Annotated in this window: 437 protein-coding genes and 23 pseudogenes (1 of these 460 cut by a window edge); 243 read left to right on the top strand and 217 right to left on the bottom strand. The window is 58.1% G+C overall.

Features of this window, described 5'->3' with window-relative positions; translation table 11 throughout:
* The first annotated feature begins 75 nt into the window (after positions 1-75).
* The 6 genes from NXC24_RS31330 to NXC24_RS31305 all read left to right on the top strand — a co-directional run bounded on the left by NXC24_RS31330 (position 76) and on the right by NXC24_RS31305 (position 8,088).
* Positions 76-945, top strand: a complete 870-nt coding sequence (locus NXC24_RS31330; protein WP_348632765.1) for a helix-turn-helix domain-containing protein — start codon at positions 76-78, stop codon at positions 943-945.
* A 346-nt stretch (positions 946-1,291) separates the two neighbouring features.
* A complete protein-coding gene (locus NXC24_RS31325) occupies positions 1,292-2,332 on the top strand; it encodes a UDP-glucuronic acid decarboxylase family protein (protein WP_104827193.1) in 1,041 nt (346 codons plus the stop codon).
* Positions 2,332-3,318 (top strand): UDP-glucose 4-epimerase GalE, encoded by a 987-nt coding sequence (gene galE, locus NXC24_RS31320; RefSeq protein WP_104827192.1) that lies wholly within the window; start codon positions 2,332-2,334, stop codon positions 3,316-3,318. Before NXC24_RS31325 ends, galE begins: the two co-directional genes overlap by 1 nt.
* Positions 3,315-5,183, top strand: coding sequence for a glycosyltransferase family 2 protein (locus tag NXC24_RS31315; protein WP_104827191.1), 1,869 nt, complete (start codon positions 3,315-3,317; stop codon positions 5,181-5,183). Before galE ends, NXC24_RS31315 begins: the two co-directional genes overlap by 4 nt.
* 54 nt (positions 5,184-5,237) lie before the next feature.
* Positions 5,238-6,197 carry a glycosyl hydrolase gene (locus NXC24_RS31310; RefSeq protein WP_158704593.1) on the top strand — a complete coding sequence of 320 codons (960 nt, stop codon included), beginning with the start codon at positions 5,238-5,240 and terminating at the stop codon, positions 6,195-6,197.
* A 175-nt stretch (positions 6,198-6,372) separates the two neighbouring features.
* Complete coding sequence (locus tag NXC24_RS31305) at positions 6,373-8,088, top strand: GMC family oxidoreductase (protein WP_104827190.1); 1,716 nt, start codon at positions 6,373-6,375, stop codon at positions 8,086-8,088.
* Positions 8,089-8,146: 58 nt separating this feature from the next.
* Here the strand turns inward: NXC24_RS31305 and NXC24_RS31300 are convergent, their stop codons facing one another.
* The gene (locus NXC24_RS31300; protein ID WP_104827189.1) at positions 8,147-9,376 is read right to left on the bottom strand and encodes a CmpA/NrtA family ABC transporter substrate-binding protein; all 1,230 of its coding nucleotides are present in this window, start codon (positions 9,374-9,376) and stop codon (positions 8,147-8,149) included.
* Complete coding sequence (locus NXC24_RS31295; protein ID WP_104827188.1) at positions 9,373-9,975, bottom strand: ANTAR domain-containing response regulator; 603 nt, start codon at positions 9,973-9,975, stop codon at positions 9,373-9,375. Before NXC24_RS31295 ends, NXC24_RS31300 begins: the two co-directional genes overlap by 4 nt.
* A gap of 288 nt (positions 9,976-10,263) precedes the next feature.
* Between NXC24_RS31295 and NXC24_RS31290 the strand changes: the two genes are divergently transcribed.
* Positions 10,264-11,034, top strand: a complete 771-nt coding sequence (locus NXC24_RS31290) for an alpha/beta hydrolase (protein ID WP_104827187.1) — start codon at positions 10,264-10,266, stop codon at positions 11,032-11,034.
* 104 nt (positions 11,035-11,138) lie between these two features.
* Here NXC24_RS31290 and NXC24_RS31285 read toward each other — a convergent pair whose 3' ends face one another.
* Both NXC24_RS31285 and NXC24_RS31280 read right to left on the bottom strand, forming a co-directional pair.
* Complete coding sequence (locus tag NXC24_RS31285; RefSeq protein ID WP_104827928.1) at positions 11,139-13,322, bottom strand: TonB-dependent siderophore receptor; 2,184 nt, start codon at positions 13,320-13,322, stop codon at positions 11,139-11,141.
* Positions 13,323-13,495: 173 nt separating this feature from the next.
* Entirely contained in the window at positions 13,496-14,380 is an 885-nt protein-coding gene (locus NXC24_RS31280; protein ID WP_104827186.1) for an AraC family transcriptional regulator, read from the bottom strand.
* Positions 14,381-14,651: 271 nt separating this feature from the next.
* Between NXC24_RS31280 and NXC24_RS31275 the strand changes: the two genes are divergently transcribed.
* Positions 14,652-15,152, top strand: a complete 501-nt coding sequence (locus NXC24_RS31275; RefSeq protein ID WP_104827185.1) for a histidine kinase — start codon at positions 14,652-14,654, stop codon at positions 15,150-15,152.
* Between the two features lie 112 nt (positions 15,153-15,264).
* Here NXC24_RS31275 and NXC24_RS31270 read toward each other — a convergent pair whose 3' ends face one another.
* Complete coding sequence (locus NXC24_RS31270) at positions 15,265-15,744, bottom strand: NUDIX domain-containing protein (protein ID WP_104827184.1); 480 nt, start codon at positions 15,742-15,744, stop codon at positions 15,265-15,267.
* Positions 15,745-15,931: 187 nt separating this feature from the next.
* Between NXC24_RS31270 and NXC24_RS31265 the strand changes: the two genes are divergently transcribed.
* On the top strand, positions 15,932-16,408 hold the full coding sequence (locus NXC24_RS31265; RefSeq protein WP_104827183.1) for a hypothetical protein: 477 nt from the start codon (positions 15,932-15,934) through the stop codon (positions 16,406-16,408).
* A gap of 151 nt (positions 16,409-16,559) precedes the next feature.
* Complete coding sequence (htpG, locus tag NXC24_RS31260) at positions 16,560-18,449, top strand: molecular chaperone HtpG (RefSeq protein ID WP_104827182.1); 1,890 nt, start codon at positions 16,560-16,562, stop codon at positions 18,447-18,449.
* 122 nt (positions 18,450-18,571) lie between these two features.
* Here htpG and NXC24_RS31255 read toward each other — a convergent pair whose 3' ends face one another.
* Positions 18,572-19,939 carry an FAD-containing oxidoreductase gene (locus tag NXC24_RS31255; protein WP_104827181.1) on the bottom strand — a complete coding sequence of 456 codons (1,368 nt, stop codon included), beginning with the start codon at positions 19,937-19,939 and terminating at the stop codon, positions 18,572-18,574.
* Between the two features lie 553 nt (positions 19,940-20,492).
* Between NXC24_RS31255 and NXC24_RS31250 the strand changes: the two genes are divergently transcribed.
* Positions 20,493-22,238, top strand: coding sequence for a type I secretion system permease/ATPase (locus NXC24_RS31250; RefSeq protein ID WP_104827180.1), 1,746 nt, complete (start codon positions 20,493-20,495; stop codon positions 22,236-22,238).
* Positions 22,235-23,545: an HlyD family type I secretion periplasmic adaptor subunit gene (locus tag NXC24_RS31245; RefSeq protein WP_104827179.1), complete on the top strand. Its 1,311-nt coding sequence runs from the start codon at positions 22,235-22,237 to the stop codon at positions 23,543-23,545. The genes NXC24_RS31250 and NXC24_RS31245 overlap by 4 nt, the downstream gene beginning before the upstream one ends.
* A gap of 93 nt (positions 23,546-23,638) precedes the next feature.
* On the opposite strand, the gene NXC24_RS31240 is transcribed toward NXC24_RS31245, so the two are convergent.
* Positions 23,639-25,069, bottom strand: coding sequence for a family 16 glycosylhydrolase (locus NXC24_RS31240; protein ID WP_104827178.1), 1,431 nt, complete (start codon positions 25,067-25,069; stop codon positions 23,639-23,641).
* A 404-nt stretch (positions 25,070-25,473) separates the two neighbouring features.
* Between NXC24_RS31240 and NXC24_RS31235 the strand changes: the two genes are divergently transcribed.
* Positions 25,474-25,737, top strand: a complete 264-nt coding sequence (locus tag NXC24_RS31235) for a hypothetical protein (protein WP_046610246.1) — start codon at positions 25,474-25,476, stop codon at positions 25,735-25,737.
* A gap of 684 nt (positions 25,738-26,421) precedes the next feature.
* On the opposite strand, the gene NXC24_RS31230 is transcribed toward NXC24_RS31235, so the two are convergent.
* The 3 genes from NXC24_RS31230 to NXC24_RS31220 all read right to left on the bottom strand — a co-directional run bounded on the left by NXC24_RS31230 (position 26,422) and on the right by NXC24_RS31220 (position 28,807).
* A complete protein-coding gene (locus NXC24_RS31230) occupies positions 26,422-26,676 on the bottom strand; it encodes a DUF982 domain-containing protein (RefSeq protein ID WP_104827177.1) in 255 nt (84 codons plus the stop codon).
* Positions 26,677-26,953: 277 nt separating this feature from the next.
* Entirely contained in the window at positions 26,954-27,196 is a 243-nt protein-coding gene (locus NXC24_RS31225) for a DUF982 domain-containing protein (RefSeq protein ID WP_104827176.1), read from the bottom strand.
* A gap of 285 nt (positions 27,197-27,481) precedes the next feature.
* A complete protein-coding gene (locus NXC24_RS31220) occupies positions 27,482-28,807 on the bottom strand; it encodes an FAD-binding oxidoreductase (RefSeq protein ID WP_104827175.1) in 1,326 nt (441 codons plus the stop codon).
* 250 nt (positions 28,808-29,057) lie between these two features.
* On the opposite strand from NXC24_RS31220, the gene NXC24_RS31215 reads away from it, so the two are divergent.
* On the top strand, positions 29,058-29,534 hold the full coding sequence (locus NXC24_RS31215) for an Lrp/AsnC family transcriptional regulator (RefSeq protein WP_028752029.1): 477 nt from the start codon (positions 29,058-29,060) through the stop codon (positions 29,532-29,534).
* Between the two features lie 36 nt (positions 29,535-29,570).
* Here the strand turns inward: NXC24_RS31215 and NXC24_RS31210 are convergent, their stop codons facing one another.
* The 7 genes from NXC24_RS31210 to NXC24_RS31180 form a co-directional block, all read right to left on the bottom strand.
* A complete protein-coding gene (locus NXC24_RS31210; RefSeq protein ID WP_104827174.1) occupies positions 29,571-31,232 on the bottom strand; it encodes an ABC transporter ATP-binding protein in 1,662 nt (553 codons plus the stop codon).
* A complete protein-coding gene (locus NXC24_RS31205) occupies positions 31,232-32,074 on the bottom strand; it encodes an ABC transporter permease (protein ID WP_104827173.1) in 843 nt (280 codons plus the stop codon). Before NXC24_RS31205 ends, NXC24_RS31210 begins: the two co-directional genes overlap by 1 nt.
* A gap of 2 nt (positions 32,075-32,076) precedes the next feature.
* Positions 32,077-33,027 carry an ABC transporter permease gene (locus tag NXC24_RS31200; RefSeq protein ID WP_104827172.1) on the bottom strand — a complete coding sequence of 317 codons (951 nt, stop codon included), beginning with the start codon at positions 33,025-33,027 and terminating at the stop codon, positions 32,077-32,079.
* Between the two features lie 96 nt (positions 33,028-33,123).
* The gene (locus NXC24_RS31195) at positions 33,124-34,734 is read right to left on the bottom strand and encodes an ABC transporter substrate-binding protein (RefSeq protein ID WP_104827171.1); all 1,611 of its coding nucleotides are present in this window, start codon (positions 34,732-34,734) and stop codon (positions 33,124-33,126) included.
* A gap of 74 nt (positions 34,735-34,808) precedes the next feature.
* Positions 34,809-35,525 (bottom strand): HAD-IA family hydrolase, encoded by a 717-nt coding sequence (locus tag NXC24_RS31190; protein ID WP_104827927.1) that lies wholly within the window; start codon positions 35,523-35,525, stop codon positions 34,809-34,811.
* Between the two features lie 273 nt (positions 35,526-35,798).
* The gene (locus NXC24_RS31185; RefSeq protein ID WP_104827170.1) at positions 35,799-37,172 is read right to left on the bottom strand and encodes an aspartate aminotransferase family protein; all 1,374 of its coding nucleotides are present in this window, start codon (positions 37,170-37,172) and stop codon (positions 35,799-35,801) included.
* A gap of 11 nt (positions 37,173-37,183) precedes the next feature.
* Positions 37,184-38,023, bottom strand: coding sequence for a GNAT family N-acetyltransferase (locus NXC24_RS31180; protein WP_104827926.1), 840 nt, complete (start codon positions 38,021-38,023; stop codon positions 37,184-37,186).
* Between the two features lie 325 nt (positions 38,024-38,348).
* Here NXC24_RS31180 and NXC24_RS31175 point away from each other — a divergent pair, with 325 nt between their 5' ends.
* Both NXC24_RS31175 and NXC24_RS31170 read left to right on the top strand, forming a co-directional pair.
* The gene (locus NXC24_RS31175) at positions 38,349-39,017 is read left to right on the top strand and encodes a haloacid dehalogenase type II (protein ID WP_104827169.1); all 669 of its coding nucleotides are present in this window, start codon (positions 38,349-38,351) and stop codon (positions 39,015-39,017) included.
* Between the two features lie 12 nt (positions 39,018-39,029).
* Entirely contained in the window at positions 39,030-40,307 is a 1,278-nt protein-coding gene (locus NXC24_RS31170) for an FAD-binding oxidoreductase (protein WP_104827168.1), read from the top strand.
* A 12-nt stretch (positions 40,308-40,319) separates the two neighbouring features.
* Here NXC24_RS31170 and NXC24_RS31165 read toward each other — a convergent pair whose 3' ends face one another.
* Positions 40,320-40,718 (bottom strand): RidA family protein, encoded by a 399-nt coding sequence (locus NXC24_RS31165; protein WP_104827167.1) that lies wholly within the window; start codon positions 40,716-40,718, stop codon positions 40,320-40,322.
* 160 nt (positions 40,719-40,878) lie between these two features.
* Between NXC24_RS31165 and NXC24_RS31160 the strand changes: the two genes are divergently transcribed.
* Positions 40,879-41,472, top strand: coding sequence for a TetR/AcrR family transcriptional regulator (locus NXC24_RS31160; protein ID WP_199773626.1), 594 nt, complete (start codon positions 40,879-40,881; stop codon positions 41,470-41,472).
* A 93-nt stretch (positions 41,473-41,565) separates the two neighbouring features.
* Here NXC24_RS31160 and NXC24_RS31155 read toward each other — a convergent pair whose 3' ends face one another.
* From NXC24_RS31155 to NXC24_RS31105, 11 genes are all read right to left on the bottom strand, one after another.
* Positions 41,566-43,023: an NAD-dependent succinate-semialdehyde dehydrogenase gene (locus NXC24_RS31155; RefSeq protein WP_104827165.1), complete on the bottom strand. Its 1,458-nt coding sequence runs from the start codon at positions 43,021-43,023 to the stop codon at positions 41,566-41,568.
* Between the two features lie 20 nt (positions 43,024-43,043).
* On the bottom strand, positions 43,044-44,087 hold the full coding sequence (locus tag NXC24_RS31150) for a tartrate dehydrogenase (protein ID WP_104827164.1): 1,044 nt from the start codon (positions 44,085-44,087) through the stop codon (positions 43,044-43,046).
* A gap of 9 nt (positions 44,088-44,096) precedes the next feature.
* Positions 44,097-45,560, bottom strand: coding sequence for an aldehyde dehydrogenase family protein (locus tag NXC24_RS31145; protein ID WP_104827163.1), 1,464 nt, complete (start codon positions 45,558-45,560; stop codon positions 44,097-44,099).
* A gap of 125 nt (positions 45,561-45,685) precedes the next feature.
* On the bottom strand, positions 45,686-46,558 hold the full coding sequence (locus tag NXC24_RS31140) for a LysR substrate-binding domain-containing protein (protein WP_104827162.1): 873 nt from the start codon (positions 46,556-46,558) through the stop codon (positions 45,686-45,688).
* A gap of 48 nt (positions 46,559-46,606) precedes the next feature.
* Positions 46,607-48,574, bottom strand: a complete 1,968-nt coding sequence (locus NXC24_RS31135; protein WP_104827161.1) for a hydantoinase B/oxoprolinase family protein — start codon at positions 48,572-48,574, stop codon at positions 46,607-46,609.
* 1 nt (position 48,575) lies between these two features.
* Positions 48,576-50,621, bottom strand: a complete 2,046-nt coding sequence (locus tag NXC24_RS31130; protein ID WP_104827160.1) for a hydantoinase/oxoprolinase family protein — start codon at positions 50,619-50,621, stop codon at positions 48,576-48,578.
* Positions 50,622-50,708: 87 nt separating this feature from the next.
* Positions 50,709-51,173 carry a GNAT family N-acetyltransferase gene (locus NXC24_RS31125; protein WP_104827159.1) on the bottom strand — a complete coding sequence of 155 codons (465 nt, stop codon included), beginning with the start codon at positions 51,171-51,173 and terminating at the stop codon, positions 50,709-50,711.
* Positions 51,173-51,526, bottom strand: a complete 354-nt coding sequence (locus NXC24_RS31120; RefSeq protein WP_104827158.1) for a cupin domain-containing protein — start codon at positions 51,524-51,526, stop codon at positions 51,173-51,175. The genes NXC24_RS31125 and NXC24_RS31120 overlap by 1 nt, the downstream gene beginning before the upstream one ends.
* Positions 51,527-51,548: 22 nt before the next feature.
* Entirely contained in the window at positions 51,549-52,472 is a 924-nt protein-coding gene (locus NXC24_RS31115) for a glyoxylate/hydroxypyruvate reductase A (RefSeq protein ID WP_104827157.1), read from the bottom strand.
* A gap of 122 nt (positions 52,473-52,594) precedes the next feature.
* On the bottom strand, positions 52,595-53,728 hold the full coding sequence (gene argE, locus NXC24_RS31110) for an acetylornithine deacetylase (protein ID WP_104827156.1): 1,134 nt from the start codon (positions 53,726-53,728) through the stop codon (positions 52,595-52,597).
* Positions 53,728-55,056 (bottom strand): FAD-binding oxidoreductase, encoded by a 1,329-nt coding sequence (locus NXC24_RS31105; RefSeq protein ID WP_104827155.1) that lies wholly within the window; start codon positions 55,054-55,056, stop codon positions 53,728-53,730. Before NXC24_RS31105 ends, argE begins: the two co-directional genes overlap by 1 nt.
* A 270-nt stretch (positions 55,057-55,326) precedes the next feature.
* Between NXC24_RS31105 and NXC24_RS31100 the strand changes: the two genes are divergently transcribed.
* The 3 genes from NXC24_RS31100 to NXC24_RS31090 all read left to right on the top strand — a co-directional run bounded on the left by NXC24_RS31100 (position 55,327) and on the right by NXC24_RS31090 (position 57,476).
* A complete protein-coding gene (locus NXC24_RS31100; RefSeq protein WP_104827154.1) occupies positions 55,327-56,214 on the top strand; it encodes a GNAT family N-acetyltransferase in 888 nt (295 codons plus the stop codon).
* A gap of 86 nt (positions 56,215-56,300) precedes the next feature.
* On the top strand, positions 56,301-56,861 hold the full coding sequence (locus tag NXC24_RS31095) for a DUF4334 domain-containing protein (RefSeq protein ID WP_281060709.1): 561 nt from the start codon (positions 56,301-56,303) through the stop codon (positions 56,859-56,861).
* 273 nt (positions 56,862-57,134) lie between these two features.
* Positions 57,135-57,476 (top strand): hypothetical protein, encoded by a 342-nt coding sequence (locus tag NXC24_RS31090; protein WP_104827153.1) that lies wholly within the window; start codon positions 57,135-57,137, stop codon positions 57,474-57,476.
* 323 nt (positions 57,477-57,799) lie between these two features.
* Here the strand turns inward: NXC24_RS31090 and NXC24_RS31085 are convergent, their stop codons facing one another.
* Together NXC24_RS31085 and NXC24_RS31080 are read right to left on the bottom strand one after the other, a co-directional pair.
* On the bottom strand, positions 57,800-58,090 hold the full coding sequence (locus NXC24_RS31085) for a hypothetical protein (protein ID WP_104827152.1): 291 nt from the start codon (positions 58,088-58,090) through the stop codon (positions 57,800-57,802).
* Between the two features lie 136 nt (positions 58,091-58,226).
* Positions 58,227-59,249, bottom strand: a complete 1,023-nt coding sequence (locus tag NXC24_RS31080; RefSeq protein WP_104827924.1) for an LLM class flavin-dependent oxidoreductase — start codon at positions 59,247-59,249, stop codon at positions 58,227-58,229.
* Positions 59,250-59,389: 140 nt separating this feature from the next.
* On the opposite strand from NXC24_RS31080, the gene NXC24_RS31075 reads away from it, so the two are divergent.
* A complete protein-coding gene (locus NXC24_RS31075) occupies positions 59,390-59,824 on the top strand; it encodes a potassium channel family protein (RefSeq protein WP_104827151.1) in 435 nt (144 codons plus the stop codon).
* 29 nt (positions 59,825-59,853) lie between these two features.
* Here the strand turns inward: NXC24_RS31075 and cax are convergent, their stop codons facing one another.
* Positions 59,854-61,002 (bottom strand): calcium/proton exchanger, encoded by a 1,149-nt coding sequence (gene cax, locus NXC24_RS31070; RefSeq protein WP_104827150.1) that lies wholly within the window; start codon positions 61,000-61,002, stop codon positions 59,854-59,856.
* Positions 61,003-61,135: 133 nt separating this feature from the next.
* On the opposite strand from cax, the gene NXC24_RS31065 reads away from it, so the two are divergent.
* Both NXC24_RS31065 and NXC24_RS31060 read left to right on the top strand, forming a co-directional pair.
* Positions 61,136-61,318 carry a hypothetical protein gene (locus NXC24_RS31065; protein ID WP_104827149.1) on the top strand — a complete coding sequence of 61 codons (183 nt, stop codon included), beginning with the start codon at positions 61,136-61,138 and terminating at the stop codon, positions 61,316-61,318.
* A gap of 109 nt (positions 61,319-61,427) precedes the next feature.
* Positions 61,428-62,070 (top strand): annotated as a pseudogene (locus NXC24_RS31060) (IS5 family transposase); the annotation flags it as partial.
* A gap of 72 nt (positions 62,071-62,142) precedes the next feature.
* Here NXC24_RS31060 and NXC24_RS31055 read toward each other — a convergent pair.
* The 6 genes from NXC24_RS31055 to NXC24_RS31030 all read right to left on the bottom strand — a co-directional run bounded on the left by NXC24_RS31055 (position 62,143) and on the right by NXC24_RS31030 (position 70,275).
* Positions 62,143-64,092 (bottom strand): methyl-accepting chemotaxis protein, encoded by a 1,950-nt coding sequence (locus NXC24_RS31055; RefSeq protein WP_104827148.1) that lies wholly within the window; start codon positions 64,090-64,092, stop codon positions 62,143-62,145.
* Positions 64,093-64,562: 470 nt separating this feature from the next.
* On the bottom strand, positions 64,563-65,675 hold the full coding sequence (locus NXC24_RS31050) for an ABC transporter permease (RefSeq protein ID WP_104827147.1): 1,113 nt from the start codon (positions 65,673-65,675) through the stop codon (positions 64,563-64,565).
* Between the two features lies 1 nt (position 65,676).
* Positions 65,677-66,831, bottom strand: a complete 1,155-nt coding sequence (locus NXC24_RS31045; protein ID WP_104827146.1) for an ABC transporter permease — start codon at positions 66,829-66,831, stop codon at positions 65,677-65,679.
* A complete protein-coding gene (locus NXC24_RS31040) occupies positions 66,828-68,570 on the bottom strand; it encodes an ATP-binding cassette domain-containing protein (RefSeq protein WP_104827145.1) in 1,743 nt (580 codons plus the stop codon). Before NXC24_RS31040 ends, NXC24_RS31045 begins: the two co-directional genes overlap by 4 nt.
* On the bottom strand, positions 68,567-69,580 hold the full coding sequence (hlyD, locus tag NXC24_RS31035; RefSeq protein ID WP_104827144.1) for a secretion protein HlyD: 1,014 nt from the start codon (positions 69,578-69,580) through the stop codon (positions 68,567-68,569). The genes NXC24_RS31040 and hlyD overlap by 4 nt, the downstream gene beginning before the upstream one ends.
* Positions 69,577-70,275 carry a CerR family C-terminal domain-containing protein gene (locus NXC24_RS31030; protein WP_104827143.1) on the bottom strand — a complete coding sequence of 233 codons (699 nt, stop codon included), beginning with the start codon at positions 70,273-70,275 and terminating at the stop codon, positions 69,577-69,579. Before NXC24_RS31030 ends, hlyD begins: the two co-directional genes overlap by 4 nt.
* Positions 70,276-70,618: 343 nt before the next feature.
* Between NXC24_RS31030 and NXC24_RS31025 the strand changes: the two genes are divergently transcribed.
* The 3 genes from NXC24_RS31025 to NXC24_RS31015 all read left to right on the top strand — a co-directional run bounded on the left by NXC24_RS31025 (position 70,619) and on the right by NXC24_RS31015 (position 72,030).
* The gene (locus NXC24_RS31025; protein ID WP_104827142.1) at positions 70,619-70,843 is read left to right on the top strand and encodes a hypothetical protein; all 225 of its coding nucleotides are present in this window, start codon (positions 70,619-70,621) and stop codon (positions 70,841-70,843) included.
* A gap of 260 nt (positions 70,844-71,103) precedes the next feature.
* Positions 71,104-71,547 carry a hypothetical protein gene (locus tag NXC24_RS31020; protein ID WP_104827141.1) on the top strand — a complete coding sequence of 148 codons (444 nt, stop codon included), beginning with the start codon at positions 71,104-71,106 and terminating at the stop codon, positions 71,545-71,547.
* 39 nt (positions 71,548-71,586) lie between these two features.
* Positions 71,587-72,030, top strand: a complete 444-nt coding sequence (locus NXC24_RS31015; protein ID WP_158704591.1) for a GNAT family N-acetyltransferase — start codon at positions 71,587-71,589, stop codon at positions 72,028-72,030.
* 328 nt (positions 72,031-72,358) lie between these two features.
* Here NXC24_RS31015 and NXC24_RS35345 read toward each other — a convergent pair whose 3' ends face one another.
* The 4 genes from NXC24_RS35345 to katG form a co-directional block, all read right to left on the bottom strand.
* Positions 72,359-72,784 (bottom strand): hypothetical protein, encoded by a 426-nt coding sequence (locus tag NXC24_RS35345; protein ID WP_158704590.1) that lies wholly within the window; start codon positions 72,782-72,784, stop codon positions 72,359-72,361.
* Between the two features lie 295 nt (positions 72,785-73,079).
* A complete protein-coding gene (locus NXC24_RS31000) occupies positions 73,080-73,583 on the bottom strand; it encodes an RES domain-containing protein (protein ID WP_104827137.1) in 504 nt (167 codons plus the stop codon).
* Positions 73,584-73,592: 9 nt separating this feature from the next.
* Complete coding sequence (locus NXC24_RS30995) at positions 73,593-73,943, bottom strand: MbcA/ParS/Xre antitoxin family protein (RefSeq protein WP_104827136.1); 351 nt, start codon at positions 73,941-73,943, stop codon at positions 73,593-73,595.
* 169 nt (positions 73,944-74,112) lie between these two features.
* Positions 74,113-76,311 (bottom strand): catalase/peroxidase HPI, encoded by a 2,199-nt coding sequence (gene katG / locus NXC24_RS30990; RefSeq protein ID WP_104827135.1) that lies wholly within the window; start codon positions 76,309-76,311, stop codon positions 74,113-74,115.
* Between the two features lie 335 nt (positions 76,312-76,646).
* On the opposite strand from katG, the gene NXC24_RS30985 reads away from it, so the two are divergent.
* The 3 genes from NXC24_RS30985 to NXC24_RS30980 all read left to right on the top strand — a co-directional run bounded on the left by NXC24_RS30985 (position 76,647) and on the right by NXC24_RS30980 (position 80,218).
* Positions 76,647-77,651 carry a hydrogen peroxide-inducible genes activator gene (locus tag NXC24_RS30985; RefSeq protein WP_104827134.1) on the top strand — a complete coding sequence of 335 codons (1,005 nt, stop codon included), beginning with the start codon at positions 76,647-76,649 and terminating at the stop codon, positions 77,649-77,651.
* A 324-nt stretch (positions 77,652-77,975) separates the two neighbouring features.
* A complete protein-coding gene (locus tag NXC24_RS35340) occupies positions 77,976-78,455 on the top strand; it encodes a hypothetical protein (protein ID WP_158704589.1) in 480 nt (159 codons plus the stop codon).
* Between the two features lie 572 nt (positions 78,456-79,027).
* Positions 79,028-80,218: a glycosyltransferase family 4 protein gene (locus NXC24_RS30980; RefSeq protein ID WP_104827133.1), complete on the top strand. Its 1,191-nt coding sequence runs from the start codon at positions 79,028-79,030 to the stop codon at positions 80,216-80,218.
* 80 nt (positions 80,219-80,298) lie between these two features.
* Here the strand turns inward: NXC24_RS30980 and NXC24_RS30975 are convergent, their stop codons facing one another.
* A complete protein-coding gene (locus NXC24_RS30975) occupies positions 80,299-81,297 on the bottom strand; it encodes an ABC transporter permease (RefSeq protein ID WP_104827132.1) in 999 nt (332 codons plus the stop codon).
* 40 nt (positions 81,298-81,337) lie between these two features.
* Complete coding sequence (locus NXC24_RS30970) at positions 81,338-82,078, bottom strand: ATP-binding cassette domain-containing protein (RefSeq protein WP_245464091.1); 741 nt, start codon at positions 82,076-82,078, stop codon at positions 81,338-81,340.
* Positions 82,079-82,317: 239 nt separating this feature from the next.
* Here NXC24_RS30970 and NXC24_RS30965 point away from each other — a divergent pair, with 239 nt between their 5' ends.
* From NXC24_RS30965 to NXC24_RS30895, 15 genes and pseudogenes are all read left to right on the top strand, one after another.
* Positions 82,318-83,298 (top strand): NAD(P)-dependent oxidoreductase, encoded by a 981-nt coding sequence (locus NXC24_RS30965; protein ID WP_104827130.1) that lies wholly within the window; start codon positions 82,318-82,320, stop codon positions 83,296-83,298.
* Between the two features lie 46 nt (positions 83,299-83,344).
* Positions 83,345-84,334, top strand: coding sequence for a substrate-binding domain-containing protein (locus NXC24_RS30960; protein WP_104827129.1), 990 nt, complete (start codon positions 83,345-83,347; stop codon positions 84,332-84,334).
* Positions 84,335-84,760: 426 nt separating this feature from the next.
* Positions 84,761-85,507, top strand: a complete 747-nt coding sequence (locus NXC24_RS30955; protein WP_104827128.1) for a DUF3365 domain-containing protein — start codon at positions 84,761-84,763, stop codon at positions 85,505-85,507.
* 35 nt (positions 85,508-85,542) lie between these two features.
* Positions 85,543-88,218, top strand: a complete 2,676-nt coding sequence (locus NXC24_RS30950) for a response regulator (protein ID WP_158704588.1) — start codon at positions 85,543-85,545, stop codon at positions 88,216-88,218.
* A gap of 14 nt (positions 88,219-88,232) precedes the next feature.
* Complete coding sequence (locus NXC24_RS30945) at positions 88,233-88,598, top strand: response regulator (RefSeq protein WP_104827126.1); 366 nt, start codon at positions 88,233-88,235, stop codon at positions 88,596-88,598.
* Between the two features lie 5 nt (positions 88,599-88,603).
* Positions 88,604-90,157, top strand: coding sequence for an adenylate/guanylate cyclase domain-containing protein (locus NXC24_RS30940; protein ID WP_104827125.1), 1,554 nt, complete (start codon positions 88,604-88,606; stop codon positions 90,155-90,157).
* 248 nt (positions 90,158-90,405) lie between these two features.
* On the top strand, positions 90,406-90,681 hold the full coding sequence (locus tag NXC24_RS30935; protein ID WP_104827124.1) for a hypothetical protein: 276 nt from the start codon (positions 90,406-90,408) through the stop codon (positions 90,679-90,681).
* A 218-nt stretch (positions 90,682-90,899) separates the two neighbouring features.
* Positions 90,900-92,144: pseudogene (locus NXC24_RS30930) on the top strand (ParB/RepB/Spo0J family partition protein).
* Between the two features lie 282 nt (positions 92,145-92,426).
* On the top strand, positions 92,427-93,614 hold the full coding sequence (locus NXC24_RS30925) for a DUF932 domain-containing protein (RefSeq protein WP_104827123.1): 1,188 nt from the start codon (positions 92,427-92,429) through the stop codon (positions 93,612-93,614).
* A 943-nt stretch (positions 93,615-94,557) separates the two neighbouring features.
* Positions 94,558-95,592 carry a toprim domain-containing protein gene (locus NXC24_RS30920; RefSeq protein WP_104827122.1) on the top strand — a complete coding sequence of 345 codons (1,035 nt, stop codon included), beginning with the start codon at positions 94,558-94,560 and terminating at the stop codon, positions 95,590-95,592.
* 323 nt (positions 95,593-95,915) lie between these two features.
* Positions 95,916-96,851, top strand: coding sequence for a DUF2493 domain-containing protein (locus NXC24_RS30915; protein WP_104827121.1), 936 nt, complete (start codon positions 95,916-95,918; stop codon positions 96,849-96,851).
* Positions 96,852-96,873: 22 nt separating this feature from the next.
* The gene (locus tag NXC24_RS30910) at positions 96,874-97,251 is read left to right on the top strand and encodes a hypothetical protein (RefSeq protein ID WP_104827120.1); all 378 of its coding nucleotides are present in this window, start codon (positions 96,874-96,876) and stop codon (positions 97,249-97,251) included.
* A gap of 3 nt (positions 97,252-97,254) precedes the next feature.
* Positions 97,255-97,716 (top strand): hypothetical protein, encoded by a 462-nt coding sequence (locus NXC24_RS30905; protein WP_104827119.1) that lies wholly within the window; start codon positions 97,255-97,257, stop codon positions 97,714-97,716.
* Positions 97,717-98,175: 459 nt separating this feature from the next.
* The gene (locus tag NXC24_RS30900; RefSeq protein ID WP_104827118.1) at positions 98,176-98,499 is read left to right on the top strand and encodes a DUF736 family protein; all 324 of its coding nucleotides are present in this window, start codon (positions 98,176-98,178) and stop codon (positions 98,497-98,499) included.
* A gap of 62 nt (positions 98,500-98,561) precedes the next feature.
* Positions 98,562-98,888 (top strand): hypothetical protein, encoded by a 327-nt coding sequence (locus NXC24_RS30895; RefSeq protein ID WP_104827117.1) that lies wholly within the window; start codon positions 98,562-98,564, stop codon positions 98,886-98,888.
* 77 nt (positions 98,889-98,965) lie between these two features.
* Here the strand turns inward: NXC24_RS30895 and NXC24_RS30890 are convergent, their stop codons facing one another.
* Positions 98,966-99,244, bottom strand: coding sequence for an HU family DNA-binding protein (locus tag NXC24_RS30890; protein WP_104827116.1), 279 nt, complete (start codon positions 99,242-99,244; stop codon positions 98,966-98,968).
* A gap of 159 nt (positions 99,245-99,403) precedes the next feature.
* The gene (locus tag NXC24_RS36315) at positions 99,404-99,589 is read right to left on the bottom strand and encodes a WGR domain-containing protein (protein WP_348632781.1); all 186 of its coding nucleotides are present in this window, start codon (positions 99,587-99,589) and stop codon (positions 99,404-99,406) included.
* Between the two features lie 282 nt (positions 99,590-99,871).
* On the opposite strand from NXC24_RS36315, the gene NXC24_RS30880 reads away from it, so the two are divergent.
* On the top strand, positions 99,872-100,093 hold the full coding sequence (locus NXC24_RS30880; protein ID WP_104827115.1) for a hypothetical protein: 222 nt from the start codon (positions 99,872-99,874) through the stop codon (positions 100,091-100,093).
* Positions 100,094-100,099: 6 nt separating this feature from the next.
* Here NXC24_RS30880 and NXC24_RS30875 read toward each other — a convergent pair whose 3' ends face one another.
* Entirely contained in the window at positions 100,100-101,296 is a 1,197-nt protein-coding gene (locus tag NXC24_RS30875; protein WP_104827114.1) for a DUF1173 domain-containing protein, read from the bottom strand.
* A 274-nt stretch (positions 101,297-101,570) separates the two neighbouring features.
* Between NXC24_RS30875 and NXC24_RS35610 the strand changes: the two genes are divergently transcribed.
* On the top strand, positions 101,571-101,735 hold the full coding sequence (locus NXC24_RS35610) for a hypothetical protein (RefSeq protein WP_199773625.1): 165 nt from the start codon (positions 101,571-101,573) through the stop codon (positions 101,733-101,735).
* Between the two features lie 151 nt (positions 101,736-101,886).
* Here NXC24_RS35610 and NXC24_RS36035 read toward each other — a convergent pair whose 3' ends face one another.
* Together NXC24_RS36035 and NXC24_RS30865 are read right to left on the bottom strand one after the other, a co-directional pair.
* Positions 101,887-102,282, bottom strand: a complete 396-nt coding sequence (locus NXC24_RS36035; RefSeq protein WP_245464090.1) for a hypothetical protein — start codon at positions 102,280-102,282, stop codon at positions 101,887-101,889.
* A complete protein-coding gene (locus tag NXC24_RS30865; RefSeq protein ID WP_104827113.1) occupies positions 102,279-102,989 on the bottom strand; it encodes a ParA family protein in 711 nt (236 codons plus the stop codon). Before NXC24_RS30865 ends, NXC24_RS36035 begins: the two co-directional genes overlap by 4 nt.
* Before the next feature lie 425 nt (positions 102,990-103,414).
* Here NXC24_RS30865 and mobC point away from each other — a divergent pair, with 425 nt between their 5' ends.
* From mobC to NXC24_RS30850, 4 genes are all read left to right on the top strand, one after another.
* Positions 103,415-103,822 (top strand): plasmid mobilization relaxosome protein MobC, encoded by a 408-nt coding sequence (gene mobC / locus NXC24_RS30860; protein WP_104827112.1) that lies wholly within the window; start codon positions 103,415-103,417, stop codon positions 103,820-103,822.
* The gene (locus NXC24_RS30855; protein ID WP_104827111.1) at positions 103,822-106,212 is read left to right on the top strand and encodes a conjugal transfer protein TraA; all 2,391 of its coding nucleotides are present in this window, start codon (positions 103,822-103,824) and stop codon (positions 106,210-106,212) included. Before mobC ends, NXC24_RS30855 begins: the two co-directional genes overlap by 1 nt.
* Before the next feature lie 9 nt (positions 106,213-106,221).
* Complete coding sequence (locus NXC24_RS35335; protein ID WP_158704587.1) at positions 106,222-106,359, top strand: hypothetical protein; 138 nt, start codon at positions 106,222-106,224, stop codon at positions 106,357-106,359.
* A 91-nt stretch (positions 106,360-106,450) separates the two neighbouring features.
* A complete protein-coding gene (locus NXC24_RS30850) occupies positions 106,451-106,828 on the top strand; it encodes a hypothetical protein (RefSeq protein WP_104827110.1) in 378 nt (125 codons plus the stop codon).
* 44 nt (positions 106,829-106,872) lie between these two features.
* On the opposite strand, the gene NXC24_RS30845 is transcribed toward NXC24_RS30850, so the two are convergent.
* The 15 genes from NXC24_RS30845 to NXC24_RS36030 all read right to left on the bottom strand — a co-directional run bounded on the left by NXC24_RS30845 (position 106,873) and on the right by NXC24_RS36030 (position 120,470).
* Positions 106,873-107,355: a PIN domain-containing protein gene (locus tag NXC24_RS30845; RefSeq protein WP_245464204.1), complete on the bottom strand. Its 483-nt coding sequence runs from the start codon at positions 107,353-107,355 to the stop codon at positions 106,873-106,875.
* Between the two features lie 81 nt (positions 107,356-107,436).
* On the bottom strand, positions 107,437-107,883 hold the full coding sequence (locus NXC24_RS30840) for a helix-turn-helix domain-containing protein (RefSeq protein WP_104827109.1): 447 nt from the start codon (positions 107,881-107,883) through the stop codon (positions 107,437-107,439).
* A 191-nt stretch (positions 107,884-108,074) separates the two neighbouring features.
* Positions 108,075-110,093, bottom strand: coding sequence for a type IV secretory system conjugative DNA transfer family protein (locus NXC24_RS30835; RefSeq protein ID WP_104827108.1), 2,019 nt, complete (start codon positions 110,091-110,093; stop codon positions 108,075-108,077).
* Complete coding sequence (gene virB11 / locus NXC24_RS30830) at positions 110,090-111,118, bottom strand: P-type DNA transfer ATPase VirB11 (RefSeq protein WP_104827107.1); 1,029 nt, start codon at positions 111,116-111,118, stop codon at positions 110,090-110,092. Before virB11 ends, NXC24_RS30835 begins: the two co-directional genes overlap by 4 nt.
* A complete protein-coding gene (gene virB10 / locus NXC24_RS30825) occupies positions 111,078-112,325 on the bottom strand; it encodes a type IV secretion system protein VirB10 (protein ID WP_104827106.1) in 1,248 nt (415 codons plus the stop codon). The genes virB11 and virB10 overlap by 41 nt, the downstream gene beginning before the upstream one ends.
* Positions 112,322-113,137, bottom strand: a complete 816-nt coding sequence (gene virB9, locus NXC24_RS30820; RefSeq protein ID WP_104827105.1) for a P-type conjugative transfer protein VirB9 — start codon at positions 113,135-113,137, stop codon at positions 112,322-112,324. Before virB9 ends, virB10 begins: the two co-directional genes overlap by 4 nt.
* Before the next feature lie 2 nt (positions 113,138-113,139).
* Complete coding sequence (locus NXC24_RS30815) at positions 113,140-113,832, bottom strand: type IV secretion system protein (RefSeq protein ID WP_104827104.1); 693 nt, start codon at positions 113,830-113,832, stop codon at positions 113,140-113,142.
* 28 nt (positions 113,833-113,860) lie between these two features.
* A complete protein-coding gene (locus tag NXC24_RS30810; protein ID WP_104827103.1) occupies positions 113,861-114,886 on the bottom strand; it encodes a type IV secretion system protein in 1,026 nt (341 codons plus the stop codon).
* Positions 114,887-114,898: 12 nt separating this feature from the next.
* Entirely contained in the window at positions 114,899-115,105 is a 207-nt protein-coding gene (locus tag NXC24_RS30805; RefSeq protein WP_104827102.1) for a hypothetical protein, read from the bottom strand.
* Position 115,106: 1 nt separating this feature from the next.
* Entirely contained in the window at positions 115,107-115,808 is a 702-nt protein-coding gene (locus NXC24_RS30800; RefSeq protein WP_104827101.1) for a type IV secretion system protein, read from the bottom strand.
* A gap of 13 nt (positions 115,809-115,821) precedes the next feature.
* Positions 115,822-116,913 carry a lytic transglycosylase domain-containing protein gene (locus NXC24_RS30795; protein WP_245464089.1) on the bottom strand — a complete coding sequence of 364 codons (1,092 nt, stop codon included), beginning with the start codon at positions 116,911-116,913 and terminating at the stop codon, positions 115,822-115,824.
* Positions 116,910-119,321 (bottom strand): VirB4 family type IV secretion/conjugal transfer ATPase, encoded by a 2,412-nt coding sequence (locus NXC24_RS30790; RefSeq protein WP_104827099.1) that lies wholly within the window; start codon positions 119,319-119,321, stop codon positions 116,910-116,912. The genes NXC24_RS30795 and NXC24_RS30790 overlap by 4 nt, the downstream gene beginning before the upstream one ends.
* A gap of 2 nt (positions 119,322-119,323) precedes the next feature.
* Complete coding sequence (locus NXC24_RS30785) at positions 119,324-119,623, bottom strand: VirB3 family type IV secretion system protein (RefSeq protein ID WP_104827098.1); 300 nt, start codon at positions 119,621-119,623, stop codon at positions 119,324-119,326.
* Between the two features lie 2 nt (positions 119,624-119,625).
* Positions 119,626-119,964 (bottom strand): TrbC/VirB2 family protein, encoded by a 339-nt coding sequence (locus tag NXC24_RS30780; RefSeq protein WP_104827097.1) that lies wholly within the window; start codon positions 119,962-119,964, stop codon positions 119,626-119,628.
* A 17-nt stretch (positions 119,965-119,981) separates the two neighbouring features.
* A complete protein-coding gene (locus tag NXC24_RS36030) occupies positions 119,982-120,470 on the bottom strand; it encodes a lytic transglycosylase domain-containing protein (RefSeq protein WP_348632758.1) in 489 nt (162 codons plus the stop codon).
* 558 nt (positions 120,471-121,028) lie between these two features.
* Here NXC24_RS36030 and NXC24_RS30770 point away from each other — a divergent pair.
* The 4 genes from NXC24_RS30770 to NXC24_RS30755 are packed head-to-tail and all read left to right on the top strand — an operon-like array spanning position 121,029 to position 123,378.
* Positions 121,029-121,598, top strand: coding sequence for a hypothetical protein (locus tag NXC24_RS30770; protein WP_104827922.1), 570 nt, complete (start codon positions 121,029-121,031; stop codon positions 121,596-121,598).
* Positions 121,595-122,137, top strand: a complete 543-nt coding sequence (locus NXC24_RS30765; protein ID WP_104827095.1) for a thermonuclease family protein — start codon at positions 121,595-121,597, stop codon at positions 122,135-122,137. The genes NXC24_RS30770 and NXC24_RS30765 overlap by 4 nt, the downstream gene beginning before the upstream one ends.
* Positions 122,134-122,817 carry a thermonuclease family protein gene (locus NXC24_RS30760; RefSeq protein ID WP_104827094.1) on the top strand — a complete coding sequence of 228 codons (684 nt, stop codon included), beginning with the start codon at positions 122,134-122,136 and terminating at the stop codon, positions 122,815-122,817. The genes NXC24_RS30765 and NXC24_RS30760 overlap by 4 nt, the downstream gene beginning before the upstream one ends.
* 15 nt (positions 122,818-122,832) lie before the next feature.
* Complete coding sequence (locus tag NXC24_RS30755) at positions 122,833-123,378, top strand: hypothetical protein (RefSeq protein ID WP_104827093.1); 546 nt, start codon at positions 122,833-122,835, stop codon at positions 123,376-123,378.
* Between the two features lie 70 nt (positions 123,379-123,448).
* On the opposite strand, the gene NXC24_RS30750 is transcribed toward NXC24_RS30755, so the two are convergent.
* The 3 genes from NXC24_RS30750 to NXC24_RS30740 all read right to left on the bottom strand — a co-directional run bounded on the left by NXC24_RS30750 (position 123,449) and on the right by NXC24_RS30740 (position 124,463).
* Positions 123,449-123,712, bottom strand: a complete 264-nt coding sequence (locus NXC24_RS30750; RefSeq protein WP_104827092.1) for a hypothetical protein — start codon at positions 123,710-123,712, stop codon at positions 123,449-123,451.
* Positions 123,709-124,005, bottom strand: a complete 297-nt coding sequence (locus tag NXC24_RS30745) for a hypothetical protein (protein ID WP_104827091.1) — start codon at positions 124,003-124,005, stop codon at positions 123,709-123,711. The genes NXC24_RS30750 and NXC24_RS30745 overlap by 4 nt, the downstream gene beginning before the upstream one ends.
* Positions 124,006-124,163: 158 nt before the next feature.
* Positions 124,164-124,463, bottom strand: coding sequence for a hypothetical protein (locus tag NXC24_RS30740; protein WP_104827090.1), 300 nt, complete (start codon positions 124,461-124,463; stop codon positions 124,164-124,166).
* A 117-nt stretch (positions 124,464-124,580) separates the two neighbouring features.
* Between NXC24_RS30740 and NXC24_RS30735 the strand changes: the two genes are divergently transcribed.
* Positions 124,581-125,051: a helix-turn-helix transcriptional regulator gene (locus NXC24_RS30735; RefSeq protein WP_245464088.1), complete on the top strand. Its 471-nt coding sequence runs from the start codon at positions 124,581-124,583 to the stop codon at positions 125,049-125,051.
* Positions 125,052-125,104: 53 nt separating this feature from the next.
* On the opposite strand, the gene NXC24_RS30730 is transcribed toward NXC24_RS30735, so the two are convergent.
* On the bottom strand, positions 125,105-126,094 hold the full coding sequence (locus NXC24_RS30730; protein ID WP_104827089.1) for a class I SAM-dependent methyltransferase: 990 nt from the start codon (positions 126,092-126,094) through the stop codon (positions 125,105-125,107).
* Positions 126,095-126,365: 271 nt separating this feature from the next.
* Between NXC24_RS30730 and NXC24_RS30725 the strand changes: the two genes are divergently transcribed.
* From NXC24_RS30725 to NXC24_RS30710, 4 genes are all read left to right on the top strand, one after another.
* Positions 126,366-127,247 carry an AraC family transcriptional regulator gene (locus tag NXC24_RS30725; protein ID WP_104827088.1) on the top strand — a complete coding sequence of 294 codons (882 nt, stop codon included), beginning with the start codon at positions 126,366-126,368 and terminating at the stop codon, positions 127,245-127,247.
* A 110-nt stretch (positions 127,248-127,357) separates the two neighbouring features.
* The gene (locus NXC24_RS30720) at positions 127,358-128,572 is read left to right on the top strand and encodes an MFS transporter (RefSeq protein ID WP_245464087.1); all 1,215 of its coding nucleotides are present in this window, start codon (positions 127,358-127,360) and stop codon (positions 128,570-128,572) included.
* A 101-nt stretch (positions 128,573-128,673) separates the two neighbouring features.
* Positions 128,674-129,981: a hypothetical protein gene (locus NXC24_RS30715; protein WP_245464086.1), complete on the top strand. Its 1,308-nt coding sequence runs from the start codon at positions 128,674-128,676 to the stop codon at positions 129,979-129,981.
* A gap of 378 nt (positions 129,982-130,359) precedes the next feature.
* Positions 130,360-130,848: a helix-turn-helix transcriptional regulator gene (locus tag NXC24_RS30710; protein WP_104827085.1), complete on the top strand. Its 489-nt coding sequence runs from the start codon at positions 130,360-130,362 to the stop codon at positions 130,846-130,848.
* A gap of 86 nt (positions 130,849-130,934) precedes the next feature.
* Here the strand turns inward: NXC24_RS30710 and NXC24_RS30705 are convergent, their stop codons facing one another.
* The 4 genes from NXC24_RS30705 to NXC24_RS30690 form a co-directional block, all read right to left on the bottom strand.
* Complete coding sequence (locus NXC24_RS30705; protein WP_104827084.1) at positions 130,935-132,170, bottom strand: CapA family protein; 1,236 nt, start codon at positions 132,168-132,170, stop codon at positions 130,935-130,937.
* Between the two features lie 83 nt (positions 132,171-132,253).
* Positions 132,254-133,099 (bottom strand): transporter substrate-binding domain-containing protein, encoded by an 846-nt coding sequence (locus NXC24_RS30700; RefSeq protein WP_104827083.1) that lies wholly within the window; start codon positions 133,097-133,099, stop codon positions 132,254-132,256.
* Between the two features lie 65 nt (positions 133,100-133,164).
* Positions 133,165-133,917, bottom strand: a complete 753-nt coding sequence (locus NXC24_RS30695) for an ABC transporter permease (RefSeq protein ID WP_104827082.1) — start codon at positions 133,915-133,917, stop codon at positions 133,165-133,167.
* A 4-nt stretch (positions 133,918-133,921) separates the two neighbouring features.
* Positions 133,922-134,587, bottom strand: a complete 666-nt coding sequence (locus NXC24_RS30690) for an ABC transporter permease subunit (RefSeq protein ID WP_104827081.1) — start codon at positions 134,585-134,587, stop codon at positions 133,922-133,924.
* Positions 134,588-134,835: 248 nt separating this feature from the next.
* Between NXC24_RS30690 and NXC24_RS30685 the strand changes: the two genes are divergently transcribed.
* Positions 134,836-135,735 (top strand): LysR family transcriptional regulator, encoded by a 900-nt coding sequence (locus NXC24_RS30685; protein ID WP_104827920.1) that lies wholly within the window; start codon positions 134,836-134,838, stop codon positions 135,733-135,735.
* 31 nt (positions 135,736-135,766) lie between these two features.
* Positions 135,767-135,886 (top strand): annotated as a pseudogene (locus tag NXC24_RS35330) (transposase domain-containing protein); the annotation flags it as partial.
* Positions 135,887-136,339: 453 nt separating this feature from the next.
* Here NXC24_RS35330 and NXC24_RS36025 read toward each other — a convergent pair.
* From NXC24_RS36025 to NXC24_RS30670, 3 genes and pseudogenes are all read right to left on the bottom strand, one after another.
* The gene (locus NXC24_RS36025; protein ID WP_245464221.1) at positions 136,340-137,041 is read right to left on the bottom strand and encodes a hypothetical protein; all 702 of its coding nucleotides are present in this window, start codon (positions 137,039-137,041) and stop codon (positions 136,340-136,342) included.
* Between the two features lie 53 nt (positions 137,042-137,094).
* Positions 137,095-137,760, bottom strand: a pseudogene (locus NXC24_RS30675) (transposase zinc-binding domain-containing protein); the annotation flags it as partial.
* 7 nt (positions 137,761-137,767) lie between these two features.
* A pseudogene (locus NXC24_RS30670) lies at positions 137,768-138,633 on the bottom strand (tyrosine-type recombinase/integrase).
* A 285-nt stretch (positions 138,634-138,918) separates the two neighbouring features.
* Here NXC24_RS30670 and NXC24_RS35325 point away from each other — a divergent pair.
* From NXC24_RS35325 to NXC24_RS30615, 10 genes and pseudogenes are all read left to right on the top strand, one after another.
* A complete protein-coding gene (locus NXC24_RS35325; protein WP_158704586.1) occupies positions 138,919-139,161 on the top strand; it encodes a hypothetical protein in 243 nt (80 codons plus the stop codon).
* 294 nt (positions 139,162-139,455) lie between these two features.
* Positions 139,456-140,625: an acyltransferase family protein gene (locus tag NXC24_RS30665; RefSeq protein WP_348632757.1), complete on the top strand. Its 1,170-nt coding sequence runs from the start codon at positions 139,456-139,458 to the stop codon at positions 140,623-140,625.
* A gap of 143 nt (positions 140,626-140,768) precedes the next feature.
* Entirely contained in the window at positions 140,769-141,833 is a 1,065-nt protein-coding gene (locus NXC24_RS30660; RefSeq protein ID WP_104827917.1) for a glycosyltransferase family 2 protein, read from the top strand.
* Between the two features lie 59 nt (positions 141,834-141,892).
* Complete coding sequence (locus tag NXC24_RS30655; RefSeq protein ID WP_245464203.1) at positions 141,893-143,566, top strand: hypothetical protein; 1,674 nt, start codon at positions 141,893-141,895, stop codon at positions 143,564-143,566.
* A gap of 766 nt (positions 143,567-144,332) precedes the next feature.
* A pseudogene (locus NXC24_RS36020) lies at positions 144,333-145,174 on the top strand (IS630 family transposase); the annotation flags it as partial.
* Positions 145,175-145,232: 58 nt separating this feature from the next.
* Positions 145,233-146,242 (top strand): annotated as a pseudogene (locus tag NXC24_RS30635) (IS110 family transposase).
* Positions 146,243-146,462: 220 nt separating this feature from the next.
* Positions 146,463-147,565 (top strand): annotated as a pseudogene (locus NXC24_RS30630) (IS3 family transposase).
* Positions 147,566-147,747: 182 nt separating this feature from the next.
* Positions 147,748-148,668, top strand: a complete 921-nt coding sequence (locus NXC24_RS30625; protein WP_104827077.1) for a nucleotidyltransferase and HEPN domain-containing protein — start codon at positions 147,748-147,750, stop codon at positions 148,666-148,668.
* 358 nt (positions 148,669-149,026) lie between these two features.
* Positions 149,027-150,154 carry a glycosyltransferase family 1 protein gene (locus NXC24_RS30620; RefSeq protein ID WP_104827076.1) on the top strand — a complete coding sequence of 376 codons (1,128 nt, stop codon included), beginning with the start codon at positions 149,027-149,029 and terminating at the stop codon, positions 150,152-150,154.
* A 119-nt stretch (positions 150,155-150,273) separates the two neighbouring features.
* The gene (locus NXC24_RS30615; RefSeq protein WP_104827075.1) at positions 150,274-151,449 is read left to right on the top strand and encodes a hypothetical protein; all 1,176 of its coding nucleotides are present in this window, start codon (positions 150,274-150,276) and stop codon (positions 151,447-151,449) included.
* Between the two features lie 208 nt (positions 151,450-151,657).
* Here the strand turns inward: NXC24_RS30615 and NXC24_RS30605 are convergent.
* From NXC24_RS30605 to tnpB (NXC24_RS30595), 3 genes and pseudogenes are all read right to left on the bottom strand, one after another.
* Positions 151,658-151,975 (bottom strand): annotated as a pseudogene (locus NXC24_RS30605) (transposase); the annotation flags it as partial.
* 76 nt (positions 151,976-152,051) lie between these two features.
* Complete coding sequence (locus tag NXC24_RS30600; RefSeq protein WP_104827074.1) at positions 152,052-153,641, bottom strand: IS66 family transposase; 1,590 nt, start codon at positions 153,639-153,641, stop codon at positions 152,052-152,054.
* Between the two features lie 51 nt (positions 153,642-153,692).
* Positions 153,693-153,878: an IS66 family insertion sequence element accessory protein TnpB gene (gene tnpB, locus NXC24_RS30595; RefSeq protein ID WP_281060755.1), complete on the bottom strand. Its 186-nt coding sequence runs from the start codon at positions 153,876-153,878 to the stop codon at positions 153,693-153,695.
* Between the two features lie 457 nt (positions 153,879-154,335).
* On the opposite strand from tnpB (NXC24_RS30595), the gene NXC24_RS30590 reads away from it, so the two are divergent.
* From NXC24_RS30590 to NXC24_RS36015, 3 genes are all read left to right on the top strand, one after another.
* On the top strand, positions 154,336-154,797 hold the full coding sequence (locus tag NXC24_RS30590; protein WP_100674988.1) for a helix-turn-helix domain-containing protein: 462 nt from the start codon (positions 154,336-154,338) through the stop codon (positions 154,795-154,797).
* A gap of 292 nt (positions 154,798-155,089) precedes the next feature.
* Positions 155,090-157,189: a recombinase family protein gene (locus NXC24_RS30585; RefSeq protein ID WP_104827072.1), complete on the top strand. Its 2,100-nt coding sequence runs from the start codon at positions 155,090-155,092 to the stop codon at positions 157,187-157,189.
* A gap of 24 nt (positions 157,190-157,213) precedes the next feature.
* The gene (locus NXC24_RS36015) at positions 157,214-157,447 is read left to right on the top strand and encodes a hypothetical protein (protein WP_245464083.1); all 234 of its coding nucleotides are present in this window, start codon (positions 157,214-157,216) and stop codon (positions 157,445-157,447) included.
* On the opposite strand, the gene NXC24_RS30575 is transcribed toward NXC24_RS36015, so the two are convergent.
* Both NXC24_RS30575 and NXC24_RS30570 read right to left on the bottom strand, forming a co-directional pair.
* Positions 157,410-157,841, bottom strand: coding sequence for a transposase (locus NXC24_RS30575; protein ID WP_104827070.1), 432 nt, complete (start codon positions 157,839-157,841; stop codon positions 157,410-157,412). The two genes, NXC24_RS36015 and NXC24_RS30575, sit on opposite strands and share 38 nt — an antisense overlap.
* Before the next feature lie 80 nt (positions 157,842-157,921).
* Positions 157,922-158,221, bottom strand: a pseudogene (locus tag NXC24_RS30570) (DDE-type integrase/transposase/recombinase); the annotation flags it as partial.
* On the opposite strand from NXC24_RS30570, the pseudogene istB reads away from it, so the two are divergent.
* Positions 158,218-158,981 (top strand): annotated as a pseudogene (gene istB / locus NXC24_RS30565) (IS21-like element ISRel3 family helper ATPase IstB); the annotation flags it as partial. The pseudogenes NXC24_RS30570 and istB sit on opposite strands and share 4 nt — an antisense overlap.
* A 209-nt stretch (positions 158,982-159,190) precedes the next feature.
* On the opposite strand, the gene NXC24_RS30560 reads toward istB, so the two are convergent.
* Positions 159,191-160,000, bottom strand: coding sequence for a capsular biosynthesis protein (locus tag NXC24_RS30560; protein WP_245464082.1), 810 nt, complete (start codon positions 159,998-160,000; stop codon positions 159,191-159,193).
* Between the two features lie 379 nt (positions 160,001-160,379).
* Between NXC24_RS30560 and NXC24_RS30555 the strand changes: the two genes are divergently transcribed.
* The 22 genes from NXC24_RS30555 to NXC24_RS30450 all read left to right on the top strand — a co-directional run bounded on the left by NXC24_RS30555 (position 160,380) and on the right by NXC24_RS30450 (position 184,781).
* Entirely contained in the window at positions 160,380-163,535 is a 3,156-nt protein-coding gene (locus tag NXC24_RS30555; RefSeq protein WP_104827068.1) for a glycosyltransferase, read from the top strand.
* Positions 163,536-163,721: 186 nt separating this feature from the next.
* The gene (locus NXC24_RS30550) at positions 163,722-164,069 is read left to right on the top strand and encodes a hypothetical protein (RefSeq protein ID WP_158704583.1); all 348 of its coding nucleotides are present in this window, start codon (positions 163,722-163,724) and stop codon (positions 164,067-164,069) included.
* Positions 164,070-164,170: 101 nt separating this feature from the next.
* Positions 164,171-165,385 carry a sulfotransferase family 2 domain-containing protein gene (locus NXC24_RS30545; RefSeq protein ID WP_104827066.1) on the top strand — a complete coding sequence of 405 codons (1,215 nt, stop codon included), beginning with the start codon at positions 164,171-164,173 and terminating at the stop codon, positions 165,383-165,385.
* Positions 165,386-165,919: 534 nt separating this feature from the next.
* Positions 165,920-166,906, top strand: coding sequence for a glycosyltransferase family 1 protein (locus tag NXC24_RS30540; protein ID WP_158704582.1), 987 nt, complete (start codon positions 165,920-165,922; stop codon positions 166,904-166,906).
* An 18-nt stretch (positions 166,907-166,924) separates the two neighbouring features.
* Complete coding sequence (gene gmd, locus NXC24_RS30535; protein ID WP_104827064.1) at positions 166,925-167,908, top strand: GDP-mannose 4,6-dehydratase; 984 nt, start codon at positions 166,925-166,927, stop codon at positions 167,906-167,908.
* 10 nt (positions 167,909-167,918) lie between these two features.
* The gene (locus tag NXC24_RS30530) at positions 167,919-168,872 is read left to right on the top strand and encodes an NAD-dependent epimerase/dehydratase family protein (protein WP_104827063.1); all 954 of its coding nucleotides are present in this window, start codon (positions 167,919-167,921) and stop codon (positions 168,870-168,872) included.
* Positions 168,860-169,708, top strand: coding sequence for an ABC transporter permease (locus NXC24_RS30525; protein ID WP_104827062.1), 849 nt, complete (start codon positions 168,860-168,862; stop codon positions 169,706-169,708). The genes NXC24_RS30530 and NXC24_RS30525 overlap by 13 nt, the downstream gene beginning before the upstream one ends.
* On the top strand, positions 169,705-171,030 hold the full coding sequence (locus NXC24_RS30520) for an ABC transporter ATP-binding protein (protein ID WP_104827061.1): 1,326 nt from the start codon (positions 169,705-169,707) through the stop codon (positions 171,028-171,030). The genes NXC24_RS30525 and NXC24_RS30520 overlap by 4 nt, the downstream gene beginning before the upstream one ends.
* Positions 171,027-172,139: a class I SAM-dependent methyltransferase gene (locus NXC24_RS30515; protein WP_104827060.1), complete on the top strand. Its 1,113-nt coding sequence runs from the start codon at positions 171,027-171,029 to the stop codon at positions 172,137-172,139. Before NXC24_RS30520 ends, NXC24_RS30515 begins: the two co-directional genes overlap by 4 nt.
* A 10-nt stretch (positions 172,140-172,149) precedes the next feature.
* Positions 172,150-173,067: a hypothetical protein gene (locus NXC24_RS30510; RefSeq protein WP_104827059.1), complete on the top strand. Its 918-nt coding sequence runs from the start codon at positions 172,150-172,152 to the stop codon at positions 173,065-173,067.
* 9 nt (positions 173,068-173,076) lie between these two features.
* Positions 173,077-174,249 carry a glycosyltransferase family 1 protein gene (locus tag NXC24_RS30505; RefSeq protein ID WP_104827058.1) on the top strand — a complete coding sequence of 391 codons (1,173 nt, stop codon included), beginning with the start codon at positions 173,077-173,079 and terminating at the stop codon, positions 174,247-174,249.
* 24 nt (positions 174,250-174,273) lie between these two features.
* The gene (locus NXC24_RS30500) at positions 174,274-175,575 is read left to right on the top strand and encodes a glycosyltransferase family 4 protein (protein ID WP_104827057.1); all 1,302 of its coding nucleotides are present in this window, start codon (positions 174,274-174,276) and stop codon (positions 175,573-175,575) included.
* 8 nt (positions 175,576-175,583) lie between these two features.
* A complete protein-coding gene (locus tag NXC24_RS30495) occupies positions 175,584-177,254 on the top strand; it encodes a hypothetical protein (protein WP_104827056.1) in 1,671 nt (556 codons plus the stop codon).
* A gap of 51 nt (positions 177,255-177,305) precedes the next feature.
* Positions 177,306-178,073 (top strand): glucose-1-phosphate cytidylyltransferase, encoded by a 768-nt coding sequence (gene rfbF / locus NXC24_RS30490; RefSeq protein ID WP_104827055.1) that lies wholly within the window; start codon positions 177,306-177,308, stop codon positions 178,071-178,073.
* 2 nt (positions 178,074-178,075) lie between these two features.
* Positions 178,076-179,152, top strand: a complete 1,077-nt coding sequence (gene rfbG / locus NXC24_RS30485) for a CDP-glucose 4,6-dehydratase (RefSeq protein WP_199773665.1) — start codon at positions 178,076-178,078, stop codon at positions 179,150-179,152.
* The gene (gene rfbC / locus NXC24_RS30480; protein ID WP_104827053.1) at positions 179,149-179,700 is read left to right on the top strand and encodes a dTDP-4-dehydrorhamnose 3,5-epimerase; all 552 of its coding nucleotides are present in this window, start codon (positions 179,149-179,151) and stop codon (positions 179,698-179,700) included. The genes rfbG and rfbC overlap by 4 nt, the downstream gene beginning before the upstream one ends.
* Positions 179,697-180,923, top strand: coding sequence for a class I SAM-dependent methyltransferase (locus NXC24_RS30475; RefSeq protein ID WP_104827052.1), 1,227 nt, complete (start codon positions 179,697-179,699; stop codon positions 180,921-180,923). Before rfbC ends, NXC24_RS30475 begins: the two co-directional genes overlap by 4 nt.
* A complete protein-coding gene (locus tag NXC24_RS30470; RefSeq protein ID WP_104827051.1) occupies positions 180,920-181,765 on the top strand; it encodes an NAD(P)-dependent oxidoreductase in 846 nt (281 codons plus the stop codon). The genes NXC24_RS30475 and NXC24_RS30470 overlap by 4 nt, the downstream gene beginning before the upstream one ends.
* 183 nt (positions 181,766-181,948) lie before the next feature.
* Positions 181,949-182,146, top strand: coding sequence for a hypothetical protein (locus NXC24_RS30465; RefSeq protein ID WP_245464081.1), 198 nt, complete (start codon positions 181,949-181,951; stop codon positions 182,144-182,146).
* 168 nt (positions 182,147-182,314) lie between these two features.
* A complete protein-coding gene (locus NXC24_RS30460) occupies positions 182,315-182,743 on the top strand; it encodes a transposase (RefSeq protein ID WP_104822824.1) in 429 nt (142 codons plus the stop codon).
* Entirely contained in the window at positions 182,740-183,090 is a 351-nt protein-coding gene (tnpB, locus tag NXC24_RS30455) for an IS66 family insertion sequence element accessory protein TnpB (protein ID WP_104822825.1), read from the top strand. Before NXC24_RS30460 ends, tnpB (NXC24_RS30455) begins: the two co-directional genes overlap by 4 nt.
* Before the next feature lie 47 nt (positions 183,091-183,137).
* Complete coding sequence (locus NXC24_RS30450) at positions 183,138-184,781, top strand: IS66 family transposase (protein WP_104822826.1); 1,644 nt, start codon at positions 183,138-183,140, stop codon at positions 184,779-184,781.
* On the opposite strand, the gene NXC24_RS30445 is transcribed toward NXC24_RS30450, so the two are convergent.
* On the bottom strand, positions 184,750-184,995 hold the full coding sequence (locus NXC24_RS30445) for a DUF6429 family protein (RefSeq protein WP_104822827.1): 246 nt from the start codon (positions 184,993-184,995) through the stop codon (positions 184,750-184,752). The genes NXC24_RS30450 and NXC24_RS30445 overlap by 32 nt on opposite strands.
* A 181-nt stretch (positions 184,996-185,176) precedes the next feature.
* Between NXC24_RS30445 and NXC24_RS30440 the strand changes: the two genes are divergently transcribed.
* The 5 genes and pseudogenes from NXC24_RS30440 to NXC24_RS36010 form a co-directional block, all read left to right on the top strand.
* Positions 185,177-185,557: a transposase gene (locus NXC24_RS30440; protein WP_104826327.1), complete on the top strand. Its 381-nt coding sequence runs from the start codon at positions 185,177-185,179 to the stop codon at positions 185,555-185,557.
* Positions 185,554-185,901: an IS66 family insertion sequence element accessory protein TnpB gene (gene tnpB / locus NXC24_RS30435; RefSeq protein WP_104826328.1), complete on the top strand. Its 348-nt coding sequence runs from the start codon at positions 185,554-185,556 to the stop codon at positions 185,899-185,901. The genes NXC24_RS30440 and tnpB (NXC24_RS30435) overlap by 4 nt, the downstream gene beginning before the upstream one ends.
* A gap of 63 nt (positions 185,902-185,964) precedes the next feature.
* On the top strand, positions 185,965-187,590 hold the full coding sequence (locus tag NXC24_RS30430) for an IS66 family transposase (RefSeq protein WP_104826329.1): 1,626 nt from the start codon (positions 185,965-185,967) through the stop codon (positions 187,588-187,590).
* Complete coding sequence (locus NXC24_RS30425) at positions 187,590-187,886, top strand: hypothetical protein (RefSeq protein WP_104827840.1); 297 nt, start codon at positions 187,590-187,592, stop codon at positions 187,884-187,886. Before NXC24_RS30430 ends, NXC24_RS30425 begins: the two co-directional genes overlap by 1 nt.
* Positions 187,887-187,933: 47 nt before the next feature.
* Positions 187,934-188,020 (top strand): annotated as a pseudogene (locus NXC24_RS36010) (IS66 family insertion sequence element accessory protein TnpB); the annotation flags it as partial.
* Positions 188,021-188,123: 103 nt separating this feature from the next.
* On the opposite strand, the gene NXC24_RS30415 reads toward NXC24_RS36010, so the two are convergent.
* The 7 genes and pseudogenes from NXC24_RS30415 to NXC24_RS30385 all read right to left on the bottom strand — a co-directional run bounded on the left by NXC24_RS30415 (position 188,124) and on the right by NXC24_RS30385 (position 194,471).
* Positions 188,124-188,687: a UPF0149 family protein gene (locus NXC24_RS30415; RefSeq protein ID WP_104827050.1), complete on the bottom strand. Its 564-nt coding sequence runs from the start codon at positions 188,685-188,687 to the stop codon at positions 188,124-188,126.
* Positions 188,684-189,508, bottom strand: a pseudogene (locus NXC24_RS30410) (IS66 family transposase); the annotation flags it as partial. The pseudogene NXC24_RS30410 and the gene NXC24_RS30415, both read right to left, overlap by 4 nt.
* 142 nt (positions 189,509-189,650) lie before the next feature.
* Positions 189,651-189,860, bottom strand: a pseudogene (locus NXC24_RS36005) (transposase); the annotation flags it as partial.
* A gap of 591 nt (positions 189,861-190,451) precedes the next feature.
* Positions 190,452-192,359: an adenylyl-sulfate kinase gene (cysC, locus tag NXC24_RS30400; protein WP_104827049.1), complete on the bottom strand. Its 1,908-nt coding sequence runs from the start codon at positions 192,357-192,359 to the stop codon at positions 190,452-190,454.
* A complete protein-coding gene (gene cysD, locus NXC24_RS30395) occupies positions 192,359-193,249 on the bottom strand; it encodes a sulfate adenylyltransferase subunit CysD (RefSeq protein WP_104827048.1) in 891 nt (296 codons plus the stop codon). The genes cysC and cysD overlap by 1 nt, the downstream gene beginning before the upstream one ends.
* Before the next feature lie 575 nt (positions 193,250-193,824).
* A complete protein-coding gene (locus NXC24_RS30390; RefSeq protein WP_104827047.1) occupies positions 193,825-194,223 on the bottom strand; it encodes a type II toxin-antitoxin system VapC family toxin in 399 nt (132 codons plus the stop codon).
* On the bottom strand, positions 194,220-194,471 hold the full coding sequence (locus NXC24_RS30385) for an AbrB/MazE/SpoVT family DNA-binding domain-containing protein (RefSeq protein WP_104827046.1): 252 nt from the start codon (positions 194,469-194,471) through the stop codon (positions 194,220-194,222). The genes NXC24_RS30390 and NXC24_RS30385 overlap by 4 nt, the downstream gene beginning before the upstream one ends.
* Before the next feature lie 692 nt (positions 194,472-195,163).
* Between NXC24_RS30385 and NXC24_RS30380 the strand changes: the two genes are divergently transcribed.
* Positions 195,164-197,104, top strand: a complete 1,941-nt coding sequence (locus NXC24_RS30380; protein ID WP_104827045.1) for a methyl-accepting chemotaxis protein — start codon at positions 195,164-195,166, stop codon at positions 197,102-197,104.
* Between the two features lie 189 nt (positions 197,105-197,293).
* Here NXC24_RS30380 and NXC24_RS30375 read toward each other — a convergent pair whose 3' ends face one another.
* Complete coding sequence (locus NXC24_RS30375) at positions 197,294-198,628, bottom strand: aspartate aminotransferase family protein (RefSeq protein WP_104827044.1); 1,335 nt, start codon at positions 198,626-198,628, stop codon at positions 197,294-197,296.
* 147 nt (positions 198,629-198,775) lie between these two features.
* On the opposite strand from NXC24_RS30375, the gene NXC24_RS30370 reads away from it, so the two are divergent.
* Entirely contained in the window at positions 198,776-199,324 is a 549-nt protein-coding gene (locus tag NXC24_RS30370) for a cupin domain-containing protein (RefSeq protein ID WP_104827916.1), read from the top strand.
* Here NXC24_RS30370 and NXC24_RS30365 read toward each other — a convergent pair whose 3' ends face one another.
* From NXC24_RS30365 to NXC24_RS30355, 3 genes and pseudogenes are all read right to left on the bottom strand, one after another.
* The gene (locus NXC24_RS30365) at positions 199,325-200,104 is read right to left on the bottom strand and encodes a pyrroline-5-carboxylate reductase (protein ID WP_104827043.1); all 780 of its coding nucleotides are present in this window, start codon (positions 200,102-200,104) and stop codon (positions 199,325-199,327) included. It lies immediately after the preceding gene.
* Positions 200,105-200,113: 9 nt separating this feature from the next.
* The gene (locus NXC24_RS30360; RefSeq protein ID WP_104827042.1) at positions 200,114-200,833 is read right to left on the bottom strand and encodes a GntR family transcriptional regulator; all 720 of its coding nucleotides are present in this window, start codon (positions 200,831-200,833) and stop codon (positions 200,114-200,116) included.
* Positions 200,834-200,987: 154 nt separating this feature from the next.
* A pseudogene (locus NXC24_RS30355) lies at positions 200,988-201,434 on the bottom strand (helix-turn-helix domain-containing protein); the annotation flags it as partial.
* A 500-nt stretch (positions 201,435-201,934) separates the two neighbouring features.
* On the opposite strand from NXC24_RS30355, the gene NXC24_RS30350 reads away from it, so the two are divergent.
* On the top strand, positions 201,935-203,131 hold the full coding sequence (locus NXC24_RS30350; protein WP_104827041.1) for a GSU2403 family nucleotidyltransferase fold protein: 1,197 nt from the start codon (positions 201,935-201,937) through the stop codon (positions 203,129-203,131).
* 306 nt (positions 203,132-203,437) lie between these two features.
* Here the strand turns inward: NXC24_RS30350 and NXC24_RS30340 are convergent, their stop codons facing one another.
* The 3 genes from NXC24_RS30340 to NXC24_RS30330 all read right to left on the bottom strand — a co-directional run bounded on the left by NXC24_RS30340 (position 203,438) and on the right by NXC24_RS30330 (position 207,377).
* Entirely contained in the window at positions 203,438-204,343 is a 906-nt protein-coding gene (locus NXC24_RS30340; protein WP_104827039.1) for a hypothetical protein, read from the bottom strand.
* Positions 204,344-204,877: 534 nt separating this feature from the next.
* Positions 204,878-206,554 (bottom strand): FAD-dependent oxidoreductase, encoded by a 1,677-nt coding sequence (locus NXC24_RS30335; protein ID WP_104827038.1) that lies wholly within the window; start codon positions 206,552-206,554, stop codon positions 204,878-204,880.
* A gap of 505 nt (positions 206,555-207,059) precedes the next feature.
* A complete protein-coding gene (locus NXC24_RS30330) occupies positions 207,060-207,377 on the bottom strand; it encodes a MocE family 2Fe-2S type ferredoxin (protein WP_104827037.1) in 318 nt (105 codons plus the stop codon).
* A gap of 212 nt (positions 207,378-207,589) precedes the next feature.
* Between NXC24_RS30330 and NXC24_RS30325 the strand changes: the two genes are divergently transcribed.
* The 4 genes from NXC24_RS30325 to NXC24_RS35995 all read left to right on the top strand — a co-directional run bounded on the left by NXC24_RS30325 (position 207,590) and on the right by NXC24_RS35995 (position 209,775).
* A complete protein-coding gene (locus NXC24_RS30325; RefSeq protein ID WP_104827036.1) occupies positions 207,590-208,615 on the top strand; it encodes a LacI family DNA-binding transcriptional regulator in 1,026 nt (341 codons plus the stop codon).
* A 194-nt stretch (positions 208,616-208,809) separates the two neighbouring features.
* Positions 208,810-209,079 carry a hypothetical protein gene (locus tag NXC24_RS30320; RefSeq protein WP_104827035.1) on the top strand — a complete coding sequence of 90 codons (270 nt, stop codon included), beginning with the start codon at positions 208,810-208,812 and terminating at the stop codon, positions 209,077-209,079.
* The gene (locus NXC24_RS36000) at positions 209,080-209,325 is read left to right on the top strand and encodes a nucleotidyl transferase AbiEii/AbiGii toxin family protein (protein WP_245464080.1); all 246 of its coding nucleotides are present in this window, start codon (positions 209,080-209,082) and stop codon (positions 209,323-209,325) included.
* A 180-nt stretch (positions 209,326-209,505) separates the two neighbouring features.
* Entirely contained in the window at positions 209,506-209,775 is a 270-nt protein-coding gene (locus NXC24_RS35995) for a hypothetical protein (protein ID WP_245464079.1), read from the top strand.
* 315 nt (positions 209,776-210,090) lie between these two features.
* On the opposite strand, the gene NXC24_RS30310 is transcribed toward NXC24_RS35995, so the two are convergent.
* Together NXC24_RS30310 and NXC24_RS30305 are read right to left on the bottom strand one after the other, a co-directional pair.
* On the bottom strand, positions 210,091-211,125 hold the full coding sequence (locus NXC24_RS30310) for a sterol desaturase family protein (protein WP_104827034.1): 1,035 nt from the start codon (positions 211,123-211,125) through the stop codon (positions 210,091-210,093).
* Positions 211,126-211,328: 203 nt separating this feature from the next.
* A complete protein-coding gene (locus tag NXC24_RS30305; protein WP_104827033.1) occupies positions 211,329-212,258 on the bottom strand; it encodes a sugar ABC transporter substrate-binding protein in 930 nt (309 codons plus the stop codon).
* Between the two features lie 220 nt (positions 212,259-212,478).
* Here NXC24_RS30305 and NXC24_RS30300 point away from each other — a divergent pair, with 220 nt between their 5' ends.
* Positions 212,479-213,312: a TIM barrel protein gene (locus tag NXC24_RS30300; RefSeq protein ID WP_104827032.1), complete on the top strand. Its 834-nt coding sequence runs from the start codon at positions 212,479-212,481 to the stop codon at positions 213,310-213,312.
* Between the two features lie 160 nt (positions 213,313-213,472).
* On the opposite strand, the gene NXC24_RS30295 is transcribed toward NXC24_RS30300, so the two are convergent.
* Positions 213,473-214,441, bottom strand: a complete 969-nt coding sequence (locus NXC24_RS30295; RefSeq protein WP_104827031.1) for an MBL fold metallo-hydrolase — start codon at positions 214,439-214,441, stop codon at positions 213,473-213,475.
* A 138-nt stretch (positions 214,442-214,579) separates the two neighbouring features.
* On the opposite strand from NXC24_RS30295, the pseudogene NXC24_RS35990 reads away from it, so the two are divergent.
* From NXC24_RS35990 to NXC24_RS30270, 5 genes and pseudogenes are all read left to right on the top strand, one after another.
* Positions 214,580-214,729, top strand: a pseudogene (locus NXC24_RS35990) (GNAT family N-acetyltransferase); the annotation flags it as partial.
* 641 nt (positions 214,730-215,370) lie between these two features.
* Positions 215,371-216,753 (top strand): aminomethyltransferase family protein, encoded by a 1,383-nt coding sequence (locus NXC24_RS30285; RefSeq protein ID WP_104827030.1) that lies wholly within the window; start codon positions 215,371-215,373, stop codon positions 216,751-216,753.
* 172 nt (positions 216,754-216,925) lie between these two features.
* A complete protein-coding gene (locus tag NXC24_RS30280) occupies positions 216,926-217,819 on the top strand; it encodes a methylenetetrahydrofolate reductase (protein WP_245464078.1) in 894 nt (297 codons plus the stop codon).
* A gap of 16 nt (positions 217,820-217,835) precedes the next feature.
* Positions 217,836-218,702 (top strand): annotated as a pseudogene (gene purU, locus NXC24_RS30275) (formyltetrahydrofolate deformylase).
* A 193-nt stretch (positions 218,703-218,895) separates the two neighbouring features.
* Positions 218,896-219,546, top strand: a complete 651-nt coding sequence (locus NXC24_RS30270) for a TetR/AcrR family transcriptional regulator (RefSeq protein WP_104827029.1) — start codon at positions 218,896-218,898, stop codon at positions 219,544-219,546.
* A gap of 118 nt (positions 219,547-219,664) precedes the next feature.
* Here NXC24_RS30270 and NXC24_RS30265 read toward each other — a convergent pair.
* Positions 219,665-220,066: pseudogene (locus NXC24_RS30265) on the bottom strand (LysR family transcriptional regulator); the annotation flags it as partial.
* Here NXC24_RS30265 and NXC24_RS30260 point away from each other — a divergent pair.
* Together NXC24_RS30260 and NXC24_RS35985 are read left to right on the top strand one after the other, a co-directional pair.
* Positions 220,067-220,739 (top strand): annotated as a pseudogene (locus tag NXC24_RS30260) (acyl-CoA dehydrogenase family protein); the annotation flags it as partial.
* Between the two features lie 168 nt (positions 220,740-220,907).
* A pseudogene (locus NXC24_RS35985) lies at positions 220,908-221,072 on the top strand (electron transfer flavoprotein subunit alpha/FixB family protein); the annotation flags it as partial.
* Between the two features lie 45 nt (positions 221,073-221,117).
* On the opposite strand, the gene NXC24_RS30250 reads toward NXC24_RS35985, so the two are convergent.
* From NXC24_RS30250 to NXC24_RS30240, 3 genes are read right to left on the bottom strand one after another with little or no spacing between them, the layout of a single operon-like run.
* A complete protein-coding gene (locus NXC24_RS30250) occupies positions 221,118-222,266 on the bottom strand; it encodes an FAD-dependent oxidoreductase (protein WP_104827028.1) in 1,149 nt (382 codons plus the stop codon).
* A 3-nt stretch (positions 222,267-222,269) separates the two neighbouring features.
* Positions 222,270-222,590, bottom strand: a complete 321-nt coding sequence (locus tag NXC24_RS30245) for a 2Fe-2S iron-sulfur cluster-binding protein (RefSeq protein WP_104827027.1) — start codon at positions 222,588-222,590, stop codon at positions 222,270-222,272.
* A 27-nt stretch (positions 222,591-222,617) separates the two neighbouring features.
* Entirely contained in the window at positions 222,618-223,814 is a 1,197-nt protein-coding gene (locus NXC24_RS30240) for a cytochrome P450 (protein ID WP_104827026.1), read from the bottom strand.
* Positions 223,815-223,941: 127 nt separating this feature from the next.
* Here NXC24_RS30240 and NXC24_RS30235 point away from each other — a divergent pair, with 127 nt between their 5' ends.
* On the top strand, positions 223,942-224,865 hold the full coding sequence (locus NXC24_RS30235) for a LysR family transcriptional regulator (protein ID WP_199773623.1): 924 nt from the start codon (positions 223,942-223,944) through the stop codon (positions 224,863-224,865).
* A gap of 57 nt (positions 224,866-224,922) precedes the next feature.
* On the opposite strand, the gene NXC24_RS30230 is transcribed toward NXC24_RS30235, so the two are convergent.
* The 3 genes from NXC24_RS30230 to NXC24_RS30220 form a co-directional block, all read right to left on the bottom strand.
* Complete coding sequence (locus NXC24_RS30230) at positions 224,923-225,459, bottom strand: cupin domain-containing protein (protein ID WP_104827912.1); 537 nt, start codon at positions 225,457-225,459, stop codon at positions 224,923-224,925.
* Between the two features lie 73 nt (positions 225,460-225,532).
* Complete coding sequence (locus tag NXC24_RS30225; protein ID WP_104827024.1) at positions 225,533-226,648, bottom strand: alcohol dehydrogenase catalytic domain-containing protein; 1,116 nt, start codon at positions 226,646-226,648, stop codon at positions 225,533-225,535.
* 252 nt (positions 226,649-226,900) lie between these two features.
* Entirely contained in the window at positions 226,901-227,632 is a 732-nt protein-coding gene (locus NXC24_RS30220; protein WP_104827023.1) for an FCD domain-containing protein, read from the bottom strand.
* A 190-nt stretch (positions 227,633-227,822) separates the two neighbouring features.
* On the opposite strand from NXC24_RS30220, the gene NXC24_RS30215 reads away from it, so the two are divergent.
* The 8 genes and pseudogenes from NXC24_RS30215 (at position 227,823) to NXC24_RS30180 (ending at position 233,841) form a co-directional block, all read left to right on the top strand.
* Positions 227,823-228,668, top strand: a complete 846-nt coding sequence (locus NXC24_RS30215) for a fumarylacetoacetate hydrolase family protein (protein ID WP_199773622.1) — start codon at positions 227,823-227,825, stop codon at positions 228,666-228,668.
* A gap of 111 nt (positions 228,669-228,779) precedes the next feature.
* Positions 228,780-229,682, top strand: a complete 903-nt coding sequence (locus NXC24_RS30210; RefSeq protein ID WP_104827021.1) for a VOC family protein — start codon at positions 228,780-228,782, stop codon at positions 229,680-229,682.
* A 20-nt stretch (positions 229,683-229,702) separates the two neighbouring features.
* Positions 229,703-230,590, top strand: coding sequence for an alpha/beta fold hydrolase (locus NXC24_RS30205; RefSeq protein ID WP_104827020.1), 888 nt, complete (start codon positions 229,703-229,705; stop codon positions 230,588-230,590).
* Positions 230,587-231,642 (top strand): Ldh family oxidoreductase, encoded by a 1,056-nt coding sequence (locus NXC24_RS30200; protein ID WP_104827019.1) that lies wholly within the window; start codon positions 230,587-230,589, stop codon positions 231,640-231,642. Before NXC24_RS30205 ends, NXC24_RS30200 begins: the two co-directional genes overlap by 4 nt.
* 254 nt (positions 231,643-231,896) lie before the next feature.
* Positions 231,897-232,121, top strand: coding sequence for a hypothetical protein (locus NXC24_RS30195; protein WP_104827018.1), 225 nt, complete (start codon positions 231,897-231,899; stop codon positions 232,119-232,121).
* A gap of 144 nt (positions 232,122-232,265) precedes the next feature.
* Complete coding sequence (locus tag NXC24_RS30190; RefSeq protein ID WP_245464077.1) at positions 232,266-232,823, top strand: GFA family protein; 558 nt, start codon at positions 232,266-232,268, stop codon at positions 232,821-232,823.
* Positions 232,786-233,196: pseudogene (locus NXC24_RS30185) on the top strand (alcohol dehydrogenase catalytic domain-containing protein); the annotation flags it as partial. The gene NXC24_RS30190 and the pseudogene NXC24_RS30185, both read left to right, overlap by 38 nt.
* A gap of 315 nt (positions 233,197-233,511) precedes the next feature.
* Complete coding sequence (locus tag NXC24_RS30180) at positions 233,512-233,841, top strand: hypothetical protein (protein ID WP_245464076.1); 330 nt, start codon at positions 233,512-233,514, stop codon at positions 233,839-233,841.
* A gap of 443 nt (positions 233,842-234,284) precedes the next feature.
* Here the strand turns inward: NXC24_RS30180 and NXC24_RS30175 are convergent, their stop codons facing one another.
* From NXC24_RS30175 to NXC24_RS30155, 5 genes are all read right to left on the bottom strand, one after another.
* The gene (locus tag NXC24_RS30175; protein ID WP_104827016.1) at positions 234,285-234,791 is read right to left on the bottom strand and encodes an RES domain-containing protein; all 507 of its coding nucleotides are present in this window, start codon (positions 234,789-234,791) and stop codon (positions 234,285-234,287) included.
* On the bottom strand, positions 234,788-235,273 hold the full coding sequence (locus NXC24_RS30170) for a DUF2384 domain-containing protein (RefSeq protein WP_104827015.1): 486 nt from the start codon (positions 235,271-235,273) through the stop codon (positions 234,788-234,790). Before NXC24_RS30170 ends, NXC24_RS30175 begins: the two co-directional genes overlap by 4 nt.
* A 363-nt stretch (positions 235,274-235,636) precedes the next feature.
* On the bottom strand, positions 235,637-236,527 hold the full coding sequence (locus tag NXC24_RS30165) for an SMP-30/gluconolactonase/LRE family protein (RefSeq protein WP_104827014.1): 891 nt from the start codon (positions 236,525-236,527) through the stop codon (positions 235,637-235,639).
* Between the two features lie 59 nt (positions 236,528-236,586).
* Positions 236,587-237,618: an L-idonate 5-dehydrogenase gene (locus tag NXC24_RS30160; protein ID WP_104827013.1), complete on the bottom strand. Its 1,032-nt coding sequence runs from the start codon at positions 237,616-237,618 to the stop codon at positions 236,587-236,589.
* Positions 237,619-237,628: 10 nt separating this feature from the next.
* Positions 237,629-238,576: a 2-hydroxyacid dehydrogenase gene (locus NXC24_RS30155; protein ID WP_104827012.1), complete on the bottom strand. Its 948-nt coding sequence runs from the start codon at positions 238,574-238,576 to the stop codon at positions 237,629-237,631.
* Between the two features lie 99 nt (positions 238,577-238,675).
* On the opposite strand from NXC24_RS30155, the gene NXC24_RS30150 reads away from it, so the two are divergent.
* The 9 genes from NXC24_RS30150 (at position 238,676) to NXC24_RS30110 (ending at position 247,280) form a co-directional block, all read left to right on the top strand.
* Positions 238,676-239,434, top strand: coding sequence for an SDR family oxidoreductase (locus NXC24_RS30150; protein WP_104827011.1), 759 nt, complete (start codon positions 238,676-238,678; stop codon positions 239,432-239,434).
* Positions 239,403-239,945, top strand: coding sequence for a gluconokinase (locus tag NXC24_RS30145; RefSeq protein WP_104827010.1), 543 nt, complete (start codon positions 239,403-239,405; stop codon positions 239,943-239,945). The genes NXC24_RS30150 and NXC24_RS30145 overlap by 32 nt, the downstream gene beginning before the upstream one ends.
* Positions 239,942-240,829 carry an NAD(P)-dependent oxidoreductase gene (locus NXC24_RS30140; RefSeq protein WP_104827009.1) on the top strand — a complete coding sequence of 296 codons (888 nt, stop codon included), beginning with the start codon at positions 239,942-239,944 and terminating at the stop codon, positions 240,827-240,829. The genes NXC24_RS30145 and NXC24_RS30140 overlap by 4 nt, the downstream gene beginning before the upstream one ends.
* Entirely contained in the window at positions 240,826-241,158 is a 333-nt protein-coding gene (locus NXC24_RS30135) for a hypothetical protein (protein ID WP_104827008.1), read from the top strand. The genes NXC24_RS30140 and NXC24_RS30135 overlap by 4 nt, the downstream gene beginning before the upstream one ends.
* Positions 241,159-241,292: 134 nt before the next feature.
* A complete protein-coding gene (locus NXC24_RS30130) occupies positions 241,293-242,303 on the top strand; it encodes a LacI family DNA-binding transcriptional regulator (RefSeq protein WP_104827007.1) in 1,011 nt (336 codons plus the stop codon).
* Between the two features lie 305 nt (positions 242,304-242,608).
* On the top strand, positions 242,609-243,736 hold the full coding sequence (locus tag NXC24_RS30125; protein ID WP_104827006.1) for an acyl-CoA dehydrogenase family protein: 1,128 nt from the start codon (positions 242,609-242,611) through the stop codon (positions 243,734-243,736).
* A 65-nt stretch (positions 243,737-243,801) separates the two neighbouring features.
* Positions 243,802-245,034 (top strand): thiamine pyrophosphate-dependent enzyme, encoded by a 1,233-nt coding sequence (locus tag NXC24_RS30120; protein ID WP_104827005.1) that lies wholly within the window; start codon positions 243,802-243,804, stop codon positions 245,032-245,034.
* A 2-nt stretch (positions 245,035-245,036) separates the two neighbouring features.
* Complete coding sequence (locus NXC24_RS30115; RefSeq protein WP_104827004.1) at positions 245,037-246,050, top strand: alpha-ketoacid dehydrogenase subunit beta; 1,014 nt, start codon at positions 245,037-245,039, stop codon at positions 246,048-246,050.
* Between the two features lie 3 nt (positions 246,051-246,053).
* Positions 246,054-247,280: a dihydrolipoamide acetyltransferase family protein gene (locus tag NXC24_RS30110; protein ID WP_104827003.1), complete on the top strand. Its 1,227-nt coding sequence runs from the start codon at positions 246,054-246,056 to the stop codon at positions 247,278-247,280.
* 125 nt (positions 247,281-247,405) lie between these two features.
* Here NXC24_RS30110 and NXC24_RS30105 read toward each other — a convergent pair whose 3' ends face one another.
* Genes NXC24_RS30105 through NXC24_RS30095 form a run of 3 tightly spaced genes read right to left on the bottom strand, consistent with a single transcriptional unit; the run spans position 247,406 to position 251,123 of the window.
* Positions 247,406-248,500: a substrate-binding domain-containing protein gene (locus NXC24_RS30105; RefSeq protein WP_104827002.1), complete on the bottom strand. Its 1,095-nt coding sequence runs from the start codon at positions 248,498-248,500 to the stop codon at positions 247,406-247,408.
* A gap of 39 nt (positions 248,501-248,539) precedes the next feature.
* Positions 248,540-249,610, bottom strand: a complete 1,071-nt coding sequence (locus NXC24_RS30100) for an ABC transporter permease (RefSeq protein WP_104827001.1) — start codon at positions 249,608-249,610, stop codon at positions 248,540-248,542.
* 16 nt (positions 249,611-249,626) lie between these two features.
* A complete protein-coding gene (locus NXC24_RS30095) occupies positions 249,627-251,123 on the bottom strand; it encodes a sugar ABC transporter ATP-binding protein (RefSeq protein WP_104827000.1) in 1,497 nt (498 codons plus the stop codon).
* 562 nt (positions 251,124-251,685) lie between these two features.
* On the opposite strand from NXC24_RS30095, the gene NXC24_RS30090 reads away from it, so the two are divergent.
* Entirely contained in the window at positions 251,686-252,672 is a 987-nt protein-coding gene (locus tag NXC24_RS30090; protein ID WP_104826999.1) for an AraC family transcriptional regulator, read from the top strand.
* A gap of 566 nt (positions 252,673-253,238) precedes the next feature.
* Complete coding sequence (locus NXC24_RS30085; RefSeq protein WP_104826998.1) at positions 253,239-253,586, top strand: helix-turn-helix transcriptional regulator; 348 nt, start codon at positions 253,239-253,241, stop codon at positions 253,584-253,586.
* 59 nt (positions 253,587-253,645) lie between these two features.
* On the opposite strand, the gene NXC24_RS30080 is transcribed toward NXC24_RS30085, so the two are convergent.
* The 20 genes from NXC24_RS30080 to NXC24_RS29985 all read right to left on the bottom strand — a co-directional run bounded on the left by NXC24_RS30080 (position 253,646) and on the right by NXC24_RS29985 (position 272,132).
* A complete protein-coding gene (locus tag NXC24_RS30080) occupies positions 253,646-254,413 on the bottom strand; it encodes an ATP-binding cassette domain-containing protein (protein WP_104826997.1) in 768 nt (255 codons plus the stop codon).
* A gap of 3 nt (positions 254,414-254,416) precedes the next feature.
* A complete protein-coding gene (locus NXC24_RS30075) occupies positions 254,417-255,400 on the bottom strand; it encodes an ABC transporter permease (RefSeq protein WP_104826996.1) in 984 nt (327 codons plus the stop codon).
* A 70-nt stretch (positions 255,401-255,470) separates the two neighbouring features.
* Positions 255,471-256,415, bottom strand: coding sequence for a substrate-binding domain-containing protein (locus NXC24_RS30070; RefSeq protein ID WP_104826995.1), 945 nt, complete (start codon positions 256,413-256,415; stop codon positions 255,471-255,473).
* A 341-nt stretch (positions 256,416-256,756) separates the two neighbouring features.
* Positions 256,757-258,013 (bottom strand): type II toxin-antitoxin system HipA family toxin, encoded by a 1,257-nt coding sequence (locus tag NXC24_RS30065; protein WP_104826994.1) that lies wholly within the window; start codon positions 258,011-258,013, stop codon positions 256,757-256,759.
* Positions 258,010-258,294: a helix-turn-helix transcriptional regulator gene (locus NXC24_RS30060; protein WP_245464202.1), complete on the bottom strand. Its 285-nt coding sequence runs from the start codon at positions 258,292-258,294 to the stop codon at positions 258,010-258,012. The genes NXC24_RS30065 and NXC24_RS30060 overlap by 4 nt, the downstream gene beginning before the upstream one ends.
* Positions 258,295-258,488: 194 nt before the next feature.
* The gene (locus NXC24_RS30055) at positions 258,489-258,731 is read right to left on the bottom strand and encodes a hypothetical protein (protein ID WP_104826992.1); all 243 of its coding nucleotides are present in this window, start codon (positions 258,729-258,731) and stop codon (positions 258,489-258,491) included.
* 180 nt (positions 258,732-258,911) lie between these two features.
* Positions 258,912-259,733, bottom strand: a complete 822-nt coding sequence (locus tag NXC24_RS30050; RefSeq protein ID WP_104826991.1) for a carbohydrate ABC transporter permease — start codon at positions 259,731-259,733, stop codon at positions 258,912-258,914.
* 8 nt (positions 259,734-259,741) lie between these two features.
* Positions 259,742-260,671, bottom strand: coding sequence for a sugar ABC transporter permease (locus tag NXC24_RS30045; RefSeq protein ID WP_104826990.1), 930 nt, complete (start codon positions 260,669-260,671; stop codon positions 259,742-259,744).
* Positions 260,671-262,002: a sugar ABC transporter substrate-binding protein gene (locus NXC24_RS30040; RefSeq protein ID WP_104826989.1), complete on the bottom strand. Its 1,332-nt coding sequence runs from the start codon at positions 262,000-262,002 to the stop codon at positions 260,671-260,673. The genes NXC24_RS30045 and NXC24_RS30040 overlap by 1 nt, the downstream gene beginning before the upstream one ends.
* Before the next feature lie 50 nt (positions 262,003-262,052).
* Complete coding sequence (locus NXC24_RS30035; protein WP_104826988.1) at positions 262,053-262,712, bottom strand: GntR family transcriptional regulator; 660 nt, start codon at positions 262,710-262,712, stop codon at positions 262,053-262,055.
* Positions 262,713-262,739: 27 nt separating this feature from the next.
* Positions 262,740-263,624: a dihydrodipicolinate synthase family protein gene (locus NXC24_RS30030; RefSeq protein WP_104826987.1), complete on the bottom strand. Its 885-nt coding sequence runs from the start codon at positions 263,622-263,624 to the stop codon at positions 262,740-262,742.
* Positions 263,625-263,773: 149 nt separating this feature from the next.
* Positions 263,774-264,757: an ROK family protein gene (locus NXC24_RS30025; RefSeq protein WP_104826986.1), complete on the bottom strand. Its 984-nt coding sequence runs from the start codon at positions 264,755-264,757 to the stop codon at positions 263,774-263,776.
* The gene (locus tag NXC24_RS30020) at positions 264,754-265,479 is read right to left on the bottom strand and encodes a ribulose-phosphate 3-epimerase (protein ID WP_104826985.1); all 726 of its coding nucleotides are present in this window, start codon (positions 265,477-265,479) and stop codon (positions 264,754-264,756) included. The genes NXC24_RS30025 and NXC24_RS30020 overlap by 4 nt, the downstream gene beginning before the upstream one ends.
* Positions 265,476-266,303 (bottom strand): alpha/beta hydrolase, encoded by an 828-nt coding sequence (locus NXC24_RS30015; protein WP_104826984.1) that lies wholly within the window; start codon positions 266,301-266,303, stop codon positions 265,476-265,478. The genes NXC24_RS30020 and NXC24_RS30015 overlap by 4 nt, the downstream gene beginning before the upstream one ends.
* Positions 266,303-267,121, bottom strand: coding sequence for a sugar phosphate isomerase/epimerase (locus NXC24_RS30010; RefSeq protein WP_104826983.1), 819 nt, complete (start codon positions 267,119-267,121; stop codon positions 266,303-266,305). Before NXC24_RS30010 ends, NXC24_RS30015 begins: the two co-directional genes overlap by 1 nt.
* The gene (locus NXC24_RS30005; protein ID WP_104826982.1) at positions 267,121-268,197 is read right to left on the bottom strand and encodes a Gfo/Idh/MocA family oxidoreductase; all 1,077 of its coding nucleotides are present in this window, start codon (positions 268,195-268,197) and stop codon (positions 267,121-267,123) included. Before NXC24_RS30005 ends, NXC24_RS30010 begins: the two co-directional genes overlap by 1 nt.
* A 10-nt stretch (positions 268,198-268,207) precedes the next feature.
* The gene (locus NXC24_RS30000) at positions 268,208-269,026 is read right to left on the bottom strand and encodes a sugar phosphate isomerase/epimerase (protein WP_104826981.1); all 819 of its coding nucleotides are present in this window, start codon (positions 269,024-269,026) and stop codon (positions 268,208-268,210) included.
* 4 nt (positions 269,027-269,030) lie between these two features.
* Positions 269,031-269,867 carry a carbohydrate ABC transporter permease gene (locus NXC24_RS29995; protein ID WP_104826980.1) on the bottom strand — a complete coding sequence of 279 codons (837 nt, stop codon included), beginning with the start codon at positions 269,865-269,867 and terminating at the stop codon, positions 269,031-269,033.
* Complete coding sequence (locus NXC24_RS29990) at positions 269,864-270,748, bottom strand: sugar ABC transporter permease (protein ID WP_245464075.1); 885 nt, start codon at positions 270,746-270,748, stop codon at positions 269,864-269,866. Before NXC24_RS29990 ends, NXC24_RS29995 begins: the two co-directional genes overlap by 4 nt.
* A gap of 49 nt (positions 270,749-270,797) precedes the next feature.
* Positions 270,798-272,132, bottom strand: coding sequence for an ABC transporter substrate-binding protein (locus NXC24_RS29985; protein WP_104826978.1), 1,335 nt, complete (start codon positions 272,130-272,132; stop codon positions 270,798-270,800).
* 179 nt (positions 272,133-272,311) lie between these two features.
* On the opposite strand from NXC24_RS29985, the gene NXC24_RS29980 reads away from it, so the two are divergent.
* Positions 272,312-273,460, top strand: coding sequence for a Gfo/Idh/MocA family oxidoreductase (locus NXC24_RS29980; protein ID WP_104826977.1), 1,149 nt, complete (start codon positions 272,312-272,314; stop codon positions 273,458-273,460).
* Positions 273,461-273,481: 21 nt separating this feature from the next.
* Positions 273,482-274,435: an alpha/beta hydrolase gene (locus NXC24_RS29975; RefSeq protein WP_104826976.1), complete on the top strand. Its 954-nt coding sequence runs from the start codon at positions 273,482-273,484 to the stop codon at positions 274,433-274,435.
* 18 nt (positions 274,436-274,453) lie between these two features.
* Here the strand turns inward: NXC24_RS29975 and NXC24_RS29970 are convergent, their stop codons facing one another.
* Together NXC24_RS29970 and NXC24_RS29965 are read right to left on the bottom strand one after the other, a co-directional pair.
* A complete protein-coding gene (locus tag NXC24_RS29970) occupies positions 274,454-275,488 on the bottom strand; it encodes a LacI family DNA-binding transcriptional regulator (protein WP_104826975.1) in 1,035 nt (344 codons plus the stop codon).
* Between the two features lie 205 nt (positions 275,489-275,693).
* Positions 275,694-276,569 carry a sugar-binding domain-containing protein gene (locus NXC24_RS29965; RefSeq protein WP_245464201.1) on the bottom strand — a complete coding sequence of 292 codons (876 nt, stop codon included), beginning with the start codon at positions 276,567-276,569 and terminating at the stop codon, positions 275,694-275,696.
* Positions 276,570-276,836: 267 nt separating this feature from the next.
* Between NXC24_RS29965 and NXC24_RS29960 the strand changes: the two genes are divergently transcribed.
* The 6 genes and pseudogenes from NXC24_RS29960 (at position 276,837) to NXC24_RS29940 (ending at position 282,313) form a co-directional block, all read left to right on the top strand.
* Positions 276,837-277,778 carry a tagatose-bisphosphate aldolase gene (locus NXC24_RS29960; RefSeq protein WP_104826973.1) on the top strand — a complete coding sequence of 314 codons (942 nt, stop codon included), beginning with the start codon at positions 276,837-276,839 and terminating at the stop codon, positions 277,776-277,778.
* The gene (locus NXC24_RS29955; protein WP_104826972.1) at positions 277,771-279,183 is read left to right on the top strand and encodes an ROK family protein; all 1,413 of its coding nucleotides are present in this window, start codon (positions 277,771-277,773) and stop codon (positions 279,181-279,183) included. The genes NXC24_RS29960 and NXC24_RS29955 overlap by 8 nt, the downstream gene beginning before the upstream one ends.
* Positions 279,184-279,369: 186 nt before the next feature.
* Positions 279,370-279,477 (top strand): annotated as a pseudogene (locus NXC24_RS36310) (hypothetical protein); the annotation flags it as partial.
* A 37-nt stretch (positions 279,478-279,514) separates the two neighbouring features.
* Positions 279,515-280,402, top strand: coding sequence for an ABC transporter substrate-binding protein (locus tag NXC24_RS29950; RefSeq protein WP_348632780.1), 888 nt, complete (start codon positions 279,515-279,517; stop codon positions 280,400-280,402).
* Between the two features lie 107 nt (positions 280,403-280,509).
* The gene (locus NXC24_RS29945; RefSeq protein ID WP_104826970.1) at positions 280,510-281,574 is read left to right on the top strand and encodes a ribose ABC transporter; all 1,065 of its coding nucleotides are present in this window, start codon (positions 280,510-280,512) and stop codon (positions 281,572-281,574) included.
* A complete protein-coding gene (locus NXC24_RS29940) occupies positions 281,567-282,313 on the top strand; it encodes an ATP-binding cassette domain-containing protein (protein ID WP_104826969.1) in 747 nt (248 codons plus the stop codon). Before NXC24_RS29945 ends, NXC24_RS29940 begins: the two co-directional genes overlap by 8 nt.
* 18 nt (positions 282,314-282,331) lie before the next feature.
* Here NXC24_RS29940 and NXC24_RS29935 read toward each other — a convergent pair whose 3' ends face one another.
* Complete coding sequence (locus tag NXC24_RS29935) at positions 282,332-282,679, bottom strand: DUF2934 domain-containing protein (protein WP_104826968.1); 348 nt, start codon at positions 282,677-282,679, stop codon at positions 282,332-282,334.
* Between the two features lie 151 nt (positions 282,680-282,830).
* On the opposite strand from NXC24_RS29935, the gene NXC24_RS29930 reads away from it, so the two are divergent.
* Complete coding sequence (locus tag NXC24_RS29930) at positions 282,831-283,205, top strand: response regulator (protein ID WP_104826967.1); 375 nt, start codon at positions 282,831-282,833, stop codon at positions 283,203-283,205.
* A gap of 143 nt (positions 283,206-283,348) precedes the next feature.
* Here the strand turns inward: NXC24_RS29930 and NXC24_RS29925 are convergent, their stop codons facing one another.
* Positions 283,349-283,786: a PPC domain-containing DNA-binding protein gene (locus NXC24_RS29925; RefSeq protein ID WP_104827911.1), complete on the bottom strand. Its 438-nt coding sequence runs from the start codon at positions 283,784-283,786 to the stop codon at positions 283,349-283,351.
* 221 nt (positions 283,787-284,007) lie between these two features.
* Between NXC24_RS29925 and NXC24_RS29920 the strand changes: the two genes are divergently transcribed.
* From NXC24_RS29920 to NXC24_RS29910, 3 genes are all read left to right on the top strand, one after another.
* Positions 284,008-284,865, top strand: a complete 858-nt coding sequence (locus tag NXC24_RS29920; RefSeq protein WP_104826966.1) for an SDR family oxidoreductase — start codon at positions 284,008-284,010, stop codon at positions 284,863-284,865.
* Positions 284,866-284,896: 31 nt separating this feature from the next.
* On the top strand, positions 284,897-285,166 hold the full coding sequence (locus NXC24_RS29915; protein WP_104826965.1) for a hypothetical protein: 270 nt from the start codon (positions 284,897-284,899) through the stop codon (positions 285,164-285,166).
* A 125-nt stretch (positions 285,167-285,291) separates the two neighbouring features.
* Positions 285,292-285,537, top strand: coding sequence for a hypothetical protein (locus tag NXC24_RS29910; protein ID WP_104826964.1), 246 nt, complete (start codon positions 285,292-285,294; stop codon positions 285,535-285,537).
* Positions 285,538-285,660: 123 nt separating this feature from the next.
* Here the strand turns inward: NXC24_RS29910 and NXC24_RS29905 are convergent, their stop codons facing one another.
* Positions 285,661-285,945, bottom strand: coding sequence for a DUF1236 domain-containing protein (locus NXC24_RS29905; protein WP_104826963.1), 285 nt, complete (start codon positions 285,943-285,945; stop codon positions 285,661-285,663).
* A 600-nt stretch (positions 285,946-286,545) separates the two neighbouring features.
* On the opposite strand from NXC24_RS29905, the gene NXC24_RS29900 reads away from it, so the two are divergent.
* Positions 286,546-287,841, top strand: a complete 1,296-nt coding sequence (locus tag NXC24_RS29900; RefSeq protein WP_104826962.1) for a divalent metal cation transporter — start codon at positions 286,546-286,548, stop codon at positions 287,839-287,841.
* A gap of 58 nt (positions 287,842-287,899) precedes the next feature.
* Here the strand turns inward: NXC24_RS29900 and NXC24_RS29895 are convergent, their stop codons facing one another.
* Positions 287,900-288,820 carry a DUF72 domain-containing protein gene (locus NXC24_RS29895; protein WP_104826961.1) on the bottom strand — a complete coding sequence of 307 codons (921 nt, stop codon included), beginning with the start codon at positions 288,818-288,820 and terminating at the stop codon, positions 287,900-287,902.
* A gap of 181 nt (positions 288,821-289,001) precedes the next feature.
* Between NXC24_RS29895 and NXC24_RS29890 the strand changes: the two genes are divergently transcribed.
* Positions 289,002-290,423, top strand: coding sequence for a phospholipase D-like domain-containing protein (locus NXC24_RS29890; protein WP_104826960.1), 1,422 nt, complete (start codon positions 289,002-289,004; stop codon positions 290,421-290,423).
* Here the strand turns inward: NXC24_RS29890 and NXC24_RS29885 are convergent.
* On the bottom strand, positions 290,340-291,332 hold the full coding sequence (locus NXC24_RS29885; protein ID WP_104826959.1) for a lysylphosphatidylglycerol synthase domain-containing protein: 993 nt from the start codon (positions 291,330-291,332) through the stop codon (positions 290,340-290,342). The two genes, NXC24_RS29890 and NXC24_RS29885, sit on opposite strands and share 84 nt — an antisense overlap.
* Positions 291,333-291,409: 77 nt before the next feature.
* Between NXC24_RS29885 and NXC24_RS29880 the strand changes: the two genes are divergently transcribed.
* The 3 genes from NXC24_RS29880 to NXC24_RS29870 all read left to right on the top strand — a co-directional run bounded on the left by NXC24_RS29880 (position 291,410) and on the right by NXC24_RS29870 (position 294,884).
* Positions 291,410-292,144 (top strand): endonuclease/exonuclease/phosphatase family protein, encoded by a 735-nt coding sequence (locus tag NXC24_RS29880; RefSeq protein ID WP_104826958.1) that lies wholly within the window; start codon positions 291,410-291,412, stop codon positions 292,142-292,144.
* A gap of 198 nt (positions 292,145-292,342) precedes the next feature.
* Positions 292,343-293,473 carry a polysaccharide pyruvyl transferase family protein gene (locus NXC24_RS29875; protein ID WP_104826957.1) on the top strand — a complete coding sequence of 377 codons (1,131 nt, stop codon included), beginning with the start codon at positions 292,343-292,345 and terminating at the stop codon, positions 293,471-293,473.
* Between the two features lie 106 nt (positions 293,474-293,579).
* Positions 293,580-294,884: a Coenzyme F420 hydrogenase/dehydrogenase, beta subunit C-terminal domain gene (locus NXC24_RS29870; protein WP_104826956.1), complete on the top strand. Its 1,305-nt coding sequence runs from the start codon at positions 293,580-293,582 to the stop codon at positions 294,882-294,884.
* Positions 294,885-294,899: 15 nt separating this feature from the next.
* Here NXC24_RS29870 and NXC24_RS29865 read toward each other — a convergent pair whose 3' ends face one another.
* The 3 genes from NXC24_RS29865 to NXC24_RS29855 are packed head-to-tail and all read right to left on the bottom strand — an operon-like array spanning position 294,900 to position 297,506.
* Positions 294,900-295,790: a beta-xylosidase gene (locus NXC24_RS29865; protein WP_104826955.1), complete on the bottom strand. Its 891-nt coding sequence runs from the start codon at positions 295,788-295,790 to the stop codon at positions 294,900-294,902.
* Between the two features lie 22 nt (positions 295,791-295,812).
* Positions 295,813-296,406, bottom strand: a complete 594-nt coding sequence (locus NXC24_RS29860) for a histidine phosphatase family protein (RefSeq protein ID WP_104826954.1) — start codon at positions 296,404-296,406, stop codon at positions 295,813-295,815.
* The gene (locus tag NXC24_RS29855; protein WP_104826953.1) at positions 296,403-297,506 is read right to left on the bottom strand and encodes an inositol-3-phosphate synthase; all 1,104 of its coding nucleotides are present in this window, start codon (positions 297,504-297,506) and stop codon (positions 296,403-296,405) included. Before NXC24_RS29855 ends, NXC24_RS29860 begins: the two co-directional genes overlap by 4 nt.
* A 142-nt stretch (positions 297,507-297,648) precedes the next feature.
* Here NXC24_RS29855 and NXC24_RS29850 point away from each other — a divergent pair, with 142 nt between their 5' ends.
* Positions 297,649-299,400 (top strand): hypothetical protein, encoded by a 1,752-nt coding sequence (locus NXC24_RS29850; protein ID WP_245464074.1) that lies wholly within the window; start codon positions 297,649-297,651, stop codon positions 299,398-299,400.
* Between the two features lie 9 nt (positions 299,401-299,409).
* Here the strand turns inward: NXC24_RS29850 and NXC24_RS29845 are convergent, their stop codons facing one another.
* Positions 299,410-301,395, bottom strand: coding sequence for a protein-L-isoaspartate(D-aspartate) O-methyltransferase (locus NXC24_RS29845; protein WP_104827910.1), 1,986 nt, complete (start codon positions 301,393-301,395; stop codon positions 299,410-299,412).
* Positions 301,396-301,534: 139 nt separating this feature from the next.
* Positions 301,535-301,744, bottom strand: coding sequence for a hypothetical protein (locus NXC24_RS29840; protein ID WP_104826951.1), 210 nt, complete (start codon positions 301,742-301,744; stop codon positions 301,535-301,537).
* A gap of 156 nt (positions 301,745-301,900) precedes the next feature.
* Here NXC24_RS29840 and NXC24_RS35315 point away from each other — a divergent pair, with 156 nt between their 5' ends.
* Positions 301,901-302,146 (top strand): hypothetical protein, encoded by a 246-nt coding sequence (locus tag NXC24_RS35315; protein WP_158704581.1) that lies wholly within the window; start codon positions 301,901-301,903, stop codon positions 302,144-302,146.
* Between the two features lie 224 nt (positions 302,147-302,370).
* On the opposite strand, the gene NXC24_RS29835 is transcribed toward NXC24_RS35315, so the two are convergent.
* The 9 genes from NXC24_RS29835 to NXC24_RS29795 form a co-directional block, all read right to left on the bottom strand.
* A complete protein-coding gene (locus NXC24_RS29835; RefSeq protein WP_104826950.1) occupies positions 302,371-302,580 on the bottom strand; it encodes a hypothetical protein in 210 nt (69 codons plus the stop codon).
* A gap of 38 nt (positions 302,581-302,618) precedes the next feature.
* Complete coding sequence (locus NXC24_RS29830; protein WP_104826949.1) at positions 302,619-304,325, bottom strand: alpha-glucosidase; 1,707 nt, start codon at positions 304,323-304,325, stop codon at positions 302,619-302,621.
* A 144-nt stretch (positions 304,326-304,469) separates the two neighbouring features.
* Positions 304,470-306,212 carry an alpha-amylase family protein gene (locus NXC24_RS29825; RefSeq protein ID WP_348632755.1) on the bottom strand — a complete coding sequence of 581 codons (1,743 nt, stop codon included), beginning with the start codon at positions 306,210-306,212 and terminating at the stop codon, positions 304,470-304,472.
* A 132-nt stretch (positions 306,213-306,344) separates the two neighbouring features.
* A complete protein-coding gene (locus NXC24_RS29820; protein ID WP_245464073.1) occupies positions 306,345-306,857 on the bottom strand; it encodes a gamma-glutamylcyclotransferase family protein in 513 nt (170 codons plus the stop codon).
* Entirely contained in the window at positions 306,850-307,275 is a 426-nt protein-coding gene (locus tag NXC24_RS29815; RefSeq protein ID WP_104826947.1) for an HD domain-containing protein, read from the bottom strand. The genes NXC24_RS29820 and NXC24_RS29815 overlap by 8 nt, the downstream gene beginning before the upstream one ends.
* A gap of 178 nt (positions 307,276-307,453) precedes the next feature.
* On the bottom strand, positions 307,454-307,768 hold the full coding sequence (locus NXC24_RS29810) for a hypothetical protein (protein ID WP_104826946.1): 315 nt from the start codon (positions 307,766-307,768) through the stop codon (positions 307,454-307,456).
* Positions 307,765-308,115 (bottom strand): hypothetical protein, encoded by a 351-nt coding sequence (locus tag NXC24_RS29805; RefSeq protein ID WP_104826945.1) that lies wholly within the window; start codon positions 308,113-308,115, stop codon positions 307,765-307,767. Before NXC24_RS29805 ends, NXC24_RS29810 begins: the two co-directional genes overlap by 4 nt.
* Before the next feature lies 1 nt (position 308,116).
* Positions 308,117-309,334 (bottom strand): Nramp family divalent metal transporter, encoded by a 1,218-nt coding sequence (locus tag NXC24_RS29800; RefSeq protein ID WP_104826944.1) that lies wholly within the window; start codon positions 309,332-309,334, stop codon positions 308,117-308,119.
* On the bottom strand, positions 309,331-309,717 hold the full coding sequence (locus tag NXC24_RS29795; RefSeq protein WP_104826943.1) for a hypothetical protein: 387 nt from the start codon (positions 309,715-309,717) through the stop codon (positions 309,331-309,333). Before NXC24_RS29795 ends, NXC24_RS29800 begins: the two co-directional genes overlap by 4 nt.
* Positions 309,718-310,007: 290 nt before the next feature.
* On the opposite strand from NXC24_RS29795, the gene NXC24_RS29790 reads away from it, so the two are divergent.
* From NXC24_RS29790 to NXC24_RS29780, 3 genes are all read left to right on the top strand, one after another.
* Entirely contained in the window at positions 310,008-310,247 is a 240-nt protein-coding gene (locus tag NXC24_RS29790) for a sigma factor (protein WP_158704580.1), read from the top strand.
* A gap of 141 nt (positions 310,248-310,388) precedes the next feature.
* On the top strand, positions 310,389-310,655 hold the full coding sequence (locus NXC24_RS29785; protein ID WP_158704579.1) for a hypothetical protein: 267 nt from the start codon (positions 310,389-310,391) through the stop codon (positions 310,653-310,655).
* Positions 310,656-310,669: 14 nt separating this feature from the next.
* Positions 310,670-311,065, top strand: a complete 396-nt coding sequence (locus NXC24_RS29780; protein WP_104826940.1) for a response regulator — start codon at positions 310,670-310,672, stop codon at positions 311,063-311,065.
* Positions 311,066-311,137: 72 nt separating this feature from the next.
* Here the strand turns inward: NXC24_RS29780 and NXC24_RS29775 are convergent, their stop codons facing one another.
* The 3 genes from NXC24_RS29775 to NXC24_RS29765 form a co-directional block, all read right to left on the bottom strand.
* On the bottom strand, positions 311,138-311,521 hold the full coding sequence (locus tag NXC24_RS29775) for a response regulator (RefSeq protein ID WP_104826939.1): 384 nt from the start codon (positions 311,519-311,521) through the stop codon (positions 311,138-311,140).
* A gap of 66 nt (positions 311,522-311,587) precedes the next feature.
* The gene (locus NXC24_RS29770; RefSeq protein WP_158704578.1) at positions 311,588-315,178 is read right to left on the bottom strand and encodes a CheR family methyltransferase; all 3,591 of its coding nucleotides are present in this window, start codon (positions 315,176-315,178) and stop codon (positions 311,588-311,590) included.
* A gap of 39 nt (positions 315,179-315,217) precedes the next feature.
* Positions 315,218-316,273 (bottom strand): chemotaxis protein CheB, encoded by a 1,056-nt coding sequence (locus NXC24_RS29765; protein WP_104826937.1) that lies wholly within the window; start codon positions 316,271-316,273, stop codon positions 315,218-315,220.
* Positions 316,274-316,639: 366 nt separating this feature from the next.
* Here NXC24_RS29765 and NXC24_RS29760 point away from each other — a divergent pair, with 366 nt between their 5' ends.
* From NXC24_RS29760 to NXC24_RS29750, 3 genes are all read left to right on the top strand, one after another.
* Positions 316,640-316,885, top strand: a complete 246-nt coding sequence (locus NXC24_RS29760; RefSeq protein WP_245464200.1) for a hypothetical protein — start codon at positions 316,640-316,642, stop codon at positions 316,883-316,885.
* A 459-nt stretch (positions 316,886-317,344) separates the two neighbouring features.
* The gene (locus NXC24_RS29755; RefSeq protein ID WP_104826936.1) at positions 317,345-317,848 is read left to right on the top strand and encodes a sigma-70 family RNA polymerase sigma factor; all 504 of its coding nucleotides are present in this window, start codon (positions 317,345-317,347) and stop codon (positions 317,846-317,848) included.
* Positions 317,849-318,045: 197 nt separating this feature from the next.
* Positions 318,046-318,375, top strand: a complete 330-nt coding sequence (locus NXC24_RS29750; protein ID WP_245464072.1) for a DUF2934 domain-containing protein — start codon at positions 318,046-318,048, stop codon at positions 318,373-318,375.
* A gap of 167 nt (positions 318,376-318,542) precedes the next feature.
* On the opposite strand, the pseudogene NXC24_RS29745 reads toward NXC24_RS29750, so the two are convergent.
* Both NXC24_RS29745 and NXC24_RS29740 read right to left on the bottom strand, forming a co-directional pair.
* Positions 318,543-319,292 (bottom strand): annotated as a pseudogene (locus NXC24_RS29745) (IS5 family transposase).
* Between the two features lie 362 nt (positions 319,293-319,654).
* The gene (locus NXC24_RS29740; RefSeq protein ID WP_104826934.1) at positions 319,655-320,167 is read right to left on the bottom strand and encodes a ferritin-like domain-containing protein; all 513 of its coding nucleotides are present in this window, start codon (positions 320,165-320,167) and stop codon (positions 319,655-319,657) included.
* Between the two features lie 361 nt (positions 320,168-320,528).
* Here NXC24_RS29740 and NXC24_RS29735 point away from each other — a divergent pair, with 361 nt between their 5' ends.
* A complete protein-coding gene (locus NXC24_RS29735) occupies positions 320,529-321,179 on the top strand; it encodes a hypothetical protein (protein WP_245464071.1) in 651 nt (216 codons plus the stop codon).
* Positions 321,180-321,213: 34 nt separating this feature from the next.
* Here NXC24_RS29735 and NXC24_RS29730 read toward each other — a convergent pair whose 3' ends face one another.
* Both NXC24_RS29730 and NXC24_RS29725 read right to left on the bottom strand, forming a co-directional pair.
* Entirely contained in the window at positions 321,214-322,239 is a 1,026-nt protein-coding gene (locus tag NXC24_RS29730; protein WP_104826933.1) for a Gfo/Idh/MocA family oxidoreductase, read from the bottom strand.
* The gene (locus NXC24_RS29725; RefSeq protein WP_104826932.1) at positions 322,236-323,225 is read right to left on the bottom strand and encodes a zinc-binding dehydrogenase; all 990 of its coding nucleotides are present in this window, start codon (positions 323,223-323,225) and stop codon (positions 322,236-322,238) included. Before NXC24_RS29725 ends, NXC24_RS29730 begins: the two co-directional genes overlap by 4 nt.
* A gap of 249 nt (positions 323,226-323,474) precedes the next feature.
* Between NXC24_RS29725 and NXC24_RS29720 the strand changes: the two genes are divergently transcribed.
* The 8 genes from NXC24_RS29720 to NXC24_RS29685 are packed head-to-tail and all read left to right on the top strand — an operon-like array spanning position 323,475 to position 331,939.
* Positions 323,475-324,581, top strand: coding sequence for an SDR family NAD(P)-dependent oxidoreductase (locus NXC24_RS29720; RefSeq protein WP_104827907.1), 1,107 nt, complete (start codon positions 323,475-323,477; stop codon positions 324,579-324,581).
* Positions 324,578-325,648 carry an NAD-dependent epimerase/dehydratase family protein gene (locus NXC24_RS29715; RefSeq protein ID WP_245464070.1) on the top strand — a complete coding sequence of 357 codons (1,071 nt, stop codon included), beginning with the start codon at positions 324,578-324,580 and terminating at the stop codon, positions 325,646-325,648. The genes NXC24_RS29720 and NXC24_RS29715 overlap by 4 nt, the downstream gene beginning before the upstream one ends.
* A 53-nt stretch (positions 325,649-325,701) precedes the next feature.
* Positions 325,702-326,811, top strand: coding sequence for a glycosyltransferase family 4 protein (locus NXC24_RS29710; protein ID WP_245464199.1), 1,110 nt, complete (start codon positions 325,702-325,704; stop codon positions 326,809-326,811).
* The gene (locus tag NXC24_RS29705; protein ID WP_104826930.1) at positions 326,808-327,926 is read left to right on the top strand and encodes a glycosyltransferase; all 1,119 of its coding nucleotides are present in this window, start codon (positions 326,808-326,810) and stop codon (positions 327,924-327,926) included. The genes NXC24_RS29710 and NXC24_RS29705 overlap by 4 nt, the downstream gene beginning before the upstream one ends.
* A complete protein-coding gene (locus NXC24_RS29700; RefSeq protein ID WP_104826929.1) occupies positions 327,923-329,011 on the top strand; it encodes a glycosyltransferase in 1,089 nt (362 codons plus the stop codon). Before NXC24_RS29705 ends, NXC24_RS29700 begins: the two co-directional genes overlap by 4 nt.
* A complete protein-coding gene (locus NXC24_RS29695) occupies positions 329,008-330,114 on the top strand; it encodes a glycosyltransferase (RefSeq protein ID WP_104826928.1) in 1,107 nt (368 codons plus the stop codon). Before NXC24_RS29700 ends, NXC24_RS29695 begins: the two co-directional genes overlap by 4 nt.
* Positions 330,115-330,134: 20 nt before the next feature.
* Positions 330,135-331,166 (top strand): UDP-glucuronic acid decarboxylase family protein, encoded by a 1,032-nt coding sequence (locus NXC24_RS29690; RefSeq protein ID WP_104826927.1) that lies wholly within the window; start codon positions 330,135-330,137, stop codon positions 331,164-331,166.
* A complete protein-coding gene (locus NXC24_RS29685; RefSeq protein ID WP_104827905.1) occupies positions 331,166-331,939 on the top strand; it encodes a TIGR04290 family methyltransferase in 774 nt (257 codons plus the stop codon). The genes NXC24_RS29690 and NXC24_RS29685 overlap by 1 nt, the downstream gene beginning before the upstream one ends.
* A gap of 142 nt (positions 331,940-332,081) precedes the next feature.
* Here the strand turns inward: NXC24_RS29685 and NXC24_RS29680 are convergent, their stop codons facing one another.
* From NXC24_RS29680 to NXC24_RS29665, 4 genes are all read right to left on the bottom strand, one after another.
* Positions 332,082-333,386, bottom strand: a complete 1,305-nt coding sequence (locus NXC24_RS29680; protein ID WP_104827904.1) for an Nramp family divalent metal transporter — start codon at positions 333,384-333,386, stop codon at positions 332,082-332,084.
* Between the two features lie 257 nt (positions 333,387-333,643).
* Positions 333,644-334,330 carry a DUF1236 domain-containing protein gene (locus NXC24_RS29675; RefSeq protein WP_104826926.1) on the bottom strand — a complete coding sequence of 229 codons (687 nt, stop codon included), beginning with the start codon at positions 334,328-334,330 and terminating at the stop codon, positions 333,644-333,646.
* A gap of 30 nt (positions 334,331-334,360) precedes the next feature.
* Positions 334,361-334,612 (bottom strand): hypothetical protein, encoded by a 252-nt coding sequence (locus NXC24_RS29670; RefSeq protein WP_104826925.1) that lies wholly within the window; start codon positions 334,610-334,612, stop codon positions 334,361-334,363.
* Between the two features lie 107 nt (positions 334,613-334,719).
* Positions 334,720-335,121, bottom strand: coding sequence for a DUF1236 domain-containing protein (locus NXC24_RS29665; protein ID WP_104826924.1), 402 nt, complete (start codon positions 335,119-335,121; stop codon positions 334,720-334,722).
* A 682-nt stretch (positions 335,122-335,803) separates the two neighbouring features.
* Here NXC24_RS29665 and NXC24_RS29660 point away from each other — a divergent pair.
* Positions 335,804-336,385, top strand: coding sequence for an NUDIX hydrolase (locus NXC24_RS29660; protein WP_104826923.1), 582 nt, complete (start codon positions 335,804-335,806; stop codon positions 336,383-336,385).
* A 42-nt stretch (positions 336,386-336,427) separates the two neighbouring features.
* On the opposite strand, the gene NXC24_RS29655 is transcribed toward NXC24_RS29660, so the two are convergent.
* The 4 genes from NXC24_RS29655 to NXC24_RS29640 form a co-directional block, all read right to left on the bottom strand.
* Complete coding sequence (locus NXC24_RS29655; protein ID WP_104827903.1) at positions 336,428-336,622, bottom strand: hypothetical protein; 195 nt, start codon at positions 336,620-336,622, stop codon at positions 336,428-336,430.
* A gap of 70 nt (positions 336,623-336,692) precedes the next feature.
* Entirely contained in the window at positions 336,693-336,929 is a 237-nt protein-coding gene (gene rpsU / locus NXC24_RS29650; protein WP_104826922.1) for a 30S ribosomal protein S21, read from the bottom strand.
* Between the two features lie 41 nt (positions 336,930-336,970).
* A complete protein-coding gene (locus tag NXC24_RS35605) occupies positions 336,971-337,123 on the bottom strand; it encodes a hypothetical protein (protein ID WP_199773619.1) in 153 nt (50 codons plus the stop codon).
* Between the two features lie 635 nt (positions 337,124-337,758).
* Positions 337,759-337,944, bottom strand: a complete 186-nt coding sequence (locus NXC24_RS29640; RefSeq protein ID WP_104826920.1) for a hypothetical protein — start codon at positions 337,942-337,944, stop codon at positions 337,759-337,761.
* A gap of 243 nt (positions 337,945-338,187) precedes the next feature.
* Here NXC24_RS29640 and NXC24_RS29635 point away from each other — a divergent pair, with 243 nt between their 5' ends.
* From NXC24_RS29635 to ehuA, 21 genes are all read left to right on the top strand, one after another.
* Positions 338,188-338,808, top strand: coding sequence for an ABATE domain-containing protein (locus NXC24_RS29635; protein ID WP_104826919.1), 621 nt, complete (start codon positions 338,188-338,190; stop codon positions 338,806-338,808).
* A gap of 342 nt (positions 338,809-339,150) precedes the next feature.
* Complete coding sequence (locus tag NXC24_RS29630; RefSeq protein WP_104826918.1) at positions 339,151-340,011, top strand: alpha/beta hydrolase; 861 nt, start codon at positions 339,151-339,153, stop codon at positions 340,009-340,011.
* Positions 340,012-340,205: 194 nt separating this feature from the next.
* Positions 340,206-340,412: a KTSC domain-containing protein gene (locus NXC24_RS29625; RefSeq protein ID WP_104826917.1), complete on the top strand. Its 207-nt coding sequence runs from the start codon at positions 340,206-340,208 to the stop codon at positions 340,410-340,412.
* A 487-nt stretch (positions 340,413-340,899) separates the two neighbouring features.
* On the top strand, positions 340,900-342,570 hold the full coding sequence (locus tag NXC24_RS29620) for an EAL domain-containing protein (protein ID WP_104826916.1): 1,671 nt from the start codon (positions 340,900-340,902) through the stop codon (positions 342,568-342,570).
* Positions 342,571-342,844: 274 nt separating this feature from the next.
* Positions 342,845-343,288, top strand: a complete 444-nt coding sequence (locus NXC24_RS29615; RefSeq protein ID WP_245464069.1) for a ubiquinone biosynthesis methyltransferase UbiE — start codon at positions 342,845-342,847, stop codon at positions 343,286-343,288.
* Positions 343,285-344,463: a class I SAM-dependent methyltransferase gene (locus tag NXC24_RS29610; protein WP_104826914.1), complete on the top strand. Its 1,179-nt coding sequence runs from the start codon at positions 343,285-343,287 to the stop codon at positions 344,461-344,463. The genes NXC24_RS29615 and NXC24_RS29610 overlap by 4 nt, the downstream gene beginning before the upstream one ends.
* Positions 344,460-346,820 carry a SpoIIE family protein phosphatase gene (locus tag NXC24_RS29605; protein ID WP_104826913.1) on the top strand — a complete coding sequence of 787 codons (2,361 nt, stop codon included), beginning with the start codon at positions 344,460-344,462 and terminating at the stop codon, positions 346,818-346,820. The genes NXC24_RS29610 and NXC24_RS29605 overlap by 4 nt, the downstream gene beginning before the upstream one ends.
* Positions 346,821-346,824: 4 nt before the next feature.
* Entirely contained in the window at positions 346,825-347,394 is a 570-nt protein-coding gene (locus NXC24_RS29600; RefSeq protein ID WP_104826912.1) for an ATP-binding protein, read from the top strand.
* A 9-nt stretch (positions 347,395-347,403) separates the two neighbouring features.
* Positions 347,404-347,742, top strand: coding sequence for an STAS domain-containing protein (locus tag NXC24_RS29595; RefSeq protein ID WP_104826911.1), 339 nt, complete (start codon positions 347,404-347,406; stop codon positions 347,740-347,742).
* A 321-nt stretch (positions 347,743-348,063) separates the two neighbouring features.
* Complete coding sequence (locus NXC24_RS29590) at positions 348,064-348,768, top strand: EAL domain-containing protein (protein WP_104826910.1); 705 nt, start codon at positions 348,064-348,066, stop codon at positions 348,766-348,768.
* Between the two features lie 269 nt (positions 348,769-349,037).
* A complete protein-coding gene (gene minC / locus NXC24_RS29585) occupies positions 349,038-349,775 on the top strand; it encodes a septum site-determining protein MinC (RefSeq protein WP_104826909.1) in 738 nt (245 codons plus the stop codon).
* A gap of 32 nt (positions 349,776-349,807) precedes the next feature.
* Entirely contained in the window at positions 349,808-350,623 is an 816-nt protein-coding gene (minD, locus tag NXC24_RS29580; RefSeq protein WP_104826908.1) for a septum site-determining protein MinD, read from the top strand.
* Entirely contained in the window at positions 350,620-350,880 is a 261-nt protein-coding gene (minE, locus tag NXC24_RS29575; RefSeq protein WP_028750328.1) for a cell division topological specificity factor MinE, read from the top strand. Before minD ends, minE begins: the two co-directional genes overlap by 4 nt.
* A 312-nt stretch (positions 350,881-351,192) precedes the next feature.
* Positions 351,193-352,176: a hydroxyectoine utilization dehydratase EutB gene (gene eutB, locus NXC24_RS29570; protein ID WP_104826907.1), complete on the top strand. Its 984-nt coding sequence runs from the start codon at positions 351,193-351,195 to the stop codon at positions 352,174-352,176.
* Positions 352,176-353,192 carry an ectoine utilization protein EutC gene (gene eutC / locus NXC24_RS29565; protein WP_104826906.1) on the top strand — a complete coding sequence of 339 codons (1,017 nt, stop codon included), beginning with the start codon at positions 352,176-352,178 and terminating at the stop codon, positions 353,190-353,192. Before eutB ends, eutC begins: the two co-directional genes overlap by 1 nt.
* Complete coding sequence (gene doeA / locus NXC24_RS29560; protein WP_104826905.1) at positions 353,189-354,367, top strand: ectoine hydrolase DoeA; 1,179 nt, start codon at positions 353,189-353,191, stop codon at positions 354,365-354,367. The genes eutC and doeA overlap by 4 nt, the downstream gene beginning before the upstream one ends.
* A 15-nt stretch (positions 354,368-354,382) precedes the next feature.
* Positions 354,383-355,396: a N(2)-acetyl-L-2,4-diaminobutanoate deacetylase DoeB gene (doeB, locus tag NXC24_RS29555; RefSeq protein WP_104827902.1), complete on the top strand. Its 1,014-nt coding sequence runs from the start codon at positions 354,383-354,385 to the stop codon at positions 355,394-355,396.
* Between the two features lie 104 nt (positions 355,397-355,500).
* Positions 355,501-356,361, top strand: a complete 861-nt coding sequence (gene ehuB / locus NXC24_RS29550; protein WP_104826904.1) for an ectoine/hydroxyectoine ABC transporter substrate-binding protein EhuB — start codon at positions 355,501-355,503, stop codon at positions 356,359-356,361.
* 91 nt (positions 356,362-356,452) lie between these two features.
* Positions 356,453-357,118, top strand: a complete 666-nt coding sequence (ehuC, locus tag NXC24_RS29545) for an ectoine/hydroxyectoine ABC transporter permease subunit EhuC (protein ID WP_104826903.1) — start codon at positions 356,453-356,455, stop codon at positions 357,116-357,118.
* Positions 357,115-357,807: an ectoine/hydroxyectoine ABC transporter permease subunit EhuD gene (gene ehuD / locus NXC24_RS29540; protein WP_104826902.1), complete on the top strand. Its 693-nt coding sequence runs from the start codon at positions 357,115-357,117 to the stop codon at positions 357,805-357,807. The genes ehuC and ehuD overlap by 4 nt, the downstream gene beginning before the upstream one ends.
* A complete protein-coding gene (gene ehuA / locus NXC24_RS29535) occupies positions 357,804-358,568 on the top strand; it encodes an ectoine/hydroxyectoine ABC transporter ATP-binding protein EhuA (RefSeq protein ID WP_104826901.1) in 765 nt (254 codons plus the stop codon). The genes ehuD and ehuA overlap by 4 nt, the downstream gene beginning before the upstream one ends.
* Before the next feature lie 16 nt (positions 358,569-358,584).
* On the opposite strand, the gene NXC24_RS29530 is transcribed toward ehuA, so the two are convergent.
* The 4 genes from NXC24_RS29530 to NXC24_RS29515 all read right to left on the bottom strand — a co-directional run bounded on the left by NXC24_RS29530 (position 358,585) and on the right by NXC24_RS29515 (position 363,688).
* Positions 358,585-360,015, bottom strand: a complete 1,431-nt coding sequence (locus NXC24_RS29530; protein ID WP_104826900.1) for a PLP-dependent aminotransferase family protein — start codon at positions 360,013-360,015, stop codon at positions 358,585-358,587.
* Positions 360,016-360,160: 145 nt separating this feature from the next.
* Positions 360,161-361,540: an aspartate aminotransferase family protein gene (locus NXC24_RS29525; RefSeq protein ID WP_104826899.1), complete on the bottom strand. Its 1,380-nt coding sequence runs from the start codon at positions 361,538-361,540 to the stop codon at positions 360,161-360,163.
* A 38-nt stretch (positions 361,541-361,578) separates the two neighbouring features.
* A complete protein-coding gene (locus NXC24_RS29520) occupies positions 361,579-363,075 on the bottom strand; it encodes an NAD-dependent succinate-semialdehyde dehydrogenase (protein ID WP_104826898.1) in 1,497 nt (498 codons plus the stop codon).
* Positions 363,076-363,196: 121 nt separating this feature from the next.
* Positions 363,197-363,688, bottom strand: a complete 492-nt coding sequence (locus NXC24_RS29515) for an Lrp/AsnC family transcriptional regulator (RefSeq protein ID WP_104826897.1) — start codon at positions 363,686-363,688, stop codon at positions 363,197-363,199.
* A gap of 245 nt (positions 363,689-363,933) precedes the next feature.
* Here NXC24_RS29515 and NXC24_RS29510 point away from each other — a divergent pair, with 245 nt between their 5' ends.
* Complete coding sequence (locus NXC24_RS29510) at positions 363,934-364,602, top strand: isoprenylcysteine carboxylmethyltransferase family protein (protein ID WP_104826896.1); 669 nt, start codon at positions 363,934-363,936, stop codon at positions 364,600-364,602.
* A gap of 245 nt (positions 364,603-364,847) precedes the next feature.
* Positions 364,848-366,341: a hypothetical protein gene (locus tag NXC24_RS29505; RefSeq protein ID WP_158704577.1), complete on the top strand. Its 1,494-nt coding sequence runs from the start codon at positions 364,848-364,850 to the stop codon at positions 366,339-366,341.
* Positions 366,342-366,412: 71 nt separating this feature from the next.
* Here NXC24_RS29505 and copC read toward each other — a convergent pair whose 3' ends face one another.
* The 9 genes from copC to NXC24_RS29460 all read right to left on the bottom strand — a co-directional run bounded on the left by copC (position 366,413) and on the right by NXC24_RS29460 (position 376,155).
* Positions 366,413-366,781, bottom strand: a complete 369-nt coding sequence (gene copC, locus NXC24_RS29500; protein ID WP_104826894.1) for a copper homeostasis periplasmic binding protein CopC — start codon at positions 366,779-366,781, stop codon at positions 366,413-366,415.
* Positions 366,782-367,075: 294 nt separating this feature from the next.
* Positions 367,076-367,492, bottom strand: a complete 417-nt coding sequence (locus NXC24_RS29495; RefSeq protein WP_104826893.1) for a hypothetical protein — start codon at positions 367,490-367,492, stop codon at positions 367,076-367,078.
* A 65-nt stretch (positions 367,493-367,557) separates the two neighbouring features.
* Positions 367,558-368,616 carry a sn-glycerol-3-phosphate ABC transporter ATP-binding protein UgpC gene (gene ugpC, locus NXC24_RS29490; RefSeq protein WP_104826892.1) on the bottom strand — a complete coding sequence of 353 codons (1,059 nt, stop codon included), beginning with the start codon at positions 368,614-368,616 and terminating at the stop codon, positions 367,558-367,560.
* A gap of 4 nt (positions 368,617-368,620) precedes the next feature.
* Complete coding sequence (locus tag NXC24_RS29485) at positions 368,621-369,451, bottom strand: carbohydrate ABC transporter permease (RefSeq protein WP_104826891.1); 831 nt, start codon at positions 369,449-369,451, stop codon at positions 368,621-368,623.
* 3 nt (positions 369,452-369,454) lie between these two features.
* Positions 369,455-370,390 (bottom strand): sugar ABC transporter permease, encoded by a 936-nt coding sequence (locus tag NXC24_RS29480; RefSeq protein ID WP_104827901.1) that lies wholly within the window; start codon positions 370,388-370,390, stop codon positions 369,455-369,457.
* Positions 370,391-370,480: 90 nt separating this feature from the next.
* Positions 370,481-371,740 (bottom strand): sugar ABC transporter substrate-binding protein, encoded by a 1,260-nt coding sequence (locus NXC24_RS29475; RefSeq protein ID WP_104826890.1) that lies wholly within the window; start codon positions 371,738-371,740, stop codon positions 370,481-370,483.
* 42 nt (positions 371,741-371,782) lie between these two features.
* Entirely contained in the window at positions 371,783-372,949 is a 1,167-nt protein-coding gene (locus tag NXC24_RS29470; protein WP_104826889.1) for a PLP-dependent transferase, read from the bottom strand.
* On the bottom strand, positions 372,946-373,641 hold the full coding sequence (locus NXC24_RS29465; protein ID WP_104827900.1) for a FadR/GntR family transcriptional regulator: 696 nt from the start codon (positions 373,639-373,641) through the stop codon (positions 372,946-372,948). The genes NXC24_RS29470 and NXC24_RS29465 overlap by 4 nt, the downstream gene beginning before the upstream one ends.
* A gap of 225 nt (positions 373,642-373,866) precedes the next feature.
* The gene (locus tag NXC24_RS29460) at positions 373,867-376,155 is read right to left on the bottom strand and encodes a heavy metal translocating P-type ATPase (protein ID WP_104826888.1); all 2,289 of its coding nucleotides are present in this window, start codon (positions 376,153-376,155) and stop codon (positions 373,867-373,869) included.
* Positions 376,156-376,226: 71 nt separating this feature from the next.
* Here NXC24_RS29460 and NXC24_RS29455 point away from each other — a divergent pair, with 71 nt between their 5' ends.
* Complete coding sequence (locus tag NXC24_RS29455; RefSeq protein WP_028750304.1) at positions 376,227-376,649, top strand: helix-turn-helix domain-containing protein; 423 nt, start codon at positions 376,227-376,229, stop codon at positions 376,647-376,649.
* Between the two features lie 148 nt (positions 376,650-376,797).
* Entirely contained in the window at positions 376,798-377,700 is a 903-nt protein-coding gene (locus tag NXC24_RS29450) for a universal stress protein (protein ID WP_245464189.1), read from the top strand.
* Positions 377,701-377,733: 33 nt separating this feature from the next.
* Here NXC24_RS29450 and NXC24_RS29445 read toward each other — a convergent pair whose 3' ends face one another.
* From NXC24_RS29445 to NXC24_RS29405, 9 genes are all read right to left on the bottom strand, one after another.
* Positions 377,734-378,327, bottom strand: coding sequence for a class I SAM-dependent methyltransferase (locus tag NXC24_RS29445; protein WP_104826887.1), 594 nt, complete (start codon positions 378,325-378,327; stop codon positions 377,734-377,736).
* A gap of 208 nt (positions 378,328-378,535) precedes the next feature.
* Positions 378,536-380,257: an ABC transporter ATP-binding protein gene (locus NXC24_RS29440; protein WP_104826886.1), complete on the bottom strand. Its 1,722-nt coding sequence runs from the start codon at positions 380,255-380,257 to the stop codon at positions 378,536-378,538.
* A 272-nt stretch (positions 380,258-380,529) separates the two neighbouring features.
* Positions 380,530-380,985, bottom strand: a complete 456-nt coding sequence (locus NXC24_RS29435; RefSeq protein WP_104826885.1) for an RpiB/LacA/LacB family sugar-phosphate isomerase — start codon at positions 380,983-380,985, stop codon at positions 380,530-380,532.
* Complete coding sequence (locus NXC24_RS29430) at positions 380,982-381,767, bottom strand: triose-phosphate isomerase (RefSeq protein ID WP_104826884.1); 786 nt, start codon at positions 381,765-381,767, stop codon at positions 380,982-380,984. The genes NXC24_RS29435 and NXC24_RS29430 overlap by 4 nt, the downstream gene beginning before the upstream one ends.
* Entirely contained in the window at positions 381,764-382,540 is a 777-nt protein-coding gene (locus NXC24_RS29425) for a DeoR/GlpR family DNA-binding transcription regulator (protein WP_104826883.1), read from the bottom strand. The genes NXC24_RS29430 and NXC24_RS29425 overlap by 4 nt, the downstream gene beginning before the upstream one ends.
* Before the next feature lie 84 nt (positions 382,541-382,624).
* Complete coding sequence (locus tag NXC24_RS29420; RefSeq protein ID WP_104826882.1) at positions 382,625-383,581, bottom strand: sugar-binding transcriptional regulator; 957 nt, start codon at positions 383,579-383,581, stop codon at positions 382,625-382,627.
* 166 nt (positions 383,582-383,747) lie between these two features.
* Positions 383,748-384,680, bottom strand: coding sequence for a TIM barrel protein (locus NXC24_RS29415; protein ID WP_104826881.1), 933 nt, complete (start codon positions 384,678-384,680; stop codon positions 383,748-383,750).
* A 21-nt stretch (positions 384,681-384,701) separates the two neighbouring features.
* Positions 384,702-386,213: a glycerol-3-phosphate dehydrogenase gene (locus tag NXC24_RS29410; RefSeq protein ID WP_104826880.1), complete on the bottom strand. Its 1,512-nt coding sequence runs from the start codon at positions 386,211-386,213 to the stop codon at positions 384,702-384,704.
* Positions 386,214-386,282: 69 nt separating this feature from the next.
* Positions 386,283-387,836: an FGGY-family carbohydrate kinase gene (locus NXC24_RS29405; RefSeq protein ID WP_104827898.1), complete on the bottom strand. Its 1,554-nt coding sequence runs from the start codon at positions 387,834-387,836 to the stop codon at positions 386,283-386,285.
* Positions 387,837-388,157: 321 nt separating this feature from the next.
* Between NXC24_RS29405 and NXC24_RS35310 the strand changes: the two genes are divergently transcribed.
* The 8 genes from NXC24_RS35310 to NXC24_RS29370 all read left to right on the top strand — a co-directional run bounded on the left by NXC24_RS35310 (position 388,158) and on the right by NXC24_RS29370 (position 397,431).
* A complete protein-coding gene (locus tag NXC24_RS35310; RefSeq protein WP_158704576.1) occupies positions 388,158-388,340 on the top strand; it encodes a hypothetical protein in 183 nt (60 codons plus the stop codon).
* Positions 388,341-388,671: 331 nt separating this feature from the next.
* A complete protein-coding gene (locus tag NXC24_RS29400; RefSeq protein WP_104826879.1) occupies positions 388,672-389,319 on the top strand; it encodes a DUF2291 domain-containing protein in 648 nt (215 codons plus the stop codon).
* Complete coding sequence (locus tag NXC24_RS29395; protein WP_104826878.1) at positions 389,316-390,860, top strand: sugar ABC transporter ATP-binding protein; 1,545 nt, start codon at positions 389,316-389,318, stop codon at positions 390,858-390,860. Before NXC24_RS29400 ends, NXC24_RS29395 begins: the two co-directional genes overlap by 4 nt.
* A 23-nt stretch (positions 390,861-390,883) precedes the next feature.
* Entirely contained in the window at positions 390,884-391,936 is a 1,053-nt protein-coding gene (locus tag NXC24_RS29390) for an ABC transporter permease (RefSeq protein WP_104826877.1), read from the top strand.
* 115 nt (positions 391,937-392,051) lie between these two features.
* On the top strand, positions 392,052-392,999 hold the full coding sequence (locus NXC24_RS29385) for a D-ribose ABC transporter substrate-binding protein (protein ID WP_199773653.1): 948 nt from the start codon (positions 392,052-392,054) through the stop codon (positions 392,997-392,999).
* A gap of 168 nt (positions 393,000-393,167) precedes the next feature.
* On the top strand, positions 393,168-394,010 hold the full coding sequence (locus tag NXC24_RS29380; protein ID WP_104826876.1) for a DeoR/GlpR family DNA-binding transcription regulator: 843 nt from the start codon (positions 393,168-393,170) through the stop codon (positions 394,008-394,010).
* A 90-nt stretch (positions 394,011-394,100) separates the two neighbouring features.
* Positions 394,101-395,630 carry an FGGY-family carbohydrate kinase gene (locus NXC24_RS29375; protein WP_104826875.1) on the top strand — a complete coding sequence of 510 codons (1,530 nt, stop codon included), beginning with the start codon at positions 394,101-394,103 and terminating at the stop codon, positions 395,628-395,630.
* A gap of 61 nt (positions 395,631-395,691) precedes the next feature.
* On the top strand, positions 395,692-397,431 hold the full coding sequence (locus NXC24_RS29370; RefSeq protein ID WP_104826874.1) for a glycerol-3-phosphate dehydrogenase/oxidase: 1,740 nt from the start codon (positions 395,692-395,694) through the stop codon (positions 397,429-397,431).
* A 28-nt stretch (positions 397,432-397,459) separates the two neighbouring features.
* Here the strand turns inward: NXC24_RS29370 and NXC24_RS29365 are convergent, their stop codons facing one another.
* Both NXC24_RS29365 and NXC24_RS29360 read right to left on the bottom strand, forming a co-directional pair.
* The gene (locus tag NXC24_RS29365) at positions 397,460-398,221 is read right to left on the bottom strand and encodes a class II aldolase/adducin family protein (protein ID WP_104826873.1); all 762 of its coding nucleotides are present in this window, start codon (positions 398,219-398,221) and stop codon (positions 397,460-397,462) included.
* On the bottom strand, positions 398,218-399,354 hold the full coding sequence (locus tag NXC24_RS29360; protein ID WP_104826872.1) for a TauD/TfdA family dioxygenase: 1,137 nt from the start codon (positions 399,352-399,354) through the stop codon (positions 398,218-398,220). Before NXC24_RS29360 ends, NXC24_RS29365 begins: the two co-directional genes overlap by 4 nt.
* Positions 399,355-399,485: 131 nt before the next feature.
* Here NXC24_RS29360 and NXC24_RS29355 point away from each other — a divergent pair, with 131 nt between their 5' ends.
* A complete protein-coding gene (locus tag NXC24_RS29355) occupies positions 399,486-400,397 on the top strand; it encodes a LysR family transcriptional regulator (protein ID WP_104826871.1) in 912 nt (303 codons plus the stop codon).
* A 117-nt stretch (positions 400,398-400,514) separates the two neighbouring features.
* On the opposite strand, the gene fba is transcribed toward NXC24_RS29355, so the two are convergent.
* Together fba and NXC24_RS29345 are read right to left on the bottom strand one after the other, a co-directional pair.
* On the bottom strand, positions 400,515-401,579 hold the full coding sequence (gene fba, locus NXC24_RS29350) for a class II fructose-bisphosphate aldolase (RefSeq protein WP_104826870.1): 1,065 nt from the start codon (positions 401,577-401,579) through the stop codon (positions 400,515-400,517).
* Positions 401,580-402,086: 507 nt separating this feature from the next.
* Positions 402,087-402,296, bottom strand: a complete 210-nt coding sequence (locus NXC24_RS29345; protein WP_104826869.1) for a hypothetical protein — start codon at positions 402,294-402,296, stop codon at positions 402,087-402,089.
* A 124-nt stretch (positions 402,297-402,420) separates the two neighbouring features.
* On the opposite strand from NXC24_RS29345, the gene NXC24_RS29340 reads away from it, so the two are divergent.
* From NXC24_RS29340 to NXC24_RS29330, 3 genes are all read left to right on the top strand, one after another.
* The gene (locus tag NXC24_RS29340; protein ID WP_104826868.1) at positions 402,421-403,164 is read left to right on the top strand and encodes a LuxR family transcriptional regulator; all 744 of its coding nucleotides are present in this window, start codon (positions 402,421-402,423) and stop codon (positions 403,162-403,164) included.
* Positions 403,165-403,242: 78 nt separating this feature from the next.
* The gene (locus tag NXC24_RS29335; RefSeq protein ID WP_104826867.1) at positions 403,243-403,908 is read left to right on the top strand and encodes an acyl-homoserine-lactone synthase; all 666 of its coding nucleotides are present in this window, start codon (positions 403,243-403,245) and stop codon (positions 403,906-403,908) included.
* Positions 403,909-403,945: 37 nt separating this feature from the next.
* Positions 403,946-404,209 carry a hypothetical protein gene (locus NXC24_RS29330; protein ID WP_104826866.1) on the top strand — a complete coding sequence of 88 codons (264 nt, stop codon included), beginning with the start codon at positions 403,946-403,948 and terminating at the stop codon, positions 404,207-404,209.
* A gap of 173 nt (positions 404,210-404,382) precedes the next feature.
* Here NXC24_RS29330 and NXC24_RS29325 read toward each other — a convergent pair whose 3' ends face one another.
* The 3 genes from NXC24_RS29325 to NXC24_RS29315 form a co-directional block, all read right to left on the bottom strand.
* Positions 404,383-404,589, bottom strand: coding sequence for a CsbD family protein (locus NXC24_RS29325; protein WP_104826865.1), 207 nt, complete (start codon positions 404,587-404,589; stop codon positions 404,383-404,385).
* A 414-nt stretch (positions 404,590-405,003) separates the two neighbouring features.
* On the bottom strand, positions 405,004-405,168 hold the full coding sequence (locus tag NXC24_RS29320) for a DUF1328 domain-containing protein (protein ID WP_028750291.1): 165 nt from the start codon (positions 405,166-405,168) through the stop codon (positions 405,004-405,006).
* Between the two features lie 160 nt (positions 405,169-405,328).
* Positions 405,329-405,853: a hypothetical protein gene (locus NXC24_RS29315; RefSeq protein ID WP_104826864.1), complete on the bottom strand. Its 525-nt coding sequence runs from the start codon at positions 405,851-405,853 to the stop codon at positions 405,329-405,331.
* A gap of 245 nt (positions 405,854-406,098) precedes the next feature.
* On the opposite strand from NXC24_RS29315, the gene NXC24_RS29310 reads away from it, so the two are divergent.
* The gene (locus NXC24_RS29310) at positions 406,099-406,374 is read left to right on the top strand and encodes a hypothetical protein (RefSeq protein WP_104826863.1); all 276 of its coding nucleotides are present in this window, start codon (positions 406,099-406,101) and stop codon (positions 406,372-406,374) included.
* Between the two features lie 202 nt (positions 406,375-406,576).
* On the opposite strand, the gene NXC24_RS29305 is transcribed toward NXC24_RS29310, so the two are convergent.
* Together NXC24_RS29305 and NXC24_RS29300 are read right to left on the bottom strand one after the other, a co-directional pair.
* Positions 406,577-406,918, bottom strand: coding sequence for a DUF2934 domain-containing protein (locus NXC24_RS29305; protein ID WP_104826862.1), 342 nt, complete (start codon positions 406,916-406,918; stop codon positions 406,577-406,579).
* Positions 406,919-407,048: 130 nt separating this feature from the next.
* Positions 407,049-407,858 carry a mechanosensitive ion channel domain-containing protein gene (locus NXC24_RS29300; protein WP_104826861.1) on the bottom strand — a complete coding sequence of 270 codons (810 nt, stop codon included), beginning with the start codon at positions 407,856-407,858 and terminating at the stop codon, positions 407,049-407,051.
* Positions 407,859-408,466: 608 nt separating this feature from the next.
* Between NXC24_RS29300 and NXC24_RS29295 the strand changes: the two genes are divergently transcribed.
* The 3 genes from NXC24_RS29295 (at position 408,467) to NXC24_RS29285 (ending at position 410,255) form a co-directional block, all read left to right on the top strand.
* Positions 408,467-408,712 carry a hypothetical protein gene (locus NXC24_RS29295; protein ID WP_245464188.1) on the top strand — a complete coding sequence of 82 codons (246 nt, stop codon included), beginning with the start codon at positions 408,467-408,469 and terminating at the stop codon, positions 408,710-408,712.
* 185 nt (positions 408,713-408,897) lie between these two features.
* A complete protein-coding gene (locus tag NXC24_RS29290) occupies positions 408,898-409,482 on the top strand; it encodes an alpha/beta fold hydrolase (protein ID WP_104826860.1) in 585 nt (194 codons plus the stop codon).
* 113 nt (positions 409,483-409,595) lie between these two features.
* On the top strand, positions 409,596-410,255 hold the full coding sequence (locus tag NXC24_RS29285) for a peroxiredoxin (RefSeq protein WP_104826859.1): 660 nt from the start codon (positions 409,596-409,598) through the stop codon (positions 410,253-410,255).
* A gap of 191 nt (positions 410,256-410,446) precedes the next feature.
* Here the strand turns inward: NXC24_RS29285 and NXC24_RS29280 are convergent, their stop codons facing one another.
* On the bottom strand, positions 410,447-411,199 hold the full coding sequence (locus tag NXC24_RS29280; protein ID WP_104826858.1) for a YoaK family protein: 753 nt from the start codon (positions 411,197-411,199) through the stop codon (positions 410,447-410,449).
* A gap of 225 nt (positions 411,200-411,424) precedes the next feature.
* Here NXC24_RS29280 and NXC24_RS29275 point away from each other — a divergent pair, with 225 nt between their 5' ends.
* Together NXC24_RS29275 and NXC24_RS29270 are read left to right on the top strand one after the other, a co-directional pair.
* Positions 411,425-411,742, top strand: coding sequence for a DUF982 domain-containing protein (locus NXC24_RS29275; RefSeq protein ID WP_104826857.1), 318 nt, complete (start codon positions 411,425-411,427; stop codon positions 411,740-411,742).
* 134 nt (positions 411,743-411,876) lie between these two features.
* Positions 411,877-412,107, top strand: coding sequence for a hypothetical protein (locus tag NXC24_RS29270; protein WP_104826856.1), 231 nt, complete (start codon positions 411,877-411,879; stop codon positions 412,105-412,107).
* Positions 412,108-412,143: 36 nt separating this feature from the next.
* Here the strand turns inward: NXC24_RS29270 and NXC24_RS29265 are convergent, their stop codons facing one another.
* Together NXC24_RS29265 and NXC24_RS29260 are read right to left on the bottom strand one after the other, a co-directional pair.
* A complete protein-coding gene (locus NXC24_RS29265) occupies positions 412,144-412,917 on the bottom strand; it encodes a TIGR01458 family HAD-type hydrolase (protein ID WP_104826855.1) in 774 nt (257 codons plus the stop codon).
* Positions 412,918-413,059: 142 nt separating this feature from the next.
* Complete coding sequence (locus tag NXC24_RS29260) at positions 413,060-413,506, bottom strand: MarR family transcriptional regulator (protein ID WP_104826854.1); 447 nt, start codon at positions 413,504-413,506, stop codon at positions 413,060-413,062.
* Positions 413,507-413,644: 138 nt separating this feature from the next.
* Between NXC24_RS29260 and NXC24_RS29255 the strand changes: the two genes are divergently transcribed.
* Positions 413,645-414,619, top strand: coding sequence for an alpha/beta hydrolase (locus NXC24_RS29255; RefSeq protein WP_199773652.1), 975 nt, complete (start codon positions 413,645-413,647; stop codon positions 414,617-414,619).
* 120 nt (positions 414,620-414,739) lie between these two features.
* Here NXC24_RS29255 and NXC24_RS29250 read toward each other — a convergent pair whose 3' ends face one another.
* Positions 414,740-415,771 carry an aldo/keto reductase gene (locus NXC24_RS29250; protein ID WP_104826853.1) on the bottom strand — a complete coding sequence of 344 codons (1,032 nt, stop codon included), beginning with the start codon at positions 415,769-415,771 and terminating at the stop codon, positions 414,740-414,742.
* 225 nt (positions 415,772-415,996) lie between these two features.
* Positions 415,997-416,698 (bottom strand): GntR family transcriptional regulator, encoded by a 702-nt coding sequence (locus NXC24_RS29245; RefSeq protein WP_104826852.1) that lies wholly within the window; start codon positions 416,696-416,698, stop codon positions 415,997-415,999.
* Between the two features lie 153 nt (positions 416,699-416,851).
* Between NXC24_RS29245 and uxuA the strand changes: the two genes are divergently transcribed.
* The 10 genes from uxuA to NXC24_RS29195 all read left to right on the top strand — a co-directional run bounded on the left by uxuA (position 416,852) and on the right by NXC24_RS29195 (position 425,647).
* Positions 416,852-418,051 (top strand): mannonate dehydratase, encoded by a 1,200-nt coding sequence (gene uxuA / locus NXC24_RS29240; protein WP_104826851.1) that lies wholly within the window; start codon positions 416,852-416,854, stop codon positions 418,049-418,051.
* Positions 418,051-419,457 (top strand): mannitol dehydrogenase family protein, encoded by a 1,407-nt coding sequence (locus tag NXC24_RS29235; protein ID WP_104826850.1) that lies wholly within the window; start codon positions 418,051-418,053, stop codon positions 419,455-419,457. Before uxuA ends, NXC24_RS29235 begins: the two co-directional genes overlap by 1 nt.
* Before the next feature lie 132 nt (positions 419,458-419,589).
* Complete coding sequence (locus tag NXC24_RS29230; RefSeq protein WP_104826849.1) at positions 419,590-420,612, top strand: Zn-dependent oxidoreductase; 1,023 nt, start codon at positions 419,590-419,592, stop codon at positions 420,610-420,612.
* A 52-nt stretch (positions 420,613-420,664) separates the two neighbouring features.
* Positions 420,665-421,474, top strand: a complete 810-nt coding sequence (locus NXC24_RS29225; protein ID WP_104826848.1) for a transporter substrate-binding domain-containing protein — start codon at positions 420,665-420,667, stop codon at positions 421,472-421,474.
* Positions 421,475-421,536: 62 nt separating this feature from the next.
* Positions 421,537-422,211 (top strand): amino acid ABC transporter permease, encoded by a 675-nt coding sequence (locus tag NXC24_RS29220; protein ID WP_104826847.1) that lies wholly within the window; start codon positions 421,537-421,539, stop codon positions 422,209-422,211.
* The gene (locus tag NXC24_RS29215; protein ID WP_104826846.1) at positions 422,208-422,885 is read left to right on the top strand and encodes an amino acid ABC transporter permease; all 678 of its coding nucleotides are present in this window, start codon (positions 422,208-422,210) and stop codon (positions 422,883-422,885) included. Before NXC24_RS29220 ends, NXC24_RS29215 begins: the two co-directional genes overlap by 4 nt.
* A complete protein-coding gene (locus tag NXC24_RS29210) occupies positions 422,882-423,631 on the top strand; it encodes an amino acid ABC transporter ATP-binding protein (RefSeq protein WP_104826845.1) in 750 nt (249 codons plus the stop codon). The genes NXC24_RS29215 and NXC24_RS29210 overlap by 4 nt, the downstream gene beginning before the upstream one ends.
* Before the next feature lie 4 nt (positions 423,632-423,635).
* Positions 423,636-424,313, top strand: coding sequence for a GntR family transcriptional regulator (locus NXC24_RS29205; RefSeq protein ID WP_104826844.1), 678 nt, complete (start codon positions 423,636-423,638; stop codon positions 424,311-424,313).
* 101 nt (positions 424,314-424,414) lie between these two features.
* Positions 424,415-424,951 (top strand): recombination regulator RecX, encoded by a 537-nt coding sequence (gene recX, locus NXC24_RS29200; RefSeq protein ID WP_104826843.1) that lies wholly within the window; start codon positions 424,415-424,417, stop codon positions 424,949-424,951.
* Between the two features lie 96 nt (positions 424,952-425,047).
* Positions 425,048-425,647 carry a DUF922 domain-containing protein gene (locus tag NXC24_RS29195; protein WP_104826842.1) on the top strand — a complete coding sequence of 200 codons (600 nt, stop codon included), beginning with the start codon at positions 425,048-425,050 and terminating at the stop codon, positions 425,645-425,647.
* Positions 425,648-425,660: 13 nt separating this feature from the next.
* Here NXC24_RS29195 and NXC24_RS29190 read toward each other — a convergent pair whose 3' ends face one another.
* The gene (locus NXC24_RS29190) at positions 425,661-426,467 is read right to left on the bottom strand and encodes an IclR family transcriptional regulator (protein ID WP_158704575.1); all 807 of its coding nucleotides are present in this window, start codon (positions 426,465-426,467) and stop codon (positions 425,661-425,663) included.
* Between the two features lie 152 nt (positions 426,468-426,619).
* Between NXC24_RS29190 and NXC24_RS29185 the strand changes: the two genes are divergently transcribed.
* The 4 genes from NXC24_RS29185 (at position 426,620) to NXC24_RS29170 (ending at position 429,690) form a co-directional block, all read left to right on the top strand.
* Entirely contained in the window at positions 426,620-427,495 is an 876-nt protein-coding gene (locus NXC24_RS29185; RefSeq protein ID WP_104826840.1) for a transporter substrate-binding domain-containing protein, read from the top strand.
* Positions 427,496-427,575: 80 nt separating this feature from the next.
* The gene (locus NXC24_RS29180) at positions 427,576-428,241 is read left to right on the top strand and encodes an amino acid ABC transporter permease (RefSeq protein ID WP_104827894.1); all 666 of its coding nucleotides are present in this window, start codon (positions 427,576-427,578) and stop codon (positions 428,239-428,241) included.
* A 1-nt stretch (position 428,242) separates the two neighbouring features.
* A complete protein-coding gene (locus NXC24_RS29175; RefSeq protein ID WP_104826839.1) occupies positions 428,243-428,890 on the top strand; it encodes an amino acid ABC transporter permease in 648 nt (215 codons plus the stop codon).
* Positions 428,891-428,895: 5 nt separating this feature from the next.
* Entirely contained in the window at positions 428,896-429,690 is a 795-nt protein-coding gene (locus NXC24_RS29170) for an amino acid ABC transporter ATP-binding protein (RefSeq protein WP_104827893.1), read from the top strand.
* Positions 429,691-429,752: 62 nt separating this feature from the next.
* Here NXC24_RS29170 and NXC24_RS29165 read toward each other — a convergent pair whose 3' ends face one another.
* The 6 genes from NXC24_RS29165 to NXC24_RS29140 form a co-directional block, all read right to left on the bottom strand.
* Entirely contained in the window at positions 429,753-430,172 is a 420-nt protein-coding gene (locus tag NXC24_RS29165; RefSeq protein WP_104826838.1) for a heme-binding protein, read from the bottom strand.
* Positions 430,173-430,451: 279 nt separating this feature from the next.
* On the bottom strand, positions 430,452-431,177 hold the full coding sequence (locus NXC24_RS29160) for a ribonuclease activity regulator RraA (protein WP_104827892.1): 726 nt from the start codon (positions 431,175-431,177) through the stop codon (positions 430,452-430,454).
* 17 nt (positions 431,178-431,194) lie between these two features.
* Entirely contained in the window at positions 431,195-432,931 is a 1,737-nt protein-coding gene (gene araD / locus NXC24_RS29155; RefSeq protein WP_104826837.1) for an L-arabinonate dehydratase, read from the bottom strand.
* Between the two features lie 54 nt (positions 432,932-432,985).
* On the bottom strand, positions 432,986-433,849 hold the full coding sequence (locus NXC24_RS29150) for an ABC transporter permease (protein WP_104826836.1): 864 nt from the start codon (positions 433,847-433,849) through the stop codon (positions 432,986-432,988).
* 3 nt (positions 433,850-433,852) lie between these two features.
* The gene (locus NXC24_RS29145; protein WP_104826835.1) at positions 433,853-434,668 is read right to left on the bottom strand and encodes an ABC transporter ATP-binding protein; all 816 of its coding nucleotides are present in this window, start codon (positions 434,666-434,668) and stop codon (positions 433,853-433,855) included.
* 53 nt (positions 434,669-434,721) lie between these two features.
* Positions 434,722-435,726, bottom strand: a complete 1,005-nt coding sequence (locus tag NXC24_RS29140; protein ID WP_104826834.1) for an ABC transporter substrate-binding protein — start codon at positions 435,724-435,726, stop codon at positions 434,722-434,724.
* A gap of 129 nt (positions 435,727-435,855) precedes the next feature.
* Between NXC24_RS29140 and NXC24_RS29135 the strand changes: the two genes are divergently transcribed.
* The gene (locus NXC24_RS29135; RefSeq protein ID WP_104826833.1) at positions 435,856-436,548 is read left to right on the top strand and encodes a GntR family transcriptional regulator; all 693 of its coding nucleotides are present in this window, start codon (positions 435,856-435,858) and stop codon (positions 436,546-436,548) included.
* Between the two features lie 18 nt (positions 436,549-436,566).
* Here NXC24_RS29135 and NXC24_RS29130 read toward each other — a convergent pair whose 3' ends face one another.
* From NXC24_RS29130 to NXC24_RS29125, 3 genes are read right to left on the bottom strand one after another with little or no spacing between them, the layout of a single operon-like run.
* Positions 436,567-437,400: an SMP-30/gluconolactonase/LRE family protein gene (locus NXC24_RS29130; protein ID WP_104826832.1), complete on the bottom strand. Its 834-nt coding sequence runs from the start codon at positions 437,398-437,400 to the stop codon at positions 436,567-436,569.
* 12 nt (positions 437,401-437,412) lie between these two features.
* Positions 437,413-437,673 carry a hypothetical protein gene (locus NXC24_RS35980; protein ID WP_245464187.1) on the bottom strand — a complete coding sequence of 87 codons (261 nt, stop codon included), beginning with the start codon at positions 437,671-437,673 and terminating at the stop codon, positions 437,413-437,415.
* Complete coding sequence (locus tag NXC24_RS29125; protein ID WP_245464186.1) at positions 437,628-438,773, bottom strand: MFS transporter; 1,146 nt, start codon at positions 438,771-438,773, stop codon at positions 437,628-437,630. The genes NXC24_RS35980 and NXC24_RS29125 overlap by 46 nt, the downstream gene beginning before the upstream one ends.
* Before the next feature lie 231 nt (positions 438,774-439,004).
* On the opposite strand from NXC24_RS29125, the gene NXC24_RS29120 reads away from it, so the two are divergent.
* The 8 genes from NXC24_RS29120 to NXC24_RS29085 all read left to right on the top strand — a co-directional run bounded on the left by NXC24_RS29120 (position 439,005) and on the right by NXC24_RS29085 (position 446,361).
* Entirely contained in the window at positions 439,005-439,907 is a 903-nt protein-coding gene (locus NXC24_RS29120) for a hypothetical protein (RefSeq protein ID WP_104826831.1), read from the top strand.
* Positions 439,908-439,978: 71 nt separating this feature from the next.
* Positions 439,979-440,950 carry a quinolinate synthase NadA gene (gene nadA / locus NXC24_RS29115; RefSeq protein WP_104826830.1) on the top strand — a complete coding sequence of 324 codons (972 nt, stop codon included), beginning with the start codon at positions 439,979-439,981 and terminating at the stop codon, positions 440,948-440,950.
* Positions 440,947-442,488, top strand: a complete 1,542-nt coding sequence (locus tag NXC24_RS29110; RefSeq protein WP_104826829.1) for an L-aspartate oxidase — start codon at positions 440,947-440,949, stop codon at positions 442,486-442,488. The genes nadA and NXC24_RS29110 overlap by 4 nt, the downstream gene beginning before the upstream one ends.
* Before the next feature lies 1 nt (position 442,489).
* Positions 442,490-443,347, top strand: a complete 858-nt coding sequence (nadC, locus tag NXC24_RS29105; RefSeq protein WP_104826828.1) for a carboxylating nicotinate-nucleotide diphosphorylase — start codon at positions 442,490-442,492, stop codon at positions 443,345-443,347.
* A gap of 167 nt (positions 443,348-443,514) precedes the next feature.
* The gene (locus tag NXC24_RS29100) at positions 443,515-444,111 is read left to right on the top strand and encodes a DsbA family protein (RefSeq protein ID WP_104827891.1); all 597 of its coding nucleotides are present in this window, start codon (positions 443,515-443,517) and stop codon (positions 444,109-444,111) included.
* Between the two features lie 119 nt (positions 444,112-444,230).
* Positions 444,231-445,493, top strand: a complete 1,263-nt coding sequence (locus NXC24_RS29095) for an NAD(P)/FAD-dependent oxidoreductase (RefSeq protein ID WP_104826827.1) — start codon at positions 444,231-444,233, stop codon at positions 445,491-445,493.
* A gap of 69 nt (positions 445,494-445,562) precedes the next feature.
* Positions 445,563-445,850: a DUF1778 domain-containing protein gene (locus NXC24_RS29090; RefSeq protein ID WP_245464185.1), complete on the top strand. Its 288-nt coding sequence runs from the start codon at positions 445,563-445,565 to the stop codon at positions 445,848-445,850.
* Between the two features lie 4 nt (positions 445,851-445,854).
* Positions 445,855-446,361, top strand: a complete 507-nt coding sequence (locus NXC24_RS29085) for a GNAT family N-acetyltransferase (RefSeq protein ID WP_104826826.1) — start codon at positions 445,855-445,857, stop codon at positions 446,359-446,361.
* A gap of 31 nt (positions 446,362-446,392) precedes the next feature.
* Here the strand turns inward: NXC24_RS29085 and NXC24_RS29080 are convergent, their stop codons facing one another.
* Complete coding sequence (locus tag NXC24_RS29080; protein WP_028750248.1) at positions 446,393-447,253, bottom strand: MurR/RpiR family transcriptional regulator; 861 nt, start codon at positions 447,251-447,253, stop codon at positions 446,393-446,395.
* Between the two features lie 239 nt (positions 447,254-447,492).
* Between NXC24_RS29080 and murA the strand changes: the two genes are divergently transcribed.
* The 4 genes from murA to NXC24_RS29060 all read left to right on the top strand — a co-directional run.
* Positions 447,493-448,749 (top strand): UDP-N-acetylglucosamine 1-carboxyvinyltransferase, encoded by a 1,257-nt coding sequence (gene murA / locus NXC24_RS29075; RefSeq protein WP_104827889.1) that lies wholly within the window; start codon positions 447,493-447,495, stop codon positions 448,747-448,749.
* Positions 448,746-449,636: an N-acetylglucosamine kinase gene (locus tag NXC24_RS29070; RefSeq protein ID WP_104826825.1), complete on the top strand. Its 891-nt coding sequence runs from the start codon at positions 448,746-448,748 to the stop codon at positions 449,634-449,636. Before murA ends, NXC24_RS29070 begins: the two co-directional genes overlap by 4 nt.
* 275 nt (positions 449,637-449,911) lie before the next feature.
* The gene (murQ, locus tag NXC24_RS29065) at positions 449,912-450,835 is read left to right on the top strand and encodes an N-acetylmuramic acid 6-phosphate etherase (RefSeq protein WP_104826824.1); all 924 of its coding nucleotides are present in this window, start codon (positions 449,912-449,914) and stop codon (positions 450,833-450,835) included.
* Positions 450,836-450,917: 82 nt separating this feature from the next.
* Positions 450,918-451,449 carry the start of an ABC transporter substrate-binding protein gene (locus tag NXC24_RS29060; RefSeq protein ID WP_104826823.1) on the top strand. 989 nt of this gene lie beyond the right edge of the window, so the window shows 532 of its 1,521 coding nt (coding positions 1-532); its start codon is at positions 450,918-450,920; the stop codon falls past the right edge of the window.

Raw genomic sequence — 451,449 nt, 5'->3', positions numbered from 1 at the left:
GATATCAGGCTACCGGAAGGTGTGTCGGAGGAAGCTGGCTTTCCTGCCGATCACACAGCCTGGAATCTTGGCGGCATGCTGGTCGTCCAGCAATCGGTACCGGCACATTCCTATTCGCGTTCGGTGACAAAGCTGCGATCGAATTCAATCGACCATTGGCATATCGTCTTGTTGCGCGCCGGCCAAAGCTGGACAGAGGTTGATGGAAACGTGTCGAAGGGCGCGCCCGGACGAGTGGAGCTGCGATCGTTGGGCCATCCGTTCCGGGGAAGGGCTACTGACGCGCAAAGTCTCTCCGTCTACCTGCCGCGGGAATTGTTTCTGGACATGCCCGCGTTCAACGAGATCAAGAGCAATACGATATTCTCCGACACCTACGCGAAGCTGCTGATCGATTATCTCGACAGCGTCGAGGCGAAGCTATCCAGCATGACTGCGGCGGACCTGCCCCGCGTCGTCCAAACAATGCACGATATGCTGGTGACATGCATTTCGTCATCGGCGGACCATTCCGGGCCCGAGAAGCAGCAGAGTAATTTGGCTCTGATGGAGCGCGTACGCCGTTTCGTTCAGCGCAATCTGAGTTCGCAAGATCTCACGCCGGATGCGCTATGCCGGGAGCTTGGCATTTCGCGCACCCGACTCTACCAATTGTTCGAGTCGAGTGGCGGCGTGCTCCATTATATACAAAAGCGTCGCCTTTTTGCGGCGCATGTCGCGCTCAGCAACACCGTCAATCGGCAGCAGATCGTGGAGATCGCCACAGAAACCGGGTTTACCTCTGCGGCCCACTTCAGCCGGGCGTTCAGCAAGGAATTTGGTTACACGCCGCGCGAGGCCCGAAATGTCGCCGCTCCGCCCTTTCTTGCACGCGCGGTTTCACCCGCGGACACGAAGGATGGCGCAAACCCATTCGGCGACTGGCTGAATTCCCTCGGACATTAATAGAAGCGCAGTTACGGCCGGCATCTGGCTGGGGTTACGCCCCAATGCCGCGACGGCGGCTTAACCGAGCCCATCCATCTTCGATCTGACCAGACCTTCCCCCAAACAGGTCACCGCGATCCGGTGTCTGTCCCAAAAATTACGGCCGGTTGTATGAGCGTTTGTAAATATGGACGCTGCGGCAAATTTCAGGATGCGCAGCTAACGACAGTTAATGACTCCTTAAGTATAAAAACAGCAACAACAACGCCGCTGTACAACACTTTGATCTAACTTGAAAGCACATTTCCTGTGCTTTTACTTAGGCAAAGAATAGGCAAATTGTGGGGTCAGGAAGATGAAAGTAATGCGTCCAACAACTGATCGCTCCGACATTAATACCATTCTCGGTGACATACGTGTTCTCCATTCAAAACAGCAACCTCGGCACATTCTTGTAGCCGGTGGTGCGGGCTTTCTTGGGTCGCATCTTTGTGAGCGTCTCCTTAAATTGGGGCACAGCATCATTTGCGTTGATAATTTTTCAACCGGACTTGAGCGCAATATCCGCCATCTCCGCAACTTCGACCGCTTCAGCGTCATCAGGCATGACGTCATCGATCCGATCGACATCGAGGTCGATGAAATCTACAACCTTGCCTGCCCGGCATCGCCGCCTCACTACCAGGCCGATCCGATCCACACGATGAAGACGTCTGTCTTCGGTGCACTCAACTTGCTGGAATTGGCCGGACGTACCGGCGCCCGCATTTTCCAGGCATCCACCTCCGAAGTCTATGGCGACCCGCTCGTGCACCCGCAGGTCGAGAATTATTGGGGCAATGTGAACCCGTTTGGCCCTCGGTCCTGCTACGACGAGGGTAAGCGCAGCGCCGAGACGTTGTTCTTCGATTTTCATCAAAGATACGATGTGGAAATCAAGATTGCGCGGATCTTTAATACTTACGGCCCCCACATGCGCCCCGACGACGGCCGTGTCGTTTCGAACTTCATCGTGCAGGCGCTGAAGGGCCAGGACATCACCATCTATGGCGATGGCTCGCAGACGCGGTCATTTTGTTTCGTCGATGATCTCATCGAGGGCTTTCAGCAATTGATGGCGACCGACCCGTCATTCACCGGGCCTGTCAACCTCGGAAATCCGGGTGAATTCACCATTCTGGAACTCGCCGAACAGGTGATCAGGCTCACCGGCTCCCGGTCGAAGATGATTTGCAAGCCATTGCCCAAAGACGACCCGCGCCAGCGTCGTCCCGACATAAGCTTTGCCCAGCAGAAGCTGGGTTGGCAGCCGCTGGTGCCCCTATCAACCGGCTTGGAAAAGACGATCTGCTATTTCGACCGTCTCCTGACCGAAGAAGCACATGAATGGGTGGGGACTGCGTGATGGCACAGCGAAAAGTTCTGGTAGCCGGCGGCGCCGGATATATCGGCAGCCACACGGCCAAGCTGCTCCGTTCCAAAGATATCGAGCCGATCGTCTTCGACAATCTGGTTACGGGGCATCGTTCCTCCGTCCGTTGGGGACCGTTCGTGCATGGCGATATCCTTGATACCAGCAGCCTGACACGGACCCTCCTGCAATACAAACCGGATGCGGTCGTGCATTTTGCCGCATCCGCCTATGTCGGAGAGTCCGTTGAAGACCCCGCGAAATACTATCGGAACAATGTCGGCGGGTCGCTATCCCTTCTGGACGCCTGCCGTCATGCCGGAATCGACAAGGTCATTTTCTCGTCGAGCTGCGCAACCTATGGCGTTCCGGAGTCGCTCCCTATAACAGAGACGACGCCGCAACTGCCGATCAATCCATATGGCCGGACGAAACTCATTGCTGAGCAGATTCTGAGTGATTACGCGGCAGCTTATAATCTGAAATATGTCGCGCTGCGATACTTCAATGCCTGCGGCGCCGATCTGGACGGAGAACTCGGCGAATGGCATGAGCCGGAGACGCATCTCATTCCGAGAGCATTGCTCGCGGCCGGCGGAGCAATCCCGCATCTTGCCGTCTTCGGCGACGACTATGACACCGAGGATGGAACCTGCGTTCGTGACTACATTCATGTGACGGATTTGGCGCGTGCCCATGTGCTGGCACTCGAGCACCTCGTCAACGGCGGCGGCAACCTTTCGGTCAATCTCGGAACCGGCTGCGGCTCGTCCATCAACGAGATTGTGAGAGCCATCGGCCGCATCACCAAACGTGAAGTCCCGGTCGAGATGCATGCAAGACGCGCTGGCGATCCGCCGGCTCTCTATACCGACCCGACCTTCGCGCGCGAGGCGCTTGGCTTCTCGCCCGAATATTCCGACATCGACACCATCATCAAGACCGCCGCTCCCTTCTTTGGCCTGGAGTTGCGGACATGAGGAACACGACCGACACGAAGGCTAAAGAAACGGCCGAACCGCTGCAAATCCGGGTTCTTCAAGGTCGCGATCGGCTGGAATATCTGGCCGGTGCTGCAATCTGGGTAGGCTTGCTCATCTATTTCTGGGCCTGGTGGCTGAAGCCGGAGCATTATATCGGCTTTTGGCGCTTCACTATGGTGACTGCCATACTGGCCTGGGTGACCCTTCTGCCGGCCTATTTCATTGCAATATTCTATCGCGCGCAGAAACCGAACGGACCGTTGCGGCTTCCCATCGGCAGCCGCGTCGCCATGGTCGTGACCAAAGCTCCGTCCGAGCCTTTCTCTGTCGTGGCGACGACCTTGCAGGCGATGCTCGACCAATCCTTTGCGCATGATACATGGCTCGCCGACGAAGATCCGACTCCGGAGACACTGAACTGGTGCCGGCAGCATGGCGTCCTCGTTTCAACACGAAAGAACAGGCCCGACTATCACCGGACCAGTTGGCCGCGGCGCACGCGATGCAAGGAGGGCAATCTCGCCTTCTTCTATGATCACTTCGGCTACGATCGCTATGATTTCGTCGTGCAGCTCGACGCCGATCATGTTCCGGAACCTGGTTATCTCGTCGAGATGCTGCGTCCGTTTGCCAATCAGGAGGTCGGTTACGTCTCGGCGCCCAGTATTTGCGATCGCAACGCATCGGAAAGCTGGGCTGCACGCGGGCGGCTTTATGCAGAGGCGAGCATGCATGGCTCCCTCCAGGCCGGCTATAATGACGGGCTCGCTCCGCTTTGCATCGGATCGCACTATGCCGTGCGCACCGTCGCCCTCAAGGAAATTGGAGGGCTGGGGCCGGAACTTGCGGAAGATCATTCGACGACGCTGATGATGAACGCTTATGGCTGGCGTGGTGTGCATGCGCTTGATGCGATTGCGCATGGCGACGGCCCCCGCACGTTTGCCGATCTCGTCACCCAGGAATTCCAGTGGTCACGCAGCCTTGTCATGTTGTTGCTGCGGTATTCGCCGACCTATGTTGCGCGCTTGCCGCTGAGATTGAAATGCCAGTTTCTGTTTTCGCAGTTGTGGTATCCGCTCTTTGCACTGTTCATGTGCCTGATGTTCGTCATGCCAATTCTGGCGCTTGCCTTCCATCAGAACTTTGTTGCAGTCACCTATCCCGAATTTTTCGCCCACTGCGCGCCGCTCTCCATCACGTTGATGCTGCTGGCCTATCGGTGGCGAGCCAGCGGCTCATTCCGGCCGTTCGATGCCAAGATCTTGAGCTGGGAGGGGGTATTTTTCCTCTTCGCCCGTTGGCCCTGGGCGGTGGCTGGTACGATCGCTGCCGTTCGGGACTGGATGACCGACTCCTATGTCGACTTCCGTATCACGCCCAAAGGCGCATCTGAGGTGGATCCGCTGCCCTGGCGCGTTCTATTGCCCTACGCTTTTCTGTCGCTTGCTTCCGTGCTGCCGGTTCTGCTTGTCGACCGGGCTGGTGAAACGCGGGGTTTCTACATCTTCGCGATTATCAACTCCGTGCTCTACACCCTTTTGCTGCTGATCATCGTCATCCAGCACGCTCGGGAGAATGTCGTCAGAATTCGCGCAAGAACGTATCGGCCGGCAATGGCTATGAGCCTTCTTTGCCTCATCGCAGCTCCCGGATTCGCCACCATTGAGCGCGGAACGGAAGGACTGGCATCTCTGACGTGGGGTACCGGCCGCCTGAGGCTCTATGAAACGCGATATGCGGTAGCCGGCGCCGGCTTTGGAAGGCAGGACCTCCAAAAGCTGACATTCAACCCACATTGGTTAGCCGACACGTCGAATGAAGAGCTTCCGCAAGAAGAAGCATCAAATCCGAGATCTTGAAGATCACGGAAGAATAGCAGGCAGAGTTGCTGATGTTGACAGGAGGAAAACCCAATGAGCAACAGGAAAACCAAAGCAGCTATGGTCGCCTTATTTGCAACTTTGGCGACGACTGGAACAATCTTTGCGGCAAGCATTCCCCGCGGAATCCCGGCCGGCGAAGGGACCCATGCAAGACAGATTACCGATAAGCGGCCGAAGATCGGTCCGGACTCGGTGACCTTCGGTGCCTATGATCCTCACGGTGATTTCAGGGACGACCCGAACTCGAAGATCGAACATCTTTTCCTTCCTTGGGAAGATGTCGATCTGACAACGCTCTCGCTTGCCGATGACTACGCCCAGAAACGGGGGCGGAAGCTGTTGATTACCGTGGAACCGTGGTCTTGGGCAGTGGATCGGCGATCGACTTCCGAAGAGTTGCTCCAGGGCATTCTGGCCGGCAAGTATGATCGCAACATGGCCGCTGTCTGCGAGACTGCAGCTACGCTGAAAAGCGATGTGACCATTCGCTGGGCGCAGGAGATGGACGAAACCGACAACCAGTTCATCTGGTCCCATTGGCAACCCAGCAGCTACATAGCCGCCTATCGGCGAATGGTGAATGTCTGCCGCAAGCACGATAAATCGGCAAAATACATGTGGTCGCCTAAAGGCGAGCCTAGCCTCGTCAAGTTCTATCCCGGCGATGACGTTGTCGATGTCATCGGTCTTTCGGTGTTCGGCTTGCAGCAGTATGACAAGGATCATTTCGGCGCCGCCCGGACGTTTGCCCAATTGCTGACGCCCAAATACAGGCTGGTCCAGGGCTTCAAGAAGCCTGTCGCCGTCGCTGAGCTCGGTTATGAAGGTGACGCCACCTATGTCAGCAACTGGGCTGCGAACGCTGCCAAGCGATATCCGGAATTTCCGAACCTGACAGCCGTTGTCTACTTCAACGACAAGGAACTCTATCCTTGGCCAAAACCCTATGGTCTTCCTAATTGGCGGGTGGTCAAAGAGGCCAGCTTCTGATTGTGAAGTTTTTCAATCTCGGCGCGCAAGATGATCTTCCACGCGAGGCCCCGACGCATCATAATATAGGCATCGGGGCCTTCACTTTCTTGCGTATCGATCGAAATTTCGCAGAAGGCGGGTCTGATCGTTTTGATGTCGGATTACCTGTTTGCAGTAAAGAAAGCCGACCCTGATGAAAATCGAGCAACTGTCCAACCATGACGACAATTCGATTATTACAGCGGACCTCGTAATTGTAGGCGGCGGCCCCACGGGGCTTACAATCGCAGCCCAATGTGCGAAGGCGGGCAGAAAAGTACTCATCGTCGAAAGCGGGCTTGAACTCGAAAACTCGGAGCATTCCGCACTCAACGAAGTCGAGAGCGTCGGCCAGCCCCACTCGGAAGCGCAGTGCCGCAAGCGGATCGAATTTCACAGCCCGCAGGCCAGGTTCTGGTCTCAGGAGGTTCAGCCCTTTGGGGTTCGCTGCCGCGCGCTGGGTGGATCGACGCATGCCTGGGCGGGGAAATCCGCACCTTTTAGTAGCATTGACTTCAAGGCTCGCTCCTGGGTGTCCCATTCCGGCTGGCCGGTCGATCGCGAGCAAATCGATCCTTACATCCTGCGTGCAATGGAGGTGCTGAATCTCAGCCCCCAGGAACCACCGGGTCGCTTTGACCAGGAGGGACTTCATTCCTTTTATTGGCAGTTTGCCCGCTCGCGCGTAGACCGGCTCGACGTCATGCGCTTCGGCAGTGAGTTCATGGCGCAACGGTCGGATAATATCGATGTTCTTCTGGATGCGACCGTGACGCATGTCGGCCTGAGCCCGGACGGATCACGCTTTTCAGACCTCGAGGTCGCCAGCATGGACGGCAAACGCGCGCGCATCGAGGCCAGCATGTGCGTGCTGGCCGCGAGCGGGATTGAAAACGCCAGGCTGCTGCTCGTATCCAACGACGTGCATTTCAATGGAATCGGCAATCACCACGATGTCGTCGGGCGATATCTCATGGATCATCCGGGCGCTCGCATCGGTGCAATCCCGACCGATCAAATGGCCGTGCTCACCAAGCTCTTCGGCTTCTTCGGTATTCATCACCATGGCCGCGCGCACATGTTCATGCATGGCTTGGCGCTGACGCCGGAAATACAGGAGCGCGAGGAGCTGCTGAACGCCGCTGTCTATTTCGCCACCGAGCGCGCGCCCGACGACCCATGGGATGCGTTGAAGCGGCTGCTGCGCCGACACAGCCCAGATGTCGGCCGCGATCTACGTTCGGTTGCCGCAGGCTCCGGGCTTATCGTCAAGGGACTCGGAATGAGGGTCCTTTCCGACAGTCGCACGCCCAAGGCTCTCAAGGATATTGTGGTCAACAGCGCAATCAGGATGTCCCCGAATTTGGTCGCCAATGAATTCCAGAACCAGGGCGTGCCCCATAAGCTGGTCGGCCTGAGGATCGAAGCGATCTCCGAACAGATTCCGAACCCGGAGAGCAGGATCAGTCTCAGTTCGCGGAAGGACCGTTTTGGTGTGCCATTGGCCAAAGTCGCCTGGCGTATCAACGATGCCGAACGTCAAACGCTGCTCAGGATCGCCGAGCTCTCACGCAAAGCCCTGACGAGCGCCGGCCTGCCTGCCCCTGTACTGGAAGATTGGGCACGTGAGCGGCGTCCTGAAGACATCGTCATCATCGACATGGCGCATACGCTTGGCACGACGCGCATGTCGGCCGACGCGAAGACGGGCGTCGTCGACGAGAATTGCATGGTCCACGGCGTATCCAACCTTTATGTTGCCGGCGGATCGGTGTTCCCGACCAGCGGCCACGCAAACCCCACATTGATGATCCTGGCCTTTGCGATAAGGCTGGCCGATCATCTAAATTCGAACCTGGCAAAGGTTTGAGCCTCGGGCCTCCTTAGCCCGAAAGCTGCTGCTTAGCGCTCATATCGCCGGAAATGGGCTAACCAGCCGCCTTCGGCTGCCGCTGCGCATCGATATATGCATCGATCTTGTCGGGATCGAACAGGCCGCCATCGAAGAAGCCATCGGGGCCGAGCGTCAGGCTGGCGTCGGTGGAACCAACCGGCGTTTCCACGCGAAGAGCGCCTTCGACCTTGGCGCTGGCGCCGGGCAGGGGCACGCCAAGCGCCTGCAGCGCCGAGCGGTATATGTCTGGCCTGTAGGTATTCCGTGCGATGGTCTCGTTGTGTTCGTCGTGAGCCACCTGTCCCCAGCGCACCATCTGCGTATAGAACCAGAGCGCATGGCTTTTCCACGGGAAAGTGGCAGCCTTGGCACGGGGAACAAAGAAGTCCTTGATGCTCGTGATCTGTCCGCCCCCGACCTGCAGATCGCCTGAAAGGGCAGGGAGCAGCCAATCGATGGGGCGGCCGATATAGGCCGGGTTCGAAAGGACTGACGCCAGGCTTTCCCGGTTTTGCGGATCGGAGCACCAGGCAGCCGAGCGGTACAAGGCTCGCAGGAGAGCGGCCATCGCCTCTGGGTGATCGTCCGCCCAGCCGGCATTGGCGCCGAGCACCTTTTCCGGGCTGGACTTCCAGATGGCGGCTTTGACCGTTGCCATATGGCCTTTGCCGCTAAGGACACCGGCCGTATTCCACGGTTCGCCGACGCAATATCCGTCGATCTGCCCGGCGCCGAGCGCATCGGCCATCTCCGGTGGCGGCAGGATGATGATCTCGACGTCGCGATCGGGATGTATACCGCAGGCCGCGAGCCAATAGCGCAGTTCGTAATTGTGCCCGGAATGGGGATGGACGACGGCGAAACGCAACGGACGTTCGGCGCGGGCGAGGACGACCTTTTGCAGGGCCTTGCCGTTGCGGCCGGCATCGAGGTCATCTGTGGCGCCGGCGGCAGCCATTTTGTCCCAAAGCGCTGATGATACCGTCACGGCATTTCCGCCGAGACCGAGCGCCATCGGCACGATCATCCGCGGAGCCAATGGCGTCAGCCCGAGATTGCAGGCAATCGGCATCGGGGCAAGCATATGCGCCACATTGTAGCGGCTGACCGCGAGCCGATCGCGAATATTGGCCCAGGAGACTTCCCGCACGAGCTGAAGATCGATCGCCTCGGCCTCGGCGAAACCCTTTTCCTTGGCAATGACGAGCAGGGCGCTGTCGAGAAGAGGCAGGAACCCGGCGACGATCTGGTGTTTCTCCGTCATGCGTTTTCTCCTGGATCGAGCAGGCCGATCGCGGTTACCAGACTTTGCGCGATGTCGATGATCTTGCGGTTCTGGTTCATGGCCGTCTTGCGCATCAGCGCATAGGCCTCCTCTTCCGAAATGCCGCGCGACTTCATCAGCAGGCCCTTGGCGCGGTCGATCACCTTACGGTTTTCCAGCTCGCCCCGGGTCTCTTCCAGTTCGCGGTTGAGGCGCGCGAAGGCGTTGAAGCGGCTGATCGCCATCTTCAGGATCGGCCGCACGCGCTCCTGCTTCAACCCGTCGACGATATAGGCGGAAACACCGGCATCGACGGCCGCTTCGATCGAGGCTTCGTCCGATCTGTCGACGAACATCGCGATCGGCCGCTTTACGGCGCGGGAGAGCTGGAACATGTTTTCGAGCATGTCTCGATTGGGATTTTCCAGATCGATGACGATCACATCCGGATTGATCTCGCTGATCCTGCGGGCAATCCCGTTGATGTCATGGACGATCGTGACGTTCTCATACCCGGCCTCGCGCAATCCCGCTTCGATGATCGATGCGCGAATGCGGTTCTCGTCAATGACCAATACGGCAAGGGTATGGGATTTCATCGTCTCATATCGCCTCCGGCCCAAGCTCACAGATTGAAGCGCCGTTCAACGCCGGAGCTGCGCGTGCTTCCTTACGATCGGTTTGCCGCAATCGCAACGGCAAAGGGGGCCCATAAGGTCCATTGCCCGGAAATTTGTAAGTCAATGTATGAGGAAGCCCGCCGTACACATTGGCGGACAAATTGGCTGCCTGTTCCCGGCAGACGCACCTGGACATAAGGCGAGGCACGGCAGATAGATTGCGTCGTAATCAATATCGCGCAATCTATCTCACAAAGGGGTTTCCTTATGATCAAGCACATTCTGTTCCGGGCGGCTGTGGCTCTCGCGGTAACGACAACAGCGCCGTGGTCCATTGCCACCGCTGCCGAAGTGAAGAACATCGTCATCGTTCACGGAGCCTTTGCCGATGGTTCCGGCTGGCGAAGCGTGTCCAATATCCTGGCGAAGGACGGATATAAGGTCGCGATCGTGCAGGAGCCGCTCACGTCGCTTGCTGACGATGTCGCCGCGACCAAGCGTGTCCTTGACTTGCAAGATGGTCCGAGCGTCTTGGTCGGCCACAGCTATGGCGGCATGGTCATCAGCGATGCCGGAAACGCCGATAATGTCGCTTCTCTCGTCTACGTGGCGGCATTCGAGCCCGACAAGGGGGAAAGCCTGGCGACGCTCGCTCAGAGCAAGCCTGTCGAGAACATGAGGAAGGACAGCATCAGGGCAACGGCGGACGGTTTCCTCTATTTGGATCCCGCGGCGGTGCACGAGGTATTCGCCGCCGATCTGCCGCAAGCTGAAGCCGACTTCATCGCCCGCTCGCAGGTCTTTGCCTCTCAGAAGGTATTCGGTACTGAGGCGGGTGAGCCGGCTTGGAAAAAGAAGCCAAGCTTCGCGCTTGTTGCAACCGAAGACCGATCGATCAATCCGGACCTCGAACGCAGCATGGCGAAACGCGCCGGAAGCAAGACCTATGAAGTCAAGGCGAGCCACGTCGCGTTTATGTCGAAGCCGAATGAGGTTGCAAGGCTGATCGAGGAGGCCGCGAAGGCTGCCTCAAAGTGAGAGATATCGTTCGCATGTAGGCGAATGGAAAGGCACCTTGCCTTTAAAGCTAGGAAAGAGGATTGCTATTCGACAATCCTCTTTCCTCTGTCGCACATCCAACGTCACCATTTCTTGCTGAGCTTGAAAGTGATGGTCCGCGCGTCGCCATAGCCGCAGACATTCTCGCCGGCGCAACCCGAGACGTATTCCTTGTCGAAGAGGTTGGCGACGTTGAACGAGGCGCCCCAGCCCTTCTTTTCGTAGCGGATGCCTAAATCGAAAAGTGTCGCCGATGGCACACGCAGGGTGTTTGCCTCGTCCGCCCAGGACTTGCCTTGATAACGCATGCCCGCTCCGATGCTGAGGCCGTCAAGCGCATCGCTGGTGAAAGAATAATCGAGCCAAAGGGACGCCGTGGAATTCGGCACGAGATAGGGCGAATTGCCGATGACGGAGGAATCGATGTCCTTGGTGATTTCGAGGTCGGTGTAGGAATAGGAGCCGAGCAGTTTCCAATTGTCGTCGAGATTGACCTTGCCTTCGAATTCGACGCCGCGGGAGCGTACTTCGCCGATCTGCCGCTGCAGGAAAGTCACCGGATCGGTCAACGCCATATTCTTGCGGTCGATCTGGAAGATGGACGCCGTGAACAGACCGTCGATGAAATCGGGCTCGTATTTGACGCCGGCTTCATATTGCGCGCCTTCTTCGGGTACCAGGCCGCCGCCGGTGACGCTGGTGCCGACTTTCGGATTGAAGAAGGTGCCGGCGCTGACATAGGGCGTGATGCCGTTGGCAAATTCGTAGGCGAGACCCGCCCGGCCGCTCGCCGCCTTGTCGTTGGAACTATAAGTGGTGCCGACGGTGGCGTCGGAATTGGTGTCGACAAAATCATAGCGGCCGTTGAGCGTGACAAGCCAGCCGCTGCCGAAGCGCATCTGATCCTGGGTGTAGATGCCGAGCTGCTGCTGTGTCAGCACTTGATCGAGATAGACGAAATTGGCGCCCTGCGGCGTGCCGTAGACCGGGTGGGTAGCACTGATCGGATTGGAGCCGCAGCAGGCTTGGATTTGATCCAGCCGATAGATCGAGTAGTCCGAGCCGATCATGAAGTTATGGCTGACCGCGCCGGTATCGAACTCGTTCTGTGCGCGGGTATCGACCGAGAAGGTATCGACCTTCGACCGCTCGTAGAAGCCGATGCGGTCGAGCAGGAAATCCGGATCGTTATAGGACGGATCAAGCGGATTGCCGTTCTCGTAGCCGTTCAGATACGGGCCTTCCTCGCGCTTGTAGAGATGGCCATAGCGGGCGTTCTGCGACACGGTCCAACCGCCGTCGAATTCGTGCGAAACCTCGTAGCCCAGCATCTGCTGGGCATATTTCAGGTTGTCGATATCAGGCTCGCCATAAAAAGCCTTGCGGTCGATCTTGCCGAAAGGCGCATCGACCACCGTGCCGACATAGGGAAAGAAGCCGTTGCCGCTGTGAACCTCATCAAGGCCGCTGACCATGCCATAGACGGTGAGTTTGGTGGATTCGTCGGGCGAAATGGTGAGCTGCGGCATGATGAAGCCACGCTTGTCGTGGGTGTAGTCGCTATAGGTATCGCCACCCGCGATCTTGCCGGTCAGGCGGTAGCGATACACGCCATCGGCCGAGAGCTTGTCGGAAAAGTCGAAGCCCAGGAAGGCGTTGCCGATATTGTTGATGCCGATCTCGGTATAATAATAGGGATCGTCGGTCGGCTCCTTGCGCACCATGTTGACGATGCCGCCTGGGTTGGCGCCGCCATAGATCACCGAAGCAGGCCCCTTTAACACCTCGACGCGTTCAAGCATGAAGGGATCGATCTGGAAGCCGCCGAACCCATAGCTGTAGAGCGTCAGCCCGTTCAGGAAAACGCCCGTCTGAGTGGCGTCGAAGCCGCGGATATAAAACCAGTCTGTATCGCCATCATTGCCGAAGGGCTGCGTTGTCACGCCAGGCGTGTAACGCAGCGCCTCATCGACCTTGTTGGTGACGCCACGATCGTTCATTTCCTGCCGGCCGACAACGGAGACCGATTGCGGCACCTCGGTGATGGGCATATCGGTTTTCGAGCCGGTGGTCGTTTTGGTGGCGACATAGCCTTTGACAGGGGCAGTGCCGCTCGCTTCGCTGTTTTCCTGACCGGATTGGACGACCAGCGGTTTCAGCTCCGTCGGGTTTTCCTGCGCGGCGGCCTGCGTACCAAGCGCCATTGCCACGACGGACACACCGGTCGCCAAAACCCGTTTCATCGATACACCAGTCAATTCCTGCATTTCCGTCGTCAGCCCCAACTTCGCGGCACCCGGTATCCAAGCCAGGTGTCTTCCTTCACAATAAGATGAGCAATTAACTCATATTAATCGCGGCGGCTTGTCTCGAATGCGGGAAATTGAACGTTTTTGGGCAATTCTCCACAATGCCGGCAATTGCCCGCAGAGTGTGGCTTTTAGGCAATCTGGCTGCGTTTCCAGCTTGCCGGGGTCGTGCCGACATTCTTGCGGAAAACGCGGGTGAAATGCGCCTGATCGGCAAAGCCGGTTTCGACGGCGACATTGGTGAGCGGCGTATCGCCCTTCAGCAGCAATTGTTTGGCCCGTTCGAGCCGTGCCTTGGTCTGCCATTGGTGCGGCGGCAGGCCGGTCGATGCCTTGAAGGCGTGGCTGAAATGCGATTGAGACAAGCCGGTCAGCGATGCCAGCTCCTCCAGACGGATATTCCGCAGGCAATTTTCCTCAATGTAGTCGACTGCTCGGCGCAATTGCCAGGAGGCGAGTTCGCTGCGCCTGCGCGGCTGTGATCCTCGAAGCTGCAACACATTGATCAGCAGCGAAAGCGTCAGGCCATCGCCGTAAAGATCATGTAGCGGCTCCGGATTCTCGCATTCGGCGGCGATCAATTCTGCGATTGCCACTAGCTGCGGATCGGAAAAATGCAGGCGCGGACTGTCGAGACGGGCCGGGTCCAGATCCTCCATCAGCCGCTGGCCGATAACCTCGGCATCGAAATGAATATCGAGATGGCGCACGAAATCGATTCCGTCGAGATCGGCCCAGAGTTCCATCCCCGCGGGAATGTAGGAAATCCTTTCACGCTCAAACTCCTGCCGCCGGTTTTGGACGCGCGGCGAGAGCTTGACGCTGCTCGTGCCGGAGCCGCGTTGATCGAGCAGGATGAAGAGCCGTGGATCTTCGGCGATGTAGTAGCCGCCGGCGCGGGCCGCACAATTGACGTTCCAGACGTCGGCAACGATACCGTTCCACCGGCGCCGATGAACGCCGCCAATGACGGAGAAGCCGCCGATCTTGTTTTGCATCCTTGGCTGAAACGTCATCCGAGCCGCCAGCTCCACCTTGCTCTAAAATCCTTCGTTATAAACTCAGGTTATTATATCAGCGAAATTCCTATGGCAATGCGCGCTGGTTGGCGAAGGTCCGCGGGAAGGAGGACACTCGCTATCGGAAAACAACCCAATTTTGAGCCTTGCGGCGATCCAACTTTGTCTCGTGTTCGTAATGGCTCGCCGATAGTTTTGCCCTAGCAACGTGAGTCTCACGCTTGCCGCTGACAAAACAGCATACAACCGACGCTGACAGGACCTCTCCGTGAAAAAAACGCTTCTCATCGCCGCGGCATTCGCAGCAGCTTTTCCGCTTCTTGCTCACGCCGAAACCATACAGTTCCCGAGCGACGAACCGATCGCCGAGGTTTCGATTCCGCATACCTGGGGCCCTAAAGAGACGGAAACCGGCGTCGACGCAACGTCTCCGGACTCCGCGATCTATTTCTCGATCGATATCGCCAGCGACAAGACGATTGATAAGACCCTCGACGACGTCATTGATTTCCTGTCGAAAAACGGTGTCGACATCGACGCCAAGTCCAAGCATGAATTTCCGGATTCCGTGCTCAACGGCATGAAGATGGCGCATCTCGAATGGGATGGCAAAGACAAGGACGGCCCGGTCGATGTCGAACTCGGCTTGCTTCAGCCGTCTGAGCACAAGCTTCTGGTCGTCACCTACTGGGGATCGAAGGAAACTCAGGACAAGCATGACGAAGCGGTGCAGGGCATCATGAACTCGCTGAAGCCGCTCAACGACTGAGCTGTCTCAGGCAAATGACGGCAAAGGCAACCGCATATGCCGTTGCCTTTGCTTCTTCGGCTCATGTTGGTTCGGCCTCGGATGTTGCGGTTGCGATGAGGTGCTCGAACCTTCAGCCTGCGGAGTCTTGTGCCGTCGGAAGGCTGAGCGCTTCCAGGCGTTCCAGGAAGGGTAGTTGGCTGCCGAGGATCTTCCGGCGGGCATCGGAAAGAGTGAACCATTCGGCACGATCGACTTCGGGAAACGACTGAAGGCGTCCGCTGCCAGGTGGCCATTCGATTTCGAACAGATTGCTGCTCAGGGTGGCCACGTCGAATTCGCCTTCGAGGGCGAAAGCGGTCACGCGTTTTCCGCCTTTCTGACGCAGGTCTCCCAGCGGCTGCAACTTGCCTTCGGGGAGACGGCCCATTTCCTCGGCGAATTCGCGTCGGGCGGCCGTTTCGGCTGCTTCGTCCTCCGGATATTCGCCTTTTGGAATGGACCAGGCGCCTTCGTCCTTTTTGCTCCAGAAGGGACCGCCGGGGTGAACGAGCAGCACCAGCAGGTCGCTTTGCGTCCTTCTATACATCAGGATGCCGGCGCTTCTCTTCATTGACGATCGTTCCCGCAACTGGAGTCATAGCCGTCCTTTTACCGAACGCTACGACAGCTTCATCGCCATGTTGCCGAAGCAGCTTACCAGAGCTCTTGTTTGCCGGTCGGACCAGCCCGCCCGTGATTCAGGTCGCTGTCAGACGGCGGCTATAGGTTACCGCAGATAACTAGGTAGACCGATGAAAATGGCACACCAGATCGTCGACAGCTACGAGATGAAGACGATTGTCCTCGGACCGGATATGCGGACCATCTATGTCGTCAGCGGTGCCTTGCCGGAAGAAAGCGCAGTATTTCCGCACTGGGCGAATGAACGGGTCGTCATCCCGCAGGTGATGATAGCCTACATTCAAGGAGAGGCGCATCGTCTCGATATGGTCCAGGGTTATTTCGAGGATCTGGACGAGACCGGCAAGCTGAAAAACAATTCGCAACTCAACCTGTTCCACACGATCGCCAAACAATTTTTCTCTTCGATTTCGGCAAGAAGTCAGCGACCGGCAGCGATCGGCGACGTGCTGGAACAAGCGATGTGGCACTGCAATCTGCGAGAGAATGCAGAGATTTACGAGAGGCTGCTGGCCTATTTCGTTTATGGCAGAAAAGACCCCTTTATCAGGCAATTTCCTACCACAGGGTCCATCCAGCCAACATTTCACTGAGATGCAGGAAGAGAACCGCCAAGCAGGCGAATCGAGGCCGAAATCGGCGATCGGTTCGCCAGGTGGCGCGGATGACGGCTCTTGAATTTTTGCGCGTCTTCCGCCACCTCTTCGGCGCGACTTTTAACATTCTCAGGAGACCAGACGCACCATGACGACGACCACCGAAGAACATCCCGCTGAGAGCCACGTCTTTGAGGCTGACGTCGCCCGCCTTCTGCACATGATGGTTCACTCCGTCTATTCGGATAAGGATGTTTTCTTACGGGAACTGATTTCGAATGCGGCCGATGCCTGTGAAAAACTTCGATATGAGGCTATCGCCACGCCGGCACTGCTGGCCAGCGATCCCGACAGCCGCATCGTATTGACGCTCGATGAGGAGGGCGGCAGGGTGGTCGTCGAGGATAACGGCATCGGCATGAGCCGCGACGAGATGATCGAAGCGCTCGGAACGATCGCTCGCTCCGGAACGCGGGCGTTCATGGAGCGCATCGAGGCAAACAAGCAGGGCGAGGGCGCGCAACTCATCGGACAGTTCGGTGTCGGCTTCTATTCCTGCTTCATGGTCGCCGATCGCGTCGATGTCGTGTCGCGCCGTGCGGGTGCGGACCATGCCTGGCTCTGGTCTTCCGACGGCAAGGGCGGCTATAGCGTCAGCCCGATCGATGTTAGCGAGGCGCCGGCGCGCGGCACGCGCATTACCCTGCATCTGATGGACGACGCCAAGAGCTATACATCCCGCTGGACCATCGAGCGGATTGTCAAGGAGCAGTCGGGCCATGTGCCGGTTCCGATCAGGATCGCGGAGAAGCCCGGTTCTGAAGCAACGCAGCTCACCGACGGCACCGCACTCTGGACCAAATCGAAGAACGACATTACCAGCGAAGAGTACACGGACTTCTATCGCGGGATTTCCGGCCAATATGACGAACCGGCGCTCACGGTGCATTTCCGTGCCGAAGGCCGCCATGAATATTCCGCACTCGCCTTCGTGCCCAACTCGCAGCCGTTCGATCTCTTCGACCCCGATCGGAAGGGCCGCATGAAGCTTTACGTGAAGCGGGTCTTCATTACCGACGAGGCGGAATTGCTGCCCCGTTATCTCCGTTTCGTGCGCGGCCTTGTCGATACCGCCGATCTGCCGCTGAATGTGTCGCGCGAAATGATCCAGGAAAGCGCAATCCTAGCCTCGATCCGCAAGGGCGTCGCCAACAGGATCATAACGGCCATCGAAAAGCTGTCCGAAAATGACAGTGATGCGTTCCTCAAGCTGTGGGAAGCGTTCGGAAGCCTGATCAAGGAAGGCATTTATGAAGACTTCGAGCGGCGCACCCAACTGATGGCGCTGTCGCGCTTTCGCACGACCGCGTCCGGCGAGGGGTATCGCTCGCTTGCCGATTACGTCAAAGACCTGAAGGATGGCCAGCAGGCGATTTATTATCTGGTCGGCGACAGCCTGGAGCAGTTGAAGGCATCGCCGCAGCTCGAGGGTTTTCGCGCCCGCGGCATCGAGGTTCTGCTGCTGACGGATTCCGTCGACAGCTTCTGGGTCACCAATGCTCCGGAATTCGAGGGTAAGACCTTCAAGTCGATCACGCAGGGGTCCGCCGATCTGGCGCAATTCAGCAAGGTCGAGCAGGGCGCGCCGGCAAGTGAGACGGCACCGGTTGAGGTTCAGGCATTCATCGATTTTGCGAAGGAGAAGCTCGCCGACCAGGTGTCGGACGTGCGTGCGTCGGACCGCTTGATCGAAAGTGCTGTCTGCCTGGTCGCTCCCGAACAGGGCTACGATCGCCAGCTCGAAAAAATTCTGCAGGGCGCCGGCCGTCTGCAGGCGGGCGCAAAGCCGATCCTGGAGATCAATGGGGATCATCCGGTCGTCAAGGCCATCGCCGCCAGAAGCGATCAACCATCCCTGCGCGACGACGCGGCATTCCTGCTGCTCGATCAAGCACGCGTTTTGGACGGCGACAAACCGGCCGATCCCCGTGCCTTCGCCGAACGGCTGGCGCGGCTCATGGAAAAAGCGCTGCAGTAGGCGGACGTTCAGCCTCTCTGCGGTATGTTGGCTGTGGGAGGGAGAGCAAGAGCGATTTTCGCTGGCAAACGTCTCGCAGCGGATGGTTGTTTCCCATCCGCTGCGAATTGAATTCCGACCGACTAAGCCGATTTCAGCCCGCCAAGAAGCGTCGGAATAAGTTCGGACACGGTGGGATGGATCGGCACGGCCCATTTCAAAACCGGATAGGGCGTGCGCGCATGCATCGCGTCGATGAAGCCGTGGATTGCCTCGTCGCCTTCGACGCCGAGGATTGCGGCGCCCAGGATCTGTCCGGTTTCCAGGTCGGCGACGACCTTCATTAGGCCTTGTGTCTCCCCCTTTTCGATGGCGCGGCCCACTCGGCTCATCGGCATGGTCGATACCGTGATCGCCCGCCCGGTCGCTCGCGCTTCCCGCTCCGTCATGCCGACGCGTCCGAGCGGCGGATCGATATAGAGCGCATGGGCCAGGATGCGTTCACTCACCTTCCGGTCTTCACCGTCCAGGAGATTCGCCGCGACGATTTCGAAGTCATTGTACGAGGTGTGCGTGAAGGCGCCGCGGCCGTTGCAATCGCCAAGCGCCCATATGCCGTCGACATTGGTGGAGAGGTAATCGTCGACGACGATATAGCCCTTGCTGTCCAGCGCCACACCGGCCTCCGCGAGACCAAGATCGTCGGTATTCGGCTGGCGGCCCGTGGCGATGAGGAGGTGGCTTGCTTCGACATCCGGATTGCCGTTCGCCGTCGAGATGCGGATGTTCTGGCCGCTCTTCGACACCTTCATGTCCTGCGCATTCGTATGGATCGATATGCCTTCGGCGCGCAGAACGTCACCGATCGCCTGGCAGATATCGTCATCCTCCCGCGGGGCTAATCGCGGGCCGCGTTCGATGATACTGACGTCCGCGCCGAAGCGCCGGTACATCTGCGCGAATTCGAGGCCGATATAGCCGCCGCCGATGATGGCGAGATGGCGTGGCAGGGCCGTCAGATGGATGATGGAGGTACTGGTCAGGTACTCCACCTCCGAAAGCCCCGGCAGCGGAGGGATGGCCGGCCTCGCGCCGACGTTGAGAAAGATGCGCGGCGCGGTCAGCGTCTCATCCCCGACGCGGATGGTCTTGGCGCTCTCGAAGCGGGCGTGTCCCCGTATCAAGGAAATTCCGTCCGTCGACGTGAGCCAGTTCGTGAGCGAATTTCTGGCGTTGTTTGTGACAGTAGCCGCGCGCTTCTCGACGGTCGCCATATCCGTCAGTAGCCCGCCATCCGTGCGGATGCCGTAGTCCGCGCTTCGCCGTATCACTTGGGCGGTCCGGGCGCTGGCAACCAGAGTTTTGGTCGGCATGCAGCCGGCATTGACGCAGGTCCCGCCAACGAATTTGCGCTCGATCAGAGCCACCGTCATGCCGGCAGCCGCAAGACGTCCGGCCAGGGATGGCCCTGCTTGCCCGGCACCGGCGATAATCGCGTCGAAGGTCTTCATGCTTGTCCCTCCCGCAGTTGATGTCTGATTTTTATGCCCGGTCGAACTGAATGCCGACGCCCAGTCTATTCCAGTTTAACAGACTTGAGCGGACCGAGGTCGAAAACCTGCAGGAGTGACAGCAATGCATTTCGCAGAGGCTCTTGTCTGCGGCAAATCAACGCAATGTCTGCATCATGGTCTCCGCTCAAGCGCTGCGCAGCCTTGACGACGAGCGTCGCTAGGCCATGTCTGACCGCATACCTGACGCAAGGGAACCATGTGTGCCGAAAGGAGACATAGTGCGAAACGCTAGGATGGAATTTACCGAGCTTGAAAGCGAGGCAAATTTGGACTTCGTAAAATACGAAGGATGGTCGAAGCTTTGGTGTGAAGCAGTCGATTTCTAGACTGTAGGCTTAATCGCAACGGCGTAAGTGCCGTCATTCTCATCGGAATGCTGCCCGGTTCGTCGCGCGCATTCCAAGCTTCGGACACCCGGCAAGAGAACAGCGTTGAGAAGCTTCAGGGGTATCTCTGCCGCGTGCGACGATAAGTTAAGGATCTAAGCAACGTGCCTGCTGTCCCGAAAGAACCGCCACAGAAATTCATCCTGCTGATGCTGTCTTCCCTTCGAAAGGCGTTTTTCAGCATTGCCATTGCGAGCGCTGCGATCAACATGCTGGCGCTGACCGGCTCCTTTTTCATGTTGCAGGTTTACGATCGGGTCATTCCGGGCCGCAGCCTTCCAACGCTCGCCGGGCTTGCGATCATCGCCGCGACCCTCTTCATATTCCAGGGAGCCCTGGAATTGCTGCGCTCGATGCTGCTCGCGCGCGTTGGCGTCTCTCTCGACCAACGGATGAATCGGAAGGTCTTTGGCTCGCTCATTCTTCTGCCGACAAAAATGCAGGCGCCCGATGATGGGCTGCAGTCCGTCCGCGATTTGGAGCAGGTTCGATCGTTCTTGTCCGGCGGCGGTTCGACGGCGTTGTTCGATCTGCCTTGGATGCCCTTTTATCTCATCCTGTGTTTTCTGTTTCATTTCTGGATCGGCTTTACCGCCCTATGCGGCGCCACCCTGCTTATTGTCCTGACAGCGCTGGCGGAGATCCTTTCGCAAAGGCCGGCCTTGGAGGCTGCAAAGTCTTCCGCAGCTCGTCTCGGCTTTGCACAAGCGGCGCGACGAAACTGGGAGGCGGTGGTCGCAATGGGTTTCAGCGGCCGCCTGATCGAGAAATGGACGGCCATGAATGAGGATTATCTGGGAAATCAGCTCTCCGCCGGTAATATCGTCGGCACGCTGACCACGATCGCGAAGATATGGCGGATGATGCTGCAATCCGCCGTGTTGGCCGTCGGCGCGATCCTTGTCATCAAACAGGAGGCGACGGGCGGCATCATCATCGCCAGTTCGATCATGGTCACCCGCGCGCTCGCTCCGGTGGAGCTTGCAATCGGGCAATGGAAGGGTTTTGTCGCCGCGCGCCAAAGCTGGTCGCGCCTCGCCAAGCTGCTGGATCTGATCCCCAACGAGCATCGGGCCATGGCCCTGCCGGCACCGCAAAAGAACCTCAGCGTCGAAAACATAAGCCTTACCTCCCCCGGGAGCCGCGATTTCATCCTGCGCAATGTCTCATTCCAGATATCGGCGGGCACGGTGCTGGGCGTGATCGGCCCCAGTGCCTCGGGAAAATCGTCGCTCGTCAGAGCGATCACCGGATTGTGGCCGGTGATCATCGGCTCGATCAGGCTCGATCAGGCAGCCTTGTCGCAATGGGAGCAAGGCGATCTGGGACGCCATATCGGATACCTGCCCCAGGATGTCGGTCTGTTCGACGGTTCGATAGCCGAGAATATTTCCCGCTTCGCGAATGACATGCAGCCTGGACCGATTATCGCGGCGGCGAAGGCGGCGGGTGTCTACGACATGATCGTCAAGCTGCCGGATGGCTTCGACACGGTCATCGGCGAGGGCGGCTCGCGACTTTCCGCCGGTCAGAGGCAGCGCATTGCCTTGGCCCGGGCCCTTTATGACGATCCGTTCCTGGTGGTTCTTGACGAGCCGAACTCCAATCTGGATGCCGAAGGCGAGGCATCCTTGACCAAGGCCTTGCTAGGTATCCGCGCACGGGGCGGCATAGCCATCGTCGTCGCTCATAGGCCGAGCGCTCTGGCCGCCGCGGATAAGGTCGCGATCATTGCCAACGGCCAGTTACAGGCATTCGGACCCAAGGATGAGATTCTTGGCACATCCGCGAGGCATTCGGGGCCGGGACCGGTGCGTTTGATGATAGCCGGCGAGGATGTGAGCGGATGAAAAACACAGGTCTGCCTTCCACCGAGCGCGCGATCCGCCGCCTTTCCACGTTCGTGCTCGCGACAATTCTGCTCCTTTTTGGCGTTCTGGGCGGTCTTGCGGCAGCAACGAAGATTTCGGGGGCGGTCATCGCCTCCGGAACCTTGGTCGTCGACAGCTATGTAAAAAGCGTTCAGCACCTCAAGGGCGGGATCGTTGGCGAAATCCGCGTGAAGAATGGCGATCATGTCGATGCCGACCAGATATTGATCCGCCTGGACGACACGCAAACCAGAGCCAATCTCGGCATTATCAGAAAGCGTTTGAATGAGCTTTCCGCCAGAACGGCGCGTCTGGCCGCGGAGCGCGACGATAAGAGTGCGATCAGCTTTCCGGCAAATCTGCTGTCCAGCGCCGGCAACGATGGCGTGGCAAGCGTGCTTGCCGGCGAGCGGCAACTGTTCGGCGACCGGTTGGCATCGCGACAGGGCCAGAAGTCTCAGCTCCGAGAGCGAATCCAGCAGTTGAAACAGGAAGTGGATGGTCTCGTCGCGCAGGAGAAGGGAAAGCGGATCGAGATTGAGCTCGTCAACAAGGAGCTAAACAGCCTTCAGCGGCTGTTCGATCAAGGCATTGTTCCGGCGGCCAAGGTCTATTCGCTGCAAAGGGACAGCGCTCGCCTGACGGGAGAGCTTGGAAACCTTGTTTCCTCGATCGCCCAGACCAACGGCAAAATTACCGAAACCGAACTTCAGATCATTCAGATCGATGATGACCACAGCTCAGAGGTTTCCGACCAGCTACGGCAGGCCGAAAGCGATACCGGTCAGTTTTCGGAACGGCTGATCGCTGCCGAGGACGATCTCAAAAGAGTGGACATAAGGGCGCCACAGGCAGGCATTGTCGACCAGTTGAGTGTCCATACGGCCGGCGCCGTCATCGGGCCGAAGGAAACCATCATGCAGATTGTCCCCGACAAGGACGCGCTGGTTGCCGAACTTAAGCTTGCGCCGCAGGACATCGATCAGATTGCCGTCGGGCAGGTGGTCGCATTGCGATTTTCCGCCTTCAACCAGCGCATTACACCCGAACTGAATGGGCACGTCGAAACCATTTCGGCGGATCTGACGACCGACCAGCACTCGGGGCTCAGCTATTACATCGTTCGCGCCAAAGTGCCGAAGGAAGAATGGGATCGATTGGGAAAGCTGACGCCTCTTCCAGGCATGCCGGTGGAAGCATTCATGCAGACCGGCCGAAGAAGCGTTCTGGCCTATCTGACCAAGCCAATGACTGATCAGATAAAGCGCGCCTTCAGAGAGGACTAGAATGATCCTCTAAGCGCGATGTATAAGCCGACGTGCCGATTAAAGTAGAAGCGCAGCCGCTATCAACGGCTGCGCAGAGCGCTTTGCGCTTTATCAGATATGCCAGTCCGGAGTATGGGCAGCCGCGGCCGCAGCCGTCTGGCTAAGATGGTCGTTCAACTGATAGGCCTTGATGTAGTCGATTTTCATCTCAGAGTCTTTCAGGCTGTCCGTCGGAGTGCCTGCTGTACCGCCGACGGCCTGGTCCACCAGCATATACATCGGGCTGTGCATATCGGCCGGTGTTGCGGTATGCGCGATGGCCACATCGTCGAAATACCAGACGATTTGATCCTGATCCCACAGCACACCGTAATTGTGGAAACCATCGGTGCTGGGAACTTGCACCGGAATGGATTGTATCGTGTGCTGGCCCGTTGCATTCGAGTGAACCGTGGCGTTGACCGTGTTCGGGTCCTGCCCGCGCATTTCCACGACATCGAGTTCCGGCGGCCAAGAACCATCTTCCGGCAGAAGCCAGAAAGCCGGCCATGTGCCCTGATCATGCGGCATCTCTGCCCGCATCTCGAAATATCCATAGGTTTGGGCGAAGGTAGAGTGGGTGGTCAGGATGCCGGACGTATAGTTATGCCCGTCCAGAAGTGATTTCAGCGCATCAGGCGTCGGTTGGGCTGAAATCGTCAATACACCGTTGGAAACGGAAAATGGGTTGACCGATGCGGTCGGGCCATAAGACGGATTGATATACCACTGCAACTCGCCCGTCATGCTGCTGCCCTTGTCCGGCGCCCACCAGTATTTCGCATCCCAGGTGCCTTGTGTGCCCTGATGGAGAGAAAGCGTGTTGAAATCGTCCGAGAAGGTCTGTGTGAGCGCGGAGCGGTCGAGTCCGAGCTGGAACTGGTCCGCGCTCAGGTCGGCAGCAGTCTTGTTGGCAAAAACCAGGCTCTCGCCGTTGCCAAGATCGAGTTGCAGATTGGCGCCGTGCTGGCTGAGGTGACTGACGACTTGATCGAAGGACGTCAGCCCGTATTGGTTCAGGCGCACCTTGTCGTCGCTGCTGAAGTCAGTGATGAGGTCGCTGCCATTGCCCTTGGTGAGGATAAAGGTGTCGGCGCCGCCTCCGCCGGTCAGGACGTCATTGCCTGCACCGCCATCGATGGTCTGGCTGCCTGTGCCGCCGGTGATGATGTTGTCGGCGCTGTTGCCGAAGGCATGGCGGCCGTTGCCGGTCACCGTAAGGTTCTCGAAATTGTCAGGCAGAGTGTAGTCCATCCACGTATTGATGGTATCTACGCCCCCGCCGGGCGCCTCGGAGGCGTGGTTGATGCTGGAATAGAGATAATAGATATCGTCTCCAGTGCCGCCCACCATCGTGACGTTGACGGAGGCGTCGCCCCAGATCGAATCATTTCCAGCCGTGCCGTAAAGCGTCGGACCGGAGCCCGTGGCGGAAAACCAACTTGTCGAAGTTCCGCTGTAATAGAGCGGTTGACCTAGTGCATTGAGAACTGAATTGGGCATCGGAAACCTCTTCCGTTGTGCTCGGCTGTCTCCTCCAACAGAGCCAATATTCCTCCGTGCTTACGTTAGATGGATAACATTTTCCGCAGCGCAGCACAGCCCCTTATGACGTTAACTTCAGCTTTTTATAAAGTTTGTCCGGCTAATGATCGCCTTGCTCAATCACAAGCTGTTCGTTCCCCGGGGGCATCATATGAACGGAGTTCGGTAGCAAATGCGACCACGACTGCTTTTAGGCGCGAAGCCCTCCTTGGTGACTGGACTGTCTACGGCCGCTATGGCCGCAAGCAGACGAGAACATCGAAATCTTTGCCATTTGCGGACGACGATCCCCGCCCATCCGGGTAATATCAATGTGATCAATCGCGGCGTAGTGTTCTATTCGGCTTTGAGAGGAGGATGCTATGCCTACCATATTGGCCTATCACGATGTCAAAGACGTCAAACATTGGCTCACTTCACCGCGCCGCAAAGAGGTTTTCGAACCCCTCGGCTGCACAAACATTCGTACGTTTGTTGATCCACAAGCGTCCAACCGAGTTGGCCTGGTCATGGACGTTCCCGACATGGGCCGCCTGGCGGAATTTATGAAGTCCAAGCAAGCGGCGGATGCGATGGAGTATGACGGAGTATTGCCGGAGACCTTGGTGATTCTCACACAATCGTAGCGGGAAATCAGGGGGCAGTGTCGAGAAGGTCGGTTCTGGGTTTTGCGATGATGCCTCAGTATCGGTCAGATAATATTGATTGTCGGCACTGGGGCTGTGACACCACGGCTGCTGTTGAGCGGCGGCGCGATTCACGCTGACGGGTGAAACCGGAAGTCGACGCCGGTGGCGCGAAGCTGCCACGCACTCCCTTCGGCTGGTGGCATCTGCTACCGAATTCCGCATATGAAAGGGAAGCGGGAGGATCGCTATGAACGTGCCGACGAAGCAGAGTAGATGCAGCCCGCACCCGCAGGTCGCAGCGAAAATAATCAGAAGGGTATTACCGCCACCCCTTCGCGGCCCAGCAGAGATGGGGCCTAACGATACCGGTGACAGCCTTGACGCGGATAAAGGTTGGCGAATGAGGGGCCGCCCCGTGAAATCCGGCTGCGGCTTTTGTAAGAGCCGATAGCCGCGAACAAAAGCCCGCCGCAGACCGGGAGTCGGTAGTCGCGGCGGGCTCACGCTCCAGTGGCCGGCGTGGTGCACCGTGAGCTACGGGCAAGCGGCCCGCAGGCATGAAACCAATATCGAGCGCTTAGGTTCCCGCGATTTCATGTCGTGCGACAATTCGTACAGCCGGACTGATGGCTGCATGCGACAGAGCAGGCCGCCCCACAAAATGAGGAGCTGCCCCTGATCTCACTGCAATAGAGCTACTCCGGCTTCTTTCGCCGCCTTGATGAATGCTTCTCGCGCTGCTTCTACACAGACCACACCCATCATCGCATCGAGGCATATTCGTACGGCGGTCACATACTCTTCGCCATCTTCAATCGGCCAGTGTTCCAGCAACGTCTCGGTCGCATCCTGTACCGAATTGACGCGCCGATAGCCCTCCGCGCCTCCCATCACGAGCGTCACGGCGGGGAAGGGCCGCAAGGTGTTTCGTTTCAAAACGCATTACCTCCGAAACATAAAGACTTCGGTAACCTTGCAAAAAACGTTCCGCGGAAGGCGGCGCGATCTAGTCGCCTCCCGATAGTGGCCAAAATAGCCGGAGCGTGATGCCGGAGAATCGACTACGCCGACGCCCGATGACAGCGGCAGCGACATGGCGCGGCTCGGCCTAGTGCGGCCAAAGCTCACGCTATGAGGGAGAGATGTCGATGAGGCTTGAACAGGTTGCCGTGTCCCGCGTCGTTGGCGGCGCGAGAGCGATCGGCAAATAGCCTCAGCGGCGAACCAGAAGTGCCTCGATTGAGGCCATTTCAAAGGCGTCACGCGCTTCGCTCGCCGTACATTCGTGCTCGAGCGCGGCGCTGCAGACCTTTTTGGCTTCCCTTAGAAACACGCCGTCGGCTATGGGCCATTCCCTTTCCAGGCACCCCACAGCTTCGGCCGGGCCTTTGACGGCCTTTTGTTTCCCACTGCTGACAATGACGGAGACGGGTGCCTCCCATGCGAGAGCGCTCATTCTGATCCTCCTTTGTCCTTCAGGTGAAGTTAGGCAAACGATGGTCGTGCCGCTCGGTTCCAAGAGTGAGACCAAAAAATTCCATCTCCGCACGAAAAAGCTAGGCAAGTCAGCAAGGATTATAGATCGAGCTGCTTGCGACGACGCCACGTCAAAGAGCAACCATCGTCAGGCTGCGGGACTTACGGCTACTGGCGTTCACATTTTCTGCGCTGATGCTTGCGGGCACAATTCCGGTGCCGGCGGCGGGTCATATTACGCGCCGCCGGCCCATCTGTGAAGCTGTCAAAATTCCGCGACCTCGCCCCAGGACGAGCCATTCAGCCGATCCGGATGATATGGCTTTGGATCGACGATCGGTTTTGCGGCCGTGACAAGGTCCGCGACGAGATGGCCGGCGCCTGGGCCGATGCCGAAGCCGTGGCCGCTGAAGCCTGCTGCCAGGACCAGTCCGGGCAGTGCCCGGATTTCGCCGATCGCGGGAACTCCGTCGGGCGTACTGTCGATATAGCCGGCCCATGCGGCCGAGACGGGGGTGTTGGCAAGCGCTGGAAGCAACGCTCGTGCTCGCTCAAGGGTCAATTCGATCTGCTTCCGATCCGGACTAGGATCGAGAATGCGGTTCCGCTCCATCGGGGTCGGTCGATCGAGCCGCCAGCGCGACAAAGTTTCGTGCCCACCCTTTAGACCCTCAAAGCCGCCGGCAGCGAGGCTGCGCCAGCGCTTGGCGAACATCGGCACAAAATGGCGGGCGAAACGAAACTGTTGCAATGTCGGATCGACGCGGGCGCGGCCGCTGATCGCAAGCGTGTAACCGCCGTCGCCTCTGCGCGTGGCCGAAACCGCGGCCGTATGCAGCGCCGCCGGCAGACCTTGGGCGCCAGGTGCGACCGACAGGATCGAGGAACGGATCGAGGCTTGCGGAAAGCGGATGCCGAGCTGCCGGCAAAAGGACGATGCCCAGGCGCCGCCGGCCATCACCACCATCCGGGTTCGGATCGTGCCTTTCTCGGTGACGACGGCACTGACATGGCCGCTTTCGGTCTCAAGACCGCGGGCAGCGCACATCTGATGAACGCTGCTGCCGAGCGCCATGATGGCGCGGGCGACCACCGGGGCAGCGCGCGACGGATCGGCGGTGCCGTCGGTCGGGGAAAAGACGCCGCCCTTCCAGCGCCGGCCGGTCGCCGATCCGAATTCGCTTGCTTGCTTTTGATCAAGCATATGGGTGGTAACGCCGACGCCGCGGGCAAATTCACCCCAGCTCGCCCAGCCGGCAAGCTCCGTGTCGTCGTTGCTCAGATAGAGCAGGCCGCAGCGGCTGAAGCCGGTATCCTCGCCACTTTCCTTGCCGAAATCTTCCCAGAGAGCGAGGCTCTTCGTCGCCATCGGCAGTTCGCGGGCATCCCGGTTCTGCTGACGGCACCATCCCCAGTTTCGGCTGGATTGTTCGGCCCCGATCCGCCCCTTTTCGAGAAGCGCGACCTTCAAGCCCCGCCGCGCGAGATAGTAGGCGGCGAAGGTCCCGACGATTCCGCCGCCGATCACCACGACATCGGCCTTTTCGGGCAGTGCGGGGGTGGTTTCGATGTGCAGAAGCGGGGCGGGCATGGCACTCTCCAGGTTACAAGCGAGCATTCTAGTCGAGCTTTCCCCGCGCAAATGCTGCAGATTGCCAGCGGACAGCATTTCCTTCTGTCGCACGCGGTTAAGGCGAATTCTTGTGCTAAGATCCGGATTTTACGAGGTTAAATCAGCGCGGAAAGGTTCAATTCCGCTTGCTAAGTAAGGCTTTCCGCATAAGATGACAAAAGATTATTCCGCCAGGTGGTACCTGTCGCCGCGAAATTGGAGCGTGCCGATGAAACTCGACCGGATCGACATCAAGATCCTCTACGAATTGCAGAAAAACGGCCGCATCACCAATGTGGAACTTGCCGAACTCGTCAACCTCTCGCCGAGTCCCTGCCTGATGCGGGTCAAGAAACTGCAGGCGGAAGGCTACATTGTTGGCTATTCGGCGCAGATCAACATCGCCAAGCTCGGGCAGACGCTCACGGTGTTCACTGAGGTCACCCTCAAGAATCATCGCCAGATCGATTTCGCGCGCTTTCTTGCGGCGGTCGAGAAGGTCGACTCGGTGGTGGAATGCCATCTCGTTTCCGGAGGCTACGACTATCTGGTGAAGTTCGTGACCGCCGGGATTGCCGAATACCAGACGACCATGGAACGGCTGATCGACATGGAAATCGGCATCGACAAATATTTCAGCTTCGTCGTGCTGAAATCACCGATTGTCAAAGCGCATATGCCGCTCACCAGCCTGTTTCCGGTCTGAGCCTATTCGCCGCCCGTCGATTTACCGAAGCGCATCTCAGCGTTTCGCAAGGGCGCGAACCAGCTCGGGATTTTCTTCCAGGCTATCCAGCCAGCCAGTGTCAAGTTTCGGCACGGAGGAGAAGAGCAGCTTGGAATAGGGGTGCTTTGTACCGCCGGCAAGATCGGCAGATGCGAGCTGCTCGATCTTCTCGCCTGCATACATCACCGCAATCTCGTCGCAGATCGCTTGCACCGTCGACAGATCGTGACTGATGAAGATGTAGGAGAGCCCGAGTTCGCGTTGCAGTTCCTTGAGGAGGTCGAGGATTGCAGCGGCAACGACCGTGTCGAGGGCTGATGTGATCTCGTCGCATAGGATGAGCTTCGGCTCGGCTGCAAGTGCCCGCGCGAGGTTAATGCGCTGCTTTTGGCCGCCGGACAGTTCCGGCGGGCGCCGATGCTTGAGGGCTGTTGGCAGGTGGACCATGTCGAGGAGCTGGTCGATGCGGGCCTCGCGCTCGCTGCGGCCGAGATTATGATAGAAGGCAAGCGGACGCCCGAGTATTTCCCCGATCGATTTGGCAGGATTGAGCGCCGTATCGGCAAATTGAAAGACGATCTGCAGCTTTTGCAGTTCTTCCCGCTGGCGGTTCCGGGCATCGGCGGCAAGCTGTTTTCCGTTGAAGATGATGTTCCCGGAAACCGGTGGCAGGATGCCGGCTATGGTGCGGGCAAGCGTTGATTTTCCGCAGCCGGATTCGCCGATGACGCCAAGATTGCGGCCGGCTTCGAGTCTGAGGCTCACGGATTTGAGAGCCGTCGCTGCCGGCAGACCGTCCGGCTGGATGGCGCCATAGCCCGCCACCACATTCGTAACTTCCAGCAGGGCGGGTATCTTTTCGGGCTCGGCTGAAGCCGGGGAGGCGTAGAGCTTCGGTTCGAAGGCACCCAGCAACTGGCGCGTATAGGGATGAGCGGGTGCGGAGAGGATCTGTTTAGTCTCGCCGATTTCCTGGACCTCTCCACCCTTCAGAACGACGATCCGGTCGGCGACCTGCGCCACGACAGCGAGGTCGTGAGACACGTAGACTCCGGCGATGCCGCCCTTTTTCATCACCGACTTGAAAGCTCGGAGAACCTCGATCTGCGTCGTTACGTCAAGTGCCGTCGTCGGTTCGTCGAAAATCATGAGTTTCGGATTGCCGATCAGCGCCATCGCGGCTGAAAGGCGCTGCAACTGACCTCCGGAAACCTGATGCGGATAGCGAGCACCGATCGTGTCGGGGTTCGGCAGGCTCAGCGCCTTGAAGAGCTCGACGGCGCGTGTCCTTGCCTCTTCGGCCGGCATCAGGTTGTGGATACGGGTGATTTCGATCACCTGCTCCATGATCGTCTGCGCCGGATTGAAAGCTGCCGCGGCACTTTGCGGGATATAGGCGACTTCGGTTCCGCGGATGCGAGCCCTGGCTTTCTCGGGCAGGCTTGCCATGTCCTTGCCGGCGAGCAGGACCTGGCCGCCGCTGATCCGGCAGCCCTGCCGCGTGTAGCCCATCAGGGTCAGCGCGATCGTCGTCTTGCCAGAGCCGCTTTCGCCGATGAGGGCAACGATTTCCCCTTCCTGGATGTCGAAGCTGACGCCGCGGATGATATCGACCTGGCGGCCGGCATCCGTCTTGGCCTCGACCTTCAGGTCGCGAATGTCGACGAGTTTGGCCATTAATTGCTCCGGTCTCGGATCTTCTGGGGAAGGTTGTCAATCAGCAAGTTAACGCTGATGGTTAGGCTGGCAATCGCGATGCTCGGAAACATCACCGCGGGTGCGCCAAAGGGCAGGCCGCCGATGTTTTCGCGCACTAGAGCCCCCCAATCCGCATTCGGCGGCTGCACGCCGAGGCCGAGGAAGGAGAGCCCAGATAGAAGCAGCACGATGAAGACGAAGCGCAGGCCGAGATCGGCCATGACCGGCCCAAGGATATTGGGCAGGATTTCGGAGCGGATGAGATAGAGCGCCCCTTCGCCGCGGGCGCGGGCGACCGTGATGAAATCCATGGTGTTGATGTTGACCGAAAGCGCCCGCGAGAAGCGATAGGCGCCCGGTGTGTAGATGACGGCAAGCGTCATGATCAGCACCGGGATCGACGAGCCCACTCCGGCGACGACCACAAGGCCGAAGAGCTTGCTCGGGATGGAGTTCAGCGCATCGAGAAAGCGGCTGAGCACGCTGTCGAACCAGCCGCCGATCACCGCTGCGATCATGCCGAGCGCGACGCCGGCGAAGCAGGCAATGCAGACAGCGGCAAGCGAGATGCCGACAGTGTAGCGCGCACCCATGAGAATGCGGGAGAAGATGTCCCGGCCGAGATAATCGGTGCCGAGCCAGAACTTGGCAGACATCGGCCCGAAATAATCGAAATCAACGATGTCGCCGATCGGGTAGGGGATCAGCAGCGGCGCGAAGATGGCGACCAGCGCCCAGGCCAGGATGACGGCAAGGCCGAGCATGCCGACGATGTTAAATCGGAAGCCGAACCGGCGAGGGGTGAGTGCGGTAAGAGCCATGGTCAGCGCAGCCTCGGATTGGACATGATGGCGATGATGTCGGCGATGGTGATCAAAAGCAGATAGACGAGGCAGAAAATCATGGCACAGGTCTGAATGAGCGGCAGATCCCGGGTGGCGACGGCATCCACCATCAGCTTGGCTATGCCGGGATAGTTGAAGATCGTTTCGACGATGATGACGCCGCCAAGCAGGTAGGACAGCGAAAGTGCCACTGCATTGACGATCGGGCCGAGCGCGTTCGGCAATGCGTGTTTCAGGACCATGCGCGGGCGCGAGGCGCCCTTCAGGAGCGCCATTTCCACGTAGGGCGTATTCAGTGTCTCAATGACGGCTGCCCGGGTCATGCGGATCATCTGCGCCGATATCACGAAGCTCAGCGTGATGACCGGCATCGCGAAGACACGCAGCATTTGGGAAAAGGAGTGGATCTCATTGGCGAAGGCGAGCGCCGGCAGCCATTTGAGATAGACGGCAAAGATCAGCACAGCGGATGTCGCGACCATGAATTCGGGCACGGAAATCACGCCGATCGAGACCACCGTCACGATGCGGTCATAGAGGGAGCCGCGCAGCATGGCTGCGGTAATGCCAAGGGTCAGCGCGATCGGCACGGAAAACAGAGTGGTGGCTGCGGCAAGTTTCAGCGAGTTTCCGAGTCGGGCGCCGATCAGATCGGCGATCGGCATGTTGTTGGCGTAGGAAATGCCGAGATTGCCGGTGGCAAGGCCGGCAAGCCAGCGAATGAAACGCAGGATCGCCGGATCGTTGAGATGCATCGCGGCACGCAGGCCCGCGACCGCTTCCGGTGTTGCGGCTTGACCAAGGAGGATCTGCGCCACGTCGCCGGGCAGCATTTCCGTTGCCGCAAACACCGTGAACGACACGATGAGCAGTGTGATCACGGCTACGATCACACGGCCGAGCACGAGAGAAAGAACGTGGCGGTTCATGACAGATCCCCATCGCGAGAACGGATGTGCCGATTATACGGCACTGTACCCGACAAGCGGTGCCGTGGCACCACTGGTCGGGTACAAAGGCGAGGATCAGGCGTCGAGCCAGACATATTCCGCGAAGGCATAACCCATCATGCCTCCGAGCGGATTGGCCTCCAAGCCATGCAGCTTCGAGGAGATCGCGTCGACGTTGGAAATATAGGCCGGGATGGCGGTGCCGGCCTCTTCCGCGATCATTGCCTGCATGTCACCGTAGATCGCCTTGCGCTTGGCCTGATCGAGCAGGCCGCGCGCTTCCACCAGCATGCTGTCGAATTTCTCCGACTTGTACTGGCTTTCGTTCCATGGAGCCTGGGAGGAATAGAGCAGCGAAAAGAGGATGTCCGGCGTCGGACGTGGGTTGATATTGCCGAAATGCATCGGCGCCTTCAGCCAGTAGTTCGACCAGTATCCGTCAGAGGGTACGCGCTGGACGTCGAACTTCATGCCGATCTCGGCGCCGGCCTGCTGCAGCACCATCGCCATGTCGACGGAGGAGGTTGCAGCGTCGGAGGCGACGACGGGAATGGACTGGCCGAGCAGACCCGACTTCTGGAAGTGGAACTTGGCCTTCTCCGGATCGTAGGCCTTCGGCTTCAGATCGGCATTGTGGTAGATGTTGGAAGGCGGCACCGGCTGGTCGTTGCCGATCTCGGCAAGTCCGCGCAGCGCCGACTTCTGAATGACTTCCCGGTTCAGGAGATATTTGACGCCGGTCACGAAGTCCTTGCTGCTGCCTGGGTTCATATCCAGGCGCATGTTGAGGTCCGTATAGTTGCCGGATGTGGTTTTCGAGAGCGTCACGCCCTTCTGGCTGTCCAGAAGCCGCATGGAGCGCGGGTTGATGGATGCGGCGAGCTGGATATCGCCCGAAAGCAGCGCATTAACGCGCGCGGAATCGTCCTCGATGGCGAAGAACTCGAAGGAGTCGAGGTGCGCGCCACCTGACTTCCAATAGTTCTTGTTCTTGACGGCGACGGACCGTACGCCGGGTTCGAATCTTTCGCAGACGAATGCGCCGGTTCCGTTAGCTTTACTGAAATCCGTCGTGCCATCGGCAATGATCATGAAGTGATGCATGGCAAGGATGGTCGGAAGATCGGCGTTCGGATTGGCGAGGGTAATCTCAACGGTCTGCGGGTCGACAGCCTTGATGCCGGTCATCTGCTTGGCGATCGCATTGACCTTCGAGCCGACAGCCGGATCGAGATGGCGTTTCAGCGAATAGACGACGTCGGCGGACGAAAGGGTCTTGCCGTCGTGGAAGGTTACGCCCTTGCGAAGCTTGACGGTCCACACTTTGGCGTCGGAGCTTTCGATGCTTTCGGCGAGTTCCATCTGCGTGACGCCGTCCTTGTCGAGGAAGGACAGACGGTTGTAGAAGGCGCAACAGCGGACATAGTCCGTCGAGAGCGACGCCTTGGCCGGATCGAGCGTGTCGGCCGTCGATGACGACCAGCCGGCTGCCTTGAGCGAGCCGCCCGAGACGGGGGTTGCGGCGAAAGCCGCCGAGGCGCGCCCGAAGATTGCGCCGCCGGCTGCGGCAGCGATGCCGCCGGCAAGCAGCATCTGCAGGAGATCGCGGCGGGTGGCTCCGCGGCGAATGGCATTTTCGACCATGGCATCGTCTGCGCTGGTCCAATTCGTGATCTTGTCGTTCATCTGCGTTCCCCTTGTTGTTAAGGTTTGATTGGCACGCCTCGTCTTTTTCCGCGAGGTCGATACCGGATAGTCGGTCAAGCGGCCTTGATTGCCTCCACTGCGTCGGCAAGTCCTGCCATGGAGGTGAAATGGAAATCGGGCCTGGTGAATTCCTTGGGTTCGATCGTGCCGCCATAGCCTTTCTGGGCATGGCGTCGCTCGATCCAGCAATTGGTCATGCCGAGCCGCCGCGAAATGCCGATGTCATGATACTGGCTTTGCGCGACGTGCAGAATGTCGTCCTTTGAGCCGCCTTCCTTGGCGACGAAGGCGAAGACCTGCTCGAAGAAAGCCGGATCGGGCTTTTCCGTGCCCGTATCGTCGGCGGTGAATGCGGCATAAAACGGATTGCCGAGTTCCCTGGAAAAATGCTCGAACGCCCAGCGGCGGGCATTCGTCATGGCGATCAGCCGATAGCGCTGCGAAAGGCGTTGCAGAGCCTGGGCACTGTCCGGAAAGCCTTTCCAGCTCTTGGCGGAATCACGCAGGCGTTCGCCGTATCTTTGTTCGGACGGCAATCCCAATGTCGGGGCGATGACCAGATAGACGCGAACCAGATCGTCGGGAAACAGCCCGGCATCTCCGGAATAGCGCGCGGCGCGATAGAGGGCGAGCGCTTCCTCGCCATCGACGGAAACACCGGCTTCGTCCGCGATTGCCGCCAGGCAATCCTTGATACCGCCTTCGAAGTCGATCAGGGTTCCGACGACGTCAAAGGTGAGGTATTTGAAATCCGCTAGGCTCTTTGCCAAGTGTCTGCCCTCGCCAAATGTCAGTTCTTGATTGAGTGCACCCAATTCCGATCGCCGGCTGAATGCAGAAGAAAATGCTGTCCTGTTCCCACCGAAGATTTTCTCGTATCTGCCGAAAATCCCGGTTTTTCGGGCATTGAGCGCCTTTAGTCAGTTCAGTTTCGCAGTAAAGGCTCGCCGGATTCTCTGAATGGGAGAGCTGTGGCGGCACAAAATTGCGAATATGAGGGCAAAGCGGTATTTCGCCGATGCCGCCAAGGCCCCGTTTTGCGCTCAGGCAAGCACTGCCCGTACATCGGGGTCTTCAAGTGTCTGGTCCAGAGTCCTGCGCGTACGTTCGATGATCGCATCGATCTCCCCATCGGTGCAGCAGAGCGGCGGCGCATAGCCGAGAACACCGTTGCCGAAGGCGCGGATGACAAGCCCATTGTTCCAGGCGCGATCGAAGATCCGCCGCGCGGGCTCGGCAGCCGCAGGCAAGGGCGTCTTGCGCTCCTTGTCGACCACCAGTTCGACGGCAGCGAGCATGCCGCGCCCGCGCACGTCGCCGACCAGCGGATGGGAACGGAGATTGCGAAGGCCGGCCATCAGACGCGCGCCAGCCTTGACGCCATTTTCCAACAGGCCGTTTTCGTAAAGGCGCAACACTTCGAGGCCAACGGCGGCGCTGACGGGGTGCGCGGAATAGGTATAACCATGGCCAATCGCGGAGGCGCCGGCGCCGTCGGCAATCGTGCCATAGACCTTCTCCGACATGAAGACGGCCCCCATCGGCACATAGCCGGACGTCAGCCCCTTCGCGGTCGTCATCAAATCAGGGACGATGCCGTCTTCAGAACAGGCAAACAGTGGGCCGGTACGGCCAAAGCCGGTGATCACCTCGTCGGCAACGAACAGAATGTCGAGTTCGCTGCAGAGGTCGCGCATTGCCTTCATCCAGCCGGTCGGCGGAACCAGCACGCCGCCGGAACCCTGAATTGGCTCGGCGTAGAAAGCCGCCACACGCTCGGCGCCCAGCTCCTCGACCTTGGCACGCAGTGCGGCGACCGAAGCGGCGATGATCGCCTGCGGATCGGTGCCGACGGGATTGCGATAGGCATAATGGGTGGGAATCTTGTGCTGCCAGTCGAGCGGCATGCCGAAGCCGGCATGGAAGACCGGAAGCGCCGTCAGGCCGGCGCCGACGGTGGACGAGCCGTGATAACCCTGTTCGAGCGAGATGAACTGATCCTTCGTGGGCTTGCCGAGCGCGTGATAATAATAGCGGATGAAGCGGACCGTGCTGTCGACGGCGTCGGAACCGCCGAGCGTAAAGTAGACATGGTTGAGGTCGCCGGGAGCGCGGTCAGCCAATTCGGCGGCGAGCCGGATGGCCGGTTCGGAGCCGAGGCTGAAATAGCCGGTGGCATAGGGCAGCTCCCGCATCTGACGGGCGGCTGCCTCCACGATGCTGTCATGGCCATAGCCGGCATTGACGCACCAGAGACCGGCAAAGCCGTCGATCATCTGATGGCCCGATGCATCGGTGACCGTCGCGCCCTTGGCGGATTTCAACACCCGGACGCCGGCCTGTTCGTGACCGCGATAGGAGGCGACGGGGTGAACGAGGTGGGCGCGATCGAGTTCGATAAGGGAATTGCTCAGCATGATGTCTCTCTTCAGCCCAGAGCCTGGCTGGCCAGGGCAAATGTGTGAACGCTGGGAACGGATGACGGGGTAGAGGAAGGTGCATGATGCATGGTGATGCCGCCGCCGACATGGGCCAGGCCATGTTCGAGGAGGAAGGGAGCAAGGCCAGTTTCGGCCCCGGTATCGACACGCATAAATGCGCCCGACCGGGCCGCGAACAGAAAGCTCAAAAGGTCCTGGGCCTCGTCAGTGGTTTCTGCAACGACCGGGCCGCAGAGTTCGCCACGGCCAAAGGACCGCAAGGCCGCGTAACCGCGAAGCGCGTCGGCTTCGCGCAGAATCGCCAGACGGCCGGCTTGGGCCAGGGCTTGGATGAGTGGCCTGCGATCCGCTCCGAAAGCGATGCGGTCGAGGGTGACGATCTGCTCGATATCGGCGGCTGTCGCCCAATCCACCGTCGGCGGCGCAATGCATGCAAGCAGCGGGCCTTGGTGTTGAACGATCTCGCCGGTCTTCTTGAATCCGAGACTTTCATAAAGAGGCAGACCGTCGGCAGTCGCCACGAGCCGGCACTCACGATCACCAACGATATCAAGGGCCGCCTGCATGATCCGGCGGCCGATACCGCGCCCGCGCATCGATTCATCAACGATCACCATGTTGATCGTTGCGACGTCATCGCCATAGGGAGTGACGAAGATCGTGGCGACGACCTGGTCGTCCTCGATAGCCACGAGGCCGCGGCTAAGCTCCAGCAGCATCTGCCACTCTTCCAGCCGGTGCGGCCAGCCTGCCTGACGGGACAGCGCCAGGGCCGATTGAAGGTGAGAGTGGTCGAGGGGGCGAAGATCGATCCCGGTTGCCTGCACAGGCTTTTTCTCCCGTCGTTGCTTTTCTTTTTGATAGACCCGTAGCGAAAGAAGATCGTCCCGACGAAAGGGCAGCAGCGGTATCTTCCACCGTCCGCCGGCATGCGCGCCGCATCTTATGCCGGGGCGGTTGGTGTTGCGGGCTGCGATTGCGGATTTCGGTGGCAACGCGCTTGTGGCGACGCGCAACTCTCTGCCAAAGCGGAGCGGCGATACAAAACTTTCTGCTTCGCGACGGCCTAAATGCGGTGAACCGATGGAAGAAGGCTGCCTATGATGTTCTCATTCATTAGCGCCTGCGCGGCATTCTGCAAGGATCCAAGACATGACGAAGTTCCGGCCGAAATACATCACCTTCGACTGCTACGGCACTCTGACGAATTTCCAGATGGCCGAGGCTGCTCAGAAGATCTACGGCGGCGAGCTCGACCAGCCGCGCATGGCGCAGTTCATCAAGAATTTCGCAGCCTACCGGCTGGACGAGATTCTGGGAGACTGGAAACCCTATAATGAAGTGCTCCACAATGCCATCGAGCGGACCTGCCGCAGGAACGGCGTCACCTTCCGCGCCGAAGACGCCCGTTCGATCTACGAAACCGTGCCGAGCTGGGGGCCGCATCCGGATGTGCCGGCGGGGCTTGCCAAGGTCGCCAAGGAAATCCCGCTGGTCATCCTGTCGAACGCGATGAACGAGCAGATCATGTACAATGTCGAAAAGCTCGGTGCGCCGTTCCATGCGGTCTTCACGGCGCAGCAGGCCAATGCTTACAAGCCGCGCTTCAAGGCGTTCGAATATATGTTCGATATGCTCGGCTGCAATCCGGAAGACATCCTGCACTGCTCCTCATCCTTCCGCTACGATCTGATGTCGGCCTATGATCTCGGTATCAAGCACAAGGTTTGGGTTAACCGGGGTCACGAACCCGCCAATCCCTATTATGAATATACCGAGATCAAGGATATTTCCGGTCTGCCCGGCGTCGTCGGGCTCTGACGGGAGGCCGCCATGCAATTTAAGTCCTATTGGCACGACACAGCCCCGCGTTTCGCAAAGCAGAGCACGGCTCCGCTCGAAGGTCATTATGACGTCGCGGTGATCGGCGGCGGCTTTACCGGACTAGGGGCGGCGCTTCAGCTCGCCAAGGCCGGCGCCAAAGTGGTCGTGCTGGAGGCGGGCACAGTCGGCTCCGGCGCGTCCGGCCGCAATGGCGGTCATCTCAATAACGGCATCGCCCATAGTTTCATCGCGGCGAAGGAGGAACTCGGCGTCGAGCGGGCGAAGGCGCTTTATCGCGCCTTCGACGATGCCGTCGACACTGTCGAGCGGATCGTTGCCGAGGAGGGCATCGACTGCAATTTCCGTCGTGCGGGCAAGCTGAAGCTTGCCTCCAAGCCAGCGCATTTCGACAGCATCGCCAAGAATTTCGAGGCGGTTCATCGCGAGATCGATCCGGATACGGCGCTGCTGACGGCAGATGACCTCAAGGCGGAGATCGGATCGACGTCGTTCCATGGCGCCATGCTCTCCAAGAAGAGCGCGATGATGCATATGGGGCGCTATGCGGTCGGTCTTGCAGAAGCCGCAGTGCGTAGCGGCGCGGTAATCTTCGAGAATGCCGCCGTGACCGACAGGAAGGTCAACGGTAGCCGCCATGAATTGACGACCACGCGCGGCAAGCTTTCGGCTGACAATGTTTTCCTGGCAACCGGCGCTTATACGCCGGGCATCTTCAGCTATTTCCGCCGTCGCATCGTTGCTGTCGGTAGCTTCATCATCGCGACGCGTCCGCTGACCAAGGCGGAGGTCGCCGCGACCATGCCCGGCAACCGCACCTGCGTGACTTCGCTCAACATCGGCAATTATTTCCGGCTGTCGCCGGACAATCGCCTCATATTCGGTGGCCGGGCCCGGTTTTCCGCAACGTCTGATCAGCAATCCGACGCCAAGAGCGGCGAGATTCTGCGGGCCAGCCTCGCGGAAATCTTCCCGCATCTCGCAAAGATCGAGATCGATTATTGCTGGGGTGGCCTGGTCGACATGACCAAGGATCGCTTCCCGCGCGCGGGCCATGTGGACGGGCTTTGGTACGCGATGGGCTATTCCGGCCATGGCGCACAGATGGCAACGCATATGGGCATGATGATAGCCGACGCCATACTGGGAAAGGCCGATCGCAATCCGGTCAAAGGCCTCGAGTGGCCGGCGGTGCCGGGGCATTTCGGCAAGCCCTGGTTCCTGCCGCTGGTCGGCATGTATTACAAGACGCTCGATCGGTTCCAATAGTCGGATCAAGTATCACGCCTTCGAAGGGATGCGGGCAATGACCTTGATCTCGAAGTCGAAGCCGGCAAGCCAGTTCACGCCGACGGCCGTCCAGTTCGGATAGGGCGGACCGCTGAAGATCTCCTGCTTGACGGCCATGATTGTTGCGAACTGGTTTTCCGGGTCTGTGTGGAACGCTGTTATGTCCACTATATCATCGAACGTGCACCCCGCGGCGTCCAGCGTTGCCTTGAGGTTTTCGAAAGCCAAACGGACCTGATGCCCGAAATCAGGTTCCGGCGTCCCGTCGGCACGGCTGCCGACTTGCCCGGACACGAACAGAAGGTCACCGGAGCGAATGGCGGCCGAATAGCCATGTTCCTCGTAAAGGGCATGTCTGTTGGCGGGAAAAATTGCCTCACGTTTGGTCATTCTCGATCCTTTCTTCATTATCGTTGGCGACAGCGGATGAGCAGGATGCATTCTGCTTCACACGCCGCCTCATCTCATATACGATGCGTATGTGAAATAACTGGCATACGCGCCGTATGTCAAGTCCACATACGCATCGTATATGAAATTTGAGGGCAGGATGGCGAAACGACGTATCGATACGATGGAGGAGAACCGTGCCAAACTGATCGCGGCGGCGCGAAAAGCCTTTGCTGAAAAAGGGTATTCGGCTGCATCAATGGACGAGCTGACGGCCGAGGTCGGCCTGACGCGTGGGGCGCTCTATCACAATTTCGGAGACAAGCGCGGGCTTCTTGCGGCCGTTGTCGATCAGATCGACTCGGAAATGGCGTCGCAGGCCCAAGAGATCGGCGCACGGGCGGGAGACGATTGGAAAGGCCTGCTTGCCGAAGGCGCTGCCTATATCGAGATGGCACTGGTTCCGGAAGTTCAACGCATCGTTCTGCTCGACGGACCTGCCGTGTTGGGTGATCCATCAAAATGGCCCAGCCAGAGCAGTTGCTTTCAGGAAACCAAGCGGACGGTAGAGCGTCTTATCGCCAAAGAGATTTTCAAGCCGCTCGACGCCGAGGCGGCCGCTCGGCTTCTTAGCGGCGCCGCGCTCAATGCTGCTCTTTGGGTCGCAGCCAGCGACGATCCGAAGCATGTGCTACCAAAGGCTATCGAGACCTTCCGTGCTTTGGCTGCTGGCCTTCTCGTGAAGCCCGAGTGAATTCCTGCCGGGCAGGAAAGCTGTCAGAATGTCTCTGCAGCATGTCGGTAGGGCGCCCCTTTTGGCGCGCCCTTTTTGTTGTTTTTGACAGGCTCAGCCAAGCCCGCCGATGTGGAAGGTCTTCAGTTCGAGATATTCCTCGATGCCGACTTGCGAGCCCTCGCGGCCGAGGCCGGATTGCTTGACGCCGCCGAAGGGGGCGACTTCGGTTGAGATCGCGCCGGTGTTCAGCCCGACCATGCCGAATTCCAGCGCTTCGCCGACGGCCCAGGAGCGCTTGAGGCTTCCGGTATAGAAATAAGCCGCAAGCCCGAAGGGCGTGCCGTTGGCGATGGCGATCGCCTCCTCGTCGGTCTTGAAACGGAAGAGCGGGGCGACCGGTCCGAAGGTCTCCTCACTGGCAAGCAGCATGTCGGTGGTAGCACCCGACAGGACGATGGGGGCTGCATATTGCCGGCCTTCTGGCAGGTTCGAAGCCTTTGCAACGATCGTCGCGCCTTTCTCGACGGCATCGGCAACGTGGCGCTCGATCTTCTCGATGGCGGCGGAATTGATCATCGGACCGATGTCGATGCCCGCTTGCGTGCCAGGGCCGACCTTCATGGCGGAAACGCGGGCGGCCAGTTTTTCGGCAAAGGCGTCGTAGACCTTGTCCTGCACCAGAATGCGGTTGGAGCAGACGCAGGTCTGGCCGCCATTGCGGAATTTGGAGGCGATAGCGCCTTCGACGGCAAGGTCGAGGTCGGCATCGTCGAAGACAATGAAGGGCGCGTTGCCGCCGAGTTCGAGGCTGAGCCGCTTGATGCTGTCGGCGGCGCCGCGCATCAGCAGTGCGCCGACGCGGGTCGAGCCGGTGAACGAGATCTTTCGGACTGATTCATTGCGCATCAGCTCGTTGCCGATCGCGGTCGGCAGGCCGGTGACGATGTTGATGACGCCCGAAGGGATGCCGGCGCGTTCGGCCAGAACGCCGAGCGCCAACGCCGAATAGGGCGTGAGGTCGGATGGCTTGATGACGACCGTGCAGCCGGCGGCGAGCGCCGGGGCCACCTTGCGGGTGATCATTGCATTGGGGAAGTTCCAGGGCGTGATGATGCCGCAGACACCGACCGGTTCCTTGAGGACCACGATGCGTCGGTCGCGGGTCGGCGAGGGTATGGTCGTGCCACCGATCCGGCGCGCTTCCTCGGCGAACCATTTGACGAAGGAGGCGCCGTAGCGGATTTCCCCACGCGCCTCGGCCAGCGGTTTTCCTTGCTCTGTCGTCAGGATCAAGCCGAGATCGTCGCAATGTTCGATCATCAGATCATGCCAAGCTTCCAGCAGTTGTGCCCGCTCGGCATGGGTCTTCGCCCGCCAGGCCGGGAAGGCGGCGCTGGCGGCTTCGATCGCGGCGCGCGTCTCCGTCCCATCCATGTCGGGAACCGTGCCCATTACTGTCTGCGTGGCCGGATCGATGACGTCGAGGGTCTTGCCGGAGGCGGCATTGCGCCAGAGTCCATCGATCAGGCCCTGTTGGCGCAATAGGCTCCGGTCCTTGAGGTCGATCATTGTTGTTGTTTCCTTGTCGTTCAGGCGAGTGCGGTCAGCACGGCATGGGTGATGGCATCGGTCTTGTCCTTGCCGGGGAAGGTGCCGATGCCGGCTTCGGTTGTCGCGGCAATCGCGCGCATGATTTCGGCTGCGGCTGGCTTTTCGCCGAGATGATCCAGCATCATGGCGGCCGACCAGATGGCGGCAATCGGATTGGCGATGCCGAGATGGGCGATATCGGGCGCGGAGCCGTGCACCGGTTCGAACATCGACGGTGCCGTGCGGTTCGGGTTGAGATTGGCGGAGGCGGCAAAGCCAAGCCCGCCCTGGATGGCGGCGCCGAGGTCGGTCAGGATGTCGCCAAACAGATTGGAGGCGACGACGACATCGAGGCTTTCCGGCGCCATAACCATGCGTGCCGCCATGGCGTCTATGTGGTAGTTCGTTACGGTGACATCCGGATAGTCGGCGGCGAGCCGCGCCGTGACCTCATCCCAGAACACCATGGAATATTTCTGCGCATTCGATTTGGTGACGGAGGCGAGCTTTCCGCGGCGTGCGCGGGCCTGTTCGAAGCCGAAGCGCAGGATGCGCTCCACGCCGGCTCTGGTGAAAATCGAAGTCTCGACGGCGACCTCGTTTGCCGTGCCCTGGTGCACGCGTCCGCCGGCCCCGGAATATTCGCCCTCGGTGTTCTCGCGAATGCAGAGAATATCGAAGTTGCGTGTCTTCAGCGGCCCTTCGACACCCGGCAGCAGCCGATGCGGCCGGATATTGGCATATTGCTCGAAGGCCTTGCGGATCGGCAGAAGCAGGCCGTGCAGCGAAACGGAATCGGGCACCTCGGCCGGCCAGCCGACCGCGCCGAGCAGGATGGCGTCGAAACGGCGCAGGGTCGCAATGGCGTCGGCCGGCATCATCGTGCCCGTTTCCTTGTAGTAGGTGCAGGACCAGGGAAAGCTGGTCGGCTCCAGGCCGAAGCCCGTCTTCCCAGCCACTTTTTCCAATACCTGCCACGCTGCGGCGGTAACGTCCTTGCCGATGCCGTCGCCGGGGATGAGAGCGATCCTATAGGTCTTCATGTCAGCTCCTCAGATGTTGATCAGCACGGATTTGCTGCGACGATTGGCGAGATAGGCATCGCGGCCAAGGTCCTTGCCGATACCAGAGTTCTTGTATCCACCAGTCGGCAGAATATGGTCGCGGGAACGCCCGTAGCGATTGACCCAGACGGTTCCGGCCTGAAGGCGGCGCGTCACGCGGACGGCTCTGGAAAGATCGCGCGTGAATAGGCCCGCCGCAAGCCCGTAGGTCGGATGATCGGCAAGCAAGAGCGCTTCCTCCTCCGTCTCGAAGGTCTGCAGCGTCAGCACCGGCCCGAAGATTTCTTCAGTGACCGCCGGCGAGGCCTGGTCGACCCCGGCAAGCAGCGTCGGGGCATAAAAGTAGCCCGATCGCTCCAGCCGCGAACCGCCGGTCAGGCATTCCGCGCCGGCGCCGATCGCGGCCTGAACGATGCTGTCTATACGCCCGATCTGGCGCTCCGAGATAACAGGCGAATAGAGGCTTTTCTCGTCCCAGGTGGGGCCTGGTTTGATTTGATGCATGTGCCCGAGGATCGCCTCGGCGAGAGGTTCGGCAATCGAGCGCTCGGCAATCAGCCGCGAACCCGCCACGCAGGCCTGGCCGGCATTGGCGAGGACGTTGCGGGCGATCGCCTCGGCGGCCAGATCGAAATCGGCATCGGCAAAGACGAGTTGCGGGCTTTTGCCGCCGAGTTCCAGCGTCATCGGCTTGACGCCGCTGCGGGCGATATTCTCCATGATCGCCGCACCGGCTGCTGTCGAACCGGTGAAGCTGATCTTGCCGATACCGGGATGGCTGGTGATCGCCGCGCCGGTCGTCGGGCCATCGCCGAGAACGATGTTGATCAGGCCGGCGGGAATGCCGGCACGTACCGAGAGTTCCGCCATGTAGAGCGTCGAAAACGGCGTCATCTCGGAGGGCTTCAGCACCACGGCGTTGCCCGCTGCCAATGCGGGGCCGAGCTTCCAGCCGGCCATGGAAATCGGGAAGTTCCAGGGGGTGATCGCGCCGACGACCCCGTAGGGTTCGGTCATGATCATACCGAGGCTGTGGTCGTCAGTCGGGACCAGATCGCCACCTTCCTTGTCAGCGAACTCCGCGAAGAAGCGGATCTGCTCGGCAGTAATGGCTATATCGCCGGCGATGAGCTGGCCGATCGGGCGGGTCGAGGATACGGCTTCTAGACGGGCGAGCGTCACGGCCTCTTCTTCCATCAGGTCAGCCCAACGAACCAGCGCCTTGGTTCGCTCACGCGGTCGGAGGGAGGACCAGCCGCTGGTCTTCAGGGCCCGGTTCGCGGCATCGACGGCCCGATCGACCAAGTCCTTTCCGGCCACCGGACATTCCGTGAAAGCAACGCCATCCGACGGTCGGTGCATGGTCATGCCGCCGATGGCTGCGACATAGCGGCCAGCGATGAAATGTCCGCTTGGGAGATCGAGCGAATTTGGATCGAAACTAAGGGTCATGGCCGTTCCTTACCGTCGGATCGGGCAAGTCTATCGGCTGCACCCTGGCAGTTTCGATTGATGCTTCCGCCGTCGCGACGGAATATCCCGTTTGCCCTCAGCGTTTCAGCGCAAGATTCGGCGCTTTAGAGAACATCACGCAATGTGGTGAGAAAGGGCCGCACAAATCGCGAGGCGGGCCGGGCGTCATTGGTGGCGGCCACCATCCGCATGGCAATCTTCGGTTCGAAGGGGCGGGCCACCAGACCCTCGAAGCCATGCCAGGCAACGAGCCCGTCGACCAGGGCGATGCCGAGCCCCTCGCGCACCAGCGGCACCGCGCCGACCGAAGAGGCAATCTGAATGGCGACCTCGCGCTGCAGGCCGCAGCTCGAAAAAGCTTCGTCCATCGCCGCGCCGATTTCCGCATGGGCGCCGTAGGAGATCAGCGGCAAACCGTCGAGATCGGCGGGGCCGATCCTTGCCTTGGATGCCAGGGGATCATCGGCCCGCATTACCGCGACGATCGGAACATCGCTAAGGATTTCGCTGCGAACGGTCGGGGCTTCGATCACCGACAGTGTGACGGCGAGATCGATGTCGCCGAGAAGCAGCGCCTCGGCGATCTCGCGCTTCGGCAGGGCGTGGAGATGAACCTTCACTTCCGGATGCCGCGCGCGAAAGCGCAGGAGTGCCTTCGGCAGCACCGAATAGGTGACCGCCAGGCTGATCCCGAGCCTCAGCAAACCGATCTTTTGCGCACCGATATCCCGCGCCAGCGATTTCAGGGCTTCCATCTCACGAAACACCCGGTCGGCATCTGCAAACAGCAGGTTGGCCTCCATGGTCGGCACGAGCCGCCCGCCGATGCGATCGAACAGCGTGTAGCCGAGCTGGCTTTCCAGGTGATGGAGAAACTTGCTGGCGGCGGGCTGCGATATCCCAAGCGAATTCGCGGCTGCGGTCAGCGTACCGTCGCGCATGATCGCCCGGAAGATTTCTAGCTGGCGTGCGTTCATGAGATCCGCCTTCAGGTTATGGATGTCATAACCAATCGCCGCAGACTGTCAAACGCCGTAGCGTTCGCGCATCTCGGCGAAGATGGCGCGCATCTGTTCGGCCATGCCATCGTCCGACTTGTTTGAGTGGGACGCGACCGCATCGAAGATCCTGTGCTTCAAAAAGAATCGCCAGCCGACCGGCACGCCGGCGAGAAAGCCGGTCAATAGATCGTAGCGCTCCTCCGTCCATACCGATTCAAAGGCGATCCGCTCTGCTGCATAGATGATGGGAGCGGTCTTTGGCGATCGGTCGGCCCGTAGAGCTGCGGTCGCCTCGCCGTCAGCCACGCCATCCGATATCGCCACGCCGTAGTCGCGTCGCGCACTTTCGATTGAGATCGCGCCGCGGCGCACATCCTGAATGACCTTTTCGACCGGCCGCTCGAACGGATCGCCATAGCCACCGGCGCCGGGACCAATGACGCGGATCACGTCGCCGGGATTGCAGCGCACAATGTCCGTATTGCCGAGCGAAATCTCATCGTCTCCGTCGGGGTTGCGGATAAAGCGTGAGATGGTGCCGGCATGACCGCCTGCGAGACCCCAGGAGGGCATGACTGAGCGATTGCGATTGCGCGCCGTCACAACGGTTTCCGGCGCCGAGACCTGAAATTCCATCACGGCCGACAGGCCGCCGCGATAGCGACCGGGCGCGCCCGTGTCGGTCTGCAGCCCATAACGGAGAAAGCGGATCGGCACTTCCGCCTCGCTGATCTCGATCGGCGTGTTGCGCAGGAAACCTGTAGCACCGCCGGCGCCGTCGCTACCGTCGCCGATCGGTGTTCCGCCGCCACCGCCGCCGACCGGGCCGATCGAGGCCATGACCGGCCGGCCGTTTCTGGCGCTGGTCTTGATGTTCATGATGGCATTACCACCAGGGGAGGCGGCCGGCATCAACTCCGGAAGCGCCTTCGCAAAGGCACCGACCGTGACGATCTGGGTCATGGCGCAGGTCAGGGAACGCATGCCGACGGCGGCGGGACGCTGGCAATTGACGATGCTTCCTTCGGGAAGCACCGCCCGCGCCGGCCGGAGCGTTCCGGCATTAAGTAGCAGGGAGTTGTCGAGGGTGTATAAGACATAAGTCAGGCCCACCATCACCAGCGGATGGCGTTCGCGCCCGCCGGTCGGCATATTGAGCGACGACCCTAATTGTGGATCGCTGCCGGTATAGTCGAGTTCGATCTCGTCATCGCGGATACGCAGCGTCAGCGCCACACGGCAAGGCTTGCCGCCGACCGAATCCTCATCGGCATAGTCCGCGAAGAAATAGTCGCCATCCGGTATGCGCTTGAGAATGGCGTGCGTCTGTTCCTCCGCATAGTCGAGAATCTGGCCGACGCCGTCGATGAAATCGTCAAAGCCGAAGCGCGCAATAATCTCCTTCAGCTTGCGCTCGCCGATATTGACGGAGGCGATCTGGGCGTTGAGGTCGCCGATGTTCTGATCCGGCAGGCGGACATTGGCCCTGACAGTGCGCAGCACGAAATCGTTCAACACGCCGTTTTCGACGAGCTTTACCGGCGGAATGCGCAAGCCTTCCTGCTCGATTTCAGTGAGCGAGCGCGACAAAGAGGCAGGGACTGCGCCGCCGACATCGGTATTGTGAATATGGCCGACGACGAAGCAGGCGATCTCGCTGCCGTGAAACACCGGTTTCCAGATATGGATATCGGGAGAATGGGTCGCGACGAAACCGCTATAGGGATCGTTGGTGATGCAGATGTCGCCCTCGGCATAGTCATCGAACATGTCGAGGAGAGGGCGGTAGTCGATGCCGCTGTACCACGGGGCTCCGAACTGGCGTGGGCTTGCGAAGGCAAGCCCCTCGCGCGTCACCACCTGGCAGGAGAAGTCCTCCGTTTCCTTGACGAAAGCGGAATGCGCCGTGCGCATCAGGGTGAAGGCCATGGCATCGGCGGCGGCGGCACAGAAGTTGGCGAGCACCTTCAGATTTCTGCGATCGATTGCCATCTCAGGCCTCCATGCGGATGATAACAAGATTGCCGAACCGGTCGACATCGACGGCGAAATCCGGCGGCACGATCGTCGTGGTATCGTCCTGCGCGATGATTGCCGGCCCGGTCAGGCGATGTCCCGTCTTCAGATCGCTGCGGTGATAGACTGCAGTCATGGCAAGACGGCCGTCGAACCAGGCTTCGGCCGAGAAGCGGGGCTTGGCAGGCTCATATGCTGGGCCGAGTTCGGCCAAATACGGTTTCGGCGTCGCGCCCGATATGGTCAGGCGGAGATTGATCATCTGTACCGGCGAAGCCGATGCCGCATGGCCGAAAAGCCGTTCATGTTCGGCGTGGAAGGCGGCGCCAATAGCATCGGCATCGATCTCTTCGAGCCAATCGCCCTGCAGCGCGACTTCGATCTCGTAGGATTGGCCGAGATAGCGCATGTCGGCGAAGGCCTGGACGAATGCAGGCCCGGCGAAGCCCTGTTTTTGCCGCAGCCATTGTTCGGCCTCAGCTTTCAGTTCCCGGTAGGGTGCGGCTACATTGGCCATCGCCTCCTTCGTGACGTCGCAATAGACGGTACGGATGAAGTCGTTCTTCAGGTCGGCGATCAGGCCGCCGAGGGCAGAGACGATGCCGGGGGTGGGCGGAACCACAACGCCCTTCATGTCGAGCTCGCGCGCCAGGAAGCAGGCCAGCATGGCGCCGGCGCCGCCGAACGCAAAGAGATGGAACTCCCGTGGGTCGATCCCGAAGCGGGAGATCAGGCCGCTGACCTCGGCATACATGCCTGAAACCGAGATATTGAGGATGTCGCTTGCCGTCGCTTCGATCGTACCGCCGAGCGTCGTTGCAAGGGGAGCAATCGCCGCGCGGGCGGCAGCGCGGTCGACCTCAACCGCACCGTAGCCGAGCGGCATGTGGCCGATCAGATTGCAGGCCGCGACCGCATCGGTGACCGTCGGCCGAACTCCACCGCGTCCATAGCAGGCGGGACCCGGCGTCGAGCCGGCGCTGTCCGGGCCGACCTGAAGCATCCCGAAGGCATCCACCCAGGCAATGGACCCGCCACCCTGTCCGACGGAGCTGACCGATACGGAGGGGATGTGAATCTGGAAATCCCCGATCAGCTCGCCGACACCATATTGCGGCAGGCCGTCGAGGATGACAGCGACATCGGCACTGGTGCCGCCGATATCGAGGCTCAGAATGCGCTCGAAACCGCTGGCCTTGGCGAGATAACCTGCCCCGATCACCCCGGAAGCGGTGCCGGAGAGGATCATCTGCACGCAGTCGTTTCGCGCTTGGTCGATGCCCATCACGCCGCCGTTGCTCTTCGTGATCAGCAGCGGGCAAGCAAGCCCCTCCTGCCTCAGCACGCTTTCGAAACGGTCAAGGTAGCGGGAGACGCGCGGCTGCACATACCCGCTGATGACAGCCGTAATGGTGCGCTCATATTCGCGGATGATCGGCCAGGTTTGCGCGGAGGAAAAGACCGGCAGGCCCGGCGCAAACCTTTCGATCATTGCCTTGACGGCAAGTTCGTTGGCCGGATTGCGATAGGCGTTGAGGAAGGCGATGACGATACCTTTGCAGCCGGCCCGTTCGGCTGCACGCACGGCCCTCTCGACATCGGCCTCATGCGGAGCCCCAAGTATATCGCCGGTAGCGGCGGTTCGCTCGTCGATGCCGAACACGCGATCGCGTGCAATCAGCGGCTCCGGCCGCACCGAATAGAGATTGTGGATCTGCGGGATCTTCAGGCGCGCGATCTGCAGCACGTCCTCGAAATTCCGTGTGGTGAACAAAGCCAGGTCGTGGCCGTTGCGCTGAATGACTGTGTTGACGCCGACCGTCGTGCCATGGGTGAAATAATCGACCCCAGCAGGATCGAGGCCGTCGCGGGCCTTGAGCGTCGAAAGACCTGCGGTGATTTCCGCTCCCGGCTCATCCGGCCGCGAGAAGACCTTGAGGGTGGAGATGCGTCCGCTCGCCTCATCAAACACCGCAAAATCGGTGAAGGATCCCCCGACGTCGACCCCGATACGATAGCCCATGTGCGTTTCCTTGTGCTGGCCGGAGCAGAATGGCGGGTGAGCCTCATGGTCGCCAGTAACAAGAGCAGCGCAATCCATAACCCTTGGTTATGGGCTTTCAGTGGGTTTTCGGATGCTCATGTAATATTCCGGGTGCGGGACTGGCGCGAAGCCGGCCTTTGCGTAGACCGCATGCGCATCACGCGTCGCCAGCATCCAGTTGCTCACCGTTTTCAGCTCTGGATGGCTTTGGATCACCGCCGTAAGAAACGTCGCCAAGCCCCGGCCGCGATGGTCCGGCAGGGTGAAGACATCGCGCAGATAGGCAAAGATAGCGAGATCCGTGACGACGCGTGCAAAAGCAGCAAAATCGCCGTTCGGCGCATAGATAGCGACCGGCAGCGAACCGGCGAGCGCCCGTTCGAGCAGAGCGCGATCGAGGCCACGCGCCCAGTAGGATTCTTCCGAGAGATAGCGATGGATCCGATCGACATCGAGGCGAGCGCGATCCGTGCTCAGCGTATAGCCCTCATGTTCGGCCTCAAAGACCGGCAAGTCCGCAAGGCTTATCATCAGCTAACCGTCACATAGATCTTGCGGACCGTCTCCATCGTTCGCCATACGCCCTTGAATCCCGGCTTCATGACGAAGCTGTCGCCGGCGCGATAGGTCACCGATGTCCCGCCTTCATCGGTCAATTCGATGACGCCCTGAAGGATGTGGCAGAATTCGAAAGTTTCGCCCTTGATCGAACGCGTTTCGCCCGGGGTTGCCTCCCACACGCCGGTGTTGATCATGCCGTCGCGCGCACTGTCTTGAGCCCAGGTCTTGAAGGACGGATCTCCGGAAATCAGCCGGTCCGGCATGGCCTTAGAGTGTTTCGGCTCGAAGGCCGGGTTCGGGTCGATGGTTTTCAACAGAGACATGGAGTTCCTTTCCTGATGATGATCAATAGCCGCGGCTGCGGTCGACAAGACCGATCGGGTCGAGCCCAGCCTCGTGGCGGCGAATATTGGCGATGACGGTGTTTGCGGCCGTCTCCGGCTGCGTGACGCTGGCAATGTGCGGCGTCAGAACGATCCTGGGATGGCGCCAGAGCGCATGTCCGGCCGGCAGCGGCTCCGGTTCGGTGACGTCGAGGACGGCGCCGCTGATATGGCCGCCGTCGAGCGCTTCGATGAGAGCCTCCGCGTCGAGCTGCTGACCGCGGCCGGCATGCACGAGGCCGGCGCCTTCAGGCAGCGCCTTGAAGAGATCGGCATTCAGGATCCCGCGTGTCTCGGGCGTCAGCGGCAAGAGGCAGACGAGAATATCGACGCCCGCCAGAAATTCCGGCAATTGATCCGTTCCGTCATAGCAGGCGACGCCCTCAATGCTGCGCGGCGAGCGGCTCCACCCGCGAAGCGGAAAGCCGAAAGGCCGCAGCCGATCGATGACGGCAAGGCCGAGATTGCCGAGGCCGAGTATGCCGACACAGCGGTCGGCTGCCTGCCGAACCGGGCGGGAGGCCCATTTGCCCGCCCGCTGCTGCTCCATATAGCCAGGCAGATCGCGGTGCAGCGCAAGGACGCCCAGCGTCACATATTCCTGCATCATCCTGATAATGCCGTCCTCGACCATGCGGACCAGCTTGACCTTGTCGGGAAGTGCGGCCAGCGAGAACTGGTCGACGCCCGCGCCAATCGAAAACAGGATTTCGAGATTGCGATAGCGGTCGAGATCGGCGGGCGCTGTCCAGGTCAGCAGATACTTGATCGTTGCCGGATCGACGCTAGCCGAATCCGTGACGAAGGGGAGGGTCGGCAGTTCGTGCGCGAAAGCCGCGGCAAAGATCCTCGCCCGCTCTGCATCCGAGTTGAATAAAAAGGCCATGGGCTTCCTCTGGCTTGCTCCTGGTATTCTGCTGCCGGCGTCTCAACAGGATGCATCGAAGTAGGGTCAATCAACCGCATATCGATCCGTTTTTCGTGGCAACGACGTATGCCGCCAGGACATCAACGGACGAGACGATCTCCCAGCGCTTCGATCATGCGGACACAGGCAGACAATTCGCTCTCCTCAATGAATTCGTTGGCTTTGTGCGCCCAGCTGATATCGCCCGGACCGCAGATGACCGCCTCCATTCCGGCCGCCTGATAAAGGCCTGCTTCCGTGCCGTAGCTGACGGCGGCGAGCGGCGGCCGCCCTGTCAGCTCCTCCATCAGCAGGGCAAGCGGCGCGTCAACGGCAAGGGACAGGGCCGGATAGCTGCTCATGACCTCCCAGCGCGCCGTAAAGCCGCGCTGCTTCAAGGCGCCCAGGCGTCCTTCGATCCCCGCGAGCAGACTTGTTGGATCGACGCCGGCGATCGCGCGGGCTTCCAGCTCAATGGTACATTCTTCGGGAATGACGTTGACGGCCTGCCCGCCATGCAAGGTGCCAACCTGCAACGAGGAATAGGGCGGCTCGAAATTGTCGTCGAATGGCCCTTGGGTCAGACGCTCGGCGGTCGTGACTGCTTCGCCGAGAACGTCGGCCATCGCATGGATGGCATTGAGGCCGAGATCCGGCCGCGAGGAATGACCGGCGCGACCACTGATGACGACTCTTGCTGCTGCTTTTCCTTTATGGGCGCGGATGGCGCGCATGCCGCTGGGCTCGCCGATGATGCAGCCCTCCGGCTTGGCACAGAGATCGGGAAGCCGCGCGATCAGATGCGGAACGCCGCGGCAACCGGCCTCTTCGTCATAGGAGAAGGCAAGATGCAGCGGCCGGGCGAGTGAGCGTCCGGCAATGGGCGGCAGCGCAGCAAGCGCACAGGCGAGAAAGCCCTTCATGTCGCTCGTCCCGCGGCCTGCGAGCCGCGCGCCGTGACGCTGCAAGCGAAAGGGATCGCTTGTCCACCCTGGTTCTGTTGCCGCGACAACGTCCATGTGCCCGGAGAGCAGGTATCCAGGCCGGTCGGCCGGACCGACGGTCGCAAACAGGTTGAACCGGTCTCCTTCAGGCCCGGTAAGGACGACGACCTTTGCACCGGCCCGCTCCAGATAATCGGCGATCCAGCCGACGATCTCATGGTTTGGCGTACCGACCACGGAGGGGAATTCGACCAGCTTTTCGAGGATCTGTGCTGCCGTCATCGCGATCATCACAACATCCCCGGCTTTCCGAGATCGGTGCCGTCGATCATGCGCTCATACCGATAGGGCTTGGGATCAACGCAGGGCCTTTCACCGCGAATGAGATCGGCGGCCAGCATGCCGGCGGCGGGTCCGATCCCGAAACCGTGACCACTGAAGCCTGAGGAGACAAAGAGGCCAGGCCGTGAAACGATCGGCGAGATCACCGGTATGGCATCCGGCGTGGAATCCACCATGCCGCCCCAGCACTCGGCCGGACGAATGCCGGCGAGTTCGGGATAGGTCGCGACCAGTCGGGCAATGCCGCGCTCGACAAGATGGGCATCCGGCTGCGGATCGAGCGTGCGGATGCGTTCGAAAGGCGAGATCCCATCCGCCTTCCAGCGGGCGATTGCTTCCGGCCCTTCCATAAATTGACGGCCAAGCGCAAAAGTCAGACCCTTCCGGCGCGTCTGAAAGGTGCGCCAGAAATCGCGGGCTTGCAGCAGGCCGTAGGGCGTGATCTGCAACTGGCCGAGGCCGCTCAATCCCACCGTATAGCCGCCGTCCAGCCGGCGACGGATGGTCACGTCCTCCATCGCGATCCCGCCATCGGTCACGGCCGGTGCGGCGACGGTATAGAAGGATGTGGATTTGACGCATGCCTGCAGGAAGCGGATTCCATGATGTCTCAGGAACATACCGCTCCAGGCGCCGCCGGCAACCAGAACGGCCGACGCGCGGATTGCACCCTTTTCCGTGACGACGCCGCTGATCCGCCCCGCTTCCGTTTCGAGCTCGCGGGCGGCACAGTTCTGGACTATGACGGCGCCAAGCCGCTGGGCACCGCGCGCCAATGCCGGCACCGCAAGCTCAGGTTCCGCGCGTCCATCGGTCGGGGAATGGACGCCGCCGTTCCAATGACGGCTATTGCCTGGAAGCATCGTGGCACATTCGGCTCCCGTCAGCATTCGTGTATCGACGCCGAACTCCCTGCCGACGTGGCTCCAACGCTCCCAGGCGTTCAGGTCGGCCTTGCGTGTCGTGGCATAGACAAGGCCGCTGCGGCGAAAGCCGGTTTCATCGCCGAGTTCCGCATTGAGATTGTCCCATCTGCGTAGGGCAAGCCGTGCGAGCGGTAGTTCTCTCGGATCACGGTTCTGCTGGCGACACCAACCCCAGTTGCGGCTCGATTGTTCGCCAGCGATCACGCCTTTCTCGATGAGAACGACGGAGGTTCCGCGGCGGGCGAGTTCGTAAGCGGTTGCGACACCGGCCATACCGCCGCCGAGAATAACGACATCGGCGGATTTCGGGACATCCTGATTGCTGGCGATGCGACCGACGGGAGGGGACATCGATGGACCTCTGTAGTGTGTGGAAGGAGGTATCCGGAAGCGGAAGGTTTCATTCAGAATAAGCCGTGGTCTGTCGCTCGCCTGCCGAAAGCCCCGTGGCTTTGGTGGAATCTTTCGAATTCGCGGGGATCTCAAGCGTATTCTGTTGCGTGATCGCCGCTACAACCAAAGCAGGGTGGTCGACTGGTGGAAGCGTGAAAATCCATCCTGCACGATAGGCCAAGCGTTCCGGCTGGTCCGGGAACGCGCATGTTGGGAGGGGAGATAGTCATGGCAAAATCCAGTTCGATCCAACTGGATTCCTTCGAACTGACCCTCAGCGAGATGGAGAATGCCGATCTCGATGCCCTGCATGCGCTTTCGCTGTCGGTCGGCTGGCCGCATCGCGCCGAGGACTGGCAGATCGTTCGCGAGATGGGTCGCGGCGTCGTGGCACGCGACGCGATAGGCCGGGTGCTCGGCTCCGCCATGTGGTTCGATTTTGCTCCCGACTTCACGACCATCGGCATGGTTATCACCTCTCCGAGATTGCAGATGCTGGGAACCGGCCGCTGGATGATGGAGCATGTCCTTGCGCAAACCGGCTCCCGCGCGCTCGGCCTCAACGCCACCCGCGCGGCCAAGCGGCTTTATCAATCACTCGGCTTCCGTGCGGAAAAGCTCGACTATCAATGCAATGGCGAAGCAGTCTCTCCACCCGTCGTGCCGCTGCCGCCACACACCCGGCTGCGGGCGCTCGATCAGGCCGATCTTGCAGAGATCGCGGCGCTGGATCTGGCCGCTTTTGGTGCGGATCGCATGCCTGTGCTTGCGCGCCTCCTGAATGTCTCGAAGGGTCTGGCGCTTATACGAGACGGCCGCATCGCCGCCTTCTCACTTTGCCGCCGCTTCGGGCGCGGTCATGTCATCGGTCCGGTCGTCGCAGCAAGCGACGAAGAGGCAATCGCTGTTATCAGACCGCATGTCGCTGACCATGCGGGCAGTTTCCTGCGAATCGATACCCGCCAGCAGACCGGTGCCTTTCCGCAATTCCTCGCGCAATCGGGGCTGCCGGTTTACGACACGGTGACAAGCATGTCGCTGAGGCGCGCCTGGCTCCCGGAGGACGGCAGCGAAGGGCCGCGCGTTTACGGTTTGGCCAGCCAGGCCTTAGGGTAGCAGCCCTAAGACCTATGCAAGGAACAGCATTCGGCCGTCTTTGCATAGGATGATGCGGAACGTGATTCGAGCATGACGTTTCCGAGTTGAGCGACGTGGAAAACACCGCCAGGCAAATTCCAAGCAGTTTTCGATCGCAGGCCGAAGCCTTTGACTATTTCGACAGTCTCAGCGTGACGTCGGTCACCGAACTTGCCGGTCTTTGGCGAGGTCATGGCGTGGCGTGCGGCCACCCGCTGGATGGCGTCTTGGAAAATCTCGGATGGTACGGCAAGCGCTTCACCACTGATCATAGAGCCGATGCTCTGTTGTTTGCGGTGGGACCTCACCGGCTCGTGGCCATCGACCCCGAAATGATCCCTCTGAAATTGGTCCTGCGCTTTCATCGCTTCGGGCGGACCAGGATAGCCCGTAGCTGGTTCTCGTATCTGCAGAAAATGTGGCGGGCAAACGGGCCGGTCGCCTCTCTCAGGCCCATGTTCTTCAGGGGCAAGACCAGCGCGGCAATGGTGTATGACAGGCAGCCGATTACCGACCATTTCCGAAGAATTGACGATAACCGGCTCCTCGGCGCCATGGTCGTCGAAGGAGATAGCCGCCATTATTTTTTCGTTCTCACGCGTACGATCGCCGATGGCATCAGGTAGGGGTTTTACGACGCTCCTATCCGCTGGCGCGCTACCTGCCACGATGCCCGATCGCAGTGACGAGCGCCATATGACTGTTCTCCCCAAACGCCTGCGCTATTTAAGCAATAAACAGGGTATAGAACGCCGCGTCCTGCGGACCCGGCTTGGCAGCAGATAAAGGATACAAGGAGGCCCTTGATTCAAAGTAGCTATATGAATAGCTCGTTCGGGTGGCATTCAGGTTAGAGCTGTATGATCCCCCCATATCGCCGACATAGGAGGAAGCGAAAGATGTTTGGACGTTTCACAAGATTTTCTTGCATTGCGTTGGTCGGACTGGCCACGGTGCAATTGCTGCCTTCCGCAGCCATGGCGCAATATTACGACGACGATAATGGACCGCCGCCGCGCTGGGATAATCGCCAAGATCAGGACTGGGGTCGCTCGCGCGGGGATTGGGACGGCGGTGGCTGCGGCCGGCGCGAGCTCATGCGAGCCGCCCGCGAAGAGGGTTTCCGGCGCATTGATTCCATCCAGTCGAACGGTCGGCGTATCATCGTCCGTGGCTGGAATGATGGCGGTCCCGACCGCATGGCCTTCGCCAACAGACGTGGTTGCCCGGCTCTCAACTAGCAGCGATGATACTTCATCGCGAGCCGATGTAACCGGCAGGCAGAGCATGCGCAAAGCATGCTCTGCCTCGGTGGTCGAGTTCGGCGAAGAGCAGCCCCTCAGTCGATCATTTCCTGAGGCCTTGCGTTAAGGGAGATGAAAAGGGTTTGGCGGGGCCATTTCGGCAATAGCAGGCTGGAACGGTTTCCTGACAGCCAGTTCAGCGCAAGCGACGCAGTCAAACTTTGGGGAGAAAGCCCCCCGCATCGACGCGTTCATCCTGAGGCGATTTACTATGCGAAATCAATGAGGCCCGGCATGGGATGTCGGGCCTTAATTGTGGGTTAGTCGCAACGACGAATCGTCCTTGTTATCCGATCGCCATCTTCATTCACGCGGGTAACTGTCTTGGTGAAGCAGCGGTCGCGGTCGTAATAACGGTCGCGGTCCCGGACCCTGCCGATCGAAATGCCGTGATTGCTTATGATCACGCCAGCGCGATCACGATGGTGCCGCGGATAGTAGCCGTCATCATAAGAAGGACCGCCGATGATGACGTCGTCCGCAAATGCAGGGACGGCAACGAAACCCATGGCGAGAGCTGCCATTGCGCAGCCAATGATTGTATTTCGCATGTGCTTATCCTCCTTGCTTGCATGTTTAAGCAACGAATAAGGAGGGACATGGTTCCAACATTTGACTGCCGTCGAACATCGCGCCGACACGCTTGGCAAGCCGTCCAACCATCAATTGGCGCCTTTTCCGCGCGGTTCAGCGCCAGCCGAGGGCAGGGGCGACGTGAGTCAGGATGGCTTCTATGACATGCGCGTTATAGTCCACGCCGAGCTGGTTCGGAACGGTTAGAAGCAACGTGTCGGCCTCGGCAATGGCCTCATCCTCGGCCAGTTCCTTGATGAGTGCACCCGGCTCCGCGGCATAGCTGCGGCCGAAGACCGCCCGGGTTTTCTCGTCGATGAAGCCGATCTTGTCCTCATTCTGATTGCCGTATCCGAAGTAGGCGCGGTCGCGGTCGTCCACGAGTGCAAAGATGCTGCGGCTGACCGACACCCGCGGCTGGCGCTTATGGCCGGCCGCCTTCCATGCCTCGCGAAACACTCTGATCTGGTCTGCTTGCTGGATGTGGAAGGGAAGCCCGCTCTCATCATCCTTGAGCGTGGAGCTCTGTAGGTTCATCCCCAGCTTTGCCGCCCAGGCAGCAGTGGCGTTCGAACTGGCGCCCCACCAGATCCGGTCGCGCAGGCCCTCGGAGTGCGGTTCGATGCGCAGGAGGCCCGGCGGGTTTGGAAACATCGGCCGCGGGTTGGGCTGCGCGAAGCCTTCGCCGCGCAACACATCGAACAGGACCTCGGCATGGCGCCGGGCCATCTGAGACTCACTTTCGCCTTCGGCCGGCGCATAGCCGAAATGGCGCCATCCATCGATAACCTGCTCCGGGGAGCCGCGGCTGATACCGAGCTGCAGGCGCCCGCCGGCGATGATGTCGGCAGCGCCGGCATCCTCGGCCATATAAAGCGGATTCTCGTAACGCATGTCGATGACCGCCGTGCCGATCTCGATGCGGCTGGTCTTCGCGCCAACGGCCGCCAGCAGCGGGAACGGCGAGCCAAGCTGGCGGGCGAAATGGTGCACTCGAAAATACGCTCCATCTGCGCCCAGTTCCTCGGCCGCGACGGCAAGGTCTATAGACTGCAGAAGCGCATCGGACGCCGAGCGCGTCTGCGATTGGGACGAGGGCGTCCAGTGCCCGAACGATAGGAAGCCGATTTTCTTCATCGTCATGTAGCCTCAAATTGTGGCGCAGCGTACCTCTTGGCACAATTCCTGCTGGACATACAGTGTAATGACGCACCGAGCACAACTTCGCCGAACTCTGATATACTTGAGAGGCGTGTTCAGAATGTCAGGAGGCACTTATGTTGTTTCGACTTCTTCTCGCTGGCGCGCTAATTGCAGCGACAGTTGCGATTCAAGCCGTGTTTATGTCGGCCGGACTGAGCGTTTTTCGCCGGATGGAAGTAAGTCACCGGAATTTCCTGCTCCGCCAGCCTACATTCGTAACCGTGGTATGGATTGTTTACTTGATCATTCCAATTATACTCGACGTTTGTATTTGGGCGTTGTTCTATTACATGTCGTCAGCCCTTCCGAATTTTGAAGATGCCGCCTACTTCTCCACTGTTACGTTCACAACCGTGGGGTACGGCGACATAGTTCTCGGAAAGGAATGGCGGCAGATCGCCACTTTCGAGGCAATCAACGGCTGGATCATATTTGGATGGGCAACGGCTCTCATGATGGCCGTCATTCAACGGCTTTATTTTCGTCCCGATAGCCAGTCGCAGCAATGAGCCGTTTGTGCCGTACTATTTCCTTTTCCTTAAGACGGCGCGCCAGGGGGCAGAAGGAATAATGTGAGTCCGAAAATGGCATAGACGGCCAGCGCCATGACACCTGCGTACCATGCGCCGCGTCCGCCATTTGACAGTAGAGTGGCGGCGAGCGTCGCGACCAGCATCATCGTGACCGCGCCCCTCCAGAATTCAAGAGACATCGGCGCCGGGCCGAGGAAATAGCTGACGAGCACCAGGACCGGAGCGACGAAGAGAGCAATCTGGGCCGCGCTTCCTAACGCGATGCTGACGCTGAGGTCCAATCTATTTGCGCGCGCCGCGGAAAATGCGGTCGTCATTTCTGCCGCTGCCCCCACGAGGGCGACGACGATAAAGCCTACGAACGCAGGTGTCATGCCGAGATGAGTGGCGGCGATCTGGATGGAACCGACGAAGATTTCACTGATCACTGCGACGAATAGAGTAACGACAACCAGAATGATGATGCTTGCCGAAAGTGGCCACAGCTTCTCGCTTTCATGGCCCTCGCTGGCGCTCGCGAAAAGCTCGCGGTGCGTCCTCAGAGAGAAAAACATGCCTAGTGCGTAGACGGCAATGAGGAGGAGTGCCAGCCCCAGGCTTAGGTTTTGGACAGTAGAAGTGTCCGGTGCGCGATCCGCTTCACCCACCAGCGAGGGGACCAGAATGGCAATGGTAGCGAGGAAGAGAAGGCAGGCCTGAAAGCGCGCATTGACCCTGTTGAATTCCTGGACATGATGGCGGAGGCCGCCAAACAGAAAAGCGCCACCCAACATAAAGAGCGTATTGGTGACGATCGCACCGGCAAGTGAAGCTTTGACCAGCAGATATTGACCCGATTGCAACGCCGCAAGCGAGATCACGAGTTCCGTCAAATTTCCGAGAGTGGCGTTGAGCAGGCCACCAACAGCATCGCCAGTCTTGGCCGCGACAGCTTCCGTCGCCCGGCTCAACAGCGCCGCCAATGGCACGATCGCCACGATCGACATGAGAAACAGCAGCGTATGTGCTTCCGGCGTAACCTGCTCCAGAATGATGGCGACCGGCACGAAAACGACAAGTGCAAGAAGTGGCTGTTGGCTGACTTCGGTTTTAATGATTCCGCCGATAGTGAAGCCTGACGAAGCAATGGGGCTTCTTCCCTCAGAATCGCCCATGACCAACCCCCCAGGTTTTCGAAGCGCTCTGCAGCTAAATCTGCGATGGCTGATTTGATGTTTTCCATCGAGAGCGCGACTAGGTCTGCTATAACTTACCATAGGATCCCGGCTTGAGAAACAGGAGCCAGTCATGCGGCGCATCATCCTTCTTGTAGTCGTCGGCCTGGTCACCTCTTCATGCGATCAGACGGGCACCACCTCGTTGCAGCCAATACCGGGAAGCATCACCTATGGCGGCCAGCCGAGGATGAAGCTCACGAAATCTCCCATTGGAAGCCAGGTTCCGCACCTTGATGGATCGGATCGAGCCTGAATCGTTCGGGTTCTTTTGTCCGGCATTTGCATATGTATTCGTAGGGCGCTAGACCCTGGAGGGTCTTGAGACGTCGGCCGAAATTGTAGGCGGTGACGAAATCAGCTAGGTGTTGCTCGCCCGGCGGGTGCGCTGGCGTGATCTGCCGGAAGACCGCTTCGGCCCCTATCAGACGCTCAAGCGGCGCTACTATCGCTGGGTCGAACAAGGCATTTCGACAAGATTTTCGAAGCAGTCGCTGCCGATCCGGATATGGAGTGGCTGTCCATCGACGCCGCCGTGATCCGGGCACAAGCGCAAGCGGCAGGCGGGCGCGCCGCAAAAGGGGGAGTCCGCCAGCCCAGGCTCTCGGCCGTTCCCGCGGGGGATTTGGCAGCAGGATCCGTGCAGTAGTCGATGCGCTCGGTCTGCCGGTGCCCTTTCACCGGGACCCGGCCAGCGGAATGATATGGCTCCTGCCTGCGACCTTGTCAGGGGGCTGCCGGCCAAGCACGCGCTCGCCGACCGCGCCTATGGCGCCGACAGCCTGCATGGCAACATTCTCGACCAAGGTGGCCAACCGGTCATTCCATCGCGCCGTCATCGAAAATATTAGCGGGCCTACGACCGCATCGCCTACAAGGCCCGCTGGGGATTCGAGAGCTGCAAAGCTCAAGCAATGGCGGAGAATCGCAACGCGCTATGACAAAATCGCCGCCAACTTCATGGGATTCATCAAGATTGCCAGTATCATGCTCCGCTCAAATGATTAAATTGTCACAACGGCCTAGATCGTATTGTGGAAAATGGCGATGCCACCCCTTAAGAAAAAACGCCTTCGGACTTCAACCCCCATCCACCGCCGCATTTCCGCTAAACGCATTGGCCAACTTCGCCGTCAGTCGCCTCGCGGGCGACGCCGATGGTTTCGATGCTGCACTGGCAGCAGAAATGCTTCCGCCCCTGCGGGAGTCAAACATCGGCTGAGCGCTTATTCTGAACTGCGACAGCAATTGGAAAAGAGCCTCGGCTTCGGATGCCAGGCTGTGAGCGGCGGCTGTGGCCTGTTCGACCATGGCAGCGTTCTGCTGCGTGCCTTGGTCCATCGTGTTCACCGAGGTGTTGATTTCCTTGAGGCCCGTTGCCTGCTCCTTCGAGGCCTCAACGATAGCCCCCACGTTGCCGTCAACCTGTTGGACCTGAGCGACGATCTCTTCCAGTGCCTTGCCGGTTTCGCCGACCAGGGATACGCCGTTTCTGACATGGTCATTGGAGGTGTTGATCAGATCCTTGATCTCTTTTGCGGCCTTGGCGGAGCGCTGCGCTAGCTCACGCACTTCTTGGGCGACGACGGCGAAGCCTTTTCCGGCCTCGCCGGCGCGTGCGGCTTCAACCCCTGCATTCAATGCGAGGAGATTGGTCTGGAAGGCGATCTCGTCGATGACGCCGATGATATTGCCGATTTCGGTCGCAGAAGCTTCGATCTTGTCCATTGCTTCGACGGCACTGCGCACGACACGGCCTGAGTGCTCGGCACTCTCCTTTGTCTTGCGAACCAGGTGACCTGCTTCCTGCGCGCGGTTGCTGGAGCCTGACACGGTTATGGTGATCTCTTCCAGCGCTGCGGCGGTTTCTTCGACAGAGGCCGCCTGCTGTTCAGTCCTCTTGGCGAGATCGTCGGAGGCAGATCGAATTTCCTGTGCGCCCGATGCAATGGCGCTCGCATTCTCGGCGACCTTCTGCATCGCCAGTCGCAGTTTCTCCACGGCCTGATTGAAATCGACCCGCAATTGGTCGAGTGAAGGAATGAACGGGCCGGCGATCTGGCGTGTTAGGTCGCCATTCGCCAATCCCTGAAGGGCGTCCGCGAGCTGGTTCACCGCTGTATTGGTTTGTTCGGCAAGAGCTTCGCGTTCCGCCGCTTCCGTTTCCAGCCGTTTGCGCTCTTCACCAGCCCGCTTTGCATCCGCATCCGCGTCGCGTTCCGCTTTTGCCGAGATTGCGTCCCGGAGGGCCGCGACCGCGCGGGCCAGCATGCCGATCTCATCGCCGCGTTTTTCGAGCTTGCGATCGCCTTCCATATTGCCTTGTGCCATCGATACAAGCGAGGTCTGGAGCTTCGCCAGCGGTCCGACGATGGAGCGGGCGGTAAAGGCTGCCGCCACGCTTGCGAGCAAAATAGCAATCGCAAGTGCCGTGAGCGCGAGTGAGTTAAACCCTCCGGCGGCGCTTCGAACTTCGTTGCCGGTCGATTTGTTCAGGGCTTCCTGATAATCGATGAATTTGTTGATCGCCTTCAGCCAGGCGACGAATTGAGGCCTTGCCTGTTCCAGAAGGATCTTGCGGGCCGCTTCGCCATCGCCTTTTTCCTGACGGGCTATAATCTCGGCAACGAGCGGATTGGTCTTGGCCTGAACCGCCGCAATTTCATCGAGGATGGCTTTCTCCTCAGCCGTCGCACCGGCCGGTGAGGCAATCATATCCGCCATCTTCTTTTCATTGTCTGCATAGGTGGAGGCAAGTGTCTCGATAAGCTTGATCGCGACTTGCCGTTCTTCCGCAGATGTCACGAGGGTCACGTCCCTGATTGCAATTGCTCGGTCGTGAACACTGCCTCGGTAATTGATGGCAAAGCGCTGTTTCACGCTGTTGATGTCGTTGATGACGCCAAGGTTGCGGTCGATCGTTTTGACCTGTCCGATCGAGTAGAGCGTCAAACCGATCATCAGAATGAGCAGGAAGCCAAATCCCACCGCTAGACGCGCGACAATGCCGAATGTTTTCCAATTTACCATATGCAGGTCCCCACCCCAGATTTGGAATGCTGCTGCCAGCGCTAAGCATCTGCGGCCGGCAGGAGCGAGGGAAGGTTGCGTCGGTTAGGATCTGCTATCGATCCCTCATCCCGAAAGTTTTTCTGGGCGCCGGATCATTCGCCCGCACTACGATTCCCATCTAGGGTTATTTTTTATGCGGCAACATAGTTGATATTGTGTAAATCAGTTCAATAGAATTTCGCGGGGCGTGAATACAACCCCAAGCGATGAGCGTTTGACCTGAATTTTCTTGGAAATTTACTTATAGAAAGTAGAGGTATACAGCTCAATCGGCACCTTATGCCGATGTTTTAATTTCACTTATTTCGAAACGGTATGAGGTTGCTTTTTGGTGTGAATTCCGGTCCGGCAAGCAGCGACCGGATAGCTTCGTACGACCCGTCAGCGGGATTTTTACAGGAGCTGTCTCACAGCTATTGGGTCTTGGGCTACTCAAGCCTACGGCGGAACAGCCACGAGGCGGCGCTGAGGGTTACCGCTGCGATCACTAGGAGCGGCCATGTCTGATTGAGGACCTCGGTAGGCGGAATATTCTTGAGGAAGACGCCTTTGACGATGACTAGGAAATAGCGCAGCGGATTAATCACGGTCAGCGGTTGCAGCCAGTCGGGCATGTTCTCGATTGGCGTGGCGAAGCCTGAAAGCAGCATGGCCGGAACCAGAAAAAGGAAAGCGCCGAGGATTGCCTGCTGCTGAGTCGCCGAAAGCGCCGAAATCAAGAGACCGAGGCCCGCGACGGAAGCGAGATAGAAGAGGGAACTGCCGTAGAGCAGGAGAAGCGAGCCTCGCAACGGCACGCCGAAGATGAAGATCGCCGCAAGGATATAGATCGTCATGTGAAAGAGGCCGATCATCATCGGCGGGATGAACTTGCCGATCAGAATTTCATGGGTGCGCAAGGGGGACACCATGAGCTGGTCGAATGTGCCGAGTTCGCGCTCGCGTGCGATGGAAAGGGCGGTGACGATGAGGCCGATGAGCAGTGCGATGCTGGCAATCAGGTTCGGCACCATGAACCATTGAAAGATTAGGTTGGGATTGAACCAGTTGCGCGGCACGACGGCTACGGATCGCGCCGACGGGCGTGTTCCTGCCGGCGTGTCGGCCGAAAGGGTCGCCACGATCTGGTTGAGATAGCCGGCGACGATCTGCGAGGCGTTCGAACGTCGGCCGTCGAGAATGATCTGCAGGTCGGCTGGCCTGCCTGCCTCGATATTGCGCGAGAAATCCGGGCCGACGACGAGGGCGGCGGTGACGCGCTGTCGGTCGACCGCATCGCGCATTTCGGCGAGGTCTTGGACCGATGAGATGCTGCGGAAAGTCGGTGAGCCTTCGATGCGCTGGACAAGTTCCTGACCCCAGTGGCCGCTGTCGTGGTTCAGCAGCGCAATGTCGACGTTGCGTACCTCCAGGGTCGCCGCATAGGAAAAGACCAGAAGCTGTACGATCGGCGGCCCGATCAAGATCAAGCGGCTCTTTGGATCGCGCAGGACCGCCAGCAGCTCTTTTACGATGAGGGCCTCCAGCCTCGACCACCACATCTTACGCGATCCTCTTTTTTGTGCTGCGCGCAGCAAGCAGGAAGAAGACGCAGCCGATGGCAAACATGACGGCGATCGCCCGCAGGAACATCGGCCAGATGTCGCCGGCGAGAAAGACCGTCTGCAGGCTGGGAATGAGGTAACGGGCCGGCACGATGAAGGTGATCCACTGGATGACGGTCGGCATTGAATTGATCTCGAAAAGAAAACCGGAAAGTAGAAAGGCCGGCAGGAATGCGGAAATCAACGCAAGTTGCGAGGCGAGAAACTGGTTCTTGGTCGCAGCCGAGATCAACAGGCCCTGGCCCAGCGCCGGCATCAGGAAAACCGCCGACAAGGCATAGAGCGCGAGGACGGAGCCGCGGAACGGCACGCCGAAGAGGAAGACGGCGAGCAGGACACAGATCGTCATCGAGGTCAGGCCAAGCACGAAATAGGGCAGCAACTTGCCGGCGAGCAGCTCAGTAGCCGTCACCGGTGTCGCCATCATCGCTTCCATCGTGCCGCGTTCCCATTCGCGCGCGACCACCAGCGATGTCAGCAATGTCCCAACCAGCGTCATGACGATAGCAATGGAACCAGGCACGAGGAAGGAACGGCTGGTAAGCTCGGGGTTGAACCAGAAGCGTTGTTCGACGGTGATGGCTGGGCTGCCTCCCATCGTTTGCGCCTGTCGCTGTAGCTGCCAGTTGGCGACGGCGCCCTGCGCATAGTTTTGCACGAAATTGGCAGTGTTAGGATCGGAGCCGTCGACGATGACCTGAATCTGCGGGCGATTGCCCGCCATATAGGTCGCCGTGAAGTCCGCTGGTACGACGATGATGCCGCGGATGCGTGAAAGGACCAAGTCTTCCTCGAACTGTCGCCGATCATGACCGCTCACCACCGAAAAATAGCGGGATGCCCGAAAGCTTGCGGCGAGATCGCCGGTAAGCGGCGTTGTCTCCTCCATGACCACGCCGACCCGCGTCAACTTGGTGTCGAGCGAAACGCCATAGCCGAACAGGAAGAGCAGGATTATCGGAAGCACGAAAGCGATCAGGATACTGCTCGGATCGCGCATGACCTGGAAGCTCTCCTTGCGCACCAACGCAGCGAAGCGGCGGACGCGATCTCGCCGTGAGGAAGCAGTTACGGCTGGGGAATGGGACGTCATGCCGCCATCCTCTGCTCTGACGCCTGGACGAGGGCGATGAAGGCATCTTCCATGGTCGGATCGGGGTTTTCTGAATTGGCAACCCCGGCCTTCAATTCGTCAGGCGAGCCTAGCGCGATCGAGCGTCCGCGGTAGATCAGCGAAATGCGATCGCAATATTCGGCCTCGTCCATGAAGTGCGTGGTAACGAGGACTGTGACGCCTTTTTCGACGAGCGCATTGATATGGGTCCAGAATTCCCGCCGTGTGATCGGATCGACACCGGAGGTCGGCTCGTCGAGGAACAGCACCTCGGGTTCGTGCATCACCGCGCAGGCAAGGGCTAGCCTCTGCTTCAGGCCAAGCGGCAGGTCCTTGGCCGACATGGATAGCCGAGAGCGAAAATCGAAGATCGATGTCATGAGGTCGACCCGCTCGCGTTTGTGCGTGCCACGCAGCCCATAGACTCCGGCGAAGAATTGCAGGTTCTGCGAAACGCTGAGATCGCCGTAGAGCGAGAATTTCTGCGCCATGTAGCCGAGACGATTGCGTGCCTCCGCGGTGTCGCGACGCAAGTCGAAACCCGCAATCCGGCCTTCGCCGTTCGTCGGCTTCAACAGGCCACAGAGCATCTTGAACGTCGTGGATTTGCCGGCGCCGTTCGGGCCGAGCAGTCCGAAGATCTGACCGCGCGGGATGTCGAAGGTGATGTTGTCGGCCGCGGTGAAATCGCCGAAACGCTTGGTCAAGGCATGCGCCTCGATCACCGGTTTGTCGCCTTCGACGGCAAAGCTGCGCTGCGTCTCGGCCAGTTGCGAGCGTCCGCCGGGTCCGCCGCCAAGCATGTCGATGAATGCGTCCTCGAAACGCGGCTCTGCAGCCGTGACTTCGGCATCGCCGGCCGCCGAAAATCGGCTTTGTCTGTCCTTGACCGTAACAAGCCTTATTGCCTCTCCTTGAATGACGCCGTCGACCACGCCGTCTTCGTCAAGGAGTTTCGTCAGCATCTGGCGACGCCTGCCCACAATGCCGCTGATGCGAAAAACGCGGCCGGCGACCCGTGCGGTCAGTTCCTTCGGCTCGCCGGCAAAAAGCAGCTTGCCTTCGCTGAGCAGGAACACGCGATCGCAGGCCTCGGCTTCGTCGAGATAGGCGGTCGACCAGACAACGCCGACACCTTCTTCCGTCAGGTTTTCGACCATCTTCCAGAGATCGCGCCGCGAAATGGGATCGACGCCGACGCCGGGTTCGTCAAGCAGCAACAGCTTTGGTTTCTTAAGAAGCGCGCAGGCAAGGCCGAGCTTCTGCTTCATGCCGCCGGAAAGCTTGCCGGCGAGGCGCCCGGTAAAGCGCTTGAGGTCCGTAAAGGTAAGCAGCTCGTCGAAAGTTGCAGTTCTTTCCTGTCTCGGAAGCCCGCGCAGATCGGCATAGAGATCGAGATTTTCCTGAACCGACAGGTCCTCGTAGAGGCCGAAGCGCTGTGGCATATAGCCGATCCCCGCTTGGATCGCAGCGGCATCATTGCGCGTGTCGAAGCCAAGAACCTGCACCGTGCCACTTTCCGGCAGCATGAGCCCCGTCATCAGGCGGATAAGCGTCGTCTTGCCGGCGCCATCCGGGCCGACGAGGCCGGTTATCTCGCCGCCGCGGACCGCGCCGGTAATGGCATCAAGCGCCGGTTTTGCCGCGTCAAACCGTTTTGTGACCTCATCGAGCCGGACAAGGTCGCCGCTACCGCCGCTGTCGACCGCCTTGCTCATTTTTCCGCCGTTTGCAATGTCGGGAAGTGAAGGGTTACCGGCATGCCCTGGCGCAGGTCGGATCCGGGCTTGTCGATGGTGACCCGCAGCCGATAGACGAGATCCGTGCGCAATTCGGGCGTCTCTACGGATTTCGGCGTAAACTCGGCAACAGGCGAAATGAATCCGATCGTGCCATCATAAGCTTCGTCCGGCTTCGTGTCGGAGGTCACTTTGACTTTCATGCTGGGGTGAATCCGGCCGAGATCCGGCTCGGCGACATAGCCGCGGACCCAGACAGGCTCGGTCAGCGATAGCACGAAGACTGGATCGGTGGGCGCGACGATCGCCCCTGGCTCCTGCACACGCGAGAGGATCACACCGTCATTCGGTGCACGCAACTCGGTATCGCCGAGCGATGTGCGTGCCGTCGCGAGCGTAGCTTCGGCTGCTTTTAGCTGCGCATCCGCGGCGGCGATATCTTCGGCGCGGCTTCCCTCTTCCAGTAACTTCAGCGCCTGATTGGCCGAATCCACCCGTGCTGCCGCCATCGCCCGCGCTGCCGTCGCTTGATCCAGGGTGGCTTCGGATATGTTTCCGGAGGGCCGCAACTGCTTGGCGCGATCATAGGCCAGATTGGCGTTTTCCAAATCGGCAAGCTGTTCTTGATAAGAGGCGCGCGCCTGCGCGATTTCAGTCGGCCGCGCCCCGGCCTTGAGCTTGTCGAGCGTGGCGCGCAATGCTGCAGCATTGGCCTCCGTCGAGCGGACGGCATAGTCATAGGGCTCCGCGTCGAGCCGGGCGAGCACCGTGCCGCGTTTTACGACGTCGCCCTCATCGACAAGAGCCTCACTCAGCTTGCCATTGACGCGAAATGCAAGCGAAACCTGGCGAATGTCGACATTGCCGTAGAGTACGAACTCCTTTTGCTCCTGCCATTTCCAGCCGAGTTTTGCCGGCGCGTCCGACCACCACGCGGCTGCGCCCGCGGCTATGACGACTACGACGGCAATCGGAATGATCCTGTTCACGACATTTCTCCTTTCGCCGGCCCGAGGGCGGCGACAAGCCTGCGCGCATGCTGCTGCAATCTGACGATCTCCTTCTCGCCGATCGCATCCCATTCCATCTGAGCGAGCACGGCCGCATTGGCCATTCTGAAAACCATGAGACTGCCAACGAAAGACAGACAACGGAGGCGCACATTTTCCGATGCGGGATCATCGGCGATGACCGCCCCGATCAGTCGTCGCCCAAGGGCAATCATCGGTCCCATGATACCGGAATAGACCCGTTCGAATGCCGCGGTCGGTTCCATCTGCTCGCGAATGATGAAACGCGCCCACGCTTCGGATTTCTTGCTGACGAACAGGACGACCATCGTCTCGACGATCTCGTTCAGAAAGAGCCGCGCCTGGGCTTCGCCGAGCGGCATACCCGTTCTGTCGAGTGCTGCGATTTGCTCGGCAATTCGTTGCCGCATGCCGCCGACATGCTGACTGATCATGTCGGCGAGATATTCCGCAGTGGCGATATACAGCCCTTCCTTGCTCCCGAAATAATAGGGGATCGCCTGAAGGTTCACGCCAGCCGCGTTGGTGATCTTGCGCGTCGAGGCACCGTCGAAGCCGTATCGACCGAAGACATCGAGGGCATTTTCAAGCAGTTTCTCACGCGTGATGTCGCTGCGCGCAGCCTCGGATTTTGTATCTTTCCTTTGCCTCATATTCCCATAATGAACCAATTTTGAAATAAGTCAATCGATTGACTGAATTTGCCGCAAGCTTCTTGGCTCGGCTGTTTTCGGTTCGCAGCACCAGCAGTCTCCATGTTGAGTCGGATCGTTGCTACGCAGTGGGTCTGTCGGCAGACCCGTTGCGCATGCCCATGAGTCCAAAGGCAGAAATATTGGATTAGCAATTGCAGAAATGGACGCTGCGGCAAATTTCGGGATGCGTGGCTAACGACACGTCCCGGTTAATCTTTTAGAAAATAAGCATAATCGCAGTGCAGTTAAGACAGAAATGCAGGACAAATCTACAACTAGTCAACCTTCAGGGGGACGTCTCATGGAACCTAACCGACCCACAACAATACAGATCAGCGCCCCTCAACATGCCGCGAATAATCCATATCGCGTCATCGAGCGCGAAGAGGTGCTTGCCGAAGCATTCCGCGAATTCGTGCTGACGGCAGTCGCTGCAGGTTGGAAGGAATCGGAGGTCGCTTTGACCTTGGCCGATATCGCAGATGACTACGTTATGGCGCTCGCTCGAAGAGTTGCAGCAAATTAGTATTGAGTTCCATCTGCGTTCGTCTGTGGTATCCGCAAGATGGCTGCTAACAACTCTTCATCCAGCCGGCCGGCAAGTCGATTAAGATGAGATGGCTTGCCGGCCGTGCACATGGCGCAGTAAAAATCGGATTCCGTCGCGTCATCATCCATCGAGTTCGCAGGAAAAGCCCTGCGCACTTGCCGATAAGGTAAACTCCGCCGAGCGCGAAAATCGACATTTCCGTAGTGACGGTCGCCCATACCTGCTAACCTTTGCTGATGGCCACCAAAGGTGATTTATCCCGCTCTCCGATTGCGATCCCTGAGAGTTTTTGGCACGTCGCCTACAATGCCGATCACTACCCGGGCGCTCCTGGGATAATGGGTGTAGACGGTGGGGCGAACTGTCAACAATATGCCTACTCGATCCTCAGGCATCTCGGGTTCAGCATCCCAGATTTTCGATCAAGTGACCTGTGGGCCGATCAAGTATTCACACGCGTTTCGCCTGTGATGGTGCCTCTCGGGCTGATACTTGTTCACGGCAAGCCATCAAGCTTTGGAGCGCATGTCGGCCTTTGCCTCGGGGAAGGGCTGATCCTTCACCTTTCTCGCCGCATCGGTGTGCCCGCCATCGAAACACTCGAAGAGCTGCGGGATCGGGACGAATACCGCTATCTGATCGGAATCAAGGTTCCGTTTGACCGACGGCAGGGAGCCTGATTTCCTGCGCTGAAGCGAAGAACTATGCGGATGAAGCCATTGTACGACCTTCAATTTGATCAAATTGTCGAACGTCTTCCGGCTGATTTCGATGTCTTGCGCGGCGACGCCGCTTCCGAAGGCCGGCGATTTATTGAACGACTGCATGATGAATGGCAAAGCGGCGAGCAGCGCTTCAATCAGGCACACGAGGTTCTACTGGCCGTCAGGGTAGACCGCGACTTGGCGGGAGTTGGAGGCATGACGGTCGATCCTGATTTGCCATCCGCCATGCGCATGCGGCGCTTCTTCATACGTCCGGCTTATCGTCGTTGTGGCCTGGGACGCCAACTGGCAGCGGCGATCCTGAACCGGACAATCCCGAAGGGCACTATTGTTACGGTGAATGCGGACAATGCCGACGCGGTCGCGTTTTGGGAGGCTCTGGGTTTTCAAAGCGGCCCCAGGCTTGGCCACTCCCATTGGCTCGCCTGGGAGCGTTAGTCTGATGAGCTGAGCTAAGTCAGCAAGGCTTGGATTATGATCGCCACAAAGAACGCGAGGATAACGGCTGCAGCCATCACGGTGACTTGGCGATTGGCTCGTTGAAGGACGCGAGATTGTCGCCCCTGTTTCATGCGAAGGCGACGCCCTCGGACAGGGGTCGTATTCGAACGGATCTGCTCTTTTTTCCCGGACATATCTGCCTCCCTGCAGATGCGAGCTGTTTGAATATAGCAGCCGACATTGAGGGGGACAAAGTTTCGCGCCCTCAGCCGGAAGAACGGTGCCAGCTTATCGCGCCCCGGCCGAGGAGGGGGTATTTTTCCATCTACTTGTGTTTGCCGCCACCGTGTCCTTTTCCAGAGGAGGCGCTAGATCGATCGCCTGTGATGGTTGCGTCCGCCGGTGCAGAATTGTCCTCTATCAATGAGTTCGCTTGATATCCCTGCACGTTTGCTTTCTGGAGGCCAGGATTACCTTCGACGGCTGCGCAGCTATAGGAGGTGGAAACGCCGTGCCTGATGAGAGTGTCGCTGCCGGCGCCATTGTGGACGAAGACCATGTCGTGTCCGACGAGTCGCGCCGTCTTCTTGGTGAGTTTCTCCTTCTTCATTTGGAAGAAAGTGCCGTCGACTTCAATGATTTGCTTCTGCCACATCACGCGAACATGTGGGTTTCCATTGCATTCCTGAAAGGCATAGGCAGTGTCGCACGCGAAGCCAACAAGAAGAAGTAAGGTCGCTAAGAGGCGCATTTTTGATCCCTCCGTACTTTTTTACTTGCAAGGCAATATTTTATGCTTGGCATTGATTAAATTATGAAGCCAATACGCGGTAAAGTAGCCTACGGTGATTAGTCCATAGAGGCTCCATAAGGACTGCTGTACAAGGGCTAAGGCGTTGGGTTCAGACGCTTCGTTTGCGCGGAAGTTGTCGACGAATTGAAAGCGAAACTGGGCGCTATCGACCCTCCTCGCAGGATCTGTCTAATACGAAGAAATTTGGCGGGAAGGGCAGGGGATGCGCCGGCTTGCACTGGGCAGTGACCCGTTATTCGGGTTGACCCAACCGGTTCTCATCATCGATCAGGGTCAGCCGCGCCGAAGCACTCTCGCCCCAAGTCCAAAGGACGAGGTTCATATCGTCCGCCGTTGCGCCGGGGGCAAAGCTCCTGACGAGCAGACCTTGATAGCCAGCGGCGGCTAGCCGCCGGGCAAAGCGTTGGGTTCTCGCCTCGCCGGTCGCCTTCATCTGGTCGCGCCACGTTGGGTCGGCAATTGAAGCGGCATCCATCCCTTCCGCCTGCAGGGCATCTTCGTCGCGACTATTGAAGACCTTCTCTAACGCGGCGTCGTATGAGACGAGTGTCGTCGGTTGCAAATTGCCGACCTGATTGGCTTCGCGTAGCGCCGTCAGGACCGACAGGGATGTATAGAGCGCCGGCATTCCTTTCGGATTGAACCGACCGCCATAGAGTTCAGCTCCGCGGCCTGAGAGCGGTTGGCGCGCATAGATCGGGTTCAGCGCCCGGTAGAGCTTTCCTTCATAGCGCATCGAGCGGGACTATGCGTGAACGCCGGCGTCGATTGCGTCGATATAGTCGAGCACTTCATCGGCGCGTCCGTCGCGCACCAACTGCATGGCCGTCTGGCCAGAAAATCCGGGCAGTGGCTCGGAGCGATACCAGGCATAGGCCATCAGGGCCGAGCCGAAACGCGGTTCGACCTTGTTGACGACCTCGATCATTTCGCGCAAGCGCCGTTGCGTCTTATCAGAGCGGATCCGGTCCTTGCGCTGGATCGCATCCTTGCCGAGGCCGGCTGTACGAGCGATTTCCTCGCTGGTCGTGCGGAAGGCATCCGCGATCTTCCGTGGTGCGAACAACCCGTCATCCGCATATTGGGCGAGACCCATTTCTCTCACCTCCAATTCCAAATGCCAATTATTATGACGTAATATAGCGTCATAATTGCCGGCATTCAAGCTGATGGAGTGAGGCGGCGCATATTCCGGCGAGTTTTGCCTCGCATAATACTCGGGCGCGGCTGGAGTTCAGCCGCGCCCGAGTGGCCTTCTGTGCGGATCAGGCGATATCGAAACGATCCGCGTCCATCACCTTCGTCCAGGCGGCCACGAAGTCGCGCACGAACTTCTCTTGCGTGTCGCTCTGGCCATAGACTTCTGCAAGTGCCCGAAGCTGAGAGTTCGAACCGAATACGAGGTCGACGCGGGTGCCGGTCCACTTGATATCGTCCGTTCCGCGGTCGCGTCCCTCGAAGACATATTTCGAGTCCGCCGAAGCCTTCCATACCGTGCTCATGTCGAGCAGGTTGACGAAGAAATCGTTGGTGAGCGTTTCAGGACGCTTGGTGAAAACACCGTGCTGGGATTGTCCAGCATTGGCGTTCAACACGCGCAAGCCACCGACCAAGACAGTCATCTCCGGCGCGGTCAGCGTCAGAAGCTGCGCCTTGTCGATCAGCAACTCCTCGGGCGAAATGGAGTATTCGCCCTTCTGATAGTTGCGGAATCCGTCGGCGATCGGTTCCAGAACGGCAAAGGAGCTTACATCGGTCTGCTCCTGCGTCGCGTCGGTGCGGCCCGGCGTGAAGGGAACCTCGATGTCATGACCGGCGTTCTTGGCCGCCTTTTCGACGGCGGCTGCGCCACCAAGGACGATCAGGTCGGCGAGCGAGACCTTCTTGCCGCCCGACTGGCCGTCGTTAAACGCCCTCTGAATGCCTTCGAGCGTCTCGAGTACGGTCGCGAGCTGGGCCGGCTGATTGACCTCCCAATCCTTCTGCGGCGAAAGACGAATGCGCGCGCCGTTCGCTCCACCGCGCTTATCGGAACCGCGGAAGGTCGCGGCCGAAGCCCAGGCGGTCGAGACCAGTTGCGAGATGGACAGGCCCGATGCGAGGATCTTGTCTTTGAGGCCGGCGATGTCCTTCGCGTCGATCAGGGGATGATCGACGGCAGGAATGGGATCTTGCCAGATCAGCTCCTCGGCCGGAACTTCCGGACCGAGATAACGCACACGAGGGCCCATGTCACGGTGGGTCAGCTTGAACCACGCGCGGGCAAAGGCATCCGCAAACTGATCCGGATCTTCAAAGAAGCGGCGCGAGATCTTTTCGTAAGCCGGGTCGAAGCGCAAGGCAAGGTCGGTGGTCAGCATGGCGGGTGCATGACGCTTCGACTTATCGTGTGCGTCCGGGATCGTACCGGCACCAGCGCCGTGCTTCGGGGTCCACTGGTGTGCACCAGCCGGGCTCTTCGTCAGTTCCCATTCATAACCGAACAGGTTCCAGAAGAAGTTGTTGCTCCATTTCGTTGGCGTCGTGGTCCAGGTGACTTCCAGGCCGCTGCTGATCGTATGACCGCCTTTGCCCGTTTCGAAGCTGCTTTTCCAGCCGAAACCCTGTTCTTCGATGCCGGCACCTTCGGGCTCCGCACCGACATGGGCGGCGTCGCCGGCGCCGTGGGTCTTGCCGAAGGTATGTCCGCCTGCAATGAGTGCGACCGTCTCTTCGTCATTCATGGCCATGCGCGCGAAAGTCTCGCGGATGTCCTTGGCAGCGGCAAGCGGATCGGGATTGCCGTTCGGGCCTTCCGGATTGACGTAGATCAGGCCCATCTGCACCGCAGCAAGCGGGGTTTCGAGGTCCCGTTCACCAGAGTAGCGTTTATCGGCAAGCCATGTGTCTTCGGCGCCCCAGTAGACGTCTTCCTCCGGCTCCCAGACATCCGGACGGCCGCCGGCAAATCCGAAGGTTTTGAAGCCCATCGATTCCAGGGCAACGTTGCCGGTGAGGATCATCAGGTCGGCCCAGGAGATGCGGTTGCCGTATTTCTGCTTTATCGGCCAAAGCAGCCGGCGCGCCTTGTCGAGGTTGACGTTATCGGGCCAGCTGTTGAGCGGCGCAAAACGCTGCTGACCGGCTCCCGCGCCGCCGCGGCCGTCGCCGGTACGGTAGGTGCCGGCACTGTGCCAGGCCATGCGGATGAAAAGCGGACCGTAATGGCCAAAGTCGGCGGGCCACCAATCCTGCGAATCGGTCATCAGGGCATGGAGGTCCTGTTTGAGGGCGTTAAGGTCGAGCTTCTTGAACTCCTCGGCATAATTGAATGCCTGGCCAAGAGGATTCGACAGCGCGGTGTTCTGGTGGAGAATCTTCAGGTTCAACTGGTTCGGCCACCAGTCGCGGTTTGATCTGCCGCCATGGGCCGTGTGAGTGTGCACCACCGGACATTTACCGGCTGTATCGGCTTTCGTATCCATAATTATCTCCCTCGTGATTACCTGAATTGAGCCATCCAGAGAAAAGCTCAATCCTCTAAAAAGCGGTCCGGTTTCATGCCCAGCGATGATGAAGTACCAGACACGCGAAATGTCCTTGTTTCGGGCTTCCCTGCAAGCAAACCGTCCTGAAGCATAGAGCCTGGGAAGCACCGGTGTTCCGGACGGTCTGGACGTCAACGAGCTGCAGCTCTTCCGTGGCCATTTTACGGGCCAGACGTGACAATGGCTACACCTCATCGGCGCTTTGCGGACTATAGCCAAGCAGTTCCATTAATTTAAGTTGGATTTACTGATTGCGGCGATAAGGTAGAGTTATGACGAATTTGACGCTCAAGCAGCTTCGCTATTTCGAGGCATTGGCACGACAAGGTCACTTCGGGCGTGCGGCAGATGTCTGCGCGATCTCCCAGCCTGCCTTGTCGATGCAGATAAAGGAACTAGAAGAATCTCTAGGCACAGAGCTCTTCGAAAGAGGCGCTCGCCAGGTTCGGCTGACCAGTTTCGGGGAGGCGTTTGTACTGCGCGTCCGCGATATCCTTCGTTCGGTCGACGAACTTGCAGATATGGCACGTGCCTCGCAGAATCGGCTCGTGGGGCGGTTGCGCCTGGGTGTCATTCCGACGATCGCACCTTATCTGCTGCCGGCCATCATCGGCAATCTTACGCGCGTGCATGACGGGCTGGACATTCATGTCCGCGAGACACAGACCTCGAAGCTCGTACATGAGCTGGCAGAGGGCCGGCTTGATGCGGCAATCGTTGCACTACCGGTATCCGAACCCTCTTTGACCGAGGTCACGCTGTTTTCGGAAAATTTCGTGTTAGTTCGGCCGAGCGAGGATGAAGGCAAGCCGGTACCCAATCGCGAAGCGCTGCGCGAGATGAGGCTGCTTCTGCTGGAAGAGGGCCATTGTTTTCGCGATCAGGCCTTGTCGTTCTGCAATCTGTCTTCGGCAGTGCCGCGGGAGTTGATGGATGGCAGCTCTCTGTCCACGCTGGTCCAAATGGTCAGCGCCGGCATTGGTGTCACCCTGATCCCGGAAATGGCAGTAGCGGTGGAGACGCGTTCGGCGCCTGTGTCCATCGCCCATTTTCATAATGTTGAACCATCGCGAACGATCGGCATGATCTGGCGAAAGACCAGCCCCCTGACCAAACAGTTCCTCGAGATCTCCGAAGTCGTTCGCCAGTCAGCCGAGGCGATGCGCGAGCGGCACAAGTCGCTTTCGCGGCCGCACGATCCAGGATTGAGCACTCGCATGCTGCCCGTCGACAGCCGTACAGCCAATGACGCATCGCCAATCGGTTCATCCCAGTAATGACTGAGCGCATGAAGCTTTGCTTTGGCTCATATCAAACTTGAATTGTGATGTTCAGGGATCATCTACGCGTCGACATTGCGATGAAGCACGCGACGGTAATAAGCAGCGTGCCCATGAGCCGGGCTGGGTCTATGCAGTGGCCATGCCGCCAGAAAAATCGACACCGGTAAAAGCATTCAAGAACGATATTGCCGAACACTCTCGATTGTTTGCAACAAATGCGTGTGAAAATTAATGGTAGTATTTACAAAGTCTTGGCAGTTGAAGACAACTCTAAATCCATGTAGAATTTAATGTCTTAAAAATAGAGAAAGCGGTCCAATGAGCGGCCGATTTGTCAAATTCGCGGAAGTCCTCGGTATTTCTGCAGGATTATCTGTAACCTTTTCAGATCCGGCCTCGGCTGGCTGTTGGTCAGCTTTAAAAAGTCCGGAATGGCAGCAAGTCAGCTCAATAATTGCGAGTGCGAAACTGTGCGAGCAGATGCCTTCGGGGCCAAATCGCACTAGGAGGCTTGAAGTAACGGCCGTCGATTTCTGTACAGCTCCAAGTGGTGTTTCTGTCACCGCAAACGTGTCTCTCACTTGTGGATCGAGTTCGGATTCCTTCCTCCAGTTATCACCGCTGGACGGCAAGGTAGTGGCGACGGTGACACTGGATATCGGTGCATGCAAGGTAACGGATTCGGACATAAATATTAGCGGTCAGGCTGGCGAGATCTTATCCAAACTACCCCAGACACAGGAATTCCTGCGCACATGGGCACAAATTCGCCTTTCGAATTTGTGTGGAATGCAGTGATCCGCCGCTTCAAGAAGCGCAATCATCAGCGGGGCGCTATTTTTTCTTCAAAATGAGTTGCGCGATGGGTCTGCCATCGCACGCAAACGGCCGCGGCAATAGCGGGGAGGCACCTCCTCCCGAAATTGCTTGCTGGCGGTGGGTTGACGCTTAAGGTCGCACAAAACGGTATGCACCGCGGTCGCGTGCCTAGCCAGCGCTGCATCAAGCCGAGCAAATTGGAATCATCCGGCAAGGGGCGCGCGTGGCGCTTGAAAACACCGTCCATATGAATCACGACTTGATCAGCGGATCGACAATCGCCCGGCTGACCCGGATTGGACCGTAGAATGGAAGCGCGGATGTTCAGCACGTTCCCGCTCAAAAGACCTTCTCATCAGGGGAGTTTGTGCCGCCAAGCTTCGCGCCACGGTATATAACCCTTTTGAAATGCGCGGTTTTCGGGCCAACGGTCGCGCAAGTGAGTATTTCGTGATATACCGCTGACGTTACCGCCGCTGCTCGCTGCCCAAGGCGCCCGCCGAACGATTCCCCGATTCGAAGCCGCAATTGAACCTTGGAGGGACTGGAGAATGGCCAAAGGCATACGAATACTCGCTCCTGTCGGCTATCCCTGGGAATTCACTGGTCCACGGATACGAGACTACGAAACAATGCGACGGAAATTTATACCGTTCGACAGGCTTAGACGTGGGTGGGATGGCTTTACAATTTTTAATCCGATCGACGTTGTCAGATGTGATCTTATTCACGCGTTTAACAGAATCCCTCTGAATGGTCCGCCATACGTCATAGGCTTTGAATCGCACCTGCCTCGAACATTTTCCCCTGACGGAAAATACTACAAGTCCTACTTATACAAGAAACTCCTTTCCGAAAAATGCCGGCGTATCGTCGCCATCTCAAATTTTGCAAGGCAAAATTTCGTTGCGGGGTTGCATGCAGATCGATTGCCGGAACAGGAACGTGAGCTCCTCATTTCGAAGACAACAACCCGCTATCCCAACCTTCGCCTTGACACTTGGGCGCCTCCGAAGTTTCAGGGAGGTCCGGACGTATTGGAGTTGACGTTCGTCGGAAACCACTTCGGAAGGAAAGGAGGATGTGTTGCCGCGAGAATTGCGGAGCTTGCGCATGAAAACAAACTCCCTCTGCGGGTGAACATAGTATCAAAGCTTCAGATGGGGGGCGCCATATGGACCGACCCTGTCGACGGTAGAGTCCTGGAGCGCTTCGTTAAGATGCTCAAGCTGCCGAACGTCAGATACTATCCGACATTGCCAAACCGCGATGTCCTGGCGCTCTTCGACCGGAGCCACCTTTCTCTTCTAACAACCTTTTCAGACACCTTTGGCTTCAGCGTCATCGAATCCATGTCGAGAGGAACACCGGCCCTGTGTACTGCCCAAGGCGCACTACCGGAATTTGTCTCCGACAAGATCAACGGCCTCATGATCGCCCCAGCTTTAACGCCTGGACTATCGCACTGGGGTCCCGAAACCGAAGATAGAAAAACGCCAGAGTTCGAAAAATTGTATCTGGATGAAATAGAGCGGATGGCGATCGAAAGCGTTCGAAAAATTGAAGTGATCTTCAATGACTATCAAGGTTATGTGGCGATGCGCGCTGCCGCCAGGAACACGTGCAAACGATTGTTCGATGCGAGGGACGCCGCAGAATTCTGGAACGATATTTATCGAACCGCGCTGGCCTGCCCGGGGAAGTACTCAACGTTAGTCCCAGCGGGTGTTGAAAAGCGATAATAGTTGGATACACGGGACAAACATCCCTGCGATGGTTGTCCCCTTCGCCTTGCTCTCCCCGACCGAAGACCCTGCCATTCCTATTCGCTTTGGCGGAAGTTGCGGATACGGTCGAATAAGACGGCAAGCACGATCGAGCCGCCGATGAAGGTGCCCTGCCAGAAGGCATTGATGCCAAGCAGGCCGAGACTATTGCGGATCACTTCGATCAAGGCCGCACCGATCAGTGCGCCGAACGCCGTGCCGACACCTCCGGCAAGATTGGCGCCGCCGATAACAGTTGCGGCAATGACCTGCAGTTCCATCCCAGCGCCTATATTCGTGGTGACGGCACCGAGCCAGCCGGTTTGAATAATGCCAGCGACGCCGGCAGACAGAGCCGAAAGGATATAGACTGCAACCTTAATCTTTCGCACCGGAACGCCGGTCAGCGTTGCGGCATGCTCGTTGCCGCCGATGGCAAAGACGTAGCGGCCAAATCTGGTCCATCGCAGCACAAAGCCGGTCAGAAGCGCCAGCGTGACCATGTAAAGCACCGGGTTTGCAATGCCGAAGAGCCATGCGCCGCCACCAAGCGCAAGGAGCTTGTCGTGATCCGGCCCGAATTGAAAGACGACTGTGTTATTTGACGCGACCATCGCCAGGCTGCGGGCGACCGACAACATACCGAGCGTGACGACGAACGGCGGAAAGCCGAGATAGGCGATCAGCACTCCGTTGAAGGCGCCCACAATGAGAGCTGTGCCGATCGACGCCGCAATGCCCGTGCCAATCCCGTAACCGGCATGCATGACGACTGCGAGCACCATGCTGCAAAGGCAAAGCACGGAGCCGACAGACAGGTCGATACCACCGGTGATGATGACGAGCGTCATTCCAAGCGCGATGATCGCCACGAAGGTGACATTGCGGGTGATATTGTAGAGGTTGGTGCCTGTTGCGAACGAACTCGTAGCGAATGACAGGAAAATACAGGCAAGAATGACAGCAATAAGCACCCAGAATGTCTGGCTGCCGAATATTACAGCGAGCCAACTGCGCTGCTTGCGTGCGATCGTCTGATCAAGAGTAATTGCCATGGTCGACCTTCGCTTGCTTCAATATCGGTACGCGTGTTGATCATACTTGTTCGATCGCGCCGGTGATGAGCCCCGTGACTTCTTCGGGGGAACTTGCCCCGATCTGCTTGTCGGCAACTTTCCGTCCGCGCCGCATCACAATCACCCGGTCGGCCACGGAAAAGACATCCGGCATGCGATGACTGATCAAAATGACGGCGATGCCGCGATCTCGCAGTTGGCGGATCAAAGCCAGCACTTCAGCCACCTGGCGAACGGAAATCGCGGCGGTCGGTTCATCCATGAGCACGATCTTTGCTTCAGCCAGCATCGTGCGGGCGATCGCGACCGCCTGCCGCTGGCCGCCTGACATCTGCTTCACGAGGTCACGCGGACGCGTCTCAGACTTCAATTCCTTGAAGATCTCGCCGGCGCGCTTGTACATCGCTTTATAATCGAGGATCCGCAAGGGGCCGAGACCGAGCCGAAGCTCGCGCCCCAGGAAGACGTTTGCTGCAGCCGTCAGATTGTTGCAGAGAGCCAGATCCTGGTGGACGATCTCGATGCCGCGCTGGCGCGCTTCGACCGGCCTATGCAAGACGAGATCCTCCCCATCGAGGCTCATCGTGCCGTGGCTCGGCCGAAAGTTGCCGGCAATCATCTTGACCAGCGTCGATTTGCCGGCGCCGTTGTCGCCCATCAACCCGACGACCTCTCCCGCTTCCAACGAGAACGAAACGTCGTTTACCGCCTGGATGGCGCCGAAATGTTTTGAGATGTTGGCGAGCTCAAGAACTGCCACCGGCCCTCTAGCCTCCCAAAGCCGCAGGCTCGCCCTTTCCGAATATATTCGTTTCGATTTGAGCTGCGATTTTGCCCGCCGGTCTCCTCCCTGCGAGCATCAACAATATTTACTCAGAACCGCGCGAAATCGTCAATCGAATGTCACTAATTTACCGTCTTCCCTACAATTATTCGTTTGTAGTACAATTCCGTTGACGCGCGAAGGTATCCTTATATTAGCTGTTGCCGGAGGAGAGCATGTTAATCCTTGTCACCGGCGCAACGGGCAAGGTTGGGCAGCATTTTATTGCCGGAGTGCTTGGCGATCCGCGATTTTCAAAGGCGCGCATACGCGCGCTTTGCCATAATCGGTTGTGTCCTGAAACAGAGCGGGTCGAGGTCACACAAGGCTCGATTGCCGACCGGGAAACAGTCGCCAGGACGCTTACGGGTGTCACCCATGTCGTGCATCTCGCCACATGCAAGGAAAAGCCTGCCGATGTGATGGACGTGACGGTAAAGGGGCTTTTCTGGCTGCTCGAGGCTTTCCGCAACAGCCCCACGGCGCGTCAGTTCATCCTGATCGGCGGCGATGCCGGTATCGGTCATTTCTATTATCGTCACGAAGGACCCATTACCGAAGCCACACCGCATCGGGCTTATCCGGGATGCTATGCGCTTTCGAAGGTCCTGGAAGAAGTGATGCTGGAGCAATTCGGCATTCAATACGGTCTCAACGGCTGCTGCCTGCGCGCGCCTTGGATCATGGAAAAAGACGACTTCAGATTCTCGCTTTCATTCGGCGATGACGTATTCGGCGGACCCGACTGGAAGACGCTGGTCCCTCAGGCCAACGCCGAGCGCTATGCAAGGGACGGCACAGTACCGCTGCTACGCGACGCGGATGGACGCCCGCTGAAGCGCAATTTTGTCCATGTCGACGACCTTGTCTCAGCGATGCTTTCGGCCATCGACAATCCGCGCGCTAAGGGCCAGCTTTTCAATATCTGCATGGATCGCCCGGTCGACTATGGCGAAGTTGCCGCCTATCTCGCGCGTACCCGGGGTCTCGGTTCCATCGATATAGGCAGCCAGTTCCATTCGAACTGGATGGACAACAGCAAGGCTAAGTACCTGCTCAATTGGAGCCCCATCTACGATCTGGAAATGCTTATCGACTCGGCCTGGGGATACGAGCGTTCGGAAGGGGAAGCTCGCATCATCTGGTATCCGGGTTGATCACAGGGCGGGCAGTGGTGCCCGCCTTTTCAAAGGGGAGGAAGTCATGAGGAAGGCATTGTTGCTTACAGTCGCGGTATTGGCGCTAACGGCCGGGCAAGCCTTGGCGGCCAAGAAACAGCTTGTCATCGTCGTGAAGGGCTTGGACAACCCGTTCTTTGAGGCAATCAACCAGGGTTGCCAGAAGTGGAACAAGCAGAATGCGAACTCCGAATATGAGTGCTTCTACACCGGTCCGGCCTCGACATCCGATGAAGCCGGCGAAGCCCAGATCGTCCAGGACGTGCTCGGCAAGGCCGAAACTGCAGCGATCGCTATTTCGCCCTCGAACGCCAAATTGATCGCCCAGACCCTGAAAACGGCCAGCCCTAAGGTGCCGGTCATGACGCTCGATGCCGATCTTGCGGCCGAGGACGCAGCGCTGCGCAAAACCTATCTTGGGACGGACAACTATCTGATGGGTGCGCGCATTGGCGAATACATCAAGAAGGCCAAACCGAACGGTGGCAAGATTTGCACGATCGAAGGCAATCCCGGTGCCGACAACATTCTTCGTCGTGCCCAGGGGATGCGCGACACGCTAACAGGACAAAAAGGCCTTACTGCGCTGAAGGGTGAGGGCGGCTGGACGGAAGTCGCAGGTTGCCCAGTGTTCACCAATGACGACGGCGCCAAGGGCGTTCAAGCGATGACCGATATCCTGGCTGCAAATCCAAGCCTCGACGCTTTTGGCATTATGGGAGGCTGGCCGCTGTTCGGCGCTCCGCAACCGTATCGTGACCTGTTCAAGCCGATGGCGGACAAAATCGGCAAGAACGAGTTCGTGATCGGCGCTGCGGATACGATCGGCGACGAAGTGGCCATTGCAAAAGAAGGCTTGGTAACAGCCCTCGTCGGCCAACGGCCGTTTGAGATGGGCTATAAGGCGCCGTCCGTGATGATGGACCTGATCGCCGGTAAGCCGGTCCAGGATCCCGTCTTCACCGGACTTGACGAATGCACAAAGGATACCGTCGATACCTGCATTCAGAAGTAAAAAATCCAACCGAAGCATGCCGTATTCGCATGCTTCGGTTGACATCGCATGGTGTAGCGATCGTGACTGTCAGCTACGGCGAGGCTTAAACGTTTATGTGGTTTTGCCAGCTTCGGCACGCTTATGAGCATCGACCCAAGCCACGATGTCGAGTGGGATTGCCCGCATCGCATCGGTGCCGGGCAAGAAGTTTGGAGCATAGGGGCGGCTTCGAAAGGGGAGCCGCCGGATGTCAGGGGAACCACGTTAAATGCCGCTGCATGTTTGCTTTTCAGCGGAAGCGATGGCCGCCTCCTTGGCACAATATCCATCGTCGTCGCAGCGTGAAAGGGGACTGTGAGGCATCCTTGACCATTACTAATGACTTTTGAATTTTAGCACAAACTGATAGTATCGCGACCCGGGTCCTATACTACGAGGCTCAACATGCGGCGTGGCCTAATATCTGGTGTCTGTTTGGCATGCGCCGCGACCTTTCTTTTGGCGGGCTTTGTTCTTGCCGACGAAGATGACATGAGAACGGGTGAACGGCTTGCCGCGTTGTTGCGCGCCGGCCGGACTGTCATTTCGGGTTATCAAAAACTTATCAACGACGAATCCCTCGGAGAAAAGGACCTCACGGGTCAACGCGTCGTCAACGAAGCGCTACAGATCTTTGCCCAGCGCAAGGGCGATTCCATATCGGATCAAAATTACAATCCTTTCGACAAGCAATTGTTCGACGCGCAGGTCGCGGCGATAAAGGAAGTTGTCGACGAGCATCAAAGCATGATCGACATGAAGGGTGTGGGTTTCAAGGGATTCATTCCCTCGACTTTCGCTCGGTTGGTCAATGAACGTTTCGGGGAAAAGGTCGGCGACAAGGCGAAGATGAAGGTGACGGCGCCGGAGGAGTTGATCCGCAATCGCAAGGCGCGCCCGGATGAGTGGGAACAGCATGTCATAGAGAGCAATTTTCTATCTCCCGATTGGCCGAAAGGCAAACCCTTTACCGAGGAGGTTGAGGTGAACGGCCGTCAATCTTTTCGCATGCTAATCCCTGAATACTACTCGGCATCCTGCCTGACGTGTCACGGCGGACCTAAAGGCGAGGTTGATGTAACAGGTTACCCGAAGGAGGGTAAAGCTGAAGGCGAGTTAGCCGGTGCGATCAGCATTACGCTGTTTAAATGAGCGCCTTTGTCCCCATTCCAATGCGGATCGGCCGCTTGACCGATCGAAAGATTCCGCTTCGCCTTATCTGTCTTTCGGCCGCGCTTTTGGTCGCGTTGCTCCTCAGCGTCGCCTTCATGGCGCATGATCTTCGTGAAAATCAGCGGCGTGTTGAGGAGGCGAATGCACGTTTTCATATGTTCGACGATGCTGCCAAGGCGCATCGTCATTTTGGCGAGGTTCGCTATTGGTTAACGGATCTATCCGTCAGCCTTTTGACGCTTTCGGAACGGCGCGCGCAAGAAGCCCGCAAAGCGCTCGGACAAGACCTCGTTCGCATCAAGGTCTTCGCACCCGATGAAGCCAACACGATCCAAAAGGGTTCGGATGCCTATTTTGAAAAAGCAATGCAGGCCGTTGATGCCTACACAAACGACAACAGGGTCATAGGAAACACGCGACTGGCGGCTGCCAGAAACTATAGCGACCAAATCGATTCCGTGCTCATGTCGCTCGAGCAGCGTCTCGAGAACGAAGCCGATCTGGCTCGTGACGCGGCCGATGCGACGGCGCGCAACACCTATATCCGTGCGCTGATCGCAGTTGGAGTAACGACGCTCGCCTGCATTCTGATGACCTGGCTGGTGCTACGCTCCATCCTCCTGCCGCTTGGCCGGATCGACAAAGCGATGACCCAACTGACGAGAGGACAGGAGGACGTCGAACTGCCGCCAGAAGGCAGCGATGAATTCGGAAAACTTTCAAAGACGCTGCGGTTGCTGCGTGACAGTCAGGCCGAGCGTCGCGAGCTTGAAGCAGCCGCCGAGCGCCAGCGCAACACCGTGATGACGGCGATCGAAACCATCCCCGATGGCTTTGCGTTCTTTGACGCGAATGATCGGCTGGTTCTGGTCAACCAACGCTATCTTCAACTGTTTCCCGGCACGGCGGACCTCATGACGCCGGGAAGAGCCTTTGAAGAAATCGTTCGTGCGCAGGCAGAACGCGGCACGACCGACATTGGAAGCGGCGGCATTGAAAATTGGATCGCTGAAGCCATGCAGCGTCACCGCGAGCCTCGCGGCATGATCGAGCGACAATTCGCCAATGGAACATGGTTGCGCATTGCCAAGCGAAAGACGCCGGAGGGCGGCACCGTGGCGGTCTACACGGATATATCGGATCTGAAGAACCGACAGGCAGAGCTGGAAGAGGCGAAGCGTGGCGCGGAGGTCGCCAGTGAAGAGAAGAGCCGTTTCCTCGCCTCCATGAGCCACGAGCTGCGCACTCCTTTGAATGCGATCATCGGATATAGCGAAATGCTCATCGAGGATGCCAGCGATCTTGGACAAGCCGAGTTTATCGCGGATCTCAATAAAATCATGGGCTCGGGGCGCCACCTCCTCGCGCTTATCAATGACGTTCTCGATCTCTCCAAGATCGAGGCGGGCAAGATGGAGCTTTACGTTGAGCGCCTCAGTCTAAGACAGCTCCTTGCCGATGTTCAAAATACCGTCGCTCCGCTGATCGCCAAAAAGGGCAATCGCCTGCTGGTGAGCGCCTCCGTGGAGCAGGACCAGATCGAGACCGATAAGACGAAGTTGCGGCAGAACCTATTCAATCTTCTCTCGAATGCCGCCAAATTTACCGAGAACGGCGAGATCAAGCTGTCGGTGCGGCGCTATGAGGATGAGGTGGGCGAGTGGCTCGAATTTGCCGTCAGTGACAGCGGCATCGGCATGACGAAGGAGCAGCAGAAAAAGCTATTCCATGCATTCGTACAGGTGGATTCGTCGACGACGCGGAATTACGGCGGGACCGGCCTTGGTCTGACCATCACCCAGCATTTCGTCAAGATGATGGGCGGCACGATTACGGTCGATAGTGAGTTCGGAAAGGGTTCGACCTTTCGTTTCACAATCCCTGCGATCACCAGAACAGATATTGTCCGGCAAGATGCACCGCAAAGCGATGCCGTTGAAGATGCGGGCGCGCGCCCAACGGTTCTCGTGGTCGATGATGAGGCGCGGGCTCGCAAATTCGTCTCCGACGCCGTTCGCGGTGCAGGTTTTGCCGTGATCGAGGCGACGGGCGGGGAAGAAGGCTTGGCAAAAATCCGCAAATTGCATCCGGACGCCATCGTTCTTGACGTGATCATGCCTGGTCAAGACGGTTGGTCCGTCCTGCGCGAAATCAAGTCGGACGAGGCTATCTGCGATATTCCCGTCATCCTCGCGACAGTTGTGGCCGATCGCGAGATGGGCCTGGCGTTCGGTGCCGTTGACCATTTGATCAAGCCGATTAATCCCCAACAACTCATCGATACTCTGAACGCAGTTGCCGGTGAAGCACGGCATGATGTGCTTATCGTCGACGACGATCCTGCAACGCGCGATCTTTTTCGCCGGGTCCTCGTCCGCGAGGGTTGGAGGGTTCGCGAGGCGGCTGACGGTCACCATGGTCTCAAGCAACTTGAAGCCGGACGGCCGACGATTATGGTTCTCGACCTGATGATGCCGAACATGGATGGTTTCACGTTCCTTCAGGTGATCAAGGACCGGAACGACTTGGCAGATATTCCCGTCGTTATCGTCACGTCGAAAGACTTGACGCGGGAAGAGCTCGATTGGTTGGGTGTTCGGGCCAAGGAAATCGTCAGAAAGGGAACCAAAGGTCGCACCGATCTGATTGCAGCTTTAAAGCGGCATCTTCCGCAAAAGGAAGAGGCTTGAGGAGAGAGGTTGGCATGGTCAAAATTCTTCTCGTCGAGGACAATGAGATGAACCGCGATATGCTCTCCCGCCGCTTGGAGAAACGCGGTTACGAAGTTGTCAGCGCAACCGATGGGCTCGCCGGTGTCGAGGCTGCTGTGACTGCGCGACCGGACTTGGTTTTGATGGATATGAGCCTTCCTGTCATTGACGGCTGGGAAGCAACAAAGCGGATCAAAAAAAATCCCCTTACCGCTGCCATACCTGTGATCGCACTTACTGCCCATGCGATGGCCGGCGACCGGGAAAAGGCAATCGAGGCAGGTTGTGACGATTACGATACCAAACCGATCGAACTGCCGGGTCTGCTCGACAAGATCGCGCGTCTGACCGGAGGGTAGCGATCATGGCTCAAACTCGGGGCATCGGGCATCGTATGTATATCGCCAAAATTGCCCAAAACATCGTGGATCCGGCCCAGGCCATTCTGGGGTATCAGGAACTGATCACGGAGGAGGTGCGTGAAGCGGGACCCCGTGATGCTTTGCCGGACGTTGAAAGGATATTGAGCGCCGCCCGGGAGCTGAATGCATTGATCAAGCGGCTTCTCGACGTTGAAACGCCGGAGATTGGGAACGCCCCCTCGCTCGATAAACTTTTGCGACACGATCTTAGAACGCCCATGAATGCCATTCTCGGTTATTCCGAGATGTTGATCGAGGACTTCGCCGATACCTTGCCGACGCGTCTGCTGGAGGATGTGTCGAAGGTCATTCGTGAAAGCCGCAATTTGCTTGCGCAGATTGACGAAACTCTTGATGGATCGTCCCGCGATGCGGATCAGGAATTTCAGCCGACATTCGACGGAACGATTGCCGCCGATCTGGCCAAGACAATGGCGACGCATGCTTCGCCCTTAACGGAGCGCGCAGGGCGTATCCTTGTCGTCGACGACACCGCGTCAAATCGCGATCTCTTGTCCAGACGCCTCTGCCGCGATGGACACACCGTCGTTGCGGCAAGCTCCGGCGACGAGGCGCTTCGTATCTTCGGTCAGCAGGAATTCGATCTCGTGTTAGCCGATGTCCTGATGCCCGACATGAACGGCATAGAGCTTTTAGGCCAGCTTAAAGCGAACCGCCAGTTTCGCGAGATCCCGGTCGTGATGATTTCTGGCCTGAAGGATGATGACGCCGTTGCCCGGTGCATTGAAGCTGGGGCGGAGGACTATCTTCGCAAACCGATCAATTCCGTCCTGCTTAAAGCGCGCATTGCCGCCTGCCTTGAGCGTCGTCGTTGGCGAACGCGGGAGAACCAATATCTGGCGCAGATAGAATTCGAGAAGGAGCGGGCAAATGCTTTACTTCATGCAATTCTTCCCACACAGGTCGTGCAGCGGCTTGCGAACGGAGAGGAAATGATCGCCGATCGCATCGATATGGCGACTATTATCTTCGCCGACATCGTCAATTTCACGGAATTTGCAGCACGAACGCCGGCGGCAGCACTCGTCCGGAGACTAGGAGACTTGTTTAGTCGTTTCGACACGCTTGCGGATCAATATGGTATCGAAAAAATCAAGACGATCGGTGATGCTTATATGGCGGCCTCTGGATTACCGGACTCCCGCGTGGATCACGCTGAGGCGGGCGTTGCCTTCGCCCAGGCAATGCTGGCTGAAATGCCTAAAGACGCGGATGATGGATCAGCACTCACCTTGCGGATCGGCATCCATAGCGGGCCAGTCGTAGCCGGACTAATTGGACGGAAACGTTTTGTCTATGATGTTTGGGGACATACGGTCAACGTTGCCAGTCGAATGGAGTCGTGCGGCGTACCGGGTCACATTCAGATATCGCAAACGACCTACGATGCACTTGGCGAGGGACGCCCGCCCGCCCGCCGGGAAATCATGCATATTCGCGGCATCGGGAGATACACAACTTACCTCTTGGAATAACCTGCGAGGCGCGGAAGCGGACTCCGCTGCGGCTCGCATCGTATGTGGGAGATGGTCTTTCCATCGGAAGAGACCTTCCAGCCTTCCTTCATTGGCGATGAATAGAAGACTTCTCGTTTTGCCATGAAGCTCACATCCTCTTTATATTGCGCCACGCTAAAGTACTGTGTCGACTATTGTCGATCGAGGCGTGACAGAAGAGAGCGAATCTGCTCCTTCCTAATCAGAATGTTTCGGAAGGTGCTAATATGGATCGAGCAGAAAACGACCTGCGTTTGATCGCCGTAATGCGGCGCTATTTCGCTGTGAAGGATGAGCTTGCAGGTTTGAAGTCCGCGCTTGAGGACAAACGAAAAGCAGCCGGAATTGCGGTCGGCGAATTTTATCACGTCCGCGCCGAAACCGAACATGCCGACGATGTCAGTCGGACCGTCACGCTTAGACGAGAGATGGAGTTTCTGATGAGCCTCGCCGAAGGCTGGTCGAGGGGAGACATCATTCTTCTCGGCTTATCGACCGATTGATCCCGCAATCGCCAAGTACCAGAAGGCAAAACCGGTCCGGCGCCATTCAGCATTGCCCTGATGCTGGCAGTGCCAAGCGCGGATCAAAGCAAGGATGCGGTTTGCGAGACTAATGCGGTCGGCCAGGGGAGGTGTGAGAGGAAGAGGAGGGAAGGGGAGTTGTGACGGATTGAGAGGTTTGGAGAGAGTTTTCGGCCGGTCCGTTACGGAGAAACGACATGGCACAGGGCATCCAGAAACTTACCCTCAGTGCAGCCCGCGACATTCCCTTCAATAAGCTGGTGCTCAGCCAGCAGAACGTACGCAAGATCAATGCGGGCGTGTCGATCGAGGATCTTGCGGGAGATATTGCCCACCGCGGTCTGTTGACAAGCCTTAACGTCCGTCCCGAACTCGATGCCGACGGCAAGCAGACGGGCATTTACCGCATCCCTGCCGGCGGGCGCCGCTATCGTGCCCTTGAGCGGCTCGTGTCGCAGAAGCGGCTCACTAAGACCGCTAGCGTTCCGTGCATCGTCAGCCGCGGTGACACACTTGAGGTCCAGGATTCGCTTGCCGAAAACGTCCAAAGCGTCAGCCTTCATCCGCTCGACCAATTCCGCGCCTTTCAGGCGCTGCGGGCGCAGGGGCTCGGAGAGAAGAGATCGCCGCACGCTTCTTCATTTCGCTCGCCACGGTGAAACAGCGCCTACGGCTCGCGTCGGTCTCGCCGCGGCTTCTTGATTTCTATGCCGAAGACGAAATCACGCTTGAGCAGGTGATGGCGTTTTCGATCACCAACGATCATGTCCGCCAGGAGCAGGTCTGGGATACGATCTCCCGGTCCCACAGCCGCGAGCCATACTACATCCGCCGCTTGCTAACCGAAACCGCGATCCGTGCCAGCGACCGTCGTGCTGTCTATGCCGGCGTCGACATTTACAAGGCTGCCGGCGGCGTGGTGATGCGCGATCTGTTTCGCGCTCGACGAGGTTAGCCGGCAGGCGCTGTTTGCGCATTGCGCTTCGCTATCGGTCAACGCGGTGATTGAGCCCTGGAACAACCGGACCCGGGCGGTCGCACATGCCGATCAACCGGCCCGATCGATCGGTTTCGGAATGGTCCAAGCTGGCTGGACACCGACCACTGACAACTACCTTGGCCGCGTCACGAAGGTCCGCATCCTGCAAGCGGTCCGCGAGGCGAAAGGCGATCAGTCAGCGGAACTGATCGGCCATCTCAAGAAGGCCGACATGGCTCGCGAAGCCGAACGGTTGATGATCGGTACCGGCTGGCTGCCTGAGCCGCTTCGGCTCATCACGGATGGCGCCTCGACCGATGAGACGATTGTCGAAGCCGTTGAGCTTGCCGACAGCAAGACACACGAGGCAATGGCTCCCGATCTACAGGCTTTCCTGGCCGAAGATGCCGATGATGCCTCCAGGCCTGCCGATGAGAACCAGCATCTCGATGCAGCAGCATAGTTTTGTCAGTCCTGGCCGACGGCCGGCTTCGATAAAGACACCGGGCCGCATCCGTTATTAGGCGAGTGCAGTGCCCGATTTTACGATCGAAACGACCCGTCACTAACGTTTCTTGTAGCATGTACCTATTCCGCCGAGACGTTGGACGCGGCCTGCCGCACAGCTATCGACGATGAAAACTGGGAGGCCGGCGCCTCCATCGAGGGTTATCCATTCAGCCCTTGATTTCCCTCAACCAGCCCGGCCGTCGCGCCGGGCTCTTGCTTTTAAGGAGATAGTCATATGAACACCGCCACCAACACCCGGCCCATAGCTGCCGGTTTCAAAGTCGATATTTCCCGCGGCGAGCGGGTCGGCCGAGTTTCATCGGAATGGTTTTCTCGCCCGGACGACGAACGGTTCCTGTCGCTGACGGATCTCTACGATACTGTCCGCTCCCGAGCCGACCGGGCTCAGGCGCGAACAATCGAGAGTGCGGCAATCCGCGTCGAGGCCACGCGCGACAACGCTGACCGGCTCGAGCTCCTTGTTCCCGGCCAGCGCCAGGCGTTCGCGCCGACCCATTGGAGCTATGGCCAGCTCTGCAGCCTGGTCGGCGCGCCCGCTACCTATATGCGCCAGCTGCCGGCGCCACTTGCCGCCATCAACCTTCAGCACGGCCTGCTTAATCATCGTGCCGAGCTGGTGAAGACGCTCGAGATGGATGATGGACGGCTCGAACTTAGGGCCGTCACCGGACCTGAATACGGCCGCATCTGGGACCATGAACTTGTCTCGGCGGTAATGAAGATTGCCGGTAATGGCACCGGCGATACGATGTGGAAGGTGCCTGGCGTGCTCGATTGGGCGACCATGACACACAATCCCTTCGTCGACATCACCAAAGACACGACGACGCTCTATGCCTCGGATCGTGACGTTTTCCTGTTTCTGGTCGACGACACCCACCCGATCGAAGCCGGGCGGCTGCCAAACGGAGAGCCGGATCTTTATTTCCGCGGCTTTTATGCCTGGAACTCGGAAGTCGGGTCGAAAACGCTCGGCATAGCCTCCTTCTACCTGCGCGCCGTTTGCGCCAATCGCAATCTTTGGGGCGCGGAAAACTTTGAGGAGATCACCATTCGACATTCGAAGTTCGCCGCTGAGCGTTTCGCGCACGAAGCAGCGCCTGCATTGACCAGCTTTGCCAATTCCTCGCCGGCGCCGTTCGTGGCCGGCATCAAGGCGGCGCGCGAGCGGATCGTCGCCCGCAAGGACGAAGATCGCGAAACTTTCCTGCGTCGCCGCGGCTTCTCGAAAGGTGAAACCGGCAAGGTGATCGAGATGGTCTTGTCCGAAGAGGGACGACCGCCGGAATCGGTCTTCGATTTCGTCCAGGGCATCACCGCCCTGGCACGCACTAAGACCAACCAGGATACGCGCCTGGAGTTCGAAGGCAAGGCGAAGAAGCTGCTGGAAAGCGCCTCCTGACTGAATGCAGCCGTCGAATTGTGTCTCCCAACTCCCATCCCGTTATCCCACTGCGCCCAGCTGGGGCAAGGGCATTGTCAAACCGTTTGGCGATAATGGCGGCTGTTCGATCTGCGCTGGCAGCCAAATCTGAGGGTGGGTCCAGCGTGATATAGCTGTGGCCCGCCTTGTCCATCTCCGGCATCAGCGTGATCTTGTCAGCACGGCGCGGCCAACGATCGGAACCACTGGCGTATCCGAAAGGGCGTGCCCAAAGTTCCAAGAACCGCTTGTACAATGCTCGTCCGGGTTTCCCAGAAAATTGGGACCATCGATCATGACAATTGGGAGTCCAAGATTTGTTGATTGGAACTGAATGGCGTGAACTTCGAGAACCGAGAGCCGCTTCGATGTGCGCTGCCGGCTGCTGACGTGGTCGGCCCGCGCCCGGCCTCGAAGACTATCGGAGAGTAAGAGAGGGGCTGGAAAGGTTGATTTGACCGGCTGTGAGGGCGCCCGGTCAGGCCGGAGCTTTCCTCGCTCTCGAACAATGTTCTCCATGACGCGGCGACCCGCGCGATTGTTTTCACCCGGGCCAGCCGAGGGGACCGCGTCCTCGATGCCGCCAGTACGCCGCTTCCTTTTCTTGACTATCGCAGGCCCGTCCGCTCAGGCACGGGGATCGCCACCCATTCCAGAGCGCCGCACTCGCCCCTCGCGATGCTGGCGAACTGGCAAGGCTCATGCCGACCCGCAGCCGGCGGTCGGACGAGAACCAGGCGCTGCAGCACCTTTCTACCCTGCTCCGCGACTGGCTGAAAACCATCGGACTTTTCTCCGAAATCATTGCCAGGCAAAACGGCTCTTTTTGCCAATGTCGCATGAGGGGCCGGCGATATTCGAGAGGCTGACGCTGCGTCATCGTTCGCTCGAGCTTTCAAGCCCAGATTGAAGGAGGTCTAACATGTCAGCATCCGAACTGGCTGCCCGTCTCGCGCGCCATGCCGAGGCAGTGTGCCGCCACTATCTTTCGGCCGGGCGGCGATATGGCAACTACTGGATCGTCGGCGATACGGCAAACAGCAAAGGCCGTTCGCTCTATGTTCATCTAGCCGGCCCACGGGCTGGCCGCTGGACCGATGCGGCAACCGGTCAATACGGCGATCTCCTTGATCTTGTCCGTGAGAGCTGCGGCCTGATCGATTTTTGCGATGTCGCGAGCGAGGCCCGGCAGTTCCTGACCCTACCGAAAACCGGGAGCGCGTCGGAATATCGATCAATCGGAGCCCCAGGCCGCTCGAATCGCCCGGCAGCCGAACGGGCACGACGGTTGTTTGCGATGGGCCAGCCGCTGAGCGACACACTCGCTGACAAATATCTGCGACGACGCGGGATACTGCGCGGGTCGGACCACGCCGCACTCCGCTTTCACCCGTCCTGCTACTACCGCGATCTGCTGACGGGCGATACTAGACGCTATCCCGCGCTGATTGCCGCTGTCACAGATCCGAGCGGCGCGATCACCGGAGTGCATCGGACCTGGCTCGATCCGAGCGGTGACGGCAAGGCAAAGGTCGAGACTCCGAGGCGGGCATTGGGCAGCCTGCTCGGCAATGCGGTGCGCTTCAATGTGCCGGTGGATGCGCCGGTGAAGGTGATGGCAGCGGGTGAGGGGCTTGAGACCATGCTATCTCTATCGTATGTCATCCCGGGAATGCCGATTGCCGCTGCGCTCACCGCCAACCACCTTGCCGCCTTTAAAGCGCCGGTAAGCTGCTTACGCCTCTATATCGCTGCGGACGCGGATGATGCTGGCCGCCACGGAAGCGAGAGATTAAGTCAGGCTGCTCGATCACTCGGCATTCTGCCGCTTTTGCTCACCCCTGAACTGGGCGATTTCAACGACGATCTTCGCTCTCTAGAACTGGACCGAGTGACCGTAAATCTTCGTCGGCAGCTTTGTCCGGAAGACGTCGCCGCGTTCCTGCCCGCTGCGTGAAGCGGCGGGCCAGCGCTGCGAAGTGGCGCTTAGGACAGGTCTGGAGCGAACGGGCCTTCTCGATCTCCATGTTTGTCCGCGCCTGCAGGCCTGCCGAGAGGCGACCCATACCACGCGGTGCCCGACCTTCAGCGGCTCGGTTGGGTTTCTTCCCCGCAGCGGCTCTGCCGCAGCTCCTCGCGGACCAAGAAACCCGCCCTCCGCCGCCCGGCGCTTTGCTGGGCCGCGGCGCGATCCGCCGCGGTTCCGGTCCGCTCCCCGCGTGGACGGGGATCGCCGTCAGGCCGCGAAAGGCGCGGCTCACAAAACCGATGGAGATCCTAATGGACCTGTTTTCGACCCTCGACGAAAGCCCCGAGCCGCAGCACGCATCCTCACCAACCGACCGCTTCATCTACGAGATGCAGATCTACGGGCATCGTCCTTTCCAGGACGAGCCAGATCCTCGGCCGCTCCCCGAAGAGCCGGTCGTCCAGGCCTCGTTGACCGCGATCTTCGACGCCCTGTTCGAGATGCTCGGCGACACGCGACTCGAACCCGATCTCGAGGACCTCCTCTGGTCGGCTGTTAATCTCTTCCATCGTGCCGGCGAGCGCATCCAGCGCGAGCTCGACCGCAATGAGGAGGCACAGCGTACCGGCCAGCGCGAACAGGACGGCTCCGAAGTCAAAAGCGTCGAACTCGAGCGTCTGATTGCCGAAGGCATCACGATGCTGGAACGCCGCAACAGTTTCGAGTTCATGCGCGACTTCGCCGCCGATCTCTTCGAAGCGCAAACCGGTTCTACCTGGCGACCGCGTACCGGCTCAAAAGTCAGCCACGTGAATATGACCGCGGCGATAATCGATAGTCGCGACTTCCTCTCTGCTCGGCGGCGCGCCGAGACCGAAGTGCTGATCCCGGCAGGCACCAAGATCGCTTTTGCAGGTGGGATGGATTACAACGATCACGATCGTATCTGGGCGAAGCTCGATCAAGCGCATGCCAAGCATCCCGACATGGTCCTGCTTCACGGTGGCTCGCCGAAGGGCGCCGAGCGCATCGCCGCCTGCTGGGCAGATGCCCGAAAGGTGACACAGATCTCCTTCAAGCCGAATTGGACCAAACATGCCAAGGCTGCTCCGTTCCGCCGCAACGACGAGATGCTGTCTGTCGTACCGGCCGGTCTGATCGTCTTCCCGGGCAATGGCATTACCGGCAATCTCGCCGACAAGGCGCGCCGGCTCGGCATTCCGGTCTGGCAGGCAGACGGCAACTAGGCCGCCTTGTCCGAACGATCCTATGAACCGGCCGCCGCGCAGTGGGCCGGTTTTTCATTTCACCTTGAGAGTGGCACAATTCGGCGGTGTCGACTATATTGGCAGCATGGCTCAGGAACACGACATTTCGAGCAAGGTGGAACAGACGGTCGAAAGGCTTCTCCGCGACCGTCTGGAAACGAGCGGCTTTGAAGGCGCGGATATCCGATCCGACCGCGATCTCGAGGGCGATCCGATTCTGGTTGTTGACGTAAAGTACCGCTTTGTCGACCGGCCAATTAGCTCGAAAGTGACCTTCGGCTTGACGACCGAGCTCCGGAAAGCCTTGATGGCTCTCGGGGAAAGTCGATTTCCGCAGGTTCGTCATCACTTCAACGAACAACAAAAGATCGCAAGCTGATCCGTGTCGAACGATTTAATCGCCACGGCACGCCGGCTTGCGAAAGCCAGCCCCAAGCGTCCACGCCAATCCGACCTGAAGCGCGGTGTCAGCACCGCTTACTATGCGCTTTTTCACTGCCTGGCGCGTGAGTGCGCAGATCTTCTGGTTGGAGCCGGTGACAGCCGCAGTGATGCTGCCTGGGTTCAAATGTATCGCGCGCTCGAGCACGGTATCTCCAGAAATGCCTGCAAGGTTACCGCAACGAAGAGTTTCCCGAACGGCATTCTGTCCGTCGCTGACACCTTCGTTGCCATGCAGGAAGAGCGTCATCGGGCGGACTACGATCCGCTCGCCCGGTTCGCGCGGCCCGATGTCCTCGTCCTGATCGACAACTGCGAACAAGCCATCAAGGACCTGCTGGCGGCGCCCCGATCCGATCGGAAGGCCTTTGCGGTCTGGGTACTGTTTCAGAGGAAGCGGTAAGCTCCAGCCGGAACCGACGCCGGACAATCGCCTAATAGTGCTCTTTGATGCGGCTTTGTCTTCGGCTGACGTTCTGCCTTTCGCCCGTCGCCGCAGACGGGTGTTCACGGTTGACCTGCTAAAACAGTCTCAGGACGGCGAGCGCCATTGAGGCGATCGGGCTTCGGAGCAAGCCGTTTACACGAGGGGAACCGCGCAAGCCGTCGGTTGTCCGGATGCCTCAAGAGACGGTAACGGCTCCCGGTGGCTGCATCAGCGTGCGGTCAAGCCTCAAGGCCTTTCTCCGTCGGTCGCTTCAAAACCATTCCCGTTCTCTATGTCGCCTTTCTAAGGGACCGGCCGCAATCAGCGTCAACCCGCAAGGGGTTCCCCTGCGCTGACGCTCCGGTGACGCCTGCGGCTCGGCCCCTTCTTCGGGCGCCATCGGGAATGGTCCCGAGCAACCGAAGGAGAATTACCATGGCTACCACGATCGCAACCCTGACGCAGAAGACCGACGGCAGTCTCGAAGGCGTCTTCGCCACCATCCGGGTCAATGCCCCGATCGCCATCATCCCCAATGCCAACAAGGCAAGCGAAGAAGCACCGGATTACCGCATCATCCACCGCAAGACCGGCTTCGAAATCGGCGCGGCGTGGGCCCGCATCGCCCGCCAGACCGGCGAAGAATATCTCTCCGTCAAGCTCGAAGCGCCCGAGATCGGCGTCATCTTCGGCAATCTCGCACCGGCTCCCGGCGGCGAAGCCAATCGCAAGGTCATCCTGTGGAACAACCCGGCCTGAGCGAGATGGCCGGTCCCGAAAGGGATCGGCCTCTCCCATCCACATAATCCGAGGAGATGGCGATGAGCCGCTATACGATCATTGTCACCAGAACCGCATCCCGCCATGCCGATCCCGATGCTGTCATCGGATACGACCGCCCGCTGCAGAGGTTCTTTCTCCAGGCTTTCGCGGATAGCGAGGGTGAGAACCTGGCGCTCTGGCTCGGTACTGATATCCGGGCGTTCGAAACCCTGTCCGATCTCCGCGCAACCGCGATCGCTCTGGGTTATGACTTCGTTCCGATCGCATCTGGCATCCTATGCCGGCTGCTCAATGACTATGGCCGAGAGGCGATCTGCCCGGTGCCTGATAGCATTATCCAGGATTTGCAGCCTCAAACGCTGTGACCGGCGCTTGTTGAACAAAACTCGAAAACCCGACCTCTGCTGGAGGCCGGGCTTTCCTTTTGTTCGTCCCGTTGGACTTACTTGTTCAGTGCATCCTTCAGTGCCTTAGCCGACGTGAAGGCCAGCTTCTTCGCCGCGGCGACCTTGATCGTTGCGCCGGTCGCGGGATTGCGCGCTTCCCGCTCCGGCGTGTCCTTGACCTTGAACTTGCCGAAGCCGGGCAGCGAGGTTTCGTTTCCGGCGACGGCAGCCTCGGTGATCGAGGCGATCACAGCCTCGACGATTGCCTTACCTTGCGCCTTGGTCAGGCTGTGCTCAGTAGCGATCTTGTCGGCGATTTCATTTGTGGTGGTCATGTTAGTCTCCGCATTATGATGGATACGGAATCCGTGACAGGCGATTTTCGTCCTGTCATCGGTTGAAGAGCGAGTTGAGCGCCCAAAACGCTGGATTTCCACAGCTTCTCGTCGGCTAAGGCGCCCCGGTGAAACGAGGGCTGAAGACTCTCGGCGAACTCATCGTCGGCGTAGAACAGATCGGCCACTGATGTCAGCGGTTTTCTTCGACCTCGAGTTCCTTGAGCCTCTTCGACGCTTGACGCGCTCCAGCCGCCCATATGCCGCTTCCGCTGCCTGAGGCTCATCATAGGTCTCGATCTTTCCCTGCCCGTTCGTGCCGATCCGGCCCCAATGGCGTACCACCCCCGCCGAATAAGTTCGGCTGGATCGCGAGCGTGTAGAAGCGCCGCATGTTCTGAGCGGGATCGCTTCGGCAAAGGTGAAGCTCACCTATTTCTTCGTGTGACATGGAACGGATTCTCGCCTCCATGCGAGGCGCCGTCCAACGACAGTTTTGAATCAATTGGCATTTGCGGATTCATGACGGTGATGGATCATGTGCGGATTGCTGATATGGGTGCGTCGCGCTTATCACTGCGGCCAAAAGCAACTGGAACTCCGCGCTAGCAACTAGATGGAATGGCAATGCAAAAAACAATGGAAATCGATAGCCGAGGCGACTTCGGGCTCTGGGCTATCGAAGCGGCGAAGCAGATCGTCAGCGAGCAGGGCTTCGATTTGGCGAAGGCCGCCCGCGATGGTAGTGAGCAGGATCTTCGATCGGCGGGCAACGCGCTCGGACAAGCCATCACCAACGTGCTGTTGGAAGTCTATGACGGTTTGCTCGAAGGCGCCCCTGAAGCGTAGGCCGATTTAGACAGTCAACGGCGGCATCTCAGCTTCACCGGTGCGCCATATCCAGGCAGACATATCCGGCCGCGCGTCGATCATCTCCCGCAAGGCGGCCTCGAAACTCTCATCGGCGCCTTGCGGCACGATATAGAGTGCCCGGGCCAATGGACGATGTTCCGGCAGGATCACATTCGCAAGCGGCTGCGTCCGCAAAAGCTCGAAGCGCAGACCTTTCACCATTTTTTCGCGCATCCGCGTCAATCGATCCAGCAGCCGCTCCTCGTAGGCATTTTCGATCGGCAGCCATTGTTCCGTCACCGTCATCAGCGCGATCTCGTTGATGGTGACGACGCCGGAAGGGCTTCCGGCGATCGTCGCGATGGCAATGAGATGGGAGGTTTCGTTGCTTCCCCAGAGGGTCAGTTCGGTATCGAAGCGGCGCTGCAAGCGCCGCCATGCCGGTTCCTCGAGATAGAGACGAAACCCCGGCATATGTTTGATGATGACGAGTTGACCGTTTCGCGCTGACGAGAACTCCTTCACCTCTCCCACCAGAAGCATCAACGTCTTTGGACCGGTAGAGGCGTGAAACAAAGGCGATAAGGCCTGCGCCCGTCGTTGCTCGATGGCTGCCTTCTCCTCGGCCCGAAACGGCTCGGGGACAAAGAGGCGCTCCGCGAGACTTTGCTGCCGAACCGACATGGTTCGAGCCGCTTCCTGAAGATGATGATAGACCTGCCACCAATGCCGCTTGCCCGCAAAATGCGCAGTCCATTCCGTCAGGCCGCTTTCATGCCAGAGGAAATGCAGCAGGCCGCGGAGCGAGAGCTTCTTGCTGTCGTTCTTGACGCTGTCGGCCGTCTCGGAACCCACAGCACCAGCACCGGAAGAATGGCGCTTCGATAGCGAGAAGTCCAGTTTGAGCGCTGCCGTCCCCGCCGCTGGATCGAGCTTGATGGCGCCTCCCATCAGGGGGCCGAGACCCGACAGCTCATAGGGAGGCTCGTAGGACGGGCATGCGGCGTCATGGTCTGCGCCGGTGAGCGGCATCCTCTTGATCACCAGTTGGTCGCCGATCTTGGCGACGTACATCGGCACGCCTTCGTCCTTGCAGAGACAAAGCGGGCGGGCCTTATCGCGATAGGCCAGAGTCAGCAGATGCTGGAAATCATCTGCATCATCACTGCTGACTTCCCCATTGATCAGGAACCGTCTCATTGCTCTGGCCACCTTCGAGCAAGTCGCACGCTCGCAATGGAGTGCCCCAAGAGAGGAAAACCTGTCTGCTCAGACCGGCCGATTGTGCCGGGCGGGCAAAGCCAGCTCAAGGCCGCGCGGCCCCTCCAATTTTCTCGTCCCTTCGTTTCACTCCGCTCCGACAAAATCGGTTCCTCCGCGCGCCGGCTCCGCCGGTCGTGTCCCACGAGCCTTGACCTAACTTTCCCCGCCCTGCGTGCCGCCGTCATCTCTCACATCTCTCAAGGAGACGACGATGACCAACGAACAGCACATCGAAGAACTGCGCGCCGAGGCCCGGGCTGCCGCGACGCTCGAAGAACGCCGCCAGATCGAAGCCGAACTCGAGCTGGCAATCGCCGAGCGCGAGGTGATCTGGGCCGAGCAGGACGGTCGCATCAGCGCCAAGCCGCCCTTCTGAGGCGGTAGTCGCGTTGGCAGCAGTCGCACAAGCCAATCGGATAAAGTGGCTGCATGTTGCCTCCTATCTTTTTCAGCCACGATTTCTGCCTCCAGTCTGTCATTCTCCAGCCTCGATTCCGCGGTCTTTGCTTGGCTTCACCGCGTGAGCTTCAATAGCCATTGTCTTTCAGATAGGTGTCGATCGCTGTCTGCATGATGATCGTCATGTTGATATCGTTCTCATGGGCGGCCTTTTTCAGTCGCGCCTTGGTATCGTAGTCCAAGGCGACGTTCACGTAGAACTTGGCTTCGCGCTCCTTCGTGCGCTTGAGGTTCTTCAGTGCAAGGCGGGCATCTTCCCGCACGATCGCGCTTGACGTCGCCTTCTCACGGCGAGCCTGCTCTGAAAGCCCTGGCAGGATTTTTGTTTCGCCCATCTCTGCCGCAGGTATCGTCGCCGGCGAGGTCGTTGGTTTCTGCTCCATCGGCTCCTGGCGGCCACGCTCCGTTTGCTCTGTCCGCGGCGCGATGATGAAGTCGCCGAGCTCCAAGCCCACCTTGCTCATGCAGCAATCCCCCGATCATACGCGGACCGCTTTTCCTCGATCTCGGAAACGAGGGCCTGCACCTCCGAGCGCGCCTTGCGGACACTGTCGGTCAATTCCTGCATCTGCAGGGTTCCAAGACCATTCTGGATCTCGCGATAGATGTTGCGCTCGAAGAGTTCGGTTTCGAGAAGCGCGGTCCGATAGTCCGCTTCCCGCAGGCCGGCGACGAAGGGCCTGATATAGCGATACGCCTCCAGATTACGGCCGGGTATTGTCACCCGCGTGCGAACATTGAGATGCTGAATTCTCGATCCGACCTCGTCGTTGATCTGGCTGACCATTGCCACGGCCTGGCCGGCAGCTTCGATCTCCTTGATTGCAGGCTGGATCGGGGAGATGACGAGCTCGGCTGCGCGAATGATGCCGGTCTGCAACGAGCTGTCTACGCCCGGCGCATCAATGATGATGAGATCGAACGCGCTTGCAAATCGCTCCACGGCCGAGCCAAGGGTCCGTGACGCTGAGGCGGTGGTCACTACGATATTCGCGGGGATGTTCTTCTTGTTGTGGCAGAGACGCCACCATCCCGAAAGGTTCTGGCGGCTGTCGGCGTCGATCAAAAGCACGCGCTCGCCACGCAAGGCGTACTCGCCAGCCATCAAGGTTACGAGCGTCGTTTTGCCGGCGCCGCCCTTGTTGCTCACTGCCGCATAAATCCGCCCCATGCTCCAGAACCTCTCGCTGCCAAAATCGTCGGCGATGTCGGAATATAACGCAATGAGTTTAGTTTCTGTCAACCAGAAATTTGGCAATCAGAAACACTCTATGGGTGGTCGGCCGTAGAATGCAGGTCCGGTCTTTGGGTATTGCGAGGGACCCACCAGTATCGTTGCATCACGCATTTATATTGAAATATTGTGGAAATAATCAGTAGACCCGCGGTCTGCGTCTCAACGGCGATGCAACAGCTATCCCGGTTCAGTCGGCAATCTTATGAAGGTTCAGTTTCGTACCAAGTCAGCTTGAAAATATAACTTAGTTGGTATAGTTATTGTTTGGCAGGATACGCAAAATTGTGATACAAATTTGCTGACGATCGACGGACGGGCCGTCGATGGCGCCTGCGGCGGGTCTTCTGGCGGAGGGTGCAATGGCAGTGATCGGCGGCAGGTCGCAAAACTTGGTGTCGGCGAAGGCGCGTAAGGAGCGTGTCGTTCATGTCCGGTTCGCTGTCTGGGAACACGTTGCCGTCGAGCATGCGGCCGCCGCGGCTGACATGACGGTTTCTGGCTTCATGCGCTCGCTGGCGCTGGAAGGAGCGGGCATTCAGCCATTCCTGACGGAGGACGACAGGACCATTCTCGATATCCTTGCTTCAGAGATGCGTGCCATCGGCGTGAACCTCAATCAGCTTGCCCGCGCGGCCAACAGGGCAGGGCAGATCGACGCGGCTGGGGTGTCCTCCGCTTTGATCAACATCCAAAAAATCGTCGTAGCGGTCGCCATGGAGTTGCGCAGTTACGGCGTCCGTGCGGCTCGTCGACGCGGAGCGGCGTGATGGAGTTCTTTCTCGGCGCCTTTGAGAAGGAATGGGAGAGCCGACGGGCGGCGTTGTTACACGAGCGGTCGCTTGGACGCGGAAAGGCCGACGCCGAAGAAGAGCGCAGGCGCCGCCGCGGCGGTGGCGCGAGTGCACTATCGCCGGTGCGCGGCTTTCGAGGCAATTCCGATCGACGCACAGGAACGCTGGCGCGCGCAATTGAACGCGACGGCGAGCCTTCCATGCGAAGTCGCTTTGCCGCCCTCGCGTCAGGCAGCCAACCGGCAGTCGTCAAGATGGCATCGTTTGGCGGTGGCGGCCGGCTCGGCGCAATGATCACCTATGTGTCGCGCAATGGAGGAGTGGTCGTCGAAAACGAGCGCGGCGAGCAACTCAAGGGTCGCGATGAACTCTCTGCCGTCAGGGGCGAATGGCACCACCTGATGAAGAACCGGGCCGAGAGCCGCGACATCGCCACCTTCACTGTGGAGGTGAACGGGGCATTCCGCGAAGGGGGCAACGATCACGAGCATTCACTGGCGTTGTTGAAGCGCGGTCTTGGGGATCGAAGTTTTGCCTATGCAGTCAGACCGGGGCGGGAAGGGACCAGTTACACGATCGAAGGCGTCGCGGTGTTGCGGGACAGCAATGGTGAGCGGCTCACAGCGGACAAGAAGGCGTCGGAGATCGTTCAGGATCGGTTTGATGGCGGCGCCGAGCGTGGTGAGACGGCAGCGTTCCGATTTACCGGCTACGGCAATGGAGCCGACTACGGGACGAGCCGTCTGCGCGATCTCGTCGAACGGCATGGTGGCGCGGTTTACGATGAAAAGGGCAAGGCAATCTCCGACGAAAAGCAAGCTGGAGAGCTTGTACAGCAGGAGTGGCGAGACCAGTTGCATAGCCGCAAGCCGCGCGATGTCATGCATCTTGTCCTGTCTGCGCGGGCGGGCACGGATAGCGAGGCCTTCCATGCCGCCGCCCGGGATTTTCTGGCCGAGGAATTTGCCGGTTATCGCTACGTCTTTTCTCTGCATGATCCGTCCAGGGATCCAAAAGTGGAGGAGGCTGGCGGCAAGCGGCCGCATGTCCATGTGCATGCCATCATCGCGATGCGGTCAGACATGGGAGACCGGATCGAAACGACGATCCCGACATTCCGCCGTTGGCGGGCGACGATAGCCGGGAAGGCGCGCGCCCACGGTATCAATATGGAAATGACGGACCGGCGTGAACGCGCCAGCGCTGCGGCCTATGGAAGGAATCAGGTGCGTCCGACAAGCCGGCTTGGGCGCACCGAGCATGAGGGCACAAGCGAGTCAGCGCAGCGCCGGTACGACGCCAAGCGCTCGGATCACCGTAGTTTTGCGCGAACGGAGATCAGCCGGTACTATACTGATATTGCTAAGTGCGAATGGGAGGTGTTAGCCTCGCAGGATAGCGATGAGCGCTCGGCAAGCTTCGCAAAAGAGCAGGTTTCGCGGCTGGAATTGGCGCGAAGCGAGGATTCGCCAGCCGTGATTGTCGCGAGCGAAGCGGAAAAATCGCTCTCGCAATTTGAAACGTATCTGGTAACATTACAGAAGATCGTTTTTCCGGATGAGCGGATATCGCAGATGAACCGATCCGAGTTTGAAGCCTATGAAAAGCGCGTGGAAATGGCGTTGTTTCAGGCAGAACGCGTAATGCCTCCGGAGCAGAAGACGAGTTTCGAGGAAATCGCCGCAGCTGCCCGCGAGCATGTTGATGTCCGTCGCGAACTGATGGAGCAGGCCGAGCAGAGCGAAGCAAGATCCGAGCGAGTTGACGAAGATCGAGGTCCAGCGGGCGATGAAGCGAACCAAAGATGGGACGAGGCGGTAGCGCGGCACGGGCTTCGGACTGTTGAAGCCGCAAACCAGCTCATGCTCGAAGTAGAGCATTTCCGTGAAGCGATCGAACTTGCTGACGTCGGCGAAGTCAATAACGATAAGGAAACTCTGCAGGCGAGTCTCAACTTGGAGCTGGCGAGAGCCGGTGAGCTTGGCGCTGCCGGCAATCGTCTGATCCGCGAAATCGCCGAAGTCGATGAAGAGCTGCGGACCGCGATCGAAACTGCCGAGCGGGCGCGCCAGCAGCGTGGCGAAAAGGGTAAGGACCCTGAAGGCGCCGCGGCGGGAGTTCAGGTGCGCGCCGACAATGAAGATCGTTCAGGCCGCGAAGAGGCGCCGGATCGCGATGACGGCGATCCGCCTCAGGAGCCCTCTGCCAGCCCTGCTTCCCAGCGGCTGGTTGAGGGAACAGTGGACCGCAACGCGGGAGATACCAGAAGGACGGATCCCGTGCAGCAGCACGTTCGGAGACTCGAGCAGTTGCAGCGTGAGGCTGACGAAAGGCGGGAACGCGATCAGAACGACCGCGAGCGATAGGAGGCGGGTGTGCGATACGAGCGACGGATCATCGTCAATCCTGAGACCGGCCAGAAGAGTGAAGAGGGATTGGCAAAGGTGTTTGGCATTGTGTTCTGGGCTGTGATGATCATAGGCGTTATCGATCACGCTCTGACCGTCGCCTGAAAATGGGCGCTATCGCAATGGACTTGGTTCCTTGCGCAGTCACCGTTTTGATAATTTTCTACCAAATTCAGCATCAAGGATGGTCGTCGCTATGTTGAACTATATGCTCCGCTCACCGATGACAGTCTGGTCGATGGCTGCGCCGGCCGTGGTTTTTTTGGCTGGGGCGATCCTTGGTGCGTTGATGGGACCACTTCCGCCGTTCGTCATGACAGTTGAATTCGCATTGCTTGCTCTAACGATGGCGCTATCCGCGCTGGCTGCCCTGCTCAGCGTTGCTCCACCATCCATTACAAGGCGTGAGGTGAGATGGGCGAACGAAAATGCCGCCATCCTTTACACCATCCCCGTGACCTTCGAGGAAGTGGATTTTATCCCACCTCTTCTGAGCAGGGTTGCCGCTTACCGGGATGATGACGGTACGCGCCGGCGGGTACCGTCTTATGAGTTGCGGGCGTTGCGTGCTTGAGCCAGTTCCTCCAACATGGAAAAATAGTTCGGGAGTGACGCTCGTTAGTCCAACTGTGTGGCCTTCTGGCGCAGGATGGCTGAAACCTTCTTCAGCCCTTGATGATCCAGCGCGTCGATGAACTCTTCAGCCGATGGTGTCGTCTTGCGCAGATTTTGCCGAGCGCTCTTGACGCTGTCGATCAACGCGCTCGAGAAAGTGGAATAGAGACCCGCGAGGAAGTCGTCGGGTGACGTGCAGGTTCCGCCATAGGGCCGAAGGTCCGCAGCCGGAAAATCCTTAAGATTCCACGTGACGATCACGGATGCTTTTGCGGCGACGGCAGCGGCCAAGACATGCCGGTCATCGGGATCGGGTAGGGAGAGGCTGGGGACAAGAGCCCGATAGTTGGCGACATCGGCGTCGGGCAAAACGTCCTTCATCCGATCGCGGGTCGCTTCAAGACGTGAGACGGGCGTTTCGGGTGAGTTGGCGGCCAGGTTGCGTATCCATTCGCCATGAATGTCGTCTGTCCAGTGCGCTTCGATTAGGCCGTCGAAGGCACACTGGACCAGGACATTGCGCAGATGGAAGGGATAGAGGACGCAGGATAGACCGCGACGGGCGGCTTAGAGGCCATGATTGACGATCAGATCCTCTGTGTCTTCCCCCAGTGCATCGAGGGCTTGTTGGCGTGCATCGAGCCTGGCTTTGAGCGCGAGGACATCCCGCAGCTTGGCTCGGCGATGCTTGCCAACATAGCGGAACGGCAGATCGCCGCGATCCATGCGCACCACAACGAGAGGACGTGAGATGCCGAGAATCGTCGAAGCGTCGGTCGGGCTTAATTCCTGATCTTCCGTGAGCAGGGCGACGCGCTCGCCGCGCCGCAAGTGGTCGAGGAGCGCTTCGACAGGTGCGACAGCGGAGGCCGGGAGAGAAAGGGTCTGAAGCTGCCCCCCTTCGCGGTGAATCCGCAGTTCGACATGGTCGCCTTCTGCCAGCTTGGGCATAGGCGCAACGGCCCTGCGATCGCGATCCGGCAGTTCGGTAAACTGAAGAACGTGGCTGGTCATGGCGGTTACTCCTTGACCATGTATATAGGGCAAGCCGTGCCTAACTGCAGTAACTGAAATCCCAAAAACTAGGCTTCGATTTACCGCTGGCCGGCAAGACGCTCTACTCTGTCTGGTCTTTTAGGTCTAAAGCAATAAGCCAGCTTTTGCCTTCAAGATGGCGGGTGCTGTGACGTGGCCACAGAGTCCGCTCAGTCCAATCCGATTTCTTCCGGATCAGGAATAGTTTGCGCCAAAATATCTTGAATGCTTCGCCGTTGCCGCGCTGGCATGTCCGGCGATCCGGTAAGTGCCGAATTAACGGCCGACTTCAACCGTTTGGCTGAGGAAGTGAGGCGTGTTTCAGGAGCATCCTTGCTCGATGGAACTGACTTTGCTCGCTTCCGAGGCGGCTCGGCAGCGGTTTTCCGCCCAATGACTTGAGCCACCTTCTTCGGCGCTTTCGCGGCGGTCACTTGCACGTCTTCGATCTCCCTAGCATTCTCAATTCCGCCGCTCTCGCTACCAGGGGCCGGCGTTGCGCCATAGTCTTGCATGAGTGCAGGCACAGTCATGGCCTGGAGAAATTCGACATCAGGAACCTCCTCTCGGTGCGAACTGGCGATTTCGGCGGCGCTTTTGAAGGGCTCCGTTGCGAAGTATCGCAACTTGTTGCCGAAGATCGGTCGCTGTCCTTCGATCAGCAGGATCATTCTGTCTTCAGGCATTTGCCTGACCTCCTGCGGCATCATCAGGTCACGCTCGCGAATCTGCTCGACTTTGGTGCGGCGAGGGAGGCCGACCAATTCGAGCGTGCGGGATTCGGATTGATAGCGGATCGTTCTCTTGCCAAGGGCACGGGAAGCATATTCGGCGGTGGCCTGATCATTGGCGCCAAGGATGAGTTGCAGACCGCAATTTCCAAGCAGCGAGTGGCGGGCAGTCTCGCCGTAAATCTCGTCGAGATTCTTCAGGTCCTGGATGATGAAAGCCATCTTGATGTTGTAACCGGCGACATAGGGCAGCTTATTGAGGATCTCGTCCATCTTCTTCAACTGCCGGAATTCGTCGAGCAGGAAATAGACGGGCACGGCAGCCGGATTGTGCTCGCGCGTCAGGAGATCCATCACCTGCTGCACGAACAGCGTTAGCAGGGGCCGGAGAATGGTCATGTCTGTGATGTTCGGCGCAAGGTAGATCGTCACCGGCCGCCGCTGCAGCGAAGCGAGATCCATGTCGGTAATGGCCGTCGCTGCAGTCACCCGCTCATTCCGGAACGGCGCCAGTGCCTTCTGGATGTCAAGCAAGGCCGAACGGGCCGCACGTTCGTTCAGAGAGATATAGGCGTTGAAGCTATCCATCGTGAACCTCGACAGATCAGGCTCGTTCTCCTTGATCAGCTTCATGAGCACCTGCAGGTCGATGCCCGCATTGAAGACGTTGTTCACCTCGCCGAGATTGCGGCGGTTCCTGTAGTGCGGGCTTTCCAGGACATAGCTGATCACACCGGCAATGATCTGCTGCGCGGTGCCCTGCCAAACCGCGTTCTCGGAGCCAACCGTTTCCGGGATCAGGATTGCCGCGATGTTCTGAATGTCGATGGTCCGGCTGCCTCGATCGGTGCGCACGAAGTCAAGAGGGTTCCAGCGATGTGTCTTCTGGGATCCCGGCGAGAACAGGAAGACCTGGTGTCCCCTTGCTTTCCGATAACCGGCCGTCAGTTCAAAAATCTCGCCCTTGAGGTCGGTGACAATCATCGAGCCAGAAAACATCAGGGCATTCGGAATGACATAACCCACGCCCTTGCCGGATCGGGTCGGGCCGATAATCAGATGATGGCGATCGTCGTTCCGGCGGAGGATGCTGCGGCCGATCCGCCCGAAGACGAGCCCCTCCTTGCGAAACCAGCCGTGTCGACGAAGGGAGACCGCATCCTGAAACGCTGCATCGCCCAAAGGGCTCGTTGCTTGCCGCAATCCGAATGCGGCAGCTCCCGCAGCCGTGAGGAGGGCAGGGACGAGCGCTGCCAATCCCACAAGCTGCAATGGCCGGTTATGGGAATAGGCAAGGAATTGCTGGATTGGTGCAAGCGGATTACTCGTGCTCATCAGATGCAGGATGCGACCGTCTTTCCAGACGAGCAGTAGGATCAGGCTGTAGCTCAGCATCCAGACAGCGACGGCAATCAGTGCGCAAAACATGAAATAGAACGTCAGGTACGACCGGCTCATGGTGCGCGCCGGGCGTAATAAATCTCGGAGACACCGCGGCGACCACCGTCGCGGCGCAACTGGATGACGATCGGAATGACCATGCGGATGTAAGACATGAGATCCTGCTTGGAGTAGCCGGACGACATGCCGGCCTGCATCATCATCATGGCGAGTTGCTCGTAGGCTCCCATCGGCGTGTCGGCATGCACGGTCGACATGCTGCCGGGATGACCGGTGTTGATGGCGCGAAGAAAAGCGAAGGCCTCCCCGCCGCGGATCTCGCCGACGAAGAGCCGGTCCGGCCGCATGCGCAGTGACGCCTCGAGCAGCGACTGAATGGTGACATGGGCGGTGCCCTGATCGCCGCGCGAGGCCACGAGATGGACGCTGTTGCGATGTGGAGGAAAGAGTTCGCGCGTATCTTCCAATGTCAGGATGCGCTCGTGATCATCGATGCTCTTGAGACAGGCATTGAGGAAGGTTGTCTTGCCGGTCGACGTTCCGCCACTGATGAGCATCGACACCCTTTCGCGGATAGCCATCTCGATGAAGTCGTGGACGCGACCTGCTTCGAGAAGCGCAATCAGCCTCTGGTCGGTTTCGTTTAGACCGCCCAGGGTCACCGACACGTTGTCGAGGCCGCCGGTATCGCGATACTGCGCCAACGTCAAATCGCTGATGACCTGCTTTCGGATCGATATGGAGCCGCCGTCGGCTGCTGCCGGCGGAAGGATGATCTGTATGCGTTCCCCGGAGGGAAGGGCGGCACTCAGCAGCGGATTTATGCGGCTGATGAACTGATTGCTGGCGGCTGCGACACGTTCACCGATGTGCTCGATCTCGGCAGAGGTCAGCTGAGGGATTGAATGGAATTCCATATGGCCAGCACCCAGCCGCTCGACAAAGACTTCGCCCGGTCTGTTGACGGAAATCTCCACAACGCTTGGATCTGCAAGAAATTCCGCGAGCGGCGACAGCGCTCGTTTCAGAAAATAATGTGGATCATTGCCTGATGGCACGACCCGCATCGAGGCCTCGCTCATGCTTGATCTCCTTCAGTGCTTCTTCGACGGGATCCGGGTACATGGCGGAGAAATCGAGGTCCTGGCGAACATAGACGAAGATGCGTTCGCCCTGATGGACACTGATCGTCGGAGGAATGCGCAGATTTTCTCCGAGTGCCTGGTTGGCCATGTCGGAGAAGGTCTGGGCGATGGTCTCGCGCGCAAGTTCCGCCGCGCGGTCGGAATCGGATTCACCGTTGCCGCTGCTCGTGCCGTACTGATTGCTGCCATACCCGGTCAGGTAGGATGATCCGGCGCCGACGATCGACAGCAGGATCGCCGATCCGAAGCGTTCGCGCCATTTGTTGTCGACGATGCCGGTCAGACCAGATCGGCCGAGGCTGTCGGTGCCGATGCTGTTCAGTCGGACTGAAACGCCGTCGTCGCGCAGCAGCCGTGTCCAGATGACAAAAATTCTCTTCTGCCCGCGGGTGATATCAGACTGATATTCGCCGATCAGCCGTGTTCCTGTCGGGATGAGAACCCGACGACCGTCGAAGGAATAGACGTCTTGAGATGTGATGGCGCGAATCTGTCCGGACAGGTCGCTGTTGATCGCCGTCTCCAGAATTCCGGGAATAAGCGTGCCTTCCGGGATCATCGCATCGATGCGGCCGATCTGCCGCGCCTTGGCCGACCGGTCACCGATCGCGGAAGCACTCGCGAGAAATTTGCTGCTTCGATCCTCGCCGGCAACGGTTGGACCACCTTCCGAACTATTTCCTGACAGCGCCCCGCTTCCGGGATCCGCTTTGGCGGAATCGACGATAATCTGCTTCGAAAGATATCGCTTGGGAAACGCCTCGGCCGGCGGCTGTTTCTCGTCCGCCGTCTGGACCGCCACCGGGGGCGGCGGGACGTCGAACTCGGTCGTATCGGTTGGTTCTTCCTTCTTTTCCTTAGGCGGCTCGGGAAGCTGGATAATGTTGTCAGCCGGCTTCCGCTCAGGCTTTTGGTCGTCACGTAGGAAGGAGGGCGGTCGAAACGTCGTGGTCGAGAACTCCTCGTCGCCGTGCAGCGCATCCTGGTGCTGCTTCTGCGACGCGAAGACGGTGAGGTATGCGAGGAGCGCTCCGCCGAGCAACAAGGTGGCACCTCCAAGCAATTGATTGCGCTTGGCGCGCCGATCGCGCACTTCGATCTCATCACCGGCGAGCATCGCTTCGAGTTCAGGCGATCTGTTCATCCGTTGCCGCTCCTTCTGCGCATCGTTGCCTTGGTATCCGGGGCGGGACCCATGACCGCTGGATCCGGTTGGCCGAAGTCCGGCTTCCTGAGATTGAAGATGCAGGTCCACTGATTGCCGTCGCGCAGCGTGTATTGTGTCGCCGTCCCGTCGACGACGATGTAGTCGCCCTCGCGGCGGACGTTGCGCAGCGTCTCGGTGAAATCGTTATTGACCGCAAAGATTGCCGGCACCTTCGGACCGAACTTGAGATAAGTCTTTTTGCCGTCGTCGAAAACCATCAGCGGCTTCAGGCTGCCGTCTCCGGAGAACGAGTAATCGATGTTGACGTTGGCCTTGTCGATGCCGGAGATGTTCGGATATCCTGCACGCGCCTCAGCCTCCTTGCGAAGTGACGCATTCAGATCCTTGTCCGGATAGACGAAACGAATGCCGAAGATCTTTTTGTTGTCCTCCGGCGCGTAGTCGTTGAGCTCGAGATAATAGATGCGCTTCGACGTCACGACGTTCATGTTGGTCGAGACGTTCTTCGCCTTCGGTTTGACGAAGAGGATGTTGCCCTTGTCAGTCGGCACCACGTCCCAGCTTTCGCTGTCACCGACGGCGATGGTTTCGAACTTCTCGTCCTCATCGAAGATGATCATGGTCGAGATGCCGTAGGTCGCAAAGACACGCACGACATTGTTCGGTTGGAAGACGACGCTCGTCACACGCGGGTCGAGCCGCCCGGCGGACGGCGTCTCTGCGGCGAAGGCGCCGGTGGCAAGGGCGAGAGTGGCCGCCAAAATATAGCGTCTGAGGGAACGGCGCACACTCACGGGTTGCTCCCGGAGACCGTTTCCTGGTCACGACGATAGTCATAGATCTGGAAGCCCAGCGGGTTCTCGAACCGCCATTCGTTGGTCGCAGGCGTGTCGGTGTAGCGATAGCGCACCACCGCGATCCAATGGCTGGTGATCGAATCCGTGTCGGAAAGTTCCGTCGTTGAGAAGCGAACGATACCGGTCGAGCCGTTCGGGAAGGTGACCGAGGCGATCTCCGTCGTCACGCGTTTGGTTTTGCCGTAGATCTTGGCGGGATTTTTCGCATTGGCGGCGCTATAGAGATTCTGAAGCTCGCTTGCCGCATTGCCGGTCGACAGCAGGGCGGAGATCCCGAAATTCTGCTCGATCGTGTAAGGGTCATATCCTTCGCGAGCGCGGATGTAGCGGACAATATTGGCCTGGGTAATCGCCTGTTGGTCGGTGAGATTGGCCGGCCGCGTCAGGCCGGTCTTCACCTCGACATAGCCGGTGCTTTTGTCGACCTCGACGATATAGGGCTCGAAGCTCTTGAGCGGCACGAGCATGACCAGCGCAAGCAGGCTCAGCAGCGTTATGCCGCCAAAAATCGTGGTGACGAACCAGGCAATGATCCGCGACCGCCTGGCTTTTTTGACGACCTCCTGCTCCCAGATGTCGCCGGTTTGATAGTAAGTCGCCAAATTGATGTTCCTGGAATTTGCCATCGTCAATCAACCGCTCGAAGGTTTGAGGTCATGTCGGCGTGCCGTTTTTGGAGATTTTGTCCTGCATCGCCGCGCGGGCGCCCGCGGGGTCGTCACCATCATCTCGGCGGAACCGCTCGCGAAGATTGCTGCCCGCGCGCGCAGCCCCTTGGCCGGCCGAAACGCCAGCGCGCCCCACGGCGCGAGGCGTTCTGACGCCGGCAAAGTGCGTTATATGTTTTGCCGCATTGCCGACGCCGGCCGCTAGACCGCCTGCAATTCCCTGCCCAAGCGACTGGATGTGGAGCATTACGAAGCCACCCGCGATGCACAGCAACAGGAACCCGGCAATGTCGGCCAGAGTGAGAGTGCGGGACCCGCTGGCTGCGTCGATCTTCGTCAACTCCGGGTTCATCGCAGCGATCAGGAAGGCGGCAATCACGTAGATGAACAGCGGAATGAGCGCATAGGTGAGAACCTGGTTGAACCAGCCGACACCGTAGCCACGTGTCCGTTCAAACAGCATGCAGGCGATGAATAGCGGCGCGGTCCCGATCAGGACCCAGAGCATGACTTTCGCAAGGATCAGGATCGCAAGTGCGATCGCGATGAAGACGCCGGCGCCGACCATGATGACGATGCCGATCATGCTCGGCAGGATCGAGAAATAGCCGGACTGCTCGGCAAAGGCAGACGCTGCCTCACTCGCGGTTTTCCAGATCTGCGACATGCCGTTGGTCGGTTCGCTGATGCCGGTTCCTGCCGCCGCCAGAATGGCGCGGCCAACATTCTCGGGCGTATCGTTGATCCAATGATAGAACAGATTATTGAAATTGCCCCAGGAGCTGACGAGCGCAAGGACGATCATCATACGGGCGATGCGACCGATGATCTCGCCGACGCCGATGCGCGCTGTTCCCATGATCAGTTGCAGGCCGTACCAGGCGACATAGGCGACGAACATGATTTTCAGCAGCGGCGTCAGCTCGTTGCCGACGATCGTATAGGCCTGCTCCGAGAAGCTGGTTCCGGAGTTTTCGATGCGGTTGAGAAGGTCGCCGAGGAAGTCCTGCATTGCTGAGCCCTATTACTGATCGGCGACACCGAGTGCAGCGAAGGCGGCGACCGGATCGTTGACGGGACGTAAGGGACCGCAGTCTTTCTCTGCGGCCTCCGTAAATGAGGTGAGATTGGCTGGCCGTTTGCAGGGCGCCGTCTTCTCCTTGACAGTTCCACAGGCTGTCATGAGGACACCAACGATGAGCGCGGCGAAGAGACCTTGGTATTTTGCCATCTCAGTTTCCGTAGGTGAGAGCCTTCTTCGTATTGGAAATGTCGGTGAGCCGGCGCTGGTTCTCCGCCTGCAGCGAAATGACGGCACCGTTCAGGACGCCGATCATCTCGTTCAGCGTTAGTCCCGACTGCACCTGCAGCTGGGTATTCTGGTCGATCGAGCCTTTGATGTCCTGAGCGGACCCGATTTGGGCGCCGGCCTGCTGGAAGGCGCTCCGGCGTGTCTCGATCGCCTGGCGCGATCCGTTGATCAGCGCCGAGACGCCAAGCACGGTGTTGACCAGTTGCTCGTAGGACTTATCGCCGGAGAACGTGCTGTTTTCCTTGCCGGACAACGACTTCACCAACTGCAGGCCGTTGATGAACGTGGTTGCCGCCTTGGCGATATCTCCGCTCATCGACCCGAAATTCGGAACACCTTCCTTCAGGATGCTGTCGAAGGAAGGCACGGCCGAGACGCTGAAGCCATTGCCGATCGCCAGGTCCTTCAAGGGCGCGGCGGTACTGCCGCGGTCGCCGGTTACCGCTTTCAGCGTATCCTGCACGGTCGACAGGATATTCTTGTTGGTATCGAGGATATGGTCAGTGGTCTCAGCCGTCTTCTTGGCGATCTCGTAGTTCGTCTTGTCGATGACGGGCACGTCGGCGAGCGCCGCTGACGGCAACACCAGGAGCACGGAGAGTGTGAGCACTTTTAATTTCATTTCGCTTCTCCTGTTATTGCGGCTGCAGCAATAGCTGCACCTGATCTGCGGTTGGGCGCTTCTTGACGCAGGCCTTGTCTGCATCGCTCCAGACAAGGCTCTGGCGGGGATCGCAGAGACCGGTGGTCTCGCGCGGCGTCTCTCTATCGGGATCGTGATCGGTGCCGCGCGACGAGCCGGAGAGGTTAGCCGAGGTGACGGCATTGCGGGTATTCACGAGGTCGGCCATCTCGGTCCCGAGCTTGATGGCATTGTTCATCATCGCGAGATTGGCGTTGCGGACCGCCGAATTATGGTCCCAACTGTCCTGAATGGTTCCCGTCTGGACCTGCCCCAGTTGTTGATACCAGCTTGCGACGTTTCCGAGGCTATCGGAGGTGGCGGCCGACGTGCCCATGGCGTTCAAGGTCGATGACCGCATGCTGGTATAGGCGGTTCCTCCACCTCCAAAATTTAAGGCTATTCCCGTTTTGTCGGATCCTCCGAAAGCCGGCAGCCAGTCCCGGGTGATCGAGGCGACATAGGCCTGCGTCTCCTTGAAGGGCGGGATGCCGCCATATTTGCTGACATTGCCCGGTCCGGAATTATAGGCTGCGAGCGCCAGCGAAACGTCGCCGTTGAAGCGGCAGAGTTGCTGCTTGTAATAACGAGCACCGCCGCGCAAGTTCTCTTCGATATTGTTCTCGTCGACACCGAGCTCAGCCGCCGTTCCCGGCATCAGTTGTGCGAGGCCGGTGGCGCCGGCGCCCGACTTGGCGCATGGGTTGAACCGGCTTTCTTGGTAGACGAGGGCTAGAAACTGGTTCTCGTCGACACCTTCCTCGCGCGCGACCCGTCGCACCAGACCTGAAATTTCCGGATTGGCTTCGGCCGTATCGACGGCGTCGTTGCGGCGGCCTGGCCGATACATCGAGCAGGTGACAGAGGTGTGGATCGTATAGCGATCGTGATCGGTATCTTCGACGTTGCTCACCGCCTCATCGAGCTGTTTATGTTCGCCGAGATTGGTGTCGTCGAGGACTGGGACGTCGGCAAACGCAAAGCCTGCGTCGAAGGCAAGCAGCAATGCCGCGGCAAGGAGAGTGGGAAGGAAATCAGCTCTCACGGGCGCGCCCACCCGCAAAATTCTGCAAGCCAGCCGGCCGGGTCGTCGCCATGCTGATCGCGGAGCCGCGCGCATTCCTCGACCGTGTCTTTGCGGCCGGAGAGGACTTTGATCAGATCGGGCATCGAGGAAAGATCGAGCCGGGCGATCACGCTGTCATTGCCGTGCTTGATCAGAAAGGTGCGTTTCTCAGGCGCCGTGTTGCGGATGAAGTCGAACTCCTTCCTCGTCAGCCCGAAGCGCCCGATATAGCTGTCTTCGTCGGCTCGAGGATTGGGGAAATGAATATGGGTCGCGGATTGCTCGATGAGCGTATGCGATATCGGTGATTTGGCGATGTCAGCCGCTGACTGTGTGCCGAACCCGATGATGCCATTGAGCTTGCGGATGGTTCTTGTCTTATCGACGATGAAGTCGCTGGTGGTCTGATCACGCTCCAGATGCCAGCCTTCATCCATGAAGAACATCACGGGCGTGCCGTCCAGCAGCTCGTCCATGCGATGGAACAGATACATCAATGCGGGCGTGCGGACGTCCGGATTGCCGAGGATGTTGGTCATGTCGAAGCCGAACACCCGATGGCCGGAGAATGAGAGGACATCGTGCCGTGCATTGAAAAGCCACGCCTTCTCGCCTTCGATCCAGGGCCTGAGGCGAGCATGGAGATCGTTCGGATCGGCACGGGACCGGCCGGTCAGCAGGCCTGCAAGATTGGCGAGATTGCGCTCGGCGGTGGGTTCCTGCATCAGGCGCACGATGGCGCGTTCAAGCGTGTCTTCCTCCTCCTGATCGAAGGCGCCTTCCTTATCCTTGCGCAGCATCGCCTTTAGCAGCCGGAGCAGAAACTCGCGGTTCTCGCCGGTGTTTTCGAGCTGCAAGGGATTGAACCCCGTCGGCATGCCGGGAGAGAGGATCTCGTAAGCGCCGTTCATCGCACGGATGAAGATTTCTGCACCGCGGTCCTTGTCGAAGAAGACTGCCTTGGGCGTCGGCCGAACCCGAAAAGCCTGGGCAAGCAGAAAGGTGAGCGCCACCGTCTTTCCTGATCCGGTCGGACCGGTGACGAGGAAATGGCCGATATCGCGCTGGTGGAAATTGAACCAATAGGGCGTCTGGCTCGTGGTTTCGAGGATGGAGATCGGTGTTCCCCAATGCATCCCCTCCCGCTGACCGGAGGCGAAATTATGCATCGACGACAGGCCGGAGAAATTCGCGCTCGACAGCATCGCCTTGCGGGCGATGTAGGCGTGATTGCCGGGTAACTGCGCCCAGAATGAGGCCTCCATGTTGAGGTCCTCGCGCAGCCAATTGATGTTCATGTCGGTGAGGCAGGCGCCGAGATCGGAGACCGCCTTGTTGACGCCGTCGAGATCCCGCGACAGGCAGAGCAGAGACAGATGGTGGAAGCCGAAAACGGCCTCCTGGTTGAGCAAGCTGTTCAAAGCAAAATCGATGTCGCCCTCGACGTCGCTGCCGGCCTCATCGGAGGCCGCGATCTGACGCTTGAGCCGCGAAATACGCTCCTGGGCGATCGGCTTGTCGGCGATCGTATAGGACTGGGTGAGAATGAACTCGTGGTTCACCTGCAGAAGGCCATCGAGCATGCCCGGACCTGTGAATGGCGGATACTCCTTGATCGAGAGCATCGCGCCGAACCTGTCTTCGTCCCTGGTCGGTCCCTGCGCTTGCATCGTTCGCCGCGAGAAATGCAGACGGCAGGTGCCGATGTAATTGGCAAGACCCATCCGCGGCAGGCGCATGCGACGTGGAACGCCGCAGGTCAGGATGGCGTTTAGAAACTCGCAAGGCTCCGAATAAGGCTCATCCTTGCGGTAGGCGATGCCAAGTGGGCGGGCGCCATATTTGCTGAGGTCGCGGGTGATGTTGCTGACAAACTCCTCGAGCTCGCTTACGGCGTCGCGCAATTGCTCGTCATGGGCGTTGCGCCCGGCTGCCCGGTCGAGGAACCGGCGGATCCGATCGCCGGCAGCGAGCGCGCCCCGCATGCCGGACCTGAGGACAGTCAGATAGAGTTCGTTGGTGAACATGCGTTTGCCGGCGAGCGATGCAGCGTAGCGCCGGTCCAGTTCCGCACAGAATGGATCGTCGAATTCACTTGAGATCGTCGTGTCGACCTGCCGGCGAATGACCGTCGACCACAGGGAGAACCGGCTTGATCCCAAAGCTCGGATCAAGGTGTTCTGAATGAGCGAGCGCATGTTGAGTTCCGCCTGGTCCTCTGTTTGGAAGAACAGCCCGTCCAGACGGATGACGCTCATCAACGCGCCATCTTCGAGCTTGATGACCGTGTCGGCGACATGGCGGAAATAGGGGATATGTTTCGACATCGGCCGCTCGCGATGAGCGACAGCGCCAAATCCGAGTTCTTCGCGGATGACGTTCAGCATGTTCAGGGCCCGTACGAGTTGGCGCCCCAGAACGTCTTGTTTTGGGTTTTTGGCGTAAGCCGGGTTGAGACCTGCAGCACATCGAGAATGCGAGCATCGAAGGTGCTGAGCGTGAACAGCACGACATAGGCGAAGGGAGCGGTCAGCAGCGCCCATAACTCATTGGTCGCAAGCCAGGCGATGATGGTGGTGCCGATCATGATGACCACGGCCATATAGGGTACGCCCCATAGGGTGGGAGCGCGCGTCAGCCCGATCACCAGGGGAGTGAGATGGGGTTTGTCGTTGTCGGCCTGTGCCATGATCAGTTTCCGACCGTTGCGATCAGCTGATCGACGATGGCAGGTGCCCCAAAGACCAGGCCGATACCAAGCGCCACGGCGCCGGCTGTGAACCAGCTCAATCGTCCGGCGAAAGCGAGGAAGCCAAGACTGATCACGGCTATGATCGCGACCAGACGACCGAACGGGCCGGTGATGAAGTCGACGATGGCCTGCACAACAGCCTGTAGCGGCGCAAAAGCTTGGTTTGTTGCCTGGGCAAAAGCGAGATCAGCACCTGCCAATTGCGCAGCAACCACAAGCGACAAGACCAGCGTGGCACGCAGGATCGTCTTTTGACGCGAGGACAATTCCAACTTCATGTTCCGCTCCTTTCGTTTCAAAATTGCATGACGCCGCCGACGAACGGCGCGCCGCGGGCGCCGAGGACGTCGCTGCTGCCGGTCTGCCGGTCGGTGTTGTCGGGTGACTTTTGATTGCGAGGATTGGGCAAGCGCTTGTCGGGGAAGCTGACGCCGAGCTGCCGATTGATCACAGAGGCGACGTAGCGCACGGTTTCGGGATAGGCGGGGACGCCCTTGTTGTCGTAGATCGCCTGTTCGCCCGCATTATAGGCGGCCGCGGCCAGGATCGGGTTCTTGAGCCGGACGAGGAGGGTGCGCAGATAGCGTATGCCGCCATCGATGTTCGACGCCGGATCGCAGATGTCGGTAACGCCGAAACGCGCTGCCGTCGCAGGCGTCAATTGCATTGGGCCGCGCGCACCTTTTGGGCTATTGCGGACTTGATCAAAGCGGCTTTCCGTCCAGGCAATAGCGGTAGCGAAGCCCGCATCGACGCCATATTTTCCCGCGGCGTCTGTAACCATTGCTTCGATCCCTGCTGGATCGATCGGTGAAGGGCCGCATAGGGGCATGCTATCGATTTGACGAAGCGGCGTAGCGCGATGAGTTTGTGATCCGGCACCGGATTCCGTTCCTTGGGTCGATGCAGGAAATAAACCATTTGAGTTATGTGATTTGGCTACGATCTCAGGCATGACGATGCCGTCTTGCCCGATCGAAAACTCGTCCTCCGATTGTCCTGGACTGGCCCAGGACGACGCCGACGTGGGCGTTGCAAAGCGCGAAAAATCGAAAGAATTCAGCTCATCAGCAAGTGAAGTCGAAGGGATAGGACCCTGCAAAGCCATGACTGAGAGCAAAATGACGTTCGACCGCATGCGATATCCTCGCTCGGGTTGGGATTCGATATAGTCGGTTGCCGGGTAGCGGAAATGGCCGCTTGTTTTTGCGATGCAAATAACCTATGTGGTTTAGTGCTACATCGGTTTTTTCGAAAGGGAAAGCTAAAAATGAACAGCGTGCCAAAGAAAATTGTAACGCATCCAGTTAAGAAGCTCTTGGTCAGGGCGGCCTTCGTATTGATGGCGGGGCGCGTCATTGCCGCCGCGGGAGCAGTTGATGAAGCCTATGTGAAATCCTTCGCGGCGCCGGGAAAGACCGTGCTCATCGTCGAGTACTACAACGGTGATAGGAAGGTGGTCGGCCGAAGGGGCTTTGCCTCGGCAACCGGGTTCAAAGTCGCGTCGCCGACCGATATCGCCGTCGCCGACAAGGTGCGGCTCCATCTTTTCGGACTTGAGCCATGTGTCGGCGAGATGGTGAACCGAAAGGAGAATTTTGCCGGTAGATGCGAGGACTTCGCCAGAGAGCAACTGGCGATCCTCCTGAAGTCGCCGAAGGTGCTCTTTTGCCGGGCGTTCGTTTCCGAGGAGAATGCGCCGCTCCAGGACGCGACTTGCTTCGGCTACTACAATTACCCCGGCACGCTCGATACCGTCGACAATATCGAGGAGCAGTTGCTCTCATTGGGCGCCGTCAAGCTCTCGAAAAAGCCGGACGGCACGCTGATGCGTCCGGACCTTGCCGGGGCCGAGAAGATTGGCCGCAGCGGCTTTGGGATGTGGGCCGATCCCCGGGTCCAAAACCGATGAACCGAATGTCCTTGTTCATTGCCGTGGCTATTCTCGTTACAGCTCAGCCCCTCTTGGCCGCACCGATGGGGTATTTCGATTTGGATACGGGCGTGGCGCTGGAGAGTGGCGACACCTGGACGGCGAACGGCGAGCGTTATCGGCTTTACGGCGTACAGGCCTGTCTGCGTGGGACGACCTTTACCAACAATGCCGGCAAGACACAGGATTGCGGCGATGCATCGCTTTCGGTGCTCGCGGCCTTCATCAAGGACACGCATCCCTCCTGTGCGCCGATCGCACGAGCGGCAGGCGTCGTCTACGTCGTTTGTTTTGCGGCGGTTGCGGGGGAGCGCCTGGACCTTGCCACCATGCTGATCTCGGAGGGTTATGCCTTCGCAGCCCTTGATGCGAAGGGCATGCCCGTCAATCCGGCCTATGCCGTTGGCGAGCAGGAGGCGAAGGCGCGCAAGGCGGGCCTTTGGCAGTTCCCAGACGTCCGTCATCCCTCGATTTTGCTGGGACGGGCTGCAAGCTACCATCAGGAGAAAGCCAAATGAGCGCTCGCTTTGCCATCGGCGCGTTGGTCCTTCTTTGCACGGGCATCAATCCGGTTTCCGCTGCCGACTTTGTGCCGGGTTCGGCGGTCGGCCAGCGACTCGGGGCGCCTGAAACGCAATCACTATTAAGGGGCAAAGTATCGGTTATCAGCGGCGATACGCTGTGGTTTCCAACTCTCGGAAGACGCGTGCGGCTTGCCGGCATCCAAGCTTGCCCAGTCCCGGAATGGGGGTTCGATCCGAAGCCGCAAGGAACAATAGCCATTACGGCGCCGATTCCATCCGGTCCGCTGGCGAAAGCCTGGCTGAAGCGCGTCGTTGGCAATAGGCCGGTGGTCTGCAGGCTGGTTCCTCCTTATGGCTCGGAAGTGCCGGCCGCCAAATGTTCGACGCGGGGACGCGACCTCGGCCTCGAGATGCTCCGCGTCGGCTGGGCGAGGGTTGCCGCAGTCACGGAGCCGGATCCGCAATATCTCACAGCAGAAAGGTACGCCCGATCGGCACGGTACGGACTTTGGGGGACTTACGTTCTCGACATGGATGAATGGAACCGCAGGGCTGTCGACCGGACGATGGAGCGACGGCCCCTGGCGGACCGGACACTCCTTCAGGAGCGAGAGCAGGAGATCACGCCGCCGTTTGCCGACTGGCGCGACAGGCCGCGGCGCAGAGATCGTTAGGGAGGGAGTCGGACAATGAGAATGGTGTTGCCGCTTGTGTCGGTGTTGATGTTCTCCCTGCCGCTCTCACCGGCTGAAGCGAGCGAGTGGGGGTGCGAGGTGCTGCTTTGTGCGGCCTCTGACAATCCGTCGTGGCACGGCGTCGAAAGTTGCCATCCGCCGATGGAGCGGCTGATCTCGGCCATGAAACGCCCAGGGTTCTCCTGGCCGACCTGCCCGGAAGGCGGGGCTGGCAAGCCTGGTTTCGAGCGATATGCGGACTGCCCAGCTGGTTGGGTGCCGACCGAGGCAGACCAGGACTTCAATCATGGTCGTTCCGACGAACTGTCGCGCTGCATGCGGACCGTCAACGCGTGTAAGGCCAAGGCTTTCCAGCGATACCGAGATGACGGTCGGACGCAGATAACGAAGGACGGCGTCACGCGCGTCTATTCGGATTCGAGCAGTTGCGAGTATCGCGAATACACCGCGCGGCCGTTACGCGATCAGCCCTATTATTTCGATATCGAAAGTTCAGGGAAAGAGACGACCGAGCGTCACTATTTTGATCTGAGAGATTGAGATTTTGAGGCCAGGCTCTCGTCCGAGCGCAATATCACTGACCTCCATGTCGCCAAGTCGGCCGATCGTCTTACACCCCTTTGGGGTAGAGGCGCGGGAAGAGTATATCGAGCGCATGCGTGGGAAAGCGCAGCGACACCGCCCCTTTTTCGGTCGTCGATGCCGGTAGACCCTCGTCAATCAGCGCCTTGAGCAGCCGGCGTGCCGAGCGCTCAGGAAGTCCTGTAAAGCGCGGAGCCTCGCCACGCTCGAATGCCCCTCGCACCAACGCTTCCTGCAACAGCCGTGCAGCTTCCGCAGGCAAGGTCTCATGCCGATCGACATAACGCTTCAAACGTCATCCCAGCGCATCGAGATCGAAAAGACTGCCCATATAATCGAGTTGGTCGACGCAGACGCGGAGGACCATCCGGTGAACAACTCCAATCCCTTTCTCGATAGGTTGCCGCGTCCATCACGCTTCATAATGCGGACTGTCCGAGCCAATTGGGCGGCAGTTTCAGCGTGGAAGGCGCGCCCGAGCAGCTCCACCTTCGCGACGATCTCTAGCGCAAGGTCGACCAACTCGCAGCTTGGATTCTCTATGCGTGCCGTTTCAATCCGGCTAGGTGCTTCGACGGCGGTCATTTTGGCCGATGCTTTATGTCGCAATTTCCATTTATTTACAGCGCTATCCTATAGATTTCCATGGGAAATGGCCGATCTTCTGGCCGATCTTTGATGACGTGCCGATAATAACGGAACTTGCGTTTAAAGACGCTGGATTGTGGTCTATAGGATCTTCGTCATTCTTTGAAGAATGGCTGCACGGATCGCAAGACAAAAGCCACTGTTGTCCGATCTAATGCGACCCCGGTCGCCAGGACGCGGGCGACATGCTCGACCTTACTGTAGGCCTCAATGCGGTTTCCTGGCGGCCATGCGCTGATTGTCGTGTAGAGTTCCAGTTCCTTGATGCGCAATTGCGTCAACTCCGTTTTTGGTATCTTGGGCTTCGACTGGCGCACGAGTTCCAATTCGACAATCAATGCAGCATGATCATCGATTAGATCAGTAAGTCCGCGTCTCGGATCGTCGCCACTCATCTTAGTTCCTTCTCAAGCGGGAAGAATGTGATCGGCCGAACCGTCTGGGCTCGGCCGGCAGTAGCCAGGTGCAACGTCGGTAATGTATGAGGAAGGAAATCAGCATGGGTATGTTTCATGACCAGCAGACTTGAGAAATACATCGATAAGAACGATCTGATCGAAACGATCGATACCGAAGTCGAGAAGCCGATTTTTCGCCGCCCGGGTTATGACGCGGTCCCGACCTTTGCCGAACTCGATCGTCGCCTTGCCGATGGCCTGCGCGAGGCTCGCGATCGTGCCGGCTTGACCCATGCGGAGGTAGCACCGCTTCTCGGGCTTCATCCGATCGTTTATGGGCGCTATGAGCGCGCGGAAACGAAGATGCATGTCTCGCGCCTCATACATCTGAGCGAATTGCTGGATTTCTCGCCGATCGACTTGATCATGGCGGCTGCTCCCTATCGTTTTGGCAAATCTCCGGAAGCATCAGAACGCCGCCGGAAACTCATCAAGGTCGTTGAGGGCCTCCCCGACGAGGCGGTGGAATCGATGCTGTCTCTGGTGGAAGCCATGTCCAAGCTGCGTTCCGAGGAAGGCAAGTAGATGCTGGATCATGGAGGCCGCCTAACAACCTCGGGATCTCGCTGACCATCATCTCAACCGCTTTCTCCCGTCGCTTCATAAAGTCTGTAAGGAAGATCAGCGTAGGCATATTCTGCTGGTATCGCGGCTGGGCAGAGCTTCGACAGGAAGAGGTCGAGGTTTTCTGCACTGTTGCTGGAGATCAGCGTATAGAAATTCCCGCTGTTCCAGGTCACGAACGCATGCTTGAAAAAGCGCCGCATCGTGTCAATGATCTCTGCCAGCGTAACCTCGTTTCGATTCATTCGCGTTAGAACCGTCTCTTCCTTTGCGCGAATCTCGGCGGAACTGAAAAAGCGGGCTTTGAAGCCATGGTCCTTTTGCCGTTCGCGCCGACGATACTCCTCATCATCCTCGTGCTTGAATTTCTCGACGAATATAAACAGCCCCTTGCTCTTCAGGTGCTGCGAAACGAAACGAATCTGATCGAAGCGATTGGGCGAATACATTTGAAACGTCGTGTCTTCGACAATGATGTCGAAGCCGTTCGCGAACGTCTTCAGCTTTTCGTCCTGCTGAATCTTTTCGGGGGTCAGATGGTGAAACGGTCCATGGAAAAACATGGCATGCGGTGGAACGCCCCAGGCATAGAAGTTTCTGAGGTTCTCGATATTGGGACTGCAGGATAGTGTCTCGATCTTGCCATTGCCGAGCTCGGCAATGACCCGCGCCATCGTGCCCTCGGCGGTGCCCAAGGTATAGAGGTTGAGCTTCGCCTTTCTGGCGCGTGCATACTTAAGGATCGCGCAGCCCATACGGCACTCTTCCTCAAACCGATACGGAATGCTACTGAGGTAGTGCTGATCGAATGGACCTTGCCGCAACGGATGAAGGGCCGAAAAGCGCCGGAACGTCAGATCCATTGGAAAGAGACGGCGGTCGAGCTGAGGCGGGCGGATGGGCATGCCTGCCCGACCCGCTGCGGTTATCGAAAAGAACTCCGAAAGCTCGTTGAGCCGAGGGGCACGGTCGCACTCCTCCAGGAAGTCGTGAAAATCATGCATGCGAAAGACCTTTCTCTCGCATCATCGCATTCCGGTTTCTTTGATATCCTATGCGCTCGTGGCTGATCTTGGTAACCAGCGGTACGACGCCTCCTCGCGATAATGCACGAAGGCAAGATGAGCGGATTCATCAGGTTTTTGCATCCATGATTGTGATCTGCTTTCATGAAAGTGACATATAATTCGTCCTCTGGTTAAAAGAAATTTGTCGAGCAACTTTTGGTACGGTACGGTCACTGCCGCCGCTCTTGAGCAGGAGAAGCCATAAAAGGTGCCCGTTGCAGCCATTCGACCCGAAAGGATAAAGCAGTCTCAAGGACAAATAATCCTTCACAGGCAAGGTCTTTGGAACGATGCGCGCGCCGATGTTGTTCGCCGGATCGATTTAGGACGGCAGAACATCGAAGTTGCAACTGATCACCATATAATCTTCCTCAACATGCGAGGCTCTGCCAAATTCGGGGAAAACTATATTGACGGGCGCAATGTTGGCTTCACTCCGCGACCCGACGGTTCTCTTGTTTATATTCCGCCGGGTTGTCATTGGAGTGGTTGGGATGAAGGCGATGCCGACGCCGGGTATCTCATGATCACAGTTGCGAAGGCGTTCTTGACTAACTTCTCGGAGAGACTGCCAGCTGTCGGCAATTGGCGTCCCAAACTCGGATTCAGGGATCTGCCGATCCAATCCGTAGCACGGCAGATTGCCTGGGAGCTATCACACGATGATCCTGTGAGTGATCTAATCGTCGAAGGATACTTGGCGGCCATCTTCGGACTTCTGCAACGCCACTCCAGAACATCCGGCAAGGCCTTTCGAGGAGGACTGGCACCAACGCTCCTCAAGAGAGTGATCGAGCAAATCGATGCCCATATCGATCAACCGCCCAGCGTGCGCACACTCGCTGAGGAGGCGGGCATAAGCCGTGAGCACTTCAGTCGAGCCTTTAAACAATCCCAAGGTTTGACACCTTATGCGTTCTACAATCGACGGCGACTTGAACGCGCCAGCGATCTTCTGCGTTTGACGACGATGACCGTGACAGACGTTGCGATTGCCTGTGGCTATGCAAGCGGGAGCCATCTGTCGACCAGGTTTCGGCGGGAGACCGGACTTTCGCCGGCGCAGTATCGTGCACTATGGACGGGATAGACTGATCGCGAGCGAGAAAAGAAATATCACATTCGTGAAAGCCGCGCTCCATCGGCTCGAATAGGATGCCCTCACAAACTATCGTGAGGATTGCAGATGGAGTCGGGATATTGATTGGCCTGAGCGGGAGGAACACTGCTTCCGACATCTATCACTTCTGCGTTGTCACATCTTCCGCTGGGCGCAATGCCTATTTTGTGTTGGCGGCCTGGATTGCCGTCGATGTCAACCACGGCACCGGTGCTATTGCCGTTCTTCTCGCGCTCGGCAGTGCTGCCGAACTGTTGACGAGCAATATCGGCGGTGCACTGATTGATCGGTTCGATCGTCGCATGGTCTGCATGGTCTGCGATCTATTTCGGCTGGTGTTGATGCTCACGACCGGGCTCGGGTTCTTGTTCGCCGATCCGCTCATTGTTCTCTACCTATCTTGGACCATCTTTGCGATCGTCGACAGAACCTACTCGACGTCGCTGCAGGCATTAATCCCATCTATAGCGCGCGCCGAGAATCTCGGATCGTTCAATTCGAGCGCGTATATTGGAATGCAGGCTGGCAATTTGCTCGCGGCCATAATCACCGGTTTCATGCTGAGCAACGCTGGCCGGGAGTTAGCACCTCTGTTGCCAAGTGGGTTCTTTGTCCTCTCCCTCCTGGGGCTGCTATCTATGAGCAGCATACGCCAGCATTCTGCGGCTCATCATCGCGCTAAAAGTGGCGACATTCGTCGCTCGGATCTGCTGCCGACGACGTTCGCTCTTGGGTCGTTAAAGACCGGCGCAGCCATGTACGGACTGATTTATGCAATGGGCATGTTTGTGAACATGTTGGCTTCGGCTTACGTGATCCGTGAACTGGGCGGGACGTCGCTGCAATTCGGATGTCTTGAGGCGGCCTGGGCCGTTGGCTCCATTGCCGGCTGCGCAATCTTTCTCTTGGGTAGCTGGTTCTGGCGACTTCAGAACATTCTCGTCCATTTGGTACTTGCCGGCATGTTTCTTCTTGGCTTTTGGCTCTACCAAAGTTTTGTCTTCGCTCTCATTCAAATGACGATCCTGGGATTGAGCTACAACATCGCGCGGGTTCTGATTGACGTTCAGGTTCAATCGACCGTGTCGATCGATGCGCTGGGGCGTGCGCGGAGCCAGATTCATACGGTCTGCGTCGCCACAGGCTTATTGGCATGCGGCATCATCGGCGTTTTCGGAAACGCGATCCTGCCCTCGGAAATTTTCGGGCTTTTCGGCACGGTCATGATCGCCGCTGCGCTCTTCTTTTGCTTCAGAATGAATCGGGGAGGTTCGGCGGAAAGCCGGCTCATTTGAGAATGGAGACATCAAGCGGCGCAGAACTAATATCCAAGGACGAGCTTCAGGCTCTAATATTTCAGTTGTTCCCCTGGGCCCGTCGGTTTGCGGGGGTTCCGGTGGCAGACTATGCCAATGCGGTCTTTACCGTCGCCTCTTATCAATCGGATTGCACCCCCCGACACCAAGCCCTGTCGTTATTGCGCTCGCGGATCGGAAAGATCGCGCAACGCCGTGGCTTTTCGGGAGAGCAAGTATCGAGATTTGAAAGAGAGATCGAAGCTGCCCCGGTGCTGCAAACCGGTCCGCATCTACATCTGTTGATCGAGCCCGATGCATTTTATACCCATCTCTTCTCGCTGATGGCGCTCCGCGCCCATGGAAGGAGATGCTACATTTCCTATGGTTGTTCGACCGTCAAATTCGTGGAGCGCGGCCGCAAAGGTCCTGCCTGGCTGCAAATTGAAGGCCAGGCGATCAATGTGTTTGGCTTGTCACGCAGCAAGATGATCCCCTACAGCATCTTGGGCAGAAACAACGGCTATAGCTTTCAGCTCCAGAATGTCGATCGGCCCGGTGGGGAGGCGGACGCAATCTGTCGTCTTCGAGGAATCTTGCCGACCGGCGAATTCCCGTCGGCTGCCGAAGCGATCAAGGCGGCAAACCTTAGTCTGTGGAAGCGCTATTTCGACAGCCAGATCGATTTTCTGCAACTCGATGATCATGATGTCTCCGATCTGGTTAGAGATCATCTTTCCGATGAGCAATCCTGGCTGCGAGCACGGCTAATCGAGGATATCAGCTTTGCGAGACGGCTTCTCGATGGCATTGATCGACTCGCCGATACCGCCTGGCGAGGTTGGCTGAAGAATTCGACCCATTTCTTCTGGGGCTGCATCGACGGGCGGCTCTTTCCATTGTGGCTAGATGATGCGGTTCTTCGGCCGAGGGGTACGGAGGATTTCCATGTCGAATTTTCACCCGCAGCTCTTTGCGCGGCGTTGGCGAACGGACGGATCATTCCGAACCTTCTTCTGATGTTTCTCGTCACATCGATCCTGCCGCGGGTGCGTGTTCTCGGCGGAAGTCGTCATACGGTTTATTATCCGTTGATGCGCTGGGCATTCGGTGAAGCGCTAAGGAGCGACGATCGTGACGCGGAGCTTCTCGCCGCCCTGACTGAGGATGAGCGGCCGGGCGCGTGGGGCCATCGCGTCATTTCCTCGCCATGCGAGCCATTTTCTCTGCTGAACACGCCCGGCAGCAACGGGATTTCGAGCCTTCTGGAACGATTTGGCCAGATGAGCATCGAGGATGCTTCTGGACCTTTGTCAAGCTTTACGGAGGATCCGCTGTGGGCGGACCTGGCCGCGGCTTTTTCAGCAGGGGCGCTGAGCACAGATGCGCCGGAATGGGCGTTTTCCTGATCGTCCTCAAATAGCTGAGCGGGTCACGGCATCTGCAATTCGCGGATTTGTTGTTCTGGGAGCTAACGCGTGAATCCAAGACGAAGTTATTGAATCTTGTAGAGAATTCGGTTGCGAAGCAGACCGAATTCCTCTATCTTTTCTGCGAGGCAGTACGCGCTGCCTTGGGGCTGCAAACCCCTACACGCGGTTGGTGCCGGCCGTGACGGCACCACACTCCTTGACCTTTGAGGTCGGGGAGCCTGTGGCGTATGTCCAGGTTCCTCGGAGCTAAAGGCCATAGGGCCGTCGTGTACGGTTTGCACTCCCCGATCAGTGGGTTGAGCGAGTTTTCAGCGGGGGCGTACCGCATGAAACTCTCCATTCGGGGTATCGACCATGAATCGCCGTACAGCAGCCGCACAAATCCGATCGTCGAGACGTGCGCAAAGCAAGCAGCCGACCATTGAAATCCAGTCGGCGCATCCCGTCGATCTGCATGTCGGACAGCAGATCCGTATCCGCCGGATACAATCGAATGTATCGCTCGGCGATCTTGGCGCCGGCATTGGCGTCAGTTTCCAGCAGGTGCAGAAATACGAAAATGGCAGGAACCGTGTCAGCGCCTCGATGCTCTATGAGGTCGCCAAACGGCTGAGGGTGCCTGTCGCCAAATTCTTCGAGGGCCTTCCGGATCCCGAAGGCGCAGTGGATCCGCAAATCGTGACCGAGGTCGATGACCGCATCGCCTATATCTCCACCGCGGAAGGCCGTCGCCTGATCGAGGATGTTCTGCTGCTTCCGCCGCGTGTCCGCAGCCGGGTCGTGGCGCTCGTCAGCTCCATTGCCGATGAGGAGCTGGAAGAGCGGCCGGACGCTGATTTCTAGCGAAAGCATATAGAAAAATTGGCGGCCGCAAGGCCGCGATTGTCGCGACCGGATTGCGAGAGCGTCGAGAGAACGAGTTCTAAGCCTTATAGGATTATTCGACCGATCCCGTTTTCGTGAAACAAGACAGTATCAAAGCCGACGCTTCGGTCGGCGAGATCGTCGAGAATGTCTCCTGCTATCTTACCCTCGGCAAATACGGGAAAGGGTAGGCGATCAAGCTGCCGATCCGAGAGCGCTTCAGGGCCGCCGACGATGATTGGGCGCAAGCTGATCTCCCGCAAGCGTCCGCCCGTCTCGAAGTCGCAGGTCGCGACGACACTCTTCCAAACTTCGGGCGGGCTCCATTCCTGCTCATCTTTATCCGTATGGAAGATGAAGTTGCCGAGACCATAGAAAATCGGGGCGCCACGGTATATCTCGATCCCTTGCAGAACGGGCGCTCCGTGACTGACGAAAAGACCGGCGCCGGCGTCAACGCAATTATGCGCAAAATCCTGGACCCATGGCGGCACCTGTTGCCAGTTCGGCTCCCAATGATGGTGATGCAAGTAGACGATGACGAATGTGCCGCGGCCTGCTTCTTCCACGATCGCTGAAAGATGATTCCAGGCACTCTGTCTGTCGACGACAATGCGCCGGGCGTACTGGTCGGATCTCCGAAACACCGTTCCATAGAAATCGATTTCGTCCTTGGCATTTATCTGAGGCGGATCCTCCGGTTGCGCATAATTGGCCCGTTCCAGATCGGAACTTAGGAACCGCTTTTGAATGGAGCGAAGCATATTGAAGGTTTCCACTTCAAGCTCGAACACCCTGGAAACCTTGAGCCTGTTGACGCCGGGTCTTGCCATACGGTCTTCGACGGCATCTTCGGCATACATGAACGACGGACCGGGGCCAGCATCCAAGGCGATGAGTCCAACCGGCCTCGATCCGAGCATCTTCTTTTCGATCTTTGCAGCTTGATGCTGGTCGGCGCCGATACCGGCATGAAGAAAGCCTTGGGCAGTCGCTTCCTCTAGTGTCGATAGGATGCCTGGGGGGCCAAGATCAAAGGCATGGTTGTTTGCCAAAGCCACGCTATTGAAGCCAAGTTTTTTCAACGCCGCCAGAACTGAGGGTGCGGCGGCCCCGAAATAGGAGCCCTTGAGAGGCCAGCCGCCATAGCGCCCGTAGATCGTCGTCTCGAGGTTGGTGAAGACGACGTCGCTCGTCTTGAGAAGTTGGACGATTTCATCGAGGCGCGGGTCGCTGATCGTTCTTAGGTCTTGGCGAATGAGCGACTGACCGGTCAGAGCAATGGAAAAGAGGGCAGACACAGGCTCTTCCTTCAGTTTAGGATCATCGAGTGGCCCATACATCAAGCCGTTCTCGGGAAATGCACAGGGCAGGTAGCGTGCTTCTATTTCGAAGCCTGCGGTGAAACGTCGATCTTGAACCATTGTTCGCTTAACCGCTTCAGCGTCCCATCCCGCGTGACGGCCGCAATGGCACTATCGAAAGCAGCGATGAGTTCGGCGTCGTCTTTGCGAAGCCCGACACCAACGCCAGGTCCCCACAAGCCGCCGGAGAGTTGCGGGCCGTACAATGTTGCGGTCTCACCGTCCTTACTGTCGAGGAAGGTCTTCCAGGTGAAATAGTCGGCGAGCCCGCCGTCGATGCGTTCGGCTGCGAGGTCTAGATGCATGTTGTCCTGGGAATCATAGCTTCTGATCGTCGCCACCTTGCCGAACAAATCATTCAGGACCGCTTCCGAATTTGATGATCGCAGCACGCCCAAGGTTTTGCCGGCGAGTGCTGTTCGAAGCTGATCAATGACCGCCTGCTTGTCGGCGTCGATGTTGGTGAGGTTCAATTTCATCGACGTGTCAGTCGGCGGCAGATCCAACTCCTTGCGCACGACGAGCTGATTAAAACCGCCGGCGTAAGGCTGAGAAAAGGCGATCGACTTCTTCCGTTTCTCGGTTATCGCCATGCCGGACATGATGGCGTCGAATTTTCCGACGGTCAGCGCCGGTATGATCCCATCCCAATCCTGCGCCACGAAAATGCATTCGAGGTTTATGCGCCGGCAGAGTTCCTCGCCCACATCGATATCGAACCCGACAAGCTTGCCTTCGGCATTTAAGGCGTTCCAGGGAGGCGATGCGCCTTCGGATGCAATGGTGATCGTTTTCTTTTCGAAAGCGCATAAACCTGTGGCACCGACAAGCACGGAACACAAGGCAAGCGTGGCAGCTCGTTTCATGAGAGACGTCCTTCCTTCATTGAGTTTCACTGTTTCATCGCTGATAGGCCCGACCTCGGAACAGCTTAAGACGCCGCGGTGGTCAGGAATGGCTTTGGCCTGCCCCCTTTTGGACTGCTCGCGACCGCAACGCTCGGCGGTTTGTTTGGGCGCGCCCAATGCGCCTCAAGAACCCGAAAAGCTTGAGTAATCATGAGGGTGAGCAGCAGGTAGTGAGCGCCTGCGACAACGAAGACCTCGTACGGCGCGAATGTCTCAGACACCAGTTGACGTGCCAGGCCGGTTATCTCCAGCAAGGTTATTGTGCTTGCGAGCGAACTTGCCTTCAGCATTCCAATGACCTCGTTCACGTAAGCGGGAAGCGCGATACGGATGGCCAGAGGAAATGTGATCAAGTACATCGTGCGGAGGCGCGATAGACCAAGAGACTGAGCGGCTTCGATCTGCCCTTGTGGGACCGCCTGAATCCCACCGCGAAGGACCTCGGTGGTGTGAGCGGTGCTATTCAGCGTGAAGGCGATGAATGCGCACCAGAACGGTTCGCGCATCACTTCCCAGAGAAAGCTCTGGCGAACGAAAGAAAGCTGGCCGATGCCGTAGTAGATCAGGAAAAGCTGCACCAGCAGCGGTGTGCCGCGAAAGGCATAGGTATACGCTAGCACCGATGCGGACGCCCAAGGACTGGTCGATGCACGCAGGATTGCCAGAGGAATCGAGATCACAAAACCGGCCGCGAGCGATGCGAATGTCAGCGTCAAAGTCAGAACCAGGCCGCGAGGAAGGGTGAATAGTGCATCCAGCACAACAGCGGTATTCATTGGTTCAACCTTTCCCAAACGGGATTGAGTAGCGACGCTCGATGAGCTTGAACGACAGTAGGGAAAGGCTGGTGAGCATGAGATAGATCGCCGATGCGGCGAGATAGAAGGGAAGGGGCGCGCGCATGGAACCCGCGCCCACGTAGGCGACCCGCATGACGTCTGTCAGACCCACAACAGAGATCAAGGATGTATCCTTGATCAAAGAGATGCAAAGATTGCAGAAGGCGGGTAGAGCGACCGGGATCATTTGGGGAATGATGATCAGAAACCAGATCTGCCACCGCGGCAGCCCGAGCGCCAAAGCGGCTTCTCTTTGGCCTGGTGCAATTGCATTGATCGCACCGCGAAATATCTCGGCAGCATAGGCGCCGAACACGATGGTCAATGCCGTGATCCCGGCTGCGAACGCATTGATTTCGATGTAGCGGCCGACAATCATGCTCAAGAAGGCTGTTCCCCCGAAATACATTAGCAGGATGATCAGGAGTTCGGGAACGCCCCGGATGATCCCCGTATAGGTCCGCAAGCAGGCTGAGATGGCTTTTCGGCGTGAGATCCCGAAAATCGCGATAAGCAAGCCTAATGAAGTTCCCAAAGCGCACCTCAGGAAAAAGACAACAATCGTATTCGTCATCCCATAGATGAACTGATCTAAGAAAATGTACAAATCAGCACCTCCTCTACATCTGTCGGGTATGTCACTCTATAATGTCGCACTTAATTCAAATATTGTTCGAGAAAGTCGCAACACTAACCAGTTGGCGAGGTTTTATATCTAATTAACTCTTAGTTAATGTGCCATATAGTCAAAAATATACTTTGCTTTTTCGCGGTCAATTTATAAGATGAAAGAAATTTCGATAAGCGCCGCTTATGAACTGGGCTTGCGCGACATCACAGTCGAGGGACCTCATTGTGGATATCGATGGTTCAGGAGTTCGGATCCGGCAGCTGCAAATCCTGCGCGAGGTCATGCGTGCGGGCTCGGAACGGCTCGCGGCGCAGGCGTTGCGGATAACGCAGCCGGCGGTCAGTCAGAACGTCAAGCAACTGGAGGAGACGATTGGATTTGCACTCTTCCGCCGGGAAAACAACAGGTTGATCCCGACCGATAAGGCATGGGAGTTTTTGCGCACGATCGATGCCGCGTTTGCTGGTCTCGACCGAATAGGGCCAGCAATCGAGTTTCTTAAGAGCAATGATATACGGGTGATCGGGATTGCGGCTCCAAGCGCATTCTCGTTCGGAACGCTGCCGAAAGTTGTCAAAAAGATCCGCGACAAAAGCCGCTCCTATACGGTTCAGGTTAAAACGGGCACTTATCAGCAGATCGCAGACCATGTGTTAAACGGCCGCGCGGATATTGGCATTTCGCGCTTGCCTCTCGACGGACGCATCTTTGATTGGATGCCTATTGGCGCGGCCACGAATGTCTGTCTGTTTCCGGCACATCACCGATTTGCATCGCAGCAGGTTGTCACCGCCGAAGACCTTGTCGGCGAGGCCATTATCGACATCGATCCACAGTTTGCTTCACACCAAATGAGCGTCAATGCAGTTCGATATCTGGGGGCCACGCCACAAATTGTCGTCGAATATGATGCCAACGGTCATGACGCCGGCTTCGTCATGGCGGGAATCGGTGTGTCTGTCACGAACGAGATTATCGCGAAGGAATACTCTGGCCTCGGCGTAGAATTTCGGCCCTTTGAGCCAGGAGCGATCTACCACTACGTCGTTTTTTGGCAAAAGGAGCGCCAATTAAGTGACGGGCTTCGCTACGCTATTGAGCAGGTGGCTATAGCCATCTCGTAGGGGTGCCCCAGCAGAGTGCTCATAGCCGTCATCCGCCAAGATGATCGAAGTCGATCCACTGGCGCTGCTGACGCAGACGGGCGAGCGCATCGCCGCAGGTTGGCCAGCGACCGACCTCGACGCTTTGATGCCCTGGAACTTCAAGAAGTAACGTATCCATCCGAGCAGGACCGCGGATTTTGGGCGGCGCGCGTGGTAATGTCGGTTCATGGAGGTTGATGAGGACAAAATTGATGATGCCGTTTTGGCGCTGTTATGGCTGACGCTAATGCAGAGCGTTTTTAGCGTGGCGTCGCGGGTATCAACGTTGAGGAGCGCGCCGAGCCCGACAGCGACGGTGCGCTAAAAAATGTGTTGGGCTAAGCTGCGGGCGCGACCGGGATTCTATGGGGATTGAATGGCACCTTCCAAGGGAAGAGGATCGTGTGGCGGCATTAACGTGGCAGTTGCGGTCGTGCAGGGGCGCGAAAGCGGCGCGGATTCCGGATTCGATAAGGGTGACGATGACCGCTGTAGCCTACCAGGAGGGGCTGGCAGGTGCGACGGCACGCACCTTCGCGGGGACCGTGTCAAGCGAATCGAGGAATTGACCCCTCCTATTGCCTCACCCACGAATGTTACCGCAGTTTTGTGCGCTGAGATGGCCGTTATCTTCTCCTGCCGCGGCGGGAGAAGATAACGGCGCGCGCTTCATCCAGTCTCCATCGAGAATAATCTGCCCGGCTGTTTCGATACGCCAAGCCTTGACCGCCATTTGCACCGTCCGCAGGCTTTTCTTCGTGAAGCGCGACGGATCGGCGCTCATTAGACGCTCTAGGACCGAGGCTGCAGAGACCGCCGGATCCGCCTCAAGCCACGCTCGAATCTTGGGCTCGAACGGCTCCAGCATGCTCTGCCTTTTCGGGTAAGGCTTGGTCCGACGATATGGCCTCCGATGTGTCGGCCGTTTCTCCCCAACCTGCCAAGCTGTCTTCAGGCTCACGGTAAATCGATGCAGATCGACGGCGACCGGTTCTTCGGATCTGGCGTTTAGGCCTCGGCGATCGACCCGCCTTCCGAGCTCCTCCTGGGCGGCACGAATTCCGGCAAACAGCATCACCGGATCTTCCCTTTCCAACATTGCCTGCAGCCGCTCCTTGTCGGCCTCGGCCACACCGGAATGGGCCAGCACCCGCGCAACAGGCGGCATGGGCAGATGGTAGCGTTTGATGACACGAGCCCCGATCCGTCTCTTCTCCCGCAACTTGAACGAAGGTTGGAACAGGTTGCCGTAGAGACGCACCACGTCATAGAGACGCCCAAGCACAACCGTCGCCTCCGCGCCGACGAACCTCCCGTAACCGACAAGGCTTTGCACTCGTTGAGGTGCTGCAAGGCGGTGAAGAACTGCAGCTTGCCCGCGTCGAAGGCCTTCTCCAGGAGCTGCAGGAACAATCGCCGGAACAGGCGTGAGAGCACGCGGACCGGCAGGAAAAACCCAGGCTTGCAGGCAATCCATCGCGCGCCGTCCGGCGAGAACCCGCCCCCCGGCACGACACAGTGCAGGTGGGGATGGTGCAGCAGATTTTGCCCGCAGGTGTGCAGGACGGCGAAGAAGCCGATCTCGGCGCCGAGATGCTTGGGGTCGGCGGCGATGGTGCGCAGCGTCTCGGCGGTGGCGCGGAACAGCAGACCGTAGACGAGCGCCTTGTTCTAGTAGGCGATGGCAGCAATGGCCTCCGGCAACGTGAAGACGACGTGAAAGTACTGTGTGTCGATCAACTCGGCGCGACGATCCTCCAGCCATTGCGCCCGGGTTAGCGATTGGCAGCGGGGACAATGCGTGTCACGGCAGCTGTTGAAGGCGATGCGCCGGTGGCCGCGTTGATCGCACGCTTCGACGTGCCCGCCGAGGGCAGCGGTGCGGCACAACTCGATCGCCGTCATGACGCGGCGCTGCGCAGTGGACAACGATATGTGCTGGGCACGATAGGCCTCGCCGTAGCGACGGAAGATATCCGCCACTTCCGGCCCCGAACGGGCCATCGGGAGATCAGAAATACTCCGGCTTGGCGGGCGGCGGGGACGGCGCCGGACGCGGCAATAGCTCGAACGGGCTCGCCGTAGCGCAGACCTTGTTGGTGGCGATCCGTAGATAATGGGCGGTGGTCGCGAGGCTGCGGTGACCGAGCAGCAACTGAATGGTGCGCACGTCGGTGCCGGCCTCCAGGAGATGGACGGCGAAGGCGTGCCGCAAGCTGTGCGGTGTCACCGGTTTGGACAAGCCGGAAAGATCGTGCGCTTTTGCGCAGGCTTGCCCAACTGCATCCCTGCTGATCGGCTGGCCGGTGCGATCGCCAGGGAAGAGCCACGCTCTGGCCGCCGCATCCTCCAATGGTCGCGCAGGATCTCCAGGAGCTTGGGCGACAGCATCACATAGCGGTCCTTCTGGCCCTTACCCTGCTCGACACGGACGATCATTCTCTGGCTGTCGATGTCGGTGGGCTTCAGCTGCACCGCCTCCGAAATGCGCAGACCGGCGGTATAGCACGTCGTCAGGATGGCGTGGTGTTTGAGATCGGCCACGCAGCAGAGAAAGTGCCGTACTTCATTCGGACTGAGGATGACCGGCAGCTTCTGCGGCTTCTTGGGAAGCGGCAATACTTCTGCAGGCACCCAATCCCTCTCGAGCGTGACGTTGAAGAAAAAGCACAACGCCGAAACGGCGATATGGATTGAGGTCGGCGCGTTGGCCAGATAGACCTGATAGGTCCGAATATCCTCGCGGCCGAGCAAGTGCGGCGACTTGCCGAAGTATCGTGCGAACAGCGACACCTGCCGTAGATACGACAGCTGGGTATTGAGCGAAAAATTGCGCACCTGCATGTCCTCGCTCATGCGCTGGCGAAGTGGGGTCATGACGAGCTCCTCTGTCCGATGGAATGGCTACAAACAGCCGTCCCATCGTCTCGCAGTCGGGGCTCCTATTGAATACGTGACCTCCTTTGCCGTATGCCCCGTCGAAAGCCAGACCTTGACCCCTGTTCCCATCGGAAACGGATTCACCGCAAAGTGTCCAGCCCACGCATGATCCGAAGCAGCGCCTAGCACGATGGGAAGAAGATGTGGGTGGCTCAATCCAATTTCTAGCTGAAAGTGGAGATCAATACTCTCTTATACTATATGAAAGGAGAGGGTATTTCGATGCCATATCGTTACAATGCAGATGATTTCGCACGAAACTTCTCAATAACTTCCAGATCTATTGCGATGAGCGAAGAAGTGTTTGATATTTTGAATAATGGAGCTTCCGTTCTTAGAAAGAGTTATGTTCCTTGGGATATTGCGGGAGCGGTATTAGAGGATTTTCTTGGTACCCCTGAGAAGAGACCTGCTACCGCCGATTGGGTTGACGCGGAAAATTTCGATTGGCCAGAGGATAATTGACCTAACTAAATCCAGTAACGGCACATGATCGGCGCGAAAGATGAGTAAGCCCAGTCCATGTCGCAGATGCCACCAGCCGTCGGGGAAACGACATCCTACCAGACTAGGTCTATAGCTGTTTTCCGCCGAACGGCTCGGACGCAAGGGCTCTCGCAAATTGGAAATGGAACACGGTCTGGTTACCAACCGTCTTGGATAGGGCTGAACAAGCGTTGGCGATTTCTGGGGTCGGTAAAGAGGAGCACCGCATGCATCTTAAGATTTCAATTCATTTTCTGAACCATATATTAATGGATGTGCCCTACAAACGAAATCATGGATGGAATGTCACGTCGGCACGATCTGGATTTTGTCAGGGTCGCAGCGTTCATGCTGCTGATCATCTATCACGTCAGCCTGATGTATAATTCGAGAAACTTTATACTGAAGGCGCCGGACAGCTCCTCGGTCTTTGACTTAATCCATCTGTGGACGCATCCCTGGAGAATGTCCCTGCTCTTCCTGATTTCGGGAGCAGTGACCGGCATTTTGTTGACGAGGCATCCTCCTGGTGCGTTGAGGAGCGCGCGAACAAGGCAATTACTGACGCCGCTTCTTGTCGGTCTCCTGTTTCTCATACCTCCACAGATCTATGTGTGGCTAAATGCTGCCGGGGGAGTCGATATCAGCTTGCTTGACGTCTTCTGTCACTACGTGACCTTGACACCGGTTCGTCTGCCGGACGGCGAACTCACTCTCCTTCTCGGCGGAATGCAGCACCTATGGTATCTCGCCTATCTCTGGATCTATACCGCGATCCTGACATTCACCGCATCAGTGTGGCCAGAGTTGTTGCCTAGCATGAGCAGGCGGCTGGCGGCTCTTTTGCGGGGAAAATGGATACTAATCGTGCCCACAGTGTTGTTCGTGCTGATAAGGCTCGTTCTACGGCCGGCTTTTCCCCCGACGCTCAATATCTTGGATGACTGGTATAGCCATGCCGTTTACTTCGCATCGTTCCTTTTCGGTGTCGTCATGGCGACACGTGATGAATATTGGGATGCAGTGGTCAGCATGCGAAAACCGGCTCTCATTCTGGCTTTGGCGTGCGCGATGGTTTTGGCATTGCTCTTTCCTGCCTTGCCAGCCGGAGAGCCCGAGATGTGGCGCGCTCTGTCAGGACGAGCATTCGGGGGCACCTTTCAATGGTGTACTATCGTTGCCATTCTCGGGTATGCAAAAATTTGCTGGAATTCGGAAAATGCCGTCGTAAGTTATCTGAACAGGGCAGTGCTCACTTACTATGTGCTCCATCAGACGGTCATGTTGCTTCTTGCTTACGGATTGCACCAGATGGGGCTGATGTCTACCTCATCCTTTGTTCCAATCGCCGTCGCTACGCTTGCGGTCTGCGCATTGTGTTACGAACTGAAGCGACACGTCGAAGTATTCTGGCGCGCTTGGGGTGGCACCCGCTGCATCTAATCCGCACACCTTCGGCTTCTCAACACTGTCTATATTCAAGTCCGTTAAGCCGATTCTGTCCGGTCTTTCGTATCCTTAAATCTTGTTTGACTTTTTGCACTTAATGTCGCCGCTTCAATCCCGTGTTGGTGACTATGAACGATATATCGCGAGAGTTCCTTCTTTCCATCGTCGCGCCTTGCCATAATGAGGAAGAGGGGCTGCGGGAATTTTGTCGGCGAGCGGCAGCGACAGCGCGTCACATAGCCGGCGATGCCTTTGAGATAATTCTGGTGGACGACGGGTCAACGGACGGGACTTGGGACGTCATTGCCTCGCTTGCCGGGGAAGTCACACAGGTGCTCGGCGTCCGATTGATGCGCAATCATGGTCATCAGCTTGCCGCGACAGCCGGTCTTGCCGCATCGCGCGGCCAGCGTGTGCTTCTGATCGACGCCGATTTGCAGGATCCGCCGGAGCTAATGATGATGATGATGACGATCATGGATCGCGGCGCAGATGTCGTCTATGGGCAGCGCGCGCGACGAAAGGGCGAAAGCTGGTTCAAGCTCGCCTCCGCTTCGCTCTTTTACCGCCTTTTGTCGCGGCTTGCCTCTGTGGCTATCCCCCGCGACGTGGGAGATTTCCGCCTGATGCGCCGCCGGATCGTCGATATCTTGCTGTCGATGCCCGAGCGGGATCGCTTTATTCGTGGCATGGTGAGCTGGATCGGCGGGCGGCAGGTAGCGCTGCCTTATGAGCGCGACGCCAGGTTCGCTGGCGTCACAAAATACCCCCTGCGCAAGATGGTCAATTTCGCCATCGACGCCATTACCAGTTTTTCCACCGTGCCGCTGCGCATCAGTACATGGCTCGGCATGGTTACGGCGGCCACCGCTATTGCTCTGTTGATCTATACGCTGGTGCGTTGGATCGAGAGCGAGACTATCGTTGGCTGGTCAAGCATCATGGCTGCGATCGCAGCTTTTAGCGCGATCCAGCTGATTTGCATTGGCATCATCGGCGAATATATCGGCCGGCTGGTTCAGGAGAACAAAAGGCGGCCGATGTTCGTGGTTGAAAGTCTCGTTCAAAATGGACATTCCATCGACCTTGCCAGCGATTTTGCCGATATGACTGCCGCGGAAAAACGCCGAGCGCTTGAAGCTGCTCTGGCCACGCAAATCGAAACTCTGCCGGATACCGATTACTTGAAAATGCATCGATGATGTCACGCGTCGTGGAGCACACTTTGGGTATTTCTACCGCGTCGGAACCAGCGGATTCCATGGCGGGAGATGTTAGTGACGGTTGTGTGATCGTCGAGCAGCGACCGAACATCGCGATCGCGGCCTTTGTCGGCATCGTAGCCGTTCTCGTGGCTGCGTTCGAGTTTCCACCATTGTTGGATTATCCCAACCATTATGCGCGCATGTGGCTGCTCGCCGGCGGAATAACGGAGCAGCCGTTTCACCAGATCTACGCGATCGACTGGAGCAGGACTTTCACCAATGCCGGCATCGATCTCCTTGCCTACTATCTCGGGCCGCTGATCGGCGTCTCGTTTCTGGCGCGAATTCTGCTTTTTCTTGCAATCGTATCGCCTCCATTAGGGGCAATTGCGTTGCACCGGCGCCTTTTTCAAGGAGCGTTCTATTGGCAGGTTGCCATTCTCTATTTCGCGTGGTGTGCGACGCTGATCGGCGGCTTTATCAATTTTCAGATTGGTTTAGGTATGGCGTTGTTCTTTGCAACGGTCGATCATGCCTTGCAGCCAGGAAGCCAGACAGCTTTGCTGCTGTGGCGCATTGCCGCCGGCCTGCTTCTGACGATTATGCATATCTTCTCGCTCGGCTTTTATATTGCGCTTCTGTGCGGACTCGAGCTTTCGTCGACACTTGAGGCCTTGGCGCCGCGTAATATTGTGCGTCTGTGCGTAAGGCTCGCGATTGGGATTCTCGCCTGCGTGCTCCCGGCAGTATGTCTGTTCATCTACGCACCCGTGCTACCCAACAGTGGGGATGCCGACTTCGGTGCAATATGGAACAATTCGCCGACCTTAATTCTGGCAAATCTTATGTCTGCCATCTGGACTTATGCCTCGATGGTGGACGCCTTATTTCTAATTCCGTTAGTGCTAATATGTACGAACGCTCTTCGCACCAGACGCCTGCGGCTGCATTGCGGCTTAGGGGTAACAGTGGTCGGTCTTGTCATTCTCTCTTGTGTGTCGCCCCTCCATATCATGGGCACGGGTTGGATCAGCTGGCGCTTTCCGATTATGGCGGCGCTTGGGGCAATGGCGATGATCTGCCCTCTGTCGCAGTTGCCACGCCGCGAAGCCTTGTTGCTCGTTACCGTTCTAAGTTGTGTGGTCCTTGGCAGAACGGCCTGGGTTGGTTTCAACTGGTGGTGTGGGCAGGCCGATGTCGCAAATATTCGCGCGGTCCTCGCCGCCATACCGAAAGGATCGGCAATCCTGCCAGTGGCCCATGAGCCCCGAGACATTCCAATCGGAATCGAGCATCGGCATTTCGCATGGAATGAGAACACTTTCCGGCACCTGCCGACGCTCGCCGTTCCTTTTGCCCATTCTTTCGTGCCGACGCTATTTACTGCCAAAGGCAAGCAGCCACTGGCGGTATTGCCGCCATGGACCAATATCGCCGTTCCAGAGGGCAACCTGCTTTCCGTCAGTGTGCTAGATTGTCCGGACTTGGTGGAAAGCTTCAGCGCTTTTACGCCCTATTTGATAGATTGGCGGCGCCGCTTTGATTTCGTGCTTGTCGTTAACGCTGATCTGCCCGATCGATATAGCGGCGACAGAATACCCGCAGGACTGAAGATTGTCAGTGATACGCCGTTCGCCAAGCTCTACGCAATCGACAAGGGTTTCATGTCGTCGATTAGCGCGGCACCACAAAAAAAATGCTCAGATACAATGGGAGTTTCAGCATCCTGATTAAGTGAAAATTGAGCGCCATCCGTCTATTCCTGAATAGTGTAGGTGATCATGTCGGTGTGGTTTTGCCTTTTCATCGGCGATGTCGCGTCACAGTATGAAACCCCGCGACAGAAAAAGTGCGCGACAGTTTATTTTTACGTCTTTTTCGTAAACATGGTAGCCCCTAGGCTGTTATCTATCGCGATGAGGGGAATTGAAAATGGATTACTATGCAACCCTTGCTGTTTGCGTCGCCGCCGGTTCGTTCGTTTTTGCGATTGTGAATATTCGGTAGGAGCAACTTTTCATATCGGGTCTGGCCTCGTCTCCCGATATTTGAGTGGTGATCTGACGGATGCCGCTTGGATCTGCCCAAATGTGGGCTCTTCGGTAATTTCGATGCAACTCATGTTCCGAGAGTGCGTGAGCGTAGGAGGCCATCGCGACTCTTCCATACATGGATCGTTTTATGAGCTTTAGCTTGTTGATCTTGGCCGCAACCGGTCCGTTGCTCTATGGCAAGGTGAATGCAGGCTGAACCACGTTAACGTGACACGGATCCCACCCGCAATGGAAGGCATCGGCCCAGTAGTTGCGTCCCAGCCATGGCTTTTGCGCGGCGATTTCCCGATTACAGATATGGATTGGAACCGCCGTGTCAGAGTGGCAGCGGCAGCAACGTCAAGTGAGGCCGAGGAAGCGGCCGCGTTCTTGACCGGGCAGCAACGGCAGATTTTATCCCTCAATTGTAATACCAATCGGCATTGCTGCTGACTCTTGAGCGATGAATCTGAATCCATGGTGCAAACGGGAGGGTTGCCATGGGATCAGCACTTCGGCTTCGGACGGCGATGACTTGCGCAAGGCGGCGCGGCTGTCGAAAGATGCCGCTCAGACGCGGCGGCTTCTGGCTCTCGCGCAGATTTATGATGGAGCGACGCGCGGCGAGGCCGCGAGAGTTGGTGGCGTGACTGTGCAGATCGTGCGGGACTGGGTCGAGCGCTTTAACACGCAAGGCCCCTGAGGGTCTTTTAAACGTGAAGGCTCCGGGCAAGCGTCCGAAACTCAACGACGTTCAGCGCCAGGAGCTTCGTCGTCTTGTGGAGAAGGGGCCGATCCCGGCGATTCACGGCGTTGTGCGCTGGCGGTTGAAGGACCTGGCACGCTTGATATTCGAGGACTATCGGATATCGCTGGACGAAAGCACCGTGGGACGTGAGTTGAAGGCCATGGGCTCTGCCAAGCTGTCTGCCCGTCCTCGCCACTATGCCCAGAACGAATTGGCGGTGGAGGATTTTAAAAAAGTTTCCCGGAAGAGATCAGCGCGATCAGCAAGACCCTCGCTCCAGGCACAGAAATAGAGCTGTGGTGGCAAGATGAAGCCCGCGTCGGGCAAAAGAACAAGATGACGCGGCGATGGGCGCAACGGGGAACGCGTCCATCGGCCCCCACGATCAGCGAACGCTATGGACCTACATATTCGGGGCGATCTGCCCGAAGAAGGGTAAGGGTGCAGGCATTGTCATGCCCTGGTGCGACACAGAGGCAATGAACGCGCACCTTCAGGAAATCAGCAGCGAGGTCGATAACGGTGCGCACGCGGTTCTGATCCTCGATCAGGCGGGTTGCCGGTAGATGCGATTGACCCCGGACGGTTCTCCATCCCGCCGGAGCAGTCTACGGAATTGATATCGGCAAGAACATATTCCACGTCGTCGGCCTCAGAAGTGATGGCGTGCCTGTCCAGAAGGTTCGGTTCCGACGCGACACACTGCTGCAGTTCTTCGAACGAGCGGCGCCGGCGATCGTGGGGATGGAATCGTGCGCGGGATCTCAGTGGATCGCCAGGAAGATACAGGCTCTCGGGCATAGGGTACGCTTGATCCCTGCACAGTTTGTGAAGCCTTACGTCAAATCGAACAAGTCCGATATCATCGATGCGGAGGCGATCGCTGAGGCGGCGACCCGACCAACGATGCGGTTTGCAGCGCTCAAAAGCGAAGAACAAGCCGATCTTCAGGCTTTGCACCGAGTGCGAGACCAGATGATCGGAACAAGAACGCGTCTGATCAATCAGATGCGGGCTTTCTGCCTCGAATACGGGATCGCCCTCCGGCAGGGCGCGGGCCTGTTCAAGCTGGACCTGCCGCAAGTTATCGAGGACCGGTCAAACGACCTTTCGTCGGCGATGCGTAAGCTGCTTGCAGATTTGTTCACCGATCTAGGCCAGTTGGAGCGACGCATTGGCGACGTCACACGCGAGATCGAAGCTATAGCCAGTCGAGAGGATGCCGCAAGACGGCTCATGACGATCCGTGGGATCGGAGCGTTGGGGCAACTGCGCTCCTGGCTGCCATTGGAAACGGCCGACAATTCCAGAAAGCTCGCGATCTGGCAGCGTGGCTTGGCCTTGTGCCACGGGAATACTCGACCGGAGGAAAGCAGAAGCTTCTCGGCATCAGCAAGCGGGGGAACCGCTACGTGCGCAAGCTCCTCGTACATGGAGCACGATCATGCTTTCGGCACCTCGACCGAACACGAGATCGATTGGGGAACTGGCTGGATGGCCTTCAGGCTCGGATGCACCCCAATAAAGCTGTCGTTGCACTTGCCGCTAAAATGGCCCGGATCATCTGGGTCGTCCTGACCAGGCCTGGAGCACTCTACGAACGCAGAGACCCTGCCTTCACCTAAGGATCCAAGCTCGATTGCAAGGCTCGGGAATAGTGATGACGAAACAGTGGATCAACATGCCGTAAGCCCTGTGCAAAAAAGCGGGCTTCGTGCCTGGACCATTTCGTGCCTGGACCATTTATTGGGAACGGCGTGTGCGTGATCTGAACCCTTCAAACTGGACCAGTTTTGGTTAGAGTTTTCCGGTGCATTTTCCTGGCTGGGAAAGGGACGGAAGACGATGAAGGCATCGCAGTTTTCGGACGCTCAGAAAGCGTTTGTTCTGAAGCAGGGTGACGAAGGTGTGCCGGTTGCTGAGATCTGCCGGAGGGCGGGAATCAGCCAGGCGACGTACTTCAATTGGAAGAAGAAATATGCCGGCATGTTGCCCCCGGAGATGAAGAAGTTGAAGCAACTCGAGGACGAGAACGCGCGGCTGAAGAAGATCGTCGCGGACCTGACACTCGACCGCGAGATGCTGCAGGACGTTATTCGCCGAAAGCTTTAAGGCCTGCTCGCAAGCGGGAGGTGGTGAAGGGCATGTGCCGCGATTGGGCGATCTCGATCCGGCGTGCCTGTGGGGCGCTGAACTTCGATCGTTCAAGCTACCACTACACCTCTCGCCGTGCCGATCAGCCGGTCTCGAACGTCGTATTCGCGAGATCTGCGAAACCCGAGTGCGCTACGGCTATCGTCGGGTGCATGTGCTCTTAGAGCGTGAGGGTTGGGGCACCAACATCAAGCGAACCTATAAGATTTACAGGGAGTTGGGCCTTCAACTGCGAAACAAGACGCCAAAGCGCCGGGTCAAAGCCAAACTGCGGGAGGATCGGCAAATGGCGGTTGGACCGAATGATATCTGGGCCATGGACTTTGTTCACGACCAGCTGGCGACCGGAAAGAAGTTGCGGGTTCTGACGGTGACCGACACCTTCTCGCGTTATGTGCCGGTGCTTGATCCGCGTCACAGCTATCGCGGCGGGGACGTCGTGCAAACCTTGGAACGGGTATGCCGGCAGGTCGGCTATCCGAAGACGATCCGTGTCGATCAAGGTACGGAATTTGTGTCCCGCGATCTTGACCTGTGGGCCTATGCCAAGGGCGTGATCTTGGACTTCTCACGGCCGGGTAAACCCACGGACAATGCCTTTTATCGAAGCATTCAACGGCCGCTTCCGAGCGGACTGCCTGAACCAGCATTGGTTCCTGACCCTTGCGGATGCCCGCGAAAAGATGGAGGATTGGCGTAGAGACTATAATGAGGTTCGGCCACATGGTGCGATCGGCAACAAAGTCCCGATCTCACTGATGAATCCGGGAAGCGTAACCAGCCCGCTTCCCTGAATGAAGCCGGAAAACTCCAGCCTTCGCTGGTCCAGAAACCTGGGGCGGTTCATAATTGGCCGGACTCTAATCCATTCTGGAGGATATTCTCAGTGGCAGGTCAATCTTTACTGCACTCTGTGGATTTGGAGCGTAACCTCCTTTATTCATTGCTCATGCCCAGGAAAGAACCGCTTCCGCCAATGAATTCTAGTATCGAACATTTGCCGCCCGTCAAGCAGCGCGAGCTTTCCCTTGTCGTCGAAGTGCTGCCTGAGGAGTTCGAGGATATGCTGGAAGGTGGCTGGTCGGACTTCAAGAAGCGCGGGCGTATCCTGAATATTATTCTGTTTGGATCCTATGCGCGCGGCGACTGGGTCGATGAGCCGCATAAGGGCAAGGGCTATCGCTCGGATTTCGATCTTATGATCGTGGTCAACAATCGTAAGCTCACCAATTTCGCTCGCTATTGGCAGAATGCCGACGACCGGCTCATGCATCTACGCGAGGTGGAGACGCCAGTGCGCTTTATTGTTCATTCCCGTCGGGAGGTGAACACCGCGCTTAAGCGGGGCCGATATTTTTTCGAAGACATCCGCCGGGATGGTATCGTCCTCTACGAGCTCGACGACGAGCCGTTGGTGGAACCAAGGCCCCACTCGAAGGCGGAGGCACACAAGATTGCCAAAGAGCATTTTGAGAGCCGATATCAGGGCGCGTTAGAATTCGAGAACCTTTCTAAGGTTGCCTTTAGAAATGGATGGTTGAATCGTTCAGCTTTCCTTTTGCACCAGTCAATCGAACAGGCTTACGCCACGCTTCTGCTCGTGCTGACGAACTACAGCCCGGCTTCGCACAATCTGAAACATTTGCGTGGCCTTGCCAAGAGTCAAGCCCCTCAATTAGCCGAGGTCTGGCCTCGCGATCAACAGCGCTACGTCGCTTGGTTCAATATTGTCAACGAAGCCTATGTGAAGGCACGTTATTCGAAACACTATGAGATAAGCCAGGAAGCAATAGCATGGCTTTCAGCGCGCGTCGCAAGTTTGATCGCTCATGTCGAGACGATCTGCCGGGCGAAGCTCGAAGCACTGACCAACCAAGCCGATGAAGTTGCTCGCTGATTGCCGACGCGTTTGGATAGCGAGGCGAACTGGGCACGTAACATTTCCGACCGCAACGAGCGTAAATTGTGCGCAAAAAGCGGGCGCCAATTCGGATCTTACCCGATAATGGCATGTTGAGCGATTGTCCGTTCTTGGAGATCCAATTGGAGGATTTCCGCGAGCTGCAGTGAAATTTGGTACTTCCGTGAGTGTGAAACAGCAGACACCTACCGGGCCTTCGAAAATGCCCAGTGCGTTGACAGAAAAACTCTTATCTGTCACGGCCGAGCCGCATTTCGTTTAGGAAGTAAATGAACCAAGCAAACTTCGTTTCGTCGTGAAGTGGTGGGTTCGATAATGGCTGTGAAGGGGACAGATGAAAATTGGGATTGACGCTCGCAATTTGGTTACAAAGACAACCGGCATAAGCCGATATGTCCAGGAAATGACTCGTCAGCTGGCGTTAGCCGGCCATGAGATCTTTCTATATATCCCAGAAAGGCCAAACGCTGAGCCAATCAAGGCGTCTAATGTACGGGTACGAGTTTCAAATTTCGCGGGTGGCCCCCGTCGCATGATTTGGGCACAAACAGTGCTCACGCGCCAGGCTAGCCGCGACGACATTGATGTTTTCTGGGGACCCGCGCATAGACTTCCATTTTACCTCGATCGGAAGATCGCACGTGTCGTGACGATCCATGATCTCGTTTGGCGCGACCAAACATCGACAATGCGTCTGCAAACGCGGTTAGCTGACCAACTTCTTATGAAACCGGCCGCCAATTCTGCCGATCGAATCGTAGTAGATTCAATCGCTACCGGCGAGGCGCTATGCGTACTCTCAGAAAAGTATCGGAACAAACTCCGCGTCATCTATCCAGGCATTACCGAGCTTACCGGAGCTACGCAGCCTGATACGGTCCCGCTTTTCGGAATTGATCGTCCTTATATCTTGTTTGTCGGTACTCTTGAGCCCCGCAAAAACCTAAAAAAACTATTGGAGGCTTATTCTCTCTTGCCCGACGAAGTACGCCGAGACCTTTTGCTCGTGCTTGCAGGGGGGCAAGGCTGGCGGCTGCATGATCTGGAACAGCACATAGCCAACCTAAATCTTCAGGGTTCAGTACGGCTCACTGGTTATGTCTCCGATCAGCAACTCTCGAAGCTCTATCAGAATGCGGAATTTCTCGCGATGCCTTCCCTCTATGAAGGCTTCGGATTTCCTATAGTGGAAGCGAATGCAGCCGGCGTGCCGGTCCTGACGTCGAACATCTCCTCAATGCCTGAAGTCGGCGGTACCGCCGCTTTTTTTGTTGACCCGAATGATGTTCGCTCTATTGCCGCGGGGCTCAAACAAATGGCGACCGACCCTCTTCTACGCGAAAAATTAGCGCAGGCTTCGCTTTTTAACGCACGGCGGTTCGATTGGAACTTGAGTGCATCGCGTCTTCAAGAGGTGTTTAATGACGCAATCGCATTGAGAGCGCGATCAAACCGACGCTGAAATCTTCACATGGCGGACAAGGAATTGCATAGGGTATCGCATTGACCGATCGAGCGCGGGGATTGTGTAACGCCGGCTCATTCGATAAGCCTACCGCCACAACCGAACCCAGGTGCTCGATGGAAGACGCATTTTATCAAACTATTGTTCATCCAATCTCAAAGGATCTTCCAGAGTTGTCGTTTCGGAAGGTCGATGCCTCATGGAGTTCCGAACGGGTCGCGACCGCTCGGCGCTTAATCGCTGCGTACAAGGCGGCGATGAATCAGGAAAGTTCAATAAAGACAATCACTGATGAGGACCTCTGGTCCGTCCTTATAAGGGAGAATCTGGGGGATCTGCTTGATCTCATTCAACGGGATGATGCGGAGCAGTTGTCCCACTACTTGGCCAACTTTGGTAGGGAATATACATGGTTTGGTGGAATCACAACTGGCGTCGACGGATATACCCACTGGGACCGAGATGACGATACGGTAGCTTACGGATACTATGACAAACTAATTTGTCTTGCCGAAGCCTTGGCTGTGCTTCCAATCGAAAACCCCGAAGCTGGCGCACAGGGGAACTGGGGCAAGAATGCGCTTTTGGGTCCTTTTGAGATTACACGAAAAATCGAAGAAAAACTTGGTATAGTAATTGTGCCGCCCACTGGGTGTACGTTCGTTGCTGGATTGGACGTTGGAAGCGGCCCCCTGCATTATCGTCATATAAATTCGCTGTACTTGGCCAATCGCATACGGGAATTGTCATTGCCAGGTGATCGCATTTGCGAATTCGGCGGTGGTCTCGGAATAGGCGCGTACTATCTAAATCGAATGGGGTGGAAGTCCGTTACGATCTTCGACCTTCCCATCGTAAACCTGCTTGCCGGCCATTTCTTAATCAATGCGTTGGGTGATGAGGCAGTTTGCCTTGAAGGCGAAAATGAAAGGAACGACGCAATCAGGTTGAGAGCAAATTGGAACTGCGTTGGTGAAGAAGACGGTGCTTTTAGCCTGACTGCAAATCAAGATTCCTTTCCTGAAATCAATCGCCGAATGCTTGATATCTACGTGAAAGAGATCGGGCGCACCACGCAAGGATACTTCCTCAGTATCAATCATGAGACGTTCGCTCATGCAAAGGTATCAACAATCCTTAGTGACAATCCTGGCTTCCAAAGCGTTTACAGAAGTCCGTACTGGCTTCGGCGAGGATATGTGGAGGAATTGTTTCGAATTGCGCCGGTGCCCCACGTTAGGGCGAGCTTTTCATTTATGAACAAATTCCGGGGACGGCGACGGGTTCGCTAGACCTCTCTTTTACCTCAAATGCCGTCTCAATTCGTAAAGTAAGGGCGCGTTTCATTACACGTGGTAAGCGGCTTGAAGGGGCAGCTCAGGCTGGCTGGCTTTTAAAATTAAGGGGCAGCAGGTCGTCGATATCGACATCGTCGGGGCGCTGCGGCAGTTCGGTGAGGACGTGGCGTAGCCATGCGAATGGTGACCTGCCATGGAACTTTCATCCAGCGGCGACTAGAGCTCCGGCAGTTTTGAATACGCCAAGTGGCGCTGGGTGAGCAACCGGCGGAAACGCGAAGCTTTCATCTTGCGCAGCGTTGGAGCCGGTTGCGGCGATGGTTCCGGCATAGTCTGCCGGGGTCTGATATCCGAGCGATGAGTGCGGCCGGAAATGGTTATAATCGTCCGCCCATTCAGCGATAGCGCTGCGGGCATGATCGAGGCCGAAGAACAGGCTCTCGTTGAGCAGTTCATCGCGCATCCGACCGTTGAAACTCTCGACATAGCCGTTTTGCATCGGCTTTCCTGGCGCGATGTAGGTAAGCGCGATTTTCGCTGCACGTTGACGCCCACCCGTTGATTGGCATCGGATCAACGTTTGGAACCGTATAGTGTCAGGCGGCTTCGGTTCTGGCGAAGTTGAACGGCAGCAGGTCGACGATGTCGGCCCTTTCGTCCCGCTGAGGCAACTCAGTGAGCACGTAGCGCAGCCAGGCAAGCGGGTCGACGCCACAGGCGCGGCAAGTGAGCATCAGACTGTAGATCACTGCGCTGGCCTTGGCTCCGTCGGCGGTGTCGCTGAACAGCCACGATTTTCTTCCGGTGGCAAAAACTCTGATTTCGCGTTCCAGAATGTTGTTATCGATCGGCATCCTGCCGTCGCTGGCATAGCGTGTCAGGTAATCCCATTGGTTCAGGGCGTAGGAGACGGCGTCGCCGAGCTTGGTATCCGGCACGACCTTCGGCGCGATGGCGTCGAGCCACGCCTTTAGGGCGTTCAGGACAGGCAAGCTGTGCTGTTGGCGGAAACGGCGAATGCAATCAGCCGTCGTCTCACCGGCATCTAGGGTTTTGTCTCTTGCCTGCTTTTCGATCCGGTATAGCTGCTCGAAGAACCGGAGTGCCTGTTCCGGCGGGCCGCCTCCATTCTTTCTGGTCTTGAGTGCCTCAACGAAACGCCGCCGGGAATGAGCCATGCATCCGACATGGGTGGCACCATGCAATGTGCGCCAGGCTGTGTAGCCATCGCTCACCAATATGCCGCGGTAGTCACCAAGAAAGGTCTGTGGGTGTATCTGGCCACGGCCCGGCTGATAATCGAGAAGCACGATCGGCTCTTCACTGTCCTCGCCACTGCGGTATGCCCACATGTAAGATGTGCTGGTGGCTTCCTTGTTCCTTTCCTTCAAGACCTGAACCGTCGTCTCATCGCCATGTATGAGAGGCTGCGATCGCAGCCGCAGCTTCAGAGCGTCATAGATGCGATGCAGATGCTTCTCGCTCGAGCCGATTACCCAGTGAGCAAGAGCGCCACGGCTGATCGGAACGCCGGCCTGCTCGAATGTCTGAGCCACGCGGTAGAGCGGGGTGCCATCGACGTATTTGTGGACGAGCGCGAAGGCTAGCGTCGAAGCGGTAGCGATGCTGCCCGGCAGGGGCTGCGTCGGCATCGGTGCGATCACGACGGGTGTGTTGATCCCGGTGCGGTCGCAATGGCGGCAGGCATATTTGAACCGGACGTTCTGCAGGACCTTTGCCTTGACTTCGATATGAAGCTGCTCGGTAACGGCCTCGCCCATGCGATGCATTTGACTATCGCAGCACGGACAAGTTTTTTGATCGTCGGCAAGGTCGTATTCGACACGCTCGCGTGGCAGGTCTTCCGGCAGAGGTCTGCGTCCCCGCTTTTTTCCCACGGCGCTCGCGACCGCCGGCAGGCCCGTGTCCGGGAGATCGACAACGTCATCACCGTCGCCGCTGTCATCTTCGTCGGCAGCCTCTTCGGCTTCGTTGAAGAGGCGATCAACGTGCTTTTCGCTGCGGGGTGCAAAGCGATGCAGCCTTGCAAGCGCCAGCTCCTCCTCAAGCTTGACGACCCGCTGCGAGAGCGCTTCCTTCTCGGCTTTGAGCGCAGCGATTTCGGCAGCATTGGCTGCCAATTGCGCCATCAGTTCTGCAATGCTCGGTTCGCCGGTGCGAGTCATCAGATTCTTGAATCTGAACCGCCCCTGCGCGTCAATCGCTATTCGCCATCCTCAGCCGGCGACCTGATACTGCCGCACCGGATGGCGGATCATCGCATCGATATCGATGCCGTCGAGAATCCAGTGGAGCTGTTCTGTCGTCAGCACAACGACCGGCACCTCGCGGCGGGGCCATCTGAACTTGTCCTCAGTCAACCGCTTGTACCTCATCTGAGAATGCAGCCCCGACCAGCGCAGGTCAGCAGTTAGTGCGGGTCATGCACCCGTTTCATCCCCTTTTTGGACAGCAGCTTCCTTGCGTCGGCGAGCGAGCTAACTCGCAGGGCAAACGTTTGCTGTTGCAGACCGAGGATGCCACCGTTTGGCCCGTTCCCCCGCAATGGACTGAACTTGTGAGCCCAGATCCTGAAGTTGTCATGGGTAACGGACGGTCGCTCTTGCGGGTCGCCGACTTAATGGAATTGGCCGCCCTGGTGGAGCGTTTTTCCAGACCACGATGATGGGCAGATGTGTAAAGACAAATATGCCGCACATGTAAGGCTGATTATGCCGCATGAGTCTTATTTTCGTGGGAATGTCGCCCGCAAATACAAGGTTTATCTAATGCCAAACTATGAGGATTGTCTTGACGAGGCCGTAAAATGCGTCATAATTAACATTACGATTACGTCGCTTCATGTCCTCGGAGCCATCGATGTCTGCGAAGTACGACAGCAAGCGCACAAAGACGGATGCCCTCATCGAAGAGGGTACGTTCAATCCCACCTCCGAGAAGGTGCGCGATCCAAAGTTTCGGGGCAGCGAGTTCTTCGATCCGCACGACGCCGTGCAGGTCAAATACGAGATGCTGCGTCGCGTCTCCATCGACAAGGTGTCGGTGACGGAGGCCTCCGACGAGTATGGCGTTTCCAGGCCGACTTACTACCAGGCCAAGGTGAACTTCGATATGGCCGGCATTGCCGGACTGGTGCCGACAAAGCCGGGGCCCCGGGGCCCCCACAAGATCGACGACAAGGTCGTGGCATTTCTGCAGGCGCAGCTCGCTCCAGGAGAACCCGTTCGCGCCCGGGAACTTGCCAAGCTGCTCCGCCAGGAACTCGATATCGAGCTTCATCCCAGATCGATCGAGCGGGTTCTAAAAAAAAGCGGCAGGTAAACCTTGCCGCGACGGCGGCATGCCCGATCCTACCGTCGACCATCGCGTCCCAGTACGAGGTCTTGCGCAAGGCTGCTCTCGGCGCAGCGCTGCCACTTATGGCCCGTAGTGGCCTGATGCTCTTTTTGCGCCGGGGCATGTGGGGATGGGCTCAGACGCTGACCGCAACAGCAAGCACCCCGCGAGAGCAGAATTACCCATCGTCAATTGCTTGGCCGCTGCACCGCGGACACAGCGCCGTCGTTCACGTCCTTGCGACAATCGCCATGAGCATCAACGATCGGAGATCACGATGAATGTACATCTCAAAGTCCAGCCTCATCACCTCGAACGCAGCGCCTACCTCTACATCCGCCAATCTTCGATGCGGCAAGTCATCGACAATACCGAGAGCGCCATGCGGCAATATGCGCTTCGCGGGCGCGCTATCGCCCTTGGTTGGCGCGAGGAGCAGATTATCGTTATCGATAGCGATCAAGGTGAATCCGGCGCATCGGCGGTCTGGCGAGAGGGATTTCAACGGCTGGTCAGCGATGTCGGCATGGGACATGCCGGGATCGTCATGGGCCTGGAGGTCTCCCGTCTGGCGCGCAACAATGCCGACTGGCAGCGTCTACTCGAGATCTGCGCCCTTGCTGACACCCTGATCCTCGATGAGGACGGCGTCTACGATCCGGCAAGCTTCAACGACCGGCTCCTGCTCGGCCTCAAGGGAACAATGAGTGAGGCCGAACTGCATGTGATCAAGGCGCGGCTGCGCGGCGGCATCCTCAATAAGGCCCGGCGTGGCGAGTTCCGTTGCCCGCTGCCAACCGGGCTGGTCTATGACCACTCCGGCAATGTAACGCTTGATCCAGACATGCAAGTCAGAGAGACGATCGCCCATTTCTTCGAGACGTTCTCTCGCGTCGGATCCGCCTCCCAGACCGTCAAGGCCTTCCGGCAGGAAGGCATTCTCTTTCCCTCTCGCTTGCACGACAGCCAGACGGTTTTCCGGCCACTGACGCCTTCGACGGCGATGCGCGTGCTGCACAATCCACGTTACGCCGGAGCCTATGCCTATGGCCGCCGTCGCTATCGACGAACCATCGATGGCAAAAAGCTCGTGCGCAAACAAGGGAGTGACGATTGGACAGCATGCATTCCAGATGCCCATCCCGGCTACATCAGTTGGGAGCAGCATCAGGAGAACCTGAGGATTCTGAAGTCGAACATCTGCCATAAATGGAACGTGGCGGTCGCATCACCGCCGCGGGAAGGCCCGGCGCTGCTGCAGGGGCGGGCCGTGTGTGGGCAATGCGGCAGGCATTTTCGCATGCGCTACGCTGCCCGACGCGGTCGGCAGGAAGCCTGGTACGTTTGTGATCGCGCCCGTACCAATCGCGGTGAACCCCTGTGCCAGGCGATCGCTGCACCTCCTGTTGACGAAGCCATCGGCATGCTGATCGCCGAGCAGATGACGCCGGCAGCCATCGAACTGGCGATTGAAGTCCGCAAAGAGATCGAAGCGCGACATGAAGAGACGGACCGGCTGCGCTGTCGCGCAATCGAGCGCGCGCAAACGGAAGCCGATCTCGCCCAGCGCCGTTTCATGCTCGTCGATCCCAATAACCGCCTCGTCGCCGACACGCTCGAAGGCGAATGGAACGAGAAGCTCCGCATCTTGGCTAATGCCCGCGAAGAGCGCGAGCGCGCCCGGGAGCACGATCAATTCATCCTCGATAAGGCCGTCCACGAGCGGTTTGTCGCCATGACGGCGGACTTCAAAAAACTCTGGACCAACCCAGAGACCCCGAACCGCGAACGAAAGCGCTTGCTTGCTCACATCATTGAGGACGTCACCCTCCTCAAACTACCGAAGAGAGGCACAACCAAGGCTCATATTCGCTTCAAAGGCGGCAAAACCCAGACACTCGTCACCATCAGCCCAAAATCGCCCAGCCAGCAGGTCAAGACGAACCCCGACATCATCGCACTGATCGATAACCTCCTCGACAATCATATTTTTTCCGAGATCGCAGAGATTCTCAACGATCAGGGATATCGGCCGGGCTCGGTGACGCGCCGTGACCAGTGCAATGCACGCTTCACAACCAAACGCGTCACCTATCTCGTTCGCGAATACAAGCTGAGATCACGCTATGACCGGCTCCGGGATCGTGGGATGTTGACAAAAAAGGAGGCGGCTGAACACCTCAATATCCATGAACATACTCTCGCCAGATGGGCTGAACACGGCCTCGTCACCAGCCATGCCTACAACGGGCACTACTACCTGTACGAGCTTCCAAAGACGAATTTACCGCAAAAGCAATGCAGTCGATGGAACCAGCTCATCGATCGCGTCGCCGCCCGCAAGCAAAATGCCGGACACGCCAAAACCTTCAACTGAATGCGAAAGAGAGATGCAGTATGAATGCAGATCGTTCAGGATCAGCACAAAGCCGGACCGGTCGAAGAACAAAAGCTTCACCCGGTCACGACGGCGATTGCAAAAGGCAAAAACCGCAGGAGCAAAGGGATCCAGCGCCATCGTCTCCTGGACCAGGACAGCAAGGCTGTTGATGCCGGCCCGAAAGTCGATCGGCTCGCGATGCAGGTAAACCTTGAGATCAGCGCCAAGTCTGAACATGACCCAGCGCTCCGATGATTGCCGTCAATGCATCTACGTCACCGCATTCCAACGTCAGCTTCACGCCGTTCGGCAGTGACGCGCTCACCTTCGCTGGAGAGGGCAGCGGCCGGTTCCTCTCTGCTTTCCGAGGCAGCTCTTCACCAAACTCAAACTCGTCGCTGGCCGCGGTGATTTGCACCGGAATAAAAGACGATGTCGAAGACGGCGGCGACGCAAGCGGCTGGGTGTGCTTCCGTATCCATTTCCAAACGAGGTTCGCGTTGACCCCGTGTTCGCGCGCGAGTTTCGATACCGATGCGCCAGGTTCAAGGCAGGCCGCAATAAGGCGGTCTTTCGAACTTTGATCGAAACGGCGTCTCCCATTCCGACCGACCAGCCGCACGGCAAGTTTTTGACCTTCTTCCATCACTTGGTGTCCACCTATTTTGGTGGACACCTCATGCCAAAGCTCACTCAATTGCAGAAGGTGCGGGGAAAATCGCGCTTACCGATGTAGTGCCACTCCACCTTGTGATCCTTCGACCAGGCGAGGATGGCATTCGACGTTAGTTCGGTGCCGTTGTCGGAAATGATCATCGCCGGTTTGCCGCGCCGCTCGATCAGCGTTGTCAGTTCTCGCGCGACACGGCGACCGGAGATCGACGTATCAGCGATCGCTGCCAGGCATTCACGCGTCACATCGTCGACGATGTTAAGAACGCGAAAGCGTCTGCCGCAGGCGAACTGGTCGTGCACGAAATCCAGCGACCATCGGGCATTTGCCTTCGCTTCGACCAGGATCGGCGCACGGTGAACTTTCCGCGCTGGAAGCCATTGATATCCTTCTCTCTGAGGAACTCACTTTACGCGAGAACAGCCGCATCAAGACCGCACTGCGAATGGGCAGACTTGCGACGATCAAGACGCTCGCCGGCTTCGACTTCACCTTCCAACCTTCGCTCAATCGCGATCGGATTCTCACCCTGGCGCAGCTCGGCTTCGTCGATCGTCACGAGGCCGTTCACTTCCTCGGACCACCGGGAACAGGCAAAAGCCATCTCGCCACAGCGCTCGGTGTCGAAGCCGTGAAGGCCGGAAAGAGTGTGTATTTTACGACGCTCGCCGACCTCATTGGTTCGCTTGCCCGTTCTGAACGAGAAGGCAGGCTTCAGGAGCGCATTCGCTTCTCTGCAGACCAAGCTTGCTGATTGTCGACGAGATCGGCTACCTGCCGGTCGTCCAAGGCGGTGGCAATCTCTTCTTTCAGCTCGTCAATGCCCGATATGAACGTGGTGCGATGATCCTGACGTCAAACCGCGGCTTCGCAGAATGGGGCGATGTGTTCGGAGATCCCGTCGTCGCGACGGCGCTGCTCGACAGATTGCTTCACCATGCCGTCGTCGTGCAGATCGAAGGATCCAGCTATCGGCTGCGGCAGCATGCCGAGCTGATGCCGGAGCATGTCCGGTCCAAAGCCTTGATCGCACCCCCGGCGTTCGCGCCACCTCAAAAGCCACGCGGACGTCCACCGAAAAATCCCCAAATCTCCCTGGCGTCCACGTCGGCATAAGTGGGGAATTTTACTTCGGCACTTATGGGGAAGATTCAAACGGCACTATTGGGGAGTATTGCTCCGGTACTGACACCTGGCTATCTCAAACGCTCACCCGCATCGCAAATCGCTGGCCAGCCGCTGATATTGAGCTGCTCATGCCATGGAATTTTAGGGCTGCCGCTATCGGCTAACCGCTTACCCTGATACGTCTGTTCGTCTTCAGCTCAACTGTCCATTAGAATCCTTCGAGAACATCTCTCGGCAACAAGGCCTACGAAGAGCGACGCAATCCCAAAACCCAGTAAATATTCCTTATCTACAAGCCGATCGCTGTAGTTCTCAAAATATGCGGTACGCATCCATTCAACGCATTGGACGACAGGATTGTATGATAGCGGAATTGCGGCCTGATCAGGAAGGTCCACCGTAACAAAAAGGCATCCTGATGACATGTAAAAGATTATACTCATGAGGGCATATGCAGTTGCAAAAAATGGAATAAACGAGGTGATAACACCAGCGATTGTACCAATTCCGACTGCAAGAAGAATGGTAGCCAAATACGCCAGGACGGCTTGGGCCGGGTCTGCTGGATAGGGGTTCAATCCCAATGCGGTGAATACGACCCACAAAAAAACAAGAGTTATACATCCTGCCATTATTTCCAGAAGCGCTCTCCCGAATAGTATATCTACCACTCTCACGACTGGAAAACTTAGCATATTCCTATTCATAAGCACCGAAAGCGACATAAATCTTGAAATATACAGGAATGTCAAAGTGGGTATTACCCCTACCCCGAAAAAGATTAGCGGACTTTCGCCATATGGTGCTGCACGCCCAGCATATGCGTTAATGAATATAATGACGACCATATGAGCAAGCGGCCATAGAGATTGCACAATGAACCCGAGACCGTGATTGAAGAATCTGCTCCGCATATCGCGCAGGATCACGGCGCTCATTACATTTTGTCTCTGCCCCAGGAGCTCCGCAAAGGACATACACCTCCTCTTCTCACCGCGATTTTCCATTGAGGTGTCCCAAAATAGTGGCGACAAATCGTATCCAAATTTTCTCAAAGCAATTACACCCATAATTGCCAGAAAGCTGAGAAACGCAAGGTGCAAGCATTAAAAGTGGAAATGCCAATTTGCGTTCTGCCTCAACTCCGCGCTCCACCATTTTTCATTTTTCGATTGCCGTAGTCCACTCGCTATTCAAAAGGATGGTATGGAAATATCGCGCCTTCGTGGAGATTCGGATTTCGTGACAAATACGTCACTTACTACGTGTGCTGCAGGGCCAAATTTATGGACGTGAGAGTATTGCTCTCCCATTTCTCCTTGGTTAAACATTCTGCGAATCTCAATTTAAATCTTGGGTTGCGCTTGGTGAATCGGATAGCGCCGCATGGCGAGTGATGATTTATCTGTTCGTTTAAGAAATTTGGATCGGTTGCAAATGGATATCGAGAACATCATCAGATTTTCGAGCGAAAATGGTCTCGATTCGATTGCGGATGAACTTCGATCAATCAATGGATCACTTAGCGCGCTAAATTTCGATGATCAAGGCTACCTCTATGCAAATCCCGACATTGCCGAGGCGCTGGGTGGGCGAAATAGTTCAGCGGCTTACACACATTGGTTAACTCACGGAAGAGTCGAGGGGCGCATTGGATCTGGACTCTGCCCTTTCGCTAATAGACGTCCTCCGCGGCAGCATCCACACAAAGCCGACGCCCACATCGCGTTTTACGGTCCGCTGTTAGCCAAAAATGGTCTGGGAGAAGCAGCGCGAGGTTATGCTTCAGCGCTGCGATCTTTCAGCAATTCAGTGGATATTATCGATACCACGGCGGCCTTATACCCGGATAGGGAGTTTCCGCCTATCGCGAGACCGACGACAAAGGCGGACATCGTTATTATTCATCAAAATTCAGACGCCCTCCAAAATTTTTTCCGAATGGTTTCGCCTGATATTCTTGACGGCGCTTATTCCATCGGAATCTGGGTATGGGAGCTCTCGGCGTTCAATGCGGAATGGATTGCAAACTTTGCGGCCTTTGATGAAATCTGGTCGCCCAGTCAGTTTTCCGCAGATGCGATTAAGTGCCTCGCGCCCCGATCGCTTCCGGTTGTCACCGTTCCGCACGTCGTGTCCCCGCCCCAGACCAAAGCGAACCTTGGGAGAGCTCATTTTGGAATTCCCGATGATGCGTTTGCCATTCTGTATGCGTTCGACGCAAGTAGTGGAATGGATCGAAAGAATCCGGAAGCTCTCATCGAGGCGTTTTCGTCGGCGTTTGACAATGCCCCAGATGTTGTCCTAGTAATGAAATGTCATACTACCGGACATGCCACCAAGCGCTTGACTGATATCCGCAGGGCTGCGGATCGGGGCAACATTGTGCTCATCGACAGTCTTCTCGATGACGGAGAAAATCACTCACTTAAAGAGATCTGCGACGCCTTTGTTTCTCCCCATCGCGCAGAGGGGTTCGGGCTCAATATTGCCGAGATGATGGTTCGCGGCAAGCCAGTCGTGGTTACCGGATACTCAGGGAACCTGGAATTTTGCAACGAGCGCAACTCCTTCCTTGTGGATTATGAATTAGTTGAAGTTTCAGATCCAGCCGGTCCTTATCCACTCGGATATGTTTGGGCCTCTCCCAAACACGATAGTCTAGTTTCCAAGCTGAGAGAAGTTCGTTCTGAATCCGCACGGGTGATGAAGATCGCCTCAATGGGACGGAAATATATCGAGGCAAATCTCAGTGAAAAGAAGATCGCAGCGCTTATGGCAGAGCGCTTGAGCCTGCCTAAAAGTGACGAACGCTCTCCACTTACCAACCAAGAAAAGAAAGCAAAATACGTTTGGAGGCATCCCCTTTCATTGTCGCCTTGCAGAGAGCCGTCCATATCAGAGACTTCCAAATGGCCACTGATCAGCGTTATCGTCCCCGTCTATAATATCTCAAAGCAATATTTAGAAGCCTGCGTAGCCTCTGTTATGAGCCAACGTTATCCCTATTGGGAGTTGTGTCTTTGTGACGACGCATCGACGCTCCCTGAGACGATTGATACTTTGGAGCGACTTCGTGGAATTGATCACCGAATCAGGATCAAGCGCTTGCCTCAGAACGTGGGCATTTCGCGCTGCAGCAATTCGGCGGCAGAAATCGCCACAGGTTCTTACCTGGCGTTTGTCGACAATGATGACACCATTTCCCCAAATGCGCTTCTTTCTTATGCAAAGGCGATACAGGCCAACCCTGAGGCGGCTCTGTTCTATTGCGATGAAGACAAGATTTCCACAACGGGCGAGTATGTTGATCATTATATGAAACCAGATTGGTCACCAGAGCATCTGGAATCTACGATGTATGTACTTCACATGATTGTTGTAAGGAAATCTCGGTTTCTTGAACTTGGCGGCTATCGCGAAAGGTATACAGGGGCTCAGGATTATGATCTTGCGCTTAGAATCTCACTTGCGGGAGATAAGGTCGTACATGTTCCAGAAGTCCTATACCATTGGCGGATGCTCGAAGGATCTGCCGCCGCGCAGGTCGATGCCAAGCCGGCGGCACTACTTAATGCACGCGCAGCTTTGACCGAGTACGCGAAACAAAAATTCGGCCCAAGCGCGTCGGTGGAAGACGGAAAACTAACTGGCCTATTTCGAGTAACAAGAGGACGTCGGATCGCACCTCCGGTGACTTTGGTGATTACCACCAATAATGCAACAAAAGACATATTAGGACGAGGAAGGATCAACCTCGTTGGCCACTTGGTGTCCTCCATAATCGACCGCACCGATTATCCGAACTATGAAATTGTCGTGGTAAGCAACGGCCATTTGGACGGGCAGGTCCGCACGCTACTAGTGGAGCATGGCCATCGGGAAGTGCATTATCGCTATGAGGGCCAATTTAACTTTGCGAGCAAAGCCAACTTCGCCTTCGATCAGGCGAGAACCGAAATCGTTGTCCTTTTGAACGATGATATGGAGATTATTTCACGCGACTGGCTGTGGCATCTGGTCGACTACGCAGATCGTTCGGAGGTCGGTATTGTTGGCGCCAAGCTCCTATACCCAGACGGTCGCCTGCAGCATGCTGGCGTCGCGCTGGGCGTAAATGAGACAGCAGCCCACCTTTATCATGGCCACCCTGGCGATTCTATTGGTTATAACGGCTACCCCATGACGATCCGAAACTATAGCGCGGTTACGGGCGCATGCATGGCCACGAAGAAATCGGTTATTCGGGAAGTTGGCGGCTTCAATGAGGAATTCAGGATCGACTTCAATGATACGGACTTTTGTCTACGAGTACGGGAAGCCGGCTATCGGATCGTATACAACCCGTTTTGTGAACTGTATCACTTCGAAAGCCAGACGGCCGTCAGAACGTCGCAAGACCCCGCTGAAAAGGTGCAGTTTCTGAAGCGTTGGGAAGCAACCATAGCGAGAGATCCATATTACAACCCAAACCTCCGCAATGATTCCATCGCGTTCGAGGCTTGGCCTAGCGTTTGGCGCCATGGGCTACTTGAGAACTGAGAAAAAGTAATGCCGACATCGAACTTGGAACCACTGCAAAAGCGATATGACGAGGCGATCCACGAGATAGCATTGCTGAGGCGCGCACTATATTTAACTAATGCGAGTCTAAAGAGAAATGGGTCGTCGGGCGCTGTCGACGTCGGGGCTGTTGTAGATCGCTCCTATTACAGCAAGAGCGTTGACATGGATGGAGCCGAAAAGCCTTATATTCTCGAGTTAGCAAAACTTCTGTTTATGGCCGGAATCATCCCGTCCTCGACGATCTTCGACGAGCAAAGATATCTTGCCGAGAATCCAGATGTTTCAAGAGCAATTGCAACCAAACGCTTCAAAACCGGCTTCGAACACTGGTTGGTGCATGGACTATCTGAGGGGCGTGCAGCAGCCTCCAAAATCGTACCCATTGACCGCCTGGGTGAGGAGGTCCTTTCAGTCTACAGATCCAACAAGATCAAGAAGGCCAAATCTCCGGTGAATCTTCTGCTTCGTGTTTTGATGAGATCTCGCCAAAAGACGGTGGGAAGCACCTGATGGCTGATTAGAACATAACTGAGATGCTTGCGGCACAGACCGCAATCAGATTGTGCATTTGTGAGGTTCCAATCTCAAACAGGTCTTTTCGTGAGAGAACGTTGTCTCGAGTCCCCTATGAATGGCTGACCGGGCAACACTCGAAAGGAGTGCGGTGCCAGTTCTCTGAGGCATCTTTTACACCGCTGGAATGGGCGCTCATAGTCAATGCAGTTGCCTTCGTGCAAAAGCCAATTGTGCACTTGACCCCAGGCATTACAGGCTATTTCGTTCACTTTTCGAGAAGGCAAAATTTCGTGCAAACGGTTGGATATGTTGACGGCATTTCAGGAGGAGAAATCATTGGCTGGGCTCGCAAGGTCGGGGACCCGAAGGCACTTGCTGAGATCAACATCGTTGCTGAGTCAGGGCACATTATCCCGTGGAAACCAACCCACTATCGCCCAGATGTATGCAACGTCTGCGGAGAGCAGGGAATATTCGGCTTTCACGTGCCAATTTCCTTCTTGCTAAATTTCGGATCGATATTCAGCTTTTTCACCATCGATGGACAAGAACTTAACAATGGACGCGTCGAAATTCCTTCAGATGAAGGATTTGAAGTAGGCCCTGTTTCAGTCCCAGAATGCAATTTCTACTTGCACATTCAAAAAACCATGGGAACCAGCGTAGTAAACGTAATTCACAATTCCCTTGAGAAGAGCCGGTTCCTGTCCATCTACCCCCAATTTGGCCTTTCGGTACCGCAGTTTATCAAGCTTCCGCTGCATCAGCGGAGAACTCTTAAACTTGTAGTGGGGCATACGTCTTTCGGGGTTGGTCGTTATCTGGGTAACCGCGCAAACTATCTGACCGTTGTTCGCGAGCCGATGGCGCGGGTTCGCTCCCATTTAATGCATATACTTAGCGATTCCGGCCCCACCTATAATCTTTGCGGTGTCGAATACACGGTCGATGAAGTCGTTAACAATGGATTGACCGATGAATTCGACAACCTACAAGTTCGAATGATCGCGGGTTTATATGAGGGCGAAATTCCTTTGGGCGAAATCAGTCTCGACGACGCTAAGCTTGCGATTCACAACGTAGAGCAAAGTTTTAGTTATATTGGCCCACTGGAAAAATTCAGAGAGACGGCCAAAACGTTTTTGAAACGTCTTGATATCGCCGAGCAAGCGTTGCCGCATTTGAATGAAGCTAAGTCCCAACTCGTGCACAAATATCAGGATACGATAGAGCGGATTGATTGGGATCGCGTTCGGAAACGACATCTGCCTGAAATAGCCCTTTACGAATATGTTTGTCAAAAAAACTAGTGCGACGCTCGCTGAACTAAAACGTGTTGACCTTGCACGGTTCTCGCCTCTATGTCGTATCGCACTGTATCGCAGCCTAATGACTTTTGCGAATATCATTGTACCGATGCCCTCCACTGAACCCCAGCTGCGGCAGAGACGGGAGAAAGATTGAGATCCATGCTCCGGAGCTGAACGGCTCGGTTGTCAGGTAGACTCTGGAAGGATGTGCTGGAATATTATCAAGGTATTGGATTAGTGAGAAGTTCGTTGTAAAGGGGACGAATTCACTCGTCTAATCGCAGGCCGCACAGCGCGATTGGTTAAAATGCAATACACTGTGATGGCAAAATACGGATTATGCAGCCGAAACCTTCGAATATCATCAGAATTGGAGTCGATTCCTCACCTCTAGTCTCGAGGCGCACCGGCGTTGGAAACTACGAGCATGCTCTGCTGACATCGCTCAGATCCGAATTTCCATCACTTATCTTCCGCGGATACCACCGCTTCGGATGGCATGATCTGCCGATTGAGCCTCTGCGTGATTCTTCGTTGGGCGATCAAAAGAAGCCGGAGCGCCTCTCTGTTACAGACCGGCTGAAGAAAAACAAAGCGGTTCGCATGGGCTATCGGGTAGCCAATGGATGGCAATACCAGCGAACGCGCCCCACGGAGAATATTGCTTTTTTTCATGCATTTAACTTCCTGCCGCCGAGCCCGCGGGAGACATGCTTTATTCCAGTGATTTATGATTTGTCCTATAAAAGGTATCCCGAATTTCATCCGTCGGAACGGGTGCAACTGCTTAAGGCGCTTGATTCGCTGATGGCTGATGTACCCGCGGTTCATACAATCTCCGACTTCAGCGCAAATGAAATAGAATACTTTTACGGGATTCCACGTGAGAAAATTTTTGTTATTCCACCGCAGATCAAGGCGGCTCAACCACCGCATGAGGAAGAGATTGACAAGGTCTTGAAGCGATTTGAGCTTAGCCGGGGTTCTTTTCTACTTTGCGTTGGCACGCTGGAGCCGCGAAAGAATATGCGTACTTTAATCGAGGCGTTTGGTGCCCTCGACGAGGATGTGCGCTCACTTTTCCCTTTGATTGTGGTGGGGGGAACCGGTTGGGGACGGAAATTGCTGCCCAATGTTACCGCCACGTTGGTTGATGCCGGACAAATCCGATTCGTGGACTATCTGCCCGATGATGATCTCCGCGCCATGTATGCGTCATGTCGTGTCTTCGCATATCCCTCGGTATATGAGGGCTTTGGCATGCCAATCGCGGAAGCTTTGAGTCACGGTGCGAATGTCGTCGCCTCCGACATTCCGGCCCATCACGAGGCGGGACAAGGGCTAGCCGAACTCGTGCCGGCGGAAGAGTCGGCGAGTTGGTCAAGTGCGTTATATGCCGCTTTAACTCGATGGAAAGAAAGCGACCGCCTTAACATAGCCGCAGAGTTTCGAGATCCCGGCGCCACATCTGCGGCTTTGGCTATGAATATGTATCAAACGATCGCCCAGAAACTGGGCTAACGAGGAGTAAGGCAGCTCATGAAGAAATCGGCCCTCATAACAGGTATCACCGGTCAAGACGGCGCCTATTTGGCGCAGTTGCTCTTAAGCAAAGGCTACCAGGTGTTTGGTCTGGCGCGCCGATCAAGCACATCGGAATTGAACCTATCGCGCCTACAATGGCTTGGCATCGCAAACGATATAGAGATTCTCGATGGCGACCTTAGCGACCTCTCGTCGCTCATGCGCGCTTATAAGACTGCTAATCCATCCGAAATCTATAATCTCGCTGCGCAGTCCTTTGTAGCGACGTCCTGGTCGCAGCCTCTCCTAACTGCAAATGTTACCGCGGTCGGCGTCGCCAATATGCTCGAAGCTTTGCTCACATGTTGCCCCGGCGCGCGCTTTTATCAAGCTTCTTCCTCTGAAATGTATGGGCTTATCAGGGAGCCGCGTCAAACCGAACAGACGCCCTTTTATCCTCGGTCACCATATGCAGTCGCCAAACTCTACGGACATTGGATAACCGTGAATTACCGCGAGAGCCATAATCTCTTCGCTACATCGGGCATTCTATTCAACCATGAGTCTCCGCTCCGTGGCATTGAATTTGTGACGCGCAAAATCACCGATGGCGTTGCACGCATCAAACTCGGACTCCAAGACAAGTTGTCGCTCGGCAATCTTGACGCGAAGCGCGATTGGGGCCATGCTCGGGATTATACGCGAGCGATGTGGATGATGCTTCAGCAGGATGTGGCCGACGATTACGTTATCGCAACCGGTATCACCACGTCCGTTCGAGATTTTTGTCAGTCTGCATTTGCTCATGTAGGCCTGAATTACGAAAATCACGTCGTGACAGATCCTCGTTTTCTTCGCCCAGCCGAAGTGGACGTGCTTCTCGGAGATTCGACGAAAGCCCATCAAATACTCGGTTGGCACCCTGAAATCAGCCTCAATGAGATGATCTCAGAAATGGTCGAGGCTGATCTTAAACGCCTATCGAATAAAGGGGCATAGCGCGCGCGCGATGAGAATTCTTGTAACAGGAGCGGCAGGCTTCGTTGGAAGTCACGTGTGCCAAAAGCTGATAGTCGAGCAGAAGGTTTCCGATCTTGCGATCGGGGCCCTTGTGCACCAGCTGCCGACGACGCAGCTTAATGGACTGGATTATCTCGTTGCTGACGTTACCGACATTGACGCTGTTAATTCGGCCATTCGCGGTTTCCGACCTGATCGAATTCTGCATCTTGCGGCCGTGGCCTCGCCAAGGCTTGCAACCGGAATGGATGCCTGGAAAGTAAATCTCAACGGTACGCTTAACATAGCTTCCGCTGCTCTGCGGTATGCACCGTCGTCTCACCTTTACTACGTGAGCACGGGAATGGTGTACGGACGAACATTTGCCCAACGCTTCCCTGCGAGGGAAGAAGACCCGATCAACGCTGTCGATGATTATTCCGCAACAAAAGTGGCATCGGAAGTGGTGCTGCAGCATTGTCATGCGCAAGGTCTTTCACTAGCTATTCTCCGGCCATTCAACCACAGCGGACCCGGCCAGTCCTCTCTCTACGCCCTCCCGCGTTTTGCACAGTCGATCGCGAGAATTGAAGCCGGCCTCGACGAGCCTATACTTCGTGTTAGCGGCCTAGAGAGTAAAAGAGACTTTCTCCACATTTCTGACATTGTCGACGCATACTGGCGCGCATTGACAATTCCCCAGCCACCCCGTGGTCAGATATGGAATGTTTGCTCCGGAAAAGCTGTACGTATGCGCGAAATCGTCGACCTTTTCAGGTCGGAGGCGCGCGTCAGCATTGCTGTCGAAGAGAACCAGTCAATTCCCGACCAGTTTCCGTACATGGTTGGCAATTCTGGTCGGATAGAAAGTGAGTTATCTTGGCAACCTCAACTAGGTCTCGATGTGCTGGTACGCGATGTCCTTGAACATGAGCGCAGGAAATTGATTAGTTGTGGCGAATAAATGCTACCTATCTCTTCCTCAGCCGATTGGAACTGGATCTTGTGACAGCTATGATAGCATCTCTCCTTAACTACAGAAGTTTTGTTTTCGGAAGCGTCAGGCGCGAATTCGAAATCAAATACAAGCATTCCGCACTGGGGCCACTCCTATTGCTCATTCAGCCCCTGACTTCGGTTTTGATTTTTACCGTCGTTTTCTCGAGCGTTATGCGAGCGCGGCTTCCGGGCAATCCGTCCACGTTTGCCTATAGTATATATATATGTGCAGGCTTTCTGGTCTGGTCATATTTTACAGAAGTTATTACTCGCTGCTCCGGTATGTTTTTGGAAAATGCGGCGTTAATTAAGAAGATTGCGTTCCCAAAATCGGTCCTTCCCGTAATCGTGGTAATCAGCTCATTTCTTAATTTTTTCTTGATGTTTGCATTTTTTTTCGTGTTTCTGCTGATAATTGGCGAGCTGCCCGGCGTTCAGCTCCTTGCCTTAGTTCCCCTTCTTATCGCGCTATGCGCGTTTTCATTATCGACCGGTCTCATTCTCGGTACGTTAAACGTCTTTTTTCGCGATATCGGTCAAATGCTGCCGATCGTGCTGCAATTCTGGTTCTGGTTAACCCCTATTGTTTATCCGATTTCGATATTGCCAGAGAGGCTTCGCTGGGTTGTGGCATACAATCCCGTCGCCATCATCGTACAGGCATATCAGTCGCTATTTCTTGAGGGAGCTGTCGCCAACTGGTCATCCGTCTTTGCCGTTATTGCTCTTTCGGCAGCACTTTTGATAATCGCACGGCTGTTGGTGCAGCGCACAATGTCTGATCTGGTAGACGAGCTATGACCTCCACAATTTCACTGTCAGGTGTCGGTAAGTACTATAAATCCTACAAGAGTAGGACTCACCGTATTCTCCACTGGATAACGGGCAACGATCGTTATGTGCAAAAGAAGTGGATATTGTCAGATGTGTCTTTTGATGTGAAGTCAGGTGAGACGGTTGCCATCGTCGGCAAAAACGGCGCTGGCAAATCAACTCTCCTGAAGATGATTACGGGAACGCTCAGCCCATCAACGGGGGATATTCTCGTTAAAGGTAGGGTTGCGGCACTACTAGAGCTGGGAACTGGGTTTCATCCGGACTTTACTGGACGACAGAACGTCATCATGGCTGGGCAGCTTCTGGGATTGTCCGTAGCCCAGATGCTAGAGAAAATCCCCCTAATAGAAGCGTTCGCGGAAATCGGCGATTACTTTGATCAGCCCGTTCGGATTTATTCAAGTGGCATGTATGTGCGGCTGGCCTTCGCCCTGATCGCAAATGTGGATGCCGACGTCTTGATTATCGATGAAGCATTGGCGGTAGGCGACGCGATCTTTATTCAGAAGTGCATGCGGTTTATCAGACGCTTTCAGGAAACGGGCACTATCCTTTTTGTCAGCCATGATATGGGCGCGGTGCAAAATCTCTGCAGCCGCGCAGTCTGGCTTGATCAGGGAGGTATTCGCAAGCTCGACACTGCCAGGGCGGTGGCTGAGGAATATCTACGCTTTACGTTGCAGCATGTGTACGGCAGTGGCATTACGCTTGAGAACAATGCACTGCCGGAAGTGGTCGATTCCGCAGGGGAGCACGAAGAATCCACTCTATTAGAGACCAGCCTGCCGGACTATCGCGGTATCGTCCAAGTCCGAGATAATCTGCAGAAGGCGAACGGTTGGCGCACGGGCGCGGCGGAGCTTCTGAGCGTTTCCATCCGGAATAAAGCCAAACCGGAGGTGCGGCATTTCGAGGGTGGAGAACGCGTTGTCATCACCATCCGTGCAAGTGCGCAAGAGGACATCGACAACCCTATTATTGGCTTTTTGTGGCGGGACCGTTTGGGGCAAGACTTATTCGGTGAGAATACTTTGCCATTTACGGATGCCACACCAATGCGCGTGCCCGCAGGAAGTACGTTCAAGGCTGAATTCGAATTTACGCTGCCAATGCTTCCTAATGGACAATACTCGGTCGAGGCTGCCATTGCCGACGGAACGCTCCACAGTGCAATTCAACATCATTTCCTGCACGATGCCCTCATCGTCAACGTCGCGTCGACCAAAGTCCGCTGGGGGCTAATAGGAATTCCATTTAATCGCATTAATCTCGGTTTTGATCAATGAAGCATGCGTCGCTCCAGCATTTTTTCTCCAACGTTGAAAAGTCGTCAGATAAATGGGCTCTTTATCTGGAGACTTACGAAAGCTTATTCGCCTCATTTCGCGATCGACCAATTTCGATTCTCGAAATTGGCATTCAGAATGGCGGTTTCACAGAAACGCTTGCCGCCTATTTTCCAAATGCGACCCGAATTGTAGGTTGCGATATCGATGAGAAATGCGGACAGCTTGTATTCAGCGATCCTCGTATATCGGTCATCGTCGGCGACGCATCCAACTCCGAGACGGCCGCACGAATCAATGGACTTTCAGACCACTTCGACATCATCATCGACGATGGATCGCATACGTCGAAAGATATAGTCGCAGCATTCTGCCATTATTTTCCGAAACTACGCGAAGAGGGCGTATTCATCGCCGAAGACCTGCATTGTAGCTATTGGTACGAGTACGAAGGCGGCCTCGCGCATCCTTTCTCATCCATGAGCTTCTTCAAGCTTTTGACGGACGTAATCAATTTTGAACATTGGGGCGTGCCCCAGTCTAGACAGCGCCTCTTGATGGAGGTGCTGGATCATCATGGCTTTGCCGTTGACGAAGATGAGCTTGCAAAGATTTCGTCCGTCGAATTTTTCAATTCGGTGAGTATTGTGCGAAAGAGAGCGGCCGCCTCGGCAATGCTTGGAAAGCGGCTCGTTAGTGGTCGTGAGTTCAGTGTGGCCGACAATGCGCCGTATAATCTAAGCGACGCGTTTCGTAACGATCAGCGTGGTAATCCATTTTCTGATCTCGATTTGATCAGCAATAAACATGTTTTCGGCATCCTCGCCGGCTTGTTTTCGAACCAGGAAGTCAACAAAAGCGAGCAAATTGAAGTTAAACGTAAGCTCGATTCATTGAAGGAAGAGACCACTGCAACCGCCATGATGCAACGAGCTGAGATCATTGAACGCCTTGGTACTTTGGAAACCAAGATGGTTCAGGCTGCTATGGCTCACTATACCGACGTTGCAGAGAAACTAGCTACGATGGCTGCGAAAATTGAAGATAGCAGGCGCCCGCGGACATTTTTTGAATGGCTGCATCGAAAACTCCGGCCTGAACGTCGCTGAGGACTGGAGAATGATCCATATCCCGATCCAAATCTCCTCAAGCGCTGCCGAATTCCAGCGCTATATCCAAGATTGTGTTTTGGCGCTGCGCTACCAAGACGGTGTCGGCAAACGGTACAGATTGACGATAAATATTGCCGTATATGAACCAGTTGAAGAGGTTGCCATCGAGCGAATCAAAGCGCTTGCCGACGATCATCTCGCCGTGAACGTCATCAAATTAAATCGAACGTGCGGTTATGGTGAAAAGCAGAATTTGATCTGGAACGAATTCACCAAAAAGCTCTCCGATCGTTGTGATGCGTTCATAACGATGAACCCAGACATGATCCTGATGCCCGATGTTGTAGACAAGCTCTACTCGACTTTCATCGACAGTGCAGGTCGCGCCAACATCGTTGAAGCTCGGCAATTTCCGATTGAAAATCCTCCGAGGGCTTTTGACCACGAAACACTGGAGGTGAATTGGTGCAGCGGAGCTTGCATTCTGATCTCCGCCGCGTTTTTCGAACGCACAAAGGGATTTGATGAAGCAATCTACCTCTATTGTGAGGACGTCGATCTGAGCTGGCGTGCATGGCTCGACGGTGGGCAATGTCTTTACCGGCAAGATGCTGTTGTCGCGCATATGACGCACGGTCTTTTTGAGGCGCGCTACAATCCGCATTCAATCGCTGTCCATGAATTTAACATGGCCCTGAGCCATTTAATTTTGGTTTGGAAGTATTTTTCGACAAACGAGGCGCTCTTTGCATCAAAAATGAAATTATTTTGGGATAACCAATGGATTGCGCGTCACACAAAGGACGCCGCCGTCGCGAGGCTTGAAGAGATTAAGCCGAAAATTGAGCGGCAAACGAACGCGCATCACAAGATCGAGATTCTCGATATCGGTCTGTACTCTGCAATGCGACCAAATTTGATCTGAGGCTAACCATTGAAGATCGTTTTTGACGGCTACGCTCTTAGATTTCCGCGAACAGGGATAGTGAATTACGGTTATGCCGTAGCGCGCGGCTACCGGGAACGCCTTAGGCCACAGGAATTTCGAATTCTCATCGGTGACCGCAATGTCACCGACCACGAAATTGCAGCCTTTCTCCAGCATGGCGATGTAGCTGCGATTCTGGAGGGGCATAGAGAAAGTTTCATTGAAAAAATCGAGCGTAAGCTGACCGGAAACGTATTTCGTAACTATATGCCTGGTCTCGGTTCGGCAGTCTCCAAGGCTACTCGCGGCTTTGACATCTATCACTGCATCGATTGGTTCTTTGAACCTCCTCGGTCTACAAAGCTCAATGTTATCACGTGGTTTGATCTAACTACCACTTTGTTCCCCCAATTTCATGAGGAACTGAACATCACAAAAGAGCGCATGAAGATGAAGCGCCTTGCGAACTTCGACCATGTGTTTTGCATTTCGGCTGCAACGCGAAACGATCTTCTGAAACACGCTGATATCGATCCCGACAAGGTGACGGTAAACTATATCGACACTGACCCGATCTTCGATCGGTACGTCTTCTTCGAACGACAAGCTCTTCTCGCGAAATACGGAATTCCAAAAGATCATCGCTACCTTTTATCCGTTTCCACGATTGAACCGCGGAAGAATTTCCGGCAAGTATTGGATGCTTTTGGAGCTTTTGTGCGGGCCAATCCTAAGGAGCCCTACGTCCTAGTCTGCACAGGCATGTGGGGCTGGAAAAATGACGATCTTAAGAACTATCTCGCGGAATGCGGCTTTGCTGATCGAGTGATTTTCACTGGCTTCGCAGATTTAACTGATTTGCCATCGCTTTATCATCACGCGGATTGCTTTCTTTATCTCTCCCTCTATGAAGGGTTTGGCCTACCAATCCTCGAAGCAATGAAGTCAGGTTGTCCTGTGATCTGCTCTGATACCTCGTCCATGCCCGAGGTCATTGGCGACGCCGGAATCCTCGTTTCACCGTCGGATGTCGACGGCACTGGGAAGGCGATCGACACCGTCGTGCATGATGCTGCACGTGCAGAGCAAATGCGGGCGGCAGGTTTTGCTCGCAGTAGGATGTTTTCGTGGTCTCAGCATGTCGATCGTTTGATGCAAGTTTATGAGAAAGCCCGGTAGGCTTCACGAGAAAGGTATATTCTGATGGCCTTGAAGATCGGCTTTCTGACAGAACGATTGCTTTTAGGCTACGGGGTCGATCTTGTGGTACATGAGTACGCGAGCTTCCTTGTCAAAGATGGTCATTCCGTAACGGTTTTTTGCCAGAAGCTTGATAGCTCTGTTCTGCGCTCGTACAAAGTGATCGATCTTTCCCAGCAGGAAGCAGTCACAATGACTAGCTCCATGTCTCGCAACATCATCAACTTCGCAGCCTATTTTAATGATTGCGATATCGATGTTTGGATTGTAAATACGCCACCGTTTTATGATGCAATACCCCTTTTGCATTCTCCAGTTGTAGCAGTTGAATATGGCACTCCACCTGCCCATTTTTTTGCGCCGGAAATAGGTCGCAATCTAAGGGCGTCCGTTGCTTATCGCTTCAAGCACGTATTTCCGAAGCTGCGGAGCGAAGACAAAATATTATGCATCTCGCGAAGCATCCAGCGCTGGCTGCCGGACAAATCGCGCGCATTATCAGAGGTTGTATATCTAGGCTGCGATCATTATCCAAAAGCGACAACCGAAGAAGCCCGGCAGTTCAGAGAGGATCTTAAATTCGAATCCGATACTGTCGTCGTTCTATGGGTCGGCCGCGTGCAAGTTAGGACAGACGAACAACCGTATAAGAGGTTTTCTGAATTCCTCGAAATTGCCGAACGCGCTAGGTTAATGCAGCCCAAGCTGCGCTTCGTCGTTGTCGGGCGCGGCGGGGACGAGGAGGCCACCTTGTTAAGGGAACGCCACATCGAACCTTGTCTTAACCTCGCGGCTAATCGAATGGGTGCGGCGTTTGCCGGCAGCGATATTTTCGTAAGTACGTCACATTGGGAAGGTTTGAATTTGCCACTACTGGAGGCTCAGTATCAGGGTACGCCTGCAATTGCCTATCGCCATGGTCCCCACACGGAGGTTGTTCGCGACAACGAGACAGGTATTCTTGTTGACGACGCCGAAGGTTTGTTAAAGGCGATACTTTCGCTTGCGAATGATGAGAATGAGCGCCGCCGACTAGCATCGCGCGCGCATGCTTTTGCTGCGGGTTTTTCTTGGGAAAGGAGTGCAGTCGAATTGAGAGCCGCACTCATGCGTGCCCTGGATCGTGCAGAGCAGCGTGGGGCGACAAAGCGACCGGCCATTGACTTGAGCGGTTCCGGCTTGGGTGTTTTTGTGCTGCGCGATACCTATAATCGTCATGGATTTGTTTTTCTTTTGAAAAGAGCCATTCTGTCCCTGCGCTTCCGCCTTAGTCGGGTCCTTCGGCGAATGGGCGGCGGCCTATGAGCTCGACCATGTCTCTCAATGACTTCGTACTTGCCATTCTTGTCGGAGAACATCACCAGGCAACCGCTCCCACGCTGGAGTGTCTCCACGAATGGCGAACATCCGACGCGATTACCGTCGACCTCGTAGTTAACCGCAATTCCCAGCTCGACTATTTCACTTTTTTGGAGCAGGTGAGAGCACGCCATCCGAGCAAGCACCTGCTCATCATGCATGCGGACATTTATTTTGCAGAGGATTTTTTGCATCGCCTGCTGGAGCAGATCGCTCTCATCGAAGGCGCGGGCTTAGCGTGGGGGCTGCTGGGTCCGGCGGGCGTGAGCTATCCCTATTTTAAGATCGTCCGAAATATGGTCGATCACCACGGAATTCTTTATCCATTCCCGCATCCACTGCCCGCGGTGCATCTCGACGGGCATTTGCTTGTAATCCACAAAGATCTCGTTTTGGATTTTGATAAGGATTATCGAGGCTTTCACCACTACGACACATTGCTCTGCATCCGGTCCTGGGCGCAGGGTCTTCCAGTCTTCACAATCAATCTTCCGTTGCGGCATCTGGGTCAAGGTAATGTCACCGAATGGCAGGAGCGCTCGGAAGTTCTTGGACGGAATCTCGGCAAGGTTTACGGCAACAAGACGATCGTAACGTCCATGGGGCCGGTCAAACTTGACGTGCAGCCAGGCGTGACGCGTGACTTCTACAAGCATGAGGTGGAGGCAACGCTTTCCCGGCGTTTTCGGCACCGTACACTACCAGAAGTCACGCTCGTCATGCGCTGCAACGATTGTGATGAGAGTGATCTCCGGGAGGCCTTGCTTGGCATTTGCGGACAATTCGAAAAGCCATCGCGCGTGATCGTCATCTGCTCGGAACGGCTCCGCACATCCCAGCAATCGACATTCGAATACTTCGAAAATTTTGTCGATCTCCTGGCATTATCTCCAGATCCAACCATTTCTGTTGCAGCCGAAGATGTGTTGATGGGATGTAAGGAAGCGATTAGGGCGTCGTTAAAGAGCTTTGGATTGGTAGCTTTCGTTGATGCCAAAACCACGTTGTTTCCGAACTATGTTCGCGACGCTCGTCAGTTCCATGTCCTGGCAATAGGCGTCGAGGATGTCGTGGCCGCATTTGACATGAACTATGCTGTCTTCGAAACCAACAAAGACGGATGCGACCTAGACGCTCGCCTAGTTGAAGGTTGGAGGACGGAGACTATTGAGGATCTTGTTTCCGGTGCCGTCCTTCCGTTGGCCTCTTTTGTCATGCCAATAGCAATATTGCATTCCATTCTTGACAACCACATACGTGGCGCACTCTCAGAAAGAGTATTCGCATTCAAGCTAGCCGCAAGGACTCGTGTCTTTTTCCTCCGGCGACTTGGGGGCTTTTTGCGTACAAACACAGCACAGCTTTCGTCAGTGGCTGGGCCGCTGGCTGAAGTTGCGATGCATGGCGAATTTTTACGTGCTTCTTATCCGTTTACATATCTATGGATGAAGCGACATGCTAGCGCTTCGCCAGTGCCTGTGCAGGCACCATCGATCGGGTCTGCTCATATTTCTCGTGAGCAATTGTTGGTGATGAAGTTATCGCAATACCCTCGATTAGTCGGTGGTATTTTCATGCTCCATGGCTTATGGAAGCGCTTGCAAAGGCGTTCCGCTGCGCGATAAAGCCTACAATGGGACGAGACGTTACTTGTAAGGAAGATATAGAGGTATCTGATGAAAGCGGTCATTTTGGCGGGTGGATATGGGACACGGATAAGCGAGGAGTCGCATCTGCGTCCAAAGCCGATGATCGAGATCGGCGGCAAGCCAATCTTATGGCACATCATGAAGATGTACTCCCACCATGGCATCAATGATTTCATTATTTGCCTCGGTTATAAGGGATATATAATCAAGGAATATTTTTCGAATTATTTCCTCCATACGTCTGACGTCACTTTCCGCATGCAGTCGAATGACATCGAAATACATCAGCGCAATGCTGAACCCTGGAATGTAACGCTCATCGATACAGGCGAAAAGTCGATGACGGGCGGTCGCCTCAAGCGCGTGGCCCATTATCTGAACGGCGACACGTTTTGCTTTACCTATGGTGATGGCGTGTCCGACATCGATATCACGGCACTTATTGCGCACCACCGTGGTGCAGGTCGTAAGGCTACGGTTACGGCGATCCAACCGCCCGGCCGTTACGGCTCATTGTTGATCGAGAATGGTGCGGTTCAGCAATTCCAGGAAAAGCCGGCAGGTGATGGCGTGTGGATCAACGGAGGCTTCTTTGTGCTGGAACCTTCCGCTGTTAGCTATATTGAAGGCGATCTGACAATATGGGAGCAGGAGCCGCTCCAAACGCTTGCCCGAGAAAACCAGCTATCGGCCTACAAACATACCGGCTTCTGGCAAGCAATGGATACCCTGCGCGAAAAGAATCTACTTGAGGACATGTGGGCATCCGGCCATGCTCCGTGGAAGAGCTGGTAAGCATGTTCGGCAACATTTACAAAAACCGGAAGGTTTTCATCACGGGCCATACTGGTTTCAAGGGAAGCTGGCTCTGCCTTTGGCTTCGCAAGCTTGGTGCAGAACCCGTGGGGCTTGCATTGGCGCCGGAAACTGAGCCGAACCATTGGGATCTGCTTGGCTTGGATATGCCGTCTCACTTCGTCGATATTCGCGATCGGAACGCCGTTCGCGATGTTATCGCAGCCAGCCAGGCAGAAATTGTGTTCCATCTAGCTGCACAGCCGCTCGTGCGGCGTTCATATCGCGAACCAATCGAGACTTGGGATATCAATGTCACCGGAACGGTTAACGTCCTGGATGCGTGTCGCGCCAGCGAGACGGTAAAGGCTATTGTCGCTGTGACAACAGATAAGTGTTACGAAAACAATGAATGGGTCTGGGGCTACCGCGAAACCGATCGCTTAGGCGGCCATGATCCCTATAGTGCGTCCAAGGCGGCCGCGGAGATTGCAGCGGCGAGTTATCGCCGTTCGTTTTTGGAAAAGGGCGGTCAGCTTCTCGCGACTGCACGGGCGGGAAATGTCATCGGCGGCGGTGATTGGTCTGAAGACCGGTTGATCCCCGACCTTGTTCGCGCGGCGAAAGCTGGGCAGAAGCTGGAAATCCGGTCTCCCTCTGCTACACGCCCTTGGCAGCATGTACTCGAATGCCTCGCCGGCTATCTCATGTTGGGAAAAGCACTGCTCAGCGGTGACAGCACGGCTGCGGAGGCTTGGAATTTCGGCCCTGACAAAGAAGGCAATCGTCCGGTTATCCAAGTGCTTGAAGCGATGAAGGAGGAGTGGCCGGTCGTGGAATGGTTCTATCCTGCCACGCAGCAGCCACACGAAGCAAATCTTCTTTACCTCGACAGCAGCAGGGCACGGGAGCGGTTGGAGTGGCGGCCCGTGTTATCTTTTCCGGAGACCGTCGAACTGACAATCTCCTGGTATCGGGAGTTCATCGAAAACGGCAACGTGCCATCGGCCGGCCAACTGGAGCGTTATTGCACACTTGCATCGACGCGAGGCATAGCTTGGTCCGGGGATGTCGAATGAAACTGACGAAAACTAAAATTGAAGGCCTATTCGTCGCGGAAAGCACGATCATCGGCGATTCGCGTGGGACATTTTCGCGGGTCTATTGCCAAAACGAACTCGAACCTGCGATTGGCGATCGAACAATTCGTCAGGCGAACGTTTCGATGACCGCTGCCGTTGGCACCGTGCGCGGTATGCATTATCAACACGCCCCGCGGGCCGAGATGAAAATTGTTCGGTGCATTGAGGGGCGGGTTTTTGATATTGCTGTCGACCTCCGGCGCGGTTCTTCCACTTTTTTACAATGGTACGGCGTAGAACTTTCTCCTGAGAATGGCCTCGCTTTTGTGATCCCCGAGGGCTGCGCACACGGGTTTCAGGTGCTGGAAGAAAACTCGCGCCTTCTATATCTGCACACGGAATTTTATTCCCCGGAACACGAAGGCGGCGTCCGGTATAACGATCCCCGCGTGGGCATAGAATGGCCGTTGCCACCAGTTCATCTTTCATCCAGGGATGTGAGCCATCCCCTTCTTGACGAAAATTTCCATGGAGTCGACCTATGAAGTGCCGCCATTGTGCAAACGAACTGAAGTTTGTTTTCCTGGACCTCGGTCATGCTCCAGCCTCAAATGACTACTTGAACGCAGAACAGCTTACGCAATCTGAAATACACAATCCGTTGCGCCTGTTTGTTTGTGAGGAGTGCTGGCTGGTCGAAACCGACGATTACAAGAAGGCAGAAGATCTTTTCGCACGCGACTACGCATATTTCTCGTCAACATCGCAAAGCTGGCTTCGTCATGCCCAGGCTTATTGCGACATGATTGAGAATCGCCTGCAACTGTCATCGTCGAGCTTCGTGATTGAGGTCGCTTCCAATGACGGGTATCTCCTGAAGAACTTCGTTGCAAAGGGAATTCCATGCCTCGGCGTAGAGCCGACGGACAGCACGGCAGATGCAGCCGAAAAGCTTGGCGTGCCCACGCTTAGAAAGTTTTTTGGAACGGAAACCGCGCGCGCCTTGGTGAATGAGGGGCAATCGGCAGACCTCATTTGCGGCAATAATGTCTATGCGCATGTGCCCGATATCAACGACTTCACAGCCGGCCTCGAAATTGTGCTGAAACCGGGCGGAACAGTAACGCTCGAATTTCCACATTTGATGCGTCTGATAGAGAGTGTTCAGTTTGATACTGTGTATCACGAGCATTTTTCCTACCTTTCGCTTGGGACCGTAAAGCGCATCTTTGAGCGGGCTGGTCTGCGTCTTCTCGATGTGGAGGAAATTCCTACCCATGGCGGAAGTCTGCGCGTGTATGGATGCCGCACGGCGGATTCCCGTGCCACTTCACCGCGCGTGTCAGAATTGCTGGAGCGTGAAGAGAAGTTCGGCCTGAAGAAGCTCGACACCTATCTTGACTTCCAGCAAAAGGCCGACGTTATCAAGAACGACTTTCTTTCCTTCCTGCTGGAGCAGAAAAAGAACGGCAAGGTGGTGGCGGCATATGGCGCAGCTGCCAAAGGCAATACGTTGATGAACTATGCGGGGCTCAAGACGGACCTCGTGCAGTTTGTATGCGATGCCGCTCCGTCGAAGCAGGGAAAGTTTATGCCAGGGAGCCATATACCGATTCTGCATCCCGATGAATTGGCGAAGCGTAAGCCAGACTGGGTCGTGATTTTGCCCTGGAATATTGCCGCGGAGGTCGTCGAAACACAGTCTGCGGTTCGTGCCTGGGGTGGTAAGTTCGTCGTTGCCATCCCCACGCTGACTGTTCTGCCATGAAAATCGCGGTTTCAGGCGCCACGGGCTTTGTGGGCAGGCATGTTGTGGCACGCCTCCTTAATGATGGGCACGATATCGTGGCGATCGCTCGGGATGCGAGTAAAGCGACTAAAATGCCGTGGGCAGACCCGGTAACGTTTTTGGCTTTCGATTTATATCGCGAGCCAGAAGCAATGGCGTCGCGAATGGAGCGCCCTGACATATTCGTTCATCTCGCCTGGCCAGGTCTTCCCGACTATCGCGGTCTATTTAACCTGACGCACAATCTCGGCGCAGAGATAGCTTTGTTCCGCTGGCTTATTGAATGGGGCGTACCTCATTTGGTCGTCGCTGGAACCTGTCTCGAATACGGGCTGCAATTCGGCCCCTTGGCCGAATATGCAGAGACACGTCCAACTACGCCCTATGGTCTTGCTAAGGATACACTTCGCAAGACGCTTCAGCTTATGCAGAACACTCAATCGTTCACGTTGCAGTGGATGCGGCTGTTCTACATGTATGGACCTGGCCAATCAGAACGAAGCCTTCTGTCGCAGCTTGATAAGGCGCTCGCAGAGAAGCGGCCCACGTTTGATATGTCACCCGGCGATCAGCTTCGCGACTATCTTCCTATTGAGGAGGTGGCCGAGCGTTTCGCACGCGTGATCGCGCAAACGGAGATTTCGGGCATCATCAATTGCTGCAGCGGCCGCCCCATTTCTGTGCTCGATCTAGTCGAGCGGCATCTTCAGGCAAACTCAGGCTCCATTCATTTGAACCGTGGAGTTTATTCCTATCCCGACTATGAAGCGCTCGCTTTCTGGGGTGTGCCGGAAAAATTGAAGGCTCTTGGTTTTCGATAATCGGCGACCTCGCCCAGTGCAGGGCATTAATTTGATCTGGCCATACCTATCCCGAAAAAAGGACCGTAAGCGGCACCATTTGGTTCTTTACGAAGTAAGCGCGCAAATCGCTGCACCTGTTCATTGGCGGAGTGTTGAGCGAATCTGTGTCCACAACGGAGACTGTGGATACAATGACATTGGATGGCGCGGGAATTTCAGGGGGAGCTTCGGGTCGTCAAGGTTCTTCGCAATGGCAAGCGGCGGTTTGATCCGGTCGAGAAGGAACGCTTGATCGACGCGGCCCTTGAGCCGGGGGTATCGGTTGCAGGGCTTGCGCTGAAGTACGGTGAGCGCGACGAACAACCCACCTTTTCTTTTGTGAATGAGGCCGTGAGATAAGCTCCTTCATCGATAGGAGCGGAATGGAATGTAAGCGCCGTCTCCGCCCCATTGGATTGGCTGTATTTTGAGGCTTGCCGTACGCATCCGAGTTGGGCCGCATTGTGCAGTGAGTGAGAGTGTGGATGCTCTGTCTATATAGACGGCAATATAGACGGTGCTTCACACATGGACTTGAGGAATGATCTCACCGGGCATTTCAGCCGGATGGAGATTGTCGATAGCGGGCGTCGCCGGCGTTTCACGGATGAAGCGAAGCTGGCGATCGTGGCTGAGAGTTATAACGGCCCGCGACAGGTGACGGCCACGGCGCAGCGTCATGGGATCACGCGCTGGCAGTTGAATGCCTGGCGCAGGGCCGCGCGGGAAGGACGGCTTGTCCCCCGCTCGGCGAACGGATTTGTTCCAGCGATCGTTGTTACCGAGCCTAATGTTGCGAATACGCCACCTGCGGCGACTGTCGCTGTGCCGCCTTCTGTCACCGCGCCCGGTCGCATGGAGGTGGTGAGTGCGAACGGCCGGCGTGTGATCGTCGGTCGGGATGTCGACGTGGACGTCCTGCTGCGGCTCATTTGTGGTCTGGAGACGTTGCGATGAACCCGTTTCCGATGGGAACGGGGGTCAAGGTGTGGCTGGCGACGGGACATACAGACATGCGGTGCGGCTTTCCTTCGCTGGCCCTTCGGGTGCAGGAGGTGTTGAAACATGACCCTCTGGGCGGTCATCTGTTCTGCTTCAGGGGTCGACGAGGTGATCTGGTAAAATTAATTTGGCATGACGGCCAAGGCGCCTGCCTGTTCACGAAAAAATTGGAGCGCGGGCGGTTTATCTGGCCCAATGTTGAAGGCGGCGCCGTCGCGATCTCGGCCGCACAGCTTTCTTATTTGCTGTCGGGAATTGACTGGCGGGCGCCGCAGGAAACCTGGCGTCCGACACGGGTTTGAGCGCCTTCTTCATTGAATTTGTTCAGGAAATATGCTCTAAAATTTGCATGTCATTGCCACCGCTTTCCCTTCCGGACGATCTTGCCAGCGCCCACGCCGCGCTGCTGGCGGAACGCGAGGCGCGGTTGCAGGCGGAGGCCGAAGCGACCAAAGCCAAGGCAGAGCTTTCCAGCATCGAGGCGCTCAACGCCCATCTGCAATTGCTGATCGCCAAGTTGGAACGCGACAAACACGGTCCGAGCCGGGAGCGCACCCAGCGGCTGATCGACCAGATGGAATTGCAGCTCGAAGAGCTGGTCGCCGACGCGACCGAGGACGAGCTTGCGTCCGAAGCGGCCTCTGCCAAAAGCCAGACCGTTCGGGCCTTCACTCGCAAGCGGCCGGTGCGCAAACCCTGGCCGGACAATATCGAGCGGGAACGTGTCGTCATCGAAGCTCCTGGCGCCTGCATCCATTGCGGTAGCGAACGGCTGTCGAAGCTGGGCGAGGATACTACCGAGACGCTGGAGGAGATCCCACGCCGCTTCAAGGTGGTCGAGACCGTCCGGGATAAGTTTACTTGCCGGGAGTGCGGCTGCATCAGCCAGGCGCCGGCGCCGTTCCATGCCACACCGCGCGGCTTTCTCGGCCCCAACCTTCTCGCCACTATAGTCTTCGACAAATTCTCCGAGCATCAGCCGCTCAACCGCCAGAGCCGGCGTTTCCGCAGCGAGGGAATTGATCTGTCCACCCAGACGCTTGCCGACCAGGTTGGCTACGTCAGCGCCGCCGTCAAGCCGCTCTTCGATCTCATCGAGACGCACGTGTTTGCGGCCGAGCGATTGCATGGCGACGACACCACTATCCCGATTCTCGCCAAAGGGCAGTGCATCACCGGCCGGATCTGGACCTACGTTTGCGACGATAGGCCCTTTGGGGGACAGTCGCCACCGGCCGCCGTCTTCTACGCCTCCAGCGACCGGCGTGGCGAACATCCACAACGACATCTGGCCGAGTTCAAAGGCATTCTGCAAGCTGACTGCTATAATGGCTTCAATCCGCTCTTTGATCGTACGAAGAAACAAATACCGGTGACGCCGGCTTTCTGTTTTGCCCACGCGCGCCGGAAGTTCTTCGAGCTGGCCGACGTCTCTCGCAGTGCGCGCCGCGGTAAAGGCGCACGGCCTGTCTCGGCGACGGCGTTGGAAGCGGTTAAACGCATCGACGCGTTGTTTGCCATCGAGCGCGATATCAACGGCACAAGCGCCGAGGAGCGGCTTGCCGTGCGCCAGGAAAAGAGCAAGCCGCTGCTCATCGAGTTGGAGGCCTGGTTGCGCCAGGAACAGGAGGGCCTCTCACGCTCCTCACCGGTCATCGAACCGATCAACTACATGCTGTCGCGCTGGGTCGATTTTGCCAGATACGCCGATGACGGCAGGATTTGCATGACGAATAACGCGGCGGAAAGAGCCCTGCGCGGCGTGGCTTGCGGCAGAAAAAATTGGAGCTTCGCCGGTTCCGATCGCGGCGCCGACCGGGCCGCCATCATGCTGACCCTGATTACGACGGCTCGCCTCAACGACATCGATCCAAAGGTCTGGCTTGCCGACGTGCTGGCCCGCATCGCCGAGCTTCCCGTCTCCCGCCTGCATGAGCTCTTGCCTTGGGAGTGGAAGGTGATCAAGGCGATGGAAATCCCGGCTGCCGCGTAAACAGTTTCCGAAACAGCTCTTCCGACCGGCGCAGACCCTCGTCCGTCAGCACCAGTGACTTCGACTTGTTCACCGGATCGCCGATCAGGCCTTTCTGATACAAGCGATCAGTCGTCGCCCACTCAAACCCCTTCCAGGCGCAACGCTCGTTGTGAAGCGTCAGCCATAGCAACGCCAGCACCGTGTCGTCAATTTTGTCCTCGTCGATCTCCATTCCGCAAGCTTACCACGCGCGACCCCAAAGATCCCTGCGGCCTACCTCGGATGGATACGGCTTGCCGCGTGTGCGAGAAGGTGTAACCGCCCGATTGTGGCCGCCTGTCGGAGATCGGCTTACTTGTTTATGACCCGTCTATAACGACGTCGTTAGCGACGTGCTTTAGGCGAGACCTGTGATGCGCGTGGAAATTCTCGGCGATGAACGTCGCCGACGTTGGAGTGATGAGAGCAAGCTGGAGGTCGTGCTGTCGGTAGGCGTCGACGGCGCGTCGGTGACAGAGGTGGCGCGCCGGTATTCGGTCACGCGGCAGCAGGTTTACACCTGGCGGCGTGAATTGCGGAAGAAGGGCCTGCTGTCGCCGCCGTCGACGACGGTGTTTCTGCCGCTGGACATGCCGCCGGCAGGGGACAGCAAAGAGGCTCGGGCTTTTGAAGGCATGCAGGTTTTGCCTGCAATGATGGAATTGCAACTGCGCTGCGGACGAAGCCTTCGCTTCAGTGGCGATGTTGATGTGGTTGCACTGAAGCGCCTGATCCGGGCAATCGAGGCGGCATGATCGGGCCTGGGACAGGTGTTCGGGTTTATATCGCCTGCGGTGTCACGGACATGCGCAAGGGGATAGAGGGGCTGGCTGCTCTTGCCCAGGATGTGCTGCGCCAGAAGCCGACGGGAGGTGCGGTCTTCGCGTTTCGGGGCAAGCGGGGCGACCGTTTGAAGCTATTGTATTTTGACGGCCAGGGGTTCTGCCTTTATTACAAAATCTTGCAGAAAGGGCGGTTTCCATGGCCCTTGGCAGCAGATGGAGCAGCCCGGTTGACGTCTGCTCAACTGGCAATGCTGTGGGAAGGGATTGATTGGCGACGGCCCGACTGGGGCGTTCCTCCGGCCCGTGTCGGTTGACTTTATCTCCCTGAATCTGCGTGTTTTTATGGATATTGACCCTGACCTGTGGTAGTCAGGTTCATGTCAAACGCGAGCCAAAATCTTCCCGATGATCCGGCCTTCCTGAAGGCGATGATCGCCTCGCTTGAGGCGAAGAACGCGAAGATGTCTGCGACCTTGCAGGCGCATGATCAGTTGATCCAGTCCCTGCGGCTGCGCATCGCCAGGCTGAAGAAACATGGCTTCGGCAAGTCGTCGGAAAAGATCGAACGGGAAATCCAGCAGTTGGAACTGGCGCTCGAGGACCTGATGATTGCCGCTTCGGAAGGCAGCAGCGAGCCACTCGCCGAGGACGAAGAAACGGAGCCTGCCGCGCCTGAGGAAAGCATGCCTGAAAAGACCATGCGCCGCCGTCCGCGCGTGTCGGACAAGGCCGCTCGCGAGCGCAGGGAACTTGATCCCGGAACGTGCTGCCCCGCTTGTGGTGGCGAACTGCGGCTTGTCGGCGAAGACGTCAGCAAAATCCTCGACATGATCGCCGCACAGATGAAGGTCATCGAGATCGCCCGGCTGAAGAAGTCCTGCCGCTGCTGCGAGAAGATGGTGCAGTTGCCCGCGCCCAGCCGTCCGATATCGGGCAGCATGGCGGGCGCTGGTCTTCTGGCCTATATCCTGGTCTCGAAGTTCGACGACCACTTGCCGCTCTATCGCCTGAACGAAATCTTCGCCCGCATGGGCGTTGATATCCCCGACAGCACGTTGGTCGATTGGTGTGGCCGCGCCATGCAGGTGCTCCTGCCGCTGATCGAGTTGATCGAAGCCGCGATCATGAGCAGCGACCTTCTCCACGCCGACGACACGCCGATCCGGGTTCTGGATCGTTCTCTACGCGACAAGGGGCTGGGGAAAGGGGTGAAGAAGGGCAGGCTCTGGACCTATGTCCGGGACCAGCGCCCATGGGCGGGCATAGCTCCGCCCGGTGCGGTCTATTATTTTGCTCCCGACTGGAAGGAAGAGCACGTTCACCGTCACCTCAAGGAGGCGAGCGGCATCCTTCAGGCCGATGGCTACAAAGGCTATGCGAAGTTATATGAGGCCGGAACGGACGGGAAACGCCGCTTCCGGGAGGCTTCATGTTGGGCGCATTGGCGGCGCGACTTCCACGATATCTGGACCTCGAACAAATCCGAGATTGCCCGCGAGGCTCTCGACCGTATCGGCGCGCTTTACGACATCGAGCGCGGCATTGCAGGCAAGTCTGCCGATATCCGTCTTGCCGCGCGCCAGAAGCACAGCAAGGCAAAGGTCGAAGCATTCCGCGTCTGGGCCGAAGCGCAACTGACCCGTATCCCCGGCAAGAGCGATCTGGCGGGCGCTTTCCGGTACGGCTTGAGCAGGTGGTCTTCATTCTGCCTGTTCCTGGAAGATGGCCGTGTCGCAATCGATAACAACGCCGCCGAGCGGGCGTTGCGTCCTATCGGCGTTGGAAGACGAAACTGGCTCTTCGCGGGTGCCGACACTGGAGCAGAAACCCTGGCGCGGGCCATGACGATTATCGAAACCGCCAAGATGAATGGCCTTGATCCGCAGGCCTATCTGGCTGATGTGCTCGACCGCATTCAGGATCACAAGATAAATCGCCTCGCGGAGCTGCTTCCATGGAACTGGAAGCCGACAGCGGCAATCATCTGCGCCGAGGCCGCTTGATGGCAACGGTCAGCTTCGTCTTCACCATCGACTATGTCGCCGAAATCCTCGATGAGGACGTCGACCTCCTCAGGGAGATCATCAGCAATGATGACAACCTGACCTATGGGAATATCATCAGCGTCGTGACCGGAGATGACGAGAGCACACCCGCTCTGACAGACGATGGCATCGACGAACTTAGGCAGATGCTGACTGAGGCGCGTCGGTCAGCCGAAAAATGGCAGGAGTTCCTCGATTGCTTTGTCCTCGACGAAGAGATCGCCGCACGCGTCAAGCCATATTCCCCGCGGTAGCAATCGGGCCGTTACGAGAAGGTTTCCAGGACCACCTGGAGATTGGCATGGCAGATGATGGATTTGTTGGGATCTACGAAGTTATCGCGCCGCGCCGCGGAAACCGGCGTTGGCCGGATGATGTGAAGGGTAAGCGTTGTTCCGGGCACACCGCGCCTTGACCAGGACGGTTTGAAGGTGAGCGCGACGAACATCCCACGGTTTTAGGCGTTGATGGGATCGCAATAGCACTTTCTTTCAGAACTTCTGCTTTGCCCTCTTCGGCATAAAGTAGGTTCGGATATTGACGAGCGCTTCAGCGACGGCAGCAGCATCCTGGCGGGTCGCTTTCCGTTTTGTCTCGCCGAGCTTGCGGATGGGCGCGATGATATCGCCAGTGACGGCATGACCTCGAAGGACCGGCTGCCAAAGCCTCGGCGCGTATCCTGTTCCCAGCAGAAAGCAGAGATCCCAATCGAATGGATCAAAGGTCTGATCATCGATCCTGGTGAACTTGGGCCGGTGGTCTTTCGGCGTTTCGGAGAGGCTTGCCGAGATCCGGTTGTACTCTGCAACGATCGTCTGCACGGCCCGATGTTCGATTGTCTCCATCGGCAGATTCAGGGCATCCGGGCCGGTCAGTTCCGGGATCCATTGGCGTGGGTCGATGAACTTCGGGCCGATGATGAGAGCCGTAAGATAACCATCGAGGCCGCTCATTGACCAGATAGGCGATGGCGGACGACGTTTCCTGATAAAGGCTTCGAATGCGTCGTCATCGAGCTTCGGTCGCGGCGTCATCTCCTGGCTGTTCTGTATCATGCCGCTTGTCGCTCCTGCTGTGTCATCGCTTCGCGCTCAGCCTTCCAGGCCCAAGGCAAAAGGCTCTCCATCTCGTTGGCTTTCACTTTGCCGGAGATGATGCGCTCCAGCACATCGGCAAGCCAGACGTCGGGATCCACGCTGTTAAGCTTTGCCGTGTTGACGAGCGATGCCAGGATCGCGAAGGTCTTGCCACCGCGCTCGTTTCCCACGAACAAAGAATTCTTCCTCGTCAGGGCCACCGATTTCATCGAACGCTCGACCACATTGGAGTCCACTTCGACCCGGCCATCATCGAAGAAGGCTGTCAACCCGCTCCAGTGGTTGAGCGTGTAGGTGACGGCTTTGCCAAGCGCCGATTTCGCCGACACCTCTTCGCTCAGTTCGGTGAGCTGGACCTTCAGTTCTCTCATGATGGGAGCCGCCTCGCGACGCCTGCCGCTAAGCCGGGTATCTTCATCTTCCCCTCGTAGTTTTGCTTCGATGCGATAGACCTCGGCAATCCTGGCAAGGATCGACAAGGCCTCCGAAGAGCCGGTTAGCTTGACGACGTCAACGAACTTTCGCCGGGCGTGGGCCAGGCAGAAGGCCAGCCGCACGGGGGCAACGTTGCTCTTGCCCCGACGTTTGACCATGGTTTTATAGGCTTGGTATCCATCAACTTGGAGCACGCCGGCAAATGACGATAGTTGCCCCTCGATCTCGCGCGCACTGCGGCTTTCGGCAAAGATGTAGGCCACGGCCGGTGGCGCCGGACCATTCCATGGCCGATCGTCGACCGCCTGGGCCCATAACTGGCAAAGCTTGGTGCGTTTGCGCCCTGACAATGCCGCTCAGCAGCGCCGGATCGATCGAAGCGCTGACGCGAAGTGTCGTGTCGCCCACCTGGATCTCGATAGCGTCCGTCCGCACCGCCTCGAAACGAGTAAAAGCCTCATTGTTTTCGGTTGCTCTCAGGCGCTGAACCGAACCAGATGCGAGGGCTACTCGCCGCCATCCAAAGAGCTGCGACGGGTCCATTCCATGGGCACGCGCGACCGCAGAGACATTCGCGCCCGGAGCCAGCGCTTGTTCCAGGATCAGAGCTTTTGCCTCATCTGACCACGACTTCGGTTTCCGCCGCGTTCGCACCGGCTCCGCCGTCAGAATTTCGAACGTACGACCATGATTCATATCTTCACTCATAGGATCCCCAGCATGATTCATGCTGAAAATGAGTGATTTTCTATCTGGATGCTACGCGGGGTCGCCTATGCGCTTACGTATCAGGGGGGTAAAGTGCAATTGAATATGGGCCATGCCAGTTGCTAATAGACACATTGCGGGCCTATGAAAATAGGCCGCAAAAGCGGCCCTGCGTTTATTCTGACTTAAAGTGATTTCGTGGTCACGGCGTGGAAAATTCAACTTAATAGCTAGATATTTTATTTCACAAAAATCAACCTCCATGCGGATCAAACAAAAAGGCATTATTTTGGAAAATATTCCTTGATGATAAATGCCCACGTGTATTCGAAAGTTGCTTCTGTACTTCATCTCGATCAGAGAGTATTGCGCGCATTAGATAATATTGACCAAGCCGCGGTGGTTTTTCTGGTTTCTGCTGGCCCCTGAGCTGGACCGATATCGTCAACTGTGGCAAGCCGTTCGCTGCGTGCGTTGGCAATCCCATTCAACAACGCCAAGTCTTGGCGTTTTCGACAGTGCCGTGAGTGCCCGTGTCGCGCTGTGCTTGAACCAGCAGCAGCGGATTGGGCGCTTGGGCTAGACGAAAGTGATATAATCAACCAAGCGTTTGACACTTTCCACAAGTGGTGTGCTCACGCCTTGAATCACAAAGTCAGGCGACGTCGGCGCCTCATATGGACTACTAACACCCGTCATGTTCGGCAATTTCCCATCGCGCGCCTTCCGGTAAAGGCCTTTCGGGTCACGCTGTTCGCAGATATCGAGCGGCGTATCGACGAAGACTTCCAGGAAGTTCTCGAGTCCGATCAGTTCGCGCGCCATCTCTCGTTCTCGGCGGAAAGGTGAAATAAAGGCCGTGAGCACGATGAGCCCCGCGTCCATCATCAGCTTGGCCACTTCGGCAATTCGTCTGATATTCTCCACGCGATCCGCGTCGGTAAAGCCCAAGTCCTTATTGAGACCTTGCCTGATATTGTCACCATCCAGGATATATGTGCGCTTGCCTTGATTGTGCAGCTCCATCTCAAGGGCATTGGCCAATGTTGATTTCCCGGAGCCGGACAAGCCCGTAAACCAGATCACCTTGCCCTGATGCTCATTCAAACGCTCGCGATCTTGCCGGGTGATCGACAGCATTTGGTGATGCACGTTTTGGGCACGTCGAAGATTGTGGCGGATCATGCCGGCGGCGACGGTCTCGTTCGTATACCGGTCGACGAGAATGAAGGCGCCCAGTGTTTTCGATGTCGAATAGCTGTCGAAAACGAGAGGGCGGCTCAGGGATACGTTGCAGACAGCTATGTCGTTGAGCGCCAGGGTTCGCCCGGCGGTGTGTGCAAACGTATCGACATCGATGTGATATTTAATGCTGGTGATCGATGCGGACGCCCATTGGGTCGCAAGCTTGATTTCGTATTGACGGCCAATCAGACCCGCATCTGCGCTCATCCAGATCAGGGTGGCTTCAATGTGATCAGACATCTCCAAGGGCTTTTGCGCGTAAGATAGAACATCGCCGCGGCAAACGTCGATGTCTCGATCGAGTCTGAATGTGACGGCTGCCCCTTCGTCGGCCCGCCTCGTGGTTCCATCCATCGTGACGATTTCAGCTACACGCGCAACTTGACCTGAAGCTGTTACGCGTATTTCGTCCCCAACCTCCAACTTGCCCTCGACAATCGTGGCCGAGACACCTCGGAAATCCGCAGTCGGTCTATTGATCCACTGCACTGGAATAACAAGCCGGTCGGAGGGCGTGCGCGTTATCTTGACGGTCTCCAAGAGGTCCATCAGCGGCGGCCCGAGATACCATGGGGTATGTGCGGCGCGCCGGGCTATGTTGTCGCCGCAAAGAGCGCTGATCGGGATCTGGGTAATGCTCTCAAATCCCAGTGTGGCGGAGAACGTCGAGATTTCCTCGCATATCTGATCGAATATTTGCTCGTCGTATCCGACCGAATCCATCTTGTTTATCGCGGCGACCACGTGCCGAACGCCGAGCAGCGAGGCGAGATAGGCATGCCGGCGTGTCTGTGTCAGAACACCTTTGCGAGCGTCGACGAGCAGGATTGCGACATCGGCGGACGACGCTGCAGTGGCCATGTTGCGCGTATATTGCTCGTGGCCGGGGCAATCGGCGAGGATGAACTTTCGTTTTGGCGTGGAAAAATAGCGGTAGGCGACGTCTATGGTGATGCCTTGTTCGCGTTCGGCGGATAGACCATCGACCAGCAGTGCGAGGTCGATTTCATCACCCTGCGTGCCATAGCCTTTCGATTCAGCTTTCAGTGCCGCCAATTGATCGTCAAGTAACTGCTGCGATTCCCAAAGAAGGCGACCGATAAGGGTACTCTTGCCGTCGTCTACGCTGCCGCATGTAATAAGGCGCAAAATATCCCGAGACTGTTCCTGATGCTGAAAACGCGCAAATACCTCTTCGGATGATAAGAGATCTTGGTTGCTGTTCTGATCCAGGCTGAGCATCAGAAATAACCCTCTAATTTCTTTTTTTCCATGCTCGCCGACGAACCAGTGTCGATCAGCCGGCCTTGTGGCTCGGACACGGGCGCCTGGATGAGTTCAGCGATTATGCCTTCAATGGTATCGGCCTCGGATTCGATAGCACCCGTCAGTGGATAGCAACCTAGTGTTCGGAAACGAACTCTGCGACGAGTGATTTCCTCGCCGGGCAATAACCTCATGCGATCATCGTCAACGGCAAGAATCATACCGTCACGTAGAACGACCGGACGCTCCTTGGCGAAATACAACGGCACAACTGGAATGCCCTCCTGGAAGATATATTGCCACACATCCAATTCCGTCCAATTGGAGAGCGGAAAGACCCTCATGCTTTCACCGGGGGCTTTGCGGGTATTGTAGAGGCTCCAAAGTTCTGGCCGTTGATTCTTCGGGTCCCAACAATGATTGCGCGTGCGAAAGGAAAATACCCGCTCTTTAGATCGCGACTTCTCCTCATCGCGTCGGGCTCCCCCGAAAATCATATCAAAGCGATGATGATCGAGTGCCTGCTTCAACCCTTCCGTTTTGGTAATGTTGGTGTGAAGCGCCGCGCCGTGGTCAAAGGGGTTTATGTCCTTTTCGATCGCTTCAGGATTGACGTGAACCAGCAGATCCATTCCAGTTTGCTGCGGGATAAGATCGCGAAAGTGGTACATTTCCTGGAATTTCCATCTTGTATCCACATGCAATAGGGGCAATGGCGGCTTAGCTGGAAAGAATGCCTTCCTGACAAGATGAAGCAGAACTGAGCTGTCTTTGCCGATTGAATAGAAAAGGACCGGCCTGTCAGCCTCGGCAACCGCTTCGCGAATGATTGTTATGCTTTCCGCCTCAAGTCGATTTATATGCATCCTTAATATTGCCTTTAGGGAGGTGCGATTGACCGCGACCTGCGGCTATCTCCCTTTTACTTTGCCAAAGATATTGGGTGAAAACTCTTCTTGAAATGGCCGCGCCTTCCAGCCAGCATCGTCAAAGTCGTGGTGCAGAATCTTGACCAAGGACAAAGCGCACGTCCGTTACGATTTGGAAAACTGGATCTCATCGCAGGGTATGGCGCCCCATCCGTCGCATCATTGTTTTGTGCAAAAAAGCCATTCGCTGCCGATCCTCAAATCAACGGACTGTGCAGCATCATCTGACCCTGTGGCCAATTGAACAACGCCGAATCGCGAGCCGCGCAGCATTTAAAATACCTAACGCGCTCTTGAAAAAATGCTCGATATTTAGAGTTGTAAGAATGGGTAGAAAATCGGTTTTCCTGCCATATCCACTGCAAAAGATCGCTTCAGGTATTTGAATGAGATGGGGAGTTTTCAGCCTTCTTCTTCATCATCTCGACGATGCGATCTTCCTTTGTGGATTATTCCCGGATTTTTTGGAAGTTTGTTCCAGAGTTGCGAAGAACGCGCGATTTAATCCGGTGTTAAAGCAATAGCCGTGCGGTCTCTCCTTTCTGGGTCAAGAGTTCCACTGCTTGTTTGTCGAACGATACAAAGGTTTCTCCGCCCAACCAATTGCCCTCATAGGCGATGATACCATCTGCGAAATCACCTCCGGCTTCGAGGATTGTAAGCCCCGCCTCGACCGCGGGGCGGTTCATCACGACATTCCCGGCATTTAGTAGGTCACGGATCGTCATGGCGACGTCTTCTTTTGGCAGCTTGGCGCCCCTGCGCAGTATCCAGACCAGTTCACACAGGCAGGGCAAGGAAACCGCGATCAATGATGCTTCTCTTAGCAGTTTGCTAGCGGCGTTTCCTTGCCCCAGATCGTCCTGCAGAACAGCGCGAGCCAGGACATTCGTATCGACGGAAATTTTCACTCTTCACCCGCCCAACCGGAAGCGGCGATCTCGTTCATTTCTTCGATTGTCATCGGCTTTTTGACTTTCCCGGCGTGCCGGCCGATGAAATTATCAATGGTGCCTGTTGGCCGCGCGGCTCTCACTCGAAGCTCACCGCCCGGCAGCTTGTCAAAGTCAATCCGTTCGCCAGGTTTAATGCCCAAGTGCTGCAGCAAATCCCGCTTTAGTGTGACCTGACCTTTCATTGTGACCGCTAGGGACGTCATCGATGATCCTTTCTGTAATATCATCTATAAGGTAATTGAAAATATCATTACCAGCAAGATGAGATATACCCAGAGAGGTTCTACACAGACGGAGCTTGCGGAAAGCTTCATGGTCCGAGTACGGCTCGTCGTGACTCGTTGTCGCCGGCACTCAAGGCATTCGCTAACCGCCCACTCAACCTACTGTGATGACACATATCACCAGGTTTTATCCTATTCTGTTCGCTCCGGCGGTTTTGGGTTGCTGTAGTCGGCGGTAGCGGCGGGGGGAGGTCCGGAGCGATTTCGGCTGCGCAGCAGGGCATCGCGCCCGGCTGGCGTTGCTGCCCTTACGACCAGACACTGCGCCATCGCCGGTCCGAGCTTGAACTGTGCGATGAGATCGCGAAGCGTTCTGCTTACAATAGCGCCTTTCAGAAAAGTCTGGCGGATGGGTGTCCGCTGTATCGCTGCAGTCTCGGCATAAAGGAGCTGCTTCCCGCGGGGATGAGACCTATTATTCAGTTTGAAGTCGAAATTTACCCATTAACCGATTTGTCAGCATGTTTTGCTTAAATTCGAATACAGCGCATTTGCGTCGAGCATGATGCTCCTTGACTGTGATGCCCGGTCACTGATCGGCACGCGCATTTTGCGCCGATGATTTCATCTGGCGGCAGAGCGATTGCCTGACAATTGCACGATGAGCCCCCATGTCGTTTCTTCAGAACACCAAGATTCGCACGAAGATTCTTTCCGTCATCATCCCGATCTGCGTTGTTGGAATTGCCGGCATCATCGCGATGTCGCAGAGTTATAGAGCGGCAAATGATGCCTATGCCGGCCTCCTTGCAAACGACGGGACCGCCACGATCCAGATGGCACGAGCGAGCCAGCGCGTAGTCGCGCTCAGCTATAACGCCTATCAGGTCCTCGCCTACAGCGCCAAGGATCCGGAGATGCCGGGCTTTGTCAAAGACTACGGCGAAAACAAGAAAGCTTTGCTGGACTGGTTTGACTCCATAAAGCGTCTGGTCCCGGAACAGGCGGCGTCAGTTGATGTGCTCGCGGACAAAGCCAGAGCAATGACCGCCATCATGGATAAGGCCGTCGAAGCAGGGGCGAAGGATGACGAGGAGAGTGCGAAAGGATTGCTGAAACAAGCAGATCCGATGATTGAAGACGAGATCCTGAGTGTCCGGCATTGGATCGAAAATTCGACCAAGAACGTCAGCACGCAAAGCGACACTTTAACCAGCCAGACAAATGGCACGATCCTCTATACATTGACGACGCTCGGCATCGTCTTCGTCGCCGCAATCTTGGCCGGCCTGTTTGTCGCGGCCAAGGGTATTACGACGCCGATCGAGAAACTGCGGGAACGCATGGTGTCTCTTGCCGGTGGAGAAACCGAGACATCGGTCATCGGACTGGAGCGCAAGGACGAGGTAGGCCAGATGGCCGCAGCCGTTGCTGTCTTCCGCGACAATGCGATCGAGCGCATCCGGCTGGAGCGCGACGCAGATGCCAACCGCAGCCTTTCTGATCGGGAACGCATGGAGCGGGACGCACAGAAGGCGAGGGAGGCAGCCGAAACCGAATTCGCTGTCAAGGCGCTGGCTGATGGCCTCGGAGCACTGTCAAACGGCAATCTCAACTACCGCATCGACAAGCCGTTCGTCAGCCATCTCGACCAGTTGCGCAGCGATTTCAACGGCTCGATGACAAAGATGCAGCAGGCGCTACGAGCCGTTGGCGACAATGCCCGCGGCATCGATGCCGGTGCCAACGAAATCCGTTCGGCCGCGGACGATCTGTCGAAGCGCACGGAGCAGCAGGCAGCATCCGTCGAGGAAACCGCCGCTGCGCTCGAACAGATCACCACGACAGTTAAAGACTCCACGAAGCGCGCCGAGGAGGCTGGCCAGTTGGTCGCTCAAGCCCGTATCGGCGCCGAAAAGTCGGGTATCGTGATGCGCGAGGCTGTCGCCGCCATGGAGGGTATCGAAAAGTCTTCCAGCGAGATCACGAACATCATCGGCGTGATCGACGAAATCGCCTTCCAAACGAACCTGCTGGCTCTCAATGCCGGCGTCGAGGCGGCGCGCGCTGGCGAAGCGGGCAAGGGCTTTGCGGTCGTTGCCCAGGAGGTCCGTGAACTGGCGCAGCGCTCGGCACAGGCCGCCAAGGAGATCAAGGCGCTGATCTCGACTTCCAGCAATCAGGTGCGCAATGGCGTCGAACTCGTGGCGCGGACCGGCCAGTCCCTAAGCCAGATTGTCCAGGAAGTCGAAGAGATCGACGCCAATGTGAAAGCGATCGTCGAGGCGGCACGGGAACAAGCAACGGGGCTCGCCGAGATCAATACGGCCGTGAATGCAATCGACCAGGGGACGCAGCAGAATGCGGCGATGGTCGAGCAGTCGAACGCAGCAAGCCATAGCCTTGCCAAGGAAGTCGCATCACTCAACAGTCTGCTGAGCCAGTTCAGCGTCGAGGAAGGCTATAGGCAACCGCGCCTGGCCGTGGCGAGCGAGCGTCACCAGCCGGCCGCGTCACCGGCCCGCTCGCTCAGGGCCAAGATCGCCGGTGCCTTTGACGGAGGCGTCGCAACTGCGACGGCAGCGTCAAAGGACGGCTGGGAAGAGTTTTGAGGAAAGTGAAGATTGCGAAAGGGCGAGGGATACCCCGCCCTTACAGCTTCTTTCAATGAGCAGCCGGCCATCTGATGTCGGCGGTATGAGCACCCATAAATGGCGTTGTGCAGCATATAGGCATGATCATTTGCTTGGCGGCCGCGACATCGCGATGCCACTGAACCAGCCAGTGGCACCCCAAGCATCTTAGGCTGCGCGCTTCAGCGCATCAGATAACATAGAGACAAGCGTGTCGATCTCCGCCCTGCTGATAATCAGGGGTGGCGAAAGCGCTATGATGTCCCCGGTGACTCGGATCAGCAGACCCTTCTCGAAGCAGTCCACGAACACGTCGTAAGCCCGCGCGCCGGGTGCATCTTTGCGAGGCGCAAGCTCGACCGCTCCGACCAGCCCAAGGTTCCGGATGTCGACGACATGCCGAAGACCCTTGAGCGAATGGAGAGCTTCTTGCCAGTGCTCCGCTAGATCGGCTGCTCGCGTCAGCAGTCCTTCTTCCTGGTAGATCTCGAGAGTGGCGAGACCGGCGGCGCAGGCGACGGGATGGCCGGAATAGGTGTAGCCGTGGAATAGCTCGATCGCATTCTCCGGCCCGACCATAAGTCCATCATAGACCTTGCGGCTGGCAAAGACGGCGCCCATCGGGATTGTGCCGTTGGTAATGCCTTTGGCGGTGGTGACGAGATCAGGAACGACGCCAAAATAGTCGGTGGCAAAGGGTGCTCCCAGGCGTCCGAAGCCAGTGATGACCTCGTCGAAGATCAGCAGAATTCCGTACTTGTCCGCCGTGGCACGCAATTTCTCCAGATAGCCCTTGGGAGGCAGGACGACGCCTGCCGATCCGGACATCGGTTCGACGATGACGGCTGCTATGGTTTCGGCGCCATGTAGCGCGACGAGCCGTTCCAGATCGTCTGCAAGCTCAATGCCATGCTGCGGAAGCCCTTTCGAAAAGGCATTGCGCTCGATATCCAGCGTGTGGCGCATGTGATCAGCCGGAATCTGCGGGAAGACGCGGCGATTGTTGACGAGGCCGCCGACCGAGATGCCGCCGAATCCAACACCGTGGTAGCCCTTTTCGCGTCCGATGATCCGCGTGCGGGTGCCCTGACCGATGGCACGCTGGTAGGCAATAGCGATCTTGAGAGCAGTATCGACGGATTCGGAACCGGAACCGGTGAAGAACACGCGGTCGAGTTTGGCCTCGCCGCCACCAGGCGCATTCGCGGCCAGCTTCGTGGCGAAATCGAAAGCGATCGGGTGGCCCATCTGAAAGGTCGGCGCGTAGTCCAAGGTGGCGAGCTGTCGCTCGACGGCTTCTGCAATCTTCTTGCGGCCATGGCCGGCATTCACGCACCAGAGCCCGGCGGTGCCATCCAGAACCTGGTTCCCATCGACATCGGTGTAGTACATCCCGTCCGCCGCGGCCAATAGGCGTGGTGCTGCCTTGAACTGCCGGTTCGCCGTAAACGGCATCCAGAAATTGTCGAGAACGGGGGTGTTCGGCTTGCTGACCTGATCCATGATTGGCCTCCTCTTTGGAATGGCAATCAGATCGGCGATTTCCCTTCTTCAAACAAGTCCTTTTCTTTATGGCTCTAACCAATTGAAATTTATGGCAGCAGCATATAGGTGTTTACCTATTCTGAACAACAGGAACGCTACCGCATCATGACCGTCGACATCGGCAATCGTCTCCGCCATCTGCGCATTGCGCACAACCTTTCGCAGCGCGAGCTTGCCAAACGCACCGGCGTGCCGAATTCGACGATCTCTCTCATCGAGTCGAACGCCTCTAACCCGTCAGTGGGAGCCTTGAAGAGAATTCTGGATGGCATCCCGATCGGCCTGGCGGAGTTTTTCGCATTCGAGCCCGCTCGGCCAAAGAAGGCGTTTTATGCCGCGGAAGAATTGGTCGAGATCGGCAAGGGCGCCATCTCATACAGGCAGGTTGGAGAGAACCTGTTCGGGCGCAGTCTGCAGATCCTGAAGGAGCACTACCAGCCTGGCGCCGATACCGGAAAGGTACCTCTCGTCCACGATGGAGAAGAAGGCGGGATCGTTCTCTCGGGAAGGCTCGAGGTCACGGTTGACGACGAGCGACGCATCCTCGGGCCGGGCGATGCCTATTATTTCGAAAGTCGACGCCCGCATCGGTTCCGATGTGTCGGGCCGGTAGCTTGCGAGGTCATCAGCGCCTGCACGCCGCCAACCTTCTGATTAGCTGCTGCGGCCCTCAATGCGAGCAAGTACCCGGTCGAGTGCGGCCGTCAGTGCCTGTCGTCCGCCCTTCTTCTCGAAGTCCGAGAAAACCTGCTCGTTCAGGCCGCCCTTGGTGGCGAATTCAGAGCTCAGAGAATTGAATGACGTGACGCCCGGCTCGTTGGCTCTTTGCGCCAAACTCGAAAATAGCGGCGCGATATAGGCCCGGCCCTTCGATCGATCGAGCCCATTCTTTTCCAGCCAGTCGGTCGTGAACTCCATGACGCCGAAGAAGGTCGACATGATGGCGCTGGCAGCGGCAAGAAGGTCATATTCTTTTCGGGATTCGCATTGAACCGCGGTGCCAAGGGCATCGAATAGGCCAGCTATTTCTGGATCGGGAGGATAGATGGCCGTCACACCTTGGCGATCTGCGACGAATGGCAAAGGGATCGCCTGCACAAGGTCGATGTCTGCTCGGATCCAGTCGAGCAGACTTTGACGCTCCACCGTTGCGACGACGCTGACAACGCGTTGCCCATCTTTGAAACGAAGCCCACGTATAACGTCTTCGGCAATCTGCGGGCGTATGGCAAGGACGACGATGTCGCTGTGATCGACGACCGTCTGGTTATCAGCCGCCACAGTTACGGTGTCGAACTTGGCGGCAAGCTTTGCTGCGATCTCCGCATTGCGAGGCGAGACATGGATTTTGGATACATGCGCCGGCTCGGCCAACAGGCCCCGCACCATGGCCTCCGTGATAGCGCCGGTTCCGACAAAGCCGATTGCTTTCATCCTCGCCACCTATTCCGCTGCTCGTGCGGGTCCGAGCGGGACATCGGTCGTGTAGTTCTCGCGCATGAAGTTGATGAAGTTGTCCTGGAACTGCCGCGTATGAGCATGGGCGAGTTCATCCGCCAGATCGACGTTCTTGTCCCGGATCGCCTCCAGCATCAGGCTATGCTCATCGGTCAGAAGATATCCCTCATGGGTACGCTCGAGATACTCGAAATGCAGGTGCAGCATGCGCTGACCCTGAGACAGGAGCTTGTGATAGAAGGATGCCAAATACTGGTTCTTGCCGGCATAGGCGATCGCCATGTGGAACTCTTTGTTCGCCTCCGACATCGCCAGATGATTTCCGGTTTTGACGGCGGCCGAAAATGCCTTTTCCCGCTTGGCAATAAGCTTCAGGTCGGCGTCGGTTCGCAGGGCCGCCGCCAGGCGCGTGTTCATCCTCTGGGCGATGTCGAGCGCCTCCACGTATTTCGGAAAGGTCGCCACTTCGATTGGCGCAACGATCGTGCTGCGGTTGGAGAGCGTGACGACGAGCTCGTCTCCGCCCAAGCGGATCAGGGCTTCACGCACCGGCGAGCGCGACATGTCAAAACGCTCGGCCAAGGTCATTTCATCGAGAAGCTGACCCGGCGGCAAGGTGAGAGAAAGAATCTCGCTTCGCAGCGTATCGTAGACGCTCTTCCATCCGGTTCCCCGGATTCGTTTCACTTCAGCCTCGTCAGACACTTAGGTACCTTTCATTCGCAGATGCCGCATTGGGTCAAAAAAGCAGCATGTCAGCAATGTAGTTTTTTCGCTCGGTTTTGTCGACATGCTGTTGACGTGATTTGCTGGTCAACGTGCAGTCCGCCGTAGGCTGGCCGAGATATATTTTTGATCCTCAGCGCAAGTCTTCGCGAAGCTCACGCACGCCGCGTCCGAGACGTTGGCGCAAGAGCGTGCGCAAGGTCGCTCCATCGACGTATCCCACCTCGGCGGCTATGGCGTCGAGGTCGAGCCCGCTGCCATGGATCAGGTTTTGTGCTCGTTCGACCCGAAGGTCCTGAAAGTAAGATAAAGGTGATTTGCCGAGCACTTCCTGGCAACGGCGTTGCAGGGAGCGAGGGCTCGTCGCCAGCGCGGCGGCGGCTTCCCGCAAGGAGAAGCCGTCCTGCAGATGCTCCCGCGCCCATCGCTCGAAGCGCAGGATGAGGGGATCGGCCTGCGCCAAATGATTGGGAATGATGTAGGGCGCTTGCGAGGAGCGGATGTCCGCGAGCAGGTAGCGCGAGACGAGGGTGGCTAGCTCCGGACTGGTCTTGCGGATCAGCCAAAGCGCCATGTCGAGCTCGACGGCAAGATCGAGCAGTTCTGGTTCCGCCAAGACCGGCCCGGGGTGATCTTCTACATGCAGGCAGAGACGGTCGAAGCAGTTAAGGCGGAGGTAGACAAACTGCCCCTGACCGAAACCGGGCTGATGACCTTTGAGTTCATCCCCATCGGCCCGCTCGCCCCGCTGGGTCGTCTGATCCAGAGCAAATGAGCTCTGGAGGTGCCGGTTAAACAACACCGCCATTAGCTGGTAACCGCTATCATGAAGACTGACCTCGCCGTGCCGAAATTCTTCGGTCAACGCTCAATCCTTCAAGGTCAGCAAGGAACGGAAAGCCGGTAGAGGAGCGACGCTGCCGGCCATTAGAGATCCAAGATCGGCGCTGTCGGTGAGAACCCGTTCGGAAAGTGAGGCGGTTATTCCGGGCGGGTAACATGATTCAACTTGCTAAACATTTGCCAGAAGTCTAGCAATAAGCTTGCTAAACGTATGGCAAATGACTAGCAAGGAACAACATGCAACCTCTAGCTCCCTCGTTAACTATCGCGTTCGCCGATCTCGTTGAAAGGGCACATGAAGAAGCATTCAACGCCCGCTTTCCTGCGAAAGGGACCTTTCACAAGCTGAGGCGCGGAGGAAAGGAGTATTGGTATCACGTCATGCGCGACTCGACCGCGCCTAGTGGCCGACGAACGAGCTACGCCGGATTAGTCGGCGACACTGATGTAGACGCGCTAGTCGAACGCCATGGTCACGAACACGCGCGTCATAAACTTCAAAAGGAGACAGCTTCCATGCTGCGTCGGTCGGGCCTTCCGGCACCCGATCCCATGGAAGGGAAACTCACACGGGCATTCCAGAGAGCCGGCTTGTTTCAAGCCGGTGCGGTTCTCGTTGGCTCCGTGGCATACCAGGCCTACGGCGGCATCCTCGGTGTCAAGCTGAGTGGCGAGCTCCATCGCACGCAGGACATCGATCTTGCCCACGATCGCGAAATCGCGCTTCACGTGGGCCACACCGGCCAAAAGCTGGAAGACTTTCAGGATATTCTCAAATCCGTTGATGAATCGTTCACACCGAGGCTCAATCCGAGTTATCCGAACGCTGGGCCGACGCGCTATGAGAACGCCAGCAACTACAAAGTCGACCTTCTGACGGCTCACAAGAATTCAGACCGGGACCGTAGAGTGCCAGTAGCGATCCCGATCATGCCCGGCACGGCGCTTCAACCGCTCGACCTGATGGAGTTCCTCATCAGGAACCCGATCCGGTCAGCGCTCTTATACGAAGATGGTGTGGCTGTTGTGGTGCCCGATCCGGTCCGCTATGCGCTTCACAAGGTGGCCATCAGCCAGATGCAAGGCCTATCGGGTGAAGCGGGCAAAGACACCAAGGACCGCATGCAGGCTGCCGAACTGGTAAGGGCCATCGGACACGCCGGCCGCACTAGTGAACTTGCGCAGGCCTGGTCAGAATTATGGCGCCACAAGGCGAAACGACGGAACTTCGTGCTGCGCGGCATCCTAGCACTGCCTGACGATGCTATAGAAATCATCGCACGCAGTGCCATCCGATACGGAGAGGAACCGTTCCGCGACGACGAACTGCCCACAGTCACGCTTAGGAAGCTCATCCCACGGAAAGCCGGCGGGACACTTAGGACGCTACCGCGAATGCCTGGCGACAACGGAGTCGGTCTTAATCTTTCGTAAGATGGGCTCGTTCGTACTGCGTGGACTGCGGTTCTACATGACCTCGGTCCAGAGCAAGAGCATCTTACAGCTCTCCCGCCAACTCGGTGTCCAGGAGATGGCAACCGACCAAAGTCAGATGGCAGTTGCTTCCCAATTGCGTGAAACACCGGTCCTTATCAGGGGCATCATAGGCGCCACTAGCAGGCTTTTCCGAAAGCGCCTGTGTTCACAAGACCCCGTCGCGCCGAGATGACTGCCGAGATCGTCGGCAAGATCCTTGAGAGAACGATCCTAGGTCGCAGGCCTCAGACGAGCGCTTCTCGGTTAAATCTCATCGAGTGCGCCAGTTGCTTTGCGTGGACGAGCTAGTACATCCGCAACCTCACAATGTCCGTTAAGCCGCTTCGAGGAGTCTTTTGGTGCGCGCAAGACCGCGTTCGCAGGTTCCCCAAAAGCTCGCATGACTTTACGGCGGAGTGCGCGCGCCGGCGAAGCTACTGGCATTGACGAGCCGTCGCTAACAGCAATCTTTGGTAACGCAGCTCGCCGCTTGAAACGAGCAATCATCCTTGCGGCTCGGGAGGCGCTTTGCTCGAATTGCGCTGCTCCGGCGACTTTGAGTGTGGATCGGATCGTTGCCATTGCGAGATTGACGTTTCTTTGAATTTGTCCAATGGAACCTCGAAGCTGGCCGCGCATGGATGCCGATAAATCGCCATTGGCCAGCGCCTCGGTTACTCGATTGATCTCAAGCACGCCCTCTTCTATCGTCCAGACCATTCTGTTAACGGCAATTGCTATGCGGTCGAGGTTGGGATCGTCGTAACCCTCAGCCATGCGAGCGGTAAGATCACCTTCAATAACCGCCGTGGTGATCGTTTCAATGTCGACGGCAAAGGCGCTCTCTCCGTTGACGGATGAAGCGGTATCCGTTCCCTCCTTGTCGGCCCGTGGGGGCATTCCTGCTACCGTTCCCACTTCAGGCATGATCGCTGCTGTCGGTAACGCAGGATCCCCCGCATCCGCACGATGAACAGGGGTTGGGCTTTCAGATAATTGCGTGCTGTTGACGAGCGTTGCTAAGATCACTGCGATGCCCATACCCAGCGTACCGATCAGTGCGACGTCTTCGAAATTGGGGATGGGATGGTGGGCGAGAGCGACAGCCTGGGCGAAGGCGACTAGCAGCAAGACGACAGTGGCGCGAAGCTTTATTGTGAGACTTTGCATTCTGCTATCCAGTTTGCCCGCATCCGTGGTTGAGCAAGAAAGTGGGACGCCTACGGCCACCTCAAACCAGTTAGGCTGTTACCAATCCTGACTGGTTGTTGAGCGGCTTGCCGGCGCCAAACGCGATCCAGCAAGCTTCTAAAAGCTTAACGGGAGCTTGAGGAGCGTGTCTCCTGGCTGGCTCTCTTCCGGAATGCTTCCACTTTTGTGCAGATTCCGGATATTTGTGCGAAAATTGGATGAAGATCAGGGGGGTATTCGCTACGGCTAGCCGCGCGAGCCGGCTCAGCAGCCGAACAAGGAGGTGGTGATCATATCAGCCGCTTTCACCGACTTCGAGCGGGTCTGAGAGGAGAACGACCCATTCCAGGACTGGAGCGCCGTACCTGCGATTGATCACTAAGGAATAGCAGCCGTTATACGGTTCTTTGGCGCTAGAGATTTCAGGTTCGTGCGGCGGCCGGAACCCAGCTTGGCGGCGTGATCGACTTTGCGATCAGCATCTCGCTCAACTTCATGTCCTTGGCAGCCCTGTCAGCAAATGCTTCGCGGGACGCTTAGAGACGATGCCACTTTGGGCTCCAGGCGGCTGCTCATCGTCAAAGCCGCCGGCGTGCTTTGACGGCGGATCTCGGTAACGAGATGGTCAGCGAGCCTGACGGCGAAGGCGACGGCTGGAAGCGTGGGGTTAGCTTGTCCGGACGTGGGAAAAATGCAGCTTCCGGCGACATAGAGGTTGTCGATGTCGATGATGCGACAGTTGTGATTGACGACGGCGTGCTTGCGGTCGACGCCCATCTTGGTCAAGCCGATCTGATGGTAGCCGTCCTTGGCTTGGGCATCGATATGCTCTTCAAGGTGTTCGGGTGCTGTGTCGAAGATCAGCTTGCCTATTTTGCGCTCCTTGAGCCATCGATCAAGGGCAAGATGCGCGTTGAGCGTGCCGCTGATATCCTGAGGTAAATATCGGAACGAGACCTCGAGCTTGAACTGGCCATCCGCATCTTGCTCGGGCTTGAGGAAGGCGCGGTTTGAACTGCTTGGAATTTGCTCCCCGTGGTAGCGAAGCCCGTATTTGAGGTCAGGTCTGCGGAGCACAAGATATGGCTCAGCGACGCCGTATTTTTGGCGAAGCAACTCCAACGCGGAAAAGGTCGCGCCAATCGGATGGCGCAGGACATTCTGCAGCACGTTATAGTAACGGGATCGATCGGCCTCGCCCCACGTCGCTTTGTGGACGACCGCCTTCTTACTGTTCCAGAGATATAGCAGCGAGAGCGCTGCGTCGGCCTCACCGAAAGCGGCCCTCCGGTTCGTCGGCCAAAAGGCGATATTCGGCAGTTTGAGTGTCCGTTGCAATTTGGGGCCAGGTTGAAACCGGTTACACACGAAGGTTCCGGTGGATGTGCGCTTAAAAAGATACCGTTCGGCATGCTCCTTGGTGGTGAATTCGATCTGCGCGATCTGTCCGGCGAGGTGTCCCATGTAGAAGCGCCCGAGCGGCCCGTCGCTTCCGCCGAACAATTGCGGATACGCGACCTGAAGGTTCAGCAGCAGCCGGGTATTGCCCCTGCCGCCGCAGGCCAGCACATAATGCTCAGCGCATACCTTGTACGAGCCACCGCGGCAGCCAATCGATATGGAATGTAGTCGTCCTTGCACGGGGTCGAACCCCAGAGCTTTGACCCTCGCGTCCAGGATGACGAAGAGGTTCTGCGAAGAGGTGAGCTCAGCCCTGTTAGCCTTCGCTGTGTTGCGTATGCGTGTCCAGCTTTCCCGGGATGCCGGAAAATCAGTCTCCGAGTCCGGGTCCGATCGCTCGCCGGTGACGTTGCTACTCAAAAGAGACCGCGCGCGCTGATAGAACGGGGAAATCTTTTCGTGAGCAATAGGCCAGCCGGAGTGTGCGACATAATCCCTTGCTTCGAAGTCTATATCGTCCAGCTCAACGCATTGCCCACCCCATCGTTCGGACGTGCCGCCAAGTCCGGTGGCCGAGGTAACCTGGTCCGCAGCGTGATAGATGTCGTCGTCTATATCGAAACCTGTTTCGTTTCGTTCGGGCCGTTTCGATTGTTTCGGGCCGGCTTCGATAAGCAGCGTTCGCATGCCGCGTCTGCTCAATTCCAGCGCAGCGGCAATACCGACCGGACCTGCGCCCACAACGCACACGTCAAAGCCGTGCTGAAACACCTCTGGACCCGCAAACATTTTCGCCCCCAACGTTCGAGCAATGTCCTTATGGTAGTAGCCGCAATCACCTTTCCGTCCCCTGGCGGCACTGCGGATCGGCCTTGGCGCGATCGCCACCTGATTGAAGGTGGAGGCGCGGACCTAACGCCGCACGCTAATGCTTCACAATCTGCAGAACAATTTCACCTAAAGTAGAATGAATCGGCTCGTCACCTCGGGCAAAAGGATTAGTGACGGCCTTGCACGCTCCACGATGACGTTCATCGCACAGCCGAAAAGGAGATCCGCGATGGCAACCGAAGATAGCGTCGAGATGAAAGAAAACATCTAGTTCAATTTGATGTTTCCAACAGCGCAATCATATTTTGGCACTGTTTTCGCGAGAATCCATCGGGACCCGCGAGCAATACGAAAACAATACACGGCCTGACCGTGATGCGATGACGGCAGCCGTTCTCGCAAGCTTAGCGCGACGCGGGCGCCGCGTTCACCGCGCTGACGATGACGATGCCCGCATCGCCGCTCATGCGCCGATTTCGATCATGATGCGATCGCCTTCCAGCTTGACCGCATAGGTTCTCAGATTGATGCATACCGGCGCACCACGAGCCTCTCCCGTCTTGTAGCTGAAGCGTCCATTGTGTTTTGGACACTCGATAATGTCATCCATGACAAGCCCGTCGGACAGGTGAATCTTTTCATGGGTGCACAGCCCGTCGGTCGCGAAATATTCGTCATCCGGGCTTCGGTAGATCGCGAATGTTCGTCCGGCGTGATCAAACCGGAGGACGTCCTCCTGATCGATATCGTCGGGTGCACACGCGTCGATCCATGTCGTCATTTATCGTCTCCTCGCTATTGCCCGCCGGCGGCTCGCCACCAAGCGCAAAAGATGTTGTCTTGCGGGAGGAGCGTCGCGCTGGGACTCAGGGGCGCTGTCCTTGAGCCTTGATCTCGCTCAGCTTTTCCTCCCCGAGCAACATCGACCATGCGCGAAATAGCGCTTCACATTCCACGCCGATTATGATCATTTTTGATCAGGGGAGAAACAGAATGAAGAAAGCTCGCTTGGTCGATATTGCGGCCGCCGCAGGCGTCGGCATTGCAACCGTCGAGCGCGTTCTTAATGAGCGAGGAGGGGTCAAGCCCCAGACGGCAGAGAAGGTGGTGCTGGCCGCCAAGCGGCTGGGATATAAAGGGGTGATCCCGAATCTCTATCGCGGAACGATCCGCATCGAGGTCATCCTTGTGAGACCTGAGTCGCCGTTCTTCAGCAGGCTCAATCGCGCATTTGAACGGATTGCCGCCTCATTGGACAGCTCGATTGCCGTTCACAGAACCTTCGTCGAGGAGAACGATCCCGAGAAGTTTGCCGCCCATATATCCAACAGCGCTATCCGCCGCCACGCCCTGATTGTTGTCGGCCTCGACCATCCGAAAATCAGGCAGAGCCTTGATCACGCCCGTAGTGCCGGCATAGAAGTCGTCCAGATCGTTTCCTACACGTCCGGCAGGGACGATGTGTTCGTGGGCATCGATAATTACGCGGCCGGACGAACCGCGGGCTTCTATATGTCCCGAATGCTTCGACCGGCGGCGGGAAGCATCGTCGCCATCTGTCATAGCTGGGCCTATCAAATTCATAAGGAGCGCATTCGCGGTTTTTCCGATTACCTCGCCGCCCACGGCAACCCGGCGCATCAGTTTTCGGAGGTTATATTCGGCCTGGATGACGATGTGAGATCCGCCGAATTGCTGAGACAGGCGTTACGTCGCGGGACGGATATCGCCGGCATCTACAATGCCGGCGGCGCCAATCTCGGTGTTGGATCGGTTCTTCAGCGCTATCAGCAGCAGGAAAAGAGGGAGTTCATCTGGATCACACATGAACTCAACGACGAAACGCGCCGCTTCATCGTTTCAGGGCTGATGACGCTTGTTTTGGATCAAGCTCCGGAAACCCAGGCGAGACGCGCATTGGACACCGTTCTTTCGAGATTGGGTGTCATCGACGTGCCTGTTAGCCGGGATCCGGTTCCGTTCCTGACGTATACGGCGGAAAATATCGTAGTCAAATAGCGCGCACTGCCCAGGATTGAAGTCACGATCTCTGGAAGATGAACTACCGCTCTCTTTGACAAAGCCGAAAACGCTATCAACAGGGTTCGTTGAGAATGTAGTTCAATCGTTCCCCCTACGTGTCCACCAGCGATCCTTGTTTCTCAAGCACTACGACGCTACATTCGTTAGAGGGAAGTTCGGTAGTGTGGAAGATGTCGATTGTTGCAGTAAAGGTTCTATCCACTGTCAACGCCCCTTATGGGACGGCGCTTTCGGCTGAGCAGTTGGCATCAAAGATTTCAGATCCTGCCAGCGCCGACTATTTCGATCCGTCGGCCTTCTCCTTCTTTTCAGAAGTGGATGAGGGCCTGCAAAACTTGTTTCTGGACGAAATGCATATCGATCGAGTGATAGCCTCCGATCTTGCCCGGAAGTTCTCGGTACTCGCTGGTTATACGCTGCCTCTGGCGCGGGTGGCATAGTTGATTAAATACGCTGAAAGCAAATGGGCCGATCTCTTTGACCAGGCCACCAGCATCATCGACCAAGCAAACCGCGAATTCAACTTAATCGACAGTTGGACCTTTGGGGGCGGTACGGCGCTGATGCTCCAGATCGATCACCGCGAAAGCTTTGACGTCGACATCTTCGTTCAAGATCCGCAACTTTTGCCGTATCTCAATCCGCAGACACAGGGATATGAACTCGATATCAGCCCGGACGGATAGGAATCCGACGGATCGAGAGCATTAAAGATCGTCTTCGAAGGTGTCGGCGAGCTCGACTTTATCTGCGCCCCAAGTTTGACCGATAACCCAACGATAGAGGCACGGGTGCGCGGGCGAGACGTCCTGCTCGAAACTCCCGCGGAAATTATCGCAAAGAAGATATATTATCGCGGGGCGTCTATGCAGCCACGTGACATGTTCGATCTCGCCTGCGTGGTGAAGGCCCTCGGAACAGACTATGTCGTCAAGACCCTGTCACCCTTTAGAGATGGATGCGAGAAGGCTCTGAACGTCGCTCGCCAGATGAACCCGCAGTTCGCGGAGGCCATCATGAAGAAGCTACTGTACCGCGAGAGCTTCTCTGAGATTCCGGCAGAGGCGCAGGCAATGACAGTTGAGCTTCTGGAGACTGTCTGCGCCCTTCCAACAGGCGCACAGCCCAGCACATAGTATAGTAACTTAATTACTCGACAACGGGGCCGACAAAGTACCTGTTATTATCGATGGACCTTTGGGTGAACGCCCTGCCCATGGTGCGTGTGGCGACCCGAACGCGGGTGAATCTGATTGGTGGCGGTGCTATTTATGGAAAATATCGGGCATTTTTCGCCGCCAGCCTGAACGGCCAAGGCGGAGCCTGCGAAGGAGGGATCGCAGGCTCCGGCATGTCCCGCCGTCAACAGGCCGCTCGGGCGGGGGGAGAACCAAATTGCGCCTATGAAGCATGGCGCGCCAGCAAGCCCGGACGCGGGCTTGGGCCTTAAGCTAGCTCGGGGTTTCAGAGCTGCGCGCTTGCTTTTCGGCGTATTTTCGTGCCCGCTCCATAAAGCGTCTGTTCATGCGGTCTTCGGCCTCTTTCGAGCCGTCATGGAACGTGCCGAACCACTTGTCGAGCGGGATGACACCGTCGGCGTAATTGCACTCGAAGAACTTGTGATGCAGGTAGTGGTCGTAGGCGTGGGTGTCGATGGCGGCATCGTCTGCGATCACGATCTTATCGAAGCCCGCATGGCCAGGGGCTGGCGCGAGGGCTGCATGGGTCAGATGGAAGAGGGCATGGATCGGATTGGAGGGTACGATCCAATGGATGAGCGCGCCCGAGAAATACAGCAGATGCTCTACGGGGTGCATCGCAAGGCCAGACCACGGGCCGGGGTTGCCATTGTTATGATGCAGCTTGTGAACGGCATGATAGAGCGGCGGCCAGTGAATGAGGCGATGGACCAGATAGAAATGCAGGTCGCGGAATGCCGGGATCAAAAGCATGATCACAGTGCAGTAAACCGGATGTTCGGCGAAATCGACATAGGGAATGATGCCGTTCGCGAAAGCCCATAGGGTCAGGACTTCGAAGGCAGTCCAAAGCGGGACCGCGCTTGCGAATGTCCAGATCACATTGTCGATGGTCTGATTGCTGAAGAGAAATGCCGAATTGTTTTTGGACGGCCACTTGCCGTTATATTTGAAACTCGTGCCCTGCTTCTTCTGCATGTAAAGCCGCAAATGAAACGCACCGAAGAACAGGAAGACGAGGGTGGCATTGCGCGCGAGAAGATAGGCGATCCAGCCCGGCTCAAGGGTCTTCATCGTCTCCATCGAGGGTGTCGCATAGAACCACAGCAGCGTTGCGACGACAGCATAGACGGCGTTCCAGGGCATGAGATAGCCCGGATATCCAAAGAACCATTTCAGGAAGGCGGCCGGCTGGGCCGGCCAGATGAAGACAGGAGGATATTTGAGAAGCTTGTTGGGCTTCCAGTCCCCTCGTTTGTCGCGCGTGCCGTAGAGCGTGTCATCCATCGTGTTCCTCCCAATTTCCGGAATGCATGCGATCAGTCTCACCGACGCCGGTTCGAAACGACAGCAGAGTTTTGATGAAAATTACTCAGACCAACCGTGAGGACTTTGCTCTATCAGGTGGCGGCGGGTGAGAAGGGAGGCCGCCGGCCTCCCCATGTGCGTCACCCTAGCGTTGCCACTGATAGAATGTCGTCAGGTTCAGCTCAGTTGAGATGCTCGAACTGGACCATGTTCTGGTTCGTCACCAGCTTGAAAGGGATCCAGACTTCCCTGTCGATCTGGTCACCCTTGATAGCCTTCACCGCGGTGTCGACAGCGCCTCGACCCTGCGCCTTGGCATCCTGGAACACGGTGACCTTGAGGTCGCCGGCCTTCATCGCCTGAAGAGCGTCGGGCGTGGCGTCGATGCCCGCAACGAGGGTCTTGTCCGTTGAGCCGCCGGCGTTCTTGATCGCGGCAATCGCGCCAAGCGCCATCTCGTCATTGTTGGCGATCACGGCATCGAATTTCAGGCCGCTGGTCAGCCAGTTCGAAACAAGGTCGGCGCCGTCGACACGGCTCCAGTTGCCGACCTGCTCGCGAAGGACCTTGATGCCGCCGCACTCACCGGACTTCAAGACGTCATGCACGTCCGCAGTCCTCTGTCGGGCGGCTTGGCTGGTGAGGTCGCCGATCATGATGACGATGTCGCCCTTTCCACCCAGCATGCGACAGACTTCCTTGGTCTGCAGCGTTCCAGATTCTGTTTCGTTCGATCCCACGAAGGCCTGCTTCTTGCCAAGGCTCGTCAAATCGGTCGGCTGTATATTGACATAGATCAGCGGAATGCCTGCCGCTTCTGCGATCTTGCTCATTGCCGGTGTGCCGTCGGAATCCACAGGATCAACGATGATGGCCGAGACGCCGCCGGCCGCGAAGTTTCGCACCTGATCCAACTGCTTGTTGACGTCGTTGGCGGCGTCTTCCACCTGCAGATCGATGCCTTTGGTCTTGGCGTAGTCCTGCATGCCGTTGGCGATCAGGGTTTGAAAATTGGTCGTCAGATAGCCCATCGAAACGCCGATCCGATCGGCGGCATAGGCTCGCGACGACAGCACGAGCACCAGCGCACTTGCGCCAAGAAATTTCAGCATGTTCTCCTCCCAGGAAACAACGACCCAATCAGTCGCTGGAAAAAGTTACCGACAGCGCCTGTTAACGTCCGAGAGTATTTTGATGAAAAAACCTCAAGGCTCGCCGCGCGCAAGCACATCCGCTTTGCAATGAAATATCGCTATGATCAAAACCCATCACCGGACGGTCTCGCAAAGGCATGGAATTCGTGATCTGTGCAGCCCATGGAGGGGAGGCGCCATGCAGGACATGCTCATATTCCAGTCGCTTTGGGCCATGGAGCGACGCAGCGCGAAATATCCGGAGCTCTCCCTCGAAGAGAATTTGGACAAGATCGCAGCGGCTGGCTTCGACGGCATCAGTGCCCATTGGTCCGATCGCGACGTTGTCCGCCGGGTTGCCGGCCTGCTCAGGCATCATGGTTTGCAGGCTGAAGGGCAATGCTTTCCGAAGACTATCGACGACCTGAAGCCGGTGCTTGAGATCGCCTCCGAATGCAATGTGCATCACCTCTGCCTGCAGCCCGACGTGCGGTTACGGCGCCTGGAGGATTGCCTTCCCTTGCTTGAGGGCTGGCAGCGGTTGGGCGAGGAGGCCGGCATCGATGTCCTCATCGAGACACACCGCGACCGTATGACGACCGATCTATTCTTCACGCTCGATCTGCTCGATCGCTTTCCGGATTTGCCGCTTTTGGGGGATGTCTCTCATTTTCTCGTCGGCCGGGAATTCGCCTGGCCGGTATCCGACGAAAACCATGCGCTCATCCGCCGGATACTCGATAATTCCTGGGCCTTCCACGGCCGGGTCGCCTCGCGTGAGCAGGTCCAGATCGAAATCTCCTTTCCGCATCATCGGCCCTGGGTCGATCTTTTTCTCGGCTGGTGGGAATACGGCTTCAGTAGCTGGCGAAAACGCGCAGGCAGCGACGATGTCCTCACTTTCACCTGCGAGTTAGGACCGAAGCCCTATGCGATCACGGGAAGGGATGGCGAGGACACCACGGACCGATGGGAGGAATCTCTTCTTTTGATGCAGGAGGTGCGTGCGCTCTGGGCAAGAACTGCCGGCTGACGCGAGTTTGCTGAATGTACGCTTTGCTCTCCGAAGGCGACCCTATTGTTGGGTCGCCGAAGCCGAAGCTGGCGAAGGTAGCGGCGATCTCTACAAGGCAGCGATCGCCGCATGTTCAAACGCATGTGGCCGTCTAGTATGGCCTCAACCCGGCAAGCGGTCAGTAGTCCCAGAAGACCGGCACCCAACGAAAGTGATCGCCATCGACCGCCACCCGGCCGACGGACGGGAATGGCAGGTGTGTAGCCACCAACTGTTCGCCGGTCGCCGCCAGCTCTGTCAAAAGACGGACGCGGACGCGGGCGGCCTCTTCGGGGTCATGTTCGAAGCCGTTGTACCAGTCGGGATGTTCGAAGCCGACCGCGAATACGGCGTCGCCGGCAAATGTCAGCCGATCTCCGCCGGATGCCAGGCGGACTACACTGTGGCCGGGGGTGTGGCCGCCGGTGCGATGGACGATCACCCCTGGTGCCACCTCGTATTCATCATCAAACAGCCGGAAATGGCTGCGGTACTCTTCTGCGAAGCGCTTTGCCGTTGCCCGAAGCGCGTCCGGAAAGCCTGGCGGCATGGCGACATGGCTGAAGTCGGGCGCCTCCCAAAACTTGACCTCGGCGGTAGCCACGTGGATTCGCAGGTCCGGACGCAGGCGATCCTTCACCCCCTCGACGAGGAGGCCGCCGATGTGGTCCATATGCATATGGGTCAGCACCACGTCAGTCACGGATGCAAGATCGATACCGGCGGACTCCAATCGCTTGATCAACTGACCAGCCCGCGGCAGGTTCAAGTTCGGATCCAACCCGAGCCCGGCGTCGATGAGGATGGTCTTCCCACCGCTGCGTACCAGGACTACGTTCAGCGACCAGTCGAAAGCGTCCGGCGGCAGGAACATATCGTTCAGCCAGGCCGCGCGGTCGGCCGCCTCGGCATTATGTCCCAGCATCGTGGTCGGGAGCGGTAGCACCCCGTCGCTGACCACCAGTACGTCAATCTCGCCGATCCGCACCGCATAGCGCGACGGAACCAGATCATCGGGGCCCGTTTTGACGGGTTGAGATGCGTTATCCAATCTCATCTTTGTTTCCTGCTGACCAATCGTGCGGGGTTTTGTTTCTGCCTGCGACATGATGCGCTCCTATTTTGCGTGAACGAGACGTGTCGGCTACGAGCCACGTGGCGAACTCTATGTTGAAGCGAATTGGCAATCGATCGGGTCAAGGGAGAGGGAAGGCTACACCTGAGGACAGGGCAGTCTGTACCCTCAGCTGACAATGTTAGCGGTCTTGCCTATTACACGAAGATGGATTTTGAGGACTATGGCAGGCTCATCGACGTTCCGCTCCTGGATGGGACACCCGTCGATCGGATCAAGAAGCGCTTCAACTTGGGCGCTACACGGCATACGCCTATTTGAACTCATCGATGGTTTCGGCAAGAGCCGAGATTTCGCAATGAAATCCCCGGCGGTGAAGGCGCTTTTGAGCGCCTTGCCTGTTGATTTGCACTGATGGGTTGGATGCCCCTCCCGCCGGCATCTTAGTTTGCCAAGATGGTGATGCGTTGCGTCACCAACAGTGGAGGAGGCATCCAACCCCTCAGTGCAAATCAATATCCGCGATAGAGTGGACTGGCTAATGTCAACGACTTCCGCCGCCGCTGCCAATGACCCATGGTCCATAAGCGCTGGCTCTTCCGGCGTTGGCGTTACTAGCCCTTCGCATTGTCGGGCCTTTTCCTCTCTCATTCTCGATCCGGTCCACGTCGGGAACCACGTCATCTGTAGTGGCGCCACCATTTCGTTCAGAGCACTTACAAATTGATCAAAATATCAAATTGACAAAATGTACAATTCGATGCTCAATACTCTTGGAGGCGGAGAGGTCGAGCGCGTAAAGGACTACCCGGTCAAAGAACGCGGAGCTGCAAAGACGGCTTGAGGAGGCCGGCTATCGCTGCAGCACGGCAGACCAAATCCAGCACGGAATGAATGGCTGTATAAGCCAGGCGCTCACTTGGAATGCCAGCGATTATTTTTCAACAAGGGAGGAGTTACACATGAACATTGCATCGAGCACGGGACTTCAGAGCTTGGAGTCCATTGTCAATCATGCCGGAGGACCGGTAAAATTACTTCGTGGGTCCAACATTGGGCCTTACACGTTCCCCGTTATCCCAGCGGAATTTACAAACTGGCGTGACGAGGTAAGGTCTTGGAAGGATAGCGTAGCTCTGCTCGAGCTCTCCTATCATATGACGGAACTGCATCTTCGTGGACCAGATGGGGTTAAATTTCTTTCGACGCTGGCGACCAATAAGCTCAATCCCTTCCCAGTGTTGCGCGGCAAGCAGTTGGTGCTGGTTGGCCACGATGGCTACATGATCGGCGACGCGATTGTCTTCCGGGAGGAAGAGGAATTCCTGCGTATCGTCGGCGCACCATTTGCCAGCGACTGGATCCAGTACAATGCTGAAATCACTGAAATGAACGTCACCGCGGTACGGGATGACAACTTCTCGGTCCGTTCGGGGACGCGCGATGTTTTCCGCATCCAAGTCCAGGGGCCGAACGCGCTAGCCTTGGTACGTGAAGTGTCGAACGGCACGCTGCCGGACATTAAGTTCTTTAGCATTGGCGAATTCCAGATCGCCGGCCACACGGTTCGCGCACTGCGCCACGGCATGGCCGGAGAGCCTGGATTCGAGATATACGGACCATGGGATATTCAGCAGGACGTTCGCGCCGCGCTTGACGAAGTCGGGCAAAAATACGGAATGCGCAAGATCGGAGCGATGGCCTATTCGACCACGGCTCAGGAATCCGGCTGGATGCCGATGCCCCTTCCGGCCATCTATCATAGCCCCGAAATGAAGCCCTATCGCGAATGGCTGAACCAGTATTTCTTGGAGTCGGTCGGCTCACTTGGCGGCAGCTTCCTCTCCGACAACATCGAGGATTACTACGTCGATCCGGTCGAAGTCGGCTATCGGTCGCTAATCGACTTTGACCACGATTTTATCGGAAAGGAAGCCCTGCGAGCTCGGCTTGCTCATCCGAAACGCACCAAGGTAACTCTCGAGTGGAACAACGACGACGTCATGGCGTGCATGAATTCGTCGCTGACCGATCCTAACAACGGTGGCATGTTCATGAAAATGCCAAATCCTATGTATGCGACCTTTCAATCGGATGCCGTCATGAGGGGCGGCAAACATGCAGGCATTTCGCAGTGGCTTGCATTTTCTGCCAATGCCAACCGGCTCATTTCACTAGCTCTCGTCGAGCTTGAGCATGCGGAGCCCGGCACGGAACTTACTGTGCTTTGGGGGGAGCCGAATTCCCAGCGCCTGCCCGTCGGCAAGAACCAGCATCGGGAAATTCGCGCCACGGTCGCACCGGCTCCGTATTTTGATAAGGTTATAAAGACCCGCCATCAGTGATCTCTGATGTCGCTTTTCTAATGAACCAAGCTCCGTGACGAATGGCATCGCTGCCCGGCCGACCTTTGCCGGGCAGCGGCGGACGGTCGTGAGCAATTTTCTTGCGCGATCCCGGCGTATCAAGCCTGTGAGGATCGGCATTTTCCCGAAAACCGCTAAGGAGAGCCACTGCATGATGCAAAATGTAGAGATAGCGGAAGCCTCAGTTGGGGAACCCGAGGCGCTACCGCATGCTACGCTATTTGACAGTTTTTCCATCGAGATCACCGGGAAGGATACTGCCGCGCTGCAAGGCGCGAGCCACCTGTTGGCGCCCGCGACAAGTGTGTCAATTGCTTCTATTCCCGGTGAAAGCCACGACGCACGAGTTGCCGCAGCGGTCACTGCGAGACGATTAGGGTTTCAGCCGGTACCGCACATTTCCGCCAGACGCATCCTCTCAACTGCGGAGCTTGATGCTCTATTGGCGCGATTTATCAGGGAGGCGGACGTCCACAGCCTGTTTGTGGTGGCCGGAGATCCTGACGTGCCCATGGGGCCATATGGGGACTCTTTGGCCCTTATCCGCTCAGGATTATTGTCAAAGTACGGCATCAGGAAAATCGGCATCGCCGGATATCCCGAAGGCCACCCCAAGATCAATAGCCCGATGCTTTTCGACGTGCTGCGGGAAAAACATGACCTCCTTACAGCCGCTGGACTGGAATATGACATAACGACCCAGTTTTCTTTCGATGCCGAACCCGTCATCGGGTGGATCGAACGCATTCGCAAGCTGGGCATAACAGCTCCCATACGCATTGGTGTTCCGGGTCCCGCCAGTGTGAAAACCCTGTTGCGTTTCGCAACGATCTGCGGCGTGGGAGCGTCCGCTAAGGTCATGACAAAATATGGGCTTTCAATTGGGAAGCTGCTAAATACGGCCGGTCCCGACGTGTTTGTGAGCGAGTTGATAAGAAGGCTCGCTCCCGCCGCGCTCGGCACAGTGCGCTTGCATTTCTATCCATTTGGCGGCGTTGGGAAAACGGCCGAGTGGATCCGCGATTTTCCGTCAAATCAAAGATAACGCAGGGCTCTATGTGATGAACACATCGTCTGCACGGGTAAACTATGTGCTGGCTCTATCTTGTCAGGATATGCCCGGAATTGTTTCGGCAGTTACCGCTGAACTTGCCGCCCTCGGCGCTAATATTTCCGATTCCAATCAATTCTAGGATCGGTACTCCAACTCCTTTTTCATGCGCATCGCTTTTTCGGCTCCATTGGATGTTACGGAAGAGGTGGTCAGACGCTCCCTGAAATCGCCAATCGAGCGATATTCCATGAAACTCGAGCTGAACGATGCCGCGTGCAAACCGCGAGTCATCATCATGGTTTCCAAATTCGATCACGCGCTCTTGCATCTGCTCTATCAAATCCGGGTCGGATGGTTGAATGCAGAAGTCGCGGCAATTGTCTCAAATCATCAGGACTGCCGCGATGCCGCAGAACGTGAAGGCATTCCATTTCATTATCTGCCGGTGAGCAAAGAGACGAAGCTTCAACAGGAGGAAAAACTCTTGAAGCTGATAAGCGAGACGCAATCGGACCTGATCGTTCTCGCGCGTTACATGCAGGTTCTGTCAATAGAGCTTTCAAGTCGTCTGTTCGGAAAGATCATTAATATCCATCACTCGTTCCTACCAAGCTTCAAGGGCGCCAAGCCGTATCATCAGGCCTTTGAAAGAGGTGTCAAACAGATTGGTGCCACAGCACATTACGTAACGCCAGATCTGGACGAAGGGCCGATTATAGAACAGCAGGTGGAGCGGGTGCACCATGCCATGAGCGTGGAGGACCTTGTCGCGACCGGTCGCGATATTGAAAGCCGGGTCTTGGCTTGGGCCGTCAAAATGCATCTTGAAACCCGTGTCATGCGAAATGGTCTCAAAACCGTAGTCTTCGCATGAAAATGGCGCGCAGGTTGATCCCGACATAGGGCATCGGCTGCTGGTCTTCCGTTGGCCGACGAGGCATTGTTCAGCCAATGCTTTTCCGCCTTGGAGTGCTGGTTAATAGGTAAAACTACCTGCATTGTCTTGAAAATGGTTTCGTGACATGACCGGCCTAGGTCCGCTGCAGTGAGTGGGAATCTATTTAGGCATGGCGCAAAAAATAAGCCCCGAACGGCGCGTTCAGATCGGTAAGGAGAAGCGTGCTCGTACCCGAGCGACCATTCTCTCGGCAGCCTTTGACCTGCTCGGCCGGCCACACGGACGGTCGACGCGTATTGAAGAAGTGTGTCTAGCCGCCGTCGTTTCGCGGGGGACCTTTTATAACTATTTTTCCGACATCGACGAACTCTTCGAGGTGCTCACCTACGAGATGAGCCATGAGTTCAATATTGCGGTGCAGGAACTCATGCAAACACTTCCCAATTGTGCAATGCGTGTCGCGCTGGCCATCCGCTATTACCTGCATCGCGCGCGTCAGGATCGTTCCTGGGGCTGGGCGATGGTGAATCTGTCTGGTGTTGGGCCTATTTTCGGTACGGATACGTTTCAATACGCAACGGCCTCTGTTCAAGAGGGCGTCAGCTCAGGTGAATTCCAAGTGCAAAGCGTCACAATCGGGCGGGACATGATGATTGGAACCGTGCTCGCATCGATGACAACGCTCCTCCGGGAGGAGCAGGAAGAGGATTATCCTGAAAAAGTTGTCCGTCAGATTCTGTCCGCCTTCTGCGTGCCGGCTTCCATCATCGACGTCTGCGTAGCAATTGAATTGCTCAAGCTGCCACTCCAACGGCCTTAAGCCATAAAGTCTCAACCGCCCAGAGCGGCGTTGTCGATGTTCTAAGCCAAGCGAGCCACTTCCAGCTCATCAAGCGCCGGACTTAAAGCCGCCGAGACCGCTTCCTTAAAGCCGATTGTCAGCTTTCAATCGCTGCAATCTCCGCAGTAAGCCAGGCGCGGAAGGCTTCGAGCGGCGGGTAATTGGCCCGCGATTGCGGCCAGACGAGCCAGTACGATCCGGAGCCCGGCACCGATCTCTTCAGGACCGGTGCCAGGCGCCCTTCGATTATTTCAGTGGATGCTTGACCAGGAATGCGCCCAACCGCGGCGCCAGCCATCGCGTACCGAAAGCCGGCAGGATAGCCAGCGACAGGGTGCCGCCGCCTGGGTTGGCGGCGAATGCCATGCTGCCCCGCTGGATGAGATCGAGCGCGCGGCTCATCCCGCCCGTAGGCATGGGCTGCTTCCGTCGGAATGAGCTTCTGCCTGTGTCGCTCGAAAAGCGGTCGGCCAAGCTGCTGCTCCAGATTCTGCATGAGATCTATCCGATCTATGCCTATGGCTCGGAAGAACAGCGAGACAAATATCTACCGGGCCTCGTGTCCGGTGAATTGATCGGCTGCTTCGGCCTGACCAAACCGGATGCCGGCTCCGATCCCGGCGGCACGAAGACCCGCGCCGAGAAAATTGAGGGCGGGTATCGCCTGCGCGGCTCCAAGATGTGGATCTCCGATGCGCCAATCGCCGATGTCTTTGTCGTCTGGGCGAAGTCGGAAGCCCATGGCGGGTAGATCCGCGGTTTCATCCTCAAAAAGGGTATGAAAGGCCTGTCGGCGCCAAAAATCGGCGGCAAGCTGTTGCTGCAGCCTCTATCACAGGCGAGATCGTGATGGACGGCGTCGAGGTCGGCGAGGACGTCCTGCTGCCGAACATTTCGGGTCTCAAGGGGCCGCTCGGCTGCCTGAGCCGCGCCCGTTATGGCTTTTCCTGGGGCGCGCTCGGCGCTGCCGAGGATTGCTGGCTGCGTTCGCGGCAATATGGACTGGATCGCGTTCAATTTGGCAAGCCGCTGGCTGGCACTCAGCTCTTCCAGAGGAAGCTGGCGGACATGCAGACGGAGATCGCGCTGGGGCTGCAGGCTTCACTCCGCGTAGGGCGACGATGGACGAGCACAACTTCGCGCCGGAGATGATCTCTATCGTCAAGCGCAACATGGCCATTCTTCTTCTGGCTGATCATGACAGCAACCATCTATCCGACCAGACCGCCAAGACGCTGACGGCGGCGACCCAGATTGCCAAGGGAACGGGAAGCGACGTGCACATCCTCGTCGCCGGCGCTGGCGCCCACACTGCGGCCGAACAGGCAGCGAAACTCTCCGGCATCTCCGGGGCGATCCAGCATCTGGCCGGCATGAAGGATTCCAAGGTGATCGTCGCCATCAACAAGGACGAGGAGGCGCCGATCTTCCAGGTTGCCGACTACGGTCTGGTCGCCGATCTGTTCGAGGCATTGCCGGGACTCGAAAAGGCGCTGTGTCTCTGACACCGCGCCGGAAGCGGTCGGCGCCGGATTGCTCTTTGGACAATATCAAAGACCCAGTTCGCGCTTTGCCATCATGAAACCGCGCGCATCGTTAATGCAGTCAACGGCAATCAGCGTATTTTCCTTGAAGTAGGAAACCTTGAGGCCGCCTTCGTTGGCACTCGCTAGGGTCTCCGCGCGCTCATAACCGCGGTTGAAACCCGCGATCTGCAGTTTCGTCTGGTATTGATCAGACCAGAACCAGGGGCGCGGGCAATAGGGTGTTGCTTCACCAAGAATATTGCGTGCCACATGCTCCGCCTGATCGATCGCGTGCGGGACGGATTCGATACGGATCATTTCGCCGTTGTGAATGAAGGAGGCGCAGTCTCCGGCCGCCCAAATGTGTGGATCGGTCGCGCAGCCGAATTTATCGACGACGATCCCGCCGTCAGTCTTCAGCCCTGCCGCTTCGGCAAGTTCCGTGTTCGGACGCACACCGATACCGGCGACCACCGCATCGACGATGACTGAGGAATCATCGTCAAGAACTGCCTTGATCGCTGCGCCTTCCGGCTTCAAGTCACGAAGGCCGACACCCTCGCGAATATCGACGCCCTTCGAGATGTGAAGCGTTCTGAAATAATCCGCCGTAGGTTCGGCGGCGACCCGGTTCAGGATGCGTGGGGACATTTCCACCAGCGTGACCTCGGCGCCGGCCTGCCGCGCGGCAGCAGCTACTTCAAGGCCGATATAGCCGCCGCCGACCACCAACAGCCGGGTGTCCGGCTTCATGATCGCGCCAAGACGATCGGCATCCGCCTTGTTGCGCAAATAGAAGATGTTGGTGATGCCCTCGCACATTCGGGCCGGCAATCGGATAGGATCGGCGCCGGTCGCCAGAATGACGTTGTCATAGGGGAAGCGGTCATTGGTTGTGACGACCTGCCGGTCGATGCGATCGATTTTCAGAACCGGTTCGTTGTTCAGCACCTTGATGTCCTGCTCGGCAAAAAAAGTTTCGTTGCGAAACGAAAGACGATCGGCCTCAAGCTTTCCAAGCAGATAAGCCTTACTGAGTGGCGGGCGTTGATAAGGCATGACGCCCTCGTTGCCAAACATCGTGATCGAGCCCTCGAACCCGAGCTGACGCAGTTTTGCGCCGGCAGCGAAACCCGCTTGTCCCGCACCCACTATCATTACCCGCGCCGCCATGATTTACATCTCCGATGCGATGCGAACGACCGCGCCATTGAGACGCCCGTCAACCCGTATCTGGCAACTCAGCCGGCTGCCGGGCTCCCGCGGCGCGGTCGTGAAGTCAAGCATGTCGTTTTCATGCTCGCTGATCGGATCGAGGATATCGATCAGGGTATTGTCCACGATCACGTGGCAGGTGCCGCAGGCGGCCGCGCCATTGCATTCGGCAACGATGCCCGGCACCGAATTCTGCAGAGCTAACTCCATGAGACTGAGGCCCTCGCTGGCCGAGCAGGCTTTTTCCCCCCCGTTAGGAAGAATGAATGTGATCTCGGTCATTTTTGTTCTCCTCCGACGATTTTCGCTTCACGCGTCCCAGACGACCGGCAAGGTAACCGGTCCGCGGAAGACCCATCCTTGAATGAGCACTGCTTCGGGGTCTTTCAGGCGTAGATTCTTCAGACGATCGAACAACCGCGGCACGACGAGGCGGCCGACCATATGGCGGGCGACCCAGGTGCCGGCGCAGAAATGCGCGCCTGCACCGAAGGCAAGGTGGGATTTCTTCTCGCGAAAAACGTCGAAACGATCCGGATCGACGAAACGGCTATCGTCGCGGTTGGCTGCCCCAACACAGAGGCCCACCTGATCGCCCGCGCGTAATTCGACGCCTGAAAAGACGACGTCCCGCGTGACCCGGCGTGGATACATGCCGATCGGAGAAATCCAGCGGACCGATTCCTCGAACGCAGTCGGCCAAAGATTCGGATCGGCTTTGAACCTCTCAAGCTGGTCAGGGTTTTTGAGCAGGCCTAGCACCATTGTGAGTATGGAATCGCGTGGCTCGTTGAGACCACCGCCGACAGCAACCTTGATGTTGGCGTAGATCTGCTCGATCGTGTGCGGGTCGTCCGCATGGATCATCGACGACAGGACGGAGGTGTTGGGATTGTCGCGATGATAGGGAAGAGAGCGTTCGATTGCATCCTCCACGCCTTTCGCCGCCTCCGCCGCCTTACGGGCGATCTCCGGATCGCCGGAATAGTTGCCGGCGCCGTCGATCAGCGACTGCGACCAGAGCGCCATCGTCTGCCAGTCGACATCGAGAAAGCCCAGCACCTCGGCAAGTGCGCGTCCGGCCATGGGCGCGGCCAGGGTATTGAAAAGATCAGCCTCGCCGTCATTTTCGAAACTAGATACAATCTCGTCGAATATGGTTTCGAGCTTCGGGGCCCAGCAGGATTTAACTGCGCCGGGGCGCAAAGCCGGCTCCACCGCCTTGCGTTCACGGGCATGGGCCTCGCCGTCCTTGCGCATCATGGTGTGGCCCATGACCTTGTTGACCAGAGACTGCGGGTTTTCTGACGAAAAAAGTTCCGGATCGCGTTCCATCGCCATGATATCCTCATAGCGCGTGGCAACGAGGATGTTCGCCGCCTCGATGCGGACCACTGCAGCCATGTCGCGGGCGCGCTTGAATGTGGGATAAGGATCGGCCAGAAGTTCAGCCAAAGTGACGTCGGAAATGACCGGCGGGGTTACCGTTGTCTCTTCGGTAAGCATTGCTTCTCCTCCCATCTTGCCCTCCCAAGCAATTTGATACCAGGCAGGTTAGGCGATGGCTTCCATTCTGCCAATTGGATGGATACGATAGAAGTCATCGAAGAATTAGATGACGTGGGGGAGTGTCATGATCCCGGAAGATTTGGCGCAGATCGACCTTAGGTCGATGCAATTACTGGTGACGGTGCACGATACTGGCTCATTCTCGGCCGCAGCCGTACAGATGGATGTCAGCCAATCGACGGTGAGCTATACGATCGACCGGTTGAGGCGCGCCTTCGGCGACCCGCTGTTCGTTCGTCAAGGCAACAGCATCGCGGAGACGGACAAGTGCCGCGACCTCGTCAGCCATGCACGCGAGGTTGTCAACCGCATGCTGGCGATCGCAGTGCCGGTAGAGTTTGATCCGACGACCGCCGAGGGCGGGGTGACCCTTTCGTGCAACCATCATGAGCGTTTCCTGCTGATGCCGAGTTTCATTGCGGCGATGCGGCGGTTGGCGCCGAACGTCGTCATCAACATCCTGGAGTCGGCGGTCAACGGCAAGCAGCAGCTGAAGGAGAACATTGCGGACATCGTGCTCGGCCCCGTCCGTATCCTGGGGGAGGGTTATTTCCGCCGGCACATCTTTTCGGATCACTATTCCTGCGTCATGGATCCGGGCAACCCCCTTGCGAAGGGAGAGATGACGCTGGAGCGCTTTCAGAGAGCTACGCATGTCGCCGTCACCCATAACGGCCAATGGCAGGCGCTCTACTTCAGCGCCCTGCGCGAACGCGACATCCTGCTGAAACCGCAACTCACGCTTCCAAGCCATGACAGTCTTGAATTGATGATAACCGGCACCGATCTCATAGCCACCATTCCGAACCGACTAGCGACCACCTATGCCGGGAGGCTCACGGTGCGCCGCTTCCCAATCCAGATTCCGATCGAGATCGATATGTATTGGACGGAGCGGACGCATCGCTCGGGCCTCCATCGCTGGGCCCGCCAGCTTCTGGCCGATGTGGCAAGGTCGCAGGCACCCGAGCAGACGGCGCGTCCCTGAAAAACGAAAAGGCGCCAAGGATTGCCGGCGCCTTCCGCTGTCTTGGGTAACAGGATTCTACTTGGCGCCGACAAGCACGACGGCGATCGTTGCCGGTTGGCTGGTCGGATTGCGCCAGGCATGGCGAGCGCCGTGCTGGACGAAGCTATCACCCGACTTCAGCTCGACGGCGATGCCGTCGTCCAGCTCGAGGGTTATCGTGCCGCTGATGACAACGCCATAGTCGAGTGTTGGCGTCGTATGCATGCCGGGATTGTCCATCTCGAAATACTCAGCGATACCGGGCGCCGCGACGGCATGCTCCGGTCCGGCAAGCTCCGGCCGGAAATTCGGCGACATCATTACCGAATCCGGTGGAAAGGTGATGATGAAAAACGTCGAGGAGCCGGCGGCCGGATGGAGAAGCGTGCCGTCACTTGCCATTGGATCGTTGCCATCGAAGGGCAGGGCAGGGGGCGTGGCGACCGTCCATATGGGGGCCGAAACAAAGCCCGGCGTGTGCTTGAGTGCCATTTCGCGCGGCGATGCGCCGTCGCTGATCACGACCGATTTACCGGATGCGTTTTTCGCGGTGACAACACGTCTGAACGTCATGATTTCCTCCCGAATGACGAACGAGGCTGAAAGTTGGCCGGCCGCTTGGAAATGCAAGCGGGCCTGAATGACTTCAGGGGCAAATGATGTAATTCGAAAAGCCGCCGTGGCGCTGCTCGATACCGGAAATCGCGTTGTTAACGTCCGAAAGCGGGAAGCTTTTCGTCTCGAGAACGGAAAGATCAACGATGCCGGCTTCCACCATGTCCGCCATTTCCTGTCCCTCCGCCGTGGTCAGCCAAGCGGAGCCATAGAGGCGCTGGTTGCGATCCATCAGGCGATGGACGTCGAGTTCGACCGGACCTGCAATCGCGCCAATATCGACGGCAACGCCGCCGCGGCGCAGGCTGAGCAGGCCCTGGCGGAATGTATCATGTCCGGCACCAGGACCATTGCAATCGAGGAACGCGTCGACACCTTCGCCGTCGGTCTGTGCCATCACCCAGTCAGCGACGCTGCCGTCCTCAATCGAAAAAATTTCGATGCGGTCCGATGCCAAGGCCTTGATTTCTTCAAGCAGTTTCCTGTTACGGGCGGTAATGAGAAGCTTTTTCACGTTCATGGCAAGGCCGAAGATTACCGCGCCGATGCCGAGCGTGCCGGTGCCGCCGTTGACCAGAATGGTGTCGCCCGGCCCGGCGTTGACTTTCTTCAATGCCGAATAGGCAGTGCCAAGGTAGCCGAGGCGCGCGGCTTGGCCGTAGTCCATGTTGTCCGGGATCTTCACGATCGCGGAAGCCGGGGCGACCATGTATTCGCTAAGACCGCCGATTGGATAGTCCTTAAAGGTTTGCAGGGCGTATTCCGAGAAGCCGAAATAACCTTGGAACGCGTAGTGTTTGCAGGAGATCGAGTCGCCGCGGCGGCAATGGCGACAGGAACCGCAGCTGCGACCCGGATTGACGTAGACTCGATCGCCGACCTTGAGACCGTGGATCTGCTTGCCGACCTCGGCGATTTCGCCTGCCGGGTCTAGGCCGAAGACGGCGGGAAGCGGCGGCTGCGGCATGTGGGGGAACCAGGTCGGCCAGTTAGCAAGAATATTGTGCAAATTCGGAACGATTCCGCAGGCCTTCACACGCACGAGGACATCCATGTCGCCCGGCGCCGGCATCGGCAGTTTCTCGATCTCCATTTTGCCGCCAACGGTGTGCATGCGGGCAGCGGTCATGGTCTGGGCGATGGTCATGGATTCCTCCTCAGGTACAGATCTCGATGACCCTTTCACGGGGTCGGGGCGCTCCTCCGCCTGAAAACAGTCGTAATCCGAAAATTTCGAAAATTCAACCTATTTCGTAAATCATAGAGAATGCCAGACATTCTGCGTTGATTTCGCCAATACATGATCCGGCTCTCTTAATGGGAAGGCGAACGCGAGGAGCCGGCTGGCAGCTCGACCGCCACGTTGCGGCAGCAAGCAAGACGAAGGCCGCACGCCGCCTCACTCAGCGGCAGACAGCGACTTCCTCTTCTTCGGCGTCCCGCGTTTCAGATCCGGGAACAAATGCCCGGCGTGCTCGATGACATTTTCGCTTGTTTCACGGATATGCTGGTCGATCAGGCTCAGCGCCTTTTCTTGGTCGCGCGCCAGCGTGGCGTCGACGATCATCTTGTGCTCGGCGGTTTTCTCGCGCCAGTAGGGCCGGAACTGCGACGACATGCGCCGGTAGCGATGCGCCCGCTCGAAGAGCTTGCTCCTGATTTCAAGTAGCACTGGAGATTCGCAGGCTGAAACGAGCGAAGCATGGAACTCCCCGTGCACGGAACTCCATTCCTCGGAAAGGTAGTATTCCCTTCCGAGACGCTGCTGCAGCTTGTCCATGCGATGATAGGTGGCGAGGATATTGCCTTCCCAACGGTCGTCGCCGTTGCGGATCGATTTCACAAGTGCTTCGCGCTCGATCAGAACGCGGACATTCGTCAGATCATTGAGGTCGGCGATCGAAACCGGTGCAACCACAAAGCCACGCTGTCCTTCGGCAATCACCAGATTTTCCGCAGCAAGGCGCGAAAGCGCCTCCCGCAGGGTCGAAAAGCTGACTGCGTACATGGTGCGCAGGGCCTCAAACCGAAGCTTCTCTCCCGGCTTCAATACGCAGTTGATGATGTCCAACCGCATGCGTTGCAGCACATCGCCGGCCCGTGTCTCGCTACCTGTTTTTTGATCTTCCAATAGGCTCTCCCGCTCAATTCTTGCGCATGTCCCATGTGCAGGGATCCACGTTCATGAGATATGAAAAATTTCGAAAAAAATCAACATCTCTGAAATTTTCGCATTGCGAGCGCCTTGCCTGGGTTGCGATCCGAATACTGCCCGTGTTTACGATAATCCTCTGATTTTCGAAAATATGGGGAGATGCGCAGTGCGATATTTGAGTTTCTCGTATAAGGGAGAGGCCAGCTTCGGCTGCGTCGTTGGAAATGCAGTGAGCGATCTCAAAAAACGCACCGGACTGCCCGATCTTACAAGCTACATCGAGGCCAGTTTCGCGGCGCTCGGTAAGGAGGTCGATCTCACGCCGGACTATCCGCTCGCCGACATCCGCTACCTGCCGGTTATTCCGAATCCCTCGAAGATACTCTGCGTAGCGACCAATTATTGGGATCGTGAAAGTGAGGTCGGGCAGAGGCCGGACTATCCGCTGACCTTCTCGCGGTTCGCCTCTTCGCAGACAGGTCACGGCGAACCTTTGCTGAAGCCGGATCTCTCGGACAAGTTCGACTATGAAGGCGAGCTTGCGGTTATCATTGGGAAGGCCGGTCGTCGCATCGCTGAGGCCGACGCGCTTACCCACGTGGCTGGTTACAGCTGCTTCAATGACGGCAGCGTGCGCGACTGGCAGAAACATTCAACGCAATTCACGCCGGGCAAGAATTTCTTCCGCACCGCAGGTTTCGGCCCCTGGATGGTGTCTGCGGACGAAATATCGGTTCCGACGGGGCTTTCGCTCCACACGCGGGTGAACGGCGAGCTCCGCCAGAGCAATGATACCAGCAGGCTCATCTTTCCGATCCCTTGGCTTATTTCCTATTTCAGTCAGTTCACGCTGCTGGAGCCCGGTGACGTGATCGTTACGGGCACGCCCAACGGCTTCGGCTCGACTCGCATGCCGCCGGTCTTCCTTGCAGATGGCGATACGGTGGAGGTCGAGATCAGTGGCATTGGTACGTTGAGCAACACCGTCACGACGGATTCAGGCCCCGCTTAAAATTTCGATATTTTGTAATTTTTCGAAATATCTTGCGAAGCTCCGATGTCTGGCGTATTAAAGCCACAGTCGACACAGGATTTGCCTTGAATTCCAAGGGAGGAATAAAAAATGCACATCGTGCACGCCGTCGGGCACATGAAGGTCAATGTCACCGATCCACAGGCCGTCATCCGCGATGCCACAGAAATCCTCGGCCTGCAGGTCCCACATAAGGATGACCGCCAGACCTGGCTGAGTTCCAATGGACGGGCGGCAGAACTTGTTCTGTTCCATGCCGATGAGAATTCCGCGCATACGATTGGGCTTGAAGCGCTGACGCCGGACCTGGTCGAAGAAGCCGCGTCCCGTATCGAAGGGGCCGGCTGCCGCATCCTGTCGCGTGAGCCGAGCCTCGATTGCATCGCTGCGGGCGTGACCTTTGCCACCCCAGAAGGGCTCCGGTTCGAAATTCACTCGCCAATCCGCAACATCACTTATGGCCGCCGCTATCCGACCACGGGCGTCGGCGCCAACCGGATCGACCACATCAATCTGATCACGCCGAACCCGGCCGCCACCCGCGCCCAACTCGAGGCCATCGGCGGCCTGCGGCTTTCGGAACGCATGGTCAATGACGCACTGAGCTGGATGTATGGCGGCAACCGCCAGCATCATGTGCTGGGCCTCGTCAAGGGCGCCGCCGCCGGCCTGCACCACGTCTCCTTCGAATTCCTGGAGTTCAACCAATATCTCCGGCTCGGCGATATCCTCGATCGATTCGACCGGCAGCTGATGTGGGGTCCCGGCCGCCACCGCCCCGGCGACAACACCTATGCCTATTACACCGATGCCAGCGGAATGATGATCGAGTGCTCCGGTGTAATGGCTCATATCGCCGACGACGCCGATTTCACGCCCAACGTGATCACCAATCTCGATCGCCCCGGCAATGTCCGCGACATGAATGTCTGGGGCACGCCGGCGCCGGCCGAATGGCGCGAATATTTCCACCCCTTCGCCACGCTCGGCTGATCCAATCGAGGAAATTGAAAATGCAGGAAAAGCTTTCCTTCATGTCCGATGGACTGAAACTTTCGGCCGTTCTCCATATTCCCGATAACCGCAAGCCCGGTCAGAAACTGCCGGCCTTCATCGTCTGCCACGGCTTCGTCGGCTCGAAGGACGAAAGCCATGCCCAGATCCAGGCCGAAATGATGGAATCCTTCGGCTATGTCGCCCTCCGGTTCGATTTCCGAAGCTGCGGCGAAAGCGAGGGCGAACGCGCCCAGGTCCGCTGTTTCGACCAGGTGGCAGACGCCAAGAATGCATTGACCTTCCTTACCGGGCGCGAGGAAGTCGATCCAAAGCGCATCGGCATCACCGGCCACAGCTTTGGCGCGGCCGTCTCCGTCTACACCGCCGGTGTCGACGACCGCTTCGCCTGCTGCCTGTCCTCCTGCGGCTGGGGCAATGGCGAGCGGAAGTTCCGCGGCCAGCATCCGACGCCGGAATCCTGGGAGAAATTCGTCGGCATTCTCGAAAAAGGCCGCAAGCACAAGCAGGAAACCGGCGAAAGCCTGTGGATGTCGCGTTTCGACGCCGTGCCGATTCCCGAACATCTGCGCAAGAACCTGTCGCCCAAGGCGATCATGGAGATCCCGGTGGAAACCGCCTGGTCCATGTACAATTTCCGCGCCGACGACGTGGTCGCCAATATCGCGCCGCGGCCGCTTCTGCTCTTTCACACCGCCAATGACACCATCACCCCGACCATCGAATCTGTCCGCATGTTCGAAAGGGCTGGTCAGCCAACCGAACTGATGCTGATCGACACGACCGCCCATTTCCCGCTCGCGCCGAACGACGCGCCACGCACCAAGATGATGATGAAGGGCTGGCTCGACAAATTCTTCCCGTCACCGCTGGGCGTGACGGCATGACTGAGATTCCGCTGAAGAAAGTGATTTCACGCGCGGTGCTGGAGGATTTTTCTGCGGCTCTCCTGGAGGCCGGCGGCTTTAGCCCGGCTTATGCCAGACAATCCGCGGAGCTTCTTATCTGGGCGAACCTACGCGGCGCCGATTCCCATGGCGTACTCCGCATTCCACGCTACCTCGAGATGGTCAAACTCGGCATCGTCAAGGGCGATGCCAAGCCGAGCGTAACGCGCGAATTCGGAGCAATCGCCCGTATCGACGGAGATCTGGTCCCAGGTGCAGCTGGCATGTCGATGGCGTCGGACAAGGCAGTGGAGCTTGCAGGCAAGTTCGGTATCGGGCTTTGCGAGATCACGCGTACCAGCCATTCGGGGGCAATCGGTTATTTTGCCGAGAGGATCGCCAGAGCCGGTATGATCGCTATCATCATGTCGGCGTCCAAACCACTGATGGTCTATCACGGAACACGGGGCGAGGGGGTGTCGACCAATCCGATTGCGATCGGAGCCCCCACCGGAACCAAGTCCGATCCTCTTCTTTTCGACATGTCGACCGCGGCCGTCGCTCTAGGCAAGGTCATGGCCGCCAGGGATGCCGGCAAGCCCATTCCTGCAGACTGGGGTGTCGATGCGGACGGAGTTCCGACCACCGATCCCGCTAAAGTCAAGGCCGTCTTGCCGATGGCAGGACCCAAAGGCTCCGGCCTCTCGCTGATGATCGAGGTAATGGTAAGCCTGCTAGGCGGCAACGCACTGATCGCGCCCGCACTTAATGAGAAGAAAGATAACGGCTTCAACGGATTGGCGCTTGCCATCAATCCACGGGCGTTTGGCCTCTCTAGTCCGGTCGAAGAGGATGTTGCAGGATTGGCGAAGGCGATCAAGGCTCTGTCGCCGGCGTCCGGCGTCCAGGACGTGTTCCTCCCCGGCGAGCGCGGGTTCACGATGGCGAAAAAGTACCTTGCGGAAGGCATTCCAGTTGCAGCCGGCACAGCCAAGCGCCTTGCGGAAGAGGGAGCCCGGCGCGGCGTCCGGGTGCCGACTGAACTCATCTAACGATCAAACCCGGCGCTCGATGGCCGTCGGCATTCAACCCTAGCTGGCCGACGGCCTATAGCGTTCCTTTTTTTTGGAAGATTTCGATGCTTGTCCTGGAAACCGAAATTACCATCGATGCGCCGCCACAGCTCGTTTGAAGCGTTCTTGACGATTTGCAGCGCTATCCTGAATGGAACGAGATCCTGCCCGAACTGAAAGGCCGCACCACCGTCGGCGAGCCGGTCAAGGGCATCTTGCGCTAGAGTGAGCCAGTGCCAGACATTCCGATCGCCCCGACGATCGTCCGTATCGTCGGGGCTCGTGAATTCAGGTGGCTGAGCCGGGCGCCGGATCCGAAAGCTTTCTACGCTGAACACTATTTCTTCCTTCAACCGTTGGAAAACGGCCGCACCCAAGTGGTTCACGGTGAGAGCTTCAGCGGCACAATTGCGGAGGAACGCTGGTCAAGCATCAGCGTCAACCTGAAGCGTGCCTAGGAAAAGCTCAATTCGGCACTAAAGGCGCGGGTTGAAAGCCTGCGCGACACCGCCGTCACTCTGCATCCCGCCGTGGGGGCTCAAGCGACGGGACGGCTTGCAGGGTCGGTGCTGCACTGCCACTGTGCGGACCATCCGGTAGAATTGGAACTCTCCGAACCCATCAGTCACAATCATCTCTGTGGCTGCTTCAAATGCTGGAAGCCAAAGGGCGCTTCATTCGCCCAGATCGCGATTGCCCCAGCCGGTTCGGTGAGGGAGAAGGCCAATGCTTCGAAACTCGAGTGCGTGGATGCTAGTCAGAAGATAGAGCGCTACCGCTGCAAGATTTGTGGCACTTATATGGTGGGCAGCGTGAGCGACAGGGATCACCATTTCTATGGCCTCGACTTTGTGCACCCGGAGCTTGCCGCGAATGGCGAACAGCCGGCCGTGGAATTCGCCGCTTTCGTGTCGTCCTTAGTGGAAGGCGGAACGTCTCCTTCGTCGACCAATAGCATCCGCAGTCGCCTCAGCGAGCTGGGCATTCCCGCCTACGATGCGTTCTCGCCGGAGCTCATGGACATGATCGCCTTGCACAAGGTGAAAATCGAAAATTCACGCCGGCAAGCCGCAGCGAAAGCGCTGCCGGAAGTTGTGGACAGCGATCAGGGAGATTGGGAAGATGGACGTACGCGCCGCCGTAGCCGTTGCCGCCGGTAAACCGCTGGAAATCATGACCGTTCAGCTCGATGGCCCGAAGGCCGGCGAGGTGCTGATCGAGGTCAAGGCGACCGGCATCTGCCATACCGACGATTTCACCCTGTCGGGCGCCGATCCGGAGGGCCTCTTCCCGGCGATCCTCGGCCATGAGGGCGCCGGCATCGTCGTCGATGTCGGCCCGGGGGTGACCTCGGTCAAGAAGGGCGATCACGTCATTCCGCTTTATACGCCCGAATGCCGCGAATGTTATTCCTGCCTCAGCCGCAAGACCAACCTCTGCACCGCGATCCGCGCCACGCAAGGGCAAGGCCCGATGCCGGACGGCACCTCGCGCTTTTCGATCGGCAAGGACAAGATCCATCACTATTTGGGCTGATGCACAAGGGCGAAAGCATCCGCGGCGTCGTGGTCCACTGAGAAAACCGTGTAGGAAAAAGCTGACAAAATTTCCCATCATCAAGCGGGAGCTCGTGCCCTCACCGCGAGGTAACGATCTTCACCCGTTCATCGCAATATGCACCTCTCTTTCGATTGGACTCCAGCCTATGATGTCGAGCCTCGAAGCCCATCTATAAAACTCTCGCAATGCAGGGCATAAGTCTTCACCTAACGGAGTGAGACTATACTGCGCCGGGTATAAAGGATCGCGGCCGTATCTGAGTCCCGTCCCTCAAGGCGGTCTTCGGCGGTGTGGCGGTCTTGGCGGGATGTACCCTGGGTCGCCGATCTGCCGACGGTTGAGGAACGCAAGGCCTGGCGTGCTGCGCTCGACGGCATCCTCGCCCGAGATCCTGAGATCGTCGTGTCGGGTCATGCGATTGCCGCCTGGCCGACGGACGTTTCAAGTGAGAAATATACCAGAGATTACCTTGCCGCCTTTGACGCTGAAGCGGCGAAGGCCTCCGACGCCAAAGCACTGATCGTGGCGAGGAAGAAGCTCTATCCCAATGACGCGATACCGATTTCGCTCGAACTCGGTGCGAAGGTCGCCAAGGGCGAAATGGCTTGGGACGAATGAACTGAGCGAGGCACGGGCCAGTTTTGGATCCACGCTTCGGCTTGATTGTCGGAGCTGCACTACTTTGGTGCTCGAACCTGCCGCATCCAGATTCGTGCGAAGGGCGCCCAACGTCTTTTAACGCGGTGTCCAGTTCTCAACATGCGGAACGATGATCACCCCAACCGGCAAAGCTATTTTGGTGCGGTGGTTGCGCCAGCAGTGTCCAAGCAGCTTCGGGCGACGCCTCTGCAGGCTACAATCTTCCCGATATTGGTCAATGGATTGATAAAAGTGCCGCCGGCGATGAGTGCAGGCACCCTCCGTCCGCCGCAGCATAGTGCCAAACGTGCCGCTATGGGCGGGCATGCAAACGAAAATGAAATGGTCGCCCGGCCCAGGGGCAAAAGTTCTGGGTGTCGAGCTCACAGATGACGATGGTGGCGATGCATCCCCGGGCTCGTTCATGCCATGGGTGGATGCAGCCTTGTATCGAGAGCAAAGGCTTCCTGGAACTTCAGGGCATAGGCACTTGGCGCGCTGCCCGCGAGAAAAATCAGATTCCAGCTATACGGCGAGACCGCGCTCGGGATCGCGACAAATCGGTGGCGTCGAAGCAGATCGTCTCCGAAGGCTTGCTGTCCCGCGCCGGGGATGCCCGGGCGGAGCCAATTGGGATTGGGCACGCTTCCCGGGTCGACGATATGGACATCGGCGGCATCCGCAATGATAGCCGCCGTCAACGTGTGCGCCACCGTGTCGAGCGCCCGAAACCCCTTATGGACCGCGACCTCGAGGATTGCCGTCGCGGGATCGAGCGAACAGTAGACCGCGCGAACGCCCTTGCTGTTCCAGCGGCCGCCGACGCGATAGGCGCCTTCGCCGCTATCCCATGTCGGCGCGTGGACGGCTTGATCGAGCCGCCACGCGACCAGCTCGGTCCCGCCGAGCCCAATTGGCAAAGGAGTCATGCATAGACGCCATATTCGAGACGGTCGAGATGATCCTCAACCAGCTCGACGCCGGCGGGCGTCCCGAGAAGATCGATCGGCCGGCGCTGATCGAGCCCGATCGCCGGGCGCTCGAGCCATTGCTCGGCTTCAGCCTGCGAGCCGAAGATGTCCGTTGCCTTTGCGAGTATCTCCGCGAATTTCCATGCGCGACCGCTCTGTTCCTGGCTGAGCGGCTTGGAGGGCGTATCCTTCCGCCGCTGCCAGGTGCGCAAACTCATGCCCACGGCCTTTTCGAGCGAGTCCGTTTTGCCGATGATGACCAGATGGCCGACAAGGTGATCCAGCGCCGAGGCCGGCAGGCCGCGCAAAAGCAGTTCATGCGCATCGAGAGGGCTGGTCAGGCTGCGCGCAAGCACGCGCGCACCGCCGAGCAGCGCCGCTACCTTCTGCAATTCGCCGGTCGTCGTTTCCGGGATAACTTTCTCTGCCGCAATGGCCATGGGATCATCTCTGCGTCATTTGTCGCTTCATATATGACAGGTGACGCAACTGATTTCAAGGTGACGTTCTACTGCGCCACGGTGTGCAGGGCAGCTTCGGCCTGTGCTTCTTGCCAGCTACTCTGTGGCGCTGAGAAGTCGTACTCCGAATATGACAGGGCTTGCAGTATAGCGGACGCGATCGCGACGCTAACACTCTGTTAACCGCCGAAATTGAGGAAGAACCTAATTAAATGCCAAACCACAGGCCACCAGGCTCGGAATGTAGATTGGGAGCCGATCCGCTGATCAAGAAGGATGGTCAGGAGGAGTTGCTATTCCTCCACGTCGACCGCTTTACCTGCGCCCTCATGAGCGTCTCAATCAAAGCGCTCCGCGCCTGTTGAGCGAAATCGCGTAAACGCTCGTGGTTGCCGTGATGAAGAGCTTGTGTTTGCCACGTCCGCCAAAGCAGAGATTGGAGACGGTTTCGGGGACCAGGAGCTTACCCATGAGATGTCCGTCCGGCGCAACGCAATGGACGCCGTCGCCGGCCGAGGACCAAAGATTGCCGTCACTGTCTATCCGCATCCCGTCGGCACACCCTGGCGAAATTGTATGAAAGACATCGCCGCCGGTCAGGCGCCAGTTTTCTGCGACGTCAAAGACGCGAATACGACGTGGATCGTCGGTGTGCATACGGCCGGTGTCTGCAACGTAAAGCCTCTTTTCATCCGGGCTGAACGCCAGCCCGTTCGGGCAATTGAAATCGGTGAGCACGGCTGCGATCGAACCTGAAGGATCGACACGATAGACGTTGCAGGGCAGTTCCTGCTCGCTTTTGTATCCTTCGTAATCCGTGGCGATGCCGTAATGCGGGTCGGTAAACCAGATGGCGCCGTCGGAAGCCACGATGACGTCGTTCGGCGAATTCAGCCGCTTGCCCTGATAGCGCTCGGCGATCACCGTGATGGAGCCGTCAAATTCCGTGCGCGTCACGCTTCGGCTGCCGTGCTCGCAGCTTACAAGACGGCCTTGCCGATCGCGGGTATGGCCGTTGGCGAAGTTCGATGGTTCGCGGAAGACGCTGGTGCCGATACCCGGGATCCACCGCATGATGCGATTGTTCGGAATGTCGGAAAAAAGGAGGCAGTTGAGGTCGCCGAACCAGACAGGCCCCTCAACCCAATCAAATCCGCTGGCGATTTGTTTGACGGGCGCATTGCCGAGGACGAACCGGCCGAAAGCCGGATCGATGATTTCGAAAAACGACATCTCTTACATTACCTCTTATCATGCTGCATCAAGGCATTGATCGACTGGCGAGCCGTGTCTCAGGAAAAGACGATCTGCGCCTTCATGGCTCGGCTGCGGTCAGAAGCGATCTCGAAAGCGCCGATCGCGTCCGCAAGCGGCACGGAATGGGTAATGAGCGGCCTGACATCGATCAGGCGCTTGCGCACCAATTCAACGCCCGTGGCGAATTCCTCATGGAAGCGGAAAGAGCCGCGCAGATCCAGTTCCTTGGCGGTGATAGTCTGCATCGGCAAGGTCATGTCGCCTCCGAGACCCAGTTGTATGATGATCCCGCGCGGTCTGAGCGCCGCAATCCCGCTGGTAAGAGCGGCGGCAGCCCCCGAGCATTCATAGAGAACATCGAAGGTTCCCTTGTCGGCCGAATAGGCGCTAAGCGCCTCCGGTTCTTTCTTCGTATTGATGACCCGGTCCGCGCCGGCCTCCTTGGCGAGCGAAAGTGTGAAGTCTGAGAGATCGGTTGCAACGATTTCCGCTGCACCGGCCCGGCGGGCGGCCAGGATGGACAAAACGCCGATCGGTCCGCAGCCGGTCACGAGAACCCGCTTGCCCAGCATTTCGCCGGCGCGCTTCGTCGCGTGCAGGGTGACGGCCAGCGGTTCGGCCATCGCCGCTTCGCCGGCCGTGAGGCCGTCGGCGGGGACGCATTGAATGGCATCGGCAACCAATGTTTCGCGGAATGCGCCCTGAATATGCGGGAAAGGCATGGCGCTGCCGTAGAAGCGCATGTTCAGGCACTGATTGTGCAAGCCTTGCTGGCAATAGCGGCAGGTCCGGCAGGGGCGCGACGGCGAAACAGCGACGAGTTGGCCAACTTCGAGCCCCTGAACACCGGCGCCAAGCGCCAGGACCGTAGCACTGACCTCATGTCCCAGGATCATCGGCTGCTTCAGGCGTACGGTCCCGAAGCCGCCGTGGTTGTAATAATGCAAGTCACTGCCGCAGATGCCGCCCGTGGCGAGCCGCAGCTTGACCTCACCCGCACCCGGCTCTTCGTCCGGATACTCCTCGATCCGCAAATCCTTGGCGGCGTGAGCGACGATTGCCTTCATGTCTTTCTCCTCAAAGAACGGGGGTGGGCAGCGGCTGACCGGCAAAATGAGCGGTCAGGTTATCGCGGACAAGCTGGCCCATGGCCTTGCGTGTCTCGATCGTGCCCGAGGCATGGTGAGGTTGGAGAAGCACATTGTCCAGCGCCAGAAAACGCGGATTGAGCTTCGGCTCGCCTTCGAAGACATCGAGTGCCGCCGAACCGAGCTTGCCCGTTTCGAGGGCGCTCAGCAACGCTTCCTCATCGATGTTGGAGGCGCGCGATATGTTGATCAGCATGCCTTCCGGACCGAGCGCTTCGATCACATTGCGTCCGACGATGTGGCGCGTCGCGGCAGAGGCTGCCAGCGTCACGAAAAGAAAATCAGATTGCTCTGCAAGTTTAACTGGATCGCTCACGAATTCCATGTCGTTTGCGTAAGGTTTCGCTTCGACGTCGGAGTAGGCGATCTGCATGTCGAAGCCCTTCAGCCTCTTGGCGACCTCGAAGCCGATCCGGCCAAGGCCCAGAACTCCGGCCCGCCGTCCCCACACCCGCCGCTTCAAGGGATAAAGACCCTTGCCGACCCAGCTTCCGTCTCGCACCCATGTCTCGGCGCCGAGCATGCCGCGCGATTGGCAGAGCATCATGGCGACACCTAAATCGGCAACATCGTTGGTTAAAACGTCGGGAGTATTCGTCACGCGAATGCCTCGCTCCCGGCAGGCCCCAAGATCGACCGCATCGAAGCCGACGCCATAGACCGAAATCACTTCAAGGTTGGGGCAGGCTTCGATCATGGCCCTGTTGACCCCGAGTTCGCCGCGCGTGGCAATTGCCCTAACCGATGGCCCGACCTCCGTCAGAAGCGCAGCTTTGTCCTCGGCCTCGAAATAGCGGTGGACACGAAACGCCGCGTCGAGGGGTTCCTGATCCCATTGCGGATAGGGGCCTACCTGCAGGATAGTGGGCTTTTCCATCTTTTCGATTCCTCCCTTGATACTGGCCTTGACACCGGATGTTATCGATAACATAAACAAGCATACCGGCATTTGTCGAGATGAAAAAAGGAGAAAATCGTGTCTCTTGACCTCTTCGATCTAAAAGGGCGGCGCGCGCTTGTGACGGGTTCGTCGCAAGGCATCGGCCTGGCTCTTGCCCAAGGACTGGCGGCCGCGGGGGCCGAGCTGGTGCTCAATGGCCGCGACGTGGAAAAGCTGACGAAAGCCGCGGCTCTGTTTGACGGCACAGTCCACATCCTGCCATTCGACGCGACGGATCACGAAGCTGCGCGGCATGCCATCGATGATTTCGAAGCCAAAACCGGCGCCATCGACATATTGGTCAACAATGCAGGCATGCAGTACCGCACGCCGCTCGAAGATTTTCCCGCAGATGCATTCGAACGGCTTCTTCGAACCAATATATCGAGCGTTTTCAACGTCGGTCAGGCTGTCGCACGCCACATGATCAAGCGTGGCGCCGGCAAGATCATCAATATTGCCAGCGTCCAGACTGCGCTGGCGCGGCCCTCGATCGCACCCTATACGGCAACCAAAGGCGCAGTCGGCAATCTCACCAAGGGCATGGCGACGGATTGGGCGAAATACGGACTGCAATGCAATGCCATCGCGCCTGGCTACTTCGACACGCCATTAAATGCGGCGCTGGTCGCCGATGCCGATTTCTCGGCATGGCTTCAGAAGCGCACGCCGGCCGGGCGCTGGGGACGGGTCGAAGAACTGGTCGGCGCCTGTATCTTCCTTGCCTCCGAAGCATCCTCTTTTGTCAACGGGCATGTGCTTTATGTCGACGGCGGTATCACAGCGTCACTCTGAGGCCGTGCGGCCGCGACGGTTCGTCATCATGGGGGTTTCCGGTTGCGGCAAATCGTCTGTTGGTGCAGCGCTCGCCTATCGTCTGTCGGGCATCTACATCGATGGCGACGACCTTCATCCTGCGGCCAACGTCGCCAAGATGAGCGCGGGTGTGCCGCTCACCGATGCTGATCGATGGCCTTGGCTGAACAGTGTCGGGGACTGTCTTGCGCAAGCGGAGGAAACGGTGCTGATTGGCTGTTCAGCACTGAAGCAGACTTATCGCGACAAGATCCGTGCGGCGGTCGAAGGGCGTGTGCGCTTCATTCATCTTGCAGGAAAAAAGGAAGTGATTGCCGCTCGCCTGCAAACGCGGCAGGGGCATTTTATGCCGGCCGCTTTGCTTGAAAGCCAGTTCGCTTCACTTGAGCCGCCTGGACCGGCTGAGCAGGCAATCACCGTCGATATCGATCAACCGTTTGATGCGGTCATAGCGGCTATTATCGCCGCGTTGGAGGAGGAAGAGCTATGAGTAGCAAAATTGCGCTGATCGGCGCAGGCGCGATGGGCGGAGCCATCGGCGCGCGCCTTGTGGAGACGGGAAATCATCTGACGGTCTTCGATCTCGACATGGAAAAGGTTGCCGCACTCACTGCCAAGGGAGCCAGTGCCGCGGTGAGCGCTGCCACAGCGGCTTCGGTATCGGATTACGTCATTCTCAGCTTGAACTCGCCGCGGATCGTGCATGCCGCGGTCTTCGGCCCCGGCGGCGTTGCCGAGGGCGCCAAGCCCGGAACGCTGATCATCGACATGTCCTCCATCGATCCCGACGCGACCAAGGCGCTGGCCGCGGACGCGCAAGAAAAGGGACTGCGATGGGTGGATAGCCCGCTCTCCGGTGGTGCGCCAAAGGCTCTGATCGGCCAATTGACGCTGATGGCCGGCGGCCGGGATGAGGACGTCAAGGATGCGCATGTGGTGCTTCGGCACGTTGCCTCGAACTATACCCATATGGGCCCGCCCGGCGCCGGCCAGACCACGAAACTGATCAATCAGGTGCTCTGCGCCCTGAACTTTCTCGCTGTCGCGGAAGCAACCCAACTGGCGCTCGATGCCGGCGTTGATGCTGCCAAGATCCCGCAGGCGCTGAAAGGGGGACGAGCCGACAGCGCCATTCTCCAGGAATACATGCCGCGTTACGTCGCCAAAGACTACCGCCGCACAGGCCGCATCGACAACATGGTCAAGGATCTGAACGGTGCACAGGATCTCGCCCGGCGCACCAACACCGCCATGCCGCTGACGGCCGTCTGCGCCGAAGTGCACCGCATGCTGACGGCAGCCGGCCTCGGCGGCGAGGACCAGGCCGCATTGATGGAATTTTTCAAGGGGCCGAACAAGGAGATCGCCGAATGATTACCCGATACGCATTATTCGAAGGCAAGGTTAAGGACGGCGAGGCGGCCGCATTTCGCGACGCGGTGATGGAGACCATCCTGCCGAAATGGAAGCAATTTCCCGGTGCTCTCGATGTGCGGGTGACCTTCGCCGAAGCACGAGACGAAGGTGCACCGGAATACCCGATGATTCTCGCGGTCAACTATCCGGACTTGGCTACGGTGGAAGCAGCGCTTGCGAGCCCTGTTCGTGCGGAAGCCCGCGCGGCGACCGAAGCCGTCCTGTCCCGGTTCTTTGAAGGGCGTATTCATCACCATGTCACGGTCGCCCACGAATTCGTGCTCTGAACTCATTCTGCGCTGACGATGTTGGGTGCGGAGCCGAAAGGCTCCGCATTTTCATTTCAGGATGGCGAAGGGTTCCTCTTGCCATTCGAAGTAAAGGCATATTACTCTCATGGTAACGATAACACGGGCCATAGATGAGCAAAAATCGCAAACCGCCGACCATGGCAGACGTTGCCCGCGTGACGGGGGTTTCCCCGATGACAGTGTCGCGTGCATTCAAGGCCGACAGTCTGATCAGTAAGGAGAGAAGAGAGGCCATCCTCCAGGCTGCCGAGGATCTCGGTTACGTTTTCGACAGCACGGCCTCCAACCTGCGCTCACAGAAGTCCGGTTTCGTCGCGGTTACGATTCCTTCGATCAACAACGCCAATTTCGCCGATACCGTCGGCGGACTTTCCGATACGCTCGCCGCGCGCGACATGCAGATCCTGTTGGGTTATACGAACTACAACACGCAGGAGGAGGAGCGGCTCATCGAGCAGCTCTTGCGCCGCAAGCCGCAGGCAATTGTCGTGACCGGCGGCAAGCATACGGAACGCGGGCGACGTCTGTTGGAAACGATCAATATCCCCGTGATCGAGACCTGGGATATTCCCGCCGAACCGATCGACCATTACGTCGGATTTTCCAACGCCGGTGCCGTTCGCGACATGGTGGACCACTTCGTCCGCTCCGGCTATCGCCGCATCGCCTTCATCGGCGGTGATGTCGGGCGCGATACGCGCGGTAGTGAGCGGCGGGTCGGCTTCTCTGCCGCCATGCAAGCGCATGGGCTTGATGCATCGCGCCTGATCGCCGCCGGCCTGCCGCCCATTTCGATGCGCGAAGGCGCCAATGCTATGGCGAAATTGATCGAAACCTATCCGGATACTGAGGCGGTCGTCTGCGTGTCCGACCTTGCGGCCTATGGCGCGCTGACCGAGTGTCGTCGTTTGGGCGTTCCCGTCCCGGAACGTTTTGCGATTGGCGGGTTCGGCAATTACGAGATCGGCGAAGTCTGCGTACCCACGCTGACCACGATCAATGCCTTCGCACGGGAAATCGGAGAAAAGACCGCGCGTTTGATCCTCGATATCCTTGACGGCAACGAGGGCGTCGATGTCAGGATCTCGCCCGAACTGATTGTACGCGACAGCAGCCGATAAATTCTTGCTGATAGGCTCGCCGAAAAAGAGCAACGCCTGAAGGTATTGCGGAACCGTTGAATTGCACGCAATCGATTGCGGTCCCAATCCGTTTGGGGAAGAACTGCTCCCTCCCGCCGGAAGATTCCGGAACTCTTGGCAATCCACGTGAGCCACCAAGGTCAACGAAATGTTCGCCTCGGTTGTCGTTGCGGGGGCATGGAAAGCACGACGAAAGCGCCCTATCTCCTTGATAAGACCCGTGGCGGCTACAACAGGCGACCGCTGTCGCAACCAAGCAGCGCGAGCGGAAAGGGAAGGAACAGATGATCTTTTCCGAACTCCAGCAGCAGATTCGCGATCTTGCCCGCGACTTTGCCCGCGAGCGCCTGGCGCCAGGCGCAGCCAAGCGTGATCGGGAGCATCTCTTCCCGCGCGAAGAACTGAAGGAGATGGGCGAACTGGGTTTGCTCGGCATGCTGGTACCGGAAGCCTATGGCGGGTCGGATGCGGGTGTCGTCGCCTATGCCATGGCGCTTGAGGAGATTGCCGCAGGTGACGGCACGTGCTCCACGATCATGAGCGTGCATAGCTCGGTCGGCTGCGTGCCGATCTTGAAGTTCGGTACCGAGGAGCAACGGCAGCGCTTCCTGCCGAAACTGGCGAGCGGCGAATGGATTGGCGGCTTCGCGCTCACCGAGCCACAGGCTGGCTCTGATGCCTCGAACCTGAAGACCAGGGCAAGGCGCGATGGCGATCATTATGTACTTGATGGGGCCAAGCAATTCATCACCTCAGGCAAGAACGGCCATGTCATCATCGTCTTTGCCGTTACCGACCCTGGCGCCGGCAAAAAAGGCATCACTGCCTTCATCGTTCCAACGGACATCGCAGGCTATGAGGTGATGCGCGTAGAGGAAAAGCTTGGGCTGCATTCCTCTGACACCTGCCAGATCGCCTTCAATGGCGTGCGCGTTCCGATCGAGTTGAGGCTCGGTTCGGAAGGCGAAGGCTACCGCATAGCACTCGCCAATCTCGAGGGCGGCCGGATCGGCATTGCGGCTCAGGCAGTCGGCATGGCGCGGGCGGCCTTTGAGGCGGCGCGCGACTATGCTCGCGAGCGCACGGCCTTCGGCAAGGCGATCATCGAGCATCAGGCTGTCGCATTCCGCCTTGCCGACATGAAGGTGCGGATCGAGGCGGCCCGGCAACTCGTTTTTCACGCCGCCTCCTTAAGGGAAGCCGGGCTGCCCTGCCTGTCGGAAGCCTCGATGGCTAAGCTCTTTGCCTCGGAAATGGCGGAGCGCGTCTGCTCCGACGCCATCCAGATACATGGCGGCTATGGCTACATGGCCGATTACCCGGTCGAGCGCATCTATCGCGATGTGCGCATCTGTCAGATCTATGAAGGAACGAGCGACGTGCAGCGCATGGTGATCGCCCGCAATCTGTGAGAACCACATGCGGCCCCCGCTTCTGGAGGAGAGGAGCAAGGCCGGCGCAGGAGGAAAGACTAGACATGGTGGATTCTTCTCAATTGGCTCTGCATGTCCCCGAACCCGCCGTCCGCCCGGGCGGCCAGCCAGACTTTTCCAACGTCAAGATCGCCAAAGCCGGTTCCGTGCCGCGGCCGGAAGTAGATGTCGCATCCGAGGAGATCCGTGATCTTGCCTATTCCATCATCCGCGTGCTGAACCGCGAGGGCGAGGCGGTCGGTCCCTGGGCTGGCACGCTCTCCGATGAGGAGTTGCTGACCGGCCTTCGCAACATGATGAAGCTGCGCGCATTCGACGCCCGCATGCTGATGGCTCAGCGGCAGGGCAAGACGTCCTTCTACATGCAGCATCTCGGCGAGGAGGCTGTCAGTTGTGCTTTCCGCAAGGCGCTCAAGAAGGGAGACATGAATTTTCCGACCTATCGTCAGGCAGGCCTTCTGATTGCCGACGATTATCCGATGGTCGAAATGATGAATCAGATCTACTCGAACGAGAGCGATCCCCTGCACGGGCGGCAGCTACCGATCATGTATTCCTCCAAGGAGCACGGATTCTTTACCATCTCCGGCAACCTCGCCACTCAGTATGTGCAGGCCGTGGGCTGGGCCATGGCCTCGGCAATCAAGAATGACAGCCGCATCGCCGCGGGCTGGATCGGCGATGGCTCGACGGCGGAATCCGATTTCCATTCAGCGCTCGTCTTCGCCTCGACCTATAAGGCACCCGTCATTCTCAACATCGTCAACAATCAGTGGGCGATCTCTACCTTTCAGGGCATCGCGCGCGGCGGCTCCGGAACGTTCGCCGCCCGCGGCCTCGGCTTCGGCATTCCCGCGCTGAGAGTCGATGGAAACGACTATCTCGCCGTCCATGCCGTTGCCTGCTGGGCAGCTGAGCGTGCCCGGCGCAATCTCGGGCCGACGCTGATCGAATATGTGACGTATCGTGTCGGGGCGCATTCGACCTCGGACGATCCGAATGCTTATCGTCCGAAGACGGAATCGGAGGCCTGGCCACTTGGCGATCCCGTGCTGAGGTTGAAGAAACATCTGATCGTCCGGGGCACATGGTCTGAGGAGCGGCATGTGCAGGCAGAAGCTGAAATCATGGACGAGGTAATGGAGGCGCAGCGCCAGGCGGAGCAGCACGGCACATTGCATGCCGGCGGCAAGCCTTCGGTTCGGGACATTTTCGAAGGCGTCTATGCCGAGATGCCGCCGCACATCCGGCGCCAGCGGCAGAAGGCAGGGTACTGAGAATGGCCAGGATGACGATGATCGAGGCGGTGCGTAGCGCCATGGACGTTTCGATGGCGGAGGACGACACTGTCGTCGTTTTCGGCGAGGATGTAGGCTATTTCGGTGGCGTTTTCCGATGCACGCAGGGGCTTCAGGCAAAATATGGCAAGACGCGCTGCTTCGACACGCCGATAAGCGAATCGGGCATCGTCGGCACGGCGATCGGTATGGCCGCCTATGGCCTGAAGCCCTGTGTCGAGATCCAGTTCGCCGATTACATGTATCCGGCCTATGACCAGCTAACCCAGGAGGCGGCTCGTATCCGCTACCGTTCCAACGGCGATTTTACCTGTCCGATCGTCGTGCGCATGCCGACAGGCGGCGGCATCTTTGGCGGCCAGACGCACAGTCAGAGCCCGGAGGCGCTCTTCACCCATGTCTCCGGGCTAAAGGTGATCGTGCCATCCAATCCCTATGACGCCAAAGGCCTGCTGATTGCTGCGATCGAAGATCCGGATCCGGTAATGTTCCTGGAGCCGAAGCGGCTCTATAACGGCCCCTTTGACGGCCATCACGAGCGGCCTGTGACGCCTTGGTCTAAACATGATCTCGGAGAGGTGCCTGACGGCCACTATACGATACCTATCGGCAAGGCTGAGATCCGGCGCGCAGGCTCGGCGGTGACTGTGATTGCCTATGGTACGATGGTGCATGTGGCGCTAGCCGCGGCCGAGGATGCCGGCATCGATGCCGAAGTGATCGATCTCAGAAGTCTGCTGCCCCTCGATTTGGATACGATCATCAATTCGGTCCGGAAGACAGGGCGATGTGTCGTCGTGCATGAGGCAACGCTGACTTCGGGCTTTGGCGCCGAGGTCGTCGCGCTGGTGCAGGAAAACTGTTTTTACCATCTAGAGGCGCCAATCGTGCGCGTTGCCGGTTGGGACACGCCCTATCCGCATGCGCAGGAGTGGGATTATTTCCCAAGCCCTGCCCGTCTCGGGCGGGCGCTTACCGAAGTCATGGGAGCCTGAGCCATGGGCGAATTTGTCATCGAGATGCCTGATGTGGGGGAGGGAGTCGCCGAGGCCGAGCTGGTCGAGTGGTTCGTGAAGCCAGGAGATCCTGTTCGCGAGGACATGGTGATTGCAGCCGTCATGACGGACAAGGCCACCGTAGAAATCCCGTCTCCTGTCAACGGCATCGTCACCTGGCTTGCCGGTGAGGTCGGAGAGCGTATCGCGGTGAGGGCTCCGCTGGTGCGGATCGAAACGACCGGAGATGCCGGCGGGGCTCGGTCCGCAGAGATCGCACAGACGACTGCCGAAGTGTCGACGGCGAAATTTCCGAAGCTTGCTCCAGCAGTGTCGGATCCTGTGACGCCGCGGACCGAAAAGCCGCTTGCCGCACCCCCGGTGCGGCTCTTCGCCAAGGAAAGCGGCATCGACCTCGCACAAGTGCAGGGGACCGGACCAGCGGGCCGTATCCTGCGAGAGGATATCGAGCAACTTTTGAACCACGGAGCCGCTCCCACGATGTCAATGGACGGCCTTACCCAGAAGACTGCGACCGAAGAGATCAAGTTGACCGGACTGCGCCGCCGGATCGCCGAGAAAATGGCACTTTCCGCCTCGCGTATTCCTCACATTACCTATGTGGAGGAGGTGGACATGACCTCGCTCGAGGAGTTGCGTGCCATCATGAACGCTGACCGCAAGGCGGATCATCCGAAACTCACGGTTCTGCCTTTCCTGGTACAGGCGGTGGTGAAGGCCATTTCCCAGCAGCCCAATGTCAATGCCACTTTTGACGACGAAGCCGGCATCGTCACGCGCTATGGCGCGGTCCATATGGGTATCGCAACACAGACGCCGGTTGGTTTGACCGTGCCTGTCGTGCGGCATGCGGAAGCACGCGGTATCTGGGATTGCGCTACTGAGATGAACCGGCTGGCAGAGGCGGCGCGATCCGGCACTGCGACGCGTGAAGAGCTTTCCGGCTCGACGATCACCATCAGCTCGCTCGGTGCGCTCGGCGGGATCGTCTCCACGCCTATTATCAATCATCCGGAGGTGGCGATTATCGGCGTCAACAAGATCGCCACACGGCCGGTCTGGGACGGCACGCAGTTCGTGCCGCGCAAGATGATGAATCTCTCATCCAGCTTCGATCATCGCATCATCGACGGCTTTGATGCGGCGACCTTTGTGCAGCGCGTCCGCACACTGCTCGAAACACCGGCGCTCATTTTCATCGAAGGCTGAGATCATCAAATGGTTCGAAACTCTTGTCGTATGCAGAGCCGTTGGTTCTGCCGTCGACGCCCGGGCCTTTTCAGCAGGCTGAGCGCGGCCCTTTGAGGCCGCGCGGTGCTTGATAGGGAATTAAATTATTTGCCCCAGATCTTCTTGTATTGATCCTTGTAGCCGTTATCCGGATCAAACGTGTTCTTCGGGCCACCATCGGACTGGATATTGTCTGCCGTCACCACATGCAGCGGCGAGAGGTAACCGGACCATTTTTCACCGGCGAAAGCACGATTGAGTTCGTCGACCAGTTGCCAGCCCTGGAGATTGAGCGGTTCGGCCACCGTGACCTTCTGGAATTGACCGGCGCGGATGCGTTCATAGGCCGATTGCGAGCCGTCGCCGGCGGCGACATTGATCGGCGCATCGGTGCCGCTCTTACCGGCAGAAGCGAGCGACGGGCCCATGAAGTCGAAATAAAGGTCGTTGATCGCAAGCGAATGGGTCCAGCTATCGCCATACTTCTGCAGGAGCGAGGTGGTTAGCTGGGGCATCCGCTGCGAAGTCTCGGCAATCGGGGTATCGACATATTCGAGCACTTTGCCGCCGAGCCGTTCGATCTCCTGTTTCATCCTGTCCGCCTTGGCGATGGCGATCGCATAGGTGGAGTCCGTGAAGATGATCACGCCTGGCTTGCCCTTGGCATCGACAAAGGCCCAGTCGGCAGCTGCTTTCGAGACTTCCATCGCATCGGTGCTGACATTGGCAAAGAGGCCGTTCTTGTCATCGGGGCCGATGACCGGGCCGGCATGCCAGGCGACCAACGGGATCTTGGCGGCCTTTGCTTGTTCCAGAGCCGGGGCCTGCTCGACGGCATCGAAGCCATCGATGATGATGCCGGCAGGCTGCAGTGCAATGGCCTGACCGAAGGCAGCCGTACGTCCGCCGATCGAGCCCGCGCCATCGAGAACCTTTACCTGCCAGCCGATCGCCTTTGCTGCTTCCTCGACACCGTTGCTGACGCCGAGAATGCCGCCATTCTTCAGGTCGCCCGCCAATACGACGATGGTCTTGCCGGCCTGTGCCTTCGGACCGGTGGTCGGGCCGTCCCATTTGGTGACCGGCGTCGCATATTTGTCGACGACGGCTTTTGCATCCGCCATCGGATCGGCATAGGCGTGGCTTGCGCACAACATCAACAAGCCTGTGGTCGCCTGCAGGAAAAATCTGCGTTTCATTTCATTCTCCTCCCTTTGAAAATTAAACCAAAATGATCTTCACTTGTCGGTCGCCTTAGCCGATAGCTGCGGCTTTTGTACCGGAGCCATCCGTCCGGCATGGCTCCGCCGGCGCTGCGCATAACCAGCGATGCCGATGGCGACGAGCAGGGTCACACCGTTGAAAAGCGGCTCCACGTAGAACGAGCCCCCGAACTGCTGGATGCCTGCGATGCCGACCGCCAGGATGATGACGCCAATCATGGTGCCCCACACGTTGACGCGACCGGGCTTGATGGTCGTGGAACCCAGGAAGGCTCCGACGAGTGCCGGCAGAAGATATTCCAGCCCGACGCTGGCCTGGCCGATACGCAGCTTGGAGGCGAGCAATACGCCAGCGATAGCGGCGAGGGTGCCTGACGTCACGAAGGCGCCGATGACGAAGCGACGGACGGGGATGCCGTTCAATGCGGCCGCCTTCGGATTGGCGCCGATGGCATAGATGTAACGGCCGATCGGCAGATATTCGAGCACGATCCACATGACGAACGCGAGGCCAAGCACATAGATCCCTGTGATCGGCAGCCCGAAGACCATCGTGCCGTTGAGCGCATAAAAGCCCTGAGGAAGCATGCCGACCACCTGTCGCCCGCCGGTATGCCAAAGAGCAATGGCATAAAGCACGGTGCCCGTGCCGAGCGTCGCGATGAAGCTGTCGATCTTGGCGATTTCCACCAGCAGCCCGTTCAGAAAGCCGGTCAGCGCGCCGAGCAGGATGACGATGAGCACAGCCACCGGCCAGGGCAGGCCGAACATCGTCTGCAAGCTGATCGCCAGAACGTGCCAGAGCACGATGCCGTAACCGATCGTCAGGTCGATGCGACCTGCCGCCATCGGGATCATTGCGGCAAGCGATAGAATGGCGATGATCGTCTTGTCAGAGATGATCGAACGCAGATTGAGCAGCGTCGGAAAGGTCTGCGGTAGCAGAATGGAAAACAGCAGGATCAAAAAGGCGGTGAGAATAACGAGGCCATAGACCGGCAGTAGGCGCTGGATTTTCTGGCCAAAGCTCATTCCCGCCAGCTCGGCGCTGGTCGGTTCGAGCGCATTGGATTCGATCGATTGCATGAGGTTCCTCCCTGGATCAGGCCGCTTCGGATGCGGATGCTGCGGCGATGACCGCCGGTGTTGTTAAATCGGCGCCGCTCAGTTCCCGCACGATTTGACCGCGAGAAAACACCAGGGCGCGATGGCAGATATGAGCAATTTCTTCGAAGTCCGTGGAGACGACGAGCACAGCCAGCCCTTCCTCGGCGGCCTCGGCGATCAGCTTGTAGATGTCCGCTTTGGCGCCGACATCCACGCCGGCTGTCGGGTCTTCTGCGATCAACAACTTCCGGCCTGTCGCGAGCCACCGGCCCACGACCACCTTCTGCTGGTTTCCGCCGGACAAGGCTTCGATCGCCAGGTTCTGATCATTGGGTCTGAGGCCGACGCGGCTGCCGAGTGAATAGGCCATTTCGGCCTCGCGCTGCGGCGGCAGGAAGGACATCATGCCTCGTCCGGATGCACCGGGATTGAGAAAGGTGTTTTCCCTTAGGCTGAGGGACATGGCGACAGATTCTTCGGTTCGGTCCCTGGCAATCAAGCCGATACCGGAAGCCATGGCTGAGACGGGGCTGGAAAGATCGGGTCGGGCACCGTTCAAAAGGACCGCTCCGCTGGCGGGCTCGCAACCAAAGAGCGCGCGCCCGATCAATTCCTGGCCCGCGCCTCTCAGTCCGACGAGGCCGAGAAGCTCTCCTTGGCGAATGTCGAAGGACACCGGTCCCGCTCCGCGGCAAGCAAGATCCCTGACCGAAACAATGGCAGGCCCTGCGGTCCGTTCGGCCTTGACGAAGAGCTGGTCGGCCTTGCGTCCGACGATCATTCGGATCAGCTCGTCCGGCGACGTGTCGGAAACTGGTTTTTGCCCGACCAGTTGGCCATCGCGGAGCACCGCAACGCGATCGGCGATCCTGAAGATCTCATCCAGCCGATGCGAGACATAGATCATCGCAACACCACGTTCCTTGAGCGGGCGGATGGCGGCAAACAGCTTTTCGACTTCATCGGCGGGCAGGCTTGCCGTCGGCTCGTCGAGAACGAGAACGTCTGCCTCGACGGCGAGAGCACGCGCTATCGCGACAAGCGACTTTTCGGTTCGGGTCAGTTCTTGAATCCGTGTCGACGGATCGAAATCGCAGCCCACAAGCTTCAGAGCCTCCGCCGTACGGCGGTCGGTCGCGCGCCAGTCGATCAGCCGGCCGCGCAGCGAATAGCCCTGTGCGAGACCAACATTTTCGCCAACCGTCATCCATTCGATCAGCCCCAGATCTTGATGAATGAAGGCGATCGGCTGGCGCTGGTTTGGCCGCGGCGGGCGGTGATGATATGGTTTGCCGCGAAACAGAATTTGTCCGCCATCCGGTCTGTAGATGCCCGCCAGCGTCTTGATGAGGGTCGACTTTCCCGCGCCGTTCTCACCAAGAAGAGCCAGAATTTCTCCCGGTTTCAGATCCAGCGAGACATTCGACAATGCGCGCGTTCCACCAAATTCTTTAGTGATGTCGCAAAATTCGAGCAGCTTTCCGTCGTCCATCCTGCTCCTCCCAAAGTTCAGGTGAGAAGAGGCTATGTTATCGATAACATTCCGTCAAGAGCCTCGTCGTCGTCATCGCGGATTCGGGCTGTGGATGGCGCCGAGCTGCCATATTCAGGATAGCTAAGTCATGCTCGGCTAAGTGGAGCGCAGATACAAGCGGCATTATTTAATACTTAAAATACATTTGCGAAGCCGCATGACATTTACATTATTTAACTTCTTTCTAGCTTTCATTATCTGAATATTCATGCAACGAAAGGGAGCGACGCTTCAGCAGCAGGATTCAGAGCGCTTAAGGGATGTTCATTAAACTCAATAGAATCAGCAATATGCGCGCAGGAAGTGGAGTTTTCATGCGCAACCACTGGACGCAGGTATCGCCGAGCATATTGTTTATTTTAGGTAGTAAAATGCGCGTTTTGGATAGTGTTTCTGCAGGGGATGCAGTCGTGTTGAGGTTTGCTCAGTATTAGTAGGTAATAATACGATCTACGTCTGCTTTCTTGGGATTTGGGTGGCCCCTAGAGAGCGTCTCGGGATCGCTCATTTGGGGGAAATAATGAGGTACGTCACTCATTCCGTCTTCAAGATCGTTGATGCCGATGCCGACGAAATGACGGAACATTATGCAAGGACCTTATCGCCCGCGACGGTCGAGCCGCTTCACCGAGGCTCGCTGATCTCGGTGGAAGACCGGCATTATGCCGTTGGGCGCTTCAATGTCTGGAATGGAAGGTGCCATTCCGGGATGAGGGTTACCCTTCCCAGCGGACCAGACGCGTACGCTCTTTACCTGCCATCCTCGGGCGTGATGGCAATCGACTCGGGTCGAAAGCAGCTCGTATCGGAGCCGGCGGCAGGCCTCTTGGGTGATATGTCGCGTTTCGACGAGCTGGTCCTTCACGAAGACCGCAGTCATATCGGCATCGCGTTCGAAAAATCCGCAATGATCCGTCAACTGAGTGAACTGCTTGATGCGCCGGTCGACGGCGACATCGATTTCGCTAACACCGTCGATTTGGCGACCGTAAAAGGATCGCGGATAACCACACTCGGAAATCTTATCTGGAACTGCCTGGATGTCGAAGATGAGCATCAGTCCTCGTCGACGTTCGTCGAGCGCCTGTTGCAGGCGATGATGATCACGCTTTTGGAAACTGTCCCGAATAACTATTCCGCACGGCTGGCAAAACAGACGTCCCCTGCAATACCAAAGCGCTTGAAGAGAGCGATCGAATATATGCATGCCAATGTTTCGTCTCCGATGAGTATCGCCGATATCGCCGAGGCGGCCGGCACAAGCGTGCGGGCCTTGCAGGCAGCTTTTCAGCAGTTCAAGGACACGACGCCTTTAAACTATCTGCGGATAATCCGCCTGGAAGGCGTGCGCAAAGCGCTGACGGATCCGGCCACCTCTCTCTCGGTTGCCGAAGTCGCGCGGAGCTGGGGATTCTCCCATATGGGACGTTTCGCAGCGCTCTATCAGCAATCCTTCGGCGAAATGCCGTCCAACGCAGCGAAACTGCGCCGAGGCGAGGGCAAGTAAACGCATTCGCCTGCAGACCGTTTTGACACCAATCGAAGCCATGGCGGCGAAGCTGCGGTCGTCGATCGGCTGTGCCTGTGGATATCGACTGACATACGGCGTGTTGGCCGACGCGGTATATTCGCATAACGCAACTATTATCCCGAATACGCAGGAAAACAGAACGTACGTTCACCGCATGACGCTAACGCATTGAAGTTTGCGATTTGACACGGCAGTCATGGTGGTGGGACTTGCGAGCATGATGCGAGTAGGTTCCGGAGCAGCCCCCCGCCCATCGGCTCCCCAGGTTCGATGGGCGGTCTTTTTGTCCATTCAGACTTTCGATTGAGCAAGCTTCGCCGGGATGGAGTCAACTATTTCAACATTGTTGGCGGTAAAGCGGGAACTCAACAGGTCGGCTCGTGCGACCCGTCATTTTCCCATGAAGATTGCTAGGTCGTTAAGCGCGAGGCACTGTCTGCCAGCGAGGCACTGTCTGCCAGAAAGAGAGAAACGTGCATAATAAGGGGCCAAACCAAAAGGATCCGAGTCCGATTGACGTCGAGGTCGGAAAACGCATCCGGATGCGACGCCGCATATTGGGCATGAGTCAAACGACGCTCGCCGAAGGGCTGAATGTGACGTTCCAGCAAGTCCAGAAATATGAAAAAGGCAAAAACCGGGTCGGTGCCAGCCGGCTGCAAAGCGTCGCAGATTGTCTCGACGTGCCGGTTTCGTTTTTCTTCGAGGGCGTCTCTGAGCTGTCGGAAAGTGCTGGAGAAGAAATTTTTACCTCCGGCAGTGACTTAGCGGGATTCCTGGCTTCAGGGGAGGGCATCGAGCTAAACCGCGCCTTCGCCAAGATCAAGGATGCAAGGACGCGGCTTAAGGTCCTAAGTCTGGTTAAATCGCTGGTCGGTCCCTATAGCTGATGGTGCATGTCCTGATGCCGCAGCAAGGCATCAGGAGGCTTGGCACCGTCGAAACACAATCAGCTGGTAATGGCGTTGAGCATTTCCTCGCCGGTGATGATCCTTTCGACCTGGGCGATTGTCGTCAGTTTTGGATCTATGTCGTCTGCGACAACCCTTCCGCCACGCATCACGATGATGCGGTCGACCACCTGAAACACATGGTGGATATTGTGGGCGATGAAGATGCAGGAGTGTCCGGTATCGCGCGCTTCGCGAACGAAACGGAGAACCCCTTGCGTTTCGGCAACGCCCAGATTGTTGGTCGGCTCATCCAGGATGATCAGATCGCTATCAAACTGCATGGCGCGGGCGATTGCGACCGCCTGGCGTTCGCCCCCCGATAGCGCGGAGATTGCGGTCTCCGGCGGAATATCCTTGGTAATTCCGACCCGCTTCAACAAGTCTCGAGCGGACGCATTCATTGCGGATTGGTCCAATCGGCCAAAAAAGCGGCTTCCCTTGATGGGCTCCCGCCCAAGAAAGAGATTTCGGGCGATCGATAGCTGCGGAACGAGAGCGGAATCTTGAAAAATCGTTTCGATTCCATGCGCAATCGCCTCGGCTGTGTTTTTGAGTTCGACCTTTTTCCCTTTGATTATGATTTCCCCGCTTGTCAGCGGTACAGCGCCGGATAAAACCTTGATCAGGGTTGATTTTCCCGCGCCATTGTCGCCGAGCAAGCCCACGACTTCGTGCGTTTTGACGGAAAGGCTGACGTCGCGAAGCGCATGGATGCGGCCGTAGAACTTGTTGATTTTCTCCATCCGAACGAGGTCTTCGGCCATCGTCTACACTCCCGCGCTATGTCGGCGTTCAAGCCAGGAATGAAGCGCCATCATGCCGAGGATGATTGCTCCGATGAAGATATTGTAGGCAAGCCCGGGCACCCCCACCATCACGATGCCGTTTCGCATGATGCGCAGAATGAAGATGCCAAGCACTGTTCCGATGATGGTCCCCCGCCCACCCGTCAGCACCGTTCCGCCGATGACGACCATTGCGATCACCTCGAGCTCATAGCCCGTTCCGCTATTTGGATTTGCCGCCGACGTGCGGATCGAGCTGATCACCCCTGCAAGCGAGGCCATGGCCGAAGACGTCATGAACAAATAGATCTTGGTTCGGCTGACATTGACGCCGCGGGCACGCGCCGCATTCGGATTGCCGCCGGACGCCTGTATCCAATTGCCGATTTTCGTTTGAGTGAGAACAAAGTGGGCGGCGAATGCCGCAAGCGCGAACCACAGCACCGACATGTACATGCGGAAGCTGCCGATGAAGAAACTGCCAGCCAAGAGGTTGGCGAACCAGTTGTTTCCGGCGGTCCAGGTATGTTGGGGAAAGCCGTCGGTGACGTAAAGGGCAGTGCCGCGCACCACTAGGAGCATACCGAGCGTCACCAGAAAGGACGGGATGTTCAACTTCGTGACGAACCACCCGTTAACAAAGCCAATGAAGAGGCTGAGTGCGAGTGTGACGAGGAAGGCGGCGCCAAGCGGCATCAGATTGCCGTTGAACACCGTCCACATTAAAACGGCGGAGAAGCCGAACACCGATCCCACCGACAAATCGAATTCCCCTGCGGTCATCAGCAAGGTCATTGCCAACGCGATCAGCCCGAGTTCGACGGTAAACGAGAGCGTGTTGCTGATGTTTGGAAGCGAGAGAAAGTCCGAATTGAAGGACCAGAAGACCACAAGCTCAAGCACCAGCAGCACCAGCGGGCCGAATTCGGGTTTCGAAACGAAGCGTTGAACAAAGGAATGTTGCATGGGCGCTCACCGATTGGGGTGGCCACCCGGTTTGAACCGGATGGCGCAGCCGGTACGACTTTCGACGACGTTACTTGCCCGAGAGAATTTTGTCGTAGATCTCGGCTTTGTCCTTTTCATAAAGAGCGCCGGTAATGATGTTAAAGCCGGGCGGGATCTTGCTGGCTGCCATGGCTGCGATTGATAGAGCCATGTAGCTGGTTGCTTGCGGGTCCTGCCACTGAGCGGCATTCACGTAACCCGTCAGGACTTCCTGCGTCGTATCGGGCGAGTTGCCCCAGCCGACGACGGGAATTTCGCCCGGCTTTACGCCGACCTGATCAAATACGCGCTTGATGCTCCCGGTGACGAGGTCGCCAAGCCCGATGATCGCCTTGATCTTCGAGCGATTGGCGGTGAGATAATCGGACATGCGGGTAATGATTTCAGCCTGGTCCAATGTGGAGTCTGTGATTTCCCACGTAATATTTAGTGGCTTGAAGACGCTGGCTATTCCCTCTTCTTCCTGCACGCCATAAGTCGCACCGGGAACCTCCACCGGCATCCAGACGAAGTCACCGGATTTCACTAGCTTCTTGTCGACCAGATATTGCGCCCAGTTATGGCCGAAGCTCTTGTTGTCACCCCCGACATAGGCGTTGAAGCTCGCCTGGGGATCGGGCGTGTTGAAGTTGATGATCGGGATCTTGGCGGCATTGGCTTCCTTCACGACTTGGACGAGGCTGCCCGGATCCGGGCTGGTGGTCACGATCCCGGCAGCCCCCGCCGAAATTGCAGCCCTCACGGCCTCCTGTTGCGCCGGAACATCACCGTTGTGGAACGATGTGTTGACCTTGTTGCCGGTGTCTTCGGCCCAGAGCTTGGCCCCGGCTAGAAAATAAGTCCACACAGGATCCGCCGGAGAGCCGTGCGATATCCAATAATAGGTTTTGCCCTGCGCATAGGCTGTCGAAATGAAACCCGCTCCTGCGGCAATGAAGATCGCCGCGAGTAAGGTAATAGCTTTCCTTAGCATGTGAAAACTCCTCCCTTGGTCCGGTTGGTTGACAGGTCGGCTTGATTTGCTGACCTCCTCAGTCAACATCAAAATGCTTCGCATCCTGCGTTCATTTTGATACTTAAAAGCCAGCCGGAGGTAGCGGGAGATGTCAAGTGAATCCGGTCGCGAATCCGAGCCGGCGGAGCAGAATACAAAGTCGGGAATGAACTAAGCCATTACTTTGAAAGTAATCGGCCATGGTGATTCGCAATTGTCGAGCGGAAGGGGAGGAGCTGATCGCCATGAGAGCGAGCCGACGATTGTTACCGACGGTGCGCTGGAAACCACGATGTCATATCATTATGTCGGCGTAGTATCTAAGCTTGTTTTGTGTCGTTCAGGATTCGATCAAGTTCGGTTGTTCGGGACTTGGACAGTTCCACCTTTTGAGCAAACTGTGGCCAGCGGCCTATCGCCGTTCGAACCTGCTCAATGATATCCTTCGCGTCTCGATCGGGGATCGACGCTCCCCTGGAAATGGTTAGCAGGTGTTGCATACCTGGGTTTCTCCCTTCACCCGCGATATCCGCGCTGTGTTCTCCTCCGGGTCCTGAAGAGAAGGTAAGATCGTAAGCAGGAGAGAGTGCCCATCTTCCGTCTGCTTTCATCAGGAAGGCGTGGTTCTTACCGTGGTCGTCGCGGTTCCGAGCATAGACGTTGAAGACCATGTTTCGAAACATCCGCAGCACTTCGGAACTGTCGCGCGTCATCATAAACGTCAGCTTATGAAGCTGTTCGTAGCTCAACGAAGCCTCGCGATGGCTGGCGTTTAAGACGCCACTGGCGGTATGCATGTGCAATCGGCCGACAGGTGTGCGGTCGAAGCGTTTCGTGGCGAAGAGACGATTGCCCTTTTTAGTGTCGAATATCCGCGTGTCGGTCATCTCCAATCCCGCGGTCTCGGCCATCAAAGCATAGGCTTTTTCCTCAGCGCCAACTTCGACCGGGTCGGCAGCGCTGCGTGCCTTTACCATCCATCGTTCGAAACCAGGTTCCATGTCCTGCCCATAGTCCAGAACGAACGTATTCTCGGCCTGATTGAACCCTATCATGATTTTTGGGCGAGCACCCGCGGAGCCACCCTGCGCGCCCTGCAGAGTGTCGATATCGGCAACATCCATCTCAGCTTGGACAAGATTGACCTGGTCGACGAACCAGTCCAAATCGATGTCTTCGGCGAGCCTCCTTTCGCCGTCGGATAGTTCGGGAATGTATGCCAATGCTCCCATTCCGGTCTTTCCAACCGCAGAGAGGCGATCCAGAGGGGTCAGCAGGTGATAATCGATGCCGGCCTTTTGAAGACGGCGATCAAGCAGAAGCCGGCCCCATCCGTCAGGCAGACTGTCGTTAAATAGTCCATGCAGTCCGTCAAACGGATCGCGCGGTGCTGCGATTAAGCCCGGATTTGTTTTCACGTTGAAGGGGGACACCGGCAAAGGTGCAGCGAGAAATTCTGCCGCGTACTCAAAATATGCCCGGCGTTCGGTGCTACTCCATGCGAGGGTCCCCAGAGTCCTCTGGCTTCCCTCCTGGTCGAGGATGACGCTCATTTTTCGGATGGGCTTGAACTTCATTTCCGACGCACCCTCTGCCTAACAGGACGGTCGACGACATCGTCGATTGTCTTCAGCGGCCGAGGCGGAAACAATTGCTCGAATTCGGCTTCGCACTCAAGGATAAACGCAACCTTCACAAGGGCTTCGAGCGAAATCTTTCCCGTTTCCTCGAACAGCCTGAGAGACCCATACGAGATACCCGCCCGTGCGGCCAGGTCCCTTTGGGTGAGACCGACATCAATCCGTCGTCGCTTGACTCTTTCTGAGAGTCCCCTGATCACTTCCGAGGGGGATCTCATGTTAAATGCGAACATTTTAGCAGTTATCGTCTATTAGGAACATAAATGCCAATATAATAGCAATTAAGGTGAACTTCAACGACGCAAAATCGATTACGCGAATATGTCCGCTGACTGGATAAACAAGTTCGCTGGAATAAAGCCGATCCAAGTTTACATGGGCCCGGCACGAGGCCGGGCCGGCACAAAGGCGATTAGCGGCAGATCCGCTCTTCCGTGACAACCCTGTGCCCATGGTGCCATTCCTTTACCACCTTGGTAAAGCAGTGCCGATGGTGGTGGCGATAGTACCAGTCGTCGCGCTCTTGGTAGTGAGGGCGATGATGGTAGTAGGGACCGTCCCCCGTTGTAATTTCTACCGAAGCGGCTTGGGATGGAAGGCTTGTGGCTGCAAGCGAAGCAAGGGCGATTGCAGACGAGATGAACAACTGACGCATGAGTTTCCTCCGGTTACATCTTACTATCCGACAACGTCGCTTTGTGACGTTGGTTCAAAGATAGTCCCGGCGGCGTGAACGAAAGCTGACGGTTACGTTAATCTGAGCTTCATCATGCGTATTGGAAGACATTCGCCGATCGGCGACTTCCGACCGGCGCGGCGAAAGAGGGCTTTGCGATCAACCGCCCTTCACGGCGCCCGCGGTCAGGCCGGCAACGATCTGCTTCTGGGCAAATATCGTCAGAACGAGCACCGGCAGCGTCACGATCAGTGCTGCGGCCGCAAGCGGCCCCCAGCTCACCTGCTCAAACGATAGCATGTTGTAGACGGCGACCGGCAAGGTGCGTGTCTCGCGGCTAGCGAGTACGATGCCGAAGACGAAATTGTTCCATGAGAAGATGACCGAGAGGATTAAGGCAACGACGATCCCCGGCTTGGCGATCGGCAGTGCCACCAGTCGGAAGATCTGCCATGGCGTTGCGCCGTCGATGGCGGCCGCTTCCTCGAGCTCCATCGGCGTCGTCTCGAAATAGCCAATCATGATCCAGACGACGATCGGCACTGTCACGACCAGATGTATGATGATCTGCGGCCAAAGCGTTCCCAAAAGGTTCAGCCATTGGAAGAGCAGAAACAGCGGAATGAGGAAGGAAAGGCCGGGCGTCATTCGCGCGATCATGATGACGATCGCCGACTTCTCCGCCTTGAGGCGTGCGATGCCGTAGCCGGCTGGAACGCCGATCAGGAGCGCGAGCAATGTCGCGGATCCGGTCACCAGAATGGAGTTCCAGAAATAGAGGAAGAAGTTGTTCTCCTCGAATACCTTGACATAGTTCGACCAGGCGAAGCGCTCGGGAATGAAGATCGGCGGATAGGCGCCGTTATCGATTTCGTATTTCAACGAGAGCGAGATCATCCACAGGAAGAACAGGACGACCGGAGAAATCATCACCAGCGCCACGAAGAGAAGACCGATCCGGTCGAGCGTCTTGCGTTTCATCGAAGTGCCTACCTATCCGACCAGTTCGCGCGCTGTCTCGCCATCAGCAGGACGAAGGAGAGCACGACGATGAGGATGAAGAAGATGACCGCCATGGCTGAGCCGTAGCCGATGTCGTAGTAGGAGAAGGCGGTGTTGTAGAGATAGATGTTGATCGTCTCGGAGGCCGTGCCCGGTCCGCCCTGCGTCATCGCATAGATGATGTCGAAGCTCTTGATCGCATCGATGCTGCGAATAATCACGGCGATCATCAGGAAGGGCGCGATCATCGGCAGGGTAAGGTAACGGAACTTCTGCCATGCATTGGCGCCGTCGATCTCGGCGCTTTCATAGGGCTCGCGTGGAACGGCGGCGAGGCCGCCGAGCACGATCAACATGACGAGCGGTGTCCATTGCCAGGTCTCGACCACGACCAGCGACGGGATGACGCTGAATTGATTGTAGATCCATTCCTGCGGACCGATGCCTATGAAGGACAAAAGATAGTTGAGCACTCCGAGCTGCGGATGAAACATCATGGTCCAGACGAGCGCGATGGCGACGGGCGTCGCCATCATCGGCATGACGAAAATGCCGCGCAGAAAGCCGCGGAAGGGGAATCGCGCGTCGAAGATCAGGGCGGCGAGCGTGCCCAGGAAAACCGGTGCGACGACCGAGAGCCCTGTATAGAGAACCGTGTGCCACAGCGCCTCCCAGAACCGGGCGTCGGTCGCCAGGCGAAGGTAGTTGGCAAAGCCCGCAAAGGTTTGGGATTGCCCAAGCGTCCAGCTATTCACGCTCATCCATAAGGTAAAGACCCATGGAAAAACGATGACCGCGGCAATGACCACCAGGGCCGGAATGACGAAGGGCCAATAGTTGGGAGCAAGCCGATTTGTCGGCTTGCTCTTCTCCTTGACGCTGCTCGCCGTGGTATCTTCGATGCGCACGGACACCATCACCCCTCGCTTCGGGCCAGCACCGGCTCGAACTGCGCGGTTGCGTTCTTCAGCTCGCTTGCGGGATCCGCACCGCCGATCATGTTGGTGAGCGCCACGCCGTAGATGTCGCGGAACTCGGTGACGGGGATGATAACCGGCAGGCCGAGTGCGGAGACTTTGCCGGAGCCGACCACGGCATCGAGCCAGGCCCCAGGCATCTTGACGCCTTCACGGACCTTCTGATCCTCGAGGACGGATTGGCGGAAGGGCACGCCGGCGCCGGCCTGTAGCAGCCGCGCACCCATGTCATGCGAGATCACCCATTGGCAGAAGAGATAGGCGGCTTCCTTCTTCTGGCTCGCCGCCGTCACGCCGATACCGTCGCCGAAAGTGGCGGCCGCTTGTGCAGAAGGCCCCTTGGGAATGACGCTATAGCCGACCTGGCCGACAACGCGGGATTTTTCCGGATTTTCGATCGGCGGCGCAAAGCCGACGCCGTCGAGCCACATGCCGATCTTGCCCTGCAGGAACGCGGATTGAGACTCGGCCCAGTTGAAGCCGGAGACGCCCGGAGGTGCCGCCTTGGTCATCAGGCGCTGATAGAGCTTGGCAGCCTCCACCGCTTCCGGCGAGGTCGTGCGCAATTTACCATCAGGCGAAAGCGGCGTCATGCCATAGCCGAGCATGAGGGCTGTCCAGACCGGCGTGTTAGCATTCTTGAGACCGCGGGCGACGAAGCCGTAGGTGTTGGTTGATTTATCCGTGAGCGCTTCGGCGGCATTGGCCATGTCGTCGAAGGTTTGCGGATAGGTAAGCCCCTTCTTTTCGAAGAGCGCCTTGTTCCAATAGACAATCCAATAATCCACCGAGAAGGGCAGGGAGCGCAGGACGCCATTGGAATCCTTGGCGAACTTCAAGCCTGCCTCGGCAAAATCGCTTTCGACCAGCGATGGGTCCGTCAGGGACGGATCCTTCAGGAAACCGCTGATGTCGGCGAGCCAGCCGCCCTTTTCGAACTGCCGCTTCTGCACGTGATAGCTGAGATGAACGACGTCGAAGCTCGGCTTTCCGGAGCTGAGCTCAATCGTCGTCTTCTGGCGCTGCTGCTGCTCGGGTGTCGCCTCGGCATTCACCTTGATGCCGGTCAGCGCCTCGAACTCGCTGAGATATTTGAGGATGGTTTCGCTGCGCGGGCTCTTGACCAGGTTGACTTCCAGCGTGGTTCCCGAAAACCGCTTCCAGTCCACCGATGCCGATGCCGTGCGCATGCCGAGCATGCTGGCGGCGCCTAAGGCTGCCGTGCCCGCCATGAAGCGGCGGCGTGTGGGGTTGATGAATGACGATGACATGCTGTTCCTCCTCCTTTGGCCGAAATCTCCTCATTTGCGGCCTGTTTCATTCAAATCTTCAGTGCGCGGTCCCTTGCTCCGTTGATGTGCGAAACGAGAGATGCGACGGCATCCTCTGCGGATCGTCTTTCGATCGCCTCAAGCACTTGCAGGTGCTCGTTCATGACCGGCCCGACATGGCCGTTGATGCGGAAACGATCCTGGCTGATCAGGCGCATCTTGATCGAATTGACACGATAGGCGTTCGAAATAATCGTGTTGCCGAGCGAGTCGATGAAGGCGTCATGCATGCCCCAATCCACCGATTGCGCATGGACCTCAAGCTCCTGCGAGGCTTCGCCAGACTGGATGGCGGCGGCGATATCGCGATGCTGTTTCAAGAGTTTGGCAATCGTTTCGTCCGAAGCCGTATGGGTGAAGAGCGCGACGGCTTCCTTTTCCAGAAAGATGCGTAGCTGAAACGCCTCGCGGATCAGATTGAGATCGATATGGGCAATTTGGAGCCCGCGCTGCGGCACCGTCTTGATCAAACCTTCGGCTTCCAGCCGCGGGATCAGCTCACGGATGGCGCCAAGCGGCAAGCCTGTGAGTTCCACGAGCCTGCGCTGCGAGACGAATTCGCCCGGCCGCACATCGCGAGCAAGCAGATGGTGGGTAAAGCTAGCATAGGCTTTTTCCCGTAAGGTCGGCTGCTCGTTCACGCCGTCCATTCGTCCCTCTCTCCCTCTCCGGTCCGCTTAAGCCGCCTTGGATCTGAAAAGCGCATTGAACGCGCCGGCAAGATGTTTCTGTCCTTCGTCGGATATTGAAACGAGCGGCGGGCGAACAGCAAGCCAGATTTCATCCCCGGAGAGTTGTGCTACCATAACTTTGACGGCCGCAGTCACCGGAAATTTCAGCAGCTCCGGAACAAAATCCACGACGCGCGGATCATCCTTTCCCTCTTCAGCCATCAGCCGGATTTCACGGGGGACGAAATTTGCCATCCCGGAAATCGCCCCCTGGCCGCCCAACCGAACGCCCCTGGCGAGGTGCCGTTCATCGCCGATCAGGATGATGAGATCGCCATGCGCCTTCAATAGCGACTCCGTGAACGGCCAATCGCCGGAGGAGTCCTTGACCCCAACGACAATGCCGGGAAAGGCGCTGCGCAGCCTGCCAATCAGCGCCACGGAGAGCGGCACCATGGTGATGGAGGGAATGTTATAGACGATGATGTCGCGCGCTTTGCCCGCCAGCCGCGCGAATACGGCTGAGAACCAGCGAAACAGTCCTTCGTCGCTGACATTCTTGAAATAGAAAGGTGGCGCTAGCAGGATATTGCGTACGCCTTTCGTAAGCGCAAATGATGCTTGCGCGGCGGCATTTTCGACCGAATCCGCCATGACGCCCACGATAATCTGGTTCGGAGCAATCCCCACATCCAGGAAAGCGTCGAGCACCTCTTCGCGCTCCTGCGTCCCGATGGAGGAGCCCTCGCCGGTGGTGCCGAACAGCGTGAGGCTCGAGCATCCCGACGCAAGGCTCGTCTCGGCCTGCTTGATCATGGGGCCGATCGCGATATCGCCGTTGGTATCGAAGGGCGTCGTGAGCGCGACTGACAGACCGAATTTGCGAGACAAGTTCCATTCCTCCAGATGTGCTGTCAGTACATACAGTACTAACATGTTAGTTGTATAGTCAGAATCGCGCACCCCATATTGGCTCACGAAAAAATCTGTGATGACTGGTGAGAAAACGCGGAATCCGGCAGGCACCGCTGCGCTTGAGATCAGCTCTCGCTAGCCGATGGCGCAGGGTCGGTTTTCGTATCATCTCCCAGGATGAGGCTGGCCGCTCCGATCAGGCCTGCGTGACGCCCGAGTTGCGCGGGGACGATCGGCACGTCGCGATAGGCCGGCATGGCGCGATCGTGAACTGTCGCCGCAATGGTGTCGTGCAGGAGATCGAAACCGTGAGATATCCCGCCGCCCATCACCAGAATGTCCGGGGAGTAGAGGTGGAGCAGATTGGTGAAACCGATCCCCAGCCAGCGAGCCTCCGCACTCAGCAGTTCCAGCGCAAGTATGTCGCCATCTCGCGCGGCGTCGACAACATGGCGCCCGGTCACTTCGGCATTAGCCGATAGGTTGCGCAGCATCGAACCGTCGGATTGGCGGGTCCGCGCCGTTGCCCGCCTGCCAAGGGCCGTTCCCGAGGCTACGGCTTCAAAACAACCGATCGCACCGCAAAAGCAGCGTTCGCCTTCGTTGGTGATCGTCATGTGGCCGATTTCCCCAGCCAGGCCGCGCCTGCCATGCAAGGTTCGCCCGTCAACGATCACGCCGCCGCCGATGCCGGTCGACACCGTGACGAAGACCATGGATCGCGCGCCGCGGCCGGCGCCGTATCGCCATTCGCCAAGTGCGGCCGCGTTCGCATCATTTTCAAGCCGGACCGGCAGTTGAAACCGGCTAGAGAGAATGTCTGCTAGTGGAACCTCGTACCACCCAGCGAGCGTCGGCGGAGCAATGACGATGCCGGCTTCCGGATCGAGAGGCCCGGGGGCGCCAATCCCGATCCCAACGGGAAGGAGATCAGGCGTTTCCGCCAGCGCCGTGGCTGCCAGTAGCTCGATCTGCTGGATGACCGCGGACGGTCCTCCCGCCGCATGCGTCGGCACAGCGGAGAATGACAGGAGGCTCCCCTCGCTATCCACCAGCGCAGCGCGAAGCTCCGTTCCACCGAGATCAAATGCAAGGGCAACCTTTTTCACGAAACGCGGCTCTCCAATCCATGGAGCCAAGCCATCCGGTCGCCCAGGTTCTTGTCACCGAAGGCCAGCGATCCGAGGACGACCGTTTGTGCTCCGGCGGCACGCAGGAGCGGCACGGTTTGTTCGCGAATACCGCCATCGGCCGCCAAGATCACCTGATCCTCCCGGCCGGACTGTTTCAGCAGCGAGCGCGCCTCGACCAGCCGATCGCAGGCCTTCTCGGAAAGGCTTTGGCCTTTGACGCCAATCGATGTGCCAAGCAGGGTCACGAAGGCGACATGGTCGATGAACGGCCGGATCGCTGAAACGGGGGTCTCCAATCGCAGGACGACGCCGGCCCCGGCGCCCAGTTTCTTTACCAGCGCAATGGCGCGTAACCCGGCTTCGCCGTTTTCGGCGTGAACGCTGATAAGATCCGCACCCGCTTCGATGAATTGGCGCGTCTGCTCCTCGACGATTTCGGCCTCGACCATCAGATGAACATGGATCGGCCTGGCGGTTGCCTTCGCAATGCGCGCGACGAAATCCGGAAAGAAAAGGAATCCCGGCGTAAAACGCGCATCGGCGACGTCGATATGATGCAGGTCGGCATAGGGCTCTATGCGCCGGAGATCGGCCTCCATGTTGGCAAGATCAGCCGACCACAGCGAGAATTCGCCCAGTAGCCGGTTGCGGGGGAGCGCTGCTATGGCCGCGGGGCCAGAAAGGGTCTTGAGTGTCATGATGGAAAGAGGCTCCGGATGGTCTTGGATGCGAGGAAGGTGACGATAGCGTCCTGAACTTCAGCGAAATGCCGTGCCTTGTCGGCCGGCTTGGAGGTGACTTCGACAAAGCTGGCGCCGGGGATGGTGTCAGCGAGCGTCCGCGCGCAGGCGAGCGGATGGATCGCGTCCTGTTCGTTGCCGATGACGAGGGTAGGAATTGTGAGGGCGGCGGTCTCTGCCTCAGTCACGCCCGTGCCGTCAGCCGCGATGTCGGCCAGCACAGATGCGAAAGCGACCGCATTCGGCCGGTCGAAATAGCCGAGCAGGGAGGCAAAATTATCGGGGGCGTTCGCACGTATGCGCATGCCGATCTCCGAACCGGCGAAGCGTTCCTTCGCTTCTGCGATCGGATGCGAACCAAGCAAGGCCGCGACGGTTCGGACCGGCTCCAGATTGTCGGGTGCGGCGGTAAAGGTCCAGGCGGGACGGACAAGAACGAGGGCTGCGACGCGATCCGGATAGTGGTGAGCGAGGCGGAGGGCAATTGCCGCCCCCATGGAAATGCCGCCGGCGACAAAGCGCTCGAACCCGCGATCCGTCGCCGCGGCCAGCACATCCTCGGCAAACATCCGCAATGAAAAGGGCCTGATGTCGCCGAGCGGTGAGGCTCCATGTCCACGACATTCGACGGTGATGCGCCGCGCCTTTCCGATTGGAAAGGTTTGCGCAACCTGCGCCTCATCGCCGCCCAAGCCGTGCTGAAAGAGGACCGGGAGCCCTTGTCCGCTATCGAAAACGGCCAAGCTGGCTTCACCATGCGTGAACGCCGCGCTTTCGTCCATCAAACCAATTCCTTGAGAAAGGCTGCGACGTGCGGCGCTTCCGCTGCCGAAAGTCCATGCGTGACGAGGGGACCATGGAAGCCGACGGCTTTCAGCCGCGCGACAAAATCGGAAAAGTCCACGATACCCTGGCCGGCCGTGGCAAAACGTCCGTCGGCATAACGATCCTTGGCATGTGCCATGGCGATGTGTCCGGCCGCAGTCTCGACCGCGCGCTCGACAATGGCGCGTGCTTCCGATGGCGTGGCGCTTTCGAAAAGATTGGCCGGGTCGAGGACGATACGCAGCCTTTCCGATCCCATCTCGGCAATCAGTCGCTTGGCGTCCGCCGCCGAGGTTACGATGTTCGCCTGCTCGGGTTCGATGCCGAGATCGACGCCATGGTCTTCCGCCAGCGCCAGCGCCTTCGACATCTCCGCAGCCATGTCGGCCCAGGCCGTGGGATCGCGGTTTTCTGGATGATGTACCCACTGGTCGGTGGGATGGCGCGTGCCGGTGCAGAGTGTGACGAGCGGGATCGAAAGGGCTGCCGCCGTCTCGATGATGACGGCGAGCTGGCTGAGGCCTTTTTGTCGTACCAATATGTCAGGGTGTGCCATGTTGTAGGTTCCCGACAAGGCGGCAAGCGAGACGCCCGCCGATTCCGAGGCCCCGCGGATAGTTGCTACGACCGGCTCGGGAACGGTGTCGGGCGTCGATGGCAGCCCACAGCAGGCGAGATTGAACTGTGTGGTCGCATAGCCGCTGTCGCGCACCGCGGACAGGACGCTGAGAGCATCGGTCCCGGGAAAGGTCTTGGCGAAGATCCCGACCTGCATCAGACGGCTCCCGTCACGGCCGCGAGCTCGACGCGCTCGCCAGTCTCCACCGACCGCGCGACCGCCACCATCGCGCGGATGGAGGCGATACCGTCCTCGACATTGGCGCCTCGCATCGGTGCGCCATTTAGGGCGGTATCGGCGAGACCTTCGAGCTGCCTGCGGAAGAAGTGCCCGTCCGCACCAAGAGGTTTCCTGCTCGTTGCGTCTTTCTCATGAAAGATCTCGACTTCGCTGGAGCGGAAGTACCAGGGATTGAAGGTCTTTGCGAGGACTGAGCCGTTTTCGCCATAGAGCTGGAAACCCTCGTGCCAATCCATGCGAACGGCAACCGTGAGGTCCAGATGGCCGAGGGCGCCACTGGCGAATTCGGTTTCCACAAACCAGCAATAAGCGCCAGCACGTTCCAGCAGGCGCGCGCGCACGGCGACGATATCGCCGCAGAAGAAGCGAGCGGTGTCGACCAGGTGGGAGCCATGCGCCAGCATGAAATATTGCCTGAGATCGGCTTTCGGATTGCCGGCCGGTTTGCGCGCAAGCTTGCTGGTGATGGGAAGCGGCTGCACGGCATCGGTGTTGGTGTAGCGGTGGGTTGAATCGCAATACCATGCCTTCAGCGCAAGGATCTGGCCGATATCGTTGTGAACGAAGTCACGCGCGGCCTGAAGCGCCGGATCAAAACGCTTCATGTGCCCCACCTGCAGGATCTTGCCCGAGCGTTTGACGGCGTCGGCAAGCTCCCCGCCTTCCTCGATCGAGACGCCGATCGGCTTTTCGCACAGTACGTGTTTGCCGGCTTCGAGCGCCTTTATGGACATCGGCACATGGTAGGCGTCCGAGGTAGCGACGATGACCGCCTCCAAATCGGGGTCGGCCAGCATGGCGTCGTAGTCGCTGAACATTTTCTGCGGTTCATAGGTGGCGCCCATGCGCGCGAGCAGATCGGGTGCTGCGTCACAGATCGCGTAGAGATCGGCATTCCTAGCCTTCACGCAGGATTCCAGATGCGCAAACTGGGCGATCGGCCCGCAGCCCAGGACACCGACGCGAAGACGGCGATTTTCTTTTTCGATCATGGTCTTTTCCTTAAATGCCGTGGGTGCGCATCGTCTCGCGATTGGCCTTTATGGCTGCGGCCGGATCAGCCGCTGCCGTCTCGGATTCTTCTTCCAGCACCAGCCACCCGTTGAAGTGCGGTCCCTGTGAAACGAGATCGATCACCGCCGGCGTCTCGAGAACGCCCTTGCCCAGCATCGCCCATCGGTCCTGCGCGTCGACATCCTTGAGGTGTAGATAGCGTATGCGATCCCGGAAGGTGCGCATCGTGTCCAGGATATCGTCATGTCCTCGCAGGATATGGCCAGTATCCGGAACCCAGCCGACCAGTTCGGGATCAAGCAGCGCAAAGATCTGATCGTAGTCGGCTCGGTTGAACAACAGGGTATTGTGATGCGAACTCGGATGTACGGCGACCTCGACGCCCGATGCCTTACCAAGCGCGCCGGCGCGATTGTAGAACTCGGCGGCGATTGCGAACTTGTCCTCCCGCGGCCCCTCCGAGACGATGGTTGCAGAGCCGATCGATATGAGTGCGCCCGGAAACTCTGCGGCGTAGTCGATCCAGCGCTGCGCCGTGGCCAGATCCTTTTCCATCGCATCGGCGACCGTGAAACCGCTTTTGGAGCCGAAGGCGAAGGAGACGAGCTGCAACCCGTTATCCCGCAATGCCCTAGCGAATTCGCTGGGCTTTGTGCCGTAGCGGCCGATCATCGTGTCGGTGATTTCGATGCCCGCATAACCGCCGGCGGAAATCGCGGAGAGCAGGTCGTCCGGCGTGCCTGTCCAGACTTCACCGAGCATTTCCCATGTGAACGTCTGGCAGCCGACCTTCAAATCCCTAGTCATGTCGTCATTCCTTAATTCCGCCTTGCGTCAGGCCTTCGATAATGTGGCGTTGGAAAAACAGGACCAAAACAATCAGCGGCACGGTGACGACCGCTGAAGCGGCGGCGATGTCTCCCCAGGGCACGTAGTATTGGTTGGTGAAATTAGCGATGCCCACCGGGATCGTCTGGCTGTCGCTGTCTGATGTGAAGGCCAGTGCGAACAGAAACTCGTTCCAGGCGGTGATGAAGGCAAGCAAGCCGGTGGTCACGAGACTTGGGAGCGACATCGGCAGGATGATGTGCCAAAGCAGGCCGATCACCCCGACGCCATCCATGCGTGCGGCTTCATCGATTTCGCGCGGGAGCGTTTCGAAATAGCCGAAGAGAACCCAGGTTACGAGCGGTAGCCCCAGCGCCAGATAGGTGATGATCAAGGCTCTGTAGGTGTCCAGAAGTCCAAGCTCGGACGCGATCAGGTAGAGCGGTCCGACGAGCGCGATCTGCGGAAACATCGAGACCGACAGGATGACCATGAGGATTCCAAATCGCCCCTTCACGTCAAGGCGCGACAGCGCAAAGGCGGCAAGCGAACCGACGATCAGGCAGAGAGCCGTGGTCGCGAGCGATACGATGAGCGAGTTCAGAACGTAATGATGCAGGCCTTTTTCGACGAAGGCATTGTAATAATGCTCCAGCGTGAACGGGTTCGGGATGAGCGACGGCGTTCCTTCCGTCAGTGCCTTGTCAAGCTGGAGCGAGGTGGAGAACTGCCACAGAAATGGGCCCGCGGACCAGACGAGAATGAGAAGCGCGCCAACATAGATCATGATGTGCTGCAAGACGGAGCGGCTGCCGTTCATGTCGTCTTCCTCAGTTGTCTGACGAGGAAAAGGCAGAACACCAGGGCGATCACGCCTTCGGTGATGAACATCGCGGTCGAAACGGCCGAACCGTAACCGAACTGCAGCGTCGAGAAGAGCACCTTGTAGGACAGCGTCGAAAGCGTTTCGGTGGAATCGGCTGGGCCGCCGCCGGTGAGCACATAGACCAGATCGAAAACGCGAAATGCATCCAGCGCCCTGAAAAGACCTGCAATGAGCAGGGTCGGCAGCAGCAGAGGCAGGCGGATATTCCAGAAGATCGTCCAGGCTCCGGCGCCATCGATTCGGGCAGCCTCGATCAACGATTTTGGAACGGTCTGAAGACCGGTCAGCAGGAGGAGCGCCATGAACGGCGTCGTCTTCCAGACATCGGCAAGGATAATCGTCGTCAGTGCGGTTGTGGGCGATCCATACCAGTTCACATTCTGATCGATCAAACCGAGCTGGAGCAGGATGAAATTGATGATGCCGTGCTGGCCGTCGAACAGCCATCCAAACATTTTCGAGGTGACGACGGTTGGCATTGCCCAGGGGACAAGCATCGCCGCGCGGACCATGCCTCGACCGCTGAAAGTCTCGCAAAGGATTAGCGCCATGGCGAGGCCGATCAGGGTCTCGAGCCCGGTCGAGGCGGCGGTGAACCAGATCGTATGCCACCACGCATTCCAGAAGGGCGGATCCGCCAAGAGTTGCAGATAATTGGCAAAGCCGACGAAATCGTTGTCCTGCGTAATCAGGGAACGGTTGGTGAAGGAAAGATAGACGCCATTGATGATCGGATAGAAGGAAACCGATGCAAGCGACAGGAAGGCCGGCAACAGCAGGAGCCAGGGCCAGAGGGCGCTCGGAAGCGCCCCCATTGACCTTTGCATCCTGCTGTCGGCGGGGGCCGTCAATGCGGTGGCCATATCATGCGACGATCTTGTTGATCTGTTCGGCGGCAGCGTTGAGCTCAGCCTGGACGTTGCCGCTGACCAAGGCCTTGGAAATGCTCGACTGTAGCGCCAGCGTCACCTTGGCATATTGCGGCGTAATCGGCCGTGGTGTGGCGCCGGTGAAGACGTTTTGAAGGCTCGCCATGAACGGCTGTTCCGCCTTCAGCTTCGCATTTTCGAAGATGGCAGGGCGCGAGGGCGCAAGCCCGAAATTCAAAGCAAGACGCGTCTGGGTTTCCGGAGACGACATCCAGGTCAGGAACTCGATCGCCGCTTCCCGCTTCTTGGAATTGGCGTTGACGCCAAGCTGATAGCCGCCGAGGCACGCAGCACTTTTTCCGCCGGCAAAATGGGGCAGGGGCGCAACCGCGACCTTATCAACGATGTGCGAAGCTTTTGGATCCTGCGCGATCGGATAGACATAAGACCAGTTGCGCATGAACATCGCTTCGCCTGAAGTGAAGGGCTGACGCGAAGGCTCTTCATCCCAGGAGAGAACGTTCTGCGGGCTGATCTTCGTCTTGTTGATCGTGTCGTAGAGGAACTGGATTGCCTCGACCGCTGCCTTCTCGCCGATAACAGACGATTTGCCGTCGGCTGCCAGGATGGAGCCGCCATTCGAGGTGATGACTTCCACGGCATCGCAGATCAGCACCTCGGCCTGCTTGCCTTGCCAGAGATAGCCGAACTTGGCGTCGCCGGCCTTCTGGGCCGCAGCCGCCATGGTTGCCATGTCGTCCCAGGTTTCGGGAACCTTGCCGCCATGCTTTTCCACGAGATCCTTGCGGTAGTAGAACATGCCGGAATCGACGAACCATGGAAGCGCGGTCAGCTTTTCGTTGTAAGTGCAGGCGGCGACCGTTCCGGGGAAATAATCGGCGCGCTTCTCCTTCGGGAAATATTCATCGAGCGGTAGCGCCCAGCCTGCCGCCGCAAAGCCGGCGATCCAGATCACGTCCTGGCTGAAGACATCGGGCGTTCCGTTGCGACGCGCGAGCTGCTGGATCAGGCCCTGATAGACTTCGGTCGACGAACTTGGCGGCGGAAGTTCGATGAATTTGACCATGATCCGGTCCTGCGACTCGTTATAGGCCTTAACGAGATCGCCGATACCTTCCTTGCCGAAGAAACTGGCACTGGCAAAGCTGATCTCCGTACGATTGGCAGCGCGCGCTGTGCGCATTCCAAGACCCGATGCGATGCCGAGGGTAGCCGCACCCGCGGCTCCGAGCAGGAAGTGACGACGGTCAAGCATTGCGGAATCTGCAGCCACATTCGAAGCGGTCGGCGCTTTCTTGAAATCGGTCATGTTTCCCTCCCAGGAAAGACTGGCGTCCTCCAAAAATCTCCGCGCCAGCATTGGCATATGTTCGATAAACAATTGTCGCGCGTCAAGAAATAAGATGCTTTAAATCACTTTGAAGCGCGTCGGCCCAGGCCGTCCGTCGAGGAGGCGTTGGTTATCCAGTCCGGGGAGGTTTGAGAAATATGGTTGAAAAAACAAAGGGAACGCTTGGCGTCGGGATCATCGGCTGCGGCAACATATCGATGACCTATCTGCGCAATGCCGCGCTGTTTGCCGGTATTGAGCTGCGCGCCTGTGCCGATATTTCGGCTGATGCTGCGGCTCTGCGCGGAAAGGAGCTCGGTATCCATAGCGTCAGCGTCGATCAGCTACTTGCAGATCCCGAAGTCGATCTCGTTCTCAATCTGACAGTACCGGCGGTTCATTTCGAGGTCACCATGTCGGCCTTGTCCGCCGGCAAGCACGTCTTCACAGAAAAGCCGCTTGCAACATCGGCTGCCGACGGTCGGATTTTGGTGGCGGAGGCGAAGAGCCGGGGTTTGCTGCTCGGCTCCGCGCCGGATACGTTCCTTGGCGCTGCGGGCCGGCGGGCGCGTCGCCTGATGGAGGAGGGCGCGATAGGGCGCCCCGTCAGCGGCACCGCCTTCATGATGGGACGCGGCATGGAGCACTGGCACCCCAATCCTCAATTCTACTACCAGCCCGGCGGCGGCCCTGTCTTCGATATGGGACCTTACTACTTGACCATGATGGTGAATTTGCTCGGTCCGGTCGTGCGCGTCATGGCGATGGCGACGAAAGGTCAGGACGAACGTCTCATCACCGCGGAAGGGCCATTCAAGAATACGACGTTCAAGGTCGGTACGCCAACCAACGTTCTGTCGCTGCTCGAATTTCAATCCGGTGCGACCATCAACTTCGGCGCGTCCTGGGATGTGTTCCGCCATTCCAATCATCCGATCGAGCTGCACGGCACCGAAGGCTCGCTGCGGCTGCCGGATCCCGATACATTCGGTGGTACGGTCTCTCTGTCCGAGCGGGGTGCCGAGTGGCGGAACTTCGAAAGTGATGGCGAGCTCTACGGCGAACGAAACTGGCCGTTTGCGGCGCCGGATCGGGCGAACTACCGTATGCTCGGTGTTGCCGACCTAGCGCGTGCACTTGCGGAAAACAGGCCGCCGCGCGCATCGGGGGAACTCGCCCTCCATGTGCTCGAAATCATGGAGGCTATTCTTGCTTCGGGCGAGAGCGGTCAGTCGGTCAGCATCAGCGGTGACTTGGCACGGCCGCCGCTTCTTGGGGAGGACGAAGCGCGCAGTTTTCTGGCCTGACCGCTGCACGGGAGAAGCGACGTGACCGAATACCTTGACGAAGGTGCGCAATGGGTTCTCGATGTCAGCAAGGCGGCGAAGCTGCGACCGCTTGAAGCTGGCACGCCCTTGGAGGCCCGTATCGCCTACAATGCTGGTGGCCCCGCTCTTCAGGGCGCTCGCGAGGCGGTTGCTTCGGTGGAGGACCGCCGGATCAGCGGCCCCAACGGCCCGATCACCCTGCGCATCTATCGCGGCATCGGAGCGCCTTCCAAGGAGGGGCGGGGTCTTCTCTATCTCCATGGCGGCGGCTGGGTGATCGGCAGTCTCGACTCTCACGACGATATTTGCCGATGGTTTGCCAACCTCGCCGAATGCACGGTGATCTGCCCAGACTATCGCCTGGCGCCGGAACACAAATTTCCCGCCGGACTGATGGATTGCGCCACGACACTGGCATTCATGACGCAGGCCGCCACGGAGATCGGCGTCGACCCCGAACGAATTGCGGTGGCCGGCGATAGCGCCGGCGGCAATCTTGCGGCCGTGCTGGCGTTGATGTCGCGTTCAGGCGACGCCCCACGGCTTGCGGCTCAACTGCTCTTCTACCCCAACACGGACGCCACGCAGACGACGGACAGCTATCGCCGATATGGTGAAGGCTTCGGCTTGACCGCCGCGACGATGAAGTGGTTTCGCGACCATTATGTCCGCACCGCAGTCGATATCGTGGATTGGAAGGTCTCACCCGCGCTGGCCGAAACTGTTGCAGGGGCACCGCCGGCATTCATTGCTACAGCCGGGCACGACATTCTCGTGGACGAGGGCATGGCCTATGCCAAGCGGCTGCAGGAGGATGGTGTTCATGTGGTCCAGCGCCATTGGCCAGGGCAAATTCACGGTTTTGTCTCGATGGGAAGATTCATACCGGCCGCGCGGCAGGCTGTGGAGGACGCAATCGCGGCGTGGCGCGGCTTTGAAGGAATTCCCGATTAAGCGAGACTGCGACCCGTTTTATGCCGATTGCCGCATGACCAACGTCCCATCCAGGCTGACTTTGCCCGCGATCGTGCGAACCGGCGCACCCGTATCGCCGAGAAGCGTCAGCAGCGTGTCGACGCTGTTTGCCGTCATGGAGGCAAAATCCTGCGCCATCGTCGTCAGTGGCGGACAAGTGTAGCGGCTCAATGGATGGTCGTCATGGGCCGCTATGCGCAGGTCGTCGCCCTTCTTGCGTCCGACCTTCAGCCGATGCGCGAAAGCGGCAGCCATCACACCAAAGGCCAGACGGTCATTGGCGCAAAGAATGGTCTTGAATGACAGCTTCTTGGCTTTGAGCATCGCGTCCATCTGCTCGTAGCCGACGCGCTCGAAATCCCATGTGTAGGCGGCAATGGTCTTGATCACCACGGGCTCCTGGCCCGAAGCCTTCATCGTGGCGATATAGCTCGCCAATCTCTCCGGGGAATTGTGATTGACGTGGGGAATGTCGAGATAGACCGGCGCCTCTCCAGAGCGGCAGAGATATTCCACGATGGTCGCGACGCTCTGGTAGTTATTGTTGCCGATGAATGGCGTGTTGCCCTCGATATAGGTGTCGAAATAGACGAGGGGAACATTCTGCGTGAGTTTTTCAAACGCGCGCGGATCGGATTTCTGCCCAAGTGGTGCGGCGATCGCGCCCGCCACTTTCAATGACAGCATCGTGCTGACGGCCTCGGCCTCCAGCTCCTGCAAGCCGTGCGAGGAAAACACGATTGGCCAATAGCCTTCATCGCGCAATCGCAATTCCAGGCGGTTGACCATTTCGGCGTAAAAGGGGTCGGTCAGGGCCGGAACGAGAATACCGACATTGCGGGTCCTCTTTCGATTGAGGTTTCGTGCGTAAAGATTTGGCTGGTAGTCCGATGCGCGAAGTGCGGCTTCGATCAGCGCACGTGTCGTCGGCTTCACGCTTGTCGGGTCATCAAAATATTTGGAAAGGGTTGGGCGGGAGACGCCGCAGGATTTCGCAAAATCCTCCATCGTCTTATGTGTCAATTTTTCCATCGAAAGTCGACCGTTTTCAAACCGCTATGCCCGTCCATGATGCGTCGACGCAAAAAGAGGCGCAACGGGAAAACGTAAGCTCCGAGCAAGTTTTTCCGGTCTTGTGTAACCTCAGAACGTTACGTGCGTGAATTTATTATTTGACGTAAAAATGCTTGGCGAGGAGCTATGGCGACCACCACAAGAGAGGTTTTCGAGATTTTTCTCAAGATTTATCGGCAGCGGACAAGCGATCGAGAATGGCCTGCGCCGTATTGGCATCCGTCACGAGAGCATTGATCATGCCCGACCGTGCCGCCCCGATGATGCCGGGCGCCTTGGCAGGGGTTGCAGCAACCGCAATGCACAGGGGAATTCGTTGCAGTTGCTGCGGGGAGGCAGCGATCATGCGTTCCTCGCCATCCCAATGAAGGAGTTCGCCGGCCTCGGTTACGTAATGGCGCAGAACGTCACCCGCCGCATGACTTAAGGCTTTTTCTCCCGGGAGGGCCGCCGTCGCTTCGGAGGGACTTGCGACATGCGTTAAGCCGACGCCGACGATCGCGGCATCCAGCTTGTTCCACAGCGACGTGACCTGCTGAACCGTGGGATCGGCGAGGAAAGCATCGCGCAATTCCGAAGATGAAATGTAGGGGGCATGCAGAAAATGCGGAATTCCCCCCATTTGCTCTGCAGCCTGCCGCACGAACTCGTTGATTTGAAAATGCGGAGCCGCCTGCTGCATTCCCCCGTTGAGAGCAATGGTTGCGATGCCAGGCAACTGCGGCAAGCCGGCAAAGGTAACTTCTCGAACAGCCCGTCCCCAGCCGATGCCGAGCGTCGAACCCGATCGCAGTCCCGCTTGCTGCAACATTGATCCGACCGGCGGGGCGAGGGCGCTGAGGACGTTCGACGACGGTGTATCGATCACGATGGCGTTGCGCAGTTTCAGACCGTCAACCAAGGCCGCCCCCAAATCTTCCGAGGGGGAAAGATCGATCACCTCGATCCGAACGATCCCGGCCGAGCGTGCCTTCTGAAGCAGCCGCGAGACCGTAGCCGTTGATAATCCTAGCTTTTTAGCGATATCAACCTGCGACATATCGGATTGGTAATGCAGCTTCGCAACCGTATGCAGCAAGGCACGGTTCGTTGCAGAGTCCTGCGACTGAGACGAATTCAGATTGAAATTCCTTTCTGCAATGTGTTACACATTTCGGCGTGTGAGGAGTTATCGCTCAAAACGGCCGGTTTCGCAACGATTATGCAGGCTCGTGAGCGCTCTCAATGTTTCGTCGGCCATCCCTCAGAAATTTGGGATGGCACGCACTTCAGCATCCGGTTTGGGACGGGCTAAAGGGAGGAGCAGATGTCGAGATTGACGACAGCCGAAATGCGAGGTTACCAGCAGATTTGCGGTCACGACGGCGCCATGATGGTTATCGCCTGCGATCAGCGCGGCGGCATGCGCAGTCTGCTTGCAAGCGACCCACAGGAGCAGGCCGCCATCTCCGACAAGACCCTCGGCGACACGAAGGCGGATATCGCCATGTTTCTTGCAAGCAAGGCATCCTGTGTTCTCGTCGATCCGATCTGTGCTGTTCCGGCATTGGTGGACGACCGCATTATCAGGCGCGATACCGCACTTCTGATCGGCCTGGATGCTTCGGGTTGGGACACTTCGCCAGAGGGATATCGCCTTTCCAAGCTGGTGCCCGGCATTTCGGCTCGCCGCGTCCGTCAGCTCGGCGCCACCGGGGGCAAGATCATGGTTTATCTCCGCTCCGACCGGGATGAAGCGAACACGCACAACATCGACATCCTGCGCCAATGCATCGAGGACTTCGCGCGCGAGGACCTGCTGCTGGTGGTCGAATTCCTGACATACAGATTTGCGGACGAAGACGAAGCCGACTACAAGTCGAAGCTGCCGTCGCTGGTTGTTGGAGGAAGCAAGATTTGCCTGGACTGCGGATCGAAGGTTCTAAAGATTCCCTATCCTGGCACTGCTGAGGCATGTGCGGAGGTCACGAGGCTGGCAGGGGACGTGCCCTGGGCGGTGCTGTCGGCCGGCGTCGACCATTCGACGTTCCTGCGGCAGGTCGAAGATGCCATGCGCAACGGTGCGTCCGGTGTCATCGCGGGCCGGTCTCTATGGAAAGACTGCATCTCGCTCGACCGTTCCGTCACGAAGGACCGATTGGAAACGGTCGCTGTTCCGCGGCTTCGCGAAATTCAAGCGGTGATCGCGGCACATTTCAAAGGCGTCAAGTCTGAAGGTCTCGGCCAAGGACAGAAAGCAGATGTCTGAATTAGCCATTGGCGTGGACATTGGCGGCACGAATATTCGTGCGGCTCTCGTCTCCAAACGGGGCGAAATCCTCAAAAAGCTGTCGGAGCGGACACCGACCGATCCCAGGCAAGTCTTTGAGCGCATCAAGGCGATAGTAGGTCAACTCGATGCGGCTGGTGTTGTTGGCCTTGGCGTCGGCATTCCTGGCCGAGTCGACATTGCAAATCGCTCGGTCCTATCCGGCGGCATCTTGAATTTGGCCGGCATGGACTTCGTCGATCAGTTGGAGACAAGCCTCGGCAAGAGGGTCGTCATCGAAAATGATTGCAGCATGGCGCTCATCGCCGAAATGCGTGTTGGTGCTGCCAGAGGCTTTCAAAGTGTCGCCATGCTGACCATCGGCACGGGGATCGGCGGCGCGGTTGCCCATGACGGCAGCATCTATCATGGCCATAGGACTGCCGGGCAGTTGGGTCACATCTGCGTCCGGCACGATGGTCCGGAATGCGCGTGCGGAAGACGCGGTTGCGTGGAAACCTTCAGCTCGGGAACGGCGCTGCGCCGGCACATAAACGAAGCGGGTCTATCGGCAGCATCCATTGCCGATGTTTTTGAAATGGCCTCAAACGGAGATGCGACGGCCAGGGCAGTGTTACACGCCTGGGCGGCGCCTTTGCGTACAGCGCTCGACAACATCGCTGCAACGATGGATCCGGAAATCATCATATTGGGAGGGGGCCTCGGTTCCGATGCGGCTCGAGCCCTCGCAGATCTCCCCGCGGTGGCGCCATGGTTTCGCCCGGCGATCCTGCCGGCCAAACTCGGAGATGACGCCGGGATAGTCGGTGCCGGCCTGGCGACGTTTTCAGACGCCTTCCGCTGTGCCGAAAAGCGTGTGGTGCTGGTCAATGGCGTGCCGGCCTCGGGAAAAAGCCGCCTCGCCAAATTGCTGTCGCAACGCACGGGATGGCCGGTCCTTTCCCTCGACGGCATCAAGAACCCGTTCCTGGAGCACATTGGCGGCGTCGACCGGGAGTTCAATCGGACACTCGGAAAGGCGAGCTACCAGGCGATTTGGTCGACCATTCGCGAGGCTCCGGCCGGCTCCACGTTCATCATCGACGCATGGTTCGGCTTTCAGCCCAAAGCCGTGCTTGAGGCCTATATCAAAGACGCGGGCATCGATCGCGTCGCAGAACTTTGGTGCAAGGTGCCCGGTGTCGTTGCTGGCGACCGCTATGCCCGTCGCTTGAAAGACAGGCTGCCCGGACATCCGGGAGCGGACTATATCCCGGAACTGGTGGCGCTCGCCGATCGTGCCGAACCTATGGAATGTGGTCCATGGATGACAGTTGACCAAACAAAGGAACCGGATATGGACGAAGTAACTACCTGGATTTCGAAGGTGTTCGGCCAGGCATGAAAATACCCGCCTCCCAGGCGGCCGACAAAAGCGATATCCGACTTCAAACCGCAGCGCGACACTCCGTCGGCGGCAGGGTGCGGCGCTTTGCCAATCGCATTGATTGGTTAACTATTTCAAATAGATAACGGAAATTCGTTACAGAAAAAAATTACTTGACGGCCCGCTGTAAGCCGCTGATTATCCATTGCGCCGGACAGGGGAGGTCTGGTTTCAAGAGGAGGAAATTATGGAGCGCCGTTCATTTCTTAAGGCCACCGCTGTGGCAACGCTTGCCACCGGTGTTTCGGCTGTTGCCCGCACCACCAAAGCCGCAGACAAGAAGTTTACGATTGCACTTATTCCAGGCCTGACGACGGATGCCTTCTATATCACCATGCGCAAGGGCGCCGAAGCCGCCGCCAAGGCGGTCGGTGCTCAGCTCATGTTCCAGGGCGCATCCGACTTCAATCCGGTCACACAGGTTCCAGTTCTCGATGCCGTCATTGCCAAGAAACCGGATGCGATCCTGATTGCGCCGACCGACAAGGACCAGTTGGTCCAGCCGCTGAAGAAAGCCGCCGATGCGGGTATCCCGGTCATCACCGTCGATACATTCATCGGTACCGGCGTTTATCAAACGGGCAGCGGCGATGCCGATTTTCCGCTTTCCTACATTGCCTCGGACAACCTGCTCGGCGGCGCCATTGCTGCGCGCGCGCTTGCCAAGGCTGTCGGTGAAAAAGGCAAGGTCTACGTTTCAAACGTCAAGCCGGGTATCTCGACGACGGACCAGCGCGAGCAGGGGTTCAAGGACGAGATGAAGAAATATCCAAACATCACTGTTCTGGAAACACAATACAACGACGACGATGCGAACAAAGCGGCGTCGCAGCTCCAGGCCGTCTATGCCCGTAATTCGGATCTTGACGGCGTTTTCGGTGCCAACCTCTTCTCCGCTCTCGGCGCCGCAAACGGGGTGCAGCAGGCGGGCCAGACAGGCAAAATCCGCGTTGTCGCCTTTGATGCACCGACGACAATCGTCGACAATATCAATTCCGGCCTCGTTGATCTCGCGATTGCCCAGCATCCAGCCGAAATTGGCTACTTCGGTGTGATGGCGGCCTATGCGCATCTGACTGGCAACTCGATCCCGACCTCTATCGGTACCGGTTTCACCGTCATCGACAAATCGAATGTCGCCGATAAGAACGTCGCGAAATTTATCTACTCCGATTGATCGGATGAAGTCTGGCGCCTCGCTCAAGGGCGAGGCGCATCTTTGATCATAGTAGAGGGACTGGCGTGACGACTTCGGTGCGTTCTCGCTCAAGTTCGGGTTGATTCATGAGCATCGACAATATTGAGGCCCGCCAGGCGGACCAGCATGTGGCGCCGGAGGCGGACCACGGCGATCAAGCAAAAACCATCGTCAACCGCATCGCCCAGTTGCGCGCATGGCTCTTCCTTGCCGCGCTGATCGTGATTTTCGAGGTCTGGGCGCGCGTCGATTTCGGCGGCACCTTTGTCGGCTCAGCCTTCAACTGGCAGTCGGTTGCTGTTTTTGCCGTGGCACCGCTCCTGCTTGCCATCGGCCAGACCTTCGTCATCATATCCGGAGGTATCGACCTTTCGACAGGCTTCATCATGGGTCTTGCTGCGGTCGTAGCCGCACATGTCACCAATATGGTGGGTCTTTACATGCCGCTGCCGGTGGCCATGGTCTTCGGCATATTCGTCGCAATGCTCGCGGCCACAGTGCCCGGCTGTATCAACGGCCTGTTGATTTCCCGGCTTAAGGTTCCGCCCTTTATCGGCACGCTCGGCATGTTCGGCGTCGCGCGCGGTACCGCCTTTCTTCTCGCCGGCGGCACGACCGTGCCTGTCAAGAACTCCTATTTCGCTGAGCTCGGCAACGGCCGCTTTTATGGCGTGCCCTATCTCGTCATCGTCACGCTGATTTTCGTGGTGATTATGCATTACCTGCTGAGCCAGACGCGCTTTGGCCAGCACAATTATGCAATCGGCGCCAATGCACAGGCAGCAAGGCGGGCCGGCATCGATCTAAAATCCCATCTCTTGCGGCTCTATATGCTTTCGGCGGTCTGCGCCGGTCTCGGCGGCGCGCTCTATGCCGCCCGCTTCACCGCCGGTGCTGCCCAGGCCGGCGAACCGCTGCTGCTCGACAGCGTGGCCGCAGTCGTCATCGGCGGCGCCAGTCTGTTTGGCGGCTCGGGCACGATCATTGGCACCATTGCCGGGGCGCTGGTTATCGCCGTCATTCAGTACGGCCTGGTTTTCATGAATGTCGAGCCATTCTGGCAGTTCATCGCCGTCGGCATCGTCATCATCATTTCGGTGCTCATCGACCAGGCACAGCGCCGGTTCAGCGGAGCAAAACAGGATGAATAGCGCAGAGCCTCTTCTCGAAGTCCGGAATCTGTCGCGCTATTTCGGCGCGGTTCAAGCCTTGGACAATTGCTCCATGGTGGTTCATCCCGGCGAGGTCGTAGCGCTGGCGGGCGATAACGGCGCGGGCAAGACGACGATGATCAAGACGATCTCGGGCGTCTATCCGCCGACGGCCGGCGAAATCTTGATTGAAGGAAAGCCCGTCACCTTCTCCTCCCCGCAGGATGCTCGGGAAAAGGGCATCGAGACGATCTATCAGGATTTGGCGCTTGCCGACAATCTGACGATCGGCTCCAACATCTTCCTTGGGCGCGAACCGATGAAGAAGCTCTTCGGCTTCCTTCCCGTGATCGACCGGAAGGCTATGGCGGAAGCCGCGCGGGCCACGATGGCGCAGCTCGATTTCCATGTGAAGCGGCTCGACGCCCCGGTCAGCAACTTCTCCGGCGGCCAGCGCCAGGCAGTGGCGATTGGGCGGGCGGTCTATTGGAACGCTCGCATCCTGATCATGGACGAGCCGACCGCAGCACTCGGCGTGCCGGAACAGCGCAAGGTGGTGGCCTTGATCAAATCGCTGAAAGCACAGGGCCGTGGCGTCATCTTCATCTCGCACAATCTACAAGATATTTTCGCCGTCTCCGACCGCATCGTCGTTCTTCGCCGCGGCATCGTTGCCGGAGAGCGCAAGATCAGCGAAACGACGCATGAGGAAGTCGTCAAGTTGATGATCGGCGGCTGACCGATTGACAATGCTGGTTTATGGCTTGGCCACTCTCTGTTTGGGTGAGGCCGATCCGCTCTGCGCATGAATGCCCTCCATCGGCTTGACCAAGGGGCGGGGAGCAGCGTTGAGGCTCAGGACCGGCTCATCCTTGACGATCAGGACCATCTGGCGGCGCCCTGATTTTTCAGCTTTGATCTTGGCAGTTGCTGCGTAGCGCGCCAGCACTTCAGCGCCATCATGAGATGCTCGCGTTTGCTCCATCAATTCGCGTTCGGCAACGGCCTGCAGCCAATGCTCCTGGTCCTTGCCTTGCGGGCGCCCAGCTCGCTCCCATAAATCATATGCTCGAGCATTGATCCAATTCATTCTATCGTCCGTCATGGTCGTTCCTCCCGCGACCGTTCCTAACTCTGACGGAAATCCGCTGTTCCCGGCGATGACTAAAAGCAATTGCCGCCATCGAAAAATCTATCCAAATGATAGAAATACTAACGCCCCCCACCTAGATCTTAGATATAGGAGGAGAGCGAATATGAAAGTACTGATTGTAGAAGACGAGGCGATCGTTGCTCATCAGCTCAAGACGATAGTGGCCGATGCCGGTTTCGCCACGCTCGGTCCGGCTTCCACAATGGAGCAAGCGCTTGCCTACGCGCCGAGAGCGGATATAGCCTTGATTGATGTGGCTCTCTCCGACGGGAGGAGCGGCTTACAACTCGCCCGCAGACTAATCGATCGGTACCATACGACGATTATCTTCGTCACTGGCGTTCCCGAAGCGCTCAAGCACGGCTTCGCCGGCGCCTTTGCGGCGATAGCAAAGCCGTTCATCGATGAGGATGTCGCCAATGTCCTGCGCCGCGCCGGCGCCATGCGCATGGCAGGCGGCCACCACGGGATAGGCTGAGCGCCAGCCAATTTCCATCCCGGTCTCTTGAGGCTGGTGCTCACGTTCTCTATCGCTTGTGATCTCGTCCATCGAGCAGCGACGTTCGAGCCGTATACCATCTGATCAGTCGGGCGTGAGAATTGACCAAACACAATGTCGGCTCAGAGCTCGATGAGGGACATTCCGAGATCCTCGTGATGCCGGCGGTGCAGGTATGCGGGCGTCTCGATGATTGTCACTTCCAAAGTCGGATGTACGATGCCGTCAATGAAGTGACCGCCGCGCGTGGAGCCGTCTTTTAGGCCGAGAACGGCATGAAGATGCAGGCTCGCCTTGCCGTCGTCGCCGGTCGCGATATCGCCGAGAAGGCTTAAGACTTCGCATTGCTCCGCGACCTGAATCTTGCGGTAGCTGCGGCTGGGGAAATCGAACCAGCCGACGGTCGCTCTTTCGAAGGCGCCGATCGCGGTAACCGACGCGGCCGTCATTTCATAGGTCGTGGCGAAGTTTCTGAGGGTGGAGAATGCTTCTTCCTTCGCATCGAGCACCACGACATAGGTGCGCTGACCGTCCGTTTCGTTGATCTGTTTGAAATTCATGGCTATGGCCTCGCTATCCCTGGCCGGGTTGTCCATTCGAGACGGATACGCCTCCGTCGACTGCAATATTGGCGCCGGTTACGAAACTGCAGTGGGACGCGAAGGTTCCTCGAAATGACAGCGTCATCTCCGTCAGTTCCTGGCTGATTTTGCTCTTTTCGGGAACCAAGCGAGGGGCAGGTGGTTGAGAATGGGAGTTCACCGATACCAAGGAGGAAGCCATGGCCACCCATCCAACGCCCCCATTCCCGTCGCAACAGCAGCCGATGCCCGGCCATACCGCGGCCATGCGACCGGTGCCGGATCATGGCGAAAAGTCCTATCGAGGATCGGGCCGGCTTATCGGCAAGAAAGCGATCATCACCGGCGGCGACAGCGGCATCGGCCGTGCCGTTGCGATCGCCTTTGCGCGTGAAGGCGCCGATGTTCTCATTGCCTATCTGGATGAAGACGATGACGCCGAGGAGACCCGCCGCTGGGTGGAAGATGCGGGACGCAAGGCCGTTCTCGTTCCCGGCGACATTCAGGATCCGCAGCATTGCCGGGCAATCGTCGACAAGGCGGTCGCGCAACTCGGCGGGATTGATATTCTCGTCAACAATGCCGCCCACCAGGCAAGCTTTCACGACATCGGCGATATCAGCGACCAGGAATGGGAACTGACCTTCAAGGTCAACATTCACGCCATGTTTTATCTGACCAAGGCCGCCGTTCCGCATATGACACCCGGCAGCGCCATCATCAACACTGCTTCGATCAATTCGGACAATCCCAATCCCACCTTGCTTGCCTATGCCACGACCAAGGGCGCCATTCAAAACTTCACCGCGGGTCTTGCGCAACTGCTTGCTGAGAAAGGGATCCGCGCCAATGCCGTGGCGCCAGGCCCGATCTGGACGCCGCTCATTCCTTCGACCATGCCCAAGGAGGCGGTTGAGAATTTCGGAAAGCAGGTGCCGATGAAGCGGCCGGGCCAGCCCGCCGAACTCGCCACGACCTACGTTATGCTTGCCGATCCGCTGTCGAGCTACGTCTCCGGGACCACCGTCGCCGTGACGGGTGGCAAGCCGATCCTGTAGGGACGGCTCCCGGTGATGCCAGGAGGTGCAGATGGAAACCTATCGACGATATCGCACGGGTGCCGCTCCGCCCGGCTCCATGGTCATCAAGTTCTATTATTCCGGTGACCAGGTAAGAGGATTTATCCGCAAGGTCACGCGGCCGGGCGAAGACGACGCCATATTTCCGGGCGAGGAAATGGAACCGAACGACGCCTTTCGCGCCGCCCGAAACAAGGTCGTCGGTGGCGAAACCCTGCCCATCTATGTGGAATTGTCCGAAGGTGTCCGCTGGGATCCGACATGGGGCATGCTTGAGTAATGATATGCCCCTCGGCATATCGCGTTGCCGGTCCTTCGGCGATTTGCGCCGCTGATCGCGGCGTTGAGCGTGGTGGAGGAATTTCCTCCAGCCACTAGAACAAGTGGACCATTCAGGAGACTGTTATGACCAAGACCTTTGATCTCTCCGACCTCTCCGAAGAGGAACTGACCGCCCTGATCGAAGAAGCAACGACCTTGCGAGACATTAGGCGGCAAAGCCGTGTTCGTGAGCTTGCGACAGGCGCCGACGGTTCGAAGGGGCAGGATGTAAAGGACCCCGACCACGGCGCCATCACCACGCCGACCCCGCGTGACGTCAAGGAGGAAGGACCGGCTCACGGGGCGCCGGGTAAAGTCTCTAGCACTTGACCTGCCTGGGCAGGAACTCACTCGAAACTAAAATACGCGCACCGTTCAAGAGTGCGCGTAAACTTGGGCGCCCCTTCACGATAGAACTACAAAGGGGCTGGCATATTCTGGCTTCGTGCCTTGCTATTTGACGACTTCGACAATCTTATGAGTCTTTTGGCTTACGATCACACGCTTTTTATTGACGACCGTATAGGCGTAGTCGCTGTTGCTGGGAATGGTATGTACTTCCACCGAACTCGGCAATTCGCTACCGACTACAATATCGCCGTCATAAGTTACCGATGGAACTTCTTGTTCGGTCACATACGTCCTGACTTCTCCGGGAACAACCACCGTCGTGCTTTGAGCAAAAGCTGTTCCAGACGCGAAGAGGGCCGCACTCACGGCAATGAGTATCCTTTTCATCATAACCTCCGTTGATCGATAGAGTCCCTAACTACCAACGGGTGGGAAGGTTCCTCAGGAGGTCTTGTCCGGCGACAAGCATCTGAACAATGAGGCCGTGATATCAATCATCACATAGCGCTACTGCGACGGGCCTGGAGTTTGTCGTAAGCATCCTGGTAATTCTCGGAAGTATACCCACTGTTATTGAAAATAATGGAGAATTATATTCGAAATATTTGTATATAATTTAAAAAAAGTCGTTCATTTCATGAAACGGAGAGTTATGGATTGTGTTATAATTTCAGGGTCTTCAAGACATATTCGATCTGAGAGTACCTCGTGGAACTATTTTGCTTTTCCCGGCTTCTCTAAGCGCATCTTTGTCGGCCGTTAAGAAGATCCACTGATCGGCGGGCAAGTGCTTTACCACGGAGCGCAAAGTGACCGTAGCGAGAAGAGTAAAGCTTTCCGTTTTAGGCATACTCGGCATGATTTCTTTAACACCAACCGATCTGTTCAGGCGTCGCCTGTGTTGGGCCGGCGACCACGACTGTTTCAGGCATGCCTTTTCGCCAACCGGAGCTGTTTGCGCTTGGCCGAACAAGCGGGAGTAAATTTATGGCGGAATCGACGCAACAGCAGGCGAAAGTAGCAAATGGAGCCATCCGGCGATTTCTTAAGATTTTGGGGCCGGGCTTTATCACCGGTGCTTCCGACGACGATCCCTCTGGAATAGGAACATACAGCCAGGCCGGCGCTCAACTTGGATATGGCATCGGGTGGACAATGTTGCTGACCTATCCGCTGATGTCGGCAATTCAGGAGATTTGCGCGCGGATCGGGCGTACGACCGGGCATGGCATTGCAGGAAACGTATGCCGGCACTACCCCGCCTGGCTGCTTTACCTCATTGTTGGGCTGCTCTTCATAGCGAACACGATCAATATCGGAGCCGACCTCAGCGCGATGGCTGACGCCTTGAAGCTCTTAGTCGGCGGGCCCGAGACGCTTTACGTCGTCGGTTTCGGAAGCGCTTGCGCAATTGCCAGCGTTTTTTTCGAATACGATCGTTATTCCGCGGTGCTCAAATGGATGACGCTGAGCCTCTTTGCCTATGTTGCCGCGGTGTTTGCGGTCAACATATCCTGGGGTGAGGCAATGGCAGGCCTTTTCGTACCCAAATTCGTCTGGAATTCAGAATTCTTCACGACGATCGTCGCGATCTTGGGTACGACGATTTCACCCTATTTGTTCTTCTGGCAGGCGTCCCAAGAAGTTGAGGAAGAGCAGGCCGATCACCACAAGCATCCGTTGGTCGACGCGCCCAGAGAGGCGCCCGCAGCGCTCAGGCGCATCCGGGCCGACACTTTGATCGGCATGGCCTTCTCAAACATCATAGCTCTTGCGATCATCGCAACGACTGCGGCAACTCTTCATAAGACCGGCGTTACGACGATCTCCTCTTCGGCGCAGGCAGCCGACGCATTGCGACCAATTGCGGGCGATGTCGCGTTCATCGTTTTCGCCGTTGGCATTTTGGGCACCGGCTTGCTTGCGGTTCCGGTCCTTGCGGGCGCTGCTGCCTATGCCATTGGTGAGGCTTGCAAATGGCCGGTCGGGCTCTCGCGGAAACCAAAGCACGCCAAAGCATTTTATTCGACCTTGGTCATGGCGTGTATTTTCGGAATGGGTATCCTGTTTACACCCGTCAATCCCATCGAAGCGCTCTATTGGAGCGCAGTCATCAACGGGATCGTCGCCGTACCGGTGATGACAATAATGATGCTGATGACTGCAAAACAGCAGATCATGGGAAAATTTACGGTCACCGGCTGGCTTCGCTGGCTTGGCTGGACGTCGACGGCAGTCATGGCCGCATCCGTTCTTGGAATGGTTATGACATGGTTCCTTTAGGTGGGTCTTCGATGGCTTTGGAAATGAAAAGACAGCGGCGGTTACAAGCGCTTCAAAATTAAGCCACAGCCAATTTTGAGCGTCTTTTGGCCGTTGCGGGATCTGCCAAGCCAAGCCGTGCGGCAAGCGCGTGGGCGTCCGCGGGCGCTCGTACTTTTACGTCGTTATCGAAATAAACATAGACGTCACAGCCATTGCGCGCCGGCTTCAGCGGCTTGAGCACGCGGTTTGCGTTTGTCGGCTCGCGACCATGTGCCCAGTCATCGATTCTTTCAGCCCAGATATCCAGCGCCTTGTCATCATAGCCACTGACGTAAAGCTCTTCAGAGCCGTGGAGACGGCAATAGACGAAATCAGCTGTCACATCCATCAGCAGCGGCCAGTCGACCGTGTCGGCGCAAACGAGCCCGATATCATGCTCGCGAAGCAGGTCGATGAAATTCGCGTCGACGAAGCTCTCGTGGCGGATTTCGAATGCGTGGCGGATGGGTCTTTCGCCGTCGGCCTTCAGCCAATCCCGACCGTTCAGCCGTTCGTCGTGTCGCCCGGCAAGCTTTGCTGCGGCGGCTGTGTCTTTCGGCAGGATTTTCATGAAAGTGGAAAAAAGATCGGGATCGAAACGCTGTCGCGCTGGAAACTGCCAGAGGATCGGTCCGAGCTTTGCTCCCAGACGCAGCACGCCGGATGCGATGAAATTGGCGAGCGGGGTTTCGACATCGCGAAGCCGGCGCAAATGGGTGATGTAGCGGGAGCCTTTTACCGCAAAGACGAAATCGTCGGGCGTCTCATCGCGCCACTTTGCAAAGACGTCGGGGCGCTGCAGGCCGTAGAAGGTCCCATTGATTTCGATGGAGGGGAATTGCCGCGAGGCATAGGCCAATTCGCGCTTCTGCGCCACATCCCCCGGATAGAAGACGCCGCGCCAGGGGGCGTAAGTCCAGCCCGAGATACCGATGCGGATCGTACCTGTCTTTGCCATTCCATAGCAACTGCGCGGCTGGCGACTTGTTCCTCCCGCTTTCATGGAGCGACGCAACATCAAACGTTCGCCGGCGGAACCTTGCGAAAATTCAGGCGTTTGCGTCTCGTAAGAGGCGAGCGACAAGGACCTGTCGGGCACGATCGGCTGTCGGAAATAGAGAGGAGTAAATGGTTCTGCTATGTCGCTGAAAGCCGAAGATATGCGGTTGGAAGGTACTGCGGCACGGACGGCCTTCCTCATCAACGGTAGTGCCTATTTCTCACGGTTGGCCCACATTTTGCGCCGTGCGCGGAAACGGGTCTGGATCATCGGATGGGACTTCAATCCCGATATCCGCCTGCAGCCGGAGAATTCCAAGGAAACGCTCGGTGATCTTCTGCATGCCTTAGCAGAGGCTAATCCCGATCTTGAGGTTCGAATTTTGATCTGGGCCTTGGGACCGATTTATTCGGAAAAATCCTTAAAGGTGTTGCGCAAGATAAATTTTCCGAAGAGCGATCGCATCGACCTGCGCTTTGCCATTCAATCCGCCATTCGAGGATGTCACCATCAGAAACTTGTCTGCATCGACGATTCCGTCGCCTTCATCGGGGGAATCGACCTGACGTCGCGGCGCTGGGACACGTGGGTCCACAGGGTGCGCGACAAGCTGAAGCGCGATCCGGAAGGCGTGTTTTACGAACCGCTTCACGACCTGCAAACCATGGTCACGGGCGATGCGGCCAGGCTCATCGCCTCCGTTGCGAGGCGGCGATGGATGGATGCCACCGGCGAGGAACACAGAGCCTTGCCGGCGCCGACGACTGTTGACTGGCCGGACGATCTCGCCGCGTCGCTTGAAAATGTGCCGGTCAGACTTGCGATAACGGAACCGGTGACCTTCTTCAGGCGCGGCCTGCGTCAGGGAATTGCGGTGACAAAAGACGTGATCGCCAAGGCGAGACGTCAGCTCTATATCGAAACGCAATACCTTGCCTCGTTCAATGTCGCCGAAGCCATTGCCGCTCGCCTGCAGGAAGACGACGGGCCGGAGGTCGTCATCATCTGTACGCGCAAATCCCATGGCTTGATCGAGAACTTTATAATGGGAAAGAACCGGGACAGAATAGTCCGGCGCCTTATGGATGCGGATCGCTACGGTCGGCTGCGCGTCTTCTATCCGGTGGTCCCCGATGGCGAAAAGCAGGTCGAACTGCTCGTTCACTCGAAGCTTCTGATCGCCGACGATAGTCTGCTCCGCATCGGTTCCTCCAATCTCAACCATCGGTCCGAGGGGCTCGACACCGAATGCGATATTCTCTTTCAGGCACATAAGCCCACTCACCGTCTGGCGATCGATGAGCTGCGCAACACGCTCGTAGCGGAATATCTCGGCTGTGCTGCCGGCGCCGTTCGAAATGCCTTTCAACGGAGCGGATCGCTTATCAGCGCGATCGCTGAGCTGAATGTCGGAGCCCGCTGCCTCAAGCCGTTGGCGACGACTTGCCAAAAGACAGGGCCGATTGCTGGGACCGCGCTATTCGATCCCGCCCGTCCGCTGGCGCACCTGGGTTCTCGTCGTCTTGTCGGCCGCCTCCGCCGAATCCTTCGTTCGAGCTGAGCGATGCCGAAAGGCCAGTTCGCTGGCGATCAGAAGGCTCGTTCCCAGGATGAGGGGGATCAGGAAGTAGATGCAGCGAAAGGCGATCAAGGCCCCGATCGAGGCTGCATTCGGCACGATATAGGAGACGGTTGTCTCGATCACGCCCAGGCCGCCAGGAACATGGGTCGCCATGACGGCGGTATTGGCCAGCACGTAAGCGGTGATCGATCGGAACAATGCAACATCGGCGAAGGCCGAAAGCAACTGGTGCAGGCACGCCGAGACGCAGACGAAATTCAAGGTACCCATGACGATTTGTAGCAAGGCTATGTGAGGCCGGGGTAATTCGAACGACCAGCGCCACAAGCTCAATCTTTGCCGCAAGACCATGGTGAGGAATGTATAAAGAACCGGAACGGCAAGAACGATGACGCCTGCCGTCCGGATGTCCCGGGTGTTCGACCGCAGCAGGCCTGCGGCATCCGCAGGATCGACCAGCAATGCGATACCGCCGAGCGTGGTCATTCCCAGACCGACCGTCACGCCGCAGAAAAGCACTATCTTCGTGACTTCCTCGATGCTCAGGCCCCAGCGTGAATAGAAGCGATATCGAAAGGCGCCGCTGCTGAGGCCGGCAAAGCCGATATTGTGGCCCATGGAGAGGCTGACGAAGGAGGCAAGCGCAATTTTCTGATAAGGCAAAGACTTGCGGAGCGACAAGATGGCAAGAAGATCGAAACCGGTCAGACAAAGATAAGAGGCCGCCGCGCAGAGAAGCGCCAAGCAGAGACGCCGGAGCGGAATGCTCAGCAGCGAGTTCCTGATATCATCCAAGCTGTAATGATGGAGGATGCGATATAGGAGCCAGAACGCAAGGCATGTCGCTGCGATGAGCAGGCCATTCCAAATCAGGCTTTTTAACGTCATCGGCTATCCTTCTCCATCGGCTGGGAATACCGCCCCGATGAAGCGGAACGATCGGGCGAGTTCGGTGTTCCCCGGCCATGCCCCACGGAAGACCGATTAGAATCCTGACCTATAACGTGCACAGTTGCATCGGCACGGATCGCAAGATCGACCCTGGCCGGATTGCCGCTGTTATCGCAGAGGCGCAGGCGGATATCGTCGCGCTGCAGGAGATCGATGTTCGTCGCCACAGAACCGGCGGCGTCGATCAGGCGAGCATGATCGCCTCCTTGCTGAAGATGGAGGCGCATTTCAATCCGGCCCTGACGATAGCCGAGGAGCAATATGGAGATGCGCTCATAACGAGCCTGCCGACAAAGGCGATAAAGGCGGGGCCGTTGCCTTCGCTGGGCGAACCGCGCGGGGCGCTTTCGGTCGAAGTCATGGTGGGAAACAGGCAGTTGCACTTCGTCAACACCCATCTCGGCCTTCGGGGGCGCGATCGCGTCCAGCAAATGACGACGCTTCTCGGGCCGGCATGGCTGCCGGGCATCGGCAAGGATCTTGCTTCGACCATTCTCTGCGGGGATTTCAACGCCGTTCCGACCTCCGCGGCCTACCGGCTTGCCGTACGCACATTGAAGGACGCCCAACTTTGCGGCGATCAGCCGGCGAGACCGACCTTTCCCTCGCGTTATCCGCTGATGAGGTTGGATCATATTTTCGTCAGCACCGATCTTGCCGTTCTTGGCACGACTGTGCCTCGAAATCGCCTGACGAGCCTGGCTTCCGACCATCTTCCATTGATTGCTGACATCGCCCTTGGCGATTGATGTCGCCTGCTTCGCCAAGATTCCGATCTATCCTGGTTTCTGGCTCGGGTCTTTTGTCGGCCGTTTCGTTCCGGGAACAATTGAATGATCGCTCGGTTTGGAGCGTGCTTGCGGAGACGTCGGCAAAGAGCGTCGCGCCGATATTCAACCGTTCAACTCAGTTGATGAGAATTCGTGCCCCTGGGATTGTTAGCACCTATGACCGATTTGATCCGTTTTTTCGATCCTCCCCCAACAAATCCCGGCAAAGCCGGCAGTAATAAAGTAGGCGTCCTAACCTTTCATCGTTGCATCAATTACGGATCCTATTGGCAGGCCCGTTGCCTGATCGATGGATTGCAGGCGATGGGGATGGATGCCGTCCTGCTCGAGCACAGGTCGGCGCGTGTGGACCGCGCGGAGTGGCGTTGTGCACTCCAACCACTGCTGCCAGTCCCGACAAGATGCGATGATTTGCGCTTATATAAGAATAAGATACGCAAGTTCTTTGATGCGTTCGCGGAATTGCCTCTCTCGGCTCCATTTCCGCTGGAAAATCCTGACAGCGCGGAAGAGTTTCCACTTGTCGTCGTCGGAAGCGACGAGGTATGGAACCTCAGGCATCCCTGGTATGGTGGCTATGGAGCGTTTTACGGCGAAGGGCTGCGATCCGGCCGGCTCGTTGCCTATGCCGCGACATTTGGGAATTTCAACGCACCGGACCGATTGAGAGGGCTGCGGGCCGAACAGTTGCGCAGTTTTTCACAGATTTCGGTTCGCGACCTCAACTCGAAGCGCCTGATAAAGGATGTGCTGGGACTGGATGCCGAGTTGGTGCTGGACCCATGCCTGCAATTCCCCCAGGCGATCTCGAATGCAGGAAAGGAGGAAATTGCATCGGCTTGTGTTGCCGTTTACGGGCATAGTTTCGCAGGCTGGTTCCAGCAAGCCATTCGCCAATGGGCCGATGCGCGATCGATCACGTTGATCAGCATCGGTTATCGAAATGATTGGGCGCATGAACAGTGGATCGATGCCGGGCCTGAGGAATTTGCTCGCTTCATGGCCGGCGCAACGGCTGTGGTGACCAATTTCTTCCATGGATGCGTCTTTTCGCTCGTGAACGACAAGCCGTTTGCATGCGTTCTTACGGACTACCGGTCCAGCAAGTTGCTCGACCTGACCGCAATGGTCGGCGCTGGGCGCAACGTCATATTCGAGGGGGCCCCGCCTCAGCGCCTTGACGCAGCTCTCGGCGAACCGCCGGGATCAGCAACCTTCCCACGAATCACGGCCTTGCGCCGCAACTCAAGCGCCTATCTGCAATATGTCGTCCAGCAGGCTCCTTAACCCCCGCGAAGCTTCGGCGCGGCCGAACCGCAATGAGATCATCCGTTCCGGTCTCTGCATCGGTTGCGGCGCCTGCGCTGCACTATCAAACGGAAAGCCCGTTCCGATGAATTTCGACCGCTACGGCCAACTGAAGCCGAGTGGGCCGCGCGAATGGCTGCATGATCGGGACAGCGCTTTCTTGCGAATTTGTCCGTTCTCCCCCGTTGCCGGGAATGAGGATGAGTTGGCCGAACGTCATTTCCCGGCTGCTCGAAACCGCGATTATCTGCTCGGTCGGTTCGAGGCGGCTTTTGTCGGCCACGTCGAAGAAGAGGAATTTCGGGCCAACGGAAGTTCCGGAGGTCTGGTCAGTTGGGTTGCGGCTGAGCTGTTGCGGCGACGGCTTGTCGACGGCGTGGCACATGTTGCGCCCGTCGATCCAAAGACAGACGGCGATCGCCGCCTGTTTCGGTATACTCTTTCCCGCAGCCTAGATGCGATCAAGGCCGGCGCAAAGTCACGATACTATCCGGTCGAGATGTCCGAGGTTCTCGAGACGATCAGAGCGATTCCCGGTCGTTACGCTATCGTCGGCATCCCATGCTTCATCAAGGCGGTAAGATTATCCTGCGCCGCGGATCCAATATTGGCCGAGCGCATCGCATTCACCCTCGGCCTCTTTTGCGGGCACATGAAAAGCGCGCGCATGGCCGAAAGCTTCGCTTGGCAAATGGGGCGGGATGTCAGCGATGTGGAGCGGCTCGATTATCGGGTGAAATGCCCCGACCGGCCGGCGAACTGGTATCGCGCCCAATTAACGCTTCGCAGCGGCGAGAGCCGCAGTCGGGATTGGTGGGATCTGGCGGATGGCGATTGGGGCGCTGGGTTCTTTCAGAACTCTGCGTGCAACTTCTGTGACGACGTTGTTGCGGAAACCGCTGACATCGCCTTCGGCGATGCGTGGAAGGAACCTTATTCGGCCGATGGGCGAGGGACCAATGTCGTGATCGTTCGATCGTTCGTGCTTCTCGGTCTTATTCGTGCCGGAATGAAGTCCGGTCGGCTCAATTTATCCGATGTCGACGCGGCTTTCGTGATCGCCACCCAGGCGGCAGGTTTTCGTCAGCGCCGCGAAGGTCTGGCGTTCCGGTTGTCATGGCTACGACGGGGGCTACTGCCTCGCAAGCGGATCGTTGCCGCAATGAACGGCTTGAGCGCCAGACGTCGGATGATCTACGCGGTGCGCTACGGGATCAGCTTTTGGAGCCATCGCGTCTTCTGGCTCGCACGCCTGCTGCGATGGCCGCGCCTTTATCTCGCCTGGGCGCGAACCGTGCTGACCTGTTACCACGGCTTTGCCTATTCCCGCGGACCCTTGGGACGGATGTTGGACTGGTTCGGTTCATCGGGCGCCGAGGGCGGCGACTGAACGGGTCGGCGAGTCCTACCGTGGCGCGTAGCGCTCCACCATTTCGCTGCAAAACGCGGCAAATTCCTCCGGTATCAGAGGCGCGCTGGTATGATGCGGAGCAATGCCTCTATGCTCGGGCGTGAAACAGAAGGTCACCGTCACTTCGAAATCCTCCAAGCACCGCATTTGCCGATCGAACCAATCGAGCGCATTTGGACGGAACCGGTCCGCCCAGGACAGGCCCGTTCGCACGGACCGCACGCCCAGCAGTTTCATCCAGGAGACAGCGTCATCAAGCCGCGGATCCTCGAAGTGGAACCACTGCACGAGCCCGAAATCGGGTGTTTGCTTGGCAAATTCCTCAAGCGCCGGCTTCGGCGTGCCATCTTCGCGTAAAATCCCCATGTAAAAATGCCGGTAATACGAGGAGCCTTCGGCTTCGCGATGGCGGGTCGTTGCCTCCCATGATCGCGGAAGATCGTATAGGCTGTACCATTGCAATCGCGCCGCCTTTCCTTTCAGCAGCTCGGCGGTACGCTTCAGCCCCCAGAGTTGCACTTCTTCCGCGCCGAAACTGGATACGCCAACCTCGCTGACCCAAATCGGAAGATGGGTCACAGCTCTTATCTCATCGATCTTTTCCGGCCATTCATGGATCTGCCATAGATTCCAGTCGAGCGGAAAACCATGGACGGCAACCGCATCGATGTGATCGAGCACGCCGTAGTCCTTCATGCGCCCCATGAATCCGGAATCGATCGGCGAAATTCCGCCGAGAACCTTGATGATATCCGGATTCGATATAGCGATGGCATCCGCAGCAAGGGTCGTCATATGGGCGAAACGGCGCCAATCCGGGTCTATTTCCGGATCCCAGTGAGACTTGTTGTTGGGTTCGTTCCAGATCATTGCCGCTTCGATCATGGGTTTCTCCACCTTGAGAAGATCATGGGCTCATCTCATTGAGCGTGATGATTTTCGCGCCCCAGTCACCGACTGCCATGGTGGTAATGGACGCTGGCGCAATATCGAATTTCGGCCAGGCGTCGATAGGCAAACCCAAGATATGGCAGACTGCCGCCTTGAGGACGTCGCCGTGCGAAACCAATGTCAGCCTTTTGCCGTTATTTGCGAGGGTTTCTATCAAACCAAATACGCGCTGCTGCACATCAAGCATGCTTTCGCCACCCGGCGTGCGGCTGAGGCTGCGCAGGCTGTTCCAGCGCCGCCATTGCGGGTCGCCGTTGAGGATATCGAACGTCTTTCCTGTCCATTCGCCGAAATTCACCTCGTCCAGCGCGTCTGAAATTTGCGGCGGGGCGAGATTGCAAGCGGCGGCAATGGCCGCCGCTGTCTGCCGCGCGCGTTCGCGCGGGCTGGTATAAATTGCCTCGACATTCTCGCGTTTCATGCGCTGTCCCAGGCGATCGGCTTGCGCCTGTCCCGCCGCGCCCAGCACGACGCCCCCCATCCGACCGGCAAGAAAGCTCCCGACATCGTCGTGAGCGGCATGGCGCACCAGGAAGAACGTTGCCGTCATTCCGCCGCTCCGCGCAGGACATCCTCCCGATCTTCGATGAAGGCCTGCGTGCGTCGGCGCGCTTCATGGTCGGTGAATTGTTGCGGGGGTGACTTCATGAAATAACTGGATGGGCCAATCAAGGGGCCGCCGATGCCGCGATCGAGCGCCAGTTTCGCGCAGCGTATCGCATCGATGACGACCCCGGCGGAGTTGGGCGAATCCCATACCTCCAGCTTAAGCTCCGCATTGAGCGGCACGCCGCCGAATGTCGTGCCCTCGAGCCGGATGTAGGCCCATTTCCTGTCCGTCAGCCATGGCACATGATCGCTGGGGCCGACATGGATGTCTTCGGCGGCAAGCGGAACGTCGAGCTGGCTGGTAACCGACTGCGTCTTGGAGATCTTTTTCGATTCCAATCGTTCCCGTTCCAGCATGTTCAGAAAATCTGTGTTGCCTCCGAAGTTCAACTGATAGGTTCGGTCGATCTTAACGCCGCGCTCGCGAAAAAGATTGACGAGCATCCGGTGGACGATGGTCGCACCGACCTGGCTCTTGATGTCATCGCCGATGATCGGCAGGCCGCGTTCGGAAAACCTGCGCTGCCATTCGCTTTTCGAAACAATGAACACGGGGATGCAATTGATGAAGGCGCAGCCGGCTGCGAGCGCCTGTTCGGCATACCATTTGGTGGCCTCTTCGGAGCCGACCGGAAGATAGGACACCATCACATCCGTGCGCGCCTCACGCAGGACATTCGCGACATCGGCCACCGGTTCCGGCGATTGCGGGATTTCACCTTCCAGATATCGTCCTATGCCGTCGAGCGTGTTGCCGCGACGGACTTCAACGCCAGTAGCCGCGACATCGGCAAAGCGCTTGGTATTATTAGGCTTGGCATAAATCGCCTCCGCGACGTCGCGCCCCACCTTCGAGGCTGCGACATCGAAGGCCGCACATATCTCGACGTCGCGCACGTGGTAGCCCCCCAGCTTGACATGCATGAGGCCGGGAACCGGCTCGTTATCCTGAACATTTCGATAGTAGGTCAAACCCTGCACAAGGGACGACGCGCAATTGCCGACACCTACAAGGCCGACGCGGATCGGTTGCGTATGCATATCCATCTCCAGCATCTACAAAGCGTTGCCCAAACAAACCGGACTGAGATGTGTTCCCGAAAAAATTTCCCGCGAAAGGCGCGGCGAGGGATCGTTGGTGCCTTTCACGTGTTCGGTATGCTTGTCGGCAACAAGGACATCGATGATGCTGGTTTATGGCGATATCGCGCGCGTTGAAGATGCTGCTTGTGTTCGCAGGCGCATCGCCGAAGATATGTCCGCCTGCACGTTGTTGCCACCCGGCCGGCAGCGGCACGAGCTTCTGGTTCAGACGTTCGTGGCGACGGGTGAACTTGCTCAGGGGCTGGCTGATCAGGAATTCGACCAAAGAGCTGCCGACGATCTGTCCGATGTTCAAGATGCCGGCTCCAGGCTTTTGCTCGTGCAAGCCCAGGCGATACTGCGGTCGTGGCAGGCAAGCTTTCTGGGTGAGCTGACGTTGCCGGCGGAATGGCCGCTCCTGCTCGATCGTCTCGACGGCCCGGAACCGGTGCGCATGAAACGCGCGGAGGGTTATGCGTTTTACGCCCTTTATCCCGAAAGCTATATCGAAGCCGCCTTGCGGTCAGGACTGCCTCCGACAACGGTGGTGATAGGCATCCGCAACATCGGGATGAGCCTGGCAGCGCTGGTCGCGGCCGCGCTCGGTTCCGGTCCTGCCTACTCTCTGCGGCCGACCGGGCATCCATTCAGCCGCCATCTCCAGATCGGCCAGATGCTTGGGGACCGAATCTTGGCCGAACGCGACGTCGATTTCGCCATCGTGGACGAAGGGCCGGGATTGTCGGGTAGTTCATTCGGCTGCGTTGCCGACTGGTTGCAGACCAATGGCGTCTCCCCTCTGCGCCTTCATTTCTTTCCGAGCCATTCCGGCGATCTTGGGCCACGTGCCAGCAGCGCTCATCGCCAGCGCTGGAAGGAGCGGCCAATCCATCTCGCCGATGCACGTGATCTCATCATTGACACGCCGCAAGGAGCTCGCAGCCTGCAAACATGGGCAAGCGAGCTCGTCGGAACTTCAGAACCGTCATGGCGAGATATCTCCGGCGGCCGGTGGCGTGCCCTACGATATGACAATGTGGAAAGCTGGCCGCCCAGCTATAGGCAACAGGAAAAGCTGAAATTTCTGATGCCCGAAGGCGATAAACGCTGGCTGGTCAAATTTGCCGGACTTTGCAAGGCCGGAGCGGACAAGGCACGCCGCGGAGCGCTGCTCAGCGAAGCCGGGTTTACGCCGACGGTCATCGGCACATGTTACGGCTTCATCATCGAGCAATGGGCCGACGGACAGGCCCTCGAAACCTCTGCTCTGACCAAAGAACGGATGCTTGATCACATCGGCCGTTATCTGGGTTTTCGCGCCCGTCATCTTCCAGCGCAGCACGGCGGCGCATCGCTTGACGATCTCTGCCACATGGCAGTCAGCAATGCCGGAGAAGCGATCGGCATGGACGCAGCCAGACAGCTCGAGCGGCTGATCGGTCAACCGCATCGTCTGGTCCGATACCTGCGGCGTATCGATACGGACAATCGGCTCCATGTTTGGGAGTGGCTGCTAAGCAATGACGGTCGTCTTCTGAAAACAGATGCGCTCGATCACAATGGCGCCCATGATCTGATTGGCTGCCAGGATATCGCCTGGGATGTCGCGGGCGCTAGCGTTGAATTCGATCTATCGTCGGACGAGCGAACTCGACTTGCCGAGATCATCGCACGAGAGGCGGACCGCGAGTTGCGGGAGGATGTGCTCACTGTCTTTGAAGCATGCTATCTGGGCTTTCAAATCGGTCTGTGGTCCGTCGCGAGCACTGGTGACCTCGAGTGCGAAACGCTGCGAGCGCAGAAGATTGTGAGGCGCTATACGGACCGCTTGCAGCGGCTATTGCGAACGTGATGAGCCGAATTACAGGCCAAATGGAAAAGTTTCCGGCATCCCTTCGGTATCAGAATCGCGGTGGAGCGGCTTTATCGGATGCGTGCGATCGAACCATACGAAGGCATCATATTGTTGCGAAAGCGATCCGAACATGTAGTGGCTCATACGCTCCGTTTCCGGCCGGTAGATCGCGCCGATGAAACGTTCGAGACGCTGTTCGACGAGCCGGTCGTGAAGGATTTGATCACGGTCGAAGTCGAGCAGGAAGTTGGGTTTGCGGGAGTCGTGGCATAGACGCTCATAACTGTCGCTCAAAGACGGAGCGATATTCTTGATCTCCATCTCGCCGTCCCAATCGCTGGATGCAGCCACTTGACCATCATGCGTGCCCAAACCGATAAGGGCGGTCTCTCCGTCGAACCTCTGGCGGCAGAGTTCGCCGAGGTTCACCTCTTCATGCACCGTTCCCATGTCGCTATGGCGGGCATCGCCTATATGGGAATTATGAGCCCAGACCACGGCTTTGGCATCCGGACCACGGGCGCCCAGAAGATGTTCCAGGGTTTCGGCCATATAGCTGTCTCTGAGATTCCAGGCGTGCCGGCCGCCATAATACATGATGCGGTAGTAGCGCTCCGCCGATGCCAGCAGCTTTGCGCTTTGTGCGGCGTCGAGGAACTCGTCGCCATCAGCGCCTTCGGTCAACTGGTGCTGGAGGAGATCGCGGCACTGTTGAAGCACCGCCTCCTCGCATGTCTTGTAGCCGGCGGTCAGCGCGGCACGGCCATAGGTCGCGGGATCGTTTTGCCATGGCGTCAGGCAGCCATATCGTTCGCGCGCGACGGCAGCGGCATCGGGATCCGTTTTATCAAGGTATTTCAGGACGGTCGCGACGGAGCCGCTCATATTGTAGAGGTCGAGACCGTAAAAGGCGGTCTGCTGGCGTAGGTCAGCTTTTCGGCCATTGAATTCGCGCATCCACGCGACAAATGCACTGAACTCGGCATTTCGCCACATCCAACTCGGAAAGCGCCTGAAAATTTCTGCTGTGTTCTGCCCCGAACGCTGGCGAATATAGCGATCGACGGCTGCGGCATCCGGCCAGTCCGCTTCCACTGCGACGATATTGAAGCCGTGATGTTCTATCAGGTGGCGCGCAATGGCGGCCCTTGCCTGATAAAATTCCGACGTGCCGTGTGTTGCCTCTCCGAGCAAAACAACGCGCCGGTCGCCATAGCGGTCGAATAATTTGCCGAATGCTGGATCTTCGATCGGCGGCAGGTCCTCCGCAACCTTCGCGATGAGCTCGGGAAGGCTGAGCTCTTTGACAGGCTTTTCAGCCCTGGCGCGCGTGTAGAGAGAGTGCTCCGCCGTCCATCCCTCGGCACCGATAAGCGGCACGAACCGCACGCCGCCAAGATCATCTTCCTCGAAAATGTCCGCACCGGTGCGGGTGATGCGCAGGAGCCGCTGCTCGCTTTCCCCGCCGACAGGAATGATCAGCCGGCCACCGAGATCCAGTTGATCCTTCAGGGATTGCGGCACCGATGGGCCGCCGGCCGTCACGACGATGGCATCGAACGGCGCCGCCTTGGGCCATCCCTTTGATCCATCCGCGACGCGCATCTCGATGTTGCGATATCCAAGTCGCTGGAAGCGCTGCTTTGCTTCCTCTGCAAGCGCGGCATGCCGCTCGATTGTATAGACGTGCCTGGCGATCCGGCTCATCACCGCCGCCGCATAGCCCGATCCGGTGCCAACCTCCAGCACCCTGTCATTCGGCTCGATATCGGCCTTCTCGATCATCAGAGCGACGATGAAGGGTTGGGAGATCGTCTGGCCCTCGTCGATCGCAAGCGGCGTGTCCTCGTAAGCGAATTCCTCGAACCCTGGGTTGACGAAAACTTCGCGGGGCACGGTCCTCATCGCTTTCGTAACAGTTCGGTCCGTAATGCCTCTTCGTTGAAGTTGATACTCGACCATATTGTCGCGTGCTCGTGAAAGAGTCACCAAAGAAGCCTCCATCTTGTGCGGACAGGAAAACTCCCGCTGCCGGCATGCGGCAGCAGGTTCTTGGGGCCCAACAAATGAGAGATAAAAAGGTTCAGTTTGGTGGGGCTTTTTTAATCAGGGTGTCAATAATGCTGACGCTCTATCGCCAAGCGCTTTCGTTCTTCTTCTCATAATCGCTGAAGGCCTTTCTTAGTCCTCCAAGCACTTCCGCGGCAGTCTCGAACATCGCTTTCAGTTGCGGCTCATCGACCTTTTCGATGTCCTCGCGCAAATGATCCATGGTTTCTTTCAGCCGCGCCTGCATCTTCTGTGTGTGGTGACGCGGATCTCCGTTTGTCTTTGTGATCATGACAAACTCCTTCGTGAAATGGCATGCGTTTGCTCGCCCGCTTCGCTTGCACTCAGGTACTCAAACTCTTGAATAACGACGCCGGTTCCCCGTAGAATCGCGCCGGACATGCCGGGATCCGTCACCTGTCCTGGAACATTATCGACAGGACGAGGTTTGACCCTGCGTCTGATGCGTTCGCTCCGACGTGCGGCAGGTAACCTGTCCGCGGTGCATCCGCCAATGAAACCCTTCCGTGGAGGGGAAATGGACCGTCAGCCGCAAGCCCGACACCGCATGATGATTTTCGTCGCCGCGATCTTCATTATTGCCTGCTGTATCGCCGCTTATTTTGCCGTCAACATTCATCCAGGCGCACCCGTTCCCGGCGCAGGGAGAGCGACATCGCCGAAGGGCCCGTAAGCGGTCTAACGCGCCGTGGAACATCGCGCTTTCGGTCGAGTTAGCATGAAGGATGCTGCCGGCCGGTCCGGCCGAACCCGACCGCCGCAGCCGCAGCAAGATTTCTGGCGGCGGAGGCGAGCGTGACAGTCATCATAGCCACGATCCTAAGAAAATGGGCGGCGGCTGATCCGCACAAATGCTTCGTTTTGATGGCGCCACGCCACAGGACGGACTTCGTCCTTTTAGGTGACATTGATTGACGGTAGAAACGACATCACTTCATTACGCTGTCTCTGGGGCAGGGGATCTATCTTCTGCTTCCAGAATGTGTCCGCCTCAGGCGGATCGGCTTCCCAGATTTGGGTCGAAAGAACATTGTCGTCCATCACCAGCAGTCTTCGTCCGCCGAGGCGAAGATATTCATTTGCGAGTTCCTGAGCCATATTCTTCATCGGATGCTCCTCGATCCAAGCTCCTCAAGATGGGCAGGTTATGCGTCCTGTCGTGTTTTTCCGGCCGAAGCCTCGGAAGTGTTTTCCTTCGGCGCCTCGATCGTATGAAGGATCGCCAAGGTCTCGTATGGCTTTAGTTCGACCGTCTCTTGCAGCCGGCTTACGGGCTGATAGTTGGCGATCAAGCATTGACCCTCCACTTGCAATTCATCGGAAAGAGGCAGCATTACGGTCTCCACGGAGAAGTTTGCGAGCACGATCACGCACTGGTGCTCGAATTTCCTTGTATAGGCGAAGACCTGCGGGTGCTGATCGAAATAGGATTGATAGGTGCCGTAGACGATGACCGGATGCTTGGCTCGCAGCGCAATCAGCCGCCGGTAGTAATTCCAGATCGAGCGGTCGTCACCCATACTCTGTGCCGCATTGATGCGGCTGAAATTGGGATTTGTCTGTATCCACGGAACGCCTGTGGTGAAGCCACCATGCGGCGCCGTGCTCCATTGCATGGGGGTACGGGCATTGTCGCGTGCATTCCGATTGGCGACAGCGATGAATTCCTCCGACGAAAGACCTGCTTCTACATGCAGGCGATGCATATTGAGAGTTTCGATATCTCTGTATTGATCGATAGATGTGAAGGTGGCGTTGGTCATGCCGATTTCTTCGCCCTGATACACGAAGGGCGTGCCTTTCAGGAAATGCAGGGCAGTTGCCAACATCGTCGCGGATTCCCGATGGTAACCCGTAGCGTCGCCATAGGTCGAGACGGCACGCGGCAGATCGTGATTGCCCCAGAAGAGGGAATTCCACCCATCATCCGAGAGTGCATATTGCCATTTGCTGAGGACCGCTTTCAGGCCGACGAGATCGAACGGCTGTGGCCGCCATTTGCCATAGACTTTATCCCACTGTTGGAGGACGTGCTCGAACTGGAAGACCATGGACAATTCCCCACGCTGTGCCCCGGAATATAAGAGAGCCGAGCCGGGGGTTGCGCTCCATGCTTCGCCGACCGTCACGACATCGCGGTCCTTCAGTGTTTCTCGATGTATCTCCTGAATGTAGTCGTGAAGACATGGGCCGTCGGCGGTGATCGCGCGATCGACGTCCTTGGCGATGCGGTCAATGACGTCCATACGAAAGCCAGCGATGCCGCGGTCCAGCCACCAATTCATCATCTTGTAGATTTCCTGCCGAACGCTCGGATTGTGCCAGTTGAGATCCGGCTGCCGGTGGGAGAATTGATGGAAATAATATTGGCCGGTCGCGGCCTCGAACGTCCAGGCAGGCCCTCCGAATACGGAGAGAAGGTCGTTTGGGAGATTGCCGTCTTCGTTGGGAGAACGCCAGATATAGAAATCGCGGTATGGGCTGTCCTTGGATGCGCGGGCATCGAGGAACCAGGGGTGCTCATCGGACGTGTGATTGACGACAAGATCGAGGATGATGCCGATCTCGCGCTTGCGTGCTTCGGCAAGCAGCTCATCGAAATCCGCAAGTGTTCCGAACTCCGACGCGATATCCTGATAGTCGGAGATATCATAGCCGTTGTCGTCCATCGGCGACTTATAAATCGGCGAAAGCCAGATCAATCCGATTCCGAGGGACTGGAGATAATCGAGCCGGGAGGTTATGCCTGGAATGTCGCCGATGCCATCTCCGTTGCTGTCGAAGAAGCTGCGTGGATAGATCTGATAGGCCGTCTTGGCATGCCACCATTTGGTGGCTGGTTTGGCGGTCATGGGAGCCTCTCCGGATTATCGCGGCAAGCCGCGCCCTTTCTCTGGCGCCATCTTGGCGCCTCGACGGTATAGGTTAGGCACAACCGCCTCCGCGCGCATAGGTTCCGCCGGGAGCTTGTCATTCTGCCGTTTTGAGAGAGTTGTTTACGAGGCGGCCGCTGAATTGCTCCGAAACCAACGGTAACCGTAGGCATCGAGCTCGATTGTGGTCCCCTTGCCTTTTTTCTCGGGATAGACCCTGTTGCCGAACAATCCGATAAGCTGCTCCATCTCGTCATGACCGAGATCCAGCTTCACGGAGCAATTTCGCGCTGCAAGATTATGAACTATCAGCACAATGCCTTGCTCCCAAGCGAACCTCTGGGCGAACACCGCTGGATTATGCGTCTCGATACAGCTCCATTCGCCCCAGCCGACCTCGGGACAAGACTGCCGCGTGTCGACAAGCCGCCGTACCCAGTTAAGTAACGAGTCCGGATCGCGCTGCTGCGCCTCCGCGTTGATCTTCTCGGCTCCGTGATCGCCAGTCATTATGACCGGGTGGATTAGATATTCTTCCGCGCAGGTGGAGAAGCCGGCATTTTCATCGTCGGACCATTGCATACATGTGCGCACCGGCCAGCGCTCCGGCAGGCATAGCTCGTCCCCAAGCCCGAGTTCGTCGCCATAATAAATCACGGGTATGCCGGGAAGGCTGAACATCAGGCTGAATGCCATTTCCATCCTCCTGCGCTCGTTGCCAAGCATCGGCGCAAGGCGTCGGCGAATGCCGCGGGCATAAAGGCGCATGTCGGCGTCGGGAGCAAAGACAGCGTAGACCTCGTTCCGCTCCTTCTCCGTCAGGCGGCCGAGATCGAGCTCATCATGATTGCGCAGGAACTGCACCCATTGGCAGAGCTGCGGCAATTTCGGGAGTTTAGCGAGACCCCGCGCGAGCGGGGCGGCGGAACTGGTGGCGAGCGCCAGAAACAGATACTGATTTGTAAGAAAGGCAAAAAGCATGTGAAGGCGGGAGCCGCCGCCGAAGAACTGCGACATCTCTTTCGGCGGCACATTTGCTTCGGCAATCAGGACGGCGTCGCCACGCCGCCAGGACAGGAAGTCGCGCAACTCGCCGAAAAACTCATAGTGCCGCGACGAGGGGCGATTGGGACTGATTTCTTCGACGAGGAACGGTGCTGCATCTATCCGAAATCCTGACACGCCGAGCTCGAGCCAAAAGCCGACGACCTTGAAAATCTCTTCGCGAACCGCCGGGTTACCAATGTTGAGGTCTGGTTGATGAGGATAGAAGCGATGATAGTACCAGGCGGTGGCCAGCGGATCATAGGTCCATACGCTTGACTGGTGGCCGGGAAAGGCCATGCCGTGGTTGGCGTTTGCAGGTTTGGTTCTGGACCAATTGTAGTAGTCCCGGAAAGGCGAGCGAGGATCGGTCCGCGCCTGTTGAAACCAGGGGTGCTGCTCGGATGTATGATTGATTGGCAGATCGATGATAAGTTTCAGACCGCGCAACCGCGCCTGATGGCTGAACTCCACGAAATCGCCAAGCGTTCCGAGCTCCGGGGCAATGTTATAATAGTCGGTAACATCGTAGCCGTAGTCCATTCCGGGGCTAGGGTAAAATGGCAGCAACCACAGGCAGGTGACGCCGAGCCGTGCGATATAGTCGAGCTGATCGGTCAGACCTTTGAAGTCGCCAATTCCGTCACCATCGCTGTCCTTGAAGGTGCCGACATTGAGGCTGTAGATGACAGAATTCTTGTACCAGAGATCAATCACTTCGGGCGTCCGACATTGGGCAACATGCCGCTGAGCGGGCACCCGATGCCAGCTCTCTACAATCACGCTCGTGGTTTCGAGATTTCTGGTCGCGCGATGCGCCATTCGACCGCCGGCATATGCTGAGGTCGTTGATGTAAACCGCGCCGGTTGGCAAATGTTCCAGGGAGCTTACGGACGCCTGCCTTTTCATCAAAGGGGACGCGGCAATTCTCCGGATGGGAATGCGTAGCGCTTTTACCGCAGTCCGGCACCTTTGGAATATGTCCCGCGGCTCTGATCCGGCTCTCTTTCAATCCTTTGTTCCGGTGGAATGAAACGGCGATCGTCGTATGTGGAAAGATAGTCCGAATGCATTGGCTTTGCTAAGCTTCGCGACTTGAAATAAGCGAATGCGACAGATGAATCGCCGCCGCCAACCCGTTCCAGTTCGATCAATCCGCGGAAATGTCCCGGCCTGCCGATCGATTCCAAGAGATCGAGACGACGCAGGGTCTGATCATCGACTTCGTAAAGCTCGCCTTTGACGGTCGTGCCATTTCCCGGCTCGTCGAACATCATGGGTGCAAACCAGCGACCGGCAATCAGCATTGGGTAGGGCTTGCGGGTCTTAAAGAGACCGCGGTATTGCGCACGGGCCAGCCCCCGCTCATGTAAGGCAAATCCCCTCTTCAGCGTCCCGAATGCAAATAGACGAATGGTCGCCGACATGCTCATCCTTTCAGTTCGGTCAACGCTACCTTCAGCCATCTTCTTGTTCCCGAAGAATATCGAGACCGCGCCGATATTTGCCGGTGTCACCGCCAATCCGCTGCTGCTGCCAAAGGTTGTCTTCGAGATCGGCCTTCTTCACCGGCCTTGCCACGGCATTTGCGATCGCGCGGTGGACAAAGGCATCGTCATCCTCGCCGGCGCGTTTGGTGAGGGCATCGACGGCTGCGAGTATTGAAGGAGAAAAGCCTTCTTGCCGGAGGCGTTCGATGGTCCAGCCAGGTCCCTTTTCCACGACATCGTGCAGATATGCCACGATCTTCTGGTCCTCCGCCGAAACTGCCGACGCCACGCGACGACAATGCTCGACATAGGGGTTGCCGAGTTTATCGGTCTGGTCCGCATGCGCTTCGGTCGCAATTTCCATGGCACGGTTCTGCCGGTCGGTTGATGACATCTGTACCCTCGTCGGTGACTTCAAAATTGGGCATCACCGCTTCGCATTTTGAATAATCAAGCCCAACGGTGGAGATGGCCGGAAGTTCCCGCCGCGGCTGGTGGCCTCGCTCGGTCTTTGGCTTATTGAACTTCGGAAACGGTTGCGGTGGTCGTCGGATGACGCCAGCAATACATGCTCATCGAGGTCTCGCGTCAAGCTCGGCGACGGTGCATCGCAGCCTCAGATGGTCGAGATCCGTCAGATCGAGCTTGTCCCAAGGCACGATGTAGCCGCTCGGCCGCTCCTTGAAGCCGAAGGGACGCAGGATGGCATGACCGATCGTCGTTGCCGATAATCTTTCGAGCAAACCAAGAGCGCCGAGGTGATATTCGACGACGACGAAATTTTCCCCCGCAGCTTCCGCCTTGATCTCCTCCAACCGCCCGACCGGTCGATCGTCGATATCATGAACCTGCGTCCCAAGCAGGAGCTCCAGGTGAATCTCGGTCACGACCGTCCTCCCGGAATATGGCTGAGGATATGTTCTCTCAGCCATTCCTGTGCCTGTCCGAGTGGTGTCTCGCTATCGTCGATATCGGCTTCGATATCGATGCCGATATCCGTGATTTTTGACCATGGGATCCGATAAGGAGGTTGGGCTCGTCGGGAAAAGGCAAGCATCCAACCATAGAGGCGCTGGCTCAGTCTTCGGACCAGCGTCAAGGTGCCCATTTCTATGAAGGCGACCTTAAGCCGGCCGTTGTCTTCGACTGAGAGCACGATCCCGTCGACCTTTCCGATACGAGCCTGTCGGCGATCGACGACCTGCTTATCCAGAACGTCACGAACAAGATACATATCAGCCTCCCAGGATTTCGAGTGGTGTGGTCACAATCGAAAGTACGAACGCCATCGCGACGATAAAGATGACGGCGGCATTGCCGATCCACCCGTTTCTGTGGTCTCCCACATAAATCGGATCGTTCATAAGGATGAGGAAGGGAACCACACCGAACGGCAGGCTGATGGCGCTGATTGCCATCGAAAAGATCGTGAGCTGGAGTGGATCTATGCCGGCGGCTATCGGGATCATGGCGATCAGCAGCGAGGCAGTATAGACGAGGCAGAAGGCGGGATTGGTTTTCGGTTTTGTGTTTTCCGACCAGTTCCAACCGAAGCCCTGCGCGACCAGATAGGCCTGCGCGAGGCCTACTTCGAGGGTCGCGCCCAAGCAGGTGATCCCGAGTGACGTAGCGAAGATATAAAGCCCCCATTTTCCAAAGGCGGGAGTGAGGATCATGGCAATCTGCTCATATCCTTCGATGTCTTCGATACCCCTAGCGGGATAGATCATCGCAGCCAGTATCATGATGGCGGCAGTGATGATCGCGCCGAAGCTCATGCCAATGATGGCGATCGCGCGGTTGGCGCCGAAATAGCTCTTGTCCCACTTATCTTCGATAGCGCCCGAGGAATAGAAGTAGAAGAGATAGGGAGAAATGAGCGCGCCCAATATTCCGACGACGATGAAGCTGTAATGCAGCGGATCTCTGCTTGGCAGCGTCGGCACCACGCCTTTAACGACCTCGTCCCACGGCGGACCCATCACAAAGACCGCGACGACGAAGGAGAGTGCCACAAGGCCTAAGGACGAGATGCCATTCTCGATGAGGCCGAACGTGCCTCGCCACAGCAGCAGCCAAACAACAAATGTCACGGGCAGTGACCACCACTGAAATTTCACGCCGGTCAGAAACTGCAGCGCAAGCGATACGCCCCCGATCTCGGCTGCGAGAACGAGAAGATTGACGACGAAAGCGATCGAGACCGTCAGAAGAAAAACGTTGGAACCGAAGCGATGTCGAACTCCGTCGGCGATGGTGTAGTGGCTCGCGATTGCGAAGCGCCCGGACATTTCAACGAGGAACGTCACGCAGGTCGTGCCGAGCACGATGGCCCAGAGGGGGCTGTATCCATAGGCTGCCCCCGCCTGGCTGGCGGTCGCGATATTTCCCGTTTCCAGAAAGCCGCCGATGCTCGTGATGACGCCCAGCGATATCTGCAGCAACTTTTTCATTGTGCTGCACCGGAGCTGGCCTTCAACTGGGCTTCAAGGTTCCGCAAATCCGCCAGATGCTGTGAAACCGTCCCTGTTCGGCCATTGACGATATCGTCATGGGCTACGCCGATGGTGATCGTCAGCCGGCTGGCGACGGCAGCCAGATCCTGGGGAGATGCCGGAAGCTCCTTCGACAGGCTGCCGATCTCCTTTCCGCATCGATCCACGGTGAGGGCGGTAAAGCTGTCCGATACGTGCATTTTCGCTCGTGCGTCCAGGACCATGTCTGCCGTTGCAGTCCAAGAGAGCAACGCCTGAACTTGACGTGCAGTCTGCTGCTGTTCATTCGAACAGGCGGTCATGCTGACGAACAATATGGCGGCGGTAAAGAAAGATTTCACAACAGAATCCTCTCGGAATGCCGTCCAAACTCGATATCCCTAATATAAGCATATAGAGGGCAGGTAAGTTCCCACCCGGACGCCTTCGACAGCAGCCGACTCCTGCTCCAACGGGCTCGGCGAGGATCGATGGAATGAACATCGCATCGTGGGAAGACCCAGGATCTCCAGATTTCTTGCGCGTAGCAGGAACAAGCCAAGGATCAAACCCGTTAAAAAATATCGGATAGGCGTAAATGCCTCCGAATGGAAATAGATGGAACAATCGTGAGCTTGTGAAAGAGAATATCGTGACTGATATTTCCCGACACCATCGATTGCAGGCTGAAATCGAGGAGCTTATGCCGATGTTTCGATCACTGGCGGAGGCGTTCTGCAAGAATCCGACCGATGCGGACGATTTGGTGCGAGACACCGTGGCGAGTGCCGTCGCAAACCTCGATCAGTTCACCGACGACATGTCACTCGAGGCTTGGATGTTTGCGAATATGCACGGCACCTATCGGCGGAAATTCGACATTTCCGAATAGAGATAATGAGGAAGTAGAGGCAGTTTCCGGGAAGGAGACCCAAAAGCTGTAGAAGATTGAGGAATCTTGCCCCAAGAGGCGCTGGATTTGAGCTGAAACTGAGTTCATGATGCGCAGGAAATCTCCTTGGGGGAGGCTACCTTGCGCAGACGCGAGGAACTTGCAATGGCAGTGGGCCATGTTCGGGATGGTGAAAAACGCATTCTGAAGCAAGAGGCAATTATCGGCAGATTGCTGGCCGGCGGTCATCCGAGTGGGCAGGCTTTGGAATTGTTGAGCACATTCAACGCGACGCTGGATCTGATGAAGGACCATCTGCATATCATCGAAGGTGAAATCGACGCGGAACGACAACTGAAAAAGTCAGCGCGCCGAGCGCGGCTGAAAGCCATCGTCAAGTCGAACTAGGACATTTTGGGGTCATGAGTAAAGAACCGGCAGAACAACCAGTCGTTTTGGTCGTCGAGGACGAGTATCTGCTCGCCTTCGATCTTGCCGTTGCGCTCGGAGATCAAGAGCTTACCGTGCTTGGGCCTGCACCTACGATCGATCAAGCCTTCTCTCTGATAGCTGCGACCGATGAGATCGATTGCGCCATTCTCGATGTTAGCATCAAAGGTCAAATGGTCTTTCCCGTCGCCGAGGTTTTGTCAAAACGGGGAATACCGTTTGTGTTTACGACCGGCTATGAAAATTCCATCTTTGGTGACCGGTTCACGGATATCGAGGTCTATTCGAAGCCGCTCGATGTTGAACGGCTGGCGGTGGACATCTCTTCCTTGGCTCATGATCACCGTGTCAAGCGAGTGCATGCATAAAGAGCAAGCGGATGTTGTAGAGTCAAAAGACTTTGGAGCGAATTTTGCGCGTCCAAATAAATACGCGGCACTTTAGGAATCCTGGGACCGAGGCCCGAAAAGGGCTCGTGCGATGTGTTCTATCTCGATCGGCTTTTCGCAAAGTACGAAGCCGGTAAAACGCGCGGGAATGATCGACGGATCATAACCGGTCGCAAAGACATAAGGAATATTGAGCGCATCCAGCCTCTCGGCCACGGGAAACACCATCTCGCCGTCAAGATGGACATCGAGGATCGCCGCATCGACATCTTCGTCCTGGATTAGTTCGAGGGCTTGGTCGACCCTTCCCGTCGGCCCGACGACTATAGCTCCGAGCTTCAGCAACTGCCGACGCGCCTCGTTGGCAAGAAGATATTCGTCTTCTACGATCAAAATCCGTCGGCCGGAAAAGAAGTGGCTGTAGCTTGGGCTCATCTTGCCAGACCGAACGTCCGGAGGATGGTAAAGGTCCTTAAATTAGGCCTTTGCCACAGATTATGTTTAATGGTCATGCAGCTTGATCTTCTCGGAAAGAGGAAGTTCGATGGTGCAGATCAATCCTTCCGGCGTAAATTCGATCCGTCCGGTGCCGCCGAACTGATACGGCACTACACTTTCAATCAGCTCCGACCCAAATCCGCGCCGTGCCGGCTTCTCCGGCAATCCCGTAAGCCCTGTCTCTTGCCAGACCAGCTTCAGAGAAGGCTTTTTGCCGTCACTATGATTATGGAATGATACGTGCAACTCGCCGCCTTCTTTCGACAACGCACCATATTTCACCGCGTTGCTTGTCAATTCGTGAATCGCGAGACTCATATTTTCAGCCACTTTCCCGAAAAGCGCCGCGTCCGGGCCAGTTATCGTAACCGGATTTTCATCCTTACCGGTCTGTGCGGATATTTCGCTTTCGATCAGGCCTCTGAGGTCAATTGGGGCATCCGGCGCACTCGTCAACAAGGTCTGCGTTCTGGCCATTGCATTGATGCGGCCTTCCAGATGACGGGCATAGTCTGCCACCGTATCGCTCGTTTCGGCAGTATGGGCGGCAATCGAACGAACAATCGCAAGCGTATTGCGCACACGGTGCTGAAGCTCATGCAGCAATATCTGCTGATGCTCTTGAAGAAGCTGCATTTCATGCACATCGGTCGCCGTCCCGAACCATTCGACTACCTTGCCGGCATCGTTCTTCACTGGCCGGGCACGAAGATGCACGGTTCTGTATCCATTCGTTTCGGCATTGAAGAGGCGGTGTTCCAATTCGAGCAGTCCGGTGCTTTCGGCTTCCTTCCAGGCTTCGAGGACCTTCTTGCGATCATCGGGATATATCGGTTCAAGCCAGCCTCTGCCCAGCGATGCAATCTCGGTTTGTCCGGTGTAGGTCGTCCATTGCGGACTGCTCCAGGTCCAATTGCCTTCTGCTGCCGCGCGCCAGACAAGCTGCGGAATGCCTTCGACGACAGAACGCAGAAGCGCTTCGCGGTCACGCAGGCGTTCTTCTGCCCTTACGAGCGCCGTCACGTCCATGAAGGTCAGGACGGCACCCTCGATCACATTGTCGACGCTGCGATAGGGGAGCACGCGGATGAGATATTGCGAACCGGTCTGCGGGTTTTTCGTCTCCCGTTCCATACTGCTCAGCGTTCGGATGACGCGACGCGCATCCTGCTCGAGATCGTCATAGGCAATTCTCGTGGCAATGTGATGGATCGGTCTGCCGAGATCGGTATCGATGAGATGGAAGATATCGGTGATCGCGGGCGTGAAGCTTTTGATGCGCAGATCGTTGTCTAGAAAAACAGCGGCAATCTGCGTGCTGTCGAGCAGATTCCTGAGATCGGAATTTGCGCGCGCCAGTTCTTCCACGCGATGAGCGAGTTCACCGTTGACCGTCTGGAGTTCTTCGTTGAGTGACTGGAGTTCTTCCTTGGAGGTCTCGAGTTCCTCGTTCGACGATTGAAGCTCTTCGTTGACGGACTGGTACTCCTCGTTCGAAGCCTTCAATTCCTCGTTGGTGCTTTCCAGCTCCTCGACCGTAGCCTGAAGCCGGTCGTGTGCCTGGCGAAGCTCGTCTTCCAGGCGCCGCACATGTTCTTCCTGACCGGCGGATGGAATGACGCCGCCGGCGCCATCCTCGCCAACCACATGGCCATCCTGGAGGATCACCATGAAACGGCGTGGCTGCCCCGGCGCGGGATCGATCGGTTCGATCGACATGGTCACCACCAACGCGCTGCCGTTTTGACCGATCTTCAAGCCACTGACTTTGACCGTTGCCTTATCGGTCTCTGCCTTATGGAGCGCTGCACGCAAATCTATGCGCAGATCACGATGGATCAGACTAAAGACATTGAGACTGGCATGACCCGAAGGCGGATCGATGAACTTGCCGGTGCGGCCGGAAAAATGCAGCACATCATGGTTTTCGTCGACGATCATGTAAGCAGGCGCATACCGCTCCATGATCCGCTCGGCCTGCTTCGTCAGTACGGAAACATTGTTGACGGCCGAGCGCATTCCCGACGGCGTGGCCGTGGACGGATTGCGCTCGGTTGCCGCCGACAGCGGAAAATCCGGCAGCAGACGCGTCATGGTTTCGATTTGTCGAAATATCCGGAAGCGGCGATCTATTGGGGAAAAAAGCTTTCCGTGCCGGCTGACATTTTCGGAATTTCCAAGGAAGAGATAGCCACCGGGCCGCAGCGCGAAATGAAAGAGGGGAATGACCCTGTTCTGAAGTTCTGCGCCCAGATAAATCAGCAGGTTGCGGCACGAAACCATGTCGAGCCTTGAGAAGGGTGCATCCTTGATGAGATTGTGCTGCGAAAACAGGCACATTTCCCGCAGTTCCTTGACCACGCAATAGGTTTCGCCCTCCTTGACGAACCATCGCGCCAGACGCTCGGGCGTAACATCCTTGATAGCGGAGGCGGCATATCGTCCGACACGCGCCTGCGCCAGCGCGCGGTTATCAATATCGGTGGCAAAGATCTGGATGTGCGGCACGATGTCGAGCCTCGCCATCTGTTCACGCAAAAGAATAGCAATGGAATATGCTTCTTCGCCCGTGGCGCAGCCAAGCACCCATATACGGATGTGATCGCCCGCTCCCTTGCCTTCGAAAAGTTTCGGAATGACCTCGCGTTCGAGATATTCGAACTCTTTCGCATCCCGGAAGAAATGCGTCACGCCGATCAGCAGGTCGTTGAACAGGCTATTTGCCTCGTCGGCATCGGAACGCAGAAATTCAAGATAATTTTCGATGGTATCAGTCTGTGTTACCTGAATGCGGCGCTGCACGCGCCGCAAGAACGTATTGGGCTTATAGCCATGAAAGTCGTGACCTGTCCTGTTGCGAAGCACGGCGGCAATCCGCGTCAACTGCGGCCCGGCTTGCATAACCAGTTCGTCGAAATCCTGCGCCAGCGTCTGGCGCTGGAGGCTGCGAATCTGCGCCTTGATGCGGGTTGCCAGTTCCTCGGCAGACAACACCAGGTCCGCCACCGCAGCCGCGCTTTTCGGCTGTGAGGACGGGTGGGATATGTCGACAAATTCCGGGCCCCTTTCCGCTAGCGCCAACCCGCCTTGCTCCTTGACAGCAATAACGCCGAGAGTGCCGTCCGTCCCGCAGCCGCTCATAACAACCCCGATGGCCCGCTTTTGCTCCTGCTCGGCCAAAGAGACCAGGAAGCTGTCCATGGTCCCGCGTTCACCGGATGTGTCGAATGCGTGATTTATCAGCAGCCGGTCATTTTTCAAGGCGGCGGTCACGCCAGCCGGAACGATATAGATGCGCTCGGATTCTATTGCTTCCCCATTCGAGGCCCACCGCACGATGCGGCCGCTCACTGTCGCCAGACGGGCCTGCAATGCGTCCTGATCGAAAGCGTCGCGATATTGCAGTACGATGACAAATACGGCGCCCGGAGAAGAGTGCATATGCTCGAGGAAAACTTCGAGGCCGCCGGTCTCCATCCCGGAAGCTCCGATCCCGACTACGATCGGCAACCGCAAAGCAGCACCTTCGTTGTTTTCAACTCCGGCATCAGTCAAAAGCTCGTCGCTTTTTTTTACCCGAGATTTCTTTGTCACGTCTGGCGTTCCATGCTGTCGAGCCGCCGAGACGGCCCATTACGATTTCGGCTTCGTTCCCGCATGCATTTCGAGGTCAACGACCTCAGACCCGCTTTCGTGAGGGTCCTTGTCTTCCATGCCCTGAAGAATGGCCGTGCGCAAGACATCTACGTGCTTTCTGTATTCGCTAGCCCGCTCCTCATGCATTTCCGCCATGCCCAGGCGGTTGGCCTTTGAGGCTTCCTTTGCCATACGGCTGACGAGAGCAGCGCGTTCCTCCACGATTCGCAGCGCCACGCGCATGGCGACATCAATGGAATCGCGCTGTTCGGCAATTAGTGCCTTCGCAGTATAGGCATGGCCGATTTGGCAGCGAAACCGCAGGGGTTGCGTATCCCGCACCTCCGATAAAACACCCCCGCATTCCGGGCATGTCAAGGGGGAAGTGTCGGCTAGTTCCTTGATTTTAGAGGTGTCTGCGCGCGCCCCTGCGGCGATCTCCACTTCAATCCTGACACCTGCCGGTAACGGTCGCAGTGGCCCCGGCGGCTCCGATGCGAAGCGAAGGATTGCCTTTGCCAATTCCGCGGATGTCGCACTGAGATCGACGGGAGTGGCTTCCAATGCCGATGTCGGCATTTCAGGGGAAGCCGCATCGGTCGGAGCTTGAACCAAGGCGATGCCCCCGGCTTTCTTTATTGTCGCCAGGCCGGATGCGCCATCGTTCATCCTGCCGCTGAGAAGGATACCAATGGTTCTTGGACCATAGGAAAGGGCGGCGGAGCGAAAGAGCGAGTCGATCGAGGGACGAGAGAGATTTTCGCGGGGCCCGTTTCCCAAGGCCAGCTTCTCCTTGATCACTAGCAGGTGGTAGTTGGGAGGAGCAAGGTAGACATGGCCAGGTAGAATGACATCGCCATCCTCGGCGTTTTTTACAGGCAAATTGCAGGAGGCGGAGGCCACGGACCTGAATATACCGGAGCTATTTGCCGGGACGTGGACAATGATGATCACCGCCGCCTTCAGGTTGTGAGGCAGGGCGCCTAGAATGGTTCTCAGGGGATCGGATGATCCCGCCGATCCGCCAATGACGATGATGTCGCGATTTGCCATCACACCCTCACATGCCAGGGGAAACCAGCGGCGGCAGAGTTTGTTCCATTCGTGAGGGGCAGGGGATTTACCGTCGAATATCTCCCGCGTTTCGATCTTCGGTTGCCGATCTCTTTTCAGCCACCATGACGGCCAGAACGGTGATCAATACGAGGAGGAGATATGCGCGACGTCAAATCCTTTGGGTGCTGCCATGCGCATGGAACGCACCCGGCAGCCTGTGATGGATTTGCCTCTGCGCAGGAAATCTTGGCAAGCGGGGAACCAATCGGCCGCGGAGGCTTTGCTCAAAAGGAGCGGATTGGAATGGATGTTGAACGACGGCCCACCCTGTCACAACGAAGCCCTGCGATAGGAGGCAAGCAAATGTCGAAATCGGATAATCCTGGCGGAAACGATGCAGCCGCCATTCACAAGGACGCGAAGGGCCAATATCGCAGGCTGCTCAAAAAGAGCCGCAACAGCGGTATCTCCAGCGCCAAGCCGAAGGTGATTACCGGATCGGACGACGCGACAGTGAACAAGAGGCCGCCGGGCGAGAAAAAGCCGGAGAAGGACTGGGATCTCAACTATGATCCCGCGGATATGAACGAAGGCAAATATCGGGGATAGCTATATTTTTTCCGAACGGGAACCTAGGGCATGGACGCAAGTTCGGAAGCTGGATCGCGTGGATTTTTGTCCCTTCCTGTAGGCCCCTGTCGCCACCTGCGCGGTCCACCTTCCTATGTCCGGGACGAGGTGATCGATTTTCAGGCGACGTGCCAGTTTATTCATACGTCTATTCATCAGAACCGGCCTCACACATCGCATCAGACGATGCCGAAGAATTTTGAGTATCCGCACGGAACAAGCTGGCGACGGAGTCGTTCTCTAGGGGACGCGAAGAGCGCTTGAGAAGCCTGAAGGGCGTCAGGCTTCGTCGCGGCAACTCGCTCAATACAAGATCGTTGGAATGATCCGACCGGCGCCCCGCCCGGACGCCGGATGCGGTAGTCGCGCGTTTGCATTAGCGGGGCGATGCAAACATCGCGTCGATCGTCCCGATGACGCGGCTATAAGGAGAGCGTTGTGTACGATACGTCCCGATCCGCCGACTTAAAGGCTGAAATCGTAAATCTCATTCCGGCTCTTCGCGCCTTTGCCAGAACCTTCCATAGGAATTCCGCCGATGCCGATGACTTGGTTCAGGAAACCTTGACGAAGGCCCTCGCCAATCTTGACCAGTTCGATCCAGGCACACGGCTAAAATCCTGGCTGTTCACCATCATGCGCAACACCTTCTGCACGAAATTCCGCATAGCCAAGCGGGAGTCGCCCGGCAGCAAGAAGTGCGTCTCCGGATTCGGTGTGGAGGCACCCTCGCAGGAATGGACGATCCGCGCGAAGGAACTCGAGCGAGCCTGCAACCGGCTGCCGGAGCCTTATCGGGCGGTGTTGGAATATGTGGTTATTGAGGGCCGCTCTTACGACGATGCGGCGGAAAAATTCGGATGTGCGATCGGCACGATAAAGAGCCGGATAAACCGCGCCCGCCAGCAACTCGCGGCTCAACTCGATGAGGACTTCGGCTGAGATCTCGAAGCCGCGCCGCTTTCCCAGGTTTCTGAAAATAACAAAAGGCCGACAGCACTTACAAGGACATGCGAAGAAAAAGCTCCAGCGACCGAAGAACGCGGGAACATTCACAGTGCGCGATGGTTCGAGGTCGTTCAACGGCGGCGCCAAGAAGTGCCGACGCCAAGAACTGATTTTCCTCAAGAGCCGGAGCGATGGAGAAGACCATGCAAGCTTCAAGGGACGAGAAGATCCGCCTGCGCGCCTATCAAATTTGGGAGCAAGAAGGGCGGCCGGAAGGCCAGGATCTCGATCATTGGCAGCGTGCCGACAGCGAGATCGAACAAGAACAGTATCAAATGCAGGCCGAACAGGATGCAATACCCTCGGCAACCGAAGAGACGGAGTCTGCGACGCAGGCCATACAGGCACCCGAGGCACCACCGTCTCTATCGACCGATCGGGTGAGCGCAAAGCGTCAAAGTGCCCCGCTTACAGGCTCGGTCGCGGAAAACAACCAAGGCGTTGCAAGATCCAAGAGCTGAGGCGCCGCTTCAAGGTCGATGCAGTGGTCCACGGCCGCGCGCATCGGCGAAACTATCAGGGCCGCACACGCGCCGGAACCCGGTTTTCAATGTCGCGGCCTCGGCCCATATCTAAAAGCCCACCGACAAGCCCTAATGCGCACAGCGATCCCTGGGTCGAGACTCAATCAAATCCACCAATTGATGATTACAGCGATATAGCATGCTGCGGCGAAGTTTATGGCGAGCTTGTCGTAGCGTGTTGCGACAAGCTCGCCAGTCCTTAAGACGACAAAACATGCATTCGATGATGTTTCTGCATTTGTAGGCCTGGGGATCGAACGGCTGGATTCGTTTGCGGGTCGGGTTATTGGGAATGACAGGATGGGTTCCTCGCTGAATGAGGAAGAGCCGCAGGGCATTGCTGTCATAGGCGGTATCGGCAGCGCAGAGACGACTAGGCGGCAGGGGTTCGAGCAGGCTTATGGCGACAGGAGCGTCGCCGCGCTGTCCGGGTGTTATTTTAACCGCGACGGGGCGGCCGCAACGATCGACAACAGCATGGATTTTGTCGATCTGCCGCCTCGCGAGCGACCGATGGCCCAGGCACCCGCCCCCCCTTTTCCGCCCGCAGCCGAGCGGTGGGATTTGGCGGTTGTGCTGTCGATCACTGGATATCGGTGTCATCCGTCTTGACCAGTGCATCGAATAGCTGACGCCAGATCCCACGCGCCGACCATCGATGGAACCGTTATAAATCGTCGTCGAAGGTCCATAGCAGGCCGGGCAATCCTGCCAGCGGCAGCCAGACTTCAACACATGAATGATGCCGCTGATCACGCGGCGGTCGTCGGTGGGGGCGATCCGGGTTGGTTAGTCGGCAGCAGTGGTTCAATCGCTGCCCACTGATAATCATCGAGCCAGAATTCCCCTGCCATGATCCAATCTCCTTCAAACTGGCACATTGAATCAAAGACGTAAGATATAATCAATCGTATGATTGGGTTTTCAGCCTAAGGGGCTTAGCGATTGGAACAGAAAAGCTTGTCGTTGGTTCTTTGTGAGAATCGAGGATCTTCATCATGGCCACCCAACGGTGGGTCCTGTAACGAACCAGATCGCAGCGGCAACCGTTAGGGCCGCCAGGCACAGCCAAAACAGAATGCGCATGGTTCTATCGACCGATCCGGTGGAACTCGTGGAGGCGCTCCCATAGAACTGACGATCGCGCCGTCCCGTTCGTTTTCGCGGGCGGTGGGTCCCTAAGGTTGTCCGCGATCGATCGCGCATGGCGTCTCGGTCAGAGCTTGGCGGCCGCTCCTCCTTTCCGCAGCAGCAGGAATTTCTGGGTGACAGCGGCCAGATTGACATCAAGCCATCTTGCCATCGCCTGCTCTTCGGCGAGATTGGACTGCAGGGCGGTCGTCGCGGCAGCGAAGCCGCCGGCATCGGCGACGGTCAACAAGCACTTGTAGGCGGCGATCTCAAAGTTTTCGAATGCGAAATTGGCAAAGGAATTCTTCAGGATCTCATCGCCCGCCATCGTGTGACCCATGGCCGTCATCGCGCCGGTGAACGACAGGGCCATGTCCTTGAATATCGAATGGTCTTCGTCAAGCCCCTCGAGAATCTCCTCAAGGCGCACAAGCTGACCTTCGGTTTCGCGAATGTGCTGCTCGAGTTTCGCAGCAACTTCCGGATAATTTTCGATGCGCGACAGTTGCGGCTTCATGATGCTGAGCGCCTGATTTTCCATCGCATGGGCATTCTTGAGGCCGACGATAAAAACGTCGCGGATTTCGCTGTCTGCCATGGGGTCCTCCAATGGTTGGTGGCTCCGAACCCCAATGTGCCGGCGTTGTTCCCGAAGAGGCCGATCGTCAAGAGGTGGCAGAGATGCGGCACATGTGCATCGCAGCAAAAAACTTCGTGCGAGGGGTTTACAAGCAATCCCTTGAATGGGAGTTTTAGGCATCGAGAGTTGCTGAGGCGCGCGGAGTATTTGTCTCGCGCGACGGCGGTGCGCATGTTGAAAAGGCAGGCAGCACACCGCTGGATCGGCTCTTACCAACCAAATCAATCCGAGGCTGAAAGTGCGTTTTCGCATTGTGTTCGGCTGTCGATGCAGCGCTTCGGCGCGCTGGCATTGATATAAATGCAATTGGGCTTTTGTGATGAGATTTTTTTCAACGGCTATTTTTCTTAGTGTCCTCGCAAGCACTGCACCGTTTTCGCATAAGGCTCATGCCGGCGATCTGGTGATCTGGACGCCGGTCAAAGTCGCTCCGCGGACCTACCACACGACGATCGGCTTTCGGTTGCCCATGGCCTGGGAAATGAGCGCGGGTGCCGATCTTGGTCTCGCAGGCGCGGCCGGTGGAAAGATCCTGAACGGTTCCGAACTCGCCACATTGTGGGGACGAGCGGTGGACGAACGCAGCAATTTTGCCAGCAATTTGCAGCGCGAGGTCGCGGTGCGGGTGGATACGCTGAGGGGGAGCGGAATGTTGTACCTTGGCCGCTCGCGAAACTGGATCGTCTCGCAAGATCTCGACATGCAGATGCTGCGGTCGTTGAACGTGACTACGACGCAGACCGCGCCTACCTCCGTCACCGCCTCGCAGGCGGTAAAGATGATCTTTCCCTCGAGCGGAACGTCGATCTCGGCGAGCGGAGAGCTAACGGACGTCAGGGGTACCTTCTCAAGTACATTTGCCTTAAACCAGGCGATTGTGCCCAATCTCAATCTCACCGCTTCACTCACGGACCCGCTGACGTTAACGCCAGCGGGCAATGTGCGGGTCGATTATCGTATCAGGTGGTGATGCGTGCAGTTCACAACGGCACAATCAGCCTATCTCAGCGACTATAGATGCCATCCAGCAGTGCCGCCGAGGCGATCAGCTTTTCGCATGCGGGATCATATGTTTCGCCGGCGGCAAGGCGCATCGCCCATTCTGAGGCGGCGCGCCCACCCCATTCATCCGGCGGTGCTGTAAGCGTCTCCGTCCCGGTTCCGCGATGGTGCTCGGCGATGAAATCGTAAAAGGATCCATTGACGTTACGCAATGTCGCTCCGCCCTTATCTCCATAGAATCCCGCACTGATGATGGCATCGCAACCGGCATTCAGGCGCCACGAGCATGCCATCCGCAGGACGGTGCCGGTCGACAGCGTAGCCGTGGCGATAGCGAAATCCTCGACGTCGTTGCCATCGGCCCGGACTGGAACTCCTTCCCAGAAGAGGCTGCTTTCGATCTTCGTCACGGTCGGAAAGTCGAGCGTCCACAGTGCAAGGTCCGCCAGATGAATGCCGAGGTCCATGACGCAGCCACCGCCCGAGAGCGCCTTGTTATAGAACCAGGCCTTGTCCGGTCCGTAGGCGTTGTGAAAAACCATATCCACAGCGAAGATATTGCCGAGTTCGCCCCTGCGGACGAGATCCCGAATGCAGCGCATGCCGCTTGTGTGGCGATACGAAAGATCGACGCCCAACAGCTTGTCCGCCGCGCGAGCCGCTTCGACCACGCGCTCGACTTCCTGCCGCGTGCGTCCGAGCGGCTTTTGGCAGAAGACCGCTATGCCGCGCTTCAGGGCCTCGATCGATTGTTGCGCATGCAATGCGCTGGGCGTGGCGATGACGATGCCGTCAAGGTTCCCTTGCAACAGAGAGTCGAAGGAGGTGGCGATGGCAGCCTCGGGCGCGAGTTCGCGCGCTGCTTCCGCCATGTCCGGCGAAGGATCGCAGATTGCCACCGCTTCGACCCGTCCTGTCTCCAAAATGGCTTTCATACGATGCCGCCCGATCCAGCCGACACCCAGGAAACCAATCCGGGGAGGGCGGACGAGGTTTTGAAGTCGAATTTCTATGCCGACCTCGCTCATGGGAAGACAACCAGAGCTTTGACGAAACCATCGGGCCGATCACGCGTCATGTTCAAGGCGTCATCGAGACGCTCCAAAGGGAACCGGTGAGTGTAAAGCGGTAAAGGATCGAGGCGCCCTGCGCGGATCGCGGCAATGGCATCGCGAATGCCCGCGATATAGATGGCGGGATCGCGCTCATGCGCGTTGACGATGTCAAGGCCGCGCCAATTCCACAATTGCATATTGATCTGCCTCGGCCCGTCCTGGTGATAGCCGGCGACGATGAGGCGGCCGCGTTCACGGGTCAGTTCCGCGGCAAGATCGAGCGGCCATTGTTTTCCGACGGCCTCAATGACCCGGTCGCAGAAGCGTCCTTTCGTCAGCCGCTTCACCCGTTCGATGATCTGCCAGTGATCATCCAGCAGGATCGTCTCGCGGGCGCCCGAACGTCTCGCGAGGTCGAGCGAAAATGGCCGGCGCGAAAGGGCGATGACATGTCCGCCGGCCGCCACGCAGAGCTGTGTCAGTAAGGCGCCGAGAAAGCCGATGCCGACGATGGCAACAGTCTGTCCGGCAACGATCTCGCTGCGCTTGAAGATGTTCAAGGCGCAACCCAGCGGTTCGCCGGGAAATGGCTGGCCGTCGAACTCAGCGGGTAGACGGACAACGGCATTTTCATCTGCGAGATCATGGGTGGCATAGGCATGCTGGCCGAGCGACGCGACACGGTCGCCGACGGCAATGTTCAGGACGTTCTCTCCGACCGCATCCACGACACCCCAGCCTTCGTGGCCGAGGCCTCCGGGCTCGGTCGGAAATTGCATCCATTCGGGACCTGCCCAAGGCGTCAAGTTGGAAGCACAGACGCCACAACCTTCGAGCCTGACCCGGAGCTGTCCAGCGCCAGGTTGCGGAAGAGGCACCTCTTCTATGCGCAGCCGTCCGGCTCCGGTAACGACGGCGGCCTTCATGGTCCGTGTTTGCACCGGGGTGAGCAAGTTCATCGCATCCTCCTGCAGGTGTCGCCGATGGAGCGCCCCTGACGGCAGCGCTTGGAAGCCCGCCTAACTTTGCTGGAACAGGCTTGTTCCGGAAGAAGTCTTTGATGAAGAAGAACTATGCCCGTTGGACGAGCTGGCGGTATCGTTGATTAAGTCCGAAGAGACAAAGATGTCATAGCTTGAGGAACAATCCTTGCGGCTCATGGTTGGGAGGCGATCAAAAGCCCTTCAATCTACAGTCCAAGGTGAATGATGTCACGCATTCTTATTACTGGTGGTTGCGGCTTCATTGGCCGCCATGTTGCTGAAGAACTTATCGAAAATGGATATGAGGTCCGCGTCCTCGATGCGATGATCGACCAGGTGCACGGTGACGCCGAGGTTCATCTTTCGAGTGCTGCTGAGATCATTCGTGGCGATGTGCGCGACAAAGAGGCCGTCCGAAAGGCGCTGCAGAATATCGACGGCGTCATTCACCTCGCCGCCGAGGTGGGCGTCGGACAGTCCATGTACGAGATCGCCCGCTATGTCGGTGGCAACGATCTCGGCACGGCGGTTCTCCTCGAAATGATAATCGGCCTTCCGGTCAAGCGTATCGTCGTTGCCTCGTCCATGAGCGTCTATGGCGAGGGGCTGTACGTATCGAGATCGGGAGAGTATTTCGGCTTTATACGCCGCAATGGCGCGCGCATACGGCAAGGGCAATGGGATCCCTTGGGTCCAAATGGCGAGGTGCTTGTTCCGGCTCCGACGGATGAGGAGAAGCCGGTTGATCTCGCATCGATCTATGCGCTCACCAAATTCGCTCAGGAACGCCAAATCCTCATTTTCGGCGAGGCCTACGGCGTCGAGGCCGTGGCGCTTCGGCTTTTCAACGTGTTCGGTGCCGGCCAGGCGCTCTCAAATCCCTATACCGGCGTACTGGCGAATTTCGCATCCCGCCTCGCCAACGGGCACCCGGCGATGATCTTCGAGGATGGCGAGCAGCGCCGGGATTTCGTGCATGTGGGCGACGTCGCGCGTGCTTTTCGCCTTGCCCTGGAGCAGCCGCGGGCTCCGGGTCACGTCATCAATATAGGCAGCGGCCAAGCCTATACGATATCTCAGGTCGCCATGTTGCTGGCCGAGGCGATGGGCCTGCCACAAATTACCCCCGAGATCACTGGCAAATCCCGTTCAGGCGACATCCGCCATTGTTTCGCCGATATTTCCAAGGCCCGGGAACTGCTCGGTTTCGAACCGCGGCACCGACTCGACAATTCGCTCGGTCCGTTTGCCGAATGGGTTCTCGCAAGTGGCGCGGTCGACCGGAATGCGGAAATGACGAGGCACCTTCAAGAGCGGGGGCTTATCTCATGAGACCAGGAAGCGGACACATTGCCATCGTCGGAGGCAGCGGCTTCATCGGCAGCAATCTCGCCGAAAGCTATCTTCGGGATGGCGAGGAGGTCGTCATCCTCGACAATCTCAGCCGTCCCGGTGTCGAAGAGAACCTCCGGTGGCTCAAGGACCATCACGCCGGCCGCGTTCATCCAGTGCTCGCCGATATCCGCGATTTCGGCGCCATAGAGTCGGTTTTTTCAGATGCCAAAGCAGTCTTCCACATGGCTGCGCAGACCGCGGTAACAACGAGCCTCGTTCATCCGATGGATGATTTCGAAACCAACGCGCACGGGGCGATCAATGTGTTGGAGGCCGTGCGCAAAGCCGGGCGCGATGCGCCGTTGGTCTTTGCTAGCACCAACAAAGTATATGGCGGTATCGAGGGGATCGCCATGCGGGAACTCGATGACCGGTACGTTCCGGCCGACGAGATGCTGCGTGTGCATGGCTTCGACGAAGGGCGGAAACTGGATTTCTGCACGCCTTATGGCTGCTCGAAGGGGGCCGCCGATCAATATGTCCTGGACTACGCCAAGTCCTACGGCATGCCGACGGCGGCGCTACGCATGAGCTGCATCTATGGCCCACGCCAGTTCGGCACAGAGGACCAGGGTTGGGTTGCCCATTTTCTCACCTGTGCATTGCAGGGCACGAGAATCGCGATCTATGGCGACGGAAAGCAGGTGCGCGACATCTTGCACGTGAACGATGCCGTCGCCGCCTACCGAGCTCTCATGCGGTCGATAGACCACCTGAAAGGTCGGGCCTTCAATCTCGGCGGCGGTCCGCAAAATGCAGTCAGCATCGGCATGGTGCTGAACGAAATTAGCAGACTGACTGGTCGTCCCCTAGAAACGGCAAATGGCGACTGGCGCCCCGGCGACCAGCTCTATTTCGTCGCCGATACACGAGCGCTGCAAAACGCCGTCGGATGGAAGCCTGAGATAACGTGGCGCGACGGCATTCGCGATCTGCGCGATTGGCTCGTCGAAAATCGTTTCCCGGCTTCGCGGTTTCGCCAGCCGAGGAGGGCGACGGCATGAACGGCGCGCTCGGTGTCAATCTGGATCGCTTTTCGAAGCCGGCCCATTCTCAAATGCAAGTCAGCCGGCCGCGCCGCATTCTGATGACCGTCGATGCCGTCGGTGGCGTCTGGCGCTATGCCATGGATCTCGCCAAGGCGCTGAGACCTTATGATGTCGAGACGGTTTTTGCCGGCCTTGGACCGCCACCATCCGCCGAGCAATCGCGGGAAGCCTGCGAGACTGGAACTTTGACCTGGCTGAACGCTCCCCTCGACTGGACGACGGAGAGTGAAGACCGGCTGAACCTCATCCCCGATCTCCTGGCCGGGCTGATCGAGGAGCATTCGATCGACTTGCTCCATCTTAATTTGCCGTCGCAGGCGGCGTGCTTGGACATCGACCTGCCGGTAGTGGTGGTTTCGCACTCCTGCGTCGTCACCTGGTTCGATAGTGTTCGCGGTTGCGATGTTCCCGTCGGTTGGCTTTGGCAGGAGCGGCGGAATAGGCTGGGTTTCGATCGTGCCGATGCCGTCATGGTGCCGAGCAGCAGCCATGCAGGCGCGCTTCGCCGCTGCTACGGGCCGATCGCCAATCTCGAAGTAGTCTATAATTCCTGCCGTTTCGAACCGCCGCCGGTGCGGAAAGAGGAGATCGTGCTGGCGGCTGGACGCTGGTGGGACGAAGGCAAGAACGGCGCCGTTCTGGATCAAGCCGCCAGCCTTTGCCGCGCGCGCGTGCTGATGGCAGGTCCGACCGAAGGACCTGCCGGCCAGCATTTCGCCATCCGCAACGCGGTCCGCCTTGGCGAGCTGCCGCATCAAGAGGTGACGGCTCTCATGGCGAAAGCCGCGATCGTGGCGTCGCCTTCCCTTTACGAACCCTTCGGCCTTGCCGCTCTTGAAGGAGCGCGCGCTGGCGCCGCGCTGGTCCTCGCCGATATTCCCACCTACCGCGAGCTTTGGAACGGCGCGGCGCTTTTTGCCAATCCGCGCCATCCCCGGTCGTTTGCCGATGCGATCGACAGGCTCGTGGACGATGGCGCCATGCGAACCGCTATTGGTGAGCTTGCACAGCGGCGCTCGGGCGAATTTTCCGCGGGCGCGCAGTGCCAAGCACTTCTGAACGTTTATGCGCGCGCCATGCAGCGTTCCGGCAGCGTAGGGCAGCGGGGGAAGCTATGAAGTTTCTTTTCTATACTCATTCACTCGTTTCGGATTGGAATCATGGCAACGCGCATTTTCTGCGTGGGATCATGCGCGACCTCATCAGGCGCGGCCACGATGCCGTTGCTCTCGAACCGGCAGGATCGTGGAGCCGTGACAATCTGTTGCGAGACCAGGGGCAGGGGGCGATCGTGGCTTTCCACCGCACCTTTCCCCGGCTGCACTCCACCTCGTATGATGAGGGTTTTGAACACGAGGCCGCGGTTGGCACGGCCGATGTCGTCATCGTACATGAATGGACCGATCCGGCGCTGGTTGCCCGCCTGGGCCGGGCGCGAGGGCAAGGTGGCAGGTTCATCCTCGTCTTTCATGATACCCATCACCGAGCCGTCTCAGCGCAAGGAGACATAGCAGCCCTTGCTCTTGAAGATTACGACATCGTCCTGACCTTCGGTGAAACATTAAGGGAGCGTTATCTCCGCGCCGGGTGGGGGCGCAATGTCTTCACCTGGCACGAGGCTGCGGACGATGCGCTCTTCAGACCCATGCCGGATGTCGAGAAGAAGGGCGACCTGATCTGGATCGGAAATTGGGGTGATGACGAGCGCAGTGCTGAGATCGCTTCGTTTCTGATCGATCCGAGCCGTCGTCTTGGACCGGATATGGTTACGACCGTCCGTGGAGTACGCTATCCGGCGCAGGCACTCGAAGCGCTCCAAGAAGCCGGCATAAATTATAGCGGCTGGATCGCCAATGCGGAGGTGCCCCGCGCTTTCGCAGAAAACCGCGTCACCATCCATATTCCGAGACGTCCTTATGTCGAGGCACTGCCGGGCATACCCACCATCCGCATGTTCGAAGCGCTCGCCTGCGGCATCCCGTTGGTATCGGCGCCGTGGAACGACACTGAAGGATTGTTTCGGGCCGGCAAGGATTTCCTCTTTGCCCGGGACGGCAATGAAATGACCCGTTTGCTGCGCGACGTTCTTTCGGATCAATCGCTTGCCGCGGATCTGGCGACGAGCGGGCTGGAAACCATCCGCACACGCCACACTTGTCGTCATCGCGTCGACGAACTGTTCGCCATTCTTTCCCGGCATGGCCTGACCGGAGAGCGGGAGGTAGCGGAATGAAGATCGCCTTCTATGGATCGAGCCTCCTCTCCGCTTATTGGAACGGCGCGGCCACATATTATCGCGGGCTGCTGCGCGCCCTTGCGGCAAGAGACTATCAGATCACGTTTTACGAGCCGGATGTCTACCAGCGGCAGCAAAATCGAGACATCGATCCGCCGGAATGGTGCAGTGTAGTGGTCTACGAGGGCACGATAGAAGCGCAGAAAAACGTCGCCGTCGACGCGGCGCTTGCGGATATCGTTATCAAGGCAAGCGGCGTCGGCTTTGAGGACGACCTGCTGCTACAGCAGGTGATGAAGGCGGCGCGCCCGGAGGCACTGAAGATATTCTGGGACGTTGATGCGCCGGCCACACTTGCCGAACTGAAGGGCTCATCAGAGCATCCGCTGCGGAGAGCGCTTGCAGGGCTCGATATGGTTCTGACCTATGGCGGCGGCGACCCCGTTGTTCAGGCCTATCGCTCCGTCGGAGCGACCAATTGCATACCGATCTACAACGCGCTCGATCCGGAAACCCATCATCCCGTCGCTGCAGATCGCCGTTTTGACGCGGATCTCGGCTTTCTCGGCAACCGGCTTCCAGATCGCGAAGCGCGGGTCGAATCTTTCTTTCTCGAGCCGGCTGCAAGCTCCCGCGATCTCCGCTTCCTTTTGGGAGGTTCGGGATGGCAGGACAAGCAGATGGCGCCGAATGTCAACTATGTCGGCCATGTCCCGACCAGGGATCACAATGCCTTCAATGTGACGCCGAAAGCCGTTCTTAATATCTCCCGCGAAAGCATGGCGCAAAACGGTTTTTCGCCCGCGACCCGAGTTTTCGAGGCCGCCGGGGCGGGCGCTTGTTTGATTACCGATCATTGGGAAGGCATCGAGCTCTTCCTGAAGCCGGGCGATGAGGTGCTGGTCGCCCGGGATGGCCGAGATGTCGGCGATATCCTGGCAGGCCTGACGGCCGAGCATGCGGCTGACATCGGCTGGAGCGCGCTTCAGAGGGTCCTTCGAGACCATACCTATGAGCATCGAGCCGTCGAAGTGGATCGCCTATTCCGGTCGCACTTCGGCAGGAAGGAAGCCGCGGAATGAGCCGGCCCCTCGATATCGTCGTCCTCGGCCTTTCGTTGTCCTCTTCCTGGGGCAATGGTCATGCCACCACTTTCCGTGCCCTTCTTAGAGGCCTGCGGGCGGAGGGTCACAAGGTCCTCTTCCTTGAACGCGATGTTCCCTGGTATGCGGCGCAGCGCGATCTACCAGATCCGGATTTCTGTGAGCTCTCATATTACCATGGAGTCGATGAGTTCATTGCGCTCTTCCGGCGCCGCCTGATCTCTGCCGATGCCGTCATCATCGGCTCCTATGTGCCGGAGGGCGCTGCGATAATCGATGCCGTCGCCGCTTTGCGGCCCCGTCTTCTATGCTTCTATGACATCGACACGCCGGTCACCCTCGCAAAGCTCGGTCGAAAGGATGAGGAATATGTCGCGGGTCGGCAGATGTCGCTGTTCGATATCTATTTTTCCTTCTCCGGGGGCGAAGTGATCGACCGGCTTGAAGCGGATTACGGCGTCGTTCAGGGCAAAGCCCTTTATTGTTCCGTCGACGCGGAGCGTTACGGAAATACGGGCGAAGTTCCCGAATGGGATCTCGGTTATCTCGGCACCTACAGTGCCGATCGCCAGCCCGCGCTCGAGAAATTGCTGATCGAGCCGGCTCGCCGGCTGCCGACCATGCGTTTCGTCGTTGCTGGCCCGCGCTATCCGGCTGAAATCGAATGGCCGGCCAATGTTGCCCGTATCGAGCACCTTCCACCGGCCGATCATCCCTCCTTTTATAGCCGGCAGCGATTCACGCTCAATGTGACGCGCGCCGATATGAGTGCGGCTGGTTGGTCGCCCAGCGTTCGCCTCTTCGAAGCCGCCGCCTGCCGCACCCCGATTATCAGCGATTTTTGGCGAGGCTTGGATGAAGTATTTCCGAAAGACAAGACCATCATCATCGCGCGTGACGCCGCCGAGGTCGTCGAAGCCTTGACCCGTCTGCCGGCCGAGAAGCGGCGGCGAATGGCGGATGCCGCCTATCAGATCGTATGCAATGGCCACACCGGTCGCGCTCGGGCAAAGCAATTGGTCTCGGCGCTCATCAACTGCCGCCAGGAAGCCGATCAATCGGCTCAAGGTATTTCAGCGTAACAGTACAAAGGAGAAATCGGATGCGGCATGGGACCAGAAAAAACATTCTCGTTGCCGGTGGTGCGGGATTTGTCGGCTCGCATCTTTGCGATGCCCTGCTTGCCGGCGGCAACAAGGTGATCTGCGTCGATAGCTATCTGACGAGTTCGCCCGACAATATCCGGCCGCTGCAGAACCATCCGGATTTCACTGTCATCGAGCAGGATATCTGCGATGCGCTGGATATCCGCGAGCCGCTCGATCAGATCTATAACCTGGCTTGCCCGGCATCTCCGCCGTTTTACCAGGCGGACCCGATCCACACCATGATGACGAGCGTTACCGGCACCGGCAATCTGCTGCGGCTTGCAGCGCGTCACGGCGCGTCGTTCCTGCAGGCGTCCACGAGCGAGGTTTACGGCGACCCGGAAGAGCATCCGCAACGGGAGGACTACTGGGGCCATGTCAATTGCATCGGACCCCGTGCCTGCTACGACGAAGGCAAGCGGGCAGCCGAGACACTTTGCTTCGACAGCCTTCGCACGGGCCAGGTGGATGCGCGCGTCGTCCGCATCTTCAACACTTACGGCCCGCGCATGCAGCCCAATGACGGACGCATCGTTTCCAATCTCATCGTACAAGCGCTGCGCAACGAGCCTTTGACCATCTATGGGGATGGGGCGCAGACGCGGTCTTTCTGCTATGTCTCCGATCTCTTCGACGGGCTGATACGGCTGATGAATGTCCAACCGAATGCCGGCTTGCCGGTCAATCTCGGCAATCCCGGCGAATTCACAATCGCCGAACTTGCGGAAATGGTTCTGCAGATGGTGCCGACGCGTTCGACGATCATTCATAAGCCGCTGCCCCCGGACGATCCACAGCGGCGCCGTCCGGATATTTCGCGGGCGAAGCAGTTGCTGCATTGGGAGCCGAAGGTTGCTCTCGCTGATGGGCTGGCGCGCACGATCGCATGGTTCAGCCAGACACTTGCCGAAAAGCCGGTCGTCGAGCGCGCAAATCGTCGGCGCATACCGATCAAAAGTTCAACGGAATTGCCGCTCGGAGCATGATGATGGCCATCGACGCGGAAGAGCGGCAAGATTTGCGCCGACGGATCGCAGAACTCGGCCCCTGGTTTCACAACCTTCGGATCGAAGGGATCGAAACCGCGCCTGACCATTTTCTCGGCGACTATCCAAGCTTCAAGTGGCGACATTTTAAGGACGTGGTGCCCGCAGATCTCAAGGGCTGTAGCGTTCTGGATATCGGCTGCAATGCAGGCTTTTATTCACTGGAGATGAAACGGCGTAACGCCGACCGCGTGGTCGCGATCGATACCGATCCGCGTTATCTCCGACAGGCGGAGTTTGTGGCCGCCCGGACGGGCGTTGATATCGAATTTCGCCAGATGTCGGTCTATGACGTCGCGGGGATCAAGGAAAAATTCGATCTCGTGATTTTCATGGGCGTCCTTTATCATCTCCGCCATCCCCTTCTTGCTTTGGACTTGCTTCGGGAGCACGTCGTCCGCGATCTCATGCTATTCCAGTGCATGCAGCGCGGCGCTGAGACGATTTCGACGCTGGAGAGCGACTACGATTTTTCCGAGCGCGGCATCTTCGACCGGCCCGATTATCCGAAGCTGTTTTTCATCGAGAACCGCTATGCGGGCGATCCGACAAACTGGTTCATACCGAACAAGGCAGCGACGGAAGCGCTGCTTCGAAGCTCGGGTTTTGCGATACTTCAAAATCCCGAGCCTGAGGTCTATCTGCTTCGATGCGGCGAGCGTGACGACGCCGTCGAAAGCCCTCCTTTCATCTACAGCCCCAATGCGGGCTGACGGAAGCGGAGTGCCCGGCCCTCATTGCGACTGGTCGAGGGCCGGTATTTTCCTTGCTCCCAAGATGACATTGCGGTTATCCCTCGATTTGCTGCCGAACAGGGTTCAAGCCCGAACATCGCGGAGTTTCGAATGTTCCTGTTTAGAGAAACCAGCTAACCACGAGCCCGATGCTCGCGGCGAAGATCGCAGCGATCGTCAGGTAGGCCATGACGTTCAATCCGCGTGAATTGACCTTGTCGCCCATGATCCTCCTGTTGTTGGTCATCAGTACGATGAGCAGCAGAAGGGGTGGGGTCGAGAAACCCTGGACGATGCCTGACCACACCAGCGCCTTCATCGGATTGAAGCCGAGAAAATTCATCGCGACGGCGATTGCCGTCACCACGGCGATTGCCGTCACCACGGCGATGATGACGTAGAATGTCGGTGCTTCACGCGCGCTCGCGTGCAGGCTACCCTTCCACCCGAACGATTGGGCGAGATCGTAAGCAGCACCGGTCGTCATTACCGGCACCGCGAGAAAGCCGACGGAAACGACACCGGCGGCAAAGAGATAACCCGCCGCGTCTCCGGCAATCGGCTTCAACGCCTCCGCCGCCTGCGCAGCCGTCTCGATGTCGGTTTGGCCATTGGCATGCAGCGTTGCGCCGGTGCAAAGAATGATGAAATACATGATCAGGTTGGAAAACGTCATGCCGATCAGTATGTCGCGACGAGAACGCCTGAGTTCGCGGTAGCTGGTGCCCTTCCGCTCGATCAAGGTCGTCTGCCCGTTTGCTATTTTCTCTTCGACTTCCTCGTTGGACTGCCAGCTATAAAGATAGGCGGAAAGCGTGGTGCCGATGATGGCGACAAGTATAGAGAGGAATTCCTTATTGAATTCGAGCGATATGATGAAAGTGCCCTTCAGCGTTGCCAGGAGATCGGGCTTTGCCATAAAGGCCGCCGCTACATAGGCGGCCAAGGTCAACGCGAGCCAGCGAAAGATATTGCGGATCAGCGTATAGGAGCCAAAGATCTGCAGAGCGAAAATAACTGCCGCAACGATCGCCACGAGGAGGGGCGCTGGCAAGGGCGCGAAGAGGCCGATCGAGGCGGCTATACCGCCAAGGTCTGCGGCGGCTTCTATCGTATTGCCGAGGACGACGCCTGTCAGGACAATCCAGAGCAGCCAACGGGGATAGAAGTCGTGGATCGCCTGGAACAGACCTCTACCCGATACTTGGCCGAGCTTCGATGAGAGATAGACGATGGTGAACATCATCGGCAGGGTGACCGGCGCTGTCCACAGGATATCCGGCCCGAAACGGGCGCCTGCGCTGGCATAGGTACCTATCGCAGAGGGGTCGTCGTCGGCCGCTCCAGAAATGAGACCCCGGCCCAAGGCGCCGCCCAGGCCAGAGTTTTCTTTGTCGTGAACATATTGGGGGGATTTCTGCTGCATCAGTCCGACCGCTCGTGCGAGCATGTCGCCGGAATTGCCGTCCATCGGAGTGGCAAAACCGATCTAGGCTGGTGTTTTGCGATTTTCACATCGGCTCTCCATTTCAGAAAGCCGAACTCGCGATGGGCTGACTGGTTCCGATGCCACTGCGGCAAGCCCGTAGGCTTTGTGTCAACTTTGCAATATTGTCGGGATGTGGCGAGAGTCATCGCTTTTGCCGGCGGCATATTCGATGACTCTCGATGTTGTTGGCCGTGTCAGGCCTCAAGGACATAGACGATCGTAAACGTATTGGGGTCGACGATTACGATGCGACCGTCGTCAAGTACGAAGAACCGGTACGACTTGTATTGCGGTATGATCTTGACGATTCGCGGCGGGAGCGGCTCAAGCCTGATCGAGTGCGGAATGCTGACACCTACGGAGACGGTCTTGATTTCCGACTCGCGTACCGGCGTGGTGTGCACTTCCTTGATCACCTGCCGCACCTGCGTTTGCTGCTCAACGGTGATGTTGGTATTGGTGGTTGAGCTCTTTGCGGTATTTTCCTGAGTGGTGTTCGTCTGGCTGCCAGTCTTCGCCGTGCCGCTTGTATCAGTGGAGGACTTGGACTGATCCGTTTCCGTCTGCGTCTTGCCTGATGTTGTCGATTGCTGGGTATCGGTGCCCGACCCGGATTTCTGGGTCGCCTCGGTCTTCGGCGTTTTGACGGTTGACTGAGTGTCGGACGATCCGGATTCCCCAGAGCTCTGCTTAGTCATCGACTTTGTGCCGGGCGTTTTTTCCGTAGTTCCCCCTTGAGTCTCACCGGATCCGCTCTTGGTGCCGGTTTTCGGGAGGACAGTTGAATCCTGTGAATCTTGAGCGGTCGCAACGGAATGAGCCACTGGAGAGAGGCTAAGAGCGGCAGACGCCAAGAGAATGTAGAACAGATTGCGAGTCATCTTGAATTCCTTCTGGTACGCTGATGCCAATCAACGGCAAAAGCGCTGTTGCTTCATGATGAGCCGACCATGATGATGTGTTTCCACGGTCCTGCTCACGCAATGGACATGATGGTGGCGGACATCGCCTCGGACGTGATACGTCGATCCGGAGTGATAGCCCTCGTCGTAATAGCCTGAGCTATCGTTGGTGGTGATCGCAACCGGCCGGGCGTGGGTCGGAACTGCCATCGTTGTCAAGGCGCCCAATCCGAGCGCGCATGCGATAAGAAGTGTCTTCATTCGTTCTCCATTCCGGGCGCATGCCGGCCGCGGCGCCAGAGGTGCCGTGGTTCTGCGTTTTACTGGTGAGGAATAATGGGAGAGCCGTTAGGCTCTCCACTGGTCGATCATCGGTCAAGCACTTGGATCACTTTTCGCGACGAAGGCTCAACGATCACACGCTCGTGGTTGACCACCGCATAGGCGTATTTCGGATTTTCCGGAATCGTTCTTATTTTGACGGTTCTCGGCAGCGGCTGGCCAATTACGACCTTCTCCTTAACGACAACCGTGTCCTCGGGCATCGGCTGCTCCTGCACATAGGTGACCACCCTCTGTGGCGGCGGATCGATAGCGGTGCCGACAATAGCGCCTGCAACACCACCGACAGCAGCCCCTACAGGACCGCCCACGATGGCACCGGTGACTGCCCCGCCTGCTGCGCCGTTAACGGTTGACGACTGCGCGAAAGCATACCCGCTCGCTAATGCAAGGGAGAGGGCTGCTACACTGAACACTTTGGTTTTCATCAGATTCTCCTTTGTCTTTCCTACTTGTCCGCGGGTAACGGAGCTTTCGGTAGAACAACTGAAAACCTTGTCTGTTCCTGTTTTGAGGCTTCAGTCGGGGCGCTGTCAGACCTTGGTCCCGGGGGGGGTCGGACTAAGGTCGCAACAAAGCCCCCCGCTATCGTAGCTTGTATGCGGCAAGTGAGCTTTCCTGGAAACAGCCGGTCGCGGGCATCCCCATCAACGACCACAAGCCATCGATTTGGAGCATCATTTTGGCTCCATAATGGGGATCAGCAAAAGCGCTCGCTAGATGCAGCTTTGCCGATGTGGATGCCATGCTACCGAAGGGATCTAATAAGGATGTGACGTTCGCCAGCTGCCCTCTTTGTCACGGGATCCTACGCTGAGCATTTGGATCGGATCGTGGTTGCGCGGCTGGCATGGCACATGGCTGTCGGGAACAAATGTTTTCAGCGGCAGTTGGAATGCCCGGCGAGGTGGTCATCCTTGCTAAAGGTGTCGCATCCCGTATGCGGCCGCCATGTAGGCCCGCCGTTAGTGACTGTTCGCCTCTGCCAACGGCAGGTTGTAGCGTTGGCCTCGCGATGGGCTTCTTCATCTACTTCACAGGGATGCGGCCAGTCGTTAAGCCCGATTCAGAGATGCAAACGCCCGTTTAGTTAGGAATTTGGCGGGACCCATGAACCAGAACGAACCCCATCTTGCACGCCTCGCAGCATATGCGGAAACAATGATGAATGGCGAGATGGCCGAGCAGTTCGGCGCGATCTGTTCTCGCACCGGCGCCGACGGAACTATCGAAGTTCTCCTCATCACCACACGCGAAACTCATCGTTGGACCATCCCGAAGGGTTGGCCGATCAAGGGTTTGAAACCGAACAAGGTGGCGGAGCGCGAGGCTTGGGAAGAGGCCGGTGTCAAAGGCAAGGCCGAGAAAAAGCCCTTTGGCTACTACACATATCTAAAGGTTTTCGATTCAGAAAATGTTATGCCGTCGATGGTCGAAGTTCATCGTCTCCAAGTCAAGAAAGTATGCGCCAAATTTCCGGAGCGCAAAGAGCGTACCTTAGAATGGTTGTCGCCTTCGGAAGCTGCCACGAGAGTGCAGGAGCCTGAGTTGAAGAGCCTGCTTGCTCGGCTGACGGAATCTCCTGCGCAGACGCCGTGGCAGAAGAAATTGGGGCGAGAAAAGAGATCCTTGATCCCACCGTCACTGTCAGGTGAAGCATTTGGGAAGGCGGAACGCCAAAGGGCGACTTGATTGTTCCGATCTATTGCTGCCGCCGCATTCCCAGGCCGACGGTCAGTGGACGCTCGGGATCTTTGTGGCCGCGGCGAAATCCTCGGCCGCCAATTCGCTGATTGCGATCAACACCTCCGCAGGCGAGAAGCCGGAGCCGATCGTTCGTTCGATCAGGTCTTGCAAGTCGGGCTCAATGACATCGCGGCAATCTTCAAGCCGTTCTTCGGAAACGGTCACGCTATACAATTTGTCCATCATTCAACCGTTCGTTCAGCCGCGAGCCGCCGCATTGAAGGGCGGCCCGGGCGGGTATTTCTCTATCGTGCTATCGTGCCGATGATCTTCGTTTGGATGCGGCAAGAAGACCTTCTCGCTGCATCTTCTTGCGAGCGGCCTTGCGATACCGGCTGACCGCCTGTGCCTTTTCACGGATACGGCGCTCAGAGGGCTTTTCGTAAGCCCGTCGTTCCTTCATCTCCCGGAACAGCCCTTCGCGTTGCATCTTTCTTTTCAACGCCCTAAGCGCCTGCTCGACGTTATTGTCTCGGACCAGAACCTGCATTCTGTTCTCCTTGTTGATGCGGTTGATTAAATGGTTGCCGCTCAGCCGAGCTGATCGGCGATCAATTCCTGCAGTTCTCGACGTGTGAGAAGGCAGGGATACGGTTTCCAGTTCTTGTCGGGCCGATTAACGGCCACATCGCGCTCGCGCGGCTTCACCGCCGCGGGCGCGGCAACGATGTTCGGTTTGTTCAATAGAAATCCTCCGCCGGCCGTTTGGCCAGCGTAATCGATAAGAAATAGCAGGAATGCCCATTACGCAAATGAGCGGCGTTGGCTGCGAACGAATGCTCTTGCCGTGGTTCCGGCGAAGCATTTGGCGCGATACACACGGCTTCGCAGCCCTCACGGCTCTAAATGGGTAGTAGGCTAAGCCTTTGCAAGGTGGAGATGGCGCCTCAGCCCGCCTCGATCTCCGGTCTGTCCCGAGCTCCGCCTCCCGGCTGCGCCTAAGGCCTCATTGCCTCCAACTCCTTTTGGAGCCGGTTCCGTTCGGCAACATGCATCTGTTGCAATTCCTCGAAGGTCGATAGCAGCCGACGCGCTTGCGAGGTGTCATGTTGGCCTTGCATAAGTTCGAAAATGATTTGCTTTTGCCGAGTGATATGTCTGCGGCCTTGAGCCACGTGCTGCTTTGCCAATTTTAGATGCTGTTCTACGAGTTGCTTGTCCATGCACAATTGTACGCCTCGGATGATGTGAATGCATCTGCTTCCTCGCTGACGGACGTAATGGCGAGCAGTCACGCCAAGCGCCGAATGCAGCATAGAGACCGCGGGCACGTAGCGCGGCTGTCTCAAACGCGAAGCCGGACGCCGCCGGCAGAAACCTTAGCGCCACCGAGGTTGTTTCGGCGGTGCGTTGGCATGTAGCTCGTGCAGCGGAGCATGCCGGCCCAGCAGCTTGACCAGTTTCTTGGTTTCGGCTGCGTCAACGCCGTGTTTCTTGCAATGTTGTTCCACATCCAGCTCGCGCGGGCCGGGTCTTTTGACTTGTCGGTTTTGCATACTCTTCATGGGACACTCCTCCTGGCCAAGAAACGCTCCCAGTATGCTCATGGTTCATTAGTTATTTCTAAATCGGATGAGGTTCGATCCGTGCAGTTCCGCGCGACCTGCTTCATGTCCTTGGATCGAACGATGAAATAATAACCATTTTACTAGATTTTAGGGGGTTATTAGGCTATCTGAAAGTAGCGACGCCTGTGAAGGCTGAGCGGAGCGATCATAGCATGAAATAAGCTTCAAGTGAGGTAGGTCATGGCCGAACGCAATCCACCAGCAATCTTCGTCGGGGACGCCGCTGGTCTTGATTTTCTAAATTCTTTGGCAACCCCGGTCGACAGGCCTTTCGAATGGCTCAACGACGGAGAGGGGTTCATCCAGTGGCTTCGCGAGGCGGGTCTCGTTCCGGAGCGCAGATTGCAGTCCATTGCCAGGAACGCCATGCCCGGAGAACTCGACTCGCTGGCGGCGCAGGCGCGTTCGTTGCGCGAATGGTTCCGAGAATTCGTCAGGGAGCACAAGGGAAGGCCTCTCGATGCCAGCGCGCTCGAGCAGCTCGAACCATTAAACCGCCTGCTGTCGCGGGACGAACAATTTCGCCAAATCGTCATCGCGGAAGAGGAGAAGGGGACGAGCGGATTGCGCTGGAGGACGGAACGTCAGTGGAAATCGCCAGACGCTCTTTTATCCCCGATTGCGGAAGCGATGGGTGAACTTGTTTGCATCGAGGAATTCTCGGATGTCAAAGCGTGTGAAGGTCAGAACTGCACGCTTCTTTTCATCGATCGCACGCGCGGCAAGAAGCGCCGGTGGTGCAGCATGGCGGTTTGCGGTAACCGCGCGAAACAGGCCGCCCACCGCGCCCGAGCCAATTGATAGAAAAATGGCCGCCAAGATGCATGGGGTGCCCATAGGGGTTCCCGACGGCTGCAGAAAATAGACGCCGGCCATAACGCTCATAGTCATCTCGCTTCGCTGAAATAACCAATACAGGCCCATTAAAGAGGTCGCCCGATTCTGCGAGCCAAGACAACAATTCGATTTCCAAATCATTGACTTAGCTTTCCGAGATCGAAACAGATTTCAGGGCAGCAGTCTGCAACGCTGTGCCGTATCGGCGTGCGATTTTAATGTAACCTTTATAAACGCACTTGACTGGTTACTAGCTTGGTGTAACCATGTTAACGTCATCAATCAGGTTACCAAAGGAATGGTTCCATGACGAAGGTGCACTATCGGAAGGTGGATGTGGATGGGCTCGGCGTCTATTACAGGGAGGCGGGTGATCGAAAGAACCCCACACTTCTCCTGCTGCACGGGTTTCCAAGTTCCGGTCATATGTTTCGCGACCTGATCCCAGCTCTGGCCGCGGATTTTCATCTGGTGGCTCCCGATTTGCCGGGCTTCGGCCAGACCGATCTGCCGCCGCGTTCCGCGTTCTCCTACTCGTTCGACAATGTCGCCAAGGTGATTGATCGCTTTACGGAGGTGATCGGGCTGAAGCGGTTCGCGATCTATGTGTTCGACTACGGCGCGCCGACCGGCTTCAGGCTGGCGATCTGGCACCCGGATCGGATTACGGGGATCATTTCGCAGAACGGCAATGCCTATGAAGTGGGATTGAGCGAAGGCTGGAACCCGATCAGGGCTTACTGGAACGATCCGTCTCCTGCCAATCGCGATGCGTTGAGATCGTTCCTCCAGCCGGAGGCGACGGTATGGCAATATACCCATGGCGTGACGGATACGACGCTGATTTCGCCGGACGGTTATTCCCTCGACAATCACTACCTCGCACGTGAAGGGGCGACCGACGCCCAACTCGACCTCTTCGGCGACTACAAGAGCAATGTCGCTCTTTATCCGGAATTCCAAGCGTATTTCAGGAAGCACCAGCCGAAGTTCCTGGCCGTCTGGGGCAAGAACGATCCGTTCTTCCTGCCGCCAGGCGCGGAAGCGTTCAAGCGAGATATTCCAAGCGCGGACATCAGATTTTTCGACACGGGCCACTTCGCCCTTGAAACGCATTGCGAGGAGATCGCAGCCGCGATCAAGGATGTCTTTTCAGGTGTCGAGTGAGTTTATGACGAGGGCCTGGGTAACCGGGCCCCGGCCTCGCTGTATGATCAACCGCTGTGCCGGGCTGGTACAATTAGCCTTTCCCCGTGAGGTATTCCGGAGGGTTGCGCCAAAGCGCTACGTTTTCTTAACTAGTTCACTTCATTCGATATTTTGATTTTCATGGCACAACCGCGTCGAAGGCGAGGTGACCTATGAAAGAACTTCCAGTTTCATCGCGGATTATTAAATCCGTTTTTTTCCATCCAGACGATGGCCGTCTTTATATTCGCTTCAAGAACGGCGAGGAGCGTCTCTTTACCGGCGTTCCAGAAGAGGCTGCCCAGGCCATGGTAGAGGCTTCCTCGCCCGGCCAGCACTACATCGAACGTATCCGTACTCGCTTCGAACGCGTTGCTTGAAGGGGGTCCAAGCAAGCCGCAGAGCGGTTTCTCATTCGGAATAGCGAAAGACCAAAAAAGTGGAGCGGTTCGGCTATTTGAAAAGCCGAACCGCTTTCGGCGTTCGAGGATGTCAGATAGGCTATCATGAGGGTATCATTCCCGTGGAAAATTGCGCGAAAAGCGCGTTATTTCGAAGGTGTAACCCATGCCTGTTCTTGTGGTCGCCTGCAATTTTTGATTGAACATTTGACAGGACTAACTTCATTAGCATAATGTAAATGACTGCTGGACGCAGTGTTCCCAACGAGGGGAGCGTCGTCGGAATCAATCAGGCGTGGGGCTTAAATTCGGCAATTGTTAAATTATTTATGCGTAATATTTGAAACATAACCATTTGATACTTGTTGAATGGCAAGTGTCGGCTCGGTCCGTTAGATCCCAAGACGACAGGAGATTGAAAGCGATTACGAAGCCTGAAAGTTCCCAGGACAGGACGGAGACCGGAATGGCAGCCAGTAGCGTCATTAAGTTTGACATTCCTTTGCCGGTCAGCAGCGCACCCGACGTGCTTTTCTCGTTTTACGACTGCGATTTGAATCTCATTATGTCGTCCGAGAGGTTCCGGGCGTTCTACGGCGACGAAAAGACCTCTCAGGCCACGCTTTTCGGAATATACCCGGAGCTGGATGATCCCAGCATGGACATGTTCACCGAACAGGCGGGCAATACCGGATGGCTGCGGAATGTGCAGTTCCAAAGAGCAGGCGAGGCGCTATGCGATCTTATCATATTCCGGCCTGCCAATGGTTTCGCAGTTGTTGAGACGAGGAATCCGCTTCGTCAGGAGCCGTCCCCTGACGAAGCGGACCGGGCGTTTCTGCTGCATGAAGCCAATCACGATGCTTTGACCGGCCTGCCGAACCGGCGGCAGTTCGGTGCGCGCCTGCACGAGGCTTTATCAGGCGGAAAGAGCGGCATCGCATTGATGCAGCTCGACCTCGATGAGTTCAAGCCGATCAACGACACTCTGGGTCATGCCGCCGGCGATATCGTCTTGCAGCAGACCGCCGAGCGGATACGCAACGTTCTTGGACCGGGAGAGACCGCATACCGGCTGGCGGGCGATGAGTTTGCCGTAATTCAGCTCCGCAAGGGCCAGCCGGCAGAGGCGGAGCGACTGGCTGATGCGTTGGTGAACGCTTTTAAGAAGCCGTTCCTGGTGAATGGGATCGCAGTGTTTTCAGGCGCAAGTATTGGCGTAGCGCTTGCCCCGCGGGATGGCAATGAGGAGGACCAGCTCATGCGTGCCGCCGATATTGCTCTTTACGCTGCAAAAAGTGAGGGAAGAGGCCGGGCACGCACTTTTGAGCCGGCCATGATGATGGTTCTGGAGCAGCGGGAATTGCTGAGGCGAAGCCTGCGCGTGGCGCTGCAGCATGGCGAATTTTTTATCGAATATCAGCCGCTGGTGGATTGTTCTGGATCCGTCGCCGGTTTCGAAGCTTTGTTGCGGTGGCATCATCCGATGATGGGTATCATCCCACCCTCCGCATTCATCCCAATGGCGGAAGCCGATGGAATGATGCCGGAAATTGGCCAATGGGTCTTGGAAGAAGCCTGCCGGCAGGCAATGACGTGGCCGCCGCACTGCATGGTCGCGGTTAATCTCTCGCCCGCCGAATTCTTGACCGGAGGCTTCACCGACCGGGTATCGCAGACGCTCGACACGATCGGATTTTCGGCTGAACGTCTTGAGCTCGAAATCACCGAAGGTGTTTTGCTCGAGCGCACGATCAACAATCTCGATACGTTGAATACCCTCAATGTCCTTGGTATTCAGATCTCGCTCGATGACTTCGGTACCGAATATTCCTCCCTGAGCTATCTGAAGAACTTCCCCTTCGATTCCATAAAGATCGACAAGTACTTCATAAAGGATCTGACGAACGACGATAAAAGCCAGACGATCGTTCGCTTTATCATCGCGTTGGCGCATGGGCTGGGCATGAAGGTCACAGCCGAAGGCGTGGAAGACCAAGCTCAAGCCGAATGGCTCATTGCCGCCGGCTGCGACCGTTTGCAGGGATATTTCCTTGGTCGACCTCTGCCTGCATCGTCCGTCCTGGAGTTCCTCCAGCGTAACGATACGGCAAAGTGGCAAAGTCAGGAAAAATAGGTGGTGGGAAGTTGACGGGACGCTTCGGACCTGTTCCGTGGGTAGTCGCGAATATTGGAGTATCTTCTTTCATAAGATGCTCTAGAACAATTCCAGGAAAACTGCACATTTCCGCCCGGAATTGTGAGACCATGAAAATAGAGCGGTTTTGTGCATCCATGAGAAGCTGACCGTTCCAGGCGATAGGGGATCGGCATTGAGCGAGCAAAGCGCAGGCCGCACTGCATTACCATTTCATCCGATGCTTGAGCTGGAAATGGAAATGGAAGTTTTCATGTCCGATTGGCTCCACTGCAATCAGCTCTCAAACTACGTTGCGCGCATGGTGAGCCACGACCGAGGCGATCCGGTCCGCCACGCCAATTTGCTTTCATCCGCGCTCAACGAGCTGTTTGAAATCTCGTTTCGCTCCGGCTGCGCTTCGGGGCGGCTTCACTGCAATGTTTCCCGAGGGGATGGCTCGGAGCGGATTGCTCTGACCTTTCCCTGTGCCCCCGCACAACAACACCGGTACCGTGACGCAAGCGCAAGGGCGAAGGGAGGCGGCGCTCTGCAAAGATATCTCGACGCACTCGCCGATGAAAGCTCAGTCTCGGAAGAGGACGTCATTCTGCTCGGCTTGGCGATCAACTATGACGCATCGCTATCGCTGCAACAGGTGGAAGATCGAGCTCTCACTGTGGTCGTGGACATTCCAGTGGAGGGACTACTGAATTGAGCTCCCACGAACCGGTTCCGCTGTTTTCGGCTCAGTTCGATCTAAACAGCCAGGAGTTTTCACTTTCAGGCATCCTGCGGCCGTTATCACCCGTAGACATCGCCGATACCACCGCCTTACTCGAAAAGAGCATCAATCAAGTCAGAGGCGTCTTCTACATAAATGTCAAACGCCTCATTCATATGAATGCGATGGCGTATAACGCTTTGGCGCGGCTTCTGGTCAATGCGAGCCGGACACGGCGGGACATTCGTTTCGTGGTGGTGACATCCAGTGTTGTTGGATGGGCGACAAGGACATTCCGTCATCTGCATGCGATCGAACCGAAGATTGCCGTAGAGGCGTATGATTCCGCCTTTTATCCGGGCCAGACCTTTGTCGAAGACCAGAGTTTCATCCCCATCCTGCGGACGCAGACGAAAATGACCTGGCGCCACGAACGCGAGATCTTACCGCGTCACGGCATGCGCGCCGGCATTGCGATGGCAGATATCTGCTGTGGGATCGGTGATTTCGCCGTATTGGCCCATAAGGAATTCAAACCGGCGAGGATCGTGGCGCTCGATCATTCGATGGCCAGTCTCGAATACGCGCGCAAGGTTGCTGCCGATTTCGATATTCGCGATATCGAATATACCTATGGCGATGCATCACAGATGCTGCTCGAAGACAATCAGTTCGATCTGGTGACCTGTCGCCATTCGCTGCAAATTTTCAATCGGCCCGATCTATTGCTCAAGGAACTCTACCGCATCTGCAAGCCGGGCGGCCGCGTATACATCACCAACGAAAAAAACTCTCATTGTCTTGGCGAGCCGCGGGCGGCAAGCATACAATGGACCTACAATGAGGTGGCGACGCTGTTCGCCCATTTTGATATGGATGTCGAAATGGGCCCTAAAAGCCGCCGCCTGCTGTTGGATGCGGGCTTCGAGGCCATCGAGATGGAAAACTTCATGGTCAGCAACCTCGATGGCGATCCCCAGGATTTCGCCGATGTTATCACCGCCTGGGAAAATGTTTATGCCGGCGAAATGTCGGTTCGCCGGGGTGATACGCCGGAATTCATCAAGCGTTTCCGCCAAGGCTTCCAGGATCACATCTTCGCCGCCCTTCATCCGAAGGGTTATGCCGGCTGGCCTATCTGGGCCGCCTCGGGGCGGAAGCCGCTATGAGCAGAAAAACTGGCCGATTTTTCTTTCCCGGCATCCGGTCGTTTCGCGCGAAATTTGTCCTCGTGGTCGGCGGAGCCGTCCTTTTTGACCTTCTCGTCAGCGGCGGATTGGCCCTGTGGAACGTGCAGCGATTGTCCCGCGACGCGACGTCCGAAGTGGGCCAGGGGCTTGAACGTGCGAGCCAGGATTATATTCGATCCTATGCGGACTCGACGGCTGCCCGCGTGGGGCTGCTTCTCAATCAGGTGCATTCCGATGTCAAAACGCTCGCGGGCGTTCTCCAGTCGCAGATAGATCATCCCAACCGAAACAATGCGGTCGGCGAGGCGCTGGCGCAATCCGAACCTGGCGCCATCAAGCTCACTTACGATCCAAAGGGTCGGTGGGCGCAGAATCTTCCCGGTACGCCGTCCGTAATCAGCGTCTGGGGCTACCTGCTCGACCAAAATCATCAACCGCTGCCTGCGGTGCAAAAGGATATCGAGACCAGCACGGTTGTCGATCTCGTCGCGCCGAACCTGCTGAAGAGCGGCTACTCCAAGCTGCAGATGTATTACATCGGACCCAAAGAGCGGCCGATCTTCAGGACGGTGCCTTATACCGACCAGGCGCAGACCTTTGACAAGCTATATCCGGGCCACAACGATGCCAATTTCTGGGATTTCTTCTTTCCAGGCATCTATGAATCCTGGCAACAATGGGCACGTGAGCCGGGCTCGCGTCCTGTCGCGGACGATATCACGCAAACCGCACCCTATACCGACGCCATCACGGGTAAGCTGATCGTCAGCTTCTTCAATCCTCTCTGGTCTTCCGACCGCAAGGAAGTTGCCGGCATCGCCGGCGCCGATATCACGCTGGATCAACTGGCCGGTATCGTCGAAAGCGTGAAGGTTGCCGACACCGGCTTTGGCTTCCTGACGATGTCGAACGGCAATGTCGTCGCCATCAACCACGCAGGCGAAAAGACCATTGGCTTGCGCTCTTCGAGCGAGACTGGCGACAAGGGCGTGACCGGCCTTGATCGTTCCTTCCGCAACAGCACGCAAAAGGCGCTGGCAACGCTCCCCTTGGACCGTGACGGCGTCATTCAGCATATTATGTTTGACGAGCAGGGGGAGAAGATTCCGTATCTGGTTGTCGTCAAGCAAATAGCGCCGACCAACCTTTGGGTTTCCGGTCCCATTCAAAAGGAAGCGATGTCGCTCGGAATTGTGGTGCCGGAGCGGGAGATTTATGCCTCGCTTTTTGCTGCGCAGGACGAAATATCGCGAGCGACAAACCGCATCCTTATTTACCAGATCCTGGCGATCTCCATATCGCTGATGATTGTCATCGGGGCGGTATTTGCGGTTTCCAAGCGCATTACCAGCGGTATCAGCGCGCTCGCAGGCGCGGCGCGGCGCATTCAGGCGAAAGACTATTCGGTCAGGGTTGATATCCCGTCGCAAGACGAAGTGGGTCAGGCGGGCGTTGCATTCAACCGCATGGCGGAAGAGATAAGCTTCCACACGGAAAATTTGGAATCGCTGGTGGAGGAAAGAACCAAGGAAATTGCCGAGGCGAAAGAGGAAATTTCGGCGCTGAACACGCAATTGAAGAGCGAGAACGTGCGGCTTGGCGCCGAGCTGGCCGTCGCCCAGCGCATACAGCTCATGGTCCTGCCGCGCCAAAACGAACTTGCGGCCATCGAGCAGTTGGAGATCGCCGCCTTTATGCGCCCCGCCGACGAGGTCGGCGGCGACTATTATGACATCCTGCAGGACGGAAAAAGGCTGAAGATCGGAATAGGGGACGTCACCGGTCATGGCCTTGAAAGCGGCGTGCTCATGCTGATGGTTCAGTCCGTCGCACGCGCCTTGCAGGAGGCCGGGGAGACCGATCCGACGAAGTTCCTGACCGATCTCAACCGCACGATTTACAAGAACATCGAGCGAACGAAGACCGACAAACATTTGACCCTCGCCTTTCTCGACTATGACGGGGAGCGGCTGACGCTTTCCGGCCAACACGAGGATCTGATTGTCGTGAGACAAGGTGGAGAGGTCGAGCGGATAGAAACAGGCGACCTCGGGCTTCCCGTGGGGCTCGATTCGGATATTTCCGAATTTGTCGATACCAGAGAAGTCGCCTTTGGCCGTGGCGACATCATCGTTCTGCATACCGATGGGGTCACGGAGGCTGAGAACCGAAACGGCGAACTATATGGAATTGAACGGCTTTGTGAATCGGCCCGCGATCTTTATGGCGGCAGTGCCCAGGACGTAATGAACGGTATTCTAGAAAACCTCATGACTTATATCGGGTCGCAAAAGATTCACGACGATATAACACTGGTTGTAATGAGACATAGGTGATAGCATGGCGACCGTCGTCTTTGGGCTCGCAGATCTTGTAGCAAACAGCAGTGCAGACAGCGCTACTTTCCTCCGATTGCTTGACGGACCGCTCGCTTTGAGCTGGTCCCATTGTTCGATGACATCCGATTTTATCGCTGAAATATCGGCTTTGCGTTACAAGAGGTTACGTCAAGTCTATCACCAGGTTCGCCATGACATCGGTTACGTCGCCAACGAACTTATTGAAAATGCCGTGAAGTTTCGTGTATCCGGTGAAATCGGCATTTCGGCTTCGATAGAAGGAGAACGGTTTCGCATGAGGGTCTCGAATTTTATCGACAATGAAACTGCTGCGCGTTTTCAGCATTTGCTTGCTCAGATAACCACTGATGACCCCTCGGACCTCCTCATTCGGCAAATCGAGAAGAACGCGGCGTCGACTTTCGGCAGCGAGTCGGGCCTTGGCTTGCTGACGCTGATGAGTGACTATGAGACTGACTTGGCGTGGACTTTTGATGCGAATCGGCCCAACGGTCCGACTCATCTGGAGACATATGCCTCCTTACCGATCCCTTCCGTCCAGAATGGCTGAGTTTTGACCATGGAAATTAGAGGAGAGGCATTTCGCGTTTGGACTGAAGGACATGTCGTGTTCTTTGACGGTTCCATGCGTCTGGCCGGATCGGACGCCTATGCTCCGATCTTCCAGTTGGCGACCGATTTGCTCGAGAAAAACCCTGAGCGGCTGACGCTCGACCTGACAGGCCTTCAGTTTCTGAATTCGTCGGGCATAAACTTGCTTGCGAAACTGACGATAGAGGCCCGCAAACGTGCCGACGTGCAGATGACGGTGCGCGGTTCCAAACAGATTTCGTGGCAGCTCAAATCATTGCCGAATTTGAAGAAGCTCTATCGCGAGCTCGATCTCCGACTCAGCTAGCTACGCAATGCTGGCGGCCTCTGATTCTGTCTTGGAAGACCGAATCGTGTAAGCTTTAGGTGACCGATTGCTTGTGGACAAGGAACACGGGCCGCCTTTCGACGCAAAAGAAAGGTTGCATAAAAGCTCGCAGTGATTGAGGATTTGACACCATTAGTCGTCCCGATGTACTTATAAGTTACTAACATACGAAATTCAAATAACCCGACGACGCCGTTCGGTTGTAGGTTTCCGTGTAAGGACGTACGCGCCAACGATTTGGCGGCCTGCCACAGTCGAAAACAATGACTGGGAATAGCATCGCTGGAGGTATTCCTCACTATGTCCAAGGCTGTTTCCGATCGCGGACTGAGTTTCGCCGCACAGAAGGTCAGCCAAATCGATGTTCCGGAAAAGGTGCTCTATTGGGAGTGCTTTGCCCGGATTGCGGATGCCCGTGGCGTTGTCCATCGTGCTGCATCCTTTGCGCCCTATTTGGAATCCTCCCTCGCGTCCTTCGATCTTGATGCGCGCATGCTGGACTTGATTCTGGCGAACTTGGCTCGGGATCCAAATCTCGTACTCGGATGCAACATTTCCGCCGCCAATTTGGCTGTCACAGATCACTGGAAACAAATGCTCCGGCAAATCGAGCGCCATTCGGAACTCGCTCCGCGACTTGTGCTGGAGATCACGGAAACTTACCCACTGGTGGGTGAGGGCGTCGAGAGGTTGGCAGCCGTTCGCGCGCTCGGCTGCCGGGTGGCGATCGACAACTTCGGAGCGGGTATGGCCACGCCTGCGCGACTGCTGACGGTCCCGGCCGATATAATCAAGATCGACGCTTCGCTGGTGCGGAATGTGCGGACCTCAGAAAAGGGACAGAGCAGCCTGCAATATCTGGTCGGATTTGCATCTTGCGTCGCCCCGATCATCGTTGCCGAAGGCATCGAAAAGAACGAGCACCTGGATGCCGCTCGCGCATCAGGCGCGACTCATGTGCAGGGTTTTTTGTTCGGAAAACCAGCCGCGCTACCAAATCATTGAGCTGAGTCGGAAGACGATTTGCTCACGCTTTCGCACCAAGCGGCCAATTGGCCTCTTTCGGCGCTCCGGTAAGCGATGAGTTCTCGTGGCCGCTTTAAATTTTGGTGCCTTCATTAACGCAGGCCCGATCGATGGTCATTTCTGCAAGTGTCGGAAACTTAACAATAAAATCGGCAGGAGGGCGAGGCAATGCTGGGCGCCATCCCTGTTGCGTTAACCATTTGTTAACCATAGCGGCGGTACACAGGGTCAACGAAATATTTACACAGATGACCAAAGTGCTAACAGACGCTCGCTCGATCCGCATCAAAGGCCGTTCCTTCCTGGCGGTCATGCTTTCCCCGGATCTTCCCATCGATGATTGGTTGATCAGGCTGGATGATCTCGCCGCGCGTTCGGCGGGCTTCTTTTTGGGGCGCCCTGTCGTGCTCGACCTCACGGATCTGTCGATCGACCGATCGGGGTTGAAGGATCTGATCGGGGAACTTGCTCGGCGCAATGTCAGCATCATGGGTATCGAGGGCGCGCGCCCTTCAATCCTCGGTCCGGGTATGCCTCCCGCGCTCAAAGGCGGTCGGCCGGTTTCCGATATCGAGGTGCCTGTAAACGAGGTTCCGGTGCAGGAGCCAGTCGTCGAGGTGCGCAGCAGACCGGCGGCTCCCGAGACCCGGCCGGCAATGCAGTCCATCGTCATCAGGGAACCGGTGCGTTCGGGTCAGTCGGTGATCTTCCCCGAAGGGGATGTCACGGTTATCGGATCGGTTTCTTCCGGTGCGGAAATCATCGCGGGCGGGTCGGTGCACATCTACGGCAGCTTGCGCGGCCGAGCCATGGCGGGTTCGATCGGAAACGCATCGGCGCGCATCTTCTGCCGGAAGCTTGAGGCGGAGCTGGTCGCGATCGACGGTATTTACAAAATGGCAGAAGACATGGCCCCCAACCTTCGCGGACAGGCTGTTCAGCTCTGGCTCGAAGGCGATGCGATCATGGCAGAGAAACTTATCTGAGCCGGCAGCCGGCCACGACAGAGGAGAGCAAGATGGGGAAAGTCATCGTAGTCACGTCAGGCAAGGGCGGGGTTGGCAAGACGACCTCGACCGCCGCGCTTGGAGCGGCTCTGGCGCAGAGAAATGATAAGGTCGTTGTCGTCGATTTTGACGTCGGGCTGCGAAATCTCGACCTCGTCATGGGGGCGGAGCGTAGAGTCGTCTACGATCTGATCAATGTCATACATGGCGACGCCAAGCTCCCCCAGGCGCTGATCCGCGATAAGAGGCTGGATACGCTGTTCCTGCTGCCGGCCTCGCAAACCCGCGACAAAGACAACCTGACTGCCGAGGGTGTCGAGCGCGTCATCAACGATTTGAAGCAACACTTCGATTGGATCATCTGCGACAGCCCCGCAGGGATCGAACGCGGCGCTACTCTGGCCATGCGCCACGCGGATACGGCAGTGGTCGTCACCAATCCGGAAGTCTCGTCGGTGCGCGATTCGGACCGCATCATCGGCTTGCTGGATGCCAAGACGGCCAAAGCCGAGCGCGGCGAGCGGATCGAGAAGCACCTGCTCCTGACCCGCTACGACGCCAACCGCGCAGAGCGCGGCGACATGCTCAAGGTCGACGACGTTCTGGAGATCCTTTCCATTCCGCTCCTCGGCATCGTTCCGGAAAGCATGGATGTCCTGCGCGCCTCCAACATCGGCGCCCCTGTCACGCTGGCCGATAGCCGCAGCGCACCTGCCATGGCTTACTTCGATGCCGCTCGCCGGCTTACAGGCGAAGTTCTGCCGATCACGATTCCCGGCGAGAAGCGGAACATTTTCGGCAAGATATTCGGACGGAGGGCGGCATGAACATTTTTCGTCTTTTCGGCAAACAAAGAACCGCACCGGCGGCTAGAGAACGCCTGCAGGTGCTTCTTGCCCACGAACGCTCGTCGGCAGGCTCGGACCTGGTATCGCTGCTCAGGGAGGAAATCCTCGGCGTGATAGCAAAGCACGTGCAGCTCGACGGCGATAAGGTGCAAGTCAAGATGGATTGCAACGAACACGTCTCGACGTTGGAAATCGACGTTGAAATCCCGCTGCATGCAGTTGTTCAGGCTGCGTGAAGGGCACGCTTCGATAGATCCAGCCGACAGCAGGTTTTGATCGGGCAGGTTAAACTCACCGGTCGTGCTTAGGGCGGAGAAGTTCGATTTGGAACGCGGATAAGATGACGATGTCCGCGTTCCCATGGGGTGAATTAGATCGCTGGCGCCACGAGAAAGGCGCCATATGCTATTCATAATTGTAATGAAACAATAATAAGATTGACATGATCTTTTGTCTCTTTCACGCTGATGTCATGAACATCGGTGGCGAAAGAGATATGAAATCGTGCTGACGTCAATCATGGCATTTTCAGAGCGACGGACCGCGCGATGACCGCGACGGTGACGTTGTCCGATATCGAAGAGGCACGGCGACGCATTGCCGGACAGGTCGTCCGTACGCCGTTGATGCGCTCGCACGCGCTCTCCCGCCAATCCAGCGCATCCGTATTTCTCAAACTGGAAAATCAACAAACGACCGGCAGCTTCAAGCTTCGCGGAGCGACCAATGCGATCCTTTGCCTCAGCGAGGAGGCACGTTCGCGCGGGTTGGCAACGGCGTCCACGGGCAATCACGGCAGAGCAGTCGCGCACGCCGCCGCAGCATTGGGTGCGCGGGCGATCATTTGCCTGTCGGCGCTCGTTCCCGCCAATAAAGTCGAGGCGATCCGCAGCCTTGGAGCCGAGGTGCGCATTGCCGGCCAATCCCAGGATGATGCCATGCGCGAGGTCGAGCGTTTGGTAAGGGAGGAGGGCATGAGCTTCGTGCCGCCCTTCGATGATGCCAACGTGATCGCTGGCCAGGGAACCATCGGGCTCGAGATCGCGGATGCCCTGCCGGATGTGGCGCTTGTCCTCGTGCCCCTGTCAGGCGGTGGATTGGCGTCGGGCGTTGCGGCTGCCATCAAGGCCAAGCGGCCGCAGGCCAGGGTCATCGGTATATCGATGGAGCGGGGCGCGGCGATGGCGGCGAGCCTTGCCGCGGGTGCGCCGCTTGAAGTCCAGGAGGTCGAAACCCTGGCGGATTCGCTGGGTGGCGGCATCGAGCTCGACAATCGCCTGACATTTGCCATGTGCCGCGACCTTCTCGACGAAGTGATCCTGCTCAGCGAAGACGAGATATCGGCCGGCATCCGCCATGCGGCGACGGTCGAAGGCGAAATCGTCGAAGGCGCGGGTGCGGTCGGTATCGCGGCGCTGCTTGCCGGCAAGATCAGACCGGATGGCCCGACGGCGATTGTCGTCTCAGGTGGCAACATCGATCCGGTGGTCCATCGCCAAATCGTCAACGGCATCAAATCGGGGGTGGGGTGATGGCGCGCGTGCTTGTGCTGACGGAAAGTGATTTGCGCAAAATCGTTCAGCTTGACGCGGACGCCGTCGAATGCGTTGAACAAGCCTTTGCGGCCTTGGCGACCAACGCGGTGGAGATGCCGCCGATCATGCGGCTGGATATCCCCGCCCATCGTGGCGAAGTTGATGTCAAGACGGCCTATGTACCGGATGTCGACAGCTTCGCGATCAAGGTAAGCCCTGGCTTTTTCAATAATCCCTCGCTTGGCCTGCCCAGCACCAACGGGCTGATGATGCTGCTCTCGGCGCATACCGGATTGGTTGAAGCGCTTCTGCTCGACAACGGTTATCTGACCGATGTGCGAACGGCCGCCGCGGGCGCGGTTGCCGCAAAACATCTTGCCGGCCCGGATGCCCGGGTCGCGGCAATCCTTGGCGCCGGCATGCAGGCACGCTTGCAGCTTCGCGCATTGACTTTGGTACGGCCGATCGAAGCTGCCCGTATCTGGGCACGCGATGCGGAAAAGGCCAAACGGCTTGCTGATGAGCTTACCACTGAGCTCGGTTTTCCGGTTTCGGCCGAGGCTGACGCCAAGCAGGCCTGCAGCGGCGCCGACATCATCGTCACCACCACGCCGTCCAACAAACCGATCCTCGACGCCTCCTGGCTGGAGCCCGGCCAGCACGTCACAGCCATAGGTTCGGATGCGGAGCACAAAAACGAGATCGATCCAAAGGCGATCCTGCGGGCCGCTCCCTATGTCGCCGATAGCCTGAAGCAGACCCGCCGGCTCGGCGAACTGCATCATGCCATCGTTGCAGGTCTTGTGAGGGAAGATGCGACCTTTCCCGAACTGGGCGCCATCATTTGCGGCCAAGCCGCCGGCCGTCGGTCACGCGAGGCAATCACGCTCTGCGATTTGACCGGCACGGGCGTGCAGGACACGGCCATTGCCACGCTTGCCCATCGTCGCGCCGTCGCTGCCGGTGCGGGACAAGCCATTGAAACGACAAAAGCATCAGGAGACCCAGCGTGAGCGAACCGACCCTCAATTTCACCCGCTCCGAATATGCCGATCGGCTTGCCAAGACGCGGCGAGCCATGGAGAAGGCCGGTATCGATCTCATCATCGTGACCGATCCGTCCAACATGCATTGGCTGACGGGCTATGACGGCTGGTCCTTCTATGTGCATCAGTGCGTGCTGGTGCCCGGTTCCGGCGAACCGATCTGGTATGGACGCGGCCAGGATGCCAACGGCGCCAAGCGCACGGCCTATCTCAGCCACGACAACATCATCGGCTATCCCGATCATTATGTGCAGTCGACCGAACGCCATCCGATGGATCTCCTGTCACAGATCATCGAGGAACGCGGCTGGGCCAATGCCTCGATCGCCGTCGAAATGGACAATTACTGGTTCACCGCTGCGGCCTATGCCTCCTTGGTCAAGCACCTGCCGAATGCCCGCTTCAAGGATGCCCAGGGGCTCGTCAACTGGCAGCGCGCCGTCAAAAGCCCGACCGAGCTCGACTATATGCGCAAGGCTGGCCGCATCGTCGCCGCCATGCACAAGCGGATCGTCGAGAAAGTCGAGCCCGGAATCCGCAAATCCGATCTCGTCGCCGAAATCTATGATGCCGGTATCCGTGGCGTCGATGGCTTTGGTGGGGACTATGCTGCAATCGTGCCGTTGTTGCCATCGGGCGCCGACGCGTCCGCGCCGCATCTGACCTGGGACGACAAGCCGATGAAGAGCGGCGAGGGGACGTTCTTCGAGATTGCAGGCTGCTATCGCCGCTATCACTGTCCGCTGTCGCGAACCGTCTTTCTCGGCAAGCCGACCCAAGCCTTTCTGGATGCCGAGAAGGCAACGCTCGAAGGCATGGAGGCAGGCCTTGCCGCGGCCAAGCCCGGCAACGCCTGCGAAGACATCGCCAACGCTTTCTTCGCGGTGCTGAGGAAATACGGGATCGTCAAGGATAACCGCACTGGCTATCCGATCGGCCTGTCCTATCCGCCGGATTGGGGCGAGCGCACCATGAGCCTGCGCCCTGGCGATCGCACGGAGCTGCAGCCCGGCATGACCTTCCATTTCATGACGGGGCTGTGGCTGGAAGACATGGGCATGGAGATCACGGAAAGCATCGTGATCACCGAGAGCGGTGTCGAATGCCTGTCCAACGTACCCCGCAAACTTGTCGTGAAGTGATCGGCCGGCATGAACATGATGACAATGATCACACGCCCATCACCCATAACGCCGACCGTCGATTTCGATCGGGATGGCGTCCAACATGGTCACCTGCGCCTGCCCTGGTCGCGTGACGATTCCGCCTGGGGCTCGATCATGATCCCGGTCTGCGTCATCAAAAACGGCGATGGTCCGACGGCGCTTTTGACTGGTGCCAATCACGGCGATGAATATGAAGGGCCTGTCGCGCTCTTCGATCTCGCCCGGACGCTGAAGGTGGAAGAGGTCAAGGGGAGGGTCATTATCGTCCCGGCGATGAATTATCCGGCGTTTCAGGCCGGTACCCGCACGTCTCCGGTCGACAAGGGCAATCTCAATCGCAGCTTTCCCGGCCGGCCCGACGGTAGCGTGACGGAAAAGATCGCCGATTATTTCACCCGATACCTGCTGCCGCTGGCAGACATCGTGCTCGACTTCCATTCGGGCGGCCGGACGCTCGATTTCCTGCCGTATGCCGCAGCCCATGCGCTGCCGGACAAGCGACAGGAAAAGGCCTGCTTCGATGCGGTCGCCGCGTTTTCCGCGCCCTATTCCATGCGGATGATCGAGATCGATGCAGTCGGCATGTACGACACGACCGCCGAGGAGATGGGCAAGGTCTTTGTGACGACCGAGCTTTCGGGTGGTGGAACCATATCGGCACGCACGGCTTCCATTGCCAAGCGCGGCGTTCTGAACGTCTTGAAGCAAGCCGGTATCGTTGCCGGCGCGCCGGAGACGGGAACAACGCAGTGGCTCGACATGCCGTCCTCCGATTGCTTCGTCTTTGCCGAAGCAGACGGTCTTTTCGAACCCGTGAAGGATCTTGGCGACATAGTTGCGGCCGGAGAGATCATCGCCCGGGTGCATCCGGTCGGCCGCACCGGATCAATACCCTTTGACTATCGGGTGGCGCTGGACGGCGTTCTTGCCGCACGTCATTTCCCCGGCCTCATCAACACTGGGGATTGCCTCGCCGTCGTCGCGGCCTTGACGGAGGCCCCCTGAATTGCCGCGCCGCGACAGTGCGGCGCGGATCACCACCCCGCTAACGGCAAAGATCCGGAAAACCGGACAGCCGATGACGGAATTCAACCACAGAGGAGTGAACGATGAGATCGAATTTTTACCGCAGCCTTGCCGCCATGGGTCTGACCATCGGCCTGGCCGCTTCCGCCCATGCCGCCAGCCTCGAGCAGATCAAGAAGGATGGCTATATCCGCGGCGCCAGCGCCAATGAGGTTCCCTACAGCTATATGGACGAGAGCGGCGCTGCCAAGGGCATCGGTCCTGATGTTGCTGCTGCCGTCCTGAAGTCGATGGACGTGAAGGAGGTCGACTGGACCGTGACGCCGTTCGGATCGCTGATCCCCGGCCTGAAGGCCAAGCGCTTCGATTTCGTCGCCGCCGAGCAGAACATCCTCCCGGAGCGTTGCAAGCAGGTGCAGTTCACCACGCCGAACTCGAGCTACGGCGAAGGCCTGCTGGTGCCGAAGGGCAATCCGAAGAAGCTGCATTCCTATGAGGACATCAAGAAGGATCCGTCCCTCAAGGTCGCGATCGTCTCGGGCGCCGATCAGCTCGATTTCTTCCATGGCCTCGGCATTCCGGAGTCCCAGATCGTCATGATCCAGGCCAATGCCGATGCGCTCTCGACCATCCAGACCGGCCGTGCTGACGCCTATGCCGCAACGGAGCTGACGGTCGCCAAGCTGGTTCAAGGCGGTGGCTCGAATGTCGAGCAGGCGGCCCCCTTCACCGATCCGGTCATCGAAGGCAAGTCAGTCAGAAGCTATGGCGGCTTCGATTTCCGGCCTGAAGACAAGGATCTCTACAAGGCGTTCAATACGGCGCTCATCGCCTTCAAGAAGACCGATGACTACAAGAAGATCCTGATGTCCTACGGACTTAGCGCCGAAAGCGTCGAGGCCGCGCGAACCAAGAATACGGAAGACCTGTGCGCGGGCAAATGAGGTCGGCAATATCCATCGGCTTGGTCTTTGCCCATCGGCGACGGCCTAGCCGACCAGCCCCTTGCATCTTGCGGACGGAGGTGACCCGGACATGAGCTGGACCCATTATCTTCCAGCACTGCTGAAGGGCGCAGAGGTGACGGCGATCATCGGCGTCACCTCGATGCTGCTCGGCGCAATCTTTGCTTTCGCGGCCGGCCTTGCGCGGTTCGCCGGCGGCCGGCTGCTTTCCTGGATCGCGCTGGTTTACATAGAAATATTCCGGGGCACATCGCTGCTGGTGCAGCTCTTCTGGCTCTATTATGCGCTGCCGCTGATCGGGATCTCCTTCGATCCCATCACGACGGGCATCGTCGGCCTGGCGCTGAACATCGGTGCCTATGGCGCCGAGGTGGTGCGCGGTGCGCTGCAGTCGGTTCCCGATACCCAGCACGAGGCGGCGCGCGCCCTGAACTTCGGGCACGGGCAGACGCTCTTCCATATCGTCCTGCCGCAGGCGGTGGTGGAGATGATGCCGCCATTCGGCAATCTCGCCGTCCAGAACCTGAAGGATACGGCGCTGGTGTCGCTGATTTCGATCAGCGACCTGACTTTCCAGGCGCAGCAACTGCGCAACATCACCTTGGACAGCGTCCGGATCTATTCGCTGACGCTTATCGGATATTTCATCATGGCGCTTATCCTTGTCGTCTTCATGCGCTGGCTCGAGACGATCCTTCGCCGGGGCGCCGCCTTTCCGGGGAGGGCGCCGGCATGATGTACGGCTTTACTTGGGATACGTCCTCGACGCTCTCCTTCGCGTTGTCGATCCTGCCGATCCTCGGCATAGGATTGATCGTGACGCTGGAGGCGGCGGCGGCCGGATTTGCGATCGCCCTGGTCCTCGGCCTGGTCTTCGCGCTGTTGCGGCGCAGCCGTTTCGCGGCGATCTCCTGGCCGACAGCGTGCGTCATCGAATTTCTGCGCGATACGCCGCTGCTCGTGCAGCTCTTCTTCCTCTATTACGTCTTGCCGATCTACGGGATCGTCCTGCCGGCCTTTCTTACGGGCGCGCTGGCGCTCGGCCTGCAATATTCGGCCTACACGTCGGAGGTCTATCGCGGTGGCCTGGACGCCGTGCCGCGCGGCCAATGGGAGGCAGCGACGGCCCTTAATCTGGGGCGCGGCCTGACCTACAGGGATATCATCATCCCGCAGGCGATCCCTCGTATCATCCCCGCCATGGGCAACTATCTTGTCTCCATGCTTAAGGAGACGCCGGTTCTGTCCGTCGTCACCGTGGTCGACATGCTGAACCTTGCCAACCTCATCGGCGATCGGACCTTCGAATATCTGGTACCGCTGTCGCTCGTCGGCTTGATCTTTCTCATCCTCACGCTCGTCTGCTCGGCGGCCATTCATTGGCTCGAGAAGACGCTGCCGAAAAACGGAATTGCTTTGAGATGACCGAACCCCTGATCCGCTTCCACGACGTCACCAAGCGCTACGGCGACTTTACCGTTCTCGATGACTTCTGTTTCGAGGTTGCACCCGGCGAGAAGGTAACGTTGATCGGACCGTCGGGCTCGGGCAAATCGACGGTTCTGCGCATCCTCATGACACTCGAACCCTTTCAGGAGGGCACATTGCACCTGGCCGGAATGTCCTATCATGAGGAAAAAGGCCGCGGACGGTTCCGCGCCAGCGAAGCGCATCTGCGCCAGATCCGCACGCATGTCGGCATGGTCTTCCAGAGCTTCAATCTGTTTCCGCACATGACCGTGCTGCGCAATATCGTTGAGGCGCCGACGCGCGTGCTGGGACTTGGACGGGCCGAAGCGGAGGCTCGCGCCATCGAGCTTTTGCGCATGGTCGGTCTTTCCGAGAAGAAGGATCACTATCCGAGCCAGCTTTCTGGCGGCCAGCAGCAGCGCGTCGCCATAGCCCGGGCGCTCGCCATGCGTCCGCGGGTCCTGCTATTCGACGAGCCGACTTCCGCGCTCGACCCGCAGCTTGTCGGCGAAGTGCTTGGCGTCATTCGCGATCTCGCGCATGAGCACGATTTGACCATGCTGCTGGTGACCCACGAAATGCGGTTCGCAAGAGAGGTATCCGATCGCGTCTGCTTCTTCGACAAGGGCCGCATCTGCGAAGAAGGCAAGCCGGAACAGATATTCAGCACTCCGAAGGAAGACCGTACCAAGGAGTTTCTGCATTCCGTCCTGTGACTGAGAAACCGCTGGTTTATGCGATCGATCCCACGTCGAAAATCGGCGGCAGTTGTTCGAAGGCACCGCGGACCGTTTCAAGCGCAGAGCGAAGCGCCGAGTGTGACAGGCGGCCGCCAAGACAGATGCGAATTCCGCCGACCGGCCGTTCTCCGCCAGCGACAAATGGATCTGATGGCGTGACCGCAACACCCTTGCTGGCGAGAACGCGAACAAGTCCTTCCTCCGTCCAGCGCTCGGGAACCGACAACCAAGCGCATAGGGAGAGAGGATGGCTGCCGGAGACAAATGGACCCAGCACGTCCGATACGATCGCTTGTCTCGCCTGGGCCTCGCTTCTCTGGACTGCGATCAGCGCGTTGGCGGTACCATTCAGTACCCAGCGCGATGCCATCTCCGCGACGACATTGGTGGCACTCCATCCCGTAACGCGCAGGATTGATGCAACGCGAATGGAATAGTGAGCCGGAACGACGAGATAGCCGATGCGCAGGCCGGTCATTACCGATTTCGTAAAGCTCGTGACGAAGAAGCCGAGCTCGGGCAGCAGGTCCGGCATGGAGGGAAGGGGATCGCGCAGCATCGGCTTGTAGACTTCGTCCTCGATGACGAAAACACCATGCCGGCGCGCAATGTTGGCAATGGCATGACGACGCTCCGCACCCATGACATGGCTAGTTGGGTTGTTGAGCGAGGGAACGATGACCAGGGCCGATACGTCGCCGACTGCGCAGGCGGCTTCGAAGGCTCCCGGCAAGATGCCTTCACGATCGGTCGGAAGACCGCGCAGCGTAAAGCCCAGCACGTTGGCAAGGCCGATAATGCCGTGATCCGTCAGGTTCTCGGTCAGGACGACCTCGCCGGGCCGCACCACCGAGGCCACCGCCAGGAAAAGACCATGAGCGGCACCGTTGGTGATCAGGATGCGCTCGGGATCGGCATCGACGGATAGGCGCGCCAGCCAGGTCTGCGCCGCGGTACGATGGGCATCCAAGCCGGCGATCGGCCGGCACGGGCGCATGAAACTGCTGTTGTCGCTTTCGGCCAGCGCCTGCATCAGCTCGCGCGCCGATCGCTCATGCGCTTCGGTATAGACGGCGCGGATGATGGAAAGGTCGGCGCTGCCGCTCGGGTCGCGGTCGAGCATGAAGCTGTCGGCGCGCTCGGTGATGCGGCTGCGCACGAAAGTTCCGCGACCCACTTCGCCGCGCAGATAGCCGCGCCGCTCGGCCTCCTTGTAGCTGATGCTCACGGTCTGCACCGAAATCCCCAGCGCATGGGCGAGATCGCGATGTGTCGGCATCCGCGTATGAACCGGCAGGATGCCTTCATCGATATCGGAAATGATCTTGTCGGTGAGCAGCTTATGTTTGGTCACGCCCTTGCGGTGCTGAAGGACGGGCTTCCAGACATCGTTGCGCTGGCCTTTTGAATCATGACGAAGCATGGATTGATCCGGTACAATTGCTGGATATCCATGTACACCATTCAATGCGGCATGGCGATGGCCAAGCCGATAGGCTCAGTCCATTGTCAACAACGGACTGAACGATCTTCGTTTGAGCTGCCTCTATTGTCGGCCGCGCACTACGTCAGAGATTTGAAAATACGCTTCTGATCGCATCCGCCGTGGCCCTGACCACTATGTCGGCTTCGTCGCGCGTCAGGCACAAAGGCGGCGCGAAGCCGAGAATGTCGCCCTGCGGCATGGCACGGCCGATTACCCCACGCTCCAGCAGAGCTGCCGCCACCTGGGGGCCTATCTTCTTTGCGTGATCGAAGAATTTGCGATCGTCCCGATCTTCGACGAATTCGACCGCCGCCATGAGCCCATCGCCACGGACCTCGCCGACATGCTTGTGCTCGCCGACAGCCTTGGCAAGCTCCGACCTGAAGTAGGCACCTGTCGAACCGGCATTCTCCACGATGCCGAGTTCATCGATCAGTTCGAGATTGGCGATGCCGGCCGCCGCACAGATCGGGTGGGCGGAATAGGTCCAGCCGTGGCCGATGGCGCCGAGCTGATCGGACCCTTGTACGAGCACCTGCCACATCTTGTCCGAGACGATGCTGCCGGACAGCGGCGCATAGGCCGAGGTCAAGCCCTTTGCGATCGTAATCAGATCCGGCTTCATGCCGTAGTAGTCCGCGCCGAACATCGTTCCAAGCCGACCGAAACCGGTGACGACCTCGTCGGCGACGAGCAGGATGTCGTATTTGTCGAGAACGGCCTGGATCTTCTGCCAATAGGCCTTCGGCGGCGGAACGATGCCGCCGGTGCCGAGGATCGGTTCACCGATGAAGGCGGCGACCGTTTCCGGACCTTCGGCCAGGATCATCTCCTCGAGCTTGTCGGCACAATATTGGGCGAACTGTTCCTCATTCATCGAGCGATCGGCGCGGCGAAAAAAATAGGGTGCTTCGGTGTGAAGAATAGGGTCGCGCGGCAGATCGAAGGCCTTATGGAAGAGTTCGAGGCCGGTAAGGCTGCCGGTCATGACGCCTGATCCATGATAACCGCGCCAGCGCGAAATAATCTTCTTCTTTTCCGGCCGGCCGAGGATGTTGTTGTAATACCAGATGAGCTTGATGTTCGTCTCGTTGGCGTCCGAGCCGGAGAGGCCGAAATAGACGCGGCTCATGCCTTTCGGCGCCCGGTCGATGATCATCTTGGAAAGCGTGATCGATGCTTCCGTTCCATGCCCGACATAGGCGTGATAATAGGCGAGGTTCTTCGCCTGTTCGGCGATGGCGTCAGCGATTTTCTGCCGGCCATAACCGACATTGACGCAGTAGAGACCGGCAAAGGCATCGAGGCTCTTCTTGCCGTTGATGTCGGTAATGTAGACGCCTTCGCCACCGCCGATGACGCGGGTCGGGGTTTCGCCGCGCGCATGCATTCCCATATGGGTCGAGGGATGAAAGAAGTGATCCCTGTCCCACGCATTCAGTTCGTTCCGCTTGTCCAACATGATATTTTCCTTTGCTGAAAGTGGGGTGGGGTCGCCCGTCAGGCTGCGGTGTCGATGCAGAGATATTTGAGCTCGGTGAAAGCCTCGATGCCGTGGCGCGAGCCTTCCCGGCCGAGACCGGATTGCTTCCAGCCGCCGAAGGGAACCGGTCCGCCGGTGATCTTCACGCGATTGATCGCAACCATCCCGTAATCAAGCGCCCGGCCGAGGCGCATCTGGCGCGCGCCGTTTTGCGTCACGACATAGGCGACGAGGCCGTATTCGCTATCATTGGCGCGAGCGACGACTTCGGCCTCGGTATCGAATGAACTCACCGCTGCGACGGGTCCGAATGTCTCCTCATGCATGATCAGTGCGTCGGGGGATGGATCGACAAGCAGTGTCGGTTCGAAAAAGAGTGTTCCCGCCGCGTGGCGCTTTCCGCCGATGGCAAGCCTTGCGCCGCGTTTCAGCGCGTCGGCCACATGTTCCTCGACTTTCGCCACAGCGCGCTCGTGCATCAGCGGACCGATGTGGACCGCGTCCGTCAGTCCGTCACCGACCTTAAGGGCCGCTATCCGCTTGGCAAAAGCTGCGACGAAGGGCTCCATGATCGAGCGCTGCACGAAAATGCGATTGGCAGCCAGACAATCCTGGCCGGAGGTCGCAAATTTGGCATTGATGGCGATGTCCACGGCACGATCGAGATCGGCGTCGTCAAAGATGATAAGGGGCGCATGCCCGCCGAGCTCCATCACCAGGCGCTTCATGGTCGCAGCACATTGGCCGGCAATCAGTTTGCCGATGCCCGTCGAGCCGGTAAAGCTCAGTGCTCGCACCCGAGCATCCTCGCAGAGAGCTCCGACGATCGTCGCAGCATTGCCGGTGACGACGTTGAAGACGCCAGCGGGAAGGCCGGCACGCTCTCCGAGTTCGGCAAGCGCAAGCGCCGACAGCGGCGTCTCGGAGGATGGATGGGCAACGACAGTGCATCCGGCAGCAAGGGCTGCCGCAGCCTTGCGCGTGACCATGGCCGAGGGAAAGTTCCACGGTGTCACGATGCCGGCGACGCCCAATGCCTCCCTGCGCACGATCATTTCCGTGTCCGGCAGATGGCTAGTGACGCTTTCGGCGTTGATGCGCTTGGCTTCCTCCGCATACCATTCGATGAAGCTCGCAGCATAGTCGATCTCGCCGCGAGATTCGGCGAGCGGCTTACCCTGTTCCAGCGTCATGATCAGCGCCAGATCGTCCTTGGCGGCGAGCATCAGCTCATACCACCGGTGCAGGATCGATGCGCGCTGCTGCGGCAGAAGCGAGCGCCAGGCTGAGAAGGCATTCGCCGCGGCATCGATCGCCTCGAATGTCTCACTCCTGCTGAGGCTAGAGACCCAGGCGAGCGTGGTGCCGGAGGCGGGATCGGCGACGTTGAAGCTCGCGGCGGTCTTGCCGGCGACCCAGCGGCCGCCGACATAGGAAAGATCCCGCAGCAGATGCCGGTCGTTCAGTCGTGACAGGGCTTCATGATAGGCGGGACGGGCGCGCACTGCGGTCATCGGCAAACCTCTCTTTTTCAGGTGCCGCAATGGTCTCACGGAGCGCCGCGAGACATTGTCCATTGATCGCCGCTGAAAGAGAGGAAGGGTCTAAAGAGACGCGCAGTCGTAGAGAGATTCTCTATTCGTCGTGAAGTTCGGTGGAAAGGAGATCGGCGATCGGAAGCAGGGTCTCCTCCTTCACGGTCTTTGTCACGATATAGGTAAAATAGCGCTCGATGCCGAGATCGCGATCCAAAAGGCCATCGATCAGGCGCTGATAGGCATCAATATTGGGCGTCATGATCTTCAGAATGTAATCAACGCCGCCGCCGACGGACCAGCAGGCGATGATTTCCGGAATGGAAGAGACTGCTCGCTCAAAGCGCTCGAAGTCGCTCTGGCGATGGTTGGCGAGAGTGAGTTCGACCATAACCCTTGCAACCGGCGCGAGCCGACGCGGTGCCAGATGGGCATGATAGCCGGTAATGATCCCGGCCTTCTCGAGCTTGCGCAGACGAAGCCAGCATGGCGTCGGCGAAAGTCCTACCTTTTCGGCGAGCGCGAGCTTGGTGATGCGGCCATCGCGTTGAATGGCATCCAAAATGCGCAAATCGATTGCATCAAGTTTCATTTGGAAAACTGCGTGTGAATTAGCTGACTGTTCGACCAATGACATTCGAAACCGGGGCTGACAAGCGCATATCGGGGATTGGGCTTTCGGGGGAGTTGCAGCAACAGGAGGGCGGGCGCATCGTCTGAGGAACAATATCAACGTGAAATGGATTTTATTCATCGGTCAAAGAGCACTGTCGCAAGACGCGCGCTTGCATTCAAGGTGTGCCAGACTTTCGTGCTCACGTTTTTCTGGAGTGTGCAATGGCGATCTATTTGCTCCAACTCCTGGCCTGGTCGGTCTTCATCGCGGCCCTGATCCTATGGCCGGCGGGCACGCTGGCTTTTCCGGGCGCCTGGGTTGTGATCGCATTCTTCCTGCTCGGCGGCTTGGCGATGATCCTTTGGCTGTCGAAGCACAGCCCGCGCCTGTTGCGTGAACGTATGGCATCTCCGCTGCAACGGGATCAAAAGCCATGGGATCGCGTCTGGTTGATGTTTTTCGTTTTGGCCTTCTTAGGCTGGATATCCTTCATGGGTTGGGACGCGGCTCGGACGGGCTTTCGAGCGGTACCGCCATGGCTGCAGGTGCTTGGCGGGTTCGGCATGGTGGTCAACATGCTCGGTACCTGGTGGACGTTTCGCGAAAACGCCTTCGCTGCGCCGGTGGTGAAGATCCAGAAGGATCAGAAGGTGATCGATACCGGACCCTACGCCATTGTTCGTCACCCTATGTATGCGAGCGCGTTGTTTTTCCTTATTGGCATGCCGCTATTGCTTGGTTCCTGGCTGGGCCTCGCATTCTCCGTGATATTCATTTTCGGTATCGCCTGGCGAGCGGTGCATGAGGAGCGTGCTCTAACTGCCGAACTGAGCGGCTATCAAGCCTATGCGGCCCGCGTGCGATATCGGCTCATTCCTTTCGTCTGGTAGAACCCGTATCCCAAGCGTGGCCGCGCCGATCAGTGTGACTGCCCTGCCACTATGCCAAGCCTTAACGCCGAGTTTAGCAAGTTCGCGCTATAGTCGCGTCATAACTCCCTCGGGCATTGGTACGTTTTACATGATCTATGGTGCAGCGACGGCGACACCTCAGCCGCCATGTTGGGCGGTAACAGGGGCAGCCGAACATGAGTAGCGCGACGGACACGGCCGGCTTCAGTTCGACGACGTCGTCGGTGCTGCGGATTGCGCTGATCCAGAGTGCCGTGGTCTTCTTGGTGGCGGCGGTGTGGCAGCAGCGATGGGGAACCATCGTCGACACGAGCTGGCTCATTACAATGACTGAGCGGGTACTCAATGGAGAGCGGCTCTATGTCGATGTAATCGACAGCAATCCGCCGTTTTCGATCTGGCTTTTCCTGCCGGCGATCATAGCGTCGAGATGGGCAGGGATCGCCCCCGAAATCGGTATCTATCTTTACACCTGCCTCGCAGTGGTCGTGGGTCTGGGTTTATCAGCCTTAATCATCCGGCGGGCGGGCTTTGCCGAAAATCACGCTCTGCTTCGGCTGCTACCTCTCTTCGTCACACTTTTCACGATTTTTCCCGGCAATACCTTCACCGAGAGAGATCACGTCGGCACGGTGCTGTTTCTGCCCTTGTTGGCGCTCATGGCATTGCGGGCCGACACCACGCGTCGTGTCGCACCCGGTATCGCCCTGATTGTCGGCGCCGGGCTTTGCGGCAGTATTCTTGTTCTGGTGAAGGCCTACTATGTCGTGGCTTACATCGTGCCCGCGCTCTATGTGGCCTGGCGGCGGCGAAACCCGTGGCTACTTCTGGCGCCCGAGAACTGCATCATCGGCATTGTCGGTGTCGCCTATATCGCGCTCGTTTTTTTGCTGACGCCCGAATTTATGCGAGATCTCCTCCCGCAGGTAGCGGATGTCTACATGAAGATAGGTGATCCGGTCAGGGTCGCACTGAGCTGTGGGCCGTCGTACCTGTTGATTTTGCTTCTGTTCCGGATTGTTGCACCCAAGGCACCAGTGACGCCGCTTTGCGCAGTGACGCTTCTGGCTTCACTCGCTGCCGTCGCGCCGTTGCTCTATCAGGGTAAGGGGTGGGCCTACCATGCTTTCGCTGCGATCTCGCTGGCCCTTGTTGCTGTGCTTTGTAGGGTCGCAGCGTCTTCCGGCTGGCGTTACAACCGTGAAACGCTCGGACGTGGCATTCTTTGTGTCATTGTCGTCATGTTTGCATGGCTGCCGTTTTTACAGACGGAGAAGCCGAGCGACGCTTTCGTCGCGGCAGTGAAAGCGGCATCGAAGGGAGAGCCGACGCTCGGCGTCATCGGCAGCGACATCGCCGCTGCCCATCCGCTCGCCAGGATTGTCGGGGCCCGCTTTTTGTCTGCCAATAACAGCGACTGGTTCGGCGCCCTTGCGTATGTTCTGGCTCGGAAGGCGTCAGCAAAAGGAGAGGTGGCGGATGCCGCTCGCTACCAGAAGCGATCGGATGCTTATCTGGACACCAAATATGCCGAGTTCGCCAGCCACAGCTACGATCTGATCGTCATCCAGCAGGACGAGCCGCTTTGGACCGATTACGTGCTTGGTCAAGCACGTTTTGCCGCGCTGCTTTCCGCATATCATCCCATTGCTAGGGATGAGCGGTTTACGGTCTATGGCCGCGCCGCTCCTGCCGACCAGAGTTCAATTGCTCGGTGAGCGATCCAGAACCTTTTTGGCCAGCAGAAAGGATTGCGCGCCCCAGATAAGTTGCCGCCGTATCGGTAGGCTTATGGCGCGATGGTGAAGGTATAGGTCCCTTCGGTCTTATGGCCGTCGGCTGAAAGGGCATGCCACTCCACAGTGTACTTGCCAGCCGTCAGCTTGTCAGTAACCGGCACCATCAGTGTGGTGTCCCCGTTCATCAGCATGGTTTCACCAGTCTTCACCGCCATCTTCTCCGGACCGGTAACCTTCACCCCGCTGAACTTGAGGTTTAGTCCTTCGGTGAAAGTAAGATCGAGTTCCGAAGGTGCCTGCTTCACCGTGCTGTCAGCGGCGGGAACGGCGGACTTAAGGTGGGCATGGGCGAATGCCTGGCCGGCAAATGCAATGCTGGCTGCGACGGTGATAAAAGCAAGCTTCTTCATCATGGGCATGTTGGTCTTCCTTCTTTGTTGGTAATCGACAGTTTCTGTGGAGTGGTTTTCCGAGACCGGTGCCGGTCGCGGCAGATATCATATCGTGGTAGAGCGATACGCTGCGGGGAGGAGCGGCCATTCCGGTCGCAGCCTTATGCGGATGTGCACGCGCGTTTGGGATGCCGAGGCAGCCCGTTTCGCGTCGCGATGTTCAGCATGGAGGCAATCTGCCCGCAGCCGGCACGATCAGTTCTCGTGCATGGTCCGGCCGCCGTTGACGACAAGCGTCACGGCTTGTGCCGCAACGCAGGCTCAAGCAGTGATCTGGAGGATGGGCGGAGCGCGGGGGCCGGTATTCGGCGGATAGAGCTGGCGATGGAAAGCTTCGGCTCTTGGCGCGAGCACATCCTGATCGGAAGAGGCAAGACGTTCGCAGACATCCGTCGGCGGCGCGGGAAGCAGGACTGCCGTGGCGATCCGGCATGCTTCGCATCCCGGCGCATGTGTCTTGCTGTGTTCCTTACCGTCGGTGCCCTTGTAGGTGACGCAAAGGATCGGCAGGGTCCCGTCCGGCAACCGGTATTGCACCAGCTTCGCAGGGGTGAGCTCATCGGCATCGGAAATCGGCGGCTGATGGGCGAAGCCGACAAGCACCAGCGCGAGGGCGCACATGATGCGCACCATCCACTGTGTTGTGCAGAAGTGCTTCTTCCCCACGGCCGTCCTCATCCCTCTAGCGCGCAACCTTTAGGATGTTCGGCGCGCAAGCTCAATGCGGCAATTTGCTGCCATTGTTATCCCGCGCGTTTTCCGTCGCTATCGAAGACATGCAGATGCTGCGGCGGGAATATCACATTTACCGTCGGCCCCGCCTTCAGCACATCGCGATTGAGCGTGAAGACCTTGAATGGCAGACCATGAAGCGAAAGGTGGAGAATGATGCCGAAACCGGTCGGCTCGATAAGCTCCACATCGGCGCTGATGCCGGAGTCGTCCGAGGACAAAATCACGTGCTCCGGCCGGATGCCGAGCGTCACTTTGGCGCCGTCCGGCAGGTTCGGCGCTGCCGAAAGTGGAACAACCGTTCCGTCCTTGAGCCTAACACCGCCGGTTTCATAGGTCGCGTCGAGGAAATTCATCCCCGGAGAACCGATGAAGCCGGCAACGAAGAGATTGGCGGGACGGTCGTATAGCTCGAGCGGACTGCCGACCTGCTGAACCACGCCGCCATGCATGGCAACAATCCGGTCCGCCAGCGTCATCGCCTCGATCTGATCATGCGTCACATAAATTGAGGTCGCCTTCAGGTCGCCATGTAGTTTCTTGATTTCGGCCCGCATCTGTTCGCGCAGGCGCGCGTCGAGGTTCGAAAGCGGCTCGTCGAAGAGGAAGGCCTTCGGCTGGCGCACGATGGCGCGACCCATGGCGACGCGTTGGCGCTGGCCGCCCGAAAGCGCCTTTGGGCGGCGTTCGAGCAATGGGTCAAGCCCGAGCTTCGAGGCCGCACCCGCGACGGCACGCGAAATCTTGTCTTTCGCGATCTTCCGGAGCTTCAGGCTGTAGCTCATGTTGCCGGCGACATTCATGTGGGGATAGAGCGCATAGGATTGGAACACCATGGCGATGTCGCGGTCTTTCGGATGCAGCTCGTTGACCCGGTTGTCCGCAATGCGGATCTCGCCGCCGCTAATGTCTTCGAGGCCGGCGATCATCCTGAGCAATGTCGACTTGCCGCAGCCGGAGGGGCCGACGAGGACGACGAATTCGCCATCCTTGATCCTGAGGTCGATGTCGTGCAGCACCTGCACATGGCCATAGGCTTTCTTGACGTTCTGGATATCGATCGATGCCATTTGACTAACCCTTGACCGCGCCGGCCGTCAGGCCCTGCACGAGATAACGCTGAATGAGCAGGAAGAAGAGGCCGGCCGGAATAAGCGCCATCACGCCCGCCGCCATCATCTGCCCGAAATCCACGGAGAATTTCGAAACGAAGGTGAGAAGGCCTACGGGGAAGGTGGCTGCCTGATTGCCGTTGATGAGCATCAGCGCGAACAGCAGCTCGCTCCAGGCGGCCGTGAAGACGAAGCCGAGCGTCGCGGCAATGCCGGGCAGCGTCAGCGGCAGAATGATCTGCCGGAACGCGGTGAACTGCGTCGCGCCATCGATCATCGCCGCCTCCTCAAGGTCCTTCGGGATGCCGTCGAAGAAGGACTGCATCAGAAAGGTGGCAAAGGGCACGTTGAAAGCCGTGTAGACGATGACAAGTCCGGTCAGGCTGTTCGTGAGATGCAGCGGCGTCAGGATCTTGAAGATCGGCGCGACCAGCATGACCAGCGGAAACATCTGCGTCAGCAGCATCAAGGCCACGATCCAGTATTTGGCGCGGAAGGTGAAGCGCGAGAGCGCGTAGCCGGAGAGCGACGCGCAGACGGTCACCGCGACCGCCGTCGAAGCAGAGACGATCAGGCTGTTTTCAAAAAATGTCGGGAAATCGCTGTGTTGCAGCACGAAAGCATAGTGCTCCCATGTCGTGCGCGACGGCCACATGCGCACGCCTTCCGTATAGAGCAGGTCGTTTGGTGTGACCGAGACCTTCAACAGCCAGAAGAGTGGGAAGAGCGCAAAAACCACATAACAAAGGATTGCCAGGCGATGCGCGATGGTGGGGATGACGGATCGTCTCATGGCTCAATCCTTGTTCAGCAGGGTCTGCCGCAGCAGGATGATCAGCATGGAATAGGCAAGCAGCAGCAGGAGCAGGACGAGGGCAATGGCGGAGGCATAACCGAAATCCAGCCGCTTGAAGGCCTGGGTGAAGATATAGCTTGCGACGATCTGGGTGCGGTCGGCAGGTCCGCCGCCGGTCATGACGACGATCAAATCGGCGAAGTTTGAGATCCAGACCGTGCGCAGGAGCACCGTGATAGCAATAGTCGGAGCCAGGAATGGGAGCGTGATCGAGCGGAAGCGCTGGAACCAGCCTGCACCGTCGATCGAAGCTGCTTCATAAAGATCCCTGGGGATCGCCTGGAGAGCGGCCAGCAGCGTGATGGCGAAGAAGGGAATGCCCCACCAGACATTGGCGACGATCGGGCCCCACATCGCATATTGCGGATCGGAGAGAATGTTGCCGGGCTCCTTCATCAGGCCGAGGCCGAAGAGCCAGTGCGGGATAGGCCCGATCACGGGATTGAAGAGCCATGACCAGTTGAGGCCGGCAAGGAAGGAGGGGACCGCCCATGGCAGAAAAACCAGCGCCTGGACGATCGCCCTGCCGAAAAACGGCTTGTCCAGCAAGAGGGCAAGGATCAGCCCGAAGATGAACTGCAAAACCACCGAGGCGCCAGTCCACCAGAGCGTATTCTTCAGTGCCCAATAGAAGGCGGCATCCTTTGAAAGATCGCGGAAATGCTCCAGGCCGACAAAGCCGCCGGAAAACGGATTGAGCAGTTGAATATCCCGAAACGCATAGGAAATGCCGATCACCAGCGGCACCAGCATGACGGCGATAATGAGGATGAGCGCGGGAGCGCTGTAGAGATAGGGCTCCGAGGCATCGGCAAAGCGCTTCAGCCACGGCCTGCGGTCGTGACGCCTGTCGAGCGTGTCGGCGGTCATGGTCATCGGCCAATGTTCCCATTCGCGGCGTTCGGACGCCGTCTGTGTCATGTGCGGAAAGCGGCGGCGGATCGCTCGGCCGCCGGTCAGGCGATCTTATTTCTTGGCAAGGAATTTCTGCTGCGCCTTGGTCAGATAATCGGCCCATTGATCAGCCAGATCCTTGGCCGAGATATCGCCGAGCAGCGCCTGCTGCGACGTCTTGATGGCGAGCGAATCCTTGAAGAAGGCGAATTCCTCGAGATAGGTCGGCATGACAGTCGGAACCGTGTTCTTGTCGGCCAGTTCCTCGAACCAACCCTTGAACTGGTCGCCGGCATAGAAGGGGTCCTTCTCAGCCGAGGTATAGGCCGGCAAGGCGCCGATCTTCTTGTTCCATTCAAGATTGCCTTCCTTGCCTTCAAGGGTTGCGATCAGCTTCCAGGACAGATCCTTGTTCTGGCTCGTCGCGAACATCGACCAGCCGGCATAACCGATCGTCGGGAAGGACTTGCCGTCCGGACCCTTCGGCAGCGGAGTGACGCCGAAGTCGTCCTTGTTCATGCGTTCGGCGATCGCAATCAAGGCATCCGGATCCTGATCGAGGAAAGCGCAGGTACCGGAATAGAAACCGGCGACGACTTCATTGAAGCCCCAGTTGACGCTGTCCTTTGGCGCATAACCCTTCTTGTAGAGATCGACCATCCATTCAATGCCCTTGGCCCAGCCGGGGCTGTTCATCGTCGAGGTGCCGTCATCCTTGAAGTACTTGTTGTCGCCGGCCATGGAGGCCGCGAAGATCATCCAGCCGTTTAGACCGCCGGGGCCGCCGCGCATGCAGTAGCCGTATTTGCCGGGCAGTTTGGAGATTGCTTCGGATGCCTTGACGAAATCGTCCATCGTCTTCGGCGGTTCGGCGATGCCGGCGTCCTTCAGGATCTTCTTGTTGTAGAACATGGCGCGCAGATAGAAGCCGTAGGGCAGCATATAGGCCGTATTCTTCACATCGCGGCCGAGTTCGAGCGCCCGCGGCGTCAGCTCTTTGGTCTGATCCCATTTCGCGAGATAGGGTTCGAGGCTTTCGAGCATGCCGTTATTGCCATAGAGCGACAGCCAGGTATCGGGCATTTCCATCACGTCCGGCGTGTCACCCGCCGAAACCATGGTAGCGAACTTCTGGAAGGCCTCGTTCCAGGGCAGGGAAATGATATCGACCTTCGTGCCCGGATTGGCTGCTTCGAACTTGGCGACGATCGACTTTAGTGTCTCGGTGCGTTCCGGGCTGGTAATGACTTCGACGAGCTTCAGCGTGGTATCGGCAAACGCCGTACCCGCCATCATGGTGGCGAAGAGTGCTGCCGTGATCAGTGTTTTCATGTCAGTTCCCCCTGTTTAGGTGTTTCTCTCGGGTTGATGGTCTTATGAGGCGGCGGCGATCGCTTCCTCGATATCTCTCCACAGCGCCTCGGTTCCTTCGAGACCGACATGGAGACGTACGGACCGCGGGTTGATACCAAAGGTATGCGCGGAATTCGGCTGTGCCTTCTGCTGAAGCACGACCTCGCCCGGTACGATCAGGCTTTCGTGCCCACCCCAGCTCACACCCAGTTTGAAGAGCTTGAGGTGATCGGCGAAGGCGCGGATATCGACGTCTTCGCGGAAGATGAATGAAAACAGGCCCGAGGTGCCGTTGAGCCCGGCGGGCAAGCGGTTGGCAAGGCCCGGATGGCAGACCTGCTCGACGACATCGAGCTCCTGCAGCCGCTTGGCGATCGTCATTGCGGCTGCCTCATGCGCCCTCATGCGGATCGGCAGGGTGCGCAGGCCGCGGATCAAAAGCCAGGCATCGAAAGGCGAAAGCTTGCCGCCGAGATAAGGATATGCCTCGGCTTTCAGCCGCGCAATCATCGCCTTCGAGCCGGCAACAACGCCGGCAACGACATCGCTATGACCGCCCAGATATTTGGAGGCGGAATGGATGACGAGATCGACGCCGAGCGTCAGCGGCCGCTGGAAATAGGGGCTGGCCCAACTGTTGTCGATCATGGAAACGGCGCCATGCTTCTTGGCGAGTGCGGCGAGCGCGCCGACATCATGGGCTTCCATCACCCAGCTCGTCGGGCTTTCCAGATAGAGAACCTTCGCGCCGGGAAGTGCCTTGGCAACGGCTTCCTCGTCGCGGCCATCCACATAGGTCACCTCGACCTTCATGCGTTTCAGCACCGTGCCGAAGAGGCGGAAAGCGTCCGGATAGACATGCTTGACCGCGACGATCCGATCGCCGGGTTCGACGAAGCTCAAAACGGCCGAAGAGATCGCCGCCATGCCGCTCGCGAAGCCGAGCGCATCCTCTGCACCTTCGAGTTTTGCCAGCATTTCCTCGAACATGCGCACGGTCGGATTGAGGCCGCGCGTATAGATCGGCCGCACCTTCTCGCCGCGATAGGAAGCGATCATGTCGTCGTAATTGGCAAAGGTGAAAAGCGATGTCTGAAAAATCGGCGGCACCACGGCATCGGCATAGTTGCCGTCGTCATGGGCCGTGATGAGGGAAGCGAGATCGAACGGCTCTAGCCCGTCAGTCATTTGGACATTTCCTTGATGTCTTCCTCGACGACGTCGAGAATTTTCAATGTTTCGGCGCGCGCCGCCTCGGGATCCTGGGCAACGATCGCGTTGAACAGCGTGCGGTGAAAGGGGAAGGACCGGCGGGCAAAATCCTGCCGGTCGAAGGGGTGGGTCCAAAACCGCTCGAAGCTGCCACGCATCTGTTCGAGGAGCTGCTTGAACAGCGGATTGTGCGTGGCGTCGTAGACGGCGAGGTGAAACGCCAGATCCTCCGGCCCGGACGTGCCCTTTGCGATATGGACGCGCTCCATTTCATCGAGCTTCTCCTCGATGATCGCAATATCCTTGGTCGTGCGTCTCTTGGCGGCGACCATTCCGGCCTCGCATTCGATACCGCGGCGAACCTCCAGGGTCTGCAGCAGCGCATCGCGCAGATGCGCGGTATCGAGCGACAAGGGCATATGGATGGTTGCTTTGGAAACGGGTTTCAGCAGATACGTGCCGCTGCCCTTGCGGGTTTCCACGACACCCAGGGCTTGAAAATGCGTGACGACTTCCCGGATCGTCGAGCGCCCAACCGAAAGGGCCGCCATCAGCTCGCGCTCCGTCGGCAACCGGTCACCGGCCTGGAGCTTCGAAGACTCGATAAAGTCGGACAGCGCGTCGATAACTTGCTGCGTCCGGTCGATTGACGGGAGAGGGGTTAGCATTGCTTTCGTCATGACCTTAAATTGGTCTGACATCTGCTATCAGGTCAATCTATTTTTTATATATCAATCTATTTTTCACATGGGGATTGCGGTCTCACCCTCTAGGGGATCAAGCCCGACACGCGGTAACGGCAAGGCCACTACCGAACTGGTTAAAAAACAAAGGCCCGGCTGTGGATTCCTTGAAATCCGCATACCGGGCCGCATTGCAGGGCAAATTTGGGATCAGCGCGCGCTCATCAAACGACCGCTGAACACGCCCTTCCACCGCAACAGTCTCATCGCATTGGCAGTGACAAGTACCGTCGCGCCGGTATCGGCGAGGATCGCCGGCCAGAGACCGGTGATGCCGGCAATCGTGGTCACCAGGAACACCGCTTTCAGGCCAAGCGCCATGCTGATGTTCTGGCGGATGTTGCTCATCGTCGTCCGCGACAGCGCGACCATGTTGGCGACATCGGTGACGCGGCCGTGGAGAGCGGCGGCATCCGCCGTTTCCAGCGCCACATCGGTGCCGCCGCCCATGGCGATGCCGACGTCGGCGGCCGCCAAGGCGGGTGCATCGTTGATGCCGTCGCCGACCTTGGCGACGATCTGTTTTTGCGCCTGCAGTTCGCGCACGATGCGCTGCTTGTCTTCCGGCAGGAGCTGCGCGCGAGGTTCGATCCCGAGACCCTTCGCGATTGCACCGGCCGTGCGGGCATTGTCGCCGGTCAGCATGACGGAACCGACGCCGGCTGTCCGCAGCGCCTCGATTCCGGCGCGCGCATCGGCGCGGGGTTCGTCGCGCATGGCAATCAGGCCGGCGATCTTGCCGTCGACCAAGAGAACGGAGACGCTTTTGCCTTCGTCGTTCATGGTTTCGATCCGGGCGTCCTGTTCGGCCGACAATGGCTCACTCTCCCGAGCCGCCTGCGGAGAGAGAAGCGACAGGGTCTCGCCTCCGACACGGCCGCTGACGCCTTTGCCGGGCAAGGCCTTGGCTTCGGCCGCAGGCGGGACCGGAGCACCATCGGATTTCGCCCGCTCCAGAATTGCGAGAGCAAGCGGATGGCTCGAACCGTTTTCGAGAGCTGCCGCCCGTGAGAGAACCTGTGCCTCGGTGAGACCGAAGCCCAGGACGTCCGTCACCTTGGGCTTGCCCTCGGTCAGGGTGCCCGTCTTATCGAAGGCAACCTTTGTCACCTTGCCCATTGTTTCGAGAACAGCGCCGCCTTTCAACAGCAGGCCGCTGCGGGCGCCTGCCGACAAGGCGGCCGCGATCGCGGCGGGCGTCGAGATCACCAGCGCGCAGGGGCAGCCGATCAGCAGGATAGCGAGGCCTTTGTATATCCATTCTAGCCAGCTTGCGCCGGCCACCAGCGGGGGCGTCACCGCGACCAGTGCCGCGACGGCGACCACGCCGGGCGTGTAATAGCGCGAGAAGCGGTCGATGAAGCGTTCGGTCGGTGCCTTGGATTCCTGCGCCTCTTCGACCAGCTTCACCACGCGGGCAATCGTGTTGTCGGCCGCGGCCGCGGTCACTCTGACACGCAGCACGGCATCCGTGTTGATGGTGCCAGCGAAAACCTTGGCCTCCACGCCCTTGCGTACCGGCGTGCTTTCTCCGGTGACCGGCGCTTCGTCGATGGCGCTTTCGCCTTCGACGATCGTGCCGTCGGCTGCGATGCGGTCGCCCGGACGCACGAGAATGACCGCACCCACCTTAAGGCTTTCGGCCTGCACTTCGCGGGTCTCGCCGTTGTCTTCGATCAAGGCGGTTTTCGGGACCAGGGTCGTCAATGATTGGATGCTTGCGCGCGCCTTTCCGGCGGCGACACCTTCCAGCAATTCGCCGACGAGGAAGAGGAAGACCACGGTCGCCGCCTCTTCACCGGCATTGATGATCACCGCGCCGATGGCCGCAATCGTCATCAGCATCTCGATGGAGAAGGGCGTGCCCGCCAGCGCCGCCATCACGGCGCGGCGCGCGATCGGCACGAGACCGACCAGCATGGCGACAACGAAGGCATAGGATGAAATCGAGGGCACGAGATGGCCGATGGCATAGGCGGCGACCAGTGCCGCGCCGGATACGATCGTCAGCCGGCCCTTCCTGCTCGCCCACCAGGGGCCATCCGTGGGCGTATGGTCGTGACCATGCAGCCCCTCGATTTCCTTTACGGCGTGGTCGTGATGATCATGATCGGCGTGGTCGTGCGATGAATGATCATGGCTATCGTGATTGTGATGATGATCATGATCATGGTCATGATGGTCATGTCGATGTTCGGAGAGCGCGCGCTCAGCCTTGCCAGCCAGCGGCGCGAGGGAATAGCCGAGGCCCGTCACTTTCTTTTCGATCGCGGTGAGATTGCTGGTCTCGTCGTGACGAACGGTCATCGTTCCCGCAGTGACGGAAACGGAGACATCCTCTACGCCCGGCATGCGTCTCACAGCCGTGTCGATCTTGGCCGCGCATGAGGCGCAGTCCATGCCGCTCACCCTATACCGTGCTTCCCCTGTCGCTGCCATGATCCGTTTCCTTGTCAAACCGTGGCATCTCTCCTACATCCTCTAGTGGCTAGAGGTGCAAGAGGAAAATCATGAAAAAGATCACGATTGGCGAAGCGGCCCGGCAAAGCGGCGTGAAGGTGCCGACGATCCGCTACTACGAAAGCATCGGACTTCTGGCTGAACCGGACCGGAGCGAGGGCAACCAGCGTTCCTACGAGCAATCGCACCTTCACAGGCTGGCCTTTATTCGCCACGCCCGCGAATTGGGCTTCGAGGTCGATGCGATCAGGACGCTTCTGGCGCTCCAGGACGATCCAAATCAATCCTGCGCCTCCGCCGACGCCATCGCCAAGGCCCGCCTGATCGAAGTCGAACAAAAGATACGCAGCCTGACGGCCCTGAAAGCCGAGCTGGAGACGATGGTCGAAGGTTGCGGCCACGGCCGTATCGACCAGTGCCGGGTGATCGAAGTTCTGGCCGACCACGGGCAGTGCATGCATCCGCGCCATTAGTGCGGTTAAGCTTGTTTACATTGGCGATCGCGGGCTTGAGCTTCGGATCAAGGGAGAATGCCTGCCGCGTTGCGGGCCGTTCGATCTCAGAGTAGAATCCGCCAACCGTGCCACGAGAGGTACGGAGCATCGCGGAAGGAGGTCCGATATGATGGGCCCGCCCGCACATGAAAGCGACACCAAACCGCCACTCGGAAAGACAAGTCTCCTGTTGGCCGGCACCCTGCGTGAATTGACTGTCCATGCCGATGTTCTCGCTTTGCTGCCCGATCCCGCCATCGTCCGAAACTGCCTGGATCTCGCCGAGGATGCCGCGGGTGCCATACATGGCAGCATGGCTGCAGCGCATATCGGGGCCGATCCCGAAAGGATGATTGCCGCGCCTGAGGAAATTGACCTGCAGATCCTGCGGGACATGGACGAGAACTCTCCGCACCAAAGATTCGAGCGGATTGCCGATGCCTTTGAGGATTGGAAGCGGGAGCGGCCGGATCGTGCGAGCCTTTTCCTGGATGATTGCCGGGGCGATATCGAGCGCTGCGTGATGACCGAATGCCATGAGACGGCGCTTGTCGTCGCTCCCTGTCACGGCAACATGGATGCGCAAGACACATTCTATGATCTTCTGTTCAAGAAGCATAAGCTGGTGCTGGTGCCGCCTGCGGGGGCTTACTCCGGCAATCTGCTGGGCCATGTCCTGATCGGCTGGAAACCGCACAAACATGCGCTGCGCACCGTCGTTGCGGCAAGACGCTGGCTGGCTGTGGCCAATCGCATCACCGTTCTATGCATCGACGATAGAGCGGACGGAAACTATCAGCGCACGGCCAGCGAATTGCTTGATCAGCTCGGCCTTAGGGGCGACGTCGTCGCGGTCAGCGCCGGAGGCCGGCCGGTCGGAGAAACTATCCTCGAGTTTGCCAGATCCACGAGCGCGACATGCCTGCTGATCGGTGCGTTCAAGCGCGGATATTTTATGGAGCTGCTTCTCGGCCGCATTACGCGCCACCTTCTATCGCATTCCACGCTTCCCTTGATGATGAAGCATTAGGAGTTCGCGGGCATTCTCGGACGGCCTTCGCCGCTACACACGCTCCAGGATGATGCCGTAGTGATAGGGCGGCAGTTCCTCGACGCGGGCAGTGACAAATCCGGCAGGTTCGACGATCCTTCGCACCGCGTCGGGCGACATGCGCATGTCCGTCTTCGGTCCACGTGGCTGATCCAGCACGACCGTTTGTTCTCTGGGTATCACATGCCAGTTGACGATCGCGAACAAGCCTCCGGGCCGCAGGACATGCCAGACTGCCCGCGCCAGATCCGGCTTGTCCGGCACGCCATGAAAGGTGTTGGCCATCAGCACGTAATCGACCGGTTCGGGCAGAAGCGACGCGATTTCGCGCGCATCGGCGTTGATCCATTGGCGCACAGTCCCGCCGAGGCGCTCGACCTCGATTCTTGCCTGCTCGATCATTTCCGCATCCAGATCGAGGGCATAGACACGGCCATCGACGAGACCGGCAAGCGGCGCGGTGAAATAACCATCGCCGCAACACAGGTCGAGCACGGTCATGCCGGGCTGAATGCCGAGATCAGCCAGGACCTCCGCCGGTCGCGGCCAAAGTGCCGCCCACCAATCTCGGTCGGGCATGGAGGTCGCGGGGAACAGATCATCCATTGTCTTCTCTTCCGGCGCGCAGGCCGTTTCTGGCTCGGGCAGAATTGCCGAGTGCCAGCAACCTTGATGGTAGGCTAGACGGGCTCTTTCTGGAACCCGTCCACATGCGATTTGACCACCTCCGTCACAAAGGCTGCGCGTTTTGTCGGAAGAAATTTAAGCCCGGAAGGATGGTCTCCCGGGCTCAACCTTTACGTGCTCGTCGACATCATGGAAGCGTATCGAACTGAGCGTTGTGAAGCCTGGCATAGCTACCGCCGCGCGCCAGCAGCTCGGCATGCGCTCCCTGCTCGACAATGCCGTCTGGCCCCATGACAATGATGCGATCGGCGTTGCGGATGGTCGTCAGCCGGTGCGCTACCACCAGGGTCGTGCGCCCCTTCGAAAGATCCGCCAATGCCTGCTGGATGGCAAATTCGGTTGCCGTGTCGAGTGCAGACGTTGCCTCATCGAGGATGAGAATCGGCGGGTTCTTGAGGAAGATGCGCGCGATGGCAAGACGCTGCTTCTGCCCACCCGACAGTTTCACGCCGCGTTCGCCGGTCGGCGTGTCCAGGCCGTCGGGCAGCGAACGAACGAATTCATCGAGCGATGCGCGGCGCAGCGCCTCCATGATGTCCTGATCGGTCGCGCCGAGCTTTCCATAGGCGATGTTCTCGCGAATGGTCGATCCGAACAGGAACACGTCCTGCTGCACGATGCCGATCTGGCTGCGCAGCGAGGCCTGCGTCATATCGCGGATGTCGATGCCGTCAATGGTGATGCTGCCGCCGGTCACGTCGTAGAAGCGCGGCAGCAGCGAGCAGATCGTTGTCTTGCCTGTTCCCGAAGCGCCGACGAAAGCGACCGTCTCTCCGGCCGATATTGTCAGATTCAGAGCATCGAAGATCGTACCCTGATTCGAATAGCCGAAGCTGACATCCTTATAGACGATATCGCCCTTGAGATGATCGACCGCAAACGCGTTCGGCCGGTCGGCAAGGTCGGGCTGTGTATCGATCAGCGACAGGAAACGTTTGAAGCCGGCGATGCCCTTCGGATACATTTCGAGCACCGAGGTGATCTTGTCGATCGGGTGAAAGAAGACGTTGATCAGGAGCAGGAAGCTGACGAAACCACCATAGGTTAGTTCGCCAGACACCACGAACCAAGTTCCGGCCACCATGACCACGAGCTGCACGAGGCGCGTGCTGAAATAGCTGAGCGCGATGCTCGCCGTCATATAGGCATAGGCATTGAGCTTTGTGGCCTTGTAGTCCTCGTTGTTGCGGGCAAAAAGCCGGCTTTCGTAATCCTCGTTGGCGAAAGCCTTGACGACCCGGATGCCGCCAACGCTCTCCTGCACGCGAATGTTGAAGTCACCCACCTTGGTGAACAGGCTGCGCCAGTTCAGTGTCATCTTGGCGCCGTAGCGGCTGACCAGCCAGGTCATGAAAGGCACGATGATCGTCGTCAGCAGCGCCAGCTTCCAGTGCACCGAGAACATCAGCAGGAAAGCGCCGATGAAGGTCATGATGGCGATGAAGACATCCTCGGGTCCGTGATGGGCGATTTCGCCCACCTCTTCGAGATCCTTGGTCACGTGGGTGATCAGATGCCCGGTCCTGTTGTTGTCGAAATAGCGGAACGAGAGCTTCTGGATATGGTCGAAGGCCTGGCGGCGCATGTCCGATTCAATCGAAATGCCAAGCGCATGACCCCAATAGTTGACCACGGCCATCAGGCCGGTGTTCAGCGCATAGACGATCAGCAGCAGCGCGGCAGTCGCGGCGATCAGACCCCAGTTACGGCTCGGCAGCAACTCATCGACAAAGAGCTTGACCGCCAGCGGAAAGCCCAGTTCGAGAAGACCAGCGACAACCGCGCAGCCGAAATCGAGAAAAAACAGGGTCTTGTAGCGCGCATAATAGGAAAAAAAGCGACGAAACATGAATGCCCTCCAAGGGCACGAGAGATCATATTGTTAGACAAGGATGGACTGAACAGCAGCCCGCATTCGGCGGCGCTGTTCAGCGCTGATTGGTGCCGAAATGTCTCATCTAACTGATCTCCCTCATGAGTCGCAGGGATCTTATAACTGACGAACCAGACGTTGTCATCCCCAACGGCAAATTGGTGCTATGACGGGCGCTGATAATGCCACATTATCGCCGTGTGTCGCTTTGAGAGCTAGGTCACACGGCGATGTCTGCATAGCCCAGATCAGCGGGCGTTATATTTCGCGTCGACTTCGTTGATTGCCTTGACGTTTCCGGCCGAGCGGCCCTCTTCGTCGAATGTGTGCGCAAGGAAGGTGTCGGCGATGGCCTTGGCAAGTTCCGGCCCGATGACACGGGAGCCCATCGTGATGATCTGCGCGTTGTTCGAAAGTGCGGCACGTTCGGCCGAATAGGTGTCGTGCGTCAGTGCCGCGCGGATGCCGGGGACCTTATTGGCCGAGATGCTGACGCCGATGCCGGTGCCGCAGACGAGGATCGCCTTGTCATAGGTGCCGCCGATGACACCCGAGGCGACGCGATCGGCAAGGTTCGCGTAGAACGGATCCGGACCGGCGTCCGTGCGCGACACTTCCTGCACGTCGTAGCGGTCCTTCAGGTGGTCGGCGAGAATTTTTGCGAGGCCTTCGCCCGCACTGTCTCCTGCAATTGCAATCTTCAACGTCTATCTCCTTGGAGTTTGGCGGTGCATTGGGCGAGGATGCCGAGATAGCCTTCAGCGCTCCAGGCCGAACGACCGATGAAAAGCCCATCGATATTCGGGCACGATATGAGGTCTTCACAGTTCCCCGGATTGACCGATCCCCCGTACAGGCAGGGGACGCGGCGGCCGAGCACATCTTGCGCGACCGATACAATCTCGGCATGGCGTGCATCGGCATAGTCTGGCGAGGCGGGAATTCCACTTTCGCCGATTGCCCAGACAGGTTCGTAAGCCAGAAGGATTTGTGCGCCCTTCTGCGCCTCGGACAACTTCGAAAAAGCGCCGAGAACCTGAGCTTTCAAAATATCCGTTGCCCGGCCGCTTTCCCGGTCGGCCAACGTCTCGCCGATGCAGATGAGCGGGATCAGACCGTGGCGGACGGCGGCTTCGGTCTTCAGGCCGACGGTCTCGTTAGTCTCGCCGAAATGTTCGCGGCGTTCGGAGTGGCCAAGCTCGACAATATCGAGATTGCAATCCTTGAGCATGAGGGGAGAGATCTCGCCGGTCCAAGCACCCTCATCGGCCCAGTGCATATTCTGCGCACCCACCTTGACGGAGGTGCCGGCAAGAAGGGCCTTGACCTCCCGCACCGCCGTAAACGGCGGGATGATGAAGCGCTGAATGGCCGCGTCCCGGCCGACATTGGCAGCGCGCAGCGCCTCGGCATAGCTGCTGGCTTCCGCCAGCGTCTTATTCATCTTCCAACTGGTTCCAATCCAGAATCGAGGTGCGGCGCTCATGTCGTCTCCCAGTTCAAGGCAATGGTCAGGTTGATGTTGGCGCGTTCGAGCTGCTTCAGGGCGGCAGGCTCGGGGGTGTCGTCGGTGATGATGGTGTCGAAATCGGCAAGGTCGGCCATGACATGCAGGGCGGTATGTCCGATGCGCTGGTGGTTGACCAGCAGGCATGTCTTGCTCGCGGACGCGATCATCGCCCGCTTCGCGCGTACGACATTGTCATCCATATGATAGGCAAGGGTGCCGGAAACGGCTGGCGTCGAGATGAAGGCGATATCCGCCCTGAGGCGAAACAGCGCTTCCTCCGTCACCACGCCCAGAAACGCGTTGAATTTCGGCGAATATATGCCACCCAGCGCAATCAACGTGATGCCGCTTTCGTTCTTCAGCCTCTCGATGATCGCGGCATTGTTGGTGATCAGCGTCAGCGGCCGCTTCTGCAACAGCATCTCGCCGAGTACGGCGGCCATGGAGCCGTCGTTGACCATGACCGTCATGCCCGGCTCGACAAGCTCCAGCGCACGACGCGCCATGCTGACCTTGGCCTCATGTCCCTGGCGTTCGCGGATGCGGAAGTCGCTTTCGAACTGCATGCCCGCGTCGATCGTCGCGCCGCCGCGGATCTTGCGCAGGACGCCGGACTGTTCGAGATCGTCGAGATCGCGATGGATGGTCATCTTGGACACGGCAAAGCGGTCGGCCAAGTCGTCGAGGTCGACGCTTTTGTGCTCGACGAGCAGATTGACGATCAATTGTTGGCGTTCTTCGCGTTTCATCTTGGTGCTCCGGTTCTCTCCGGATCGGATGCCTGGGAATGTAACACGTTTATCACATGGTTCCACATTAATTTTGTTATTTTGTTATAATTCATGTGGCGAGGAAGGCCCCAGAAGCGCCTGGGCGGTTCGTTCGTCGGTAATCAGGCCGTAGAGGCATCGGCTTTTCAGGACCGCGCGGATGGCCTCGGCCTTCGCAACGCCGCCGGCCAAGGCGACCAGCCTTTCCTTCTTCGACCGCGGCAAGGAAGCCGACAGGGTTCGCGCCGTCAGCGTCGTCTCAAGAATGTGTCCGTCAGTATCGAAGAAATGCCCGAGTATCTCGCCAACGCCGCCTGCGGCCGCGATCTCCGCGATTTCACGCGGCTCAACCATCCCGGATAGGACAAGCTGCGCGTCGGTATCGACGGTGCCGAGACCAACCAGTTTCAGGTCGGCATTGTTGGCGAGATCGAACACCTCCTTGACGCCGCGCTGCGCAAGCATCACTTCGCGGTCCTCGCCGGTATTGGCGAAAAAAGGCACGGGCATCATATAGGCGTGCGCGCCGGTCTTTTCGGCGATGCGGTGCATCACGTCATAGGGATTGGCCACATAGTTTCTCGACAGGCCACCCAGCATCGAGACGAACCGCAGCCCCTTGGCGTTCAACCGCGGCATATGGTGCACGGCCGATGACAACGTTCGACCGTGGCCGAGGCCTATAACCTTGTTGTCGCCGCGCTCGATCTCCCGCTTCAGGAAGCCGGCACCGGCCTGGCCGAGGGCGCGAAACTCCAAGCCCTCCTCGCCGAGATCCGGCGCCACCTCGCAATATTGCAGGCCGAAACGTTCCGCCAGCCGGGTCTCAAGCTCCACGCATTCGACGATATCGCCGTCGATCGTCACCTTGACGACGCCGTCGGCGACCGCCCGTGCGATCAGGCGGTGCGCCTTGACCGACGGAACGCCAAGGCGTTTGGCGACCTCCGACTGTGTCAGTCCGCCGGCATAGTGCAGCCAGGCGGCGCGCACGGCGAGCGACTCATCCGCATCGGCCATCGATTGTCCCCTTCCATTCTTTCACCCCAAATCGCGCTTTCGCCATCGGTGCCTTTCGATGGTGGCCAGCGGCAGGCTTCGTTGCTGTTGCGGCATCGGTGCTCGACCAAGAATCAAATGTAATGCCGCAACGTTGATGTCCTAAAGCCTTGCCGGGTTCTTGCAACTAGAGGCGCAGGCTGCCTGCGCCAGTGTCGATATGAGGCGCCCAGAAGGCGATGCTTTCAGCGATCTGCGATATGACCTGGCGATCATTGGGTTCGCGCTCCTTGAACGACAGCTCTAGGCATATCTCGTTGTCCTCGGCACCGCCCTCGGCGAAGGCCTGCAGCAACGGGGCGGGCTGGATACGGCCCCTGGCATTGAATTCCGCCGTGAAGGGCCGATGCCCGCCCTTGTCCATCAGGCTTTGCTTGATGTGGATGATCGGAGAAACCGGGGGAACGGCGCGCGCCCAGGCATAGGGATCATAATCGTCGGGATTTGCCGACGTGACATCGCCATGATCGATATCGGCCATCATCCACATCGGCACCGCGAGATCGGCGGCCATCAGGCGATCCTGCAACGCAATGCATTCGCTGATCGTCTCGCCGAATTCGCGGCCGATGCTCATCGGCTCCCAGAACACATAGGAAAGACCGGCCGAACGGGCATGCTCGGCAACCTCAGCCCAGCAATCGATCGCGATCTGGGTGAGGCTCTCCCTCTGCGCCGGATCGTCGAAATCCTTGTAGGTGAAGATGGCGAATTGCGTGCCGACAGACTGGCCGCCGAGATCGGCGATGATATCGGCGAAGGTCTTGAACCAGTCGACATAGTAGCGCCGGACATCGGCGTCGGGATGGCCGAAATGATTGAGGCGCCCATAGGGGCCGGTCATCCCCGAGGTTACGCGAACGCCGGTGCGCTCCAACGCGGCTCGCATCCTGCGGGTCAGCCGTCGGATTGCCGATGCTTGCCAGCTCGGATTGATGAATTCATGCGTCAATTGCAGATCGCGGATTCTGAGGTCGCGCGCAACCGTCTCGATGAGATCGTCCGGCTCGGCGAAGCGGTTCACAAGCGGATTGGTGTTGAGTGAAAGTGTCAATGCCATGGGATCGCCTCCTCGGATGTCTCAGGCGGCCAGAGCCAGTTCGCTCTTGAACCAAGTCGAGAAATCCGCCTTCTCCTTCGCGGTCATATGCAGGCCTTCTTTGGTGCGCCGCAGGAGAACATCGTCCACGGTCTGCGCCCATTCGTAAGCAACGAGGTAACGCACCTCCGCCTCGTAGAGATTGCCGCCGAAATGGCGCCCGAGGCCGGCAAGTGACGTGGCGTCGCCGATGATGGTTTTGGTCCGCGCCCCATAGAGGTGCCCGTAGTGGTTCACGAGCACGCGCGGCATCCAGGGATAGGCCTCGCGCAACGTGTCTGCGAAGCTGGTGTAGTCCGCGTTCGGAATGTCACCGCCCGGCAATGTCGCCGCACGGGTCCAATCGCCGCCCATCTTGGGGAAGAATTTGGCGAGCCTTTGCAGCGCGTGTTCGGACAGTTTGCGGAACGTCGTGATCTTGCCGCCGAAAACGTTGAGCATCGGCGCGCCGCCGGTTTCGTCGAGATCGAAAACGTAGTCGCGCGTCACGGCGGAAGGATTGCCCTGACCGTCGTCGAACAACGGCCGAACGCCGGAGAAGCTTGAGATCACGTCGGAACGGCGCAGCTTCTCCTTGAAATAGCGGTTCACGGCGGCGATCAGATAATCCATCTCTTGCTCGTCGGCCTTCACCTCCTCCGGTTGGCCTTCGTAGGGAATATCCGTTGTGCCGATGAGGGCCATGTCGCCTTCATAAGGGTTGATGAAGATCACGCGCCGGTCATGATTCTGAACCAGATAGGCATGTTGCCCGCTCCAGAATTTCGGAACGATGATATGGCTGCCTTTGACGAGCCGGACCTTGCGATGGCTGTTAGAGCCGGCGACGCGGCCGATGATGTCATTGACCCATGGGCCTGCGGCGTTCACAAGGACGCGCGCCCGCACTGTGCGCAGGTCGCCGGAGCGCTGGTCGCGCATCTGAACGATCCAACTGCCATTGTCGCGCCGTGCGCTAACGCAGGCCGTGCGCGTCAATATCTGAGCGCCCTTTTCGGCGGCATCGAGGGCGTTCAGCAGCACGAGCCGTGCATCGTCGACCCAGCAGTCGGAATATTCGAAGCCCTTGGTATATTGATCGACGATCGGCGTGCCTTCCGGATCGCGGCTGAGATCGAGGGAGCGGGTGCCGGGCAAGCGCTTGCGGCCGCCCAGATGATCGTAGAGGAAGAGGCCGAGGCGGACGAGCCAGGCGGGCCGGTCCGTCGGGCTATGCGGCAGCACGAAACGCATCGGCCAGATAATGTGGCTTGCGGAATTCAGCAGCACCTCGCGCTCGATCAAGGCTTCGCGTACCAGGCGAAACTCATAATATTCAAGATAACGCAGACCCCCGTGGACGAGCTTCCCCGATCGCGATGACGTGCCTTCCGCCAGATCGTCCTTCTCGCAGAGCATGACGGAGAGACCCCGACCGGCTGCGTCCCGCGCGATGCCGGCGCCGTTGATGCCGCCGCCGATCACGAAGAGATCGAGGATTTCGGATTCAGTCATTTCACGCTCCTTAGGATGCCTTGCGCATCAAAATCATCTGTCTCGACCGCGCGCGGGATGTGTATGCCCCTATGGCTGCGAAGCGAGCTTGTCCCACGCGGGTGCGATCGCCTGCCGCACCTCTAGATAGGCCGCAAATAGTCTGTCATAACGGCGAGCCTCGTCCGCGTCGGGCGCTTCGGTTTCACCAAGCAGCGGCGTCACCCATTCGGCAATGCAGTCGTCCATGGTCGCATAGGCGCCGATTGCGACCGCGGCCATCATGGCAACACCTGCGGCTCCCGCCTCCTGGCGTTCAGAGACTCTGACCGGCGCATTGACGGCGGCCGAGAGCGATTGCCGCAGTGCGCGGCTCCGTGCCGCTCCGCCCGTCATCCGCAGCTCGAGCGGCATATCGCCCATCGCCGCGTAACAATCGCGCGTCGCCATGCCGAGCCCTTCGACCACGGCGCGAACCAAGTCCGGAAAGCCGTGGCGAATGGAGAGCCCGGTAAAGCCGGCCCGCGCATGGGCATTGACGAAGGGGCCGCGTTCTCCCGCCTCGGAAACATAAGGGTGGTAGAGAATGGAACCGGGACGGCTTTGAGCGAACCAGGCGTCGATCCGGGAGATGAGATCCGAGGCGGCTACAGGCTTGCCCGCTTCGGACATCAGATCGGCGGCAATCTGCAAAATCCAGTCGATATTGATCGTCGCACCCATATTGGTCTGAACCTGGGTGACGATGCCGGGGATCGGCAGGGTGATGATATAGCCGGTGCCCTCGGCATTGAGCTGGACATCGGAGACCGCCTTGGCGCGCATATGCACACCTGTCGAGCCAATCGTCGAGCAAGCGGCATTCTGGCCGGCGGTACGCACTCCCGCGCCGAGCGCCGTCATGACCATATCGACATAGCCAAGGCAGACGGGCGTGCCGGCCAGCAGCCCGGTCGCGCTTGCCGCATCGGCCGATAGCGGATGCGTGAGCTCGGTCCCTTCGATGATCTCGGGCAGAAGGGATGTTCTGTGATTGAGGCCGAGCGCGTCGATGACGACGGAATCGTAGCGACGCGTGCGGAAATTGCCGAAAGTGAAGCTTGCCTCGGACGGATCGGTCGCGCGAATGCCGGTGAGATTGAGGTAGAGCCAATCCTTGCAATGCAGCGCCGTTTCGGCGCGATCGAGAAGCTCCGGCATATAGCGGTCCATATGCGCGAGCTGCGAGCCCTGCTGACAGGTGTTGAGCCCGGTGCCGGTCGCCTCGAAACGCGCGCGATTGTCCGGATGGCTAGTCAGGCGATTGACGGTCGGGGCGGCCCGTGCGTCGAGCCATAGCCAGGCATCGCCGACGGGCTCGTTATTGGAGCCGACGAGCCAGGTGCCGTCTCCCTGGCCGGTCACGGCAATGATGGCGGTACGCGCGGCAAGGTCGTTGACCATGTCGGCGAGCCCGCGCAAGGCGCTGACGCAGTCCGTCCACGTACGGCCGAGCGGCTGCGTAGCGGAGCCGTCATCTCCCATCGTGTACTGATTGCGCGCCGAGGCCGACGCGATCTGCCGGCCCGAAAGCTCGAAGGCCACGGCTTTGATGACGGAGGTTCCCGCATCAATGCCAATGATGAGCGTTTCGTTGCTAGGCATTGCGCAATAGCTCCGGCGCGCCAAGACCTGCATCCACGGCGGTCAATCCTTGTGTCCCATCCATTCTTCGCTCCTCCCCAATCGCTTTCATTGAACCGCGCCTGCGGCGCCATCTCAACGACTGCATTCGCTGCCGAAATGCTCGATCAGATTATAACATAGAGATATCGTAACGTCCGTAATATTTTTCTAGCAATGTAATTTTTTTCATATAAAATGGATGGTGTCAATTGTTTCGGATATCCCGCGAGCCAAGCGGCGCTTGGTTGGCGGGCATTGCATGGCTTGGCCTTGAAGTGGCCGCAGCCAGGATGCGGTCAATTGAGCAATCAGCAAATTGACGCTAAAAACTATTGGTTTTCAACGGTATTTTTGGCCTCTGTTGATTTATGGACGCTAAGCCGAGCATTGGTGAATGCCGAAAGGCTGGCGATGGCGGCAAGCGCGATGACTATCGTTGCCGGCCCTATCTCATCGACGGCGAATGCGCCAGGAAGCCAGTAGGATCAAGAGAGGCTGTTGACACATCGGAAAATTTATAACATGGTTGATGACGTTAATAACATATATCTATCGTAGCTAACGTCATAGCTGTGATGATGAGGTCAGGTGATTGGGGGAGACAAGCGCCGGCAACCGAGGAGGAGTTTCGATGAGCTATTTCGTTTCAGAATACGGTCCGGTTTCGTGCCAAGGCGATCGCGTCTGTGAACGAGGCACGCGCCGTTCCGTTCGCGCAGGCCGACAGCGGCTTCGATGATTGCCGGCCGCGGCTCGCGGTTCCCTTCCTTGTCAACAGAGCAATCCGGCCGATAGCGCCGAAGGTCTTTCGAATATGAGTGCACAAATTCAAAACGCGGCCTCCAAGCCGAAAATTACATTGTGGGCGAGCGTGGCGGCGGCGGTGATCGTCATCGCGGCGATCGGCTTCGATACGACCGTCGTAAGGATCGGCTCCAAACATGACGTGCGCGAACAGGCGTTCTCGCCAGAGGCTTACGGCGCCCAGGAGTACCCGAAGGTAGTGGCGAATGTCGAGCAGCGCGCCGTCGGTGCCGTCGATCTGGCCAATGCGATCGCGGCTGACAAGAAGGCGGCAGGCGACAAATACGGTGTTGCCACGAGCACCGGCCCGGTCATGCCGGTTTCGCTGACCGGCGTCTTCGGCGCCCGAAAAGCCAATTACAACGAGATCAAGGTGGATGGATTGCCGGACGATGTCGTTGTCCGCGTCCAGACGGGTCCGGCCGTCAACGGCACGGACCTGCGCGATGCCACGGGCACCATCGAGTTCGGCCAGTTCACCAATCAGATCGAGTATCAGGATGCCGGTTCGGCAATCAACAACGAGATGAAGAAGAACGTTCTTGCGGGTCTCGACGTCGACAATCTCTCGGGCAAGACCGCATCCGTCGTCGGCGTCTTCAAGCTCATCAATCCGAAAAACTGGCTGATCACTCCGGTCAAGGTCGAAGTCAAATGAGTGCAGCGCTGCAAAATGAGGGCGCACGCGGCGAGGTGGTTCTTGCCGCCCGCCACATCACGAAATCCTATGGCAGTGTCCATGCCCTGAAGGGCGTCAATTTCGACATTCATCGCGGCCAGGTGACCACTCTCTTCGGGGAGAACGGCGCGGGGAAATCGACGCTGATGAAGATCCTCTCCGGCGTTGTCCAGCCGAGTTCCGGCGAGATTGTCCTCGACGGTCAGCCGGTCTCGTTTTCTTCCTCTACCCATGCCCGCGAATGCGGCATCTCGATCATTCACCAGGAATTGAGCCTCGCTCCCAACCTCAATGTCCGCGACAATATTTTCATGGGCCGCGAGATTATCAGGAGCGGCAGCGTGGACTTTGCCGAGGAAGAACGCCAGACGCGCGCCCTGATGGCGGAGCTTGAAGAGGAGATCGATCCGCTGACCCCCGTCGAGGATCTGCGCCTCGGCCAGCAGCAGATCGTCGAGATCGCGCGCGCTCTGTCGGTCAATTCGCGTATCCTCATCATGGATGAGCCGACCTCAGCGCTTAGCGCCAGCGAGGTGGAGGTTCTCTTCAAGGTCATTCGCGACCTGACGAGCCGGGGCGTCTCCATCGTCTATATCTCGCACCATCTCGAAGAGGCGCTTCAGATCACCCACCATGCCGTCGTGCTTCGCGACGGTAACATGACCGCTTATGCCGAACGCAAGGACATCGATCTCGAATGGATCGTCCGTAACATGGTCGGCGAAAACTTCGACCTCGGAAGTACGCCGATCGGCCATGAGATCGGCGAGGTTGCGCTTGCACTTGAGAAATTGACGGTTCCTGGCCCCTCGGGCGCTGCCTATAACGCGGTGGATCGTCTTTCGCTGCAAGTCCGTGCCGGTGAGATCGTCTGCATATACGGTTTGATGGGGGCAGGGCGCACCGAACTGCTCGAATGCGTCGCGGGACGTCTTCGCTCGAGCGGCGGCAAAGTCCTGCTCGAAGGCCGTGATATCGGCAATCTCAACATCGCCGGACGTATCGCCAGCGGCTTGGTGCTGGTGCCTGAAGACCGCCAGCGCGACGGCCTCGTCCAAACGATGACAGTCGGCTCCAATCTTTCGCTGGCCAGCATCGCTGCGTTCACCAAGGGATTGCTTACCTCCGGCGGACGCGAGCGGGAGCTGGTGAACAACTCGATCCGCAAGGTTCATATCAAGACTGACGGTGGCGAGGCGGCGATCGGCTCCCTTTCGGGCGGCAACCAGCAGAAGGTCGTGATCGGCAAGATGCTCGCGACCGAACCCAAGGTCATGCTGCTCGACGAGCCGAGCCGCGGCATCGATGTCGGCGCGAAGGCGGAAGTCTTCAAGCTTTTGGCCGAACGCGCCAAGCAGGGCCTGGCGGTGATCTATTCGACCTCGGAGGTCGGCGAATGCCTCAGCATCGCTCACCGCATCATCGTCATGCATCGCGGCAGGATATCCGCCGAATTCGGTCCCGACGTCACCAAAGAAAAAATCATGGCCGCCTCGGGCGAAGCAGTGGTCGCGCACTAGCCGGCAATTATGGAGCACTGATTATGTCAGTCACGAATGTCACTGAAAAGAAAGTGGTTGCGAACGGGCAGAGGCGGAACACCAATGTCATCCGGTTGATCCTCGAAGGCCGCGCGTTCTTCGCGCTGATCGTCATCGTCGCAGTCTTTTCCTTTCTGTCGCCCTATTATTTCACGCTCAACAACTTCCTGATCATGGCCTCGCATGTCGCGATCTTCGGCATTCTGGCGATCGGCATGCTTCTGGTGATCCTGAACGGCGGCATCGACCTCTCCGTCGGCTCGACACTTGGCCTTGCGGGCTGCATCGCCGGCTTCCTGATGCAAGGTGTGACGCTGTCGAGTTTCGGCGTCATCCTGTATCCGCCGGTCTGGGCCGTCGTCGTGATCACCTGCGCGCTCGGCGCGGTCGTGGGCGCTGTGAACGGCGTGCTGATCGCTTATTTGCGCGTACCAGCCTTCGTGGCGTCGCTCGGCGTTCTCTACGTAGCGCGCGGCGTCGCGCTGCTGATGACCAACGGCCTGACCTACAACAATCTCGGCGGCCGTCCGGAACTCGGCAATACCGGTTTTGACTGGCTCGGCTTCAACCGCCTGGTAGGCATTCCAATCGGCGTCATCGTATTGGCGGCGCTCGCCATCATCTGCGGTCTGGTGTTGAGCCGCACCGCCTTCGGCCGCTGGCTCTATGCCTCCGGCGGCAATGAACGCGCCGCCGACCTTTCGGGCGTGCCGGTCAAGCGGGTGAAGATCATCGTCTACGTTCTTTCCGGCGTCTGCGCCGCGATCGCCGGCCTGGTCCTGTCATCGCAGCTCACTTCGGCCGGTCCGACAGCGGGCACGACCTATGAACTGACCGCAATCGCGGCTGTCGTGATCGGCGGCGCGGCGCTGACCGGCGGCCGCGGCACCGTCCGCGGCACAATGCTCGGCGCCTTCGTCATCGGCTTCCTGTCTGACGGCCTCGTGATCATCGGCGTGTCCGCCTACTGGCAGACCGTGTTTACCGGCGCAGTCATCGTGCTCGCGGTCCTCATGAACAGCATCCAATACGGACGTCGGACCAAGTCGGGTTGACGATCGCGACAGAACTTGTCCACGACGGCAGACCTGCTTCGAACAGCCCGCCGATTGCGGAAAGCACCGCCGGTTCGCCGGCATTATCTGAGCTCATCAAATGGGAGAGAGACCAATGTTTAAAAAGGGATTGCGCATTGTTATGACGGCTGTCGCGGTGGCGCCGCTTTTGACCGGGGCGGCATGGGCCGCCGGTCAGATGACGATCATCGTCAACGATCCGGCCAACCCATACTGGCTGACGGAAGGCAATATCGCCAAGGCAACGGCCGAGAAGCTGGGCTATACGGCGACCGTCAGCGCCCACAAAGGCGATACCAATACTGAAAGCAATCTGATCGACACGGCAATCACGAACAAGTCTGTCGCCATCATCCTCGATCCGGCCAATGCCGACGGCTCGGTCGGCGCGGTGAAGAAGGCAGTGGCTGCTGGCATTCCCGTTGTCCTGGTCAACGCTGAAATCAACCAGGAAGGTCTCGCCAAGGCTCAGCTCGTTTCCAACAATGCGCAGGGCGCAGCACTTGGCGCGCAGCAATGGGTCGAAAGCGTCGGCGACAAGGGCAAGTATGCCGAGCTGCTCGGCGCCCCCTCCGACAACAATGCCGCAACCCGTTCCAATGGTTACGAAACGGTGCTGACGCAGTATCCGGACCTGAAGAAGGTTGCGCAGGAAGTCGCCAATTGGGACCGCACCCAGGGCCATGACAAGATGCAGTCCATGCTGCAGGCCAATCCCGACATCGTCGGCGTCATTTCCGGTAACGACGAAATGGCGCTCGGCGCGATCGCCGCGCTGAAGGAAGCCGGCAAGCTCGCCAAGATCAAGGTCGGCGGTTTCGACGGTTCGCCGGATGCGGTTGCCGCGATCAAGGCTGGCGAACTGCAGTACACCGTGCTGCAGCCGGTCGCGACCTTCTCCGCGGAAGCCGTCAAGCAGGCCGACAACGTCATCAAGACGGGCAGCACCGGCGCCAAGAGCGAGAAGCAGCTCTTCGATTGCATTCTGATCACCAAGGACAATGTCGACAAATACACCGCTCCGTTCGTGCTGTCGCAGTGATGACAACAGGGGCGCCGGTCGCGGCGCCCCCCATTCGGCCGCCGGCAGTTTGCGGAAGGCGGCCAGGACATGCGCAATGCAAAGGGTTGTTCCATCTCCTCTTTTTGCCTTCGCACTGCATTCGCTGTACGAAAACGACAACGACGAGATTCAGCGGCAGGGGCCAAAGTGACACAGAAGACAAGCTTAGGAACATCCCTTTTGGACGAATTGCCAAGCGACAGCCGGCACACCCGCCAGCTCGCTCGCCGGCAGATGATTGCCGAGGCGGTGATGACGGAAGGCTCCATGCGTATCGAGGATCTGACAGAGAGATTCGGCATCAGTCTGATGACCGCTCATCGCGATGTCGACGAACTCGTCAGCCGCGGTCTTTTCCGCAAGACGCGCGGAATCGTCACGGCCGCCGCCACCAGCCTTATTGAATCGAGCGACGTCTACCGTTCAAACCGGCAAGCGGCCGAAAAGAAATCGATTGCGGCCGCGGCAATGCAGTTCGTTGAGCCTGGCCAGGCGATTTTCTTCGATGACTCCACGACCGTGCTGCAGATGGCAGCCCATCTTTCTGCCAAGGTGCCGCTGACGGCGATCACCAACTCGCTGACCCTGATGAACACGCTCAAGGGGATGCATGACGTGACGCTTCTAGCCCTTGGCGGCCAGTATTATAGCTGGTGCAACGCCTTCATGGGCCGCATGACGATCAACGAGATCACTAGGCTGCGGGCCGATATCGCCTTCATTTCGATGTCGGCGATCACCGGCGACATCGTCTTCCATCAGTCGCCTGAGATAGTCGACACGAAACGGGCGATGTTCGACTGCGCCGTTAAGCGCATCCTGCTTGCCGATCACACGAAATTCGAGCGGCGTGCGTTGCACAGCTTCGCGGCGCTCGGTGAGTTTGATGCCGTGGTCGTCGATGACAAGACGCCCGCCATCCACATCGACCGCATGCGGTCCAAAGATATCAACGTCGTCATCGCCAAGGGCGATGGGGGTCGGTCATGAGAGTGGCGAGGATAGACGGGGCCAAAAGCGGCCAGTCTGTTCGCGGACCGGATCATGCCTGCGGCCTTTCCACTTTCCGGAGTCATGAGAATGCCGAGTCTGCTCGGAATTGATAGTGGTCTGACGGTCACAAAGGCCGTCATCTTCGATATCGACGGCACGCCGATTGCCGTGGCACGGCGGCGCGTCACGCAGTTCATACCCAGGGCCCGCCACATCGAGCGCGATATGGATGAGCTCTGGTCGGCGACGGCGGATGCGATCGCCGAGGCGATCAGCCTCAGCACGCGTCCTGCCTCCGATATCCAGGCGGTCGCGGCAACCGCCCACGGCGACGGCATCTACATGCTCGATCGCTCCGGCAGGCCGCTGGGGCGCGCGATCCTGTCGCTCGACAGCCGGGCAGGGGCCGTTGTCGATCGCTGGCTGGAAAGCCCGGTCGCAGACGAAGCCATAAGGCTTACTGGGCAATTGCCGCATGTCTCGGCGCCGTCGGCGCTGCTTGGCTGGATCAAGGAGAAGGAACCGGCCCGTTTTGCGGAGATCGGCCATATCATGAGCTGCAAGGACTGGCTTCGCTTCTGCCTGACCGGGGTGATCGGAACGGACAGGACGGAAGCAAGCACCTCCTTCACCGATGTCGCCAGCCAGGACTATTCGCAGGATGCGCTCAGGCTCTTCGGACTGGAAGCGCTGGCGGATGCCCTGCCGCCGGCCTCACGTTCCGACGAGATCGTCGGTCATGTGACGCGGACCGCTGCGGCGCGTACCGGCCTTGCCGAGGAAACGCCTGTCGTGGCCGGGCTGCACGATGTCACCGCATCGGCGCTCGGTGCTGGCGGTTACGCATCCGGCGTGGTTGCCGTGATTGCCGGCACGTACTCGATCAACGAAACCCTGTCCTCCGAACCGCGCGTCGACAAGCGATGGTTCTGCCGCAATGCCATTGCGCCCGGCCAGTGGAACAACATGTCGATCTCGCCGGCTTCGACGGCGAATTACGACTGGTTCCTCGATCGCCTTTGCGCCAGCGAACGCGTAAGCAGCGAAGCGTCTGGCGGATCGATCCATGCGCTGTTGGCGCCGGAGATAGAGGCGGCGTTCGCGCGTTTCTCGACGGCGCTTTTCCACCCTTATCTGTTCGGTTCGCCCTACGGCGCTTCCGCAAGCGCCGGCTTCTTCGGTCTGGGCGGCTGGCATGATCGCGGTGACATGCTGCGGGCAGTTCTCGAGGGAATTGCCTTCAATCACAAGATCCATGTCGATGCTTTGAGTGATGGCTTCGCCTTTGGGGAGGCAAGGCTTGCTGGCGGCATTTCCCGCAATCCGAGGGTCGTCCAGATGTTTGCCGACGTACTCGAGATGCCGGTGACCGTAACGGAGACGGATGAGGCAGCGGCTTGGGGCGCGGCTCTCTGTGCAGGTGCGGGTGTCGGTCTCTATGCCGATCCGCAGAGCGACCCTCGCGATGTCCGCAAGATCGCTACAACCTTCCATCCGGATGCATCCCGCAGCCTCCATTATCGCGAGAGATACGATCTGTTCCGTGAAATCGCCGAGGCAATGACCCCGATCTGGCCGAAGATCGGCCGCCTCGCCTCCGCTGAATCGCAAGATTAGGACAATAGGCCGCCGCGCGCGGATAGCTCGCACTGACGGTACTTCCGTAGGAAATAATGGTATGACCGATATCGCCGCCGATCTGAAACAACGCTTTGCGACGTTGCCGGACAAGGACATAGACGTCGTCATTCTCGGTGCCGGCGTCAACGGCGCGGGACTCTTTCGCGATCTTGCCGCCCAGGGCGTCAATTGTCTCATCGTCGATAAGGCCGATTTCGGGTCTGGAACGAGCGCGGCGCCGTCGCGCCTCATCCACGGCGGCTTGAAATATTTGGAGACGGGTGAGTTCGGCCTGGTTGCCCAATCGACGCTGGAACGCAATCTCCTGCTTCAGAACGCGCCGCATTGCGTCGAGCCGCTGCCAACCTTCATCCCGATTTTCTCATGGACGCGGGGCATATGGGCGGCTTTGCGCACGCTGACGGGCTCGGCGACGGCACCCCGCAGCCGCGGCGCCGTTCTTATCAAAATCGGGCTTGCGCTTTATGACTTCTTCGGATCACGCAACCGCGTCATGCCGCGTCACCGGTTCATATTGAAGAAGCGCGCGCTCAAGGAAATGCCGTATGTCACCCCCGATATCGTAGCGGGCGGCATTTACTACGATGCCAAGATCAGCCGGCCGGAACGGCTCGTTTACGAACTGGTTATGGACGGGCTTCAGGCCAACAAGAATGCGCTGGCGGCAAACTTCACCATGCTGACGTCATCGGCGGGTGGGAAGCTCAGCTTCGAGCGAACCGACGGCACGACGTTTTCGGTTGCTCCGAAGCTTGTCGTCAACGCCGCCGGCCCCTGGATTGACCGCGTCAACGATACGCTCGGCGCGCCCTCGCACTTGATCGGCGGCACGAAAGGTTCGCATATCCTGCTCGATCACCCCGAGCTCGTGCGCGGCCTCAATGGCCATATGATCTATTTCGAGGCAGATGATGGCCGTATTTGCCTCGTCTATGGCTATCTTGGCCTCGCTTTGGTCGGCTCCACCGATATTCCCTGTGACGATCCCGACAATGTCCGGTGTGAGGAACCGGAGATCGACTATTTCCTCGAAAGCGTCCAGGCATTGCTGCCGGGTCTTCGCTTCGGGCGGGACCAGGTGGTCTATAGCTATAGCGGCATTCGTCCCTTGCCGGCTTCGGATGCATCGTCGCCGGGGCTGATCAGCCGCGACCATTCCGCTCCGGTGATCGAGCCGCAGGCGGATCGCCCCTTTGCGATCGTCTCGCTCGTGGGTGGCAAGTGGACAACCTTTCGAGGCTTTGCCGAGGAAGTTGCGGATCTTGCGCTCCAGCGCCTGAATCGAGCGCGGAGCCAATCCACAAAGCATATCGCGATCGGCGGCGGCCGCGATTTCCCTGCGAATTCGACGGCGCGCGCAGAATGGGTGCGCGCCGTGGCGAAACGAACGGGTGCGACGCCGGGGCGGATCGACCAACTCTTGAGCCGCTACGGCACTACCGCGACGGCGATCCTCGAATATCCATCGGTGCATACTGATACCGTGCGCCTCTCCGGGGCTTCACATTACAGTGCTCTCGAAATCGATTGGATCGTGCAGCAAGAGCTCGTCGTCCATCTTTCGGACGTGGTGTTCCGGCGCACGACGCTTGCGATCGAGGGCGCGCTGACCATGCAAGGCTTGCGCGACATCGCCGCAATTGCCGCCGAAGCGCTTGGGTGGACCGAACAAGGGCTAGAAGCCGAGATCGAAGACGTGGTGAATGCGCTGGCGAAATTCCACGACGGCCGGCTGACGGATACGTCTGGCCAGCAGCCCGCGGAAGCGCGGATATGAACCAGCCCAGCCTCTGTTTCCGCCCACCTTATTCTTTGTAGGACGCGTCGCTGCGGTCGAGCGTCGATTTGAGATAATCGAAATGTGCGAACGCCATGCCCTTGTAGGCATGCCAGCCCTCGGCGGTCTTGCGGGCGATCTCGTCGGAGAGGATGTTCAATGCCTGGCCGCTGGAATAGGCCAACATCAGGGTTTTCGCAGCCTTTTCAAAGAAATAGAGATCCTCGAATGCCTCCGCTACGGTATCGCCGGTACAGGTAACGCCATGATTCCCCATCAGCAGGGTCTTGTTGCTGCCGAGAGAGCGAGCCAGCCTTTCGCCTTCCTCGGCATCATCAGCGATCCCTCCGAAACCGAGATCGATGCCGAGCCTGCCGAAGAAGCGCGCCGTATTGTTGTCGATCGGCTTCATCGACGGGTCCTTGAGGGTGGAAAGTGCCGTCGCATAGGGCGGATGGCAGTGGAGCAGCACGCGGACCGCAGGGCATTCGCGATGGATTGTGCCATGAACAGTCCATGCAGACGGATCTGGTGCATTTGGGCGGCTCATAACCGTCCGATCATCCGCATCAAGCAACAAGAGATCGCTTGCCCGGATTGATCCGAAGTGTTTCCACTTCGGGTTCATCAGGAACCGTTTGCCATCCGCAGACACGGCTGCGCTGAAGTGATTACCGACGGATTCGCTCCAGCCGAATTCGACGCAGAGACGAAAGGCGGCCGCCAGATCGATCCGCAACTGTGCGAGATCATCGCCGGTAACATCGGCATGGGAAGCCTGTCCGTTCATTTGAACCGTCCTTCGGATGTCAGCGCGCGATAAGTGCTGCGCATCTCGCCGCGATCGGCGTAGCAACCGCGAAGATAGCGTTCGCCGCTGTTTGCCGAATAGGCCGCCCGCCCGTGCACGATGCGGTGATTGTCGAAGACGATGCATTCCGTCGCCTTCAGCGTGAAGCGCGTGAGGTACTTGTCGGATTGCAACATGCGGCCGAAACGGCAGAAGGCCGGATAATACCGATCCAGAAAAGTCTGCGGCAGGTCGAATATATCGGCCATGTGTTGGCTGATGGTGACGCCGGACACCTCGCCGTGCTCGTCCAGTTCGATGACCCTCTGACGGGAGCGCACGTCATAGGCGTCGTGCTCGCAGTAATAGGGAATTTCCGTTTCCGTCAGGAGCTTGAAGTCCTCGGGAAACTCCTTTTTCAGATCGTTCGCGACGGCGACGCCATCGAGAAAGAGATTCCTGCCGCCCTCGACGCTATTGGCCCGGCAATGCAGGAATTGCATGCCCGGCGCCATTTCTTCCGCGGGAGTGTCGGTATGCAGTTCCAGAGCCTTTGCCGTATAGGCAAGGTTTGTCGGTTTGATATGCGTGCGCACGTCAAAATAATCGCCGAAGAATGTCGGGCGTACATGTCCCATCAGGCGCACCAGCTCCGTCAGCCCCTCGTTGCAGTCGGGCATGTCCGTCACGATCGCGACACCTTCGACGATCAGCGCCTCCAGCCAATTGGCGACGATGGATTTGTCGGCCAGAAGCTCCGGCTGTGAGAATCTGGCAATGGCGGGATAGTGATCCGAATACCATGGGCGTCGCGGAAGGTCTGCAGGATCATGCCGGCGCTTGCCGTTGCTATACTGCGCCAGCAGGCTCAGCGGATAACGGCTCTTGTGCCCGTCTCCCGTCCAGACGATTTCTAAGGCATTTTCGACCATCGTGGCCTGCTCCGGTACGGGTGCACTATCAAGATGGAAGATATCGAACACGCGCTCGCGCGTCTGACTGTCGAACGATGTCGGGCAATTATCCCGCAACCAATAGTAGTTGAAATAGCTTGCCGTTCCACCTGACAGGCAGAGATGAAGACCCAGCTCGCCCAGTTTTACCGGTGGTTCGTTCAAAAGACTCGTGCCCATCCTACCCTCTTGCTAGCTTATGTTTTACCGTTGGCCTTCATCTCGAAAGGCCCTTGTTTGTGGACAATAGAGAGGGTAGGCGCTAATCTGAATACTGGAAAAAATACATCTAGTATAATGTAGGGATTATATTGGGCGCTCGTCTTCCACCCCTTCGATTGCTAACGGTCTTCGAGACCGTACTACGGACAGGCAGCGTCCAGAAGGCTGCGTCGGACCTGAATGTTACGCAACCGGCCGTGAGCCAAGCGCTCAAGACCCTGGAAGACTACGTCGGCACACGCCTGCTTGACCGGAGCAAGCGCCCGGCAACACTCACGGAAGCGGGCAGGATTCTACAGGCCGGTGTTTCAGAAGGGCTTGGGCGCATTGCGGAGGCCTTCGTGCAGATACGCTCGCTTCAGAATGCTGCCGAACAATCTGTCACCGTCGCCTGCAGCGTTGGCACCGCGACCTATTGGCTCATGCCGCGGCTGGCGGATTTCTACAGTGAGCACCAGAACATCGCCGTGAACGTGCTGACGACCGCCGGCGCGCCGGAGTTCCAGCCCGGCGTGGACCTTGTCATTCGCTACGGCACGGGCAGATGGACGGACGGTCGAAGCGTTAAGCTCTTTGACGAAAGGGTCGTTCCCGTCTGCAGTCCCCTCGTTGCTAAACGGATCGAAGCCGAAGGCGGCCTGTCGACCGCGACCTTGCTGCATGTCAGAAGCGACGACAATAGCTGGCTCACTTGGAAGGATTATCTCAGTCTCAATGGATTGCCCGAAAATCGGGCGCTGGGCCGCTACTTCACCAACTATGTTCAGGCAACTCAGGCTGCCTTGTCGGGGCAGGGCGTCCTGCTCGGATGGGAGTCGAATGCGGGAGATCTCGTTCGCGAGGGGAGGCTCGTGGTGTTTGGCGAGACTGCCTATTATCCCAAGGAAGCCTTCTTCCTCGTTTCTCCCACGACGTCGGAGCGCGGGGAGGCGGTGCGGCTTCTGACGGAGTGGATCATAGGCCTCGGAAACGGCGGCAATGGCGTCGGCGCTTCGGCCTGAGGAGCGGCCGTTCGCATATCCGGAAGGAGCGTCCACAAAGCTTGCCATCCGCGGCAGGCTTTGTGGATCGACATTTTACGTTTGTGCCGGAGTCGGTCTATCGTCCGACATCAGCTTTTACGAAAAGACCGGATCGAGCGAGCCGGACTTGTAGCGTTTGGCCATTTCGGCGACAGAAAGCGGTTGAATGCGGACGGCGTGACCGGCCGTTCCGAACTGCTCGAACCGCTCCTTGCAAAGCTTCGTCAGCGCCGCCATGGCGGGCTTCATATATTTGCGCGGATCGAATTCGCTCGGGTCTTCCTGCAATACGCGGCGAATCTGGCCGGTCATCGCCATGCGGCCATCGGTGTCGATGTTGATCTTGCGCACACCGTTTTTAATGCCGCGCTGAATCTCTTCGACCGGCACGCCCCAGGTTGGCTTCATCTGGCCGCCATACTTGTTGATGATCTCCTGCAGTTCGGCCGGAACCGAGGAAGAGCCGTGCATGACGAGGTGCGTATTGGGCAGCTTGCGATGGATTTCCTCGATCACGTTCATTGCCAGCACCGAGCCATCGGGCTTTCGCGTGAACTTATAGGCGCCGTGCGAAGTACCCATGGCGATGGCAAGCGCATCGACCTTGGTCTCGCGAACGAACTTGACCGCCTCGTCAGGATTGGTGAGAAGCTGATCATGCGACAGCTTGCCTTCGGCACCATGACCATCTTCGGCCTCGCCCATGCCGGTTTCCAGCGAGCCCAGCACGCCAAGCTCACCCTCGACAGAAATGCCGCCGAGATGCGCCATGTCGGTGACCGTCTTCGTCACGCCGACATTGTAATCCCAATCGGCCGGCGTCTTGGCGTCTGCCTTCAGCGAACCGTCCATCATGACCGAGGTGAAGCCGGCCTGAATCGCCGTCATACAGCTCGAGGGATCGTTGCCATGGTCAAGATGCACGCAGACCGGAATATGCGGGTAGATCTCGACGACCGCGTCCATCATGTGCTTCAGCATAATGTCGTTGGCATAGGCTCTGGCGCCGCGTGATGCCTGCATGATGACGGGCGCATTGACAGCGTCGGCAGCCTCCATGATGGCGAGCGCCTGCTCCATATTGTTGATATTGAAAGCGGGTACGCCATAGCCATGTTCTGCTGCGTCATCGAGCAACTGCCTCAACGTGATGCGTGCCATTCAAGCTCTCTCCCTTTGCCATTGTGAGCGACTGCGATCATTTTGATACTTATCGGGATGTCATTTCGATTGCACCGGAGATTGGCTACAGGTCGTAGCCGGATGCGAGATCGAAGATAGCTGGAACCTCCCGAAAACTTCGTGGAAGGCCTCATAGCATTCCATCAAAATTCATAACAGCATAAACTAACAAGATCACATGGCTTGTGACGTTTTGCTTAAAGTCGCAGGAAATCGCGGGAAATTCCGCCGTCGCTTTGTTAAGCGGGGCATCTCTTTATGCTTCAAGCAATCTTGTCGGTGATTTGATTATTATGTCTTTTAAGGTGTTTTTTCGAGACGAGGCATTCAACCTATGCATCAAAGGTTGAGAGGATCGCTTCAATTTTCATGTGATGGGATTATCGGTTCGCCATCCGGTGGCTGTTACAGGCAGGCCGAGGACCTGTGAATGGCATGAGAGGCAGGTGTGCAGCTCAGTTCGCAATTCTGACCGGAACGCGATTTTCATCGAAAAAAAGAAGGGATTGGATCGATCGTCTCGGGGGATAGAGCACGATAGACCCTAATCCAAAACAACGCTTCGCTTGTTCGTTGGCTGCGTTCGGCAATCAGCGCCCGTATCAACGCTTCCGAGCCGGCCATATCGTGCCAGCTCGTTTTTAATCCAGTGGCGGCTTGGCTCACCGCCTCCTCGGCTTCGTCCGATTGGCCCATCTCGCTCTCCTAACGTGAGGATATACGACCGCCTTTCCTAACGTCATTCCCCTCATATGTGGGGATCCCCTTGTTTGTGGAAGCAATCTCGCGGTAAGATGGTATTGAAGCGAGGTGGTGCATCATGCGGGGAACTTCCGACAGCCCAAGATTCGAGCACGCCTTCAATGAGATCAAAGCGGCGCCGAATGTCGACAGCGCCATTCGGTCTCTGCAGGGGGCATATCACGTCGACTACGTGACTTACCATCTTGCGCAGACCATCATGGATACGATCGACGCGCCATTTGTGCGTACCACCTATCCGGACGCCTGGGTTTCCCGATATCTTCTCAGTGGCTACGTCAAGATCGATCCCGTCGTTAGGGAAGGCTTTCTCCGTCAACTTCCGTTCGACTGGAGCGAGGTGGAGCCGACGCCGGAGGCCTATGCACTATTGGTCGACGCGCAGAAACATGGTCTCGGCGGCAACGGTTATTCCATTCCGGTTGCCGACAAGGCCAGACGCCGGTCGTTGCTTTCCATCAATTCAGGCTTGCCGGCCGATAAGTGGCAGGAATTGGTCGTTAGTTGCCGAGAGGAATGGACGGAACTTGCACATCTCATCCACGGCAAAGCCGTGTTGGAACTTTATGGCGAACATGATCCGGTGCCATCCTTGAGCCCAAGGGAAATCGAGTGCCTGCATTGGACAGCGCTTGGCAAGGACTATAAGGACATCGCGCTGATCCTCGACATTTCCGAACATACGACACGCGATTATCTGAAGACGGCGCGGTTCAAGCTGGGCTGCGCCACCCTCTCGGCTGCCACCACCAAAGCCGTCCAGCTTCGCATCATCACGCCCCTGACCAATCCCCTCAAATGAGGGGCTCCATTTGCGGGATTTCCGACAGCGGTTTTCCGGCCCATTCTCGCCTTACGACAGCAACTGTTGGAGGCGAAAATGTTCATAGTTATTCAGGCTCATGAATATCATAAATATGCGAACATCCTCGATCAGATGTTCCGCCTTCGTAAGACAATCTTCGCAGATACGCTCGGCTGGGACGTAAACGTCATCGGACCTTACGAGCGCGACAGCTATGATGCGCTCGGCCCCGCCTATCTTGTTTGGTGCGATGAGCGCCGCATGCGGTTCTACGGCGGGATACGGCTCATGCCGACGACAGGGCCGACGCTTCTTTACGACGTCTTCAGAGACACGTTTCCGGCCGCAACGGACCTCGTTGCCCCGGGGATTTGGGAAGGAACGCGCATGTGCATCGATGAAGCTGCCATTGCGAGCGAGTTTCCCGACATCGATGCAGGCCGGGCATTCAGCCTGTTGCTGCTCGCGCTTTGCGAATGCGCGCTCGATCATGGCATCCACACTATGATTTCCAACTACGAACCCTATCTCAAGCGCGTGTACAAGCGGGCAGGTGCCGAAGTTGAGGAACTCGGCCGCTGCGACGGATATGGAAAATATCCTGTTTGCTGCGGTGCGTTCGAGGTCTCGCAGCGTGTGCTCGCAAACATGCGGCGCATGCTCAAAGTCTCGGCTCCCCTTTATGTTCGCCCGAAGCCGATCCGATCCGTTACGACCCGACTGTTGGAGATCGCGGCGTAAGAAACGTGACCTTCGTGTTTCGAATTAGGAGGTGCTCATGCCCGAAGACGATAGTCTGAGAGTGCGTGAATTTGTCAGAATGTTCAGGCTGATTTCCACGGCGAAGGAGGCGGCCGAAGCGCTACAGCTTCGCAACCTTGTCCACCTGACGAACATGGCACTGCTGCAGGTGGCATTGGACTGGGATGGTCTGGACCCGGAACGTGACCCCGATATCGATCTCGGAGGACTCGTTCGCGAAAAAGCACGGATCGCGATGAGGAACGGCCGAGAGAACCTGCTCGTCCTACCTCATCCTTGAATGACGAAACCTGGGCGGGGGACATTCAATGATTTCCATTGGGTCGGGTCGGCGCCTTCGTCGACCTGATCTTCGTCCAGAGCGTCGTTGCGGCTTTGAAGGGTGGCATTCGACTCGGTGCCGGGAATCAAAAAAATGCCCCGCGGCGCGGGGCAATTGGCTAATACGACCTGTTAGTGCCAGGTCTGCCTGTTATACCAGCTATCAATGTCGCGCCGCGCGCGATCTCTTTCCAAACCATAGCGTTCCTGGATTTTGCCTTCGAGCTGATCCAGGCGGCCGTCGATTTGATCGAGGTCGTCGTCCGTGAGCTTACCCCACTGCTCCTTTACCTTGCCTTTAACCTGCTTCCAGTTTCCTTCGACTCTATTCCAGTCCATGATTTTCTCCTCGTTATCTCGGTTGTTCATGGGGAGATAACGCTGCTTGGCTGTCTTTGTTCGGGAAAAAGGCCTGCGACGAGGAGCGAAAATGACAGGCTAAATAGACTTACGAGAGATCGGCCAGGATGGGCCGCAACCCCATCCCAGTAGGGTCAAGTGACGTACAGAACGATCATCGGAAGCCCGCAGATATTTAGGCCCGCCGCGAAGCTGGGCAAGCACGCGACGGGCCAGGGCATCGCTGCTTGGTTCATGCGATACCCAGTGGCGCCCCCTGCCACCCGCGTTCAAACCACGATAATCTGGGAAAGTTCCAGGGTATTTTCTGAAAGCCCGGCTAAAGACCTAGACGTTGTTACAAAAGGCGTAGTTCCCCAGCCGAGCCATTGTTTGACCGCTTCTTTCTTGGTTCTATGGTCGCCGCACGACCCGCATGACCAGCGAGACGATAAACAAAACCAGGAAGATGAAGAATAGAAACTGTGCGATCGAGGCAGAGGCGCCTGCAATGCCCCCGAATCCGAGAACACCGGCAATCACTGCCACAACCAAAAACACGAGAGCATAGTAAAGCATCGTGGTCTCCTTTCGATTGATGTAGGAGATAACGGAGCGCTTCGGTATTAGTTCCGAAAGGTCATGCCCGCGCCAATCTAACCTTTCGAGCATGGCTATCGATCGTTCAAACCACAGATGGACGCCGGCGGCGACCGGGGCGGGAGCGACTATTTGTTGGCTATCCAAATCCGACGGCATGCTGGAATGATCTGTCACCCTCATTGGGCTCCGGCGGTTCCGCCGCCTGAAGGTAGAATTTGACAGGCGCCGTCAGAACGAACCAAATACTTGCGCCGAACAAAAAATACGCGCCCACGGAATCGCCGGAGCCGGCGAAAAACGGAAGGCTGGCGGACATGAACAAGACAGTCATTCTCACTGACCATTCTGTTTCCCGTCTTGCGAAGGCATGTGTCCTAAGGCGCGCATATTCCCGCCGGCCATATGTATCGGCTTTTCTCATCGACAAATGGAGCTTCCAAACGGAAGGAAGTGCCAGCATGATGAGCGCTGCAGCGCTGACGAGGAATCCCGAGCCGTGTAGAAAGTGTTCAGCGGCAATCAAAAGAAACAGGAGTACGGCAAGGTGCCAAGTCGGCTCGAGCCGCTCTGGAGGTTGACCGGAATAAATGTGCCAGGCTCGAAGCCAGTTGGCTGCGCCATCGAGCAGTGGCTGATCGATGTAACGATTGATCCATTCCATTGCGTAAGTCGTCCCATTTGCCGGAGGAGAAGGGAACACCACGCAATTCCGTCATCATCGTGGCAAGATTAGTGATAAGCAATAAATGGCTGCCACCGAAGGCACCGCTGACGGCCGGAACTTGATGAACAGTCTGCCGTTTATAACCATCTCTCATCGGAGGACATCATGCAATTCACCGACATAGCTATCGCGTTCAATGGGGCGACCGCTCCAGTGGAATTCATCGGCGAAGGAGTCAAACTGTGAATACTGCCAACCTCCAACTCGAAGGTCTCCTCACCGCAGTCGCTTCAATCAACGCCCTTCTCGTCGACAGCGGCATCGTTTCTCGCAGAGAGATGCAGCAGGCGTTGGAACGAGCACAGCAAGGCGTCAATGGCGAGGCCCGAGGCCTTTCAGAAGCCAATCGAAAGGCCATGCTCTTTCCCATTCGCCTTCTGCTGCTTGCCAATGAGGACGATTTGGGGAGATCCAGGACATTTGCCGAATATGCGGAGGCAGTCGGCAAATCATCCTGAAGAATGCCTGATGTCCGAGACATGCCTGAGGAGAACCCGAGAGCTGCAGCCGCCGGGGCCGAAAGAATTTGCGGCCGATCATACCATTCCTATTTGCGCCAAACGGCGAGCGTTTGCACGAGGCCGTGCGTCGATATAGAACTCCATCGGCCAGTCACGAAGCTGCGGTCGAGCTAGAGGTGAATGTTGCGGGGCCGTCGTCCTAAGGCTGCTCTTGCGTCCCCGGCGCGGCCGTCCGTTCGTCCGCTTCTTCCAGATCGCTTTTTACCAGAAATGCGTCGGTATGTTTGCGGGCGGCTTCCCGTAATGCATCAAGTTTCGGCACGTCGTCGCCCTCGATCTCGATCTTATCGAGATGGAACTCGCCGCTGATCTGTCTTTCCGCACGTTCCCAGTGCTCGACGGCTCGACCTTCCGGTCTGCCTTCGTTCTCCCAGATGGCGTAAGCTCGCTCTCTGATTTCCTTTTCAAGGTCTCTTGTTGCCGGTTCCGCCGCTTTTGATTGATCGGCTGCTGGTGAATTGATGGGTGCGTTGTCTGCCATCGGTCATCTCCTTTTGCCTATCAAATCGACGTAAGGAGAGTATGTTCCGTGCCCACGCTTGCCTTTTGCTCGTTCACGGCAGATTTCTGCGACGGCAGGTCGTCGACTGGCGGCAAACGCGCTCCGCGATCTACTTGAGCAAGATGCCTTTGGCGGCAAGGCCTCGTCTCAGCCGCTCGATCATGGCGTGGCGCGTCTCCGACCATTCCCTCGTTTTCGCCCAGTATTCGATCATCAGGACCGTCTTATCGGCGGTAAGATCGTCCGAATAAACGCGGGACAGCGGATCCTTTTGCACCCGTTCGTCCGATCTGACGAGTTCGAGGATCGTCTGCATTACGATGTCGATATCGACATCGTTGCCGACCGCTACCGATAATTGCTGGCGCCGGCTGACCTCGCGGCTATGATTTTTGATCGGTGTATTCCAGAGCGTGGAATTTGGAGCCATCAGGTAGAGGCCGTCGGCCGTCTTCATCTCGGTGGCGAACAAGCCTATTTCGAGAATGCGTCCTTCGACGTTGGCAGTCTCGATATACTCACCGACGCGCAGCGGCCTCAGCACCAGAAGCATGATGCCGGCTGCAATGTTTTGAAGCGTGCCTTGCAGCGCCAAGCCGATCGCCAAGCCTGCAGCGCCCAGAGCAGCAACGATCGATGCGGTCTGGATGCCGAATTGCGCCAGTACTGCGACAAAGACAAAAATGAGAATGCTGTAGTGCAGCAGGTTTTCGAAAAAGCGCGCAAGCGTCTCATCGATCCCATGTATTCTCGACAGACCTTCATAGGCCCACCGACTTAAAACGCCGGACAGAATCCAGCCGGCGACGAGAAGAATGACGGCGCCGAGGATGGAGAAGCTATATTGTACAATCAGTGCCGCTGCTTGGCTGAAGGCGGCGCGGGCGGCGAGAATGAGATTGACCGGCTGATTTTCCATCGGAAAAGCATCCTTCCGAGATAGTGTCGACTTTGATTGGGTCTGAAATAGTTCGTTACCCCCGTTTTCAACCGAGATGTTGCGGTTTCTGTCGAGGCGAAGCTTAGCCCTGAGCAATATCGAGGACGGCGATGCACGAAACGCCGCTCCTTCACGGGCGCGCTGGCAAGCTTATTTCTACTTGGAGGATCAAGGCCTTCCGGCTGTCGCTCGGTGTATGACATGAGGGGCACGGAACATGAAAAGAACTCGCTGCCCTCTGGCGGATAGCGGCGAGTTCTCTTCATTCAGTCCGCCGCAAAGCACTCATCTTTCCGCTTTGTGGCTGCACGAAATTCTTCGACTCAGCACCGCCCCGAATTCCGCAGAATACTTGCCACATGCCGGGGCATCCAAACAGTCGCTAATAGGTATTAGCGCGTTCGGTTCAATCGGGGTACCGATGGTTGGTCCAATCAACCGCGCGGCGGCCGCACGTCGAAGCCCTGCGTCGGACGGCTACTCGGGGTGGCGCAGTTCGAGAACAGATTTCCCCCTTTCGTAGCAAGGAAAGATGCTCGTTCCTTTTATCTACTATTCTTATAGAGAATATTGGTGAGCGGTCTTGGATGACCGATAGGGCAGACGGCTTGGTTCTGCGTGACGAGATCAACGAGATGGAGGATCGCATGAAATTCGATTTCATCAGCCGCTTGAAGATAGTTTTCCGCCGTCTTGCACCTCACCAGTCGGGCAAGCCTGGCGCTCTGAGGACATCTGTCGAAAGAACGATCACGTCGGGTGAAAGCCACGATCCATCGGCGCGCGATTACGAGCTCTATTATTGGTGCTCCACGCCGGCGCCCTGGTATTGAGAGGAAACCCGCTATGGCATTAGCCTTCGATCTGCGACGACCGGTTGCGAACCGGTTTCCGAGCGACATTCGATCCCATCTTGTTCATGGTATCGAAGTTTTCTCCGTTATTTCGTCCTTCCTGTTTTTGTTCGCGTTTGTGGCGGGCGTATTCTGATGCCTCAAAGCATAATCATGGACATGCGATGAGCAGAGTGCTGATCTTGCCGGGTCTGTTCGGATCGGAGGAAGGGCATTGGCAGCGTTACTGGCTGCAGGATCAGCCGGACGGGCGCCTGGTGGATCAGGACGATTGGGATCACCCGAACTTTTGCGATTGGATGGCGAGGCTTGAGGCAGCGCTTGAAGAGGCAGGAGAAGCCTACATCGTTGCCCACAGCCTCGGCTGCCTCCTGGCAGCGCGGCTGGCGGGCCGGACGGCGGCGCGACACGTCAAAGGCGCGCTGCTCGTTGCGCCTTGCGATCTTCCGGCAACCGAGGCGCTGCATGCGGGACATATTTCTTTCGGAGCCATGCCCACCGAGGCCTTGCCTTTTCCCAGCATGACGATCGGCAGTCTGAACGACATATACATGACGCTTGACCGCCTTACGATGTTCGGGCACCTCTGGAATTCCGATATCCGGAATATCGGCCTTGCGGGCCATATCAATGTCGCGAGCGGCTTCGGGCGCTGGCCGAGCGGATACGGCTTGCTGGAGATGCTGAAGGCGCGGGCTAAACACTGGAGACCCCGAAGGTCTATGTCCACGACTGCCGCGACCGCCTAAAAGGAGGACTTTTCTTCGGATGCATTAGGCGGCATCCTGCGATTAGATTTTAACCCAACGTTCGCCGCCAAAAATTTGCAAGAGACGACGAGCCCCTATTTGGAGGATCCACCATGAGCCTGCGTATCAATGATATCGCACCCGACTTTACCGCCGAGACGACCCGCGGGCCGATCCAATTCCACGACTGGATTGGCAATGGCTGGGCAGTGCTGTTCTCGCATCCCAAGAACTTCACGCCGGTCTGCACGACCGAGCTCGGAGCAATGGCGGGCCTTGAGCAGGATTTTGCCAAGCGCGGCGTCAAGATCATCGGCATTTCCGTCGATCCGGTCGAGAGCCACAGCAAGTGGAAGGGCGACATCAAGACGGCGACCGGCTTCGATGTCGACTATCCGCTGATCGGCGATAAGGACCTCAACGTCGCCAAGCTCTATGACATGCTGCCTGCCGGCGCGGGTGAAAGCTCGGAGGGCCGCACGCCCGCCGACAACGCCACCGTGCGCTCGGTCTTCGTCATCGGCCCCGACAAGAAGATCAAGCTGATCCTCACCTATCCGATGACGACCGGCCGCAACTTCAACGAAATCCTGCGTGCTATCGATTCCATTCAATTGACGGCGAAGCATCAGGTCGCCACGCCGGCGAACTGGCAGCAGGGCGAAGATGTCATCATCACGGCCGCCGTTTCCAACGAGGACGCCATCACACGCTTTGGCTCGTTCGATACGGTTCTGCCCTATCTTCGCAAGACGAAGCAGCCGTCGGCCTAAGCGGCCCGCATCCGGGAACGTCGGCTCGATCTGAGCCGCGTTCCCATTCCATCGAGGGGTCGCCAATTCGCTCCCTATTTAATGTTCTTGTTTAACAATAGAAATTTCTTGTATTGCGCTGTTATTGAATGATTTTCATGATAGCTGCGTATGCGGAAAGCCGAATTTAGCTTTCCGGGCGCCTCGCGGGCTCACCGATTTATGTCAGATGGAAAGGTGCCAGGAGCGGAGAGGGTCGATTTCGCCCGCCGAATTGCATCCAGTGCAATCATCGTCAACAACGCTGCGGCCAGAATGAGAAGGTAGCCGCCGACGGCGCGATAGATGACGACGCCCAGAATGCCGCCGATCAGGAAAGCGGCAATGGTGTAGAGATGCAGCCGGAGCTTGGTCAGATTGTGCCGCGCCTCGGTCTTGGGCTCGCGTCCGCATAGAATGTCGAAGGCGATCCCGAGCTCGATTCCGAGATCGGTGGCCATGCCTGAGACATGTGTGGTGCGCACGCGGGCATCGGAGATGCGGGTGACGACGGCATTTTGCACGCCCATCAGGAACGCAAGGCCGAGAACGAGAACCGGCACACGCCAGATGGCCAGCAGCCAGAGATCCGCGCAGCCGAGGAGGGCAAGCAGTCCCGCTTCGGTCAGGATGCTATAGGCGTAAATGGCATAGACGTTACGGCGGCGGCCTTCGTTGATGATCAGCGTCGAGACTGCCGCGCCAAGTATGAACGCCACCACGATCCCGCCATAGAACAGGGCGGAGAGCCACTGGCCAATCGCCAGATCATCGGAAAGCGTGGAGACGTTGCCCGTCATATTGGCGGAGAAGAAGCCGACGGCATAGAAAGCCGATGCGTTCAAGGCGCCGGCGATGGCGGCAAGCGAAGCCGCAAGGCCGCGATCGATCTTTTCGTTACGATGAGAACCCTGTCTTACGAGCATATGTTGAGAGCTATTGGCGTGACGGCATGTGTGAACGCTCTCAGCTTACCCACAGGCGCCGAGTCTTTACAAGCGGCGGTTTCGATCGTGCTGGACTCTGCCGGGCGCGCTTGGGTTAGGGCCGCCGCATCTCCAAATGCCGTCGGCGCTCCCTTGAAGATGAAGGGGACTGGGCAATATTCATAGTTCAGAGCGATTGGGACGGCATTCGACTGGAGGAAGAAAATGTTGAACAACAACGTTCCCTGGATACGGTCCGTCAGCATCCGGTTGCAATGCGGTTTGGAGCGGAGTTTCTCCGGCGCATACGATGCTTTGGATTTCCTCGAAAATGAATGGCCACTCCGACACGGAAAGCGGTATGATCGCGCAATCAAGTCATGCCACGGAGCGTTGAATGGCGTGATCCCCTCGATCGTCGCACGTGAGGCGTTTCTCGCAGCGTGCCTGGAGGCAGATATGCCGGCGGTCATTTCGCCTCGCAAGGCGATGCCGCAACTGGCTTCCGGACCTTCGCGGCCAATGCGCTCCACCAGGATTTGAGGCAGATGGCTCCGCCTGAGGGCGGAGTTCTGAGCAGCGGGTACAGGTATCACCGTTAAACGCCCAACGAACGGAGCAAAATCTCTCCGGTTGGCGATGTCCGATATCATCGACGTTACAGGTTGGAGAAGACAATGCCTCCCGAAGAGATGAACGACGTGCTGACGAAGCTGCCGCTCCGGATCGGTGCCTATGTGCCCGAAGACTTGCTTGAAGATTGGTTTGCCCCGGGGACCGGCATGAACCCGGTGAGCAAGGCGGCCCTCGACAATGCCGAAGCCTATGGCCGGCGCTTCGAATGCGAATTCAAATATTATCCAGAACGCTCTGAGGGCGTGTTTTGGAAATTTGTACCGGCGATGTAGAAGCAGCTCACGTTCACGGCACGTATATGACCCTGGTTAAATGCCGCGCTTGGCGATGATCCAATCGACCGCTGGGGAAATATCATCCACCGTTGCGGTTGGAGAAGGCTTGAAACGATTCTCGTCCTCACGACGGTATTTGCCCGTACGGACCAGCAACGCGCAGGAGATTCCGGCCTGCAAGGCTCCCGCGACGTCGTTTTCCGCATCGTCGCCCACCATCACCGCTTCCGTTTTCGAGCAATGCATGCTGTTGAGCGCGGACAGAAAGAAATCGGGTGAGGGTTTCCCCAAGATGACGGCACGCTTCTGACTTGCGAACTCAAGCGCCGTCACAAACGCGCCCGCATCGAGACTAAGTTTTCCGTCCGCATCTTTGAAAGCCCTGTTCGGTGCGAGCGCCAGGAAGTCCGCGCCCTCAATCAATTCTCGAAATGCCCTATTCAGCGTCCGGTAATCGAAAATCTCGCCTGCATCGCCAACAACAACAGCCTTGCCTTTGCTACCCGTCAGGTCATGAAAATCCGGCACAAGATCGGGATGGACTAGGAGGTGGGGCGATTGCTCATGTCGACCAAGCCACTCGCGGGCCGCTTGCGCGGGAGTGAACAACTCATCGCTTTTGATTGAAAGTCCGAACCGGGCAAGTCGGTCCAGAATGGCCTGCTTGCTTGAGCGTGTCGTGTTGCTCACGAAGCGCACGGGAAGGCCGGCCTCGTGCAGGCGGGCGACAGCAGATGTTGCGCCCGTTATGAGGTCCTCGCCATCGTAAATGACGCCGACTAGATCAAGAAGCACTCCGCTGATCATCGAAGCAGATTACCTTTCTTCATGTCATCCGGGCTTTGCTGCTTACACTTCCGCTTGTTCTCCGCGATTTCAACTGGGGCGCTGGCGAAATGTTCCGGAATGTCGGACTCGATGGAGCCGTTGTTGGGCAATTCGATGCCGGCTATTGCTCTCCGCCGAGCATCTTCTGTAGTTCCCGGATTTGCTGGTTCAATGCGTCCAACTGCTCAGGCGTCATGCCCGAGCGCGCCATCAAGGTTTCGCCCAGGCAGCGACTCCGGGCGAAGAGGTCGCCGCCGGCTCCCGTCAGCCAAACATGGACCTGGCGTTCGTCGATCTTGCTGCGTCGGCGTTCGACAAAGCCCGCCTGTTCCAGGCGCTGCACCGGGGGGGTGATGGTGCTCGACTCTAGTGCGAGACGGTCGGCGATCGCGCCGACCGTCAGCCCATCATTTTCACCCAAGGTGCATAAGACCAGATATTGCGGATAGGTGATGCCCATCGAATCCAGCATCGGCTTGTACGTTCGATTGATAGCTATGCTTGCAGAATACAGCGAAAAGCAAAGCTGATTGTCCAACGGGACAGGCGTGGGTTCTGACATAGACATCTTCCAATTGCGCTCATCCTTTCTATATTACGAAAAATTATATCGCGATAAATTTTTATGGACAAGGATTCGAAATGGCTTTAAGCATATAGATATCGCGATAATAAATAGTGCGATATAAATTAAATGGAGATTGAAATGAGCCAGTCGATCAATCAAGCTACCCGCCGAGGCGTTATGACGGCCGGCCTTGGCCTGGCCGCTACAGCGGTTGTCATGCCCTTCGCGCAAACTGCACAAGCCTCTCCCGTAAAACAATCTTCGAAAGGTAAGGACATCATGAGCAGCAGCACGATTACGACCAAGGATGGAACGCAGATCTTCTACAAGGACTGGGGCACAGGTCAGCCGATCGTCTTTCATCATGGCTGGCCGCTGAGCGCCGATGATTGGGACGCGCAGATGCTGTTTTTCCTGCACCAGGGCTTCCGTGTCATCGCCCATGACCGTCGGGGTCATGGCCGATCGAGCCAGACGGCGACCGGCAACGAAATGGATACCTATGCCGCCGATGTCGCAGAGCTCGCAGCTCACCTCGACCTGAAGGGCGCCATCCACGTCGGTCATTCGACCGGCGGTGGCGAAGTCGCCCGCTATGTGGCCCAACATGGCGGCAACGGCCGGGTCTCCAAGGCGGTGCTGATTGGCGCGGTTCCGCCGATCATGGTCAAGTCCGAGAAAAATCCGGGTGGTTTGCCGATCGAGGTGTTCGACGGTTTCCGCGCCGCACTTGCCGCCAACCGCGCCCAGTTCTTTCACGATATTCCGGCCGGCCCGTTCTATGGCTTCAATCGTCCGGGTGCGACTGTCTCTGAAGGCATCATCGATAACTGGTGGCGTCAGGGCATGATGGGTGGCGCCAAGGCTCACTACGATTGCATCAAGGCCTTCTCGGAAACCGACTTCACGGAAGACCTGAAGAAGATCGATGTGCCGGTGCTGGTGATGCACGGCGACGACGACCAGATCGTCCCGATCGCGGATTCGGCGCTTCTGTCGTCCAAGCTGCTCAAGAATGCGACGTTGAAGGTCTACAAGGACCTTCCACACGGCATGGCGACCACCCATGCTGACGTCATCAACGCCGACCTGCTTGCCTTCTTCAAGGCGTAACGATCCTCAGAAAAAGAGAGCGCTCGCCGGGAGGCGGGCGCTCTTGGGGCAATGACCCAGGCACTTCACTTCGGCCACGGCTGGCGGAGAAGCAATGCTCTTCCGACGTCACACCATATATTATCGGCCGCCTTCGATCTTGCGATGACGCTGATTGGCGCCGCCCTTGCCGTAGGGGTAGTCAGACGGCTGCGGTGCGCTGACCTCGTTGAGCCTGCCCATCTCCGCCTCCGATAGAGTCAGTTCCGCCGCACCGAGATTGTCGGCAAGCTGTGCGGGCGTGCGGGCGCCGAGGATGACGGAGGTCACGGCGGGCCGTGCTGCCGTCCAGGCGAGCGCTACCTGTGCCATGCTGACGCCGCGTGCCTTGGCGATCTCTTCGACGGCGGCGATAATCGCCCAGGTCCGTTCCTGCGCATTACGTGCCGCGTAGGATTCGCTGCCGCGGTTGGGGTTTTCACCGAGGCGAGTTGCGCCGGTCGGCATATGGTCACGCTTGTACTTGCCGGTCAGCCAGCCGCCGCCGAGTGGCGACCAGGGGAGCAGGCCCATGCCGGCATCCTGGCAGGCCGCGACGATTTCAAGCTCGATATCGCGAGCAAGCAGGTTGTATTGCGGCTGAAGCGTAACCGGCCGCGTATAGCCGCGCGCCTTGGCAATTTCGACGGCCTTGGCGATGTGCCAACCGACATAGTTGGAGAAACCGTAATAGCTGATCTTGCCGGCAGAGACGGCGTCATCGAGGAAGCCTAGCGTCTCTTCGATCGGCGTCAGTGCGTCCCAGGCATGCATTTGATAGAGGTCGATATGTTCAACATCGAGGCGCCGAAGCGAGTCATTCAGAGCTTGGTTGAGATGCCGGCGTGACAGACCGATATCGTTCGGCCCGTTGCCCATCGGAAAGCGTCCCTTGGTGGCGATGATTGCCTGCCGCGCTTCGGTCGGCCGCGCTTTCAGCCAGCGTCCGATGATCTCCTCCGATTTGCCGGCACTGTAGACATCGGCGGTGTCGATGAAATTGCCGCCCCAGGCGAAATAATCGTCCAGCAATATGTGAGATTCCGCTTCGTCGGCCTCCGCACCGAAGGTCATGGTGCCAAGGCAATATGCAGTAACGACAGCCCCGCTGGGACCGAGCTTGCGATAATCCATTCCTGCCTCCTCTGGTGGGAGCACCTGCATCCGATCCGCAAAGCGGCCAGCAGAGCGAGAGCCCCGTGATCTATAGCGATGTTGTGCTTGGGACGGCCTCCGGCCATCGAATGACATTCGACGCTTTGCGCTTCAGCGCAAGGGCCGCCACGGAACAATAGCCAATCATACCGCTGCGACCAAGTGGGTCTGCAAAATAAGCCGCACCGCTCTCGGCGGGACGGATCAATCAAAAATCTCAGGTCTTCGCGCCAACAGAGAGTCGATGGTGCGGAAGACCTGCTGCAGATGTTTGGCCATGTGTTTTTTGGCAGCCGAAGCATTGCCCGCTTCGATCGCGGTCACGATTGCCAGATGCTGTTCGTAGAGCTCGGCCAGGTGCCCCGGCTCGGGCAGGCTTAGGACACGAACGCGGTCAAGCTGGCCTTTGACATTCTGGATGACCTTCCAGGCCCGTGTCAGATTGACGGATACGGACAGGATGAAATGGAAATTTTCATCCTCCGCCAAGAATCCGTCCAGGTCGCTGTTGTCGACCGCGCGCTTCTGTCGCGCCAGGCTTTCATGCAGGCGAGCGACGACGGCGGGATCGGACATTTCGGTCACGCGCGCGACAACGGCTACCTCAAGCGCCTCGCGAATGAACTGTGCCTCCAGAACTTCCGAAACACGGATCGGCGCAACGAATGTGCCACGCTGGGGAAAGATATCGACCAGCCCATCCTCGGCGAGCTTGATCAGCGCTTCACGAACGGGCGTGCGGCTGACGCCGAGCATGAGGGCAAGCTCCTTTTCGCTCAAGGCCTGCTTGGGCGCGAGGCGGAGATTGAGGATCGACTGGCGAATATTGCCATAGATCTGCGGCGCCATCGGCAGTTTCGGATCGATTGCAAGCAGGGATGACGGTTTTCTATCGGTCAGAGCCAATGATGTTCTCCTGTACGGGTGGAACGCTTTTAGCACAGAGGCGTGACGGCGCGCACTGACCAGCTTCATTGACATGTTACCATGGTAGTGTATTTGAATCGAGAGCGATTGTTGCCTGGTTTGGTGGCGTAGGTTTTCAAGGGAAAAGTCAGGATGAGACATACGTGGAGATGGTTTGGACCGATCGACAAGGTCAGCGTCAGGGATGCCGTTCAGGCTGGCGCGGATGGCATCGTCAGCTCCCTCCATCATATTCCGACGGGTATGGCCTGGCCGCTGGAGGAAATTCGCAAGCGGCAGGATGAGATCCGGCAGGGCGGATTAGAGTGGGAGCTAGTCGAGAGCATCCCGGTTTCCGAAAGCATCAAGACCATGTCCGGCGATTGGAAAGGCCATGTGAAGGCGTGGGCGGAGACTCTCCGACGTCTGGCCGAAGCAGGAATTTCAACGGTCTGCTACAATTTCATGCCGGTTCTCGACTGGACCCGTACCGACCTACGCTGGACGACGCCCAGCGGCGCAAAAACCATGCGCTTCGATCTTGTCGATTTCATCGCCTTCGATCTGCATATTCTTCAGCGCCCGGATGCGGCGGCCGATTATTCCGCGGAATTGGTGGAGGCTGCCGCCCGGCGCTTTGCCGAGATGCCGGAAGAAGAGCGCTCGGTGCTTTCGCGCAGCGTCGGGGCCGGACTTCCCGGGCAGGCGGAAGCCTATACCCTGTCCGAATTACGCGCCGAACTCGCGCGCTACAGCGCCATTGATGCTGACCGCCTTCGCGGCAATCTGGTCGACTTCCTGTCCGAGGTTGTGCCGGTCGCCGAGGAGTTGGGCATGCGGCTCTGCGCCCATGGAGACGATCCGCCATGGCCGCTTCTCGGCCTGCCGCGCATTCTCTCGACCGAAGAGGACTATGCGCGCATCCTGAAGGCCGTGGACACCCCGGCCAACGGCGTTACCTTCTGCACCGGCTCGCTCGGCGCGCGCGGAGACAACGACCTGCCGGCGATGATCTCGCGGCTGGCCTCGCGAATCCATTTCGTTCATCTGCGCAATGTCCGCCGCGAAACGACGGCGCAGCCGGGTTCCTTCTTCGAGGACGAACATCTTGAGGGAAATGCCGATATGGTCGCGGTGATCGCCGCGATCCTTTCGGAAGAGCGGCGGCGCAAAGCCGAGGGGCGCGCGGATCATACGATTTTCATGCGGCCAGATCACGGCCAGGAAATCCTGGATGACTTGGCGCGCGGGGCCCAGCCGGGCTATCCTGCCATCGGCCGGTTGAAAGGCCTCGCAGAACTGCGGGGCATCGAGCGTGCCTTGTCACACCCTCAATATGGATTGGCCCGCTGATGGAACGATTGAATGCCCGCACGCAACCACATGATTCAATTCAGTCTCCCGCTTATGACCGGCAGGTTTTGAAGCCCGGGATCGTTCATATAGGTCTTGGCGCCTTTCACCGCGCGCATCAGGCGGTTTATACGGATGCGGCGCTGGCTCACGCATTTGGAAACTGGGGCATTGTCGGCGTCAGCCTGCGGTCGACCGAGATCGCCCATGATATGCAGGCGCAGGACTGCCTTTACAGCGTTGTTGCGCGTGACCGCTCCGGCGATAGCGTCCGGGTTGTCGGCTCGATCGTCGAGGCGCTTGCGGCCAGCGAAGATGGAGAGGCTGTCCTTGCGAGGCTCGCCGATCCGGCCGTCCATGTCGTGACGCTGACCGTCAGCGAAAAGGCCTATGGCATCGATCCCGTCGGCGGCGGAATTGATCATGCCCATCCCGCAATTGCCAACGATCTGAAATCGCCGGCCCGCCCTTGGGGCGTTATCGGTTACTTGACCGAAGGACTTGCCCGGCGGCGGGATAGGGGTCTGCCGCCGTTCACCGTGCTTTGCTGCGATAACCTGCCGAGCAATGGCCGCATCGTCCGCCGTCTTGTGACTGAGATGGCGCAAATGCGCGATCCCAACCTTGCTGCCTGGATCACGGAAAAAGTGTCCTTTCCCTGCAGCATGGTGGATCGCATCGTTCCGGCCGCAACGGCGGAAACCCGAGCCCGAGCCGAAAGGCTGTTGGGAGTGGAGGACAGGCTGTCGATCGAAGCGGAGACCTTCTCGCAATGGGTGATCGAGGATGATTTCGTTTCGGATCGCCCCGTCTGGGAGGCGGGCGGCGCGCTCTTTGTCAAGGATGTCGAGCCCTACGAGAAAATGAAGCTGCGGCTGCTCAACGGTTCGCACTCCCTGATCGCCTATCTCGGGCAATTGCAGAAGCTCGAATTCGTCCGCGACGTCATGAGTGTGCCGGAGAATGTCGCGCTGGTCCGGCGGCACATGCAGGCGGCGGTGCGCACGCTCGATCCCGTGCCCGGTATCGATCTTGCCCACTATATGGATCAGTTGGTGGAGCGTTTCGCCAACCCGGCCATCGCGCATCGCACGCTGCAGATCGCCATGGACGGCTCGCAGAAACTGCCGCAGCGGCTTTTCCAGCCCGCCGTCGACGCCCTTTCTTCGGGGAGCGACGGAGCGGAGTTCGCCTTTGCTACGGCTGTCTGGATAGCCTTTCTCAAGCGGGCCGATACTCTGGACGATCCGCGCGCCAGCGAACTGTTGAAGGCCGCGGCGGACACGGGGCATCCGGACGACGAAACAGCCTCCTTCTTTGCTGTGCCGGGGCTTTTCCCGGGGGAACTACAGGCAAACAGGGCCTGGCGTGACCTGGTGAATTCGCTTCTGGAATCCTTTCTTTGAGACGAGAGGCGCTTTGTCGGTGACAGCCTAAAAAACAGCCTTGCGCCTCCCAGCATTCTTGGATACAAGTATGCAAGCTTCACATAAGCCGCCTCTTTGAGGCGTGGCCCGTGGTGGGAGCAGGGAGGATACATGGTTGCGATAGCGGTACGCGCGCCTCATCGGCTGGCGTTGGAGGACGAAAATTCTTCCGGAGAATTGGCGCCGGGCGAAGTTTCGATCCGCGTCAGCCGCGCCGGCATTTGCGGTTCGGACATACACATCCTGCACGGCTCGAACCCGTTCGTCGTCTATCCCCGTATCATTGGGCATGAGTTTGCCGGCACGGTGGAAGCGATCGGTGCCGGCGTTTCGCGCCTTACAGTCGGGGATCATGTGGTCGCCGATCCCGTCATTTCCTGCGGAAAGTGCCATCCCTGCCGCATCGGCCGATCGAATGTCTGCGCCAATCTGCAGGTGATCGGCGTTCACCGCGATGGCGGCTTCCGGTCGGTGGCCGTCGTACCGGAAGACAATGCGGTAAAGGTTTCATCGTCCCTCGGTTTCGACATAGCCGCTCTTGCCGAGCCGCTGGCGGTTGCCGCGAATGTGCTGGCGAGAACGGGCTGCGGCCCCGAAGATGCGGTGTTGATTTATGGCGCTGGCACGGTCGGCCTGACTGTGCTGCAGGTCGCCAAAATGAAGGGCGCGCGCTGCATCGTTGCCGATATCGATGACAAGCGGCTTGAGCGTGCTCGTGAATTTGGCGCCGACCTCGTGTTCAATTCTTTGGAAAAGTCCGTTCCGGACATGGTTGCCGGCGAGCTGGACGGGCTCGGCCCATCGGTCGTTATCGATGGTGCGGGAATCCCTTACCTGCTTGAGGAAGCATGCCGTGTCGCCGCGCCTGCCGGCAGGATCGGATTGCTCGGATTTTCCTCCGCGCCTTGCAATGTCAGCCAACAGGAGATCGTCCGCAAGGAGCTGAGCCTCGTCGGTTCTCGTCTCAATCGCCGTTTCATTCCAGAGGTGGTCGGCTGGTTGGAAAGCGGCGCGCTCAAGCCGAATGCGATGATCACGCAGACCTTTGCCGCTGCCGACGCGGCGGCCGCCTTTGATCTCATCGAACAGCATCCCGAGCAGACACTCAAAGTGCAGCTCGCCTTCGATGCCTAATCACCGCCGCTTAGCGGAAGCATTCAACCCAATGACCTGGGAGGGTATATCCATGTTCTTGAGACGCGCATTTTTGGGTCTTCTTAGTGGTCTGGCGATCGCCGCAACCGTTTCGGTTCCGGCCTTCGCGGAATCCGGCAGTGTTCTTCAGTCGATTCTTTCCAACGGCAAGCTTCGCGTCGCCGTGCTCGGCAGCCTGCCGCCTTATGCAACCGTCGGCGCTGACGGCGTGCCTGTCGGCTACGACATCGAAATCGCGAAAAAGCTGGCGGCGGCATTGAAGGTCGATCCTGAATTCGTCGTTACCGATATTCCAAGCCGCGTAACGTCGCTGCAGACCGGCAAGGTCGACGTGACGATCGCCGACTTCACCCGCAATGTCGAGCGCTCGACGTCGGTTGCTTTTTCGAACCCCTATGTGGTGACGAATATGCGGCTGCTTGTGCCGGCAAGCGCGCCCTATAAGACGATCGATGAGGCCAATGCCGCCAAGATTCGCGTTGCTATTTCCCGCGGCGGTACGGCGGAGCGCGCCGTGCCGGCCCATATGCCCAACGCCCAGCTCGTCCGTTTCAACACCCAAGCCGACGAACTCAGCGCTCTGCTGTCCGGACAGGTCGACGCAATGGCGGAAGACGATTTCTACAACCGCAAGGCCATCAGCGACAACGCGGGCAAGCTTCGTCAGGTCGACGGTTCGCTCGCACGCGCCGAAATTGCCATCGGTGTACCGGCGGGCGATGCCGATTGGCTGCGGGTCGTCAACCTGTTCGTCGACCAGTTCAACGCGTCCGGCGACAACAAGGCGCTTTTCAAGACGTGGTTCGGCTTCGACCAGCCGGCGCTGCAGGCACAATATTGATCCAAAGGGAGCGGCCTTGAGCCGCTCCACCATCCCGCGGAGAGGACTTGGCGGAGGGGACCATGCACTACACGCTCCAGTTTCGCAGCATTCGCGAATATCTGCCACTTCTCTGGGATGCCGCGCAGACTACGCTGAACCTTTCGATCCTCGCGATCGTCCTCAGCGTGATCATCGGCTGCGGATTGGCAATCATGCGGCGCAGCCAGAGCCGCCTCTCGCGCGTCTTGGCGATCACCTATATCGAGATCATGCGGAACACGCCGCTTCTGGTCATTCTCTATATCGTCTATTTCGCGCTTCCCGCCATGGGATTGCGGTTCTCTTCCTTCACCGCCGCCTTGATCGGATTGACGCTCAACAGCGCCGGCTACATGGCAGAAATCATCCGCGCGGGGCTTGTCGCCATCGCGCATGGCCAATTCGAAGCGGCGCGGGCGCAGGGTTTCAACCCCGTCCAGACCTATCGCCATATCATTCTGCCGCAGGTCTTTCGGGTCATCTACGCCCCGCTCGGCAATCAGGTGATCGCAGTCATCCTTGCCTCCTCACTCGCTTCCGCGGTCGCCGTGGAGGATGTGGCCTCGTGGATGCAGACGGTCGGCTCCACCTCCTTCCGGTTCTTTGAAACTTTCTTGGTGGCGGCGGGCGTCTATCTGGTTCTTTGCCAGGCGGTGAACCTCATGCGCCTTGCGATCGGCCGCATGCTTTTCAGGGATAATGGTGCGCGCCGATGAATCACGACCTGTTTTCCTTTCTGCCGCTTTTTCTAAAGGCGGCCGCACTCACGATCTGGTTGTCATGGCTGGCTCTGATGATCGGTGCCGTCGCGGGTGGCTTCGTGGCGCTGGCGCGGACGTCCCGCTGGTGGCCGCTAAGAGTGGTGGCTCTGCTTTTTGTCGAATTCTTTCGGTCCATTCCGATCCTGATTGTGCTGTTCTTTGCCTATTTCGGCCTGCCGGTTATGTTTGGGGTTGATATTTCGACCTTTATGGCGGCGACCCTTGCGCTGGCGCTGCACGCCACGGCCACGATGTCCGAGGTCATGCGCGCTGGCATCGAGAGCGTGGGACGCGGCCAATGGGAAGCCGCGCAATCCTCGGGAATGACCTTTGCTCAGACCATGCGGCATGTGGTCGGCCCGCAGGCATTGAGGGTCGTCCTGCCGCCTTCGGTCGGTGTCTATGTGACGACGCTGAAGGAGTCCTCGCTCGCCTCGATCATCGGCTATGTCGAATTGACCAAGACCGGTCTTCTGGTCCGCGAAAGCACGGGCGGCAGTTTCGCGCCGCTGCTGATGCTCGGCGTCCTTTATTTCCTCATCAACTATGGAATCTCGCTGGCGGGAGGCGCGCTTGAGCGGCGCTACAACGTCGGAACGAAGCTCATGCTCGCGGGAGGCGGACAATGACGCAGGCAGTCCTCGAATTCGACAATGTGGTGAAGCGCTTTGGCAAGCGCACCATTCTCGATGGTATTTCCATGCAGGTACAGCCGGGTGAGATCGTCTGCTTCATCGGCCCTTCCGGCACCGGCAAATCGACGCTGCTGCGTTGTGTTAATGGATTGGAAGACATCCAGGGCGGCGAGATCCGCTTCGAGGGCCGGCCGGTGCTTGCGCATGAACGCGGCGCGATCACCAGCGTCCGCCGCCGGATCGGCATGATTTTTCAGCACTTCAACCTTTATCCGCATCTGACCGCTCTGCAAAATGTCGTGCTCGCCTCAGTGGTCGTGCATAAACAGGATCGGAAGACGGTCGAAGCGCGTGCAAAAGCTCTGTTCGAACGGGTGCGCCTGTCCCACCGGATGAATGCCTATCCGGCACAGATGTCGGGAGGCGAGCAGCAGCGGGTGGCGATCGCCCGTGCCCTTTGCGCCGAGCCGCACATCTTGCTGTTCGACGAGCCGACCTCGGCGCTCGACCCGGAAACCGTCGGCGAGGTTCTCGGCGTCATGCGCGACCTTGCTCGCGAGGGCCGCACAATGCTAGTCGTCACGCACGAAATCCGTTTCGCCGCCGATGTCGGCACACGGATGATTTTCATGGACGAAGGCAAGATCGTGGAAGACCGGGAACCTCGCGCGCTGATCGCAAATCCGAGCAGTGACCGAGCCCGGCGCTTCCTGAGCACCATCACAGCAGAGGCGCATTGAACCGATGGTCGTATCACCAATCCGCCCACGGATGAGCATCAAGGACCTTTATGACGTCCTTTATATGCGGATACTGACCGGCGAACTTCGGCCGGGCGCGGCTATTTCGGAAACACGGATCGCCGACGAGGTCGGCTTGAGCCGAACGCCGGTTCGGCAGGTGTTTCAAAGGCTGGCGGATGCAGGCTTTCTGGTCGTCGTGCCGCAGGTCGGCACCTATGTTGCACCCATCGAAATCAGCGCGGTTCGGGACGCGCAGTTCGTGCGCGAAATGCTGGAATGCAGCGCCGTCGCCGAAGCCGCCACGTCACCCGTGGCGGACAAGGAAGCGCGGCTGCACCGGTTTTTGGAAGATCAACGGCGGCTGATCGGCAAGGGCGATCACATCGGCTTTTTCCTGTCTGACGAGGCGATGCACCGGGCACTGATGGAAATCGCCGGGCATCCCCATGTCTGGGGCATGATCGCGTCGGCAAAAGTGTCCCTCGACCGTCTTCGCTATCTATCGCTCGAGCGGATCGATTGGCTGGAGATGATCTTTCGTCAACACGAGGATTTGGTCCATCGCGTCGTCACGGGTGATCCGGATGGGGCGACCAAGGTGATGCAAGCCCATTTGCGCACCGCTTTTGCCGCCATCGAACGGATCGCCGCGGAAAATGCAGATTTCTTCGCGGAATAGTGTTCAGGTGCGCAAGGGGATTTCGTTGCGAAAACAGGGTGCATGACGTAGACACCTTCACCTCGAAACTCCGTTTTTCTGATTCTGAACATCCTCTGCCCATGGATCAAACTCCTACGCCCCGAATGCTGGCCTGGGCACGCAATTCGACGATCTATCGCCTTGAACGCAAGATGATGACCGAGAAGCAGTTGTTCGATGCGATCACGAGAAAAGCGAAACAGAAGTTTGAAGACATCAGCGATGCGCAGATCAAGGCCGTCGCTGATTTCGCGGTCCAGTTCGCTTATGACCAGAACGCCCTTAATGACGTCGCCTTTGCCGAGATCAGCACGCGGTCCGCGATGCGCTCCGGCAAATCAAGGAAGGCCATTGGCTACAAGCTCGCTTCGAAAGGCATAGACAGCAACACGGTGATGACGGCGTTGGACGCCACGAACGACTTGTTCGCGGCCATCATCTTTGCCCGCAAACGCGGCTTCGGGCCATTTCGGAGAGATGAGCCCGATGAGAAGCGAAAGGCAAAAGAACTGTCCGCATTCGCCCGCAACGGATTTGGCTTCGAGATCGGCAAGGCGATTTTCCATATGAGCCGGCAGGAGGCCGAAGAACTCCTGCAGTCATCGCCGGTCGTCTGAGCGGGACGAGTTTGTTCGGATTCTCATCGTCCGATTGAAAGCGGCATTTGCACCCGGTAGTTTCGCCGGCATTGGGCATTGTTCATGGGGATTTGCATGAAGGCAGGCGTTCGATTTTGTGTGCTGACAGTGTGTTTTGCATCATTGCCGATGGTTGCGCACGCCCAGTGGCAGGCCGTCGAGAAGGTGAAGACCTATGCCATTGCTGGCAAGTCTGGCGCGGATCTTTATGAATCGATCGGCGAGAAAGGGCCTGAGGTTGGCGGTGGAGCGCGCGCTATCGCACACACGGGTTTCAAGCTGACCTGGACGAGGAAATACGAACCGCAGGGCGATTCCTGCGTCCTAGTTTCCGCACAACCGAAGCTGACAATCACCTACACGTTGCCCAAGCCTGCGGAGCAGTTGCCGGTCTCGACCAAGAGAAGCTGGGAGACGTTTATCGCAGGCGTGCACAGACATGAGCTCGTGCATGGCGAGATGATCAAGGACATGGTGAAGGAGATTGAGACCGTGAGCGTCGGCCTCAGTGCCGCCGACGATCCTGAGTGCCAGAAGATCAGGAGTGATCTGACGAAGCGCCTGTCCGAGATTTCCGACAGACAGCGTCAGCGAGCCCGGGATTTCGACAAAACCGAACTCAGCGACGGCGGCAATCTGCAGCAGCTCGTGCTGAAATTGGTGCGGGAACAATAGGCCCCGTTGGGATCTATTGAGCCGCGGTCAGATAGTTGTTGCCGATCGAAAGGCCTTCCGCGGTGCGAACGAGCTCTGCGCCCAGGGCCGTTTTGTGGTCCTCCGAAACATCGATCGGCAGGACGAAGCAGATGGTCGCTTCGACGATGCCGTTCGAGTTCCAGATGGGGGCGGCCATGCATTGGGTGAAGCTGTTGATCAAGCCCGTGGTGACGATCAGCTTCTTTTTCTTGGCCTCGCTGCATTCGCGGGCGAAATCCTCAAGGTCGACCGAGCGTCCGTCGGGAAGGGTCAGGTCGCCTTCCTCCAGCAATCTGCCGATTTCTTCTTTCGGCAGATGCGATAGCAAAAGCCTTCCCGATGCCGTCCAGGGGATCGGTACCTGCGATCCGATCTCCGAGCTGATGCGGAGCGGGCGCGAACCTGGGGCGGCATGGACGATCGCCTGCTTGTTCCTGTGGCGCACACAGAGCTCGCTCGTCTCGCCGGTCTGTTTCGAGAGTCGCTCGACTGCTTCCCTGCCGCGAATAATGATGTCGTTTTCCTGCAGGTAACGCGTGCCATAGAGATAAAGCAGCTTGCCGAAATAGACCCTATTGTCGCTGCCGTTCGTCTCCAGAATACCCGCATCAGAGAGGATGCCAACGAGATCGTAGATCGTCGATCGCGGTGCGTCGATTGCTTTCGGCAGATCGGCGAGCCGCACCGGTTGCCCGGCCCTGTTCAGATAAGCGAGCAATTTCAAGACTCTATCGATACCGCGCTCACGAGGTCCATGGGCCTCCCGGGTCTTTCGCGCACCTTCGTCGTTCGAAACCATGCCAGAAATGCTCCATTGCTGCCGCTCTGGCATTGCGCCAGCGCCAAAATCGGTATATCGTCCTAAATATAAGAAACGTGTCTTATATATAAGACGGAAGCTTGAAAAACAAGCTCGACTACGGGAACTTTATCTCAAACGCGGAGGCTTACATGAACGATATTTCGCAGCGTCGTGATTTTTTGAAGCTGGGCCTGGGTGGCTTGGCGGTCGGTACTGCCGTTGGCCTGATGGCCAGCAGCGAAGAGGCGGCGGCGCAGGCAGCCAGCGACAGCCTGCTGCGCACGGTGCTGGATCGAGGCCACCTGATTGTGGGCACCGGCAGCACCAACGCTCCCTGGCATTTTGAGAACGATGCCGGAGAGCTGGTCGGCATGGACATCACCATGGGCCGCATTCTTGCCAAGGGCCTGTTCGACGATGAAACCAAGGTCGAATTCGTCAAGCAGGATGCGCAGCAGCGCATTCCGAACATCGTTACCGGCAAGGTCGACATTACCATCCAGTTCATGACGATGTCGGCGCAGCGTGCGCAGCTCATCAATTTCTCCCGGCCCTACTATGTCGAAGGCGTCGCGCTGCTGACCCGTCCGGACGCCGACAACAAGACCTTTGACAAGCTCCTGGCCGGGGGCAGTAGCACGCGCGTTTCCATTCTCCAGAACGTCGACGCGGAAAAGACCATTCACCTCGTTCTGCCGGATGCGCAGGTCATGCAGATCGACACCCAGGCGAACGTTCTACAGGCTTTGGAAGCAAAGCGTGTCGATGCGGCCGCGGTCGATCTGTCGACCGTGCGCTGGCTTTCCTCGCGCAATCCCGATCGTTATTTCGATGCGGGCAAGCAGTGGAACAGCATGCTTTACGGCGCCGGCGTCCGTCAGGGCGATCTCGACTGGCTGTATTTCGTCAATACGACGTTCAACACCGCCATGTTCGGCCATGAATCGGCGCTCTATGATGCTGCTTTCAAGGAATATTTCGGCCTGGATGCGCCGGTGCGCAAACCGGGTTTCCCGACCATCTGATCTGGACGGAGCCAGCGCGGCTTCGGCTGGCGCTGGCTCCGTCGCAGACATCGATCGCTTAGCGGGAGATAATGGCCGGCATGGGCTATCACCTGAATTTCAATCTTATCTGGCGACACATCGACAAGCTGTGGGGCGGGCTTCTGCTCAGCCTCGAGCTGGCGGTCATTTCCATTGCCATTGGTGCCTTGATAGGGCTCGTCCTCGCTATCTGGTACGTATCGGCCGGCAAAATTGTGCGCCGTTTCATCGCCGCTTACGTCGAGTTCATCCGCAATGTGCCGTTGATCCTGCTCGTCTATCTCGTCTTTTATGGACTTCCGACCGCTGTGAACATCGCCTATAGCGCGACGACCTCCTTCGTCATCACCTTGTCGGTCTATGCTGGTGCCTATCTCGTTGAGGTGTTCCGATCCGGTCTCGAAGCCGTGCCGCGGGGCCAGATCGATGCGGGCAAGGCGATCGGGCTGACGCCGTTGCAGCGTCTCCTTTACGTCCGCCTGCCGACGATGACACGCATCACCTTGCCTGCGCTGTCCAACACGTTCATCTCTTTGTTCAAGGATACGTCGGTCGCCTCGGTCATCGCGGTTCCGGAGCTCACCTACGGAGCGCAATGGATCAATTTCAACACCTTCCGCATCGTAGAGGTCTACATCATCGCGACCCTGATGTATCTCGTCACCGGTTACCTCATCTTGTTCGGCCTGCGACGGCTGGAAGGTCATTTCAGGGTGGAGCGCTAGTATGGCTGCGATCGTCTATGCTCTGCCGTTCCTTCTGAAGGGCCTGCTGATCACGCTTTGGGTCTCCGCAATTGTCGTCGCGCTTTCGCTTTGCATCGGCATCGTCTTTGGGGTCGGGCTGATCTACGGCCCCTGGCCGATCAAGCTGCTGGTGCGCTTCTTCAGCGATTGTATCAGAGGCATTCCAATCCTCGTTCTCATCTTCATCGTCTATTATGGATTTCCAGCACTCGGCCTGCATATCGTTGCCTTTTGGGCCGGTGTGGTCGCCTTGACGCTGTTCAAATCGGCCCAGGTCGTCGAATACGTGCGCGGCGCCGTTCTCTCCATTCCCAAGGGACAGATGGAAGCCGGCATGGCCATCGGCCTGACTTTTGTTCAGCGCCTGCGCTATGTCATTTTCCCGCAGGCGACACGCCGCTTTCTGCCGCCCTGGATCAATGGCGTGACCGATGCGGTCAAAGGAAGTGCTCTGATTTCGTTGCTCGGCATCGTTGACCTCATGCAGTCGATCAACGAAGTGATCGGCCGGACCTATGAGGCCATGCCGCTCTACCTTCTCGGAGCCTTCATCTACTTCGCGATCAACTACAGTCTCTCCAGCCTGAGCCGGAGAATGGAGCGCCGCTACTCCTACATCAGGGATTGACCGTCATGAACAATATACAAGCTGCCACGCCGCTCCTTAGAATACGCAATGTCGCCAAGGCATTTGGACCCGTCCAGGTTCTGCATTCCATCGATATGGATGTCGCCAAAGGCGAGGTGGTCTCGGTCATCGGCCCTTCGGGCAGCGGCAAGACCACGCTTCTGCGCTGCGTGAACTTTCTCGAAAGCTATGACAGCGGCTCGATCCAGATCGATGGCGCCGAGGTCGGCTATCGGGACGGCACCAATCAGCAGCGCCGTGGCGAGAAGGACCTGGCGCGCATGCGCGCCGAAACGGGCATGGTCTTCCAAAGCTTCAATCTCTTTCCGCATCTGACTGCCGCGGAAAATGTGATGCTCGGCCTTCAGAAGGTCCGGGGCAAGCCGAAGAAGGAGGCGCGGGAGATAGCCGAGCATTGGCTCAGCCGCGTGGGACTCGGACACCGCATCAATAATCTGCCGTCGGAATTGTCGGGTGGTCAGCAGCAGCGCGTCGGCATCGCCCGCGCCGTGGCCATGGACCCAAAGATCCTGCTGTTAGACGAAATCACCTCTGCGCTCGATCCGGAACTGGTGAACGAGGTTCTCGATGTTGTCAGGCAATTGGCGGAGGAGGGCATGACGATGCTGATGGTCACCCATGAGATCGCCTTTGCCAGGGACGCCAGCGACCGCATCGTCTTCATGGCTGATGGAAAAGTGTCCGCTCAGGGAGCGCCGAAGGATCTTCCGGCGCTCGTGGCGGAGAATGAACGGCTGAAGGCTTTCTTGTCCCGCTTCCATGCGGCTGCGGCCGTCTGAGATTGAACGGGAGAATGGGGACACGCGCCGTTCGCAAATGGCCGGACTGGGAGAAGCCTGTCTTAAACGGCATCGGCTCCAATGGCAGCAAGTGCGGCGCGGGCGACCTCGAAATCCTGATCGCCTGTGCCCGACCCTACGCCGATCGCGCCAGCAAGCCGGCCGCCGAAACGGATGGGCAGGCCGCCCGGCAGATGCGTGACGCCGCCTTGCGAGGCGATGCCGGCGGCGGTGCCGAATTCGAAGGAGATGGCGCCGGTCGGCGCATTGATCGAGGCGGCGGTGCGGGCCTTGGCGCGAGCCGTATGCATGCTTAGATATTTTGCGCCATCCATCCGGATGCTCGCGATGGTTTCGCCGCTCGCGTCGACAATAAAGACACACTGCGGAATGCCGATCTTCTCGGCATGGGCGATCGCTGCCGCAAGAGCCTGCATTGCGCCGGCATGGGACAGGGCCAGGGTTTCGCGTGTGACGGACATGGGCTTGTAACTCCTCAACTATCAAATTCTCGCGGCAAAGATCGGCTGCCTGTAGCTAGACCGTTATGCGCATAATTGGCAATGCCAAGAGGCGAGGCCGCCAACACCCGTGCGCAGCCAAGGGCAACGAATTTTCAGACGACACCAAAAGAAGGGGTCCTCATAGATCAAATTAGATAATATCGATAATATATTGATATAATTATTTATTCTCAAAAATAATCCCGTCCCCGTAATCGGTGACGGGATTTCGGTTCGACATAGCGCTGAAGACGCCGATCAGCGTCCTTTCTGCTTCCTCCACTCGGCGAACTTGACCTTCGGCGCGTCGCTGGTTGCCGGGTAAAGTCCGATGATGGTCGCGCCGTTAAGGACTTCCTCGGTGACGAAATCCTCGTAAGCGGTCATTTCGACAGTCTCATCGGCGATTTCGTCGGCGAGGTGGGCCGGGATGACGATGACGCCCTCATTGTCGCCGACAAGAACATCGCCGGGGAAAACCGCGACATCGCCACAGCCGATCGGTCCATTTATTTCGATCGCCTGATGCAGAGTCAGGTTTGTCGGCGCGGACGGGCGGTGATGATAGGCGGGAATGTCGAGATTGGCGATTTCCGGGCTGTCGCGAAAACCGCCATCGGTCACGACGCCGGCGACGCCCCGCACCTGCAGCCGCGATATCAGGATCGAGCCGGCCGAGGCCGCGCGTGCATCCTTGCGGCTATCCATCACGAGGACGGCGCCGGGCGGGCACGCTTCCACTGCCGCGCGCTGCGGATGTTCAGGGTTGCGGAAGACCTCGATCGTGTTCAGATCTTCGCGCGCGGGGATGTAGCGCAGCGTGAAGGCCTGGCCGACCATGTTCGCTTTCTTCGGTGACAGCGGGCGAACATCCTGGATGAATTGGTTGCGAAGGCCGCGCTTGAAAAGCGCCGTGGCGATCGTCGGCGTGGCAACGCCCATAAGCTTGCTGCGGGTCTCGCTACTCAACACGTAATTGCTCATGATATCGTCCTTTGCGGTCAATAAATATCGGGTTCGCCTGGCGTCGGGCCGAAACCGGTTTCCAGGAAATCAAAATCGCAGCCCGTATCGGCCTGCGTCACGTGGCGGGCGAACATCCAGCCATAGCCGCGGCCGAATTTTTCCGCGGGTTTGACCCAGGCTTCGCGCCGCCGCTGCAATTCGTGGTCATCCACGAGCATGTCGATCCGCCGTGCTTCGAGATCGAGGCTGATAATGTCGCCGTTCTTCAGCAGCGCCAGCGGGCCGCCGACATACGATTCCGGGGAGACATGCAGGATGCAGGCGCCGTAGCTCGTGCCGCTCATGCGGGCATCGGACAGACGCAGCATGTCGCGATGGCCTTGCTTCAATAGTGCCTTCGGGATTGGGAGCATGCCCCATTCCGGCATCCCAGGCCCGCCCTGCGGGCCGGCGCCGCGCAGCACCATGACATGGTCCGGCGTGATGTCGAGATTTTCGTCGTCCACCGCCGCTTTCATCTCCGGATAGCTGTCGAACACCAAGGCCGGTCCCTGGTGCTTGTGGAAGCGCGGATCGCAGGCAGCCGGCTTGATGACTGCTCCGGTCGGCGCAAGATTGCCCTTCACGACTGCGAGGGAGCCCTCGTGATAGACGGGATTGTCGAGCGAGCGGATGACATCGTCATTGTAGCACTTGGCGCCCTCCAGGGTCTCGCCGAGGGTGACGCCGGAAACGGTCAGCGCGGAGAGATCGAGCTTCGTGGACAGCTTTGCCATCAGCGCACGCAGGCCGCCGGCATAGTAGAAGTCTTCCATCAGATAGGCCTTGCCGGTCGGCCGGATATTGGCGAGCACCGGTGTCGTCCGGCTAGCCTTGTCGAGATCATCCAGCGTAAGGGCGACACCGGCGCGGCGCGCCATGGCGATCAGATGCACGACCGCATTCGTGGAACAGCCCGTCGCCATAGCCACTGCAACTGCGTTGCTGACGGCGGCGGCCGTGACGATCTTCGAGGGGACAAGGTCTTCCCAGACCATCTCGACAATGCGGCGGCCGACGGCCGAAGACATGCGGATATGGTTGGAATCGGCTGCCGGGATGGAGCTCGCTCCGGGCAAGGTCAGGCCCAACGCCTCGGCAATCGCCGTCATCGTGCTCGCCGTGCCCATCGTCATGCAGTGGCCGTAGGACCGGGCGATGCCGGCTTCGACGTCGACCCATTCCTTCTCCGAAATGGCGCCGGCGCGGCGCTCGTCCCAGAACTTCCAGGCGTCGGAACCGGAACCCAGATATTCGCCGCGATAATTGCCGCGCAACATCGGGCCGGCGGGCAGATAGATCATCGGCAGCCCCATGCTGAGCGCGCCCATGACGAGGCCGGGCGTGGTCTTGTCACAGCCGCCCATCAGCACGGCACCGTCGACCGGATGCGAGCGCAGTAGTTCTTCCGCCTCCATCGCCAGCATATTGCGATAGAGCATGGTCGTCGGTTTGACATAGCTTTCGGACAGCGACAGCGCCGGTAGTTCGAGAGGAAAGCCGCCGGCCTGGAAGATGCCGCGTTTGACATCTTCGACCCGGTGCTTGAAATGCGCGTGGCAAGGGTTGGCGTCGGACCAGGTGTTAAGGATGGCGATGACGGGCTTGCCCGCCCATTCTTCCGGCGCATAGCCCATCTGCATGGTGCGCGATCGATGTCCGGAACTTCTGAGGTCGTCGGGCGCGAACCATTTGGCGCTGCGCAAGTCCACCGATTTCCTTTTAATATTCATTATGTTGAGACCTTATATTCAACTATTGGCCGAGGACTCGAATTTGCGCGGGCGTCATTCCTTCATGCCCCATTTCTGTAAGGTTCGGCGCTCGATCGTTTGGAAAACCAGGTTCTCGACGATGAGGCCGATGACGATGACCGTCAGCAGGCCGGCGAAGACCGAGGGTATGTCGAGGAGGTTGCGGTTTTCGAAAATGAACCATCCAAGCCCGCCTTGACCAGAGGAAACGCCGAAGACGAGTTCGGCGGCGATCAAGGTGCGCCAGGAGAAGGCCCAGCCGATCTTCAATCCGGTCAGGATCGACGGGAAGGCGGCGGGAATGAGGATGCGAAACACATAGGAAAGTCCGGTCAGCCCATAGTTGGCCCCCACCATGCGCAGCGTGCGCGAAACGCCGAGAAAGCCGGCATGGGTGTTGAGGGCAACCGCCCAGAGCACGGAATGCACGAGCACGAAGACCAGGCTCGCGGGGCCGAGACCGAACCAGATGAGGGCGAGCGGCAGCAGCGAGATCGCCGGCAGCGGGTTGAACATCGCCGTCATTGTTTCGAGAAAATCGGTGCCGATACGAGTGTTGATTGCGACAACGGTCAAAATAGCGGCGAGGACCGTCCCCGTCACGTAGCCCGTCACCAATACCTTCAGCGTCGTCCAGATGCGCTCGGGCAGAACGCCGTCTGCAAAACGATCGTAGAGCGCCGTCAGCGTGTCGCTGAGTGTCGGGAAAAGCAGCGGATTGTCGAGATGCCGCGCATAGCTCTCCCAGATGATGGCCAGGACGACTATCAGCAACGATTTGCGGAAGAGGCTCGACTGCCAAAGAAGTTCGATGGCGCCGAGTTTCTGCTCGACAGAGGCGATGTGGCCTGCGGGTTCGGTCCTCTCAGGCGCGAGGATGATCTGCGGTGCGTTCATGGCCTATTCCCTATGTCCGGCTTCGGCAAACAGCATGTGATGGATTTCGTGTTCCAGTTCCGCGGCTGCGGCGGTGTCGTGACGGACGGATTCGACATTGCGAACCTCGGCCTTGACGCGGCCGGGATGCGGGGAAAGCAGCAGGATGCGGTTCGAGATCTTGATTGCCTCGGCGATCGAATGTGTGACGAAGATGACGGTGAAACGCGTATCCTCCCAAAGCTGCAGAAGCTCGTCCTGCATCTGCCTGCGGGTCAGAGCGTCGAGTGCGGCAAAGGGTTCGTCCATCAGCAGGATGTCGGGTTGCATAGCCATGCCGCGAGCGATCGCCACACGCTGCTTCATGCCGCCAGAAAGCATGTGCGGATAGGTATCCACAGCGCGAGTGAGCTTGACCTTGTCGATATAGTCGCGGGCGATGGCTTCGGCTTGCGCACGAGGCAGGCGCCGGGCGGTCGTCAGCGGAAACATGACGTTTTCCAGGACAGTCTTCCAGGGCAGGAGCTGGTCGAACTCCTGAAAGACCATCATCCGGTCCGCGCCGGGCTTCTTCACGGGTTGCCCCTTGATCTCGATGCGGCCCGCCGCCGGCGTCAGATAGCCGCCGATGGCCTTTAGCAATGTCGATTTTCCGCAACCGGATGGTCCGAGGAGCACGAAGCGATCCGATTGCGCTACCGAAAAGCTGACCTCTTCGGTGGCGGTGATCAAAAGGTTCGGCGTCTTGTAGCGAAGCGTCACCTTGTCGACGTTCAAGAGTGGTTTGGCCTTGGCCATTTCAGCCGGCACGGCATCGGCTGCAATTTTTGCCTGAAGCATAAGGCTCCTCCATGAGAGATAGCTGAGGGCGGCATTGGCGCCGCCATCAGGCTTCAATTGCCATTCAGATCCGCCGCTTCCGGCAGATAGTAGTCGGTCCAGGCCTTGGGCATCGCCTTCAAGGTCCCGATCTTGTGGAGATGCGCCGCAAATTTCATGGTTCCCTGCGGATCCATGCGGAATTCCATCATGTGCGGCTGGTTCAGGATCGTCAGGAGGTCGTCGACACTGGTCTTGTCACCGCTGACCGTCTTGTAGGCCTCGACTGCTGTCTTCGGGTCCTTTTTGATTACACCGATGGCATCGGCCGTCGCTTCGCGTATGGCCTTGATGATCGTGGGGTTGGCATCAGCGAATTGCGTCGTCGTGAAGAAGGTGCCTTGCGTCAGCTCGCCACCGATGATGTCGCGGGAATCGACGACTTGATGAACGCCCGGCTGCTTCAGTTCTAGATATTGGAAGGGTGGGGCCGAGAAATGGCTTTTCACTTCATGGTTCTGGTTTGCAAGCGCCGCCATGGCGTCGGGATGGCCAAGCTGCACCGTATTGGCGTCGAACTTGTGTACTTGATCGTCACCATACATCTGAGCGGCGGCCATCTGCAGCAGGATCGCCTGCGTCGAGACGCCGACCGTCGGCACGGCGATCTTATCGCCCGGCTGGATGTCCTTCAGCGATTTGATGCGCGGATCGCGCGAGACCATGATGACCGGCTGCGCGGAGTTGGTGACGATGCCCTTGACCTTGCCTCTCGTGCGATCCCAGAGCAGCAGCAGATTGCCGGTGCCGGTATTGACGATGTCGACACTGCCGGCAAGAAGCGCGTCCGTTTGCGCGCCGCCGCCGCTAAAGGTACGCCATTCGACCTTGACGCCCGGCAGGCCGTCAGCCTCGGCGCGTTTCTCGATCAACTTCTGCGTCTCCATGACGTGGCTGACGAGATAAAGAATGCCTGGCTGGCGTGTGATCGAAATATCGGTCTTTTCGGCAGCGCTAGCGGAAAACGTGCCGGCCAGCATTACGGCAACCGCGGTCATGCCGCGAAGAAATCCTCTCATTATGTCCTCCCAAATGACGCAAACCCGTGAAATCGCGTTTACATAAATTGACTAAAGCACTAATGTATCAGTGCATCAAGCCCTAAATTGTGCTTTATGAACTTACGTTCTCGATCAGGAAGGTAGCCAGTGAAAGTAAACCCGAAAGAATTCGCCTTGGATCGCTCCCGCCAAGTGGCGCCGCAGATCCTGGAAATCCTGCGATCGCGTATTCTTTCAATGAGTTTGCCGCCGACCACCGTCCTGTCGCGCATCTCGCTTCAGAGCGAATTCAACGTCAGCCAGACGCCGGTTCGCGATGCTTTGATCAGGCTGGAGGAGGAGGGGCTGGTCGAGGTTTACCCGCAATACGCCACCGTCGTCGCGAGAATCGATATCGGCAACGCCGTCGAAGCGCACTTCCTGAGATTGTCGATCGAGCTGGAAGCCGTCCGGCGGCTGACAGCCGAATCGCCGGAGGAAACGGCGGCGGCGTTGCGGCATGTTTTGGTGCGGCAAGAGCATGTGGCGTCACCCGAGACCTACGATCTGTTCGATGCCCTCGACAAGGATTTCCACCGTGTCCTCTTCGAAAGGGTCGACATCCTGGGACTGTGGGCAACCGTGCGGCGCCAGAGCGTTCATCTCGACCGGCTTCGCATGCTGAACCTGCCGATGCCGGGCAAACAGCAGCAGGTCATTGCCGATCATCATGCCATTGTCGATGCCATCCAGTCGGGGGATGTGGAACAGGCAGTGGCAGCGCTTCGCAAGCATCTTTCCGGCACGCTGTCGATCATCGATCTCATTTGCGAGAAATATCCGGATTACGTCAGCCGATAAGCGCTTGTCCTAGAACGATCATCGAAAAGTTGCGCGCAGCACATGCCCCGAGGCGTGCGTATCCTCCTCGGGAACGGTCCGTCTGGTCGTGACAAAAATGGAGCGCGGATTGGCTCTGTCCATGACGATCTTAGTTGGATGTGTCACGGGAAAGGCGATCGGTTCCAGCGCTTCGCCTGATGGTGCGAAGCGGAGAAGCTGTGATCCCTCGACGCCGGCAATCCAGTAGATGCCGTCCTTATCGATAAACGCGCCGTCGGGCCGGCCGGCGAATTCATGCGTCGTCGCAAAGACGCGCCGATTGCTCGGCGTTCCCGTGGAGACATCATAATCGCAGACCCAGATCGTTTGTACGGTCGGATGAGAATCCGAGAAATACATGCGGCTACGGACCGGATCGAAGGCGAGCCCATTGGGCGTCCATATGCCATCGAAGACGCGGCGATGACTAAGATCGGCTTCGACGCAGAAAATGGCGCCCGCAGGTTCGGTCAGGGTGAATTGCATGTTGCCCGCCCAGAAGCGGCCCGCCGGATCGAGGGCGCCATCGTTGAAGCGAACATCCCTACGGCTTTCCGGCGAGCAGGCGAGGTCGAAACGGCCCTTTGCCGGATCGAAGAGAAAAATGCCGCTGGCAAGGCCTGCCAGCAGCGTTCCATCCGGCCGCAGGGCGATGCAGCCGACAGCCTCCGGCGCATCCCAGACCTCGGTTCTGCCGGACGCTACGTCGGTTCGCAGCAGCCGGCAGCCCTCGGTATCGACCCACCAGAGACAGTTGCCGTCATCCGACAGGACCGGGCTTTCGCCGAGAAAACTCCAGCGGTCGGAGAATACTTCGAAGGCTGATATCATTTTGTCTCTTGCTTATGCGCGCTGTCGGCGGGCTTCCATATTATCGCCTGACGTCAAGCTGTCGACCAGGTCCTTCCATCGCCCAAGGCGCGGTGCTGTTTCCGGCAGCGCCGCTATGCAGGCGATAGTGATCGCACAGCCGAGAGCGATGAAGCCAGCGAGCGCCCAGGGCGCACCATTCAAAAGCGCCAGAAGCCAGCCGGCAGCAAGTGTTCCGACGGAGCCGATCAGCGCGCCGATCTGCTGGATGAAGGAGACGCCGCTGGCGCGCACCCGGGTCGGGAAGAATTCGGCAAATAGGCGGCCTGCGGCCCGTACATGGCGCTATGGCCGATGGCCAGCGCCGCCGTCAAGCCTACCCAGATGTAGCTGTCGACGCGATAATAGACCAGCGCGAAGGTCGGAAAGCTCGCCAGCAGCACGGTCGACGCGCCAAGGATATAGACCGGCTTGCGGCCGATGCGATCGGAAAGCGCGCCCCAAAACGGCATGCAGACCAGCTCCAGCACGATGGCGATAAGCGATGCCGTCGTCATTACCGGCCGCGACACGCCGCGGCTCGTCGCATAGGCGGTGATCAGTACCGCAAAGCTGGTGAAGGCAACGCTTTCGGCAAACTTGGTGCCGCAGCCAAGGGCGAGATAGCGTGGATATTTCCTGACGATCTCGACAAGTGGATGCGGGTCCTCCGCACGGCGCCTGCGCATTTCCAGGAACAGCGGCGATTCCGTTAGTTGTAGGCGGATATACATGCCGACAGCCACCAGCACGAGGCTGAGCAGAAAGGGAATGCGCCAGCCCCAGCTCATGAAGGCCTCTTCCGACAGCGTGGCCGTTAACGCTGCGAAGATGCCGAGCGGCAGGATGAAGCCGGCGGGCGCACCCGTCTGTACCCATGAGCCGAAATAGCCGCGCCTTTTGGCAGGCGCATGCTCGCACATGATGAGGATCGCATTACCCTGTTCGCCGCCGATGCCGAAACCGTGCAGCATGCGGATGAACAGCAGGATCAGCGGAGCGGCAATGCCGATGCTTTCATAAGTCGGCACGAGGCCGATGACGAAGGTGGCGATGCCGACGATCAGAAGCGTGGTGACTAGCGCGCTCTTGCGGCCGTATCGGTCGCCGAGATAGCCGAACAGTAATCCGCCGATCGGTCGCACGAAGAATCCGGCGGCATAGGTGCCGAGCGCGACCAGTGAGCCGACGAGCGGATCGAAACTCGGGAAAAACAGCTTATTGAAAACCAGCGCCGAAGCGGTGGCATAAATGAAAAAATCATACCACTCGACGGTGGTGCCGATGCAGGAAGCAATCGCCACCCTTCGCATCATGGCGGAGTTTGCCTGCTCCTCCAGTCCGATATTGCTCATAATATCCTCCCAAATCCGGCAGGGCCGGCCTCACACACGCAAGACTAAAGCACTAATGTATCAATATATCAATAGGACACTTACAATGTGTTTGGCTGGCTGCAAGTGCTCGCGTGTAGGAGTTTGCACGCGTTTATATTGTCGGGAGTTGTTGAGTGGCCGAACGGCTGCATTGGCTTCGGTAATGCTTCGTGCGAGAAAAGCAGAGCTCGAACAAGATAGGGAATCTCCTTGACCATCGGACTTGCGCACGCCGAATTGATCGCGGTTCTGACGGCCGTCACCGGTAACGATCCTCGGGTTATGACGGTGCGCTCCGGTGATGCTTTGCCGTCGGGACCGTTCGAGCTTGGGCACCGGACGTTGCAGAGCGGTCTTCGCGAATGGGTGCGCGAGCAGACGGCGCATCCGGTCGGCTATCTCGAGCAGCTTTACACATTTGCCGACCGAGACAGGAACAACGAGATCCTGGGCGGCCGGACGATTTCGATCAGCTATCTCGGCCTCGTGAGGGAGCAGGCGGCGCCTGGCGGTGGCCGGCCGGGATGGCATGGTTGGTACGAATATTTCCCTTGGGAAGACCATCGCAACGGCCGGCCGGCCATCATGGATGATATTGTCGAGCGGCTAAATGGCTGGGTATCAGACGATTCGGCGAAGCGCGATCAACGTCGGCGTCGCGCCGATTTCGCTTTTGGTTTGAACGATGCCACCTGGAATGAAGACCTTGTTCTGCAACGCTATGAGCTTCTTTATGAGGCTCGGCTTGTCTTGGAGGCGGGCTGCGCTCAGCAGGGCAATTCCGGTCGGCCGATGTTTGCCGATCACCGGCGGATTCTCGCGACCGGCATGGCGCGGCTGCGCGCGAAGATCAAATATCGCCCCGTCGTTTTCGAACTGATGCCGGAGAGTTTTACGCTCCTTCAGCTGCAGCGTACCGTTGAGGCTCTGGCGGGCCTGATGCTGCACAAGCAAAACTTCCGCCGGCTGATCGAGCAGCAGGAGCTGGTGGAGGAAACAGGCGCAACTGAAAGCGAGACAGGGGGGCGTCCGGCCAAGCTCTTCCGTTTCCGCCGCGCCATTCTCGAAGAACGCGAACTCGCCGGAACAAAATTACCGCTCTCCCGCAATTGACATATGCTCATAACGAGAATATCTATTTGCGCACAATATACTCAAACTGAGCATAATTAGGAGAGCCGGTCATGAACCAACCCGTATCCGCATCCTCCCTCTATGATCGTGTCAGCCGCGTCATTCCCAAGGCCGAATGGATGATGTTTCAGGATGATGTCGAGGCGATCCTCGAGTTGAAGCGCCGCCGCAACGCCGTCATCCTCGCGCACAACTACCAGACGCCGGAAATCTTCCACGGTGTCGCCGATATCGTCGGCGACAGCCTGGCGCTCGCTCGCAAGGCGATCGACGTAGACGCCGACATCATCGTGCTCGCCGGTGTGCATTTCATGGCCGAGACCGCCAAACTGCTCAATCCGGAAAAGACCGTGCTGATCCCCGATATGGCGGCCGGTTGCTCGCTGGCGGAATCGATCACGCCGGAAGACATTGCACTTTTGCGCCAGGCCCATCCTGGGGTTCCCATCGTCACCTATGTCAACACGTCCGCTGCGGTGAAGGCGGCATCCGATATCTGCTGCACATCGGGCAATGCCAAACAGGTGGTGGAATCGCTCGGCGTTCCCAAGGTGCTGATGATCCCCGACGAATATCTGGCGCAGAACGTCGCCCGCGAGACCAATGTCGAGATCATCGCCTGGCATGGGCATTGCGAGGTGCACGAGCTCTTCACCGCCGACGATGTGCGCCAGCTACGCGAAAATTATCCCGGCGTAACGGTGCTCGCCCATCCGGAATGTCCACCTGATGTCGTCAGGGAAGCGGATTTCGCCGGCTCTACCGCCGTCATGTCCGATTACGTCGGCAAGAAGCGCCCGGCGCGTGTCGTGCTGCTAACCGAATGCTCGATGAGCGACAATGTTGCCGTCCATCATCCGGATGTCGAATTTGTTCGGCCCTGCAATCTCTGCCCGCACATGAAGCGCATCACGCTCGGCAATATCCGCAGGGCGCTTGAGGAAAACCAGCATGAAGTGACTGTCGATCCCGCAATCGCTGTTGCTGCCCGCCGCGCGGTGGAAAGGATGCTGGCGATATGACCGAGGTTCTTCACGAGCTTGCAGGCCGTGTCGTCATCGTCGGCAGCGGTCTCGCCGGCCTGATGGCGGCATTGACGCTGGCGCCGCAGCCGACCGTCATCATCACACGCGCAGCACTCGGCGCCGAGACGTCGAGCGCCTGGGCGCAGGGCGGCATTGCCGCCAGCATGGGAGCGGACGACAGCGCGGAGCTGCATGTCGCCGATACGCTTGCCGCTGGTGATGGGCTCTGCGATCCCGTAGTGGCCGCAAGCATCATCGCTGAAGCGCCTGCGGCAATTGCCGCTCTGGAGCGGGCGGGCGTCCGCTTTGACCGTAATGGCGCGGGCGCCTTGTCGCTCGGCCTCGAAGCCGCCCATTCGCGCCGCCGCATCGTGCATGCCGAAGGCGACGGCTCCGGCGCGGCCATTGTTCGGGTGCTGGTGCAGGCCGTCGCCAACACGCCGTCCATTACGGTGCTTGAAGGATATGAGGCGCGGCGGCTGCTCCTGGATGGCGAGCGGATCAGCGGCGTCCTATGTGCGACACCAAAGGGAATGGCCGCTCTGCCCACCTCCCGCGTTCTCCTTGCCACCGGAGGCATTGGCGGTCTCTTCGATGCGACGACCAATCCCGTCGGCAATTTCGGCCAGGGAATCGCACTGGCCGCGAGAGCGGGAGCGTTTCTTGCGGATATGGAGTTCGTGCAATTCCACCCCACAGCCCTCGATTCGCGTCGGCGGCCGTTGGCACTGGTCAGCGAAGCCGTGCGCGGCGAAGGCGCCTTGCTCGTCAATGAGAGAGGTGAGCGTTTCATGGCGGAGGTTCCCGGCGCGGAACTGGCCCCGCGCGATATCGTCGCGCGGGCGATCAGCGCGGAAATCGCCCGCGGTGGCCGCGTCTTTCTCGATGCGCGTGAAGCGCTCGGCAATCGCTTTACCGCTCGCTTTCCGGTGATCGATGCGCTCTGCCGGGAGGCAGGAATCGATCCATCCAGCCAACTGATCCCGGTCCGTCCCGCCGTCCATTATCACATGGGCGGCGTGGCGACGGATGTAAACGGCCGCAGCTCCGTCTTCGGCCTCTGGGTGGCAGGGGAGGCGGCGTCAACCGGCCTTCACGGCGCCAACCGGCTCGCCAGCAACTCGCTGCTGGAGGCCGCCGTCATGGGCATGCGTGCCGCACGTGACATAGGAAGCACCCCTGCTAGCCCTGCGAACATGACGTCAGTCCATGGACGTCCGATAGTTCCGGATCCTTCGCTTGTCCGGCCGATCGCCTCTCGTCATCTCGGCGTGCTTCGCAATGCCGGCGCCATCCACGGAGCAATCGCCGCGCTTCTGCCGCTCGTCGAAAGCGAAGGTGCGGCCGCCGACCCTGCCGTGGTGGCGCTGTTGATTGCCGTCTTCGCCAGCCTCAGAACGGAATCGCGCGGCGCCCATGCCCGCACGGATTTTCCGTTGAAACTGAAGAACGCTCAGCGCCGGACAATGCGCCTCTCGGATGCATTGGAGGTCGCTCGGTCGGCCATTCCCTATACTTTCGCCAGGAGCGCCTGACATGACCCTCGTTCCCCTGCCGCGCCTCATCATCGAGCCGCTGGTGCGCAATGCTCTGCTGGAAGATCTCGGCCTTGCCGGCGATATCACGTCTGCCGCCGTCATCCCGGAGGATCACCGTTCCACCGTTGCCATGGTGGCGCGCCAGCCGGGCGTGGTCGCCGGGCTGGATGCCTCGGAACTCGCCTTCCAGCTCGTTGATCCGCGGATCGTCATGATCCGTCATCTGCACGACGGCGCAAAGGTGGCTGCCGGCGATATGATCGCAACGATCGAAGGCCCGTCTCGCGGTTTGTTGACGGCGGAGCGGACCGCACTGAATTTCCTCGGCCATCTCTCGGGTATCGCGACCGTAACAGCCGGCATCGTCGAGGTGATCAGCGGCACGAAAGCCTCGATCGTCTGCACCCGCAAGACGACGCCGGGACTGCGGGCGCTGGAGAAATATGCAGTCCGTGCCGGCGGCGGTATGAACCATCGTTTTGCGCTCCATGATGCCGTGCTGATCAAGGACAATCATGTCGCGGTTGCAGGCGGCGTCACAGAGGCTATCCGCCGGGCAAAAGCCGGGGTCGGTCACATGGTCAAGATCGAGGTTGAAGTGGACACGCTCGACCAGCTTCGTGAAGCCATGGCAGAAGGCGTCGACGCCGTGCTGCTCGACAATATGACGCCCGATCAATTGCGCGAAGCGGTAGGCATCGTTGCCGGGCGCGCAATCACCGAGGCCTCGGGCCGTGTCACGCCCTCAACTGCCGCGACAATTGCGGCTTCGGGCGTCGATCTGATCTCGGTGGGCTGGGTGACGCATAGCGCGCCGACGCTCGATATCGGGCTCGATTGGAAAGCGGTTGCATAACGCTGAGCTTGATATTGGCATAGCAAGCAGCGACGGAATCGGCGGTAGTCAGGTAACGATATCGTTATGGAAATTCCCCCGTGGCATTCGCTTGGCGCTTGCACACCCGCCGCCTTGCTGATCAAAATCCGCGAGTTTTCATCATCATGCATGGGATGCGGCAAACAGTGACCAAGATCATAGATTACGTTTTTTCCATCGGCTCGCCCTGGTCCTATATCGGCCTGGAGCCGTTTCTCGATCTCGCCGAAAAGACAGGCGCGGAAATCCGGCCTTATCTCACCATCGTCCTCGAGGAGAACGGCGGCATTTTTTCACGCAATCGGCCGGAGCCTCGCCGGCAATATTGGCAACGGGATCTCAAGCGTTGGGCCGGCTTTCGCGGTAAGAAACTGCTTCTGGAAAATCGCCCGCCGCTCGCCGATCCGGCGCCTGCCGCCTTCATGGTCATCGCCGCCTATCTCGACGGCAAGCCCTGGCTCGAACTGACGAAAGCCCTACAGGAAGCCTTCTGGGGTCGTGGCGAAGATATCGGCAATCCCGCGGTACGCAAGGCGATCGCCACCGCCGCAGGTTTCGACGGCGATGCGCTCGCAAAGCGGGAACAGGATGCGGACGTACAGGGCAAGTGGACGGCGGACCGTGAGTTTGCCATCAAGAATGGCGTCTTCGGCTTTCCATCATTCCTCTATGACGGCGAGCTTTACTGGGGCCAGGACAATCTGCACTTCCTCGAAAGTCATCTCAACGGCATCAAGCCGTAAGTAAATCCGCTTTGGTATAGCCCTGAAGATAAAAATCGACGGGGGGTTGGACGCTGGTTGGAAGTATTATTGACTGCATTGGTGCAATACAGTCCGGCATAGCGGAAGGGTAAAGGCATTTGAGCAATCCTTGGTCCGGGGGCCAAACAATCGATGTCGCCATCATTGGCGGCGGTGCGGCCGGCGTCGCAGCGGCGCGGCGGCTGCAATCCCTCCGCCCCGACGTTTCGGTGTTGATTCTCGAGGCGAAGGACCGTGTCGGAGGCCGCGCCTGGACCTTTCGATTGTCATCGCTCGCGGATGAGCCCGTCGATCTCGGCTGCGGATGGCTCCACGGGGCGAGGACGAATGGATGGACCGAGATTGCCCGCCAGCTTGGGCTGACGGTGGAAACGACGCCGGCGCCCTGGAGCGAAGGCGGGCGGACGATCGGAGGGGCGGAAGCGAGATCCGCCATCGGCGCCTTTTTCGCGCGCGCGGAACAACGGGGGGATTCCGGTGAGGACGGATCGCTCGACGAACTGCTGGAACCCGAAAATCGCTGGAATGGCTGTGTTGAAGCAATCGGCACGTTTCTAAATGGCGTCGAGCTCGCGGCGGCCTCCATTCACGATTATGTCCACTATGATCCGGGCCCTGGCCCGGACTGGCGCGTGCGTGAGGGGTATGGGACGCTAATTTCGGCCTACGCGCAGCCGGTACCAACGATGCTGTCGACTGTGGTCCAAACCATCGATCATCGCGGCGCCGAATACATCCTTTTGCAGACGGATCGTGGCACGCTGCGTGCACGCATGGTCTTGGTCACGGTCGCGACAAATGTGATTGCGAAGGATCAGATCAAATTCGATCCGCCACTTCCGAGAAAGCGGGAAGCGGCCAGCCGATTACCGCTGGGGCTTGCCAACAAGCTGTTCCTGAGTGTTCTCTCGCCAGACGATCTGCCTATCGATACCAGACTGACGGGTTCCCTGGATCAGGTCCGAACGGGTTCCTACCAGATACGCCCCTTCGGCACCGCCTTGATCGAGGCCTATTATGGCGGTTCACTGGCGCGGGATCTGGAAGCCTCTGGGGAGCAGACGGCGCTCGCATTCGCCAGAGAAGAGCTGATCCGGCATTTCGGAAGCGCCTTCGGCCGTCGGATTGATGCTGTGGCAATGTCGGCCTGGCATGGCGAGCCACATATTGGCGGATCCTATTCCTATGCCGAACCGGGCGCTTCCGGCGAACGTATCGTGCTCGGCGAAACCGTTGACGACAGGCTCTTCTTTGCCGGCGAAGCCTGCTCTCCGACACGCTTTTCAACGGCACACGGCGCTCTCGAAACCGGCTTTACCGCCGCCGAAGCGATCGCTGCGGCTTTGAAGCGAACCGCTTGATGCGATCGCCTCTCTTGTATTGCACTTTGCATTACATTGGCCTATTTTTCTTCGGAAACTGAGGATCATATGATGGCAACCCCTGCGCAGAAAAAAGAGACGCCCGTATCGATGCGGTTGCGCAATGACGATCTGGCCATCATCGACCGCGGCGCGGAACTGCTCGGCCTGTCACGTACGGAGTTCATGCGCCGCGCCGCAGTTCATGAGGCGCAAACCGCGATCTTGAACGAGACGGTCATTCGTCTTTCGCCAGGAGCTTTCGATGATTTCCTGCAGGTCATCGGCGCAACACCGGCAGCTCCGTCGGCAAAGGTGAGGGAGCGGTTGCAACGCAAGGCGCCGTGGGAACAATAGGACTATGGCGCTTTCCGGCATCGCGCTTCTATCCGACCATCACCGGTTGGATGGTTTTACCTGTGGGAAACCTGCGCTGGATGATTGGTTGGCAAATTTTGCGCGATCCAATCAGACACGCGGATTCACCCGAGTCCTCGTCGTGGCTGATGACGATGTCGTCGTTGGTTATTACGGCCTTGCTCCCTCCGTCATTGAGCCCAATGCCACCCCACGCAAGATTCGCACGGGCCGTCCGCCTGATCCCATCCCCTGCTTATTGATCGGTCAGCTCGCCGTTGACCGCCGCTACGCCGGCCGTGGCATCGGCTGGGCTCTGGTGAAGGAGGCGCTGGCGCGCTGCGTCGCTGGCGCGGATATCGTTGCAGGTCGGGCTGTGGTGGTTCGTGCTATAGACACGGAGGCGGAGACATTCTGGCAGAGTTGGGGTTTTATTCCGGCCCGTGATAATCCGTCGATCCTGATGCGTTCAATAGACGATATCAGACACTGGCTTGCCGAATGTGCTTGATAGGCGTGCGACGGGTGAGCGCCCCTGCTAGCTAGGACAGTTGCTTCGCCTTCAGCACCGAGACGGCTGCTTCGCTGTTGTGAACATAATCGTTCGCGTCTGGCTGCCTCTGCACGAGCAGGATGAACAGCAGGTCAGTGAGCATCAGTTGCGCGTCGCGCGCCGTAATCGCCGAGGAGCGGACGCGGTCTTCGTCGCCGACGGTATAGAGGCGGATATCGGCGACGTGAGCCAGCGGATTGTCCTGAAGGCCGGTCACGGCGATGACGACGGCATTTCGCTGGCTGGCGAGTTCGGCGATCCGGAGAGTCTCGATGCTGGTGCCGGAATAGGAGAGGGCGAATAGCAGGTCGTCGGGGCCGAGTGTGGAAGCATTGGCCATCTGTACATGGCTGTCGCTGTCGTGCAGGACATTTCGCCCGAGTTTCATAAGCTTATAGGAAAAGTCTCGAGCGACCAGCGAGGATGCGCCGACACCGGCGAGATGAATGCGGCGGGCTTCGTAGAGCGCTTTCAGCGCCTTGCCGATATCGAGTTCATTGTTGACGGCGATCGTCTGCTGCATGGCCTGCAGCTTGCTGCCGAGCAATTTCTGCAGGATCGTCAGATAGCCGTCATCGACTTCGATAGTTCCGTGGATCATGCCCGCCGGGGCTTGCCATTCCTGCGCCTTGGCCTCGCTGACGGCGAGTTTCAGTTCCTGATAACCGGCATAGCCGAGTTTCTGGCTGAACTTGACGACGCTCGATTGGCTGCGGCCGGTCTCGGCGGCGAGGGCCGCCGAAGAGAGCCGCAGCATCTGATCCGGATTTTCGACGATGAATTGCCCGATCTGGCGATCGGCCGGCGCCATGCCTTCGAGCTTCGCGCTGATTTTCTTTAAGATAGACATCCGCCCCTTCAGGCCGTGGAGGCCAGTTCACGCGTCGACACAATCGCTTCACAAGATATCATCCGACTGAGGGTGGGCAACCATGCTTTCACTCCGTCGGCCGCTGACGTTAGCACAAATGGGAGGAATAAAAAATTCCACTCCGCATTGACATGGCGGAATGGATGAATAATCTTGAACCGGAAACAGACGGGATGGCGCATGCTCCTTTCGCCCCTCTCTTCGACGGGTTTCATCTCATGGATAGGTTGCGGATATCAGGCGGAAACAGGTTGCAGGGCGCTGTGACGATTTCCGGCGCCAAGAACGCCGCCTTGCCGCAGATCGCGGCGGCGCTACTCAGTCCGCATCCGCTGGAACTGACGAACCTACCCGCCGTGACCGATGTCGAGAACATGCTCGGCGTCGTTGCCCTCCATGGAGCGGTTGTGACCCGTACGGCACACGGAACCACCATCGATCCCAGCGCCATCGTCTCCAAGGAGACCTCCTACGACACGGTGAGGCGCATGCGGGCGACGGTGTTGGTGCTTGCGCCGCTGCTGGCTCGCTTCGGACACGCCCGCGTCTCCCTGCCTGGTGGCTGCGCCATCGGTGCACGGCCGGTCGACATGCATATCAAGGCCCTGGCAACGCTTGGCGCTGATATCGCGATCGAGAACGGTCTGATCGTCGCATCGGCCCCTGGCGGGTTGAAGGGCGCACGTATCGTTTTGAGCTCCCCTTCCGTCGGCGCGACCGAGACGGCGATGATGGCGGCATGTGCTGCCAAGGGCGAGACGGAAATCTTGAACGCAGCGCGCGAGCCTGAAGTGGCCGATCTCGTCGCCTGCCTTACAGCCATGGGTGCCCGGATCGAGGGCGCAGGTACGCATCGCATCCTGATAGAGGGCAGCACGAATTGGCAGCCTGCCCGGCATCATGGGATATCCGACCGGATCGAGGCCGGCACCTATGCCGTCGCGGCCGCCATCACCGGCGGCCAGCTTGAACTGATTCACGCCCGGCTGGAGAATCTCGCTTCCGTCGTGCAGGTGCTGGAAGCCATGGGCGTCAGCGTCTGGCCAAGCGATCGCGGCCTGGTGGTTTCGAGGGATGGCCCGCTGAAGGGCGCCGATATCACTACGGAACCCTATCCTGGCTTTCCCACAGACCTGCAGGCGCAGTTCATGGCGCTCGCCTGCTGCGCCGAAGGCGCCTCGCTGATCCGCGAAACGGTGTTCGAAAACCGCTTCATGCACGTGCCGGAATTGATGCGTCTCGGCGCCAACATCACGCTGCAGGGCACCACGGCGCTGGTCCGCGGCGGCGCACCTCTTCGAGGGGCGCAGGTCATGGCGACCGATCTGCGCGCCTCCGTCTCTCTGGTGTTGGCGGCGCTGGTGTCGAAGGGTGAAACCATCGTCAACCGCGTCTATCATCTCGATCGCGGTTACGAGCAGTTGGATCGCAAACTCCGCCTTTGCGGCGCTGATATCGAACGATTGACGTCATGAGCGGCGAAACAGACGACGTCCGCTACTTTCTCGGCATCGACGGCGGGGGCACCGGCTGTCGCGCAAGGATCGAGGATGCGGCCGGGGCCGTATTGGGCCAGGGACTATCCGGCCCCGCGACCACGCGGCTCGGCATTGCCGAAGCATGGGCTTCCATTACGAGGGCTTTCGAAGCCGCGATCGAAGAGGCGGGCCTCAGCCCATCTGACATCGTGCGTGTTCACGCGGGCGTCGGCCTAGCCGGGATCGGGCGCAAGGGTGCGCTAGAGGCGCTACGAGCCATAAAGCATCCCTTTGCCAGCATCGATTTCGTCAGCGACGGCGAGGGCGCCTGCCTCGGAGCCCATTCGGGCCGCGACGGTGCGATCGTCATTGCCGGGACGGGATCGATCGGCCTGGGTTTTGTCGAGGGTCGCCACTTGCGTGTCGGAGGATACGGCTTTCCGATCTCAGACGAAGGCAGCGGCGCGGATCTCGGGTTAAAAGCTGTGCAGCTTGCGCTACGCGCCAATGATGGCCGCCACGAGAAGACGGCACTGTTGGCCGAGATCATGCAGCGATTTCAGAATGATCCCATGGAAGCGGTCGCCTGGATGGACCGCGCCTCCGCCACGGACTACGCCGCTCTGGCGCCAATGGTCATGCGCCATGCGGATCAGGGCGATGCCGCCGGGCGACGTATCGTCCAGAGCGCGACCGAGCATATCGACACGCTGATCCGCACCCTCTTCGACAAGGGTGCTCCGCGCGTCTCCTTGCTCGGCGGCCTTTCCAGCCCGCTTGAGCCGTGGCTGGCGCCGGATGTCCGCCGCCGCCTCAAACCCATCGACGGCGATGCCGTTTCGGGCGCCATCATTCTTGCCAGAAAGTCGGTCTGCGGCCGCTGAAAATGACGGCTCCGCGCGTCGTCGGTTTTACGCATTAAATATGGAATATTTTATTCCTATAATGATTGACTGGCGGAATAAATGGACATAATGTTAACGAAGGTAAACAGGGAAACGGCGGCGAACGAAGCCATAAAGGCCGGCTGCTTGTGCTAATGACCAGCTTTCCGTTGTGTTGAAAATCCAAGGCTGCTGCGGCTAGCCCGATCCTTGTCGATCGAGCTTGCCATCCCTGATCTATTGATATCGAAGAGCATTCTTCCGAGAGCAGGCACATGACAGAGCAAAGATTGATATCCGAACTGGAGCAATTGGTTTCCGAGGGTCGCAATCCGAACACGATGCATATCGATCTGCTGTCGACCTTCGATATTCTGCGTGAAATCAACTATGAGGATCAAACCGTCCCCGCTGCGGTCGAGAAGGTGATTCCTTCTATCGCCGCCGCGGTGAACCAGATCGTCGCGGCCTTTCAGAAAGGCGGTCGACTGATCTATATGGGCGCCGGCACCAGCGGCCGCCTGGGCATTCTCGACGCATCTGAATGTCCGCCGACGTTCAGCGTGCCGCCGAGCATGGTGATCGGCCTGATCGCTGGTGGCCCCGACGCGCTGCAACGCTCGATCGAAGGCGCGGAGGACGATCCGGAAGAGGGTCGCCAAGCTTTGCAGGATATCAACGTGACGGCCGCGGATGTTGTCGTCGGCATCGCCGTCAGCGGCCGTACGCCCTACGTCATCGGCGGGCTGAACCATGCAAAGAGCGTCGGCGCGGCCACCATTGCCCTGTCCTGCAACCCTAACTCGGTCATCGCCGGCATTGCCGATCTTGCGATTTCTCCGGTCGTCGGTCCGGAAATCCTGACGGGATCGACTCGGCTGAAGTCGGGAACGGCGCAGAAGCTTATTCTCAACATGCTGACGACGGCGAGCATGATCCGGATCGGCAAAAGCTATCAGAACCTGATGGTCGACGTGAATGCGAGCAACAAGAAACTGGTCGCCCGCGCCTCCAGGATCGTCATGCAGGCGACCGGCTGCACGCAGGAAGAAGCACGTCGCGTGCTCGACCAAACCGGCAATGATGTCAAACTCGCCATACTCATGGAAATTACCGGGATGGGCATTGAAGACGCCCGCGTGGCATTGCAAAACGCTGGTGGATTTCTGCGAAGAGCGATCAATGCAAAGACCGCGTGAACTGAAGTTGCAATGGCAATAGCTTTTACGAAGTAGCCAAAATCGGCTGGGGAAGCGTTAAGACGCTCGGAGGGAGAAAAGAATGAAGAGGCATTTTGCGAGGAAGCTGATTTCGTGCGTCGCAGTGGCGGCAGCTCTCGGCATGGCGGCGGTTTCAACCGAAGCGCAGGCGGGGACCCTGCGGATGGCATGGGCGCAGGATGCGACCGGCCTCGACCCGCACAAGCAGACCGCCTTTTCCTCGATCCGCCTGCTGGAGCTGATCTATGAGCCGCTCGTCCGGCTCGACAGCAATCTTCAGATCGTTCCTGCCATTGCCGAGAGCTGGCAGTTTTCGTCCGACGGCAAGGAGCTGACCTTCAAGCTCAATCCGAATGCAAAGTTCCAGAATGGCGCTGCCGTCACGTCGGCTGACGTGAAAGCGTCGTTCCAGCGCATTCTCGACCAGGCGACGGGTGCCGCCGCACGCGCCAATTTCCTGTCGATCGCCAGCATCGATACGCCGGATGCGACGACCGTCATCTTCCACCTGTCGCAGCCCGATGTTCCTATCCTGACGTCGATGACCAGCCTCAACGCGTCCGTCGTTCCGGCAAGCGAAATCACCGCCGGCT

It is taken from the genome of Rhizobium sp. NXC24, from assembly GCF_002944315.1.
Classification (GTDB): Bacteria; Pseudomonadota; Alphaproteobacteria; order Rhizobiales; family Rhizobiaceae; genus Rhizobium.
The sequence above is the reverse complement of the archived record's forward strand: the minus strand, read 5'-3'. Positions and strand labels throughout refer to the sequence as shown.

What these genes read in the sequence shown, in the direction of transcription:
- NXC24_RS31330 (WP_348632765.1), top strand. Translation starts at nt 76, where the DNA reads ATGCTGGTCGTCCAGCAATCGGTACCGGCACATTCCTATTCGCGTTCG.
- NXC24_RS31325 (WP_104827193.1), top strand. Translation starts at nt 1,292, where the DNA reads ATGCGTCCAACAACTGATCGCTCCGACATTAATACCATTCTCGGTGAC.
- galE (WP_104827192.1), top strand. Translation starts at nt 2,332, where the DNA reads ATGGCACAGCGAAAAGTTCTGGTAGCCGGCGGCGCCGGATATATCGGC.
- NXC24_RS31315 (WP_104827191.1), top strand. Translation starts at nt 3,315, where the DNA reads ATGAGGAACACGACCGACACGAAGGCTAAAGAAACGGCCGAACCGCTG.
- NXC24_RS31310 (WP_158704593.1), top strand. Translation starts at nt 5,238, where the DNA reads ATGAGCAACAGGAAAACCAAAGCAGCTATGGTCGCCTTATTTGCAACT.
- NXC24_RS31305 (WP_104827190.1), top strand. Translation starts at nt 6,373, where the DNA reads ATGAAAATCGAGCAACTGTCCAACCATGACGACAATTCGATTATTACA.
- NXC24_RS31300 (WP_104827189.1), bottom strand. Translation starts at nt 9,376, where the DNA reads ATGACGGAGAAACACCAGATCGTCGCCGGGTTCCTGCCTCTTCTCGAC.
- NXC24_RS31295 (WP_104827188.1), bottom strand. Translation starts at nt 9,975, where the DNA reads ATGAAATCCCATACCCTTGCCGTATTGGTCATTGACGAGAACCGCATT.
- NXC24_RS31290 (WP_104827187.1), top strand. Translation starts at nt 10,264, where the DNA reads ATGATCAAGCACATTCTGTTCCGGGCGGCTGTGGCTCTCGCGGTAACG.
- NXC24_RS31285 (WP_104827928.1), bottom strand. Translation starts at nt 13,322, where the DNA reads ATGCAGGAATTGACTGGTGTATCGATGAAACGGGTTTTGGCGACCGGT.
- NXC24_RS31280 (WP_104827186.1), bottom strand. Translation starts at nt 14,380, where the DNA reads ATGACGTTTCAGCCAAGGATGCAAAACAAGATCGGCGGCTTCTCCGTC.
- NXC24_RS31270 (WP_104827184.1), bottom strand. Translation starts at nt 15,744, where the DNA reads ATGAAGAGAAGCGCCGGCATCCTGATGTATAGAAGGACGCAAAGCGAC.
- NXC24_RS31265 (WP_104827183.1), top strand. Translation starts at nt 15,932, where the DNA reads ATGGCACACCAGATCGTCGACAGCTACGAGATGAAGACGATTGTCCTC.
- htpG (WP_104827182.1), top strand. Translation starts at nt 16,560, where the DNA reads ATGACGACGACCACCGAAGAACATCCCGCTGAGAGCCACGTCTTTGAG.
- NXC24_RS31255 (WP_104827181.1), bottom strand. Translation starts at nt 19,939, where the DNA reads ATGAAGACCTTCGACGCGATTATCGCCGGTGCCGGGCAAGCAGGGCCA.
- NXC24_RS31245 (WP_104827179.1), top strand. Translation starts at nt 22,235, where the DNA reads ATGAAAAACACAGGTCTGCCTTCCACCGAGCGCGCGATCCGCCGCCTT.
- NXC24_RS31240 (WP_104827178.1), bottom strand. Translation starts at nt 25,069, where the DNA reads ATGCCCAATTCAGTTCTCAATGCACTAGGTCAACCGCTCTATTACAGC.
- NXC24_RS31235 (WP_046610246.1), top strand. Translation starts at nt 25,474, where the DNA reads ATGCCTACCATATTGGCCTATCACGATGTCAAAGACGTCAAACATTGG.
- NXC24_RS31225 (WP_104827176.1), bottom strand. Translation starts at nt 27,196, where the DNA reads ATGAGCGCTCTCGCATGGGAGGCACCCGTCTCCGTCATTGTCAGCAGT.
- NXC24_RS31220 (WP_104827175.1), bottom strand. Translation starts at nt 28,807, where the DNA reads ATGCCCGCCCCGCTTCTGCACATCGAAACCACCCCCGCACTGCCCGAA.
- NXC24_RS31215 (WP_028752029.1), top strand. Translation starts at nt 29,058, where the DNA reads ATGAAACTCGACCGGATCGACATCAAGATCCTCTACGAATTGCAGAAA.
- NXC24_RS31210 (WP_104827174.1), bottom strand. Translation starts at nt 31,232, where the DNA reads ATGGCCAAACTCGTCGACATTCGCGACCTGAAGGTCGAGGCCAAGACG.
- NXC24_RS31205 (WP_104827173.1), bottom strand. Translation starts at nt 32,074, where the DNA reads ATGGCTCTTACCGCACTCACCCCTCGCCGGTTCGGCTTCCGATTTAAC.
- NXC24_RS31200 (WP_104827172.1), bottom strand. Translation starts at nt 33,027, where the DNA reads ATGAACCGCCACGTTCTTTCTCTCGTGCTCGGCCGTGTGATCGTAGCC.
- NXC24_RS31195 (WP_104827171.1), bottom strand. Translation starts at nt 34,734, where the DNA reads ATGAACGACAAGATCACGAATTGGACCAGCGCAGACGATGCCATGGTC.
- NXC24_RS31185 (WP_104827170.1), bottom strand. Translation starts at nt 37,172, where the DNA reads ATGCTGAGCAATTCCCTTATCGAACTCGATCGCGCCCACCTCGTTCAC.
- NXC24_RS31175 (WP_104827169.1), top strand. Translation starts at nt 38,349, where the DNA reads ATGACGAAGTTCCGGCCGAAATACATCACCTTCGACTGCTACGGCACT.
- NXC24_RS31170 (WP_104827168.1), top strand. Translation starts at nt 39,030, where the DNA reads ATGCAATTTAAGTCCTATTGGCACGACACAGCCCCGCGTTTCGCAAAG.
- NXC24_RS31165 (WP_104827167.1), bottom strand. Translation starts at nt 40,718, where the DNA reads ATGACCAAACGTGAGGCAATTTTTCCCGCCAACAGACATGCCCTTTAC.
- NXC24_RS31160 (WP_199773626.1), top strand. Translation starts at nt 40,879, where the DNA reads ATGGCGAAACGACGTATCGATACGATGGAGGAGAACCGTGCCAAACTG.
- NXC24_RS31155 (WP_104827165.1), bottom strand. Translation starts at nt 43,023, where the DNA reads ATGATCGACCTCAAGGACCGGAGCCTATTGCGCCAACAGGGCCTGATC.
- NXC24_RS31150 (WP_104827164.1), bottom strand. Translation starts at nt 44,087, where the DNA reads ATGAAGACCTATAGGATCGCTCTCATCCCCGGCGACGGCATCGGCAAG.
- NXC24_RS31145 (WP_104827163.1), bottom strand. Translation starts at nt 45,560, where the DNA reads ATGACCCTTAGTTTCGATCCAAATTCGCTCGATCTCCCAAGCGGACAT.
- NXC24_RS31140 (WP_104827162.1), bottom strand. Translation starts at nt 46,558, where the DNA reads ATGAACGCACGCCAGCTAGAAATCTTCCGGGCGATCATGCGCGACGGT.
- NXC24_RS31135 (WP_104827161.1), bottom strand. Translation starts at nt 48,574, where the DNA reads ATGGCAATCGATCGCAGAAATCTGAAGGTGCTCGCCAACTTCTGTGCC.
- NXC24_RS31130 (WP_104827160.1), bottom strand. Translation starts at nt 50,621, where the DNA reads ATGGGCTATCGTATCGGGGTCGACGTCGGGGGATCCTTCACCGATTTT.
- NXC24_RS31125 (WP_104827159.1), bottom strand. Translation starts at nt 51,173, where the DNA reads ATGATAAGCCTTGCGGACTTGCCGGTCTTTGAGGCCGAACATGAGGGC.
- NXC24_RS31120 (WP_104827158.1), bottom strand. Translation starts at nt 51,526, where the DNA reads ATGTCTCTGTTGAAAACCATCGACCCGAACCCGGCCTTCGAGCCGAAA.
- NXC24_RS31115 (WP_104827157.1), bottom strand. Translation starts at nt 52,472, where the DNA reads ATGGCCTTTTTATTCAACTCGGATGCAGAGCGGGCGAGGATCTTTGCC.
- argE (WP_104827156.1), bottom strand. Translation starts at nt 53,728, where the DNA reads ATGATCGCGATGACGGCAGCACAGATCCTCGAAAAGCTGGTCGAATTC.
- NXC24_RS31105 (WP_104827155.1), bottom strand. Translation starts at nt 55,056, where the DNA reads ATGTCCCCTCCCGTCGGTCGCATCGCCAGCAATCAGGATGTCCCGAAA.
- NXC24_RS31100 (WP_104827154.1), top strand. Translation starts at nt 55,327, where the DNA reads ATGGCAAAATCCAGTTCGATCCAACTGGATTCCTTCGAACTGACCCTC.
- NXC24_RS31090 (WP_104827153.1), top strand. Translation starts at nt 57,135, where the DNA reads ATGTTTGGACGTTTCACAAGATTTTCTTGCATTGCGTTGGTCGGACTG.
- NXC24_RS31085 (WP_104827152.1), bottom strand. Translation starts at nt 58,090, where the DNA reads ATGCGAAATACAATCATTGGCTGCGCAATGGCAGCTCTCGCCATGGGT.
- NXC24_RS31080 (WP_104827924.1), bottom strand. Translation starts at nt 59,249, where the DNA reads ATGAAGAAAATCGGCTTCCTATCGTTCGGGCACTGGACGCCCTCGTCC.
- NXC24_RS31075 (WP_104827151.1), top strand. Translation starts at nt 59,390, where the DNA reads ATGTTGTTTCGACTTCTTCTCGCTGGCGCGCTAATTGCAGCGACAGTT.
- cax (WP_104827150.1), bottom strand. Translation starts at nt 61,002, where the DNA reads ATGGGCGATTCTGAGGGAAGAAGCCCCATTGCTTCGTCAGGCTTCACT.
- NXC24_RS31065 (WP_104827149.1), top strand. Translation starts at nt 61,136, where the DNA reads ATGCGGCGCATCATCCTTCTTGTAGTCGTCGGCCTGGTCACCTCTTCA.
- NXC24_RS31055 (WP_104827148.1), bottom strand. Translation starts at nt 64,092, where the DNA reads ATGGTAAATTGGAAAACATTCGGCATTGTCGCGCGTCTAGCGGTGGGA.
- NXC24_RS31050 (WP_104827147.1), bottom strand. Translation starts at nt 65,675, where the DNA reads ATGTGGTGGTCGAGGCTGGAGGCCCTCATCGTAAAAGAGCTGCTGGCG.
- NXC24_RS31045 (WP_104827146.1), bottom strand. Translation starts at nt 66,831, where the DNA reads ATGACGTCCCATTCCCCAGCCGTAACTGCTTCCTCACGGCGAGATCGC.
- NXC24_RS31040 (WP_104827145.1), bottom strand. Translation starts at nt 68,570, where the DNA reads ATGAGCAAGGCGGTCGACAGCGGCGGTAGCGGCGACCTTGTCCGGCTC.
- NXC24_RS31030 (WP_104827143.1), bottom strand. Translation starts at nt 70,275, where the DNA reads ATGAGGCAAAGGAAAGATACAAAATCCGAGGCTGCGCGCAGCGACATC.
- NXC24_RS31025 (WP_104827142.1), top strand. Translation starts at nt 70,619, where the DNA reads ATGGAACCTAACCGACCCACAACAATACAGATCAGCGCCCCTCAACAT.
- NXC24_RS31020 (WP_104827141.1), top strand. Translation starts at nt 71,104, where the DNA reads ATGGCCACCAAAGGTGATTTATCCCGCTCTCCGATTGCGATCCCTGAG.
- NXC24_RS35345 (WP_158704590.1), bottom strand. Translation starts at nt 72,784, where the DNA reads ATGCGCCTCTTAGCGACCTTACTTCTTCTTGTTGGCTTCGCGTGCGAC.
- NXC24_RS31000 (WP_104827137.1), bottom strand. Translation starts at nt 73,583, where the DNA reads ATGCGCTATGAAGGAAAGCTCTACCGGGCGCTGAACCCGATCTATGCG.
- NXC24_RS30995 (WP_104827136.1), bottom strand. Translation starts at nt 73,943, where the DNA reads ATGGGTCTCGCCCAATATGCGGATGACGGGTTGTTCGCACCACGGAAG.
- katG (WP_104827135.1), bottom strand. Translation starts at nt 76,311, where the DNA reads ATGGATACGAAAGCCGATACAGCCGGTAAATGTCCGGTGGTGCACACT.
- NXC24_RS30985 (WP_104827134.1), top strand. Translation starts at nt 76,647, where the DNA reads ATGACGAATTTGACGCTCAAGCAGCTTCGCTATTTCGAGGCATTGGCA.
- NXC24_RS35340 (WP_158704589.1), top strand. Translation starts at nt 77,976, where the DNA reads ATGAGCGGCCGATTTGTCAAATTCGCGGAAGTCCTCGGTATTTCTGCA.
- NXC24_RS30980 (WP_104827133.1), top strand. Translation starts at nt 79,028, where the DNA reads ATGGCCAAAGGCATACGAATACTCGCTCCTGTCGGCTATCCCTGGGAA.
- NXC24_RS30975 (WP_104827132.1), bottom strand. Translation starts at nt 81,297, where the DNA reads ATGGCAATTACTCTTGATCAGACGATCGCACGCAAGCAGCGCAGTTGG.
- NXC24_RS30965 (WP_104827130.1), top strand. Translation starts at nt 82,318, where the DNA reads ATGTTAATCCTTGTCACCGGCGCAACGGGCAAGGTTGGGCAGCATTTT.
- NXC24_RS30960 (WP_104827129.1), top strand. Translation starts at nt 83,345, where the DNA reads ATGAGGAAGGCATTGTTGCTTACAGTCGCGGTATTGGCGCTAACGGCC.
- NXC24_RS30955 (WP_104827128.1), top strand. Translation starts at nt 84,761, where the DNA reads ATGCGGCGTGGCCTAATATCTGGTGTCTGTTTGGCATGCGCCGCGACC.
- NXC24_RS30945 (WP_104827126.1), top strand. Translation starts at nt 88,233, where the DNA reads ATGGTCAAAATTCTTCTCGTCGAGGACAATGAGATGAACCGCGATATG.
- NXC24_RS30940 (WP_104827125.1), top strand. Translation starts at nt 88,604, where the DNA reads ATGGCTCAAACTCGGGGCATCGGGCATCGTATGTATATCGCCAAAATT.
- NXC24_RS30935 (WP_104827124.1), top strand. Translation starts at nt 90,406, where the DNA reads ATGGATCGAGCAGAAAACGACCTGCGTTTGATCGCCGTAATGCGGCGC.
- NXC24_RS30925 (WP_104827123.1), top strand. Translation starts at nt 92,427, where the DNA reads ATGAACACCGCCACCAACACCCGGCCCATAGCTGCCGGTTTCAAAGTC.
- NXC24_RS30920 (WP_104827122.1), top strand. Translation starts at nt 94,558, where the DNA reads ATGTCAGCATCCGAACTGGCTGCCCGTCTCGCGCGCCATGCCGAGGCA.
- NXC24_RS30915 (WP_104827121.1), top strand. Translation starts at nt 95,916, where the DNA reads ATGGACCTGTTTTCGACCCTCGACGAAAGCCCCGAGCCGCAGCACGCA.
- NXC24_RS30910 (WP_104827120.1), top strand. Translation starts at nt 96,874, where the DNA reads ATGAACCGGCCGCCGCGCAGTGGGCCGGTTTTTCATTTCACCTTGAGA.
- NXC24_RS30900 (WP_104827118.1), top strand. Translation starts at nt 98,176, where the DNA reads ATGGCTACCACGATCGCAACCCTGACGCAGAAGACCGACGGCAGTCTC.
- NXC24_RS30895 (WP_104827117.1), top strand. Translation starts at nt 98,562, where the DNA reads ATGAGCCGCTATACGATCATTGTCACCAGAACCGCATCCCGCCATGCC.
- NXC24_RS30890 (WP_104827116.1), bottom strand. Translation starts at nt 99,244, where the DNA reads ATGACCACCACAAATGAAATCGCCGACAAGATCGCTACTGAGCACAGC.
- NXC24_RS30880 (WP_104827115.1), top strand. Translation starts at nt 99,872, where the DNA reads ATGCAAAAAACAATGGAAATCGATAGCCGAGGCGACTTCGGGCTCTGG.
- NXC24_RS30875 (WP_104827114.1), bottom strand. Translation starts at nt 101,296, where the DNA reads ATGAGACGGTTCCTGATCAATGGGGAAGTCAGCAGTGATGATGCAGAT.
- NXC24_RS35610 (WP_199773625.1), top strand. Translation starts at nt 101,571, where the DNA reads ATGACCAACGAACAGCACATCGAAGAACTGCGCGCCGAGGCCCGGGCT.
- NXC24_RS36035 (WP_245464090.1), bottom strand. Translation starts at nt 102,282, where the DNA reads ATGAGCAAGGTGGGCTTGGAGCTCGGCGACTTCATCATCGCGCCGCGG.
- NXC24_RS30865 (WP_104827113.1), bottom strand. Translation starts at nt 102,989, where the DNA reads ATGGGGCGGATTTATGCGGCAGTGAGCAACAAGGGCGGCGCCGGCAAA.
- mobC (WP_104827112.1), top strand. Translation starts at nt 103,415, where the DNA reads ATGGCAGTGATCGGCGGCAGGTCGCAAAACTTGGTGTCGGCGAAGGCG.
- NXC24_RS30855 (WP_104827111.1), top strand. Translation starts at nt 103,822, where the DNA reads ATGGAGTTCTTTCTCGGCGCCTTTGAGAAGGAATGGGAGAGCCGACGG.
- NXC24_RS30850 (WP_104827110.1), top strand. Translation starts at nt 106,451, where the DNA reads ATGTTGAACTATATGCTCCGCTCACCGATGACAGTCTGGTCGATGGCT.
- NXC24_RS30840 (WP_104827109.1), bottom strand. Translation starts at nt 107,883, where the DNA reads ATGACCAGCCACGTTCTTCAGTTTACCGAACTGCCGGATCGCGATCGC.
- NXC24_RS30835 (WP_104827108.1), bottom strand. Translation starts at nt 110,093, where the DNA reads ATGAGCCGGTCGTACCTGACGTTCTATTTCATGTTTTGCGCACTGATT.
- virB11 (WP_104827107.1), bottom strand. Translation starts at nt 111,118, where the DNA reads ATGAGCGAGGCCTCGATGCGGGTCGTGCCATCAGGCAATGATCCACAT.
- virB10 (WP_104827106.1), bottom strand. Translation starts at nt 112,325, where the DNA reads ATGAACAGATCGCCTGAACTCGAAGCGATGCTCGCCGGTGATGAGATC.
- NXC24_RS30815 (WP_104827104.1), bottom strand. Translation starts at nt 113,832, where the DNA reads ATGGCAAATTCCAGGAACATCAATTTGGCGACTTACTATCAAACCGGC.
- NXC24_RS30810 (WP_104827103.1), bottom strand. Translation starts at nt 114,886, where the DNA reads ATGCAGGACTTCCTCGGCGACCTTCTCAACCGCATCGAAAACTCCGGA.
- NXC24_RS30805 (WP_104827102.1), bottom strand. Translation starts at nt 115,105, where the DNA reads ATGGCAAAATACCAAGGTCTCTTCGCCGCGCTCATCGTTGGTGTCCTC.
- NXC24_RS30800 (WP_104827101.1), bottom strand. Translation starts at nt 115,808, where the DNA reads ATGAAATTAAAAGTGCTCACACTCTCCGTGCTCCTGGTGTTGCCGTCA.
- NXC24_RS30790 (WP_104827099.1), bottom strand. Translation starts at nt 119,321, where the DNA reads ATGCTGAACGTCATCCGCGAAGAACTCGGATTTGGCGCTGTCGCTCAT.
- NXC24_RS30785 (WP_104827098.1), bottom strand. Translation starts at nt 119,623, where the DNA reads ATGGCACAGGCCGACAACGACAAACCCCATCTCACTCCCCTGGTGATC.
- NXC24_RS30780 (WP_104827097.1), bottom strand. Translation starts at nt 119,964, where the DNA reads ATGAAGTTGGAATTGTCCTCGCGTCAAAAGACGATCCTGCGTGCCACG.
- NXC24_RS36030 (WP_348632758.1), bottom strand. Translation starts at nt 120,470, where the DNA reads ATGGTTACAGACGCCGCGGGAAAATATGGCGTCGATGCGGGCTTCGCT.
- NXC24_RS30770 (WP_104827922.1), top strand. Translation starts at nt 121,029, where the DNA reads ATGGCGGGGCGCGTCATTGCCGCCGCGGGAGCAGTTGATGAAGCCTAT.
- NXC24_RS30765 (WP_104827095.1), top strand. Translation starts at nt 121,595, where the DNA reads ATGAACCGAATGTCCTTGTTCATTGCCGTGGCTATTCTCGTTACAGCT.
- NXC24_RS30760 (WP_104827094.1), top strand. Translation starts at nt 122,134, where the DNA reads ATGAGCGCTCGCTTTGCCATCGGCGCGTTGGTCCTTCTTTGCACGGGC.
- NXC24_RS30755 (WP_104827093.1), top strand. Translation starts at nt 122,833, where the DNA reads ATGAGAATGGTGTTGCCGCTTGTGTCGGTGTTGATGTTCTCCCTGCCG.
- NXC24_RS30745 (WP_104827091.1), bottom strand. Translation starts at nt 124,005, where the DNA reads ATGACCGCCGTCGAAGCACCTAGCCGGATTGAAACGGCACGCATAGAG.
- NXC24_RS30740 (WP_104827090.1), bottom strand. Translation starts at nt 124,463, where the DNA reads ATGAGTGGCGACGATCCGAGACGCGGACTTACTGATCTAATCGATGAT.
- NXC24_RS30735 (WP_245464088.1), top strand. Translation starts at nt 124,581, where the DNA reads ATGACCAGCAGACTTGAGAAATACATCGATAAGAACGATCTGATCGAA.
- NXC24_RS30730 (WP_104827089.1), bottom strand. Translation starts at nt 126,094, where the DNA reads ATGCATGATTTTCACGACTTCCTGGAGGAGTGCGACCGTGCCCCTCGG.
- NXC24_RS30710 (WP_104827085.1), top strand. Translation starts at nt 130,360, where the DNA reads ATGAATCGCCGTACAGCAGCCGCACAAATCCGATCGTCGAGACGTGCG.
- NXC24_RS30700 (WP_104827083.1), bottom strand. Translation starts at nt 133,099, where the DNA reads ATGAAACGAGCTGCCACGCTTGCCTTGTGTTCCGTGCTTGTCGGTGCC.
- NXC24_RS30695 (WP_104827082.1), bottom strand. Translation starts at nt 133,917, where the DNA reads ATGAATACCGCTGTTGTGCTGGATGCACTATTCACCCTTCCTCGCGGC.
- NXC24_RS35325 (WP_158704586.1), top strand. Translation starts at nt 138,919, where the DNA reads ATGCCATATCGTTACAATGCAGATGATTTCGCACGAAACTTCTCAATA.
- NXC24_RS30665 (WP_348632757.1), top strand. Translation starts at nt 139,456, where the DNA reads ATGTGCCCTACAAACGAAATCATGGATGGAATGTCACGTCGGCACGAT.
- NXC24_RS30655 (WP_245464203.1), top strand. Translation starts at nt 141,893, where the DNA reads ATGGCGGGAGATGTTAGTGACGGTTGTGTGATCGTCGAGCAGCGACCG.
- NXC24_RS30625 (WP_104827077.1), top strand. Translation starts at nt 147,748, where the DNA reads ATGAATTCTAGTATCGAACATTTGCCGCCCGTCAAGCAGCGCGAGCTT.
- NXC24_RS30620 (WP_104827076.1), top strand. Translation starts at nt 149,027, where the DNA reads ATGAAAATTGGGATTGACGCTCGCAATTTGGTTACAAAGACAACCGGC.
- NXC24_RS30615 (WP_104827075.1), top strand. Translation starts at nt 150,274, where the DNA reads ATGGAAGACGCATTTTATCAAACTATTGTTCATCCAATCTCAAAGGAT.
- NXC24_RS30600 (WP_104827074.1), bottom strand. Translation starts at nt 153,641, where the DNA reads ATGACTCGCACCGGCGAACCGAGCATTGCAGAACTGATGGCGCAATTG.
- NXC24_RS30590 (WP_100674988.1), top strand. Translation starts at nt 154,336, where the DNA reads ATGTCTGCGAAGTACGACAGCAAGCGCACAAAGACGGATGCCCTCATC.
- NXC24_RS30585 (WP_104827072.1), top strand. Translation starts at nt 155,090, where the DNA reads ATGAATGTACATCTCAAAGTCCAGCCTCATCACCTCGAACGCAGCGCC.
- NXC24_RS36015 (WP_245464083.1), top strand. Translation starts at nt 157,214, where the DNA reads ATGCAGATCGTTCAGGATCAGCACAAAGCCGGACCGGTCGAAGAACAA.
- NXC24_RS30560 (WP_245464082.1), bottom strand. Translation starts at nt 160,000, where the DNA reads ATGGAAAATCGCGGTGAGAAGAGGAGGTGTATGTCCTTTGCGGAGCTC.
- NXC24_RS30555 (WP_104827068.1), top strand. Translation starts at nt 160,380, where the DNA reads ATGGCGAGTGATGATTTATCTGTTCGTTTAAGAAATTTGGATCGGTTG.
- NXC24_RS30550 (WP_158704583.1), top strand. Translation starts at nt 163,722, where the DNA reads ATGGATGGAGCCGAAAAGCCTTATATTCTCGAGTTAGCAAAACTTCTG.
- gmd (WP_104827064.1), top strand. Translation starts at nt 166,925, where the DNA reads ATGAAGAAATCGGCCCTCATAACAGGTATCACCGGTCAAGACGGCGCC.
- NXC24_RS30530 (WP_104827063.1), top strand. Translation starts at nt 167,919, where the DNA reads ATGAGAATTCTTGTAACAGGAGCGGCAGGCTTCGTTGGAAGTCACGTG.
- NXC24_RS30520 (WP_104827061.1), top strand. Translation starts at nt 169,705, where the DNA reads ATGACCTCCACAATTTCACTGTCAGGTGTCGGTAAGTACTATAAATCC.
- NXC24_RS30515 (WP_104827060.1), top strand. Translation starts at nt 171,027, where the DNA reads ATGAAGCATGCGTCGCTCCAGCATTTTTTCTCCAACGTTGAAAAGTCG.
- NXC24_RS30510 (WP_104827059.1), top strand. Translation starts at nt 172,150, where the DNA reads ATGATCCATATCCCGATCCAAATCTCCTCAAGCGCTGCCGAATTCCAG.
- NXC24_RS30500 (WP_104827057.1), top strand. Translation starts at nt 174,274, where the DNA reads ATGGCCTTGAAGATCGGCTTTCTGACAGAACGATTGCTTTTAGGCTAC.
- NXC24_RS30495 (WP_104827056.1), top strand. Translation starts at nt 175,584, where the DNA reads ATGTCTCTCAATGACTTCGTACTTGCCATTCTTGTCGGAGAACATCAC.
- rfbF (WP_104827055.1), top strand. Translation starts at nt 177,306, where the DNA reads ATGAAAGCGGTCATTTTGGCGGGTGGATATGGGACACGGATAAGCGAG.
- rfbG (WP_199773665.1), top strand. Translation starts at nt 178,076, where the DNA reads ATGTTCGGCAACATTTACAAAAACCGGAAGGTTTTCATCACGGGCCAT.
- rfbC (WP_104827053.1), top strand. Translation starts at nt 179,149, where the DNA reads ATGAAACTGACGAAAACTAAAATTGAAGGCCTATTCGTCGCGGAAAGC.
- NXC24_RS30475 (WP_104827052.1), top strand. Translation starts at nt 179,697, where the DNA reads ATGAAGTGCCGCCATTGTGCAAACGAACTGAAGTTTGTTTTCCTGGAC.
- NXC24_RS30470 (WP_104827051.1), top strand. Translation starts at nt 180,920, where the DNA reads ATGAAAATCGCGGTTTCAGGCGCCACGGGCTTTGTGGGCAGGCATGTT.
- NXC24_RS30465 (WP_245464081.1), top strand. Translation starts at nt 181,949, where the DNA reads ATGGCGCGGGAATTTCAGGGGGAGCTTCGGGTCGTCAAGGTTCTTCGC.
- NXC24_RS30460 (WP_104822824.1), top strand. Translation starts at nt 182,315, where the DNA reads ATGGACTTGAGGAATGATCTCACCGGGCATTTCAGCCGGATGGAGATT.
- tnpB (WP_104822825.1), top strand. Translation starts at nt 182,740, where the DNA reads ATGAACCCGTTTCCGATGGGAACGGGGGTCAAGGTGTGGCTGGCGACG.
- NXC24_RS30450 (WP_104822826.1), top strand. Translation starts at nt 183,138, where the DNA reads ATGTCATTGCCACCGCTTTCCCTTCCGGACGATCTTGCCAGCGCCCAC.
- NXC24_RS30445 (WP_104822827.1), bottom strand. Translation starts at nt 184,995, where the DNA reads ATGGAGATCGACGAGGACAAAATTGACGACACGGTGCTGGCGTTGCTA.
- NXC24_RS30440 (WP_104826327.1), top strand. Translation starts at nt 185,177, where the DNA reads ATGCGCGTGGAAATTCTCGGCGATGAACGTCGCCGACGTTGGAGTGAT.
- tnpB (WP_104826328.1), top strand. Translation starts at nt 185,554, where the DNA reads ATGATCGGGCCTGGGACAGGTGTTCGGGTTTATATCGCCTGCGGTGTC.
- NXC24_RS30430 (WP_104826329.1), top strand. Translation starts at nt 185,965, where the DNA reads ATGTCAAACGCGAGCCAAAATCTTCCCGATGATCCGGCCTTCCTGAAG.
- NXC24_RS30425 (WP_104827840.1), top strand. Translation starts at nt 187,590, where the DNA reads ATGGCAACGGTCAGCTTCGTCTTCACCATCGACTATGTCGCCGAAATC.
- NXC24_RS30415 (WP_104827050.1), bottom strand. Translation starts at nt 188,687, where the DNA reads ATGATACAGAACAGCCAGGAGATGACGCCGCGACCGAAGCTCGATGAC.
- cysC (WP_104827049.1), bottom strand. Translation starts at nt 192,359, where the DNA reads ATGCTCAGCCTGGATCAGAACAGCAACCAAGATCTCTTATCATCCGAA.
- cysD (WP_104827048.1), bottom strand. Translation starts at nt 193,249, where the DNA reads ATGCATATAAATCGACTTGAGGCGGAAAGCATAACAATCATTCGCGAA.
- NXC24_RS30385 (WP_104827046.1), bottom strand. Translation starts at nt 194,471, where the DNA reads ATGACGTCCCTAGCGGTCACAATGAAAGGTCAGGTCACACTAAAGCGG.
- NXC24_RS30380 (WP_104827045.1), top strand. Translation starts at nt 195,164, where the DNA reads ATGTCGTTTCTTCAGAACACCAAGATTCGCACGAAGATTCTTTCCGTC.
- NXC24_RS30375 (WP_104827044.1), bottom strand. Translation starts at nt 198,628, where the DNA reads ATGGATCAGGTCAGCAAGCCGAACACCCCCGTTCTCGACAATTTCTGG.
- NXC24_RS30370 (WP_104827916.1), top strand. Translation starts at nt 198,776, where the DNA reads ATGACCGTCGACATCGGCAATCGTCTCCGCCATCTGCGCATTGCGCAC.
- NXC24_RS30365 (WP_104827043.1), bottom strand. Translation starts at nt 200,104, where the DNA reads ATGAAAGCAATCGGCTTTGTCGGAACCGGCGCTATCACGGAGGCCATG.
- NXC24_RS30350 (WP_104827041.1), top strand. Translation starts at nt 201,935, where the DNA reads ATGCAACCTCTAGCTCCCTCGTTAACTATCGCGTTCGCCGATCTCGTT.
- NXC24_RS30340 (WP_104827039.1), bottom strand. Translation starts at nt 204,343, where the DNA reads ATGCAAAGTCTCACAATAAAGCTTCGCGCCACTGTCGTCTTGCTGCTA.
- NXC24_RS30335 (WP_104827038.1), bottom strand. Translation starts at nt 206,554, where the DNA reads ATGTTTGCGGGTCCAGAGGTGTTTCAGCACGGCTTTGACGTGTGCGTT.
- NXC24_RS30330 (WP_104827037.1), bottom strand. Translation starts at nt 207,377, where the DNA reads ATGACGACATGGATCGACGCGTGTGCACCCGACGATATCGATCAGGAG.
- NXC24_RS30325 (WP_104827036.1), top strand. Translation starts at nt 207,590, where the DNA reads ATGAAGAAAGCTCGCTTGGTCGATATTGCGGCCGCCGCAGGCGTCGGC.
- NXC24_RS30320 (WP_104827035.1), top strand. Translation starts at nt 208,810, where the DNA reads ATGTCGATTGTTGCAGTAAAGGTTCTATCCACTGTCAACGCCCCTTAT.
- NXC24_RS35995 (WP_245464079.1), top strand. Translation starts at nt 209,506, where the DNA reads ATGCAGCCACGTGACATGTTCGATCTCGCCTGCGTGGTGAAGGCCCTC.
- NXC24_RS30310 (WP_104827034.1), bottom strand. Translation starts at nt 211,125, where the DNA reads ATGGATGACACGCTCTACGGCACGCGCGACAAACGAGGGGACTGGAAG.
- NXC24_RS30305 (WP_104827033.1), bottom strand. Translation starts at nt 212,258, where the DNA reads ATGCTGAAATTTCTTGGCGCAAGTGCGCTGGTGCTCGTGCTGTCGTCG.
- NXC24_RS30300 (WP_104827032.1), top strand. Translation starts at nt 212,479, where the DNA reads ATGCAGGACATGCTCATATTCCAGTCGCTTTGGGCCATGGAGCGACGC.
- NXC24_RS30295 (WP_104827031.1), bottom strand. Translation starts at nt 214,441, where the DNA reads ATGTCGCAGGCAGAAACAAAACCCCGCACGATTGGTCAGCAGGAAACA.
- NXC24_RS30285 (WP_104827030.1), top strand. Translation starts at nt 215,371, where the DNA reads ATGAACATTGCATCGAGCACGGGACTTCAGAGCTTGGAGTCCATTGTC.
- NXC24_RS30280 (WP_245464078.1), top strand. Translation starts at nt 216,926, where the DNA reads ATGATGCAAAATGTAGAGATAGCGGAAGCCTCAGTTGGGGAACCCGAG.
- NXC24_RS30270 (WP_104827029.1), top strand. Translation starts at nt 218,896, where the DNA reads ATGGCGCAAAAAATAAGCCCCGAACGGCGCGTTCAGATCGGTAAGGAG.
- NXC24_RS30250 (WP_104827028.1), bottom strand. Translation starts at nt 222,266, where the DNA reads ATGGCGGCGCGGGTAATGATAGTGGGTGCGGGACAAGCGGGTTTCGCT.
- NXC24_RS30245 (WP_104827027.1), bottom strand. Translation starts at nt 222,590, where the DNA reads ATGACCGAGATCACATTCATTCTTCCTAACGGGGGGGAAAAAGCCTGC.
- NXC24_RS30240 (WP_104827026.1), bottom strand. Translation starts at nt 223,814, where the DNA reads ATGCTTACCGAAGAGACAACGGTAACCCCGCCGGTCATTTCCGACGTC.
- NXC24_RS30235 (WP_199773623.1), top strand. Translation starts at nt 223,942, where the DNA reads ATGATCCCGGAAGATTTGGCGCAGATCGACCTTAGGTCGATGCAATTA.
- NXC24_RS30230 (WP_104827912.1), bottom strand. Translation starts at nt 225,459, where the DNA reads ATGACGTTCAGACGTGTTGTCACCGCGAAAAACGCATCCGGTAAATCG.
- NXC24_RS30225 (WP_104827024.1), bottom strand. Translation starts at nt 226,648, where the DNA reads ATGACCATCGCCCAGACCATGACCGCTGCCCGCATGCACACCGTTGGC.
- NXC24_RS30210 (WP_104827021.1), top strand. Translation starts at nt 228,780, where the DNA reads ATGCACATCGTGCACGCCGTCGGGCACATGAAGGTCAATGTCACCGAT.
- NXC24_RS30205 (WP_104827020.1), top strand. Translation starts at nt 229,703, where the DNA reads ATGCAGGAAAAGCTTTCCTTCATGTCCGATGGACTGAAACTTTCGGCC.
- NXC24_RS30200 (WP_104827019.1), top strand. Translation starts at nt 230,587, where the DNA reads ATGACTGAGATTCCGCTGAAGAAAGTGATTTCACGCGCGGTGCTGGAG.
- NXC24_RS30175 (WP_104827016.1), bottom strand. Translation starts at nt 234,791, where the DNA reads ATGACTCCTTTGCCAATTGGGCTCGGCGGGACCGAGCTGGTCGCGTGG.
- NXC24_RS30170 (WP_104827015.1), bottom strand. Translation starts at nt 235,273, where the DNA reads ATGGCCATTGCGGCAGAGAAAGTTATCCCGGAAACGACGACCGGCGAA.
- NXC24_RS30165 (WP_104827014.1), bottom strand. Translation starts at nt 236,527, where the DNA reads ATGTCGTTTTTCGAAATCATCGATCCGGCTTTCGGCCGGTTCGTCCTC.
- NXC24_RS30160 (WP_104827013.1), bottom strand. Translation starts at nt 237,618, where the DNA reads ATGAAGGCAATCGTCGCTCACGCCGCCAAGGATTTGCGGATCGAGGAG.
- NXC24_RS30155 (WP_104827012.1), bottom strand. Translation starts at nt 238,576, where the DNA reads ATGGAAAAGCCCACTATCCTGCAGGTAGGCCCCTATCCGCAATGGGAT.
- NXC24_RS30145 (WP_104827010.1), top strand. Translation starts at nt 239,403, where the DNA reads ATGTCGACGGCGGTATCACAGCGTCACTCTGAGGCCGTGCGGCCGCGA.
- NXC24_RS30140 (WP_104827009.1), top strand. Translation starts at nt 239,942, where the DNA reads ATGAGTAGCAAAATTGCGCTGATCGGCGCAGGCGCGATGGGCGGAGCC.
- NXC24_RS30135 (WP_104827008.1), top strand. Translation starts at nt 240,826, where the DNA reads ATGATTACCCGATACGCATTATTCGAAGGCAAGGTTAAGGACGGCGAG.
- NXC24_RS30130 (WP_104827007.1), top strand. Translation starts at nt 241,293, where the DNA reads ATGAGCAAAAATCGCAAACCGCCGACCATGGCAGACGTTGCCCGCGTG.
- NXC24_RS30125 (WP_104827006.1), top strand. Translation starts at nt 242,609, where the DNA reads ATGATCTTTTCCGAACTCCAGCAGCAGATTCGCGATCTTGCCCGCGAC.
- NXC24_RS30120 (WP_104827005.1), top strand. Translation starts at nt 243,802, where the DNA reads ATGGTGGATTCTTCTCAATTGGCTCTGCATGTCCCCGAACCCGCCGTC.
- NXC24_RS30115 (WP_104827004.1), top strand. Translation starts at nt 245,037, where the DNA reads ATGGCCAGGATGACGATGATCGAGGCGGTGCGTAGCGCCATGGACGTT.
- NXC24_RS30110 (WP_104827003.1), top strand. Translation starts at nt 246,054, where the DNA reads ATGGGCGAATTTGTCATCGAGATGCCTGATGTGGGGGAGGGAGTCGCC.
- NXC24_RS30105 (WP_104827002.1), bottom strand. Translation starts at nt 248,500, where the DNA reads ATGAAACGCAGATTTTTCCTGCAGGCGACCACAGGCTTGTTGATGTTG.
- NXC24_RS30100 (WP_104827001.1), bottom strand. Translation starts at nt 249,610, where the DNA reads ATGCAATCGATCGAATCCAATGCGCTCGAACCGACCAGCGCCGAGCTG.
- NXC24_RS30095 (WP_104827000.1), bottom strand. Translation starts at nt 251,123, where the DNA reads ATGGACGACGGAAAGCTGCTCGAATTTTGCGACATCACTAAAGAATTT.
- NXC24_RS30090 (WP_104826999.1), top strand. Translation starts at nt 251,686, where the DNA reads ATGAGGTACGTCACTCATTCCGTCTTCAAGATCGTTGATGCCGATGCC.
- NXC24_RS30085 (WP_104826998.1), top strand. Translation starts at nt 253,239, where the DNA reads ATGCGACGCCGCATATTGGGCATGAGTCAAACGACGCTCGCCGAAGGG.
- NXC24_RS30080 (WP_104826997.1), bottom strand. Translation starts at nt 254,413, where the DNA reads ATGGCCGAAGACCTCGTTCGGATGGAGAAAATCAACAAGTTCTACGGC.
- NXC24_RS30075 (WP_104826996.1), bottom strand. Translation starts at nt 255,400, where the DNA reads ATGCAACATTCCTTTGTTCAACGCTTCGTTTCGAAACCCGAATTCGGC.
- NXC24_RS30070 (WP_104826995.1), bottom strand. Translation starts at nt 256,415, where the DNA reads ATGCTAAGGAAAGCTATTACCTTACTCGCGGCGATCTTCATTGCCGCA.
- NXC24_RS30065 (WP_104826994.1), bottom strand. Translation starts at nt 258,013, where the DNA reads ATGAAGTTCAAGCCCATCCGAAAAATGAGCGTCATCCTCGACCAGGAG.
- NXC24_RS30060 (WP_245464202.1), bottom strand. Translation starts at nt 258,294, where the DNA reads ATGAGATCCCCCTCGGAAGTGATCAGGGGACTCTCAGAAAGAGTCAAG.
- NXC24_RS30055 (WP_104826992.1), bottom strand. Translation starts at nt 258,731, where the DNA reads ATGCGTCAGTTGTTCATCTCGTCTGCAATCGCCCTTGCTTCGCTTGCA.
- NXC24_RS30050 (WP_104826991.1), bottom strand. Translation starts at nt 259,733, where the DNA reads ATGAAACGCAAGACGCTCGACCGGATCGGTCTTCTCTTCGTGGCGCTG.
- NXC24_RS30045 (WP_104826990.1), bottom strand. Translation starts at nt 260,671, where the DNA reads ATGGTGTCCGTGCGCATCGAAGATACCACGGCGAGCAGCGTCAAGGAG.
- NXC24_RS30040 (WP_104826989.1), bottom strand. Translation starts at nt 262,002, where the DNA reads ATGTCATCGTCATTCATCAACCCCACACGCCGCCGCTTCATGGCGGGC.
- NXC24_RS30035 (WP_104826988.1), bottom strand. Translation starts at nt 262,712, where the DNA reads ATGGACGGCGTGAACGAGCAGCCGACCTTACGGGAAAAAGCCTATGCT.
- NXC24_RS30020 (WP_104826985.1), bottom strand. Translation starts at nt 265,479, where the DNA reads ATGACACTCAAGACCCTTTCTGGCCCCGCGGCCATAGCAGCGCTCCCC.
- NXC24_RS30015 (WP_104826984.1), bottom strand. Translation starts at nt 266,303, where the DNA reads ATGGACGAAAGCGCGGCGTTCACGCATGGTGAAGCCAGCTTGGCCGTT.
- NXC24_RS30010 (WP_104826983.1), bottom strand. Translation starts at nt 267,121, where the DNA reads ATGCAGGTCGGGATCTTCGCCAAGACCTTTCCCGGGACCGATGCTCTC.
- NXC24_RS30005 (WP_104826982.1), bottom strand. Translation starts at nt 268,197, where the DNA reads ATGATCGAAAAAGAAAATCGCCGTCTTCGCGTCGGTGTCCTGGGCTGC.
- NXC24_RS30000 (WP_104826981.1), bottom strand. Translation starts at nt 269,026, where the DNA reads ATGACTAGGGATTTGAAGGTCGGCTGCCAGACGTTCACATGGGAAATG.
- NXC24_RS29995 (WP_104826980.1), bottom strand. Translation starts at nt 269,867, where the DNA reads ATGAACGGCAGCCGCTCCGTCTTGCAGCACATCATGATCTATGTTGGC.
- NXC24_RS29990 (WP_245464075.1), bottom strand. Translation starts at nt 270,748, where the DNA reads ATGGGGGCGCTTCCGAGCGCCCTCTGGCCCTGGCTCCTGCTGTTGCCG.
- NXC24_RS29985 (WP_104826978.1), bottom strand. Translation starts at nt 272,132, where the DNA reads ATGACCGATTTCAAGAAAGCGCCGACCGCTTCGAATGTGGCTGCAGAT.
- NXC24_RS29980 (WP_104826977.1), top strand. Translation starts at nt 272,312, where the DNA reads ATGGTTGAAAAAACAAAGGGAACGCTTGGCGTCGGGATCATCGGCTGC.
- NXC24_RS29970 (WP_104826975.1), bottom strand. Translation starts at nt 275,488, where the DNA reads ATGGAAAAATTGACACATAAGACGATGGAGGATTTTGCGAAATCCTGC.
- NXC24_RS29965 (WP_245464201.1), bottom strand. Translation starts at nt 276,569, where the DNA reads ATGTCGCAGGTTGATATCGCTAAAAAGCTAGGATTATCAACGGCTACG.
- NXC24_RS29960 (WP_104826973.1), top strand. Translation starts at nt 276,837, where the DNA reads ATGTCGAGATTGACGACAGCCGAAATGCGAGGTTACCAGCAGATTTGC.
- NXC24_RS29955 (WP_104826972.1), top strand. Translation starts at nt 277,771, where the DNA reads ATGTCTGAATTAGCCATTGGCGTGGACATTGGCGGCACGAATATTCGT.
- NXC24_RS29945 (WP_104826970.1), top strand. Translation starts at nt 280,510, where the DNA reads ATGAGCATCGACAATATTGAGGCCCGCCAGGCGGACCAGCATGTGGCG.
- NXC24_RS29940 (WP_104826969.1), top strand. Translation starts at nt 281,567, where the DNA reads ATGAATAGCGCAGAGCCTCTTCTCGAAGTCCGGAATCTGTCGCGCTAT.
- NXC24_RS29935 (WP_104826968.1), bottom strand. Translation starts at nt 282,679, where the DNA reads ATGACGGACGATAGAATGAATTGGATCAATGCTCGAGCATATGATTTA.
- NXC24_RS29930 (WP_104826967.1), top strand. Translation starts at nt 282,831, where the DNA reads ATGAAAGTACTGATTGTAGAAGACGAGGCGATCGTTGCTCATCAGCTC.
- NXC24_RS29925 (WP_104827911.1), bottom strand. Translation starts at nt 283,786, where the DNA reads ATGAATTTCAAACAGATCAACGAAACGGACGGTCAGCGCACCTATGTC.
- NXC24_RS29920 (WP_104826966.1), top strand. Translation starts at nt 284,008, where the DNA reads ATGGCCACCCATCCAACGCCCCCATTCCCGTCGCAACAGCAGCCGATG.
- NXC24_RS29915 (WP_104826965.1), top strand. Translation starts at nt 284,897, where the DNA reads ATGGAAACCTATCGACGATATCGCACGGGTGCCGCTCCGCCCGGCTCC.
- NXC24_RS29910 (WP_104826964.1), top strand. Translation starts at nt 285,292, where the DNA reads ATGACCAAGACCTTTGATCTCTCCGACCTCTCCGAAGAGGAACTGACC.
- NXC24_RS29905 (WP_104826963.1), bottom strand. Translation starts at nt 285,945, where the DNA reads ATGAAAAGGATACTCATTGCCGTGAGTGCGGCCCTCTTCGCGTCTGGA.
- NXC24_RS29900 (WP_104826962.1), top strand. Translation starts at nt 286,546, where the DNA reads ATGGCGGAATCGACGCAACAGCAGGCGAAAGTAGCAAATGGAGCCATC.
- NXC24_RS29895 (WP_104826961.1), bottom strand. Translation starts at nt 288,820, where the DNA reads ATGGCAAAGACAGGTACGATCCGCATCGGTATCTCGGGCTGGACTTAC.
- NXC24_RS29890 (WP_104826960.1), top strand. Translation starts at nt 289,002, where the DNA reads ATGTCGCTGAAAGCCGAAGATATGCGGTTGGAAGGTACTGCGGCACGG.
- NXC24_RS29885 (WP_104826959.1), bottom strand. Translation starts at nt 291,332, where the DNA reads ATGACGTTAAAAAGCCTGATTTGGAATGGCCTGCTCATCGCAGCGACA.
- NXC24_RS29880 (WP_104826958.1), top strand. Translation starts at nt 291,410, where the DNA reads ATGCCCCACGGAAGACCGATTAGAATCCTGACCTATAACGTGCACAGT.
- NXC24_RS29875 (WP_104826957.1), top strand. Translation starts at nt 292,343, where the DNA reads ATGACCGATTTGATCCGTTTTTTCGATCCTCCCCCAACAAATCCCGGC.
- NXC24_RS29870 (WP_104826956.1), top strand. Translation starts at nt 293,580, where the DNA reads ATGAATTTCGACCGCTACGGCCAACTGAAGCCGAGTGGGCCGCGCGAA.
- NXC24_RS29865 (WP_104826955.1), bottom strand. Translation starts at nt 295,790, where the DNA reads ATGATCGAAGCGGCAATGATCTGGAACGAACCCAACAACAAGTCTCAC.
- NXC24_RS29860 (WP_104826954.1), bottom strand. Translation starts at nt 296,406, where the DNA reads ATGACGGCAACGTTCTTCCTGGTGCGCCATGCCGCTCACGACGATGTC.
- NXC24_RS29855 (WP_104826953.1), bottom strand. Translation starts at nt 297,506, where the DNA reads ATGCATACGCAACCGATCCGCGTCGGCCTTGTAGGTGTCGGCAATTGC.
- NXC24_RS29850 (WP_245464074.1), top strand. Translation starts at nt 297,649, where the DNA reads ATGATGCTGGTTTATGGCGATATCGCGCGCGTTGAAGATGCTGCTTGT.
- NXC24_RS29840 (WP_104826951.1), bottom strand. Translation starts at nt 301,744, where the DNA reads ATGATCACAAAGACAAACGGAGATCCGCGTCACCACACACAGAAGATG.
- NXC24_RS29835 (WP_104826950.1), bottom strand. Translation starts at nt 302,580, where the DNA reads ATGAAGAATATGGCTCAGGAACTCGCAAATGAATATCTTCGCCTCGGC.
- NXC24_RS29830 (WP_104826949.1), bottom strand. Translation starts at nt 304,325, where the DNA reads ATGACCGCCAAACCAGCCACCAAATGGTGGCATGCCAAGACGGCCTAT.
- NXC24_RS29825 (WP_348632755.1), bottom strand. Translation starts at nt 306,212, where the DNA reads ATGGCGCATCGCGCGACCAGAAATCTCGAAACCACGAGCGTGATTGTA.
- NXC24_RS29820 (WP_245464073.1), bottom strand. Translation starts at nt 306,857, where the DNA reads ATGGCTGAAGGTAGCGTTGACCGAACTGAAAGGATGAGCATGTCGGCG.
- NXC24_RS29815 (WP_104826947.1), bottom strand. Translation starts at nt 307,275, where the DNA reads ATGTCATCAACCGACCGGCAGAACCGTGCCATGGAAATTGCGACCGAA.
- NXC24_RS29805 (WP_104826945.1), bottom strand. Translation starts at nt 308,115, where the DNA reads ATGTATCTTGTTCGTGACGTTCTGGATAAGCAGGTCGTCGATCGCCGA.
- NXC24_RS29800 (WP_104826944.1), bottom strand. Translation starts at nt 309,334, where the DNA reads ATGAAAAAGTTGCTGCAGATATCGCTGGGCGTCATCACGAGCATCGGC.
- NXC24_RS29780 (WP_104826940.1), top strand. Translation starts at nt 310,670, where the DNA reads ATGAGTAAAGAACCGGCAGAACAACCAGTCGTTTTGGTCGTCGAGGAC.
- NXC24_RS29775 (WP_104826939.1), bottom strand. Translation starts at nt 311,521, where the DNA reads ATGAGCCCAAGCTACAGCCACTTCTTTTCCGGCCGACGGATTTTGATC.
- NXC24_RS29765 (WP_104826937.1), bottom strand. Translation starts at nt 316,273, where the DNA reads ATGGCAAATCGCGACATCATCGTCATTGGCGGATCGGCGGGATCATCC.
- NXC24_RS29760 (WP_245464200.1), top strand. Translation starts at nt 316,640, where the DNA reads ATGTCGAAATCGGATAATCCTGGCGGAAACGATGCAGCCGCCATTCAC.
- NXC24_RS29750 (WP_245464072.1), top strand. Translation starts at nt 318,046, where the DNA reads ATGGAGAAGACCATGCAAGCTTCAAGGGACGAGAAGATCCGCCTGCGC.
- NXC24_RS29740 (WP_104826934.1), bottom strand. Translation starts at nt 320,167, where the DNA reads ATGGCAGACAGCGAAATCCGCGACGTTTTTATCGTCGGCCTCAAGAAT.
- NXC24_RS29735 (WP_245464071.1), top strand. Translation starts at nt 320,529, where the DNA reads ATGAGATTTTTTTCAACGGCTATTTTTCTTAGTGTCCTCGCAAGCACT.
- NXC24_RS29730 (WP_104826933.1), bottom strand. Translation starts at nt 322,239, where the DNA reads ATGAGCGAGGTCGGCATAGAAATTCGACTTCAAAACCTCGTCCGCCCT.
- NXC24_RS29725 (WP_104826932.1), bottom strand. Translation starts at nt 323,225, where the DNA reads ATGAACTTGCTCACCCCGGTGCAAACACGGACCATGAAGGCCGCCGTC.
- NXC24_RS29720 (WP_104827907.1), top strand. Translation starts at nt 323,475, where the DNA reads ATGTCACGCATTCTTATTACTGGTGGTTGCGGCTTCATTGGCCGCCAT.
- NXC24_RS29715 (WP_245464070.1), top strand. Translation starts at nt 324,578, where the DNA reads ATGAGACCAGGAAGCGGACACATTGCCATCGTCGGAGGCAGCGGCTTC.
- NXC24_RS29710 (WP_245464199.1), top strand. Translation starts at nt 325,702, where the DNA reads ATGCAAGTCAGCCGGCCGCGCCGCATTCTGATGACCGTCGATGCCGTC.
- NXC24_RS29705 (WP_104826930.1), top strand. Translation starts at nt 326,808, where the DNA reads ATGAAGTTTCTTTTCTATACTCATTCACTCGTTTCGGATTGGAATCAT.
- NXC24_RS29700 (WP_104826929.1), top strand. Translation starts at nt 327,923, where the DNA reads ATGAAGATCGCCTTCTATGGATCGAGCCTCCTCTCCGCTTATTGGAAC.
- NXC24_RS29695 (WP_104826928.1), top strand. Translation starts at nt 329,008, where the DNA reads ATGAGCCGGCCCCTCGATATCGTCGTCCTCGGCCTTTCGTTGTCCTCT.
- NXC24_RS29690 (WP_104826927.1), top strand. Translation starts at nt 330,135, where the DNA reads ATGCGGCATGGGACCAGAAAAAACATTCTCGTTGCCGGTGGTGCGGGA.
- NXC24_RS29685 (WP_104827905.1), top strand. Translation starts at nt 331,166, where the DNA reads ATGATGGCCATCGACGCGGAAGAGCGGCAAGATTTGCGCCGACGGATC.
- NXC24_RS29680 (WP_104827904.1), bottom strand. Translation starts at nt 333,386, where the DNA reads ATGCAGCAGAAATCCCCCCAATATGTTCACGACAAAGAAAACTCTGGC.
- NXC24_RS29675 (WP_104826926.1), bottom strand. Translation starts at nt 334,330, where the DNA reads ATGACTCGCAATCTGTTCTACATTCTCTTGGCGTCTGCCGCTCTTAGC.
- NXC24_RS29670 (WP_104826925.1), bottom strand. Translation starts at nt 334,612, where the DNA reads ATGAAGACACTTCTTATCGCATGCGCGCTCGGATTGGGCGCCTTGACA.
- NXC24_RS29665 (WP_104826924.1), bottom strand. Translation starts at nt 335,121, where the DNA reads ATGAAAACCAAAGTGTTCAGTGTAGCAGCCCTCTCCCTTGCATTAGCG.
- NXC24_RS29660 (WP_104826923.1), top strand. Translation starts at nt 335,804, where the DNA reads ATGAACCAGAACGAACCCCATCTTGCACGCCTCGCAGCATATGCGGAA.
- NXC24_RS29655 (WP_104827903.1), bottom strand. Translation starts at nt 336,622, where the DNA reads ATGGACAAATTGTATAGCGTGACCGTTTCCGAAGAACGGCTTGAAGAT.
- rpsU (WP_104826922.1), bottom strand. Translation starts at nt 336,929, where the DNA reads ATGCAGGTTCTGGTCCGAGACAATAACGTCGAGCAGGCGCTTAGGGCG.
- NXC24_RS29640 (WP_104826920.1), bottom strand. Translation starts at nt 337,944, where the DNA reads ATGAAGAGTATGCAAAACCGACAAGTCAAAAGACCCGGCCCGCGCGAG.
- NXC24_RS29635 (WP_104826919.1), top strand. Translation starts at nt 338,188, where the DNA reads ATGGCCGAACGCAATCCACCAGCAATCTTCGTCGGGGACGCCGCTGGT.
- NXC24_RS29630 (WP_104826918.1), top strand. Translation starts at nt 339,151, where the DNA reads ATGACGAAGGTGCACTATCGGAAGGTGGATGTGGATGGGCTCGGCGTC.
- NXC24_RS29625 (WP_104826917.1), top strand. Translation starts at nt 340,206, where the DNA reads ATGAAAGAACTTCCAGTTTCATCGCGGATTATTAAATCCGTTTTTTTC.
- NXC24_RS29620 (WP_104826916.1), top strand. Translation starts at nt 340,900, where the DNA reads ATGGCAGCCAGTAGCGTCATTAAGTTTGACATTCCTTTGCCGGTCAGC.
- NXC24_RS29615 (WP_245464069.1), top strand. Translation starts at nt 342,845, where the DNA reads ATGTCCGATTGGCTCCACTGCAATCAGCTCTCAAACTACGTTGCGCGC.
- NXC24_RS29605 (WP_104826913.1), top strand. Translation starts at nt 344,460, where the DNA reads ATGAGCAGAAAAACTGGCCGATTTTTCTTTCCCGGCATCCGGTCGTTT.
- NXC24_RS29600 (WP_104826912.1), top strand. Translation starts at nt 346,825, where the DNA reads ATGGCGACCGTCGTCTTTGGGCTCGCAGATCTTGTAGCAAACAGCAGT.
- NXC24_RS29595 (WP_104826911.1), top strand. Translation starts at nt 347,404, where the DNA reads ATGGAAATTAGAGGAGAGGCATTTCGCGTTTGGACTGAAGGACATGTC.
- NXC24_RS29590 (WP_104826910.1), top strand. Translation starts at nt 348,064, where the DNA reads ATGTCCAAGGCTGTTTCCGATCGCGGACTGAGTTTCGCCGCACAGAAG.
- minC (WP_104826909.1), top strand. Translation starts at nt 349,038, where the DNA reads ATGACCAAAGTGCTAACAGACGCTCGCTCGATCCGCATCAAAGGCCGT.
- minD (WP_104826908.1), top strand. Translation starts at nt 349,808, where the DNA reads ATGGGGAAAGTCATCGTAGTCACGTCAGGCAAGGGCGGGGTTGGCAAG.
- minE (WP_028750328.1), top strand. Translation starts at nt 350,620, where the DNA reads ATGAACATTTTTCGTCTTTTCGGCAAACAAAGAACCGCACCGGCGGCT.
- eutB (WP_104826907.1), top strand. Translation starts at nt 351,193, where the DNA reads ATGACCGCGACGGTGACGTTGTCCGATATCGAAGAGGCACGGCGACGC.
- eutC (WP_104826906.1), top strand. Translation starts at nt 352,176, where the DNA reads ATGGCGCGCGTGCTTGTGCTGACGGAAAGTGATTTGCGCAAAATCGTT.
- doeB (WP_104827902.1), top strand. Translation starts at nt 354,383, where the DNA reads ATGATGACAATGATCACACGCCCATCACCCATAACGCCGACCGTCGAT.
- ehuB (WP_104826904.1), top strand. Translation starts at nt 355,501, where the DNA reads ATGAGATCGAATTTTTACCGCAGCCTTGCCGCCATGGGTCTGACCATC.
- ehuC (WP_104826903.1), top strand. Translation starts at nt 356,453, where the DNA reads ATGAGCTGGACCCATTATCTTCCAGCACTGCTGAAGGGCGCAGAGGTG.
- ehuD (WP_104826902.1), top strand. Translation starts at nt 357,115, where the DNA reads ATGATGTACGGCTTTACTTGGGATACGTCCTCGACGCTCTCCTTCGCG.
- ehuA (WP_104826901.1), top strand. Translation starts at nt 357,804, where the DNA reads ATGACCGAACCCCTGATCCGCTTCCACGACGTCACCAAGCGCTACGGC.
- NXC24_RS29530 (WP_104826900.1), bottom strand. Translation starts at nt 360,015, where the DNA reads ATGCTTCGTCATGATTCAAAAGGCCAGCGCAACGATGTCTGGAAGCCC.
- NXC24_RS29525 (WP_104826899.1), bottom strand. Translation starts at nt 361,540, where the DNA reads ATGTTGGACAAGCGGAACGAACTGAATGCGTGGGACAGGGATCACTTC.
- NXC24_RS29520 (WP_104826898.1), bottom strand. Translation starts at nt 363,075, where the DNA reads ATGACCGCAGTGCGCGCCCGTCCCGCCTATCATGAAGCCCTGTCACGA.
- NXC24_RS29515 (WP_104826897.1), bottom strand. Translation starts at nt 363,688, where the DNA reads ATGAAACTTGATGCAATCGATTTGCGCATTTTGGATGCCATTCAACGC.
- NXC24_RS29510 (WP_104826896.1), top strand. Translation starts at nt 363,934, where the DNA reads ATGGCGATCTATTTGCTCCAACTCCTGGCCTGGTCGGTCTTCATCGCG.
- copC (WP_104826894.1), bottom strand. Translation starts at nt 366,781, where the DNA reads ATGCCCATGATGAAGAAGCTTGCTTTTATCACCGTCGCAGCCAGCATT.
- NXC24_RS29495 (WP_104826893.1), bottom strand. Translation starts at nt 367,492, where the DNA reads ATGAGGACGGCCGTGGGGAAGAAGCACTTCTGCACAACACAGTGGATG.
- ugpC (WP_104826892.1), bottom strand. Translation starts at nt 368,616, where the DNA reads ATGGCATCGATCGATATCCAGAACGTCAAGAAAGCCTATGGCCATGTG.
- NXC24_RS29485 (WP_104826891.1), bottom strand. Translation starts at nt 369,451, where the DNA reads ATGAGACGATCCGTCATCCCCACCATCGCGCATCGCCTGGCAATCCTT.
- NXC24_RS29480 (WP_104827901.1), bottom strand. Translation starts at nt 370,390, where the DNA reads ATGACCATGACCGCCGACACGCTCGACAGGCGTCACGACCGCAGGCCG.
- NXC24_RS29475 (WP_104826890.1), bottom strand. Translation starts at nt 371,740, where the DNA reads ATGAAAACACTGATCACGGCAGCACTCTTCGCCACCATGATGGCGGGT.
- NXC24_RS29470 (WP_104826889.1), bottom strand. Translation starts at nt 372,949, where the DNA reads ATGACTGACGGGCTAGAGCCGTTCGATCTCGCTTCCCTCATCACGGCC.
- NXC24_RS29465 (WP_104827900.1), bottom strand. Translation starts at nt 373,641, where the DNA reads ATGCTAACCCCTCTCCCGTCAATCGACCGGACGCAGCAAGTTATCGAC.
- NXC24_RS29460 (WP_104826888.1), bottom strand. Translation starts at nt 376,155, where the DNA reads ATGGCAGCGACAGGGGAAGCACGGTATAGGGTGAGCGGCATGGACTGC.
- NXC24_RS29455 (WP_028750304.1), top strand. Translation starts at nt 376,227, where the DNA reads ATGAAAAAGATCACGATTGGCGAAGCGGCCCGGCAAAGCGGCGTGAAG.
- NXC24_RS29450 (WP_245464189.1), top strand. Translation starts at nt 376,798, where the DNA reads ATGATGGGCCCGCCCGCACATGAAAGCGACACCAAACCGCCACTCGGA.
- NXC24_RS29445 (WP_104826887.1), bottom strand. Translation starts at nt 378,327, where the DNA reads ATGGATGATCTGTTCCCCGCGACCTCCATGCCCGACCGAGATTGGTGG.
- NXC24_RS29440 (WP_104826886.1), bottom strand. Translation starts at nt 380,257, where the DNA reads ATGTTTCGTCGCTTTTTTTCCTATTATGCGCGCTACAAGACCCTGTTT.
- NXC24_RS29430 (WP_104826884.1), bottom strand. Translation starts at nt 381,767, where the DNA reads ATGAGCGCCGCACCTCGATTCTGGATTGGAACCAGTTGGAAGATGAAT.
- NXC24_RS29425 (WP_104826883.1), bottom strand. Translation starts at nt 382,540, where the DNA reads ATGAAACGCGAAGAACGCCAACAATTGATCGTCAATCTGCTCGTCGAG.
- NXC24_RS29420 (WP_104826882.1), bottom strand. Translation starts at nt 383,581, where the DNA reads ATGGCCGATGCGGATGAGTCGCTCGCCGTGCGCGCCGCCTGGCTGCAC.
- NXC24_RS29415 (WP_104826881.1), bottom strand. Translation starts at nt 384,680, where the DNA reads ATGGCATTGACACTTTCACTCAACACCAATCCGCTTGTGAACCGCTTC.
- NXC24_RS29410 (WP_104826880.1), bottom strand. Translation starts at nt 386,213, where the DNA reads ATGACTGAATCCGAAATCCTCGATCTCTTCGTGATCGGCGGCGGCATC.
- NXC24_RS29405 (WP_104827898.1), bottom strand. Translation starts at nt 387,836, where the DNA reads ATGCCTAGCAACGAAACGCTCATCATTGGCATTGATGCGGGAACCTCC.
- NXC24_RS29400 (WP_104826879.1), top strand. Translation starts at nt 388,672, where the DNA reads ATGAGTGCACAAATTCAAAACGCGGCCTCCAAGCCGAAAATTACATTG.
- NXC24_RS29395 (WP_104826878.1), top strand. Translation starts at nt 389,316, where the DNA reads ATGAGTGCAGCGCTGCAAAATGAGGGCGCACGCGGCGAGGTGGTTCTT.
- NXC24_RS29390 (WP_104826877.1), top strand. Translation starts at nt 390,884, where the DNA reads ATGTCAGTCACGAATGTCACTGAAAAGAAAGTGGTTGCGAACGGGCAG.
- NXC24_RS29385 (WP_199773653.1), top strand. Translation starts at nt 392,052, where the DNA reads ATGTTTAAAAAGGGATTGCGCATTGTTATGACGGCTGTCGCGGTGGCG.
- NXC24_RS29375 (WP_104826875.1), top strand. Translation starts at nt 394,101, where the DNA reads ATGCCGAGTCTGCTCGGAATTGATAGTGGTCTGACGGTCACAAAGGCC.
- NXC24_RS29370 (WP_104826874.1), top strand. Translation starts at nt 395,692, where the DNA reads ATGACCGATATCGCCGCCGATCTGAAACAACGCTTTGCGACGTTGCCG.
- NXC24_RS29365 (WP_104826873.1), bottom strand. Translation starts at nt 398,221, where the DNA reads ATGAACGGACAGGCTTCCCATGCCGATGTTACCGGCGATGATCTCGCA.
- NXC24_RS29360 (WP_104826872.1), bottom strand. Translation starts at nt 399,354, where the DNA reads ATGGGCACGAGTCTTTTGAACGAACCACCGGTAAAACTGGGCGAGCTG.
- fba (WP_104826870.1), bottom strand. Translation starts at nt 401,579, where the DNA reads ATGGCACGCATCACGTTGAGGCAGTTGCTCGATGACGCAGCAGAACAT.
- NXC24_RS29345 (WP_104826869.1), bottom strand. Translation starts at nt 402,296, where the DNA reads ATGGGCCAATCGGACGAAGCCGAGGAGGCGGTGAGCCAAGCCGCCACT.
- NXC24_RS29340 (WP_104826868.1), top strand. Translation starts at nt 402,421, where the DNA reads ATGCGGGGAACTTCCGACAGCCCAAGATTCGAGCACGCCTTCAATGAG.
- NXC24_RS29335 (WP_104826867.1), top strand. Translation starts at nt 403,243, where the DNA reads ATGTTCATAGTTATTCAGGCTCATGAATATCATAAATATGCGAACATC.
- NXC24_RS29330 (WP_104826866.1), top strand. Translation starts at nt 403,946, where the DNA reads ATGCCCGAAGACGATAGTCTGAGAGTGCGTGAATTTGTCAGAATGTTC.
- NXC24_RS29325 (WP_104826865.1), bottom strand. Translation starts at nt 404,589, where the DNA reads ATGGACTGGAATAGAGTCGAAGGAAACTGGAAGCAGGTTAAAGGCAAG.
- NXC24_RS29320 (WP_028750291.1), bottom strand. Translation starts at nt 405,168, where the DNA reads ATGCTTTACTATGCTCTCGTGTTTTTGGTTGTGGCAGTGATTGCCGGT.
- NXC24_RS29315 (WP_104826864.1), bottom strand. Translation starts at nt 405,853, where the DNA reads ATGGAATGGATCAATCGTTACATCGATCAGCCACTGCTCGATGGCGCA.
- NXC24_RS29305 (WP_104826862.1), bottom strand. Translation starts at nt 406,918, where the DNA reads ATGGCAGACAACGCACCCATCAATTCACCAGCAGCCGATCAATCAAAA.
- NXC24_RS29300 (WP_104826861.1), bottom strand. Translation starts at nt 407,858, where the DNA reads ATGGAAAATCAGCCGGTCAATCTCATTCTCGCCGCCCGCGCCGCCTTC.
- NXC24_RS29295 (WP_245464188.1), top strand. Translation starts at nt 408,467, where the DNA reads ATGACCGATAGGGCAGACGGCTTGGTTCTGCGTGACGAGATCAACGAG.
- NXC24_RS29290 (WP_104826860.1), top strand. Translation starts at nt 408,898, where the DNA reads ATGAGCAGAGTGCTGATCTTGCCGGGTCTGTTCGGATCGGAGGAAGGG.
- NXC24_RS29285 (WP_104826859.1), top strand. Translation starts at nt 409,596, where the DNA reads ATGAGCCTGCGTATCAATGATATCGCACCCGACTTTACCGCCGAGACG.
- NXC24_RS29280 (WP_104826858.1), bottom strand. Translation starts at nt 411,199, where the DNA reads ATGCTCGTAAGACAGGGTTCTCATCGTAACGAAAAGATCGATCGCGGC.
- NXC24_RS29275 (WP_104826857.1), top strand. Translation starts at nt 411,425, where the DNA reads ATGTTGAACAACAACGTTCCCTGGATACGGTCCGTCAGCATCCGGTTG.
- NXC24_RS29270 (WP_104826856.1), top strand. Translation starts at nt 411,877, where the DNA reads ATGCCTCCCGAAGAGATGAACGACGTGCTGACGAAGCTGCCGCTCCGG.
- NXC24_RS29265 (WP_104826855.1), bottom strand. Translation starts at nt 412,917, where the DNA reads ATGATCAGCGGAGTGCTTCTTGATCTAGTCGGCGTCATTTACGATGGC.
- NXC24_RS29260 (WP_104826854.1), bottom strand. Translation starts at nt 413,506, where the DNA reads ATGTCTATGTCAGAACCCACGCCTGTCCCGTTGGACAATCAGCTTTGC.
- NXC24_RS29255 (WP_199773652.1), top strand. Translation starts at nt 413,645, where the DNA reads ATGAGCCAGTCGATCAATCAAGCTACCCGCCGAGGCGTTATGACGGCC.
- NXC24_RS29250 (WP_104826853.1), bottom strand. Translation starts at nt 415,771, where the DNA reads ATGGATTATCGCAAGCTCGGTCCCAGCGGGGCTGTCGTTACTGCATAT.
- uxuA (WP_104826851.1), top strand. Translation starts at nt 416,852, where the DNA reads ATGAGACATACGTGGAGATGGTTTGGACCGATCGACAAGGTCAGCGTC.
- NXC24_RS29235 (WP_104826850.1), top strand. Translation starts at nt 418,051, where the DNA reads ATGGAACGATTGAATGCCCGCACGCAACCACATGATTCAATTCAGTCT.
- NXC24_RS29230 (WP_104826849.1), top strand. Translation starts at nt 419,590, where the DNA reads ATGGTTGCGATAGCGGTACGCGCGCCTCATCGGCTGGCGTTGGAGGAC.
- NXC24_RS29225 (WP_104826848.1), top strand. Translation starts at nt 420,665, where the DNA reads ATGTTCTTGAGACGCGCATTTTTGGGTCTTCTTAGTGGTCTGGCGATC.
- NXC24_RS29220 (WP_104826847.1), top strand. Translation starts at nt 421,537, where the DNA reads ATGCACTACACGCTCCAGTTTCGCAGCATTCGCGAATATCTGCCACTT.
- NXC24_RS29215 (WP_104826846.1), top strand. Translation starts at nt 422,208, where the DNA reads ATGAATCACGACCTGTTTTCCTTTCTGCCGCTTTTTCTAAAGGCGGCC.
- NXC24_RS29210 (WP_104826845.1), top strand. Translation starts at nt 422,882, where the DNA reads ATGACGCAGGCAGTCCTCGAATTCGACAATGTGGTGAAGCGCTTTGGC.
- NXC24_RS29205 (WP_104826844.1), top strand. Translation starts at nt 423,636, where the DNA reads ATGGTCGTATCACCAATCCGCCCACGGATGAGCATCAAGGACCTTTAT.
- recX (WP_104826843.1), top strand. Translation starts at nt 424,415, where the DNA reads ATGGATCAAACTCCTACGCCCCGAATGCTGGCCTGGGCACGCAATTCG.
- NXC24_RS29195 (WP_104826842.1), top strand. Translation starts at nt 425,048, where the DNA reads ATGAAGGCAGGCGTTCGATTTTGTGTGCTGACAGTGTGTTTTGCATCA.
- NXC24_RS29190 (WP_158704575.1), bottom strand. Translation starts at nt 426,467, where the DNA reads ATGGTTTCGAACGACGAAGGTGCGCGAAAGACCCGGGAGGCCCATGGA.
- NXC24_RS29185 (WP_104826840.1), top strand. Translation starts at nt 426,620, where the DNA reads ATGAACGATATTTCGCAGCGTCGTGATTTTTTGAAGCTGGGCCTGGGT.
- NXC24_RS29180 (WP_104827894.1), top strand. Translation starts at nt 427,576, where the DNA reads ATGGGCTATCACCTGAATTTCAATCTTATCTGGCGACACATCGACAAG.
- NXC24_RS29175 (WP_104826839.1), top strand. Translation starts at nt 428,243, where the DNA reads ATGGCTGCGATCGTCTATGCTCTGCCGTTCCTTCTGAAGGGCCTGCTG.
- NXC24_RS29170 (WP_104827893.1), top strand. Translation starts at nt 428,896, where the DNA reads ATGAACAATATACAAGCTGCCACGCCGCTCCTTAGAATACGCAATGTC.
- NXC24_RS29165 (WP_104826838.1), bottom strand. Translation starts at nt 430,172, where the DNA reads ATGTCCGTCACACGCGAAACCCTGGCCCTGTCCCATGCCGGCGCAATG.
- NXC24_RS29160 (WP_104827892.1), bottom strand. Translation starts at nt 431,177, where the DNA reads ATGAGCAATTACGTGTTGAGTAGCGAGACCCGCAGCAAGCTTATGGGC.
- araD (WP_104826837.1), bottom strand. Translation starts at nt 432,931, where the DNA reads ATGAATATTAAAAGGAAATCGGTGGACTTGCGCAGCGCCAAATGGTTC.
- NXC24_RS29150 (WP_104826836.1), bottom strand. Translation starts at nt 433,849, where the DNA reads ATGAACGCACCGCAGATCATCCTCGCGCCTGAGAGGACCGAACCCGCA.
- NXC24_RS29145 (WP_104826835.1), bottom strand. Translation starts at nt 434,668, where the DNA reads ATGCTTCAGGCAAAAATTGCAGCCGATGCCGTGCCGGCTGAAATGGCC.
- NXC24_RS29140 (WP_104826834.1), bottom strand. Translation starts at nt 435,726, where the DNA reads ATGAGAGGATTTCTTCGCGGCATGACCGCGGTTGCCGTAATGCTGGCC.
- NXC24_RS29130 (WP_104826832.1), bottom strand. Translation starts at nt 437,400, where the DNA reads ATGATATCAGCCTTCGAAGTATTCTCCGACCGCTGGAGTTTTCTCGGC.
- NXC24_RS29125 (WP_245464186.1), bottom strand. Translation starts at nt 438,773, where the DNA reads ATGAGCAATATCGGACTGGAGGAGCAGGCAAACTCCGCCATGATGCGA.
- nadA (WP_104826830.1), top strand. Translation starts at nt 439,979, where the DNA reads ATGAACCAACCCGTATCCGCATCCTCCCTCTATGATCGTGTCAGCCGC.
- NXC24_RS29110 (WP_104826829.1), top strand. Translation starts at nt 440,947, where the DNA reads ATGACCGAGGTTCTTCACGAGCTTGCAGGCCGTGTCGTCATCGTCGGC.
- nadC (WP_104826828.1), top strand. Translation starts at nt 442,490, where the DNA reads ATGACCCTCGTTCCCCTGCCGCGCCTCATCATCGAGCCGCTGGTGCGC.
- NXC24_RS29090 (WP_245464185.1), top strand. Translation starts at nt 445,563, where the DNA reads ATGATGGCAACCCCTGCGCAGAAAAAAGAGACGCCCGTATCGATGCGG.
- NXC24_RS29085 (WP_104826826.1), top strand. Translation starts at nt 445,855, where the DNA reads ATGGCGCTTTCCGGCATCGCGCTTCTATCCGACCATCACCGGTTGGAT.
- NXC24_RS29080 (WP_028750248.1), bottom strand. Translation starts at nt 447,253, where the DNA reads ATGTCTATCTTAAAGAAAATCAGCGCGAAGCTCGAAGGCATGGCGCCG.
- murA (WP_104827889.1), top strand. Translation starts at nt 447,493, where the DNA reads ATGGATAGGTTGCGGATATCAGGCGGAAACAGGTTGCAGGGCGCTGTG.
- NXC24_RS29070 (WP_104826825.1), top strand. Translation starts at nt 448,746, where the DNA reads ATGAGCGGCGAAACAGACGACGTCCGCTACTTTCTCGGCATCGACGGC.
- murQ (WP_104826824.1), top strand. Translation starts at nt 449,912, where the DNA reads ATGACAGAGCAAAGATTGATATCCGAACTGGAGCAATTGGTTTCCGAG.